This window comes from Teichococcus wenyumeiae, from assembly GCF_003696345.1.
Lineage (GTDB): Bacteria > Pseudomonadota > Alphaproteobacteria > Acetobacterales > Acetobacteraceae > Pseudoroseomonas > Pseudoroseomonas wenyumeiae.
The window spans coordinates 219,785-651,687 of record NZ_RFLX01000001.1 but is presented as its reverse complement, the minus strand read 5'-3'; the positions used below and the strand labels follow the sequence as shown (position 1 = coordinate 651,687).

Here is a 431,903-nt window from a genome sequence, read left to right as displayed (position 1 = left end):
AACTGCTCAGCAGCGGGAGGCCGTAAATATCTACCCCAGACCCCAGGGTCAACACCCGATCATAAAAAAATCCGCCAGCACCACCAACCCAACGCAACCTTCAGGAAGATGGCAGCCACACCCGGAAAGTCGCGCCCGAGCCTTCCTCGCTCTCGATCACCAACTGCCCGCGGTGCCGGTTGACGATGTGCTTCACGATCGCCAGCCCCAGGCCGGTGCCGCCCGCGCTGCGGGAGCGGCCCTTGTCCACGCGGTAGAAACGCTCCGTCAGGCGCGGGATATGCTCGCGCGGGATGCCGGGGCCGTCATCGCTCACTTCCAGCACCACGCCGGGCCGGGCGCCTTCCGCCCGCAGCACCGTCAGGCGCACCCTGCCGCCCTGCCGCCCGTGACGCACCGCGTTCTCCAGCAGGTTGCGCAGCACCTGGCCCAACTGCCCGGGGTCCGCCGGGGCGGCGAGCGCCGCGTCATCCAGGGACAGGTCCAGCGATACCTGCCGCGCCGCCAGGATGGGCCCCAGGGCCTCGGCCTCGGAACGCGCCAGGGCCGCCAGCGGCACCTCACCGGTCGGGGCCTGATGCTCCTGCAGCTCGATGCGCGACAGACCCAGCAGATCGTCGATCAGCCGCCGCATCCGCTCGGACTGCTCGGCCATGATGCCCAGGAAGCGGCGGCGCGCATCCGGGTCGTCCTCCGCCGGGCCGCGCAGGGTCTCGATGAAGCCGATCAGGCTGGCCAGGGGGGTGCGCAGCTCGTGGCTGGCATTGGCCACGAAATCGGCGCGCATCCGCTCCACCGCTCGCTCCCGCGTCCGGTCCACCAGCTGCACGATCAGCCGGCCGCCATCGGCCAGCGGCGGGTCGAGCGGGATGACCTGCACCGCCAGCTCCCGCGCGATGGGCACGGGCAGCACCAGATCGGCGGTCTGCACGCTGCCTTCGGCCAGGGCGCGGTCCACCGCGCCGGCCAGGGCGGGGTGGCGCAGCAGCGCGCCGGTGTCTCCGGATAAAGGCCGCGCATCCGCCTCCGGCACACCAAAGAGCCGCCGCGCCGCGCGGTTGGCGCGCAATGCGGTGCGGTCCTCGGCCAGCACCAGCAGGGGGTCGGGCAGGCTTTCCAGGATGGCGGCATCGGCGCGACGCAGGCGGCCCACCAGGGCGCCGCGCTCATCCAGGCTGCGGGCCAGCCGCGCCGTGGTCTCGGCCATGTCGCGCATCGCCGGCAGCAGGGGCAGGCTGGCGGGCACCGGTTCCTCGCCCCGGCCGTCCAGCGCCCGGCGCAGCACGGCGGAAAGCCGCGCCAGGCTGCTCAGCCACAGCGCCGAGACAGCCAGCGCCGCCAGCGCGGACAGCCCCGCCCCCAGCAGCGCCAGCGCCGGCCTCAGCGCCCCGGCGGCACCGAAGCCCAGGAAAACCAGCACCGGCACCCCGCCCATCAGGGTGGCGGAGGCCAGAACACGCCCCCAGGACAATGGCGGCGTCTCACTCTGAGGCATGCGGAACCCTATTCCTCCCCTGGCGCGCCCAGGACTCCAGGCGGCGCGCCAGCAAAGCGGGTCACGCCGCCGCTTTCGCGTGTCCGTTTTGTGACATCAGAAGCCGACGGAGCCCGGCATGTCGGCTGGCTGCACCACCTGCCCCTCCACGCCCGGCGTCAGCGCGAAGACGGCCAGCGCCCGCTGCACCTCGCCATTCTGGCCCAGCCGCAGCGCGCCATCGGCGCCCAGGACCAGTTCGCCCACCGGCATCGGCGGCACCGCATCCGGCTGGCCGCGCATCGCCCGCGCGGCAATGGCCGCCGCGTCATAGGCCACGCCCACCACGCGGCTCGGCGTGGTGCCGAAGGCGGCTTGGAAGCGGCTCTCGAACTGCGCATGGGCCGCGGGGTCGGGGCCCGGATACCAGGCGCCGGCCAGCGCCGGCACCTGGGCCAGCGAGGGGTCGGTGGCCCAGAGGATAGTGCCGGCCAGCTTCGGCACCGGCATGCCGGACTCGGCCAGCCCGGCGGCGAAGTCCCGCGCCCGCGCGCCGCTCTCGCCCAGGATCAGCAGGTCCGCCGCGGCGCCGCCCTGCGGCGCGATGGGAGAGGCCGTGGCCTCGGAAGGCGCCAGCTTCTGTGCCACGTCCCGGGCCGCGAGGCTTGCCGCCGCCGCCGCCGGATAGGTGATGATGGTGGGCGGCGGCAGGCCGAGGTCGGAGGCCGCGCTCCGCAGCCCATCCGCCAGCTGCTGTCCGAAGGCGCCGGAGGGCGCGGCCAGGGCAAAGCGCTGCGCCCCCTGGGCATGCGCGCCCGCCACCAGCCGGCGCATCTGCTGCCGCGGCGTGATGCCCAGCGGCCAGACGGAGGCCGAGGCCTGGTTGGCGTCATTGGTGAAAGGCAGCATCGGCACCCCGGCGGCGCGCGCCGGTGCGGCGGCGGCGGCGGTCTCGCCCGCCGTCAGCGGCCCCACCAGCACCCGCGCCCCGCCGGCGATGGCGGCGCGCGCGGCCTCGGCGGCGCCCTGCGCCGTGCTGCCGGTATCGCGGGGGACGAATTCAAAGCCCGGCGAGCCCTGCTCGAAAAGCGCGAGCTGCGCCGCGTTCAGCATCGCCTGGCCAAGCTGGGCATTGCTGCCGGTCAGCGGCAGCAGCAGCGCCACCTTGGCGCGCTGCGGCTCCGGCGGCAGCGCCTGGCCCTGCGGCAGCGGCGCCACGCCACCATAGTAAGGTGCGGGGACTTGCTGCGCGCAGGCGGACAGCGCCACAAGGGCACCGAATGACAGCAGGAGGCGGCGCGTCCGCCTCCAGGTCCCCGAGGGAGTACCACGACGTGCCACAGGACGATCCCCCAAAGGACCAGCCGACCACTGGAAGCGCAACGCCAACCTCCCCTCCACCGGATGCCCCGCCAGGGGGCTCATCCGGCCTGAATGACCCGTCCGGCCGCAGCCGGCCCGGACTTATCCTGGTCTCGACGCCGATCGGCAACCTCGGCGACCTCTCGCCCCGCGCCGTGGCCACCTTGCGGGAAGCCGACGCGATCCTGTGCGAGGACACCAGGGTTACCGCCCCCCTGCTGGCAAGGCACGGAATTTCAGCCCCCCTGACGCCGCTGCATGATCACAACGAAGACCAGGCCACCCCCCGCCTGCTGGCGCGGATGGCGGAAGGTAAACGCCTCGCTCTGGTTTCGGATGCAGGCACGCCGCTGATGAGCGACCCCGGCTACCGCCTGGTGCGCGCCGCCATCGCGGCGGGGGTGGAGATCTCCGCCATCCCCGGCCCCAATGCGGCGGTGATGGCGCTGACCCTCTCCGGCCTGCCGCCGCACCCCTTCCTGTTCCTGGGCTTCCTGCCGCCCCGCGCCGCCGCCCGCGCCGCCGAGCTGGCCAAGCTGCGCGCCGCCGAACGCGCCGGGCTTTCCGCCACGCTGGTCTTCTACGAGGCACCGCACCGGCTGGCGGAAACCCTCGCCGCCCTGGCCGAGGCCCTCGGCCCCCGCCCCGCCGCCGTGACGCGGGAACTGACCAAGCGCTTCGAGGAAGTGCGGCGCGGCCCGCTGCCGGAACTGGCCACCTATTACGCCGAACACGCGCCGCGCGGCGAGATCGCCCTGGTGGTGGGACCGCCGGAGGAAGACGCCACCGCCGGCGAGGACGAGTTGGACACCCGCCTGCGCGCGGCACTCGCCACCGGGGAAAGCCTGCGGGACGCGGCGGCCCTGGTGGCGGCGGCGACCGGCCTGCCGCGCAAGCAGGTCTATGCGCGGGCGCTGGAACTGCGGGAAGAACAAGGATAACAGGCCAGGGCCAGAAGGGGCGCCGCCCCTTCTGGACTTCCCCGCCGGGGTGACAGGGTCACCCCGGACCCCGCCATCAGTTTAGCGGCAGGCCGGTTCCGCCGGAGGTCATGGACCTCCGGCGACTGCGGCCCCAGCCCGCGTGGCCTTTTCTATGAAAACTTGAAGCGGGGTCCGGGGTGGACTTTCCACCCCGGCGGGGTCCAGGGGCAGCGCCCCTGGCCCGTCCTCACCGCCTGACGAGACAGCCTTCCGCCAGCATCGCGAAGGCCCGTGCCCGGTGGCTGATGCGGTGCTTCTCCGCCGGGTCCATTTCCGCGAAGGTCTGTGTCATCCCCTCCGGCTGGAACATCGGGTCGTAGCCGAAGCCGGCCTCGCCGCGCGGTGGCCAGACCCAGGTGCCGGGGCAGCGGCCCTCGAAGCCTTCCGTGTGGCCATCGGGCCAGGCCAGCACCAGGGCGCAGGTGAACCAGGCGCCGCGGTCGGTGCCGTGGCGGGCCAGCTTCTCCACCTTGGCCATGGCGGCGGCATAGTCGCGGCCACCGCCCGGCTGCTCGGCCCAGTCGGCGGTATGGACGCCGGGGGCGCCGTCCAGCGCCGCGACGGAAAAGCCGCTGTCATCGGCCAGGGCCACCATGCCGGAGGCACGGGCGGCGGCCAGGGCCTTCAGCGTGGCATTGCCAAGGAAGGTGGTCTCCGTCTCCTCCGGCACCGGCAGGCCGAGGTCGCCGGCGCTGATGATGGTCACGCCGTATTCCGCCAGCAGGGCGGCGTTCTCCCGCACCTTGCCGGCATTGTGGCTGGCCAGGACGACGGTTTCCTCGGTCAGCTTGCGATGCGTGCTCATGCGCCGATGGCCTCCCTCTGCGCGGCGAAGAGTTCCGCCGTGCCTTTCTTCGCCAGGGCCATCAGGCCCAACAGTTGCGCCTCGGAAAAGGGCGTGCCCTCGGCGGTGGCCTGGACTTCCACGATGCCGCCGGCGCCGGTCAGGACGAAATTGGCATCGGCCTGGGCGGCGCTGTCCTCGGCATAGTCGAGGTCCAGCACCGGCTCGTTGTCCCACAGCCCGCAGGAGACGGCGGCGACCTGGCCGGTGATGGGGTTGCGGGCCAGCACGCGCTTGCTGATGCAATGCTCGAAGGCCAGGTGCAGCGCCACCCAGGCGCCGGTGATGGCGGCGCAGCGGGTGCCGCCATCGGCGGTCAGCACGTCGCAGTCGAGCGTGATGGTCATCTCGCCCATGGCCTTGCGGTCCACCACGGCGCGCAGGCTGCGGCCGATCAGGCGCTGGATCTCCTGGGTGCGGCCGGATTGCCGGCCGCGGGCGGCCTCGCGCTCCCCACGCTTGTGGGTGGCGCGGGGCAGCATGCCGTATTCGGCCGTCACCCAGCCCTCGCCCTTGCCGCGCAGGAAGCCGGGGACGCGGCCCTCGACGCTGGCGGTGCAGAGCACTTCCGTCAGGCCCATGCGGATGCGGCAGGAGCCCTCGGCATGGCGGGCGGCGCCGGGTTCCAGGATAACAGTGCGCAGCGCGTCGGCGGCGCGGCCCGAGGGACGCATGGCAGCTCCAGTGTCTGGCCGTGAAGGGGCGGAGGAATGCCCCTCGGGCGCCGCCGCTGTCAAACCAGGGACGGTCAGACCTTCACCTCGCCGCCATCGGCGCCGTTCCAGTAGTGGATGCGGGTGGCATGGACCTTGATCATCGCCAGGCCCGGCGTGTCGATGCCCTGGGGGAACCACTTGTCGATGTCGGGCGTCCAATGCGCCTTGAACGCCGCCTTGTCCTGGATGATCTCGCCCATGCCTTCCACGGCGACGGAAAAGGCCTGGCTGCCCTGGAAGGTCAGCGACACCTTCGGGTTGCGGCGGATCTCGCCCACCGTGTGGGTGTCCTCCATGGCGAAGTAATAGGAGTCACCCTGGTACTCCACTTGGCCGTTGTTGCTCATCGGCCGGCTGGCGATGGAGCCGTCCTCGGCATGGGTGGAGAGCATGGCGATGTCGATGTCACGCATCTTCTCCGACAGGTCGGAAAGGCTCAGCTGGGTCATGGCGACGGCTCCGGTGATAGGGTGCCGTTGCAACGTCAGGCGTGGCGGCCGGGTTTATCGGCCGCCGTCAGGGCAGGCGCCAGTCGATCAGGTCGTTGCGGCCCTGGGCGCGCAGGAAGTCGTTGGTGCGGCTGAAGGGGCGGGAGCCGGCGAAGGGACAGGGGCTCACCGCCGCGCGGGCTGCCGCGAGCGGCGAGGGATGGTCCGATTCCAGCACCAGATGCCGGCCGGCATCCAGCATCGGCGCCTTCTTCCGCGCATGCCCGCCCCAGAGCAGGAAGGCCACCGGGCTGGGTTGGGCATTGACGGCCTGGATCACCCGGTCCGTGAAGCTGTGCCAGCCCGCCCTGGCGTGGCTGCCCGCCTTGCCCTGCTCCACCGTGAGCGCGGTGTTGAGCAGCAGCACCCCTCCATCCGCCCAGTGGGTCAGGCAGCCATGGTCCGGCGCCGGGATGCCGCAATCACCCGCCAGCTCCTTGTGGATGTTGCGCAGCGAGGGCGGGATGCGCACGCCCTTCGGCACGGAAAAGGACAGGCCCATGGCCTGGCCGGGCTGGTGATAAGGGTCCTGGCCCAGGATCACCGCCCTCACCTGTTGCAGCGGCGTGCGCATCAGGGCGGCGAAGACCAGCGGCTCGGGCGGGAAGATGGTCTTGCCCGCCGCCCGCTCCGCCAGCAGGAATTCCGCCAGGGCATCCATGTAGGGCGCGCCGAATTCGTCGCCGATCGCCTCCCGCCAGCAGGACGGCAGGGCGGCGAGGGCCGCGCCCCAGGCCGGATGCGTCATGCGCCGGGCGCCTCAGCGCGCGTTGGCGCTGGCCTCGGAGCGCGTGGCGCCGACGCGGCTGGCCAGGGCGGCGGCCATGAAGTCGTCCAGCTCGCCGTCCAGCACCGCGTCCGGGTTGCCCTTCTCGACGTTGGTGCGGAGGTCCTTCACCAGCTGGTAGGGCGCCAGCACGTAGGAGCGGATCTGGTGGCCCCAGCCGATGTCGGTCTTGCCGGCCTCGATGCCCGCGGAGACTTCCTCCCGCTTGCGCAGCTCCAGCTCGTAGAGGCGCGCCTTCAGCATATCCATGGCGATGACGCGGTTGCGGTGCTGAGAGCGGTCCTGGGTGGAGGCCGCGACGATGCCGGTCGGGATATGCGTGAAGCGCACGCCCGATTCCGTTTTGTTCACGTGCTGGCCGCCGGCGCCGGAGGCGCGGAAGGTATCGGTCTTGATGTCCGCCGGGTTGATCTCGATCTCGATCTTGTCGTCGATCACCGGGAAGACATAGACGCTGGCGAAGCTCGTCTGGCGCCGGGCGGCGGCATCGAAGGGGCTGATGCGCACCAGCCGGTGCACGCCGCTTTCCGTCTTCAGCCAGCCGAAGGCATTGGGGCCGGAGACCTGGAGGGTGGCCGACTTGATGCCGGCCTGCTCGCCCTCGGATTCCTCCGTCAGCTGCACCTTGTAGCCGCGCTTCTCGGCCCAGCGGGTGTACATGCGCAGCAGCATCTGGGCCCAGTCCTGGGCCTCGGTGCCGCCGGCGCCGGCATTCACTTCCAGGAAGGCGTCGCGCATATCGGCCTCGCCCGAGAGCAGGCTCTCGATCTCGCGGCGCTTGGCCTCGGCGGCGAAGTCCTTCAGGTCGGCGACGGCGGCATTGGCCGTGGCTTCATCGCCCTCGGCCTCCGCCATCTCGATCAGTTCCAGCGCGTCGCGGACATTCTGCTCCAGCTTCTGGACGCCCTCGATCTGGTCGGCCAGCCGGCCGCGCTCGCGCATCACTTCCTGCGCCAGGTCGGGCTTGTCCCACAGCGTGGGGTCCTCGGCGCGCGCGTTCACCTCATCCAACCGCCGCAGCGCCACATCCCAGTCGAGATGGCGCCGCAGCAGGGCGATGGAATCCTGGATCTGCCCGTTCAGGGCCTCGGCATCTGCGCGCATGGAGCGGTTCCTACAGCAACTGGGCCTTGCCATGAAAGAGGCTGGGCACGCCCCCGGTTGACGCTCCCCCCGCCGCTGGGCAGAACCGGGAGCGGACCGATCCTTGGCGGCACCGGCAACGCGGCGCGGGCAGGGCCTTTCAGCGAGCGGAGCCGGAATGACCAACTACCGGGCGGATATTGATGGCCTCCGCGCCATCGCCGTGGGGCTTGTTCTTCTCTACCACGCCTTTCCCCAGGCGGTGCCCTCCGGCTTCATCGGGGTGGACGTCTTCTTTGTGATCTCCGGCTACCTGATCTCGGGCATTATCGCCCGCGACCTCGCGGCCGGGCGCTTCAGCATCCTGGACTTCTACATCCGCCGCATCCGCCGCATCTTCCCGGCCCTGCTGCTGGTGATGGCCTGCACCCTGGCCTATGGCTGGCTGGTGCTGCTGCCGGCGGAACTGGCGGCGCTGGGGCGGGACCTGCTGGCCGGCGCCGGCTTTCTCTCCAATATCGCGCTGTGGCTGGAGACCGGCTATTTCGACCGGCTCGCGGCGCTGAAGCCGCTACTGCACCTCTGGTCGCTCGGCGTCGAGGAACAGTTCTACCTCGCCTGGCCCTTCCTGCTGGCCCTGGCCTTCCGCGCCCGCTGGCGGCCGGGCCTGTTCATGGCGCTGCTGCTGGGGCTCTCCTTCGCCCTCAACCTCCTCCTCACCGCCAGCCACCCTTCCGCCGCCTTCTTCCTGCCCTTCCCCCGCTTCTGGGAACTGCTGGCCGGTGCCCTGCTGGCCTGGCTGACGCGGGATGCCCCCTCCCCCCTCCCACCCCGCTGGCGCGGCGCTGCCTCCGCCGGCGGGCTGGCACTGATCCTGGGCGGCGCCTGGGCGATCGGCCATGGCACCCCCTTCCCCGGCTGGGCGGCGCTGCTGCCGGTGGCGGGCGCCGTGGCGGTGATCGCGGCGGGGCCGGGCGCCTGGGCCAACCGCCGGCTGCTGTCCAGCCGCCCGGCGGTCTTCATCGGGCTGATCAGCTACCCGCTCTATCTCTGGCACTGGCCGCTGCTCTCCTATGCCACCATCCTGCGGCTCGGCCAGGCACCCACGCCGCTGCTGGCCGCCGCCCTGCTGCTGGCCGCGCTGCTGCTGGCCTGGCTGACCTGGCGGCTGGTGGAAAAGCCACTGCGCTTCGGCACTGGCGCCCCGCGCAAGGCCCTGGCGCTGCTGGCGCTGGTGGCGGCCGTGGGCCTGACCGGCGGCGCGGCCCGCTGGGCGGAAGGCTTCCCCGCCCGCTTCCCAGACCTGCCCGAGCTCAGCATCGCCCGCATCAACCTCGCCTTCCGCGACGGCATCTTCCGCCCCACGCCCGGCATGCGTGCCACCACCGAGGGGCAGGTGACCCTGGCCGAGATCGGCACCGGCGGCGAGGCCGTGCTGCTGACCGGCGACAGCGTGGTCTTCCACTACGGCCCGCGTGCCCAGGCGCTGCTGGAGGCTGGGCAACTGCGCCGCCGCGCCATCTTCGCCGTGGGGCCGAGCTGCGCACCCATGCCGGGCGTGCTGCGCGGCGGCGCCTTCGCCGGCTGCGCCGCCCTGCCGCAGAAAGCCGCCGCGCTGGCCGCCGGCCAGGAGATCCGCGACGTGGTGATCGGCGCCTTCTGGCAGGGCTATGCCACCGGCGATGCCCAGGTGGAACGGAACGGCACCCGCCTGCCCGCCGCCACGCCCGCGGGGCAGGAGCTGCTCTACGCCAACCTGGAGGAGCAGGTGGCGGCGCTGATCCGCGCCGGGCACCGGGTACACCTGCTGCTGCCGGTGCCGACCCACCCGCGCTTCGACCCGCAGGGCATGGTCACGCGCTCCTGGCACGGCTTCCGCGTCGATCCCGGCATCCTGCAGGGCGTGCCGGTGGCGGAGCTGCGAGAGGGCATGGCCGATGCCACCCGGCGCCTGCGCGCCATCGCGGCGCGGACCGGCGCCGGGCTGATCGACCCGCTGCCCGATCTCTGCGGCCCCGGCCCGGCCTGCTCCCCCTTCTTCGGGGAAGGCGAGCCGAAATTCGCCGATGACAAGCACCTGCGCCCGGTCTTCGCGAGGGACCATGTGACGATGCTGGACGCGTTGCTGAGTGAATAAATAAAAAGGCCGGGGGAATGAATTCCCCCGGACCCCCATCTTCTTTCTTCGAGTATCGGGTTCAGGCGGACTGCGGGGCCGCCAGAGGAGCAAGCCTTCAAGGGTGGAGGGTGTCGCCGCAGGCGCACCCGTGAACCCGAAAAAGAAAGATGGGGTCTGGGGAATTCATTCCCCAGCCTGCCTTCTCAGTACAGCCCGCCCAGCGCGGAATCGCCGCCGCCGCCACCGGCGGAACGGGCCATGCCATCCCCGCCCTCGCCGCCACCGCCGCCGCCGATCGGCGCCCGGGCGGCATTCTCGGTGCCGGGGCGGAAGGGCTCCAGAATGGTTTCGCCGTTGCTGGCCTGCACGCGCACCAGGGCGATGCCCGGCGGCGCGCGGAAGGGCACCGGCGGGCTGTCCTTCAGCGCCGCCTCCAGCACGTCATGCACGATGGGGGCCGCGTTGCCGCCACCCGTCTCGCCATCGCCCAGGCTGCGCGGGTCGTCGAAGCCGACCCAGACGGCCACCACGATCTCGGGCGTGAAGCCGACGAACCAGTTGTCCATGTAGTCGTTGGTGGTGCCGCTCTTGCCGCCGATGGGGCGGTTGAGGCCCTTGCCGGCGGCGGTGCCGGTTCCGCGCTGCACCACGCCCTGCAGCAGCGAGACCATCTGATAGGCCGAAATCGGGTCCGTCACCTGCTTGCGGTCGTCCAGCAGCTTCGGCGGCTCGGCCTGCGGGCCATTGGCGCAGCCGTCGCAATGGCGGTTGTCGGCGCGCCAGACCAGGCGGCCGAAGCGGTCCTGCACCGTGTCGATCAGCGTCGGCGTCACCTGCTTGCCGCCCGCGACAAAGGAGGCATAGCCGGCGGCCATGCGCAGCACCGTGGTCTCGCCGGCGCCCAGCGACATCGACAGCACCTTCGGCATGTGGGGAATGACGCCGAAGCGCGCGGCGGCATCCGCCACCTTGTCGATGCCGATCTCCTGCGCCAGCCGGATGGTGACGAGGTTGAGCGACTTCTCCAGCGCCGTCCGCATGGTCACCCAGCCATTGGTGTTGCGGCTGTAGTTGCCCGGGCGCCAGAGGCCCTGGGGCGTCATGATCTCGATCGGCGCGTCCAGCAGCCGCTGGTTGGGCGGGATGCCCATCTCCAGCGCCGGCAGATAGACGAAGGGCTTGAAGGAGGAGCCGGGCTGGCGCATCGCCTGCGTCGCGCGGTTGAACCAGCTCTGCTCAAAGGAGAAGCCGCCGGCCATGGCCAGCACGCGGCCGGTCTGCGGGTCCAGCGCCACGGCGGCGCCCTGCACCTGCGGGATCTGCCGCAGGGTGACGCGGTCGGCCTTTTCGTTGGTGGGCTCCACCAGGATCACGTCGCCGGCGGCAACCACATCCTGCATGCGGCGCGGCGCGCCGCCCAGGCGGCCGTTGCGGTTGGGCCGGGCCCAGGACAGGCCTTCCAGCGGCAGCGTCGCCAGGCGGGGCTGGGCGGGGCGGCCATCGGTGGGCTTTTCCAGCCAGGCGACCTTGGCGGCGCGGGCATCGACATCCCGCACCACCGCCAGCTTCCATTCCGGCAGGGCACCGGCCGGGCGGGCGGTGGCCTCCAGCGCCGGCATCCATTCGGTATCCCTGGCGGAGATCTTGGCCGCCGGGCCGCGCCAGCCGCCGCGGCGGTGGTCGTAGCCGATCAGCCCGTCGCGCAGCGCCTTCTCGGTCGCCGTCTGCAGCTGCGGCTCCATGGAGGTGCGGACCACGAGGCCGCCCATGGTGGTCTGGTCCTGGCCGAAGCGGGCCACCAGCTCGCGCCGCACTTCCTCGGTGAAGTACTGGCCTGTCGCCACCGTGTCGGGGCGGGTGCGGCCGCGAATGACGATAGGGTCCTGCTTCGCAGCCTGCGCCTCGGCCGCCTTGATGGCGCCGTCGTCGACCATGCGGTCCAGCACATAGTCGCGGCGGGCGCGGGCGGCCTCGGGGTAGCGGTTGGGGTTCAGGTTGTTCGGCGCCTTGGGCAGCGCGGCCAGGAAGGCCGTCTCGCTCAGGGTCAGCTCGTCCAGGCCCTTGTTGAAGTAGTTCATGGCGGCCGAGGCCACGCCATAGGCCTGCTGCCCCAGGAAGATCTCGTTGAGATAGATCTCCAGGATCCGCTGCTTGCTCATCGCGGATTCCAGCCGGAAGGCCAGGATCGCCTCCCGCACCTTGCGCATGAGGGTGCGGTCATTGCCCACCAGCATGTTCTTGGCGACCTGCTGGGTGATGGTGGAGGCGCCGATGGCGCGGCGGCCGGTGGCCATGCCTTCCACATTGGTCATCACCGCCCGCGCCAGGCCCAGCGGGTCGACGCCATGGTGGTCCCAGAAGCGCTGGTCCTCGGCGGCGACGAAGGCGTCCTGCACCCGCTTCGGAATTGCCTCGATGGGCAGGAAGACGCGGCGCTCCAGCGCCATCTCGGCCATCAGCTGGCTGTCCGCCGCATACATGCGGCTCATCTGCGGCGGCTGGTAATCGGCCAGCCAGGCATGGTCCGGCAGGTCGCCGATGCCCTGGCGGTAGAGGCCATAGAGCGCGATGCAGGCCACCACGGCGATGGCCAGCCCCATCGAGAAGCCCCAGCCCACCAGCCGCCGCATCCAGCGCCCGAAGCCGCCGCCGCCGGGGCCGCCGGAGCGCGGCGGGCGTGGCGGCTTGCCGCCCGGCGGTGGGCCGCCGGGGGCGGGCCGCTGCACGACAGGGGGGGTGGAGCGGGCACGGTCCCCAACCAGGGGGCGGTCGGCGCGGAGTTCATTGGATGCCATGGCGCGTTCCCCTTACACCCTGGAAGCGCCGGGAGCGAAGCACCGTTTCGTTTGGTCTCATGCCTCCTGAGGACAGGCCGGCCGCGGGGGAGGGCAGCCCCGCGGCCCCGCCTATGTCCACGCGGGACGCCTTTCCCCGCCCCTTTCCCCGCGCCGGGCGGGCGGCGGCCGAAAATCCGCCGGGGTGCCGCCTCGGGGGCCGGTCCCGGCCGCAACACCCATTGCCGTGGCGGGGTTGGCGCGGCAGGCTCCGCCCGCAGAACCGTTCGGCACGAAGGGAAGTCGGGACATGATCGAAAGGCGCAAACTGCTGGGCTCCGCCGCCGCGCTGGCGGCGGCGCCGCTGCTGGCGCGGCCGGCGCTGGCCCAGGGCGCGGCGCTGAAGATCGGCATGATCACCAGCCTTTCCGGCCCTGGCGCCTACCTGGGCCAGGATATCCGCGACGGCTTCGCCCTGGCCATGGAGGTCGACAGCGGCAAGCTGGGCGGCACCCCGGTCCAGCTGCTGGTGGAGGACGACGCGCTGAAGCCCGGCCAGGGCAAGCAGATCGCCGAGCGCTTCATGAAGAACGAGAAGGTCCGGCTGCTGACCGGCATCGTCTTCTCCAACGTGCTGGGCGCCGCGGTGCCGGATGTGCTGGACGCGGGCGGCATCTATGTCAGCCCCAATGCCTCGCCCTCCAACATGGCGGGCAAGGAATGCCACCCGAACTTCTGGTCCGTCGCCTGGCAGAACGACAGCCTGCACGAGGCCGCCGGCCAGGCCGCGCGCAACCTCGGCTACAAGAAGGTCTTCGTTCTCGCCCCCAACTACCAGGCGGGCAAGGACGCCATCACCGGCTTCAAGCGGAAGTACGCCCTGCCGGTGGCGGGCGAGATCTATACCCGCCTGGACCAGACCGACTACGCGGCCGAGATGGCGCAGATCCGCGCGGCGCAGCCGGATGCGATCTACCAGTTCCACCCCGGCGGGCTCGGCATCGCCTTCCTGAAGCAGTATGTGCAGGCGGGGCTGTCGCAGAGCATCCCGATGGTGCTGTCCTCGCCTTCCATGGACTACAACACCATGATGGCGGTGGGCGAGGCGGCGGTGGGCATCACCGTCACCGCGCATTGGAACTCGGATTTCGACAATGCGGCCAATCGCGGTTTCCTGGCCGCCTTTCAGGCCAAGTACAACCGCATGCCGACCTATTACGCCGAGCAGGGCTATGACACCGCGCTCGCCATCGGCGCGGCGCTGCGCGGCACCAAGGGCCAGGTGGACGACACCGAAGCCTTCCGGAAGGCCATGATGCCGGCGAAGTTCGAATCGCCGCGTGGCCGCTTCGCCTTCGGCCCCAACCAGCACCCGGTCTGCGACTGGTTCATGCTGAAGGTGCAGAAGAACGGCGACGGCAAGCTCGCGCTGGTGACGCAGCCCGGCAAGGTGCTGGAGAATTACGGCGACGCCCATTCGGCGCAGTGCAAGTTCTGAGACCCTGATGGCCTTGCTGCTGGAACAGCTGCTCAATGGTGTGCAGCTCGGGGTCATGCTGTTCCTGCTGGCGGCGGGGCTGACTTTGGTCTTCGGCATCATGGGCGTGATCAACCTCGCCCATGGTTCGCTCTACATGGTGGGCGCCTTCGCCTCGGCCTTCGTGGCAGCGCAGACGGGCTCCTTCCTGCTGGCGCTGCTGGCCGGGCTGGCGGCGGCGGCACTCTGCGGCATGGCTGTGGAATATGTGGTGCTGCGCCGGCTCTACGCGCGGGACCACCTGGACCAGGTGCTGGCCACCTTCGGGCTGATCCTCTTCTTCAACCAGGGCATGGTGCTGCTCTTCGGGCGGCAGCCCTTGTTCGTGGATATCCCGCCGCTGCTGCAGGGCGCGGTGGAGATCATCCCCGGCGTGCCCTACCCCGCCTATCGCATCGCCATCATCGGCGTCGGGCTGCTGGTGGGGCTCGGCCTCTGGTTCCTGTTGCAGAAGACGCGCGTGGGCATGCTGGTCCGCGCTGGCGCCACACATAGAGACATGGTGCGGGCGCTGGGGGTGGATGTGCGGCTGCTCTACACCCTGGTCTTCGGGCTCGGCGCGCTGCTGGCGGGCCTGGCAGGGCTGATGGCGGGGCCGATCTTCTCCGTGCAGGTCGGCATGGGGGAGCAGATCCTGATCCAGACCTTCGTGGTCATCGTCATCGGCGGCCTTGGCTCGGTGCGCGGTGCGGTGGCGGGCGCGCTGCTGGTCGGGCTGGTGGATACGCTGCTGCGCGCCTTCCTGCCCGCCACCCTGCGCAGCGTCATGCAGGGGGCGGATGCCGATGCCCTGGCCTCCGGCCTCGCCTCCATGGGCATCTATGTGCTGATGGCGCTGGTGCTGCTGGTCCGGCCTCGCGGGTTGTTTCCCGCCCATGCGTGACCGCCTTCTGCTGGGGCTGGCGCTGCTGCTCGCCATCGCCCTGCCCTGGCTGGCCGAGGCCGCCGGCAGCCCCGCCACCGTCAGCCTCGCCACCCGCATGGCAATCTATGCCATCGCCGCCGCCTCGCTGAACCTCGTGCTGGGCTATGGCGGCCTCGTCTCCTTCGGCCATGCCGCCTATTTCGGGCTGGGTGGCTATGCCGTCGGCATCCTCTACGCGCATTGGCGCTCGGAAGAGCTGTTGCTCGGCCTGATCCCCGGCAGCATCGGCCTGCTGCCGACGCTGGGGGCGGCGATGCTGCTGGGCGGCGCCTCGGCCGCCGTCCTGGGCGCGCTGTCGCTGCGCACGCGCGGGGTGCAGTTCATCATGATCACCCTGGCTTTCGCGCAGATGCTGTTCTTCCTGTTCGTCTCGCTGAAGGCCTATGGCGGGGACGACGGGCTTTCCATCCGCCGGCGCGGCGAGTTCCCCGGCCTCGACCTGCGCGCCCCCGCCCAGCTCTACTGGCTCTGCCTGGGCCTGCTGGTCGGCTGGCTGCTGCTGCTGTGGCGCGTCACCCGCTCCCGCTTCGGGCAGGTGCTGGCCGGCGCCCGGCAGAGCGAGCGGCGCATGGCCGCCCTCGGCGTCTCCGTCTATCCCTACCGGCTGGTCGCCTTCGTCATCTCCGGCATGGGCACGGCGCTGGCGGGCGGGCTGATGGCCAATGCGCTGCGCTTCGTCAGCCCGGACATGATGCACTGGGCCAAGTCGGGCGAGCTGATGATCATGGTGATCCTCGGCGGCCTCGGCACGCTGCTGGGGCCGGTGCTGGGCGCCATCGCGCTGGTGGGGCTGGAGAACTGGCTCTCCGCCTGGACGGAACACTGGCAGTTCATCCTGGGCCCCATCCTGCTGGCCGTGGTGCTCTTCGGGCGCGGCGGGCTGATGGCTCTGCTGCGCCGGGTGCTGCCGGCATGAGCGGTGGCGCGCTACTGCGGATCGAGGGCCTCGAAAAACGCTTCGGCGGGCTGCGGGCCAGTGATGGGCTGGACCTCGATGTCCTACCCGGAGAGCTGCATGCGCTGATTGGCCCCAATGGCGCCGGGAAATCCACCGCCATCGGCCAGATCACCGGCGAGATCCCGCCCGATGCCGGGCGCATCCTCTTCGAAGGAGAGGACATCACCCGCCTGCCCCCGGCGCGGCGGGTGCGGCGTGGCCTGTCCCGCTCCTTCCAGATCGTGCAGTTGCTGGATGACGAGACGGCGGAGGCCAATGCCGCGCTGGCGGTGCAGGCGGCGCAGGGCCATTCCTTCCGCTTCTGGCGCGATGCCACGCGGGACGAAGGGCTGCGCGCCCCCGCCCGCGCCCTGCTGCGCCGCGCCGGGCTGCCGGATGCCCGCCACCGCGTGCTGGCGGCCGACCTCGCGGCGGGGGAGCGCAAGCAGGTGGAGCTGGCCCTGGCCCTCGCCGCCTCCCCCCGCCTGCTGCTGCTGGACGAGCCGATGGCCGGCCTCGGCGCCAGCGAATCCCGCGCCATGACGGAGACGCTGCGCGGGCTGAAGGGGCAGGTCGCCATCCTGCTGGTGGAGCATGACATGGAAGCCGTCTTCGCCCTCGCCGACCGGATTTCCGTGCTCGTCTATGGCCGCGTCATCGCCACCGGCACGGCAGCCGAGGTGCGCGCCAATGCCGAGGTGCGCGCCGCCTATCTGACCGAGGAGGAAGGCGTCTGATGCTGGAGGTCCGGGGCCTCCAGGCCGGCTATGGCCACAGCCAGGTGCTGTTCGACGTGGCGCTGGAAGTGCGGGCGGGCGAGGTGGTGACGCTGCTGGGCCGCAACGGCATGGGCAAGACCACCACGGTGCGCGCCATCATGGGGCTGAACCCGCCGCGCGGCGGCGCCATCGGCTTTCGCGGCGCGGCCCTGGCCGGACTGCCGCCGGAAGCCATCGCCCGGCGCGGCATCGGGCTGGTGCCGGAAGGGCGGCAGGTTTTTCCTACGCTGAGCGTGCGGGAGAACCTGGTGGCCACCGCCGCCAACCGCACCGGCCAGGCCGAGCCCTGGACGCTGGAGCGCATCTACGCCCTGTTTCCCCGGCTGCGGGAACGCGCGGGGCAATCCGCCCGCACCCTCTCGGGCGGGGAGCAGCAGATGCTGGCCATCGGCCGGGCGCTGATGACCAACCCGCACCTGCTGATCCTGGACGAGGCCACCGAGGGGCTGGCCCCGGTGATCCGCGCCGAGATCTGGGCGACGCTGGCCAGCCTGAAGCAGCGCGGCCAGGCGATCCTGGTGATCGACAAGAACCTGACGGCCCTGGGCCGGCTGGCCGACCGCCATTACGTGCTGGAAAAGGGCCGCACCGTGTGGTCCGGGGACGGCGTGGCGCTGGCGAGGGATGCGGAGCGGGTGCGGAACTGGATCGGGGTCTAGCAAGCCGGGCCTTGGGTTCATGACGCGGCCCGGGAGTGTCTGGCGCCGACGCTGTGCAAAGCCCCCTGTGCAGGCCTTTAGCGACGGGCTGGATGCCAGACCGGGACAGCCCATTGGCCGCCAGTGCAACACTGAAGCAAACCGGCGTTCAACAAACCTACGCGGGACTGTCAATATTATGCAACATAACGGACTTATGGTGGGCTTCAGGACGTTATCTTAGGAGCAACCAATGGTTCGTGTTGCAGTATCTGGCATACCTAATCACTGGCACCGGGCCATTACGGGTTCTCAGTTTCCCGCCACCATCTACCGGGAAATGTTTCCTGAGGCTAAAACCAAGAAGGACATCGACAGCCAGCTTGGCAAGATTGCGAATACCGGCAATTACCTGATCGGCGAAGGCGTTTCGCGGGCACTGTCGAGCTGCCAGCAGCAACATATCCCTTTTCCCTGGCTCACCGGCCCGGATGGCGAGAAGTGGATCGACTACATCAACACCGCCTTCGACTTCTTTGTCTTCGGCACCGCCAACATCTTCCATCCCCGCTTCAATCCGTCCGGTGAGGGGGAAGTGATCAGCAAGATCAATATCCCCATCATCCTGATGAGCGCGGGCATTCAGGATGCATCCTCCTTTGGCTCCTCCTACCCGGCGCAGTTCAAGTCCTTCCTGGATGTGCTGAAGGACAAGAACTGCCATGTCTTCACCCGCGGCGACATCACGGCCGACTTCCTGCGGCGGCAAGGCCTGAGCCGTGTCGAGCCCACGGGATGCCCATCCCTCTTCGCCTATCCCGGCAAAGTCGTTGAATCGCTGCGGCGCCTCAAGGAGATCGACTGGCGGAAGCCGCTGGAGATCGTGCATGCCGGCTACCTGGGCTCGGTCGCCGATGCGATTGTCGACATCAATGCACTGGGGGGTGCACACCCTTCCGCGGCCTATGTGCTTCAGGACGAAACAAAGCTGTTCGATTTCAACATCAACTGCGCCGAACATGACATTGCCTATGACGAGACCAACGGCAGGATCGTGGCGCCGGTCAGTTACCGTGGCCAGGAGCACCTGAAGAAGGAAGTCAGCCACCACATGTTCTTCAGCACGGAGCAGTGGCGGGCCTGGATGGGAAGGTTCGACTTCTCCTTCGGCCGCCGCTTCCACGGCGGGGTCATGGCTGCCCAGGCCGGCGTGCCATTCGTCGTGCTGGCTGTCGACGACAGAACGCGAGAGATGCTGAGCTTCGCCAAGCTTCCACACATGGAGGCCAAGGCCTGGAATCTGCTTCCCGACAAGGCCCAGGCCCTGGAGAAGTTCGTCGCGGACCTCGATGTGGACGCCACCATAGCGCATTACAGGGCGCTGGAGACGCGCTTCCGGGAACTGCTGGGCAACATCGGCATCACGGCGCCCAAGGCCCGCAAGCCTGTCATGCAAGCCGCTGACGTTCGTTGAGGCATCAACATGATTTGGCAGGCGATCTGCCACGGAACGACTGACGGGGCCACTCGCCGGAGGGGTTCTCGGACCCCTCCCGCCCCTTGCACGGCAAGGCATCCACGGCGCCCGTGACCACCGCTGCCTATCACGGCCGCAGCGAGGCTGCCCGGCGCCTGGCAGCCCCGTGCCGCACCAGATGAAACCTACCCTATTGCCACGCCTGCGGTGCGGGATGCTGCCCGGAAGGCGGCGTACTGCCTGGCAAAACATGGCCCTGCCTCACAACGGAAGCCAAGCTTTGCGGAGCGGGTGGTCCATGCCGGCGCAAGGTCAAGGGAGTGGTTGACACCTTAGCCAAGTTCTTGCGACACACCCTCAATGGTTCATGATCGGCCGTGGGTAATGGCGGCGCAACTGTAAGGTCCGAATGAATGTCAGCTCCGCAGACACGCGTGATTACATTTGGGACTTACGATCTGTTCCACATCGGCCATCTCAATATCCTGAAGCGCGCCGCCGCCCTGGGTAACCACTTGATTGTCGGTGTCTCTACGGATGCCCTGAACTTTTCCAAGAAGGGGCTGAAGCCGGTCTTCCCGCAGCACGAGCGGCTGGCCATCGTCGAGGCCCTGCGCTGCGTGAACGAGGCTTTCTACGAGGAAAGCCTGGAGCTGAAGGCCGAGTACATCAAGCACTACAAGGCCGATGTGCTGGTGATGGGCGATGACTGGGCCGGGCGCTTCGATCAGTTCAAGAGCCTTTGCGACGTGGTCTATCTGCCGCGGACGGAAGGCATTTCGACCACCGACATCAAGCAGGGCCTGGCCACGCCGCCCGTTGTGTCGGCCTCCTAGCCTCTCGCGGCTATCCATCCTGCTTCGCTGAGAATGGCGCCGGCTGCGTTGCGGCGGCGCCATGATGCCGCTGATCGCCTGCCCGGCGAATCATAAAAATACGAAGGCATCTGCCTGTCCGTGGCACGGAATGTGAGGTGGGTTAGGCCACGCCTCCGCTGCCGCTGAAGCGGCGCCCTCAGCCAGTCGGCGCCACAGTTCCCAGGAGCGCGCTGACCACCGGCGTTCGAGCGCAAGCTGCGCGCTGTGTTCCAACGCATCATGAGAAACAGCATGGAGCCAGGCGTGGCGCAGCAACCATCTGCGGGGCCGGCCATGCCTTCAGGAGGAAGCCGCGTCCAGAAACGATCCGAAATCCTCGCGGAGGCAATCCAGAACAACCTCGACAATATCGCCGGGAATAACAGGAATTTTCTTGCCCATGTAGTTCAGGATAACAGGGCACGCCAGATTATTGGAGTATTGTATTCCGGAACGCAGCGCCTCCAGCAGGCTCTTGCCGGAAGCGCAATGGACATCAACCGCCTGGAGCATGACCACTCTTCTTCCATCTCTCCTGCTGGCATCCTACGGGTTTCCAGTGACGGGGTTATGGACGTTAGGCTTCAGCTCCATGACAGTCTGATGCCAGGGCGGAGTTCTTCCACCCGGAGATGCCGCGTCGCGAACAATGCCGGCAGAATCCCGCTGCTTCCGGCTGGCATGATCAGGATATCGCTCCGGCGGCACACAGCTTCTCGGCAACACAGGGGTCTCGCCTGCCAAGATCTAGACATGGCCTGCCCTGTTTTGAGCCACGCCTCCGGTACGCGCCGCACTCTGGGCGGCCTCCACGGAGGATCAAACGAGCTTTCGTTTTTCTGTGGCCTAGTTTCACCCAGTCTCGATCTGCTCTAATTTGTCAGGAGTTGCATCCCGCGATGTTTGAAAGGTGAGTTAATGTCAGGCAGGCTGTCCGGGCGAGGGCTGAGCAACACAGCAAAGAAGGCAGCCAAGCCTCAGCCACTTATCAGCTCTTCACTGGCCATCTTTGTCCCGGCAGAGGAAGTGCGGCACTTCTCCGCGCTGCTTCCACGCGAGATCAGCGTCTTCGGCGTCATCAGCGTCTCCACCCAATCCGTGGTGGTCACGAACGAGGTCGGGCGCCGCTTCCAACTTACCACAGCACACATGATGACGGTCGGTTTCGCGGTACGAGACCGTCGCGCTCTCGGTCTGCTGGAACGTGTCAGGGCGATCTTCATGCTCTGGTCCGGCAGCCACTTCCCCACCGTGGCCGTGCTGGCGGAAGACGATTCCAGCCCTTCCCTCAACCTGCTTCTGGCCGGCGCCCTGCCGGAGCGCCTGAGGATAGCGGCGGAACAGTCCACGCGCCTGTGGCGGGAACTGTATCAGCTCCGCCAGGCGCACGAGAACCTGCAGGACCAGTTCAACGCCCTTGAGGGGTTCCTGTCCCGGAAGAACCTGCAGCCGACCGAGCTGATTTTCGAGAACCCGGTTATCGAGGACCAGGGCGGGCGCCATCAGGCCGGCGCCATGACGCGGCTGACGCAGATCCTGCCCGTCTCCAGCCTGGGACTGAGCGCGATCGAGATCTGCGTGCTCGGCGACGGCCACGAAGAGAAGATCGCCTCCGATATCAGTGTTCAACTGAGAACCCTGGAAGACGGCGCCGTGCGGGGCGAGTGGCGCCTGCCCCGGAAGATGCTGACCCCGGGCTGGATCACGCTCGGCCTGCCGAAGACCTTGAGCGGCATGCGCAGGACGCCGGAGCTGGTCATCTCCTGCGGCCCTGATTCGGACCTCTCCGCCTTCGGCCTCGGGCCGGTCCAGCCGATCCATGAGTTCTGCGTGGCCTGTGATGGCGGGCGCACGCTTCCCCACAGCCTCGCCTTCAAGGCCTGGTCTGGCCTGCCGGGCTTCCGGCCGGTGCAGGCCGGCCGGCTGGTCGAGCCGCTGTCGCCTGAGCCGGAGCAGCTGGTGCGGGATACCGCGCTGCCGCTCTCGGCCCTCATGGCCGCGGAAGACCTGAGCGAGCTGGGCTATCCGCTCGAATACGAGCTGGTGCGGTACGAGAACAACAAGGCCGGCGTGCTGTGCCATCCGCCGCCGGAGGGCACGACCCTGGCCCGCCTGGGCAAGATCGACACGACCGACCTGATCGGGATCAGCTGCATGGTCGCGCTGGACCATGAGATGGCCGCGCCCGTCAGCTTCGCCCTGATCGTGTCGGATGCCGATGAGCAGGTGGTCCGGGACCGGCTGGCAGGCCAGGTGAGCGAGGATGCCGCCGAAAGGCTCTTTGAATGGACCGGGTGGCAGTCCCTCTCCGCCACCCAGCAATCCCACCTGCATGTCATGGGCAACTTCGCCGAGCGGGAGGATGTGAGGATCTTCGTGGCGACGTCGATGACCGGAAGCGACCCGAACTACTACGCCTGGGCGATGTTCAGCAGCTTCTCGGCCTTGCGCATGAAGCGCCTCCCGAAGCCCGAGACGCGGGCGGCGCTCGAACTGGGGACAGGTCTGGCATAATGGGCATGATATCCATGGACCGGATCAGTGGCGCCGAGTTGGCGCCGCAGATCGTTGTCATCGTTCCGATCTACAAGCATTCCGCCTTGGTGGCCGAAGCCATCGAATCGGTCCTGGATCAGCATGGCTCCCATACCATCGCGATGCTGCTGGTGAGCGATGGCTGCCCGCATCCCGAGACGGATACGGTGGCCTCGACCTATGCCACCGTCCATCCGAACATCTTCTACTTCCGCAACGTCAATGGCGGCCCAAGCGCCGCGCGGAACTTCGGGATCGACTATGCGTTGGCGGCCTGGCCCAGCCTGGACGCGATCTACTTCCTCGATGCCGACAACCGGCTGTCTTCCACCGCGATGGCCACGGCCTATGCCTGCCTGAAGCAGACCACCGACGTGTCCTGGGTTTATCCCAACATCGACAGCTTCGGCATCGGCTGGTCGGGCAGCTATTCCCCGCCCTATTCGCGGCTTCTCCACGTCATCCATGACAATATCTGCGACACTGGCAGCCTGGTGTCGCGGGAAGTCTTCGAGAGCGGCGTCCGGTTCGATACCGACTCGAAATCTGGTTACGAGGACTGGGACTTCTGGCTCCAGTGCATTGCTCATGGCTTCCGCGGCAAGCATTGCAGCTTCGGCTTCGAGTACCGGCAGCGGGCGGAAAGCCGCTTCCGCGAGGTCAACCGCGACCGCGCGGCGACGCTGGCCCACCTGCGGCGCCGGCACAAAGGCATCGCCCGGCCCGAGAAGCTGTTGCAATGGGAACATGAGGAAAGCCCGCGATACGCGGTCATCTGCCCCACCACCCGCAGGTGCCATGAGGTCACGGACCCGACGCTGCGGGAAGGCGGCTTCTCCCTGACCGATCTGCTGACCAGGTTCTGGCAAGGCGTCCATCTGCCCGACGAGAAGCACATCGCGCCGTTCTTCTGCTGGGCGGGCTCGGAGATCCTCGCCGCCCTGGAAAGCCATGGCGTCATCTTCAATGTCTTCTGGCTCATGGAGCGCCTGACGCGCGAGAACAACTTCGTCGCGCTGTCCCTCGCATCCTCCCCCGGCAAGATCGGCGTCCAGATCCGGACGCATGCGGAGTTGCGCGAAAGCCAGTCCGGCGCCATCGGCGCCCGCGCCGTGGCCTGGATGGCGCGCAGCCGGATCGTGCAGGAGATCTGCGAGGACCCGGGCGGGGAAGGCTGGGTCAATTCGCTGGCGGCTGACGTGCCGGGCCCGACGGTCGCCGAGATCGTGCTGTCGCTCCCGGCCGTTGGACCCCTGGCCGAGAATGCGGCCGGCACCGTCGCTGGCCTGCTGGAGACCTTCGCGCTGCTGCGGTCCAGCCGCTCCCGTGACGTGCCGAAGAAGCGCTGGCGCTGGCGGCCGCAGCAATTGCCCGACCGGCGCGACTATTACAGGATCCTGTGCGAATCCCTCGACGTGAACGGCCTGATGCCGCGGGTTTCCGACGGCAGGCCGGATGCGGGCTTCGTGGTTCCCTTCGCGTCCTTCGGAGGCGCCGAGAAGGTGGGCTACGCGCTGGCGCGCACCCTGAGGGCGGCCGGCTTCCGGACGCATCTCTTCATCGTCGGGACGCCGGTCTACAACATCATCGACGAATACAAGTCTGCCTTCGATACCGTGAACTTCCTGGCCGACGAAACCTTCCCCGTCTGGGGCGGCCCGTCGAACTTCTATGGGCACGACATCTTCCTGCCTGGCAGCCCGGAGGTGAAGGAAAGCACCCTCAAGGGGCTCATGGCGAATCTCGACGTGCTGGTGAACTGCCAGTCGGCGCCGCTGAATTCGGTTATGGGTTCCATCCGCTCGATGGGCACCCTCACCGCGTCCTACCTGCATGTCGTTGATGCCACGGCGGTCGGGCGCGTGGTGGGCCACCCCTATATCACCGTGGGGTTCGAGCACGCCTACGACTTGGTTCTGACCTGCTCGAACAAGCTGGAGGAATACCTGCATTCGCTGGGCATCCCGGCGGACAAGATCATGCATGTGCCGAATGCGGCCGGCTTCACGGCCCCCGCCTCGGCACGGGCCGAGATGGTCGAGGCCCGGCCCAAGGCACGGGGCAAGCGTCCGCTTCGCGCGCTCTATATCGGCCGCCTGGATCGCCAGAAGGGCGTCGAACGGCTGTATTCGGCGATCGACACGATCCGGCAGCAGGAACTTCCCATCGACTTCCGGGTCATCGGCGCGCAGCTGGTCGAGGGCAACGACAAGAATCCCTGGAACAAGAAGTTCCAGGAGCTGAACGTTCTCCTGGAACCGCCGGTCTTCTCGAGTGACGAGCTTTCCGCCGCCTTCAGGTGGGCCGATTGCCTGATCCTGCCGTCACGCTGGGAAGGGGCGCCGCTGGTGATCCCTGAGGCGCAGCAGCTGGGCTGCATTCCCATCTGCACCGATGTGGGCGCGGTCTCGGAGCTGCTGTCGGATGGGGAGGATGGCCTCCTGGTCGAGGACGGCGCCGACGATGATGTGGCCGAGAGCATCGCCGAATGCCTGCAGCAGCTTGTCGGTTCGGAGAAGCTGCGCGTCGCTCTTGCGCTCGGGGCCCTGAAGCGGAGCGAGAACAATCACTGGGAGGCCAACTTCCGCCCCCTGGTCCAGAAGCTTCTTACGCGTCTGCCGCAGTAGCACGCCACCGTTCCGCCAATCCTGCCCGCCCGTCCCGAGGCGGCAGGATATGGGTGGGCAAACTGGCCATGACGCCCATGGTGGAGATGGGATGCGCCCGTCTGGTCCAGAAGGCCTGCAGAATTCAGGGCCGGATCGCGGTGCAGAAGACGCAACCGCCCTGCCGCTGCGGCAAGGCGGCGCCAGCCCTGCGGCGGGCTGGATGTTGGGGTTAACAGGTATGGCCAGAGGCTGGCTCATCCACCGCCGCTAATTGACCGCATGGCATAACAGGCACGGTTGCGGTCCTGCTCATGCAGGCCCTCACCGACGACCCCGGTCGGCCGAAGCAGGCACATACACAGGCCAGTTGAGAGAGGCCCCACACAAAATCTCTTTTTCAGTTTTATTTCTATTTTTTGATATACAATGCGGCGGACGACAACTATAACCGACGCGAACGTTTCACAAAACCCACAACCTGTTGATCACGATATACCACTTAAATATAGTGCCAACCCGGTGGGGCGGCTCCTATCTAAGAAAGATCTTGCGAGGATGGTTTTGGCCGAAGTGGCTGGTGCCGCAGGATCGGGGGTCTTAACCGCAGCTGAAGATGATCCACTATATGCAAGATACCCCCGACAGCCAGAAACGTCGTTGCCTGATAGTGCTGAGTCACTCGTTGAATGAAGTTACACTCGCCAGATTCCGGCAATGTCAGGCAGAACTGGCTTCCACATTCGATGTCTTCCTGGTGCTGTCGGAACCTCTTCAGGACGAGGCGAAAAAGCACGGGCTGCAGAATGTGGTATGCCCGACGCGCGCCCAGATCTTTTCGCCTGAATATGGACGCAAGTCAGCAACGTTCAGCATCAAGCCGGGAAATGCCGATCTCATCTTGCTGGCATTTTGGCGGCAGCATCCAGGGTATGAATATTACTGGGTGATGGAGTTCGACGTCTATACGCCGCGCGGCCTGTCGCAGCTTGCGGAACTCGACCGTGGCAGTGACGCTGACCTTCTTGGCACCTATATCCGGCTGCGGCGGCATCATGCGAGCTGGGATAACTGGGGGAGCCTGGAAACAGGGCCATCGCAGGTGGAAGGCGTGGATGTCGACATGGTGGCGACCGCCTGCTTCCTGCCCCTGTCCCGCTATTCGGCACGGCTGCTGGCTGCCCTGGACTGGAGCTACCAGCGGGGCTGGATCGGCCACCATGAGGCCACCATCGCGACCGTGGCCGCCTGCAATGGAATGAAGCTGCAAGACCTGAATACTCTCGCGCACCGCGTGCTGGGCAGGCATGTCTATAGTGCGACCAGCTTCAACCATGAGAAGTCTGTGGCCGCCGATGCTCTCTTCTTCCACCACCCCATCAAGCACCTTTCGCAGGTAGAGGCGCTGGACAGGGCATTCGGCAGCACTGCGGCGGCCATGTCGCCGCAGTGATCGCGGCCGGGCGCATGACTTGGGGCCGCCCCCCCAAGTCAGTCGGTCACGCTGCCTGAGGCGGCACCCAGCCGAAGGGGTTGGCATGCCGCAGGGGGTTCAGATCCAGCCCCATCGGCCGGTCGTCGTAATCGAATTCCTTGAGCAGCAAATCCAGGGTGATGTTGCTTTTCGCCAGATCCACCGCTCTCGGGTCACGCGGCTTCTGGACGGTCAGGAAATAGTCCCAGAACTTGAATTCCAGCCCGCGTGGTGAGCCGGAGGCCAGCCAGGCGTTCGGAATGCCATAGGCATCGGCGATGATCAGCCCGTGGAGGGAAGACGAGATGATGCGCTTGCAGGAGCAGATGTCATTGATCACCCCTTCGATGTCATCGCTCTTGAGGCTGATGGTCTTCACGCCATCGATCTTGAGGTCCTTGTTCCACCAGGGTTCGGACCACCGGACCACCACGCCGATCTCGTGCGTCTTCTCGACATCGGGCTTGTAGAAGTCGGGCACCAGAAGGGCCGGGTCGCCGTAGATGCGCGGGCACTTGATGCCGGCGATGGCAAGCTTGTTGCGCGTCAAGGGGCCACGGACAGCCAGATACTGTGCCGACTTGTTGAGCTGGTTGTTGGTCTCGTCGCCGAAGGCCCCAGGGCCCCACACGATCGAGGCATCCCGCGCGTGGCTGACAATAGATCCAATGACAAGATAGTTGGGATTATTCGTCCGGTCTTTTTCGGCATAGGGCTTTTTGCCGGACATCTTCTCCACGAGCCACGGCGCCAGTAGGTCGCCGAAATTTGGCGCGTCGGACCACCACTCCATTGGAACCATATCATTAACAAGATGCATTCTGTTTTCCTGATAAACGGCACACTGGCCAGACACTGCCGGGCTGCTTGCTTCCTAATGAACTCATGCTTTAAGCAAAAGCTCTGTTCAAGCGCTTTCCACTAATCATTACCTTGAGGGCCACACGGGCCTCTTCAGCGTGCAGCGGCAATGTTGGATCGCGAGGCGCCTTCCCGCTCTGATGCCGCAGGGGATTCAGGACATGCCTGGCCAGACGCGGAATGGTCGCGTGGAGCGCGCCACGCTCCACCGCGACAAGGCGTGCCAGCCAAGCCGATCGCCGTTGATATCGACCGGGACCGCAGCTCGGCCCCCTCGCCCGTCACGCCCGATGCGGTCGTGGCATGGAGGGCCGAGGCGCAATCCCTCTCGCCTGCGCCCTTGCTCCGGAACAGGCCGGCCTGAGCAGCGAGGTCGGAACGGCCTGTCGCGCGGCAGGGCAAGCCCCGGCGGCAGCCGCCGGGCTGCCCTTAGTTGAGCCGGGGCGAGATGGCCAGCTGGCCGCTCTCGGTCAGCCCGCCGCAGCGATAGATGCTCAGGGAGCTGGGCTCCTTGGCCCATGGCTCGGAATCCCAGGCGAAGTAGGTGATGCCGACCAGCCGCCCTTCCGCGGCCGCCCTGGCGAATTCGGCCCGCGCCTCCCGCACCAGCTGGGCCCGCGGGGCATCGTCGCTGGGACAGGTGCGGTCCTGGTTGCGGAAACCCCATTCAGTGATCCAGCAGGGTTTGCGGCCGCTACTGGCGGTGCCGCATTGCGACAGGTCCACCTCCCGCAGCCGGGCCGAGCGCCTCGCCCTCGCTGCCGGATCGCCGGGCTGGGCATTGGATGGATAGGTATGGATGCCATAGGCATCGACCAGCGTATCCAGCCCATGCTCGCGCAGGAAGCCGATCGTCGCCGGCAGGCTGACGGCATCCAGCTTCGGGTTGAAGGGCTTGCCGCCTTCTGGCGCCGCCACCAGCCCCGCCGAGATGATTGGCGTGGCGCGGTTGAGGCGGGAGCGGTCCCGCTCCTCCTTCAGCGCCGCCAGTACCTTCATGTATTGCAGGAAGCCCTTGGCGATCTGCTGGCCCTCCGGCGTGTCGCGCAGGTCCTGGCGGCTCAGGATCTTGCCCATGCCGGGCAGCGGGATATCGCGGTTGAAGGCGGCCCAGTTGATCTCGTTGCCGAGCTCCAACCCGGCGAGAGTGATCCCCGCGGCATCCAGCGCCGTGAAGAGCGCCCGGTATGCCGTGCGAGACAGTTCCGGATCGGCCGAGGACAGCAGGGGGCCGCCCCACATCCTGGGGAAGCGGTCGGGCATATAGGGGCGGGTGGGCGCGTCCGGCGGATATTCCGGGGCAACGATCAGCTGGACACGGATGCCCTGCGCCGCCGCGCGCCGCAGGAAATCGATGCCCTTGTCGAGGTCACCCTTGATGTCGTTGCGGATGACCTGAACGCCGGCCGCCTTGAGCTGCGCGAAGGTGTCATCCTGCTGGGCGACGCTCGCCCGCAGCGGGTTGTCGAGATTGACACCCACTACCAGTTCCGCCGCCCGGGCCGGCGCCAGCGGCGCCTGGGCCAGGAAGAGCCCCAGGAGGAGCGATGAAGCCAAGCTTCTGAGCCGTATCATCTTCATGGACATCTCTAATGCGGTTCTGACCCGAGTAGCGTTCCATCCGGATCATGTGCTGCGAGCGGGCCAGGAGGTGCCAACCTGCCCCCTCTGCGACTGCCGTCGTGGAAGGTAAGGATTGTTCAGCCAGGCCCGGTGGGAAAAGGGGCGTTCACAGGTTCGAGAGGGCAGTACCTCCGGTTGAGGCGCCGCATCGGCCCCCATGGGACTGAAGACCGTGGGGCCTGGAGCCATACCCCGCAAGCGCGTCATTGATGAACCCGTTTATTCATCAAGATCTCGTCTTGACCCAGGTTCCGTTTCCTGCGCCATTATTGTCCCGCTGAAGGCGATTTTCTGCCCGCATACTTTGCATGGCCCATGGCCCGATGGACACCGCGCCGGACCGTCCTTGCCCCCGGTTCTTGGCCAAGGCGCGGCATGTCCCGGATCGTACCGCCGGCGACACTGTTGCCGTGTTTCCAAGCTTTACTTGTTCTTCTGGATAAGGGCTAAGGGGGGCTGGTAGCTGAGCTTGGTGGAGAATGGTAGGCTATACTCAAACCGTGTGGGCGGGCTTTCGGCTACTCCTGGCGGTCGTACTAGGTCAGTTGGTGTCAGGCGGAGCAGATTGGTGCATAAAGACCTTAATCCCGAAGACGAAGTTGGTGCGCTTGCCGCGCGTGCATTCCCATCTTTTGGCTTTTTTGGCGATTCGAAAAGAAATGCACTCACCATCCCTGTGGAACAGGTAGTCGATAAGGTCGTATTCCGGATCGAGGCTCCAGCGGCCGAGATATTGAATCTCGGTGCGATCAGGTTCTTTTCAAAGGACGCGAAGGAGATCAAGCGTCCCGACCTGACGGCGCATGTGGAAGCGAGTTCCATCTATGGCGACAAGCCGAAGGAACATCTGACAGCATGCTTCCTGGGTGGATCGCAGATCCACACCAAGAAAGAAATCGCGCCTTCCCTGACCGTATCGTTCAAGTCTCCCGCCCATGTCTCCAAGCTGGTTGTCGCCAATCGCGGAAGCGAATGGGGCGTCCGTTCGATGTTCCTCTGCGTGGAAGCCTATGCCGGGGAGAAGCTGCTCTGCCGCTGGGAGAACAACAACGCCGAGCGCCGCAAGCAGTGCTTCGTCAACCTGGCCGAGGGCATCACGCAAATCCTGGGCAAGGACCACGATCCTCGCCACACGTCGCCTGAGACGGTGAATCTCCAGCTCCGCAAGGGGCTGGCGGAGGTGATCTCCAGCGGCAAGGCGCGGCAGGGGAACATCGACTGGGCGCAGGCCATCGCCGTGCTGGATTTCTACAACAGCGACTACCAGCTTCAGGATGAGGATCTCACGATCATCGCCCACTACATCCTGTATCTGATGGGCGATACCAGCATCCTCGGGACCAGCCAGCTCGCCCCGTTCAGCCGCGTGCTGCGCTCCAAGGACGTGATCCGCAAGGTCATGCAGCGCCTGAACGAGATTGCGCCCCAGTACCGGACCAACGAACAGAACTTCATTATCTCCAAGCACCAGATCAACAATTCTGTCCTGCATTCCAGGCGGGAGCTGTTCCTGAACGGCCTGGATCAGGTGATCCAGCAACTGCGGGAATGGAATCTGCGCGGCCTCCTCTGCTACGGCTCCCTGCTCGGCGCCGTGCGGGAGAACGACTTCATCGCCCATGACGACGACGTCGACGTTCTGTATGTCGATCACTCCACCACCAGGGCGGAAGCCGAGCGGGGCAGCCACGCGCTGGAACAGCGCTTCAGGGCCGCCGGCTACTCCTCCTGGCGCCCCTCGGGCTCGCTCAACTTCAACGTCTCGAAGGACGGGGTATCGGTGGACCTGTTCCCCTGCTGGTTCGAGGGCGACCAGATACAGGTCATGATGGAGAAGTTTCAGTACAGGCCGATCCAGACGAACCTCGTGCTTCCCCCCGGAGAGGTCGAGCTCTGCGGCCGCAAGTACCCGGCCCCCGCGGACCCCGCCGGCTTCCTGGCCGAGCGTTACGGCGAGAACTGGAAGAAGCCGGACCAGTTCTACGAATGGCCCTGGCAACTGGAAGACTGAAGCCGCCACGCATTGTCAGGCGGGCGAGGCCAGCCCCGCCCGACAGGGCCTGAACCGGACGGCCCCCGGGCGGTGTTCCACCGCCTGCAGGCGCCGGGTCCCACAGGGAGATGCCTTCGGCACCGACATGCCCTATGAACTGGACTCGCTGACCACGTCGTGTTCCCGCGGTATCGCGGGGCCGCGGCAAAGCCTCACCGCCGGAGAAGCCTGATGCCGAATTCCAAACCTGCGATCGCTGTGCTCGGCGGTGGATCCTTCGGCACGGCGATCGGCGTGGCAGCCACGCGCTCCGGTCACAAGGTCTCGCTGATCTGCCGGACGGAACAGCAGGCGGAGGTGATCCGCTCCACCGGGAAGAACTCGGCCTATTTCCCGGACATCACGATCCCGGCGTTGGTTGTCGCTTCCAGCGACATCCAGATCTGCCTGGAAGCCGACATCGTCTTCATCGCCATTCCGGCCCGCTTCATCGACCAGTATCTTGAGGTCATCGTCAAGAACATGAAGCCGGGCTCCATGGTGGTGAACCTGGTGAAGGGCCTGGACAGCAAGTACCTGACCTTCGCGGAGCATTTCCAGGCGAATGCCAGCGCGGTGGAATATGTGGCGCTGAAGGGCCCCACCTTCGCCCGGCCGCTTCTGCTGGGCGAGTTGTCGGGCCTGACGATCGGCGCGCGCAACCGCGACGCGGAACAGCGCCTGCGTTCCGTCTTTGCCAAGGCCTCGCTGGACTTCGACACGTCCTATTCGCCGGCCTCGGTGGACATGGTCAGCGCGCTGAAGAATGTCTACGCCATCATTCTCGGCGTCGCCGCCTCCCTCAACATGAGCGACAACACCCGCTTCATGATCATCACCCGCATCATCGCCGAGGCACGGCAGGTGCTGGAGAGCCTCGGCATGGATGGCTCGGTCATCAACATGTATTGCGGCATCGGCGACATCCTGCTGACCGGCATGTGCGACACCAGCCGCAACCGCACCCTGGGCGTCATGATCGGCAAGGGCATCCCGGTTGACGCGAACCGCCCGGACTTCCTGGCCGAGGGCGTGCGCTCGGTGCGGATCATCCTGCAGCACCTGGAGCCGGGCGTGGCGCCGCTGATCGAGCACATGGCGCAGGTGCTGGATGCCAAGAGCACGCCGGGCATGATGATCGAGGAAATCATCCACCGCCACTAAGCGGCAGCGCCTGGCCACGGGCCGGGCGGCCTCAGGCATGGCGCCGTTGAAGAAGAGGCTGTGATGCTTTATCGCGACATGGACCGCGCGGCGCTGGACCGCGAGTACAATGCCCGCGCCACGGTGCCGGATATCGCGCCCATCATGGCCGAATACCGCGCCCGCACGGAAGCCGCCCGGCGCGCCCTGCCCTGCGTGTTGAACATCCCCTATGGCCCCAGCGAGGCGGAGCGGCTGGATATCTTCCCTGCCGCCGGCACGGGCGGCTTGGCGCCGGTCTTCGTCTTCATCCATGGCGGCTACTGGCGGCTGCTGGACGCCGCCGATTCCGGCTTCATGGCCCCGGCCCTGACGGCGGCGGGCTGCTGCGTGGTGGCGGTGAACTACGCCCTCGCCCCTGGCGCCACGCTGGACGAGATCACGCAACAATGCCGCGCCGCCCTGGCCTGGCTGCACGGGAACATCGCCCGCCATGGCGGCGACCCGGCGCGCATCCATGTCGGCGGCAGCTCGGCCGGCGGGCATCTGGCGGCCATGCTGGCGGCGGGCGGCGACTGGCCGGCCGGCTTCGGCCTGCCGCCGCATCCGGTAGCCGGCGGCACGCTGCTCTCCGGCCTGTTCGAGCTGGAGCCGGTGCGGCTCTGCCATGTCAACGACTGGCTGGCGCTGGACGCGGCGGCGGCGGCGCGCAATTCGCCCGCCCTGCTGCCGCCGCCGCGCCCCGGCCTGCCGGTGGTGCTGAGCGTCGCCGAGACGGAAACCGCCGAATTCAAGCGCCAGACACAGGACCAGGCCGAGCGCTACCGGCAGGCCGGCTGCGCGGTGACGCTGGTGCCGGCGCCGCCGGCCTCCAACCATTTCGATATTGTTTTCCAGCTTTGCGACAGCACCACGCCGCTCTGCCGCGCCGTGCTGGGCGCCATGCGGGGCTGAGCCGTCTCACCCGCAGGTGCTGCGCGCCATCCGGCAGGTGCCGCGGAAGCGCCGGCGGTAGGCGGCCATGGCCTCCCCCTCCGCGAGCGCGGCGGTGGCACCGGCGCCGGCCGTGGCGACCATGACCTGGAAGGTGCTGGGGTCCTGCGTCAGTGCCAGCCCACGGGGCACCACCCCCTGCGCCACCGCCGCGCAGCGGTCATGGAATTCCAGCGCCAGCCGGCAGGCGGCCCCCTGCTGCCCGATGCATTGCAGCTCGGCCACGCGATGCGCCGTGTTGCGGTCCGGCATATTCGCCGCCAGCCCTATGCCGGGTGAAGGCGCGGGCGCCAGATAAACGGCGCCATGGGGGCCGGCTTCCGGGGCAGCGAGCGGGGGCGGCGCTGGTGCCGCCACCTCGCGGCGTGCCTGCGGCTTCGCTGGGGCGGCGGGACGGCCGGCTGTGCTGGCGGCGGGCGGCTGCAGCCGCTCCAGCGCCTGGCAGCGGCCCAGGCAGGATTGCACCTCGCGCGGGTTGTCGATGCGCCGGGGCAGCACGGCACCGCATTGCTGCTGGCAGCGTGGGCTGTCCAAGGGCGCCTCCTGCCCCCATGCCAGGGTCGTGGCCAGCAGGCCCAGCCCTATCGCCATGGCCGCGTGCAGTGTCATCCGTCGCTCCTGAACCGCCTTCAAGCACTCTTCCCAGGCACCGGTTCCAGTGCAGCCCTTCAAAAATTACAATTTTTGCAACCGCACCCGTCATGCGGAGCGTCATACGGTGGTAGGATACCGCATGCGCCGCATCTCGGCCCATGCTCAACCCGGCATGGCGCCTTCCGCCATGCCTGCCACCCCATCCAAGGCCCCGCGCACCCCGCCTCGGCGCGGCGGGTTGCTGCGCCTGTTCCGCCTGCTGGTGCTGCTGGTGGTCTGGGGCGGGCTCGCGCTCGGGCTGGCGCTGATCTTCTTCACCTGGGACCTGCCTCGCCCGGAAGCGGCGCTGGTGGCCACCCGCCGCCCTTCCGTGACCCTGGAAGCCGCCGATGGCCGCCTGCTGGCCACCAGCGGCGACCTTTATGGCGAGCGCGTGCGGCTGGCTGACCTGCCCGCCTATGTACCTGGCGCGCTGATGGCGGTGGAGGACCGGCGCTTCCGCAGCCATTTCGGCCTGGACCCGATCGGGCTGGCGCGGGCCGCCGTCACCAACTGGCGCGCCGGCCGCGTGGTGCAGGGCGGCTCCACCCTCACGCAGCAGCTGGCGAAGAACCTGTTCCTGACGCCGGAGCGCAACATGCGCCGCAAGGTGCAGGAAGCCCTGCTGGCGCTCTGGCTGGAAAGCCGCTTCACCAAGGACCAGCTGCTGGAGATCTACCTCAACCGCGTCTATCTCGGCGCCGGGGCCTATGGGGTGGATGCGGCGGCGCGGCTGTATTTCGGCGTGCCGGCGCGCCGCGTCACGCTCTGGCAGGCGGCGATTCTGGCCGGGCTGCCCAAGGCACCCTCCCGCTACAACCCGCGCGCCGCCCCCGATGCCGCCATCCGCCGCGGCACCGATGTGCTGGAGGCCATGGCTGCCGCCGGGCTGATCACTGAGGGCCGCGCGCGCCAGGAAGCCGAGAAGATGACCCTGCCGCCGCGCCCCTCGGGCGATGCCGGCTGGTTCGCCGACTGGGTGCAGGACGACCTGGCCGAGAGCTTCCCCGGCAGCGGCGACCTGGAGCTGCGCACCACGCTGGACCTGAAGCTGCAGGCGGTGGTGGAGAAGCGCCTCGATGCCCTGCTCTCCGGCCCCGGCGCGGCGGCGCATGCCAGCCAGGGCGCGGTGCTGGTGCTGCAAGCCAGCGACGGCGCCGTGCGCGCCATGGTGGGCGGCCGCGACTACCGGCAGAGCCCTTTCAACCGCGCCACCACCGCGCGCAGGCAACCCGGGTCGGCCTTCAAGCCTTTTGTCTGGCTGACGGCACTGGAACAAGGGCTGAGCCCGGCCAGCACCGTCTCGGACCTGCCGCTGAACCTGGGCGGCTGGTCCCCGGGCAATGGCCGGTGGCGGGCCCGGGGCGAATTGTCGCTGGAGGATGCGCTGGCGCACAGCATCAACACCGCCGCCGTGCGGGTGCTGCTGGCGGCGGGTGGCGCGAAGCCGGTGGCGGCGGTGGCGGAGCGGCTGGGGGTGCATGGGCGGTTTTCCAACGACGCCTCCCTGGCGCTGGGCACGGCGGAGGTGACGTTGCTGGACCTCGTCACCGGCTATGCCGCCTTCGCGAATGGGGGGCTGCGGGTGACGCCCTACGGCATCGCGCGGGCGGAGGGTTCCGGCCGCGTGCTGGCGGTGCCGCTGACGGCGCCCCAGCGGGTGATCTCGGCCGGGCATGCGGGTGAGATGCGCCGCATGCTGAACGCGGTGGTGGAGCGTGGCACCGGCCATGCGGCGGCGGTGCGCGGTCAGCGCATCGGCGGCAAGACCGGCACCACGCAGGATTTCCGCGATGCCTGGTTCGTCGGCATCGCGGGGCGCTGGGTGATCGGGGTCTGGCTCGGCAACGACAATGCCAGTCCGATGGATGAGGTGCAGGGCGGCGGGCTACCGGCCAAGCTGTTCAAGGACATCGTGGAGGAGATGAGCGGTTGAAGGAAGCAGGCGACGTCATGGCAGGTCTGGCCCGGCCGATGCAGCACGCCGTGAACAACATGGTGATGGTGATGCAGGCCAACATGGACAGCGTGCTGGCCAGCCTGCCACCGGAGGACAAGGCCGCCGTCCGGCTGACCCGCGCTGCCCAGGCCGCCCGCGACATGGAGGGGCTGGTGCGCGCCTTTCTGCGCCTGGGCCGACCGGAAGAGCGTTCGGCGGTGGATTCCGGCCGCTTCTTCGGCACGGTGCAGCCCTTGCTGGCCCTGGTGGTCGGCCGGCCGCTGACGGTGGAAAGCGCCGCCACCGCCACCGTGGCGCCGCGCCGCCCGGCGGTGGACCTGGCGCTGGTAGAGGCCTTCGCCGGCGCCAAGGCGCTGCCGCGCAGCACCCCGCCCAAGGCACGGCTGGATGGCACCGTGCTGGAGGTCAACTGGCCGCTGCCCGAGGGCAGCGCGGCGGCGCTGGCCGAGGCCGGGATCGGCGCTGAAAGCGCCGGCGAGGTCACCCGGCTGCTGCTGCCAGCGGCCTGAAAGCCCTGCCGCCTCAGTTCTCCGCGAGGCCGCGGCGGGCGATGGCGGCTTCCAGCGTATTCTCCAGCAGGCAGGCGATGGTCATGGGGCCGACGCCGCCCGGCACCGGGGTGATGGCGCCGGCATGGGCGGAGGCCTCGGCGAAGGCCACGTCGCCCACCAGCTTGCCCGTGGGCAGGCGGTTGATGCCGACGTCGATCACGGTGGCGCCTTCCGCCACCCAGTCGCCGCGCACCATCTCCGGCCGGCCCACGGCGGCCACCAGGATCTCCGCCCGGCGGCATTCGGCGGCGAGGTTCTGGGTGCGGGAATGCACCACCGTCACCGTCGCATCCGCCGCCAGCAGCAGCGCCGCCATCGGCTTGCCCACGATGTTGGAGCGGCCCAGCACCACCGCCCGCGCCCCGCGCGGCGCCGTGCCGGCGGCGCGCAGCAGGTGCATCACGCCCTTGGGCGTGCAGGGCACCAGCCCGGGCTGGCCGGTGGCCAGCAGGCCGGCATTCACCGGGTGGAAGCCATCCACGTCCTTGGCCGGGTCGATGGCGCGCAGCACCGCATCGGCCCGGATCTGCTGCGGCAGCGGCAGTTGCACCAGGATGCCGTCCACCTCCGGGTCGGCATTCAGCTCGGCCACCACGGCCAGCAGCTCGGCCTCGCTGGTGGTCTCGGGCAGCTGCAGCGTGGCGCTGTTGAAGCCGGCCTGCTGCGCCGCGCGGTCCTTGTTGCGGACATAAACGCCGCTGGCCGGGTCATCCCCCACCCGCACCACGCGCAGGCCGGGGGCGAAGCCGAGGACGCGCACGCGCTCCGCCAGCCGGGCGCGCAGGTCGGCCGCCACCGCCTTGCCGTCGATGATGCGTGCGCTCATGCCAGATTCTCCAGTGTTTTCAGCAATGCGGCGGGGTCGCCGGCGATGTGGCAGGTCTTTTCCCGCGAGGCCGCCCCCTGCACCACCGCGATCCGCGAAGGGGGGACATGCAGCGCCCCGGCCAGCAGGGCGCAGATGGCGCGGTTGGCCCGCCCATCCTCCGGCGCCTCGTTGACGGCCAGCTTCAGGCGCGGGCCATCGGCCGAATCGACCAGGCCCTGCAGGCCGGGGCGGCGGGCGCGGGGCTGCGCCTTGACGCGCAGCTCCACCCCATCCGCCACCGCCCGCCAGGCCTGGGTGGCATTCAGCCGGCCAGCAGCGGCCACACGCTCTGCCACAGGAAGATCCGCAGCGCGTAGAGCAGCAGGATCAGGATCATCGGCGACAGGTCGATGCCGCCGAGATCAGGCATGAAGCGGCGGATCGGGCGCAGCGCCGGCTCCGTCACCTTGTAGAGGAAGTCCCCCACGGTCCAGACGAAACGGTTGCGGGTATCCAGCACGTTGAAGGACACCAGCAGGCTGAACACCGCGGCGATGATCAACGCCCATACGTAGAGCCCGATGAGCTGGTCGATCAGCCAGAACAGTGCGTACATTGCCTCTCCTTCATCCCGCAGTCCGCCTTCATCTACGGAGCCGGGGCGGTCGCGGCAAGCACCGCTTGACAGGTCGTGTGCCACAGGCAATAAGCCGGGCCTCGCGAGAGTGCGGGGCCGTAGCTCAGTTGGTAGAGCGCCTCGTTCGCAATGAGGAGGTCAGGGGTTCGATTCCCCTCGGCTCCACCACCGCACCCGCTATCCACAGAGATATCCACAGATTTCCGCCAGGCCGCCCCGCTGGCAGCATGACCTTTGCCGTCCTGCGGCAACTCATGCCCCGCCGGCCTGTTCTGCACACACCGCAACAGGAGTGAGGCGGAATGGCGGACAGGCTTGGCAGCCCGGTGGTGGTGATCACCGGCGCCTCCAGCGGCATCGGACAGGCCACGGCGGAGGCTTTCGCCCGCGACGGCGCCCGGCTGGTGCTGGCGGCACGGGGCGAGCATGCGCTGGAAGAGGTCGCGGCCCGCTGCCGGTCCCTGGGCGCCGATGCCATTGCCGTGCCCACCGACGTGACCGACCCTGACGCGGTGGAGCGGCTGGCGGTGCGGGCGCGCGGCTTCGGCGGGCGGATCGATGTCTGGGTCAGCAATGTCGGCGTCGGCGCCGTGGGCCGCTACCACGACACGCCGATGCGGGCGCATGAGCAGGTGATCCGCGCCAACCTGCTTGGCCACATGCATGACGCCCATGCCGTCCTGCCGCATTTCCTGCGCCAGGGGCGGGGCATCTTCATCAACATGATCTCGCTGGGCGGCTTCGCGGCGGCACCCTTTGCCGCCGCCTATTCGGCCAGCAAGTTCGGCCTGCGCGGCTTTTCGGAGGCCCTGCGCGCAGAGCTGGCGGACCATCCGGGCATCCATGTCTGCGATGTCTATCCCGCCTTCATCGACACGCCCGGCCTGCGGCATGGCGCCAATTACACCGGGCGCGCCCTGTCCGCCCCGCCGCCGGTCTATGACGCCCGGCGGGTGGCCGCGGCCATCGTGCGGCTCTCGCACGCGCCGAGGCCCACCACCACGGTGGGCTGGGTGGCCGATGCCACGCGGCTGGCGCATCTGCTGGCCCCCGGCTGGACCACGCGGCTGATGGCGCGCTTCATGGCCGCCTATTTCCGCCGGGCACGCGGCGCCCCCGTCACCGACGGCAATCTCTTCGCCCCGCCGCCGGACGGCGGGCGGATCGATGGCGGGCTGCGGTCCTCGCGCCAGCGCATGCTCGGGCTGGGCGTGCTGGCCTGCTGCGCGCTGGCGCTGGTCAGCCTGGACCGCCGCTACGGCCGCCGTTAACCGAGGCTGGCGCAGGGGGTGTTGAACGCCCGGCTCCAGGCTCGTCTTGCCACCAACCTGGCTCTGCACCATGCTTCCCGCAGGGCCCAGACCCCAACCCGTTCCCAGGAGCGTTCAATGGCTGCGAAATCGGCAGGACAGGACAAGAAGGCCACCGTCAAGCCGGCCAAGCCGGGCAACAAGCCCAATGCGCTGCAGACGCCGCTGAAGCCCTCTGCGGAGCTGGCGGCGGTGGTGGGCGAAGGCCCCCTGCCGCGTGGCGAGGTCGTCAGCAAGGTGTGGGAATACATCAAGTCCAAGGATCTGCAGAACCCGGAGAACCGGCGTGAGATCCTGGCCGACGACAAGCTGAAGAAGGTCTTCGGCAAGGACAAGGTGACCATGTTCGAGATGAACAAGCACCTGGCGGCCCATCTGAAGTAAGCATCCCGCCGGCGGCGCGGCGGGCAACCCCCGCCACCTGCCGGCGTTGGGACGTGGTCGCAACCCGTCCCCCCTCCTCCGTGCCCGGCGCCCCCTCGCGCCGGGGCGGGCGTTCCGGCCCGGCGGGTTGCTCACCCTGCCGCCCGGACCCATGACACTCCTTCCACGCCCTGCCCCTTCTCCTCCTCCCGCCACGCGTACCGGCACCCTGTTGCTGGGCGCGGCGGCGGCATTGGGCGCCATGGCGCTGTTCAACCATGCCGCCAGCCGCGCGGCGGAACGGCGCCACCCGCCCCGGGGGCGCTTCCTCCGGGTCCATGGTCTCGACCTGCATTACCTTGAGCAGGGCGACTCCGCCGCGCCGGTGGTGGTGCTGATCCATGGCAATGGCGCCATGGCCGAGGATTTCGCCGCCAGCGGGCTGCTGGACCGCCTGGCGGCGCGGCACCGCGTCCTTGCCTTCGACCGCCCCGGCTTCGGCCATACCCGGCGCCCGCGTGGCCGCGTCTGGAGCGCCAGCGCCCAGGCGGCGCTGCTGCTGGAAGCGCTGCGGCGCCTGGGCGTCACGAAGCCGGTGCTGGTGGGGCATTCCTGGGGCGTGCTGGTGGCGCTGGCCATGGCGCTGCGTGGCGGTGCCGGCGCGCTGGTGCTGCTGGGCGGCTATATGCTGCCCCGTCCCCGTCTGGATGTGCTGCCGCCTTCCCTGCTGGCCCTGCCGCTGCTGGGCAGCCTGCTGAGCCATACTGTGGCGCCGCTGCTCAGCCGGCCCATGCTGCCGGCGCTGCTGCGCCGCATCTTCGCCCCCCGGCCGGTCACCCAGGGTTTCCGCACCGGCTTTCCCACCGAACTGGTGCTGCGGCCCGGCGCCCTGCGTGCCAGTGGCGGCGACACCGCGCTGATGATCCCGAGCGCCGCCACCCTGGCCCCGCATTACGGCGGGCTGGACCTGCCCATCACCATCCTGGCCGGCACCGGGGACCGCATGGTGGATACCGCCAGCCAGTCGGCGGCCTTCCACCGGCACCTGCCCCACAGCCGCTTCCTGCCGCTGGAGGATGCCGGCCACATGATCCACCACACCCATACCGAGGTCGTGGCCGAGGCCATCGAATCCGCCGCCGCGCCACCGCCGCCCGGCTGAGGGCGGGCCGACAGGCAGCAGGGCCACGCATTGCCCTGGCGGCTCCCGAGGCACAGTCTGTGCGGCCCCGTCACAGCCAGGAAGATGATGCCGCATGAGGCCGGACCGCTCCTCCTTCAACCGCCACCGGCTGCGCCGCTTGCCGCTGCTCTCGCCGCGCCAATGGCGGCGGCGGCTGGTCTTCTGGCTGGGCGCGGTGCTGGTGGGGGTGGTGGCGATGGGCTTCGCCGTGGCGGCCGAGCAGGCGAAGCTGCTGGTGGAAGGCCAACCCGGCGTGCCGGAAAGCTTCGCCTTCTGGAAGCTGCTGGCCACCGTGGTTTCCTACCTGAGCGGCATTCCCGGCGGCATCTTCGCGCCTTCCCTGTCCGTGGGGGCGGGCATTGGGCACTGGCTGGGGGCGCTGCTGCCCGGCGCGCCGGCGGATGCCGTGGTGCTGTTGGGCATGGTGGCCTATTTTGCCGGCGTGGTGCAGGCGCCCATCACCGCCGGCGTCATCGTGCTGGAAATGACTGGCAACCATGGCATGGCCGTGCCCCTGATGGGCACGGCGCTGATCGGCTTCGCGGCCTCCCGCCTTGTCTGCCGCCGGCCGCTTTATGCCACCATGGCGCGGCGCTTCATGGCCGGGCCGCATTGAAGATGCAGCCGGGGAAGATGCAGCCGGGCGTTGAAGCCGGCCCCATTAAACTGCTATAGCAGATTTGCGGCGGCGCCCGGCGCTGCCCAGGGACATCCTCCCGGAGGAAACAGAATTATGACCGCCCTTCCCGAACGCGCGCGGAAAGCCCTCTCCGGCATTTCCGGCATCCTGGTCACGCCGCTCGATGCCAGCGATACGCCGCAGCCGCAGCGCCTGAAGCCCATCATCGACCGCTGCGCCCAGGCCGGTGTCGATGGCCTGACCATCAATGGCAATACCAGCGAATTCTACGGCCTGACCATGGCCGAGGCCGAGCGGATGCAGGCTGAGGTGCCGGCGCTGATCGGCGGCCGGACGCTGACGATCGCGGGCGTCGGCCGCTCCATCAAGGATGCGGTGCACCTGGCCTCCCGCGCCAAGGCCGATGGCTGCGACGCCATCATGATCCACCAGCCGCCCGATCCCTTCGTGGCGCCACGCGGCGTGGTGGAATACGTGCGGCGCGTGGCCGATGCCGCCGGCCTGCCGGTGGTGCTCTACCTGCGCAACGACGGCATTGGCCTGCCGGCCATCGAGCAGCTCTGCCGCATCCCCGGCGTCGCCGGCGTGAAATGGGCCACGCCCAATATCATGACCCTGGCCAAGGCCATCCACCGCGTCGGGCCCGACATCAACTTCGTCTGCGGCCTGGCCGAGCCCTGGGCGCCGCCGATGACCGCGGTCGGCGCCAAGGGCTTCACCTCCGGCCTGATCAACCTGCTGCCGGAACGCTCCGTCACCATCCGCGATGCGCTCGCGCGCGGCGACTACGCCACCGCCAACAGCACCATCGCCGGCATCGAGACCTTCGAGGCCCTGCGCTCGGAAGAGCAGAACGGCACCAATGTCTCCGTGGTGAAGTCGGCGCTGACGCTGACCGGCATCGATGTCGGCCATGCCCGGCCGCCGGCCGCCTGGCCGCTGGCGCCGGAAGCCGCCGCCAAGCTGGAGGCGCTGCTGAAGGAATGGGGCATGATGGCGGGCGCCGCCGCCTGACGGTAAGGCCAGGGGCGCCGCCCCTGGACCCCGCCGGGGTGGCAAGGCCACCCCGGACCCCGCTGCGGGTTTTCCGCCGGAGCTGAACGCGGCTCCCGCCGCGCCTGCCACCACCATCAAGATGATGCCGATCCAGCCAGGCTTGGGTTTGGCCTCCGCGCCTTATTGGTATAGATGCGACGCATTCGCATTATCACCGATGACGCAGAGGCAGCGTGGCATGGCAAGAACTTCATGGAGAATGGCGCCACGGCGGCGTGACTTGGCGCTGGCGACCACGGCGCTGAGCAGCCTGCTGCTTGCTCTCCCCGCCTCGGCCCAGGACAGCACGGCCGCGCCGCTGACCCTGCCGGAAGAAACGCCCGCCGGCACCATCGTGCTGCCCGAGGTGAATGTGCAGGCCACCGCTTGGCGCGCCTGGCAGCCGGTGCAAGGCTATGTGGCGCCGCTGACCACCACCGGCACCAAGACCGACACGCCGCTGATCGAGACGCCGCAATCCGTGGGCGTGGTGACGCGCGACCAGATCGACGACCAGGGCGCGCTCAATGTCTCCCAGGCGCTGCGCTACACCGCCGGCGTGCTGCCGGAAGTGCGGCCCACCTCGCGCTACGACAGCGTCTTCGTGCGCGGCTTCGGCGGCCAGGGCACCAGCGCGGCCTATGTGAACTTCCTCGATGGGCTGCGGCAGCAGCGTGGCATCTCCTATGCCATCCCGACCGTCGATCCCTGGCTGCTGGAGCGGATCGAGGTGCTGCGCGGCCCCGCCTCGGTGCTCTATGGCCAGACCGGCTCGGGCGGCATCGTCAACCTCGTCAGCCGCCGCCCGACCGAGGAAGCGGTGCATGAGGTGCGGCTGGAAGCCGGCAGCCACGCCCTGCTGCAGACCGCCTTCGACTTCGGCGGCAAGCTGACCGAGGATGGCGAGTTCCTGTATCGCCTGACCGGCATCGGCCGCATCGCCGACACGCAATACGACTACAACAAGGAAAGCCGCATCGCCGTCGCCCCCGCCATCACCTGGCGGCCCACGGCCGATACCACGCTGACGGTGCTGGGCAATTACCAGTACGAGCCCGATGGCGGCTTCTACAACTTCGCCCCCGCCGTCGGCACCGTGCTGCCCAACCGCTACGGCCGGCTGCCCAGCAGCTTCTTCTCCGGCGATCCCAACTACAATCTGTTCCAGCGCCGCCTGGCCTCGATCGGCTACCAGCTGGAGCACCGCCTCGACGAGACCTGGACCTTCCGGCAGAACTTCCGCTACCAGCACATCGACGCCGAGTTCAAGGCGATCAGCGGCCGCGCGCTGGCGGCCAACCAGCGCACCCTCTCGCGCTCCATCGTCCATTCCATCGAGCATGCCGATACCTTCGCGCTGGACAACCAGGCGCAGGCCACCTTCAGCACGGGCCCGCTGGACCACACGCTGCTCTTCGGCGTGGACTGGGGCCGCTCCTCCGCCAAGCGGCGGCTGGGCAATGCCGCCCTGTCCCCCGCCTATGCGCTCGATATCTTCGCGCCCAGCTATGACCTGAACTTCCCGGAGCCCACGCTCGCCACCACCTCGCAGATCCAGGACCAGCTCGGCTTCTACGCGCAGGACCAGATCGCGCTGGGCAAGCTGCGGCTGACGCTCGGCCTGCGGCAGGATTTCGCCACCAGCGAGACGGTGACGCGCGCCACCAGCCGCAGCACCAGCCAGGAAGACAGCGCCTTCACCTGGCGCGTCGGCGCGCTCTACCTCTTCGACAACGGTCTGGCGCCCTATGCCAGCTACGCCACATCCTTCCTGCCCAACAGCGGCACCTATTCCCCCGCACGCGGCGGCGCGCCCTTCGACCCTACCACGGGCGAGCAGTACGAGGCCGGCATCAAGTTCCAGCCAAACGGCCTCAACAGCTACATCCAGCTCGCCGCCTTCCAGATCCGGCAGCAGGACGTGCTGACGCCGGACCCGGTGAGCGTCACCTATTCCATCCAGACCGGCGAGATCCGCTCCCGCGGCATCGAGCTGGAAGGCCGCGCCAGCCTCAACGATAATCTCGACCTCATCGCCGCCTATGCCTACACCGATGCCGAGGTGACGGAGAGCACCATCGCCAATGTCACCGGCAAGGCGGTGCCGCAGGTGCCGAAGCACTCCGCCAGCGCCTGGGCCGAGTACCGCTTCACCGACGGCCCGCTGCGCGGCCTCGGGATCGGCGCGGGTGTGCGCTACATCGGTAAGACGCCAGGGGACGACACCAACAGCTTCGACGTCTCCTCCTTCACCCTCTTCGACGCCGCCATTCGCTACGACCTCGGCGCACTGCGGGAAGACCTGAAGGGCGCGCAGCTCACGCTCAATGTCTCCAACATCGGGGACAAGGATTACGTCGCCTCCTGCTCCTCCGCCGATGCCTGCTACTTCGGCAACCGGCGCCTGGTGCTGGCGGGCCTGCGCTACAAGTGGTGAAGCCCCTGGCCCGGCGCTGCCTTGCGGCGCCGGGCCGGCGCGATAGATTGACCCCGCAGCCAGGAGCATCAGCGGCATGACCGAGACCAAAGCCGGCCATCCCGGCCGCCGCGCCCTGCTGACGGCGCTGCTGGCCTCCCCCCTCGCCATGCCCGCCATCGCGCGCGCCCAGGGCAGCGTCGGCGCGCAGGACCTGCTGGGCCGCACCGTCACCCTGCCCCGCCCGGCCCAGCGCATCATCTGCATGCCCGGCCGGCAACTGGCCGTGCTGAACCTGCTGCACCCCGACCCCGCTAGCCTTCTCGCCGGCTGGACCGGCGACATGCGCACCGGCGCCGTGGCGGAATACGCCGCCTGGCGCCGCCGCTTCCCGGCGCTGGAGGGCGTGCCCGTGCTCGGCGCCGCCACGGTGCCCGACCCCGGCACGGTGGAAAAGATCCTGTCCCTTGGCGCCGATCTCGTGCTGCTCAGCCGCAACGCGGTGCAGGCCAGCGGCGGGCCGGACAGTGCCATCCTCCGCAGCCTTTCCGATGCCGGGCTGCCCTTCGCGGTGGTGGATTTCTTCGCAAGCCCCCTGCGCGACACCATCCCCAGCCTGACCACCCTCGGCCGCCTGCTGGGGCGGGAGGAACAGGCCAGCGCCTTCACCGCCTTCTATGCCGAGACGCTGGAGCGCGTGCGCGCCCGCACCGCCGGGCTGAACGCCACCCCGCGCGTGATGATGCATGCCCATGCCGGCGGCACCGCCTGCTGCAATTCCCCCGGCCAGGGCACCTTCAACGACTTCATCCGCATGGCCGGCGGCCACAATATCGGCGCCGACGTGCTGCCCGGCGCCATCGGGCCGCTGACGCTGGAATATGTGCTGGACCAGGACCCGAAGGTCTATGTCGCCACCGGCGGTTCCTACAACGGCCGCGGCGGCGTGCTGCTGGGCGCCGGTGTCCAGCCCGGCCCCGCCCGCGCCAGCCTCCAGGAGGTGCTCGAGGGCGCCCACCTCCAGGCCCTGACGGCGGTGCGGGAAGGCCGCGCCCATGCCATCTGGCACGGCTGCAACGACAACCCGACCCATATGATCGCCATCGAGGCCCTGCTGCGCTGGATCCATCCGGAGCGCGCGGAAGGCATCGACCCGGCGCGGACGCTGGAGAGCATGAACAAGCGCTTCGCGGCCGTGCCGATGGAAGGGACCTACTGGGTCGATCTCTGACCGGGCACGGCCAGAAGGGGCGCCGCCCCTTCCGGACCTTCCCCGCTGGGGTGACAGGGTCACCCCAGACCCCGCCATCCGTTCAGCGGCGGATGGGGTCCAGGCCGGTCGCGGCGATCATCGGCGCGGCCTCGGGGGAAGACAGGAAGGCCATCAGTTGCCGCGCGGCCTCGGGCTGCCGCGCCTTCCCGCCCAGCGCGGCGGAAGCGAAGGAGACCTTCTGCACCTCCTCCGGGATGCGGATCACCTCGATGCCGGGGATCGGCAGCAGTTCCGAGATCTGCTGCAGCCCCATGGCCGCATCGCCCCGCGCCACCACGGCGCCGATGCGGTCCGGGAACCAGCGGCGGGACTTCGGCATCACCTGCTCCGCGATGCCGAGGCGCTGCACCAGTTCCGTCTCATAGAAGCGGCCGGAACCGCTGGGGGAATAAGCGATGCTCGGCGCCGCCAGCAGCGCGGCGCGCATGGCGTCCACCGTGGACATGTCCGGCTTCGGCGCGCCGGTGCGCACCGCGAAGGCGACACGGGTCTCCGCCAGCCGCGTGACGCTGCCGGCATCCAGGTGCCCGGCACCGGCCAGGGCCTCCAGCGCATCCTCCAGCGCCAGCACCACATCCGCCGGCTCGCCGCGCCCCAGGCGCTGCGGCAGCGCATCCGGCGCCGGGCCGAAGGAAGCCCCGAAGGCGCTGACCAGACGGTGGCCGCTGCGGCGCTCGAATTCCGGCGCCAGCCGCTGGTAGGCGGCGGTGAAGCTGCCGGAGGAGAGCACATGGATCTCCACCCCCGCCGCCCGCGCGGCGCGCGACACAACCGGGGCCGCCAAGCCTGCCAGCAGCAGGCGGCGCGATAGCTTGGCCATGAACGTCTTCCCTCCCGCCGGTCTCATGCCGGCGCGGCGGGGAGGATATCGGGGCTTTTGTTCAGCGAGCTATCGCTTCTTCCGCCCCAGCTATAACCATTCGAAGCGGGGTCCGGGGTGGAGTTTCCACCCCGGCGGGGTTCCAGGGGCAGCGCCCCTGGCCTTCACTCCGCCGCGCGGAACCGCGCCATGAAGAACCCGTCCATCCCGCCATGCTCTTCCCAGAGGTCCGGCCGCGTCCGCAGCCAGCCTTCCGGCGTGATGGCGCCTTCGAGCCCCGGCACTTCCTCGGCGCGGATGGGGTCCGGCAACAGCCCGGCGGGCGGGTTGGCGGCCTGGGCCTCGCCTTCCTCCGGCTGCAGGGAGCAGGTGGCGAAGACCAGCCGCCCGCCCGGCGCCAGCAGCTTCGCCGCATGGGCCAGCATCGGCCCCTGCAGCCCGGCCAGCGTCGGGATATCGGTCGGGCGCTTCAGGTAGGGCACGTCCGGGTGGCGGCGGATGGTGCCGGTGGCCGAGCAGGGCGCATCCAGCAGGATGGCGTCGAAGCGGTGGCCGGGGTCCCATTCCGTCGCATCCCCCTGCACCACCCGGGCATCAAGGCCGAGGCGCGCGAGGTTCTCCCGCAGGCGCAGGATGCGGGTGGGGTCGCGTTCCACCGCCACCACCTCGGCGCCCGTGGCGGCGAGCTGGGCGGTCTTGCCGCCGGGGGCGGCGCAGAGGTCGGCCACGCGCTCACCGGCGCGGGCGGCCAGCAGGCGGGCCGGCAGGGCGGCAGCGGCATCCTGGGCCCAGGCGGCGCCCTCGATAAAGGCGGGCAGCTCGGTGATGCGGGTGCCGGCAGGCAGACGCACGGTGCCGGTGGGCAGCAGGACCGCGCCTTCCGGCAGGGCGGTGCCGGCCTTCAGCGAAAGGTCCAGCGGCGCCGGCAGGCGGTGGGCACGGGCAATGGCGCGCACGCCGGGACCATAGGCCTTGTGCCAGGCGGTCCAGAGCCAGCCGGGGGTGTCCAGCCGCTCGCCATCCAGGTCTTCCAGGGCGGCGGCGCCCTCGGCCCCCACCTTGCGCAGCACGGCATTCACCAGCCCGGCGAAGGGGCGCGGCACCAGGTCCACGCAGCTCGCCACCGCCGCATGCGGGGGCGTGGCCAGCAGCAGCAGCTCGGCGGCGCCGATGCGCAGCACCTGCCGCACTTCCGGCGGCGGCTCCCGGCGCAGGAAGGGCTCCAGCACCGCGTCCAGGCTGCCCAGGCGGCGCAGCACGGCGGCGGCGATGCGGTGGGCGGCGGCACGGTCCCGCGGGTCGGAGGGCGGCAGGGCGTCCAGCGCCTCCTCCATCGGGCGGTGGCGCTCCAGCACGGCGGTCAGCAGCGCCAGCGCGGCCACGCGGGTGGGGTTGCGCGCGGGCGGCTTGCCAGGGCGGGCACCATCGGCGCGGCGGGGGTCGGGGCGGCGGCCCTGGGGGGAATGGCTGGGGGACTTCATCTCAGCGCAGCTATGTCGCCTTCCGCGCCCGCGTGCTAGGGGGAAGTCGGGCCTCGCATGGCCCGGACCCGCATGTCTGTCCTTCGCCGGACGCCATTCCCGCGTCCGACGCCCTCCCCGAGTTCCTGCTCATGTCCCTGCGCGACGCCCTCGACCGGCTGCCGGAGACGCGCTGGCCGCGCCTCTGCCTGTGCCTGCTCTGCCTGCTGCTCTGGCTGCCCGGCTTCTTCACCCTGCCCCCGGGCGACCGCGACGAAAGCCGCTTCGCCCAGGCCAGCCGGCAGATGGTGGAAAGCGGCGACTACGTCCGCATCCGCTATGGCGAGGAAGACCGCAACAAGAAGCCGGTGGGCATCCACTGGGCGCAATCGGCCTCCGTCCATGTGGCCGAGGCCTTGGGCATCGGCAGCCGCGACCAGATCTGGCCCTACCGCGTGCCCTCGCTGCTGGGCGCCCTGCTGGGGGTGCTGGCCACCTTCCACTGGGGCCGGGCGCTGGTGGGGCGGCGGGCCGCCTTCCTGGGCGCGGCTATGCTGGCCTCCTGCCTGGTGCTGGTGGTCGAGACGCATATCGCCAAGACCGATGCCGCGCTCTTTGCAACCGTCGCCGCCGCCATGGGGCTGCTGGGGCGGGCCTATCTGACGCCGGGCCATTTCTCGGCGCGGCAGGCGGCGGGCTTCTGGCTGGTCCTCGGCCTTTCCATCCTGCTGAAGGGGCCGATCGGGCCCATGGTGGTGGCGCTGGCGGTGGTGACGCTCTGCATCGCCGACCGCGCCGGGCGCTGGCTGCGGGTGCTGCGCCCCGCCTGGGGCATTCCCCTGACCCTGCTGGTGGTGCTGCCCTGGTTCGTGGCCATCGGCATCGCCACCGAGGGCCGCTTCTTCGCGGAAGCCGTGGGCGGCGACATGCTGGCCAAGGTCAATTCGGGCGAGGAAGCCCACTGGGGCCCGCCCGGCTACTACATCCTCACCTTCCTGATCGCCGCCTTCCCCGCCGCCTTCCTGGTGCTGCGGGGGCTGCCGGGCGCCTGGCGGGACCGGATGCATCCCGGCACGCGCTTCCTGCTGGCCTGGATCATCCCCTCCTGGCTCGTCTTCGAGGCCGTGGCGACCAAGCTTCCCCACTACAGCCTGCCCATGTACCCGCCACTGATGCTCCTGGGCGCCGCCTGGGCCATGGACCCGCTGCGCCGCCCCGCGCCCGCCTGGCTGCGCTGGATCGGCATCTTCGCCCTGGTGCTGGGCGCGGCCGGCCTCAGCATCGCCAGCGCCCTGCTGCCGTATCTCGCCGACCGCCGCATCGACCTCGTGGCGCTGCTGGGCCTCCCCGCCGCCGCGCTGTTCCTGTGGGTGGTGCTGGGGGAGATCCGGCGCGGCAGGCCGGCCCGGGCCGGGCTGGCGGCGGCGGTGCTGGCCATCCCGCTCTATGCCGTGGCGCTGGAAGGCGTGCTGCCGCGCCTGACCGCCCCCTGGGTCGGCCCGCGCGTCGCCGCCCTGCTGGCCGAGCGCGCGCCCGGCCTGCCGCCGGCGCAATTCGGCGTCGCCGGCTACCACGAACCCTCCCAGATGTTCGCCACCGGCACCGGCACCGTGCTGCTGCGCAACGGCACGGCGGCGGCCGCGTTCCTGGCGGAAGCCCCCGGCCGCTACGCCGCGGTGGGCGACCGTGACCTCGCGGCCTTCCAGGCCGAGGCGCAGCGCCGGGGGCTGACGGCACAGGAGGAGGGCTCGGTGGAAGGCTACAACTACACGCGCGGGCGGCACATCGTGCTGCGGCTCTTCCGGGCCGCCGCGCCGTGATCGAATGGGTCACGGGCGTGGTGGAAAGCGCCGGCCTGCCTGGCGTCTTCGCCCTGATGTTCCTGGAGAACCTCTTTCCGCCTATCCCCTCCGAGCTGATCATGCCGCTCGCCGGCTTCGTGGCGGCGGAAGGCGGCATGTCGCTGGTGCTGGCCATCATCTGCGGCACCGCCGGCAGCGTGGTCGGCAACGGCGTCTGGTACGAGGTTGCGCGGCGCATCGGCAGCACGCGCATCCGCCGTCTGGTGGGGCGCTACGGCCGCTGGCTGGCCGTCTCCACCGAGGACCTGGACAAGGCCGAGGACAAGCTGCGCCGCCACGGCCCGGTGGCGCTCTTCTTCGGCCGGCTGCTGCCGGCGGTGCGGACGCTGATCTCCATCCCCGCCGGCCTCGCCGGCATCCCGCGCGCCGTCTTCTACCTCTGGACCCTGGTAGGCTCGGCGCTCTGGGTCACGGTGCTGACCGTGGCGGGCTACCTGCTGCGGGACCAGTACAAGAAGGTCGAAGGCGCCATCGAGCCGCTGAGCTACGTGGTGCTGGCCGGGCTGATCGGCGCCTATCTCTGGCACGTTGTGCGGGCGCGGCGGCGGGCGTGAAGGCCAAGGGGCGCTGCCCCTTGGAACCCCGCCGGGGTGGTTGAACCACCCCGGACCCCGACATTCACGGCTTTGACGACCGGGTCACGCCGGAGGTCATGGACCTCCGGCGACTTCCGCCTCAGCCCATGTGGCCCTTTGAAAATGAATGCGGGGGCCTGGGGGAACTCAGTTCCCCCAGCGGGGTGGGTCCGGGAGGGGCAGAGCCCCTCCTGGCCTTAGATCTCCGCCCGCAGCGCTTCCAGCGCCACCATCATCCGCTCCAGCATCGTGTCGATCTCGGCCTCCGAGATGATCAGCGGCGGAGAGATGGCGGCGCTTTCGTTCACCAGCACGCGCATCATCACGCCATGCTCCTGCCCCAGCGCCTGCCAGCGGGTGCCCAGCTTGCGGGCGGGGTCGAAGGTGGCGCGGCTGGCCTTGTCGGGGCTGAGCTGGATGGCGCCGATCATGCCGACGCCACGCACCTCGCCCACCAGCGGATGGTCCGCGAAGCGCTCGCGCATCGCGCGCTGGAGGTAGGCGCCGCGCTCCGCCACCAGCTTCGGCATATCTATCTCGTCATAGATCTTCAGCGTCTCGATCGCGACGGCGGCGGGGACCGGGTGGCCGGAGTAAGTAAAGCCGTGGGCCCAGGTGCCGGCCTTGTCCGAACCCTCGGCGATGCCCTGGTAGAGCCGGTCGCTGATCATCACCGCCGAGATCGGCAGGAAGGCCGAGGACAATTGCTTGGCGCAGGTCAGGATATCAGGCTGGATATTGAAGGTCTGGCAGCCCCAGTAGCTGCCGGTGCGGCCGAAGCCGCAGATCACCTCATCCGCCACGAAGAGCACGTCGTGCTTCCGCAGCACGGCCTGCACCTTCTCGTAATAGGTGGCGGGCGGGATGATGACACCGCCGGCGCCCATCACGGGTTCGGCGAAGAAGGCGGCGACGGTGTCGGGGCCTTCGCGCAGGATCAGGTCCTCCAGTTCCTGCGCCAAGCGGGTAGCGAAGGCTTCCTCGCTCTCGCCCGGCTGCGCATAGCCGTAGTGGTGCGGCGTGGAGACATGGTGGAAGCCGGCGATGGGCAGGTCGAACATGGCATGGTTCGCCGGCTGGCCGGTGACGGAGCCGGAGGCCACCGTGATGCCGTGGTAGCCGCGAACACGGCCGATGATCTTCTTCTTCGCCGGGCGTCCGATGGCGTTGTTGAAGAACCAGATCATCTTGATGGCGCTGTCATTCGCCTCGGAACCCGAATTGGCGAAGAACACTTTTGAGAATGGCTTGCCGCCGGAGGAAAGCGGGGCGCGCCCGATCAGCATCTCCGACAGGTCGATCAGCGGGTCGTGGCTGCGCGCGCCGAAGGCGTGGTAGAAAGGCAGCTTCTGCATCTGCCGGTAGGCGGCATCGGCCAGCCGCTGGTTGGCGAAGCCCAGCGAGGCGCACCACAGCCCGGCCACGGATTCGATGTAGTCGCGGCCCGCGTCGTCGAAGACCCGGATGCCCTCGCCCCGCTGGATGATCAGCGGGCCGCTCTCCCGGAAGGCCTTGTGGTTGGTATAGGGATGCAGGGCGTATTCGATGTCCCGCGCGGCGGCGGAATTGAAACGCGGGGCATCATCGGGCGGGGTCATAGCGGCGATCCTTCGCTGGCCATGGCCAGTCTGCGCCGAACGGCGCGATGCCGGAAGATGCCGTGACACCGGGTTTGCATGCGTGAAATCCTGCTGGACGAAACATCCGTCTCAACCGTCTCGCCCACCGGGCCGGGGGCGCGGTCTTGAACCTTGCCTGATGTTGCGGATGCAGACAGGCTCGTGACCTTCCCTGGAAGGTGCCGGCATGACCAGTGACATCCATGACGAGGCAAGGCACGCGGCCATCGGCCGCCGCGCGATGCTGCTGGGCGCGGCGGGCGGCATCCTGCTGGCGGGCGGTGCCCCGGCCCGCATCGCCGCCGCCGCCAATGGCCTGCTGCGCGTCGGCTTGGTGAATTTCCCGCCGAATATCCGCCCGCTGGAGAATACCGGCTCCTCCCAGGCGGCGGTGAAGATGATGATCTACCGCAGCCTGCTCTCCTACGACCATGCCGGCCAGTTGCGGAACGAGATGGCGGAACTGTGGGAGGCGGAAAGCCCCAGCGCCTACCGCTTCCGCCTGCGCCCCGGCCTGCGCTTCCATGACGGCGAGCCCGTCACGGCCGAGGATGTGCGCTTCACACTGACAGAAATCCTGGCGGAGAATTCCACCGCCTACATGAAGCCCTTCCTCTCCGTGGTGGAGAAGGTGGAGGTGCTGGGGCCGCTGGAAGGGCGCATCCTGCTGAAGGAGCCTTCCATCCCCTTCCCGCACCTGATGGCCAGCTACCACGCGCCCATCCTGTCGGCGAAGAAGGGGCAGGTGAACGGCCTGCCCGCCGGCACCGGCCCCTTCAAACTCGCGGCCATCGAGCGTGGTTCCGCCATCGAGGTCGAGCGTTTCGAGGGCTTCTACAAGCCCGGCCTGCCCAAGGTCGCCCGCATCCGCTTCCAGGGCTACACGGACGAGAACCTGCGCGTCTCCGCCCTTCAGGCCGGCGATGTCGATGTGATCGAGGGCGTGCCCTGGCAGAGCATGGCGGCCATCGACAGCAATCCCCGGCTGAAGATGGAAAGCACGGTCGGGCCCTTCATGAACCTGCTGTTCAATACCCGCACCGGCCCCTTCACCGATGCGCGGGTGCGCCGCGCCGTCGCCTATGCCATCAAGCGGGACGAGGTGGTGCGCGCCGCCCATTACGGTCGCGGCACGCCGCTCTTCGGCCTGCCCTACCCGGCGCCCTATGACGACCTGCCGAGCGCCGGCATCTTCTCCTACGACCCCGCGCGGGCAAGGCAGCTGTTGCAGGAAGCCGGCATCGGCAACGGCTTCGCGGCCACGCTGCTGGCGACCTCCAGCCCCACGCTGCACCAGTCCACGGCGGAAGTGATCCAGCAGAACCTGAAGGAGATCGGCATCGAGGTCACGCTGCGCCTGCCGGAATGGGGCACGCGCGTCACCATGGGCAACCGGGGCCAGTACGACTTCGCCGTCTTCGGCACCGTCGCCGCCTGGCCGGACCCTGACGCGCTGTCGGTCTATCTCAGCGGCAGCAATGCCTATACCCGCTCCCACGGCTTCAGCAGCGAGAAGATCGACGCCCTGCTGCAGGCCGGCCGCCAGGAAGCCGACCCCGCGAAGCGCCGCGCCATCTATGACGAGTTGCAGAAGCAGGCGGCGGAGGAATGCCCCATCGTCTGGCTGACGCTGCGCTCACAGGCCTTCGCCATGCAGGTGGCCGTACAGGGCTTCCGCAACCTGCCCGGCAGCCTGACCTTCTATGCACCGGTCACGCTGGAAGAAACCTCCGTCAGCTGAGGCCCCCCATGCGCCGCTACCGCAAGCATGACTACCCCGTCTCCCAGATCCGCCGCCTGCTGGAGCCGGGGCCCATCGTGCTGGTCAGCAGCGCCTGGAAAGGCCGGCGCAATGTCATGACCATGGGCTGGCATACCGTGATGGAATTCACGCCATCCCTGGTTGGCTGCGTCATCGCCGCCGGCAACCACAGCTTCGAGATGATCCGCCGCTCCCGCCAATGCGTCATCAACATCCCGGAGGTGGAGATGGCCGAGGTGGTGACGCGCATCGGCAACTGCTCCGGCGCCGAGGTGGACAAGTTCGCCGAATTCAACCTGACGGCGGAAGCGGCGGCACAGGTGGAGGCACCATTGATCGCCGAATGCCACAGCAGCCTGGAATGCCGGCTGCACGACGCCTCGCTGGTGGGCAAATACAACTTCTTCATCTGGGAAGTGGTGCAGGCGCATGTGGCCCGCACGCCGAAGCGCCCGCGCACCATCCATTACCGCGGCGAAGGCTCCTTCATGGTCTCGGGCGAAAGCCTCAGCCTGAAGCGGCTGTTCCGGCCGGAGTATCTGTAAGCCAGGAAAGGCTGGGGAATGAATTCCCCAGACCCCTTCTTTCTTTTTTCGGGTTTCAGGGCGCGCCCGGCGGCAACCATGGCCCGGAGTGTTTCATGTGAAATCATCCCCTCCCCGCCCCGCACTCATACTCGAAGAAAGAAGATGGGGGTCCGGGGGAATTCCTTCCCCCGGCCTTACGGCCAGCCGACACCCCCGGTCTCGCCATAGATCTGCCCCGTGGTGTAGCTGGAGGAAGCCGCCGCCAGTTCCACATAGACCGAGGCGAGTTCCACCGGCTGCCCCGGCCGCTTCATCGGCGTGGCACTGCCGAAGGTCTTGAGCCCTTCCTCCGTCTGGCCGCCGGAGACCTGCAGCGGCGTCCAGAAAGGCCCGGGCGCGACGCCGTTGACGCGGATACCCTTGTCGATCACCTGCTTCGCCAGCCCGCGCACGAAGATCATGATCGCGCCCTTGGTGCAGGCATAATCCAGGATCTGCGGCCCCGGCGTCTGCGCATTGATGGAACTGGTACAGATGATGGACGAGCCGGGCGGCAACTGCGGCAGCGCCGCCTTCACGATCCAGAACATGGCATAGACATTCGTCTTCATGGTCTGGTCGAGCTGCTCGGTCGAGATCTCCATGATGGAGGTCTGCGCGTGCTGGTAGGCGGCATTGCTGACCAGGATGTCGAGCCCGCCCAGGTCCCGCATCGCCTGCTGCATCATGCTGTTGCAGAAGTTCTCGTCGCGGATATCGCCGGGGATCAGCACCGCCTTGCGGCCAGCCTGGCGGATCAACTCCGCCACCTCCCGCGCATCGGGTTCCTCGCTGGGGTAGTAGTTGATGGCGACATCGGCGCCCTCGCGCGCATAGGCGATGGCGGCGGCGCGGCCGATGCCGGAATCGCCGCCGGTGATCAGCGCCTTGCGTCCCGCCAGGCGGCCGGAGCCCTTGTAGCTCGTCTCGCCGCAATCCGGCACCGGCGTCATCTTGGATTGCAGGCCGGGCCAGGGCTGGGACTGCACCTGGAAGGGCGGCTTCGGGTAGCGGTCCTGCGGATTGGCCAGCGGCGGCGGCGCGGCTGGCGCGTTCTGGGCCAGGGCTGGCGTGGCCATGGCGGAGGCGATGCCGCCGGCGGCCATGCCGCGGACCATGTCGCGGCGGGAAGTGGAGGAATCATCAGCCATCGGGCGGCTCCGCGCTGTTGCAGGTGCAGAGCCTGAACCACCGAGAGGCCGATGGGTTGACGCGCGGCTGGCCTCGCCCGCCCGCCGCGCTGGGGCGCGCCACGCCGATGTGAAGCCCCGCCCCCGGGGATGGGCTCCCGAGGGCAGGCGCGCTTCAGCCGACGCGGTTCTCGATCAGCTCCTCCACCACGGTCGGATCGGCGAGGGTCGAGGTATCGCCCAGCGCCTCCGTCTCGTTGGCGGCGATCTTGCGCAGGATGCGGCGCATGATCTTGCCCGAGCGGGTCTTGGGCAGGCCCGGCGCCCATTGGATGGCGTCGGGGGAGGCGATCGGCCCGATCTCCCGCCGCACCCAGGCCACCAACTCCTTCTTCAGCGCGTCCGAAGGTTCCTCGCCGGCATTGAGCGTGACATAGGCGTAGATGCCCTGGCCCTTGATGTCATGCGGCATGCCGACCACGGCGGCCTCGGCCACCTTGGGGTGGGCCACCAGCGCGCTCTCGATCTCGGCGGTGCCCATGCGGTGGCCGGAGACGTTCAGCACGTCATCAACGCGGCCGGTGATCCAGTAGTAGCCATCCGCGTCCCGCCGCGCGCCGTCGCCCGAGAAATACTTGCCGGGGAAGGTGGCGAAGTAGGTCTGGATGAAGCGCTCGTGGTCCTTGTAGACGGTGCGCATCTGGCCCGGCCAGGAATCCAGGATCACGAGGTTGCCCTCGGCCTCGCCTTCCAGCAGCTTGCCCTCGCCATCTACCAGCCCGGCCTGCACGCCCGGCAGCGGCAGGGTGGCGGAGCCCGGCTTCAGCACGGTGGCGCCCGGCAGCGGCGTGATGACATGGCCGCCGGTCTCGGTCTGCCACCAGGTATCCACGATGGGGCAGCGCTCCTCGCCCACCACGCGGTAGTACCAGAGCCAGGCTTCCGGGTTGATCGGCTCGCCGACGGTGCCGAGGATGCGCAGCGACTTGCGCGAGGTCTTCTTCACCGGCGCGTCGCCGTCGCGCATCAGGGCGCGGATGGCCGTGGGCGCGGTGTAGAAGATATTGACCTTGTGCTTGTCCACCACCTGCCAGAAGCGGCTGTTGTCGGGGTAGTTGGGCACGCCCTCGAACATCAGGCTGGTGGCGCCATTGGCCAGCGGGCCATAGACGATGTAGCTGTGGCCGGTGACCCAGCCGACATCGGCGGTGCACCAGTAGATCTCGCCCTCGCGGTAGTCGAAGACATACTGGTGGGTATAGCTGGCCCAGACCATGTAGCCGCCGGTGGTGTGCAGCACGCCCTTCGGCTTGCCGGTGGAGCCCGAGGTATAGAGGATGAAGAGCGGGTCTTCCGCGTTCATCGGCTCCGGCTCGCAGTTGCGCGGCGCGGCTTCCGTGATCTCGTGGTACCAGAGGTCGCGGCCCTCCTGCATCGGCACCTCGCCGCCGGTGTTCCTCACCACGATGACGTTCTTCACGCCCGGGGCGGATTTCAGCGCCTCGTCGGCATTGGTCTTGAGCGCCACCTTGCGGCCGCCGCGGCGGCCCTCGTCGGCGGTGATCAGCAGCGTGCTCTCACAATCCACCAAACGGCTGGCGAGGCTGTCGGGGGAGAAGCCGCCGAAGACCACCGAATGCACCGCGCCGATGCGCGCGCAGGCCAGCATGGCCACGGCGGATTCGATGATCATGGGCAGGTAGAGGGTGACACGGTCGCCCTTCTTCACGCCCAGCGCCTTCATGGCATTGGCCAGGCGGCAGACGCGGGCATGCAGGTCGCGGTAGGTGACCTTGGCGTCGGAATTCGGGTCGTCGCCTTCCCAGATCAGCGCCACCTGGTCCCCACGCTTCTCCAGGTGCCGGTCGAGGCAGGAGACAGAGGCATTCAGCACGCCGTCCTCGAACCACTTGATCTGGACATCGCCCTCGAAGGAGGTGTTCTTGATCCGGGTCGGCGGCTTCATCCAGGCAATGCGCTGGGCTTCCTTTTTCCAGAAGCCATCCGGGTCGCGCGCCGCCTCTTCGGTCATGGCCTGGAAGCGGGCGGCATCCACCCAGGTGCCCTTGGCGATCTCCGGCTTGACCGGGATCCGGGTGTCGTCCGTCATGCTGCGCCCTCCTCAGACGTCGTGTCTTTGGCCTCTATTGGGCCAATGCACCCCCATCGCCGTCAAGAGACGGCGCCGGGGGCAGTCTTATGCGACGTGATCGCAAATAGTTGCGGCATTTGGCAAAAATATATCCTGTGCCCGAGACACCCGTCCCCCCTACTCCTGCACGGACCACGGCCTAGAATCAGCTTCAACACGAGTGTTTTGACCGGATTCGCGCCGAACCGGACGCGTAACAGGAAACCGCCAAGAATGTCGCCGCTCCCAAGCCCCGCACCACTTGCCCGCCATGCCATGGCTTATGTGCTGGCTGGTGGCCGCGGTACCCGCCTCATGGAACTCACGGAACGCCGCGTGAAGCCGGCGGTCTTCTTTGGCGCCAAGTCCCGCATCATCGACTTCGCGCTCTCCAACGCCATCAATTCCGGCATCCGGCGCATCGGCGTCGCCACGCAGTACAAGGCGCATAGCCTGATCCGCCACATGCAGCGCGGCTGGAGCTTCATGCGCGCCGAGCGCAACGAGAGCTTCGACATCCTGCCCGCCAGCCAGCGGGTGGAAGAGGCCGGCTGGTATTCCGGCACGGCGGACGCGGTCTACCAGAACCTCGACATCATCGAGTCCTACGGCCCGCGCCACATGGTCATCCTGGCTGGCGACCACGTGTACAAGATGGACTACGAGCTGATGCTGCAGCAGCACGAGAATTCGGGCGCCGACGTCACCGTCGGCTGCATCGAGGTGCCGCGCATGGAGGCCACCGGCTTCGGCGTCATGCATGTGGATGCCGAGGACCGCATCACCGCCTTCCTGGAGAAGCCGGCCGACCCGCCGGGCATGCCGGACAAGCCCGAGATGGCGCTGGCCAGCATGGGCATCTATGTCTTCAACACCGAGTTCCTGGCGCGCGAGCTGCGCCGCGATGCCGCTGACCCGAACTCCTCCCACGACTTCGGCAAGGACCTGGTGCCCTATATCGTGCAGCACGGCCGCGCCGTAGCGCACCGCTTCACCGATTCCTGCGTCACCTCGGGCGTCGAGGAGGAAGCCTATTGGCGCGATGTCGGCACCGTGGACGCCTATTGGCAGGCCAATATCGACCTGACCGACGTGGTGCCCTCGCTCAACCTCTATGACCGCGACTGGCCGATCTGGACCTATAGCGAACTGACGCCCCCGGCCAAGTTCGTCTTCGACGACGAAGGGCGGCGCGGCATGGCGGTGGATTCGCTGGTCTCGGGCGGCTGCATCATCTCCGGCTCGCATGTCGCGCGCTCGGTGCTGGCGCACAACATCCGGGTGCATTCCTTCTGCGACATCCAGGGCGCGGTGCTGCTGCCCGGCGTCATCGTCAACCGCCATGCCCGGCTGAAGAACGTGGTGGTGGACAGCGGCGTGAAGCTGCCCGAGGGGCTGGTGGTGGGCGAGGACCCGGAGGAGGATGCCCGCCGCTTCCGCCGCTCCGCCAAGGGCGTTACCCTGATCACCCAGCCGATGATCGATGCCCTGACCGCATGAGCCTTTCTGTTCTGTCCGTCGCCTCGGAACTCTTCCCGCTGATCAAGACCGGCGGGCTGGCCGATGTGGCGGGCGCCCTGCCCGGCGCGCTGGCGGCGCAGGGCATCGCCACCCGCAGCCTGATCCCCGGCTACCCGCGCGTGCTGCGGGCACTGGAAGCGGCGGAGCCGGTGCTGGACCTCGGCCCCCTCTTCGGCGGGCCGGCGCGGCTGCTAGCCGCCACCGCCGCCGGGCTGGACCTGCTGGTGCTGGACGCGCCGCATCTCTTCGACCGCGACGGCGGCCCCTATGCCGGCCTGGATGGCCAGGACTGGCCGGACAACCCGCAACGCTTCGCGGCGCTGGCGCAGGTGGCGGCGCGGCTGGGCCAGGGCGCCCTGCCCGGCTTCCTGCCGGATGTCATCCATGCGCATGACTGGCAGGCCGGGCTGGTGCCCGCCTATGTGCATTACTGGGAAGGGCGGAAGCCCGGCACGATCTTCACCGTCCATAACCTGGCCTTCCAGGGCCAGTGCGACGCCTCCCTGCTGGCCGAGTTGTCGCTGCCGCCGCAGGCCTATTCCATCCATGGCGTCGAGTATTACGGCGCCATCGGCTTCCTGAAGGCCGGGCTGAAGCTGGCCGACCGCATCACCACCGTCTCCCCCACCTATGCCGCCGAGATCCGCACGCGGGAAGGCGGCATGGGCCTCGACGGGCTGCTGCGGGACCGGGCCGGGGCGCTTTCCGGCATCCTCAACGGCATCGACACCGATGTCTGGGACCCGGCCAACGATCCCGCCCTGCCCGCCCCCTACACGGCCGAGACCCTGCATGCGCGGGAGGCCAGCCGCCGCGCCCTGCGCGCCCGCCTCGGCCTGCACGAGGGGCGGGAGGCGCCGCTGCTCGGCATCGTCAGCCGCCTGTCCTGGCAGAAGGGCATGGATGCGGTGCTGGAGGCGCTGCCCGCCCTGCTCGGCCACGGCATGCAACTGGCGGTGCTGGGCGCCGGCGACCGTGGGCTGGAGGAGGGTTTCGAACGCGCGGCGGCCGCCCATCAGGGCCGCGTCGGGCTGCATCTCGGCTATAACGAGGGGCTGGCGCATCTGATCCAGGGCGGCTGCGATGCGCTGCTGGTGCCCTCCCGTTTCGAGCCCTGCGGCCTGACCCAGCTTTGCGCCCTGCGCTATGGCGCGCTGCCGGTGGTGGCCCGCGTCGGCGGGCTGGCCGATACCGTGATCGATGCCAATGAGATGGCGCTGGCCGCCGGCGTCGGCACCGGCATCCAGTTCTCCCATGCCTCGCGCGATGCGCTGGAGGCGGCGCTGGCGCGGCTTGCCGCCCTGTGGCAGGACCGCCCGGCCTGGGAGAAGGTGCAGCGCAACGGCATGGCCACCGATGTCAGCTGGGCGCGCCCGGCGCGGCATTATGCCGCCCTTTACCGCGCCGTGGCGCCAGGCCGGGTGCCGCGGGTGTGAGCCCGCGGTTCTCGCCATAGTCTGGACACGCGCCGATTGCAGGTTGATGAAAATATCTCCCTGCTCCGACTGAGAGGACATGGCTGCGTGACTGATAACGGCATGACGATGGAAGCCGAGGCCGAAATGCTTCGCCAGGACATCCTGTCCAAGCTGGCTTATCAGGTTGGCGCCAGGGCGGAGCGGGCCAGCCCGCGCGACTGGTTCCTGGCCGCCACCCTGGCCACCCGCGACCGGATCGTGGACCGCTGGCGCACCTCCGCCGACGAGGTGGTGGCGCAGGGCCACAAGCAGGTCTGCTACCTGTCCATGGAATTCCTGATCGGCCGGCTGCTGTCGGACGCGCTGGGCAACATGGGCCTGACGGAGCCGATGCGGCTGGCGCTGGACGGGCTCGGCGTGGACCTCGAAGCCGTCTTCGCGCAGGAGCCGGACGCGGCGCTGGGCAATGGCGGCCTGGGGCGGCTGGCGGCCTGCTTCATGGAAAGCATGGCCTCCATCGGCATTCCCGCCACCGGCTACGGCATCCGCTACGAGAACGGGCTGTTCCGCCAGCTCATCCAGGACGGCCGCCAGCTGGAAGTGCCGGAGGACTGGCTCTCCCTCGGCAATCCCTGGGAATTCGAGCGTTCCAGCCTCACCTACGATATCGGCTTCGGCGGCACCGTGACCCAGGACGACGGCGGCCGCATGGTCTGGCACCCGGGCGAGGTGGTGCGCGCCATCGCCTACGACACCCCGGTGGTCGGCTGGCGTGGCCACTGGGTGAACACGCTGCGCCTCTGGTCCGCCCGCGCCACCGACCCGCTGCACCTCGATGCCTTCAACAGCGGCGACCATATCGGCGCCCAGATCTCCCGCGTGAAGGCCGAGGCCATCTCCCGCGTGCTCTACCCGGGCGATGAAAGCCCGGCGGGGCAGGAGTTGCGGCTGCGGCAGGAGTATTTCTTCGCCAGCGCCTCCCTGCAGGACCTGATCCGGCGGCACCTGCGGCTGCATGGCGACCTCCTGACCCTGCCCGAGAAATTCTCCGTCCAGCTCAACGACACCCACCCCGCCATCGGCGTGGCGGAGCTGATGCGGCTGCTGGTGGATGTGCATGGCATGGACTGGGACGTGGCCTGGGAGATCAGCCGCGCCACCTTCTCCTACACCAACCACACCCTGATGCCGGAGGCGCTGGAAAGCTGGGCCGTTCCCATGATGGAACGGATGCTGCCGCGCAACATGCAGATCATCTACCTGATCAATGCCCGGCACCTGGAGCAGGCGCGCGCCGGCGGCGCCGGGGATGCGCTGCTCTCCGCCGTCTCGCTGATCGACGAGCAGCACGGGCGGCGGGTGCGGATGGGGCACCTGGCCTTTGTTGGCTCCCACAAGATCAATGGCGTCTCAGCGCTGCATACCGCGCTGATGAAGACCACCGTCTTCGCCGAGCTGGACCGCGTCTGCCCCGGCCGCATCACCAACAAGACCAACGGCATCACCTTCCGCCGCTGGCTGATGCGCGCCAATGCGCCGCTGACGAAGCTGATCGTGGATACCATCGGCCCGCAGGTGCTGGACGATACGGACCGGCTGGCCGACCTCGCCGCCTATGCCCGCGACGCCGCCTTCCAGGAAGCCTTCGCCGCCCAGCGCCGCACCGCCAAGGAAGCCCTGGCGAAGATGGTGCGGGAGCGTACCGGCGTGGTGCTGGACCCGGCGGCGCTCTTCGACGTGCAGATCAAGCGCATCCATGAATACAAGCGCCAGCTGCTGAACATCCTGCACACCGTGGCGCTGTACAACTCGATGCGCGCGCAGCCCACGGGCAACTGGGTGCCGCGCGCCAAGATCTTCGCCGGCAAGGCCGCGCCCAGCTACCACCAGGCCAAGCTGATCATCCGCCTGGCCAATGACGTGGCCAAGGTCATCAACCACGACCCCACGGTGCGCAACCTGCTGCGGGTGGCCTTCATCCCCAACTACAACGTCACGGCGGCCGAGAGCATCATCCCCGCCGCCGACCTGTCCGAGCAGATCTCCACCGCCGGCCTCGAAGCCTCCGGCACCGGCAACATGAAGCTGGCCCTGAACGGCGCCCTGACCATCGGCACGCTGGATGGCGCCAATATCGAGATCAGCGAGCGCGTCGGGCTGGAGAACATCTTCATCTTCGGCCTGAAGGCCAGCGAGGCCGGGCCGCTGCGGCGCGACGGCTACGACGCCCGCGCGGCCCTGGCCGCCTCGGACGAGCTGCGCGGCGTGCTGGACGCCATCGCCTCCGGCGTCTTCTCGCCCGAGGAACCGGACCGTTACCGCGGGCTGGTGGAAGGGCTGCTGGCGCATGACAACTTCCTCGTCACCGCCGATTTCGACAGCTATGTCGCCAGCCAGCGCCAGGTGGCGCAGCGCTGGGGCAGGCCAGCGGAATGGTGGCGCAGCGCGGTGCTGAACACGGCCAATGTCGGCTGGTTCTCCTCCGACCGCACCATCCGTGAATACGCGGATGAGATCTGGGACCTGCCGGTGCGCTGAGCGTCGGCAAGGCCGGGGGAATTCATTCCCCCAGCCTTCACCACCCCGCGTCTTCAGGCACCCAGACGGTGCCTTCGGCATCCACCTCCGCCGCCACCGCCTCCAGGCTGTCGCCGATGCAGGGGCCGTGGGTGCAGAAGCCGTCCTCGATGCGGAACCACGCATTATGCAGGGCGCAGACGATTAGGCTGCGCTGGTGGTTCAGGAAGCGGCCGGGAATGACGTCCAGCGACACGCCGATATGCGGGCAGGAATTGACATAGACGAAGACCGTCCGCCCCTGGCGGATGGCGAAGAGGGCGCCGAAGCCGCGCGCCTGCCCGTCTGGAATATCCTCCAGCCGGCACAGGGCGCGGGGGGTCACGCCTCCCGCCATTCCCCCATGCGGCAGAGCAGCGCCCAGTGCTCGTCAGAGATGGGCATCACCGAGAGGCGGGACTGCCGCACCAGGGCGATGCCATCCAGCCCCGGCTCCGCCTTGATGGCGGCGAGGCCGACGGGCTTCGGCATCGGGCCCACGGCGCGCATGTCCACGCAGGCCCAGCGGCCGGTTTCCTCCGTGGGGTCGGGGTAGGCGGCGCGGGCCACCTCCACCACGCCGACGATCTCCTTGCCCACGTTGGAGTGGTAGAAGAAGGCGCGGTCGCCCACCGCCATGCTCCGCAGGAACTTGGCGGCCTGGGCATTGCGCACGCCGGTCCAGGGCTCGACGCCATTCTCCACCTGCTGCTGCCAGGAGAAGGCGTCGGGCTCGGACTTCACCAGCCAATAGGCCATGGGTGGGCCTTCAGCCGACGCGGGCGCCGTCCTTGAAGACGGAGCGGAAGGGGCGGATGGTGACCGTCTCGAATAGGCCGGCCTTGGCATAGGGGTCGCCGGCGGCCAGGGCCTCGGCGGCGGCCTGGTCGGCCACATCCACCAGCAGCAGGCTGCCGCAGGGCTTGCCCTCGGCATCCAGCACCGGGCCACCCTGGACGATGACTTCTGCCTGGCCGTCGAGATATTCCAGATGCGTCGGCCGCGTGGCCAGCCGCAGTTCCAGCGCGCCGGGCTTGTCCTGGCAATTGATGGCGAAGAGCATGGACGCGGTTCCTCCTGCGGGTTTCGTGCCTTCTGCCTGGACTACCGCCGCCAGGGCCGCGCTTCAATGCCCGGCGGTGCCCTCGATGCCGCGCAACACGGGGTTACGCGCCAGGCCGTTTCCGCGCCCCCCTGTTCTGGACTAGGTTGCCGGCGTGACCGCGCCCCCTGCCCCCGCTTCCAGCACCGCCGCCACCCAGCCCCCCGCACCGCGCCCCGCCGCGCGCGGGGGCAGCCTTCACCGCTTCGCCAATCCCGGCCGCTTCCTGCGGCTTTCGGGAAAGGTCATGCCATGGCTCTGGGGGCTCTCGGCGCTGGTGCTGGCGGTGGGCATTCCCTGGGCCCTTGTCGCCTCCCCGCCCGACTGGCAGCAGGGGGAGACGGTGCGCATCATGTATGTGCATGTGCCGATGGCCTGGCTGGCCATGGCGGGATACGCCTCGCTGGCTGTGGCCTCCGCCACCGCGCTGATCTGGCGCCACCCGCTGGCGGACCTCTTCGCGCGCGAGCTTTCGCCGGTGGGGGCCGCCGTCACGGCGCTCTGCCTCGCCACCGGCAGCCTCTGGGGCCGGCCGATGTGGGGCACCTGGTGGGTCTGGGACGCACGGCTGACCTCGGTGCTGGTGCTCTTCTTCCTCTGGGTCGGCCATGCCGCCCTGGTGCGCGCCTTTGACGAGGACGAGCGCGGCGCCCGCGCCGGCGCCATCCTGGCGCTGATCGGCGCGGTGAACCTGCCGGTGGTGAAATTCTCGGTGGATTTCTTCAACACGCTGCACCAGCCGGCCTCGGTGGCGCGGCTGGGGGCGCCGGGGCTGCATGTGGACCTGCTCTACCCGCTGCTGGCCTGCGCCCTGGGCTTCACCCTGCTCTTCGCCTCGCTGGTGCTGGGGCGGACACGGGCGGCGGTGATGGAAAAGCGCATCCGCCAGTTGCAGCTGGCCCAGGCGCGGCGGCGGGACAGCGAGGCGGCATGAGCGCGCATTGGTATTACGTGGCCGCGGCCTGGGGGCTGGCGGCGGTGTTGTTCCTGGTGCTGCTCGCCACCACCTTGCGGCGGCAGGCCCAGGCCCGGCGCCGGCTGGCCGCGCTGGAAACCCGCCGCCCCCGCGCCGCCGGCCAGGACCAGCGCACCAGCCGTGCCCAGGAGATCGCGTCATGAGCCTGTCCTCCCGCAAGAGGCGCCGCATGTGGATGCTGCTGCTGGGCGGCCTTGGCATCGGCAGCGCCACGGCGCTGGCCATGACGGCCTTCCAGGACAACCTGGTCTTCTTCCTGGCGCCCAGCGAGATCGCGGCCAGGCATCCCGGCCCGGAACGCGCCTTCCGGCTCGGCGGGCTGGTGGAGGCGGGCAGTGTGCAGAAATCCGTCTCGCCGGAAGGGCGGCCGGAGGCACGCTTCGTGGTGACGGATGGCCCGGCCCAGGTGCCGGTGGTCTATGTCGGCGTGCTGCCGGACCTGTTCCGGGAAGGCCAGGGCGTGGTGACCATGGGCAAGCTGGGCGCCGACGGCACCTTCCGCGCCAGCGAGGTCCTGGCCCGGCATGACGAGACCTACATGCCCCCCGAGGTGGCCGATGCCCTGAAGCGCACTGGCCACTGGGAGCCGGAGAAGGGCGCCCCGCCCCCGGCCGCTTCCTGGAACACCCTGAACCCCAAGGCGGAGACCACGGGCGGATGATGGCCGAACTCGGGCATTTCGCGCTGGCGCTGGCCATGGCGCTGGCGCTGGCCCTTTCGGTGCTGCCGCTCTGGGGTGCCGCGCGGGGCGATGGACGGCTGATGGCCGCTGCCCCGCCGCTGGCCCTGGGCCTGCTGGTGAGCACCGCCGCCGCCTTCGGCGCGCTGCTCTATGTTTTCGCGGTGAACGACACCAGCGTGGCGGGCGTGGTGCAGAACAGTCATTCCGCCAAGCCCATGCTCTACAAGCTGGCTGGCGCCTGGGGCAACCACGAGGGCTCGATGGTCCTCTGGGTGCTGATCCTGGCGCTCTGCTCCGGCGCGGTGGCGGGCTTCGGCCGCGGGTTGCCGACGGCGCTGAAGGCGCGGGTGCTGGCGGTGCTGGGGCTGGTGGCCAGCGGCTTCCTGGCCTTCATCCTGGCCACCTCCAACCCCTTCAACCGCGTCTGGCCGCCGGCGCCGGATGGCAACGGGCTGAACCCGGTGCTGCAGGACCCCGGCCTCGCCTTCCATCCGCCGCTGCTCTACCTCGGCTATGTTGGCTTCGCCGTCACCTTCGCCTTCGCCGTGGCGGCGCTGCTGGAAGGCCGCGTGGATGCCGCCTGGGGCCGCTGGGTGCGCCCCTGGGCCCTGGCGGCCTGGAGCTTCCTGACGCTGGGCATCGCGCTGGGCTCCTGGTGGGCCTATTACGAACTGGGCTGGGGTGGCTACTGGTTCTGGGACCCCGTCGAGAACGCCTCCCTCCTCCCCTGGCTGGCGGGCACGGCCCTGCTGCACTCGGCCATCGTGGTCGAGAAGCGCGAGGCCCTGAAGATCTGGACCGTGCTGCTGGCGCTGCTGGCCTTCGCCATGTCGCTGCTGGGCACCTTCCTGGTCCGCTCCGGCGTGCTGAATTCCGTCCACGCCTTCGCCAATGACCCGGAGCGCGGCGTCTTCATCCTCTGCCTGCTGGGCCTCTATATCGGCGGCGCCTTCGCGCTCTTTGCCTGGCGCGCGCCGGCCATGGCGCCCACCGGCGTCTTCGCCCCGCTGTCCCGCGAAGGCGGGCTGGTGCTGAACAACCTGCTGCTCTGCTCCATGGCGGCGGTGGTGCTGACCGGCACCCTCTGGCCGATGTTCGCCGACCTGCTCTTCCAACAGAAGATCTCGGTGGGCCCGCCCTTCTTCAACACCGCCATGCTGCCGCTCTCGGTGCCGCTGGTGATGGCCATGGCCGCAGGGCCCATGCTGCCCTGGAAGCGGGCGCAGCTCTGGCCGGTGCTGCAGCGCCTCTGGTGGGCGGCGGTGCTGGCGGCGCTGGGTTTTGCCCTTTGCCTCGCCTTCAATGGCGTGCGGGTCGGGCCGGCGCTGGGCTTCACCGCCGCCATCTGGCTGATCGCCGGCGCGGCGGCGGATATCATCGACCGCATCGCCCTCTTCCGCCGCCCCTCCGCCGCCCTGGCCCGCGCCCGTGGGCTGCCGCGCGCCGCCTGGGGCGCCGCCATCGCCCATGCGGGCCTCGGCGTCTCCATCCTGGGCATGGCCGGCATGGGCCTGGCCACCGACAAGCTGGTGGCGCTGCCCCCCGGCGGCTCCACCACCCTTGCCGGCTATGAATGGCGGCTGGATGGCGTGGCCGACGTGATCGGCCCCAACTGGACCGCCCGCCACGCCACCGTCACCGTGCTGCGGGACGGCGCCGTGGTCACCGTGATGCACCCAGAGCGCCGCTTCTTCCCCCTGGCGCGCCAGACCACCACCGAGGCCGCCATCCACACCACCATGGCCTCCGACCTCTACCTCGTGCTGGGCGAGGAGGAAGGCGGCCGTGCCGTGCTGCGCATCCACCACAACCCGCTGGCGCCCTGGATCTGGCTGGGCGCCGCCATCATGGCGCTGGGCGGCGGCATCTCGCTAAGCGACCGCCGCATCCGCGTCGCCGCCCCTGGCCGCAAACGCGCCGCCACCGCGAGAGTCCCGGCATGAGCGAGAACACCGCCACCCCCGGCAGGAGCCTGGGCCGCCGCCGCGCCCTGATGCTGGCGCCGCTGGGCCTCGCCGTCGCCGGCGGCGCCGGCTTCTATGCCATGCTGCGCGGCCTCGGCACCGGCAGCTACGACCCGCGCGGCGTGCCCTCCGCCCTGCTGGGCAAGCCCGCCCCCGCCTTCGCCCTGCCACCGCTGGCCGAAAGCGGCCTGCCCGCCCTGTCCAACACCGACCTCGCCGACCTGCCCGCGCCCGTGCTGGTGAATTTCTGGGCCAGTTGGTGCGTGCCCTGCATCGTGGAACACCCGCAGCTGATGCGCCTGTCGCGCGACGGCGTGGCGGTCTTCGGCGTCAACTACAAGGACAAGGCCGGGGATGCCGCCGCCTTCCTCACCCGCCATGGCAACCCTTTCCGCCGCCTGGGCCGGGACGAACCTGGCCGCGCCGCCATCGACTGGGGCGTCTATGGCGTGCCGGAGACCTATCTGCTGGATCGCAAGGGCATCATCCGCTGGCGCTGGCCCGGCCCGGTGACGCCGGAGGTGCTGGACCAGGACCTCCGCCCCCTGCTGAGGCGCCACGCCTGATGCGCCGCCACGCCCTCCTCGCCCTGCCTCTGATGCTGGGCCTGCTGGCCGGCCCCGCCCTCGGCGTCGGCCTGCCCTCCGAGATGCTGCCGGACCCGGCGCAGGAACAGCGCGCCCGGAGCATCGGGCACGAGCTGCGCTGCATGGTCTGCCAGAACCAGTCGATCGAGGAGAGCGAGGCCGACCTCGCCCGCGACCTCCGCCGCATCGTGCGGGAGCGCGTAGCCGCCGGCGACAGCGACAGCCAGGTCGTCTCCTACCTGCACGACCGCTACGGCGACTTCGTGCTGCTGCGCCCGCCCTTCACCTTCGCCACCGCCGCGCTCTGGGGCGCGCCCTTCATCGCGCTCGGCGGCGGGCTGCTGGCCATTCTGCTGCTGCGCCGCCGCCGCATCGACCCCGTGGCCGCCGCGCCGTTGTCCGCCGAGGAGCAGGCCCGCCTCGCCGCGCTGGAGGATGGCGCCGCCCGATGATCTGGCTGTTGTTCCTGGCCCTGGCCGCGCTGGCCCTGGCGCCGCTCGGCCTCGCCCTGCTGCGCCCGCCCCGCCCGCAAGGCCGGCGGGAGGCCGACCTCGCCCTCTACCAGGCCCAACTGGCCGAGCTGGCGCGCGACCACGCTGCCGGCCGCCTGGACGAGGCCGCCTTCACCGCCGCCCGCACCGAGGTGCAGCGCCGCCTGCTGGCCGCGCCCGCCGAGCCGGCGCCGCCCACCAACCCGCGCAGCGCCGCGCTGCTGGCGGCCGGGCTCTTCCTGATCCCCGCCGGCGGCATCGCGCTCTACCTGTGGCACGGCGCCCCGGATGTCCCCGCCGCCCCTTATGTCGAGCGCGCCGCCGCCGCAGCGCGGGACGACGCGCTGCTGGCGCAGCTCCGCAGCCGCATCGAGAGCGTGCCGCCGCAGAGCGAGGGCGCCCGCCAGGGCTGGCTGCTGCTGGGCAATGCCGAGCGCGGGCGCGGCCGGATGGATGCCGCCGCCGAAGCCTTCTCCCGTGCCCTGGCCATCCGCTTCGACGCCGGGGTGGCGGCGGAGCTGGCGGAACTGCAGATCGGCCGGGGCGAGATGGAAGCCGCCGCCACCATCATCACGGAGGCGATGCGCCAGGATGCGCGGGACCCGCGCCTGCGCTTCCTGTCCGGCCTGCTGGAAGCCCGCGCCGGCCGGCCGCAGAACGCCCGCGCCACCTGGCAGGCCCTGCTGGCCGATACGCCGCCCGAAGCGCCGTGGCGGCCGTTCCTGGAACGCGAGTTGCAGAACCTGCCCTGAAGCGGCCAGCCAGGGCTGGGGGCGCTGCCCCCAGGCCCCAGCAGGGGTGGTGAGACCACCCCGGACCCCGCTGGGTTTTTCCCCGCCCTTTGGGCCCAGGTGCCCGCCTTCCGCGCCCAGATGGGAAACCAGATAGCGGGGTCTGGGGTGACCCTGTCACCCCAGCAGGGGCTCAAAGGGGGCGGCGCCCCCTTGGTCCCGCCTGCTTCACTTAGCCTGCCGGATAGGGCCGGTGCCCGAAGATGGCGGTGCCCACCCGCACATGGGTGGCGCCCTCGGCGATGGCGGCCTCGAAATCCCCGCTCATGCCCATGGATAGGGTTCTGAGGCCGAGTCGCGAGGCCATGGCGGCCATGCGGGTGAAATACGGGCCTGGCGCATCCTCGGCGGGCGGGATGCACATCAGGCCGGCGATCTCCAGCCCATGCTCCTCCCGGCACAGGGCCAGGAAGTCGTCCACGGCCTCGGGCGCGATACCGGCCTTCTGCGGCTCCTGGCCGATATTCACCTGGACCAGCAGGCGCGGGCGGCGCCCTTCCTTGATCATGGCATCGGCCAGGGCGGCGGCGAGGCGGGGACGGTCCAGGCTCTCGATGGTATCGGCCAGCCGCACGGCGTCGCGCGCCTTGTTGGTCTGCAGGGCGCCGATCAGGTGCAGGCGCATGTCGGGATGCGCCGGGCGCAGCGCAGGAAACTTGGCCGCAGCTTCCTGCACCCGGTTCTCGCCGAAGACATGCTGCCCGGCGGCCAGGGCCTCGGCCACCGACTCGGCCGGGTGGGTCTTGGAGACGGCGACCAGCGTCACCTCCTCCGGCCGACGCCCGGCGGCGGCGCAGGCGGCGGCGATGCGGTCCTGGATTCGTTCCAGGGCAGAAGCAATCGGGGTCATGATTCCTGACGGTAAGGGCGCAGCCACCCGTGCTCAAGCGTCTGGAGCGCCCGCCAAGGCCTTGAGACCTGTGGCGATGTTGCACCGGCGCCACAGTGTCTCGCTGATGTCGCGTTGGTGCCTCACGAACCATTGCTCCCCTTCTCTTGGCTGAACCATAGTCCCGCCTGGGCTTCACCCGGTGTCGATCGGCAACGGGCAGGTCTGTCGAGGGGGACAGGCCGAGCCGCGGGAACAGCCGGTACGCACCGGCGCGTGAGGAGGTTATTGGGATGCGCAAGATTCTGCTGGCGACCACCGCGGTGGCTGCTGCCGCACTGTTCGGGCCTGGTGAAGCTGCTGCTCAGCAGGCGCCGACGGTCCGCGTGGGTGGTTACTTCCGCTTCAACTATTCTTTCACCGACCAGGACAACGCCTCCACCGCCACCGTGCGTACGGGCAAGTCCGACTTCGCCTCCGACGCCGAAGTGCATGTGATCGTTGAAGGCAAGGCCGCCAACGGCCTGACCTACGGCTCCACGATCGAGCTGCAGGTGGACTACAACCGCGGCGCCACCTCCAACACCTCCAGCAAGACCCAGCTGGACACCGACGAGATGTACGTCTGGGTGGCTTCGCCCACGATGGGCCAGCTGCGCTTCGGTGACGAGGACGGCGTGGTGCTCGGCGCGATGCTGACCGGTTTCGTGACCAACTTCGGCACGGGCGGCGTCGACGGCGACTGGGGCGACAACGTGATCGGCGCCAACAACCGCCCGACCTACATTGCCGGCGGCTACCTGGCCGACAGCACCAAGGTCATCTACACCTCGCCGCAGTTCTTCGGCTTCGACTTCGGCGCCTCCTTCGCCTTCAACAACGGCGAGGGCGAAGACACCGGCTGCACCACCGACGCCGTGGCGCCGGCCTGCGACCGCGCCAACGCCTATTCCTACAGCCTGACCGGCACCAACGCGCGCTTCCGCAACGAGCGCCAGGCCGCCATCCGCTACCGCGGCAGCTTCGCCGGCGTGGGCCTGCAGGCCAATGCGGGCTACATCGGCGCCGATGCCACCAAGAACATCGACGGCCCCTCCGCCAAGGGCATGGACGCCTTCTCCTTCGGCCTGCAGGGAACCGCCTACGGCTTCCTGGTCGGCGGCAACTACACCTTCGGTGACGGCGCGATTGGCCTCGGCCTGCTGAGCCGCCCGACCCCCGGCGAGCGCCTGGATACCCGTGGCTTCCAGACGGTCTTCCTCGGCGCCTCCTACACCATCGCTGGCCTGACCGTTGGCGCGAACTTCGCCAACACCCGCGGCGCGGGCAACCAGACCATCACCACCAGCGCGCGCAACGACCGCATCTGGTCGGTCGGTGCCAACTACACCCTGGCCCCGGGCCTGCAGCTGGTGGCCGAGTACACCAACCTGAAGCGCCACGAAGACGGCTTCGACTTCGCCACCGGCCGCGTTGGCGCCGCCAACAACACCACCAAGGCCGACGTCGTTCTGGTTGGCACCCGCCTCGCCTTCTGATCCTTCCGGATCACAGGCTGCGGAAAGGCGGCGGGGAAACCCGTCGCCTTTTTCTTTGGGCGGCGCCATGGCTTCTATTTGTGACTTCGGGCCGCCTTGCCGCTTTTGCTCTTGATTGAAAACCGCGCCCCCCTATCGTGCGGCAGCCATGCGCAAGTTCCTCGCCTTCGGGCTGCTCCTCCCCGTCCTCGCCGGCTGCGGCTATGGCCGCCCCGTGGGTAATGACGAATATTACGATGACAGCCGCCGCGCCCGCGTGCAGGGCCGGCTGGGTGGCAGTGATGGTATCCTGCTCCTGGGCACCGACCGCTCCCAACGCGGCAGCGGCGACCAGGATGGGGCCGGGCTGGGCGTGAACGCCTATCTCTGGCGCGCCACGCTGGACACGCTGTCCTTCCTGCCGCTCTCCTCGGCCGACCCCTTCGGCGGCGTCATCATCACCGACTGGTACGCGCCCCCGGCCTCGCCGGATGAGCGCTTCCGCGCCACGGCCTATATCCTGGGCCGCCAGCTCCGCTCCGATGGCGTGCGGGTGACGGTGTTCCGCCAGGTGCGCCAGGGCGGCGGCTGGATCGATGCCCCCGCCTCCGCCAGCACCGCCACCGACCTGGAGAACCAGGTGCTGGCCCGTGCGCGGGAGCTGCGCAGCCTTTCCACCGCCGCGCGCTGACGCCGCGGGGCCCTGAGGGCCCGCGGAAGATGCCTGAAGGGGGAGGGCCAGCCCTGCCGGGCTTGCCCTTCCCATCGCGGCGCCGGGCGCCTATGCCTGTTTTCCGTATTGCCTGAGCAGATCGATCGCCCGTGTCCATGAATGACGCCGTGACCCCTTCCCGTTCTTCCAGCGAGCCTGGCAGCCAGCGTGCCGAGCCGGCGCGCTATGACTTCGCCAAGGCCGAGCCGCGCTGGCAGGAAGCCTGGTCGGCGCAGGGCTGCTTCCGCTCTCCGGATGTCCCGGATGGCACGCGGCCGAAATACTATGTGCTGGAGATGTTCCCCTACCCCTCGGGCAAGATCCACATGGGGCATGTGCGGAACTACACGCTGGGCGACGTGGTGGCGCGCTACAAGCGGGCGCGTGGGCATCAGGTGATGCACCCGATGGGCTGGGATGCCTTCGGCCTGCCGGCCGAGAACGCGGCGCGTGAGCGCGGCGTGCATCCGGCCAAGTGGACCTACCAGAACATCGCCGCCATGCGCGCCGAGTTGCAGCGCATGGGCCTGTCGCTGGAATGGGAGCGTGAATTCGCCACCTGCGACCCCTCCTACTACGGCCAGCAGCAGAAGCTCTTCCTGGAATTCATGAAGGCCGGGCTGGCGGAGCGGAAGGAAAGCTGGGTCAACTGGGACCCGGTGGACAATACCGTGCTGGCCAATGAGCAGGTGATCGACGGGCGCGGCTGGCGCTCCGGCGCGCTGGTGGAGAAGAAGAAGCTCTCCCAGTGGTTCCTTTCCATCACCAAGTTCGCGCCGGAACTGCTTTCTGCCCTCGATGGGCTGGAGCGCTGGCCGGAACGCGTGCGGCTGATGCAGGCCAACTGGATCGGCCGCAGCGAGGGCGCGCGGGTGCGCTTCGACCTCGCCACGCCGGTCGAGGGCATGGAGCAGGTGGAGGTCTTCACCACCCGCCCTGACACCCTCTTCGGCATGAGCTTCCTGGCCGTCGCCGCCGAGCATCCGCTGGCCGCCGCCGCCGCCGCGCGTGACCCGAAGATCGCCGAGTTCATCACCGAGGTTCGTTCCCTCGGCACCTCCGAGGCCGCCATCGAGCAGGCCGAGAAGCGCGGCATGGATACCGGGCTGCGGGTGAAGCATCCCTTCACCGGCGAGACCTTCCCGGTCTGGATCGCCAATTTCGTGCTGATGGAATACGGCACGGGCGCCATCTTTGGCTGCCCTTCCGGCGACCAGCGCGACCTGGACTTCGCCCGCAAATACGACCTGCCGGTGCCGCCGGTCATCCTGCCGCCCGGCGAGGACCCGGCGACCTTCCGCATCGGCAAGACCGCCTATACCGAGGACGGCACCCTCTATAACTCCGACTTCCTGGACGGGCTGAACAGCGCCGCCGCCAAGCGCGCCGCCATCGACGCGCTGGAGGCCAAGGGCGCCGGCCAGGGCGTGGTGAACTGGCGCCTGCGCGACTGGGGCGTCTCCCGCCAGCGCTACTGGGGCTGCCCCATCCCGGTGATCCATTGCGAGGCCTGCGGCGCCGTGCCGGTGCCGGCCGAGCAACTGCCGGTGACGCTGCCGGAAGACGTGGACTTCGCCAAGCCCGGCAACCCGCTGGACAACCACCCGACCTGGAAGCACGTCTCCTGCCCGAATTGCGGCGGCAAGGCGCGGCGCGAGACCGATACCTTCGACACCTTTGTCGACAGTTCCTGGTACTTCGCCCGCTTCACCTCGCCCAAGGCGGAGACGCCGCTGGTGCCGGAGGCCGCCAATGGCTGGCTGCCGGTGGACCAGTATATCGGCGGCATCGAGCACGCGATCCTGCACCTGCTCTATTCCCGCTTCTTCACCCGCGCCCTGAGCGGCATGGGGCACCTGAAGACGCCCGAGCCCTTCGCCGGCCTCTTCACCCAGGGCATGGTGCAGCACGCCTCCTATAGGACCCAGGATGGCCGCTGGCTGTCCCCGGAGGAGGTGGAGGCCACCCCTGATGGGGGCGCAGTGGAAAAGGCCACAGGCCTCGCCGTGACGGTTTCGCGCAACGACAAGATGTCGAAGTCGAAGCGCAACACCATCGACCCCGGCGCCATCATCGACCGCTACGGCGCCGATACCGCCCGCTGGTTCATCCTCTCGGACAACCCGCCGGACCGCGACATGGAATGGACGGAGGCCGGCGTCTCCGGCTCCTCCCGCTTCACGCAGAGGCTCTTCCGGCTGGTCTCCAACAACCTGGCCAGCCTGCCGGCGCCGGAAACCCTGCCCGCCGCCGATGCCGGCCGCGACCTGCGCCGCGCCACCCACCGCACCATTGCGGCCGTGACCGAGGCGCTGGAGACCTTCGCCTTCAACGTCGCCGTCGCCCGCATCCATGAATTCGCCAATGCCATCGAGGCGGCGGCGGAGGCCGATGGCGCCGCGCGGCGCGAGGCGCTGGAAACCGTCACGCGGCTGATCAGCCCGATGATGCCGCATCTGGCCGAGGAACTCTGGTCGCTGCTGCGGCCGGATGAGAAGATGCTGGTGGCGCAGCTGCCCTGGCCGGAATCGGACGCTTCCCTCGCGGCCGCCGATAGTGTCACGCTGGCGGTGCAGGTGCTGGGCAAGCTGCGGGCCACGCTCGCCGTGCCGGTGGGTACGGATGAGGCCACGATCTTCGCCCAGGCCGAAGCCGATGAGAACGTGCAGCGCGCCATCGCCGGGCGCCCGATCAGGAAGCGCATCCATGTCCCGGGACGCATCGTCAACTTCGTTGTCTGACCGCCTGTCCCGGCCGGGCCGCCGGGCCCTGCTGGGCCTCGGCACCGCCGGGCTGCTGGGCCTGTCCGGCTGCGGCTTCCAGCCGCTCTACGGCCGCACCGGCCCGGCGGGCGGCGCCGCGTCGGCGGAACTGAGCGCCATCGAGGTGGCGCTCATCCCGGACCGCGCCGGCCAGCTGATGCGCCGCGCCTTGCAGCAGCGCCTCTGGATCGGCGGGCAGTCCTCGCCCCGCTACACCCTGACAGCCTTCCCCACTTTCGGCATCGAGCAGGAAGGTATCCGTCCCGATGGCCTGCCCACCCGCACGCGCTGGATCGTCACCACCAATTGGTGGCTGACCACCAATGGGGTGCCGCCGCAGCCCGTCGCCAATGGCACGGAGCAGGCGCTGGATGCCTTCGACCTGCCGGACAACCAGTTCTTCGCCGCCGATGCGGCGCGGGAAGCCATGCTGGCGCGGCTGGTGGACCAGATGGCCGAGGATATCGTCACCCGGCTGGCGGTGCGCTTCCGGGGGCAGGACGCCGGCTGACGGTGGCGAAGCTTGATGCACGCCGCCTTCCCGCCTTTCTGAAGGACCCTGGCCCGACCCGCGCCGTGCTGCTGCACGGCGAGGATGCCGGGTTGGTGCGTGAACGCGCCGAGGCGATCCAGCAGGCCGTGATCGGCGGCGATGACCCCTTCCGCCTGGCCGACCTGCCGCGCGAGGCCGCCGCCAAGCCCGGCGCCCTTTCCGCCGAGGTTTCCGCCCTGGCAATGACCGGCGGCCGCCGCCTGGTGCGGGTGCGCGACGCCAGCGATGCCCTGGCGGCCGGCGTGAAGGAAGCCCTGGCGGCCCCTGGCGATGCCCTGCTGCTGTTGGAAGCCGGCGAACTGCCGGCGCGAGCCAAGCTGCGCGCCTTGCTGGAGCCGCACCCCGAGGCCGCCGTGATCGCCTGCTACCGGGAGCGCGGCGCCGATCTTGCCAATACCATCGCCACCCTGCTGCGTGAGCAGGGTGTCACCGCCGAACCCTCTGCCCTGGAATGGCTCGCCGGCCGCATGGGCGAGGACCGCATGATGCTGCGCCGGGAGATCGAGAAGCTCGCCCTCTATGCCGGCGAAGGCGGCCGGCTGGGCGAGGAGGATGTGCTGGCCTGCATCGGCGATGGCTCCACCCTGGACCTGGACGAGGCGCTGATTGCCGCCACGGCCGGCGAGGTGGCAGTGGCCGACCGTGCCCTGGACGCTGCCCTGGCGGAAGGCGCGCACCCGGTGATGGTGGTGCGCGCGGCGCTGCGCCATGTGCAGCGGCTGCATCTGGCCGCCCTGGCGGTGTCGCAGGGCGCCAGCCCGGGCACGGCACTGGACGGGCTGCGGCCGCCGGTCTTCTTCCGCCACAAGCCGGGCTTCGAGCGGGCGCTGCGCTGCTGGTCGGCCGCTGCATTGGCGCAGGCGGGCGAGATGCTGCTGGAAGCGGAGAAGCGCACCAAGTCCAGTTCCGCCGCGCGGCCGATCCCGGACCAGGCCATTGCCCGGGCGGCCATCATGACGCTGGCTCGGCAGGCGCTGGCGGCGCGGCGGCGCGGATAGGCAGCAAGGCTGGGGAATGAATTCCCCAGGCCCCTTCTTCTTTTTTCGAGTTTCTGCTGCCGGGGGCGGTTGGCCCGGCCCGCTTCAGCCCGGCGTCAGCAGCCGGATCACCGCATCGAGCTGATCGAGATCCTTGTAGCCGATGGTGATCTGCCCGCCCCGCCCGCCATGGCGGACCGTGACCTTCAGGCCCAGCTTGGCCGTCAGGTCGCGCTCCAGGGCGCGGGTATCGGCATCCTCGGCCTTGGCAGGGCGCTGGCGCTCGGCGGAAGCCGCCAGGGCCTCGGTCTGCCGCACATTCAGCCCACGCGTCACCACCTGCTCGGCCAGCTTCACCGGGTCGGGAGAGGTCAGCAAGGCGCGGGCATGGCCGGCGGAAAGGCTGCCGCGGCCCAGCATCTCCCGCACCTTGTCCGGCAGGCCCAGCAGGCGCAGCGTATTGGCCACATGGCTGCGGCTCTTGCCCACGGCGCGGCCCAGATGCTCCTGGGTCAGGCCATATTCATCTGTCAGGCGGCGGTAGCCCTGGGCTTCCTCCAGCGCGTTCAGATCCTCGCGCTGCAGGTTCTCCACCAGGGATGCCGCCATGGCGGCACGGTCGTCCAACTCATGGACGACCACCGGCACCTCATGCTTCTGCGCCAGCTGCGAGGCGCGCCAGCGGCGCTCTCCGCCAATGATCTGGTAGCTGCCCGGGGCGCCGGGCTTGGGGCGCACCAGGATCGGCTGCAGCACGCCATGCTCGCGGATGGAAGCCGCCAGCTCCGCCAGCCCGGATTGGTCGATGGGGCCGCGCGGCTGGAAGGGGCCGGGTTCCAGCGCCTCCACCGGCAGGGTGCGGGGGGCGCCGCCGGTGGGTGCCGCCGGCTGGTCGCCCAGCAGGGCAGAAAGGCCCATGCCGAGCCGGGAGGGTTTGCGTCCGCTCATGCCTGCTGCGCTCCGGCGGCTTTGGCGGCGGCGCGCTCACGCCGCAGCAGCTCGGCGGCCAGCTTGATGTAAGCCTGCGCACCGGTGGATTTCATGTCGTAGAGCAGCACCGGGAGGCCGTGCGACGGTGCCTCGCTGACTCGGATGTTGCGCGGGATCACCGTCTCGAACACCTTGTCGCGGAAGAAGGCGCGGACATCGTTCGCCACCAGTTCTGACAGGTTGTTGCGGCGGTCGAACATGGTCAGCACGATGCCATCCAGGCTGATCGTCGGGTTCAGCACGCGCTTCACCCGCTCGATCGTACGGGTGATCTGCGAAACGCCTTCCAGCGCGAAGAACTCGGTCTGCAGCGGGATCATGACCGACTGCACGGCCACCAGCGCATTCAGCGTCAGTAGGCCCAGAGAGGGCGGGCAGTCGATCAGGATGAAGTCGAACTTCGCCAGCGTCTCCGCCGCCGCATCCAGCGCCTGCCGCAGCCGGCGCTCGCGGTTCTCCATGCCCACCAGTTCGATCTCGGCGCCGGCCAGATCGTTATCCGCCGGCAAAAGGAACAGGTTAGGAACTTTGGTGGGCAGCATCAACTCCGCCAGTGGGCGCTCGCCCACCAGCAGGGCGTAGCTGCCATCGCCCCGGCCAGCACGCGGCAGGCCGAGCCCGGTGGAGGCATTGCCCTGTGGGTCGAGGTCGATGACCAGCACGCGCTTGCGCGTGGCCAGGGCGGTGGCCAGGTTGATGGCGGTGGTGGTCTTGCCCACCCCGCCCTTCTGGTTGGCGAGAGCGATACGGCGTGGTGTGCGGTCAGGCCCCGGCACGGCGAATCCTGGAAAGGCGGAAAATGGAGGCGTCGGCGTCGGTGCTGCTCTTGAACCGCTCGGCGGACATTGTCCAGCCCGGGGCGGCGGCTTGCATCTCCTCCAGGGCGGTGCGGCCCTTGGGGAAGATGGCGACGCCATCCGGTGCCAGCAGGCGCTCGGCCCAGGGCAGCATCTTCTCGAGCGACGCCAGCGCGCGGGCGGTCAGCACGGCGAGCGGCGGCAATGTCACGGCCTCGATACGGTCGATATGTACCTGAACATGGCGCAGCCCCAGGTCGGCGGCGGCCGTTTGCAGGAAGGCGGCCTTGCGGCGGTCGGATTCCACCAGGTGCACCGGCCGTTCCAGCGCCATGGCCAGCACCAGGCCGGGAAAGCCGCCACCGCTACCGAGGTCGCCCAAGGGCCCCTCTCCCGGCGGTACCAGCGGCAGCAGTTGCAGCGAATCCGCCACATGGCGCTGCCGCACCACGGCCTCCGTCATGGGGCCGATCAGGTTGATGCGGGCGTTCCAGCGCAGCAGCAGCGGCACGAAGGCCTCGATACGGGCTTCCGTTTCACGTGAAACGACAGCAGGGGGCAGGGCTTCCATCAGGTCCTGTTTCACGTGGAACGTTCCGCCTTTCTCAGATGCACGGCCAGCGCGGCCAGTGCCGCCGGCGTCACCCCGGCCACACGCCCGGCGCCACCAAGGGTGGCCGGGCGGGCGGCGGCAAGGCGCTGCCGCATTTCGTTGGAGAGGCCCGGCACGGCGGAGAAATCGAGCCCGGCCGGAATGGCCGCCCGCTCTTCCCGCTCGATCAGCCGCAGCTCCGCCGCCTGGCGCTGGAGGTAAGGGGCATAGAGCGCCTCCGCCTCCAACTGCGTCCGCACGCCGCGCGGCAGCTCCGCCAGCCAGGGGAAGACACGGTCCAGTGCCGTGGCATCCAGTTCCGGCAGCGCCAGCACCTCCAGCAGGGAGCGCCAGCGGCCATCCTGGTTGATGGCGATGCCGGCCGCCTGCAGGCCAGCCGGGGTGCCGCCCTCGGCGCGGGCGCGGGCCAGGGCATCGGCCACCTCGCCAGCGAAGCGGCGGTGCTTCGCCGCCCGCTCCGGCCCGACGCAGCCCCAGGCGATGCCGGTCTCCGTCAGCCGCAGCCCGGCATTGTCGGCGCGCAGCGCCAGCCGGTGCTCGGCCCGGGCGGTCAGCATCCGATAGGGCTCGCTGACACCCTGCAAGGTCAGGTCGTCCACCATGACGCCGAGATAGGCCTCGGTGCGCGACAGGCTGCGCGGCTTGCCGCCGCCCGCCAGGGCTGCCGCGTTCACCCCCGCCAGCAGGCCCTGCGCGCCGGCTTCCTCATAGCCCGTGGTGCCATTGACCTGCCCGGCCAGGAACAGCCCCGGCACCTCCCGCACCTCCAGCGTTGCCGCCAGGGCGCGCGGGTCCACATGGTCGTATTCGATGGCATAGCCCGGCCGCAGGATGACAGCCTTTTCCAGCCCGGGAATGGAGGCGATGAAGGCGCGCTGCACATCCTCCGGCAGGCTGGTGGAGATGCCGTTGGGGTAGATGGTGGGGTCGTCCAGCCCCTCCGGCTCCAGGAAGATCTGGTGCCGCTCCCGCTCCGCGAAGCGCACCACCTTGTCCTCGATCGAGGGGCAGTAGCGCGGCCCCACCCCCTGGATCTGCCCGGAATGGATCGGCGCCCGGTGCAGGTTGGCGCGGATCAGCGCATGGCCTTCCGGCGTGGTGGAGGTGATGCCGCATTGCACCTGCGGGTTGGTGATGCGCTCGGTCAGCCAGGAGAGCGGCTCCGGTGCCTCGTCCCCCGGCTGCATCTCCAGGCTGGCCCAGTCGATGGTCCGGCCATCCAGGCGCGGCGGCGTGCCGGTCTTCAGCCGGCGCATCGGCAGCCCCAGGGCCTCGATGGCCAGGGCCAGCCCGACCGAGGGCGCATCCCCCACCCGCCCCGCCGGAATGCGCGTCTCGCCAATATGGATCTCGCCGCGCAGGAAGGTGCCGGTGGTGATGACCAGGGCGCCGCAGGCGATGCGTGCGCCATCGGCCGTCAGCACGGCGCGGATGCGCCCGGCGGCATCCCGCTCGATCCCTTCCGCCGCCACGGCGCGGATGGTCAGGTTGGCCTGTTCCGCCAGCAGCGCCTGCACCGCCTGCCGGTAGAGCTTGCGGTCCGCCTGGGCGCGCGGCCCGCGCACCGCCGGACCCTTGCTGCGGTTCAGCAGCTTGAAGTGGATGCCGGCGGCATCGGCGGCGCGGCCCATCAGCCCGTCCAGCGCATCGATCTCGCGCACCAGATGCCCCTTGCCCACGCCGCCGATGGCGGGGTTGCAGGACATCTCGCCCAGCGTTTCCAGCTTGTGGGTCAGCAGCAGGGTGCGGGCGCCGCAGCGGGCCGCCGCGGCGGCGGCCTCGGTGCCGGCATGGCCGCCGCCCACCACCACCACATCGAATGTCATGTCGCGCATGGCAGGGATATACCGCCCCCGCGTCATTTTCCGATGCAGAAATCCCCGAATACCACGTCCAGCACATCCTCGACGCCGACGCGCCCGGTCAGCCGCCCCAGCGACCGCACCGCTGCGCGCAGCGCCTCGGAGGCCAGTTCCGGCAGCGGCGCCGCCACCGCCTCGTCCAGCCAGGCGGCGGCCTCGGTCAGCGCCGCGCGGTGGCGGGGGCGCGTCAGCCCCGCTTCCGCCGAAAGCCCGGCCCGGGCGGTGGCCGCCGCCGCCAGCGCTTCCCGCAGGGCATCCAGCCCCTCCCCGCTGCGGGCCGAGACCGCCAGCGGCGCCACGCCGCCGATCTCCGCCGGGGCCGGCGCCAGGTCGGCCTTGTTGGCCACCACCACCGTGCCCGGCGCCGCCATGGCCAGGGTGCCGGCATCCGGCGGCACATCGGCGGCAAAGACCGCGATCACCAGGTCCGCTTCCTCCGCCCGCCGCCGCGCCCGCCGCACGCCCTCGGCCTCGATCTCGTCCGCCGTCTCCCGCAGCCCGGCGGTATCGGCCAGCAGCACCGGCACGCCGCCCAGTTCCAGCCGCACCTCCACCACGTCCCGTGTGGTGCCAGCGGTGGCGGAGACAATGGCGGCCTCCCGCCCCGCCAGGGCATTCAGCAGCGAGCTTTTGCCGGCATTGGGCGCGCCCAGGATGGCGGCCCAGAGCCCTTCCCGCAGCCGCTCGCCCCGCCCGCCGTCGTCCAGATGCCGGCGGATCTCGGCGGCCAGGGCGGCGGCGGCGGCGCGCATCTCGTCTTCCAGGCTGTTGGGCAGCCCGTCCTCGGCGAATTCGATGGCGGCTTCCTGGTGGGCCAGCAGCCGGGTCAGGCGCGTGGCCCAGCCGGCATAGCGCTCCGCCAGCGCGCCCCCGGCCTGCCGCAGTGCCTGCCGCCGCTGCGCGGCGGTCTCGGCATCGATCAGGTCGGCGATGCCTTCCGCCGCCGTCAGGTCCAGCCGGTTGTTCAGGAAGGCGCGGCGGGTGAATTCCCCCGGCTCCGCCGGGCGGGCGCCGCAATCCAGCAGGGCGGCGCTGACGCCTTCCAGCACCGCGCGGCCGCCATGCAGGTGCAGTTCCGCCGAATCCTCACCCGTGTAGCTGCGTGGGCCGGGGAACCAGAGCACCAGCGCCTCGTCCAGCACCTCGCCGCTGGCGGGGGCGCGGAGGCGGCGCAGGCTGGCCATGCGGGGCTGGGGCAATGGCCCGGCCAGCCGTTGCAGCACCGTGCCGCAGCCGGCGCCGGACAGCCGCAGCACCGCGATGGCGGCCCGGCCGGCGCCGGAAGCCAGGGCGAAGATGGTATCGGTCATGCTGCTCCGTTCGCGTGGAAGCCCAGGGCCGTGGCGGCGGGAGGCCGCGCCGCCCCCTCCCCGCGCGGCCGGGCTGGATGGCGCGGGATGTGGGCCGCTCCGGCGCCACTGGCAACCGGCGGCGGCGGCCTGCCTAGTCCTTGGGCGGCTTGGGGGGCGGCACGTCCCGCTCGGTCAGCATCAGCCGCCGCGCGCGGCCGCCGCGCACCAGATGCGCCGTCAGGATCTCATCCACATCATCCCGCGTCTCGGCGCGGTACCAGATGCCTTCTGGATAGATCACGATGGTGGGGCCGAATTCGCAGCGGTCCAGGCAGCCGGCGGTGTTCACCCGCACGCCCTTCAGGCCAAGCTCCTTGGCGCGGGCCTTCATGTAGTCCTTCAGCGCCTCGCTGCCCCGCGCGGCGCAGGAGCCGCGCCGGTGCCCCTCGGGCCGACGGTTGCAGCAGACAAAGACATGCGCCTGGAACCAGGGTGGCGGATCGGCTTCGGGCGGAGGCTCGATATCGGCCATGCGGCATTCTCCTTGGCAAGGCACGGAGAGTAGCACCGCCCGCCTCCTCATGCTGCCGGCGGAAACGCGAAGGGCCGCCCGGTGATCCCGGGCGGCCCTCCTGAAGCAAGTCGGGCTGGTGAGCCCGGCTGAGATCAGTAGCCGGTCGAGCTGTTGCCGGTGGCGCGGTCCAGCGCACGGCCGGCGGCGGTGCCGGGCGGGTTGTTGCGCGTGCCGTCGGACTGGGACGGATAGGCGCCGGAGGTGTTGGTGCCGGCGGCGCGGTCCAGCGCGCGGGTGGTCTCGGTGCCGGGCGGGTTGGCCCTCGTGCCATCGGACTGGGACGGATAGGCGCCGGAGGTATTGGTGCCGGCGGCGCGATCCGCGGCGCGGGTGGCGGAGTTGTTGGTGTTGTCGCAGGCCGCGAGGCCCAGCATCAGGGCAGAGGCGGCAATGGTCGACAGGATCGCACGCTGGCGCATAGTGAGAACTCCCTAACGGTCATGGTCCGCTTCGATGCGGCCGTGCTTCCGACAACGCTGCCACCCGGCCTGGGTTCCACGCTCCTGGAAAAAATGCAGCGCTTACGCAGCGGAAACCCGGTGCCGGGCGTGGCGTTGCTAGGCCGCAACAGCTCAGCATGCGCCGTGCAACAGCGGCGGGCGCAGCCGGGGCCAAGAATTTTTCCCAGTTCACGACTGCAAGAACCGCCGAGGAGTTTCTTCATGACGATCCATCGCCGCACCCTTCTGGGTGCCACCCTGGGTGCGACGCTCGCCGCCCCTGCCGTGCTGCGCGCGCAGGTCCCATCCATGAGCGACATCGCCAATACCCTGGCCGGCGTGCCGCAGTTCTCCCGCTTCCTGGAGCTGGCGCAGCGGGGCGGCGAGCTGGTGCGGCTGCGCGGCACGCAGGACCTGACGCTCTTCGTGCCGGTGAATGCCGCTATCGACCGCCACCCGGCCCTGATCCAGGACCTGCTGGGCACCGAATCCGGCAATCAGGCCGGCGCCGCCGACCAGTTCCGGCTGGGCGCGCTGCTGACCCACCACATGGTGGCCGGCGTCAGCACCACCCAGAGCCTGACCGGCACGGTGCGCGACGTGCCCTCCATCAACGGCGGCCTGTTGCGGCTGGATGGCCGCAGCACGCCCCCGACGGTCGCGGTGGTGAAGGCTTCCGGCGGCGCCGGCAGCAATTTCGGCACCGGCGCCGGCGGGCAGAACCTGCAGCCGCCGGCCCGGATCATCATGCCGGACTTGATGGCCAGCAACGGCGTCGTGCACGGCATCGACAACATGCTGTTGCCCTGATCCCGGCCCGGCCTGCCCGCATGGGCAGGCCACCACCGGCCGGCCTTTGGCCGTGCCGTCATCACCACTGTGTCAGCCGGCCGCCTGTGTCATCGCGCCCATCCCGGTGCGATGCCGCACCTGCGAAGCGGCTGGCTAGCCCTGCGCGGCTGCCGGGATCATGATGGACCTCTCATTTCTGTAAGAAGTCTGAGGTCCATGGACGACGCCCGCGCGCCTGATACCCGAACTGCCCGCATTACCGCCGAAGAGGCGTTGGCCCTGCATGCCGAGGGCAAGCCCGGCAAGCTGGAGATCCGGCTCACCAAGCCGCTGACCACTGCCCGCGATCTCAGCCTCGCCTATTCCCCCGGCGTCGCCGAACCCTGCCTGCACATCCACCGCGACCCGTCCCTGGCCTATGACTACACGGCCAAGGGCAACATGGTCGCCGTCATCTCCAACGGCACGGCCGTGCTGGGCCTGGGCAACCTGGGCGCACTCGCGGGCAAGCCGGTGATGGAAGGCAAGGCGGCGCTGTTCAAGCGCTTCGCCGATGTCGATTCCATCGACCTCTGCATCGACACCGAGGATGTCGACGCCTTCATCAATTCCGTCCGCTACCTCGGCCCTTCCTTCGGCGGCATCAACCTGGAGGACATCAAGGCGCCGGAATGCTTCGTCATCGAGCAGCGCCTGCGCGAGCTGATGGACATCCCGGTCTTCCACGATGACCAGCATGGCACCGCCATCGTCGCCGCCGCCGGGCTGATCAATGCCTGCCACCTGACGGGGCGGGAGCTGAAGGACACCAAGCTCGTCATCAACGGTGCCGGCTCCGCCGCCATCGCCTGCGCCGAGTTGGTGAAGGCCATGGGCATGCGGCCCGAGAACATCCTGATGTGCGACACCAAGGGCGTGCTCTACCGCGGCCGCACCGAGGGCATGAACCAGTGGAAGTCGGCCCATGCCGTCTCCACCGACCGCCGCACGCTGTCTCAGGCGCTGGAAGGCGCCGATGCCTTCTTCGGCCTCTCCGTGAAGGGCGCGGTCACGCCCGACATGGTGCGTTCCATGGCCAAGAACCCCATCATCTTCGCCATGGCCAACCCGGACCCCGAGATCACGCCGGACGAGGCCCGCGCCGTGCGCCCCGACGTGATCGTGGCCACCGGTCGCTCGGACTACCCCAACCAGGTCAACAACGTCCTGGGCTTCCCCTTCATCTTCCGCGGCGCGCTGGATGTGCGCGCCAGCACGATCAACGAGGCCATGAAGATCGCCGCCGCCGAGGCGCTGGCGATGCTGGCGCGGGAGGATGTGCCGGAGGAAGTGGCGGGCGCCGGCGGCGGTTCCGGCCTGCGCTTCGGCTCCGACTACATCATCCCGCATGCCTTCGACCCGCGCCTGATCTCCCGCGTCTCTCCCGCCGTGGCCAAGGCGGCGATGGACAGCGGCGTGGCGCGCAAGCCGATCCCGGACATGCAGCGCTATGTGCGCGGCCTGGCGGGGCGGCTGGATGCCGGCATGGTGGCGCTGGAAGCGGTGACGGAGCGCGTGCGCGCCAATCCGCAGAAGGTGGTCTTCGCCGAGGGCGAGGAAGAGAAGGTCATCCGCGCCGCCATCGCCTTCCGCAACGCCGGCTACGGCACCCCGGTGCTGGTGGGGCGTGAGGAGCGGGTGCGCGAGACCGTGGCCGCGCTGGGCATCCCGCTGCCCGAAGGCATCGAGATCCACAATGCCCGCCTCTCCCACAGCAACCTGCGCTATGCCGAATGGCTCTATGCGCGGCAGCAGCGCAATGGGCTGCTGTTCCGTGACTGCCAGCGGCTGGTGAACCAGGACCGCAATGTCTTTGCCGCCTGCATGGTGGCGCTGGGCGATGCGGATGCCATGGTCAGCGGCGTCACCCGTTCCTTCAGCGTGACGCTGGAAGGCGTGACGCGCGCGGTGGACACCATTCCTGGCCGGGCGCTCTTCGGCCTGACGGTGATGTTGAGCCGCACCGCCGGCACCACGCTGATCGCCGATACCGCCATCCATGAGCGGCCGGATGCCGAAACCCTGGCGCAGATCGCCAAGGGTGCCGCCGCCGCCGCGCGCCGGATGGGGCTGGAGCCGCGTGTGGCCTTCCTGTCCTTCTCCAATTTCGGCGCCCCCGGCGGCACCATCGTCAGCCCGGTGCGGGAGGCGGTGAAGCTGCTGGACAGCCGTGAGGTGGACTTCGAATACGACGGCGAGATGGGTGCCGATGTGGCGCTGGACCCGCAGTTGCGCGCCCTCTACCCCTTCTGCCGCCTCAGCGGCCCGGCCAATGTGCTGGTGATGCCGGGGCTGCATGCCGCCCATATCCTGTCCAAGGCAGTGCCGCGCCTGACCAGCGCCACCACCTTGGGCCCGATCCTGGTGGGGCTGGAGCATCCGGTGCAGATCGCCAACACAGGCGCCAGCGTCAACCAGATCCTGGACATGGCCTGCTTCGCCGCACATGGCGCGGTGATGAAGGACTGAGCTCGCCGGCCGTGTGATCGCCAGCGCGAATACCGGCCATCGCCCTGCGCAATTGGCGGGGCGGTGGCAGCAGCGCGATAGAGGCCTGGAAAGGGCAACCTGCGCCCAGGATATCCAGAAAAATCGTTATGATGCTGGGGGCAAGGCGCCTCCGGGCGGCATCAGGCCGGGAAAATCGCTTCCCGGCCTTTTCCGTGCCTCACCATGCAGGGCTGCCTGGGTAGACAAGGCCATGCAACCAAAGCATAAATTTCATCATGCCATGTTTACGATGCATGATCATCGTTGGAACGAATACCTGGAATTTGCATGACTGATTGGGAAGTACCGCTTCGAACGCATAGATATCGAAGCAACAGAGGCGATGAGCCTCTCCCAGTCGAAAAGGTCTACATCATGTTCCGTTCCGCCATTCTGTCCGCCGCCCTCCTGATGACCGGCCTCGCCGGTGCCGCCCAGGCGCAGGAGCTGCAGGTCATCAACCAGGGTGAGCAATTCGAAGTGCATTACCCCGCCGGCTACACCGGCAACATCGTGGGCGGCGGCGCTGTGCGCGTGGCCGGCCAGGGCGAGAGCCAGCAGATCGCCCATATCGACAGCCGCTTCGTCGAGCGTTCGGCCGGCATCCCGGTCTTTGTCGGCGGCAGCGAGGGCAACGTGGCCTATCTGTCGATGGACCAGGCGCAGCAGGTCCTGGCCTATCGCTAAGGCCTCAAACTAACGGCGGCCTCGGCCGCTTCGTTCCGCAAGGGCCGGCCTTCCATCAGGGGGCCGGCCCTTGCGTTATGCGGCGGGCGTGTCCCGCAGCAGGCAGAACATCAGCTCGTGCTTGTTATGGGCACCGTGGAAGACCTGCGCGCCGGGAATGGCGGCGAAGGCTGCGGCGGTGTCGTGGTCGGTCTCCCCCTGGAACTTCAGGGTGCAGACGAAATTGCGGGCGCGGCCCGCATCCATCCAGCGCTGCACCAGCCCCAGCAGCCGGGCCGGGTAGCAGATGATGTCGCTGAACAGCCAATCCACCGCCGGCTGCTTCTCCGGCTCCAGCCCGAAGGCGCTTTCGGTGCGGATGATGACATTGGGCAGCGCGGCCACGCCAGGGTCCATCTGCGCCTTGTCCACCGCCACCACCTCGCAGCCCAGTTGCGCCAGCGCCCAGGTCCAGCCACCGGGCGCGGCGCCGAGATCCAGCACCGTCTCCCCCGGGCCGGGCCAGCGGCCGATGCGCGTCAGCGCCTCCCACAGCTTCAGATAGGCGCGGGAGGGTGGGCCCTCGCGGTCCTCCTCGAAGCGCACGGCACCGTTCAGGAAGGGGCTGGTCTTGGTCGGGCTGGCCAGCATCCGGTCCGGCGCCAGCAGCGTCCAGCCACCCAGGTGGCCGGTGGGGGCCGGTTCCGGGAAATGCAGCGGCCGCGCCTTCACCGGCGGCAGCGCCGCCTCGATCAATGCGGCGCGGCGGTGGAAGGCGGCGGCATAGAGCGACCAGTTGCGCTGGATGCCACGCAGCGCCGTGGCGGCGGATTTGATGGAGGCCACCGGCATCTCGCGCGGGTCGGTCCAGGTATCCAGCGCCCAGGCGGCGGGCACCGGCGGTGCCTCGGACAGCGCCAGCAGCCCGTGCCAGGCAGCGATGCCGACGCCGGCGCGGCGCAGTTCCTCTTCCAGTTCCCGCTCAAAACCCTCGGCGGCGAGATAGGCGCTGCGCGGCGTCATGCGCGGCGCCCCGCCGCCAGGGCCAGCAACAGCCAGGCCAGCATCAACAGGGTTCCCCCGAAAGGCGCCACGCTGCCCAGCGAGCCGCCGGTCAGCGTCCGCCACCACACCGCGCCGCAGAAGCAGAGCGCGCCGAGAACAAAGCCGCCGCCGGCCAGATGCACCAGCCAGCCGCGCCGCCGTTCCGCCAGCAGCCCGGTGGCCAGCAGGGCGAGCGCGTGCCAGCCCTGCATGGTCAGGGCGCTGGAGGCCAGTGCCGCCTGCGCCGGGTCCAGCCCATGCGCCGCCCAGGCGGAAAGCCCCACCGCCACGCCGCCCGAAAGCGCGCCCAGCACCAGCCACAGGCGGTCCATCACGCGGCCTCCCGCAGCGGCAGGCGGATGGCGGGGCGCGTGGCCTCGTCCGGCATCCAGCCGCCTTCCACCCGGCGGAACAGCGGGGTGGCGAAGGCGGCGGCCACCGGCACGTCCTGCGGCCATTCCACGCGCCAGCGGTCCCCCTGCGCCATGGCGACGCAGAGCCCGACCGGCCGCACCCCCGCCTTGCCCAGCAGCGCCAGCCCGGCATGGGCGGAGGAGCCGGTGCTGATCACGTCATCCACCAGCAGCACGCGGCGGCCTTGCAGGCGGGGCAGCAGGCGCGGGTCCAGCCACATCCGCCGCGCATCCGGCGCGGTGGAAGAGGAGGTCGGCACCGAGAGCGCCTCCTCGTACCATTTCTTGCGCGAATAGCCGGGGGCGACCCAGTTGGAATGGCCCAGCGCCTCGGCCACCGGCGCGCCGAAGACATGGCCCAGCGTCGGCAGGCCCACCACCACCTCGGCCCCGAGGTCCCGCGCGGCCTCCGCCATCCAGGCGCAGATCGGCCGCAGCACGCTGAAGGAAGCCTGGTTGGCGATGAAGCCGGTCACCGCCACGGCGCCGTAGTCGCGCAGCGGCAGGTGCAGCCAGCGCCCGTCCGGCATGGCGGCCGGGGCGGCCGCCGTGAAGGGCGGCGGCAGCGGCGCGGCCTCGTAGCGCTGCCAGAACTCGGGGGCCTGTTCCATGCGGCGCGGATGGCACAGCGCGCGGCAAGATGCCAGTGCTCTATGCCTGCGGTGGCGGCTGGCGGGGCCCGAAGCGGCCTTCCTCGGCCTTGTTGATGTATTGCGAGCAGACCAGCCAGCCCTTGAAGGGCCGCAGCAGCAGCATGGAGGAGATAATCAGCAGCGGGAAGGTGGTCAGCAGATGCACCCAGAAGGGCGGCTCGTAGCCCAGTTCCAGCCAGATGGCGAAGATGGTGACCGGCACGGCCACGATGGACATCACGAAGAAGGCCGGGCCGTCTGCCGGGTCGGCGAAGGACATGTCGAGGCCGCAGTGGTCGCAGCGCTTCGCCAGCTTCAGGAAGCCCGCGAAGATATGCCCCTTGCCGCAGCGCGGGCAGAGACCGCGGATGCCCAGGGACATGGGGGTCTCACCCGGTGGCAGCCGGTGTTCGGGCGTCTCGGCCATGGTCGGTATCCTCCGCTTCCGCAATGTGGCGGATGTGGAATGCCTTGGCCCCGCCAGAGGTCACGCACCAGACCTCCAGCCCCGGCAAAGATAAATTTCCTGCAACCTGCCCGATGACCTCGCGTTGGCGCGAGGAGTGGTTGCGGGGGTTTTCGGGTGCATCGGGAGTTTTGCAGGCGGGGAGCATGGCTGCTGCCACTGGCGCTGGCCGCCTGCGATGGCCCGCAATCGGCGCTGGACCCGGCGGGGCATGAGGCGGAAGCGGTTTCCCAGCTCTTCTGGTGGATGGCCGGCGCCAGCCTGGTGCTCTGGGTGCTGGTGGTGGGCCTGTCCTTTTATGCCAGTCGGCGGCGTGAGCAGCCCTGGCCCGCGCGGCGGGCGGCGCGGCTGATCCTGGTCTGCGGCGCGCTGCTGCCGACGCTGCTGCTGGCGGCGCTGCTGGTCTTCGGCCTGCGGCTGATGCCCGTGCTGCGCGCCCCGGGCGATGGACTGCGGGTGGAGGTGGAGGGCCAGCAGTTCTGGTGGCGCGTGCGCTACGTGCTGCCCGACGGCCGCCGCTTCGAGACGGCCAACGAGGTCCGCCTGCCGGTAGGAAGCCGCACCGAATTCCTGCTGACGGCGCAGGACGTAATCCATTCCTTCTGGATTCCGTCCCTGGGCGGCAAGATGGACATGATCCCCGGCACCACCAACCGCCTGGTGCTGGAGCCGACGCAGACCGGCCGCTTCCGCGGCGCCTGCGCCGAGTTCTGCGGCGCATCCCATGCCCTGATGGCCATGTCGGTCGAGGTGATGGAGCCCGAGGCCTTCACCGCCTGGGTGGAGCGCGAGGCCGGCGCGGCCGCGGCCAGCACCGATGAAGGCGCGGCGCTCTTCCTCGCGCGCGGCTGCGGCGCCTGCCACACCGTGCGCGGCACGGCGGCGGCCGGGCGCGTCGGGCCGGACCTGACGCATCTGGGCGCGCGGCCCACCATCGCCGCCGGCATCCTGCCCAACAGCCCCGAGAATATCGACCGCTTCATCCGCGAGACGCAGGCCATCAAGCCCGCCGCGCGCATGCCGTCCTTCGGCATGCTGCCGCCGGCCGAGAGCGCCGCCATCGCCACCTGGCTGGGATCGCTGCGATGAGCGAGCAACTGCGCGAGCAACAGGAAGAACGGCTCAACCGCGTCTGGGCCTCCCCGCCCGGCTGGCGCTACTGGTCGGCGGTGAACAATACCGAGGTGGGGCGCTGGTACACGCTGACCGCCTTCGGCTTCTTTCTCTTCGCCGGCGCCCTGGCGCTGCTGGTGCGGGCGCAGCTGGCGGTGCCGGACAACACGCTGATCCCGGCGCCGCTCTACAACCAGCTCTTCACCCTGCACGGCACGGCGATGATGTTTCTCTTCGCCGTGCCGATCTTCGAGGCGGTGGCCATTCTGCTGCTGCCCACCATGCTGGCGGCGCGCGACCTACCCTTCCCGCGCCTTTCGGCCTTCGGCTACTGGTGCTTCCTGATCGGCGGCGTTTTTGTGTGTGGCTCGATCTTCTTCAATGCCGCGCCGGACGGCGGCTGGTTCATGTACCCGCCGCTGACCACCGACCCGAAGCTTTCCGGCATCGGCGCCGATATCTGGCTGCTCGGCCTCTCCTTCATCGAGGTCGCCTCCATCGCCGCCGCGGTGGAGCTGATCGTCGGCGTGCTGAAGTGCCGCCCGCCCGGCATGCGCATCAACACCATCCCGCTCTACTGCTGGTACGTGCTGATCGTGGGCGGGATGATCCTCTTCGCCTTCCCGCCGCTGATCGCCGGCGACATCCTCTTCGAGCTGGAGCGGATGGCGGACTGGCCCTTCTTCGACCCCGCGCGCGGCGGCGACCCGCTGCTCTGGCAGCACCTCTTCTGGATCTTCGGCCACCCCGAGGTCTACATCATCTTCCTGCCCTCCATCGCCCTGATGGCGATGCTGGTGCCGACCTTCGCCCGCCGGAAGATCATCGGCTATTCCTGGATCGTGCTGGCCGCCGTGGGCACCGGCTTCCTGAGCTTCGGGCTCTGGGTGCACCACATGTTCACCACGGGGCTGCCGGCCATCTCGCTGGGCTTCTTCTCGGCGGCCTCCGAGGCGGTGGCCATCCCGACCGGCGTGCAGATCTTTGTCTTCATCGCCACCATGCTGGCGGGGCGCGTGGTCTTCACGGTGCCGATGCTCTTCGCCGCCGGATCGCTCGCCATCTTCGTCATCGGCGGGCTGACGGGCGTGATGGTCGCCATCGCGCCCTTCGACTGGCAGGCGCATGACAGCTACTTCGTGGTGGCGCACCTGCACTACGTGCTGATCGGCGGCATGCTGCTGCCGCTGCTGGCCGGGGCCTATTACTACGTGCCGCTGGTGACGGGGAGGAAGCTCTCCGACCGCCTCGGCAAATGGGTCTTCTGGCTCATGTTCGCCGGCTTCAACATCGGCTTCATGCCGATGCACTTCACCGGGCTGCGCGGCATGCCCCGCCGCGTCTTCACCTATCCCACCGGCATCGGCTGGGACTGGCTGAACCTCGTCTCCACCCTTGGCGCCTTCATCTTCGCCGCCGGCGTGCTGCTGTTTGCCTGGGACCTGCTCTGGGGCTTCCGCAGGCGGGAGCAGGCGCCGCGCAACCTGTGGAACGCGGGGACGCTGGAATGGCTGAACGCCCTGCCCGGCCCGACCTATGGCGTGCGCAGCGTGCCCGAGGTCGCCTCCCGCTATCCGCTCTGGGACCAGCCGGACCTGCCGCGCGAGGTGGACGAAGGCCGCTGGTACCTGCCCGATGCCGAGGAAGGCCAGCGGGAGACCATGGTCACCTCCGTGCTGGACAGCCACCCCATCCAGTGCCTGCGGGTGCCCGGCAACAGCTTCATGCCGATGATCTGCGCCATCCTGATCGGCGGCAGCTTCATCGCCACCACCTACCACCTCTACTGGACCGCGCTGGGCTTCGGCATCGCCGGCATGTTCGGCATCATGACCTGGCTGTGGCGCGGCACCGCCATGATCCCGGAGAAGGAGGAGAAGATGGTGGGGCGCGGCCTCACCCTGTCGCTCTATGTCTCCGGCACCCAGTCGGTCGGCTGGTGGGCCATGTTCATCACCATGTTCGGCGACATGACGGCCTTCGCCAGCCTGGTCTTCAGCTATTTCTACTACTGGACCATCCACGAGGTCTTCCCGCCCCTGGCGCCGGATGGCGCGCCGATGGGCCCCGGCCTGCTCTGGCCGGCCGTGGCCTTCGGGCTGCTGGCCCTGGCCTGGGGCGCCATGCTCTGGGCCCGGGCGCGCAACACCGCCGGCAGCGCGACGGGGCTGCGCCTCGGCCTCGGCATCGGCGTCCTGGCGGCGCTGGGCAGTGCCGCGGCCATGCTTTGGGCCCCCTGGCAGGCCGGGCTGGCGCCCACCACCCATGTCTATCCCGCCGCCGTCTGGGTGCTGCTGATCTGGGCGGCGCTGCATCTGGCGCTCGGCGTGGTGATGCAAGGCTACTGCATGGCGCGCTCCTTCGCCGGCAAGCTGACCACGCGCTGGGACATCGATATCCACAACGTGGTGCTCTACTGGCACTTCGCCGCCATCACCGGTGCGGTCACCCTGGCCGTCACCGCCCTCTTCCCCCTGCTGGCCTGAGGGAGCGCGCCATGGTCATCCGCATCCGCGACAAGGCCGATCTCTGGACGCTGCTGATGCCGCCCACCGTCTGGGCGCTGCATTTCCTGTTCTGCTACCTCGTCGCCGCCGTCCATTGCGCCAAGAAGGGCGGCATCAACCTGGCCGAGCCTTCCTCCGGCGCCAGCTTCGCGCCGCTGGCCGAGGTGCGGCCGCTGGTGGCGATCGGCACGGCGGTGGCGCTGGCGCTGATCGTGGTCTCCGCCTGGCAGGCCTGGCGCCACTGGGGCGCCGGCACCGAGGACCCGCCGCATGACGCCGCCACGCCCGAGGACCGGCAGCACTTCCTGGGCCTCGCCACCCTTCTGCTCTCCGGGCTCAGCTTCGCCAGCGTCATCTTCATCGCGCTGCCCGCCTTCCTGATCACGGATTGCCGCTGATGGTGGGCACGGCGCTGCCCGCCGGGCTGCTGGTGCTGGCCCTGGCCTGGGGCGGGCCGGTCTGGCTGCTGCTGGGGCCGAGCTTCACCGGCGGCATGGTGATGCACATGGCGGTGGTGGCCGTGGCCGCGCCGCTGCTGGCGATCGGCATCGCCGGCACGCGCTGGGACCTGACGCGGCGCCACCCGGTGCTGCTGGGGCCACTGGCGGCCTCGCTGCTGGAATTCCTTGCCGTCTGGGGCTGGCACCTGCCGGGGCCGCATGAGGCCGCACGCGCCGCCTTCCCCTTCCTGGTGCTGGAACAGGGCTCCTTCCTGCTGAGCGGGCTGCTGGTCTGGCTTTCCTGCCTCGGCGCCGAGGGGGAGCGGCGCGGCGGCGGCATCCTCGGGCTGCTGCTGACCTCGATGCACATGACGCTGCTGGGCGCGCTGCTGACCCTGGCCCCCCGCCCGCTCTACGACCACGAGGCCTGCCTGGGCCTGACGGTACTGGAGGACCAGAGCCTGGGCGGCGTGGTGATGCTGCTGGTGGGCGGCGCCGCCTATCTGGCCGGCGGGCTGATCCTGGCCGCCCGGCTGCTGGGCCCGGAGCGGGAGGACCAAGCCGCATGCTGATCCGCATCACCTGGCGCCGCGCCATCCTGACCCTGCTGGTCCTGGCGGCCGGCGCGCTGCTCTTCGCCTGGTCGGGGATCTTCAATATCGCGGCCTCGGGCGGGCACTGGGCCATCACCAACTGGGTGCTGCACGGGGTGATGCGCAATTCCGTCCGCACCCATTCCCTGCTGGTGGAAGCGCCGCCGCCGCTGGACGACATTGCCCTGAAGGCACGCGGCGCCGGCCACTATGCCAGCGGCTGCGCCCCCTGCCATGGCGCGCCGGGGGAGCCGCAGAACCCCATCATCCAGCGCAGCACGCCCCACCCGCCGGATTTCTCCGAGAGCCTGGACGACTGGACGCCGAAGGAGCTGTTCCGCATCGTCCAGCACGGCGTGCGCTACACCGGCATGCCCGCCTGGATCGTGCCGGAGCGGCGGGACGAGGTCTGGGCCATGGTGGCCTTCCTGGAAGCCCTGCGCGACATGGAGCCGGAGGAATACCGCCGCCTGGCCTATGGCGCCGAGGCGCCACGGCAGCCGCCCGGCTCCAGTGCCGGCATCGGCGGGCTGGGCACGCCGCCGGCCGAGGTGCTGGCCGATTGCGCCCGCTGCCACAACCGCGACGGCCAGGGGCGCGACGGCGCCGCCTTCCCCGTCATCGCCGGGCAGAACGAGGCCTACCTGCTGCAGGCGCTGCGCGCCTTCGCCGATGGCAGCCGCCACAGCGGCATCATGCAGCCCCCGGCCGCGCGGGCGGGCGACGAGGCCCTGCGCGCCCTGGCCGCCCACTATGCCGCCCAGCCGCGCCAGCCGGTGCCGCAGAGCTTCGACCCCGCCCTGCTGGCGGAGGGCGAACGGATCGCCCGCCAGGGCATGCCGGAGAACCAGGTCCCCGCCTGCCTTTCCTGCCACGGGGCAGAGGCGCTGGCGCGCAACCCGTCCTGGCCCCGGCTGGATGGACAGCATGCGCCCTATCTGGAGGGGCAGTTGGCCTTGTGGCGGGAAGGCCTGCGCGGCGGCGGCCCTTACCACCGCATCATGCAGACCGTGGCCAGCCGCCTGACGCCGGAGCAGGCCCACGCCGTCTCTGCTTGGTTCGCCTCGCAGGGCGGCGGCGAGTAAGGGGCCGCGCCCGCCGCCTTCAGGTGGTGGACCAGCTCGAGGTGCCGCTGCCGCCCGCCGGCTGCGCCAGCGGCGCCCGGCGCTTGCGCTCCGCCAGGATGGCCACCGTCACCAGCGCGCCGATCATGCCGACATGCTCGGTGGCAGTGTGGAAGGCGACCAGGCCGCGCTCCCCTTCCAGGCTCCAGAAGTGGTGCACCAGCGGGATGGTGAGCGCGGTGAAGATGCCCAGCGCTCCCGCCCCCAGCCAGGTCCAGCGGTTCAGGATGACCAGGGCCGAGCCGCCGAGCTGGACGATGATGACGGCGATGTTGAACAGCACCGGCGGGTTGAGGCCGAACATGGCCATCTCCGCCACACCGCCCTGGAAGTCGATCAGCTTGGCCAGGCCGCTGCCCCAGAAGGGGAAGCACAGCAGGATGCGGGCGATGGCTTCCACCGCCCCGTTGTTCAGGATCGAACGGATCATCGGATGTTTCCCCCGGCCCCGACCGGGCATGAAAAAACCGCCCCCGGGGTCCGGGGGCGGTTGTCTCATGGTTCCACGTGAAACGGAAGTTCGTTAGCGGCCCGTCATGATCCGCTCGACCAGCTGCTTCACCGAGGGGATGAAGCCGTTCGAGTAGAAGGGGTCCTGCCCGAAACGGTAGGCGTTATGCCCGGCGAACATCAGGTTGTGGTCGATCGGGCCGCCATGGGCGATGTCCTGCAGCGTCTTCTGGATGCAGAAGGAGCGCGGGTCGGCCTTCTTGCCGTTGGTGTAGTCCGGCCCATGCTGCGTCCAGTTGGAGAAGCGGCAGTGGCTCAGGCAGCCCATGCAGTCGGTCTGGTCCTTCAGGATCTCCCGCGCATTCTCGGGCGTCACGAAGACCAGGGTATTGTCCGGGGTGCGCAGCGCCTCGGTGAAGCCGGCGGCTTCCCAGTTGTGCACGCGCTCCAGGTCGCCCGGCGCCAGCCAGACCAGGCGCTTGCGCGGGCCCACGCCGTATTCGGCGGTGTGCTCGCCGACCGGCTCGGGGCTGATCGCCACCTGCCGCTCGTTGCGGGCCTCCAGGTCGCGCAGGAAGTCGTTGCGCACGGCCGAGGAATAGAAGCCGGTGGGCGAGAAGGGCTGCAGCAGCACGTCGCCGGGCTGCAAGGTCAGCAGCTTCTGCTTCCAGGCATCGCCGATCGGGCTTTCCTGCGTCACCAGCGGCCGGGTGCCGAACTGGAAGGCGATGGGGCCGAGTTCCGGATTGTCGATCCAGTCCTCCCATTCCTCCAGCCACCAGACGCCGCCGGCCATGATGATCGGCACGTCGCCCAGGCCGAACTGCCGCATCTGCTGCCGCAGCTTCAGCACCCGCTCATAGGGCGCCTCGGGCTTGTTCGGGTCCTCGGAATTGGACAGGCCGTTATGGCCGCCGGCCAGCCAGGGGTCCTCGTAGACCACGCCGCCCAGCAGTTCCGAGACCTTGGAATAGGAACGCTTCCACAGCGCCGTGAAGGCACGGCCGGAGGAGACGATGGGATAATAGAAGACATTGAACTCGCGCGAGATCTCCGCGAGCTTGTAGGGCATGCCGGCACCGCAGGTGATGCCGTTGATGAGGCCCCTGGCCCCTTCCAGCACGCCACGCAGGATGCGCTCGGCGCCGCCCATCTCCCACAACACGTTCATGTGGATGCGGCCCTGGCCATTGGCCCGCTCATAGGCCTCGCGCGCCTGGGTGATGCCGCCGGAGATGCCGTAGGCCACCAGCTCCTCATGCCGCGCCACGCGGGTACGGCCGCTGTAGACCTGGCGGATGACATTGCCTTCGGCATCGTAGCTGTCGGCATTGACGCCGGAGAAGGTGCCGACGCCGCCGGCGCCCGCCCATTCGCCACAGGAGGCTCCAGTTGAGACGGCCACGCCCTTGCCGCCTTCCACCAGCGGCAGCACATCCACCCCACCCATCCGGATCGCGTTGATCGCTTTCAAAGCCGTTCGCCGTTCCTGTGGTTAAAAAACATTGATATTTCATACCATGCATGGGCCCTGCCTGTCGAAGGCACGGACACCTTGCATGAAGCCCGCCATTTGGCCCGGCGCCGCATATGTTTCAACGGTTTTCAGGGCCCATCACGCGAAACGGCGGGGCGTCGCCACCCCGCCGCCAGTCATGCTTGAGCTTGGGGGCGGCTGACCGCCGCCCCTGCCGGCCAAGCCTCAGTCGCGGTGCGGGCGGCGCTCACGGCGCTCGCGGCGCTCGCCGCGCGGCTCGCCACGGTCGCCGCCATTCTCGCCTTCCTCACGCGGGCGGCGGGCGCCGACCTGCTCGGAGATATCGGCGCCGCTGGCCTGGTCCACCACGCGCATGGACAGCTTGACCTTGCCGCGGTCGTCGAAGCCGAGGACCTTCACCTTCACCTTGTCACCGACATTGACGATGTCGCCGGTCTTGTTGACCCGCTCATTCGCCAGTTCGGAGATATGGACCAGGCCGTCCTTGGCGCCGAGGAAGTTCACGAAGGCGCCGAAATCGGCGGTCTTCACCACGGTGCCGGTGTAGATCTGGCCGATCTCGGGCTCGGCCACGATGCCGCGGATGCGGTCGATGGCGGCCTGGGTGGCCTCCGGGGAGGTGGCCGCGATCTTGATCGTGCCGTCATCCTCGATGTCGATCTTGGTGCCGGTGGTCTCGACGATGTCGCGGATCACCTTGCCACCGGTGCCGATCACTTCGCGGATCTTGTCCTTGGGGACGTTGATCACGGTGATCTTCGGCGCATTGCCGGCCACGTCGCTGCGCGCGCCGGACAGGCCCTTGGCCATCTCGCCCAGGATGTGGAGACGGCCCTGCTTGGCCTGCTCCAGCGCGATCTTCATGATCTCCGGCGTGATGGACGTGATCTTGATGTCCATCTGCAGCGCGGTGATGCCCTGCTCGGAACCGGCCACCTTGAAGTCCATGTCGCCGAGGTGATCCTCGTCGCCCAGGATGTCGGTCAGGACCGCGAAGCCCTTGTCTTCCTTGATCAGGCCCATGGCGATGCCGGCGCAGGGGCGCTTCAGCGGCGCGCCCGCGTCCATCAGCGACAGCGAGGTGCCGCAGACGGTGGCCATGGAGGAGGAGCCGTTGCTCTCCGTGATCTCGGACACGACGCGCATCGTGTACGGGAAGGCCGCCTTCTCCGGCAGCAGCGGACGGATGGCGCGCCAGGCGAGCTTGCCATGGCCAACCTCGCGGCGGCCCGGGCTGCCCATCCGGCCCGTCTCGTTCACCGAGTAGGGGGGGAAGTTGTAGTGCAGCATGAAGTTCTCGCGGTACTCGCCCGCGAGCTGGTCGATGATCTGCTCATCCTGGCCGGTACCGAGGGTCGCCACGCAGAGCGCCTGCGTCTCGCCACGGGTGAACAGCGCGGAACCATGGGCGCGCGGCAGCACGCCGACCTCGGCCACGATCGGGCGCACGGTCTTGGTGTCGCGGCCGTCGATGCGCATGCCGGTGTCGAGGATGGCGTTGCGCACCACCGTCGCTTCCAGGTCCTTGAGCAGGCCCTTGGCCATGGCGGCCTCGTCCTCGCTCAGCTGCGCCAGGATCGCCTTCTTGGCCTCGCCCACCTTGCCCTGGCGGACCAGCTTCTGGGTCTCCTTGTAGGCCTCGGCGATGGAAGCGCTGCCCAGTTCGGCCAGCTTCTTCTTCAGCGCGACCGTCTCGGCGGATTCCTCCGGCAGGTCCCAGGGCTCCTTCGCGGCCTTCTCGGCCAGCTCGATGATGCCCTGGATCACCGGCTGGAAGCCGGCATGGCCGAAGGTCACCGCGCCCAGCATGACCTCTTCCGAGAGCTCATGCGCCTCGGACTCGACCATCAGCACGCCTTCCTCGGTGCCGGCGAGCACCAGGTCCAGCTGCGACTGCTTGATCTGCTCCAGCGTCGGGTTCAGCACGTACTGGCCGTCGATATAGCCGACGCGGGCGGCGGCGACGGGGCCGAAGAACGGGATGCCCGACAGCGTCAGCGCGGCGGAGCAACCCACCAGCGCCACGATGTCCGGGCTGTTCTCCATGTCATGCGACAGCACGGTCGCGATGACCTGCACCTCGTTGCGGAACCCTTCCGGGAACAGCGGGCGCAGCGGGCGGTCGATCAGGCGGGAGATCAGGGTCTCGGCCTCGGAGGGACGGCCCTCGCGCTTGAAGAAGCCGCCCGGGATCTTGCCGGCCGCGAAGGCCTTTTCCTGGTAGTTCACCGTCAGCGGGAAGAAGTCCTGGCCCGGCTTCACGCTGCGGGCGCCAACCACGGTGCAGAGCACGATGGTGTCGCCCAGGCGGGCCATCACGGCACCATCGGCCTGGCGGGCGATCTTGCCCGTCTCCAGCGTCAGGGTCTTGCCGCCCCAGTTAATGTCCTTGCGGAAGTAATTGTCGAACATGCAACGTCCTTGCGTCGCGGCGGCGGTGCTCGGCACCACCAGCCGTTCGGCCCGCCGGATTGCCGGCAGGCCCCTCTTGTTCGCGCGACGCGGGATACCCCGGAAACCAGCCGTCCGGTCCGCCCCAATTGTTGTCGGGAGGATGCCGGCGTCTCGGGCGGCATGGATGGCCGCGGGGCTGCCGCGGAACGCACCATGTGGCCGGAAACGCCGCCACGACCGGTTGGTCGCGTAACAGCTTGGTCAACCGTGGCCCCGCTCACGCTCGCGGGTCCAGCCCACCCGCATCATCTGCGGATCGACTGCGCGCCTTATGGACCGGTGATGGCTGGGATACAAACAAAATGCTTGCGGAAGCCTGGGCCAGAGGGGGCAGCGGCCCCTCTGGACACCCTGCCGGGGTGGGAAGTCCCCCCCCCGACCCCGCTGTTCATTTTCATGAAATGCCCTTGATTCCAAAGGCAGCGACCGTCACCTGCGGGCCAGCATCGAAACGACCACGCAGGCTGAGGCCTCAGCCGCCAGAGGTCGATAACCTCCCGCGCGACCACAGTGTCAGATGTTCCAAACGGATGGCGCGGTCTGAGGTGACACGGCCACCCAGTGGGGGTCAGGGGGCGGCGCCCTCTGGCCTTGCTCAGGCCTGCACGGCCAGCGCGGTGTCGTAATCCGCCTCGGTCTTCTGCCGCACTTCTTCCTCGGTGACGCCCGGCGCCAGTTCCACCAGGGTCATCCGCCCCAGGGCGCGGTCGATGGCGAAGACGGCGAGTTCCGTCACCACCATGTCCACCACGGCCTTGCCGGTCAGCGGCAGGGTGCACTGCTTCAGCAGCTTGGGCTTGCCGCCGGCGGTGTGCTCCATCAGCACCACCACCTTCTTCACCCCGGCGACGAGGTCCATGGCCCCGCCCATGCCCTTCACCATCTTGCCCGGGATCATCCAGTTGGCGAGGTCGCCGTTCTGGGCCACCTGCAGGGCGCCGAGGATCGAGATGTCGATATGCCCGCCGCGGATCATGGCGAAGCTGGTGGCGCTGTCGAAGAAGGAGGTGGTGGGCAGCGCCGTGACGGTCTGCTTGCCGGCATTGATCAGGTCCGGGTCCTCGTCCCCCTCATAGGGGAAGGGGCCCATGCCCAGCATGCCGTTCTCGGATTGCAGCTGCACCGAGATGCCGTCCGGGATGTGGTTGGCCACCAGGGTCGGGATGCCGATGCCGAGGTTGACGTAGAAGCCGTCCTCCAGCTCGCGCGCGGCGCGGGCGGCCATGTCGTCGCGGGTCCAGGCCATGTCTCTGTCTCCCCTTAAGCCACGCTCTCGGCGCCGGCGGCCGAGGTATTCGCATTGGGCGGGATGGCGTCGGTGATCCGCTTGCGCACGGTGCGCTGCTCGATCCGCTTCTCGTAGTTGGCGGGCAGCTTGACGATGCGCTTCACGTAGATGCCGGGGGTGTGGATGTGGTCGGGGTCGATCTGCCCGGGCTCCACAAGCTCCTCCACCTGCACCACCGTCACCTTGGCGGCCGTCGCCATCATCGGGTTGAAGTTGCGGGCGGTCTTGCGGAAGACGAGGTTGCCCTCGGTATCGGCCTTCCAGGCATGGATGATGGCGAGGTCGGCCATGATGCCGCGCTCCATCACGTAATGCTGGCCGTCGAACTCGCGCGTCTCCTTCCCTTCCGCCACGGCGGTGCCGTAGCCGGTCTTGGTGAAGAAGGCGGGGATGCCGGCGCCGCCGGCGCGGATGCGCTCGGCCAGGGTGCCCTGCGGGTTGAACTCGATCTCCAGCTCGCCCGCCAGGTACTGCTTCGCGAATGTCGCGTTCTCACCCACGTAGGAAGAGATCATCTTGCGGATCTGCCGCGTCTCCAGCAGCAGGCCGAGGCCAGCGCCGTCAATGCCGGCATTGTTGGAGACCACGGTCAGGTCCTTCACGCCCGAATCCCGGATCGCCTCGATCAGCGCGGCGGGAATGCCGCTGAGACCGAAGCCGCCGGAATGGATCAGCATGCCGTCGCGCAGCAGGCCATCCAGTGCCGTGCGCGCATCGGGGTAGACTTTCCGCATTGGGGTTAGCTCCCTCTCTCCCTGGTCGGACACCACGCTAGAGGTGGTGGCGGGGGCCGGGAAGGGGCGCCGAGGCGCTCGTCAAAAAGAGCTGAAAGATTTCTGCCGGGGGGGCTTGCGTGGCCCTTGGGGCGAAGTTATACCCCGCCACCGCTTCGAAAGAGGCGAACGACTACAAAGACTACGGGGCCATAGCTCAGTTGGTAGAGCGCTTGAATGGCATTCAAGAGGTCAGGGGTTCGACTCCCCTTGGCTCCACCAGATTTCCCGAACAGGGCGCCCGGCAGCGGGCGCCCTGTTCTGTTTTGTGCCCTCCGGAGGCCGCCGCATGAGCCGCGAACCGCACGACCTGCATGAAAGGGCGCTGCGCGACCGCGCGGTGCGCGCCGCCCGGGGCCAGGCGCCCTTCGATGTGCTGATCACCGGCGCCACCCTGGCCGATATGGCCACCGGGGAATTGCGCCCCGCCGATATCGGGCTGGTCGGGCCGCTGGTGGCCAGTGTCCATGCCCCCGGCACGCGCGCCGACGCGGCCTCGGTTCTGGATGCCGCCGGGCTGATCGCCGCCCCCGGGCTGATCGACGCGCATATGCATATCGAAAGCTCGATGGTGACGCCGCGCCGCTATGCCGAGGCCGTGGTGCCCGCCGGCACCACCACCGTCTGCTGGGACCCGCATGAGCTGGGCAATGTTTCCGGCCTCCCCGGCGTGCGCTGGGCGGTGGAGGCGATGCGCGGCCTGCCGCTGCGCGCCCTGGTGCTGGCGCCCTCCTGCGTTCCCTCCGCCCCCGGGCTGGAGCGTGCCGGCGCCGATTTCGGCCCGGCCAAGCTGGAAGAAATGCTCTCCTGGCCCGAGGTCGCGGGCGTGGCCGAGGTCATGGACATGCGCGGCGTGCTGGACCGCAGCCCCCGCATGGCAGGCATCGTCGGCGCCGGGCTCGACGCGGAGAAGCTGGTCTGCGGCCATGCCCGCAGCCTGACCGGCCCCGACCTCCAGGCTTTCGCGAGTGCCGGCATCGGCTCCGACCACGAGGTCGTCTCGGCCGAGGACCTGCTGGAAAAGCTGCGCGCCGGCTTCACGGTGGAGCTGCGCGGTAGCCACGACTACCTGTTGCCGGATGCGGTGAAGGCCCTGGCCACCCTGCCCCACCTGCCGCAGACCCTGGTGCTCTGCACCGACGATGTCTTCCCCGACGACCTCGCGGAGAAGGGCGGCATGATCGACCTGCTGCGCCGGCTGGTGCGCTACGGCATGCCGCCGATGCAGGCCCTGCGCGCCGCCACGCTGCATGCCGCGACGCGCATCAACCGCCCCGACCTCGGCCTGATCGCCCCCGGCCGCCGTGCCGACCTGATGCTGCTGGACGGGCTGGAGACACTGGGCGTTGCGCATGTCTTCGCCTCCGGCCAGCACGTGGCCGAGGCCGGGCGCCTGCGCGCGCCCCTGCCGCCCGAGCACCCCGCCGGCCCGCTGCGCAACACCATGAAGCTGGCGCCCCTGGCGGCGGAGGATTTCCTGATCCGCGCCCCCGGCCCCCGCGCCACCCTGCGCACCGCCGTGAACCCGCGTTTCACGCAATGGGGCCAGGCCGAGGTGGCGGTGGTGGATGGCATCGCCCAGTTGCCGGAGGACGGTATCCTGATGGCCGTGATCCACCGCCACGGCCTGGCGCCCGCCACCCCCGTGCTCGGCGTGCTGCAAGGCTGGAGCCGCTGGCGCGGTGCCCTGGCCACCACGGTGGCGCATGATTCCCATAACCTCTGCGTCTTCGGCCGTGGCCCCGAAGACCTCGCTGCCGCCGCCAATGCGGTGATCGCGGCGGGCGGCGGCATGGCGGTGGCGCAGGGCGGCGCGGTGACGGCGCTGCTGCCGCTGCCGATCTGCGGCCTCGTCTCCGATGCGCCGGTAGAAGAAGTGGCGGAAGCCTTCCGTGCCCTGAAGGCAGCGGCCGACGGGATCGCGGACTGGAAGCCGCCTTATCTGGTGTTCAAGGCGATCGTGGGCGCGTCGCTGGCCTGCAACGCCGGGCCGCATGTGACGGACCTGGGTGTGGCGGATGGGGCGACGGGGGAACTGATCCCTGCGGCGCTGGTGGAAGCCTGAGGCTGGGGCGCTGACCCCGCGAACGTATACGTTCGCGCCCGCCGGGGTGACGGTGCCACCCCGGACCCAGCCGTCAGTTTGGAGGGGGCTTCACAGATCAGCGTCGCGCTGCGGGGATTCTGAAAGTCACAAGGGCTGAGCCCATGGTCGCCGAGGGTCCAAGACCCTCGGCGGAACCAACCGCTTATTCATGGCGGGGTCTGGGGTGACACTGTCACCCCAGCGGGGGTGTCCAGAGGGCGGCGCCCCTTCTGGCCCCGGCCGGAAGCTCCTAGCGATCCCAGGCCGGCGCGAAGTCCGGGTTCACCATGCGCTGGTCCTTGGGCAGCGCGTCGATAGCCGCCACGTCCTCGGCGGTCAGCTTGGCGGCCAGGGGAACGGCGTCCAGGTTTTCCTGCTGGGTCTGCTGGCGGCTGGCCTTGGGGATGGGCACCACGCCCTGCTGCCGCAGCAGCCAGGCCAGGGCCACCTGGGTCGCAGTGGCGCCATACTTGGCGCCGATGCCCTTCAGCACCGGGTCTTCCTGCAGGGAGCCCTTGGCCAGCGGCGTATAGGCTTCCAGCACGATCTGGCGCGGCTGGCACCAGTCCAGCAGCTTCTTCTGGGACAGCAGCACGTGGTATTCCACCTGCAGCGCCGCCGGGGTCTCGCCCATTTCCTCCAGCTTGCGCATCAGCGCCACGGGGAAGTTGGCCACACCCCAGGCGCGGATCAGGCCGCTGGACTGCGCCGCCTTCAGCACCTTCACGGCGCCTTCCAGGTCCATGGCGGGCTTCGGCCAGTGGATCAGGAAGAGGTCCAGGTAGTCCGTGCCCAGCCGGTTCAGCGAGCCTTCCAGGGAGCGGTGCAGCGGCTCCGGCTCCAGGTTGTCCCACCAGACCTTGCTGGTGACGAAGAGATCCCCGCGCGGCACGCCGCCGGCCTTGATGGCGGCGCCGACCTCCACCTCGTTCTCGTAGCGCGCGGCCGTGTCCAGGTGCCGGTAGCCGAGGCCGATGGCGCGCTCGATCGCCTTCTGGCCCTCGGAGCCGGTCAGCTTGAAGGTGCCCAGGCCGAGCTTCGGGATGGCGAGGCGGGGCGTGGTCTCGACGGGGATGCTCATGCGGGGCGTTACCTCTTGGACAGATCGACCAGCCCGGCGAATCCGGACTCGGTGCCGAAAGCGATCTGAGTCCCTGCCGGGTTCCAGGCCAAGGCGGAAATCGCGCCACGGCCCGGCGCCGCCACCGGCACCACCTTGCCGGAGCCGATCTCGGCCATCAGCACCAGCCCGTCGTCGAAGCCGGCGGCCACCACCTCATGCTGCGGGTGGCAGGCGACCTGGGTGCAGAGCACGCCGTCGCCGCCCGCCAGTTCCACCGGCGGCTTGCCCATCGGCCCGCCGGCGAAGAAGGGCCAGAGCACGATGCAATCGGCGCCCGCCGTCGCCAGCCAGCGCCCCTTGCCGGTGAAGGAGACCGACTTGATCTTGGTGGCATAGCCGGACATCCGCATGTCCTGCGCATCCGACAGCCGCCAGCCATGCAGGGCATTCTCCTGCATGGTGGTGACGACATGGGTGCCGTCGGGGCTGAACCAGACGCCCTGGTGGCTCCCCTTCCAGGGCAGCACCTTGGCGGTGCCGTCCTTGCTGTTGGCGAACCAGAGGCTGGCGCCGTTGTAATGCGCCACGGCCACCCGCTTGCCCTTGGCATCGAAGGCGATGCCGCCGACGGAGGACGGGTGTTCCAGCTTGCGGAACAGCTTGCCGTCCTTGCCAAACAGATGCACCGCCTTGCCGACCGAGGCGGCGCGCAGCCCGTCCGGGTGGCTGGCCACGTTGTCCACCCACTTCATGGTGCCGAGCTTGGCGAATTCCTCCACCTTGCCGTCATTGGCGATGCGGGCCACCAGCCCGTCATCGCCGCCGGACAGGAAGCCGCTGGCGACATCGGGCACCATGGAAAGGCAGGCGCCGTCATGCACCTCGACCTTGTTCCACTCACCCGTGATGTCGGTGGTGGAGGCGATGCGCATGGTGCCGTCGCCCAGGGCGAAGGCAGCCGCCTTGCCGTCGCGGGAAAAGGCGGCGCCGATCACCCAGGCGCCGAGCTCGTCGCCCTTGCCGCGCGAGGTCAGCAGGAAATCGGCGTCGGATACCGTCTCGCTCATGCCGCCACGCAGCTCTCGAAGCCGCGGCGCAGGCGCGGGCGGTTCAGGTCACGGCCGATGAAGACGATCTTGGACTTGCGCGCAGACCCTTCCGGCCAGGGGCCGATGTAGTCCCCATCCGCGATCATGTGCACGGCCTGGAAGGCGAAGCGGTCTTCCTGGCCCTTGAAGTTCAGCACGCCCTTGGTGCGCAGCAGGTCCTGGCCCTTGCTCTGCAGCAGCTCGCCGATCCAGGCGTTGAACTTGTTCTCGTCCAGCGGCTCCGACACCTCGAAGGACAGACTCATGATGTCCTCGTTGTGGGAGTGGTTGTCCTCGCCGGAGAGGAACTCGGGCTCGCGCTCCAGGATGCGGTCGAGCTTGAAGGCCTCGCGGCCCATCACGGCCTCGATCGGCACCTCTGACTTGGTGGCGCGGCGGATCTCCGCGTAGGGGTTGATGGCGCGGATGCGGCGCTCGACCTCGGCGGCCTCCTCCTCCGTCACCAGGTCCATCTTGTTCAGGACCACGATGTCGGCGAAGGCGATCTGGCTGGCCGCCTCCTTGCTGTCCGCCAGCCGGGCGGCGAGGTTCTTGGCGTCCACCAGCGTGACGATGGCGTCCAGATGCGTGGCGCGCTTGACGTCCTCGTCCATGTAGAAGGTCTGGGCCACGGGCGCGGGGTCCGCCAGGCCGGTGGTCTCGACGATGATGCCGTCGAACTTCTGCCGGCGCTTCATCAGGTTGCCCAGGATGCGCACGAGGTCGCCGCGCACGGTGCAGCAGATGCAGCCGTTGTTCATCTCGAAGACTTCCTCGTCGGCATCGATGACGAGGTCGTTGTCCACGCCGAGCTCACCGAACTCGTTGATGACCACGGCGTATTTCTTGCCGTGCTCCTCGGAGAGGATGCGGTTCAGCAGCGTGGTCTTGCCGGCGCCGAGATAGCCGGTCAGCACGGTGACGGGGACGGTGGTATCGGCGGTATCGCTCATGGGGTCAGTCTCCCTCCCAAGGGTGGGGCCTTTGTTCGGGCTGTTATATGATACGCTTCCCCCCGCAGGTCACGGGGGCACGGGTCTGCTATTCCCGCGGCGGAGAAGACCGGGGGAATGAATTCCCCCGTACCCCCATCTTTTTCCTGCGGGTTCACGGGTGGGCCTGCGGCCGCACCCCAGACTCGAAGAAAGAAGAAGGGGGCCCGGGGGAATTCATTCCCCCGGCCTTTCCCCCGCCCCCGGCAACCCCTGGCACAGCACCGCCCATTCCCGCCGCAGCATGGCCAGCACGGCGGGCGCGGCAGGGTTTTCCCCGTCTTCCCGCCAGGCCAGCACCAGTTCCGCCGCCGGCGCCACCGGCCCCGGCAGGGGGCGCAGCAGCACGCCGTCCGGCCGCAGCAGCCCGGCGGCTTCGGGCACCACGGCGATGCCGAGGCCCGCACCGACCAGCGCCAGGATGGAATGCGTCTGGCTGATGAACTGCACCCGCGCCGGCGCGGTGCCGGAGACCTGGAACAGGCCCATCACCAGATCGTGCAGGTAGCGGCCTTCCGCCGGGGGGTAGGTGATCAGCGGTTCCTCCGCCAGTTCGGCGATGCCCCAGCCTTCCTGCGCCAGCAGCGGGTGGCTCTGCGGCAGGGCCAGCAGCAGCGGCTCCCGCTGCAGCCGGGCGGTGCGGATGCCGGGGCGGCGGGCCATGGGGCGCAGCAGCGCCAGGTCGATCCGCCCGGCCTGGAGCGCCTCGAGCTGTTCCAGCGAGACCATCTCGCGCAGGTCCAGCTCCACATCCGGCAGCGCGGCGCGGATCAGCCCCACCAGTCGCGGCAGCACGCCGTAGCCGGAGGCGGCGGTGAAGCCGATGGTGATCCGCCCGCTCTGCCCCTGGGCGATGCGGCGGGCATGCAGCGTGGCGCGCTCGGCCAGCCGCAGCATGCGGCGGGCGTCGCGCAGGAAGGCCTCGCCCGCCGGGGTCAGCCGTACGGCGCGGTTGCCGCGCAGCAGCAGCGCCACGCCCAGCGTGTGTTCCAGCAACTGGATCTGCCGGCTCAACGGCGGCTGGGTCATGTTCAGCCGGGCGGCGGCGCGATGGAAATGCAGTTCCTCCGCCACGGCCACGAAGCAGCGAAGCTGGGTGAAGGCGAACATTGATCCAGATTCCGTATCGGCCGATGCCGAGAACAGCTTGGACCGGTATCGGCACGACCGCCTAGAGCGGAAAGCAGAAGGCCCGCTACAGCCGGGCCCGCACGGGAGAACGAACCATGGATCGCCGTAGCCTGCTGCGTGCCACGCTTGCCGCCACGGCCTTGTCGCCGCTGGCCGCGCCCGCGCTGCGGGCGCAGGGCTTCGACCACCCGCTGCGCGTGATCGTGCCGAACGCGCCGGGCGGCACCAGCGACATCCTGGCCCGCCTGCTGGGGCCGGAGCTGACCAAGGCCATCGGCCAGTCGGTGGTGGTGGAGAACCGCACCGGCGCCGCCGGCAATATCGGCGCCGACTTCGTGGCCAAGTCCGCGCCGGACGGGCACACGCTGCTGCTGATGGATGTCTCGACGCTGGCCATCAACCCGGCGCTGTTTCCGCGCATGCCCTTCGATGTGCAGAAGGACCTCGCGCCGGTCTCCATGATCATCTACGCGCCCTATCTGGCGGCGGCGCGGAATACCCTGCCGGCCAAGAACGCGGCGGAACTGGCGGCCTATGCCAAGTCCAAGGGCGTCAACATCGCCAATGCCGGCGTCGGCAGCCTGACGCACCTGACCTCGGTCGAGGTCGGCTCCGCCCTGGGCGGGGAGATCACGCATGTGCCCTATCGCGGCGGCGCGCCAGCGTTGCTGGCGGTGGCCTCGGGCGAGGCCGACATGATCATCAACGGCGCCACCGCCACGCAGAGCTATGTCACCAGCAACCAGATGCGCGGCATCGCCGTCTCCGGCCCGAAGCGGCTGGCGGCGCTGCCGGATGTGCCCACCTTCCGCGAGGTCGGCTGGCCGATGCCCGATGCCGGCACCTGGCAGGGGCTGATGGTGCAGGGCAATACCCCGCGCCCGCTGGTGCAGCGGCTGGAAGTGGCGCTGCGCGAGGCGGTGGCGCAGCCCACCATCGCGGCCAAGCTGGCCGAGCTGGGCGGCGAGCCGCGCACGGAAGGGCCGGAGGCCTTCCGCGCCTGGCTGGCCAGCAGCGCCACGGAATTCGGCGAGGTGGTCCGCAAGCACAACATCAAGCCCGAATGAACACGGCGCTGACGGCCCTGCGCCGCACCCCCGCCGCGCTCTCTGCCTTCGCGGCGGCCCTGTTCGAGGCCGCCGGCATGGAGCGGGAGAAGGCCGAAAGCATCGGCCGCATCCTGGTGCTGACGGACATGATGGGCCGCCGCACCCATGGCTTGGCGCAATGCGGCAACTACCTGGAGGAAGTCGCCAAGGGCGGCATGGCCACCACCGGCCAGCCCGAGGTGCTGCGCGACACCGGTTCCACCGTGGTCTGGGACGGCGGCTACCGCCCCGGTCTCTGGCTGGTGGAACAGGCCATGGCGCTGGGCTTCGGGCGGCTGCGGGAACACGGCACCTTCACGCTGGCGATGCGCCGCAGCCACCATATCGGCTGCCTCGCCGCCCTGGCGAAGCAGGCGACGGACCGGGGGCTGTTCGTGATGCTGGCTTCCTCCGGCCCGCATAGCAAAATCGTGGCGCCTTTCGGCGGGCGGGAGGCGCTGTTCAGCCCCAATCCCTTCGCGGTGGGCTTCCCCACCGGCGCGGCGCCGGTGCTGGTGGATATCTCCGCCTCCATCACCACGGTGTCGATGACGCGGCAGAAGGCGGCGGCGGGGGAACAGTTCGAGCATCCCTGGCTGCTGGATGCCGCCGGCCGCCCCACCCGCGACCCGAATGCCATGGGCTCTGGCGGCGGCAGCCTGATGCTGCTGGGCGGCGAGGAAGCCGGCCACAAGGGCTTCGGCCTGGCCCTGATGGTGGAGGCACTGACCCAGGGCCTCGCCGGCCATGGCCGGCGCGACGCGCCAGGCCGCTGGGGCGCCAGCGTCTATCTGCAACTGATCAACCCCGAGGCCTTCGCCGGGCGCGAGGCCTTCGTGGCGCAGACGGATTTCCTGGCGGAAGCCTGCCGCGCCAATACGCCCATCGACCTGGACCGCCCGGTGCGCCTGCCCGGCGAGCAGGCCAGCCGCCTGATCGCCCAGGCGGAGCGCGAGGGGCTGGAGATTCCCGACACGGTCGCGCGCGGCCTGCGGGACTGGGCCGGGCGGCTGGGGGTGGATGCAGCGTTGCTGGCCTAGTGTCCGCTTGCCGGCGCATGCACAAAGGTCTAGCTGACGCCCTGTCCAACAGGGGAAATGTCGTGGCGCAGACCACAGGAATGAAGCACCGCCAGGTGTCGCGCTGGGCCATGATGCTGGCGCTCGGCCTGGCGCTGCCGCTCGGCTCCGCGCTGGCGGCCGACCCCTCTCCCGCCTCGGGCAATCCGAAGCAGCGCCCCGCCGGAAGCACCGCCGCCTGCCGCAGCGGCACCGTCGCCCTGCGGGCGGAGGATGCCGCCACCACGCCGCCGCTGCGCCCGGGCGAGCCGGTCTGCCTGCGGCTGCGCTCGCGGCAATCGGCCTTCTTCCGCGTCGCGCCGGAGGTGGGGCCCTTCTACACCGTCTCCACCCGCGCGCTGGGGCGGGACACCGACACGGTGCTCGCGCTGCTGGACAGCCAGGGCCGCAGCCTGGCCGAGGATGACGACGGCGGCAGCGAGAACCTGGCCTCCAGCATCGAGGCCGGGCCCGAGCTGGGCGCCACCCTGCTGCGCGCCGGCACGCTGGATGGCCAGGGCGGCAATTTCGAGCTGGTGCTGGTACGCGACGAGCCCCGCCCGCCCCCCAATTTCCCGGTCAGCCTCGTTCAGGCGGCGGGCCAGCCGGCGCTGACGCCCGGGCAGGAGCTGCGCCTGCGGCTGCGCCGCGGCCAGAGCGCCTATTTCGCCCTGCCGGCCGGGCGGGAGGGGCTGGTGGCCCGCACCCTCGACCTGGAAGGCGAGACCGACACCACCCTCACCCTGCTGGATGCCAATGGTACGCAGCTGGACGAGGACGACGACGGCGCCGGCGGCAATGCCTCGGCCCTGCCGCTGGACGGGGCGCCGGCGGGCCCGATCTTTCTGCGCGTCTCCATCCTGGGCAATACCAGCGGCAGCTTCAGCCTGGCGCTGCGGCAGGAACCGCCGCCGCCGCCGCCCGACTTCCCCACCAGCCTGGAGGAAGCGCGGCAGCAGGGCCCGCTGGCGGCCGGCAGCACGCGCCCCATCACGCTGCGCCGGCGGCAGCAGGCGGTCTTCGCCCTGCCGCCCGGCGAGTCGCTGATGATCCATACCCGCAACCTCAGCAATGGCACCGACACGGTGCTGGCGCTGCTGGACCAGGACGGGGACGTGGTGGCGGAGGATGACGACGGCGGCGCCGGCTTCGCCTCCAGCCTCGCCACCGCCAAGGCATCGGGTCCGGCCGCTTTTGTGCGCGCCACCACGCTGAACAGCGGCCCGGGCCAGTTCGACCTTGTGCTGCGCGCCGTCGGCGGCGGCGCCAGGGCGGTCAGCCAGGCCGGCAGCATCGAGGAAGCGGCGCGCCGCCCCACCCTGCTGCCGGGCGAGGCCGTGGCGGTGCGGCTGGAGGCCGGGCAGGCGGCGGTCTTCGGCCTGCCGCAGGATGGCCACCCCGTGCAGGCCCTGACCTTCGACCTGCAGGACGGCGCCGATACGGTGCTGGAGCTGCTGGATGCCGATGGCCAGGTGCTGGAGCAGAACGACGATGCCGATGGCGGCCTCGCCTCCCGGCTGCTGGCCGGGCCGCAACCGCGCCCGGCCTTCCTGCGCGCCACCGGCAATGAGGGCGCGGCGGCGGCTTTCTCGCTGGTGATCGTCCGCCCCGCGCGCTGAGAAGGCAGGCGGCGGGGCCGGGGCGGCTCAGGCCGGCTCGGCCTCCCGCTCCGCCCACATGGCCTGGAAGGCCGGGCGGGCCTGGCAGGCGGCGAGCCAGTCCCGCACCGCCGGCTGGGCCGCGAAGAGCTCCGGCATGCCCTGGGCGTAGCGCACCACTTCCGCCACGTTCAGGTCGGCCACCGTGAAGCGCCCGCCCACCAGCCAGCCGCCGCCGGCACGCAGCGCATCGGCCAGGATGGCGAAATAGCGGTGCAGGCCGGGCAGCTCACGTTCCACGGCCTCGCCGCCCGCGCGGGTCGAGAGCGCCTGTTCCTCGATCGAGGTCACGGCCCAGAAGCTCCACATGGTGGCCAGCGCCTCTTCCGCCACATCGCGCGGGGCCAGCGGGCCGCCGTGCTTGCGGGCGAGGTAGAGCGTGATGGCCATGCTCTCGTGCAGCACAAGCCCGTCATCCTCGATGGAGGGGACGTGGCCGTTCGGGTTGATGGCCCGGAAGGCGGGAGAGGTGGTGTTCAGCGGCGCATCGGGGGCCGCCGGGTCCGGCAGGCGGTAGCCCTGGATGACGGGGACGTGGCGGTATTCCAGCCCCAGTTCCTTCGCCAGCCAGACAGGACGCGAGGCGCGCGAGCGCAGCACGCCGTAAATCGTCAGGGCCATGGATGATCCTCGGTTGTTGTTCAGCCGAGGATGCGGCCGATCACCTGCGCCGTATAGTCCACCACCGGAATCACCCGGCCGTAGTTGATGCGCGTCGGGCCGATGACGCCGATGGCGCCGACGATCCGCTCCTCCCCGTTGCGGAAGGGCGCCACCACCATGGAAAGGCCGGCGCTGTCGAAGAGCCCGCTCTCGGCGCCGATGAAGATCTGCACCCCCTGCCCGCGCTGGGACAGTTCCAGCAGCCGCAGCATGGTTTCCTGCGCTTCCAGCCGCTCGAACAGCGCCTGGATCTCCTGCACGCGGGCCAGCTCGTCGAGGTTCTCCAGCAGCTTGGCCTGTCCGCGCAGGATCAGCGAGCCGCCACCGCCGCCGGCCCAGGTGGCGAGGCCCGCCTGGATGACCTGCTGGCTCAGCGCGTCCAGCGCGGTGCGGTTGGCCTCGATCTCCTGCGCCACCAGGGCGCGGGTTTCTTCCAGCGTGCGGCCGGAGAGGCGGTTGTTGATGAAGTTGGAGGCCTGGGTGAAGGCGGAGGGCGGCAGGCCGGCCGGCACCTCGATGACGCGGTTCTCCACCTGCCCATGGGCATTGACCAGCACCACCAGCGCCCGGCCGGGGGAAAGCGCCACGAATTCGATATGCTTGATCGGCGCCTCGGTCTTGGGCGCCACCACCAGCCCGGCGGCACCGGCCAGGCCGGAGAGCATCTGCCCCGCTTCCGACAGCGTTTCCTCGTAGGAGCGGCCGGAGGCGGCGCAGCGCGTCGCGATGGCCTCCCGCTCGGTATCCGTCAGGTCGCCGAATTCCAGCAGACCGTCGACAAAGAGCCGCAGCCCCTGCTCGGTCGGCAGCCGCCCGGCCGAGGTATGCGGCGCATAAAGCAGCCCCGCTTCCTCCAGGTCCGCCATGGCATTGCGGATGGTGGCGGGGGAGAGCGCCTGCGGCAGCCGGCGGGACAGGGTGCGGGAGCCCACGGGCTCCCCGGTTTCCACATAAAGCTCCACCACCTGCCGCAGAATGGCGGCGCCGCGGCTGTCCAGCCCCGGCAGCATCGCGGTGCCGCCCAGGTCACGCGGCAGCATGCCTCGGGAAAAGCCGGCGCGGGAGAAAGGTGGCGGGCCCAACGTGTGAAACCCCTTGCGATCAAAGGAAAACGCTAGGCACCGGGGGGGTGCCGCGTCAAGCGCTGGCGCGGCAGGCTTCAACGCTTCGTGCAGTTTATGAGGCACAGGCTGCAACACCTTGTCACATCGTCGCCATGATAGGGTTGCAAACATGTGGCCAAGAAGGCCGCGAGCTTGGCCTTTCCCATTTTGGACGGAGCATGAGGTCGCATGACGGATACCCCGCCCAACCGCCTCTGGCCCCTGGCCCTGATGGGCTGGCTGGCCGCCTTCCCTCCCGCGGGCCGGGAGGCCGCCGCGGCGCAGCCGCCGGAAGCGTCCCGCTATGAAAGCGGCGCGCCCGGCAGCCGCACCGCCTGGCTGCGGGATGCGCGGGCGCTCTATGCCCCGCTTTCGGCGCCGGAACGCGCAGCCATCCGCCGCCGCAGGCGGCGGGGCGCACCATGATGAGCCTGCCAGCCCTGAATGGGCTGGTGGCTACCGTTCTGCTCTTCTCGCTGCTGGCCGGGGTTTTGGGGCTGATGCTGGACCGCGCCGCCCGCGCCCCCGGGCTCGCCACCGCCGCCGTGGCCGTGCTGGTCTTCGGCCTGTCCTGGGGCGGATTGCTGCTGCTGGGAGAGTGAAGGAGGCTGCCGGGGCCAAGAGGGTGGACATTCCATCCGGACCCCGCTGTGAGTTTCAGGCCGGGGGCTGAAGGACGTGGCGCTGCGCGGTTCGCCAGCGCCGGACTTCAAAAAACCACGCGGGCTGCAGCCGTAGCCGCCAGAAGCCATGCCCCCCTGCGGAACCACCGTTCCGAAAGTCCAAAAAACAGAGGGCGGGGTCTGGGGTGACACTGTCACCCCAGCGGGGTCCAGGGGCAGCGCCCCTGGCCTTGCCTCAGAGCCCGGCGATCAGCGCATCCGCCACGGCCGCGACCTGCCCTTCATCCAGATAGGGATGCATCGGCAGCGACAGCACGCGCTCGCACAGGCTTTCGCTGGTGCTCAGCACCGGGCCGTTCGGCAGGCCGGCGGCATGGGCGGCGGCATAGGCCGGTTGGTGGTGCAACGGCTTCGGGTAGTAGATGGCACTGGGCACGCCGCGCTGCTTCATCGCCGCCATCACGCGGTCCCGCGTCGCGGCATCGGGCAGGATCACGGTGTAGAGGCCCCAGGCGGATTGCGCGCCGGGGCGCTCGCGCGGCACCACAACGTGGTTGGCCAGGCGCTCGGCATACCAGCCGGCGATGCGGGTGCGGGAGGCCAGTTCCTGTTCCAGCAGCGGCAGCTTGCAGAGCAGGATGGCGGCCTGGATGGTGTCCAGGCGGCCGTTCATGCCGGTGCGCTCCACCTCGTAGCGGGTCTTGCCCTCGCCATGGGTGCGCAGCGAGCGATACAGCTCCGCCCGGTCGGCATCATTGGTCAGGATGGCGCCGCCGTCGCCGTAGCAGCCCAGCGTCTTGGTCGGGTAGAAGCTCAGCGCCGTGGCATCGGCCCAGGCGCCGAGGCGCTTGCCATCCAGCGCGCCGCCGAAGGCCTGAGCGGCGTCATCGAGCGCGAACATGCCCTCTGCGCGGCAGATCTCCAGGATCGCGGGCCAGTCGGCGGGCAGGCCATAGAGGTCCACGCCCACCACGGCGCGGGGGCGCAGCTTGCCCTGCTCCTTCACCAGCGTGATGCGGCGCTTGAGGTCGGCGATGTCGATGTTGAAGCCGTCCTCGGCCACATCGACGAAAACCGGCGTGGCGCCCAGCACCAGCGGCACCTCGGCAGTGGCGGTATAGGTGAAGGCAGGCAGGAAGACGGCATCGCCCGGGCCGATCTTCTCGGCCATCATGGCGATCTGCAGCGCATCGGTGCCGGAAGAAACGCCGACGGCATGCCTGGCGCCGGCGAAGGCGGCCAGCTTTTCCTCGACCTCCCGCACCTCGGGGCCGTTCACGAAGGCGCCGCTGTCCAGCACCTTGGCGATCCGGGTGTTCATCTCCGCGCGGATCAGCGCCTGCTGCGCCTTCATGTCAAAGAGGGAAATCGGGCGCGCGGTGGTCTCGGTGGTCATGGTTCGGATCGCTCCGGCAAACGCGATGTCGGGCCTGGGCCCGCGAGGGGCTCAGGCCTGGATGACGCGGTGATAGGCCGAGCCGGGGGTGATTGGGAAATCACCAGCGGTTTCAACTTGCAACGGCTCCAGCCTGACCGCCGCGTCGCGGTAGACGCCGCGCGTATCCACCACCAGGGGCGCATGGGCGCGCACCAAGGCGAAGTCGATGCCGGGCTGCGGCGTCACCACCAGCACGGCATCCTGCGCCGCCAGCAGTTCCGGGGTCAGCTCCTGGCTTTCCAGGTCCGGCGCCTCACCGCCCAGGCGGCGGGTGACGGGGAAGCGCGGCACCAGCGGGTCGTGGTAGCGGATCTCGGCCCGCCGCTCCTCCAACAGGCGGAAGATCTCCACCGCCGGGCTTTCGCGCGTGTCGGGCACGCCGGGCTTGTAGGCCAGCCCCAGCAGCAGCACGCGGGCGCCGCGCAGCGTGCGGCCGCGGGCTTCCAGCGCGTCGCGCAGCCGGTCCACCACGTAATGCGGCATGGCGTCGTTCACCCGCCCGGCCAGTTCCACGAAGTCGGACGGCACGCCCAGCTCCCGCGCCTTCCAGGCGAGGTAATAGGGGTCGACGGGGATGCAGTGGCCGCCGAGGCCGGGGCCGGGCCGGAAGGGCATGAAGCCGAAGGGCTTTGTCTGCGCCGCGTCGATCACCTCATGCACGTCGAGATGCAGGGCGTGGCTGATGCGCTTCAGCTCGTTCACCAGGCCGATATTCACGGCGCGGAAGACGTTTTCGTAGAGCTTGGTCAGCTCCGCCGCCGCCAGCGAGGTCATGGGCACCAGATGCGGCGTGGCGGCGCCGTAGAGCGCCATCGCCACCTCCAGGCAAGCCGGAGTCGCGCCCGCGACCAGCTTGGGCACGCGGCCGAAGGTGCCGTCCGGGTTGCCGGGGTCCTCGCGCTCCGGGCTGTAGCAGGCGAAGGCATCGAGGCCGACGCGCAGCCCCGCCGCCGCCAGGGCGGGCAGAACGAAATCCTCGGTGGTGCCGGGATAGGTGGTGCTTTCCAGCACGATGGCCTGCCCCTGCCGCAGATGCGGCGCGAGGGAGGCGAGCGTCTGCGCCACCGGCTCCAGGATCGGTTCCTTGTGCGGGCCGACGGGGGTGGGGACGCAGATCAGGATGGCGTCGCAGTCCCGCGCGGCGGCGAAATCGCCATGCGCCGCGACGCGCGCCGCTGCCACGCGCCCATCGGCGATGCCATGCACCGGGCTGCGCCCGGCATTGATGGCCTCCACCTTGGCCGCGTCGATATCGAAGCCCGAGACAGGAAAGCCGCATTCGGCGAAACGCAGCGCCAGCGGCAGCCCGGCATAGCCCAGCCCGACCACGCCGATGCGCGCTTCCCTGGTGTGAATGCGCGCGGCCAGCGCCCGGGCTGTGTCCATTCGGCTATCCGCCTTCGGTGTTGTGGTCGAATTCCGGCACCAGCCGGGCCAGCTGCGCCAGCGCCGCCTCCCGGTTGCCCTCGCGGGCATAGGCCGCGATCTGGTCGATGGCCGCGCCCATCTGCGCCGCGTCGGCGGTGCGCGGCGTCGCCACCAGCAGGCCGGGGAACTGGGTGGGGCGCGGCGGCTCCTGCCCGTGGAAGAGTTCCTCGAAGAGCTTCTCGCCGGGGCGGAGGCCAGTGAAGCGGATCTCCACATCCTCGTCCGGCCGCAGGCCGGCCAGGCGGATCATGCGCCGCGCCATGTCCACGATCTTCACCGGCTTGCCCATGTCGAGCACGAAGATGCCGCCATCGGCCAGTTCGGGCGGCTGGTCGGCGCGGTCCTCGGCGCCGACGACGCTGGCCTGCAGCACCAGCCCCACGGCTTCCCGCACCGTCATGAAGTAGCGGCGCATGTCGGGATGGGTCACGGTCAGCGGCCCGCCGCGCTCCAACTGCCGGCGGAACAGCGGCACGACCGAGCCGGTGGAGCCCAGCACATTGCCGAAGCGCACGGTGACGCAGCGCATGGGGGCCTGGTTGCCCTTGGCTCCGTGCCGCGCCTCCATGTCCAGCGCCTGGCAGTACATCTCCGCCAGGCGCTTGGAGGCGCCCATCACGCTGGTCGGGTTCACCGCCTTGTCGGTGGAGATGAAGACCATGGCGCGGCAGCCCACGGCGCGGGCGGCATCGGCGATGACGCGGGTGCCCAGCGCATTGGTCAGCAGACCTTCCAGCGGGTCGTTCTCCACCATCGGCACGTGCTTCAGCGCGGCGGCGTGGAAGACCAGCTCGGGCCGCACCTCCTCCATCAGCCGGCCGATGCGCTCAGCATCGCGCACATCGGCCAGCACGGCGCGGCGCGGTACGCCGGGATGCAGTTCCGTCAGCTCCAGGTCGATGCCGTAGAGGGCGAATTCGCCATGGTCCAGCAGCGTCAGCTGCGAGGGGCCGAGCGCCGCCACCTGCCGCGCCAGCTCGCCGCCGATGGTGCCGCCGGCGCCGGTGACCAGCACGCGCCGACCCTGCACCAGCCGCGCCATACCCTCGCGGTCCAGCGGCACCTGCGGGCGGTCCAGCAGTTCCTCGATGGCCACGGGGCGCAGGTCGAAGCGGCGGTTGCCGGTACTGGCGGTCTGGCGCGTGGCGGGGTCGAGGCGCGTCAGGCGCGGGGCGCGGCTGACCGGCACGCCATGGCGGTCGGCGGCGTCCAGCACGTCTTCCAGCGCCTCGCCATGCAGGTCGGGGTCGGCCAGGACCAGCGCGGCGGGCAGGCGGTCGGCGGCGCGCAGGCGGTCCAGCAGCGCGCCCGCATCCTCGATGGCGCCGAGGATGGGATAACCGTGGATGCGGCGCCCGGCGGCGCGGGAGCGCGGCGCCAGGATGCCCATGACGCGGTAGCCCGGCGCCCGCTGCTGGATCAGCGCGCGGATGAAGAGGTCGGCGGCATCGCCGGTGCCCAACAGCAGCACCGGCTGGGCCGGGGCCTCGGAGAGGCGGCCGACGCGGTGCGTCTGGCTCAGCCGCCCCAGCACGCGCGGCAACAGCAGGGCGGCGGACAGGATGCCCGCATAGAGCAGCGGAAAGGCCGGATTGGGCGAGACCCAGGCACCGATGGCGTGGGAGGCCACGGAAAAGATGGCCGCGCCGCCGATTCCGGCGCCGATCACGCCCACCAGGTCCTTCAGCGCGACGAAGCGCAGGTACTGCTGCGGCAGCCGCAGCGGCAGCCCGGCCAGCAGCAGCGAGGCCACGGCCCCCGGCACCGCGCCTGCCCACCAGCCCGGAGAAGGCCAGGCGCCGGGCGCCGCCGCCCAGACCGCGACGGGCAGCGAGGCCGCCGTCAGCGCGGCGTCGAGCCCAAGATTCAGAAGGATGCGTTGGGTGGCCATAACGGCGGCGTATAGGCGCAGCGGGCCCTGGGGTGAAGCACTACAGGTGGCAAGGCTTGTCACCCCGCGCCTTGCGGAAGGGTGATGGCCAGCCCTGGCGCCTCCGGCACCGCGTGCTGCGGCGCCAGGCGGTGGTAGAGGCGGACCAGCCGCGCCGCTTCCGCCCGCCAGCCGAAGCGGCCCAGCGCGGCGGCGCGGCCCCGCGCGCCCATTGCGGCCCGCAGCGCCGGGTCCGCCAGCCGGGCCACGGCGGCGGCGATGGCCGCCGGGTCATCGGTTTCCACCAGCAGGCCGCAGCCGGCTTCCCGCACCACGGCCGCCACTTCCTCGGCAAAGGCGGGGGCGATGATGGGCAGGCCGGCCAGCATGCAGTCGAACAGCTTGTGCGGCAGCGCCAGGCGGTGGTTCTCCACCCCCGGCTGGAACAGCACCAGACCGATATCGGCACCCGCCGCCGCCTCCAGCGCCGCCGCATGCGGCATCCAGCCCAGCCGTTCCACCTGCCCGTCCAGCGCCAGGGCGGCGGCGCGGACGGCGAAATCCTCCTCGCTGTTATCGGTGAAGCGGCCGACCAGCCGCAGCCGCGTGCCATCGGGGCAGAGGGCGAGGGCGTCCAGCATCTCCATGGCGCCACGGGCGCGGCCCAGGGCGCCCAGATGCACCAGGGTCAGCGGCCCGGGGCCATGCTCGCGCGGCGCGACGGCGGAGGGGGCGGCATAGTTGCGCACGGCGACGATGCGGTCTGGCGCACCAAAGTCGGCATCCAGCCCGTCCTTGGCCACCACCACGGCATCGGCGGCGGCGCCGGCCAGGCGGCAGGCCAGGCGGATGGCGCCGCGCCCCAGCGGGTGCAACGCCGGCGGCAGGCGGCTGTCGAGGCGGGAGGGATAGTGTTCGTGCACGTCCAGCACCACCCGCGCGCCGTTGCGCCGGGCGGCCAGAATGGCGGCCAGCCAGGCATCGGGCTCGCTGGCATGCAGCACGGCGGCGCCGGTGGCGGCGGCGCGGCGGGCCAGGGCCGGAATGCCCAGCAGCCGCCCGCGCCAGCCCCGGCCACGCCGGTAAGTGCGGATGGCGACGCCGGCATGGCTGTCCGGCACCGTGCCGGCACCGCCGGGGGCGGCGCCTTCCCGCAGCGGGGCGGAGGCATCCTGCCCCGCCGGCGCCGGGCAGAGATGCAGCACGCGCCAGCCGGCCTCGGCCAGGGCGGCGCCTTCCTTGGCCACCACGCGCACATCGGCGGGCGGATGGGCGGCGGAGAGCATGCAGACCAGCGGGGTGGGCTCAGGCATCGTCAGGCGGTTTCCAGCATCGGTTCGGCGGCGGCCAGCGTGGTCCGGAGATGCGCCACCATGCGGGCGCCGACCTCAGCGTCCCACAACGGGATGGGCCGGGCGGGTGGCCAGCCGCCCGAAAGCACCCTGGCCACCGCCGCCGGCAGGCCGGCGGGCGTGACAAGCTGGTTGGCGCCGGATTCCAGCGTCACCGGCCGTTCGGTGGAGGGGCGCAGCGTCAGGCAGGGCACATCCAGCCCCGCCGCTTCCTCCTGCACCCCGCCGCTGTCGGTGGCGACCAGCCGGGCACGGCTGAGCAGGGAGAGGAAATCCAGGTAGCCCAGCGGCGGCAGCGGCAGGATGCCCGGCGGCATCTCCAGGCCGAATTCCGCCATGCGCTTCGCGGTGCGCGGGTGCAGCGGCCAGGCCAGCGGCAGGGCATGGGCGGCTTCCGCCACCGCACCCAGCAGGGCAGCCAGGGCGGGGCGGCTGTCCACATTGGCCGGGCGGTGCAGGGTCAGCACGCCATAGCCGCCGGGGAGGAGCCCGGCGGGCAGCGCCCGCACCCGCGCGGCGGGCAGGCGGCGCAGCAGCGTGTCGATCATGCTGTTGCCGACGGCGCGCACCGCTTCCGGCGCGTGGCCTTCCCGCAGCAGGCGGGCGGCGGTGGCGTGGTCCGGCGCCCAGAGCAGATCGGAGATGGCATCCACCGCGCGGCGGTTGATCTCCTCCGGCATGTCGCGGTCGCCGCAGCGCAGCCCGGCCTCCAGATGCGCCACCGGGATGCGCAGCTTGCGCGCGGCCAGCGCCGCCGCCAGCGTGCCGTCCACGTCACCGGGCACCACCACCAGGGCGGGGCGGCGCCCCTGCCACAGCGCCTCGCAGGCCAGCATGGCGCGGCCGGTCAGGGCCGCGTGGCCGCCGCCGGAGACACCCAGCGAGACCTCCGGCGCCGGCAGGCCAAGGTCTTCCAGATGGCCGGCGAACATGGCGGCGTCGTGGTGCTGGCCGGTATGCACCAGCACCGGGCGGCAGAAGGCCGGTGCTTCCGCCAGCGCGTGCCAGAGCGCCGCCAGCTTCGGCAGGTTGGGCCGCGCGGAGGCGACCAGATGCAGTTCCGGCAGCATCAGGCGGCGGCCCATGCCCCGGCGGGGCTGGCGGCCCCGGCCGCCGCCTCCACGGCTCGGACGAAATCACCCGCCAGCAGCCGGCGGTCCCAGCGGCGCACCGCCTGGGCACGGCCGGCCAGGCCCATCTCGGCGCGGCGGTGCGGGTTGTCGGCCATCCAGACCAGCGCGTCGGCCAGGGCGGCGGCATCGCCCGGCGGCGTCGGCAGGCCGCAGGCCTGTGGCCCACCGGCCAGTAGCCGCGCCGCGCGGCCGGGCAGATTGGCCACCACCGGCAGGCCGGCGGCCAGGTAGTCCATCAGCTTGTTGGGCGCCGTCCATTCGGCGAATTCCGGCACCGGGGCCAGGCATTGCAGCCCCACCTGCGCGCCGGACAGCAGCGCCGCCAGCCGCCGCTTCGGCAGGCTGTCCAGGAAGCTGAGATTGTTCAGCCCCCGCTCCGCCGCCGCCTGCCGCAGCCTGGGCTTCTCGCCTCCCTCGCCCACCAGCAGCAGGCGGATGCGGTGCTCGCCGCGGAATTGCAGGATCTCGGCGGCATCCAGCAGCTGGTCCAGCCCGTTGGCGCGGCCATGGGCGCCGGCATAGACGGCCAGCACCTCCCAGGGCGCCACGCCTTCCGGGCGCCAGGGCGCGACCTGCGGGCCGAAGAGGTCGAGGTCGCAGCCATTGGGCACCACCGCCACCCGCGCGGGGTCGGCGCCACGCGCCAGGGCGGTCTCGGCCATGCCCTCGCTCAGCGCCACCACGCCGGCGGCCTGGCGGCAGGCGGCACTGGCCAGCGGCTCCATCGCAGCCAGCGCCAGCGGCGGCGCGGCGCCCATGGCGCGCGGCAGCTCCGGCCAGGGGTCGCGGATCTCGTAGACAAAGGGCGTGCCGCGCAGGCGCCGCGCCAGCAGCGCCGGGACCACGACGGTCAGCGGTGTCGAGGAGGCGATGACGAGGTCCCAGGGCTCCGCCAGGGCCAGCCGCGCCGCGGCGGCGGCGAAGCGCCCGAAGGCCAGGGTACGGCCCGAAAAACCCTGGTGATTGCCGCAGGGAATGGCGAATTCCACCAGCCGGATGCCCTGCACCACCCCTTCCCGCCGGCCCTGGCGCATGGCGCCATCCAGGCCGGTGACGGCGCCGGCATATTGCCCGCAGGCGATGGTGACCTGGTGCCCCGCCGCCAGCAGCGCCCGCGCCATGGCGTGGCTGCGGGTGGCGGTGGCGCCGGCCGGGCCGGAATAATGCTGGTGCAGGTAGAGGATGCGCACCGGACCGCCCTCAGCCCCGGCAGCAGGCGCGGATGGTGTCGATCACCCGGTCCTGTTCCTCCGGCGTCATGGCGCCGGAGGGCAGGCAGAGCCCGCGGTCGAAAAGCTGGCCGGAGATGCCGCCGCCATGGAAAGGAGCGCCGCGGAAGGCCGGCTGCAGGTGCAGCGGCTTCCAGACCGGACGGCTTTCCACTCCCGCCTCATCCAGCGCCTTGCGCAGTTGTTCCCGCGTGGCGCCGAAGCGGGCGGGGTCGATCAGCATGGTGGTCAGCCAGCGGGAGGAACGGCCCCAGCCGGGCTCCGGCATGAAGCCCAGGCCGGGCAGGTCCGACAGGCGCAGGGCATAACGCGCGAAGGTGGCGCGGCGGGCCGCCACGCGGTCCTTCAGCGCGCCGATCTGCGCCAGCCCCACCGCCGCCAGCACGGAGGAGAGGCCATAGGAATAGCCCGTGGTCTCATGCTGGTAATGCGGCGCGGATTCCTTGGCCTGGGTGGCCAGGTGGCGGGCGCGGGCGACCAGCGCCGCATCGTCCGAAACCAGCGCACCGCCGCCGCCGGCAGTGACGATCTTGTTGCCGTTGAAGGAAAAGGCTGCCAGGGCCGCGCCCTTGCCCACCGGGCGGCCACGGTATTCGGCGCCGAGCGCCTCGGCGCTGTCGCAGAGCACCGGCACGCCCCAGCGGCCGCAAAGGCCGACAATGACATCGAGGTCGCAGGACTGGCCGTAGAGATCCACCGGCACCACGGCGCGCGGCAGCTTGCCCTTGGTGGCGGCCTGGCGCAGCCGGCTTTCCAGGATCTCGGGGTCCAGCGTCCAGCTTTCGGCGGCGGCGTCCAGGAAGCGCGGGCGGGCGCCCATCTGCACGGCGGGAGCGATGCTGGCGACAAAGGTGAGGGTGGAGGTCCAGACCTCGTCCCCCCGCTCCACCCCCAGCACGCGGTAGCCCAGGTGCAGCGCGGCGGTGCCGGAGGAGGTAGCCAGCCCGTATTCGGTGCCGGTGGCGGCGCGCACCGCTTCCTCAAAGGCTTCGGGCACCGGCCCGGCGGGGGCGATCCAGCCGGCGGCAAGGGTATGGTCCAGAGAAGCCAGCTCACCCCCCGCCAATTGGGGTGGGGAGAGCAGAATGCGCTGCCGGGGCTGCGCCGAGGCCGCCGGGCGCCCCGGGAAGAGGCGGACATTCTCACCCAATGCCCCGTTGCCGGTCGCATCGAGCCTCAGGGCCAGGGCCATATAAAGCTCACTTTTTTGTGAACACTAGCGGAAGCGAAACAGTTCCATGGCCATAATGCAAGCTAAATCGTAACCATAAGGTAGATTGTCACAAATATTTTTCACGCTCTGGTTGAATCAACCCCATCCAGCGCCGGCATGGTCGCGTGGCCGGGCGCATGCACGCCTTTGCCACTGGCCAGGATGCGCAGCGTACCGGCCATGGCACGCAGGTCCCGGCCAAGGCTGGGATCGGCGGCATAGAGGGCGTCCAGTTCCAGCCGCTCATCCCAGGGCAGGGCATTGCGCCCCGCCGCCTGCGCCGCCCCGGCCAATCCTGGCCGCACGCCGAGGCGCTGCCGCTGCCGGGGCGTGTAGCGGTCCAGGTAAGCCATCGGCAGCGGGCGGGGACCCACCAGGCTCATCTCGCCGCGTAGCACGTTCACCAACTGCGGCAGCTCATCCAGCGCGCTGGCGCGCAGCGCGCGGCCGAAGCGGGTCAGCCGCGCCGCGTCATCCCCCGGGCCTTCCCGCATCGAGCGGAATTTTATGAGTGTGAAGGGCAGGCCATCACGGCCCGCCCGTTCCTGCCGGAACAGCACCGGCCGGCCAAGGCAGGCTGCCACCGCCAGCGCCACCAGCAGAAAGAGGGGAGAAAGCAGCAGCAGCGCCGCCCCCGCCCCCAGGATATCCAGGGCCCGCTTGCCAAAACGCTTATACACGCCGCGCCACCACTCCCGTGGAGAGCACCAGACCCAGGGCGAACCAGACCATCCGGTTGCCGAGGTCGGTGGAAACCATGGCCGCCAGCAGCACCGGCAGCGCCAGGGCGGCGGCGCGCGCCAGCCGCCCCGGCGGCATCCGCCGCAGCCGCAACAGCGGCACCAGCACCGCCCCGCCGAAGCAGAGCAGCCAGAACAGCAGCCCGGGCACGCCGCCTTCCGCCCAGGCTTCCAGCAGGTGGTTGTGCGGATAGAGGCCGCGCCGCTCTCCATAGCCCGCCGCCAGGGTGAAGCCGCCGGTGCCGAGGCCGAAGGGCAGCGCTTCGCTGCCCCATTGCATCGCCGCCGCCCAGAGCGCCGGGCGGGCGGAGGATTCGACATCGCCCTGGGTGAAGCGCTCCAGCGTCCGCAGCCCATTGGCGCCGGCGGGGTTCAGCAGCAGCGCCGCCAGGGCCAGCGCGCCGCCCGCCGCCGCCAGGGCCAGCCAGCCCAGCGCCAGCCGCGGCCGCGCCGCCGACCAGCAGCGCAGTGCCGGCACCAGCGCCACGCAGAAGCCCAGCGAGAGCAGCGCCGTGCGCCCGCCCGGCAGCAGCACCGCCACCCCCATGGCCGCCACGAAGCCCAGCCAGAAGAGCCGTCGCGGCCAGGTGGCGGCCTCTACCGCCCGCACGCCGCCCAGCCCGGCGGCGCAGGCGATGGCCAGCCCCGCCAATTGGTATTGCACCCGCACCAGTTCCGGATTGGCCCCCACCGCGCCACCCAGCACCACCGCGCCATGGGCCAGCCCCCAGGCCACCGAGGCACCGACAAAAGGCCCCGCCAGCAGCGCCACCGCCACCAGCCAGCGCCGCGCCCCGGCATCGGCCCCCACCGCGATGCCGGCCAGCAGCATCAGCGGTGCCAGCAGCACCACCTCCGGCAGCTTGGCGGAGAGGATGTCGTGGCTGGCGCTCCAGGTGCCGGCCAGCACCAGCCAGAGCCAGAGCAGCCCGGCGCCGAGCAGCGATGGCGCGACCAGCGGATGCAGCCACCAGCGCCGGGTCAGCAGCAGCAGCGCCAGCAGCGGCACCAGCGATGCGAGGGAAAGCGCAGTGATGTCGAAGGGTAGCGCCGCCACCAGGGGCGCGCCCTTCAGGGCGCCCGCGAATTGCAGCACGGCGGCACTGGCACCGGCCAGCGAGGCGATCGTGGCGGTGTCGATGCGCCAGGATGTCAAGCGCGGGACCGGGGGCGCCGCCCCCGGACCCCCGCTGGGGGGATGGTATCCCCCCAGACCCCGCCGGATTTCGGCGCCGTGAATGCGGGTCCAGGGAGCTCAGTTCCCTGGTGGGAGGTCCAGGGGGGCAAAGCCCCCTTGGCCTTGCGCGGCTCCACCACCCCGAACAGCAGCACCCAGCAGGCGCCGCCGAAGGCCACCGCCAATGGCGCCGCCACCGCCAGCAGCACCAGCAGCAGCGGCCGGTTGGGCACGGAAGGCTTCAGCTCCACGCCGGGGCCGGACACCAGCCGCGCCGCCACCGCCTCATCCGCCGCCAGCACCATGGCGGCGCGCTGGTGCTGGGCCAGCAGCTCGAAGATCGGCGTGCGCAGGTAGATGTCGCGCTCGGCGGCCAGGCGGGCTTCCAGCACCTTCACGCGGCGGCCCACCAGGTCCAGCAGGTCGGCGCGCACCTTGGCCTCGGCGAAGCGGTGCAGGCGCTCCAGCACCTCCTGCGCCAGGGCACGGTTCGGCAGCGAGACTTCCAGTGTCCAGGTGACGGAGGCGAGCGACTGCGTCACCGCCAGGCCGCGCTCCAGCCAGCCTTCCACGTCGTCCTGGTCGGGGGTCAGGCGCAGGCCCAGGGTTTCGCGCAGCCAGCCGGCGGGGCCCTCGGCGCGGCGGGCCTCCAGCACGGCCAGCAGGCGGGTATCGCGCGCCAGCATCGCCGCCGCTTCCGGGCTGCGTAGCGCCGCGAGATAGATGGCGAAGTTGCCGGATGGCCGGGTGTCCAGCAGGCTGCCGGGGGAAAGCGCGCTGGCGGAGATCAGCGTGGACGTGGCGAGGCCGGTGGTCTCGGCCGGGGCGATCACCGCCCCCGCCAGATAAGCGCGGGGCCAGGAGATGATCAGCGCCGCGCCCGCCAGCACCAGCAACAATGCCAGCGCCGCCAGCGGGAATTTCAGGCGCCAGAGGCCGCGCAGGAGGATATGCAGCGGCATCAGCCCAGCCCGATCTCTGTCTCGATCCAGCGCAACGGCGCGGCGGCACGGGCCACCAGCAGGGTGCAGCGGCGCACCTGGCCATAGGCGGGGCTTTCCCAGCCTTCTTCCAGCCGCAGGGCCAGCGGGACATCGGCCTTGATGCTGATACGGGCAGGGCCGGTGGCTCCCTCCGGCGTGGCGCGCCAGGCGCCGGGGCCAAGCCGCCAGCGCAGCGCCAGCGTGGAGAAGCCGCCGCCGACCTCGTCCCGCACCCGCCAGAGCCGGCCCTCGGCGCTGACGCGGCGGGCGTGGTGGTGGCCGTTGGCATCGCGTAGCGCCGCGCCATCCGGCAGGGCGGAAAGGCGGGGCCAGCGGGCATGCAGGAAGCGGCCGGCGCGCGGCATCGGCTCCCGCTCATCGAAGGTGATGGTGTTATGGGCGGCGGCGCCCGAAAAATATTCCAGCCACCAGCGGTCGGCGGGGGCGGGGTTGTAGGCGCCGGTGCCGGCATCGGTCAGCAGCGGAGTGGCGCCGTCCCAGAGTTCGAAATGCAGCAGGTCGGCCTGGCCGGGGCGGAAGCGCAGCGGGCCGATGCGCAGCAGGGCGTGGGCGCCATCCCGCCGCCAACCCATGCTGCCGGCGGCGCACCAGGAAGACGGGGGCGTGAAGGCGGGGGCGGCGGGCAGCGCCAGCCAGTCGCAGCCCGGTTCCTCGGCGAAGCCGGCGGAGGCACCGGCGAAAAGGCGCATGGCCCGCTCGATGCTGCCGCGCGCATCATCGGGGCCGGCCAGGGCGAGGTCGGCGAAGGCGGAGCCATCCTGGTGGCCGAGGCGCGGCAGCGCGCCATCCGGCGCCACCAGCCCGGCTAGCCAGCGGGCGGCGGCGGCGGCGCGTTCCGCGAAGGGTGCGGGGAAGGCCGGGGCGCCATGCCGGCGCCGCAGCCATTCCACGCTGGCCAGCACATCCAGCAGCAGCCGGTGATAGCCGGTGGAAACCTGGGCGAAGCCGCCATCCGGCGCCACCAGCCGCGCCACGGCGGCGGCAAGGGCGCGGGCGCCATGCTCGCGCAGCGCGGCATCACCCAGCAGCAGGCCGCAGGCGAAGAGGCTGGCGGGCTCGCTGATGCTGTGGTTGTTGTCCTGTGCCTGGGCGTAATGGGTGGTGGCGCTGATACGGCGCGCATGCAGTGCCAGGATGCTCCGTGCCCCTGGTGCCGGGGCGTGGTCCTGCCCCAGCAGGGCCAGGGCCAGGGCCAGATGCAGCGCCCGCAATGCCGCTTCCTGCCCGCAGGCCCAGTGCGGGCCGCGGAAGGGCGGGTTGGCGGCGCACCACAGGGCCAGCCGGTCTTCCAGCGCCGCGAGATGGCCTTCTTCCGGCCAGAGGCAGGCGGCCTGGGCCAGTTTGGGCAGGCAGGCCAGGCGCCCCGCCTCCCAGACCGGGCGCACATCGCCGGGGTGGAAGAGGTCCATGCCCAGGGCCGGCCCCGCCGGATCGAAGGGGCCGTGGTGGCGGGCTGGCGGCAGCGTTGCCAGCGCCGCCCGCAACCGCGCCTGCCATGCGCCCGCCAGAACTGGGGGCGGCGACGGCGGCAGTTCCGCCAGGAAGCGCCCCTCCGGTGCCGCCGCGCCCTTCAACCGCCGCGCTGCCTGCCCCGAGGCCAGGGCCAGCCGGTGCCGCCCGTAATGGGCAAGGGCGCGCGGCCCAAGCCGCCAGGCGGCATCGGCGAGCAGCAGCGTCCTCGGGATGCGTGCTTGGATCGGCATGGCCGGAATGATATGACTGCGTTCACAATATTGCGAGCATTTGGTCACGTTCATATGACCAGACCGGATCGATCTCGGCCAACCGTGACACGCCCATCCCGCCGCAGCCTGCAGGCCGCCGGGTTGCCGCTGGCGCTCCTGGCCAGTCTGGCCGGAACGCTGCCCGCCATGGCGCAGAACACGCCCGGTGGCGGGGTGCCGAGTCCCTTCCTCTCGCCGCCCGCCCTGCCTTCGACCCTGCCGGGCGGCATTCCGGTGCCGGTGCTGCCGCCGGCGGTGCAGCAGGATATCATGCAGCGCATCCTGGATGCGGCTGGCACCGGGGCAGTCGGCGGCCTCCCTGGCGGTGCCGTGGCCCATCCGCTGCCCGCCGTGCCGCCGGCCCGCCCGCTGGCGCCGCCCGCCATGGCCGCACCGGCCGAACAGCCGCTCTCGCACACCGAGACCTTCTATGCCGCGCGGCTGGACACGGTGCTGCGCCAGTTCGGCTACGACACCTTCCAGACCGCCCCCGGCACTACCCCCGCGCCCGCCACCATGGGCCTGCTGCCGGACGACTACGTCCTCGGCCGCGACGACGAGGTTGCCATCGCGATCCGCGGCCGCACGCGGCAGAGCGTGACGCTGCGCGTCAACCGCGACGGCACGCTGCTGCTGCCGGACCTGCCGCCCTTCATCGCCGCCGGCCGCAGCCTGGGCGCGCTGCGCGCCGATATCGAGGCGCGGGTGGCGCAGGAACTCGGCGGCTCGGAAGCCTATGTCTCGGTGGGGCAGGTGCGGCAGGTGGGCGTGCTGGTGGCCGGTGAGGTGATGCGGCCCGGCATGCAATCCGTGCCCGCCCTGGCCTCGGTGCTGGATGCGTTGATGCTGGCGGGCGGGGTGCGCAAGACCGGCTCGCTGCGCGCCATCCGGGTCGAGGGGCCGCGCGGCCGCCGTGTCATCGACCTCTACAGCGTCATCGCGGGCGAGGCCGGCGACCCCGACCTGATGCTGCGCGAGGGCGAGCGCGTGGTGGTGCCGCCGCTGGGCGCCACCGTCGCCGTGGCGGGCGAGGTGACGCGCCCTGGCATCTATGAACTGCCCGCCGGGGTGGCGCAGGTGCCGCTGGCCACGCTGCTGCGGCTGGCCGGGCAGCCGCTGCGCCCCGCCGGCAACCGCTTCCTGCTCCAGGGCACCGATGCCGGCGGCCGCCGCGCCTTCAGCGAGACCGCCCCCGCCAGCGCCGTGCGGCGGGGCGATGCGGTGCTGGTGCAGCCGGGGGCGGATGTCGCCTCCGGGCAGGTGCGGCTGGCCGGGCATGTCACCGCGCCGCTGCTGCGCGCGCCCCGCACCGGCGGGCTGCGCGCCATGCTGCACGACCCGCGCCTGGTGAAGCCCGACCCCTATATCCGCATGGGCGTGGTCTGGCGTGTCGATGGACAGACGCGGGTGCGCCGCTTCATCGGCTTCGACCTCGGCCGCCTGCTGGGCGGCCAGGGCGACCTGCCGCTGGGCGAGGCCGACGAGATCGTGCTGCTCTCCCAGGCCGATGTGCTCTGGCTGGCCAGCCCACCGGTGCAGCGCGCCCTGCGGGGCGAGCCGCCGCAGGGCCAGCCGGCGCCGCCGCCCGCCCTCCCCGGCGCGCCGCCCGGCGCCGTTCCGGCCATGGCGGCCACGGGCGCCGACTGCGCGGCGCTGCAATCCCTGGCCGTCGCCGCCCGCGCCAGCCCGGCCCGCTTCGCCCATGCGCGCGGCGCCGGCTTCCCCGACCTCGGCACGCCGCCCTGCCCGCAGGTCTTCCTGGACTACCCCGCCCTGCTGCCCTGGCTGCTGGACCAGTCCGTTCTGCTCTCGGGCGAGGCGCGGATGCCCGGCCTCTACCCCATCCTGGACAATACCGGGCTGGACCAGGTGCTGGCCGCCGCCGGCGGCGCCACCGACACCGCCGATCTCTCGGCCGTGGAATTCGCGCGGGAGCCGCAGGAACAGGCGGGCGCCACCTCGCTCTCCCGCACCCTGTTGGACCTGCGTTCCCGCAACTTCGCGGCCATCCGGCTTTCCCCGCGCGACGCAGTGCGCTTCGCCCGCGGCTTCGGCGACCGCGACAACGGCCCCGTCACGCTGGTGGGGGAGTTCCTGCGCCCCGGCAGCTACGATATCCGGCGTGGCGAGCGCTTTTCCGAGCTCATCGCCCGTGCCGGCGGCCTCTCGCCCCAGGCCTATCCCTATGGCGCCGTCTTCACGCGGGAAAGCGTGCGGCAGCGGCAGCAGGAAGGCTTTTCCCGCACCGCGCGGGAGCTGGAGCAGAGCCTGATCCAGGTGGCGGCCGGGCAGGCGGTGGCGGGCAGCCGCTCCACCGGCCTCGACCTCGGCGGCGCCATCACGGCGGGGCGGGAACTGGCCAATGCGCTGCGCGACGCCCGCGCCGCCGGCCGCATGGTGGTGGAGGCCAACCCGGTGGTGCTGGCCGCCCGCCCCGAGCTGGACGTGCTGCTGGAGCCCGGCGACCTGATCGCCATCCCCAAGCGCCCCAACGAGGTCACGGTGGTGGGCGCCGTGCTGAACCCGGGCAGCCTGCAATTCACCACCGGCTGGCGCGCCGGGGAATATGTGCAGGCTTCCGGCGGCCAGCAGCGCTTCGCCGATGGCAACCGCGCCTTCATCGTGCTGCCCAATGGGCAGAGCGCGCCGGCCGGGCTTGGTTCCTGGCAGGCGGGTGGCCCGCCGGTGCCGCCGGGCAGCCTGGTGGTGGTGCCGCAGGACCCCTCCCCCTACGAGACCTGGGGCTTCGTGCGCGACCTGACGCAGGTGCTGGGGCAGGTCAGCATCAGCGCGGCGGCGCTCTCCGTCATCTCGCGGCAGGCCAGATAGGCGGCTTGGCGGCGCCCGCCGGGCATGGCATCCCGGAAGGCGAGAGGATCACGCCGCCATGCCCGATGCCCTGCCCCATCCCACCCTGGGCGGCACCGCGCCGCCGCCCAGCAGCCGCCAGCTTTTCCTGGGCTTCCTGGCGCTGGGGCTGATGGGCTTCGGCGGCGTGCTGCCGCTGGCGCGCTCCATGCTGGTGGAGCGCCGCCGCTGGATGTCCGCCGAGGCCTTCACCGAATTGCTGGGCCTCTGCCAGTTCCTGCCCGGCGGCAACATCATCAACCTCGCGGTGGCGGTGGGGCTGGAATTCCGTGGCGTCGCCGGTGCCTTCGCGGCGCTGATGGGGCTGATCGCCGGGCCGACCGCCGTGGTGGTGGCGCTGGGCGTGGTCTATGCCCGCTTCCAGGAGGACCCCTACCTGCAGCACTTCTTCGCCGGCCTCGCCGCCGCCGCCGCCGGGCTGCTGGTGGCCACCGCGGTGAAGATGCTGGCGCCGCTCTGGCGCAAGCCGCTGCCGATGGCGGTGGTGGCGCTGGTCTTCCTGGCCGTCGCGGTGCTGCGCACGCCGCTGCTGCCGACCATGGCGGTGCTGGCCCCCCTCAGCATCCTGGCGACCTGGTGGAGTGCGCGATGGGCACGCTGATCGCCCTGGCGCTGATCTTCGCGGAACTCTCCCTGCTCGCCTTCGGCGGCGGCAACACCATCCTGCCGGAGATGCAGCGCCGGGTGGTGGAAGTGCACCACTGGATGTCGGCGCAGGAATTCAGCGCCCTCTTCGCCCTGGCCCAGGCGGCGCCGGGGCCGAACATGATGGTGGTGCCGCTGGTGGGCTGGCATGTCGCGGGCTGGAGCGGGCTGCTGGTCTCCTCCCTCGCCAAGTTCGGCCCTTCCTCTCTTCTGACGGGCGTGGTGCTGGGCCTCTGGCGCCGCTTCCGCGACCGGCCCTGGCGGCGCGTGGTGCAGACCGGGCTGGTGCCGATGACGGTGGGGCTGGTGGCGGCCTCGGCGGCGCTGATCAGCGCCGCCACCAGCACGGACCTGGGGCTGGCGGCGATCACGCTGGCGGCGGCGGCGGCGATGCTCTGGGGCAGGCTGCACCCGCTCTGGCTGCTGCTGGGCGGCGCGCTGGCGGGGCTGCTGGGGGCGGTGGTGGGCTGAAGGCCAAAGAGGGCTCCGCCCTCTCTGGACACTCCCGCCGGGGTGGAAAGTCCACCCCGGACCCCGCTGGCAGTTTGGGATTAGCCCAGGGGCGCGGCGCCATCCCTGAGGCTTCCGAAAGGCCGCGCAGGCTGAAGCCGAAGTCGCCGGAGGTCCAGGACCTCCGGCGGAACCTCCGCCCCACCAGCGGAAAAACTCATGGCGGGGTCTGGGGTGACACTGTCACCCCAGCGGGGTCCAGGGGCGGCGCCCCTGGCCTGTCCTCAGTCCACCGCCTTCACGGCTTCGGCGATCGTCCCGAAGATCCGGTCGATATGCTGCTTCTCCGCGATCAGCGGCGGCGAGATGGCGATGATGTCGCCGGTGACGCGCGTCAGCACGCCGTTGTCGAAGCAGGTGCGGAACACCTCCATCGCGCGGGCGCCGGGCTTGCCGGCGCGCGGCGCCAGCTCGATGCCGGCGACGAGGCCGATGTTGCGCACGTCGATGACCTTGTCGGTGCCCTTCAGGCTGTGCGCGGCATCCTCGAAATAGCCTTCCATCGCCTTGGCGCGGCCGGGCAGGTCCTCGCTGCGGTGCAGGTCCAGCGTCGCGATGGCGGCCGCCGAGGCCAGCGGATGGCCGGAATAGGTATAGCCGTGGAAGAGCTCGATCCCATCCGCCGAGCCGTTCACGACGGCCTCGTAGATGTCGTTCTTCACGGCCACGCCGCCCATCGGCACGGCGGCATTGGTCAGGCCCTTGGCCATGGTGATGATATCGGGCGTGACGCCGAAGCGCTCCGCGCCGAAATCGGTGCCGACGCGGCCGAAGCCGGTGATGACCTCGTCAAAGATCAGCAGGATGCCGTGCTTGTCGCACAGGTCGCGCAGCCGCTGCAGGTAGCCCACGGGCGGCACCAGCACGCCGGTGGAGCCCGCCATCGGCTCCACGATCACGGCGGCGATGGTGTCGCCATGCAGCGTCACCAGCCCTTCCAGCGCATCCGCCAGTTCGGCGCCATGCTGCGGCAGGCCGCGGGTGAAGGCGTTCTTCGCCAGGTTATGCGTGTGCGGCAGGTGGTCCACGTAGGGCAGCATGGCGCCGAACTGCTTGCGGTTGCCGCCGATGCCGCCCACCGACATGCCGCCGAAGCCGACGCCGTGGTAGCCGCGCTCCCGCCCCACCAGCCGCACGCGCTGGGCCTGGCCGCGCGCCTTCTGGTAGGCCAGCGCGATCTTCAGCGCGGTATCGGCGCTTTCGCTGCCGGAATTGGTGAAGAAGACGCGGTCCATGCCATCCGGCGTCATGTCGGCGACGCGCGCCGCGGCCTCGAAGGCCAGCGGGTGGCCAAGCTGGAAGGTCGGCGCGAAATCCATCACCGCCGCCTGCTTCTGGATGGCCTCGGTGATCTCGCGGCGGCCATGGCCGGCGTTGCAGCACCAGAGGCCGGCGGTGCCGTCCAGCACCTCCATGCCATCGGCGGTGTAGTAGTTCATGCCCTCGGCGCGCGCGAGCAGGCGCGGATGCGACTTGTAGTAGCGGTTGTCGGTGAAGGGCATCCAGAACGCATCAAGGTTGTTCGGACGCGACACGGGCGAGAACTGGTTCATGGAATGCGACAGACCTTGCACGGCTGGGGGCGGAGAGACGGAGGCTAGATCAGAATCATCGCCCCCGTCCATCACCCGGCAGCCGGATGCGCAGCGGCGCCGGGGCATCCGTGACGGTGACAGGCAGGTGGCCGGTGAAATCGCCATCCGCCTGGATTGGCACGCCGCCGCCTTCCAGCACCACATGGCTCGCCTGGTGCAACACCAGCCCGGGCAGGCGCGGCAGCAGGTTGAGCGGCAGCAGCGCCCCGGCCAGGGCGGCCCGGCCCCAGCCGCCGCCGATCAGCGCCACATGGAAGCCGGGCCGCAGCGGCGTGGCGCCCGGCGCCAGCAGGAAGGGGCCGGCATAGAGGCGTCCCTTGCTGACCACCAGGGCACTGGCGCGCAGCGCCTCCCCATCGTCCAGCCGCACGCGGATGGGCGGGAAGCCGTAGCGCCGCAGTTCCAGCCTGGCCTGCCAGACATAGGCGGCGCGGCCGATGCGCCGCTTCAGCCCGATATCCAGCCGCCGCACCACATCGGCATCGAAGCCCGCGCCCAGCATCTGCACGAACAACAGGGAGCGCCCATCCCCGAAGCGGGCGACACCGGGCCAGAGCGCCACGTCCCGCCCGCCGCGCAGCACCGCCGCCGCAGCCTCGGGCACGCGGGGCAGGCCGAGTTCCAGCGACAGCACATTGGCGGTGCCCAGCGGCAGGATGCCCAGCGCCGTGCCGCCGCCCATCAGCCCCGCCGCCACTTCCGCGACGGTGCCGTCGCCGCCGGCCGCCACCACGCAATCCTCGCCCAGCGCGGCGGCCTCGCGCGCCAGGGCCTCGGCATGGCCAGGGCCGGCGGTCTCGGCCAGTCGCGCGCCGGGCAGCAACGCGTGGGCACGCTCCAGCCGGGAACGGCGGCGGCTGCCGGCGGTGGGGTTGAAGACGATCAGCATGGGCTGCCCTGTAGAGCACGAAGCGCGCCGCATCGCATCCGGCGACCCGAGGCGGCGGCAGGCTGTTCCAGCGGTGCAGCGCGGCTTCGCCCGCCTCGGTGAGACGCTGGAGAAGACAAGGGAAAGGCCAGGGGCTCCGCCCCTGGACCCCGCCGGGGTGGAAAGTCCACCCCGGACCCCGCTTCGCATTGTGGAATGGTCTTCAGGAAAAGGGCGTGGCGCTATCCACCAGCTTCGGAACTGTTGAAACGCCACGAGGGGCTGAGGCTGCGGCCGCCGGAGGTCTGGGGGCCTTCGCCGCAACCAGCCTGGAGACATTGATGGCGGGGTCTGGGGTGACCCTGTCACCCCAACGAGTGTATCCAGAGAGGGCAGCGCCCTCTTTGGCCCCGGCCCGTCACCCCAGCACGCGGTAGATCGTCACGTCCCGCGCGTCGCGGTCTTCCAGTTCCCGCGTCGTTGGCACGGAGAAGCGCGCCACGGCGGCGAGCCCTTCCTTCGGCAGATAGGCGCGGCCGGGGTCGGCGAGCAGCACCTCGGCGCCCTCCTGCGCCATGCGGCGCAGCCAGGGGAAGATATGGCCGGTCATGGGCGCCTCGTAGCAGACATCGCCGGCCAGGATGGTGTCCCAGCGGCAGGGCTGGCCCACCACGTCTCCCTCCGGCGTGGCGACGGAGACGCCGTTGTGGCGGGCGTTCAGGCGGGTGGCGGCCAGGGCCAGGGGGTCGATCTCGGCGGCCTCGGCGCTTTCTGCCCCGGCCAGCATGGCGGCGATGGCGGCGAGGCCGCCGCCGGCGGCGAAGTCCAGCACGCGGCGGCCCGCGACCTGCACGGTGCCGTCCAGCATCAGCCGCGCCAGGGCCTGGCTGCCGGGCCAGGCGAAGGCCCAGAAGGGCGGCTCGATGTTGCGCTCGGCCAGCCAGTCCTCGGTGGCCTGCCAGATGGGGGTGATGGCGGTGGCGAGGAACAGCTCGACCTCCGGCACCAGCGCCGGGCGGGCGGGGGCGGTATGGGCGGCGATGAAGGCTTCCCCGTCCCTCACAGCCGGCCCGCCAGGAAGGCCAGGACCACCAGCAGGCCGGTCTCGCGGTTGCTCTGGAACAGCCGCAGGCAGAGGGCGGGGTCGTGGATGTCCAGCCGCGTCACCTGCCAGGCCAGCATGGCGGCGGGCGCCAGCAGCACCGGCCAGAACCAGGGGCCCATGTCGGCCAGGTAGCCGGCCAGCGCCAGCAGCAGCACCACGCCGCCGTAGCAGACGGCCAGGAAGGGACGCGTCCTTTCGCCGAAATGGCGGGCGGTGGAGCGGATGCCGACCATGATGTCGTCTTCCCGGTCCTGGTGGGCGTAGATGGTGTCGTAGGCCAGGATCCAGAGGAAGGCGGCGGCGTAGAGGGCGATGCCAGGGCCATCCAGCCGGCCGGTGGCGGCGGCATAGCCTTCCAGCGCGGCCCAGGAGAAGGTGAGGCCCAGCACCGCCTGCGGCCAGTCCGTCACGCGCTTGGCGGCGGGGTAGAGCGCCACCGGGACCAGCGACACCACGCCCAGGATGACGCAGAGCCAGTTCAACTGCAGCAAAATGACCAGCCCCAGCAGCAGCAGCACGGCCAGGAAGACCACCGCCTGCTTCACGGATACCGCGCCCGAGGCCAGCGGCCGCCCGGCGGTACGGGAGACCTTCTTGTCCAGCTCCCGGTCCCAGAGGTCGTTCACCACGCAGCCGGCGCCGCGCATGATGGTGGCGCCCAGCACAAACAGCAGCGTCAGCCACAACCCGGTGCCCCAGTCCGGCGCCGCCATGGCGAAGGCCCAGAGCCCCGGCAGCAGCAGCAGCCAGACGCCAATGGGCCGGTCGAGCCGCATCAGCAGCGCATAGGCTTGCCAGGAGGCCGGCAGATGCGCCACCCATCCCCGGGCGCGGATATCGGTGTGCGGAGCCGTGCCTGCCTCTGTTCCCCTGGAGCCGCTCATGTCCATCCCTCGCCTGTATGTCGAAGCCGATCTCGCCGAAGGGGTGGATGTGCCCGCTTTGCCCGGCCAGGGCCACTACCTCGGCCAGGTGATGCGCAAGGGGGAAGGGGATTCTGTTCACCTTTTCAACGGCCGGGATGGGGAATGGCGCGCGCGCATCGGCGCCATCCGCAAGGACCGCGCCACCCTGGTGCCGGAGGAAAGGCTGCGCCCCCAGGCCGCCACGCCCGATATCCGCCTGCTGCTGGCCCCCCTGAAACGGGATGCCATGGAATGGGTGGTGGAAAAGGCCACCGAGCTGGGCGTCGCCTCCATCCACCCGGTGCTGACCACCCGCGGCGTGGTCGGCCGCATCAACCACGAGCGCCTCTCCACCATCGCCCGCGAGGCCGCCGAGCAATGCGAGCGGCTGGACCTGCCGGCCATCGCCCCCGCCCAGGACCTGCACGCGGCGCTGGATGCCTGGGACGGCACGCCGCTTTTCCTCGGCCACGAACGTGGAAAGGCGCCATCCCTGGCCAGCCTGCTGCCCGGCCGGGTGCCCCCGCTCGGGATTCTGGTCGGTCCCGAGGGTGGATTCACGAAGCCGGAGCTTGACGCCATGGGCCGGCGACACTTTGTTTCATCAGCCGCGCTCGGTCCCCGCATCCTGCGGGCGGAGACGGCGGCGGTCGCGGGGCTGGCGGTGCTACAGGCATTGGCCGGTGACTGGACCGTCCCCTCCTGATGCGGCAAACCCCGTTCCCAAGACGGGCTTTTCCGGCCCACGCTCGAACGGATCGCAGGTTTACCCAATGTCCAATCCCGGCGAGGCCGATCTCACGCCGATCACCTCCTTGCGGCAACTCGCCGAATGGTTCGCCAAGGGCTCCAAACCCGCCTCCCAGTGGGGCATCGGCACGGAGCACGAGAAATTCGGCTTCTACCACTCTGACCTCTCCCCCCCGCCCTATGCCCCGGGGGCAGAGCGCGCGGGCGGCATCCGCGCCCTGCTGGAAGGCCTCCAGGCCAAGGGCTGGGAGCCCATCCTGGACAATGGCAACCCCATTGGCCTGACGCGCGGCAAGGCCAGCATCAGCCTGGAGCCAGGCGGGCAGTTCGAACTCTCCGGCGCGCCTCTGGCGGACCTGCATGCCGGCTGGGATGAACTGAAAAACCACCTGGACGAGACGCGGGATGTCGCCGGCCCCCTCGGCATGGGCTTCGCGCCGCTGGGCTTCCACCCGCTGGCCAAGCGGGAGGAGATGCCCTGGATGCCCAAGGGCCGCTACGCCATCATGCGCAACTACATGCCGCGCGTGGGCTCCATGGGCCTCGACATGATGCTGCGCACCTGCACCGTGCAGGTGAACCTCGATTTCGGGGATGAGGCGGACATGGTGGAAAAGCTGCGCGTTTCCCTCGCGCTGCAGCCCATCGCCACCGCCCTTTTCGCCAATTCCCCCTTCGCCGAGGGCAAGCCCAACGGGTTGCGCACCCTTCGCGGCCGCGTCTGGACCGAAACCGACCCCGACCGCACCGGCATCCCCGCCGTGGTTTTCGAGCAGGGCTTCGGCTTCGAGCGCTTCGTGCAGCACGTGCTCGACGTGCCGATGTACTTCATCATGCGCGAGGGCCGCTGGATCGACTGCGCCGGCGCCAGCTTCCGCCGCTTCATGGCGGAGGGCCTGCCCGGCCACCCCGGCGTCGAGGCCACGATGGGCGACTGGGCCGACCACGTCACCACCGTCTTCACCGACGTGCGCCTGAAGCGCTTCCTGGAGATGCGCGGCGCGGACGCCGGCAGCCCCGAGATGCTGCACGCCCTGCCCGCCTTCTGGACCGGCCTGCTCTACAACGACGCCGCCCAGAAGGCCGCGGCCAACCTGGTGCGCGACTGGCCGGTGGCCGAGATCCAGGCCCTGCGCGTGGCCGTGCCGGAACGCGCGCTGGAAACCCCCTTCCGTGGCCGCACCGTGCGGGAGGTTGCGGCCGACGCCGTGGCCATCGCCCGTGACGGTCTCCGCGCACGTGGGCTGGGGGAGGAAGTCTACCTCGCGCCCCTGGAAGAGATCGTGGCCAGCGGCGAGACCCAGGCGGACCGCTGGCTGCGCCTGTGCCGCGAAGAATGGGGCGGCGACGTGTCCCGCATCTTCAAGGCTGCCGCTGCGGCGTGAGGAAGGCTGGGGCGCTGCCCCCGCGAACGTATACGTTCCCGCCCGCCGGGGTGGTGAGACCACCCCGGACCCCGCTTCGAGTTTTTCAATCTTGGCCGCAGCGGCGCCAGCTTTTCAAAGATGGCCACGCGGGCTGGGCTTGTAGTCGCCGGAGGCCCAGGACCTCCGGCGCAACCAACCTGTCGCCTGAAAAACTGATGGCGGGGTCTGGGGTGACACTGTCACCCCAGCGGGTGTGTCCAGAGAGGGCAGCGCCCTCTTTGGCCCCGGCCCGCCGCTTCTTTTACGCCGCCGCGAAAGCCAGTGCCTGCCCCGCTTCCCAGGCCACGGCCGCGACACTGCCCGGCTCCGGCAGGGTTGTGCCGCCCACCGGGCGTTTCGCCAGGATCTCGCCGCCATCGCCCAGCGCCAGCTTCAGGCGGACATGGTCGCCCTGGAAGATGGCCTCGCGCACCATGGCTGGCATGGCGCCTTCGCCCAGTTCGGCGGCGGCGACGCCGGCCACGGCCACGCGCTCCGGCCGGATGGTCACCAGGCAGAGGGCGCCGGGCGCCAGATCGTCGGCGGCGCGGGCCAGCACCTCGGGGCCGCAGTCCAGGGCGATGCGGGCTTCCTCGGCGTCCCGGGTCAGGACCCGGCCGGGCAGGCGGTTGTTCTCGCCCACGAAGCCGGCGACGAAGGCATTGGCCGGGCGGTCGTAGATGGCGCGGGGCGGGGCAAGCTGGCGGATCAGCCCGCCCTCGAAGACCGCGATGCGGTCCGACAGCGTCAGTGCCTCCTGCTGGTCGTGGGTGACGTACATCATTGTCACGCCGAGCCGCTGGTGGATGTCGCGGATCTCGAACTGCATTTCCTCGCGCAGCGCCTTGTCCAGGGCACCGAGGGGCTCGTCCAGCAGCACGATGGGGGGTTCGAAGACCATGGCGCGGGCCAGGGCCACGCGCTGCTGCTGGCCGCCGGAAAGCTGCGCCGGGTGGCGGTCGCCATAGCCGTCCAGCCGCACGGCGGAGAGGGCGCGGGCGACACGGGCGGTGCGGTCCGCCTTGGGCACGCCGCGCACTTCCAGCGGGAAGGCCACGTTCTCGGCCACGCTCATGTGCGGAAACAGGGCATAGGACTGGAACACCACGCCGATGCCGCGCTTGTGCGGCGGCAGGCGGGCGATGTCGCGGCCTTGCAGCATGATGCGGCCTTCGCTCGGCTGCTCGAAGCCGGCCAGCATCATCAGCGTGGTGGTCTTGCCGGAGCCGGAGGGGCCGAGCAGAGTCAGCAATTCCCCGCGCTTCACCTCCAGGTCCAGCTGCTTCACGGCATAGCTGCCGGCAGCATAGGCCTTCCGCACGCCCTCGAACCGCACCAGCGCCTCGGCCATGGCTTCTCCTGCATCCCCGGTATGGGGGAGGAAGCGGTCAGGGCCGGGCACTTGTCAACCGCGCGCGTGGCGCCGAGGCTGGGCGGCAAGCAACCTGGGGATGGAAGATGGAGCTGCTCGCGGAAAGCCTGATCGTGGAACGGCAGGGCGGCATCGCCCGCCTGCGGCTGAACCGCCCGCGCGCGCTGAATGCGCTGGACCCGGCCATGATCCACGGCATCGCCCGCCACCTGGCGGAATGGCGCGAGGACCCGGGCGTGACCGCCGTGCTGGTGGAGGGCGAGGGCGGACGCGCCTTCTGCGCCGGCGGCGACGTGCGCCACGCGCGGGAGATGCTGCTGGGCGGCGACGGCGCGGGGCTGGTGCGCTTCCTGGCCGACGAATACGCCATGAACGGCGATATCGGTGAATTTCCCAAGCCCTGGATCAGCCTGATCGACGGCGTCTGCATGGGCGGCGGCGTCGGCGTCTCGGTGCATGGCAGCCACCGGGTGGTGACGGAGGCCGCCGTGCTGGCCATGCCGGAGACCACCATCGGCCTCTTTCCCGATATCGGCGCCAGCTACGTGCTCTCCCGCATGCCGGGGGCGCTGGGCTTCTGGCTCGGCCTGACGGGCGCGCGGATGCGGGGGGCGGAGGCGGTGGAATGCGGCTTCGCCACCCATTTCGTGCCGCGCGACGACCTGCCGGCACTGCGGGAGGCACTGCTGGGCGGCGACCTTGCCGCCATCGACCGCATGGCGCGGCCCGTGCCGCCGGGCACGGTGGCGGCGCGGCGGGCGGAGGTGGACCGCTGCTTCGGCGCCGGCTCCGTCCCCGCCATCGTCGCGGCGCTGGAGGCCGAGGGCACCGAATGGGCGGCCGAGCAACTGGCGGTGCTGCGCCGCGTCTCCCCCACCAGCCTGTTCGTGACGCATGAGATGCTGAGGCGCGCCCGCCACCTGGACCTGCGCGGCTGCCTGGCCATGGACGTGGCGCTGGTGCGGACCATCACCCCCTACCCCGACTTCGCCGAGGGCGTGCGCGCCCTGCTGGTGGACAAGGACAACACCCCCCGCTGGACCCCCGCCCGCATCGAGGATGTGGAGCCCGCGCGGGTCGAGGCCTTCTTCGCGTGACCCCCGCCGGGGCCACCGCCGCCCTCTGGCACCGCGCCGGGCTGCCGGCGGAGGCCCTGGGCTGGCTGCAACTGACGGGGGCGGAGCCCGCCCTGCCCTCCTCCTTCGCCGTGGGCACGGCGGCGCAGGCCAGCATCGCCGCCACGGCCCTGGCCGCCGCCAGCCTGCACCGCCAGCGCGGCGGCCCGCCGCAGCGCGTGGCGGTGGAGATGCGCCACGCGGCGGCCGAGTTCCGCTCCGAACGCCTCTTCCGCGTCGATGGGCGGGAAGCGCCGGAGCTGTGGGACGCCATCGCCGGCCTCTACCCCACGGCCGACGGCTGGGTGCGGCTGCACACCAATTTCCCGCACCACCGCGACGGCGCGCTGCGCCTGCTGGGCGTGGAGAACGACCGCGCCGCCGTGGCCCGCGCCCTGCTGGGCTGGCAGGCCCGGGCCTTCGAGGATGCCGCCGCCGAAGCCGGCCTCTGCGCCGCCGCCCTGCGTTCCTTCGCGGAATGGGATGCCTCGCCCCAGGGGCAGGCGGTGGCGGATCGGCCGGTCTCCATCACCCGCATCGGCGATGCCCCGCCCCAGCCCCTGCCCGCCGCCGCCCGGCCGCTGCAAGGGCTGCGGGTGCTGGAGATGACGCGCATCATCGCCGGCCCCGTGGCCGGGCGGGCGCTGGCCGCCCATGGCGCCGATGTGCTGCTGGTCACCGCCCCGCACCTGCCCGCCGTGGCGCCGCTGGTGATCGATACCGGGCGCGGCAAGCGCTCCGCCCAACTGGACCTGCGCCAGCCCGAGGGCCATGCCCAACTGGAAGCCCTGGCGCGGGAGGCCGATGTCTTCCTGCAATCCTACCGCCCCGGCGCCCTGGCGGCGCATGGCTTCGGGCCGGAGCGGCTGGCCGCCCTGCGCCCCGGCATCGTCCATGCCAGCCTCTCGGCCTATGGCTGGGACGGCCCCTGGCAGGGCCGGCGCGGCTTCGATTCCCTGGTGCAAACCGCCAGCGGCTTCAACCGCGCCGAAGCCGAGGCCGCCGGCGACAGCAAGCCCCGCCCCCTGCCCGCCCAGGCGCTGGACCATGCCTCGGGCTACCTGCTTGCCTTCGGCATCCTGGCGGCGCTGCACCGGCGGGCGGCGGAAGGCGGCTCCTGGCAGGTGCGCGTCTCCCTCGCCGCCACGGGCCGCTGGCTGCGCGGGCTGGGGCGGCTGGAACAGGGCTTCTCAGCGCCGGACCCGAAGCGGGAAGATCTGCTGGACCTGCTGGAAGAAACCGATTCCGGCTTTGGGCGCCTCAGCGCCGTGCGGCACGCGGCGCGGCTGGAAGCAACGCCAGCCTTCTTCGCACGGCCCTCCGTGCCGCTGGGGACCGATGCGGCGCAGTGGTGAGAAGGCCGGGGGAATGAATTCCCCCGATCCCCCCTTCTTTTTTCTTCGAGTCTGGGTTCGGGCTCAGACGAGCGTCGGGGTCGCCGTGGTGTTTTCAAAAAGGCGCGCAAGCTGAGGCCGCAGTCGCCGGATGGCCAGGCCCTCCGGCGCACCGGAAAACTCGAAAAAGAAAAGAAGGATCAAACGTATACGTTTGATGGGGAATTCATTCCCCAGCCTTCTTCAGGACGCTGAAGGCGGCCGCCGCCCGACCTGCACCGCGATTTCCTGCTGCCGCCCGTCGCGGATCAGCGTCAGGCGCACCGTCTGGCCCGGCGGCGTGCCGGCGACGTTGCGGATCAGGGTGCGGGAGCCTTCCATCCGCTCCCCGTTCAGCGCCACCAGGATATCGCCCTGGCGCAGCCCGGCGCGGGCGCCGGGGCTGCCGCGTTCCACGGCCTGGACCTGGGCGCCGCGCCGGCCGCCGGGCTCGTTGCCGAAGTCCTGCACGGCGATGCCGAGCCAGCCGCGTTCCACCCGCCCGTCGCGGCGCAGCTGCTCGATCACGCCCTTCGCCAGATCGGAAGGCGTGGCGAAGCCGATGCCGGCGGAGGCATTGGTGGGGGAGAAGATGGCGGTGTTGATGCCGATCACCTCGCCCGCCGCGTTGAACAGCGGGCCACCGGAATTGCCGGGGTTGATGGCGGCATCGGTCTGGATGAAGTCGTCGAAGGGCCCGGCGCCGATCTCGCGCCCGCGGGCGGAGACGATGCCGGAGGTGACGGTGCCGCCCAGGCCAAAGGGGTTGCCGCAGGCCAGCACCCATTGGCCAACGCGCGTGCCGGCGCTGCTGCCCCAGGGAACGGAAGGCAGGCTGGTCTTGGCCTCCACCCGCAGCAGGGCGAGGTCGGTCAGCTCATCGGTGCCGACCACGCGGGCCGGCAGCTCGGTGCCATCCTGCAGGGAGACGACGACGCGGGAGGCATTGCCCACCACGTGGTTGTTGGTGACGATGTAGCCGGCGGGGTCGATGATGAAGCCCGAGCCCGCGCCCTGCACCTGCTGGCGGCCGCGCCGTTCCCGGAAATAACGCTCGAAGGGCGTGCCGCGCAGCTCGGGCGGCACCTGGGTGGTGGTCTGCTCGCTCAGCACCGCGATATTCACCACCGCCGGCATCACGCGCTCCGCCAGGTCGGCGAAGTCGGGCAGGAGGCCGCGCTGCGCCTGGGCGGGGACGGAAGAGGCGCAGGAGATCAGCGGCAGGGCGGCGCTGGCGGCCAGCCCGGCGAGGATGAAGCGGCGTGAAGCCATAGGGGCGCGGGAGGGAATCGGCGGCATGGCGGGGGACATCCTGGCGATAGCACTGAACTGTGGCGTCGGACCGTGGCAGCCGCAACGGGACGATTCCACCGTCAGTGGCCTCTACATGGGGCGGGATGGGTCTTCCGGCCAGTCGTGCTTGGGATAGCGCCCGCGCATATCCTTGCGGACATCGGCCCAGGCGCCGCGCCAGAAGCCCGGCAGGTCGGCGGTGACGGCGACGGGCCGCCCGGCGGGGGAAAGCAGCGCCACCTGCAAGGGGATACGCCCCTGCGCCAGCGGCGGCAACGTGGCCATGCCGAACAGCCACTGGGCGCGGGCTTCCAGGCGCGGCACCTCCCCCGAATAGTCGATGGCGGCGGAGCGGCCCTTCGGCAGGTCCACACGCACCGGCAGGGCGGCATCCAGCGCGCGCTGCTGGGCGTGCGGCACCAGGGCGCGCAGGATGCCCGTGGCGTCCAGGCCCTTCAGTTCCGAAAGCCTGGTCAGGCCGGAAAGCCAGGGGGCCAGCCATTCGGTGGCGGTGGCGGTCAAGGCGGCGTCGGAGACATCCGGCCATTCCTCCGGCGCCAGCCTGTGCATCCAGTCGAGGCGGGCGCGGGTCTGGCTGGCGGCATCGGTCCAGTTCAGGTCGCGGAAGCCGCGGCTGGCGGCGGCCTTCGCCAGTTCGGCGGCCACGGCGGCGGGGTCGGCATGGGGGATGGTGGCTTCCTCCAGCACCAGCGGGCCGAAGCGCAGGCGGCGGCGGGCCACCACGGCGCCGGCGCGGGGGTCGAAGGCGGCGCCTTCCTCCCGCACCAGGCGCTCGGGGAAGCGGGATTCCAGCACGGCGCGGTCCAGCGGCGCGGCCATGCGGATGCGGGCCTCGGTGCCCGCCAGCTCCAGGTCCGCCACCGCCAGCAGCGGGGATTTGCCGAGCTTGTCGGTCGCCGGCAGCCGCGCGCCCTGGCCGGAGGCCATGCGGAAGGCGCCATCCATGGTGCCGCGCTTGGCGGCGATGCGGTCGGGGAAGCCGGCGGCCAGCAGCAGGCCGGGGTCGCCCGCCGCCTCGGTGCCGCCGGGCACGCCCAGGCGGCGGCGGTGCAGCGTCACGGCGCGGCGGATGCGGCCCAGCGCGGCGCGGTCGGCATTGGGGTCGTCGGCGCCATGCAGCAGATCCAGGCGCAGGTGGATGTCGGACGGCGCCTCGCGGCCCCGGATGGGGTCGCGTTCCTCCAGCAGCGCGGCGAGTTCAGCGGCCAGGGCGGCTTCCTCGGCGCTTTCCGCCGCCGTCATCATGCGGGCGAGGCGGGGATGCGTGCCGAGGCGCGCCATGCGCCGTCCGGTGGCGGTGACGCGGCCTTCGGCATCCAGCGCGTCGAGGTCTCGCAGCAGGGCGCGGGCGGCGGCCAGGGCGCCGGCCGGTGGCGGGTCCAGGAAGGGCAGCGTGGCGGGCTCGGCGCCCCAGGCGGCGCAGTCGAGCGCGAGGCCGGAGAGTTCGCTTTCCAGGATCTCCGGCCGGTCAGAGATCGGCAGGCCACGGTGCAGCGCCTCGGTCCAGAGGCGGATGGCAACGCCGGATTCCGTGCGGCCGGCGCGGCCGGCGCGCTGCTCGGCGGCGGCGCGGGAGATGCGCAGCGTGGCGAGGCGGGACAGGCCCGTGGCGGGGTCGAGCCTCGGCGCGCGGCGGAAGCCGCCATCCACCACGATCCGCACCCCCGGCACGGTCAGCGAGGTTTCGGCGATGGAGGTGGCCAGCACCACCTTGCGGCGGGGGCCGGGGTTCAGCGCCTTGTCCTGCTCGGCCGGCGGCATCTCGCCATGCAGGGGCAGCACATCGGCGTCGATGCCGCCCAGGCGGTCGGCGGTGCGGCGGATCTCGCCCCAGCCGGGCAGGAAGGCCAGCACGTCGCCGGGATGCGCCCGCAGCGCCTCGCGGATGGCGCTGGCCATGGCTTCCGGCAGTTCGCGCGCATCCTTCAGCTCCCGCTGCCGGTATTGCACCGCCACGGGAAAGGCACGGCCAAGGCTTTCCACCACCGGCGCATCGCCCAGCAGGGTCGAAAAACCCTCGGCCTCCAGCGTCGCGGACATGGCCAGCAGGCGCAGTTCCGGCCGCAGCGCGCGTTGCAGGTCCAGGCAGAAGGCCAGCGCCAGGTCGGTGTCGAGGTTGCGCTCATGCGCCTCGTCGAACAGCACCGCCGCCACGCCATCCAACCCAGGGTCGGATTGCAGGCGGCGGACCAACAGGCCCTCGGTGATGACTTCGATGCGCGTGGCCGCCGAGGTGGCGCGTTCCAGCCGCGTCACCAGGCCCACGGTATTGCCGACCTCCTCGCCCAGCAGGCTGGCCATGCGGCGGGCGGCGGCGCGGGCGGCAACGCGGCGGGGTTCCAGCACCAGGATCTTCTGCCCCGCCGCCCAGGGCTCGTCGCGCAGCACCAGGGGCACCAGCGTCGTCTTGCCGGCGCCGGGCGGCGCCACCAGCACGGCATTGGAACCGACGCGCAGCGCTTCCGCCAGGCGCGGCAGGGCCTCGGTGACGGGCAGTTCGGGCAGCAGGGCGATGGACATGGCGCCACCCTCTACAGCAGCACGGCTTGCGGCGCAGCCTGGTTCCTGATCTGTTCACCACAACAGGAGGAACCGCCATGAGCCAGACTGAACAAGTGGCCCGCTTCCGCGCGCTGCATGCCCGCCCCGGCGCCTTTGTTATTCCCAACCCTTGGGATGCCGGCAGCGCCCGCATCCTGGCGGCGCTGGGCTTCGAGGCCCTGGCTACCACCAGCGCCGGCCTCGCCTTCTCGCTGGGGCGGCCGGATGGCCGGGGGGCGGTGAGCCGGGAGGAAACCCTGGCCAATGCCGCAGCCATCGTCGCCGCCACCTCCCTGCCCGTCTCGGCCGACCTGGAGAACGGCTTCGGCCATGCGCCGGAGGATTGCGCCGAAACCATCCGCGCCGCCGCCAGGGTGGGCCTCGTCGGCGGCTCCATCGAGGATGCGACGGGCGAAGCCGACCGCCCCCTCTACGACTTCAACCAAGCCGTGGAACGCGTGGCCGCCGCCGCCGAGGCCGCGCGCGCCCTGCCCTTCATGCTGACCGCCCGCGCCGAGAATTACCTGCACGGGCGCCCGGACTTGGACGACACCATCCGCCGCCTGCAGGCTTTTTCGAAGGCGGGCGCGGAGGTGCTCTATGCCCCCGGCCTGACGCGGCTGGAGGATATCCGCACCCTCTGCGCCGCCGTGGACAGGCCGGTGAATGTGGTGATGGGCCTGGCCGGGCGCCCCTTCACCGTGGCGGAACTGGCGGAAGCGGGCGTGAAGCGCATCAGCCTGGGCGGCTCCCTGGCACGGGCGGCGCTGGGCGCCCTGGCCCGCGCGGGTCGGGAGGTGCTGGCGGAAGGCCATTTCGGCTATGCCGCCCAGGCCATGACGGGCGCGGAGGCGCAAGCCTTCATGACACCGCGCGGCTGACCCGCGCCCGGAGGCTTTGGCCCAGGCGGTCCTGCCGTGGCATGAGACGATTCGTCACGCGGAACCCCCTTGGCCTCTGGCCACCGGAAAAGGCTTCTATTCGCCATGTCGCGCCCGATCCTCCTCACCGCCGCCCTGATGGCCCTGGCCACCCCCGCCCTGGCGGGGGAAAGCGAGGCTGTGCGGTCGGAGCGCACCACCATGACCCTGGCGGCCGAGGTGGCTTCCGTGGCGCCGGGGCAGCCCTTCCGCATCGGGCTGCGGCAGCGCCTGGCGCCGGGCTGGCATACCTATTGGCAGAACCCCGGCGATGCCGGCCTGCCGCCCGATGTCACCCTCACCCTGCCGGACGGCGCCAGCGCCGGGCCGATCCAATGGCCGGCGCCGCACCGCATCCCCTTCGGCCCGCTGGTGAACTTCGGCTACGAGAATGCCACCCTGCTGCCGCAGGAAGTGACGCCGCCGGTCTCCCTCACCCCCGGCCAGAGCTTCACCATCCAGGCCGAGGCGAGCTGGCTGGTTTGCGAGCAGGTCTGCATCCCCGAGGAAGGCCGCTTCACCCTCACCCTGCCGGTGGAAGCCGCAGCGCGGCCCGATGCCGCCATGGCGCCGCTGTTCCAGCAGGCCGAGGCCCAATTGCCCCGCCCTTCCCCCTGGGAAGCCAGCATCGGCTTCGAGGGCAAGGAAGGCGCGCTGCTGCTGCGGGGCCAGGACCTGTCGCCGCAATCGGTGAAGGAGGCCTTCTTCTTCCCCGCTGAGGCGGGCGTGCTGGACCATGCCGGCCCGCAGCCGCTGCGGGTGACGGAAGGCGCGCTACGGCTCGGCCTGCCGCGCGGCATGATGGAACTGCCGACGCAGGTGGCGGGCGTAGTGGCCATCACGGATGGCGCGGGGGTGCGCAGCGCTTATAGCCTTTCCGCCGCCCCTGGCCCGCTGCCGGCGCTGCCCGGCGGCGGGGGCGGGCTGCCGCTGGGGCAGGCGCTGCTCTGGGCGGCGCTGGGCGGGCTGATCCTGAACCTGATGCCCTGCGTCTTTCCCATCCTGGCCATGAAGGCGCTGGGCATCGCGCGGCTGTCCGGCGCCGCCCGCGCCACGGTGCGGGCGCATGGGGCGAGCTACACGGCCGGCGTCGTGCTCTCCTTCCTGCTGCTGGGCGGCTTGCTGCTGGGGCTGCGGCTGGCGGGGCAGACGGCGGGCTGGGGCTTCCAGTTCACCTCCCCGGTGTTCGTGGCCCTGACCGGCTGGCTGATGCTGGCGGTGGGGCTGAACCTTTCGGGCGTGTTCAACATCGGCGGGCCGGTGGGCGCGGGCGGCGCGCTGGCGGCGCGTGGCGGGCATGGCGGCAGCTTCGCCACCGGGGCGCTGGCGGTGCTGGTGGCCACCCCCTGCACCGCGCCCTTCATGGCCGCCGCCATCGGCGCCGCCATGGCGCTGCCGCCGGCCGGCACGCTGGCGGTGTTTGGCGCCATGGGCCTCGGCATGGCCGCGCCCTATGCGCTGCTGGCCCTGGCGCCGGGTCTGACGCGGCTCTTGCCCAAGCCCGGCGCCTGGATGGACCGGCTGAAGCAGGCGCTGGCCTTCCCGATGTATGGCGCCGCGCTCTGGCTGCTCTGGGTGCTGGCGCAGCTCACCGGGCCGGAGGGGCTGGCGGCGGCCATGGCAGGCGGGCTGCTGGTCGGCTTCGGCGCCTGGGCGCTGGGCACGGCGCAGGGCGCGCGCGGGCGCTGGCGACTGGCCGGGCGCGGCGGTGCCGCCCTGGCGCTGCTGCTGGCGGCGCTGCTGCTGCCGCGCCTGCACGCGGCCCCTGCCCCCGCCGCCACGGCCGCCGAGGCCGGTGCCGAGCCCTGGTCCGCCGCCCGCGTCGCCGCCGCGCAGGCAGAAGGCCGCCCGGTCTTCGTCAATCTCACCGCCGCCTGGTGCATCACCTGCAAGGTGAATGAGCGCGTGGCGCTGGACAGCACGGCGGTGCGGGAAGCCTTCGCCACCCGCCGCGTCGCCTATCTGACCGGCGACTGGACGCGCGGCGGCGCCGAGATCGCCGCCCTGCTGCGTGCCCATGGGCGGGAGGGCGTGCCGCTGTATCTGGTCTATCCCGCCGGCGGTGGCGCCCCGGCCGTGCTGCCGCAGATCCTGACGGAATCCATCGTGCTGCGCGCCCTGGAAGCGCAGGCTGCCGGCTGACCCCTTCTCCGTTTCCGCCCATTGATGGCGGGGTCCGGGGTGACCCTGTCACCCCGGCGGGGGTTCCAGGGGGCGGCGCCCCCTGGCCTTCCGGCCGCCCCCTGCCCGTGGCAAACTGCCCCGCATCATGAAAACGCCTTCGGGCCGAACGCCCGCGCGCCCGCGTCGCGACATCCCCGCCGGCCCCGCCCCCGATGCCGCCCGCCTGCGGGAGGCCGCGCTGGCGCATCTGGCCCGCTTCGGCACCACCGAGGCCGGGTTGCGCCGCGTGCTGCAACGCCGGGTGGACCGCTGGGCCCGCCGCGCCGAGGGGGAAGGCCAGTTGGCCGAGACCATCGCCCCCGCCGCCGCACAAGCCAAGCAGGCCGCCGCAGAAGTCGCCCAGGCCCTGGCCAAGGCCGGCGCGGTGGATGACGAGGCCTTCGCCGCCGCCCGCGCCCGCCGGCTGAACCAGGCCGGCCGGTCCCGCCGCGCCATTGCCGCGCATCTGGCGGTGAAGGGCGTGCCCGCCGCCACCGCCGCCGGGCTGCTGGAAGAAACGGATGAACTGGCCGCCGCCCTGGGCCACCTGCGCCGCCGCCGCGCCGGCCCCTTCGCCGTGGAGCAGCCGCCCTCGCCCGAGGCGCGGCTGAAGGCGCTGGGCGCCCTGGCCCGCGCCGGCTTCCCCCGCGACCTGGCCGAGCGCGCCCTGGACATGGACCCCGAGGACGCCACCGACCGCCTCTTGGCCTCCCGCCGTGGCTGAGGGCATGACCCTGGCCGGGCTGCGCCTCGGCATGCGCGCCGCGGTGCCGCTGATGATCGGTCTGACCCCCTTCGGGCTGGTGGTGGGAATCGTCTCCCAGAGCAAGGGCCTGAGCCTGGCGGAGACGCTGCTGATGTCCGGCGTGGTCTATGCCGGCACGGCGCAGCTTCTGGCGATGGAACTCTGGGCCGACCCGGCGCCGCTGCTGGCCGCCTGCCTCGCCGCCTTCGCCGTGAATGTCCGCATGCTGCCGATGGGCGCCGCCCTGGCGCCGCTGCTGGACCGCGTGCGCGGCTGGCGCCTATGGCTGACGCTGGGCACCATCGTGGACCATTCCTTCGCGCTGGGCGTGGCCAATATGCGTTCCGGCGGGCGCGACCCCGGCTTCCTGCTGGGCATCGGCCTGACGCTGTGGGTCACCTGGATGATCTTCGCGGCGCTGGGCCATGTGCTGAGCGGCGCGATCCGCCTGCCGCCGGGGCACCCGATCTTCTTCGCCGCCACCGCCACCTTCGTGGCGCTGCTGGTCTCGCTGTGGCGCGGCAAGGGGGAACTCTGGCCATGGGTGCTGGCCGCCGGGCTGGCATTGGGCGCGGCCCGGCTGGGCCTGCCGCAGCCGGTGCCGCTGCTGAGCGGCGCGCTGGGCGGCGCCGCCCTGGCTGCCTGGCTGGAAGGGCGCCGCAACTGATGCTGCGCATGGACGTGCTGCTGGCCATCCTGGGGATGGCGGCGGTGACCTTTCTCTGCCGCGCCGGCGGCTATGCCGTGCTGCGCGTGGTGCGCCCACCGCCCTTCGTGGAGGCGATGATGCGCAACATCCCCGGCCCGCTCTTCGCGGCCTATGTGGCGCTGGCACTCTCCCGCATGGATTACGCCGCCTGGCTCTCGGCGCTGCCGGTGGCGCTGGTGCAGTGGCGGACGCGCAACCTGGTGCTGTCGATTCTGGCCGGGGTGGGAACGCTGGCGGCACTGCGGTACGGGCTGGAATGACGCAGGCCAGGGGGCGCCGCCCCCTGGAACCCCCGCCGGGGTGACCGTGTCACCCCGGACCCCGCCATCTGTTTTTAGTGACGGTGGTTCCGCCTAGGGTCCATGACCCTCGGCGACTGAGGGTTCAGCCCGCATGGCTTCAGCAAAAACAACAGCCGCCACGCTGCGGCGCGAAGCCCCGAAAAACTGACAGCGGGGCCCGGGGTGGACTTTCCACCCCGGCGGGAGCGTCCAGAGAGGGCGGAGCCCTCTTTGGCCCCGGCCGCCGCCTAGAACACCATCCCGAAGGGCAGCACCATCACCGTATCCCCCGGCGCCACGGCGGTGACCTCTTCCCCCAGTTCCGCGAAGGCGTCGGAGCGGGTGAGGGAGGTCAGCAGCCCCGCGCCCTCCCGCGGGTATTTGCGTGCCACTGGCAGGGTGGCACCGGGCTGGAGCGAGACGCGCACGTATTCCCGCCGCCCGGCCTTCTTGCGGTAGGCGAAGTCGGCGGTGGCGGCGAAGCGGGGCAGGGCGGCGGGCGTGGCGCCGGCCAGACGCAGCGCCAGGGGCCGTGCCAGGTGCAGGAAGGTGACGATGGCCGCCACAGGGTTGCCGGGCAGGCCCAGCACCGGCGTGCCGCCCACCACGCCCATGGCCGCCGGGCGGCCCGGCTTCAGCGCCAGCCGCCAGAAGACCAGGCTGCCGCCGGCCTGGATGGCGGCGCGGACATGGTCTTCCTCCCCGGTGGAGACACCGCCGGAGGTCAGCAGCATGTCGTGGCAGGCGGCGGCCTCGCGCAGGGCTTCGGCGGTGGCGCCGGGGCGGTCGGGCAGGATGCCGAGGTCATGCGCCTCCACCGGCAGGCCGGCCAGCAGGGCGAGCAGGGAGAAGCGGTTGCTGTCGTAGGTCTGCGCCGGGCCCAGCGGGGTGCCGGGGGGCGCCAGCTCGTCGCCGGTGCTGAAGACGCCGATGCGCGGGCGGCGGGTGACGGGCAGAGCGGCGAAGCCCAAGGCGGCGGCGAGGCCGACCTCGGCGGGGCCGAGGCGCGTGCCGGCGGGCAGGGCCAGCTCGCCCTGGGCCACGTCCTCGCCGGCCGGGCGGCAATTGGCGCCGGGCTTGAGGCCGGGGGGCAGGCGGATCAGGCCATCCTCCAGCCGGGCGTCCTCCTGCATCATCACGGTATCGGCGCCGGGGGGCATGGGGGCGCCGGTCAGGATGCGGAGGGCAGTGCCGGGGGGCAGGGCGGCGCCCGCTGCCTGGCCGGCGGCGAGGCGGCCTTCCAGGCGGAGCACCGTCTCGCCCGCCGGCTCCAGGTCGGCATGGCGGAAGGCGTAGCCGTCCACGGCGCTGTTGAAGAAGGGGGGCAGCGGGCCGGGGGCATGCAGGTTGCTGGCCAGGATGCGGCCGCGCGCCTCGATCAGGGGCAGGGTCTCGCGGCCTTCGAGCGGCGGCACGCGGGCCACCACCAGGGCCGCCGCGTCCTCCACGGACAGCAGCTTGCCGCCGTGGGCGAAGCAGTCGTCGCTTAGCTGGGCCATGGCGCGGCATGGGCGAGCAGGAGGTCGGCGACGCGCTCCACCTCGTCGATCCCGGCAAAGGGCAGGGGGCCGGGGGGCGGGGTATCGGTGGCGGCGGCGCGGATGGCGGGGTCCTGGGGGTGCAGCCAGGGCTTGCCATTGGCGGCGCGGAAGACCTCGATCTTGGGGTGGCTGTCGCGCTTGAAGCCCTCGACAATCACGAGGTCCACCGGGTCCAGCTTGCGCAGCAGCTCGGCCAGCGGCGGCTCGGGCGCGCCGCGCAGCTCGCTCATCAGGGCCCAGCGGTTGGAGGAGGAGACCAGCACCTGCCGCGCCCCCGCCTGCCGGTGGGTGTGGCTGTCCTTGCCCGGCTGGTCGATGTCGAAGGCGTGATGGGCGTGCTTGACGGTGGAGACCGCGATGCCGCGCGCGGCGAGCGCGGGGATCAGGCGGGCCAGCAGGGTGGTCTTGCCGGCGCCACTCCAGCCGGCCAGTCCGATGAGGCGCATGGGCACCGGCTTAGCGGCGGGTGCCGGCCCTCGCAAGGCCGGCGAGGCCCGGAGAGGCGCCATGAAAAAAGGGCCGGGGGATGCCCCGGCCCTTTGGCTCGTCTCAATCCGCCCCGGCGGGGCGCGGGGCGGGCCCGCCGCTGCCGGGCCGCACCGTGTCATGCGCCTTGGCGAGTTCCTGATCCACCCAGAGCTCGTGGTGCTCGCGCGCCCAGTTGTAGTCCACCTGCCCGCTGCCCATGGCGGAGAAGGCGCCCTCCATGCCCAGGGTGCCGATGTAGATATGGGCCAGGATGGCCGCCATCATCACGGCGGAGATGATGCCATGGACCATATGCGCCCATTGCTGGCCATTCACGTCCAGCACCGTGAAGGGGAAGACCAGCAGGTAGCCAGAGACCGCCACCGCCGCGCCGCCCAGCACCGTGATCCAGAAGATGCCCTTCTGGCCGGCGTTGAAACGGTCCGCCTTCGGGTTGGTGTGGCCGATCATGCCGCCGCCCTGCATCAGCCAGGTGACGTCGCCCCGCGTCGGCAGGTTGCCGCCCACCCACATGATGAAGAGCAGCAGGATGCCCAGCGTGAAGGGGAAGGCCAGGAAGTTATGCGCCGTCTTGCCCCAGTGGGAGAGGGTGGTGAAGGCTTCCGGCCCGATCACGGGACGGAGCACATCCCGCCCGAAGGTCAGGTTGAGGCCCGAGAGCGCCAGCACGATGAAGGAGCTGGCCGTCATCCAGTGCACCGCGCGCTCGAAGAAGGTGAAGCGCAGCATGGTGCGGCCGGAGAAGCCTTCCCGCACCCGCACGCGGCCGCGGATCAGGAAGAACAGCGCCAGCAGCACCACCGTGCCGACCACCGCCGTACCGGCCACCCAGGGCAGGGTGCGGTTGTGGAAGACGCGCCAGTCCCGCCCTTCCGGCTGCACCAGCACGCCGGCGCTCTGGTTGGGGATGGAGATGCGGCCCTGGATGCGCTCGCCCTTCAGCGCCGCTTCCAGCTCCCGCTCCTCGGCCGTGGGGCCGCGCGTGCCCTCGGGCGGCGGCGCCGTCACGGGCGCCACGGGGGTGGGCGCGGCCTCGGGCTGCGGCGCGGCGGGCGTGCCGGTGGGGGCCGAGGTATCGGTGGTCTGCGGCACCTGCCGCTGCTGGTTCTGCCCGGCGGACTGGCTTTCCGGCGTCGCGTTCTGCACTTCCGGCGCGCCGGCGGGCGGGCCGGCGCCGTTTTCCTGCGACTGCTGCTGCGCCGGCTGCGCCGATTGCGGCACCGCCTGCTGCGTCTCCGGGCTCTGCGGGGCCTGCTGCTGCTGCGCCTGGGCGATGCCCGTCAGCAGCGGCAGCGCGAGGGCGAGGGTGAGGGCTGCGCGCCGCATCACACGCCCACCGTCTCACGATAGGCGGTGCGCCAGCCCCAGGCGCCGGCACCATAGCCGCGCACCTGGACGCGTTCCTTGTAGATGCTGGCGATGATGTCGCCATCGCCCGCCAGCAGCGCCTTGGTGGAGCACATCTCGGCGCAGAGCGGCAGCTTGCCTTCCGCGATGCGGTTGGCGCCGTACTGCGCGTATTCGGCTTCCGTGTTGTCGGCCTGCGGGCCGCCGGCGCAGTAGGTGCACTTGTCCATCTTGCCGCGCCCGCCGAAATTGCCGACGCGCGGATACTGCGGCGCGCCGAAGGGGCAGGCGTAGAAGCAATAGCCGCAGCCGATGCACAGGTCCTTGTCGTGCAGCACGATGGCATCGGCCGTGGTGTAGAAGCAGTTCACCGGGCAGACCGCCTGGCAGGGCGCGTCCGTGCAATGCATGCAGGCCATGGAGATGCTGCGCTCTCCCGGCTTGCCGTCATTGAGCGTGATGACGCGGCGGCGGTTGATGCCCCAGGGCACCTCGTGCTCGTTCTTGCAGGCGGTGACGCAGGCGTTGCACTCGATGCAACGGTCGCTGTCACAGAGGAACTTCATGCGGGCCATGTCTTCGGTCCCTCCTTACGCCGCGCGGATCTGGCAGAGCGTGACCTTGGTTTCCTGCATCGCGGTCACGGGGTCATAGCCATAGGTGGTCAGGGTATTCACGCTTTCGCCCAGCACGATGGGGTCGGTGCCCGGCGGGTAATAGCCGCGCCGGTCCTCGCCCTGGTACCAGCCGCCGAAATGGAAGGGCATGAAGGCCACGCCCCTGCCGACACGGTCGGTGACCAGCGCCTTGACCCGCACCTTGGCCTGGTTCTCGACACCATCCACCCAGACGAACTGGCCGTCCTTGACGCCGCGGGCCGCGGCATCCTCGGTGTTGATCTCGACGAACATGTCCTGCTGCAGCTCGGCCAGCCAGCGGTTGGAGCGCGTTTCCTCGCCGCCGCCCTCGTATTCGACCAGACGGCCGGAGGTGAGGATGATCGGGAAGTTCGGCGCCACCTGGAAGGAGCGCTGCTGCACCGACTTGCCCAGATGCGGCATGCGGAAGGCGCGGCGGTCGTCCAGCGTCGGATACTGGGCGATCAGGTCGGTGCGCGGCGTGTAGATCGGCTCGCGGTGCACCGGCACCGGGTCGGGCAGGTTCCAGGCATTGCCCCGCGCCTTGGCGTTTCCGTAGGGCACGCAGCCATGCTCCATGGCCACACGGATGATGCCGAAGGAAAGGTCGATGGACCAGGAAACGCGGTCCTCGTTCCCCTCGCCGATGCGGGCGATGATCTCCTTCTCCCGCGGCGTCAGCTCGTCATACCAGCCGAGGCGCTTCAGCACCGCGACGGTGAATTCCGGATAGCCGTCGGTGATCTCCGAGCCCTTGGAATAGGAGCCCTCGGCCAGCAGGGTCTGGCCGTTGCGCTCCACGCCGAAGCGGGCGCGGAAGGTGCCGCCGCCTTCCTTCACATGCAGGTTGGTGTTGTAGAGGATATGGCTGCCGGGATGCTTCATCTCCGGCGAGCCCCAGCAGGGCCAGGGCAGGCCATAGGTCTCGCCCGCCACCGGCGTGCCGGGCTTGCCGCGCAGCGTCACCACGTCGAAATCCGCCTGGTGCTGCATGTGCAGCTTCAGCCGCTCCGGCGACTGGCCGGAATAGCCGGTCGAGATGGCGCCGCGGTTGATCTCGCGCAGGATGCTCTCGGCGGTCGGTGCCTTGCCCTGGACCTCCATGGTCTTGAACATCTCCTGCGCGAAGCCGAGCTTCTCGGCCAGGCGGTAGAAGAGCTCGTAGTCGGTCCTGCTCTCGAAGATCGGCTGCACGACCGGCTCGTACCACTGCAGCGAGCGGTTGGAGGCGGTGCGGCTGCCGGCGCATTCGAACTGCGTGCAGATCGGCAGCAGGTAGGTGTTGTCGCGCCGGTTCGACATGCTGGAAAGGTTGGTGGGATGCGGGTCCGCCACCACCAGCAGGTCCAGCTTCTCCATGCCCTTGATCGCCTCGGGCATGCGGCTGACGGTGTTGCCGCCATGGCCGACGGCGATCATGGCCCTCAGGTTATCGGGCTGCTCCAGCTGGTCCTTGGGCAGCAGCACGGCATCGAACCAGCGGGTGGTCGGGATGCCCGGCGTTTCCATCAGCTTCTTGCTGGCGAAGCGCGACACCATCCAGTCGTAGGGCACGTCCCAGACGCGGCACCAGTGGCGCCAGGCACTCTCGTCGATGCCGTAATAGGCGGGCAGGGTGGTGGTATCGAGGCCAAGGTCCGTCGCGCCCTGCACGTTGGTATGGCCGCGGAAGATATTGGCGCCGGTGCCGGGCCGGCCGACATTGCCGGTGGCCATCAGCAGCGTGGCATAGGCGCGCACATTGGCGGTGCCCACCGTCTTCTGCGTGGCGCCCATGCACCAGACCAGGGTGGAGGGCTTCTGCGTCGCGAAGATCTGCGCCACCCGCTTCAGCTGCTCCGGCGGCACGCCGGAGACGCGCTGCACCTCGGCCGGGTTCCACTTGGCGACTTCCTTGCGGACGTCATCCATGCCGAAGACGCGCTGGTCGATGAACTCCTTGTCTTCCCAGCCGTTCTCGAAGATGTGCCAGAGCATGCCCCAGATGACCGGGATATCGGTGCCGGGCCGCAGCCGCACGTATTCGGTGGCATGCGCCGCCGTGCGGGTGAAGCGCGGGTCGATGACGATCATGTTCGCGCGGTTCTGCTCCTTCCCCGTCAGCACATGCTGCATGGAGATGGGATGCGCTTCCGCCGGGTTGCCGCCCATGATGATGATGGTGCGGGCGTTGCGGATGTCGTTGTAGCTGTTGGTCTGCGCGCCATAGCCGAAGACATTGGCCACGCCGGCCACGGTGGTGGAGTGGCAGATGCGCGCCTGGTGGTCGACCGTGTTCGTGCCCCAGAAGGCCGCGAACTTGCGCATCAGGTAGGCGCCCTCGTTCGAGAACTTGGCGCTGCCCAGCCAGAAAACCGAATCCGGCCCCGACTTCTGCCGGATCTCCAGCAGCTTGTCGCCGATCTCGCTGATCGCCTGGTCCCAGGACAGGCGCTGCCACGTGCCGTCCACCAGCTTCATCGGGTATTTCAGGCGGCGGTCGCCATGCGTCAGTTCGCGCACCGAGGCGCCCTTGGCGCAATGCGTGCCGCGGTTGATCGGGCTTTCCCAGGAAGGCTCCTGGCCGATCCAGACGCCGTTCTGCACTTCCGCCGTGACGGTGCAGCCCACCGAGCAATGGGTGCAGATGTTCTTCACGACCTTGACCGGCTGGCCGAAGTCGGCCGGCCCGGCCGCCGCGCGGCGGGCGGTGGAAAGGTTCAGCGTGCCCAGCGTCGCCAGCCCCGTGGTGGCCAGCCCGGCCTGCCGCAGGAAGCTGCGGCGGTCCAGCCCACCGGCGGAGAGGCCCTGATAGGCGGCGGACAGCCTCTGCCGCGCCGTCGCCCCTTCGCTGCGCTTGATCAACATGGCGCTTTGTCTCCCGGCGTCGTGCTCAGTAACGGTTGGTGCGGTAGAAAGCCTTGACGTGGTCCGTCTCGCGGTAGCGGGCGGCCACGCGCTGCTCCGGCGTCTCCTTAGCCGGTTTCACGTCGCCAAGCTCGCCATTCACGTTGAAGGCAGCCGCCGGCGTGGAGGCCGCCACGGCGGCGCCCCCGGCCAGGCCCAGTGCCTTCAGGAAGCCGCGCCGCCGATTGGTGCTCTCGCCTTCGCTCATGCCCGTCTTCCCTTCCATCATGCCGGCAGCGCCGCCGCCGCCGTCTCAATCTCGATAAACGCCACGCCCAGTGCCCCGACGGCGCGGTAGAAGTCGGCGGCCTGCGCCTTTTCCAGATCCGCGAAGGCGCGGCCGGCCCAGGGGCGCAGGTGGCGGTCGAAGAACCGCGCCACCTCCTCCGCCGGGGCCTCGAAGCTGCCGGCCAGCAGCCCGGCCATCACCTCGCACAGAAAGCCCAGATGGTCCTCCGGCTCCGCCACGCCAGGGCTGCGCGCGATGCCCAGGCGCCCCAGGTCCTCCCGCACCAGGGCCAGGGGCCGCTCATGCAGGAAGCCGGTGAGGTAATAGGAGCCGAAGGGCAGCAGTTCCCCGCGCCCCACGCCGATGAAGAGCGCTTGGTATTCCCGCTCCAGCGCCGCCGGCTCCGCCCGCGCGGCGGCTTCCGCCAGGCCGAGGCAGGCCTGGCCCAGCGGCGTGCCGGGCTGCGGGCCCATGGCCGCCAGGCCTTGCAGCAGCGCCGCATCGGGCGGCGCCACCAGCAGGCGGCCCAGCAGCGCGAAAAGCCGCGCCCGCTGCATGTCCAGCGGGTCGGCGCTGCCTGCCTGAGGCTGTTCCTGGCGCGTCATCCTGTTATCCGCCGTGTCGGTGTCTTGAAGCCGGGCCGGCTATATGAAGAACCGTCCATCTTGCAATTGTGCCGCAGATCGGGACAGGGCCGCAAGCGAAGCCGGCAGGCGAAATCTTTGATATTGCAAAGCATTCTCAATACCTCCGGCCGCCGTCATCCCTCCTGCTCTCGCATGTAATCCTCCGCGGTACGGGGGCGCGGGCGCGTGGCGCCGGCATAGGGGTCGATGGCCGCGCCGCCAGTGGCGGCGCCGACACGGCAATCCTCGCAAAGGTCCAGCAGCGCCAGCCGGGAAGGATCGGCGAACATCCAGTGGCCGCTGGCGCGCAGCTTGGTCTTCACCCGCTCGATCGAGGCGCGGGTGCCGAAAAGCTTGTGGCAGGAAGGGCAGGCGGCCGGTTCCTCCTGCCGCACCACCTGCCGCGCGGCGGCTTCCGGCAGCAGGGAGAAGCGCGGCTCGAGCGTGATGACCTTCTCCGGGCAGGTATTGGCGCAAAGGCCGCACTGCACGCAGGCATCCTCCAGGAAGGACAGCTCCGGCCGTTCCGGATTGGCGGCGAAGGCGCCGGTGGGGCAGACGGTGGTGCAGGCGAGACAGAGCGTGCAGCCTTCCGCCACATGCGCCGCGCCGAAGCCGGCGAGCGCCGGCAGCGGAATGCTGGCCACCGGCGCCGCCAGGGCTTCCCGCAGGCTGGTCAGGGCCGCCTTCAGGATCTCGCGCGGCTTGCCCATGGGCAGGAAATCGGCCGGGGCGGGCAGGGGGGCGGGGCGCGGGCCGGCGCGCAGGGCTTCCAGCAGCGTGAAGGGGTCGTCGGTCTCGATGGCGGCGGGGGCGGCGGCAAGGCCCAGCCCGCCCAGCAGCGCCATGGCGGTATCGAGATTGCGCAGCAGCCCTTCCGCGCCATGCGGGCGGTGCGCCGGCAGCAGCACCCGGACCTGCCCGGCACCCCAGGCATAGGGCGCCACCAGGGTGGCGAGGTCCAGCGCCGTGGCCTGGCCGACGCGCAGCGGCAGCACATCGGCCGGCAGGCCGGGGCCGTGGCGGGAGAGGGCGTCGATCATCGCCTCGCCTTGCTCGCCATGCAGCAGCAGGGTGGGGGCCACGCCGCCCGCCGCGTGATAGGCGCGCAGCAGGGTGCGGACGCGGCGCAGCAGCGCATCGGTCGGTGGCAGCGCATAGGTGATGGCGCCGGTGGGGCAGACGGCGGCGCAGGCGCCGCAGCCGGCGCAGATCTCGGCGCTGACCGCCACGCTGTCCCAGTGCCCCTTGGCGGAAGGCGTGATGGCGCCGGTGGGGCAGAGGTCCAGGCAGCGGGTGCAGCCGGTGCGGCGGTTGCGCGAATGGGCGCAGAGCCCGGCCTCGAACGTCACGAAGCGCGGCTTGTCGAAGGTGCCGGACAGGGTGGCCGCCTCCGCCGCCAGCCTTTCCAGCGCGGCCTCGTCGCCCGGCGCGGCACGCAGGTAGCCCAGCCGCACCTCATGCGCCGAAAACAGCGGCGGGCGGCCGGTGATGTCGATGATCACGTCGCACTGGCTGACCGCGCCATCCTGCGCCCGGCCCCAGCGATACATGTCGCGGGAGGAAGGGGCGGCGGCGGCATGGCCATCCACCACCACCTCGAAGGCGCCGAGCCAGCCGGTGGCGGTGCGGGCGCGGCCGCGCAGCACCGGGTATTCGGCGGCGGGCAGGGGCTCCACCGCTTCCTCGCCGGTCAGCAGCACCGTCAGGTCCAGGCTGCCTTTCAGCTTCTCGGCCAGCCGCAGCGCGGCGGCATCGCGGCCCAGCACCAGCGCCACGCCGCCGCTTTCCAGCGGCACCAGCGGCACCGGCGGCATGGGCACGCCGGCTGCGGCCAGCAGCGCCGCCATCTTGGGCCCGGCCTCCGCGCCTTCCTCGGACCAGCCGGCCTGCTCGCGGATATTCACGAAGTCCAGCGCGCCGGTATGGCCGGCGGCCTCGGCCTCCTGGCGGAAGAGCGGCGCCTCCTGAGTGCAGCCCACCGTCACGGCGTCGGTGCCCATGGCGGCCAGGAAGCGGTCCAACTGGCTGCGGCAGAGTTGCTCGGCCGTGCGCAGACGGCCGCCACAGCCCTTCGCGATGGTGCCGGTGTCGAGTGTCATCGTGTCCTCGCAAGAACAGGCGAAGACGGTACGCGGCGTGCTGTCCATAAGTGCTCTGGGGTCCTTTGGGGGGAAAGTCCCTGCGGCCGTGTGGCGATGCGGCCCTGGCGGCCATATATGCGCTGAACAGCGCGACTGCCAGGAAAGGACGAAATTTCTCGTATGGATCAGGGTTTTTTACCGCCCCTGCCGAGTGTTTTCTCGCCCCATGCCCTGCCGGCGGGGGCGGATGCGCTGGCCCATGCCGTGGCGCTGGCGCCGCGCGAGGGCGCCGGCACCCTGGTCTGGCTGCGGGATGAGCAGGTGCTGGAAGCCGCGGTGGTGCTGGAGCCCGAAACCAGCCTGGAGGCCGCCCGCCCCGCCCTGCTGGCCGCCGCCAATGCCGCCGCCGATGCCCTGGTGGTGCTGGGCCCGCCCGAGATCCCGGTGACGCTGCGCTGGCCCGCCACGCTGGTGGTCAATGGCGGCGCGGTGGGCGCGGCGGTGCTGCGCGCCCCCCCCGGCACGGCGCCGGGGGCGGTGCCGGACTGGCTCGTGGTCGGTATCCGCCTGGCGATGCGGGAGGAGCGGCCCGAACCCGGCCTGGACCCCGGCCGCACCGCGCTGGGGGAGGAAGGCTTCGCCGGCATCCCGGTGCCGGAGCTGGTGGCCGCCTGGGCGCGGCACCTGATGGCAGGGCTGGCCGAATGGCAACGCGACGGCTTCCGCCGCCTGTCGGAAAAGACCCTGGCGCGGCTGGAGGCCGAGGACTGGATGCAGGGTGCCCGCCGCGGCCTGGACCCCGCCACCGGCGCCCTGGTGCTGGAGCGCGGTGGCACCCGCAGCCTGCACCGGCTGGAGGATGCCGCATGACCACCCGCCTGCCCCGCACCCTGCGGCTGGACCCCTCGGATGCCGTGGTCTTCGAGCATGCCGCCGCCCCCGGCGAATGGGCCGTGCCCGGCGGCTTCGCCTTCTGGGACGACGACCCGGCGCAGCTTTCCGGCAAGCGGCGGCAGGCCTTCCGCGCCGGCTTCCTGGGGCTCTCCTCCTTCGGCTGGTCCACGCTGGTGGAAGTGGCCGAGGCCAGCGCGGCGGAACGCGCGGCGGCGGTGGCGGGCCTCGCCGCTCATATCCGCGCCGCCTATGGCGCCCCCGATGCGGCCAGCGCCGAGGCGGCGGCACTGGAAGAGATCCGCTTCGCGGAATCGCTCTGCGAACATCCACCCGGCACGGTGCTGGCGCTGACCCGCAGCATCGAGGCCGGGCAGGTGCGGGAGCGCTTCCGCACCCTGCACCGGCGGGAGACGCCGCATCGCGACTTCGGCAGCCTGCCGGTCTTCGGCATTGTCGAGGTGGAGGGCGAGGACGAGCCCGGCGACAACCCCGATCTTTCAGCCATGGCGCGCAAATGACCGACTTCTGGATCGCTTCCGGCCATCACCTCTGCGACCGCGACGCCGATGGCCGGCTGCTGCCGACGCCGGACCTCTGGCGCGCCTTCCTGGCCCGGCCCGAGCTGCTGCCGCCGGAGGAAGCCTGCGAGGCCGAGCGCGCCCTGCATGCCGCCCTGCTGCGCGACCCGCTGCGCCCGGTGGGCGAGGCGGAACTCGCCGCCCTGGCCGACCCCGATGCCGCCGAGAACTGGCAGGTCTTTCTGCAGTTCCGCGACCGGGTGATGGCGCAGCCGACGCTGGAGGCCGCCTGGATCGCGCTGTACCGCGGCGAACTCCGTGGCGTGCCGCCGCTGTTCCTGCAGATGCTGACGCAGCTTGTCACCCGCGCGGCGCTGGAGGGGGTGGAGGACGCCTATGTCCTGCGCGCCGGGGAATGCCTGTTCCGGCCGCAGCGCGCCGCCATCCACCAGGGCGCCCTGCTGCTGGCCGATGAGGAGGTGGTGGAGGCCGCCGCGCGCGAGGGCGACTTCGGCACGCTTGGCCGCCTGATGGAGGAAGCCGGCACCCCCACCCGCGCGGTGGAGCTGGACGTGCTGGCCGACCCCGACCCCGCCGCCTATGCCGCGCGTTCCGACGCGCATGACTATGCGCTGGACATCGCCGAGAACCGCCCCGGCCAGCATGCCCTGGCGCGGGCGCTGGAACATTTCATCCGCCACGTGATGGGGGAGCGCGTCGCCATCCGCCCGGCGGCGGTGATCGAGGACCAGAACTGGTCCTGGCATGTCGGGCTGGATACCGAGGCCACCGCCATCGCCAACGACCTCTGGCATGGGCGGGAGGTGGCGCAGGCGCGGCTGGCCCGCATCCTCTGGCTCGGCGTGCTGGAATTCGAGGAACAGAGCCGCGTGCTGCCCCGCGCCGCCGGCAAGCCGGTCTATCTGGCGCTGGCCATGGACAATGCCCAGCGGCTGCGGCTGAAGCCGCAGAACCTGCTGGCCGGCCTGCCGCTGCTGGCGGTGGAGGAAGCCTCGTGAGCGACGGCTTCACCACGCCGCAATCGGTGCTGATCCCGGTCTCGGTGATCGCCGAGCGCCGCCCCGCCACCTCCCCCTGGGCCGACTGGTCCTGGCGGGTGCTGGAGGTTGTGGCCAATGCCCCGGACCTGCCGCCCTGGACCCTGCTGCGGCAGGAGGAAGGGCGCAGCCTCTTCCTGGCGGGCAAGGCCGATGTGGCGCTGCACCCCACCGATACCGCCAACTACAAGCAGAACCTGGAAAGCGCCGATCCGCGCCTCTGGGTGGTGCTGCGCGCCGCCGGGGGCGAGCCGGGCATGGCGCTGCACCTGGTGACCCTGGACCCGGGGGAAGCGCATCTCTACGCCGATGTCGGCAATGACATCCTGGAAAGCCTGCCGCTGCCCGCCTTCCTGCACGGCCCAGCCCAGGCCTTCACCGCCACCCATCACAAGGAACGCAGCTTCCACAAGCGCCGCCGGGACCGCGCCGACCCTGAGGCCCTGGCCCGCCGCGTGCCGGGGGAGGAGGAATGAGCGACGGCTTCCTCAGCCGCTGGTCCCGCCGCAAGCGCGGGCTGGAGCAGGAGCCGCCGGAAGCCGCGCCGGCCCCCGCCCCGGCGGCGCCTGAGGCGGCCCCGCCGGCCGAGCCGGAATTCGACCCCGCCACCCTGCCGCCGCTGGAAAGCCTCGACAGCGGCGGCGACCTGACCGCCTTCCTGCACCCCAAAGTGCCGGCGCTGCTGCGGCAGGCGGCGCTGCGCCGCGCCTGGACCGCCGATCCCGGCATCCGCGACTTCGTGGGCCCCGCCGATTATGCCTGGGACTACAATGCCCCCGATGGCGTGCCCGGCTTTTCCTTCGACCTCGGCGATGTGGACGTGAAGAAGCTGCTGGCCCAGTTCACCGGCCAGCCGCAGGAACCGGAGGAGGCAGCGGCCGGCGAGGCGCCGGAAGAAGCCCCGGCCGCCCTGCCGGAGGAGGAGCCGGCGCCGCAGCCGCTGCTGGCCGAGGCGCCGCCGCTGCCGGAAAGCCCGGTGCGGCTGAGCGCGGCGGCGCCGGAACCGCCGGCGGAACCCCCCGCGGAACTTCCGGCCGCGGCGGGGCATGAGGATGCCGGCACGCCGGAGGCGCCGCCGCTTCCCCGGCGGCGCCATGGCGGGGCCCTGCCACGCCTGGGCTGAGCGGCCCCGTCCTGGATGGACGAAGTTTCACGTTTCCAAGCTTCATCCAGGCTTCTCCTGAAGCCTTGATAAGCCGCGCCCGGGCGCCGACGGCGCCTTGCCGGCTGTCATGACGCCCGTGCAACAGCTTGAGCGGTGCCGCATAACTGCCCCACTGCCATGCCATCCTGGGCATGGCCGCCGGTGCCAGCCGGCGGACGGCATGAAAGAAGAACCGAACCGACCGATGCTTACCAGCCTGTCCGATACGCTCCTGGCCACCGCGCTGCTCCTGATCGTCGTCAGCGCCGTCCAGCCATTGGCGCGGCGGCTGATGCTGTCCGCCACCGTGCTGCTGGCGGGTGTCGGCATCCTGCTGGGCGGCGGCGCCATGCTGCTGCTGAACACCACCTATACCCAGGCTTTGGACGATGCCGCGCGGGCGCTGCTGGACTTTCCCGTCAACGCCGATGCCTTCCTCTACGTCTTCCTGCCGCTGCTGGTCTTCCACGGCTCGCTGTCCATCGATGTCCGCCGCCTGGCGCGGGACTGGGTGACGGTGCTGGTGATGGCCGTGGTGGCCGTGCTGGTCACCACGGCGGCGGTGGGCTTCGCGCTCCATTCCATCGCCGGCATCTCGCTCACCGCCTGCCTGATGCTGGGCGCCATCGTCGCCACCACCGACCCCTCGGCCGTGGTGGCCATCTTCCGCGAGATCGGTGCCAACGGGCGCCTGACGCGGCTGGTGGAAGGCGAGAGCCTGCTGAACGATGCCGCCGCCATCTCCATCTTCACCATCCTGCTGGCGCAGATCACCAGCCACCAGGCCGCCGCGCCGCTGGCCGCCGCCATCGGCTTCCTCGCCTCCTTCGCCGGCGGCATCGCGGCGGGCTTCGTTCTGGCCCGGCTGGTGGTGGCCGCCGTGCCCTGGCTGGGCGGCATCCGCACCGCCGAGGTCACGCTGACGCTGGCGCTACCCTATATCGCCTATATCCTCTGCCACCAGTTCCTGCATGCCTCGGGCGTCGTCGCCGCCGCCGTGGCGGGGCTGACGGTCTCGGCCATGGGGCCTTCCACCTTCCGGCCGCAGAGCTGGCAGTTCCTGCAGGATGTCTGGGACCAGCTTTCCTTCTGGGCCAGCTCCATGGTCTTCGTGCTGGCCTCCATGCTGGTGCCCAAGCTGCTGCTGGGCGTCACGCAATGGGATGCGGTGCTGGTGGGCGTGGTGGTGCTGGCCGCCATGGCGGCGCGCGCCGCCGTGCTCTTCGGCATCCTGCCGGTGCTGGAATACACCAAGCTCTCCCAGCGCGTGCCGTCCTCGGTCAAGGCCACCATGCTCTGGGGCGGGCTGCGCGGCGCCATCACCCTGGCGCTGGCGCTCTCCGTCACCGAGCATGCCGGCGTGCCGCACGGCCTGCAGCGCTTCATCGCCATTCTGGCCACCGGCTACGTGCTCTTCACCCTGCTGGTGAACGGCACCACGCTGCGCTTCGTGGTGCGCTGGCTGAAGCTCGATGAGCTCTCGGCCTCCGACAAGGCGCTGCGGAACCAGGTGGTCGCCATCGGCCTGGGCGAGGTGCGGGACAAGCTGCGCCGCACCGCCGCCGAATTCGGCTTCTCCGCCCCCGCCACCGCCCATGTGCTGGACGGCTACGAGCGCCGGATGAAGGAGGAGACGGCCGCCAATACCTTCGACACCGCCATCGGCGACCGGGAGCGGGTGACGCTGGGCCTGATCACCTTCGCATCCCAGGAACGCTCGGTGCTGCTGGAGATGTTCGAGGACCAGGTGCTCTCCCGCCGCGTCATGGAGAACCTGCTCTGGACCGCCGAGAGCATGATCGACGGCGCCCGGGCGGAAGGCCGCTACGGCTATATCCAGGCCGCCCGCCGCCGGTTGCAGCCGACGCTGCGCTTCACGCTGGCGCAATGGCTGCACCGCAAGTTCCGCATCGACACGCCGCTGATGCATTGCATGGCCGAGCGCTTCGAGACCCTGCTGCTGACCCACCTCGTCTCCGTCGCCATGGGCCGCTTCATGCACCGCCGCATGGAACCCGTGCTCGGCCGCCGCGTGACGGAGGTGGTGGGCGACATCGTGGCGCGGCGCGAGGACCTGCTGCAGGACGCGATGGACGTGCTGCGCCTGCAATACCCCGGCTATGCCGAGGCGCTGGAGGCCCGCATGCTGCGCCAGATCGGCCTGCGCATGGAAGCCGAGGAATATGTCTCACTGCGCCGCGAATCCCTGATCGGCGAGGAACTGCACGACGAGCTGCTGCGTGGCCTGGACACCCTGCGCCACCAGATCGCCCGGCCGCTGCAATTCAACATCCAGTCCGGCATCGACCGCCGCATCAAGGAATTCGAGGTCTTCGCCAGCCTGCAGGAAGCCCTGCTGCACGACCTGGCGATGAGCGTGACCACCCGCTTCGCCGTGCCGGGCGAGCGCCTCTACCGCAAGAACGAGGGTGCGGGCTCGGTGCTGCTGATCAGCCGCGGCGTGGTGTCGCTGAAGAGCGGGCCGGAGGAACTGCTGCTGAGCACCGGCGAATTCTTCGGGGAAGCGGAACTGCTGGCCAACCAGCCGCGCCGCGCCGCCCGCGCCACGGCCAACAGCTTCTGCCACCTGCTGGAACTCAGCGCGGCCGATTTCGCGCGCCTGCTGCAGGAGGCGCCGGAACTGAAGCTGCGGATGGAACGCATCGCCGCCACTCGCCGGCCGGCCGAGATCCCGCTGGCGACAAAGCCGGTGGAGGTGGCGCCGGCGAAACTCCTGGGCGCCGATGCGGTGGTTGATACGCCGTGATGGCCGGCCGGGGCCAAGGGGGCGCCGCCCCCTTGGGACCCCCGCTGGGGTAACAGTGTCACCCCAGGCCCCGCCATCTGTTTTCCTTTTGGCGGCATGGTGTTTCCGAAGGCTTGAAGCCCGTGGCTTCACCTTCTGAAGAACGATGCCGCCTGAAGCCCGAAAGACTGATAGCGGGCCCGGGGTGGACTTTCCACCCCGGCGGGGTCCAGGGGCGGCGCCCCTGGCCTTCCTTCAGCGGAAGTGCCGCACCGGCTCTCCCCGCCGCATGCGGGTCTGGAACAGCATCCCCGGCGCGCGGGGCACCACGTCCGGCCCGGCGGGGCCATGCCCGCCGTCCATCAGCGCCATGGTGCCCAGCATCCAGAAGATGGTCTGCATGTCCGGGTTGAAGAGGACGGATTCGCTGTAGCTGAGGATGCTGAGGATCACGAGGAACATCAGGATCCAGCTCGCGCGCCGGGCATTGCCGCCGAAGAGGCCGCGGATGGCGCGGAACAGCGTCACCGCCAGCATGGCGGCGCCCAGGGCGGCGCCCAGCGCGCCCAGTTGCAGCAGCACCTCCAGGTAGCCGCTATGGGCGGTGGGGACTTCCCATTCCACCAGGTCCCAGATCCGCCGCATGCCGGGCATGCCGTCGATCCAGAAGGCGAAGTAGCCGTGGCCCAGCAGCGGGCGGGTTGAGATCACGTCCCGCACCGCCGCCCAGATATAGACGCGGCCGGTCAGCGAGGAATCCTTGCCGATGAGGTCGAAGAAGCCTTCGGCGCCCACCGCCGCGAAGAAGAGCAGCCCGGTGGTGGCGCCGATGCCGAGGCCGAGCAGCGTGGTGGCCATCCAGGCGTGGCCCTTGTGCAGGCCGAGGATGATGCCGGTGCAGGTGGCGGTGAAGAGCGTCAGCAGCAGCGAGGTGGTGGAGCGGCAGAGCACCAGCATCGCCAGCAGGCTGAAGAGGATGACGAGGTCGCGCAGCCGCAGGAAGCCGCGTTCCAGCACGATGAAGGAGAGCGAGAGCGCGCCGGCCAGCATGGCCATGCCCAGCGCGTTCTTCTGCTGGAAGACGCCGCGGATGGCATTGGCATATTCGCCCACGTCGTAGCCGACGGCAGGGCGCCCCACCGCCTCCGCCAATGAGAGCGCGGCGATGCCCAGCATGGTCAGCAGGATGATGCGCATGCTGCGGCGCGGGCCGAAGCCGGCATAGGTGGAGATCACGAACAGCAGCAGCCCGGTCATGCTGACGCAGCGGCGCAGCGAATGCATCGGCGATTGCGACCAAATCACCGAGGCCAGCAGCACCGCCAGCATCAGCAGGAAGGGCCAGGCGGGCCTCAGCAGCAGCAGGCAGCGCGGCAGGTCGCGCATCACCAGGGTGGCGCTGCCCAGCAGGATCACCAGCTGCAGCAGGGTATTGACCGGGTCGAAGCTGCCCAGCGCATTGGGGTCGCCGCCGGCATTCAGCGCGATGCGGGCACCGCTGGCCAGCCAGACACCCAGGATGACGAAGCCCACGCGCAGCCAGGAGGCACCGAAGATGGCATGGCTTTCCGCCAGGGGCGGGGCCGGCGGCGCCGGCGGACCGGGCTGGCGGCGGAAGAGCGGGATGGGGCCGCCCGGCGCCGCCGCCCGGATCGGGCGGGGGCTGGCGCTCAGAACACGTTCTTCCCGGTGAGGCCCACGAAGATGGTGCGGACCATGATGCGGATGTCCAGCCAGAGCGACCAGTGCGTGATGTAATAGATGTCCATCTCGACCGACTTGCGCGCGTTCTCCGGGTCCCGCAGCGCGTTGGAGCGCATGCCATTGGCCTGCGCATAGCCGGTCAGCCCCGGCTTGATGCGGTGCCGCGTGGCATAGCGCCGCACCATGTCGGCGAAGCGTTCCTGCCCCACCAGCATGTTGGCGACATAGGGGCGGGGGCCCACGATCGACATCTCGCCGCGCAGCACGTTGATGAGCTGCGGGATCTCGTCGATCGAGAGCTTGCGCAGGATGCCGCCGACGCGGGTGATGCGCGGGTTGTGGCGGCTGTTGGTGCCCACCGAGCCATCGTCGCTGGGGTCCACCGTCATGGTGCGGAACTTGAAGATGGAGAAGGAATTCTGGCCGATGCCGGTGCGCGGCTGGCGGAAGAAGACCGGCCCCGGGCTGTCCAGCCGGATGGCCAGCGCCACCAGCAGCAGCAGCGGGCTCAGCACCAGCAGTGCCAGCCCAGCCACGGCGTAATCCTCCGCCGCCTTGACGATGCCCTGGCTGCCCTTGAAGGGCCGGTACATCACCTGCAGCGTGGACAGGCCCGCCACCGGGGCGATGCGCGCGAAGGAGGGGCGGACGCCGGCTTCCTCGAAGGGGATCACCACATCGGCGGCGATCCATTCCACCGCCGCCATCAGGCGGAAGATCTCCGGCGCCTTGTCCCAGCCCTGGGCCAGAACAATCAGGTCAATGGTGTGGTGCTGGGCATAAGCCGCCAGATCCTCCACCCGGCCCGAGACCGGCAGGCCCGCCAGGCTGGCCACCGCCGGGTCGTCCGAGGTGCTGCGGTAGAGGCCCACCACCTCGTAGCCCGCGGCGCCGGCCAGCTCGCGCAGCGCCGCCTCGCCCACCGGGTTGGCGCCGATCACCACGGTCTTGCGGCGCAGCAGGTGCCGCCGCTCCACCAGCCGGATCATCACGTGCTGGAACTGGCGGTTGCCCAGCAGCAGCAGGAACTGCAGCGCCTGCCAGGAGAGCAGCCAGTCTTCCGTCAGCCCGAAGCCGGGCAGGAAGGCGGCCAGCACCAGCAGGGCCACCACCGCCGCGCCGGCCGCGCCGGCCAGCAGGTGCCCGAGCTGCTTCCAGAAGGTGGTGTAATTCTCCACCCGGTAGGCGCCGACGCGCCCGAGCACCGCGAGGAAGGCCCAGATCTCCGCCAGCACCACCACCGCCTGCTGCGACCAGTCCAGCGGCTGTGGCCAGAAGAGCGGCGCCAGCAGGGCCGCCAGCACGATCATCGCCACGTCCGAGGCCCGCACCAGCCGGTTCAGCAGCCCATGCGTCCAGCGGAAGGTGGAGGGCCGCTCCTCCGGCGGCAGGGAGGACGCGGCAGGGAAGGCGGGCAGCGCGTGGCGGGACAGGGGCTTGTTCATCTCGGCACCGCCCTGTCAGTAGACCGCACTGCCGCGGTTGATCGCGTAGCTGAAGCTGCGATTGAAGGGGATCAGGCGGTTGACGGCCTGGTCGATCCAGAGGTCCACCTCGCCGAGGCGGGAGCGGGGCACGAAGACGATGTCACCGGGAAAGACCGGCACGTCCTGCGCCGGGTCGGCCGTGGCGGCGAAGCTGTTGAGGTCCACGGTGCGCAGCATCGGCCGGTTGCCGGGGCTGCGGCGGATCAGGATCACCTCGTTCATGCGGGCATCCTCGGCCAGGCCGCCCGCCATGATCACCGTCTCCAGCACCCCGCGCGGGCCGGCGATCTGCACCGCACCCGGCTTCTGCACCGCGCCGCCCACCAGCACGGAGGAACCCGAGGCCTCCTCCAGCGAGACGGTGACGATCGGCTCGCGCAGCACGCGCAGGGAGGCCTGAGCGACGCTGCGCTCCAGCTCGGCGGCGGACAGGCCGGCGGCGCGCACCTGGCCGGCGGCGCGCAGGCCCATCTGGCCATCGGGCGCCACCAGCGCCGTCTCGTTCATCTCGGGCGTCAGCAGGAACTGCACCCGCAGCTTGTCCCCGGCGGCGAAGCGGTAGGTGGGGGCGGCGTCGCTCCAGGGCGCGAAGCCGCTGGGGTTGCTGGGCACCGGGGCCAGGGACTGGGTGGTGCAGCCCCCCAGCAGCAGGGGCAGGAGCAGGGCGGCGGCGGTGAGGCGGAGAGGGGTCATGGGCATCACAGCATGCGCGAGAGGATGGGGGGCAGGACCCGGCGCTGGCCGGTGTAGACGAAGCCCAGCAGCGTGCCGCCGGCGCCCAGCACCCAGTCCCGCAGCGCGCGGGCGCGGCTGCCGATCGTCCGCTCCCCCCGCACCACGATCAGGTTGAGGTCCATCAGGGAGGTCAGGCGGCGCATCGGGTAGCTCTCGTCGCCCTGGGGGCCGATCACCACCACGGCGTCGAAGGCCTGGCGCAGCTGGGCCAGCAGGTTCAGCGTCTGCTCCTGCGTCGCCATCGGGTCGGTCAGGTGGGAATGGGCGGCGTCGAAGGAGACCCAGAGGTTCGGCACGGCGGTGGAGAAGACCAGAACATTGCCGGGCACCCGCTCCTCCACCTCGCGCGGCTCGGAGCCCAGGGCGGCCAGATGCGCGGCGCCATCGGTGCGCAGGTCGATCAGCAGGGTGTCGGTGTTGTTGCGCCGGGCATATTCCAGCGCCACGGCGCGGGCCAGCACATCGCCGCCGTCATCGCCGCCGGCGGAGACGAACTGCACCAGGCAGGGGCGGCGGCGGTTGACGCGGGCATCCAGCAGCAGCGCCACCAGGTCCGCGACCTCCGGCACCGGCGCGGCATCCCGCGCCGGGGGCAGGACGCCGAAGCTGGCCAGGGCGGGCAGGGAGAGGCCGCGCTCGGCCTCGGCCGGCGTCGCGAAGACACGGCGGGTCAGGGTCAGCAGCAGCGCCAGGCCGGCGGCCAGCGCGATGCCGCCGGCGACGCCGCCCAGCGCCACCAGCCGGCGGATGCCGCGGCCCTCCAGCGGCGCCGTGGCCGGCTGCACCACCGTGATGGTGTTGCCACGCTGGCGGCGGGCATCCTCCTCCATCCGCGTCGCGGCCTCGCGCGTCGTCAGCTGGCGCGTCACGGCCTCCATGCCTTCCCGTGCCCGCTGCAACGCGCGCAGGCGGGTATCGGCCTGCACCAGCTCGGTGCGGCGCGCCTCCAGTTCCGTGCGCTGGCGGGCCAGTTCCTCGCCCTGCCGCTTCAGGGCATCGGCCTCCACCTCCAGCGTCACCACACGCTGGTTCAGCAGCTCCAGGTTCGGGTTCCGCACCTGGCGGGTGGTGGAATAGGTGGCGCGGGTACTCTCCCGGATGGCGGCACGGGCGGCGGCGATGCGGCCCTCCATCTCGCGCAGCGGCGGGTAGTCAGGGTTGTATTGCCGCGCCATCCGCTCCCGCTCCAGCAGCAGGCGGGCGAGCTGGTTGCGGCTGTCGTCGTTGGGGGCGAGGTTGGTGGCCTCCTGCGAGGCGAAGACGCGGTCCGGCTCGGCACCCAGGCGCTGCTGCGCGGCGGCGAGCTGCGCCTCCGCCGTCACCTGCTGTTCCCGCAACCCGTCCTGGCGCTGGCGGATGTTGTCCAGCCGGGTGGCGGTCAGGCTCATCTCCTGGCCGATATCCAGCACGCCATACTGGTCGCGCAGCGCCGCGATCTCCGCCTCGGTCTGGCGCAGGCGGTCGGAATAGCGGGACAGTTCGGCCGAGAGCAGGCGGGAATTCTCGTCCGAATACATCTCGCCGCGCCGCTCGACATAGCTGTCCACCACCGCGGCCAGGGCCTGGATGGCTAGGGCACGGTCCGGCAGCGTGACGCGGGCGCGCAGGATATTGGCGTTGGTATCGGCCTCGACCGCCAGCACGCGGCGGAAGGCATCCACCGCCGCCGCCATCTCCATCTCCTCCGGCGTGCTGCCGCCGGTGGCGGGCGGGGGCTTCAGCTCGGGAAACAGGGTGCCGATGCCGACGCGGCGCAGCGCCCGGCGCAGCACGTCGTCGCTGCCCAGGATCTCGGCCTCGCCCCGCACCACGCGCAGCAGCTCCACCGAGACCACGGAAGGGCCGATGCCGGAGACATCCTGCACCGTGGTGCTTTCGCGGTTCAGCAGCACCATCAGCACGCTGTCGGCCGTGAAGCGCGGCTTCAGCAGCATGGCGCCGCCGATGCCGAGCGCCACCGGCAGGCAGAAGGCGGCCAGCAGTGGCATCCAGCGCAGCCGCAGCGTGATCAGCAGGTCCGAGAGCCGCAGGCCGAGCGGCGGGCGGGCGCCATAGGGGTCGGCCACCAGCGGCGCCGCCACATCCGGCATGAAGGACTGGTCCTGCGGCCGCAGCGCGGGCAGGGAGGAGCCGGGGCCGGCGGCATTCATGCGCCGGCCACCGCCGGCTGGGCCTGCCGCGCCGGGCCTGACATGCTCCAGAATGGCTCGCGCAACACCATGGCCTGACTCATCCCGCCGTCCGGCCGGGGCATCCGCGCCAGCACAACCTCGCCGTGTGCGATGATGGCATGCCGCGACTGCACTGTCGCCGATGATGCTGCATTCTGCGCACATATTGCGACACGCCGTGTATCTTTCGACACAGGGATTGCGCGGCATGCAACAATTTCGACATCATGGCAGCCGGCAACAGCTTCAGCGGTGACGCCATGGACCTTCCCCCCGCCGCCGCCCCGGCGCCCGCCTCGCAACGGTTGCTGGGGGTCCGCTTCGATGCGCTGGACCTCACGGGCGCGCTGGCGCTGCTGACGGCGCGCGAGCCCACGGCGCCCTTCGCCTATGTCGTGACGCCCAATGCCGACCACTGGATCCGCCTGCAGGACCAGCCGAGGCTGCGCCCGCTCTACGATGCCGCCTGGCTCTCGCTCTGCGACAGCCGCATCCTGCGGCTGCTGGCGGCGCGGCGCGGCGTGGCGCTGGAACTGGCGCCCGGCTCCGACCTGACGCAGCGGCTGTTCAACGAGGTGATCGGGCCGGAAACGCCGGTCACCGTCATCGGCGGCACGGAAGCGGTGGTGGAGGCGCTGCGCGCCCGCTACGGCCTGGCGCGGCTGGCGCATCACAACCCGCCCATGGGCTTCATCCGCGACCCCGCCGCCGTGGCGGCGGTGGTGGATTTCGTCCGGGCGCATCCGGCGCGCTTCGTGCTGCTCTGCGTCGGCTCGCCGCAGCAGGAGAAGCTGGCGGCGGCGATCGTAGCGGCGGGGGGCGCCAGCGGCATCGGCCTTTGCGTCGGCGCGGCGGCGGAATTCGTGGCGGGGGTGAAGCAGCGCGCGCCCGAATGGGTCCAGCGCGCCAGCCTGGAATGGCTGCACCGCCTGGGCAGCGAGCCGCGCCGGCTCTGGCGCCGCTACCTGCTGGAAGCGCCGCGCCTGTTGCGGCTGATGGCCCGGGTGCCGCCCGGCGGCGGCTGAGGCGGGACAACCGCGCGCCATTCAGGTCACCGGGCTGGCCTGGGCGATGCCGGGCACGCCGCCCGGGCGCATCCGGTGCCGCAGGCGGGCCGCCGGCTTTTCCAGCCCCCAGTAGAAGGCGGCCGCCAGCACCGCCGTCAGCGGCAGGTTGATCAGGTACCAGCCGGGCGGAAAGGACTGGAATTCATGTTCCAGGGACACGCCCTGCCAGTGGCAGGCGATGCAGAAGGCCAGCCAGTGGGTGAGGTAGAGCACATAACTCATCCGCCCCAGCAGCAGCAGCGGCGGCAGCCGCAGCAGCGCCCGCAGCCAGCCCGCCGCCGGGCTGAACAGCAGCGCGCCGAGGCCCAGCAGGATGCCCAGGCCCTGCACCGAATAGCGCCAGGTGTCGCGGAAGGCGGGGTCCTGGTAGAGCAGGCTGCCCAGCACCAGCAGCCCCCCCGCCGCCAGGCTGGCCGGGTGCCGCAGCAGGTGCTGCGCCCAGGGCTGCGGCCGCGCGGCCAGCCAGGCCAGCAGGCAGCCGAAGAGGATGGCATCCAGCCGCGTGTCGGTGCCGAGGTAGAGGCGGTCTTCCAGGTCCACGCCGCAGGCCGCCGTCACGCCTTCCCACATCCCGCCCGGCCCGCAAGCGCTGCGCAGCAGCAGCCGCCAGCCCTGGCTGGCCAGGATCAGCGCCACCACCCAGGCCAGGATGCCGCCCCGCCGCAGCGCCAGCATCAGCAGCAGCAGCAGCAGCAGCAGCAGCGGGAAGAGCAGGTAGAAATGCTCCTCGATGGCCAGTGACCAGAGGATGTGGAAGGGGTTGGGGAAGGTCTCGATCCCGGTGCCCTGCGCCAGCCAGATCCGCTCGTAATTGGTCATGTAGAAGAGGCCGGACAGCAGCGACCAGCCCGGCGGCCGCAGCCCGGCCGCCGCCAGGGCGAGGCAGGAGAGCACCACGAAACCCAGCATGGCCGGCAGCAGCCGCACCGCGCGCCGGATGTAGAAGGCCTTGAGGTCGATGCGCCCGTGTGCCTGCCATTCCGCCAGCAGCAGGCGCGTGATGATGAAGCCGCTGATGCCGAAGAACAGCGTGACGCCGAAGCCGCCGGGCACCACATGGCCCAGCCCCCAATGGCTGAGCATCACGATCATGATGGAGATGGCCCTGAGCCCGTCCAGTTCCGGAACATAGGCATAGGAACTGCCGAAGGGCTGGGGAGGGGTCATGGGCTGCCTCTGTGGGAAGTCTTGGCCGGCGCGGGCGGTGCCATTTCCGTGCAACGCGGCAGGGCCTCATGCGCTTCTTGCCAATATGCGCAGCGTGAGAGAATATTTCGTCATATGTAACTGCGCGGCCGGCGCGGGAATGGATGATGAGCAGCACCACCGTTGTGATCTGCACCTTTAACCGGCCAGGCCCCTTGCGGCGGGCGGTGGAAACCGCGCGGCAGCAGGTGCTGGGCGCCGGGCGCATCGCCGAGGTGCTGGTGGTCGACAATGCCCCCGACGCCAATGCCCGCGACGCGATGCGCGACCTGGCCCGGGTCCCTGGCCTGCCGCTGCGCTACCTTTCGGTGCCCAAGCCCAATATCTCGCATGCCCGCAATGCCGGCGTGGCCGCCTGCGACAGCGACTTCGTGGCCTTCCTGGACGATGACGAATGGTGCGAGCCGGGCTGGCTGGATGCGTTGATCGGCACCGCCGAGAGCACCGGCGCCGATCTCGTCTTCGGCGCCGTGCTGCCGGAATTTCCCGGCGGCACCCCGCCCTGGGACCCTTCCGGCCGTTCCTACGAGCGCAAAATGGCGCTGCCCAGCGGCAGCCGCATCGGCATCGACCATGACGCGCGGGTCAGCGGCCGCTGGATCGGCACCGGCAATTCGCTGCTGCGCCGCGCCACCTGCCTGGCCGGCGGGGCGCCCTTCGACCCGGAACTGGGCGCCTGCGGCGGCGAGGATTACGACCTGTTCGTCCGGCTCTACGAGGCCGGCCGCGCCTTCCACTGGTGCGGCGAGGCGGTGGTGCACGAGCTGGTGCCGGCCGACCGCACTGATACGGGCTACATGCGCCTGCGCACCTACCGCACCGGGCAGCAATGGGCGACCATCACCATCCGCCGCTCCGCCCGCCCGGCCTGGGAAACGGCGCGGATCGGCTTCCGCGCCGCGGTGCAGCTGGCGCTGGTCACCGGCCTCTGGGGCTGGAGCCGGTTGCGCCGCGCGCCCGATGCCAGGGTGCGGGAACTCAAGATGGCCGAGGTGGCCGGCAAGCTGGTCTGGTGGACGCTGGAGCGCGGCACCCGATGATGCCGCCGCTGCCCCGCCGCGCCCTGCTGGCGGCAGGGGCCGCCGGGGTGCTGGCCCGCCGCGCGGTGGCGGAGGAGCCGGGCCTTGCCGCCCTGGCGGCGGCGCGCGGAATCGCGTTCGGCAGCATGGCCTGCGAATACCACCTGCGGGAAACCCCGGCGCTCTGGCCGCTGCTGCGGCGGGAAGCCGGCTTCATCGTGCCCGGCCTGGAACTGAAATGGGCGGCCAGCGAGCCTGAGCCCGGCCGCTTCGCCTTCACCGATGCCGAAGCCCTGCTGGCCCGGGCGCGGGAGGCCGGCATGGCGGCCCATGGCCATGCCCTGGTCTGGCACGAGGCTCTGCCGCCGTGGTTCGACGCCAAGCTGGATGCCGCTGGCATGCGCCAGGTGCTGCGGCGGCATATCGCCGGCGTGGCGGGCCACTTCGCCAGCCAGTTGGCGGTCTGGGACGTGGTGAACGAACCCGTCGCGCCGCACGAGCGCCAGCCCCGCGGGCTGCGCGACACGCCCTTCCTGCGCGCCATGGGCCCCGACTACATCCCCCTGGCGCTGGAATGGGCCGCCGAGGCGGACCCGGCCGCCAAGCTGCGCATCAATGAATTCGACCTGGAATTGCGCAACAGCTACCAGCAGGACCGCCGCGAGGCGATGCTGGAGCTGCTGAACACCCTGGTGCGCCGCCGCGCGCCGCTGCATGCGCTGGGCATCCAGGCGCATCTGCGGCTGCGGGAAGCCAGCTGGGATGCCGAGCTGCTGCGCCGCTTCATCCGCGATGTCGCCAGCCTGGGGCTGGAAGTCCACATCACCGAGCTGGACATCATCGACCGCCTGGCCCCCGCCGACCCCGCCGCGCGCGATGCCGAGGCCGCCGCCACCCTGCGCGAGTTCCTGTCCGCCGTGCTGGCGGAGCCGGCGGTCAATACCATCGCCCTCTGGGGCCTGACGGACCGCTATGCCTGGGCCAGCGACAACAGCTTCGCCCGCCGCCGCGACGGGTTGCCCAGCCGCGCCCATCCCTATGACACCGACCTGCGTCCCAAGCCGGACCGCGCCGCAATTGCCGCCGCGCTGCGTGACACGCCGCGCCCGGGCTGACGCCGCATGAGCTTCAGCGCCCGCGTCACTCCCTTGCTGGCCAAGCTGCGCGCGGGTGGCCTCGCCTTCGATGCCAGCGTGCTTTTCGGCGGCTTCAGCCTGCAATTGCTGACGCAGATCGGCTGGCTGGTGCTGGCCGTGCGCTTCCTGGGGCCGGATGGCTACGGCCTCTTCGCCAGTCTCACCGCCGTCACCGTCGCCGCTGCCTGCTTTGTCGGCTGCGGCTGCGACCAATTGCTGGTGCGCCATGCCGCCGCCGAGCCCGCCGCCCTGCGCGGCTGGATCGGCCATAGCCTGATCGCCATCACGCTGACCGGCCTGCCGGTGCTGGCGCTGGGCCTGCTGCTGCTGCCTTTCCTGGAGATCGGCGGCATCGGCTGGCTGCCGCTGCTGCTGGTGCTGGCCGCCGACCTGCTGCTGGGCCGCTACGCCGGGCTCTGCACCGCCATCTACATGGCCAGCGGCCAGGCGGCGCGGCAATCCACCGTCACAGTGCTGACCGGCGCCTGCCGCCTGGGCGCCATCGCGCTGGCCGGGCTGCTGCCGGGGCCGCTGACCATCGGCACCTGGGCGGCGTGGTATGCCGGCTCCTCGGCGCTGGCGGCGGTGCTCTGCCTCGGCCTCGCGGTGCGGGACCACGGCCTGCCGCAATGGCGCTGGATGCGCGGCCAATGGGGCAGCGGCTTTACCTTCGGCGCCGAGGCCGCGCTGCAGGCCTCCGCCAAGGATCTCGACAAGCCCATCGTGCTGGAATTCGCCGGTGCCGCCGCCTCCGGCTACTACGCCGCCGCCTTCCGCATCATCGACACGCTTTCCATGCCCATCCGCGCCCTGGGCTATGCCCTGGTGGCGCGCATGTTCCGCATGGCCGCCGAGGACCGCGCCGCCTGCGTCCGCTACGGGCTGAAGCTGCTGCCGCTGGGCATCGGGCTCGGCGCCGCCGCCGGGCTGGGCCTGGCCGTCTTTGCCGGGCTGCTGCCCTGGATCTTCGGTGCCCAATACGCGGAACTGCCCTGGCTGGTGCGCCTCATCGCCCCCATGCCCGCCTTCTTCGCCGCCTATCTGATCGGCGCCGACGTGCTCAGCGCCATTGGCCGGCAATCGGTGCGGCTGGGCGTGGTCTGCCTGTCCCTGGCGCTGACGCTGCTGCTCTGCTGGCTGGCCACGCCCGCCTATGGCATCGCCGGCGCCGCCCTGGCCCGCCTGGCCGTCCAGGCCGCCACCGCCGCCCTGGTCTGGGGCCTGGTGCTGCCCGCCCGCCGCAAAGGCTGACCCCCGATGGACCTGCCCCCCCTCCAGCGCTCCCGCGCCCCGGCCGGCACGCCGCGCCTCTCCATCCTGGTGCCCACCTACGACCGCGACGTGGCGCCTCTCTGCCGCGAGCTGCTGAACGACATGGCCGCCCTGCCGGACCCTGCCGCCGTGGAACTGCTGGTGCTGATCGACGGCAACCCGGCGCTGCAAGGCCAAGAAGCCATCCTCGCCGCCGCCCGCGAAGCCGGGCTGGATGCCGGCCTCGCGCCTTCCCCGCGCAACCTGGGCCGCGCCGAGGCCCGCAATACCCTGGCCCGTATGGCCCGTGGCGCCGTTCTGCTCTTCCTGGACGCCGACAGCCTCCCGGATGCGCCCGGCTTCGTGGGCCGGGCCCTGGAAGCCGCCCAGGACCCCTCCGAGGTCGTCTGCGGCGGCCGCACCGGCCAGCGCTGCCCCCCGGCCCCCGCCGATGCCCGCCTGTTCGAGCGTCACAGCCAGAAGCGCGAATGGATCAGCGCCGCCGAGCGCAACCGCGACCCCGCCGCCACCTTCCTCTCAGCCAATTTCAGCGTCGGCCGCGCGCTGTTCCTGGCCAATCCCTTCGACGACGCCTTCCGCGGCTGGGGCTGGGAAGACAGCGAATGGGCGCTGCGCCTCAGCCGCATCGCCAGCATCCGCCACATCGAGAATAGCGTCTCCCACATGGAGCACCACCGGGACGCCGATTGGGCCAGCCGCCTGGAACGCTCGGCGGTGAACTACCGCCGGCTGTTCGAGCTGCATCCGGAGAGCGTGCGGCAGCACCGGCTGTTCAGGCTGATCCGTCTGTTCCGGCGCCTGCCTCTGCCCGGTGGGCTGCTGCGGCGCGCGGCGCTGGCGCATGGGGTGCTGCCAGTGGATGCGCGCCTCTTTGCCCTGAAGCTGCATCAGGCGCAGGTCTATGCCCGGACGCTGCCGGAGGTTTGAGCCGCCGGGGCCAAAGGGGCTCCGCCCCTCTGGACACCCCGCCGGGGTGGAAAGTCCACCCCGAACCCCGCTTCGAGTTTTTCAGGGCCGGAGCGTCAGCTTCTCATTGAAAATAAGGGGCCACGAGGGCTGAGCCCGCAGTCGCCGGAGGTCGATGACCTTCGGCGGAACCGGCCCGCCACCACCAAACTGATGGCGGGGTCCGGGGTGACCCTGTCACCCCGGCGGGGAAGGTCCGGAAGGGGCGGCGCCCCTTCTGGCCCCGGCCTGTCATCCCATGCGGATCACCCGCGCCAGCGCCGCCACATGTTCCGGCGGCGTCGGCGGCACGATGCCGTGGCCCAAGTTGAACACGAAGGGCCGGCCGCGCATCGCCGCCAGGATGGAGCGTGCTTCCGCTTCCATGGCATCGCCGCCCGACACCAGCGCCTGCGGGTCCATGTTGCCCTGCAGGGTGATGCCTTCCGGCACGTTGGCGACCGCCCAGCGCGGGTCCATGCCGGTATCCATCGCCACCGTGCCGACGCCGGTGCGCGCCGCATATTCCGGCAGCAGCGGCCCCGCCAGGCGCGGGAAGCCGATCAGCGGGATATCCGGCCGCACCTTGCGGATGCCGCGCACGATGGCCGCGGTGGGGTCGATGCTCCAGCGGCGGAACTGGATGGGGGGCAGCAGGCCGGCCCAGCTGTCGAACAGCATCAATGCCTCTGCCCCGGCCTCCGCCTGGGCGAGCAGGTATTCGATCGTGCTGTCCACCAGCAGCCGGATGATGCGGCCGAACAGCGCGGGGTCCGAGTAGGCCATGCGGCGGGCATGGGCGAATTCGCCGCCGCCACGGCCTTCCACCATGTAGCAGGCGACGGTGAAGGGGCTGCCGGCGAAGCCGATCAGCGCCGCCTTGGGCGCCTCCTGATCCAGGCCGGAGCGGACGCGGGTGACGGTCTCCAGGATCGGCGCGATGCGGTTGGCGACACCGGAGGGGTCGAGGCGCGCGAAGGCTTCGGCGTCGCGGATGGGTTCCAGCAGCGGGCCTTCACCCTCGGCATAGCGCAGCGACTGCCCCAGGGCCCAGGGCAGCATCAGGATGTCGCTGAACAGGATGGCGCCATCCATGCCGTAGCGGCGCAACGGCTGCAGCGTCACCTCGGCGGCCAGGGCCGGGCTGGTGCAGAGGGCGATGAAATCGCCGGCCTGGGCGCGGAGCTGCCGGTATTCCGGCAGATACCGCCCGGCCTGGCGCATCAGCCAGAAGGGCGGCGGCCAGACGGCTTCGCCACTGAGGGCACGCAGGAGGGGCTTTTGCACGAGTTCCATGGGCCCTCTTTCATAGAAAAAGAGTCTTTAAGAATAGTGGGGGTAATGATGGTGCCTGTGGATAATGTGGACGCAAACGTGGGCTGATTTTATCCACAGGCTGCTGCACAGATCGGGATAACCGCGACTCGGTGGAGAATCTACGAGTCGCGGGGATTATCCGGGATTCGAACCGGTCATTCCCATGACCCAACCCCCAGAGGGTGTGAAATGTGCCTTCTGTCCCCGATTCACGCAGGGGTGCGTTCCAGGGCTTGCGGTTTTCCACGATTCCCCCATCCATCCACGCTCTTCCACACCCCTCGCCACCGAGAGGATCCGGGGACCCGATGCCGCAACGCTCCTTTAACCTGCATCTCGTCTCTGACAGCACCGGGGAGACGCTGAATTCCATGGCGCGGGCCGTGCTGGCGCGCTTTCCGGACCCGCATGTCATCTATCACCGCTGGTCCCTGGTGCGCTCCCGCTTCCAGCTCGACCAGGTGCTGGAAGGCATCAAGGCCGAGCCCGGCCCCGTGCTCTTCACCCTGGTGGACCGCTCCCTGCGCCATTCGCTGGAGGAAGTCTGCGGCCAGATGGGCGTGACCTGCCTTTCGGTGCTGGACCCGGTGCTGGACCTGATCCAGAGCCAGATCGGCGAGCAGGCGCGCGAGAAGCGCGCCGCCCAGCATGTGATGGACGCCGATTATTTCCGCCGCATCGATGCCATGCACTACGTGCTGGCGCATGACGACGGCCAGGGCGTGGCGGGAATCGAGGAAGCCGACTGCGTGCTGGTCGGCGTTTCCCGCTCCAGCAAGACGCCGACCTGCTTCTACCTCGCCAACCGGGGCATCAAGGCGGCCAATGTGCCGATCGTGCCGACCTCGCCCCTGCCGCCGGAGCTGGACAACCCGCCCTGCCCGGTGATCGGCCTGACCATCGACGTGCCGGCGCTGATCGACATCCGCCGCCACCGGCTGAAGATCATCGGCGGCGTCGGCGTGCGGCAGGACACCAACGACTATATCGACCATGAGGCGGTGAAGGCCGAGATCCTGGCCGCCCGCCGCCTTTGCACCAGCCGCGGCTGGCCGGTGATCGACGTCACCCGCCGCTCCATCGAGGAAACGGCGGCCACCGTGCTGCAACTGATGGAGGCTTGGCACGCCCGCCGCGGCGGCAATGCCCCCACGCCCGGGAGCATCGGCGTATGATGCTGGCGCCGGGCGCGCCGCCGCTGGTGCTGGCTTCCTCCTCCTCCACCCGGGCCGCGCTGCTGCAGGCGGCGGGCCTGCCCTTCGCCGCGCGGCCCGCCGCGGTGGACGAGGCCGGCCTGAAGGAAGCCGCCCAGGCCGAGAACCTGCCACCGGCCGAGGCCGCGACCCTGCTGGCCGACGCCAAGGCCGAGCGGGTCGCGCGCCGCATGCTGCGGGAGGAGCCGGAGGCCCTGGTGATCGGCGCCGATTCGCTGGTGGTCTGCGAGGGCCGCTGGTTCGACAAGCCCGAGGGGCTGGAAGGCGCCCGCGCCCAGCTCCAGACCCTGCGCGGCCGGACGCATGAACTGGTCTCGGCCGTGGTCTGCTGGCGGCATGGCGCGCGGATCTGGCACCACGCCGCCACCTGCCGCCTGTCGATGCGGGATTTCTCCGATGCCTTCCTGGATGCCTATCTGGCGGCGGAAGGCGAGGAAGTGACCTATTCCGTCGGCGCCTACCGGCTGGAGGGGCTGGGAATGCACCTCTTCCGCGCCGTGGAAGGCGAGCACGCCGCCATCCTGGGCCTGCCGATGCTGCCGCTGCTGGATTTCCTGCGCCAGCATGGGGTGGTGCTGCGCTGATTCGATTCGACCCCCTTCGGGGGTGAAGGCTGGGGGGAATGAATTCCCCCCAGGCCCCCCTTCTTTTCTTTTTCCGGTTTTCGGACGGGCCCTTGGCGGCCCGCCGGCCGCTTCAGCCCGAACCTCAACTCGAAGAAAAAAGAAGGGGGCCCGGGGGAATTCATTCCCCCTGCCTTGCGCCAGATCACATGGATCACAAGCCTAGGCTGTAGCGTTCTGCTGGATGCAGACGACGATGCTGCATCCATGATAGCGTTTTTGGCGGGTGGTTCTCACCCGCCGACCCCGCTTTGGCTAAGAGGAGAGCCACACCATGGCCTATCGCCGGTTGCTGCTGCCACTGACGGGAACCGCCGCCGGGGAGGCGGCCTTGCATACCGCGCTGATGGTCGCGCGCATCTGGAACGCGCATGTGCATTGCCTGCATGTGCGTGTCGATGCGCGGGACGTGGCGCCGCTGGCCGGCGAGGGGCTCTCCGGCGCCATGATCGAGGAGATGATGGCCGCCACCGAGCGCGAGAGCGGTGAGCGCGCCGGCCGCGTCCATGCGCTGTTCGAGCGTTTCGTGCAGGGTCTTGATGTCACCATCGCGCTGAATGCCGAGAGCGCGCTGCGCACCGAAGGCCCGACCCTGTCCTTCGAGAGCATCGCGGGGCGGGAGGAGGATGTGGTGGCGCAGCAATCGCGCCTCTACGACATGGCGGTAGTGCCGCACCCGGAGGCGGATGACGATGTCTCCTCCTCCGACGCGCTGCATGCGGTGCTGTTCGATTCCGGCCGTCCGGTGCTGATCGCGCCGCGCCAGCCGCCGGCGACGCTGGGCACCCGCGTCTGCTGCGCCTGGAACGGCACGGCCGAGAGCGCCGCCGCCATCAATGCCGCGCTGCCCTGGCTGCACAGGGCAGAGCAGGTGCGGCTGCTGCATTCCGAAGGCTACCAGCGGCGTGGGCCGAGCGTGGAGGGGATCCGCGCCTATCTGCGCTGGCATGAGATCGAGGCGGAGGCGGTGGCCTTCCAGCCGCAGACGCGGGAGGTGGGCGCCGGCCTGCTGGGCGCGGCGCGCGACTTCGGCGCCGACCTGCTCTGCATGGGCGCCTACAGCCATTCGCGCCTGCGCCAGCTGATCCTGGGCGGCGTGACGCGCCATGTGCTGGAGAATGCCGATATCCCGGTGCTGATGTGCCGCTGAGGCACCCGGGCCGCTGAAAGCAAGAAGGGCCGGGGGAGCATCTCCCCCGGCCCTTCGCTTATCCGGCCGCGGCGGCCGTGTCGATCCAGCCGACATGCCCGTCCGGGCGGCGGTAGACCACGTTCAACTGCCCGCTGGCGCGGTTGCGGAACATCATCACCGGCGCCTGGCTGAGGTCGAGCCGCATCACCGCCTCGCTCACTGTCAGGCGGGAAATCTCGGTCGGCGTCTCGGCGATGATGGCGCCGCCGCCATCCTGCTTGTGCAGCAGGTCGTCATGCTCCTCGGCCGTCAGCCCATCGGCGACGGTGCCGTCATCAGGGTGGGCCTCCACCAGCCTCTCGCTTTCCTCCTCGTCCGGCACATCCAGGGGGCCTGCCAGGATCACCTGCCGCGCGGTCTCGGCCACGCTGGGCAGCCGTTCCTCGGCCAGGTCACGGGAATGCTCGTTCACGCGGCGGCGGTAGCGGCGCAGGCGCTTGCCGATATGCTCGGCCGCCACGTCGAAGGCGCGATGGGCATCGGGGCCCTCGCCCTCGCCACGGACCGTCAGCCCACGGCCCGCATGGATCGTGATCCCGCAGGTGAAGAAGGAACGGTTGCGGGAGAAGATCACCTGCGCATCCAGGGCATGGTCGAAATATTTCTTCGTGACGGCTGAAAGATTCTCACGAACATGAACCTTCAGCGCGTCCCCGGTATCGACCTGCTTCCCAGCGACAGTGATATGCATGGTGAGCTATTCCCTTCCCAGATTGAGGGAGGGGCCGTCCGGAAAGACGGCGGGCGGGGGCTTGGCCCCGCGCCGGTATCAGGCCGGAACGGCCTTCTCCCGTTTGCGCTGCACCGAAGATGGAATGCGCAGCGCCTCCCGATATTTGGCCACCGTCCTTCGGGCGATGTCCACACCTTCTCTCTTCAACATGGCGACGATTGCGTCATCTGAAAGGATGTCGGCGGCCAATTCCGCATCCACCATGGCGCGGATGCGGTGGCGGATCGCCTCGGCGCTGAAGGTCTCGCCATCGGTGCCGCCGATGGCGGTGGTGAAGAAATACTTCAGCTCAAAATTGCCGCGCGGCGTGGCGATGTATTTGTTCGCCGTGACGCGGGAGACGGTGCTCTCGTGCATCTCCACCGCCTCGGCCACGTCGCGCAGGATCAGCGGGCGCAGGTGGCTGATGCCGTGGCGGAAGAAGGCATCCTGCCGCCGCACGATCTCGGCCGAGACCTTCAGGATGGTATTGGCGCGCTGCTCCAGGCTCTTCACCAGCCAGTTGGCGGATTGCAGCTGCTCGGCCAGGAAGGCGCGGCATTCGCGGTTGGCGCCGACCTGGGCGCGGGCATGGAAGCCGCGGTTGACCAGCACGCGCGGCAGGGTCTCCGGGTTCAGTTCCAGGATCCAGTCGCTCTCGGCATCCTCGAGCGTAATGGGCGCGGGGCGCATCAGCACATCCGGCACCAGCACGGGGGCGGGGTCGTGGTCGAAGCCGGCACCGGGCTTGGGGTCCAGGCGCTTCAGCTCGGCCACCATATCGGCCATGTCCTCGGCATCGACGCCGCAGACGCGCATCAGCCCGCGCATGTCGCGCCGGGCCAGCATCTCCAGATTGGCCAGCAGCGCGGCCATGGCCGGGTCCAGCCGGTTGCGCTCAGCCAGTTGCACCGAAAGGCATTCGGCCAGGTCGTGGCAGAAAAGGCCCACCGGCTCGAAGCGCTGCATGCGGGCGCGGATGGCGGCGACGCGGGAGACGGCGCAGCCCAGCGCCTCGGCGATGCGTTCCTCCGGCACCGTCAGGCGGCCGGCGCCATCCAGCAGCGCGATCATCTGCGCCGCGATCAGCCGGTCGCCCGGGTCGGGGAAGGTCAGGCGGACCTGTTCCGCCAGTTCCTCGCGCAGGGAACGCGGGCGCTCGGCGGCCAGTTCGTCGATGCCGCGTTCGTCCAGCTCGAAATCGGCGCGGCCGCCGCGGGACGGCGCCTCGCCGTCATAGACATTGCTCCAGTCGCCGATGTCGAGAGGCGCGGCATCCTCCGCCGGCAGCGTGGCGGCGCCGGTGGCATCGAAACTGTCGCGCAGCGGCGGGATGGCCGGGGCGGGCTCCTCCGGGGCCCTGGGTTCCTCCGGCCCGGTGGAGAGGCCCTCGTCGCGCTCCAGCAGCGGGTTGCGCTCCAGCTCCTCCTCGATGAAGGAGGTGACCTCGAGGTTGGAGGATTGCAGCAGCTTGATGGCCTGCCGCAGCTGCGGCGTCATCACCAGCGACTGGGTCTGGCGCAGGTCCAGACGAGGGCCGATGGCCATGGCGGGGCCTAGACCTTGGAGGAAGGGACAGCCAGGAAGCGCAGGCTCGGCATGCCCATCCTAGAGGCTGAAACGCTCGCCCAGATAGACACGACGGACCCCTTCATGCGCCACGATGTCCTGCGGCGTGCCTTCCATCAGCACCTGCCCGTCATGGAGGATATAGGCTCGGTCGATGATCTCCAGCGTCTCGCGCACATTGTGGTCGGTGATCAGCACGCCGATGCCACGGTTCTTGAGATGCTTCACCAGGTCGCGGATCTCGCCCACCGCGATGGGGTCGATGCCGGCCAGCGGCTCGTCGAGCAGGATATAGGCGGGGTGGGTGGCCAGGGCGCGGGCGATCTCGCAGCGCCGCCGCTCACCGCCCGAGAGCGCCAGGGCAGGGGCGCGGCGCAGATGCGCGATGCCGAATTCCGCCAGCAGCGAATCCAGCATCTCCTCCCGCCGGGTGCGGTTGGGCTCCACCACCTCCAGCGCCGCGCGGATATTATCCTCAAGGCTCAGGCCACGGAAAATGGAAGCTTCCTGCGGCAGGTAGCCCAGGCCCATGCGGGCGCGACGGTACATCGGCAGGGTGGTGACGTCGTGGCCGTCCATGAAGACGCGGCCCTCGTCCGGCCGCACCAGCCCGGTGATCATGTAGAAGGAGGTGGTCTTGCCGGCGCCGTTGGGGCCGAGCAGCCCCACCGCCTCGCCCCGCTTCACGGAGAGCGAGACGCCGCGCACCACCGGCCGCTTCTTGAAGCGCTTGCCGAGGCCGACGGCGACCAGGCCGGAATCCCCCGGCACCACCTTCAGGTTGGGCGCGGTGGCGGCGGCGGGAGGGGTGTCGATGTTCACCGGCCCTGCCCCTGCTGCGGCTGCATGCCAGGGACGCGCACGGCATCGCGGCTCTGCTGGTTCGGCACGATCAGGCCCTGCACGCGGCTTCCCGGGGTATTCACCAGCCGGGCCACGCCAGTGCGCATGTTCACGATGGATTCCTGACCGTTCAACTGGTTCTCGCCCCGGGTGATGCGCACGCCGCCCAGCAGGCGGGCCATGCCGCTGGTGGTGTTGTACACGCCACGGTCGCCGCGCACGACTTCCTGCGGCGTGCGGATCTCGACATTGCCGAAGGCTTCCACCCGGTCCAGCTTGCTGCCGGCGCCGGGCACGTTGCGCGTGGTGCCGCCCGCCGCATTGGCGGCCGGCGCCGTCTGGCCTTCCGGCAGGAAATAGCCCACCAGCGTATCGGCGGCGATGCGGCGGTTGTCGTCGGTCACCACCACGGCGGCGCCGCGCGCCACCGACATGCGCTTGTTTGGCCAGTATTCCAGGCTGTCGCGCGCCGTCAGGGTATCGGAAGGCGTGGTCAGCTTCAGGTTCTTGCCCGTCAGCACCATCACCCCCTGGTCCATGTCATAGACCGCGCGGTCGCCCTGCGCCTGGTCGGTGGCGGTGTTGATATGGACGTTGCCCTCGGCCTCGATGCGCCAGATCTCGTTGCCGCCGCCGGGGCCCTCGCCCAGGGCGCCGCTATTGGCGGGCTGGCTGGCCGGCTGCCCGGCGCGCGGGCGGTAGCGGGCGATCAGCCGGTCGCCGCGCAGCGTCACGCCCTCGCGGATGGCGCGGGCATCGCCGCGGGCAATCACCACCTGCTCGTTCTGCCGCCATTCGATGCCGTCGGTGGAGGTGATGTCCACCGGGCCGCCCTTGGTCATGTCCAGGCCCTGGGCGTGCGGCAGGCCCGGCAGCGCCAGCAGCCCGGCCAGCAGGGCGAGGGCGGGAAGGTGGCGGATGATCATTGCTTGCCCTCCAGCACCGCGTGGCTCTTGCCGGTGAAGATCATCACCTGCCCGCGCTCGCGCAGGCGGAAGCCCTCGCTCTCGATGGTGCCGAAGGGGCCCTGCGCGGCGGTGGGCCTGTCGCTCTCGGCCTCGCCGGCATGCACGTCGATATGGGCGGCGTCAGTCTTCATGGTGGTGCCATTATCGTGCCAGAGCGTCACCTGGCCCTGCAGGTCCAGCAGGTTGTCGGGCCGGTTGTACTGGCCTTCGCGCGCTTCCAGCAGCATCCAGGCGCCATTGGTCAGCAGGATGTCGGCGCGCGGCTTTTCCAGGTCGATCAAGCCGGTCTTTTCCTGCTGCACGGCGGAATTGGCGGTGACGTTGTAGGGGCGGTTCTGCTCGTCCACGCCCTGGTAGCGGGCGCCGGAAATGCGCATCGCATCGGCTTCCGTCTGCGTCGCGCGGCGGAAGGCCATGCGGCCGCGGTCGGCCGCGCCGTCGATCTCGGGCCAGAGTGCGATGGTGGAGAGCAGCGCCAGCGCGCCCAGCGGCAGCAGCAGCTTGGCCAGCCGCACCGCCACCCGGCGGCGCATGATGGAGCCGGCGCTGACCTGCACCCGCGCGCGCGACGGCAGCAGCGCGCGGCGCGTGTTGGCGCCACGGTCGATGCCGGGCGCGGCCAGGGTGTCACGCGGCGGAAAGGACAGCTTCATGCGGCGGGGCCATGGGGCGATGCCGCCCGGAACGCCCGGTCCCAGCCCGGACCGGGCAGCGGAGCATGAACGTCGCGAAACAGCAGGCCGGGCTGGAGAAGGGACAACCTCACGAACCATGTATGGGGTGGCGGGCCCTGATGGTCAACGCAGGACTCTGCGTTCCTTCCAAAAACCATGCCAAGTTCCTGCCACAATGTAAAAAACCGGGGAAGTATTTCCCCCGGTCCTTTCAGTGGTCGAAGATATCCGGCTCGTCGTAGCCCAGCAGGTCCAGTTGCCCGCGCGCCGGCAGGAAGCGGAAGCAGGCTTCGGCCAGTTCCAGTCGTCCTTCCCGCCGCAGCAGCCCTTCCAGCCGGTCCCACAGCGCATGCAGGTGCAGCACGTCGGAGGCGGCATAGGCCAGCTGCTCCGGTGTCAGCTCGGCGGCGCCCCAGTCGGAACTCTGCTGCTGCTTGGAGATCTCGACCCCCACCAGCTCCCGCAGCAGGTCCTTCAGCCCGTGGCGCTCGGTGAAGGTGCGCACCAGCTTGGCGGCGATCTTGGTGCAGCGCACCGGCGCCACTTCCACCCCCAGCGCCTGGCGCAGGATGGCGACATCGAAGCGCGCGAAATGAAAGAGCTTGATCTGCTCCGGATCGGTCAGCAGGCGCTTCAGATTGGGGCAATCGGCGCCACGGCCACCCAGGCGCTCCGGCACGATCTGCACGCAATGCGCATTGCCGTCGCCGGATGAAAGCTGCACGAGGCAGAGCCGGTCCCGGTGCGGGTTCAGGCCCATGGTTTCCGTGTCGACGGCGACAACGGGACCGAGGTCCAACCCATCGGGCAGATCATGTTTGTGCAGCTTGATCATGGTGCCGGGTCCAGTCGGGCGGGGGGCGAAAAGGGTGCGTCCCATGCCGCGGCTACCGGTCTTTCGATCCGCCGCCGCTCATACCAGCGGAGAGGATATGCCCAGGAAAGGACTCGAACCTTCACGACCTTGCGGTCACTGGCACCTGAAGCCAGCGCGTCTACCAATTCCACCACCTGGGCAGGGGGCGAATACGCCGTGCGGCGTGGAACGGGCTTTTATGGGGGGGCAGGCACCTCGTCAAGCGGGCCTGTCAAAAATTCCGCATCGGCATCGAAAACCCTCCCGCACCAGGGGTGCGGGAGGGCCGCCGCGTCAGGCGCGGGAGCGGCGCCCAAGCGTGCCGGCGCGGCCGCCGGCCCAGCCGCAGAGGGCGCCCAGCACCAGCACACCGAAGCTGACCAGCGCGGCGCGGGACACCACTTCCGCCGTGCGCTGCGCCACCTGGGCCGCCTGGTCGCGCAGGCGCTGGGCGGCGTCGCGGTACTGCTGCTCGTATTGCACCACCTGGACGCGGGCCTCCTCGACCGGGATGGAGCGGGCCTGGGCCAGCGCCTGCGCCGCACGCTCGCGTGCCTGCTGCTGTTCGGCCGCGTCGCCGGTCATCAGGGCGCGGAGGGAGGAGATGGCGGTATCGCGCAACTGCTCCGGGCTCTGGTTGCCGGTGGATTCCCGCAACTGCCGCTCGATGCCGCCGAAGGGGTCGGCCTGCTGCGCCAGCGCCGGCGCCGCCCCCTGCACGGCCTGGCCCGCACCCTGGGCCACGCCGCCCATCACATTGGTGACGCCGTTCAGCGTGCCGCCGACCAGGCCGGTCACGGCGCCGGAAAGCATGAACAGGATGACCAGCGTGGTGGCGGCCCAGGTGACCAGCCCGTGCAGCCCGCCGGTGCCCTGCGGCGGCTGCGCCGAGAGGCGCCCGGCCACCCAGCCGCCGGCGAAGGCGGCGACCAGGCCGGAGCCGCCGTACCAGGTGGCCGCGGCGACGGTGAGGGTGGTGGCCTCCGGGCTCTGGCCCGTGGCTGGCTCCAGCGTGGCGAGGCCGAAGCCGAGGCCCAGCAGGGTCAGCAGCGCCTGCACCACCAGCGCCACCACGGCGCCGGCCAGGATGGCGCCCCAGGACATGCGGCGGATACCGCCATAGCCTTCGGTGATGGGATAGGGCGTGGTGGCATAGGCCCCCGGCGGCGCCCCGCGCTCATAGCCCGGTTGGGGCTGTGAAGTGGAGGAATACTCGCTCACGTGGCGTCTCCTGCCATGGGACATCCCGGATGGCCGGGTGTCCGTGAAACGGAGGCATGCGCCTCCATCTCCGAAACGCTTTGGTGCGGGTAAGGTGGCAGAACGAGCCGGAAATCGTTCCGTGTGTGGAACGCGGTGGGGCTTCAGTCCCGCAGGCGGAGGACGAAGAGTTCCGCCTTTTCCTGCATCGGGCCGGCGGCATGGGCGGCCTGCTCGCCCCAGCCCCAGAAAAGGTCGGCCCGCGCCGGGCCACGGATGGCGCCGCCGGTATCCTGCGCCAGCACCAGCCGCCGCAGCGGCGCCCCGGTCAGCGGGTGGTGCGTGACGATCCAGACCGGGCTGCCCAGCGGGATCTCCGTGCGGTCCACGGCAATGGAGCGCAGCGGCGTCAGCGGCACGCCCTGAGCGCCAGTAGGGCCCTGGTCCGGACGCGCCGCCACCGGGCGGAAGAAGACGTAGGAGGGGTTCTGCTCCATCACCGCCCGCGCGCGCTCCGGCCCCGCCGCTTCCAGCCAGGCGCGGATGGATTGCATCGAGACCTTGTCGCGCGGGATCTCGTTCTCCTGCACCAGCACGCGGCCGATGGGCACATAGGGGCGGCCGTTCTGCCCGTCGAAGCCGACGCGGCGGATACCGCCATCGGGCAGGATGATGCGGCCGGAGCCCTGGATCTGCAGAAAGAAGCGGTCCACCGGGTCCGCCAGCCAGAGCAGCGCCGGGCGGCCGGCATCGGCCTCGATGGCGGCGCGCTCGGGATAGGGGTCCAGCCGGCCATCGCGCACCAGCCCGGCGGTGCGGCGGCCCTTCAGGTCGGGCGCGAAGCGGCCGAGATCGACCTCCACGAGGTCGGCGGGGCGGGTATGCAGCGGCACGGGGTATTCGGCGGAAGGGGTGTCCGAGCCGCGGATCTCCGGCTCGTAATAGCCGGTCATCAGCCCCTCGCCGGCGGGGCGCAGGGTGAAGCGGCGCTCAAAGAAGGCGCGGGCGGCGGCATCGTCGCCGGGCGGGATGGCGGCGGCCTCGGCGCAAAGGGCGGCGGGCAGGGCGGGGGGGCGGCAGCCGGCCAGGAAGGGCGGCAGGGCCTCGGAAAGGCGGTCCTCGGCCCAGCCGGGCAGCTCGGCCACCTGCTTGGGCGCGGGGGGCGTGCAGGCCGCCAGCCCCAGCAGGGCGGCGGCCGCGAAGGCGAGGCGGATCAAACCGCCCCGGTGCCCACCAGCTTCCAGGTCGGGTCGCTGTTGCGCAGGTCGCGCTGGAAGGTCCAGAGATCGACGATCTCGGTCACGCCGTCATGGCCGGACACCACCGAGCCATCCGCCGCCGTGGTCATGTTGATCTGGTCGGACACGATGCGCACCGTGATCTCGGCCACGCTGCCGCGCAGGTCGGCGGCCTCGATGGTCATGTCCTGCACGTTGCGGATCTCGGTGCGCTGCTGCTCGCCCGCCGTCTCGCGCGCCGCGATGGCCTGCTCGAAGCCGGCATAGGTGTCGTCGGAGAGCAGGTTGCGCAGGGTGGCGCGGTCGCCGCTGGCGAAGGCTTCCACGATCATGCGGAAAGCGCCCTCGGCACCGCCCAGGAAGCTGGCAGGGTCGAAGCCGCCATCCTGCGCGCGGATGCGGGCCAGGCCCTGGCCGGCAGGCGTGCGCGCATCCGGCACGCCACGCGGCGGCGCGGCGGGCGTGGCATCCGGCACCGCCGTGGGCACCGGGCGCAGCGGCTCGGCGGCGCCGCGCGCCTCCTGCGGCGGGCGTTCGAAGCCCTGGCGGCGGCCCAGCACACCGCGCAGCCGCAGCACCAGGAAGGCCGCGACCATGGCAAACAGGATCAGATCGACCGGAAAGGCGCCGGACATTGCATTCTCCTCATCTTTCGTCACTTAGGACGCGGACCCTGCCGCCGCAACGGCTGGCAGTGTCATGCATGCCGGATTCGTGGCACGCACTGGCCCCGGCGGCCCCGATCTGCTGAAACCAGCCTGAAGGCTCTACCGTATGGGGAGCGAGGAGTTGCGATGATCCTGCTGCGCCATGGCCAGAGCGAGTTCAATCTTCACTTCACCGCCACCCGCCGCGACCCCGGCATCCAGGACCCGCGCCTGACCGAGCTGGGCCACCAGCAGGCGGAACAGGCCGCCGAGGCGCTGCTGGCCGAGACCGGCGGCGCCATCCGCCGCATCATCGCCAGCCCCTATACCCGCGCCTTGCAGACGGCGGCACCCCTGGCGCGCCGCCTCGGCCTGCCGGTGACCATCCAGCCGCTGGTGCGGGAGCGTTATGCCTTCGCCTGCGACATCGGCAGCCCCCGCACCAAGCTCGCCATGGAATGGCCGGACCACGACCTCTCCCATATCGAGGAGGTCTGGTGGCCCGCCATCGAGGAACCGGCCGAGCAGGTGGAGGGCCGCGCCCGCCTCTTCCGCCAGGAAATGGCGGCGCTGGAGGACTGGGCTGAGACCGTGGTGGTCTCCCACTGGGGTTTCATTCTGTCCATGACCGGCCGCTCGATGGCCAATGGCGAGTGGCTGCGCTGCGACCCGACCGGGCCCGGCCCCGAGAGCATCGTCTGGAAGCATTCCTGACAGCCCGCCCCGGGCGTGCTACCCCGCCAGCCTGATATCCCAGACCGCATCCTCCGCGAGGCCCGCCATGTCCGAGACCCAGAACCCCCTCCCGAACGGCGCCGCCCAGCCGGGCCAGCCCACCGGCCCGCTGGTGATGAACCTGCAGTACACGAAGGACCTGTCCTTCGAGGTGCCGGGCGCGCCGGAGATCTTCACCCAGCTGCGCGAGCAGCCGCGCATCGACCTGTCGCTGGACGTGCAGGCCCGCGCCCTGCAGGAAGGCGGCAATGTCTTCGAGGTGGCGCTGCAGATCCGCGCCGATGCCCAGGCGCAGATCGACGGCACCAGCCAGCCCGCCTTCATCGCCGAGCTGGTCTATTGCGGCATCTTCACCCTGAACGTGGAGCCGCAGATGGTGGAGCCGCTGCTGCTGGTGGAATGCCCGCGCCTGCTCTTCCCCTTCGCCCGCAACATCCTGGCGGATGTGACGCGCGACGGCGGCTTCCCGCCCGTGCTGCTTTCCCCCATCGACTTCGTGGCCCTGTGGCAGAGCCGCCGCGGCGCGCAGACGGCGGCGGCCGCGCCGGTCGCCAACGCCTGATCAGCCAAGGCCAGGGGGCGCCGCCCCGTGAACCCCCGCCGGGGGGACAGTGTCCCCCCGGACCCCGCCACCAGTTGCGGGTGGAAGGCTAGCCCCTGGGTTAGCCTTTTTTCATTCTTGCGCGCGCGGGGCGAAAGTGCCGCGCTGCGGCCTTGAAGTTCGCGGAAAAAACCGGCAGCGGGGTCCGGGGTGGACTTTCCACCCCGGCGGGGTTCCAAGGGGCGGAGCCCTTTGGCCGCGCTCCGAACATCGCAGGGACTTCATGCTCCGCAATATTCTGACCATCGGCGGCTGGACCTTCGCCAGCCGCATCCTCGGCTTCGTGCGGGACATGCTGATCGCCGCCTTCCTGGGCGCGGGCCCGATGGCCGATGCCTTCTTCCTGGCGTTGCGCCTGCCCAACATGTTCCGCCGGCTCTTCGGCGAGGGCGCCTTCAACGCCGCCTTCGTGCCCGCCTTCACCGCCGCGCTGACGCTGGACGGTCCCGCCAAGGCCCGCGTGCTGGCCGAGCGCATGGCCACGCTGATGACGCTCTGGCTCTCCCTGCTGGTGGTCATGGGCATGATCTTCATGCCACAGATCATGGCGGTGCTGACCCCCGGCCTGGCCGATGAGCCGCTGCGCTTCGACTTGGTGGTGGAACTCTCCCGCATCACCTTCCCCTACCTGCTCTTCATCTGCCTCACCGCGCTGGTCTCCGGCGTGCTGAACGCGGCGGACAAGTTCGCGCTGGCGGCGGGGGCGCCGCTGCTCTTCAACCTCTGCGCCATCGTCTCCCTCTTCGGCCTGACGCCCTACGTGCAGACGCCGGCCCATGCCCTGGCCTGGGGCACCATGGCCTCCGGCATCCTGCAGCTCATCGTTGTGGTCTGGGCCTGCAACAAGGCGGGGCTCGGCTTCCGCCTGCTCTCCTTCCCCAAGCTCACGGAGGACACGCGGCAGGTGCTGCGCCGCATGCTGCCCGGCATCCTGGGCGCCAGCGTGACGCAGCTGAACCTGGCGGTGGACATGTTCATCGCCTCCTGGCTGCCGGCCGGGGCGATTTCCTACCTGAACTACGCCGACCGCCTGGCGCAGCTTCCCCTCGGCGTGGTGGGCGCGGCCATGAGCACGGCGCTGCTGCCGGTGCTGTCGCGCCAGTTGCGCTCGGGCAAGGTGCTCTCCGCCCATCGGAGCATGAACCGCGGCCTGGAACTCTCCCTGGCCCTGACGCTGCCCGCCGCCGTGGCGCTGATCATCACCGCCCAGCCCATGCTGTCGGTGCTGTTCGAGCGCGGCGCCTTCACCGCCGACAAGGTGGCCGCCACCGCCCCGGCCCTGGCCGCCTATGCCGCGGGCCTTCCGGCCTATGTGCTGATCAAGTCCCTGGCCCCCGGCTTCTTCGCGCGCGGGGATACGGCGACGCCGGTGAAGATCGGCATCGCCACCGTGGCCTTCAATCTCTGCCTCAACCTGCTGATGACGCCATATCTGCAGCATGTCGGCATCGCGCTCGCCACCGCGCTTTCCTCCTGGGCCAATGCCGGGCTGCTGGCGCTGGTGCTGATGCGGCGCGGCCACTGGGTGGCGGACCGCCAGCTGCGCCGGAATTCCTGGCGCCTGATGGGTGCCGCCCTGGTGATGGGCGGCATCCTCTGGGGCCTGGAAACCCTAATCTTCCCGGCCACGGGGCTGTGGCGCTTCCTTGGCCTCGGCGCGCTGGTGGGGGTGGGGCTGGTCAGCTACTTCGGCGCCACCTTCGCCCTTGGCGCCTTCGATCTGCGGGAGCTGCTGCGGCGCCGGCGGCGGGTGGCGGCCTAAGGGGGGCCAGCCGGGGCCAAAGGGGGCGCTGCCCCCTCTGGACACTCCCGCCGGGGTGGAAAGTCCACCCCGGACCCCGCTTCCAGTTTGGAGCCGCAGCGCGGCGTCAGCTTTTCAAGAATAGCCACGCGGGCTGAACCCGCAGGCGCCGGAGGTCCATGACCTCCGGCGTGCCCGGCCTCCGCTAAAACGGATGGCGGGGTCTGGGGTGACACTGTCACCCCAGCGGGTGTGTCCAGAGAGGGCGGAGCCCTCTTTGGCCCCGGTGTCTTATTCCGCCGCCACAGTCCAGAGCGGTTCCTTCAGCTTCTTCAGGAAGGCCGCATGGGCTTCCAGTTCCTCCGCCGTCGGCATGATCGGGCGCGGGGTGCGGTTCACCGGCGCCGCGTCCAGCAGCACCGGCCCGGCGGAGGAGGCGGCGCGGGAGGTGGCCAGTTCCAGCCCCGGCTGCTTGCCGCCCATCAACTCCAGATAGACCTGCGCCAGCAGCTGCACGTCCAGCAGCGCGTTGTGCGAGGTGCGCATGGAGTTGTCGATGCCGTAGCGCCGGCACAGCGCGTCCAGGCTGTTGGGCAGGCCGGGGAAGCGCTTCTTGGCCAGCACCAGCGTATCGACCATGCGGGAGCGCGGGATGGGCTGCGCGCCTGCGCGCTTGAACTCGTGGTCGAGGAAGTTGAAGTCGAAGACGGCGTTGTGGGCCACCACCGGATCGTCGCCCAGGAATTCCAGCAGGCCGGGCAGGATCTCGGCGAATTTCGGCTTGCCGATCAGCATCTCGCGCGTGAAGCCGTGGATGCGGCTGGCTTCCTCCGGCACGTCACGCTCAGGGTCGATCAGCACGTGGTAGTGGCGGCCGGATGGCACGAGGTTGATCAGCTCCACCGCCGCCACTTCCAGCACGCGGTCGCCGGTGGCGGGGTCGAGGCCGGTGGTCTCGGTATCCAGGACCAGGGCGCGGCTCATGCGTATCTCTCCAGCAGGGCCAGGATCTGGCGGCGGGTGTTGTGGCGCGAGAGGCCGCTGCGCACCAGATGGTCGGCGCGGGCGCGGCGCAGCGGGTCGGGGGTCTGGCGCTTCAGGATGGCGTTGAGGCGCTCCGGCGTCATGCCAGGGCGGGCCAGGACGCGCTTGCGCTGTTCGGGCGCGGGGGCGGTGACGACGACCACGGCGTCGCAGCGGCGCTCGCCCCGTGTCTCGAACAGCAGGGGGATGTCCAGCACGGCCAGGGGGCGGCCGCGGCGGCGGGCGGCGGCCAGGAATCGGCGTTCCTCGGCCCGCACCAGGGGATGGACGATGCGCTCCAGCCGGCGCAGCGCGGCCGGGTTGCCGAGCACGGCGCGGCGCAGGGCCTCACGGTCCACCGCGCCGTCGCGGATGGCGCCGGGGAAGGCCAGGCCGATCGGCGCCACGGCGCGGCCGCCGCGCCCTTGCAGGGCATGCACCGTGGCATCGGCGTCGAAGACCGGGATGTTGCGGCGGCGGATCACGCCCGTGGCGGTGGACTTGCCCATGCCGATGCCGCCAGTGAGGCCCCAGATCTTCATGCGGTCTTCGGGATATCCTGGGCCACGAAGGCGCGGAGTTCGGCATCCACCGCCGGCTCGGTGCCGAACCAGGCGGCGAAGCCGGGGCGGGCCTGGTGCAGCAGCATGCCGAGCCCGTCCACCGCGCGCAGGCCGCGCGCGCGGGCGGCGGCCAGCAGCGGCGTTTCCAGCGGCACATAGACGGCATCGGCCACCACGGCATGGGCGGGCAGGGGGGAGAGGTCGATCTCCAGCGGGGGCTGGCCGGCCATGCCGAGGCTGGTGCTGTTGACCAGCAGGGCCGCGCCTTCCAGCGGCGGGGCGGTGGCGACCGCGACGCGGCTGTCGCCCAGGCTGTCCGCCAGGGCCTCGGCACGGTCGGTGCTGCGGTTGACGATGCTCAGGCGCGGGCAGCCGGCATCCAGCAGCGCGACCGCCAGGGCACGGGCGGCGCCGCCCGCGCCCAGCAACACGGCGGGGCCATCGGTGGCGGCCCAGCCGGGTGCCTGCTCATAGAGGGATTCGAGGAAGCCGAAGCCATCGGTATTGGAGCCAAGGATGCGGCCTTCCCGGAAGACCAGCGTATTGGCCGCGCCCATGCGGCGGGCGGTCTCGTCCAGCTCGTCGCACAAAGCGAAGGCGGCTTCCTTGTGCGGGATGGTGACATTGGCGCCACGGAAGCCCAGCGCCACCAGCCCGCGCAGGGCGGTGGCGAAATCCTCCGGCGCCACGGGCAGCGGCAGATAGGCGCCGTCGATGCCATGGCGGCGCAGCCAGAAGCCATGCAGGCGGGGGGAGCGGGAATGGGAGACGGGCCAGCCGAGCACGCCCGCCAGCCTGGCCTTGCCGGAGAGGATCGTCATGCCGGCATCAATCCGGCCTGCCGGGCGCGCGGTCAACCGGGGTCAGGGCGTGGGCCGCATCACCCCCTGCGCATCGCGCTTCAGCGGATGCGCCTGGGTGGGCAGCGGCGCGCCGGGGGCCTGGGCCACCGTGACGCCATGCGGCCAGTCGGCGGGGGCGATGGCGATGTAGCGGGCATAGCCGCCGGTGCCGCCCAGCGGCCTGGCGAAGCCGATGGCGATCAGCGCCCCGGCCTCCGGCACCTGGTCCAGGTTGGCCACGCCCTCGGCCTGGGTGAAGTTGTTGTGCATCAGCCAGTGCTCGCCCTCCAGGTTGGGCGTGGTGTCGGTGTCCAGCGGCTCATGCCCGTGGAACAGGATCTTGCGCTCGAGGTGCAGGAACTTCAGCGCATCCAGCGACACGCCGGGGAAGGGCTTCTGGTTGAAGCGCGCCTGGTCCGCCCAGCCCTTGGACCAGTCGGAGCGCACCATCACCACCGCCCCTTCCGGGATGCGGCCATGGCGGGATTCCCAGGCCGCGATATCCGCCACCTGAAGATGGTAGCCGGGGTCGGTGGCCACCTTCTCCTGGATCGGGATCACCACCAGCGGGCGAATGGCATAGGTGGGCGGCAGGTCGCTGATGGTGGCGCCCAGCGGGTTCCAATGCGCCGGCGGGTCCAACTGCGTGCCGTACTGGTCGGTGGTCATGACATAGGCGGAGGCGACGAAGCCGTGCTTCTCGTAGGTATATTCCTCCCCCTTGGCGACATAGCCGGGGATATCGGCGCCGGCCCGGGCGGGGGCGAATTCCGCGTGCCCGAAGCCCGGCCAGACCGGCTGGGAAGGCGCGAAGGCATGCGTCAGGTCGATGTGCTTGGCGCCTTTCAGCGCCGATTCGTAGATACCCCAAAGGCCCGGCGTGCCGGCCGTCTGGGCCAGGGCGGGCGCCGCCGTCAGCATGGTCGCGGCCGCCAGGGCCAGCATCCGTCTCCGCATCGGGAATCCCTTTCGCTGCGTTGCGAAATCGTATCATGCCGCCCCGCGGCGCGGGCTGGCCAGCGGCTTCGCGCATCCCGCCCCCTGGCAATCCGTCGCGCGCGATGCCACCACTGCAAGCGACGAGAAGAACCGACGAGGACCACCCATGACGCGTGCCTTGCAGGTCGCGGTCCAGATGGACCCGATCCACAGCATCAATATCGACGGCGACAGCACCTTCGTTCTCATGCTGGAGGCGCAGGCGCGGGGCCACACGCTCTGGCACTACCATGTCAAGGACCTGACCCTGACGGCCGGACGCGTGCTCGCCCGGATGCAGCCGGTGGAAGTGCGCCGGGAGAAGGGCAACCACTACACGCTGGGCGAGGCGCGGGAGGTGGATCTTTCCACCATGGACGTGGTGCTGATGCGCCAGGACCCGCCCTTCGACATGGCCTATATCACGGCCACCCATATCCTGGAGATGATCCACCCCAGGACCCTGGTGGTGAACGACCCGGCCAGCGTGCGCAACGCGCCCGAGAAGCTGTTCGTGATGCAGTTCCCGGACCTGATGCCGGACACCATGATCACCCATGACCCGCTGGAAGTGCGCAAGTTCCGCGAGAAGCACGGGGACATCATCGTCAAGCCGCTCTTCGGCAATGGCGGCGCCGGCGTCTTCCACCTGCGGCCCGAGGACGGCAACCTCAACGCCCTGCTGGAACTCTACGCCGAGAAGTCGCGCGAGCCGCTGATGATCCAGCAATACGTCCCCGCTGTGCGGGAAGGCGACAAGCGCATCATCCTGGTGGACGGGGAGCCGATGGGCGCCATCAACCGCGTGCCGGCGGCGGGCGAAAGCCGCTCCAACATGCATGTCGGCGGCCGGCCGGAACAGATCGCGCTGAGCGAGCGCGACAAGGAGATCTGCGCCCGCATCGGGCCGGAACTGAAGAAGCGCGGGCTGATCTTCGTCGGCATCGACGTGATCGGCGACTACCTGACCGAGATCAACGTCACCTCCCCCACCGGGCTGCAGGAAATCACGCGCTTCGATGGCGTGCAGTTGGAGAAGGCGATCTGGGACGCGATCGAGAGCAAGCGCGCCTGACGATCGGCCGGGACCAAGGGGGCGCTGCCCCCTTGGGACCCCCGCCGGGGTGACAGTGTCACTCCGGACCCCGCCATCAGTTTAAGATGCGGCGGCCGGTTCCGCCTGATGCCAATGGCACCAGGCGACTGCGGCCTCAGCCCGCGCGGCCTTTCACAAAACCACATCCGCTGTCGGCCTTGGTGCGGCGCCGAACTCGCAGCGGGGTCCGGGGCGGACTTTCCACCGCGGCGGGAGTGCAGAGGGCAGCGCCCTCTGCCGGGGTCCAGGGGCAGCGCCCCTGGCTTCAGAACTTCCAGCCGGTATGGATCGCCACGATCCCGCCGGAAAGGTTCTGCCATTTCACTCGCTCGAAGCCCGCGCGCTCCATCATGCCGGCCAGAGTCGGCTGGTCGGGGAACATGCGGATGCTTTCCGCCAGGTACTGGTAGCTCTCGGCGTCCTTGGCGATCTTGGCGCCGATGGCGGGCAGCACCTTGAAGGACCAGGCGTCGTAGAGCGGCTTCAGCGCCTCGACCTCGAGGTTGGAGAATTCCAGCACGCACATCCGTCCACCCGGGCGCAGCACGCGGAAGCCCTCGCGCAGCACCGCGTCCTTGTCGGTACAGTTGCGCAGGCCGAAGGCCATGGAGACGCGCTCGACGCTGCCGGCGGGCAGGGGGATCTTCTCGGCGTCGGAGCAGACGAATTCCAGCCCCTCAGCCAGGCCCTTCTGCAGCGCGCGGCCCTGGCCCACGCCCAGCATGGCGGCATTGATGTCGGAGAGGATGACCTTGCCGGCGCCGCGCTTCTTGGCGAGGAAGGCGACATCGCCGGTGCCGGCGGCGAGGTCCAGCAGCGTGTCGCCCGGCCCGGCGCCGATGGCGGCGACGAAGGCGTGTTTCCAGGCCCGGTGCAGGCCCAGCGACATCAGGTCGTTCATCACGTCGTATTTCGGCGCGACGCTGTTGAAGACCTCACGCACCATGGAGGCCTTGGCCTCGCGGTCGACGGTGCGGAAGCCGAAATCGGTGGTCTGGGTCATGGGGGTCAATCTAGGCCCGATCGGTGGTTCAGCCCAGCAGGCGGCGGAGCAGGCGGAGCAACATCCGGCGCTCCTCGGCCGAGAGGGGGGCAAGCAGGCGCTCATTGGCGTGGCTGCCCTGGCGCACGGCCTCGGCCAGGGCGGTGGCGCCGGCCTCGTTAAGGGAAAGCACCACGGTGCGGCGGTCCAGCGGGTCTCGCCCCGCGTCCACCAGCCCGCGGTCCCGCAGCCGGGCGACGACGCCCTGGATGGTGGCGGGGTCCAGCGCCACGGCGCGGCCAAGCGCGTTCTGGGTGGCGGTGCCGAGTTCACTGAGGCGCAGCAGGGTGGCGAACTGGGTGGAGGTCAGCCCGCTCACGGCGCCGCGCTCCTGGAACAGGGCGGCATGGCGCTGGTGGGCGCGGCGGAGCAGGTGGCCGACCGATTCGTCCAGCCGGTAGGACGGGCGCGGCCGAATCGGCGCGGAGCGTTCCTCCGCCCGTTCCGCCGGCACGATCGTGAGCTGCGACTGGCTCATGTTCCTGCCCCCTTCCTCATGGACCCAGCGCACCATCCGCATCGGGAGGGAATGCGTCAACCGGCCCGCCGGGGGAAAGGATGGCCGGGCGGTGCCGGAACCGGCCCGGCGCCGGCTCAGCCGGGCAGAGAGCGATAGCCGAACATCGCCAGCGTCAGGCTACCAAGGCCCAGCGCGACCATGCCGGCGCGGTCGGCGTGCCAGAGCAGACGCTCGGCGAAGATAGCGGCCAGCTCACGCCGGCCTTCTGGCGTGCGCAGGCGCCGCCCGCCTTCCCCGGCCAGCACAGGCCAGAGGCGGGTGCCGCGCAGGTCCATCCGGGGCATGCGCAGCGCCGCCGCCCACATACCGAGCCAGAGCGCCGCCGTCATCAGCGCACCGCTTTGCAGCGCCATGATCGGGCGGGGCGCCAGCAACAGCATGACCATGGCGATCACGAGGGCGGCAAAGCCCATGGCGCGCCGGATGGTGTAGTCGGCAAGACTGCGGAGCGTATCCATCGCGGGCCCCTTTGCCGCCATTCACCGGAACATGGGGGGTGGGCGATCAAACCGCTCCGCCCCAGGCGCCGGCATCATGCACGGACGTTCTGAATGCTGATCATATGGGCCAACTTGCGGGCAGGGGAAGCGTTGCAGGTGCCCATGGTGGAAATCTGGCATGTGATGCGGTTCTGGCCGTCGTGCCGCGACGCAGGCGTCGACACTGATATCACATTTTTGTGATAATCCTTCCGACCCTGCTTCGGTGATTCCCCTGCGCCATCCGCCAAGTTCACACTCGGCCCAAGGCAGTGCCGGAAAACGGCACCCGCCCGAGAAACCCGCCGAAGACGCGGGGCAGACAAGCGACCGTCAACACGATCCCGGGCCTTCGCATCCGGGACAGGGCAGGGACATCGTTCAACCAATGGCTACCGCGATCCCAACTTCCGGCGCCGCGACCCGGCCCATGACGCGGGAGGAAAGGAAGGTCATTCTGGCTTCCTCCCTCGGCACCGTCTTCGAATGGTATGATTTCTATCTCTACGGCTCTCTGGCCGCGATCATCGGTGCCAAGTTCTTCAGCCAGTTCCCCGAGGGCACGCGCAACATCTTCGCCCTGCTGGCCTTCGCGGCGGGCTTCCTGGTGCGCCCCTTCGGCGCCCTGGTCTTCGGGCGGCTGGGCGACCTGGTGGGGCGCAAATACACCTTCCTCGTCACCATCCTGATCATGGGCGCCTCGACCTTCATCGTCGGCATCCTGCCCACCTCGGACCAGATCGGCATCTCGGCGGCCATCATCCTGATCGTGCTGCGCTGCCTGCAAGGGCTGGCGCTGGGCGGCGAATACGGCGGCGCCGCCACCTATGTGGCCGAGCACGCGCCGAATGGCCGCCGCGGCTTCTACACCAGCTTCATCCAGGTCACCGCCACGGGCGGGTTGTTCCTGTCGCTGCTGGTCATCCTCTTCGCCCGCTCCGCGCTGGGCGAGACCGCCTTCCTCGACTGGGGCTGGCGCATCCCCTTCCTGGTCTCGATCCTGCTGCTCGGCATCTCCGTCTGGATCCGCATGCAGCTCCAGGAAAGCCCGGCCTTCAAGAAGATGAAGGAGGAAGGCACCGGCTCCAAGGCGCCGCTGACGGAAGCCTTCGGCCAGTGGAAGAACGCCAAGGTGGCCATCCTGGCGCTGTTCGGCCTTGTCGCCGGCCAGGCGGTGGTCTGGTACACCGGCCAGTTCTACGCCCTGTTCTTCATCAACTCGATCCTCAAGGTGGATGGCTATACCTCCAACCTGCTGATCGCCTGGGCGCTGCTGCTCGGCTCCGGCGGCTTCGTGCTCTTCGGCTGGCTGTCGGACAAGATCGGCCGCAAGCCGATCATCCTGGGCGGCTGCCTGCTGGCGGCGCTGACCTATTTCCCGCTCTTCAAGCTGCTGAGCGCCGAGGCCAACCCCGCCCTGTATGCCGCGCACCGCGACATCACCGTGGTGGTGCAGGCCGACCCGGCGGATTGCTCCTTCCAGTTCAACCCGGTGGGCACCGCGCGCTTCACCAATAGCTGCGACATCGCCAAATCCGGCCTCGCCCGCCTCTCGGTGAACTATTCGGTCGAGAACGCGGCCCCCGGCAGCGTCGCCACCGTGCGCATCGGCCAGACCAGCCTGGCGGCCAATGCGCCGGACTTCACCCAGGCCCTGGGTGCCGCGGTGACGGCGGCGGGCTACCCGGCGGCCTCCAACCCCTCCGTCGTGAAGATGACGAATCCCTTCGACATCTTCCGGGAACAGCCGGCGGTCAGCATCCTGGTCCTGACCATCCTGGTGATCTACGTCACCATGGTCTACGGCCCGATCGCGGCGGCGCTGGTGGAGCTTTTCCCCACGCGCATCCGCTACACCTCCATGTCGCTGCCCTACCATATCGGCAACGGCTGGTTCGGCGGTCTGCTGCCGGCAACCTCCTTCGCCATGATCGCCCAGACCGGCGACGTCTATTACGGCCTCTGGTACCCGGTGGTGATCGCGCTGGCGACGGTGGTGATCGGCGCCTTCTTCGTGCCGGAAACCAAGAACCGCGACATCTTCGCGGAGGACACCAACTACGACACGGCGGGGCGGCCGGCGGCGCGGCCTGCGCGCTACTGAGAAGACTGGCCAGGGGGCGCCGCCCCCTGGACCCCCGCCGGGGTGGACAGTCCACCCCGGGCCCCGCTTCGCGTTTCTGCCTCGCCCAAGGCCATGGCGCGGCGCCAGCCGCTCAGAAGATCCATCCAAGCTGAATCCGCGGTCGCCGGAGGTCATGGACCTCCGGCGCACCCGGCCTGCCAAAAACAGTTGGCGGGGTCCGGGGTGACACTGTCACCCCGGCGGGTGTGTCCAGAGAGGGCGGAGCCCTCTTTGGCCCCGGCTCAGGCCCCGGAGAGCTTCCCTTCCACCACCGCCAGGGCGCGCGCGAAGGCGGCATCCGCGTCCATCTCGGTGGTATCGATCAGCACGGCGTCCTCGGCGGGCTTCATGGGCGCCACGGCGCGGGCGGCGTCCTGCTCGTCGCGGGCGCGGAGTTCGGCCAGCACCTGTTCCTGCGCCACCTCGGCGCCACGGCCACGCAGTTCCAGCCAGCGGCGGCGGGCGCGTTCCTCGGCGCTGGCGGTGACGAAGAGTTTTACCCGTGCATCCGGGAAGACCACGGTGCCGATGTCGCGCCCGTCCAGCACCGCGCCATGGGTGCGGCCGAAGTCGCGCTGCCAGTCCAGCAGCGCCGCGCGCACGCCGGGCTGGGCGGCGACGGCGCTGGCGGCCATGTCGGCTTCCGGGCCGCGCAGGTCGCCGCGCGCCAGGTCGGCCGGGTTCAGGCCGCGTGCGGCGGCCTCGGCGGCGGCGGGGTCGCGCGGGTTGGCGCCGGCATCCAGCACGCGGCGGCCGGTGGCGCGGTAGAGCAGCCCGGTATCCAGATAGGCCAGCCCCAGATGCGCCGCGAGGCGCCGGGCCAGCGTGCCCTTGCCGGCGGCGGCGGGGCCATCCACCGCGATCACGGGGCGCGTGCTCATGCGGGCTGGATGGGGCTGCCGGCGGCGGCGCCGTTCATCAGCGCCGCGAAGCCGGGGAAGGAGGTGTCGATGAAGCGGCCGTCATCCACCGTCACCGCCTGCTCGGCGGCCAGGCCCAGCACCAGCGCGCTCATGGCGATGCGGTGGTCCATATGGGTGGTGACATGGCCGCCGCCGGCGGGCGGGCGGCCGTTGCGCTGCAGGATGAGGTCGTCGCCCTCCACCTCGGCCACCACGCCATTTGCGGCCAGCAGGGCCACGGTGGCGGCCAGGCGGTCGCTTTCCTTGACCCGCAGCTCCTTCAGTCCGCGCATGCGGGTGGTGCCGCTGGCGAAGGCGGCGGCAACGGCCAGGATGGGATATTCGTCGATCATCGACGGCGCGCGCTCCGCCGGCACCTCCACGCCGCGCAACGGGCCATGGGTGGCGGTGATGTCGCCCACCGGCTCCCCGCCCTCCAGGCGCTCGTTGGTCACCACAAGGTTGGCGCCCATCTCGCGCAGCGTGGTGAAGAGGCCGGTGCGCAGCGGGTTCAGCCCCACGCCTTCCACCGTCAGCGAGGAACCGGGCACCAGCAGCGCCGCCACCAGCGGGAAGGCAGCGGAGGAGGGGTCGGCCGGCACATGCACCGGGGCGGCCACCAGCTCCGGCTGGCCCTCCAGTTCGATGACGCGGCCATGGCCCCGGGCCTCGACGCGCACGGTAGCGCCAAAGTGACGCAGCATGTTCTCGGTGTGGTCGCGGCTGGCCTCGGGCTCCTCCACCCGCGTGGTGCCGCGGGCGCAGAGGCCGGCCAGCAGCACCGCCGACTTCACCTGGGCGGAAGCCACCGGCAGGCGGTAGTCCAGCGGCAGCGGCTCGGCGGCGCCCTCGATGGCCAGCGGCAGGCGGCCGCCGGCGCGGGAGGTGAAGCGGGCGCCGCTGGCGGCCAGCGGGTCCATCACCCGCTTCATGGGGCGGGAGCGCAGCGAGGCATCGCCCGTCAGCACGGCAAAGATCGGGTGGCCAGCAATCAGGCCGCAGATCAGCCGCGCGGCGGTGCCGGAATTGCCCATGTCCAGCACATCCGCCGGCTCCACCAGCCCGCCGACGCCACGGCCGGCCACCTGCCAGTGGCCCTCGCCCAGCCGGTCCACCGTGGCGCCGAGGGCGCGCATGGCGGCGGCGGTGCGTAGCACGTCCTCGCCTTCCAGCAGGCCGGTGATCTCGGTGCGGCCGACGGCGAGGGCGCCGAACATCAGGGCGCGGTGGCTGATGGATTTGTCGCCCGCCACGCGGATGCGGCCGGTGAGGCCCCCGGCGGGGCGGGTGCTGCGCAGGGGCTGCGCGGCGGCGTCGTGTGGCGAGGTAGCTGAGTGCGACATGGCCACGGGGTTTGACATGGCCCCATGTGCGTGGCAATGCGCGCCCTTGCCTGCGGCCGTCCGCACCTTCCGCCATGCGGCCGCCCCTCTATTCTGTCCTGCGGGAATCCAACGCCGATGGCCAAGCCCGAACTGGGTATGAAGCGGACCTGTGTCGCCTGCGGCGCCAAGTTCTATGACCTCGGGAAGCAGCCGGCTTCGTGCCCGAAATGCGGCACCGAGCAGCCAGCCGAACAGCCCCGTGCCCGCCGTGCCGCCCTGCCGGTGGACGACAAGGTGAAGAAGCGCCCTGTGGCCGCCGACCCCGATACAGATGATGTCGAGATCGAGGACGTGGACGCGGACGAGGCGCTGGACGACGCCGAGGAAATCGACGACGCCGAGGACGATATCGAGGTGGAAGTCGAGACCGACCGCGACGAAGAGAACTGAGCGCGGCCAGGGGGCGCTGCCCCCTGGACCCCCGCTGGGGTGACAGTGTCACCCCAGACCCCGCCATCGGTTTGGCATGGCGGTTCCGCCGGAGGTCCATGGCCTCCGGCGACAGCGGATTCAGTCCGCAGAGCCTTTATTGAAAACCTGAATAATTGGCCGGCCTCGCGCCGCCCTGCCCGCGTGCCTCGAAGCAGGGCCCGGGGTGGACTGTCCATCCCGGCGGGGTGTCCAGAGGGGTGGCGCCCCTCTGGCCCCGGCTTTCAGCCGCGCGCCGCCGCCAGGGCCGCCGCCGCCGTCAGCCGCCCGTCATAGAGCGCGCGCCCGATGATGGTGCCGGCGACATTGCCGGCCGCCATCAGCGCCGTGATATCCTCCACCCCCGCGACGCCGCCGGAGGCGATGACCGGCGTGGTCAGCCGCGCGCCCAGCGCGCTGGTGGCCGCGACATTGACGCCGCCCAGCATGCCGTCGCGGTCGATGTCGGTATGGATGATGGCGGCCGCGCCCGCGTCTTCAAAAGACAGCGCGAGGTCAAGGGCGGAGGTGGTGCTGGTCTCGGCCCAGCCCTCGGTCGCCACCATGCCGTCGCGCGCATCGATGCCCACCGCCACCTGGCCGGGGAAGGCGCGGCAGGCGGCCTTGGCGAAATCAGGATTCTTCACCGCGGCCGAGCCGAGGATGACGCGGGCCACGCCGCGCTTCAGCCAGGCTTCCACCGTCGCCATGTCCCGGATGCCGCCGCCGAGCTGCACGGGGCAGGGGGTGCTGGCCAGGATGCGGTCCACGGCCTCGGCATTGGCGGGCTTGCCGGCGAAGGCGCCGTCCAGGTCCACCACATGCAGCCATTCGAAGCCCTGCTGCGCGAAGGCGGCGGCCTGGGCGCCGGGGTCCTCGGCATAGGTGGTGGCCTGGTCCATGTCGCCGCGCTTCAGGCGCACCACATGGCCGCCCTTCAGGTCGATGGCGGGGTAGAGGGTGAAGGCCAAGGCTCAGTTCTTTCCGGTGGTGGCGCGGATATCCAGGGCGCGGCCGCGCGTGGGCTCCAGCAGCTTGTAGTAGTAATGGCCGGCCACGGTCTGGCCGCGCACCCGGGCATAGGCCGGGTGGGTGCCCCAGCGGGTATAGCCCATGGCCTCGAAGAGCGTGATGGCGGTGGTCTGGGTGTCGCGCACGTCCAGGTTCAGCACGCGGTGGCCGAGGGCGGCGGCGCGTTCCTCCACCCGCTTCACCAGCAGGCGGGCCAGGCCATGGCCGCGTGCATAGGGCGCGATATAGGCGTGGGTGAGCTGGGCGGAGAAGGACTGCGCCTCGTTGTTGCGGGGCGGGCGCAGTAATTGCGCGGAGCCCACGGGCACGCCGTCCAGCTTGGCGATGAACAGCTCGCAGGCCGGCACCAGCAGCACGCCGCGGAAGTGGCGGGTCAGTGCCTCGCGCCCCTGCGGGGCCACCCAGCCGAAGCCGCCGCCTTCGATGATGGCGGCATCGGTGGCCTCGCAGAGATCGGCCAGCTCGGCATCGTCCAGGGCTTCGGCGCGCTCGACGGACAGGGTGTGGGTGGTGCTCATGGCCGCCACGCCAGGAAGTTGGCCAGCATGCGCAGGCCGACGAACTGGCTTTTCTCGACGTGGAACTGGGTACCGAACATGTTGTCGCGTCCAATGGCGGCCACAACGGGGCCGCCGTAATCGGCGGTGGCCAGGATCTGCTCGGGCCGGCCGCCGGAAAGGGCGTAGGAATGCACGAAATAGGCGTGGTCGCCGGGCTCCAGGCCGGCCAGCACGGGGTGGGAGCCTGGGGCAAAGCGCAGCCCGTTCCAGCCCATCTGCGGCAGCGGCAGGGGCTCGCCAGCCAGGCCGCGCGGGTCCATGGGCGCCATCTCGCCGGCGATCCAGCCGAGGCCGGGGGTGGTGCCGTGCTCCAGCCCGCGCTCCACCATCAGCTGCATGCCGACGCAGATGCCGAGGAAGGGGATGCCCCGGCGGGTGACAGCCTCGTCCACCGCCTCCACCATGCCGGGCATGGCATCCAGCCCGCGCCGGCAAGCGGCGAAGGCACCCTGGCCGGGCATCACGATGGCATCGGCCTGCGCCACGGCTTCCGCCCGGGTTTCCACCGTGATGGCGGCGCCGCTGCCGCCTTCATCGGCGGCGCGGCGCAGCGCCCGCAGCACCGAGGCGAGGTTGCCTGAGCCGGGATCGACCACCGCGACTTTCATGCGCGCGCACTCCGCAGATCGGGCCGCGCGTCCAGGGCGCGCAGAAGGGCCGCCTCGGCATCGCGGGCGATGACGACGCCGGACACCGGCAGGCCATGCCGCGCCAGCGTCCAGCGGCGGATATCCTGCGCCTGCAGCCCCACCAGGACCTGCGCGGCAAGGGTCACATAGGGCAGCACCGCCGCCGGCAGCAGGAAGGCGGCGAGGACGGACAGCGCCACCCAGATCACCAGCGCCAGCCAGAGCCGGTGGAACAGGAACCACAGCGGCGGCAGCAGGAAGGCGAGGAAGGCGAAGCCCTCCGGCACCAGTTCCGGCATGCGGGCCGGGCGGGTGGCGGGGACCGAGGCGGGCGCGGCGGCATGCAGGGTAAAGCGGCGCATCAGCCCTCCAGCGATCCTTTGGTGGAAGGGATGGCGCCGGCGGCGCGCGGGTCGGGCTCCACGGCCATCCGCAGCGCGCGCGCCAGGGCCTTGAAGCAGCCCTCCGCGACATGGTGCGCGTTGGTGCCGGCCTTCTGCGTCACATGCAGCGTGATGGCGCTGTTCATGGCGAAGGCGCGGAAGAATTCTTCGAAGAGCTCCGTATCCATCTCGCCCACCTTGTCGCGCGTGAAGGTGGCGTTCCAGGCGAGGAAGGGGCGGCCGGAGATGTCGATGGCGGCTTCCACCAGCGCCTCGTCCATCGGCACCAGGGCCTGGCCGTAGCGGCGGATGCCGCGCTTGTCGCCCAGCGCCTGGCGGATGGCCTGGCCCAGCACGATGCCGACATCCTCGGTGGTGTGGTGGAAGTCGATATGCAGGTCGCCCCTGGCCTCGATCTCCATGTCGATCAGGCTGTGGCGGCAGAGCGCCGTCAGCATGTGGTCGAGGAAGCCGATGCCGGTGGCGATGCGGCCCTGGCCCGTGCCGTCCAGGTCGATGCGGATGCGGATTTCGGTCTCGCTGGTGGCGCGGGAGATCTCGGCGGTCCGGGCGGGGGCGGTGGCTGTAGGCGACATAGCCGCTTCCTAAACCGCGCCAGGGGCGGGCGCCAGTGCCGGTGGGTGAAGCCTGGAATTGGGGTCATTCCTCGCAGGCCGCAAGGGCTTCGGCAACTTGGCGACACGCTTTCAAAACCGCCTTGGGCGGGCAGCGTGAAGCGGCATACCCGGCGGTGCGGCAGGTGCTTTCTCGCGCATGCCTCCGGCGGGTGGGACTCGCCCTGTTGCCGTGCTGACGGGAGCTTGGCCGGCAAGAGAGGCGTGCTCCCTTGGTGCAGCCTGGAAAAGGCGGGGGCGGCCTCGGGCGGCGCCATTCCCGCCCCTTCGCCTCAGAGGCGCCGCAGCCAGTCGAGCAGCCGGGCCGCGACCTGCTTCCAGCCGGGTTCCAGCATCATGAGATGGCCCATGCCGGGCATGAAGCTGGCGCTGGTGCCGTGCCACAGGGCGCAGCGGCTGACGGCATCGGGCGGGATCAGCCGGTCCTCGCCGGCGCCCAGCACCAGTACGGGGCGGCCGTGCAGCCAGCCATGCGGCACCGGCTGCGGCCCCTGCGCTTCCATCAGCGCCGCGCGGGATTCACCGCCCATGCGCCGCAGGAAGCCCTGCGCACGTTCCATCGGCATGGCGGCGCCGAAGAGGCTGGCCACCAGGGAAGGGTCGGCCTCCGCCGCCATGTGCCCCACGGGGCCATCCATGCGCGCCGCCTCGGCCCAGAGGGCGGGGTCGCTCATGGCCAGCCGCGTGGTGGAAAGCCAGAGCCCTTCCGGCGGCACCGGCGCCAGCAGGGCGGCGCCGCGCACCGCGGGTTCCAGCAGCAGCCGCTGCGCCACCAGCGCGCCCAGTGAATGCCCGACCAGCACCACCGGCCCGCCCATCCGCGCCACTGCCGCCCGCGCCTGCGCCACGTATTCGCCGAGGCCCGCCGGCTGCCCATCTTCCTTCACGCGGTTGAAAGCCAGGGCCTGGCTGGCGAAGCCGCCCTCGGCGCAGGCCTGGGCGAAGCCTTCCTGCCAGACCCAGTCACCGCAGGCGGCACCATGGAGAAACAGCAGGGAGGGCAGCGCCGTGCCGCACCGGGCACGGAAATCCGGAAAAGGGCTATCCGGCATCAGCGAGGTTCAGGGCAGGTCATGTGCGGCCATGCTAGGAGCCCGAGGGCAGGGCGGCCAGCACCTTCGCCACCGATCCGCCATGTCATTGAGCGCATGAATGATGAGTGTTGCGGCAGGCCATTTCCATTCCAGGCCCCGCCGCCCCAGATGCAAGGGCAACAGAGGTTGCCCCCATGACCGATCCTTCCCCCTTAGCCGCCCCGCTTTCCGCCGCTAGCATCACCCTGGCCGTGCGGGACCTGACCGGCACCGCCGGTTTCTACCAGCGCCTGCTGGGCCTGCGCCCGCTGCCTGGCCCCGCCCCCGGTCGCCTGACCCTGGCCGGCGATGGCCCGCTGCTGCACCTGGTGCATGCCCCCGACGCACGGCCGGAGAGCGGCCACGAGCCTGGCCTCTTCCACACTGCCTTTCTGCTGCCGGACCGCCTAGCCCTGGCCAACTGGCTGCACCATGCCGCCGCCATGGACGTGGAACTGCAAGGCGCCTCCGACCACGGCGTGAGCGAGGCGATCTACCTCTCGGACCCCGAGGGCAATGGCATCGAGGTCTATGCCGACCGCCCGAGCGCCCTCTGGCCACGCGCGGCGGATGGCAGCGGCATCGCCATGTTCACCCGGCGCCTGGATCTGCGCGGGCTGATGGCGGTGGCCACCGCCCATGGCCCGGCGCCGGAAGGCACCCGCATCGGCCATGTCCACCTGCGCGCCAACGACGTGCTGGCGGCCGAGGCCTTCTACACCTCCCTCGGCATGGCGGTGATGCAGCGCCTGCCGCAGGCCAGCTTCCTGTCCACCGGCGGCTACCACCACCATGTCGCCGTCAATACTTGGGCCAGCGGCGGCAGCCCGCGCCGCCCTGCGGGGCTGGCGGGCCTGCTGGAGATGGAACTGCGCGCGGCGGACCCGGAAACCTTCGCCCGCGTCGCGGCGGCGCTGCGGCAGGGCGGCACGGTGCTGGAGGAAGCGCCGGACCTGCTGCGGGCGGAGGACCCGGCCGGCAATGCCTTGCGCCTCAGCCTGGCGAGTGAACCGGCCCTGGCGTGATGGGCCACCGGGGCCAAGGGGGCGCCGCCCCCTTGGAACCCCCGCTGGGGTGACAGTGTCACCCCAGACCCCGCCATTTCTTGCTGTTTGTGACAGGGTGGTTCCGCCGAGGGCCCATGACCCTCGGCGACTGCCGCCTCGGCCTGTGCGACATTTTTTTGAAAGACGCTGTGCAGCGCGCCTGGGTGCTGAAGCGCGATAAAACCCGCAGCGGGGTCCGGGGTGGACTTTCCACCCCGGCGGGGGTCCAGGGGGTGGAGCCCCTTGGCCCCGGCTGCCGTTTCAGCGCATCGCCACCAGCACCGTCAGCGCCACGCATTCCCCCAGCACCGCGCCAGCACCCAGCACATCTCCGGTCTGCCCGCCGATCTGCCGCCCAGCCAGCCGTGCCAGCAGCAGCGTGGCCAGGGCGGTGCCCAGGATGGCCGCCATCGCCGCCATCGGCGGCAGCAACAGGGCGGCCGGCAACACGGCCAGGAGCAGGCCCAGCAACAGCGGCTTGCGGCCAGGGCGCCCCAGCCCGGCGGCCACGCCATCCGGCCGGGCGGGGGGCAGCAGGCGCAGCAGCCCCAGCGTGGCGCCGCGCCCCAGGGCAGCGGCGGCGGCGGTGGCGGCCAGCAGCGTGGCGGGCTGGGTGGGCAGGGCGGCCAGAGCGGTGGCGCGCAAGCCGAGCGCCAGCACCAGGGCCAGCACGCCATAGGAGCCGATGCGGCTGTCGCGCATGATCTCCAGCTTGCGGGCACGGTCGCGGCCACCGCCGAAGCTGTCGGCGGTATCGGCCAGCCCGTCCTCGTGGAAGCCGCCGGTCAGCAGCAGGGTGGCGGCGAGCGACCAGAGCGCCGCCACCGGGGGCGGCAGGCCCAGCCAGAGCCCGGCGGCCATCACCGCGCCCCCGGCGGCGCCGATGCCGAGCCCCACCAGCGGATAGGCCCAGATGCTGCGGGCGAAGCCGGCGGCGCTGTTGTGCTGCGGCAGCCAGCCGGTGGGCAGGCGCGTCAGCAGGCCCAGGGCGGCGGAGAAGTCCGCCAGCAGGCTACGCATCGCCCGCGGTGCTGACGCCGGCTTGCGCGAAAGTGGCCATGCCGGCGTGGCAGGCGAGCGCCGCGCGCAGGATGGGCACCGCCAGCGTGGCGCCCGAGCCCTCGCCCAGCCGCATGCCGAGGTCCAGCAGCGGCTGCATGCCCAGCCGGCCGATCAGCGCCTTGTGGCCATGTTCCGCCGAGGCATGGGCGATGATCGCGTGGTCCAGCCCGCCCCTGGCCAGCCGCGCCAGCGGGGCGGCGGCGGCGGTGCAGACGAAGCCATCCAGCAGCACCGGCACACGGTGGCGGCGCGCGGCCAGGGTGGCGCCCAGGATCGCCGCCGTCTCCCGCCCGCCCAGGCGGCGCGCGGCTTCCAGCGGGTCGCCCAGCGCGGCGCCATGGAAGGCGATGGCGGTGTCGATGGCCTCGCGCTTGCGGCGCAGCCCGGCATCGTCCACCCCAGTGCCGCGCCCGGCCCAGAAGGCGCCGAGGCTGGCGGCGCCATCGGCCCCGAACAGCGCCGCCGCCAGGGCGGCGCCGGCGGTGGTATTGCCGATGCCCATCTCGCCCAGGCAGAGCAGGTCCATCTCCGGCGCCACCGCGTCATGCCCGGCGGTGAAGGCGGCAAGGAACTCGGCCTCCGTCATCGCCGGGGCGGTGCAGAGATCGGCGGTGGGGTGCTCCAGCTCCAGCGGCACCACCTGCAAGGAGGCTCCGGCCACCGCCGCCAGCTGGTTGATGGCGGCGCCGCCCGCGGCAAAATTCGCCACCATCTGCGCCGTGACACTGGCCGGGAAGGGCGAGACGCCGCGTGCCACCACGCCATGGTTGCCGGCGAAGACCAGCACCGCCACGCGGTCCAGCCGTGGCATCTCCCGCCCCTGCCAGCGGCCGAGCCAGGCGGCCAGTTCTTCCAATCGCCCCAGGCTGCCCGGCGGCTTGGTCAGCTGCGCCTGCCGTGCCGCGATGGCCGCCGCCGCCGTGTCATCGCCCGGCAGCGGGGAGGCGCAAAGGGTGCGGATCTGGTCGAGGCTGTTCATGCGGCATCCTGACGCGCGATGACGTGGAAGAAACTGCCCGAAACCCGCCCGCGCCGGCCGCCGCCTGGCGGCAGGGCGGTGCCATGGGCATCCGCCAGCGCGGCCAGTGGCGCATCGGCGCCGGGGTCGGTGACGCTGGCATAATGGAATTCATGCCCCCGCAGCAGCGTGCCGGCGGGCCCCAGCGCGCAATCCGCCAGCAAGGTAGCCTGCCGGTAGCCCAGGTTCATGCGGCGCTTGGCAAAGCTGGTGCTGTGGCCGAGCAACCCGGCCATGGCGTGGTGGGTGCCCGAGGCATCTTCCAGCCCCTCTCCCAGCACCATGAAGCCGCCGCACTCGCCATGGATGCGGCCGGGAAAGGCGCGCAGGCCGCCGAGAAAACGCCCCGCCGCCGCCAGCCGCCCCGCATGCAGTTCCGGATAGCCGCCCGGCAGCCAGCAGGCATCGCAGCCCGGCGGCGGCGGCTCATCCGCCAAGGGCGAGAAGGGCAGGATCTCTGCCCCCGCCCGCCGCCAGCCGGCCAGCACATGCGGATAGACGAAGCCGAAGGCGGCATCGGAGGCCAGCGCCACCCGCTGCCCCGGCGGCGGCAGGGGGAGGGGCATCTCCGCCGCCCCCGCCAGCGGCTTTGCCAGCGCCTGGATGGCATCGAGGTCCAGATGCGCTTCCGCCAGATCGGCCAGCCGTTCCAGCAAGGCCGGCAGCCCTTCCAGCTCCCGCGCCTGCACCAGCCCCAGGTGGCGCTCCGGCACCGCGACGGCGGCCTCACGCGGCACGGCGCCCAGCACCGGGAGGCCCAGCGCCGCCATGGCCCCCGCCGCCCCCCCGCGGTGGCGCGGGCTGGCGAGCTTGTTCAGCACCACGCCGCCCACCCGCACCGCCGGGTGATGCGTGGCGAAACCCCGTGCCACCGCCGCCGCCGATTGTGACTGGCCCGAGACATCCAGCACCAGCAGCACCGGCACGCCCCAGCGCGCAGCGAGATCGGCGGCGCTGCCTTGGCGCCCTTCTTCCTCGCCCGCGCCATCGAAGAGGCCCATGGAAGCCTCGATGATCTTCAGCCCCTCGCCAGCCGCCAGGGCATCCAGCAGCGGAGGCGGCATGGCCCAGCTATCCAGGTTGGTGCTGGGGGCGCCGGTGGCGGCGGCATGGAAGGCGGGGTCGATGTAATCGGGGCCGGATTTGGCGGCATGCACCGCCACGCCCCGCCGTCTCAGCGCCGCCAGCAGCGCCAGGGTGATGGTGGTCTTGCCGGAACCCGAACGGGGCGCGGCGATGATGAGGGCGCGCTGTTGCGTCATGCCATGGCCAAGGGGGCGCCGCCCCCTTGGAACCCCCGCTGGGATGACAGTGTCACCCCAGACCCCGCCACAACGTTTCCCGTGAAACCTTTTTCTCTCTGGTTTCGAAATATCCTGTATTTCAGAGAATATTTTTTAAGATGCATGCCGTTGCCGCACTCAGGAACGGGGGCGAAGCGCGAATTCCAAGCGGGGTCCAGGGTGGACTTTCCACCCCGGTGGGGTCCAGGGGCAGCGCCCCTGGCCTGTCCTGGGGTTTTCATTTCGCCAGCTTCCCCCGCATCTCCACGACACCGCCGATCACGATCATCGCCGGCGAGGAAATGCCTTCTGTCCGCACGCGATTCAGCAATTCGCCCAGCGTGGTCACCACCACGCGCTGCCCTGGCAGGGTGCCGGATTCCACGGCGGCGGCGGGGGTGCCTGGGTTCATGCCGGCGGACAGCAGCGCATGGGCCGTCGCTTCCAGCCGGCGCAGCGCCATGTAGAGCACCAGGGGCTGGTTCAGCCGCGCCAGGGCGGCCCAGTCCAGTTCGCCTTCATGCCCGGGGGCGCCGTGGCCGGTGGCCAGCACCACTGCGTGGTTGATGCCGCGCATGGTGGCGGGGATGCCGGCGGCGGCCAGGGTGGCGAGGCCCGCCGTCAGGCCCGGCACTACGCGGAAGGGGATGCCGGCTTCGGCCAGGGCCAGGGCTTCCTCACCGCCGCGGCCGAAGACATAGGGGTCGCCGCCCTTCAGCCGCAGCACGCGGCGGTTCTGGCGGGCGAGGGTGATCAGCGTGGCGGTGATATCCGCCTGGGTGGAGGAAGGGCGGCCGCCGCGCTTGCCGGCGAAGACGCGTTCCGCCTGCGGTGCCAGGCCCAGCACGCGGGCATCCACCAGGTCGTCATGCACCAGCACCTCGGCCTGGGCCAGGGCGGCCAGGGCATCGAGGGTGAGCTGCCCCGGGTCGCCAGGCCCCGCGCCCACCAGCCAGACATGGCCGGGCAGCAGGCGCGGGGCGGGGGCGCCGAGCAGTTGTTCCAGCAGGCTGAGGCGGTCGGTCGTGGCGGTCATGGTCTGGCGGGGGTATAATCGGCGCCGTGCCACAGGCCGAGACCGAACAGAACGGGCCGCTGCGACGCGGCTGGACCACGGGCGCCTGCGCCACCGCAGCCGCCCGCGCGGCCTGGACGGCGCTGTTGACCGGCCACTTTCCCGACCCCGTCGAGATCCTGCTGCCGCGCGGGGAGCGCCCCTCCTTCGCCCTGGCGGAAACCGCGCTGGACGATGGCACAGCCATGGCGGCGGTGGTGAAGGATGCCGGGGACGACCCGGACGTGACCCATGGCGCGCTGGTGCGGGCCTGGGTGCGGCGCGGGGCGCCCGGCAGCGGCGTGGTCTTCGCGGCGGGGCCGGGTGTCGGCACCGTGACGCTGCCCGGCCTGCCGCTGCCGCCGGGGGAGCCCGCCATCAACCCGGTGCCGCGCGCCATGATCCGCGCGGCGCTCGAGGAGGTCTCGGGCGGCGCGGTGGATGCGCAGGTCACCATCGGCATCGACGATGGCGAGGAACTCGCGAAGCGCACCATGAACGGGCGCCTCGGCATCCTGGGCGGGCTCTCCGTGCTGGGGACGACGGGGATCGTGGTGCCCTATTCCTGCTCCGCCTGGATTCATTCCATCCAGCGCGGCGTGGATGTGGCGCGGGGGCTGGGGCTGCGGCATGTGGCCGGCGCCACGGGCGATGCCTCGGAACGCGCGGTGGCGCGCTTCCATCACCTGAGCGAGCAGGCGCTGATCGACATGGGCGATTTCGTCGGTGGCATGCTGAAATACCTGCGCGCGCATCCGGTGCCGCGCGTCACCGTGGCCGGTGGCATCGCCAAAATAACCAAGCTGGCGCAGGGGCGGCTGGACCTGCATTCGCGGCGCGGCACGGTGGACATGGCGGCCCTGGCCGCGCTGGCGCGGGAGATGGGCGGGGACGATGCCCTGGCCGCGCGCATCGCTGGCGCCAATACCACGCCGGAAGCCTTTGCCCATGCCGCGGCGGCCGGGCTGGCGCTGGGGGATGTGGTGGCCGGGCGTGCCCGTGCGGTGGCCGCGGATGTCATGGCCGGCAGCGGCATCGCGCTGGATGTGGCGATCTTTGACCGGGACGGCGAGCTGATCGGTCATGCCGGCCCGCCCCCCTCCTGACCGCCGCCACGGAAGCGGCGGACGTAATCGGTGCTGTAGAGGGCGCTTTCGGAAAAATCCTCGGCGGTAAGGGCGGGGCCGACCAGGATCAGCGCGGTGCGCTCGGCCGGGGCGGCGGCCATGATGGCGGCGATATCGGCCAGCGTGCCGCGCAGCACCCGCTCATCGGGCCAGGAGGCGCGCACCACCACGGCCACCGGGCAATCCGCGCCATAGAAGGGCGTGAGGCGCGCCACCACGGAATCCAGCGCATGGATGGCAAGGTGGATGGCCAGCGTGGCGCCGGTGGCGGCGAAAGCCTCCAGCGTCTCCCCCGGCGGCATGGCGCTGGCGCGGCCGGAGATGCGGGTCAGCACCAGGGATTGCGCCACGCGCGGCACCGTCAGTTCCTGCCCCAGCGCGGCGGCGGCGCCCGCGAAGGCCGGCACGCCCGGTGTGAGCGTATAGGGGATGCCGAGGCGCCGCAGCCGCCGCGTCTGCTCCGCCACGGCGGACCAGACCGAAAGGTCGCCGGAATGCAGCCGCGCCACATCCTGCCCGGCCTGGTGGGCGCGGAGGAATTCGGCCTCGATGGCTTCGAGGTCGAGGGAGGCGGTATCGACCAGCCGCGCGCCAGGCGGGCAATGCGCCAGCAGCGCCGTCGGCACGATGGAGCCGGCGTAAAGGCAGACCGGGCAGGCCGCCAGCAGGTCGCGCCCGCGCAGGGTGATGAGGTCGGCGGCGCCCGGCCCGGCGCCGATGAAATGCACGGTCATGCCGCGCTTCCTGCCGCGCCGGCGGCGGTGGCGCCAGCCCCGATGGCGCAGGTCACGCCCGCGCCGGAAATGCGTGGCCGCAGCAGCCGCGCGCCTTCCCCCGCCGCCGCCAGGGCGCAGGCCTCAGCCACCGAGGCGAGGCCGGTGGCCGCCAGCGCCGCTTCCGAGCGCGTGGGGCAGAGCGGCTGCACCCGTTCCAGCGTCGCCTGTTCCACGAAAACGAGCGGCAGGCCAAGCGTGGCGGCGGCTTGATGCAGCGCCGCCACATCCCGCCGGAAGGTGGGGGCGGCCAGATGCGTGACGGGCGGCTGGTCCTGCGCGGCCTGCCGCAGCAGGGCCAGGATAGCGGCTTCCTCCACAGCAGGGCGGCAGCCGAGGCCGGCGACGATCACGGCTTCACCGCCACCAGCTGTGTCACCGTCATGGCCGGGCGGAAGCCGTGGCGGTTGCCGATGGCATCCAGCCGCTCTACCCCGATGCGCGTCAGCCGGGCGCCGAGGCGGGCATGACTGGACAGCAACAGCGCCTCCGTCTCCACCGTCACGGCATTGGCCACCAGCCGGCCGCCGGGCTTCAGCGCCGCCCAGGCGCGCTCCAGCACCACCGCGTCGCAGCCGCCGCCGATGAAGATGGCATCCGGCGGTGGCAGGCCCTCCAGCCCCTCCGGCGCCCGCGCCTGTTCCAGCCGCAGCCCCGGCGTGCCGAGCGCCAGGGCATTGCGGAGCGCGCGGGCAGCGCGCTCGGCGCGCGGTTCCAGCCCGACGGCGCGGTTGGACGGGTGGCGCAGCAGCCATTCGATGGCCACCGAGCCGGAACCACAGCCGATATCCCAGAGCAGTTCCCCCTGCCGGGGCGCCAGGGCGGCCAGGGTGACGGCGCGAATTTCCGACTTGGTGATCTGCCCGTCGTGCTCGAAAAAGTTGTCCAGCAGGCCGGTGGAGAGCGGCAATACCCGCGCCCCCGGTTCCGCCACCACGTCCAGCGCCACCATGTTCAGCGCGGCGGGTTCCAACGCGAAAGCCGCCGCCGTGGTGCTGGCGATGCGCTCGCGCGGGCCGCCCAGGGCTTCCAGCACATGCAGGCGCGTCGGCCCGAAGCCGAGGCGCACCAGCATCGCCGCCAGCGCCGCCGGCGTCGCCGCATCGGCGGAGAGCGCCAGGATGCGCGCGCCAGGCTGCAACAGCGCCCGCACCGGCTCCAACGGCCGGCCGCAGAAGGAGATGGTGGCGCAATCCTGCGCCGCCCAGCCCAGCCGCGCGCACGCCAGGGCGAAGGCCGAGGGCGCGGGGATGCAGAGCATCTCCTCCCGCCGCACCAACTCTGCCAGCACGCTGCCGACGCCGAAGCAGAAGGGATCGCCCGACGCCAGCACCACCGTGGGCCGGGGCCGGCAGGCCAGCAGGTCCGGATAGGCAGAGGCCATCGGGCTGGGCCAGGGCCGCGCTTCCCCGCCGATCAGTTCTTCCGCCAGCGACAGATGCCGCCTTCCGCCATAAACCACCTCCGCCCCGCGCAGCAGCCCGCGTGCGGCGGCCGAAAGCCCGTTTACCCCATCCTCCCCGATCCCCAGGATGGTCAGCCAGTGCGAGGAGTTCATCGACATTGAAGGTGCTTCTGCTGGGCGGAACAACGGAAGCCTCGGCGCTGGCGCGGCTGCTGGCGGCGGATGCGCGCTTCACCGCCACGCTGTCCCTGGCCGGGGCCACTCGCGCGCCGCGCCCGCAGCCGCTGCCCTGGCGCATCGGCGGCTTCGGCGGCATCGAGGGCCTGCGCCGCTACCTGGCGGAAGAGCGCGTCGACCTGCTGGTGGACGCCACCCATCCCTTCGCCGCGCAGATGACGCGCCATGCCCAGGCCGCCGCCGGCGCCACGCCGCTGTTGCGCCTGGAACGCCCTGCCTGGACACCCGCCCCCGGCGACACCTGGCTGCCGGTGCCCGACATGTCCGCCGCCGTCCGTACCCTGGGCGAGGCACCCCGCCGCGTGCTGCTGACCATCGGCCAGAAGGAGCTGGCGCCCTTCCGCGCTGCGCCCTGGCACCATTACGTCATCCGCAGCGTGGACCCGCCGGACCCTGCCAGCCTGCCGCCGGGCGCCGAGGTGATCACCGCCACCGGCCCCTTCGCGCTGGAAGCCGAGCGCGCCCTGCTGGAGCGCCACGGCATCGAGGTGATCGTCACCAAGAATTCCGGCGGCACTGCCACGGCGGCCAAGCTGGCGGCGGCGCGGGAGCGGGGCATCCCTGTAGTGATGATGGAACGGCCTATCCCCCCGCCGGACCTGGAGAGGGTGCCGGATGCGGAGGGCGCGATGCGCTGGCTGCTGCGGTATCTTTGAATGACTGGCCGGGGCCAGAGAGGGCGCTGCCCTCTCTGGACACACCCGCTGGGGTGACAGTGTCACCCCAGACCCCGCCGTTACTTTGCGGGCGGGATTGGCCCTCGGGGCCTGTGGATTCTTTCTGTGTATAATGTGGATATCGCTGGGGGCACTGCCCATCCCGCCGCCTGGGTGCTGCAAAAAACCCGAAGCGGGGTCCGGGGTGGACTTTCCACCCCGGCGGGGCGTCCAGAGGGGCGGAGCCCCTTTGGCCACGGTTTCCCGCCTCATGACGCCGGCACCGAGCGCGGCGAATAGACCCAAGGCGCCGCGCCGCCCGGCCGGGGCAGCAGCCGCGTCGCGGCGGTGCCCACCATCACCAGGGTGCGCATATCGGCCAGGGCAGGGTCGGCTTCCGCCAGGGTGGTGACCGTGATGCGCTCATCCGGCCGGGTGACGGCGGTGGCGAAGATCACGGGCACCGTGCCCGGCAGGTGCTGCCGCAGCAGCGTGAAGGCGGCGCCGAGCTGCCAGGGCCGGGCGCGGGAGAGCGGGTTGTAGAGCGCCATCACGAAGCCGCCGAGCGCCGCCGCCAGCAGGCGGTGCTGGATGACCTCCCAAGGCTTCAGGTTGTCGGAAAGCGAGATGGCGCAGAAATCGTGGCCCAGCGGCGCACCGATGCGCGCGGCGGCGGCGAACATGGCGGAAATGCCGGGCAGCACGCGGATGTCCAGCGCCCGCCAGGCGGGGTCGCCGGCCTCCAGTGCCTCAAAGACCGCGCTGGCCATGGCGAAGACGCCGGCATCGCCGCCGGAGACCACGGCGACCCTGGCGCCGGCCTCCGCCAGTTGCAGCGCATGGCGGGCGCGGTCCAACTCCACGCGGTTGTCGGAAGCGTGGCGGTAGAGGCCGGGGCGGTGCGGCACGCGGGCGACATAGGGGGCGTAGCCGACGAGGTCGGTGGCCTCGGCCAGCGCGGCCTCCACTTCCGGGGTGCGCTGGGCGGGGGAGCCGGGGCCGAGGCCGATAACGGTGAGGCTGCCCGGGTTCAGCATCGCGGGTCCTGGCGGCCGGGGATCAGCAGCAGGGAGAAATAGGGCGCGGGGCTGTCGTCGCGCCCGGCCAGCGGGACGGCATGGCCGCCTTCCATGGTGCCGCGCTCAACATAAAGGGCGCGGGCGGTGAGGCCGAGTTCGTCCAGGATGCCGCGCAGGCGGGGCAGGTGGCGGCCAAGCTTCATGACCACGGCGGCATCGGCCTGTTGCAGGCGGGTGCGGAGGCTGTCGCTGTCCATGGTGGCGGGCAGCACCAGCAGGGTGTCGTCGCCATGCACCATGGGGGCCTCGGCCACCGACCAACAGCCGGACATGGCCGTGATGCCGGGCACCACCTGCACCGGGTGGCGGTGGCGCAGCCGGTCGAAGGGATACATGGCGGAGCCGTAGAGGAAGGGATCGCCCTCGCACAGCAGGGCCACGTCCTGGCCGGCGGCGAGGCAGGCGGAAAGGGTCTCGGCGCAGCGGTCGTAGAAGGCGCCCATTTCCGGGAAGTAGCGCGGGTCCGTCACCGGCAGGTCCATGGTGAAGGGGTAGTCGAAGCGCAGTTCCTCGGCCGCCGGGTTCAGGTGCGGGGCGGCGATGCCGCGCGCATGGCCGGTGCGGCCGCGCTTGGCGAAATGCGCGAAGACCGGCGCGGCGCCCAGGATGCGCGCCGCCTTCAGCGTCACCAGTTCCGGGTCCCCGGGGCCAAGGCCGAGGATATGCAGGGTGCCGGAGGTCATTCGGCTTCGCTCGCCAGGGCATTGATGGCGGCCACTGTCATGGCGCTGCCGCCGAGCCGCCCTTCCACGATCATCCAGGGAATCCGGTTATCTTCCGCCAAGGCCTGCTTGGATTCCGCGGCGCCGACAAAGCCCACCGGCAGGCCGATGACGGCGGCCGGCGGTGGCGCGCCACGGTCCAGCAGGTCGAGCAGATGGAACAGCGCGGTGGGGGCATTGCCGATGGCGACCACGGCGCCGCCCAGCTTCTCCCCCCACAATTCCAGCGCGGCCGCCGAGCGGGTATTGCCGATGCCTTTTGCCAGTTCCGGCACGCGCGGGTCATCCAGCAGGCAGAGCACTTCGTTGTTGGCGGGCAGGCGCGGGCGGGTGATGCCATGCGCCACCATCTTGGCATCGCAGAGGACGGGCGCGCCGCGCAGCAGCGCCGCCCGCGCGGCATCGGCGAAGCCGGGCGCGAAGCGGATGCGCTGGGCCACTTCCACCATGCCGCAGGCGTGGATGACGCGCACGGCGACGCGGGCTTCCGCCGTGCTGAAGCCGATGAGGTCGGCCTCGGCGCGGATGGTGGCGAAGGACTGCCGGTAGATGGCGGCGCCGTCCTTGATGTAGTTGCTGCGCGTGGTCATGGTCGCTGGAGCACCGCCAAGGCTTGTTCGAGGGTCAGGCCGGCGGCGGCTGGCCTGTCGCCGGCGCGGCCGTCGCGGATGATGGCATAGCCATCCGGGCCGCCCACCAGCGTGGCGGGTGCCGGGCCCGGATGCGCACAGCCTTTGGCGCAGCCGGAGAGATGCAGCAAGCCCGGCAGGCCGGCCGCCGCCACCCGCGCCGCCGCCGCGCGGGTGTCGATAAAGGCGCTGGCGCAGCCCGGCGCGCCGGTGCAGGAGGCGATGCGCAGGCGCGGGTCCTCCGGCGCCAGAATCAGCCCCAGGGCGGCGGCGGGCGCCGCATCCTCCACACCCGGCAGCAGGAGGGTGCGCCAGGGGGTGAGGCGCAGGGTGCCGTCGCCCTGTTGTTCCGCGAGACCGGCCAGGGCCGCGAGCTGTTCCGCGCGCAACTGCCCGAAGGGGGCCGCCACGCCCAGCACCTGCCCAGGCAGCAGGCCCACCGCGATGGGCGGCGCGGGGCGTGGTGTCAGGTCCGGGGCGGCTTCCAGCCCGCAGGCGGCCAGGATGGCCTGGGCGCCCTGCGCTGCCACGGCCTGCCGCATCCGCCGCGCCGGGGCGAGCGTGGTGAAGTGGCGCGCCAGGGCGGTGGCGGCGGCCACGGCTTCGGCCGGGGCGCAATGCGCCATGGCATCCCCGCCGCCCAGGCGCAGTTCCACCCATGCGCCGGTGTGGCGCAGCATGATATCGGCGCCCTCGCCGGCCAGCGGCAGGCGGCCGCCGCCATCGACCAGCAGGCCGAACTTGCCGGGCAGCGCGGGCCATTCGGCCATGGCCGCCGGCAAGGCTTCCACCAGTTCGGCGGTGCCGGGGGCGATGTCCGGGTCATGGCCCAGCAGCGGCGGCGCCAGCAGGTTGCGGTTGCGCTCCACCGCCGGGTCGGGATGCGCGAGGCCGGCGGCAACCATGGCATTGGCGAAAGCCACTGCACTGGCGCCGGAGAACCCGCGCGGCTGCAAGTTGCCGCGTTGCGTCAGGTCGATGGCGCCATTGCCATGACGCGCCGCTTCCCGCGCGATGATGCGGGCCTGTTCCGCCCCGAGGCAGGCGGCATACGGCTTGATGCGCGACAGCCAGCCGTCGCCGGAACGCATGGGCTCATGGAGGCTGGGGCACCAGCCGCGCGCCAGGGCCGTCATGCTTCCAGCTCCGCCGCGACGCTGTTGCGGCGTGGCTGCCAGAGGCCCTGGCGCAGCGCGGCGGCGAAGGCCTGGCGCATGCCGGCCAGGGCTTCGGGATTCTCCCGTTGCAGGAAGGCCAGGACATCGGGCGTGCCCAGCGTGGCCTCGAAGATCAGGTCGAACTGCCGGTCCAGCCGCGTGGGCAGGGTGGCGGCGAAGGCATGCAGGCTGTGCAGCGGCCGTGCGATCTCGGCGGCGCCGCGATAGCCATGGCGCATCATGCCGCCGATCCAGGCCGGATTGACGGCACGGGCGCGCACCACGCGGGCGATCTCTTCCTCCAGAGCGCGGCTGCGCGGGGCCTCGGGCCTGCTGGTATCCAGGTGGTACAGCGCGGGGGCGGCGCCCAGCACGCGTGCCGCCGCCGCGAAGCCGCCTTCATGCGCGGCGAAATCGGGGCTGTCGAGCAGGTCGGTCTCGGCATGGTCCTGGCTGTGCAGGAAGGCATCGGCGGTGCGGATGCGCTCGGCCAGGCTGCCCGCGAGCGGCGCCCCCTCCAGCCCCTGGCCATAGGCGCTGGCGGAAGCGGCGAGATAGGCCGCGCCGCTTTCCTTCCAGTTGCCGCCAGCGACATCCATGTCCAGACCATAGGTGCCCGGCGCCGCGCCGAAGATGCGGGCGGTGGCCTGTCGCAGCGCATCGCCGGAGAGGCCTCGCGCGGTGCCGGCCAGCGGGTTCCAGTCGGCGGCCTCGTCCCTGGCGGCCACGGCGCGCACGGCCTGGTCGAAGAGCGCGATCTGACTCGCGAAGGTGTCGCGGAACAGGCCGGAGATGCGCAGCGTGACATCGATGCGCGGCCGGTCCAGCAGCGCCAGGGGCAGGATCTCCGTGCCCGTGACGCGGGCGGAGCCGCTGTCCCAGAGCGGGCGGACACCCAGCAGCACCAGGGCCAGGGCGAGGTCCTCGCCGCCGGTGCGCAACGTGGTGCTACCCCAGAGGTCCAGCACCAGGGCGCGCGGATATTCGCCATGGTCCTGCAAGTGGCGGCGCAGCAGTTCGGCGGCGGCTTTTTCGGCCAGCAGCATGGCGGAACGGCTGGGAATGCCGCGCGGGTCCACGGCATAAAGGTTGCGCCCGGTGGGCAGTACATCGGCACGGCCGCGCGTTGGCGCGCCGGCGGGGCCGGGGGCGATGAAGCGTGCATCCAGCGCCGCCAGGACGGCATTGCGCTCCGCCTCGGCGCAGACATCAAGGCGGGCGGCAAGGTCCGGCGTGTCCGGGTTCGCGGTTTGCAGGGCGGCCAGCAGCGCGTCGCGCCCGGCGGGTGGGCGGCCCAGCACATGCAGCCCCTCGCGGATCTGCATTTCCTTGACGTCGCAGAGCCAGGCATCAAGCTTCGCCAGCGTTTCCTCTTCCGGCAGGCCGGGGGGGATGGCGCTTTCGGCCAGCAATCCGGTGTCCTGCGCGCGGGCCAGGATGTCGCGACGGAGCAGGGCGGTGCGCCGCGCATCCAGCCCATCGGCGGCGGCATATTCGTCGATCAGCCGTTCCAGCTCGGCGGCGGCGCCGTGGTGGCCGGCGGATTTCAATGGTGGCGTCAGATGGCCGATGGTCACAGCGCCCAGGCGGCGGCGGGCGAAGGCGGCCTCGCCAGGGTTGTTGACAATGAAAGGGTAGATCACCGGCAGGCCGCGCGTCAGCGCCGCCGGGGCGCAGCTTTCCGACAGTGCCACCGCCTTGCCCGGCAGCCATTCCAGCGAGCCATGCGTGCCGAGATGCAGCAGGGCATGCGCGCCGAATGCCTCCCGCAGCCAGAGATAGAAGGCGATGAAGGCATGGCGCGGTGGCAGGCTGGGGTCGTGATGCGTGGCGCGGCGATCGGCCTCTCGTCCACGGTCGGGTTGCACGGCCAGCAGCATGTGGCCGATGCGCAGGTGCCGCAGCGCGAAGCCGGTTGGGGTGAGGGCGGGGTCCTGTTCTGGCGCGCCCCAGGCGGCTTCCACCGCTTCGCGCAGCGCGGCAGGCACCGTGGCGAAAAGCGCTGCGTAATCACGTAAGTTCAGGAATGCGGTAGGCGGCGCGGCGGTCAGGGCACGGGTCAGCGCAGCGGCATCCAGCGCCTCCGTGCCATAGCCGGCGCTGCACAGATCCTCCAGCAGCGCGGCGAGAGATGCGAAGGAGTCCAGGCCCACCGCATGACCAACCTGCCCGCTGCCGGCCACGCCGGGATAGTCGGAGAGGATGATGGCGAGGCGCCGCGCGGCCGGCGGCGTGGCGCGGAGCAATGCCCAGCCCGCCGCGCGGTCTGCGGCCAGGGCGATGCCGGCTTCGAAAGGTTGCAGCCGAGTTGGGGAAAAATCCAGGCCAGGCAGCGGCGCGGCTTCCGCCTTGAAGCCGATGATGGTGGTGGGCAGCCGCCCGTCCAGTTCCGGCAGCACGACCTGCATGGCGAGATCGGCCTGCGACAGGCCGCGCGAGGAAGCCTCCCAGGCCGCGTGGGGCGCACCGGAGAGCATCAGTTGCAGCACCGGCGCACCGGCGGCATCCAATGGCGAGGCGCCCTCCTGCCGCGCGGAAAAGGCCGTGGCATTCAGCACCACCGCCGGGCGCAGCTGCGCCAGTTCGGTGGCGATGAAGCGTGCGGCTTCCGCATCCTTCAGGCTGACGGCAAAGAAGCCGCGTGGGTTCAGTCCGCGCGCTGACAGAGCTTTTGCCAAGTCCCGCATCGGCGCGACGTCATCGGCCAGCAGGTGTGAGCGGTAGAAGACCAGCGCGGCATCCGGCCCATCGGCGGTGATGCCGAAGTCATGGCACCCGAAGGCGGGCAGGGGCGGTGGGTCGGCGGCGGGCGCCGTACCTAGCCCGGCGGATGCGGCAGCCAGTTGCAGCGCCGCCGCCCAATGCGCGGCACCGCCATGGCGGCAGCAGGCTTCCAGCCGCGCCAGCAGCGCCGGTTCCATGGTGGAGAGTTCGGCCAGCCGCGTATCCGGCCGGCCTTCTCCAGGCAGCAGCGCCAGGGGAATGCCGCGCGCGCGGCAGAGCGCTGCCACTTCCTCGGCGCCGTAGCGCCAGTAGTCCAACCCGCCCAGCAGGCGGATGATCACAACGCGGGATTCCGCCAGCACCTGCTCGGCGTAAAGGTCCACCGACATGGGGTGGCGCAGCTTTGCGAGACTGGCCAGCCGCAGCGTCGGGCGCGGCTCCGGCAGCGCGGCCCAGCCCGCCGCCGCCGCCGAAAGGTCGCTGTCGCTGAAGGAGAGCAGCACCAGGTCTGCCGGCGCGTGGCCGAGGTCCACCGCCTGCTCGGCGGCGTCCAGGCTCAACGTTTCGCGCGGCAGCAGGTGCATGGCGCTATCCGGCGATGGCGGCGGCGATGGCCGCCTTGTCCAGCCCGGCCTGGCCGATCACCACCAGCTGGCCATCCCGTGCCTCGCCCGGCGCCCAGGCGCGGTCGAAATGGTGGCGGAAGCGGGTGCCGACGCCCTGCACCGCCAGGCGCATCGGCTTGCCGGGCAAGCTCGAAAAGCCCTTCATGCGCAGGATGTCGAACTCGCCTGCGATCTTCGAGAGCTTTTCCAACAGCGCCTCGGCGCTCGCCGCTTCCGGCATGGGCACGACAAAACTGTCGAAATCGTCGTGCTCGTGGTCATCCGCGCCATCGTGGTGCGAGGGACGGGCGGCGAGGTCGTCTTCCGCCGCGGCGCCCAGGCCCAGCAGCACGGCGATGTCCAGCGCGCCTTCCCGCGCCGCGACCACTTTGACCTGCCGGGGAAGATGAGACGCGATCTCGGCCCGCAGCTTTGCCACGGCGGCCTCATCCAGCAGATCCGCCTTGTTCAGCACCACGAGGTCGGCGGCGCCGAGCTGGTCCTCGAAGACCTCGGCCAGCGGGTTGTCGTGGTCCAGGTTGTCGTCGGCGGCGCGCTGGGCTTCCACCGCCGCCGGGTCGTCGGCGAAGCGGCCATCGGCCACGGCGGGGCCATCCACCACCGTCACCACGCCATCCACCGTGACGCGGGAGCGGATGCCGGGCCAGTTGAAAGCCTTGATCAGCGGCTTCGGCAGCGCGAGGCCGGAGGTCTCGATCAGGATGTGCTCGGGTGGCTCGGGCCGGTCCAGCAGCGCGGTCATGGTGGGCAGGAAGTCGTCGGCCACGGTGCAGCAGATGCAGCCATTGGCGAGTTCGACGATGTTGTCTTCCTCGCAGCCCGGGATGCCGCAGGACTTCAGCAGGTCGCCATCGATGCCGAGGCTGCCGAATTCATTGACGATGATGGCGATGCGCCGCCCCGCCGCCTGAGACATCACATGCCGCACCAGCGTGGTCTTTCCCGCGCCGAGAAAGCCGGTGACGATGGTGGCCGGCACCTTTTCGAGTTTGCTCACGACTGGGGCTCCGTCAGGGAAGGAAGGCGGCCGAGCACGACCGAACGCAGGGAAGGAGGGCGGCGGGAGGGCAGCACCGCCCCGTTGCCGCTGGCGGCATAGGCGGCGCCATAGGTCAGCAGGTCCTCGGCATGGGACAGGTCGAGCCGCCCCAGCAGGTAGCCCCACTTGCCCGGCGCCGTCATGGCGGCGGTGCAGCCGTGGTCGCAGGCGGCCATGCATTTCACGGGGCGCAGCTCCACCGGCGGCGCCGGATGGGCGGCAAGCGCCTCGGCCACGGCATCATGCAGGTGGCGGCCGGGCGGCACCTCGCCCTCCGCCAGCGGATTTCCGGCACGGCAAGTGGTGCAGACATGCAGCACGGGCTTGGCTTCGGCCTCAGGCAAGGCAGGCACCTCCAGCATCCGGGGTGCCGACCGCCCATGGCGCGCGAGCGCATGGGTCGACGCCAGGCCATGCCGGGCGCCGCTGCCACTCCGGGGCACCCCGCCCGGCGGCACGATCTCGATGGGCGATGGCAGGTCTCCTGGCTCGTGGATCAGGCGCGGCCCGCCGGCCTTCCCGGAAGTCGCCTTCCAGTGGCCGCAGCGGCGGGACGCTCTCCACTTACAGTTGCGGGGGCAGCCGCGGCGTTGCACCGCGTTCCCTTTTCACCTTCCTCGCGGAAGGACCATCAATGGCTTGTGGTTAGGCTGTGCGCGGGGCGGAAGTCAAACGGGGAGTGGCCACCGGGGCCAAAGAGGGCTCCGCCCTCTCTGGACACACCCGCCGGGGTGGAAAGTCCACCCCGGACCCCGCTTCGAGTTTTCCGGAGCTGGAGGGTCGTGGTGTTGAAACGTCCTGATGCCGCAATCGCTGGAGGCGGACAGCCGCGCCACACGTTCAAAACAGATGGCGGGGTCTGGGGTGACACTGTCACCCCAGCGGGGTCCAGGGGCAGCGCCCCTGGGCTTCAGCCTTCCTTCGCGTCCCGGAAATAGGGCTCGACCGGGCCCATCACCTTCATGGTCAGCGGCTTGCCCTTGCGGTCCACGCCCTTGCCGACGGCCAGGCGCACCCAGCCTTCGCTGACGCAATATTCCTCGACATTGGTCTTCTCGACGCCCTTGAAGCGGATGCCGATGCCGCGGTTCAGGATTTCCTCGTTGAAGAAGGGGCTGGCGGGGTCGTTGGAGAGGCGGTCGGGCGGGGTATCGGACATGGCGGGGGCTCCCTGGGTCTGGTGGGGGTGATAGCCAGCCCGGGCGGCTTTCGGCTAGTCCTGGCTGCCATGAGCATCACCCTGGTCCTGGGCGGCGCGCGGTCCGGCAAGTCCCGCCATGCCGAGGCGCTGCTGGCCCGCCATCCTTCCCCCTGGGTCTATCTGGCCACCGCCGAGGCCTGGGATGAGGAGATGCGCGCCCGCATCGCCGAGCACCGTGTCCGGCGGGACGGGCGCTGGCGGACGGTGGATGCGCCGCTGGACCTGCCGGCGGCGCTGGCCACGCCGCAGCCGGTGCTGGTGGATTGCCTGACGCTCTGGCTGACCAACCTGATGCTGGGCAAGCATGACGTGGAGGCCGCGACAACGGCGCTGGAGGCCGCGCTGCGCGCCCGTGCCGCGCCCACGGTGCTGGTGGCCAATGAAGTGGGGCTCGGCATCGTGCCGGAGAGCGCGCTGGGCCGGGCCTTCCGGGACAGGGCGGGGGTGCTGAACCAGCGCGTGGCGGCGGTGGCCGACCATGTGCATTTCATCGCTGCCGGGCTGCCGCTGCTGCTGAAGGGAGAATTGCCGTGACCGAGGATGCCGAAGCCGCCCGCCACCGGGAGAAGATGCAGAAGCGCAAGGCGGTGCAGGATGCCGAGGTGGCGGGCAAGACCGTCGAGAAGGGCCTGCTGATGGTCCATACCGGCGCCGGCAAAGGCAAGAGCACGGCGGCCTTCGGGCTGGCGCTGCGGATGCTGGGGCGTGGGCGCCAAGTGGGCGTGGTGCAGTTCATCAAGGGCGCCTGGAGCACCGGCGAGCGTGGGCCGCTGGAAGCCATGCCCGGCCTGGAATGGCACAGCATGGGCGAGGGCTTCACCTGGGAGACCCAGGACCGGGAGCGTGACGTTGCCGCCGCCCGCCGCGCCTGGGAGAAGGCGCTGGAGTTGATGGCGCGCCCTGGCCTCGGCCTGCTGGTGCTGGACGAGTTGTGCATCGCGCTGCGCTACGACTACCTGCCGGTGGAGGAGGTGGTGGCGGCGCTGGTGGCGCGGCCGCCGGGGCTGCACGTGGTGGTGACGGGACGCAATGCCCCGCCGGCGCTGGTGGAGGCCGCCGACCTCGTGACCGAGATGAAACTGGTGAAGCACCACTTCGCGGCGGGCGTGAAGGCGCAGGAAGGCATCGAATTCTGATGGCGCGCGCGCTGATGCTGCAAGGCACCGGCAGCAGCGTCGGCAAGTCGCTGCTGGTGGCCGGGCTGGCGCGGGCTCTGGTGCTGCGCGGGCTGCGGGTACGGCCTTTCAAGCCGCAGAACATGTCCAACAACGCCGCCGTCACGCCCGATGGTGGCGAGATCGGCCGTGCCCAGGCCTTGCAGGCGCGGGCTGCCCGCGTGGCGCCCAGCGTGCACATGAACCCGGTGCTGCTGAAGCCGCAAAGCGAGATCGGCGCCCAGGTGGTGGTGCAGGGCCGCGTGCATGCCACGGCGCGCGCGCGCGAATACCAAAGCATGAAGCCCTCGTTGCTGCCCTTCGTGCTGCAAAGCTTTTCGAAGCTGCGCGAGGAAGCCGATATCGTGCTGGTGGAAGGCGCGGGCTCCGCTTCCGAGATCAATCTGCGCGCGGGCGACATCGCCAATATGGGCTTCGCGCGCGCGGCGGACGTGCCGGTGGTGCTGGTGGGGGATATCGACCGAGGCGGCGTAATCGCCAGCCTCGTCGGTACGCGGAATGTCGTGGCCGAAGAGGATGCGGCGATGATCCGCGGCTTCATCGTCAACCGGATGCGTGGCGATCTTTCGCTCTTTGCCGATGGCATGGCCGAGATCGCGCGCCGTACCGGCTGGGCCCCGCTAGGGCTGGTGCCCTTCTTCGACGATGCCCGCCGACTGCCGGCCGAGGATGCGCAGGACCTGCTGGACAGCATCCCCCCGCCGCGCCCCGGCCGCCCCTGCGTGGCCGTGCCGCTGCTGCCGCGCATCTCCAACTTCGACGACCTGGACCCGCTGGCGGCCGAGCCCGGCATCGACCTGCGCCTGCTGCGCCCCGGCCAGCCCATCCCGGCCGAGGTGGCGCTGGTGGTGCTGCCTGGCTCCAAGGCCACGCTGGCCGATCTCGCGGCGCTGCGACGGGAGGGGTGGGACATCGACATCCTGGCGCATCACCGGCGTGGTGGCGCGGTGCTGGGGCTTTGCGGCGGCTACCAGATGCTGGGCACCCGTATCGCCGACCCCGAGGGTGTAGAAGGCCCGCCAGGAGAAGCGCCGGGCCTCGGCCTGCTGGACGTGGAAACGGTGCTGGCGGGGGAAAAGCGGCTGGAGGCGGTGCAGGGCGCTTCCCTGCCCGATGCCGTGCCTTTCGCGGGCTATGAGATGCATATCGGCCGCACCAGCGGGCCGGACACGGCGCGGCCTTTCCTGCGGCTGGCGGATGGCAGACTGGATGGCGCCACATCACCCGATGGGCGTGTGGTCGGCACCTACGCACATGGGCTGTTCGAGCATGACGCGCAGCGGGCGGCCTGGCTGGCCCGCCTTGGCGCCCCTGCCGCGCCACGCAACCATGAGGCGGAGGTGGAAGCCACGCTGGATGCGCTGGCGGCGCATCTGGAGCGCCATGTGGATGTGGATGCGCTGCTGGCGCTGGCGCGGTGAAGGCTGGGGAATGAATTCCCCAGACCCCATCTTCTTTTTGTCAGTTTGAGGTTGGCGCCAGGAAGTCGAAGAAGAAAGACCGGGGAATTCATTCCCCCAGCCTTTCTTATTCCTTCACCGCCCCGGTAAGCGACGAGACGTAATAGTCCACGAAGAACGAATAGAAGATCGCGACGGGCAGCGAGCCCAGCAGCGACCCCGCCATCAGCGCGCCCCACTGGTACACGTCGCCCTGCACCAGTTCGGTGAGGATGGCGACGGGCACGGTCTTGTTCTCCGAGGAGGAGATGAAGGCGAGCGCGTAGATGAACTCGTTCCAGGACAGGGTGAAGGAGAAGATGCCGGCGCTGATCAGCCCCGGCACCGCCAGCGGCAGCGTGATCTGCCGCAGGATCTGCAACCGGGTGGCGCCGTCGATCAGCGCGCATTCTTCCAGCTCGTAGGGGATGGATTTGAAATAGCCGATGAGCAGCCAGGTGCAGAAGGGGATCAGGAAGGTCGGGTAGGTCAGGATCAGCGCGAAAGGGCTGTCGAAGAGGCCGAGCTGGAAGACCATGCTGGCCAGCGGGATGAAGAGGATCGAAGGCGGCACAAGATAGGCGATGTAGATCGCGAGCCCCACATAGGCCGAGCCCTTGAAGCGCAGCCGCTGGATGGCATAGGCCGCCAGCACCGAGGCCACCAGCGACAGCGCCGTGGCGCAGACCGCGATGAGCATGGTGTTGAAGAGCCAGTGCGGATAGCTGGTCTCGAAGAGCAGCTTCTTGATATTGGCCAGCGTCGGATTCACGACCCAGAAGGGGCTGTAGTTCTTGTAGTCATACAGCTCCGCATTGGGTTTGAAAGTCGTCACCGTCATCCAATAGAAGGGGAAGAGCAGGATGACGACGAAGCAGATCATCGGCAGGTAGACGGTCACCACCCGCCGCTGGCTGGACTGCCAGGAGAGGGCGGCGCCTTCTTCGGTGGAGGCGGCCTTACTCATTGTCTTCCCCCTGCTGCCACTTGCGGCGGGCAAGGGCGAAATAGCTGAACAGCGTGGCCAGGATCAGGAACGGGATCATCGAGACGGCGATGGCCGCGCCCTCGCCCAGTTGCCCGCCGGGGATGCCGCGCTGGAAGGCCAGCGTCGCCATCAGGTGGGTGGAGTTGATCGGCCCGCCGCGCGTGATGGCATAGACCAGCTGGAAATCCGTGAAGGTGAAGAGCACGGAGAAGGTCAGCACCACCGCCAGGATCGGCATCAGCAGCGGCGCCGTGATGCGCGTGAAGCGCTGCCAGGACGATGCGCCATCCAGCAGGGCGGCCTCGTAGAGCGAGGGCGAGATGGTCTGCAGCCCGGCCAGCAGGCTGATGGCGACAAAGGGGATGCCGCGCCAGACATTGGCGAAGACCAGCGACCAGCGGGCGGCCCAGGGCGTGCCCAGGAAGTCGATGTAATGGTCCATCAGCCCGAGCTTATCGACCAGCACATAGGAAATGATCGAGAACTGGGCGTCGAACATCCACCAGAAGGCGATGGCGGAGAGCACCGTCGGCACGATCCAGGGCAGCAGGATGACCGCGCGCAACAGCGACTTGAAGGGCAGGTTCTCGTTCAGCAGCAGCGCCAGCCAGAGGCCGAGGGCGAATTTCAGCACCGTGGCCACCGCCGTATAGAAGACGGTGTAGAAGACGGCGCCCCAGAAGACGCGGTCGTACCAGAGGGATTCGAAATTCTCGAAGCCGATGAAAGAGCCGCCGCGGCCGATATGGGTATCGGTGAAGGCCAGCCAGATGCCGAGGCCGAGCGGATAGGTCAGGAAGACCAGCAGCAGACCCAGCGCCGGGGTCAGGCAGGCGACGACCAGGAAGGCCTTGGAATCGAATAGCCGCGCCAGCCAGCCCTGCGTCACCTGCGGGCGTCGCCAGGGGGTGGCGGGTTCGGTCGCGCTCACGGACATGGTTCAGGAATCCTCCGCCTCCGCCATGGGGCTTTCGCCCCATGGCGGCGGATGGTCAGCGATAATAGCGGCGGGCGCGGCGCTCGGCCTCGCGCACCGCTTCCTCTGGCGTGGCCTGGCCGGAGGATGCGGCGGCGAACATCTGCACCGTCACGTAATCGGCGGCGACCGAGCCGGATGCCTGGCTGATCGGGCCCTTGTAGCCGGACCAGAATTCCACCGTGTTGGTGTCGCGGTAGACGGCCAGCTTGGGGTCGGACTTCCAGACATTGCTTTCGGCATAGGCGTTCAGCGGATGCGACCAATAGCCGCCGCAGCCGGTCAGCCAGGCGTCGTACTGCTCCGCCTCCATCATGAAGCGCAGGTATTCCTTGGCGGCGTTGGGGAACTTGGTGTGCTTGAACACCATGGCGTTCAGCAGCAGCACGTTCTCCGCCATCTTGCCGCCGGGGGCGGTCGGCATGCGGGCCATGCCGGTATCCTCGGCGACGGCGGCCGTCTTGGGGTCGTTCTTCAGCGCGAAATACATGGAGACGCCGTTCTGCGTCAGCCCGATCTCGCCTGCCGCATAGGCGCGGTTGTTGTTCACATCACCCCAGGACAGCGTGCCGGGGATAAAGGTCTGGTAGAGTTCCTTGGCATATTTCAGCGCGTTGATGGTCTCGGGGCTGTTGATGGCGACCTTGCCGGCCTCATCGACCACCATGCCGCCATGGCTCCAGAGCAGCCAGTTGCAATAGGCATTGCCGTCGCCCACCGCGTTGCCCAGCGCGAAGCCGGCGGGGTGGCCGTTTTTCTTCAGCGCCTGGCAGGCCTTCAGGAAGCCAGCATGGTCGGTCGGCAGGCTGTCGAAGCCCGCCTCCTTCAGCCAGGAGATGCGGTAGACGCAGGGGGCGCCGGAGCCGCCCATGGGCAGCGCGATCCACTGCTCCGTGCCCCACTTCTTGCCGAAGCGCTGCGGCAGCGCCATCCAGCCCCCGTATTTCTGGCCGAGATAGGTGGCCAAGTCCGTCAGGTCCAAGGTCTTGTCGGCATAGATATGCGGGTCGTCCGCCCAGGCCACCACCACGTCCGGCCCGGCGCCGGTATTGGCCGCCACCGCGGTCTGCGGCCGCAGGTCTTCCCAGCCGGCGAAATCGACGCGGATCTGCACGCCGGTCTGCTCGGCGAATTTCTGGGTGTTCTGGCGGAACACCGTCTCGTCGGCATCGACGAACTTGGTGGGGCGCAGCACGCGCAGGGTCGCGCCCTTCTCGATCTCCAGCTTCGGCGCGGTGGCATTGCCGGTGGGGATGGCGGCGCGGGCCAGGCCGGGCAGCATGCCGGCGGCCATCGCGCCGGCACCGAGGCTGAGGGCCCCGCGGCGGGTCAGGTTATGCATTCTTGTATTCCTCCTTGCTGGGGCGCCTGGTTTTTCTTTGCGCCCGTTCCTGCAATCAGTTCAGCCGCTGCCCCGTCTCGCCATGGAACAGATGCGCCAGCGCCGGGTCCGGCATCACATGGATGGTCTCGCCCACGCGGGCGGAGACGCGCTCGCGGAAGGCACCGACCACGGCGGCCTCGCCGCTGCGGCCGGTGACCTGGGTTTCGGAACCGGTGGGCTCCACCAGCGTCACCGTGATGGGCACGCCCGCGCCATCCAGCCGCAGATGCTCCGGCCGCACGCCATAGGTGGCGCGGCTGCCCTCGGGTGCCGAGGCGCCGGTGGGCAGCGGCCAGGGCGCGCCGCCGCCATCGGGGTGGAAGGCGCCACCGCGCACCGTACCCGGCATCAGGTTCATGGCGGGGGAGCCGATGAAGCCCGCGACGAACAGGTTGGCCGGGCGGTCGTAAAGCTCCAGCGGCGCGCCGATCTGCTCCACGTTGCCGCCATGCATCACCACGATCTTGTCGGCCATGGTCATGGCCTCGATCTGGTCGTGCGTGACGTAGATGGTGGTGGTCTTCAGCCGCTGGTGCAGGTCCTTGATCTCGGCCCGCATCTGCACGCGCAGCTTGGCATCGAGGTTGGACAGCGGCTCGTCGAACAGAAACACCTGCGGGTGGCGCACGATGGCGCGCCCCATGGCCACGCGCTGCCGCTGGCCGCCGGACAACTGGCGCGGGTAGCGGTCCAGCAGCTTGTCCAACCCCAGGATGCGCGCGGCGCGCATCACTTCCCGGTCCATCACCTCGGCCGGCGCCTTGGCCAGCTTCATGGAGAAGGCCATGTTGTCCCGCACCGTCATGTGCGGATAAAGCGCGTAGTTCTGGAACACCATGGCGATGTCGCGGTCCTTGGGCGCGACATCGTTGACGACGCGGCCACCGATCGAGACCTCGCCGCCCGAGATATTCTCCAGCCCCGCGATCATGCGCAGCAGCGTGGATTTGCCACAGCCGGAGGGACCGACCAGCACGACGAATTCACCATCCTCGATGCCCACGTTCACGCCGTGGAGGATGGCGGTGCTCCCGAAGTTCTTGCGGACGTCACGAATTTCAACAGTGGCCATCGTCAGGCGGCACCGTACGGGCGTGCGCGCCCGTTTGCGCAATTGCGCATTCCCTGGACTCCCTGCTCACTGCCCGCTTCGCGCGGGCTTGAGGTCGAGCCTAGGCATTCCTGTGCCGGGCTGGCAACAGCGCTGTTGCCTATTTCAGCAAGAATGCAGAAAGCCAAGCCAGAGCCAGCAACTGCAGCCGGCAGGCCAGTTGATACAGCGCCAGCGCGCGCCGCAGATCCGCCGGCGTGGCCTCCGCGCGGCCATCACCCATCCAGCCATCCTCGACCCGCGTTTCGCCATAGACGCGTGGCCCCGCCAGCCGCAGCCTCAGCGCGCCGGCCATGGCCGCCTCCGGCCAGCCCGCATTGGGCGACCGGTGATGCCTCGCATCCCGCCACACCGCCCGCCAGGCGCCACCGGCATCCGCCCCCGGCAGCAATGCCGCCGCCAGCCAGATCCAGAAAGCCGCGAGGCGCGAGGCCGGCAGATTTACCAGGTCATCCAGCCGCGCCGAGGCCCAGCCGAAGGCCGCGTGCCGCGCCGAGCGATGCCCCACCATGCTGTCCGCGGTATTCACCGCTTTATAAAAAACAATCCCCGGCAACCCGCCCAGCGCGCACCAGACAGCCGGCGCCACCACGCCATCGGAAAAGTTCTCCGCCAGGCTTTCCGTGGCGGCGCGCACCACGCCGGCTTCGTCCAGACTCTCCGGATTGCGGCCGACGATCATGGACACCGCCGCCCGCCCGCCCTCCAGCCCACGCTCCTCCAGCCCCTCCGCCACCGCCTGGACATGCTGGTGCAGGCTGCGCTGCGCCGGCAGCGTCGCCGCCAGCACCGCCAGCACCGCGAGCCCGCCCCAGCCCAGCGGCAGCAAGGCAAGCTGCAAGGCGGCAGCAGGAAAAAGCACAACCAGAAGCAGTATCAGCAGCGCCAGCACACCCATCGCGCGCCGCTGCGCGAAGCTCTGCGTCTCCAGGTTCAGGCGGCGGTCCAGCCAGCCGATCAGCGCGCCGAACCAAACCACGGGGTGGCGGATGGCGCGGAACAGGCCGGGCGGGTAGCCAATGACCGCCTCGATCAGCAAGGCGCCTGTCAGGATCAGGATGTTTTCCGGCATCGGGGTCCGTGGTCTTTGTGGCATCCGGGGCCAAGGGGGCGCTGCCCCCTTGGAACCCCCGCCGGGGTGACAGTGTCACCCCGGACCCCGCCATCTGCTTTCAGAAATGACAGGCCGGTGGCTGCGGCTTCAGCCCGCGTGGCCCTTCATCGGAACCACGCGCCCGCGCCGTGCCGCGCCAAACCCGCAGCGGGGTCCGGGGTGGACTTTCCACCCCGGCGGGGTCGCAAGGGGCAGCGCCCCTTGGCCCCGGCCGCCACAACAGGCGCCACCCTCATTCCGCCTCGCTTCCCCATTCCGCCACCCGCGCCAGATGGTCATGGTCGCGGCGCACCGGGCTGCGGCGGGGGTGGGGGCGCGCCATGAAGCGGCGGTCTCCCAGCAGGAAGTCGCGCAGCAGGGCTTCGGTATTGTCCAGCGCATCGGCGGCCAGGGCCATGGGGTCGCCCTTCACCGGCTTCACCTCGCCCGCCGTGCCGCCGCCGGACAGGCGCCAGTAGGTGAGGGCGGAGGTCGGGGAGGGCGGAATGCCCTCGAAGCCGCCGTGCTCGGCGATGGCAGCTTCCAGCGGCAACTGCGGCGCGCGGCCGTCGGCCACCTCGCCGCTGCTGGGCGGTGTGCCGGTCTTGTAGTCGATCAGCGCCAAGCTGTGGTCGCAGAGCCGGTCGATGCGGTCGGCGCGCACCTTCAGGAAGATGCCGGTGCCGCGCAGTTCCAGCCGGCCCGGCACCTCGGCATGGCGCTGCAGGATGCGGTGGCCGGCGGCGGCCGCGGCTTCCTGCGCCACCACGAACTCCCCGATGCGCGCCAGGCGCGGGCGCCAGAAGGCCAGCAACCCGGGGCGGGCGGCGGCCTCGGCCAGGGTCTGCTCGGCGGCCTCGGCGTACCAGGCGCGGGCCTGGGCGGTGTCCCAGGGCTGGCCGTCCAGCTTCTGGGTCCAGCGCTTCATGGTGTTGTGCACCAGGTTGCCGTAGTCGCTGGCGCCCACCTCGGCATCCAGCGGGTCCAGCGGCACCAGGCGCAGCACGCGGCGGGCGTAGTAGCCATAGGGGTCGGCGACGAGGTCGGCGATCTCGGTGACGGTGATCTCGCGCGGGCGGGCCTCGGGCGGCGGGCAGGGGGCGGGGCGGGGGCAGGGGCGCACCACCTCCGGCATGTCCAGCGCGGCGGCCCAGGCCACGGCGGGGCTCTGCGGCAGGGCGAGGCCCTGGCCGCTCTCATCCCGCTGGCCGCCCAGGAAGGTTTCCAGCCGCGTCAGCCAGCGGGAGGGCACGGTGGGGCTGCCCGCCCGCTTGCGCGCCCGCGCCAGCACGGCATTGGGGGCGGAGGCGGCGGCCAGCAGGAAATCGGCGGCGACGCGGCCGATGCGGGCCTCAGGCTCCGGCAGGCCGAAATCGGCGCGCATGGGGCGGCTCATCCAGGGGCCGGGGTCGGTGGCCTGGGGCCAGACGCCTTCCTCCAGCGCGCCCAGCACGGCGAGGTCGAAATGCAGCAGCCGGGCTTCCAGCAGGCCCAGGATGGCGACGCGCGGATGCCGCCCGCCCTCCCGCCCCCGGCTGATGCGGACACTGGGGGCCAGCGGGCCTTCCAGCGCCACGTCGAACAGCGCGGGCCAGGAGGCCGGGGACATCGGCGCCAGCTCGCGGAAGGCGGGCTGCAGGCTGGCGAGATGGACGGCCAGGGGCTCGCCTTCCTCGCCCGCATAGAGCCGAAGGCCGCCGGGGCGGGCGTCGGTGGAGGCCAGGGCCTCGGCGGCGTTCAGATGGGCGCTGAGCAGGTCGGCGGGCGGCCGCGCCGGGCTGTCGGGCAGCTCGAAAAAATCGCCCAGGGCGCGTTCCAGCGCATCCAGCAGGCCCATGGCACGGGCCAGCAGGGCGGCGTCGCGCTCGCGGCCCAGGGCCTCCCGCGCGCGGGCGCGCAGGCCGGGCAGGCCGGGGGCAGGGCGGGGGCCGCGCAGGCAGCGGCGTTCCAGCAGGCGCACCGCCTCCATCCAGGTCTGGCGCGGCATGCCGCCGGCGGCCATGGGGTGCTTTGCCAAGGCCAGCAGCGGGACAGGAGCAAATCCCTCGGCCACGGCGCGGGCCAGCAGGCGCAGGAAGGCGCCGGCGGGGGTCTCGCCCAGCGGCTGGCCGGCGGAATCATCGGCCAGGATGCCGTGGCGGGTCAGCTCGGCGGCGACGCGGCGGCCGAGGTCGCGGTCCGGCGTGATCAGCGCGGCGCGGGCACTGGGGGTTTCCAGGGCCTCGCGCAGCAGCAGGGCGATCGAGACCGCCTCGGACTGCACATCCGGCGCGTCCAGCAGCGAGAGGCCATCCAGCGCCGGCTTCCAGTAGTCCGGCTGGCGGTCCAGCCAGGCATCGAGCCCGGCGGCGGGGCGCAGCGCGCGGGCCAGCAGCTCGGCCCGGCGGGCGAGGTCGAGGTCGCCGGAAGGCCGCCCCTCCGGCTTCAGCCCGGGCGCGCCCAGCCCGTGCCAGGGGCGGATATCCTCCAGCACCGCGCCCATCTGCCGCAGCAGCCGGTACTGGCCGCAGAGCGGGTGGGTCGGGCTCTCGGCGATCACATCCCACAGCTCGGCGGACATCTTTTCCACGCCGTCATGCAGGATCACGGCGCCGCGCGGCAGGGTGGCCACCACGCGCAGCAGGTCGGCGGCGGCGGGGATGGTGCCGCCGGCGCCGATGCCGGCGGCGAAGACCGGGTCGGTAGGCGGGTTCTCGCGCCATTCCTGCGCCTGGGCCTCCAGCGCGGCGACGCGGCGGGGGCCGATATCCATCAGCCCCTGGTCTTCCAGCCAGCCTTCCCAGGCCTCCACCACGCCGCGCAGGAAGGTGATGGTCACCTGCCAGTGGGTGGCGAATTCCTCGGGCACCAGTTCCGGCAGCTTGCCGGGGTCGCAGCCTTCCAGCGCGATCTCGTCCAGCAACTCGCCCAGGGCGCGCGCCAGGCGCCAGGCCTGTTCCGGCCCATTGGGGCCGCCGTAGCGGGGCGGCAGGCGCAGCACGAGTGAGGTCAGCACCGCCTGCCGCCGTGCCGGGTCCACCGCTGGCGGCAGGTCCAGCAAGCCGGGCAGGGCCAGTTCGTCCGCGTCTTCCACCGAAAGCCCGGTCAGCGCGCGCATGACGGGCAGCAGCAGGGTTCGCCCGTCGGCGCAGCGCAGGAAGGCCTCGCGCAGCGCCATGGCGGCGCGGCGGGTGGGCAGCAGGATGGTGACGCGGGAGAGCGCGGTGGGGTCGGCGCCCGCCTCGCCCATCTCCTCGATCACGCCGCGGGCCAGCGTGTCCAGGAAGGGCAGATGGGCGGGGATGTTGTAGAGGCCGAGGCCCCGTCGCGCCGACCCGGACATGGGTTGCCTTTCGTCAGAACATCGCCCGTGCCAGGCCGGTGGCCAGGGCATTCTCGGCCACCCGCAGGTCGCCGGGGCGGGAAAGATGGAACCAGGCGCCGTCATGCACCAGGCCGAACAGCCGGCCATTCTCGATGGCGCGGGTCCATTGCCGGTGCAGGGAGAAGGCGCCTTCCGGGCTGCCTTCCATCAGGCGCGGGTGGATGATCTGCACGCCGCCATAGACATAGGGCGCCACCTCCCGCTCCTTCGGCCAGCGGACGCGGCCGAGGGGGTCGAGCAGGAAGTCGCCATGGCCGATCTCGCTATCCACCTGAGAGGCGCGGACCATCAGCAGCAGCCCGTCCATCTCCTCCGGGTCGAAGCGCTCGGCGAGGCGCTCGATGGTGGAAACCGGCCCGTCCAGCCAGAAGGCATCGCCATTGACGACCAGGAAGGGGTCCTTGCCCAGCAGCGGCAGGGCATTGCGGATGCCGCCGCCGGTTTCCAGCAGCGTGTCTTCCTTGACCACCTTGGGCGGATGCGCGCGGGCGGCGCAGACATCCTCGATCAGGTGCGGGAACCAATGGGCGTTCACCACCACATTGCCGATGCCGGCTTCATCGATGCGGTCCAGCGCGTGGTCCAGCAGGGTGCGGCCGGCCAGCGGCAGCAGGGGCTTGGGGCGCGCCTCGGTCAGCGGCCGCATGCGGGTGCCGAGGCCGGCGGCCAGCACCATGGCGGAGGAGAGAGGCGTCACGCAGTGGTTTCCTTGAGAGCAGCAGGGTTCTGGCGCAGCCCGGCCGGCACGTGGCGGTCCAGGAAGCGGCGCAGCGGCAGGGTGGCGGGGTGTTCCAGCGCCTCGGCCAGCAGGGCCCAGCAGCGGGGGCCGTGGCGCAGGTAGCTGGGCTTGCTGTCCCGCCGCGCCAGCCGCACCCAGAGCGCGGCGACGCGCAGGTGGCGCTGCGCCGCCATGGCCGCCATGGCGGCGGTGAAATCCCCGGCATCCAGGTCGGGGCGGGCGGCGAGATAGGCTTCCATGGCCGCGCGCCGCACCGCCGGCGCCACGTCCCGCCGCGCATCCTGCAGCAGGCTGACAAGGTCATAGGCGGGGTGGCCGCGCGCCGCGTCCTGGAAGTCGATGATGCCGACGCGCCGCGCGCCGGGGCGGTCCGGCAGGTGCATCAGGTTGGCCGGGAAATAGTCGCGATGCACGAAGCCATTGGCGCCGGCGAAGGGCTCCAGCATGGCGCGCAGGGCTTCGGCGAATTCGCCGCGGATGGCGTCGGAAGGGGCCTCGCCGAAGGTCGTGGGCCACCACCAGTCCAGGAAGGTCAGCGCCGCCATGCGGGCCATGGCCGGCGCCTCGTAATCCGGCAGGCCGGGCGGCGGCGGGGCGGCATGCAGCGCCGCCAGGGCCTCGGCCGCCGCGACATAGAGCGGCACGGGGTCGGCGCCGGCATCCAGCAGCCCGGCATGGGTCTCGCGGCCCAGGTCCTCCACCAGCAGCAGGCCATGGGCGCGGTCTTCCGCCAGCACCTCGGGCGCCGAGAGGCCCAGGCCGCGGATATGGGCGCCGATGCGCAGGAAGGGCAGCAGGTCCTCTTCCGGCGTCAGGCCCACCCTGGGGGCATCGGCGCAATCCATCAGCAGCGCCGGGCGCGGCACGGCGCCGGACAGGCGCGTGTAGCGGCGGTGCCCGGCATCCTGCGGCAGGGCCGCGCGTGCGGCCCCGGCATAGCCGGTGGCGGAAAGGAAGGCCTCGATGGCGGGAGAGAGGGAAGCGTTCATGCTGCGGCTGGTTCCTGGCGGCATGGGCCGGATTTGCCAAGGGTTGATCGCGCCCAGGTGGGTTGCGGGCGCATCAGGGCAGCAGTGCCTCCATGCGCGGGCCCCAGCCGAACAGGGTGACGGTGCGCAGGTCGCCCGCCACCGGCTCCAGCCGCAGGTGCAGCGCATCGGGCGGGGTCAGGTATTCCAGGCGCTGCGGCCATTCCACCAGCACGATGCCGTCCCGCGCTTCCTCCCAGCCCAGTTCCTCCAGCTCATCAGGGCCGGACAGGCGGTAGAGGTCGAAGTGATGCGCGGTGCAGGCGGGCAACTCATAGGCCTGCACCAGCGTGAAGGAGGGGGAGGGCACCTCCAGCGCCGGGTCGCCGCTGGCGGCGCGCAGGAAGGCGCGGGCGAAGGCGGATTTGCCGGCGCCCAGCGGCCCTTCCAGCAGCAAGGCATCGCCGGGGCGCGCCACGGCGGCGGCGCGGGCGGCCAGGGCCTCGGTGGCGGCCAGGTCGGGCAGGGTGAAGATCAGGCTGTCCACAGGCATCGGGGGAATATCCCCCGCCGGCGGGGGGCGGCACAAGGGCGCCGCTGCGGCCCGGCGGGCGCGACGGGGACGGTGGCCCTGTCTCGCCCGATGCGCCTTGCATGGACCGCGCCGCTTCCGCTTAATCCACCGAAATCCGGAGGAAACCTGATATGCGCGCACTGGCCTCTGCCTGCCTTGGCGGGCTCGCCACCATCCTGGCTGCCGTCGCCGCCCCGGCCGCCGCCCAGCCGGCCACCGACATGGTGGCCGCCATCCGCGCCCGTGGCGCGCTGGCCTGCGGCGTCACGCCCTCCACCGTCGGCTTCGCGACCCCGGGATCGGACGGGCGCTTCCGTGGCCTGGATGCCGATTACTGCCGCGCGATCGCCACCGCCCTGCTGGGCGATGCCGAGAAGGCCCGCATCCAGCCCACCACCACGCAGCAGCGCTTCACCCAGCTGCAATCCGGCGAGATCGACGTGCTCTCCCGCGTCACCACCTGGACGCTGGCGCGCGAGGCCTCGCTCGGCCTCGCCTTCGCGGCGGTGAATGTTTATGACGGCCAGGGCTTCATCGTGAAGAAGTCCGCCGGCGTCACCTCCGCCAAGCAGCTGGACGGCGCCAGCATCTGCATGCAGCCCGGCTCCACCACCGAGCTGAACGCGGCGGACTGGTTCCGCACCAACAACCTGCGCATGACCCCGGTGCTGATCGAGGACATCGAGGAAGCCCGCAAGGCCTTCTTCTCCGGCCGCTGCGACGCCTATAGCACCGATGCCACCTCACTGGCCGCGCTGCGCTACAACCAGGGCGCCAATGCGGAGCAGTTCGTGGTGCTGCCGGAGATCATTTCCAAGGAGCCGCTGGGCGTCGCCATCCGCAAGGGCGACTGGCGCTTCTACGACATCGTGCGCTGGACCCACTTCGCGCTGCTGGCGGCCGAGGAGATGGGCCTGACCAGCGCCAATATCGACAGCCAGGCCAATAGCACCAACCCGGATGTGCAGCGCTTCCTGGGCAAGACCGGCGACCTCGGCAAGATGATGGGGCTGGAGCCGGACTGGGCGGTGCGCGTGGTGAAGGCCGTGGGCAATTACGGCGAGATCTGGGACCGCAACCTGGCGCCGCTGGGCATCCAGCGCGGCATCAACAACATCTGGACCAAGGGCGGGCTGCACTACGCGCCGCCGATGCGCTGAGGCCATGGCCGGAGGCCGGGCGGGTGCCGCCCCCGGCACCCGGCGGCCAAGGGCATGGATGACGGGGCGGGCATGACCCTGCCGCCCCTGGGGGGCAAAAGCCGCACCCCTGGCCAGCGGCAGGCCCGGTTCCGGTCTGCCGCGATATGCCCTATGCACCGCAGCCTCGACACGCGGAGAGACACCGAATGGCCGACGCTACCCACCCCGCCGTTGCGCATGAAGCCGCCATCACGGCCGATGTCGCCGTGATCGGCGCTGGCCCCACCGGGCTCTTCGCCGTGTTCGAATGCGGCATGCTGCGGATGAAATGCGTGGTGATCGACACGCTGGAGGCCATCGGCGGCCAATGTGCCGCGCTCTACCCCGAGAAGCCGATCTACGACATCCCCGCCCACCCGGCCATCGCCGGCGCCGAGCTGATCGCGCGGCTGGAGGAGCAGGCGCAGCCCTTCGCCCCCATCTACCTGATGGGCCGCCGGGTGGATGCCCTGGCCGAGGACGGCGAGGGTGGTTTTGTTCTCCGCACCAGCCAGGGTGAGCAGGTGCGGGCCAAGGCGGTCATCATCGCCGCCGGTGCCGGCGCCTTCGGCCCCAACCGGCCGCCGCTGGCAGGCCTGGAGGCTTTCGAGGCCACGGGCGCCGTGCGCTACATGGTCTCCCGCCGCGAGGAACTGCGCGGCAAGCGGGTGGTGATCGCCGGCGGAGGCGATTCCGCGGTGGACTGGGCCTTGAGCCTGAAGGACGTGGCGGCGCGGGTGACGGTGGTGCACCGCCGCCCCAAGTTCCGCGCGGCGCCGGAAAGCGTGGCGCAGATGGAAGCCGCCGCCGAGCGCGGCGAGATCGACCTCGCCATCCCCTACCAGTTGCATGGGCTGGAGGGTGCGGAAGGCGAGCTGGACCATGTGGTGCTGGCGACGCTGAAGGGCGAGGAGCGGCGCGTGCCGGCCGACCACCTGCTGGCCTTCTTCGGCCTGTCGATGGAACTGGGGCCGATCGCGGAATGGGGGCTGGGGCTGGAGCGCAGCCACATCACCGTGAACCCCGCGACGCTGGAAACCAGCCGCCCCGGCATCCATGCCATCGGCGATATCGCCACCTATCCCGGCAAGCTGAAGCTGATCCTGCAGGGCTTCTCGGAAGCGGCGATGGCGGCGCATGCCATCCATCCCCGCATCTTCCCGGGTGAGGCGCTGCATTTCGAATACAGCACCTCGAAGGGCGTGCCGCTGGGCTGAGGCGGCGCGGGCGGGACGCATGGCGCCCCGCCCGGTTCCGGGTCAGCTGAGGAAGATCCAGTTGTCGTGGGTCTGCTCGGCGGTCTGGATGCGGTTCTCCAGGCTGTCGGAGAAGCCGAGCAGCACATCGGCGCGGCTGGCGCCGCTGTTCAGCGCATTCATCCAGTTCTGGAAGCCGGCGCTGTCGGAGCCACGGCCCAGCACGTTCTGGTAGAGCTGCTCGACGAAATTGCCGTTGTCGAGGCCACCGTACTTCTGCTGGTACTCGTCCGAGTTCATGAAGCCCTGCGCCACCCAGGTGAGCGACTGGCCGGATTCCAGGTGGTTGTACCAGAAGTTCAGACCCGCGGTTTCCGGCGCGCGGTTCAGCGCCGCCTCGTAAAGGCGGTAGGCATGGCCGTATTCGTCATCGCCCATGACGGAAAGGTTGTTCACCACATTCTCGAAGCTGGTGGAGAAGCCGTAAAGCGCGGCGTCGCGCCCGCCGCCGCTTTGCAGCAGGGTCAGCCAGTTCTCGACGCCGGCCTGCTCACCCTCGCGGCCCAGGACGTTGCGGTAGAGCTGCTGCACGAAGCCGAGGTCGTCGAGGCTGCCATAGGCATTGCGGAATTCGTCGGATTCCGTGAAGCCGGTGGCCACGCCGCGCTCGGTCTGGATGCCGGACTCGACGCGGTTGGTCCAGAATTCCAGGCCATCGGCATCCGCCATGCGGTTGAAGGCAGCCTTGTACAGATGCGCCACTTCCTGCGCCACGCCGCTGGCATCGAAGCGGCCCACACCGTCGCTGAAGAGCACATACTTGCCGTCGGTGATCGTGGTGCTGCCGTCGCGGCCGCTGACCTGGTCCTGCAGGTAGAGCTGGCCGAGGTCGGTGCGGGCCAGGATGTACTCGCTGTGCAGGCCGCGGGCATTCACGTCATTGGGCAGGCCGCCGCCATTGCCCAGGCCGATGCCGACATTGATGCCGCCCTGGCCATCCAGTTGCACGCCCAGCGGGCCGCTGAAATCGCCGTTGATGGCGAGGCGGGCCACCTGCTCCGTGCCGTTGTAGACCTGCAGGACGCCATTGGCGTAGCTGGCACTGGTGGCGACCGGGATGTCGCGGAAGGAGATGACATCATCCGCGTCGAAGCCCCGGATGCCGCTCAGCAGGCCGATGTCGAGGTCATGGTCCACCACCAGCACGCCGCCCACGCCGGTGAAGTTGATGGGCGAGGCCACGTTCAGGTTGATGGTGTTCGACAGGTCGAGCTTGCCGCCGTCGCCGATATCGAAGTTGGTGAGAACATTGATGCCGGCGAGGTTGCTGATCTCCAGCGCGGCGTGCTGCACCGTGATGGAGGAAAGCAGGCCGATGCTTGCCGTGCTGAAGGAAACCACCACTGGGTCGTTGGCAGGCGTGGCGTCGTTGCGCTCCACCACAATCCGGGAGCTGGCGCCGAGGGTGACATTGTAGTCGCCCGATGTGGAGATGGTTCTGCTGGACAGCAACGGAACGTTGATCAGCGTGCTCGCTTGGCTTTCTCCATCTTGACCGGCCCCGATGCACAGGTACCTGAAGCTGATCTCAAGCCCGGATACTGAACAAACCTCTTCCCTTCGCTGGCGCGGCATTGCGCGGCGTTTCGGCGGTTCTGGATCCGCAAAGTATCCGATCCCGGATCAAGGCGGATTTAGAATAAAAGCTGAGTTCCAAAGTGCAGGGATTTTTCGCGACATGCCGCGGCATCGTGCGGGTTTGTCCCCGCCATCCCGGCTGCCATGGCCGCTGCTGAGAAGCGGGCCGGCAGGGCGGCTCGCGCTCTGCCTGTGGGGCTGGTTCAGCCCTCGCCCTTCATGGCCGGCACCAGCAGGCCGAGGTTGTGGCGGAACATCGCCTCGTAATCCGGCGCCGGGCCGTCGGGGCGGGACAGCGCATCGGCATAGAGCTGGCCGCGCACGGTGACCCCCGCCTCGGCCGCCAGGCGCCGCAGCGTGGCGGGATTGGCCATGTTCTCCAGAAACAGGGCGGTGATGTTCTGCCGCTTCAGCAGGCGGATCAGCCGCGCCACCTCGGCCGCCGAAGGCTCGCTGTCGGTGCTGATGCCCTGCGGCGCCAGGAAGCGCACGCCATAGGCGGCGGCGAAATAGCCGAAGGCATCGTGGCTGGTGACGACCTGCCGCCGTGGCTCCGGCACCGTGGCGATCTGCTGCCGCACCCAGCCATCCAGCGCCGCCAGCCGGGCGAGATAGGCTTCCGCCCGCATGCGGTAGCCTTCGGCGCCCTCGGGATCGGCCGCCGCCAGGGCAGCGGCGATGGTGCGGACATAGCTCTGCCCGTGCCGCAGGTCCTGCCAGGCATGCGGGTCCTGCGCGTGGCCATGGTTGTGGCCGTGGCTGTCCTCCAGCGCGCGGGGCGTGATGCCCTCGCTGGCGGTCGCCACCGGGCCGCGATAGCCAGCGGAGCGCACCAGCCGGTCCAGCCAGGCATCGAAGCCCAGCCCGTTGCGCACCACCAGCCGGGCGCCGCGCACCGCCTCGGCATCGGCGGGGCGGGGCTGGAAGCTGTGCGCATCCACATCCGGCCCGGCGATGACGCGCAGCGCCACCCGCTCGCCGCCGATCTGCCGCACCATGTCGCCCAGGATGGAGAAGGAGGCGACCACCGGCACCGTGCCCTGGGCCTGGGCCGCGCGGCTGAGGAAGGGCATGGCCAGGGGCAGGGCCAGCAGGTGGCGGCGTTGCATGAGGAATGCTCCTGTCATGTTATATCATAACATTGCCTGATCGGTCGCGGCGATGCAAGCCGGGCAGGCTGGCACGGCCAGCGGCGCATCGGCTAAGCCGCCGTGCAAGGAGGGTGCCTGCCATGCGCATCGTCGTGATCGGCATTTCCGGCGCGGGCAAGAGCACCCTGGCGGCGCAACTGGCCCAGGGCCTCGGCGTGCCGCATGTGGAGCTGGACGCGCTCTACTGGGAGCCCGGCTGGACCATGGCCAGCCCCGCCGCCTTCGCCGCGCGGGTGGAAGCCGCCACCGCCGGCCCCGCCTGGGTAGCGGACGGCAACTACCGCGCCGTGCGGCCGCTGCTCTGGGGCCGCGCCACGCATCTGGTCTGGCTGGATTACGGGCGGCCGGTGATCATGACCCGCGTCATCCGCCGCTCCCTGCTGCGGGCGCTGAGCGGGCGGGAACTCTGGAACGGCAACCGCGAGCACTGGCGCAACCTGCTGGAGCCCGGCCACCCCATCCGCTACGCCTGGCGGCAATGGGCGCCACGGCGGCGGGAGCTGGAGGCGCTGCTGGCCGGCGGCGAATATCCCCACCTTTCCGTGCTGCGCCTGCGCAGCACGGCCGAACTGCCCGCCGCCCGCGCGGCGCTGCTGCGGCAGGCCGGAAAGGGCTAGAGCTTCAGCTCCACCAGCACCGGCACATGGTCGCTGGCCTGGGTCCAGCCGCGCGCCGGCTTGTGGATCTGATGGCCCGAGAGCTTACCCACCAGGTCGTCGCTGACCCAGACATGGTCCAGCCGCCGGCCCTTGTCCGCCGCCGCCCAGTCCTTCGCGCGGTAGGACCACCATGTATAGACCTTCTGCGGCTCCGGCAGCATGTGGCGGATGGCGTCGCGCCATTCGCCGGCCTGCTGCCAGCCGGTCAGCGCCTCCACCTCCACCGGGGTGTGGGAGACGATCTTCATCATCTGCCTGTGGCTCCAGACATCATGCTCCAGCGGCGCGATGTTCAGGTCCCCCACCAGCACGGAGCGGCGCGTCGGCCCGCGCCCGCGGTTCCAGGCCGTGGCCTCGGCGATGAAGTCCAGCTTATGGGCGAATTTCGGATTGACCTCGCGGTCCGGGATGTCACCGCCGGCAGGCACGTAGAAATCGTGCAGCTCCAGCCCGCCCGGCACATCGAGATCGACGCCCAGGTGCCGGCAATCTCCCTTGCCGCACCAGTTCGGGTCGTCGTGCCGCACCGTGAAAGGCACGCGGGAAAGCACGGCGACGCCGTTGTAGCCCTTCATCCCCCGCATGGCGCGATACGGGAAGCCGAGCGCCTCGGTTCCATCATGCGGGAAGAATTCGTCGGGGCACTTGGTCTCCTGCAGGCAGATGACGTCTGGCGCCATGTCCCGCACCAGATCCGCCAGCAAGGGCAGGCGCAGGCGGACGGAGTTGATGTTCCAGGTGACGATGCGGAGGGAGGTCATGATCCGCCAGGGATAAGCTGGGCGGCGGCCGGGGCCAAGGGGGCGCCGCCCCCTTGGGACCCCCGCTGGGGTGACAGTGTCACCCCAGACCCCGCCATTCTTTTCGGGTGGCGGGGTGGTGCCGCCGAGGGTCATGGACCTTCGGCGACCGCGGCTTCAGCCCGTGCGGCCTTACTGAGAAATGACAAGCACAGCGTCCGGACCTGGCGCTGAAAACGCGCAGCGGGGTCCGGGGTGGACTTTCCACCCCCGGCGGGGGCCTGGGGGCGGCGCCCCCAGTCTCGGCAGCCGCAAATAGACCATGATCACGGCCACGTGATCGCGTAGCATGCCTATCATGCGCCACGCCCTGCCTGTCCTGGCTCTTCTGCTGCTTCCCGCCTGCACCTCCTGGCTGCCGGACCTTTCAGGCATCCCCGGGGCGGAAACGCTGGGCTTGGCCACATCCATGCCGGAGGCCGAGGCGGAGGAAGTTCCCGCCTCCGCTCAGGCCGCCGCGGCGGGGGAGCCGGCGCTGCACCTGCGCTGGGGCAGCCGGGCCGTGGTGGCGGTGCTGGCGCAGCAGAGTGGCGAGAACCGCATGTGGCGCAGCCCTGGCGGCATGGTGGTGGCGACGGATGGCGCCCGGGTGGTGGCCACCGCCGGGTTGCGGGACTGGCTGGCGGCGACGCGGCTGGATGGCCCGGACCCGCTGGACGAGCCCTTGCAGTTGCTGGGGCGGGAGGTGGCCTCGCGGCGGCAGGTGGACCTGATGCGGTCCGACCGCTCGCCGGAGGGGATGCGCTTCGGGCTGTCGCTGAACTGCCGGCTGCGCGGTGGCCTGACGGATGGGGTGCAGGCGCCGCCGGTCCTGCTGATCACGGAACGCTGCCGGGGCAGCGGGGAGAGTTTTGTGAACCGTTTCTGGGCGGACCCGGAGACGGGCGGGATCTACCGTTCTGAGCAATGGATCGGCCCGCCGGGGCCGCTCTGGGTGGAGGTGGTCAACCCGCCTTCCAGCTGAGCCCGGCGCGGCGGACGCGTCGCACCACATAGGCTAGCCAGAGCAGCTGCACCGCCAGCGGCGGCAGGATGACCAGCGGCTTGGCCCAGCCGGGCAGGCCGGCGAAGCTCAGGGCCAGGGCGCCCTGGAACAGCGCGAAGCCGGCATGGGTGGCGGCCACGGCCGGCACGGACATGCCGCTGCGCTGCGCCATCTGGTACAGGTGGGTGCGGTGGGGCGTGCTGACCCGCTCCCCCATCCAGGCGCGGCGGAGCAGGGTGAAGCCGGTGTCGAAGAGCAGCGCGAAGAGCAGCAGCGGCACCAGCAGGAAGGAGAGCTGCGCGGCATCGAAGCGCGCAGCGGCGACGCCCAGCACCGCCAGGATGAAGCCCAGGAACTGGCTGCCGACATCGCCCATGAAGATGCGGGCGGGCGGCAGGTTGAAGGGCAGGAAGCCCAGGATGCCGGCGCCCAGGATCAGGCAGGCGGCGTAGAGGAACCAGCCGCCCTGCGCCCCCGCCAGCACCGCCAGCACGGTGCAGGTGATCAGCGTGACGCTGCCCACCAGGGAATCCAGCCCGTCCATGAAGTTCACGGCATTGGTGCAGGCGACGATCCAGAACAGCGTCAGCGCGGGGCCGAGCCAGCCCAGCTCCACCACGCCGATCCAGGGCAGCGCCAGCTTGCTGACCGTGAGGCCGCTGGCCACCGCCACCAGGGCCGCCAGGGCCTGGGCGCCCAGCTTCACCACGAAGCGGAAGTTCTTCACGTCATCGGCCAGGGCCAGGGCGGCGATGGCCAGGGCGGCGAGGATGACGCCGATGAACTGCCGGTCCGCGACGCGGGCGAATTGCGCCGTCAGGAAGAGCGCCAGCATCCCCGCCATGAAGGCCGCGACGATGCCGATGCCGCCGCCCTTGGGGGTGGGGTGGACATGCGCCTTGCGGTGGTCCGGGTGGTCCAGGATGGGAAAGGCGATCATCAGCCGCACCAGCAGCGCGGACAATGCGGCCAGGCTGGCGCCGAAGACGAGGTGTTCCAGGATGGCTTGGGCGGTCATGGGGCTCTCTTGGCGGGAAGGCCAGGCCGGCGGGCGCCGCCCTTCCGGGCATCCCCGCCGGGCGGTCGGGCCCGGCCCGGGGCTCCCGCTTCCGGTGATCAGGCTGCGGCTTAGGCCATAGGGGCAGGCGGGCGTCAAACGATGCGCGGGCTGCGCCGCGCGCGGGGCTCAGGGTTGCAGGCGGGCGGGGTCCAGGCTGGCATAGATGTCGCCGCTATTGGCCTCGGGCGGCAGGGCTTCCAGCCAGCGGGCCAGGGTGCCGGCATGGGCGGGGGCGGGCAGGGCGAAGCGCATCTCCTCCCCCAGGCAGGCATTGAAGCTGTAAGGGCCCAGGCCTTCGACGATACGCAGCGCGTCCAGCGCCACGTCGCGCTGGATCAGCGTGAACTCGAAGGACAGGGCCCGCACCGGGCGGGAAAGGCCGGCCAGCGCCTGGGCCTCGAAGCCTTCCACGTCGATCTTGATGAATTCCGGCGCCCCATGCGCCGCCGCCAGGGCATCAAGGGTGGTGACGGGCAGGGTGACGGCATCGTCCCAGTGCTGCCCTTCCCAGCCCGGCGCACCGGCGGCGGCGGCGAGAAAGGCCTCGGAGGCCGTGGCGACGGTGGGGTTGGCGCGGTTCAGCCGCAGCGTCGCTTCCCCCGCCTGGTCGCCGACCAGGGCGGCGACGCGGGTGACGCCGGCATCCCGCCCGAACAGCAGGCGCAGCAGCCGGGCCAGCCGCGGCTGCGGCTCCACCGCCACGGCGCGGGCACCGAGCCGGCGGAAGCTGGCGGTGCGGTCCCCGACATGGGCGCCGATGTCGAAGCCCAGCTCGCCCGCGCCCAGGAAGCGGGCCTGGAAGGCATCCAGCGCCGCCGCCCGGCCGGGGGCGTAATAGGTCCGCAGCGAATGGCCGATGGCCGAAGCCGTGCTCATGCGAAGACCAGCGCGGCGCCGCCGGCCAGCTCTGGCGGCACCATCAGCCCTTCCGGCGCCGGGCGGGTGTCGAGCCCCTGGAGGATGCGGGCGGCGGCGGCGGCGCCGTCCTCGGTGCGCAGCACATATCCGGCGATGAAGGGCAGGGTGGGCGCCGCCACGCCCGGCAACACCGCCGCCAGCGCCTCGGGCGGCAGGATGCGCACCCGGCCCTGTGGCAGCGGCAGCGCGAAGCCGCCCGCCGGGTCTGGCTCCAGCACCGCGCCGGTCAGGCGGGACAGCCGCGCGGCGGTCTCCGCCGGGGTGGGGGAGGCCAGGATGGCGGCTTCCAGCGCCACGGCGCCATTGGCATGGCGCATCCACTGCTCCTGCCACAGCAGCTCCGGTGTGTGGTGCTGGATCAGTTGCAGCCGCCCTTCCGGCGCATCCGGCACCGGCAGGCGGGAGAAGCGGGCCAGCGGGCCATCCGGCGCGCTGTCGTCCACCGGGCGCTGCAGGGGCGCCACGGCCGGGATATCCAGCCCGGCGGCGCGCAGGCGCGGCAGCTCGGCTTCCGCGTCCTCCACCCCGAAGGCCAGGATATGCAGCCCGCGATAGCGTGCGACGAAGCGGCCGACGTTGTTGTCGAATAGGGCCGGGTCCAGAATGCCCAGCAGTTCCACATAGCCGTGGCGCAGCATGGCGCAGCGGTTGCCGGTGCCCAGCCGCTCCACCGGCGCGCCGGGCCTGCGCGGGCCGGATTGCCGCGCCACCGGCGTCAGCGTGAAGCCGAGCCGCTCATAGGCCGCCCAGAGCGCCTCGGGCTGGTCGGTGCAAAACCCGACATGGTCGAGCGAGGCGGCGCTCACTGCTGCGGCGCCTCGTATTTTGCCAGGCGCCATTCGGCGGGCTCGGCGGCAGCCTCGGCGTACCAGCGCTGCATCAGCGGATGCGCCCGCACCGCCTGCATATAGGCCTGCGCCGCCGTCGAGACGGCAGGGCGCCAGGTCAGGAAGCGGCAGACCACGGGCGCATACATCACATCCGCCGCGCCCATCTCCGCCCCGAAGAGGAAAGGCCCGCCGGAAGCTTCCAGCGCCGCCTGCCAGATGGCGTCGATGCGTGCCACATCGGCCATGGCCTCGGGCGTCGCGCCCTCTCCGGCGCGGGTGTTCAGGATGGTCATGGGCATGTTCTGCCGCAGCGGGCGGAAGCCGGCATGCATCTCGGCGGCGATGGAGCGCGCCCAGGCGCGGGCAGCGCGGTCCGCCGGCCAGAGATGCGGCGCGAATTCGGCGCAATATTCCACGATGGCGAGGCTTTCCCAGACCTTGGCGCCGCGATGCTCCAGGTAAGGCACGGTGCCCGAGGGCGTGGCCTCCTTCACCGCCGCCGTGGCGCCGCCCGCCAGCGGGATCACCACCTCCTCCACATCCAGCCCGGCCAGATGCACGGCCAGCCAGCCGCGCAAGGACCAGGAGGAATACATCTTGGTCCCGATGAAAAGCCGGCCATCCGCCATGGCGCATCTCCCCTGTGCTGCTGCGCGGGAGCCTATGCGCTGATGGCGGCAGGGGAAAGCCGGGGCGGCGATGACAAGAACGGGGGAACCGAAGCCAGATGCTGCCAGCCACGCCGGATCCTGCTGCAATGCCGGTGCCCAGAAACAGGAGGACCGGCATGATCACCCGCAGGATCTTTGGCGGCTGCGCCCTTTGCGCTGCCTTGGGGCTGGTGGCGGCACCGGCCTCGGCCCAGGCCCCTGGTGTCAAGCGCACGACGCTGAAGCAGGAGCCGCTGCCCGGCACCAACTACGTCACCATCCAGATGATGGTGGAGGTGGAGCCGCAATCGGCGATCCCCCGCCACACCCACCAGGGGCACGAGGCCACCTACATCATCAGCGGCGCGATGGACCTGGACATCGAGGGCCAGGAAACGCTGCATCTGAAGGGCGGCGACAGCTTCCTGGTGCCAGCCGGCGTGCCGCATAGCGGCCGGGCGACCGAGGCCACGCGTTTCTTCGCGACCTATGTGGTGGACAAGGACAAGCCCTTCTCTTCACCGGCGCCGGGATAAGGAAAGGCCGGGGGAATGAATTCCCCTGGGATCCCCATCTTTTTTCTTCGAGTTTTTCCCGGGAGTGGGTTCAGCTTTCAAAAGAAAAGGGGCCCCATTTCAGGAACCCCTTCCGGCCTCGAAGCCCGAAGCCAAACCGGCAGAAAGAAGATGGGGTCTGGGGAATTCATTCCCCAGCCTTTTCTCAGTCGTCCATGTCGCTCCGCCGCGCGAGAACCTCGCGCTTGCCGACATGGTTGGCTGGCCCGACGATGCCTTCCTTCTCCATCTGCTCGATCAGCTTGGCGGCGCGGTTGTAGCCGATGGACAGGTGCCGCTGGATGAAGGAGGTCGAGGCCTTGCCTTCCCGCGTCACCAGCGCCACCGCCTGGTCGAAGAGGCCCTTCTCGCCGTCGGACGCACCGGCGATGCCGGACATGCCGGAATCGCCGCCCGCTTCCTCGTCGCTTTCGGTGACTTCCTCGATATAGGCGGGCTCGCCCTGCTCGCGCAGGAATTCCACCACGCGCTCCACCTCGGCGTCCGAGACGAAGGGGCCGTGGACGCGGGCCACGCGGCCGCCGCCGGCCATGTGCAGCATGTCGCCCTGGCCGAGCAGCTGCTCGGCGCCCATCTCGCCCAGGATGGTGCGGCTGTCGATCTTGCTGGTCACCTGGAAGGAGATGCGGGTCGGGAAGTTGGCCTTGATGGTGCCGGTGATGACATCCACCGAAGGCCGCTGCGTGGCCATGATGACATGGATGCCGGCGGCACGCGCCATCTGCGCCAGGCGCTGCACGGCGGCCTCGATCTCCTTGCCCGCCACGATCATCAGGTCGGCCATCTCGTCGATGACCACGACAATCATCGGCAGCGGCTCCAGCGCCAGCGGCTGGTCCTCGAAGACGGGGCGGCCGGTGTCGGGGTCGAAGCCGGTCTGCACGCGGCGGGTCAGCACCTCGCCCTTGCCGCGCGCGGCATTCACCTTGTCGTTGTAGCCGCCGATGTTGCGCACGCCGAGCTGCGACATGGCGCGGTAGCGGCGCTCCATTTCCCGCACCGTCCACTTCAGCGCGCCGATGGCCTTGGGCGGCTCGGTCACGACCGGGGCCAGCAGATGCGGGATGCGGTCATAGACCGAGAGTTCCAGCATCTTCGGGTCGATCATGATGAAGCGGCACTCATCCGGGCTGAAGCGGTAGAGCAGCGACAGGATCATGGTGTTGATGCCGACCGACTTGCCCGAGCCGGTGGTGCCGGCGATCAGCAGGTGCGGCATGCGCGCGAGGTCGGCGATGACCGGGGAGCCGCCGATGTCCTTGCCCAGCACCAGCGGCAGCCGCGCGGTGTTGGAGGCCCATTCGGCGCTGGCCATCATCTCGGAGAAATAGACCGTTTCCCGCCGCTCGTTCGGCAGTTCGATGCCGATGACGTTGCGGCCAGGCACCGTCGCGATGCGCACCGCCATCACGCTCATGGAACGCGCGATGTCGTCGGCCAGGCCGATGACGCGGGCGGACTTGGTGCCGGGCGCGGGCTCCAGCTCATAGAGCGTGACCACCGGGCCGGGGCGGATCTCCACGATGCGGCCGCGCACGCCATAGTCTTCCAGCACGGATTCCAGCAGGCGGGCATTGTCCTGCAGCGCCTGCTCGTTCGGGCCGTCGTTGCGGCGGGTGGGCGGCGCCTGCAGCAGGTCGAGCTGCGGCAGGCGGAAGCGTTCGGGCTGCGGCAGCGGCTGCGGCACCCGGGCAGGCTTGCGCGCCGCCTGCGGCTCCGGCGCGCGGGCGACGATGCGGCGGGAGGCGGGCTCCTCCACCTCTTCCTCGATATGCGCGCGGGAGCGGGGCGGCGGTGGCGGCATCACCGCATCGTCGTCGTCCTCCTCGCCAGGGGCGGGCATCACGACAGGACCGCGCGAGGAGAGGCCGGGGCCGCGCGACAGGGTGGGCGCGCGGCGCTGGGCTGGCTGCGGGGCGGCGGAGGCGGCGGCATCCGCCGCGCGCAGCATGGCCGAAAGCTGTGGCGAGGGCGCTTCCCGCCGGCGGGCGAAGAGCCCGCCCACGGCACCGCCCATCGCGGCGAAGGGCGCGGCCAGGCGGCGGCCGATGCTGGGGCCGCGCTCGGCCTCCGGCTCATCCTCCGCCGGCGCGGCCCAGTGAGGCTGCGGCGGCGTGGCGGCGGTGGTGCGGCGCAACAGGCCGCTGGTCAGCTCGGCGCCGCCACGTGCCGCGCGGCCGGCGCTGCGGCCCATCTGCATCCAGGCCAGCAGCGGCACGCCGATGGCGGCGAAGGACAGCGAGCCCGCCAGGGCCACCACCACCACTTCCCCGCCCAGCTTGCCCAGCGGGCCGAGCAGTCCCTGCGCGGTGCTCATCACGCTATTGGCCAGCAGCTCGCCGATCGCGCCGCCGGGGCCGGCCAGGGTCGGCCCGCCGCTGCCCATGGGCAGCAGGTGCAGCGCGCCGGCCAGCAGCGGCAGGGCGCCCAGTACCGCCGCCGCCCGCCCGGCGAAGGGCGCCAGGCCCTTGTGCGTCGCCAGCCGCCAGGCCCAGCCCAGGGCCACGGCGGAAGGCAGCATCGCGGCCCAGCCGAAGCCCTGCAGCAGCAGGTCGGCGACAATGGCGCCGACCGGGCCGGCCAGGTTGGTCACCGGCCGCTCGGCCGCGGTGGAAAGGGACGGGTCCGCCGGGTTGTAGCTGACCAGCGCCACCAGCAGGGCGCCGCCGGCGACGGCCAGGACCAGCCCCGCCATTTCCGCCCCACGGCGGCGCAGCGCGGCCTTGACGGCGGGGGAGGCAAACTTCCGGGCCCCGGCGGCCAGCCGGCCACCAGACGAGGATGAAGATGCAGGACGGTCGGCAAGAGCGCGGGACATGGGCCTCGGTCGTCTGATGCTGAGCAATAAGATCAGGCTAGCACGACAAAGGCTTGGAACAGAACGCATAAGGTGCAGGTATTGCGTTCACTACAACCGGGGACGAAGGGACGCGGCCCCTGCGGGTGCCCCTGGTCCCGCTGCGGGTCCCGAGGAAGTTTGCGGCAGGCGCCTGCGTTCTGCGGAAATGAGCTGGCGCCAAGCCGGCTGAACCGGCAGCCGCAGGAGGCCCGTGACCTTTGGCGGAGCCGACAGTCACAAAACAGCTGGCGGGGGGTGGGGTGGCGCCCGCCCGGAGAGGCGGGGCGCGCCCTGGCCCCGCCTTTCCCTCAGGGTGTCGGCGTCGCCGGCGGAGTCGCCGCCGGCGGTTCGGCCGGCACGGTGCTGGGCGGCGCCGCGCGCGGCGGGGCGGATGGCGCGGCGGGGGCCGGCGTGGGCGGTGCCGCGCGTTCCGTCGCCGGCGGCGCGGCGCGGGTGGTGCCCAGGTCCGGCAGCACCACGATGGTCACGCTGCGGGCCTCGCGGTTCTCGGTGCTGCGGCTGAAGCCGGGGTTGCGGGCCTCGGCACGGATGCGGTCGCGCGCGACGCCGTGGGTGACCGAGAGCATTTCCGCCACTTCCCGCGCCCGGCGGGCGGCGAGCTGGGTGGCGCTGGACTGCCCGCCTTCCCGCGTGGCGAAGCCGAGGACGCAGATGTTGCGCTCCGGCTCCGCCTTGGCCAGCTCGGCGGCGGCGGCCACCGGGGTACGGGCGGCGGCGGCCGGGCGGGCGCTGCGGGCGGGGAAGGGCACCTCGAAGACATCGTCCTCCAGCCGCTCGGCGCCGATGCACTTGAAATCACGCGGCTGGGCCTGGGCGGTGGCGGCCAGCAGCGGCAGGGAAGCGATCGCGACGGCAAGCAGGAGGCGCATGATATCCCTTGTTCAGGCAGGCACGAGCAGGCCGGCCCCGGTGAGTCGTTGCAGCAGCGCAGGGGCATCCACCGCCGGGTGGGCGGCATGCAGCTCGGCCTCGGCCACGTCGGTGCGGGCCAGCAGCCAGCCGGCGGCCTCGGCCTCGGCGGGGACCAGGGGCAGGGTGGCGTTGGGGCCCTTGAGCTGCCATTCGGCGCCGCGCCGCACCGGCTTGGCGCCGGGGCTGACGATGCGGAAGGTGGCGCCGTCCTGGGCCTCGGCGCCCGTGGCCGGGCTGGCCTCGGCCAGGCCGCGCGCGGCCAGCAGGTCATTGCCGCCGCGGCGGTAGCGGTAGTCGGCCACGAACTTGCCCAGCACGTCCATCACCTTGGGGTCCCGCGTCAGCTCCGAAAGGCGCTGCCCAAGCTGGGCGGCCCGGCTGGTCAACGCGAAGCGGGCGGCGGCGGTTCCATCCTGGCGCGGCAGCGGCTGGCGGAAGGCGGCGTCGTAGATTGCGCGCTCCAGCAGCATGTTCATCAGGTCCATCCCCAGCGGGGCATGGACGCCATAGGCGATGTGGACGGAGGTGGGCGCCTCGGCCAGGGCGTCGTGGTACCAGCCGCGCGGCAGGTAGAGCAGGTCGCCGGTCTTCACCAGCACCTTGCCGCGCAGCTTGCCCTTGGCGCGGTCGTGGTGCTCCTGCCCCAGGTTCTTGAACACGGGGTGGGCGATCGGCCATTCGGCGCGGCCTTCCCAGATGTTCCAGTACTTCTCCCCTTCCACCTGCACGGCCCAGACATCGTGGGTGTCGAAGTGGGAATGGAAGGCCTTGTGGCTCTGCCAGGAGATGTAGACATTGGCCTGGGCCTTGCCGAGCCCGGCGCCTTCCAGCGCATCCGAGACGCTGGCCAGGCCGGGGGAAAGGCTGTCCACGTCGTTCATGACGACGGAGGCGCCGCGCGCCACCCATTGCGCCACCAGGGCCGAGTCGGGCTGCATCACCTGGGCGCCGTCGCGGCTGGTGGCGCGGGTGCAATACTGCTCGGGCGGCACCGCGACGCCTTCCCGCACCAGCTTCAGGGACTGGCTGGACCAGATATGCGTCTGGTCGAGCAGCCGGTTGATGCCGCGCCAGGACAGCACCTGGGCGAATTTCGCCGGGCTGCCGGGGATGTGCAGCGGCTGCTTGTCATAATACTCGGCGAAGAACTGTTCCGGCGTGATGGGCGCCAGGATATCGGCCAGCGTCATGCTCATGCCTCGCAGCTTAGGGTCGCGTGCGCCCCTTTGAGAATGCTCCCCGCCATGAATTTACGAGTCATCCACCGCAAAAGGCACAGGCACGGCTTGCAGCCGGCGTCTCGCCTGCCGATCCTTGGACGCACCAGAACGGACGCCAGGGGATAAAGCGATGCCAGACGGAACGAGCAGCACAGGCCCGGAGGGCGGCGCGCGCGCCGAGCTGCTGCGGATGGCCGCCGAGGCGCTGCGCCGGCAGGCCCCGGCGCTGCCGGATGACGCGGTGCTGCTGCTGCATCACCTGGCGGCGGCCCTGCCCACCGCCGAGCTGGCGGCCGAGCCGGCCGAGCACCTGGCCGCCGCCGCCGCCAGCCTCTACGCCCATGCCGCGCGGCGCCGTCCGGGCGAGGCCAAGCTGCGCCTGCTGCCCCCCGGCCCCGGCCGGGGCGGCGCGGCGCTGGCCGAGATCGTCACCGACGACATGCCCTTCCTGGTGGAAAGCGTGCTGGCGGCGCTGGCGCTCTCCGGCCGCACGGCGCGGCGGCTGCTGCACCCGGTGCTGCGCGCCCGGCGCGATGCCGAGGGCCGGCTGCTCTCGCTCGGCGCCGCGGAAGGCAGGCCCGAGAGCCTGATGCATGTGGAGATCGCCCCCAACCCGGTGCGCCTGACCGGCGACCAGAAGGTCCCCGCCGGGGGCTGGGAGGCGGTGGAGGCGGCGCTGCGGCAGGCCATGGCCGAGGTGCGGCTGGCCGTCACCGACTATCCCGCCATCCGCGAGCGGCTGCGGCAGGCCGAGGGCGAGATCGCCTCGGCGCCCGAGGCCGCCGCCGGCCAGAACTTCCTGCGCTGGATGGCGGAGGAGAATTTCGTCTGCCTCGGCCACCGGCTGCTGCGGCTGGAGCCGCAGGTCGCCATCGAGGATGGCCTGGGCCTGCTGCGGGATGAATCCCTGCCGGTCTTCGACACGCTGCGGGATCTGTCCGCCATTCCCGCCGCCGTGCTGGCGCAGCTGAAGGACGGCGTGCCGCTGAGCATCGCCAAGGCCAATATGCGCGCCCGCGTCCACCGGCCGCAGCATGCCGATGTGGTGGCGACGCGCGTCTTCGGCGCCGATGGGCGGGTGGTGGCCATCCGCCTCTTCCTCGGCCTCTTCGCGGCCAGCGCCTATAATCGCAACCCGCGCTCCATCCCCTGGCTCTCGGCCAAGGTGGAGCGCATCCTGGCCGCCGCCGGGGTGGACGAGGACAGCCACGACGGCCGCGCGCTGCGCAACATCCTGGACACCTGGCCGCGCGACGAGCTGTTCCAGGCCGAGGAAGCCGCCATCCTGGACGGCGCCCGCCGGGCGCTGGACCTGTCCATCCGCCCGCGCGCCGCGCTGGTGCTGCGGCGCGACCCCTTCGAGCGCTTCATCTCCGTCATCGCCTGGCTGCCGCGCGACACCTTCGACACCCGGCTGCGGGAGACGGTGGCGGGCATCCTGACGCGGGCCTTCCAGGCGCGGCTTTCCGCCTTCCACATCGCGCTGGGCGACGGGCCGCTGGCGCGGGTGCATTACGTGCTGGGCACCACCCCCGGCGCCGTGCCGCGCGTCGATGACGCGTTGCTGGAGGCGGCGGTGGCGCAGGCCGCCCGCTCCTTCACCGACCGGCTGGGCGAGGCGCTGACCGCCGAGCAGGGCGAGGCCCGCGCCGCCCAGAGCCTGGCGCGCTGGGCCGAGGCCTTCTCGGGCTTCTATGCCAACCACACCGCCGCCACCACGGCGGTGGCCGATATCGCCATGGCGGAAGCCGCCCTGGCCAGCGGCCATCCCGGCGCGCGGCTGGAACGCGCGCCCGGCGCCGGGCCGCGCAGCCTGTCGCTGCGGCTGGCCAATCCGGGCGGCCCGCTGCCGCTGGCCGATGTGCTGCCGCTCTTCGAAAGCCTGGACCTGCGCGCCATCGAGGAAACGCCGCATCACCTGACGCTGGCGGATGGCAGCCGCGTGGTGCTGCATGTCTTCGCGCTGGAGGCCGGGGCGGACCTCGCCGAGGGCCGCTTCCCGGCGCTGATGGAGGCGCTTTCCGCCCTGCTGGAAGGCCGCGCCGAGGCCGATGGCTTCAATCGCCTGGTGGCCCGTGCCGGCCTGACTTGGCGCGAGGCCTGGCTGCTGCGCGCGCTGTTCCGCTGGCTGAAGCAGGTGGGCTTCGCCTTCGCCCAGGGCTCGGTGGAAGCCGCCCTGGCCGCCGAGCCGCGCGCCGCGCGCCTGCTGGTGGACCTCTTCCAGTGCCGCTTCGACCCCGCCCGCCCGCGTGACGCGGCGCGTGAGCAGGCCATCGAGGCTGAATGGTCGGCGCTGATGGAGCAGGTGGAGGACCCGGATGCCGACCGCATCCTGTCCCGCCTGCGCACGGTGCTGGATGCGGTGCTGCGCACCAATTTCCACCAGGAGAAGCCCTACCTTTCCCTGAAGATCGACAGCGCCGCCGCCGGCGAGATGCCGGCGCCCCGCCCCTGGCGCGAGATCTTTGTCCATGCCCCGCATATGGAAGGCTGCCACCTGCGGGCCGGCGCCGTGGCGCGCGGCGGCATCCGCTGGTCCGACCGCCGGGAGGATTTCCGCACCGAGATCCTGGGCCTGATGAAGGCGCAGCGGCTGAAGAACGTCGTCATCGTGCCGACCGGCGCCAAGGGCGGTTTTGTTCTGAAGGGCACCGTGCCGCCGGCCAGCGACCGCGAGGCCTTCATGGCCACCGGCATCGCCGCCTATAAGACCCTGATCCGCGGCATGCTGGACATCACCGACAACCTGCGCGGCAGCGAGGTGGTCCCGCCGGCCAATGTGGTGCGGCGCGATGGCGACGACCCCTATATCGTCGCCGCCGCCGACAAGGGCACCGCCTCCTTCAGCGACATCGCCAATGGTCTGGCGCAGGAATACGGCTTCTGGCTGGACGATGCCTTCGCCAGCGGCGGCAGCCAGGGCTACGACCACAAGGGCATGGGCATCACCGCCAAGGGCGCCTGGGTGATGATCGCGCGGCACTTCGCTGAGCTGGGCCATGACATCCAGGCGGAGCCCTTCACCTGCACCGGCGTCGGCGACATGTCGGGCGATGTCTTCGGCAACGGCTTGCTGGTCTCGAGGCAGACGAAGCTGATCGCCGCCTTCGACCACCGCCACATCTTCATCGACCCCGATCCGGACCCGGCCACCAGCTACGAGGAGCGCGCCCGCCTCTTCGCGCTGCCGCGTTCCTCCTGGGCCGATTACGATGCGGGCAAGATCAGTGCGGGCGGCGGCGTTTATCCCCGCAACGCGCGCTCCATCCCGCTGTCCGACCGCGCGCGGGAAGTGCTGGGCATCGAGGAACAGAAGCCCGACCCTGCCACCGTCATGCGCGCCATCCTGCGCGCCAATGTGGACCTGCTCTATTTCGGCGGCATCGGCACCTATGTGAAGGCGCAGTCCGAAAGCCAGGCCGAGGCCGGGGACCGCGCCAACGACGCCATCCGCATCGATGGGCACGAGGTGCGTGCCCGCGTGCTGGGCGAGGGCGCCAATCTCGCCGTCACCCAGGCGGGGCGGATCGAGGCGGCGCGCAAGGGGGTGAAGCTGAACACCGACGCGCTGGACAATTCGGCCGGCGTCTCGACCTCCGACCACGAGGTGAACATCAAGATCCTGCTGGCCGATGTGCGGGCCGCCGGCGCCATCACCACCCAGCGCCGCGACGCGCTGCTGCGGGAGATGACGGACGAGGTCGCCGCCCTGGTGCTGCGGGACAATACCGAGCAGTCCCTGGCCGTCAGCCTGGAGGAAGCGGCGGGTGCCGAGGCCCTGCCCGCCCAGGCCGCGCTGATGACCCGGCTGGAACAGGCCGGGCTGCTGGACCGCGCTGTGGCCGGCCTGCCCGATACCGCCACCCTGGCCGACCGCATGGCCACGGGCGACGCCCTGACCCGGCCGGAACTGGCCGCGCTGCTGCCCTTCACGAAGCTCTGGCTGACGGAGGCGATCGAGAACAGCAGCCTGCCGGACGACCCGGCCCTGGCGCCGCTGCTGCAGGCCTATTTCCCGCAGCCGCTGCAACAGGAATTCGGCGAGGCCATCGCCCACCACCGGCTGCGGCGGGAACTGCTGGCCACCATCCTGGCGAATACGGTGGCCAACCGCCTGGGCCCGGCAGCCCTGGCGCGGCTGGCCAGCGGCACCGGCCCGGCCGAGGCCGCCCGCGCCGCCATCCTGGCCGACCGTTTGCTGGGCCTGGATGCCGCCGCCCAGGCCGCCGATGCGGCGCCGGCCCCCGCCGCCGCGCGGCGCGACGCCGACCTGGCCATCCGGCACCTGCATGCCGCCGTGGCCCGGGACCTGCTGAGCCTGCCGGCCGGGGTGCCGCTGGAGGAAACCCTGGCCACCCTGCGCCCGGGCATCACCGCCCTGGCCCAGGCCGCGACGCGGGAGGCCGCCACCACCCCCGCCGCCAAGGCGCTGCGGGAGGCCGGGCTGCCGGAAGCGGTGGCCGATCTGGCCGCCGCCGCACCCTCGCTGGAAGCCGCGCCCGCCATCGTGCGGCTGGCCGCCAGCGCCGGCGTGGCGCCTGCCGAGGCCGGTGCCGCCTGGCACGCGGCCGGCGAGGCCTTCCACCTGCCGGCGCTGCGCCAGGCCACCAGCCAGGCCGATGCGCCGGGCGCCTTCGGCCCGCGGGCCAAGGCGGCCTTGCTGGACGACCTGGGCGCCTTGCAGGCGCGGCTGGCGGCGGCCCGCCTGCGCGGCGCCGAGTTGCCGGACGCGGATGCCGCTGCCCGCATGGCGCAGGAAGCATCGGCGCGGCCGGATTTGGCGGCCGTGACGGTGGCGGTGCGGGAACTGGGGCGGGTGCTGGGCTGAAGCAGCCGGGGCCAGAGGGGCGCCGCCCCTCTGGACACCCTGCCGGGGTGGAAAGTCCACCCCGGACCCCGCTGCGGGTTTGAGGCGCGGCAAAAATCTTAGATTTCGCGCGGGCTGAACCCGCAGTCGCCGGAGGTCGATGGCCTCCGGCGGAACCATGCCGCCCCAGGCTGGAAAAACAGATGGCGGGGCCTGGGGTGACCCTGTCACCCCAGCGGGGAAGGTCCGGAAGGGGCGGCGCCCCTTCTGGCTCCGCCTTTCGCCCGCCCCCCCACCGGGGCACACTCCCGCGCAGCATCACCGAAGGATCGCAGCCGATGACCCGAAAGGCCTGGGCCTGGGCGTTCTATGACTGGGCCAACAGCGCCTTTCCCACCGTTGTCTCCACCTTTGTCATCGCGGCCTATTTCGCGCAGGGCGTGGCGCCGGACCCGGCCAGCGGGCAGGCGATGTGGGGGTGGATGCAGACGCTGGCGGGCATCGCCATCGCGCTGCTCTCCCCAGTGCTGGGGGCGGTGGCGGATGCCGGCGGGCGGCGGCGGCTGATGCTGCTGTGCTGCACGGTCTTCACCGCCGTCTTCACCGGGCTGATCTGGTTCGCCGCGCCCCGGCCGGAGGATGCGCTCTGGGCCCTGGCCTGCGTCGGGCTGGCCACGGTGGGCTTCGAGCTGGGCACCGTCTTCTACAATTCCATGCTGCCGCAGGTGGCGCCGCCGGAGCGGCTGGGGCGTGTCTCCGGCCTGGCCTGGGGGCTGGGCTATGCCGGCGGGCTGGCCTGCCTGGGAGTCTGCTTGCTGCTCTTCGTGCTGCCGGACCCCTCGCCACTGGGGCTGGACCGGGGGCAGGCGGAGCATATCCGCGCCACCGCGCTGCTGACCGCTGGCTGGACGCTGCTCTTCGGCTGGCCGGTGCTGGTGGCGCTGCCGGACCCGAAGGGGCCGCGGCCAAGCTGGGCGGCGGCGGCGCGGCGGGGGCTGGCGGAGATCAAGGCGGTGCTGCGCGGCCTGCCCCGGCACCCGGCCATGGCGCGCTTCCTGCTGGCGCGGCTGTTCTACACCGATGGGCTGAACACGCTGTTTGCCTTCGGCGCCATCTATGCCGCCGGGGTCTTCGGCATGGGGTTCGAGGAGATCCTGTTGTTCGGCATCGCGCTGAATGTCACGGCGGGGCTGGGCGCGGCGGGCTTCGGGCTGGTGGAGGACCGGCTGGGGTCGCGGCGCACCATCCTGGTGGCACTGGGGGCGATTGTCGCCATCGGGATCGGGCTGGTGCTGGTGCAGAGCAAGCCGGCCTTCTGGGCCCTGGCCCTGGTGCTGGGGCTGTTCATGGGGCCGGCGCAATCGGCCTCCCGCTCCTTCATGGCCAGGCTGGCGCCGCCGGCCGAGGTCTCGGCCTATTTCGGGCTTTTCGCGCTGTCGGGGCGCATCACCGGCTTCCTGGGGCCGGCGGCGCTGGCGGCGGTGACGGCCATGACGGGGAGCCAGCGGCTCGGCATGTCCACCGTGCTGGTCTTCCTGGCGCTGGGCGCCACCATCCTGACAACGGTGCGCGTCGCCGTGCCGGAGGAAACCGCCGCACCCTAGCGGCGCCGGCCTGCTCCCGGTTGCTTTGCCAGCTAATGAATGGCAAGCCAACTAATGGAACGCCATTCGTTCTGGTGGAGGCCATGCCCTCGCAACACGAACAGATCCGCGGCAGCCTCGCCATGCTGGTGGGGCAGGCCGCGCGGCAATGGCGGCGCGCCGTGGACCGCCGCCTGCAGCCCTTCGGCCTGTCCGAGGCCACCTGGCGGCCGCTGCTGCACCTGGCCCGCGCCCCGGCGCCGATGCGGCAGAAGGAGCTCGCGGCCTCGCTGGGGCTGGACGGCTCCTCCGTGGTGCGGTTGCTGGATGCGCTCCAGGCCGCCGGCTTCATCGAGCGGCGGGAGGAAGAAGCGGACCGCCGCGCCCGCGCCATCCTGCTCACCCCCGCCGGCCGTGCCCTGGTGGCGCAGGTCGAGGATGTTTCCCGCGCCGTGGGTAGCGATGGCCTCGCCGGCCTGAGCGGTGCCGAGATCGAGACCGCGCGCCGCGTCCTGGACCGCATCTGCCGCAACCTTGCCGAAGCTCCGGAGGATTCCGTGCCATGACCCCCCAGCCCACCATGCCGGCCGGGGAAGCGGCGCCGCGCCCGCGCGTGCCGCTCTGGCTGCTGGCGCTGCTGACCTTCAGCGGCACCCTGGCCATGCATGTCTTCGTGCCGGCGCTGCCGCTGGCGGGCCAGGACCTCGGCGCCGGGCCGGGCGCGATGCGGATGACCATCAGCCTCTACATCCTGGGGCTGGCGGTGGGGCAACTAGTTTATGGCCCGCTGGCCGACCGCTACGGGCGCCGCCCGGTTTTGATGGTGGGGCTGACGCTTTACGCCGTCTCCGGCCTGGCGGCCCTGCTGGCGCCGGGGGTGCAGGCGCTGATCGCGGCGCGGCTGTTCCAGGCGCTGGGCGGCTGCGCCGGGCTGGTGCTGGGGCGTGCCATCGTGCGCGACCTGGCCGGGCCGCAGGAGGCGGCGCAGCGGCTGGCGCTGATGAACCTGATGGTGACCCTGGGCCCCGGGCTGGCGCCGCTGCTGGGCACCGCCCTGGCGGAGCTGGCGGGCTGGCGCTCCATCTTCGTGCTGCTTTGCGCGCTGGGGGTGGTCAACCTCCTCTTCACCTGGCGGATGCTGCCGGAGACAGGGCAGCGGACGGTGCAGAGCGGCGCGACCCTGGCGCGGAACACGCTGCGGCTGGTCCGTTCACCAGTGTTCCTGGGCTATGCGGTGGGCGGCGGCTGCGCCACCACCTCCATGTATGCCTTCGTGGCCTCGGCCCCCTTCATCTTCACCGGCAGGCTGCACCGGCCGGCGCATGAGGTGGGCTTCTACCTCGCTGTCCTGATTTCCGGCGTCTGGCTGGGCAGCATGGTGGCCAGCCGGCTGATGGCGAGGCGGCTGCCGATCACGCGCGTGCTGGTCTGGGCCAATCTGGTCAGCGTGCTGGGGGCCTTCGTCTTCCTGGGCATGGTGCTTTCGGGGCAGCTGAACGTGTTCTGGACCGTCCTGCCAATGTTCGTCTTCACGCTGGGGGCGGGCATCGCCAGCCCGGCGGCGCTGACCCAGGCCATCAGCGTGGACCCGCAGGTGATCGGCTCGGCCTCCGGCCTCTACGGCTTCACGCAGATGGCGGTGGGGGCGATCTGCACTGCCCTGGCCGGTATCGGCCAGGACCCGGCACTGGCCGCGGCGCTGATCCTGGCGGGGGCTGGCGTCATCTCCCAGCTCAGCTTCTGGATGGCGCTGCGCCCGGAGGGGGGGCAGACGCCGAGCCAAGGAGGCTAGGGCAGCCGCCCGGCTCGGCGAAAGCCCTTGGCCGGGGTCAGAGAAGGCCTGCCGTGCCGGGAGGCCGGTGCATGTGGCATGAGCTCCTGCGGGCGGGACATGCCGCTAGCCAGCGGCATCAGCCGCCCAGGCAGCCTCGTGCGGGTGTGGGTGGCCAGACCTTGCCCAGGCTGTTCAGCGAGCAGTCGGCACGGGAGAAGATGAAGTCCAGCAGCCGCCGGAAGACGAGCCGCTATAGTCATTGGCAACGGCCGAAGGCGGCGGCGGCGTCTGCATCAGCATGGCAAGGCAGCTCTTCTGCCCCATTGTTCATGATGATGCTTGATCGAAAACTTGGCTGTTGCAGGCTTCCTGTGGCCTCGCGGCCTTGCTGCCGCAAAGAGATTCTCAGCCGCCGCGCCTGAAGAGCCGCGCCAGCCAGGCCCGGAAGCCGCCGCCGGATTTGGCGCGCCCGATGCGCTGCTGCGCCACATGCGGCCGTGGGTAGCTGGGCGGCATGGCGGAGGCGATGGTGTGCCGCCCCGTATCCTGCGCCGCGATCAGCTTGGTCTCCAGCGCCACCACCTGCGCCACGGCGGGCGGCGGGTTGGTGGCGGCCAGGGCCTCGGCGGTGGCGGCGGCATCGGGCCATGCGCCGGCGCGGCGCAGCGCGTCGATCACCCGCACCGTCTGCTCGGCGTCCAGCGGTGGGCCGCTGCGCCAGAGCGCCACCGCGTCCAGCCGCCATTCGGCGGCGAGGTCGGGGCGGTTCATGTCGTCGGCCACCCAGGCGGCATGCAGCGTGGCCTCGGCCCCGGCGTGGAGGGCGCCGGTTTCCTCCAGTACATGCGCCCAGGCCAGGAAGCGGCGGGCAAGCGGCGGATAGCTGGTTTCCGCCACCAGGGCGCGGAAGGGGGCGGCGGCCACCGCCTCGGCGGCCGCGGGATGGGCGCGGGCGATATCCGGCGCGGCATAGGCGCAGTGCGGGCATTGCTGCAGCCAGCGCGCCATGGTGCCGCGCAAGGGCTCGCCCGGGCGCAGGTCAAGGTCCGGCGCCTGCTCGGGCGGGCCGGGGCGGAAGGGCGGCTGCTGACTCTCGCCGCCGCAAACAGCGCAGCGCACGGGGCCGGCCGTCTGCCCGGCCTTTGACCCGGTGGAGGAGGAAGAACTCGCCATGCTCCTAAACTAAGGACGAAGCGGCCCCGCGCGAAGGGGCGGTACACATTCCGCCGCAAGAATCCGCGGCCCTGCTTTGCCGGAGCACCCTGTTGCACGCCGAGGGCGGGCCGGGCCAAACTTCGTCATGCCCCGCGGAGACCTCTTTCCCGATATCGCACCCTTCGAGACCGGCCTGCTGCCGCTCTCCGGCGGGCATGTCATGTACTGGGAACAGGTGGGCAATCCGCGCGGCCAGCCGGTGCTCTTCCTGCATGGGGGGCCGGGGGCGGGGGCGGGGGCGGTGCACCGCCGCTTCTTCGACCCGCACCACTGGCGGATCATCATTTTCGACCAGCGCGGCGCCGGCCGCTCTCGCCCGCTGGGGGAACTGCGCGACAACACCACCCCGCATCTGGTGGGCGATATCGAGACGCTGCGCCGCTTCCTCGGCATTGAGCAATGGATGCTCTTCGGCGGTTCCTGGGGCTCGACCCTGGCCCTGGCCTATGCCCAGGCGCATCCGGAGCGGGTGACGGGCTGCGTGCTGCGCGGCGTCTTCCTGGGCCGCCGGCAGGAGGTGGAGTGGTTCCTCTACGGCCTGCGCCGCGTCTTCCCCGATGCCTGGGCGGATTTCGCCGAGCATGTGCCGGAGGAGGAGCGCGGCGACCTGCTGAACGCCTATCTCCGCCGCCTCTGCCACCCTGACCCGGCCCTGCACCTGCCCGCCGCCCGGGCCTGGAGCCAGTATGAGGGCATGTGCAGCACCCTGCTGCCGAGCCCGGATACGGTGGCGAGCTTCGCCCAGGACCGCACCGCCCTGGGCCTGGCACGGATCGAGGCGCATTATTTCGCCCATGACTTGTTCCTGCCGCCGGAGGGGCTGCTGGGCGGCATGGACCGCATCGCGCATCTGCCGGCCGAAATCATCCAGGGGCGTTACGACATGGTTTGCCCGGCGGAATCCGCCTTTGACCTGACTGCCGCCTGGCCCCGCGCGCGACTGACCGTGATCCCGGATGCGGGGCATTCCGCGCTGGAGCCCGGCGTGCGCCTGGCCCTGGTGGCGGCGGTGGAGCGTTTCCGCCGGCGCGGCTGAGGGTGCAACGAAGGGCTGTGGACCAGCGGGCGCGGGAGGGTTAAACCTTGCTGTGCTGGCGTCTCCGTAGCTCAGCCGGATAGAGCACAGGATTCCTAATCCTGGGGCCGTGGGTTCGAATCCCGCCGGGGACACCATTCCTCTTTGTTTTTGTTGAATTTTCGGCGCTCTGCCGATCACTCTGTAATCAATCCCGCACTTTGTGGTTGGTAGTGGCTGGCTCAGGCGGTGCCTTGAGCAACCAGCGCGCTTGGTCCGGCGGGAGCAAATGCGGATCAAGCTGCACATTTCACTAACTGCCACCGTGCAACCATGGCGCCCGTCGGCATGGCAGCGGCGGGTGTAGATCTTCCAGGGCGTACCTTCGCCGGCTGCTTCGCCCTGGGCGGCTGCGGCCTGGCACGGAGTTGGCTTGGCGGGCTGCTGGACCAGCGCGTCATGAAGGAGCACCCGGCCATTGTCGGCCATGGGGATGCGCCCCAGCCTTGAGGGCGGCCACCCGGCACTCTGATACGCCACAAATGCTGGCCAGTTCGCCAGTGGTGATCATTCGTGATGATGAACCCCTTGGAGCGCGGCTCAGGAGGTTCAGAACACTCCAGAAGCCGCCGGCGTTGAGCTCATCCCTAAGAATGGGGCAGGGTAGGGATGAGGTTGAGGAAGACGAGCCTGTCGTGACTAGAGCGATCTACCTGCTGCTGCTCCTGGGCATCATTGCCCAGGGGCTCATGATGTACGGCTTCCAGCACGATCTCGCGGCATTCAGGCGCGATGATGCAGGTGGGATTTCGTGGACCGGCGTGCTGGTCTCGTTCGCGCCGATGGCCCTGGCTGCCAGTGGTGCCGCGGCAGCCTGGACATTGCACCGCCGCAGATCCTGGTGGGCATGGCCGATCGTCATCGGGCCTTTGCTGGTCCTGATGCTGGGCTTTTGTGCGGGGGCATACTTTGTCGCCTACCCTCTTCCGCTACTGGGTGGTTACGGAGGGCTGCCGCTATAATCGGTAGCGTTCATCCCGCAGAATGGGTGCAGGGCAGGGGTGCGGCTGAAGAAGGCGGCCTTTCAAGCGCAACGTCGTGGGCTCATGGCGCCCACCTCAAAGGCACGGCCGTGAAAAGCCGAAAGACGTGATGCTGTTGCGTTTCCCGACCCTACCTGGCTTGGCGATCCTTGCGGCCTTGTCGGCCTGTGCGAGCGTGGTTCCCGATTTTCAGGAAGCGCCACAGCCTGCCGCCTCTCCAGAGGTCGGGCAGGTGGTGCTGTTCACAGGGCTCAACTGGTCCGGTGAAAGCCACCGTGCCACCGGAACCGATGCGCTGGCGCAGGATATCCGCCGCATCGGCGTTCCTGCTTCCATCTACCGGCCGGGCGAATGGGACAGAGCCGTGGATGACCTGCTGAGCCTTGAACCCCGCCCCTCCGCCATCGCGGTCTATGGCTATTCGGCCGGTGGCCCTGCGGCGGCCCGTTTCGCCAAGCGGCTTGGCGAGGCTGGCGTCCAGGTCGAGACCTTGGTGCTCCTTGAAGCCTGGGGCTCCGCCGAGGTGGCCTGTACCGTCAGGCTGGCAGTCCAGTACCGCCTGGAGCCTGGTGATGCTCTCTCGCCGGCAAGGCCCCAATGCACAAAGGTGCAGAACGAGCTGATCGATGCGGAACTGGCGGCTCGCGGGGGCGGGCTGGGGCATCTCAGTGTCGCCGTCGATCCTGAAGTCATGCGGCTTGTGGTGCAGCAGCTTGTCCAAGAGGGCTGGGTTCGGCGGCGGGATGCCGGTAGTTGATGGAGAAGTCTACAACCTGCCAGCGTCCAGCTCATCCCCGAGAACGGGGGGGCGCGGCAGGTGAGTGGGCTCGCAAACAGTCGCGAACTCATTGAAATCCTGCGCGTGTCTTTCGCTTATCGCGATATCAACGGAAATGCTGGCATCAGCGTTGGTTTGATGGATGAGCGGAAGCTTTGTTGAAGATGCGGAGCAGATCAGAGGATGCGCACCAAGAAACATGGCCTTTTCCCGCCAGCGAGTGGCGTCCCTTTGGAAGGGGATATCCAAGCTTCCTCTCCAGCCAAGTGATCCTTTCTTTGACGATGCTGTGGGATCCGGTTCAATGCTCAAGAAATCAGAGCCAGAAGCGGCCCTAGCGACGCAGGCAGCTGGAAGGCCTGCATCAGATCAACGCTAGCAGAGGGAAGGTATCACCGTGGGGAGGCGTCTGGCTCCTCCCATGCATCTGCCTGCCCTTAGCAGCGCGGCTTCAACTTGCCCTCGTAACCGTCCCGACCAAGCCGTCGCAAATTCTTACGCTTTCCGACAGACGCGCGAAACCCTTTGTGGCGTTAAATCAACGAGGATGTCGAAGGCGTGGATATGAAGCACTGGGCTGGGCAAATAGAACTGAAGAAGTGTGAATGCGCTCTGGACCTGGTGAGCAATGTCATCGCCGAAGGCGATTCGGTTACGCGGCTCTGGGGATTGCGGGTAATGGCGCTGGTGGTGGCGAATTTTCCTCCAGGACCTCTGCAAGACAGTGCGGAGGATATCCTGTCCTCGTTCATCGCGGAGGCAAGGCTCAGCCCGGCTGAGCTTGAGAGTGTCAGGAAGGTACGTTGCACAGGAGAGCTGAAAGCTCCCTGTTAAAGGCGCATCCCTTCGCGGAGCGGCTTAAGGCGCGGGCCGCTGCAATGAAGCGGCAGCTCATAAGGCCAGCCACGTTCTAGAAACCTGCCATCCGCCATGGTTGGACCCCGGAACACGGGGTTGGCCGGGTGGGCTTTGCAGCGGCCGAGCTGGTGTCGCGCTGTACCTGGGAGCAGGACGGGCAATGTATTGCGCGGTCGCCCAGGCAGGACGATGACCCGCCGGAAGGCGATAGCGGTGTTGCTGAAGAGCCGCCGGTGGTGCTCCCGACCCCGCACGATGTCCACAGGATGTGATGGCGCGCGTGGCAAAAGCCGGGGCAGGCCCGGCCGCCTGCGCGTGGTGCGGGGCGTTGCCACTCCCGCTTTACTCGCGTGGGCATCGCATCCGAGTTGGCGGCAGCTTGGCGCAGGATATCCCCTCTAACCGCGCATTTGCCGGCACCACAGAATAATGCTTCGCTGGCCTGCGCGGTGGCTGGCATAGCATGCTGGCCATGGTGGTCTGGTGCCGGTGCCATCGATGGCCAGCGGAGAAGATGCATGCCCGCCACTGACCAAAGCAGTGTCGCCAATCACCTGCTTGCTGCCCTGCCAGCCGTAGATTTCGCCCGGCTTGCTCCCGTATTGGAGCCGGTTGATCTCCCGATCTACCACACGCTGCTTCATGCCGAGGCAGAGGCTGACGCTGCTTACTTTGTCGAGACCGGCACCATCTCGATGCTCGCGCGCCTGGAGGATGGCGGCCTGGTTGAAGTGGGCATGGTGGGGCGGGAAGGCATGGCGGGGCTTCCCTTTGTCTTCGGCACGAAGATCTCGCCGGTGGAGGCGATGGTCCAGATCCCCAGCCGCTCCCTGCGCGTGGCCGGGCCCGCGTTCCGGCAGGCCCTTAAGGAAAGCCCTGCCTTGGTGGCTCTGCTGCTGCGCTACTCGCAGGCCTTTCATACGCAGGTCTCGCTGGCGGCGGGCTGCAACGCCACCCATAGCCTTGTCCACCGCCTTGCCCGTTGGCTGCTGATGGCGCATGACCGGGCCGGAGGCGATGAATTCGCCCTGACCCATGAAATCATGTCCCAGATGCTGGCCGTTCGTCGCGCGGGCGTCACCATTGCCGCGGGCAGCCTGCAAACCGCGGGTCTCATCGGCTACCGGCGCGGCAAGATTACTGTCCTCAACCGCGGCGGCCTCGAAGAGGCTTCATGCGAGTGCTACGGCACCATCCAGCGCATCACCAAGCGTGTGCTTGCGCCGCTTCCCGATTGAGAAGTGCCGCTGATGGACAAGGCTTGAGAAGCCGCCGCGGCAAGCGGCAGGAGCCTGGACTTTCCACCAAGAGTACCGGCTCGCGCCACTCTCCAGTGTGCCAGAAGTAGCGTTGCGGTACTGGCCAGAAAGGCAAAAGGGCATCATGCAGATGGAGTCAAGTCGGCAGGCTGTAACTGCCAACTTGACCACAATGCTCAGCGAGGCATGGGGCTATGTGGTTTCAGGCGATGCCACGGTGCCAGGCTGGCTCGACTCGTAATGCCAAATGAAAATTCCACAGCTGAGGCAGACGAAGAATGCCAGGCCGCTGCCATAGTCCATGAAATAGCAGGCGATCGCCACAACCGTTGAAGCGATGATGGATGGCCATGGATAACGCGCTATGAGGTGGAACGGCAGCACGAAGGGTGCGGCTATGGCATTCATCAAGGGGAGCGTTCCTCACAGTGTTCCGCCATCTACGAAGCGGAGTGAGGATCTCTTCCCAACCTGCATCAGATTTTTTTGGTGTGGCGTTATTCGCGCCGCTCTTTGCGCCGTTCATTGATGGCGCCCCTGTCATGGAGAGGCGGAGCAGCCTCAGGCATGGCAACGCTTCGGGGATGACGGCGCGTCTTCGTCGCTGCACGATGCTCTGGCAGCCTGCCGTGCGAAGCGTGTCACCGGTTCTGGCCAGTGCCGAACTGTGCATTGATCCGCTGCGCCGCGAAGCGCTCGCGCAACCAGGCCGCGGCGGGGCCGCAGGGTCGCTGCTTGTGCCAGACCAGCTCCAACGCCACCGGCCAGTCCCCGTCATCGAATTGCAGGTCGGGCGTCACCAGGTCCGGCGCGGCGGGAGAGGCGGCGATGACATGGTCGGATACCAGCGCCCAGCCGATCCCATGCTTCACCATTTCCAGGATCACCCAATGGCTTTCAACCCACCAGACCTCGGCTGATACGCGCAGGCGCCGCTTCTCCGGCCCGTTGCTGCGCGTCGCGACGAGGATCTGCCGGTGGCGTTTCAACTCTTCCCATTCCACCCGCTCTTTCGCCAGCGGATGCTGCCGGCCGCAGACCAGCTTCAGCGGCACCCAGCCGATGGTCTGGAAGCCAAGCTCCGTTGGCAGCACGTCCTGCCGCCACATCACGCCCAGGTCGGCTTTGCCGTCCTGCACCAGGCGGCTGACATCCTCCATCAGCGGGAACAACAGCTCCAACTCGACGAAAGGGAACTTTTGGGCGAAGTCGGCGAAGAGCGCGCCCAAAGCGTGTTCCGGATATAATTCGTCGATTGCCACCACCAGCCGGTTCTCCACCCGCTGCTCCAGGCTGGCCGCGACGCCGATCAGGTGCTCGCGCCGCTCCAGAACCACACGTGCCTCGAGCAGGAGGCGCTCCCCCGCCGGGGTCAGCACCGGGTTGCGCCCTCTGCGGTCGAAAAGCTCCAGCCCGAGATCGGTCTCCAGATTGGCGATATGGGTGCTGACAGCGGATTGCGCCTTCCGCAGCCGGCGTGCGGCCGCCGAGAAGGACCCCGCCTCCGCCGCCGCGGCAAAGGCCTGGAGTTGTTCGAGGGAAACAGTCATCTATCTGTTTAACAGATGGTTGCTAACTTGTGAAAGCGCATATCCCAGATAGAAGACCCGCATCATCAGGTTCTTCCACGAGAGCACCAGACTATGCGCACCACCCGCGACCGTATCCGCCACGCTATCCTGTTCGAGGTGATCGGCCTTGCCCTGATCATCCCCCTGGGCAGCCACCTCTTCGGCCTGCCTGCTGAGAAGATGGGCGTCATCGGCTTCGGCAGCGCGCTCGCGGCGACGGCGTGGAACTATGTCTACAACCTCGGCTTCGACCATGCGATGCAGCGGCTGGCCGGGCATACCCGCAAAAGCCTGGGGCTGCGCGTGGCCCATGCCCTGCTGTTTGAAGCCGGGCTGCTGATGGTCCTGCTGCCGCCCATCGCCTGGTATCTCGGCATCGGGCTCTATGAGGCCTTTGTCATGGATCTCGCGATCGCGGCCTTCTACGTGGTCTATGCCTTTGTCTTCAATCTGGCCTACGACCGCGTCTTTCCCATCCCCACCTGGCAGCAGCAGACGCCTGCCTGACTGAACGCTGGGGCCGGGGCCGGCGCGTAGCCGGCCACGGCATCAGGCGGCGTGCTGCCCGCCGAGGGCCACCTGCAGAAAGCGGTTCAGGGTCGGCGTCAGGTCATCCCGGCGCCAGACGATGCCGGTCTCCAGCGACGGCACCGCCCCGGCGAGGTCGATGTAGCGGACGCCGGTGCGCGCCAGGTTGCGCAGGGAGGCGGGCACCAGCGCGATGCCCATCTCGGCCGAGACCAGGCTGATGATCGTCTGCATCTGGATGGCTTCCTGGACAATGCGCGCCGTGCCGCCATGCGCCGTGAAATAGCCGGTGACCAGGTCGTGGAAGGCGGGCGCCGAGTGCCGGGGAAAGATGATCAGCGGCGCCTGGACCGTGACGGCCGGGTTCAGGCGGCCGGCCTGGAGGGGCAGGCGCCCATCGCCCACCCAGCTTTCCGGCACGGCCGCGACAAGCTGCTCCGACAACAGCCGGCGATAGCGCAGGGAGGCGGGGAGGGCGCCATTGGCCGGCGGGATGACGATGCCGGCATGGCCCGACCCCTCCAGCAGGGCCGCGATCTGCACCTCGCTGGTGGCTTCCCTCAAGGCGATCCGGACGGAGGGATAGAGGGCGGCATATTGCCGCACCAGTTCCGGCAGCACGCTGTAATCGGCGGTGCTGACAAAGGACAGTTCCAGCGGCCCCGCCTCGCCGTCCCGCAGCCTTCTGGCGATTTCCGGCAGACCGGAGAGGCCACCAAGCACGGCCCGGACATGAACCAGCCATTGCTCGCCAAAGGGGGTCAGCGCGACGCTGCGCTTGGTGCGGATGAAGAGCGGCGCGCCAAGCTCCCGCTCCAGCGCCATGATCGACTGGCTGAGCGGCGGCTGGGTCATGTTCAGCCGCTCCGCCGCCCGCCCGAAATGCAGCGTCTCCGCCACGGCGGCGAAATGTCGGAGCTGGCGTATATCCATGATCGATATGTACAGCGACTTAGAACCGGCCAAAAAGTATATTTATGCCACGGCATGGGTCAGGTTATTCTGAGCTGATCATCTAGGACGCTGTCATGCCCGCTTACCGCTCTCGCACCTCCACCCACGGCCGCAACATGGCGGGCGCTCGCGGCCTCTGGCGCGCGACGGGCATGAAGGACGGCGATTTCGGCAAGCCGATCATCGCGGTCGTGAATTCCTTCACCCAGTTCGTGCCGGGCCATGTGCACCTGAAGGACCTCGGCCAGCTGGTCGCGCGCGAGATCGAGCGCGCCGGCGGCGTGGCCAAGGAGTTCAACACCATCGCCGTCGACGACGGCATCGCCATGGGCCATGACGGCATGCTCTACAGCCTGCCGTCGCGCGAGCTGATCGCCGACAGCGTCGAATACATGGCCAATGCGCATTGCGTCGACGCGCTGGTCTGCATCTCCAACTGCGACAAGATCACGCCCGGCATGCTGATGGCGTCGCTGCGCCTGAACATCCCGACCGTCTTCGTCTCCGGCGGCCCGATGGAGGCCGGCAAGGTCGTCCTGAAGGGCAAGGAGGTCGCCCTCGATCTGGTGGATGCCATGGTCGCCGCCGCCGACCCCACCGTCAGCGACGCCGATGTGGCCACCATCGAGCGGTCCGCTTGCCCGACCTGCGGCTCCTGCTCGGGCATGTTCACGGCCAATTCGATGAACTGCCTGACGGAGGCGCTCGGCCTCTCGCTGCCCGGCAACGGCTCGGTCCTGGCCACCCATGCCGACCGTGAGCGCCTCTTCCTGGAAGCCGGGCACCTGATCGTCGACATCACCCGCCGCTATTACGAGCAGGATGACGCCAGCGTGCTGCCCCGCTCGGTGGCGAATTTCGCGGCCTTCGAGAATGCGATGAGCCTCGACATCGCGATGGGCGGCTCCACCAACACGGTGCTGCACCTCCTGGCGGCGGCCTATGAGGCGGAACTCGCCTTCACCATGGAGGATATCGACCGCCTGTCCCGCCGGGTGCCGTGCCTGTCCAAGGTCGCGCCGACCAAGGCGGATGTGCATATGGAGGATGTCCACCGCGCGGGCGGCGTGATGGCGATCCTGGGCGAGCTGGACCGCGCCGGCCTCCTCCACACCGACACGTCCACGGTGCACAGCCGCACGCTCGGGGAAGCGCTGGACCGCTGGGATATCGCCCGCAGCACCAGCGAGGCGGTGCAGACCTTCTACAAGGCCGCGCCCGGCGGCGTGCCCAGCCAGGTCGCCTTCAGCCAGAACCGCCGCTGGAAGGAACTGGATCTGGACCGCAAGGGCGGCGTCATCCGCGATGCCGAGCACGCCTTCTCCCAGGATGGCGGGCTGGCGGTGCTGAAGGGCAACCTCGCCGAGGACGGCTGCATCGTGAAGACGGCGGGCGTGGACGAGAGCATCCTCGTCTTCTCCGGCCCGGCGCGGGTCTTCGAGAGCCAGGACGCCGCCGTCAGCGCCATCCTGGGCAACAAGATCACGGCGGGCGATGTGGTGGTGATCCGCTACGAGGGCCCGCGCGGCGGCCCGGGCATGCAGGAGATGCTCTATCCGACCAGCTACCTGAAGTCGAAGGGTCTGGGGAAGGCCTGCGCCCTGATCACCGATGGCCGCTTCTCCGGTGGTACCTCCGGCCTGTCCATCGGCCATGTCTCGCCCGAGGCGGCGGAAGGCGGCGTGATCGGGTTGGTCAAGGATGGCGACCGGATCGAGATCGACATTCCCAACCGCTCGATCCAGCTGCAGGTGCCGGCCGACGAGCTGGCGAAGCGGCGCGAGGCGATGCTGGCGCGGGGCCCCGAGGCCTGGAAGCCTGTCGGGCGCGACAGGAAGGTGTCCTCCGCCCTGCGCGCCTATGCGGCCTTCACCACCAGCGCCGCGCGCGGCGCGGTGCGCGACCTTTCCTCCACGGCCGGAACCGGACAGGGCCGCTAAGCTTCAGCCTTCCGACTGAGGGTCCCGCGGAGGGGCCGGGTGAAGCACCCGGCCGGGCGCCCGGTTCCGCTGAGAATGCCATCATCTCCCGAAGAAACTGCGGGAGGTGGTGGCATTTTATTTGTCTGGGGGAATACAGAACCGGCCGCTGTTCAGGTTGACGGCAAGCGCGGAGCCCGCCGCATACAACAAAGCCATGAAACTTGGCCCAATTGTGAGCGAAATAAATGCAAAAAATGCAAATTTCTGACAGGTCTTTCTGCTAATTACTGAGTTTCACCCGGTGACTCGCCACGCCCATGCAGAGATGAGGGCCTTTCAGAATGAAGGGGATGCCGCGGAAGCTTTTTCCGCAGGATGGGCAGTTGCCTGACGATGTGCTGGGCGAGTTGGTCGACATGATGTTCACGGCACTGGCTCCTGTGATCGTCATGGGCGTCACCACCGTGGGCATGGCGGTGCTGTTCGCGAGCCTGACGGAGGGGCTGGCCTTTCCCGCCCTGGCATTGTGCTGTTCCGCCATCGCCTCGGCGAGGGTCGGCATCATCCTCGCCTACCGGCGCCGCAGGGCTGCCCCGCCGCTGTCCTCGGCCGATATTAGGCTCTGGGAAAGCCGCTACGCCTGGGCCAGCTACGCCTTCGCCGCCGTGCTCGGCCTGCTGAACCTCCTGGCGCTGCTGGAAGAGGAGCCGCTGGCCCATATGCTCGTGGTCGGCCTGACCTTCGGCTACGGCGCCGGCCTGGCGACCCGCACGGCCGTCCGCCCCGCCATCTGCACCATCAGCCTGCTGCTGGTGGTCATTCCCACCGTGGCCGGGCTGCTGACGAATGCGGACGACCTCGGTGCCCAGGGCGCGGTGGTCTATCTCAGCCAGGCGCTCCTGCTCACCGCCTTCACCATCGCGGGACTGGAGACCGTGGCCTACCTGTACCGGACCACCCTGCAGCATCTGGTGACCCGGCGGGACCTGATCCGGCTGGCGCGGCAGGATATGCTGACCGGCCTGCCGAACCGCCTTCTGCTGCAGGACCGCTTCGAGGCGGATATCATGGAACTGCAGCGCAGCGGCCATCTCGTGGCCCTGCTCGTGATGGATCTCGACCGCTTCAAGGCGGCCAATGACCAGTTCGGCCATCTGGCCGGGGATGCGCTTCTGCAAGCCGTAGCAAAGCGGCTTCGCAGCACCGTGGCGGAACAGGATACCGTAGCCCGTATCGGCGGGGATGAGTTCGTGGTGGTGCAAACCGGCATCCGGCATGACGACGAGGCCCGCGCGCTGGCGCACCGCATCGTCCGCGTGCTCAGCGCGCAATATCAGATCGAGCAGAACAAGGTGCAGATCGGCGTCAGCATCGGCATCGCGATCGCGCCACGCGACGGGCTGGAGCTGGAGAAGCTGGCATCCTGCGCCGATGCCGCCCTCTACATCGCCAAGCGCCAGGGCGGCGGCCGCGTGATGCTCTGGGCCGAGCCGCAGGAAGGCACCATGCCGGTGGCGGTGTGACGGAAACGCGAAAGCCGGGAGCGATGCCCCCGGCTTTCCTTTGGCCGCGCGCCTGCCTCAGACCTCGCCGTAGGAACCGTTCTTCCAGACATAGAAGACATAGTCGGGCACGGTCACGTCGCCCTTCTTGTCGAAGCTGATCGGGCCGAGCACGCTGTTCCAGGGTCCGCCGGACTTCAGCACCTCCGAGACCTTCTTGGGGTCGGTGCTGTTGGCCTTCTTGGCCGCATCCGCCCAGATCTGCACGGCGGCATAGGTGTAGAGGACATAGCCTTCCGGATCGACATTCTTGGCCCGGAAGCGCCCGACCACCTCGGCCGCCGTGGGGCGCTTGCGCGGGTCGGAGGCGAAGGTCATCAGCGTGCCCTCGCCAGCGGCGCCGGCGATCTGCCAGAACTCGTTGGTCACCAGCGCATCGCCGCCGATCAGCGTCACTGGCATGCCCTGCTCCTTGGCCTGCCGCAGGATCAGCCCGGCCTCGGTGTGATAGCCGCCGACATAGATGATCTCGACGCCCGAGGACTTCAGGCGGGAGACCAGCGCGGAATAATCGCGCTCACCCGGCGTATAGGCGGCATAGACCGCCTCGGTCGTGCCGGCGGCGTTCAGCGCCTTCTTGGTCTCGTCGGCCAGGCCTTTGCCATAGGCCGAGTTGTCGTGAAGGATGGCGACCTTCTTGCCGGGATAGGTCTTGGCGATATAGGCGCCGGCCACCTTGCCCTGCTGGTCGTCGCGGCCGCAGGTGCGGAAGGTGTTCCAGCCGCCGGCATCGGTATATTGCGGGTTGGTGGAGGCCGGGCTGATCTGCAGCACGCCTTCCTCCGCATAGACCTTGCTGGCCGGGATGGAGGAGCCGGAGCAGAAATGCCCGGCGATCAGCTTCACCTGCCGGCTGGCCATCTGGTTGGCGACCGAGACCGCCTGGCGGGGGTCGCAGGCATCGTCGCCGATCTCCAGCGCCAGTTGCTGGCCGAGCACGCCGCCCGCCGCGTTGAGGTCCGCCACCGCCTGCTCGGCGCCGACGCGAAGCTGCGCGCCGAAGGCCGCGTATTGCCCGGTCATGGGCCCGACGGAGGCGATGCGCAGCGTGCCGGACTGCGCCTGCGCGCCGCGGCTCGCTCCCACACCCGCCACACCGGCGGCCGTCAGGCCGGCCACGGTGCCAAGAAGCTGCCTGCGTTGCATCATCAGACCCTCCGCTCTTCAGCCGCCGGAACCCGTCGCGGCTGGTGTTGTTCATTGCAGCCTATGAAGCTTCTCGCCGCTCCGCCAGCCCGATCTCAGTGGCCGCCGAGATAGGCGTCGCGCACCTCCGGCCGCGCCAGCAGCTCGCGCCCGGTGCCGAACATGGTGATCCGCCCGGTGACCAGCACATAGCCCCGGTGGGCCAGCCGCAGCGCCTGATTGGCGTTCTGCTCCACCAGCAGCACCGTCAGCCCGGTTTCGGCATTCAGCTTGCGGATGGCCTGGAAGATCTGCTTCGAGATCAGGGGCGCGAGGCCGAGCGAGGGCTCGTCCAGCAGCAGCAGGCGCGGGCGCGACATCAGGGCGCGGGCGATGGCCAGCATCTGCTGCTCGCCGCCCGAGAGCGTGCCGGCACGCTGCGCCTCACGCTCCTTCAACCGGGGGAAAAGAGCAAAAGCCTGCTCCAGCCCCGGGCCGGGGTCGATGCCCAGGCTTTGCGCGCCCATCAGCAGATTCTCATGCACGCTCATGCGCGGAAAGACGCGGCGGCCTTCCGGAGACTGCGCGATGCCGCCGCGCATGATGTGATGCGTCGGCCGTTCCGTGATGTCCTGGCCATCGAAGATGACGCGGCCGGAGCGCGCGCGGGGGTCGCCGCAGATGGTCATCAGCAGCGTGGATTTCCCCGCGCCATTGGCGCCGATCAGCGTGACGATCTCGCCCGGCGCCACACTGATGGAAACGCCCTTCAGCGCCTCGATCGCGCCATAGAAGGTGGAAACCTCGCGGATCTCCAGCAGGGGCGTGCTCATGCCGCGCTGTCCTCGTGCTCGTCCTCGTCGCCCTCGCCCAGATAGGCGGCGATCACCTTCTCATCGGCGCGGATGGCGGCGGGGGTGCCGTCGGCGATCTTGCTGCCATGGTCCAGCACCACGATGTGGTCGGAAATCCCCATCACCACGCCCATGTCATGCTCGATCAGCAGGATGGAGCAGGGGGCCGCGCCCTCCGCCGCCCGGCCGTCGCGGATGGCGCGCAGCAATTCGCCCAGCGCCGTGGATTCGCGCGGGTTGAGGCCGGCCGCCGGTTCATCGAGGCAGAGCAGCGCGGGCTCGGTGCACATGGCGCGGGCGATCTCCAGCCGCCGCTGCGCGCCATAGGGCAGGCTGCCCGCCGGGTCGTCGGCGCGGTCGATCAGCCCGCAGGCTTCCAGCCAGGCGGTGGCGCGGCCGATCGCCGCCTGCTCCGCCGCCTTGTAGCCGGACAGGCCCAGCACGGCGCCGATGCCAAAGCCGGTGGAGGCCATCAGCTTGCGGTGCTGCGCCACCAGCAGGTTCTCCAGCGCCGTCATGCCGGCGAAGAGGCGGACGTTCTGGAAGGTGCGCGCGACACCCGCGCGCGCGATGCGGTGGCCGGCGAGGCGGTGCAGCGCCACCTCCTGCCCGCCATGGTGCAGCACCAGGCTACCGCCGGTGGGGCGGTAGAAGCCGGTGATGCAGTTGAACATCGTCGTCTTGCCGGCGCCATTGGGGCCGATGACGGCGGTGATGGCGCCTTCCGCGGCAGTGAAGGACACCTCCTTCACCGCAGTCAGGCCGCCGAAGCGCATGGTCAGTTTCTCGACGGTCAGGATCGGCGCCATCAGCCGCGCCCCTCGGCCACCATGGCGGCGCTGATGGTTCGCTTCTCGCTGAGTGCGACGGTCGGGGTGCGGCTGCCGACCAGCCCGCGCGGCTTCCAGATCATGATCAGCACCATGGCGGCGCCGAAGACCAGCATGCGCCATTCCTGCAAATCGCGGAACACCTCGAAGCCGCCGATCAGCACCAGGGCCGCGATGGCGACGCCAAGCTGGCTGCCGAGCCCGCCCAGCACCACGATGGCCAGGATGATGGCGCTTTCGATGAAGGTGAAGGATTCCGGGCTGATGAAGGCCTGCCGGGTGGCGAAGAAGGCGCCGGCGAAGCCGCCGAACATGGCGCCCAGCGCGAAGGCGGTCAGCTTGGTGGTGGTGATGTTGATGCCGAGGGAGCGGCAGGCGATCTCATCCTCCCGCATCGCTTCCCAGGCGCGGCCGAGCGGCTGGCGGCGGAGCCGCAGCGTGACCCAGTTGGTCAGCAGGGCGAGGGCCAGGATGAGGTAGTAGAGGAAGACGACGCGATGCGTCGGGCTCGGCTCCAGCCCGAAGAAATCGGCGAAGGAGCCAGGGCCGCCCCCGGCGGTGAAGGCCAGGCCGAAAAAGGAGGGGCGGGGAATGCCGGAGATGCCATTGGGCCCGCCGGTCAGCGACACCCAGTTCAGCAGAACCAGCCGGATGATCTCGCCGAAGCCGAGCGTGACGATGGCGAGGTAGTCGCCCCGCAGCCGCAGCACGGGAAAGCCGAGCAGGATGCCCCAGAAGGCGGCCAGCAGCCCCGCCAGCGGCAGGCAGATCCAGAAGGAGAGGCCGAAATACTGCGCCAGCAGCGCGTAGGAATAGGCGCCCACCGCGTAGAAGGCGACATAGCCGAGGTCGAGCAGCCCGGCGAGGCCGACCACGATGTTCAGCCCCCAGCCCAGCATCACATAGGTCAGCACCAGGATGCCGAGGTCCAGCTCATAGCGCCCGATGCCGGGAATGAGCGGCAGCAGCAGGGCAAACAGCAGCAGCGCGGGCGCGACAAAGCGGCCCAGGCGCAGCATCGGCCCCGCCAGGCGCTTCTGCAGCGAGGGCCCGTGCCGCTCCGCCCGCCATTCCTGCCAGAGCCGGATCAGGAAGCGCCCGGCGAAGACAATGGCCACCAGCAGCAGCACATCGGTCCAGCGGGTGCGCAGGAACAGCGCGCCGGTGGGGCCGACATCCGTGCGCAGCCCCACCATGGGCAGGAAGAGGCCGGCCGCGATCAGCGCCGCCAGCCCCGCATCCTTCAGCGCGGCGCCCAGGACGGGGCGCCGGGGGTGGGCCAGGCTCATACCTTCTCCACCTCGGCGCGGCCCAGCAGGCCGGTCGGCATGAAGACCAGCGTCATGATCAGGATGGAGAAGGCGGCGACATCCTTGTACTGCACGCTGAAATAGGCGGACCAGAAGGTCTCGATCAACCCGATCAGCAGCCCGCCCAGCACGGCGCCCGGCAGGCTGCCGATGCCGCCCAGCACGGCGGCGGTGAAGGCTTTCACGCCCACCAGGAAGCCGATGTAGAAGTCGATCACGCCATAGCGCAGCAGGTACATGGTGCCGGCGACCGATGCCAGCGCCGCGCCGATGACAAAGGTGATGCTGATGGTGCGGTCGGTATCGATGCCCAGCAGGCTGGCCATGCGCCGGTCCTGCTCGCAGGCGCGCATGGCGCGGCCCAGCGGCGTCTTGGTCACCAGCCAGGTGAAGACGCCCAGGATCGCCAGCGTCGTCGTGATGATCAGGATCTGCATGGTGGAAAGCTGCACGGCGAAGGTGCCGTCCCGCATCAGCGTGAAGCCGCCATGCACCACCGGCTCGATGGGCTTCACCCGGGCGCCCTGCGCCACCTGCACGTAGTTCTGCAGCACGATGGACATGCCGATGGCCGAGATCAGCGGCGCCAGGCGGAAGGAGCCGCGCAGCGGGCGGTAGGCGATGCGCTCCACCGTCCAGCCGTAAAGGGCGGTGAAGGCCATGGAAAGTGCCAGGACCAGCACAATGGCCCCGGCGCCGTCCAGCATGCCGCTGGAGGTGATCAGCAAGAGGCCGATAAGGGACAGAAAGGCACCGACCATGAAGATATCGCCATGGGCGAAATTGATCATGCCGATGATGCCATAGACCATGGTGTAGCCGATGGCGATGAGCCCGTAGATCATGCCGAGCGAGACGCCATTGATGAGCTGCTGCAGCGCGTAGGCCAAGCGATACGTCCCTCTTTCCCGTTTTTTTGAGCCTCTTTCTGAAAGCCTAGTCTCGGGTGTGAGCGGTTGGGAAGGGAGATTGCGGCGGCAGCCCCTGGCCGCCCGCCGGCCCGGGCCCGGCGCGGCCGGCGGCGGTCCGGCGCCGGAGACCGGCTGCCGGAGGGGCCGCGGCAGGGGAAGGGTGCTGCGTCAGGCGCCTTCCTGGAACAACTCGCGGCCGATCAGCATGCGCCGGATCTCCGAGGTGCCGGCGCCGATCTCATAGAGCTTGGCGTCGCGCAGCAGCCGCCCTGTGGGGTAGTCGTTGATATAGCCATTGCCGCCCAGCGCCTGGATCGCCTCCAGCGCCGCCCAGGTCGCCTTCTCGGCGGCGAAGAGGATCGCCCCGGCCGCGTCCTTGCGCGTCACCCGCCCAAGGTCGCAGGCGCGGGCCACGGCATAGACATAGGCCCGGGCGGCACTGGACACGGTGTACATATCGGCGATCTTCGCCTGCATGAGCTGGAAGCCGCCGATGGGCTGGCCGAATTGCTCCCGCTCCCGCACATAGGGCAGCACCACGTCCAGGCAGGCCTGCAGGATACCCAGCGGCCCGCCCGCCAGCACGGCCCGCTCGTAATCCAGCCCGCTCATCAGCACGTTCACGCCACGGCCGACCTCGCCGAGCACATTCTCCGCCGGCACCTCGCAATCCTGGAAGACCAGCTCGCAGGTATTGGAGCCGCGCATGCCGAGCTTGTCGAGCTTCTGGGCGGTGGAGAAGCCGGGAAGGCCTTTCTCCACCAGAAAGGCCGTGATGCCGCGCGGCCCGGCCTGCGGGTCGGTCTTGGCATAGACCACCAGCACATCGGCGTCGGGGCCGTTGGTGATCCACATCTTGTTGCCGTTCAGCCGGTAGCGGTCGCCCTGCCGCTCCGCGCGCAGGCGCATGCCGACCACGTCGGAGCCCGCGCCCGGCTCGCTCATCGCCAGCGCGCCGACATGCTCGCCGGAGATCAGGCGCGGCAGGTAGCGGCGCCTTTGTTCCACGGTGCCGTTGCGGCGGATCTGGTTGACGCAGAGATTCGAATGCGCGCCATAGGACAGCCCGACGGAGGCCGAGGCGCGGCTGATCTCCTCCATCGCCACCACATGTTCCAGATAGCCCATGCCGGTGCCGCCATACTCCTCCTCGACCGTGATGCCGAGCAGGCCGAGATCGCCGAACTTGCGCCAGAGATCGGCGGGAAAGTCGTTGCTGGCATCGATTTGGGCCGCGCGGGGCGCGATCTCGGCGGCGGCGAAGCGCACGACCTCGGCGCGCAAGGCCTCCACGGTCTCGCCGAGGCCGAAGTCCAAGCCCGTCATCATGCCCGTCATCCCCTCATCAGCACGGGCGCTTCCGGCACCCGCTCGCCGTCCTCGTCCGGGTGTTCCTCCCGGCGGCGGAATGCCTGCAGCAGGCTGGCCTCGCGGCGCTTGGCATGCTCGGCATGCCGGCAGCGGATGGGGCCGTAGCCGCGGATCTGGTCCGGCAGCGCGGCAAGCTCCACGGCCAGGGCGTGGTTGCCGGGACGGAGTGCTGCGATCAGCTCCTCCACCACCTGCTCGTATTCCGTGAGCAGGCGGCGGTCGAGCTTCCGGTCCTCGCTGAAGCGGAAGGGATCGAGAACCGTGCCCCGCAGCCGCCGGAGCCGCGCCAGCAGCCGGAAGGCATGCAGCACCCAGGGGCCGAAGGCGCGCTTGCGCGGCTCGCCGGTGGCGGGGTCGGGCCTGGCCCAGAGCGGCGGCGCCAGGTGGAAGACAAGGCGGTAGTCCCCCTCGAAGCGCTGGCCCAGCCGCTCCAGGAAGCCGCTCCCGGCATGGAGGCGGGCGACCTCGTATTCATCCTTGATGGCCAGGAGCTTGTAGTGGCCGCGCGCCACGGCCTCGGCCAGCCCAGCTTGGCCCGGTGCCCTGGCCGCCTCCGCCTCCTGCACCCGCCGCACCAGGTCGGCATAGCGTCGGGCGTAGCGGGCATCCTGATAGGCGGTCAGCTCCGTAACGCGCCGGGCCACCACCTCCTCCAGGCTGGTGGACAGCCGGCGGTGGTCGGGCAGGGCCTCCGGCGGCGTCGCCACCCGTTCCACGGCGGGCAGGTCGAGCGCCGCCCGCCGCCCCCAGAGAAAGGCGCTTTGGTTCATCGCCACCGCCGCGCCGTTCATCTCGATCGCCTGGAGAATGGCGGCGGCGGAGATGGGCAGCAGCCCTTTCTGGCAGGCATAGCCCACCATGAAGAGATTGGCGGCGATGGAATCCCCCAGCAGCGCCGTCGCCAGCCGGGTGCCCGCGACGAATTCGGCGCGGCCGGGGCCCACCGCCTCGGCGATCTGTTCCTCGATGGCGCCAAGCGGGAATTGCGGGTCGCGGACCGTGGCGACATCGCCGGTCCTGGCCTGGGCGGCGAAGCCACGGACGAAGTCGCTGGTCACCGCGAAGTCGCTGTTGACCACGGCGCGCGTCGCGCCCGCATGCAGCTTGGAGAGGGTTTCATCCGCGGCGGCCACGACGATGTCGCAGCCGAGCAGCAGGTCGGCCTCGCCCGAGGCGATGCGCGAGGCATAGAGCAGGTCCTGCCGCGCGGCGATGCGGATATGCGACCAGACCGGGCCGCCCTTCTGCGCCAGCCCGGCCATGTCCAGCACCGAGGCGCCCTTGCCTTCCAGCGTGGCGGCGGTGCCGAGCAGCGCGCCGATGGTGACCACGCCGGTGCCGCCGACGCCGGCCACCAGGATGCCATAGGGCTGCTCCGCCGGGTGGACCGCCGGCTCCGGCAGGCCCGCGCCATCATCCGCCGCCGGTGCGGCGGCCTTGCCCTTGCGCAGCGTGCCGCCCTCGATGGTGACGAAGCTGGGGCAGAAGCCTTCCAGGCAGGAAAAATCCTTGTTGCAACTGGATTGATCGATGCTGCGCTTGCGGCCGAACTCGGTCTCGACCGGCACCACCGACATGCAGTTCGACTTGGCGGAGCAATCGCCGCAGCCTTCGCAGACACGGTCGTTGATCATGACGCGCCGCGCCGGGTCCGGCATCAGCCCGCGCTTGCGGCGGCGGCGTTTCTCGGCGGCGCAGGTCTGGTCATAGACCAGCACGGAAACGCCGGGATATTCCCGCAATTCCCGCTGCACGGCGTCGAGGTCCCGCCGGTGCCGCACCGGCACTCCCGCCGGCAGGGCGCCGGCCGCGTGCCGCGCCGGGTCATCCGTGACAACCACGATGCGCTCTATGCCCTCGGCCCGCACCTGATGCGCGATCTGCGGCACCGTCAGCCCACCTTCCACCGGCTGGCCGCCGGTCATGGCCACGGCGTCGTTGACCAGGATCTTGTAGGTGATCGGCACCTTCGCCGCGACCGCCTGGCGGATCGCCAGCAGGCCGGAATGGGAATAGGTGCCGTCGCCCAGATTGGCGAAGACGTGCTTCGTCTCGGTGAAGGGCGCCTGGCCGATCCAGGGCACGCCTTCGCCGCCCATCTGGCTGAAGGTGCGCGTCTGCTCCGGGTTCAGCCACAGGGCCATGTAGTGGCAGCCGATGCCGGCCAGTGCCCGGCTGCCCTCCGGCACGCGCGTGGAGGTATTGTGCGGGCAGCCGGAGCAGTAATGCGGCGCGCGCGGCACCACCGCATGCGGCCGCGCCAGCGCCGCTTCCTTGGCATCCAGGAAATCCAGGCATTCCCGCATCCGCGCGCTGGTGTGGAAGTGGCCGATGCGGCGGGCGACGACGCGCGCGATCAGCGCCGGCGTCAGCTCCCCGGCGGCGGGAAGCTGCCAGTCCCCGCCAGGAAGTTCCCATTCGCCCTTCTCGTCGTATTTGCCGGTGACTTTCGGCCGCACATCCTCGCGCCAGTTGTAGAGCTGCTCCTTGAGCTGGTATTCGATGACCTGGCGCTTTTCCTCGACAACGAGGATTTCCTCCAGCCCCTCGGCGAAGTGGCGCACGCCCTCGCCATCCAGCGGCCAGGTCATGCCGACCTTGTAGACGCGCAGGCCGATCTCCGCCGCCAGCGCCGCGTCGATGCCCAGCGCGTCGAGCGCCTGGCGCAGGTCCAGATAGGACTTGCCGCTGGTGATGATGCCGAAGCGCGCGCGCGGGCTGTCGAGCACCACCCGGTTCAGGTGGTTGGCCCGCGCATAGGCCATGGCCGCGTAAACCTTCCAGTGCTGCAGCCGGTATTCCTGCTCCAGCGGCGGGTCGGGCCAGCGGATGGAGAGGCCGCCGGGCGGCATCCGGAAATCGGCCGGAAGGCGTGTCTCGACGCGGTGCGGGTCCAGCATGATGCCGGTGGAGGTCTCGACAATGTCGGTCAGGGCCCGCAGCCCCACCCAGCAGCCGGAGAAGCGGGACATGGCCCAGCCATGCAGGCCGAAGTCGAGAAGCTCCTGCACCCCCGCCGGGTTCAGCACCGGGATCATGGAGGCGGCGAAGACATGGTCGCTCTGATGCGGCAGCGAGGAGGACTTGGCGCCGTGGTCGTCGCCCACCACGGCCAGCACGCCGCCATGGCGGGAGGTGCCGGCGGCATTGGCATGCTTGAAGACATCCACGCTGCGGTCGGCACCTGGCCCCTTGCCGTACCAGAGGGCGAAGACGCCGTCGTGCTTCGCGCCGGGATAAAGGTTGACCTGCTGGCTGCCCCAGATCGCGGTGGCCGCCAGATCCTCGTTGAGGCCCGGCTGGAAATGGATGCGGTGCTCGGCGAGTTGTTTCCCCGCCTTCCACAGCGCCTGGTCGAGGCCGCCCAGCGGCGAGCCGCGATAGCCTGAGATGAAGCCGGCGGTGTCCAGCCCCGCCGCCGCGTCGCGCTGCCGCTGCAGCATCGGCAGCCGGACCAGCGCCTGGATGCCGGAGAGATAGGTGAGCCCGGTGCCCGGCTGGCCCGTGGGCTCCGGGGCCCGGATGCCGGAGGTGGGGATGGAGGGGCCGTTCATCGGGTCAGGCTCCGCCGCCGGGCGGCCAGGCTTCATGCGGCCGGCGCCACTGTGGGAGGCCTGCCGTGATGATGTCCTGGAACAGCCTGCTCCGGCCCTGCGCGCCAGCGGGGGCCGTCATCCATTTGGCTGGCCTCGAGGGCCGCTCCGCGGCAGGGGCAGGCAGCGCGGCCATGCCGGTTCCGCTCCGGCGCGGGGCATGGCTATCCGGCCTGAGATCCGGATGCATCACGGGCCTCTCCTCCTCGGCCGGGTCTTGTGCCGGCTCGGCTGGCGCTGACGCGGCGAGCAGCACCATCATGGCGAGAAAGCAGGGCGAAACGAAACACCGCGTTGACCCTACATGCATATGTGAAGTGCCGTCGGGGCACGGGACATGTGTGCGCTGCGAAATACGCCACTGCGGGGCGCGGGGGTCGAGGCTTTGAGGAATTGGCTGTAGTCAGGTATCCGCCCGGGACAGGCGGCCGGAGCCGGGGCGGCGGCGCGCCTGACCTCGTATCGCGGATGCCGGTTGCCAGAACATGAACAGCGAGAACAGGAACGCAGCGATCCGCACCTTCCAACACCCCGCGCGGCTGCTGCCGCTGGCTTTCCTGCTGGCCATCCTGCTCGGCACCGCGCTGCTGATGCTGCCGGCGGCGCGTCCGGGGCCGGAGGGCGCCTCGCTGCTGGCCGCCGCCTTCACCGCCACCTCGGCGGTCACCGTCACCGGGCTGGCGGTGCAGGATACCGGCACCTACTGGTCCGGCTTCGGGCAGGCGGTGATCGTGGCGCTGTCGCAGCTCGGCGGCCTGGGCATCATGAGCGGCGCGACGCTGCTGGGCATGCTGGTCACCCGCCGCCTCAGCCTCAGCACCCGCCTGCTGGCCCAGGCCGAGATCCGGGTGCTGGCGCTGGGCGACGTGTTGGCGGTGCTGCGCCTCATCCTGCTGATGGCGCTCTGCGTCGAGGCCGCCACCGCTCTGGTGCTGGCGCTGCGCCTGCATCTCGGCCACGGCCTCGGCTGGGCGGAGGCGCTGTGGAGCGGCACTTTCCATGCCGTCGGCGCCTTCAACAATGCCGGCTTCTCGCTCTACCCCGATGGCCTCACGCGCTTCGCGGCGGACCCGCTGGTGCTGCTGCCGCTGATGCTGGCGGTGACGGTGGGCGGCCTCGGCTTTCCCGTAGTGGCGGAGCTGCTGCGGGCGCCGTCGCGCCTCTCCCTGCACAGCCGCCTGACGCTGCTGGGCACGGCGGGACTGCTGCTGCTCGGCACCCTGGGGGTGCTGGCCTTCGAATGGAACAACCCCGGCACGCTGGGCCGGCTGGAGGCCATCCCCCGGCTGCTGGGTGCCGCCTTCCACACGGTGATGACCCGCTCCGGCGGCTTCAATGCCGTGGATACCGGGCAGATGACGCCGGGCAGCCTGGTGCTGAGCTACCTGCTGATGCTGATCGGCGGCGGCAGCGCCGGCACGGCGGGGGGCATCCGCGTCACCACCTTCCTGGTGCTGGGGCTGATCGTCTGGGCCGAGGTGCGCGGCGACCCCGATGTCACCGCCTTCGGCCGCCGCATCCCGGTGGACCTGCAGCGGCAGGCGCTGACGGTGGCGACGCTGGCCGCCACCACCGTGGCCCTCGCCACTCTGGCGCTGCTGGCCATGACGGACCAGCCCGCCGATGTCCTGCTCTTCGAGGTTATCTCGGCCTTCGCCACGGTGGGGCTCTCCACCGGCATCACCGGCACGCTGCCGCCGGCAGCCCAGGTCCTGCTGATGCTGTTGATGTTCGTCGGCCGTGTCGGCACCGTGACCATCGTCACCGCCCTGGCGCTGCGCGGCGCGCGCCGGCTCTACCGCTACCCAGAGGAGCGCCCCATCGTTGGCTAGGACCAAAGGCTTCACGGACGGCATCGCGGTGATCGGGCTGGGCCGCTTCGGCGGCGCGGTCGCGGAATCGCTGCTGCGGCTCGGGCACGATGTGCTCGGCATCGACGAAAGCGCGGAACTGGTGCAGCGGTGGTCGGACCGGCTGACCCATGTGGTGCAGGCGGATGCCACCAACGGGGATACGCTGCGCTCCCTCGGCGTGCATGATTTCAGCCATGCCATTGTCGGCATCGGCACGGATATCGAGGCCAGCGTGCTGACGGTGCTGGCGCTGAGCGAGCTGGGCGTGCCGGATATCTGGGCCAAGGCGCTGGGCGACAAGCACGGCCGCATCCTGGAGCGCACCGGCGCGCATCACGTCATCTATCCCGAGGCGGCGATGGGCGAGCGCGTCGCGCATCTCGTCACCGGCAAGATGATGGACTTCATCGAGTTCGACGACGGCTATGCCATCGTCAAGACCCGCGCGCCGCGCGAGGCCGTGGGGCGCACCCTGGCCGAATGCGCCTGGCGCAGCCGCCACGGCGTCACGGTGGTGGGGGTCAAGCGGCCACGCGCCGAGTTCGAGCCCGCCCTGCCGGAGACCACGATCCGGGAAGGGGACCTGCTGATCGTCGCCGGCGCCACCGAGAAGGTGGAGGCCTTTGCCGCCAAGATGTGAGCCGGGGCACCCGCCACCGACGCGGCGGTTGCGGAGGCCCCGCCGGCTTCGTTAGCGTCTCCTCCAACCCGGCGCAGGCCGTGGCCTCTCGCGCAGGCGGGTGGCCCCGCCGCATCGCCGCCGGCCAGGAGGAGACCCAGAGATGCCCGATCCGCAGGATGCCGCGGCCTTGCTCCCCACGCCCGGGGCACTGACGCAGGACGAGATCGACCAGCGCGTCTTCGATCTCTACGACGAATACTGCCATGGGCGGATCGACCGCCGCACCTTCCTGCAACGTTCGGCGGTGGTCACGGCCGGCGGCCTGGCCATGGCCCAGGCGCTGCTGCCCCGCTACGTGCAGGCGCAGACCGTCTCCTTCACCGATGAGCGGATCAAGCCTAGCTACGTCACCTTTCCCTCGCCCGGCGGCACCTCCGGCACCATGCGCGGCTACCTCGTGCAGCCCAGCGGCACGGGGCCTTTCCCCGTTGTGCTGGTGATCCACGAGAACCGCGGCCTGAACCCCTATATCGAGGACGTGGCGCGGCGCGCGGCGGTGGCGGGCTTCCTGGCCCTGGCGCCGGACGGGCTCTTTCCCGCCGGCGGCTATCCCGGCAACGACGATGACGGGCGGGCGCTGCAGGCGAAGCTGGACCAGAGCAAGCTGCGCACGGACATGCTCAACAGCGCCCGCTACCTGAAGGCGCATGCGCTGTCTTCCGGCAGGCTGGGCGTCACCGGCTTCTGCTGGGGCGGCTCCACCACCAATGCCCTGGCCGGATTGCTGGGGGAGGAGATGCAGGCCGGCGCCCCCTTCTACGGCGCCGCCGCGGACCCGGCCCTGGTGCCTAGGATCAAGGCCGCCCTGCTGGTGCATTACGCCGAGCATGACGAGCGCATCACCAGCATGTGGCCGGCCTATGAGCAGGCGCTGAAGGCCAGCGGCGTGCGCCATGAGGCGCATGTCTATCCCGGCACCCAGCACGGCTTTCACAACAATTCGACGCCCCGCTACAACGAGGCCGCCGCCAAGCTGGCCTGGGACCGCACGGTGGCCTTCTTCCGGGAGCATCTCGCCTGAGGCGGTAGAGGCGCGGCGGCGGGCGAAGGGCACCGGCGCGCCCGGGTTGCCCGCCGCACCCCCGGCTGCCACCTTGCCGGCCGACCATGACCACCGGCACCACATCGGAGCAGCTCCGCGCCTGGGCGCGCCTCGCGACACTGTTTCCCCCCACCACGCTGGGCGATGCGCTGCAGCGGCTCGGCTTCTTGCAGGCGGACCCGATTCGCGCCCCGGCGCGGGCCCAGGACCTGATCCTGCGGCACCGCGTCCAGGGCTACCGCGCCGGGGACCTCGACCGCGCATTCCCACGCCTGGGGCTGGAGGAGGATTTTCTCTACGCCTATGGCTTCATGCCAAGCGGGACGCGCCACCTGCTGCACCCGCGCCCCGACCTGGAAGGCCCCGCCGGCCTCCATGCCCCCGCGGGCCTTGCCGCCGAGGTGCTGGATTTCGTGCGGCAGCGCGGCCCCACCCACCCGCGCGACCTGGAGGAGCGCTTCGGCCGGGAGCGCGCGGTGAATGGCTGGGGCGGCTTCTCCAAGGCCACCACGCGGGCGCTGGAAAGCCTGCACCATTTCGGCCTGCTGCGCGTGGCGCGGCGCCGCGATGGCATCCGAATCTATGCCGCGGCCCCCGCGCCGCCACCGCCGGCCGAGGCGGCGGAGCGGGCGCGCCAGGCGGTGCTGCTGGTGGCGCGCATCCTGGCCCCGGTGCCGGCAGCGGGCCTGCGTGGCGCCCTGGCCCTGGTGGCGCGGCGCAACCCGGGCCTCGGGCCGCTGGCCCCGGTTGTCGCCGCCGCCCTGAAGAGCGGGGAGCTGAAGCGGGCCACCGTGGATGGCGAGCATTACCTTTGGCCGGCGGCGGCGGAGGACGACTGGCGCGACCGCCCGGTGCCGCGCGACGTGCGCCTGCTGGCGCCCTTCGACCCGCTGGTCTGGGACCGTCGGCGCTTCGAGCATCTCTGGGGCTGGGCTTATCGCTTCGAGGCCTATACTCCGCCGCCGCAACGCCAGTTCGGCTATTACGCCATGCCGCTGCTCTGGGGCGATGCGGTGATCGGCTGGGCCAATGCCACATTGGCCGATGGCCGGCTGCAGGTGGTGCCGGGCTACGCCACCCGCGCGCCCCGCAGCCAAGCCTTCCAGCGGGCGCTGGAGGCCGAGGTGGCGCGGCTGGAGCGCTTCCTCACGCCCCGCAAGATGGGGCGCCGGCAGGAGGCCGAATGACCACGACACAGCAGGGCTCTGCCGCGCCTGGCAGCGCCGACCATGCCACGACAATGGCGGCGATCCGCGCGATGCGGCGGCAGGGCGCCTCGCTGGCGCAGATCGCCTATGCCCTGCGGGAGACCGGCGCCAGTGCGCCCGGTGGCGGCGCCTGGACCACCAAGGTCATCGCCAGGGCATTGAAGAAGGCAGGCGGTTAGAGATCGACCACGATGTAATCCTGCTCGATGGCCACAGGGAAGGTCTCCGCCCGCAGTTCCGGCTCCTCCGCCAGCGCCGCGCCGCTGGCACGCTCGACGGCATAGGCCTTGGTGCGGATGCGCTGCGGCTCGGCGCGGGACTGGCCGGTGCGGATGTCGAATTCCCAGCCATGCCAGGGGCAGCGCAGGATCTCGCCCTGGCGGGTATAGCGGTATTCGCCGGGCGCGGCGGCTTCCAGCAGCCCGGAGGTGGTGCCCCGGCACAATTCGCCGCCCTGGTGCGGGCAACGGTTCAACAGCCCGAAGAACTCGCCACCCAGGTTGAAGATGGCGATCTTCTTGCCTGCCACCTCCGCCAGCATCCGCCCGCCCGGCGGCACCGCCGAGGCCGGCGCCACGACATGCCGCAGCATCAGCCCTGCCCATAGAGCTTGAGGGCGTTGCGCAGGAACAGGTCCTGCCGCGCATCCGCGCCCAGCCGCACCGGCAGGCTCCATTCCGGGTCGTCGTAGTCCCAGTGCGGGTAATCGGTGGCGAAGAGCAGGCGGTCGATGCCGATCCACTCGATCACGTCATGCAGGTGGCGGCGCTTCTCCGGCTCCTCCATCGGCTGGGTGGTGACCCAGACATGCTGGCGGATCACCTCGGAAGGCGGGCGGGCCAGATGCGGCACCTCCTCCCGCAGCCGGGCCCAGGTCTTGTCCAGCCGCCAGGCGAGGGAGGGCAGCCAGGCGAAGCCCGCCTCGATCAGCACCAGCTTCAACCCGGGGAAACGCTCGAAGACGCCCTCGACCACCATGCTGGTCAGCAGCGCCTGGCAGCACTGCGCGTGGCCGACCATTTCCTCGATGTAGTAGGAAGGCCAGCCGCCGGCGGTGACGGGATAGCCGCCATAGCCGAAGGCATGCACGCCGACCGGCAGCCCCGCGCGCTCGGCGGCGGCATAGAGCGGCCAGTAGCGGCGCTGGCCCAGCGGCTCGGCGGTGCGGCTGAGCAGCATGACCTGCACGAAATCCTTGTGCCCGGCCCAGTAATCGATCTCGGCCGCCGCCGCTTGCGCGTCCTCATAGGGGACCAGAACAGAACCCTTCAGGCGGGAATCCTTGCCCGTCCATTCGTCCACCTGCCACTGGTTCAGTGCGCGGCAGAGGGCGGCGCTGAAATCCAGGTTCTGCGCCGCCCCTGCGGCGGGGGCGATGACATTGAGGATGCCCAGCGCGACATTGTTGGGGTCGAGATGCTGCCGCTGCATGAAGCCGAGGTCGCTGCCTGGCCGCCCGCCCGGCGGCCATGCGTCGATGCGCGCCGCATCCGGCTGACCCTTGGGATAAGCCGGGCCGGACTGGTAGCCATGGCGCGGCAGCATGCCGAACTGCTCCATGTGCCGCTGCCAGCGCCGCGGCAGCCAGGGCAGGATATCCTTCGCCTGCATCAGGCAGGGATGGATGTCGCAATCGGCGATGGCAGGCTTGGTGGCACCCGGCGTGGCGCTGCCGGCCTCCCGCAGGTCCAGGCTCATGACGCGATGGCCTCCCTCAGTCTCGGATAGGTCTCCAGCGGATTCTCCACGGTGATCCGGCGCATCAGCTCCGGCGGCAGCGTGGCGGGCAGTGCGGCGTCTCCATCAAACTGCCAATGTGGGTAATCGGTCGAGAACAACAGCAGTTCCTCCGATCCCATATGCTCGATCACCTTCAGCAGGTCTGCGGCCTCCGGCGGGCCATCCACGGGCTGAAGGGTGAAGCGCACCTGATCCCGGATGATGGCGCTGGGGGAGCGGTCCACCCAGGGGATCTCCATCCGCAGGCCGCGCCAGTATTTTTCGAGGCGCCACAGGAAGGCCGGCAGCCAGGTGAAGCCGGATTCGATCATCACCACGCGCAGCTCGGGAAATTTGGAAAAGACACCCTCGCAGACCAAGCTGGTCAACTGCGTCTGCATGCCCTGCGCCTGATCGACGTAATCCTCCGTGTGATAGGAAGGCCAGCCGACCGGCGTGATGGGATGGCGGTAGGAGCCGCCGGCATGGATGCCAACGGGCAGGCCATGGCGCTCGGCGGCGGCATAGATGGGCCAGAGGCTGCGCTTGCCCAGCGGCACATCGCCCTGCGCCGGCAGCAGCACTTGAACAAAACGGCGGTCGGCGGCGCGGCGCTCGATCTCGGCCGCCGCCATTTCCGGGTTTTGCACCGGCACGACGATGGAGGCGCGCAGGCGTGGCTCCCGGTCCAGCCATTCCGCCGCCAGCCAGTCATTCACGGCGGTGGCATAGGCGGCGGCCATGTCCTCGCTGAACAGCACCTGAACGCCGTAGAGGCAGTTGCAGATGGCATAGCGCAGCCCGAAGCCATCCAGCGCCTGCGCCCGCAACTGGCCGAGGTCGCTGCCCGCCTTGCCATCCGGCACCCGCCAGTCCGGCCGCGCGGTCAGCGGTGAATTGCGGGGATAGGTGATGGTCTCCAGGTCATGCACGCCGCGCTGCACCACCATGTCCCGCCATTGCGGCGGCAGGTAGGGCAGCAGCGCCGCCGGGCCCGGCACGGCGGGGTGGATGTCGCAATCGATGGCGCCCGTGGTGGCCATGGCATTCATGCCGTTTCCTCCGCCAGCAGCAGCTCGATGGCGGCGGTCCAGGAGAAGGTGCCGCCGCCGATGCCCTGGCCTGTGGTGGGGTCGAAATACTCGCTGAAGCCCTCCCGCCCGATCAGCGCACGGGTATCGGCGCGGATGCGCGTTGCCTGCGCCGCCTGCCCGGCACTCGCAAAGCCCTCGGCAATCATCCAGTTCACCACGGCCCAGACCGGGCCGCGCCAGTAGCGCAGTGGCTCGAACATTGGATGTGCCGGGTCGGTGGAGGGTACGGCGTAGCGCACCCGCGCCAGCCAGCTTTCCAGTGTCTTCGCCAATTGCGCCGCATGGCGGTGGACGCCGCCAAACAGCGGCAGGAAGCCGGCGGAGGTGCTGGCGGGCAGGATCTCCCCGCCGATCAGGTCGCGGGAGCGGTAGAGGCCCGCAGCCTCCTGCCACAGGGTCTCGATGGCGGGCTCGGCGCGGGCGAGGCGGGCCTCGATGGTGGCGCGGTCGGCGGCGCTGCCGAAGCGGGCGGCGAGGGCCAGCAGGTCGCGCTCGGCGCGGGCTAGGATGGCATTGGTGCCGATATCCGCCACCCGGAAGGGCGAGGCCCGCAGCATCCGCGCCGCCTCCCAGCCCTCGGCCCGGAAGAGGTCCACGAGATGAATAAAACGCTGGTAGTCGATGGCGCGCGGGCGGAAGGCGGGGTCGATATGCGTGGTGTCCCGGCGGCGGATTTCGGAGGTGGTCTCGGTCGGCACCCGGTCCAGAATGCTGTCCCAGGCCGGACTGTTGTCCATGCCGGTTTCCCAGGGATGCAGGGTGGCGACGAGGCCGGTGCGACCGGGGTCGCGCGCCTCGGCCCACCAGCGGTGGCTGGCCAGCAGTTTCGGATAGATGGCGGAGGCTTCTGCCTCGGCTGCCGCGTGGTCCCTGGTGCGGTCCAGCAACCGGCGCGTGGCGGTGGCCAGCACCGGCGGCTGGGTGATGCCGGAGGTCGGCGGATCGTGCTGCACGCCCCAGACCTCGGGGCCGGGGAAGTAGTCGTCGGAGGGCGCGTGGAAGACGATCTGCGGCACCAGCCCATCCTCCCACTGGCCTTCCAGCAGGCGATGAAGCTCCTGCCAGGCGCGGGGTTCGTCGAAGATTCCCCAGCCCATGGCGACGAAGGCGGAATCCCAGTTCCATTGGAAGGGGTAGAGCCGGTCAGTCGGCACGGTATAGCCGCCGCGGTCGTTGGTGCGCAGCACGGCGCGTGCGGCATCGGTATGGGCGGCCTGCGGGCGCTCGGTCATGCGCGGGTCTCCAGTGCCACACCGCTGGTGGCGTCCATCCAGTTGAGGCGGTCCAGGTTGGGCCGCAGGTGCAGCACCTGCCCGGGCTGGGGCAGGGCGCCATCGGCATAGGGCACCACCACGCGCATCAACTGGCCCTCGGTGGTGCCGGTCAGCAGCAGGTGGGAGCCCAGGGGCTCGGCCACGCGCAGCTCGAAGGCGAAGCCATCCTGCGGCGTGGCAGGCTGCAAGTCCTCGGCGCGCAGGCCCAGCACCACCTCGGCGGCGGTGGCGGGCGCCGGCAGCGTCAGGCCGCCCAGCGCGACCTGCCCGCCACGCACCGGCAGGCGGAGGAAGTTCATCGGCGGGCTGCCGACAAAGCCGCCGACGAAGCGGGTGCGGGGGCGGTGGTAGATATCCGAGGCACCGCCGATCTGCTCGATGACGCCGCCATGCATCACGGCGATGCGGTCGGCCAGGCCCATGGCCTCGGTCTGGTCATGCGTCACGTAGATGGTGGTGGTGCCGGAAGCCGCCAGCACCGCCTTCAGCTCCGCCCGCATCTCCAGCCGCAGCAGGGCATCGAGGTTGGAAAGCGGCTCGTCCATCAGCAGCACCGCCGGCTCCACCGCCAGGGCGCGGGCCACCGCCACGCGCTGCCGCTGGCCGCCGGAAAGCTGCGCGGGGTAGCGGGCCAGCAGCGGCCCGATATGCAGCAGCGAAGCCGCGCGCTCCACCTGCCGCTGCATCCGCGCCTTGTCCGCACCCGCCATGCGCAGGCCGAAGGCGATGTTCTCCGCCACTGTCAGATGCGGAAAGACCGCGTAGTTCTGGAAGACCATAGCAAGGCCGCGCTTGCGCGGCGGCAGGGCCGAGACATCCCGCCCGCCGATCAGCACGCGCCCGCCGCTCTGCGTCTCCAGCCCCGCGATGATGCGCAGCAGGGTGGTCTTGCCGCAGCCGGAAGGGCCGAGCAACGCCAGGAATTCGCCGTCATGCACTTCGAGGCTGATCTCCTCCAGCGCGCGGGTGGCGCCGAAAGCTTTCTGGATACGGTCGATGGTGATGTTTGCCACGCGGCCAGCCTATCGGTTGCCGATGCCCCACATCGCGAAGAGGCGACGCCGGACCAGGAAGATGAAGAGGACGGAAGGCACGATCAGGATCAGCCCGCCGGCGAATTGCACATGCAGCGGTGATTCCGAGAGCACCGAGAGCAGATAGGCCGTCAGCGTCCGGTGCCGCACCGTCAGCACCGAGGCCGCGAAGACCTCGTTCCAGGAGAGCACAAAAGCAAAAATGCTGGCGGCGGCGATGCCTGGCAGCGCCAGCGGCAGCACCACGCGCAGGAAGCCGGTGAAGCGGGAACAGCCGAAGACCCAGGCCGCTTCCTCCAGCTCCGCCGGGATGCCCTGGAAGAGGCTGGCGCAGACCAGCGTGGCGAAAGGCACCGCCAGCACCGCATGCAGCAGCGCGACGCCGAAGGGCGTGTCATAGAGGCCGAGGTTAATAAAGCTGACGGTCAGCGGCAGGGCCAGGATGGCGACGGGAAAGGCCCGCGTCATCAGGATCAGCAGCCGGTAGCTGCCGGCGCCCGCGAAGCGGAAGCGCGCCAGGGCATAGCCGGCGGGCACGCCCAGCAGCAGGGCCAGCACCATGCACATGGCCGCCGCCTGCACGCTGACCCAGGTGGCGCGCCAGACGCCGTCGATGGCCAGGAAGGCGCCGACCGTGTCCAGCGAAAGCCCCAGCGGCAGGAAGGGCTTCGGCCATTGCGAGACGATCTCCCGCCCACCGAAGGCGCCCAGCGCCAGCAGGTAGATCGGCACCAGCGTCCAGGCGCAGAGCACGGCCACGCCGCACCAGAGCAGCCCGCGTCTCCAGACGGGGGTCATGCCCGCTGCTCCGCCGGCACGCGCAGCGCCACCAGATAGATCAGCGTGGCGGCGATGGAGATGGCCATGACCAGCACGGCATAGCTGGCGGCCACGCCGTAATCCTGGTTGCCGTATTGCCAGTTGAAGGCCTCGCTGACCAGCACGGGGAAGTTGCGGCCGCCGAGGGCGAGGGCCATGGCGAACATCTCGAAAGCCAGCACGGTGCGCAGGATCAGCGCCGTCTGCAGGCTGGGCCGCAGCAGCGGCAGGGTGACGCGCCAGAAGCGCTGCCAGGGGGAGGCGCCGAAGACCTCCGCCGCTTCCTCGTATTCCTTCGGCAGAAGCTGCACGCCGGCCAGCAGGATGACGAAGACGATGGCGGTGGCGCGCCACAACTCGGCGACGATGATGCCGGCCAGCAACACCATCGGCGTCTCATAGGTCAGCCAAGCCTGCGGGCCGCTGATCAGACCGAGCTTGAAGAGCAGCGTGTTCAGCCAGCCCTGGTCCGTCAGGATGGCGAGCCAGACCAGCCCGGCGGCGAGATCGGAGATGCCGAGCGGGATGGACCAGACCCAGAGGATGATGTCGCGCCCGCGCTGCACGTGCCGCAGCATCATGGTCATGCCCAGCGCCAGCGTGCATTGCAGCGGCACGACGATCAGCACCACCGAGAAGGTATTGACCACGGCGTCCTGGAAATTCAGGTCGTCCGCCATGCGGTGCCAGTTGCCGAGCGACCAAGTGCCGCCCTCCTGGAAAGCCAGCAGGGCGGTTTGCACCAGCGGCACCACGAAGAGCACGCCCAGGAACAGCACGGAAGGCAGGATCAGCAGATAGGGCAGGGCCCCGGCGCGGCGCATGGGCTGTCACTCGACCGGGCAGGGGCCATCGCTGCGGGCGTCCGGCGCCCAGCAGGCGGCCTTGGTGTCCGCGATGATGCGCTTCATGGCCTCGCCCTGGCGGTCCAGCACGGCGCGCGGCGGCTCGCCCCGCAGCACCACGCGCTGGAAGGTATCCATGAAGAGCTTGTCGAATTCGCCGCCGCGCTGGTCGAGGCCGATGGGCAGGGCGCTGACCAGGGAATCCGGCGCCGCGCCCATCTTCGCCACCGCATCGGCGGCGAGGCGCAGGCCGGGGTCGAGATCGACGGACATCTCCACCTGCACCACCGGGAAGAAGGCCACGGCCTTCAGCGTCTCGATCTGCACGGCGGGGCGCGTGAGGTATTCGATCAGCTTCGCGGCCTCGGCGGCGGCGGGTGCGCCGTTGGCGATGGAGAGGCCCGCCACCACCGGCATCCAGCCGCGCCCTTTGGGGCCGGCGGGGGCGGGGAAGGCCACGAAGTCATCGGGCTTGCGGCTCAGCGCATCCATCAGCCGCGCCACATGGTCGAAGGCGATCCAGACATCGCCGGAGAGCAGCGGCTCCTGCATGAAGCCGTAATTGGTGGAATTCGGGTTCACGAACTTCCACAGGTCGCGGAACTGCGTCCACATCCGCTCCGCATCCGGCGAACGGAAGCTGCGCACCACGCCGCCGGTGAAGGAGGGATAAAGATAGCCCTCGAAGAAGCGCGGCATCAGCCCGGTGGGGCCGGCGGGGAAGCCCAGCAAGCGCTTGCCGGTCTTTTCCTGGATATTGCCCGCCCATTGCGCGAGCTGCTCATAGGTCAGCGCGTTGATGTCGGCGCCGGCGGGCAGGAAGGGCAGCGCCTGCTTGTTGGCCACCATGATGTAGGTGGCCTGCATCCAGGGAATATAGAGTTGCTGGCTGCCGCCCAGCTTGCCGGCCTCCAGCATCGCCGGGTTGATCTGCCGGTTGGTCAGGCTGCCCAGCACATCGTCCAGCGGCGCCAGGTTCCTGGTGCCGGCCAGCGGCAGCAACTCGCCATGCAGGCCGCCGATCAGGCTGCTGACCGGCTTGCCGGCCTGCGCCTCGGCCCGCACATGCACGCCGAGCTGCGGCGGCTGCTCAGTGACGAAATTGGTCGGCACCGGGGCGCCCGCCAGGATCTGCGTGCGCATCTTCTGCGCCGATTCGATCGGGCGCAGCTGGGTCGAGAGAAAAACCAGTTCCTCCGCGCGGGCGGCAGGCGCCCAGGCGGCGGCGCCGAGCAGAAGGCCGGCGAGGGCGGCAGCGAAACTCCTACGGAATGGGGCGGCCTTCTTCATGCTGGGTTTCCTCCGGTTGGCGCCGGCTTTGTTGCCGGTCGTTGCATGCGGATTCGGGCGCCGGGCCGTCCGAGGCCCGGACGATCAGCCGCGCCTGCCGCAGCTCGGCCATGCCGGCCGGGCTGGCGCCGCGCAGCAGTTCCAGCAGCATCTCCACCATGCGCAGCGCGCTGTGCTCGACATCCGGGTCGAAGGTGGTCAGCGGCGGATCAGTATAGGTGGCGACAGGCAGGTTATCGTAGCCGATCACCGCCAGGTCATGCCCCACCCGCAGCCCGGCCTGGGCCGCCGCGCGCAGGGCGCCGACGGCGAGGCGGTCGGTGGCGCAAAGCAGCGCGGTAGGGGCCTGGCCATTGGCCAGCATCCCTTGCAGCAGGCGGAAGCCGTTCTCCTCGGTCGGCTCGGCCTCGGCCAGCGGGCCGGGGGGCAGCCCCGCCTCGGCCATCGCGCCCTCGTAGCCCAGGGCCCGGTGGTGGCCGAAGCTGTAGTGGCGCGGCGCCCCCAGCAGGCCGATGCGGCGGTGCCCGGCGGCGATCAGCCGCCGCGCCGCCAGCCGGAAGGCGGCCTCGCCATCCACGTCCACATGGGCATGGGGGCGGGCTTCCTCGGTGCGGCCATGCACCACGAAGGGCATGCGGGAATCCAGCAGATAGCCGACGCGCGGGTCCTGGCGCCGGGTGCGGGCCAGGATCACCGCATCGACGCGGCGGTTCTCCACCATCTGGCGGTAGAAGGCCTGCTCCTCCTCGCCGGCGCGGGCGGTGCCGACGATCAGGTCCAGCCCGGCGGCGGCCAGCTTGGGGCCGATGGCGCCCAGCAGCCGCAGGAAGAAGGCATCCTCGAGTTGCCCCGGCCCGGTGGGCAGCACCACGCCCACGGCATCGCTGGTGCCGCCGCGCAGCCGGCGGGCGGCGGCATTGGGGCGGTAGCCCAGCCGCTCGGCCTCCGCCCGCACCCGCTCCCGCGTCTCTGGCGCCACATCGCTGAAGCCGCCCAGGGCACGTGAGGCCGTGGTGACCGAGATGTTCAGGCTCTGAGCGATCCGGCGCAGGGACATGCCGGAACGGTGATCCAAAACGTTTCGGGTGTCAAAGCCGAATGAAGGCAGCCGCGCTTGTCAGCAGGGCGGCTGCGCCGTGGCTGGCGACTTGGCGCCGAGGTTCCGCATCATGGCCTGCACTTCGCCCCCCGGCCGGGGCGGGCTGAAGAAATAGCCTTGCACCTCGCCGCAGCCCTGGGCCCGCAGGGTGGAGAACTGCTCCTCCGTTTCCACGCCCTCGGCATTGACCGTCATGCCCAGCGACTGGCCCAGGCTGATCACGGCGCGCACAATCGCGGCGGCATCGCCCTGCTCATCCAGGCCACGGATAAAGGACTGGTCGATCTTGATCTTGTCGAAGGGAAAGCGCCGCAGGTAGCTGAGCGAGGAATAGCCGGTGCCGAAGTCGTCCATGGCGATGCGGGTGCCGAGGCGCCGTAGGTCGTGCAGGATCTTCAGCACGGCCTGGTCATCCATCAGCATCAGGGATTCGGTGATCTCCAGCTCCAGCCGCTCCGCCGGCAGGCCGCTGGATTGCAGGGCGGCGGCGACGATGCCTGGCAGCGAACCGTCGCGGAACTGCACCGGGGAAAGGTTCACCGCCACCTTCACCCCCTCCGGCCACAGGGCGGCATCGGCGCAGGCGCGGCGCAGCACCCAGGCGCCGATCGGCTTGATCAGCCCGATCTCCTCCGCCAGCGGGATGAAGACGGCCGGCGATACCAGCCCGCGTTCCGGGTGCCGCCAGCGGATCAGGGCCTCGAAGCCGCTGACATGGCCGCTGCCGACATGCACCAGCGGCTGGTAGAACAGCTCCAGCTCCTCCTTCGCCAGGGCGGCGCGCAGGTCCACCTCCAGGTGGCGGCGGAAGCGCATCTCCTCGTCCATCCCGGCCTCGAAGAAGCGGAAGGTGCTGCCGCCTTCGGACTTGGCGCGGTACAGCGCGAGGTCGGCGGATTTGATCAGGTCCTCGATGCCGCCGATGGCCTCGCCGGCGAAGGCGATGCCGATGCCGATGCTGGTGCCGATGCTGATCTGGTGCCCCTCGACCTGGAAGATCTCGGTCAGCGTGGCGATGACGCGGGAGGCCAGCGCCACGGTTTCCTCGATGCCGCCGCGGTGCCGCTGCACGATGGCGAATTCATCGCCGCCCTGGCGCACCACCAGGTCGGTCTTGCGGGTGCATTCCAGCAGCCGCTCGGACACCGCGCGCAGCAGGGCATCGCCCACCGGATGGCCCAGCGTGTCGTTGACGATCTTGAAGCGGTCGAGGTCGAGGCAGAGCACCGCCAGCTGCTCGCCGGGGCCGAGCGGCAGCGCCTGCTGCATGTGTTCCCGCAGCGCCACGCGGTTGGGCAGGCCGGTCAGGGCATCGTGCTTGGCCAGATGCGCGATGCGCGCTTCCGCCCGCATCCTTTCGGTCACGTCCTCATAGGTCGTCACCCAGCCGCCGCTTTCCACCGCCCGCCGCGCCACCGCGATGAAGCGCCCGTCCGGCAGCATGGCGGTGGAGGCCGCATCCTGCGGCCCGCCCTGCGGGCAAAGGGCGGCCATACCGGTCTCCTGGAACAAGGCCCCGGCGGTGGTGCCGATGGCGGGCTGGCCGAACATCTCCACGAAGCGCCGGTTGGCCACCGCCAGCCGCCCTTCCGCGTCGAAGAGGCAAAGCCCCTGCACCATGTTGGAGAGCGCCGCCTCGAAGCGCGCATGCTGCGCCGCCGTGGCATCGGCATGGCTGGAGGCCTGCTGGTCCATCAGGGCGCGGATATGCGCCAGGGCGTCGCGGATGCTGGTCTGCATGACATCCAGCGCCCGCAGCAGCTGCGCCACCTCGCTGCGGGAGCGCCGCTGCGGCGGGATGTTGTTGTCCAGGGAACCGGCGGCGATGGCCTTGGCCACCTCCACCGCATGCCGCACCGCCGGCACGATGGAGCGCGTCAACAGGGCGGAGATAAGCAGCGCCGCGATCACCGCCATGGCGATGACCCATTGCGTCCGCACCGCCGTGCGTTCGACGATCTCCCCCGCCCGCACGCGCTGCTGGAAGCCGTCGGCGGCATAGACCTCGATCGCCGTCTCGAAGCGGCGGCCGACCTGCCGCAGCGCATCCATCAGCAGGGCCGGGTCGCGCTCCCGCAGCGCCAGCAGGGCGGCGAGCCCTTCCATGGCCTGTGCGAGATGCTGCGTGGCGGCCTCGCCCTCCGCCGACATGGCGCGGGCGCGGGCGACCTCCAGGTCCGCCCCGGCATCGGCCAGGGCGGCGGCGAAGGCGGCCTGCGTATCCGCGCCGGGGGCGGGGAGATACTCCGCCTCCGCCCGCACCAGCTTGCTTTCGGCGGAGCGAAGGTAGTTCATGGCCAGGAAGGCATCGTCGTAAAGGCGGGTGGCGACCTCGCCCAGGTCCCGCTGCGCCCTTTGGCTGAAGCTGCCCATCAGCAGCGTCACCCCGGTCAGGGCGATGCAGGCCACCAGGATCTTCAGGCGTATCGGCATGTCCTGGCCCTTTTGCCCCGGCTTGCTCAATCCACCTGCACGGTCAGCCGCATGCGCGGATGGATGCCGCAGCGGATCTGCACGGTGCCGGCCTGCGGCAGCAGGATGCTGAGCATCTCCCCCGGGCGCTGCAGCGGCGAGCTGATCGCGACGCCTGGCCCGCTGGCGCTGATCTGGTGCGGGAAATCGTCATCGTTGGAGAAGAGCAGCCGGCCGCCGGCGGCGATGCTGGCTTCCCGCACCGAGAATTCGCGGTTCTTCTGCGTGATCAGGATCTCCGCCGGGCGGGAGAGGGCCATGGCGGTGGAGCCGAGCAGCAGCCCCAGCAGCGTCAGCAGCAGCCGGTTGGTCATGGCCGCGCCCTCCGCTCGGCCGAGACATCGTAGGCCAGGGTGCGGGCCAGCAGCATCGGATCGTCCGAGGGCTCGATGCCCGCGACCAGGCTGGTGGGCACGAAGCGCAGGTCCGGCCGCGCCGCATCGGGCGCCCCGGCCAGCCGGTGCAGGCTCAGGGCGCCGAGTTCGGCCAGGGGCCGGTCCTCCGGCCAGGGGTGCGAGCCATCGGCGGTCTGGTCCCCCGGAGCCGCCAGTTGCAGCATCAGGCGCAGGGCCACCGGGCCGGCCGCCAGGCGGGATCGCAGTTCCGCGGCCAGGTAGCCGGGCTCCCGCGCCGCCGCCGCCTCCGGTGTCAGCCAGGCGGCCCCGGCCTGTGGCAGGATGCGGTAGCGGCCGTGGCGGCGCCGGCCGGCGGCATCGACAAAGACGAAGGCGGTGACGCCGAAGTAGTTCTCGCTGGCATAGCTGGCCGGTGGCGGCTTGGGGGTATCCAGGAAGCGGCGCACCGCCGGCTCGGCCGCCGCCAGGGCTTCGAGCCGCGCGGCATCCGGCAGGCTGCGCAGGAAGCACAGGAAGGCCTCGGGCGTGGCGGCGGGGAAGCCGTTGAAGGAATGCGCGACGATGTCGGTCTCGCCGCCATCCGGCAGCAGGAACTTGACCGCCAGGCCGCGCGGGCTGGCGGCGGGGTGCCCGTCCGGCAGGCCGGGAATGGCCGCGAAATTGGAGAAGCGGGCCAGCACCGGCGTGGCGGCGCCCGTGAAATGCGCGGCGCGGCTGAGATGCGCGGCCCTTCGAAGAGCCGGTCGAAGGCACCGACGATCTGCCGCGCGGTCTCCGGCTCCGCCGGCCCGGCGCCCGCCCTGGCCGCCGCCAGCGGGGTCAGCAGCCCCGCCAGCATGCTGGCCAGGGCCCGCCGCCTGCCGGGGGCGGGGCAGGGAATCTGCTTCCCGGAATGGGGCATAGTGCGGCCTCCTCGACATCGCGGTGGCCAAGCTAGGTCCGCAACCATGAACGAAGGCTTTCCCGCGCGCCGCCTCCTGCGGCCTGGGCTTGGCCGGATACGCTGGCGCTTCCGGTTGACGGCGGGCGGCGGACGTGGTCTCGGACGCCCCTTCTTCCACGGCGCCCGCGCGCCATCACTGTCCAGGCGCCCCAGTCTCCATGATCCGGCTCGACTCCATCAGCAAGCAGAACGGCCAGCAGCTTCTCTTCATCGAGGCTTCCGCCGCCCTCCAGAAGGGCGAGAAGGTCGGCCTCGTCGGCCCCAACGGGGCGGGCAAGACCACCCTCTTCCGCATGATCACCGGCCAGGAGCAGCCGGACGAAGGGCTGGTGCTGGTGGACCGCGGCGTCAGCATCGGCTTCTTCAGCCAGGATGTGGGCGAGATGTCCGGCCGCAGCGCCGTGGCCGAGGTGATGGAAGGCGCCGGCGCCGTCAGCGAGGTGGCGGCCGAGCTGGCCTCGCTGGAAGCCGCGCTGGCGGACCCCGAGCGGGCGGATGAGATGGAGGCGCTGATCGAGCGCTTCGGCGAGGTGCAGGGCCGCTTCGAGGAAATGGGCGGCTATGCGCTGGAAGGCCGGGCGCGGGAGGTGCTGGCCGGCCTCTCCTTCAGCCAGGAGATGATGGACGGCGATGTCGGCGCGCTGTCCGGCGGCTGGAAGATGCGCGTGGCGCTGGCCCGCATCCTGCTGATGCGCCCCGACGTGATGCTGCTGGACGAGCCGAGCAACCACCTCGACCTCGAAAGCCTGATCTGGCTGGAGCAGTTCCTGAAGGGCTATGACGGCGCGCTGCTGATGACCTCGCACGACCGCGAGTTCATGAACCGCATCATCAACAAGATCATCGAGATCGATGGCGGCAATCTGACCTCCTATTCCGGCGACTACGAATTCTACGAGGCGCAGCGCGCCATGGCCGAGAAGCAGCAGCAGGCGCAGTTCGAGCGCCAGCAGGCGATGCTGGCCAAGGAGATCAAGTTCATCGAGCGCTTCAAGGCCCGCGCCTCGCATGCCTCGCAGGTGCAGAGCCGGGTGAAGAAGCTGGAGAAGATCGACCGTGTTGAGCCGCCGAAGCGGCGCCAGACGGTGGCCTTCGAGTTCCAGCCGGCGCCGCGCTCCGGCGACGACGTGGTGAGCCTGAAGAACGTGCACAAGCGCTACGGCAGCAAGGTCATCTACGAGGGGCTGGACTTCCTGGTGCGCCGCAAGGAACGCTGCTGCGTGCTGGGCACAAATGGCGCCGGCAAGTCCACGCTGTTGAAGCTGGTGACCGGCTCCACCGAGCCGGACGAGGGCAGCGTCTCGGTCGGCGGCAGCGTGAAGATGGGCTATTTCGCGCAGCACGCCATGGAAATGCTGGATGGCGACCACACGGTGTTCGAGGCATTGGAAGATGCCTTCCCACGCGCCCCGCAGGGCTCGCTGCGCGCGCTGGCCGGATGCTTCGGCTTCTCCGGCGACGAGGTGGAGAAGAAGTGCCGCGTGCTCTCGGGCGGCGAGAAGGCGCGGCTGGTGATGGCCAAGATGCTCTACGACCCGCCGAACTTCCTGGTGCTGGACGAGCCCACCAACCACCTGGACATGGCCACCAAGGAAATGCTGATCACGGCGCTGTCGCAATACGAAGGCACCATGCTCTTCGTCTCGCACGACCGGCATTTCCTCGCGGCCCTGTCCAACCGGGTGCTGGAACTGACGCCGGAGGGCATCCACCAGTATGGCGGCGGCTATACCGAATATGTCGCCAGCACCGGCCAGGAAGCGCCCGGCCTGCATAGCTGAGTCAGGCTGGCGCGGGTCAGGCCGGCCTGGTGGTGTGGCCTGCCGGTTCCTTCCTGTCTCCGGCACGGGCCATGCCTTCTTCCACCCGGATCCGCACCGGCACGGATTTCGTGGCGGGCGTCTTTGACTGCTCGTCGTGGTGGGAGAGCGGCATGAGCGGGTTCATCTCGGGGTAATAGGCGCCGAGGCAGCCATCGGGCAGGGAGAAGGGCGTCACCACCAAACCGTGGACGCTGCGCTCCACGCCATCCTCCGCATCGCTGGCGAGGGAGACGAGCTGGCCTTCCCGCAGCCCCGCCCGCCGCATCTCCTCCGGATTGATCAGCAGCACATCACGCGTGCCCTCGATGCCGCGCAGCCGGTCGCTGTAGCCATAGATGGTGGTGTTGAACTGGTCGTTGCTGCGCATGGTGATCAGGCGGAACCGCCCCGGCGCATCCGCGAAGCCGGCCGCCGACATGGTCTTGGGCGTGGTGAACTCGGCCTTGCCGGACTTGGTTTTCCAGATCCGCTCGCGCGCCGAATTGCCGCGGTAGAAGCCGCCGGGGGTGAACAGGCGCGCGTTGAAGTCGTGGAACTCCTCCGGGTAGGATTCCGCGATCTGGTCGCGGATGCGGGTATAATCCGCGACCCATTCGTCCCACTTCACCCTGTTGTTCAGCGGCAGTGTCGCCTTGGCCATGCCGGCGACGATCGCGGGCTCCGAGCGCAGATGCTCGCTGGCCGGCTTGCGGCGCGCGACCGAGCCGTGGATGCAGCTGAAGGTATCCTCCATGCTGACGGCCTGCGGGCCGCTGGCCTGGATATCCTCCTCGGTGCGGCTGAGGCAGGGCAGGAGATAGGCGACCTCGCCAGGGATCAGGTGGCTGCGGTTCAGCTTGGTGGCGACCTGCACCGTCAGGCGCAGGCCGGCCCAGGCCTTTTCCATGCGGTCGCGTTCAGGAATGGCGCGCAGGAAGTTGCCGCCGAGGCCGATGAAGGCGCGCACCTTGCCAGAGATAATGCCTTCGCAGGCCTCCACCGTGTTCATGCCCTTGTCGCGCGGCGGCTTGACATTGAACTGCGCGGCCAGCTTCTCGAGCGGCACCAGCTCCGGCTTTTCCGAGATGCCGACGGTGCGCTGACCCTGCACGTTGGAATGGCCGCGGACCGGCGAGATGCCGGTGCCGTCGCGGCCGATATTGCCTTTCAGCAGCAGCATATTGACCAGCATGGCCACATTCTCGAAGCCATGGGCATGCTGGGTCAGGCCCATGCCATAGATGCCGATGGTGCGTTCGGATTCCACATAGACCTGCGCCGCGCCTTCGATGGCCTGCTGCGTCAGGCCGGATTCTTCCTCGATCCTTGACCAGGGCATGGCGCGCACCTGCGCCTCGAAGGCCTTGAGGCCATGCGTGTGCTGCTGGATGAAATCCGTGTCCAGCACGCGCCGGCCCTGCTTCCGGGCAGCGTCATCGGCCGCGAAGACATGCTTGCAGATGCCCATCAGCACCGCGATGTCGCCACCGGGCCGCACCTGATGATACTGGCTGCTGATCCGCGTTTCCCGGCCCGTCAGCATCTCCGTCGGGCTTTGCGGATTGGTGAAGACCTCCAGGCCTTTTTCCCGCACCGGGTTGAAGGTGATGATCTGCACGCCGCGCCGGGCGGCTTCCTGCAACGGGTGCAGGAAGCGCGGGCTGTTCGAGCCGGTGTTCTGCCCGAAGAAGAACATGCAGTCACAACTGGAAAGGTCGTCGAAGACCACCGTGCCGACGCTGGCGCCGATCACCTGCTTCAGCGCCACCGAGGTGGTCTCGTGGCACATGTTGGAGCTGTCGGGCAGGTTGTTGTGCCCGTAGAGGCGGGCGAAGAGAGCGTAGAGATAGGCGGTCTCCAGGCTCGCGCGGCCGGAGGAATAGAAGACGGCCGACTTCGGCTCCAGCGCGCGGAGTTCGCGGCCGATGGCCTGGAAGGCTTCGTCCCAGCCGCAAGGCAGGTAACGGTCCGTGGTGGCATCGTAGCGCATCGGATGCGTCAGCCGGCCCTGCTGCTCCAGGTCGTAATCCTTCCACTCGCGCAGCTCTGCCAGCGAGTGCCCGGCAAAGAACTCCGGCGTGCAGCGGCGGCTGGTCAGGTCCCAGAGCGTGGCCTTGGCGCCGTTCTCGCAGAATTCGAATGTATGGGGGCTGGCCGGCTTGGCCCAGGAGCAGGAGACGCACATGAAGCCGCCCGGCTTGTTCTGCCGCATCAGCGTCTCGATGGCGAGCGGCGTGGCCCATTCCTTGCCGAAGATGCTCGATATGCCGCGCACCGAGCCCCAGCCGCCCGAAGGGCCGTCGTAATGGGCGGTCCTGTCTTCCTCTGCCATGGCCCGCGACCTTTTTCCGCCAAACCATTCTGACGCAGCGCGGGTAGCGAAGTTGCATGCTCCGCCGCGTCCGGAACCTGTGTTCCTCTTCATGCGCTGTTAAGGATCGGGATGCTTTGAAGGACGCCTGGTTCAAAGGTCAGGTGTCCGAGGCATGTCCGATGTCACGCTGCCGGCGCGCCCCGCGCCGGATGCCGTGTCCGATCTGTGGCTGACGCGCCCGGTCCGTGGCGTCATCCGGCGTTTCGGCGCGGCCTTTCTGGTGCCGGTGGTGGTGGCGACGCTGCTGGTCACGCTGCTGGCGCTGGCGCTGGCGCTGCCGGTGATGCTGCTGCAGGTCTATGACCGCGTGCTGCCGAACATGGCGGTGGGCACGCTGACGATGCTGGCGCTGGCGGTGACCTCCGCCATCCTGCTGGAAGCCGTGCTGCGGCAGGTCCGTGGCCGCATCCTGGCGCGCGCCGCCGCGGCATCGGAGGCGCGGACGCACCGGCAGGCCATGCAGCGGCTGCTCAGCGCGCCGCTGGCCGGGCTGGAAGCACATGGCAACGGCTATTACGTGGAGCGGCTTTCCGCCATCGGCACGCTGCGGGATGCCTGGTCCGGCCCCGCCCTGCAGGCCATGCTCGACCTGCCTTTCGCGCTGCTCTACCTGCTGGGCATGTGGTACCTGGCCGGGCCGCTGGTGCTGGTGCCGGTGGCGCTGCTGGCGGGAATCGCGCTGCTGGCGGGACTGACCGGCCGGCGGGTGCGCCGCGCCGCCCAGGCGCTGGCCCTGGCCGAGGAACGGCGCTTCAACTTCCTCTTCGATACCCTGCATGGCATCAACGCCATGAAGATCCTGGGCGCCGAGCCCTTGCTGGAGCGCCGCTACGAGCGGCTGCAGAACGGTTCCGCCCAGTTGCGCCGCGTGTTGGGGGAGGCAACCTGGACAGGCCAGGAAGGCGGGCTGCTGCTGGCTCAGGCGGCGACCGTCGGCGTGGCCGCCTTCGGCTGCCAGATGGTGCTGGCGGGGCAGCTCAGCGTCGGCGGCCTGGGCGCCTGCACTATGCTGGTGGGGCGCACCATGCAGCCGCTGCTGGGCGGCATCGCGCTCTGGTCCCGCCTGCAATCCCTGGCGGAAAGCCGCCGCCGCGTGGCCGAGATCGCCGCCCTGCCGTGCGAGCGCCGGCCGGGCCGCCCGCCGCTGCAACTCAGCCAGGGCACGCTGCAGCTGCGTGAGCTGCGCTTCCGCACGCCCGGCCATCGCGGCTGGCTGTTCGACCGCCTGGTACTGGACCTGCGCGCTGGCGAGATCCTGGGCATCACCGGCGCCAATGGTTCCGGCCGCTCCACCCTGCTGCGCCTGATGGCAGGCGACCTGCGGCCGGACGAAGGCAGCGTGCTGATCGATGGCCAGGACCTTGCACAAGTCGATATCGGCCCGGTGCGCCGCCTGGTTGCGCTGGTGCCGCCGGATGTGGCGCTGGTGCGCGGCACGCTGCTGCAGAACCTGACGCTGCACCAGCCGCATCTGGAAGGCACGGCGTTGCGGCTGGCGGCGGAGCTGGGGCTGGACCATGTCGCCTCGCTGCTGCCGGGCGGCTGGCACACGCAGGTGGGCATCGCCGCCATGCCGCTGCCGCGCGGGGCGGTGCAGCGCATCGGCGTGGTGCGGGCGCTGGTCGAGAAGCCGCGCATCCTGCTGCTGGACGATGTCACCACCCAGACCGACGCCGATGGCGACCTGCGCCTGGCGCGGCTGCTGGCGGCGCTGCGTGGCAACGTCACGGTGGTGATCGTCACGCATCGCCGCTCCGTTCTCGGCACCGCCGACCGCGTGCTGGAGATCCGCGACGGGCGCCTCCAGTCGGCGGAGCCCGCACGATGAGCCTGCTGGGGGACGAGCGCCCGCGCCGGCCGTTGGCCTTGCCGGAGGCGCTGCTGGCGCCTTCCGATCTGGCGCGCTGCCTGACCGCGATGCTCTGGGCGCTGGACTGGAGCGGCGGCGCCGACGACCTGCTGGCGGCGCTGCCCCATGCCAAGCCGGAGATCGACCTCACCGACCTGCGCAACACCCTGGCGGTGCTGGGCTATCCGACGCGGCTGGAGCGGCTGCGGCGCGGCCGGCTGGACCCGCGCCTGCTGCCCGCCATCCTGCTGCCGCCCGGCCAGCCGGCCGCCGTGGTCTATGCCAATGAACAGGGCCAGGTGCTGCGCCTCGACGGCGCCTCCGGCCAGGCGGCGCCCTGCGCGGCGGAAGGCCTGCGCGGCACCCTGCTGCTGCCGGTGCCGCTGGCGGAGGCCGCCCCGCGCCAGAACTGGTTCGCCACCCTGGTGCGGCGCTTCCATGGCGACCTGCCGGCGCTGCTGGGCATCAGCGGGCTGATGGCGCTGCTGGGGCTGGCGGTGCCGGCCTTCACCATGGCGGTCTTCGATACCGTCATCGCCGGCCACAGCCTGGCCACGCTGCCGATGCTGGTCCTGGGCGTGGCGGCGGCGGTGCTGATGGAGCTGAGCTTCCGCGGCATCCGCCAGCGCGCCCTGCTGCGCATGGGGGAGCGGCTGGACCGGCTGGTTTCCAACGCCGTCTTCACGCAGCTGATGTCGCTGCCGACGGCGCTGGTGGAACGCGCTGGCACCGCCTCCCAGGTCTCGCGGCTGCGCGACTTCGCCACCATCCGCGAATTCCTGACGGGCAGCTTCGCCGTCGCGGTGCTGGACCTGCCCTTCACGCTGCTGGTGATGCTGCTGATGCTGGCGCTCGGCGGCTGGATCGCGCTGGTGCCGCTGGGCACGGTGCTGGGCTTCACGCTGCTGTTCCTGGTCTCCCGCCCCGCGCTGCGCCGCGCCATTGCCGGCGCGGCGCGCGCCACCCAGGCGCGGGAGGCCCTGGCGGTGGAGGCGCTGGAGGCGGTCCGCACCCTCAAGCTCGCGGGCGCGGAGGAACGCTGGATCGAGCGCTACGCCGCCGCCGCCGCCACGGCCGCCACGGCCTCCGCCCGCGCCGGCACCCTCTCCGGCGCCGTGCTGGTGGCCAGCCAGGCGCTGGTGACGCTCTCCGGCCTCGCGGCGGCGGTGACGGGGGTGCTGGCGGTGTTCTCCGGCGCCATGAGCGCGGGCGCGCTGATCGCCGGCATGATGCTGATCTGGCGCGTGCTGGGGCCCTTGCAGACCGGCTTCGCCATGCTCTCCCGCTGGGAGCAGACCCAGGCCTCGATCCGCCAGGTGGATGGGCTGATGACGCTGGAGAGCGAACGCCCCAGCCTGCTGGAAGCGCGCATGGCGCCGCCGGAGCGGGGCGCCATCGTCTTCCACCGCGTCACGCTGCGCTACCTGCAGCAGGCCGAGCCGGTGCTGGCCGGCGCCTCCTTCACCATCCGGCCGGGGGAGGTGGTGGCGGTGATCGGCGCGGAAGGCGCGGGCAAGTCCAGCCTGCTGCTGCTGGTGGCGGGCCTTTACCGGCCGCAGGGCGGCGTGGTGCGGATCGACGGGCATGACGTGCGCGCCTTCGACCCCGCCGTGCTCCGCCGCAGCATCGGCTGGGTGCCGCAAAGGCCGGAGCTGCTTTACGGCACGGTGGCGCAGAACCTGCGGCTGGCGCATCCCACCGCCTCGGATGCCGAACTGCGCCGCGCCGCCGCCGAGGTCGGGGTGCTGGAGGCGATCGAGACGCTGCCGGAGGGTTTCGACACCCGCGTCGGCGACAACCACAGCGGCCATCTGCCGCGCTCCATCCTGCTGCGCATCGCCTTGGCCGGCGCCCTGCTGCGCGATGCGCCGATCCTGCTGCTGGATGAGCCGGTGGCGGGCCTCGACGATGTCTGCGCCAAGGCCTTCACCGATGTCATCGCGGCCCGCCGCGGCCGCTGCACCATCCTGATGGCCACCCACCGCCCCAGCCACATGCGGCTGGCCGACCGTGTGCTGCGCCTGCGCGACGGGCAGGTGGAGGAGGTGGAGCAGGCCACCCCCATTCCGCTGAGCCCGCCGCGCGTCACGCGCGCCCCGGTCTTCACCCCGCGAGGAGCCGGATGATGCCGCTCTCCCCCCCGCCTGAATCCGTCCCCGCCGCCCTGCCCCTGCCACCGCTGCTGCCCCGCGCCAGCCGCCGCCCACGTCCCGACAGCCATGTGCTGGCGCTGGAGGAAGTGCGCGTCCAGGGGCTGGAACGCGCCGTGGTGCTGGGCGCCGCGCTGCTGGTGGCCGTGGCGCTGGGCTGGGCCGCCGTCACGCGCGTGCCGGAAGTGGCCGTGGGGCGCGGCGACCTCGTGCCCATGGCCTCGCCCGCGCCGGTGCAGCACCTGGAAGGCGGCATTGTCGCCGAGGTGCTGGTGCGGGAAGGCGAGACGGTGGAAGCCGGCCAGCCGCTGCTGCGCCTGAACGACGTGGCGGTGCGGGCGGAACTGGAACAGGCGAGGCTGCGCCTGGAATCCCTGCGATTGCAGGCCCAGCGCCTGGCCGCCGCCGCCGAGGGCCATGCCTGGGGCATGCCGCCGCTGCCCGAGGGCACCTTCCTGCTGCCGCAGCGCGCGGCGCTGGAAGCCAAGCTGCGCGCCCTGGCGGACCGCCGTACCGTGCTGCTGGAGCAGGTGGCGCAGCGGCGCAGCGATCTCGCCACCCTGGCCGGGCAGGCGGCGGCGCTGGAGCTGCAGGTGGCGCTGCATGCGCGCGAGCTGGAAACGCGCGAGGACTTGGCGCGGAGCGGCCTGACGACCCGCCTGGCGGTGCTGGAGGCGCGGCGGCTGCTGATGGGCGCCAGTGCCGAGCGTGACCGGCTGCGCGGCCAGCATGCCGCCGCGCAGCGCGCCCTGGCCGAGGCGGAAGCCCGCGTCGCCGAGATGCACTCCGCCGCTGCCGACGAGGCGCGGCAGGAAGCTGCCCGCGTGGCGCTGGAGATCGCGGAAACCGCCGAGGCCGCGCGGCGGCTGGAGGAGCGGGCGGAGCGCATGCTGCTGCGCGCGCCGATCGGCGGCATCCTGCGCGGCCTGGCGGTGCATCGCCCCGGCACCGTGCTGCAGCCGGGCATGCTGGTGGGCGAGATCATGCCGCTGGACGCCGCGCTGGTGGCGGATGTGCGGCTGGCGCCGCGCGACATCGGCTTCATCGCGCTGGGGCAGCCGGTGCATGTGAAGATCGAGGCCTTCGATTACGCGCGCTTCGGCTCTGTCGCCGGGCGGGTGGAGCGGATCTCCGCCGGCACCTTCCCCGACGAGCAGCGGCAGCCGCATTACCGCGCGCGCATCGCGCTGGAGCAGCAGCATGTCGGCCATGACGCGCGGCATGCGCGGCTGACGGCTGGCATGACGATCCAGGCGGACATCACCACGGGTACCAAAACGGTGCTGCAGTACCTGCTGAAGCCGATCTACTCGGCGATGGCAGCGTCCTTTCACGAGCGCTGAAAAGGTATCCTCTCATGGCCCAGCGGACGGACTCCAAGCCTTCCATTCCGGAATCCAGCGTCGTAGACGCGGAATCCCTGCGCGCGCTGCGCGCGGTGCAGCGCATGCTGGTGCAGGGCGGCGACGGCGCCCCCGCGTCGCTGATAGGCGGCACCACCGCCGCCAGCGGCATGGCTGCGGCACGGGGGGCGGCGCAGGCCACCACGGCGGTGGTCGAGGACAACGGATTGCCTCCACCAGAAGCCATGCGCCCGGCGGCGGAAGCCCCGCTGGCCGAAGGCGTTCAGGTGCAACCGGCGCCGCTTCCCCTGGAGGAGCCTTCGCCGACCACCACGCCGCGGCCTTTGCCAATGGCCGCACCGATGCCGGCTACCGCTGTGGCGCCGGACTTTTCCTTCATTGTGGCGCAGCCTCTGGGCAGCCTGTTGCCTCAGGCCCCGGCGCCAGTGCCGGCGCCACCGGCGGTTCCCGTGATGGATGTTGTCGCGCAACCCGATGTGGCTGCGCCAAAGCCGGAACACCACGCTACGCCGCCCACGCCCCATATGCCGCCAGCGGAGCCGCCGCTGGTGAAGCCGGAGGCCGCGGTTGTTCAGCCTGTCGGGCTCGAGGCGCCGGTGCCGTCCGAACCACCAGCGGCGCTGAATGAAAGCAGTGGGCAACAGCCTGAATCGGCAGAACCGTCGGTGGCGCCGCAGAATCCAAGCCTGCCTCCCGTAGGGCCACAAGCGGAGGATCCATCGGTGCTGCTGCCGCAGGAGCCGGGTGTGCCGCCGGTGGAGCCAGAGCCGGAGGAGCCGCCGGTGGTACTGCCGCAGGAGCCGGGCGTGCCGCCGATGGAGCCAGAGCCGGAGGAGCCGCCGGTGGTACTGCCGCAGGAGCCGGGCGTGCCGCCGGTGGAGCCAGAGCCGGAGGAGCCGCCGGTGGTACTGCCGCAGGAGCCGGGCGTGCCGCCGGTGGTACTACCGCAGGAGCCGGACGTGCCGCCGGAGGAGCCAGAGCCGGAAGAGCCACCAGTGGTATTGCCGCAAGAGCCCATCTTGCCTCCGGTGGAGCCAGAGCCAGAGCCAGAGCCAGAGCCAGAGCCAGAGCCAGAGCCAGAGCCAGAGCCAGAGCCAGAGCCAGAGCCAGAGCCAGAGCCAGAGCCAGAGCCAGAGCCAGAGCCAGAGCCAGAGCCAGAGCCAGAGCCAGAGCCAGAGCCAGAGACGCCGGTGGTGCCGGAACCCTCACCCGTGGAACCACCTCCCGCACCCCCTCCTGTTCCGGAGGTGCAGGTGCCGGTGGTCGCCGCTTCCAATGCGGCCGGGCTGGAGGACGCGGAGATCGCCTTGCATCTCTCCGCCGCCTTGAGCGACGTGGATGGGTCGGAAGCGCTTTCCGTCAGCATCCTCGGCCTGCCTGATGGCGCGACGCTGTCAGCGGGGGTGCGGCAGGCGGATGGCAGCTGGCTGGTGGCGCCGGGCGATCTGGCAGGGCTGAGCCTGCGGGCACCTGCCGATTTCGCCGGCACCCTGGACCTGACGCTGCGCGCCGCCGCGCGCGAAGTCACCGGCGATATCGCCAGCAGCGAGACCCGCTTCGCGGTACGGGTGGCGCCAGTGGTAGATGGCGCCGTGCTGGCTGGCCTTGCTGCCGGCAGCGAGGACCAGTGGATCACGCTGGAGGTAACCTTCGGCACCTCGCCGGATGCCTCGGAAGCCTGGGATGCGCGCGTGCTCATCCACGGCATGCCGGCCGGGGCTGTGCTCTCGCAGGGCAAGGATCTGGGTGGCGGTAGCTGGGCGGTGGAACGGGCCGCGCTGGCCGCCGGACAGGTTGCCATCCTGCCGCCCGCCGACAGCGACGCCCCCATTACCCTGCGGCTGGAAGCGGTGATGCGCGACGCCGAAGGCGGCGGCGCTGAAAGGAGCATCGAGGCCCCGCTGCTGGTTCAGGTGTCCGGCGTGGCCGATGCGCCGATGGTCATGGCCGCTGCCGTGTCCGGACACGAAGATGGTAGCATTATTCTCGATCTTTCGTCGGCACTGGCCGATCTGGATGGTTCGGAAACGATTTCGGTCAGCATCCTCGGCCTGCCGGCCGGCGCCATGCTTTCGACAGGGGCACGGCAGGCGGATGGCAGCTGGCGGGTAGCGCCGGGTGATCTGGCGGGGCTGAGCCTGCGGCCGCCTGCCGATTTCGCCGGCGTGCTGGACCTGACGCTGCGCGCCACCGCGCGCGAGGCTAATGGCGATGCGGCCAGCAGTGAAGCCGCCTTTTCCGTGACGGTGGCGCCGGTGGCCGATGCCGCGATCATCGCCGCCAGCGGCGAAGGCGAGGAGGACCGCTGGATTCCGCTGCGCGGCAGCCTGGCGCTGCGCGATGCCGATGGCTCGGAGCGTTTCGGTGAGACGCTGGTGGTGCGCGGCATGCCGCCTGGCGCCTCGCTCTCCCATGGGCGGGAGGTGGAGGCGGGACTCTGGGAAGTGCCGCTGGCGGCCTTCCAGTCCGGCCAACTGGCGCTGCTGCCGCCGGCCGACAGCGATGCCGACCTGCGCCTGGTCTTCGCCGTCACCACGATCGACGAAGCCGGCGGCATGCAGGACCGGCGGGAGAGCACGGCCAAGGTGGATGTGGTGGTGCGTGCGGTCGCCGATGCGCCCATCATCACCGTGGCCGATGCCCAGGGGCAGGAGGATACGCCGCTGCGGCTGGCCGGGCTCGGCGGCGCGCTGCGGGATGCCGATGGTTCGGAAAGCCTGAACTTCCTGCTCAGCGGCCTGCCCGCCGGGGCCAGCCTCAGCGCCGGCATCCGGCAATCCGATGGCAGCTGGCGGCTGACGCCGCAGCAGTTGGAAGGACTGTCGCTGGCGCCGCCGGCGCAATTCTCCGGCCGCTTCACGCTGACGCTGACCGCCGTGGCCACGGAAGCGGCGGATGGCCAGCCCAGTGCCCGTAGCGGCGCCAGCTTCACCGTCAGCCTCGACCCGGTGGCGGATCTTGGCAGCATCAGCGGCCGGGTGACGGGCAAGGAGGATACGGCCATCGCGCTGCGGCCCAGCTTTGCGACGCCGGATACCGACGGTTCCGAAAGCTGGTCGGAGGTCAGCCGCATTCAGGGCGTGCCGCCGGGGGCGGTGCTGAGCCAGGGCAGCCTGGTCTCGCCCGGTGTCTGGGATGTCTCGACGGCGGATCTGCGCGCCGGGCGGATTTCCATCACGCCGCCGCCCGACAGCGATGCCGATTTCACCCTGACCATCACAGCGACCTTGAGCGACAGCGGCAATGGCAAGACCGTCAGCCGCGTGATCACCGGCAGCTATGCCGTCACCGTCACCGCCGTGGCCGATGCACCCATGGCCAGCGCCGCCTCCGTCAGTGGCTTCGAGGATCAGCCGATTCCCCTGTCGCTATCGGCGACGCTGCGCGACACTGATGGTTCGGAAAGCCTCAGCTTGGCCATCCTCGGCCTGCCGGCAGGGGCGGCGCTGTCGCGCGGCAGCCGTGCCGCCGATGGCAGCTGGACGCTCACGCCTGCCGATCTTGTTGGCCTGACGCTGACGCCGCCGCGCGATTTCTCCGGCCCCATCGCGCTGACCTTCCGGGCCAGGGCGCTGGACCACGACAACAGCAGCGCCGTCACCACCACCGCCTTCACGGTGCAGGTGCAGGTGCGGGGCGTGGCCGATGCGCCGCTGCTGCGCACCGGCCCGGTGGCGGGGGAGGAGGACAGCGCCATCGCGCTGCATGCCACGGCGCTGACCACGGATACCGATGGTTCCGAGAGCATCATCGCCTTCCGGCTGGCGGATGTGCCGGAAGGCGCGGTGGTGCGGGCCAGCGGCGCGGTGCTGGCGCGGCAGCCGGATGGCAGCGTGCTGGTATCGGCCGCCGCCATGGGCAGCCTGACGATCACGCCGCCGCCGGATTCCGACCGCGACTTCACGCTCCGCATCTCCGCCATCTCGGCCGAGCCGAATGGCAGCCAGGCGGAAAGCCTGCCGCAGGCCCTGCCGGTGCAGGTGCGAGCGGTGGCCGATGCCCCCGTCATCACCGGTACGGGCGGGCAAGGTTTTGAAGATACGGCTGTGCCGCTCGATCTTTCGGCAAGCCTTGCGGATACGGATGGCTCGGAGACATTGTTCTTCCTGATCTCCGGCCTGCCGGCGGGGGCGCGCCTGAGCGCCGGCACCTTCCGTGGTGATGGCGCCTGGTCCCTGACGGCGGAGGAAGCGCGGCAGGTTTCGCTGCTGCCGCCGAAGGATTTCGCCGGCACGCTGGCGGCCACCGTCACCGCCATCGCGCAGGAACGGAATGGCGGCTCGCAGGCTTTGAGCCGCGCCGTGCTGCCGGTGCGCGTCATGAGCGTGATCGACGCGCCGGCGGTGGGCGGGCTGGATGGCCATTCCGGCGACTGGGGCCGCATGAGCGGAATGGAAGACCAGCCGATCGCGCTGCGGCTCGACCCGGGGCTGCGGGATTCCGATGGTTCGGAGCGGGTGGTGGGCAGCGTGGTTCTGGGCGGCGTGCCGGCGGGCGCCGTACTGCGGCTGGCCGATGGCACGCTGGTGGAGGCCGGTGCCGATGGCCTGCACCGCATCGATGCCACGCGGATGACCGGTGTCACCCTGACCCTGCCGCGCGACAGCGACGAGGCGGCGACGCTCAGCATCCGCATGACGCTGGAGGATACCGGCGGCGCGCGGCTGGAGATCAGCGGCACCATGCTGGTGGAAGCCGCGGGCGTGGCCGATACGCCGCTGCTGGTGGTGCGGGATATCCAGGCCCCCGGCCATGCTGGTGCGGACCCGGCCTCCGGCTGGGTGCCGCTGCCGGTGGAGGCCGCGCTGGCGGATACCGATGGATCGGAACGCCTCTGGCTCTGGCTGCGCGATCTGCCGGCGGGGTTCACGCTCTCGGCCGGGCATCCGGCCGGGACGGATAGCTGGCTGGTGCCGGCGGAGGCCATTCCCGGCTTGGCCATCCGCCCGCCCGTCGGCTTCACCGGCGAAGTCGCGCTGCGGCTGGAAGCCATGGCGGTGGAGCGGGACGGCGGCCGAACAGTGACCGGCGGCCTGCTGCGCCTGACCGTCACGCCCGGCGCCGACGGCACGGCGCCCGGCGGCGATGCCGGCGGCGGCCCCGGCCTGCCGGATGCGCCCGGCACCCCAGATGCTCCGGCTGAGTCGCCGCTGCCTGTCGCGCCGCCGCTGCTGCGGGCGGAGGCCGAGGCGGGGCTGGAGGACAACTCCCTGGCCCTGCGCATCACCCTGGCCGGCGGCGCCACCGATGGCCGGGCAGAGGTGCTCGGCCTGCGGGTGGAAGGCCTGCCCCCCGGTGCCAGTCTTTCGGCCGGGTTGCGGGACCCCGCCAGCGGCGCCTGGGTCGTGCCGCCGGAAGCCCTGGCCGGGCTGACCCTGACCCCGCCCGCCGATTTCTCCGGCGAGATCCGCCTGGTGCTGCGTGCCCTGGCGATGCAGCCCGACGGCACCCTGCTGACAGCCGTGCAGGCGCTGAACGTGACGGTGGCGCCGGTGGCCGACGCGGCGCTGATCGATGCCAGCCCGGCGGCGGGGCGGGAGGATGTGCCGCTGGCGCTCAACCTGCGCATCGCGCCCGCCGATGCCGATGGCAGCGAAAGCCTTGCCTCCGTGCTGTTGTCCGGCCTGCCGCCGGGCGCCCGCATCGCCCCTGGCGAGGGCATCACCGACCATGGCGACGGCACCTGGTCCGTGGTGCCGGCGCATCTGGCGGCGGTGATGCTGATCCCGCCCGAACATGCCTCGGGCGGGATGCGCCTGACGGTGACGGCGGTGACGATGGAGGCCGCCAGCGGTGCCACCCGCGCCACGGCGCAGGAGGTGGCGGTGAGCTTCGCGCCGGTGCCCCAGGCGCCGCTGCTCCAGGCCGGTGATGCCGCCGGGCGGGAGGACCAGCCCATTGCCCTGGACCTCGGCGCCACGCTGGCGGATCGGGACGGCTCGGAAATCCTCTCCCTGGTGCTGGAAGGCCTGCCACGCGGCGCGCGGCTTTCCGCAGGCGTCAACAACGGCGATGGCAGCTGGACGCTGACGTCGGCGCAACTGGCCGGGCTGACGCTGACGCCGCCCGGCAACTGGAGCGGCCGCATGGCCCTGACGCTGGTGGCCCATGCCATGGAAGGCGCCGATGCCAGCCATGCTACCAGCCGCGCCGGCTTCGCGGTGGAGGTGGAGGCCGTGGCGGACCGGCCGATGCTCGACGTGGCCGCCACCGCCGAGGGCGGCGAGGACAGCCTGCTGGCGCTGGATCTCCGCGCCCGCCTGGCGGATGGAGATGGCTCGGAAAGCCTGTTTCTGCGCGTGACGGGCGTGCCGGCGGGCTCGCGCTTCAACGCGGGCTCCGAGAATGCCGATGGCAGCTGGACCATTCCGGGCGATGCGCTGCCCGGCCTCGGCTTCCAGCCGCCACGGGATTATTCCGGCACGCCGCGGTTGCGCTTCACCGCCCTGGCGGCGGAGGGGAATGGCGATGCCGCCAGCACCGATCCGGTCGAGATGAGCATCACGGTGCGCCCCGTCACCGATGCGCCGCTGCTGGCGCTGGCGGATGCCACGGGGGCGGAGGACCAGCCGCTGGCGCTCTCCATCGCCGCCGCGCCGGGGGATGCCGATGGCTCGGAAAGCCTGCTGCGGGTGTTGGTGCAGGGGGTGCCAAGTGGCGCCAAGCTTTCGGCCGGCAGCCGTGGCGCCGACGGCACCTGGACCCTGCTGCCAAGCCAGTTGGCGGGGCTGAGCCTGACGCCGCCGGCGCATTTCTCCGGCCCGTTGCAACTGACCGTCACCGCCGTGGCCGCCGAGGCGGCGACGGGGGCGGAGGCCAGCACCACCGGCACCATGACCCTGCAGGTGACACCGGTGGCCGATGCGCCGGTGCTGACGGCGCTCCCCGCCAGCGGCACCGAGGACCATTCGCTGGCGCTTTCGCTCGGCGCGGCCCTGGTGGACCGGGATGACTCCGAGCGGCTGCTGGATCTGCAAATCTCCGGCCTGCCGGAAGGCTTCTCGCTGTCCGCCGGCACGCGGGTGGGCGGTGGGGCCTGGACGGTGCCGGCGGCCAGCTTGGCCGGGCTGCGCCTGACCCCGGCGCCGGACTGGAACGGCACGCTGCACCTGACGGTCACCGCCACCGGCGAGGAAGCCGCCAATGGCGCCCGGGCCAGCAGCAGCCAGGACTTCACCGTCAGCATCGCCGCCGTCAATGACGCGCCCGTGCTGCTGCTGGCCCCCGCCGGGCAGGCCGGGCAGGCTGGCGCGCCGGTGGCCGCCCTGCTGGGCGAGGTGCAGGCCACCGATATCGACAGCCCCCAACTGGGCGGCGCGGTGGTGACACTAGGCGGGGCGCGGCCGGGAGACCGGCTGGGCTTCGACGGCTATGTTCTGCATGCCGCCGACGGGCACAGCATGATCAGCGATACCGGCATCGAGCTGGTGAATGGCGGCTATGACGCCGCCTCCGGCCGCATCACCCTGCGGGGCGCGGCACCGCCGGAGGTTTATTCGGCGGTGCTGCAATCGCTGGTGCTGGAGAATGCCGGGACGGAGGGGCTGGCCGCCGGCCAGCGCTCCGTCAGCATCGTGGTGCGGGACAGCGAGGGGGTCGAGGCGGTGCAGCAGAGCGTGACGCTGGCGGTGGAACCGCCGCCGCCAGTGCCTGAGCCGGTGCCGCAGGCCGACCCGCAGGCGGTGATCGAGGCCTCGGTGCTGGCGGCACAGGATGCCTTCGCCGGCCATGCCGCAACGGACTGGACCGCGCATCTGCACGCCGCTCCATGGGCCGATGCCTACCCTTCCGATGCCGGGATCGACCATGCGGCACCGCCCGCGCCTGTCATGCTGTCGGGCGAGGATTTCCACATTCTCCACAGCATGCTGGACAGGCCGCATTGAGGCCGCCGCGCGCCGCCGGGACCATCCGGTGGCGCGCGGTCTGTTTTGCTTTTCCCGTGTTTGACGAAGAAGAATTCGGCAGCGCGCCCGGCGCTGTCAGGCCCGCGCCCGGCGGCTGCCGTTCAGGGCGATGGTGCGCCAGGTCTCCTGCAAGGAAGCCGGCTGGCTGAAGAGATAGCCCTGCACCTCGTCGCAGCCCTCGGCCCGCAGCGTCGCGAGCTGTTCCGGCGTTTCCACACCCTCGGCCAGCACCTTCATGCTCAGCGCCCGGCCGAGGCCGACCACGGCGCGGATGATCTCCAGGCTGCCTTTGCCTTCCGCCAGGGTGCGGATGAAGGATTGGTCGATCTTGATCTTGTCGAAGGGAAAGCGGTGCAGGTAGCTGAGCGATGAATAGCCGGTGCCGAAATCATCCATGGAGATCTGCACGCCCAGGGCGCGCAGCCGGTGCAGGATCTCCAGCGTCGCATCGCTGTTGCGCAGCAGCAGGGATTCGGTGATCTCCAGCTCCAGCCTGTCGGGAGCCAGGCGGGAGGTCGCGAGCGCCTCCTCCACCTCCGCCACCAGTTGCCCCCTGGTGAACTGCACGGGGGACAGGTTCACCGCGATCTTCAGCGGCACCGGCCATTGCGCCGCATCCTGGCAGGCCTTGCGCAGCACCCAGGCGCCCAATGGCCGGATCAGCCCGATCTCCCCCGCCAGCGGGATGAATTCGGCCGGCGGCACGCGGCCGCGCTCCGGATGGTTCCATCGCAGCAGCGCCTCAAAACCCGCCAGCTCCCCGCTGCCGGCCTGCAGCAGCGGCTGGTAGAAGACCTCGAACTGCCGCGCCGCCATGGCGCAGCGCAGGTCGGTCTCCAGCTGCCGCCGCGCCTGCATCCGCGCATCCATGTCGGGCCGGAAGGCGCGCCAGGTGCCGCGCCCGGCCGCCTTGGCGGCATAAAGGGCGATATCGGCATCGCGCAGCAGCGCATCGGCATCGGCCCCCGCCGCATCGGCCGTGGCGAAGCCGATGCTGGTGCCGACCAGGATCTGGTGCGGGCCGATCGTGAAGGGTTCCTGGATGGCGCGGATCAGCCACTCGGCCAGCGCGCCGCCGGCTTCCGGCTGCGGCAGGTTCATCTGCACAAGGGCGAATTCATCGCCGCCCAGCCGGGCCACCAGATCCGCCTGCCGCGTGTCGCGCAGCAGGCGCCGCGCCACGGCGCGCAGCAGGTCGTCGCCCACCGGGTGGCCAAGCGTGTCATTGACATGCTTGAAGCCATCCAGGTCCAGATACAGCACGCCGACACGCGAGCCTGCCGCGGCCTGCGATAGGGCATGCCGCATGTGCTTGCGGAACATCAGCCGGTTGGGCAGGCCGGTCAGGGAATCGCGATGCGCCTGCTCCTCCGCCCGCTGCCTTTCGCGCTCCAGCTCCCGCGTGCGCTCCTCCACCCTTTGCTCCAGGCTCGCATTGAGCTGGATGAGGCTGCGGTTCACCTCGTAAAGTTCGAGGCTCTTTTGCTCCAGCAGCCGCTCGGCCTGCTCGCGGGCGCTGTTCTGGCGCAGCAGCCGCCGCTCCAGCCGGCGGACGCGGTCCAGCAGGGCGGTGGGAGACAATCCGGCATCCAGGCTCATCCGGCGGGCCGCAGCAGTTCGACATGGATGCGCGTGTAAGGGCCGCGCGCATCCTCGGCGGGCTCGCAGCGCAGCGCCACCGGCTGGCTGAGATGCGCGGCGGCGCCGCGGATCACGCCCAGGGCCAGCGGCGCCAGCGGCTTGCAGCTGCGGTAGCCCAGCACCAGGGTGCGCCCGTCCCGCCGCTCCGGCACAAAGGAAGGCAGCTCGGCATCGGGGTAGAGCTTGCGCACCTCGGTCTCGTGGAACTGGTCGATGCCTTCCAGCACGTCGAAGAGGCTGCGGCTGGTGGCGAAATACTGCGGCGCATATCCGACCCAGCTTTCGAAGCAATGGGTGCCGAAGGCTTCCAGCACCACCGGCAGGGGCTGCCCCGTGGCCTCGGTCAGGGCCGTGACCAGCGAGACCATCTCCTGGAAGGGGTAGCTGCCGGTGCTGGTATAGGCGCCGTGATGCGGCAGCCGCGCGGCCTCGATGATGTCGTCCACCATGTCGGCGCCGTGGCAGGCCTCCACATGCGCGAAGAACTCGGTGAAGACACGTCCCTTCATGGCCACCATCCTCCGGAAAGGATGCAGGATGACGGGGCGGCGTGAAGCCGGCGTTAATGTGCCGCCACGCCCGGGCGCGGCGGCGGCCTTCACATGGACGGCGGGCGGCCCGGCGCGATAGGACAGGCAGGTGAGCAGGAGCAGCGGGCCCATGCGCGTCGCCATTGTCGAGAATTCGCCCCTGGCCCCCGTCGGCCTGCTGGGCACGGCGCTGGAGCGGCGCGGCGCCCGGCTGGAGGTACTGCCCGGCCCCGGCCTGGCGGTGCACCGGGAGGCACTGGATGGGGCGGATTTCCTGGTCAGCCTGGGCTCGCCCAAGGCCGTCTATGACGGGGATGACTGGATCCGCTGGCAGGTGGGCTATCTGGCCGCGGCGGTGGCGGCGGGGCGGCCGGTGCTGGGCATCTGCTTCGGCGCGCAGCTGCTGGCCGCCGCCATCGGCGGCAACGTCGAGCCCACAGGGACGCTGCATGCGGGCTGGGGCGAGATCGAGGCCGGCGCCGGCGCCGACCCTGCCTGGCGTGGCCCCTGGCTGCGCTGGCATGGCGACCATGTCCGCCTGCCGCCGCAGGCCGAGGTGCTGGCGCGCGCCGGCGACACGGTGCAGGCCTTCGCCATCCGCCGCGCGGTTGGCCTGCAGTTCCACCCGGAGGCGCATGGCGGCTGCATCGCCAACTGGATCGGCATGACGCCGCCGGAGCGGCTGCGCGGGGTGGATACCGCCGCCGAGTTGGCCCTGACCCAGGCGCGGGAGGCATCCCATGCCCCGGCGCGGGAGGCGCTGCTGGATGAGGTGCTGCGCCGCTGCGGCGTCGCGCTGCCCGCGCCGGCCTGAGCGCCCGGCGTGGAACGCCGCCGCCGCCCGGGCGTTCCTTCAGGGTCACAGGCAGCGAAAGGAGCGCAGATGACCGCGCATGCACCGGAAGGGCCCAAGGCCCGTTTCCCCGCCGAGAAGGCCTCCGAAGGCTATATCCCCCGGCCGCCCGAGAAGCCCGAGCTGGACAAGGTGAGCGAGGCGCAGGCCCTGATCACCGATGAATGGACCGGCGAGCCGCCCGCCAAGGACAAGCCCGGCGCCGGAAAGCCCTGACGGCCGCCGGGCGTCACCGCGCCCCGCTGCCGTGCCGCAGCCGGGAGTGGTGGCGCCCGTAGAGGAAGTAAACACCGCAGCCCATGGCCATCCAGATGATCAGCCGCAGCCAGGTGTCGAAGGGCAGCCCGACCATCAGCAGCAGGCTGAAGGCGATGCCCAGCACCGGCACCACCGGGGCGCCCGGCGCGCGGAAGGGGCGGGCCATGCCGGGTTCCCGCCGGCGCAGGTAGAGCACCGCGCTGCAGACCAGCACAAAGGCGAAGAGGGTGCCGATGCTCACCATCTCGCCCAGGATGCCGATGGGCAGCACGGCGGCGATGAGGGCGACGGTGCCGCCCACCATTATCTGGCTGATCCACGGCGTGTGGCGGCGCGGGTGCAGGTGGGAAAAGACCGGCGGCAGCAGCCCGTCCCGCGAGATGGTCAGGAAGATGCGGCTCTGGCCATAAAGCAGCACCAGGATCACCGTGGTGAGACCGGCGATGGCGCCGATCTTGATGAGGCCGGAAAGCCAGGGCAGGCCGATGGCATCCGTGCCCCTGGCGATGGGATCGGCCACGTTCAGGGTGGGGTAGGGCACCAGCCCGGTGAGCACGCCCGCCACCATCACGTAAAGCAGGGTGCAGATGGTCAGGGAGGCGATGATGCCGATGGGCAGGTCCCGTTGCGGCGACTTGGCTTCCTGCGCCGCGGTCGAGATGGCGTCGAAGCCGATAAAGGCGAAGAAGACCACACCGGCGCCGCGCAGCACGCCGCTCCAGCCGTAATGGCCGAATTCGCCGGTATTCTCCGGCAGAAAGGGATGCCAGTTGGCCGGGGTGACATGGGCAGCGCCGACCAGGATGAAGATGACCACGATGGCAAGCTTCACCGCCACCATGATGTTGTTCAGCCGTGTCGATTCCTGCGTGCCCCGGATCAGCAACCCGGTCAGCACCAGCACGATCAGCGCCGCCGGCAGGTTAAACAGCGCGGCGACGCGTGAGCCATCGGCCAGTTCCACGATGCTGCCGGTGGCCTCGGTCAGCCTCGGCGGCAGGTACAGCCCGAAGCTGGCCAGCAGGCTGGTGACATAGCCGGACCAGCCCACGGCGACGGTGGCGGCGCCCATGGCATATTCCAGGATCAGGTCCCAGCCGATGATCCAGGCCATCAGCTCGCCCATCGTGGCGTAGGTGTAGGTATAGGCGCTGCCGCTGACCGGGATCATCGCCGCCAGCTCGGCATAACAGAGGCCGACAAAGGCGCAGGCAATGCCGCCGAGGATGAAGGACAGCACCAGCGCCGGCCCGGCATATTGCGCGGCGGCCGTGCCGGTCAGCACGAAGATGCCGGCGCCGATGATGGCGCCGATGCCGATGGCGGTGATGCTGAAGGGGCCCAGCGCCTTCCGCAGCCCGACCTCGCCGGCATCGGCTGAGGCGATGATGTCCGGGATGCTCTTGCGCGCGGTATAGGCCGCTCGGTCCATCAAAGGCTTTCCTGTTCCGGAGCCGGGTGGCCCAGGCGGTAAAGCCCGCGGCGACGGGATGGTTGCCGCCGCCGGATGGGGAGGGCGGCCGGCTACCCCGCCGGTTGCGGCACGCTGGCCTGGGCGGGATGCGCCGGGCGTGGCAGGCCCAGATGCTCGCGCAGGGTGCTGCCTTCGTATTCGGCGCGGAACAGGCCGCGCCGCACCAGGATCGGCACCACGCGGTCGATCACCTCCTCGAAGGGGCCGGGGTAATGCGTGGTCTTGATCATGAAGCCATCGGCGGCGCCGCTGCGGAACCAGGCTTCCAGGTCGTCCGCCACTTCCTCCGGCGTGCCGAAGAGCACGCGGTGGCCGGAACTGGCGGCGGTGTAGTCGCGCAATTCGCGCAGTGTCATGCGGTGCCGGCGGGCCACGGCGGCCAGTGTCACCGCATGGCCCTGCATCATGCCGGAAGGCGGCAGTTCCGGCACCGGCGCGTCGAGGTCGAAGCGGGAAAGGTCATGCCCCAGCCGGTCCGACAGCACGCGCAGCGCCGCATCCGGGTGGGCCAGTTTTGCGAGTTCGGCGATCCTGGCCTTGGCTTCCGCGGCATCGCGGCCCAGCACGATGCAGACGCCGGGCAGGATGCGGATGGCATCCCGCGGCCGCCCCGCCGCCGCGCAGCGGTCGCGCAGGTCCTGAGCGAAGGCGAGGGCGGCATCCATCTCCTGCTGCACGGTGAAGACCACTTCCGCCGTGGCGGCGGCGAGGTCCCGGCCGGCATCGGAGGCACCGGCCTGCAAAATCACCGGATAGCCCTGCGGCGGGCGGGTGATGTTCAGCGGCCCCTTTACCTTGAAGTAGCGGCCTTCGTGGTTCAGCACATGCATCTTCGTGCCATCGGCGAAGGTGCCGCTGGCCTTGTCGCCGACGATGGCGCCATCTTCCCAGCTGTCCCAGAGCCCCTTGGCCACCTGCAGGTATTCCGCGGCCATGGCGTAGCGCTCGGCATGCGGCGGGTGGCTGTCACGGCTGAAATTCGCCGCCGCGTCGGGGCTGGAGCCGGTGACCACGTTCCAGGCCGCCCGCCCGCCGCTGAGATGGTCCAGCGAGGCCAGGGCGCGGGCGACGTTATAGGGTTCGGAATAGGTGGTGGAGACGGTGGCGCCGAGGCCGATGCGGCCGGTGCACATGGCCAATGCCGAAAGCAGCGTCAGCGGCTCGAAGCGCACCATCATGCCGGGATGGGCATCGAGGCCGGTATTCACCGCATCGGCCAGGAAGAAGAGGTCGAACCTGCCGCGCTCGGCCGCCTGCGCCATGCGCCGCAGCAGCGAGAGGTTCTCCGAACCCCATTCCGCATCCGGCATCCGCCAGCCCGCGACATGCCCGCCGGCCCCCATGGCCAGTAGGCCGAGATGCATCATGCGGTTCATGCCAGTGTCTCCTGCCGCGTCATGTGGGCGCATTCCTCGGCCGTGGTGGTGATGCGCAGCATCGGTGCGCGGGCGGCCATGATGGACAGCGCGCCCTCCTGCACCGCCGGGGATTTGGCGGCGCAGGCATCCGCCACCAGCCGCACCTGCGCCCCGCCATCCACCGCCGCCAGCGCCGTGGCCAGCACGCAGCAATCGGCGGAAACGCCGCAAAGCGTGACGCGGGGCTGCGGCCCGAAGCGTTCGTAAGCGTCCGGCAGCCACTTCGAAAAAGTGTGGCTGGCCATGCTGGCATGCTGCCGCCAGGGCGCATCCACCGCCCAGAGCCAATCAGCCTCTGGCCGCAGCGCGAAGGGCCATTTCTCGTAATAGCGCGCCCAGCTTCCATCCGGCACCGCCGGCGGGACGAAGCGGGTGAAGAGCACGCGTTCCCCGAACAGCGGCACCAGTTGCGCGATGCGCGCCGAGGCCTCGGCCAGGGAAGGGGTGAACCAGGGGCTGTCGGGGTGGGAGAAGGCGGGTTGCAGGTCCACCACCATCAGCCAATCACGGTTCTCGTTCATCAGCATCCTCCCGCAGGGAACGCGCCAGGAAGGCCTGCACGCGTGGGTCGCGCGGCCGCGCCAGCACCTGCGACGGCGGGCCGGATTCGGCGATGACGCCATCCACCATCACCGCCACCACATCGGCCACCTCGCGCGCGAATTGCACCTCATGCGTCACGATGATCATGGTCATGCCGCTGGCGACGAGGTCCTTGATCACGTCCAGCACCTCGCCCACCAGATGCGGGTCGAGCGCCGAGGTCGGTTCGTCAAACAGCATCAGCTTCGGCTGCATGGCCAGGGCACGGGCGATGGCGATGCGCTGCTGCTGCCCGCCGGACAACTGGCGGGGAAAAGCGGCTTCCTTTTCCGCCAGCCCGACGCGTGCCAGCAGTTCGCGTGCGCGTGCCACCGCCGCCGCGCGGCTCTCGCCCCGCACGCGGATGGGGGCGTCGATGATGTTCTCCAGCACCGACAGATGGGGAAAGAGGTTGAAGTTCTGGAAGACCATGCCGATTTCGGCGCGCTGGCGGCTCAGCGCCGTCTCTCGCATGCGGTAGAAGGCGGTGCCGCGCTGCTCCACGCCGATCGGCACGCCATCGACAAAGACGATGCCGCGGTCGCAGGCTTCCAGCGCGTTGATGCAGCGGAGCAGCGTGCTCTTGCCGGCGCCGGAAGGGCCGAGCAGGCAGACCACCTGCCCGCGCGACGCTTCAAGGTTCACGCCCTTCAGCACGGTGTTGCGCCCGCGCTGCTTCCAGACATCGGTGATGCGCACCAGCGGCTCGGCGGCGGGGGCCATGTCCATGCTCACGGCCGCCCGCTCAGGCCATCGGCCCGGCATCGGCGGCGCCACGGCCGTAATGCCGCTCGATGAGGTGCTGGAGGGCGGACAGGATGCTGACCATGATCAGGTACCACAGCGCCGCCACGATCAGCAGCGGAATGGTCTCGAAGGTGCGGGAATAGATGGTCTCCACCGAATGCATCAACTCCCCCAGCGCCACCACGCTGGCGATGGAGGTGTATTTCAGCATGCCGATCACCTGGTTGCCGGTGGGCGGCACGATGGCGCGCATGGCCTGCGGCAGCACCACGACGCGGAAGGTCTGCCAGGGCCGGTGCCCCAGCGCCTTGGAAGCCTCGCTCTGCCCCGGGTCCACCGAGAGCAGGCCGGCGCGCACGATCTCTGCCATATAGGCGGCCTCGTTCAGCCCCAGCCCCAGCATGGCGGCGGTGAAGGAGGAAATGGCGACGGTGGAGGAAATCTCGAAGAACTTCGGGCCGCCGAAGGGAATGCCCAGCGAGATCTCGGGGAAGAGGGACGCCAGGTTGTACCAGAAGACCAGTTGCACCAGCACCGGCGTGCCACGGAAGAACCAGACAAAGGCATGGGCGCAGAAGCCCAGCACCGGGTCGCGCGACAGGCGCATCAACGCGACGCCGATGCCGATGACCGTGCCCATCACCATCACCAGCGCTGTCAGTTGCAGCGTCATCAGCACGCCGCGCAGCACATCGGCGCTGAACATGTGGCGGCCGACGATCTCCCACTGGAAGCCGGGATTGACCCGGACCTGGTACAGCACCCAGGCCGCCGCCAGCAGGATCAGCGCGACGCCAAGCCAGCGCCCGCGCCGGGGCGCCGGCAGGATGCGCGGCGCCGTGGCGGCCCCCAGCGCGGGCTCGTGCAGGCTGGTCGTCATCGCCCGGTCCTTCGCCTCAGAGCGGCGCGGGGTTGCGGATCTGCTCCACCGTCAGCGCGCCGTCGGGCACGCCGAAGCCGGCCAGCAGCGCGGCATAGCTGCCATCGGCCACCGCGCTTTCCAGCGCCAGGCGCAGCGCCGTCTCCAGCGCCGCGTTGTTTTTGGCGACGACGATGCCGGAGGTGGTGACCATGTCCGGCAGGGTGCCGCCGGTCATCTGCAGCTTCGGGTTGCCCTTTGCGATGTAGATGCCCACCGCGCGGGCCGTCAGGAAGCCATCGCCCCGGCCATTGGAGAGCGCGAGATAGGTAGCGGCGCTGTCCGGGAAGAACAGGAAGGCGATCTTCGGCTGTCCCGCCTGGACGCAATCGGCGGAGAGCTTCTCGGCCAGCCCGACCTGCGCGCTGCCCTGGGTCAGCACCAGCGTGCGGCCGCAGAGGTTGTCGATGTCCACTCCCGTCACGCCCTGCCGGGTCAGCAGGCCATAGCCGGAATTGAAATAGGGCAGCAGGTTCACGACCTTCAGCCGCTCGGCGGTGCGGCCGATCTGGTTGACGCCGATGTCGTAGCGGCCATTGACCACGCCGGGGATGATGGCGGGGAACTTGATGTCCTCGAATTCCGCCCTGAGCCCCAGCTTCTCCGCCAGCAGCTTCACCAGCCGGATGTCGATGCCATCGGCGCCGCCGCCTTCCGCCTGATAGGCGAAGGGCGGCCATTGCAGCGAGGTCGCGACCTTCAGCACGCCGGCGGCGCGCGTGGCTTCCGGCAACGCGGCGCGGGCTTCCTCGGCCACCGTCGCCGCCCGGGCCGCCAGCGGCTGCGCCAGCAGGGCGCAAAGGCCGAGCAGCGTGGCGGCCAGGCGGGTGCCGAATGTCCTGCGGGGCGAAGCTGTCATGACCGTGTCCTGATCCTGTTGCGCGGCGGCGCCATGCTGCGGCGCAGTTTCGCAGATTTTTACCCGGGTTTCGATTCCATGGCCGGGGCCGCGGCGGGCGTCAACGGCATGGGCCGCATCCCATGGCGGGTGCGGCCCGTTATCACCATCCCGGTCCTCAGGAGGCAGCATGGAAGTCGCGGATGTGATGAGCGCGGAGGTGGAGTTCATCTCCCCCGAGGCCACGGTGCAGCAGGCGGCCGAGATGATGGGGGAGCTGGATGTCGGCGCCCTGCCGGTGGGCAGCGCAGAGGATATGCAGGGCGTGGTGACGGACCGTGACCTGCTCTACCGCGTCGTCGCCGCCGGCCGGGACCCGAAGACGCTGCGGGTGCGAGAGGTGATGAGCGCCCCCGCCCTCTTCTGCCGCGCCGGCGACGATATCCGCGTGGCCATGGACCTGATGGCGGCGCAGAACGTGCGGCGGCTGGCGGTGCAGGATGCCGCCGGGCAGGTTTCCGGCTGGGTGACCCTGGCCGATATCTCCCGCCACCTGCTGGTGGACAGCGACCTGGTGCAGAACGCCCTGCGCGCCGTTACCGAGCAGCCGGCCTGAGCCGCCGCCGCCCGCTGCGCCGCTGCAGGTCGGAGGTCACGTCGGCCGGCAGCGCGAAGCAGGCGGCCAGGTAGTCCTGCCAGGCGCGGCCCACCGCGTCGCCGCCCACCAGCAGCGCCAGGGTATAGGCATGGGCGCCCAGCCCCGCCTGCCGCAGTTCCGCCAGCAGGGCGGGCAGGGACATCGGGCCGCGCCAGGCTTCCTCCAGCGAAGCGTGCTCCGCCGCGCCGCCGCCGATGCTGGGCAGCAGGGGGGGCAGAGTCTCGGGCCCGGCGCCGGTCATGCTGGCGGTGGCCACCATGGCGCGCAGCAGCAGCGCGCGCTGCGCTGGCTCCAGGCTCTGCAGGTTCAGTGCCAGGGGAAACAGCGTCTGGTGGCGGTTCTGCAGCCAGGCATGCAGCAGCTTGGCGGCCACCTGCTCCTGCAGCAGGTGCTGCGGCGGCTGCACCGGTGGGCGGTGCGGCGCCTCCAGGGCGGTCTCCGGCACCGTCACCTCGGGCGGCAGGCCCATCGCCTGCCGCTCCAGCAGGTGGCTTTCGCCGTCCCGGCCCTGGTCCTGGCCGAAGAGGCGCAGGATGCGCCACGGCATGGCGGTCATGGTGGCGGCTCCCCTTGTGGTCCGGCGTGGGGAGAACGGCCAGCCGGCGGCGGCGGTTGCCAGCGCGGGCGCGGCAACTCAGGGCGGTGCCGCCGGGTTCCGCCCTTTGTCTCGCCCTAGGATGAACCGCTATGCCCAGCCCGCCGCCACCCCGCACCTCCTCTCCGGCACCAGGCTGCGGGGCGGGCCGGTGACGCTGGACCAGGCGCTGGCCTTCGGCATCCTCAGCGTCACCGTCGGCCTCTTCCTCTGGGGCCGCATCGCTTACGACCTCGTGGCCCTGCTGGCGCTGCTGGCGGGCATCGTGACCGGCATCATCCCGGCGGACCGCGCCTTCTCCGGCTTCGCGGATGACGTGGTGGTGATCGTGGCCTCCGCCCTGCTGGTCAGCGCCGCGGTCGCGCGCTCCGGCGCGGTGGAGCGGCTGATGCGCCCGGTGCTGCCCTATCTCAAGACCACCGCCACCCAGGTGCCGGTGCTGGCGGGCGCCGTGCTGGTGGCTTCCATCTTCACCAAGAACATCGGCGCGCTGGCCATCTTCATGCCGGTGGCCTTCCAGCTCACGCGGCGCACCGGCACCTCGGCCTCCTCGCTGCTGATGCCCATGGCCTTCGCCTCGCTGATCGGCGGGCTGATCACCATGACCGGCACCTCGCCCAACATCATCGTGGCGCGGGTGCGGGCGGAGGTCACCGGCCAGCCCTTCGGCATGTTCGACTTCACGCCCGTGGGCCTCGGCATCGCGCTGGCGGGCATCGTCTTCCTGGCCTTCGGCTGGCGGCTGCTGCCGCGCGGCCGGCGCGCGCCCAGCGATGCCGGCCCGGCCATCGAGGACTACACCATCGAGGCCCTGGTGCCGGAGGGCGCGGCCATCGCCGGCAGCGACGTGGCGGCGCTGGAGGCCATGACGGAAGGCCGCGTCACCGTGGCCAGCATCATCCGCGAGCGCTTCCGCCGCTTCGTGCCCACCCCCGGCTGGACCATCCGCGCCGGGGACGTGCTGCTGCTGGAAGGCGACCCGGAGGAGCTGGAGCGCATCGTCGCCCGCGCCGGGCTGCGCCTGGCGGGGGAGGAGGGGGCGGAGGAAGCCAATGTGGTGGAAGGCGTGGTCACAGCCGAATCGCCGCTGGCGGGCTCCACCGCCGCCCGCTCCCGCCTGCAGCAGCGCTTCGGGCTGGGGTTGCTGGCGGTCAGCCGGCGTGGCCACCGCATCACCCAGCGCCTGGGCACGCTGCGGCTGCGGGCGGGGGATGTGCTGATCCTGCGCGGCAGCGCCGCCGCCATTTCCGATGCGCTGGGCGAGCTGCGCGTGCTGCCGCTGACGGAGCGCGCCATCACCCTCGGCCGCAGCCGGCGCTCCTGGCTGCCGCTGCTGGTGCTGCTGGCGGCCATGGGGCTGGTGGCGCTGCATGTGGTGCCGGTGGCCATCGCCTTCTTCGGCGCCGCCGTGGTGCTGCTGCTGCTGCGGACGCTGAGCAAGCACGAGGCCTATGACGCCGTGGAATGGCCGGTGCTGGTGCTGCTGGGCGCGCTGATCCCGGTCAGCGAGGCGGTGCAGACCACCGGCGGCACCGACCTGATCGCCGCCTGGCTGGAAGGCATGGTGCGCTACCTGCCGCCGCTGGGCGCGCTGGGGCTGATGATGGCCATCGCCATGGCAGTGACGCCCTTCCTCAACAATGCGGCGACGGTGCTGATGATGGGCCCCATCGCCGCCAGCCTGGCGCAGCGGCTGGGGCTGAGCCCGGATGCCTTCCTGATGGCGGTGGCGGTGGGCGCGGCCTGCGACTTCCTGACCCCCATCGGCCACCAGTGCAACACGCTGGTGATGGGGCCGGGCGGCTACCGCTTCGGCGACTATGCCCGGCTGGGGGCGCCGCTGACGGCCATCGTGCTGGTGGTGGGCGTGCCGCTGATCGCCCTGGTCTGGCCACTGGCGGGCCGCTGAGGCCCGCCCCCTCAGCCCTGTTCCTGCCGCGCCGCGAGCGCTGCGTCGATCTGCCCCAGCAGGCGGGAGAAATCGACCGGCTTCGGGTGGTAGTCGTCGCAGCCGGCCTCGATCACCTTGCTGCGGTCGCCGGACATGGCATGCGCCGTCAGCGCGATGATGGGCATGCGCGCGGTATCCTCCTGCCCGCGCAGGGTGCGGGCGACGGTCCAGCCATCCATCACCGGCAGGTTCATGTCGAGCAGGATGACATCGGGCCGCTCCGCCCTCGCCACATCCAGGCCCTGCTGCCCGTCATGCGCCAGCACCACCTCGAAGCCGCGCCGCCGCAGGCGGCGGGACAGGAAATCCCAGAGTTCCTCATGGTCCTCGACCAGCAGGATCTTCGTCATGGCTCTTGTCCTTCCTGGACGGTCGCGGAAACATGGAGGGGGCGTGCCGCGCCGGCGATGCGGCGCAGCTCGGTCACCAACTCATCGGGGATGCCATCCTCGGCGGGCATCACGCCATGCACCTTGCTGCGGAGCTGGCGCATCTCGGCCTCCTCCACCTCGCCATCGGTGAGGGCGACGATGGGCAGCGCGCTCCATTCCGCGCGTGCCCGCAACTCGCGGATCAGCGCGAAGCCGTCGCCGCCATCGGCGCCATGCACCTCCACCAGCAGCAGGGCGGGGCGGGGCTCGGTGGCCATGCGGGCCAGGGCGGCGCGGCGGTCGGCCGCTTCTTCCACCGCCCAGCCCTCGCGCTCCAGCAACTGGCGCAGCTCGGCGCGCTGGGCCTCGTCATGCTCCACCAGCAGCGCGGTGCCAGGGGCGGGCTGGGCGCGGTAGCGGTCCAGCACCCGCTTCAGCCGGCTCCATTCCACCGGCTTGTTCAGATAGTCGGCGGCGCCGAGGGAGAAGGCGAGGCCGCGCTCCTGCACCACCGTCACCATCACCACCGGCGTATCCGCCAGCTCCGGCTCCGCCTTCAGGGCGGAGAGCACGCCCCAGCCATCGAGGCGCGGCATCATCACATCCAGCAGGATGGCATCGGGGCGCAACTCGCGCGCCAGCCGCAGCCCGGTCTGCCCATCGGGGGCCGCGCGCACCACGAAGCCCTCCCGCGTCAGGAAGCGCATCAGCAGTTCCCGCGTCGCGGCATCGTCGTCGATCACCAGCACCAGGCCGTCGCGCCGCTCCTCGGGCGGCAGGGTGGCATCCACGGCGGCCTCGCCCACCTGCACGGCGAGGTCATCCTCTTCCACCCGCTCCTGGCGGATATCGGCGGGCAGGCGGATGGTGAAGCTGGTGCCCTGGCCGGGCGTGCTCTCCACCTCCACCCGGCCGCCCAGCATGGAGACGAAGGCCTTGGTGATGGCCAGCCCCAGCCCGGTGCCTCCGAAGCGGCGGGTGGTGGTGCTGTCGGCCTGGCTGAAGCGCTGGAACAGCCGCTCGATCTGCTCCGGCGTCATGCCGATGCCGGTATCGCTGACGCGGAAGACGATCCAGCCCTCCCGCCCCGGCTCGGGCCGGGCGGACAGGGTGATGCGCCCGCCCTCGGTGAACTTGGCGGCATTGCCCAGCAGGTTGAACAGGCATTGCCGCAGCTTCACTGGGTCGGAATGCATCTCCGGCAGGCCGGGCGCGATCTCCAGCTCCAGCCGGTTGTCCTTCTTGGCCACCAGCGCCTCGACGGTGGAGGCGACCTCGCGCAGCAGCGCGCCGGTGTCGAAATCCTCCGGCTGCACCTCCATCTTTCCCGCCTCGATCTTCGACAGGTCCAGCACGTCGTTGATCAGGGACAGCAGGTGGCGCGCATTGGAATTGATCTTGGCCAGGTCCTCGCGGAAGCTCTCGCCGCCGTCCAGGTCCTCGGCCTCTTCCTCCAGCATCTCGGAATAGCCGATCACGGCGGAAAGCGGCGTGCGCAGCTCATGGCTCATGTTGGCGATGAACTGGCTCTTGGCCATGTTGGCATCCTCGGCCGCCGCCTTGGCAGCCGTCAGCGCCTCCTCCGCCGCGCGCATCTCGGTGATGTCGGTATTGGTGCCGAACCAGCCGATCAGCCGCCCTTCGGGGAATTCCTCGTCCGGCGGCTCCCGCAGCGGCAGGGCGCGGGACAGGAACCAGCGGTACTGCCCATCCGCGCCACGCAGCGGAAAGGTATCCTCCCAGGCCTCGCCGGCGGCGATGGCGGCGCGGAAGCGGCTCACCACGCCCTCCATGTATTCCGGGTGGTGCACTTTCTGCCAGCCGGAGCCCTTCATGTCCTCTGGCGTGCCGCCGGTGAATTCGTACCAGCGGCGGTTGTACCACTGCACCTCGCCATTCTCGTCCGTCATCCAGGCCTGCTGCGGCACGGAATCGACGATCATCCGCAGCCGCGCCTCGCTGCGCCGCAGCCGGGCCTCCAGGCGGTTGCGCGCCGTCACGTCCATGGCGGCGACGCCGATGCCCTCCACATGCCCGCCCAGGGGAAAGAAGCCCATCTGCAACTGCCGCGACGGGCGGCCGGACGCGGGCGGCACCACCACTTCCACATTGCTCTCCGCGCGGCCGCTGCGCAGCACCTCGGCCACGCGGGGCTCGATCTGCCGCCGCACCTCCTCTGGCAGCGTGTCGCCCACGGCGCCCAGCACCCGCTCCCCCAGGTCGACCAGCGCCTTGTTGGCATGGTCCAGCCGCAGCCGGCGGTCGAGGAAGCCAAGGCCCACCGGGGCATGTTCCATCACCCCGTCCAGCAGCGCCGAGGCCCGCCGCTCCGCCCGCCGCCAAGCCAGGGCGTAAAGCGCCAGCGAAAGCCCCGAGAGCAGCAGCGCCACCAGCCCCAGCCCCGCCAGCCAGCCGGCCCGGCGTGCCCCGGCGGCGGCGCGTTCAAGCTGCGCCGCCCGGGTCTGCGCCTGCACCGCCTCCACCTCCGCCCGGAAGGCATCCATGGCCGCCTTGCCTTCCCGCGTCTCGATTTCGCGGATGGCGGCGGCCATGCCCTGGCTGCGGCGGGTGGCGATGGAGCGCTCGGCCCAGTCGATCCTGTCCATGGCCAGTTCCCGCAGCCGCCCGGCGGGCAGCCCATCACCCTCCAGCCGGGGCAGCAGGTCCCCGATGCTGGCGCGGCCACGCCGGTAGGGTTCCAGGAAGCTTTCGTCGCCCACCAGCACGAAGCCGCGCTGCGCGGTCTCGATATCCTTCATGGCGGAGAGCAGCGCCTCGGCCGCCAGCACATGGGCATTGGCGATCTCAGCGGCGGCATGGCCCCGGCGGGAGGCCAGCCAACTGGCGGTGCCGCTGCCCAGCGCGAGAAGGCCCAGCAGCACGGCGGCAGCCAGCACAGGGCGGGAACGGCGGGAAAAGACACGCCGCCCGAGGCGGCCGAAGAAAGAACCGGCGGGCGGCAGGGGAGCAGGAGACAAAGGCGTGGTTCCGACGCTGACCCCCTTTAACGCCGCCGGACCACCGCGGGTTGGCTCCTGAGGCCTGCCCTGCGGCGGCGAAGCCAGAGGTGGGGGAAGGCCGGGGAATGAATTCCCCTGACCCCATCTTTTTTCCTCGGGTCCGCCAGATGCCGCGGCAGCGCCGAGCTGGGGAATGCCTTCTCCCAGGCCTTCCTACTCCGCCAGTTCGCGCATCACCTTGATCAGGTCGGACTTCCCCTCGAAGCCGATGCCCGGCAGGTCCGGCATGGTGATATGCCCGTCTTCCACGCGCACGCCGTCCGGGAAGCCGCCATAGGGCTGGAAGAGGTCCGGGTAGCTTTCATTGCCGCCGAGGCCGAGCCCCGCCGCGATGTTCAGCGACATCTGGTGTCCGCCATGCGGGATGCAGCGGGAGGGCGACCAGCCGAACTGCCGCAGCACCTCCAGCGTCCGCAGGTATTCCACCAGGCCGTAGGAGAGGGCGCAGTCGAATTGCAGCCAGTCGCGGTCCGGCCGCATGCCGCCATAACGCAGCAGGTTGCGCGCATCCTGGTGCGAGAAGAGGTTTTCCCCCGTGGCCATCGGGTTCGGGTAGAATTCCGCAAGCGCGGCCTGCAGCGCGTAGTCCAGCGGGTCCCCGGCTTCCTCGTACCAGAAGAGCGGGTAGTCCCGCAGCATCTTGGCATGGGCGATGGCGGTCTCGAGGTCGAAGCGGCCATTGGCGTCGACGGCCAGTCGCGCCTCGCTGCCGATCTCAGCCAGCACCGCCTCGATCCGCGCGCGGTCCTCGGCGACCGAGGCGCCGCCGATCTTCATCTTCACGACGTTGTAGCCGCGGTCGAGATAGCCGCGCATCTCGGCCCGCAGCGCGCCATTCTCCTTGCCGGGATAATAGTAGCCGCCGGCGGCATAGACGAAGACGCGCGGGTCGGCTTCCCGCCCGTGGCGCTCGGCCAGCAGGCGGAAGAGCGGCTTGCCCTCGATCTTCGCCACGGCGTCCCAGACCGCCATGTCCAGCGTGCCCACGGCCACCGAGCGTTCGCCATGCCCGCCCGGCTTCTCGTTGCGCATCATCGCCGCCCAGACCTTGCCGGGGTCGAGGTTGTCGCGCGCATCGTCACGCAGGCTCTCGGGCGCGGCTTCCAGGATGCGGTCGCGGAACCGCTCGCGGATCAGCCCGCCCTGGCCGTAGCGGCCGTTGGAATTGAAGCCGTAGCCCACCACGCGGCGGCCGTCCCGCACCACGTCCGTCACCACCGCGACAAGGCTCGTCGTCATCTTGGTGAAGTCGATATAGGCATTGCGGATCGGCGAGGCGATCGGCTGGGTGATCTCGCAGACATCGACGATCCGCATGGGCTTTCCCTTCGCTGCCGCCGGGCGCTGTCGCACGGCTGGTGCCCCGGATAGGATCGTCGCGGCACGCTGCCCAATGCCAATATCGAGGTTCATCATGCAGATCCGGCATCGGCCATGGAGCTGAACTGGCTGGAGGATTTCCTGGCCCTGGCCGAGCACCGCAACTTCTCCCGCGCGGCGGCGGCGCGGAACGTGACGCAGCCCGCTTTCAGCCGCCGCATCCAGGCGCTGGAAGCCTGGGTGGGCACGCCGCTGGTGCTGCGCTCGCCACAGGGCGTGGCGCTGAACGCGGCGGGGGAATACCTGCGGGAACAGGCCGGGGCGCTGGTGCGCAACCTGCAGCAGATGCGGCGCGGCGCCCTGGCAGCGGCGGGGCGGGAAGGGGCGGCGCTGACCATCGCCGCCACCCATGCGCTGTCCTTCACCTTCTTCCCCGGCTGGGTGCGCGCCCATGCACCGCTGGAGACGCTGGGCACGCTGAACCTCGTTTCCGACAGCATGGCGGCCTGCGAGCGCATCCTGCTGGCGGGGGATGCCGACTTCCTGCTGTGCCACCACCACCCTGCGGCGCCGGCCCGCTTCGCGCCGGAGGCTTTCGACAGTGTGGTGGTGGGGCATGACCGGCTGCTGCCGCTCTCGGCGCCCGATGCCGGCGGCCTGCCGCGCTGGCGCCTCCCGGCGGGGCCGGCACGGCTGCTGGCCTATAGCGCGCCTTCCGGCCTCGGCCGCATCTTGGAGGCGACGCAGCGGCCGGCGCTGGAAGCGATCTTCACCTCGCCCCTGGCGGCGGCGCTGCTGACCATGGCGCGGCAGGGCCAGGGCATCGCTTGGCTGCCGGCCAGTCTGGCGGCAGAGGACCTCGCCGCCGGCCGCCTGCTGGAGGCGGGCGAGGCGGGCCATGCCGTGCCGGTGGAGATCCGCCTCTTTCGCCCGCGCCGCCGCCAGTCCCCGGTGGCCGAGGCCTTCTGGCGGGCGGCGAAGGACTAGCGCGCGTCAGCGTTTGCCGCGCAGGATATCGTTCATGACATTGCCAAGGTCGCCGTTGCCGCCGCCGCCCTGAGGCTCGGCGCCCGGCTGCGGCAGGGTGCCGTTGGGTGTCATGCGGTCCACGAACTGGGGCAGCACTTGGCGCAGCTCCTCCAGCAGGCTGGCGCGGTCGGTGCCGGCCTCCCGCGCCGCCTCATCCAGTTCCTGCGGGTCGAAATGCCGCTCCAGATCCTGGGCGGAGACCGGCTGGTTCTCGTTGGGGGAAACCCAGGAATCCACCTGCTGGCTCAGGCCCCGGCCGCGCATGCCGCCGAGCATGCCCGGCAGCCCGCCGAGCAGGCCGCCCAGGCCACCGGCGCCACCACCACCCAGCAGGCCGCCCAGCCCGCCTCCGGCAGTGCCGCCCGTTGTGCCGCCGCCGCCCGCGCCGCCGAGCAGGCTGCCCAGGATCTCGCCCAGGCCACCGCCGCCCTGGTGCTGCGCGCCGGCGGGGTGCTGCGCCACGCCGCCGGGTGTCTGCGCCTCGGCGCCCCGCTGTTTCATCAACTGGTGGATCAGAAAGGCGATCGCGGCCAGCTTCACGCCATTCGGCAGGCCGCCGGCGAGGCCACCGCCGGACCGGCCGGAAAAGAATCCGCTCATGGGGGGCATCTCCTGTGTGAAGACAACTGAGGGGTAGAACGCGCCGTGCCCCTGGATGTTGCCCCCGCTCCGCCGCCTGGCTGCCCACGTGCCCGAATCGGACACCCCGGCAGCTCAGGCCACGAAGCGCTTGAAGCGGCCCGGCAGCGCCGCGCGGCAGGCGCCGCTGCGGCACCCCGCGCTGTCCTGTTCAGGGCTTGCCGGAACCGCCCGGCATGACGGAAGCCAGTACCTGCCGCGCGGTATTGCCGATGACGCTGCCCAGCTCCGGCTCCCCGAACATGGAGGATGCGAAGGCCCGCGCCTGCTTCAGCGTGATATGCGGCGGCAGCGGCGGCACGTTGGGGTCGGCATAGGCTTCCAGCACCACCGGGCGGTCGGCGGCGAAGGCCTGTTCCCACGCGCCGGCCACATGGTCCGGGTTGTCCACGAAGATGCCGCGCAGCCCGATCAGCTCGGCGAATTTGTGATAGGGCACGTCCGGCAGGCTTTGCGAGCCAAGGAACTTCGGGTCCCCCGCCATCACCCGCTGCTCCCAGGTCACCTGGTTGAGGTCGCGGTTGTTCAGCACCAGCACCACCAGCCGCGGGTCGGCCCATTCCTTCCAGTACTTGGCGATGGTGATCAGCTCCGCCATGCCGTTCATCTGCATGGCGCCATCGCCGCAGATCGCCAGCACCGGCCGTTCCGGATAGGCGAACTTGGCGCCGATGGCATAGGGAACGCCCGAGCCCATGGTGGCCAGCCCGCCGGAAAGCGAGGCCATCATGCCCCGCCGCAGCTTCACGTCCCGCGCATACCAGTTGGTGTGGGAGCCGCTGTCGCCCGCGATGATGCAGCGCTCCGGCAACCGGGGGGAGAGGTCCCAGAAGACCCGCTGCGGGTTCAGCGGCTCGGCCGGCTGCATGGCGCGCGCCTCGGTCTTCTTCCACCAGGCGGCGATATTCTTCTCGATGCGCTGGCGCCAGGAGGCATCCTCCTTCGGCTTCAGCAGCGGCAGCAGGGCTTCCAGCGTGGCGCGGCTGTCGCCATGGAGGTTCACCTCCATCGGGTAGCGCAGGCTCAGCATGTCCGGCTTCAGGTCGATCTGCACGCCGCGCGCCTGGCCTTCCTTGGGCAGGAACTCGGAATACGGAAAGCCGCTGCCCACCATCAGCAGCGTGTCGCATTCCTGCATCATGTCCCAGCTCGGCTCGGTGCCCAGCAGCCCGATGGAGCCGGTGACGAAGGGCAGGTCGTCCGGCAGCGCCGCCTTGCCCAGCAGCGCCTTGGCGACGCCGGCGCCCAGCCGCTCCGCCACCGCGGTCACCGCATCCGTCGCCTCCAGCGCCCCGGCGCCGACCAGCATGGCGACCTTCTTGCCGGCATTCAGCACATCCGCCGCCTGTTGCAGCTGCGGTTGGGTGGGCAGGATGGAGGGGCGCGCATAGCCCACGCCGGAATGCACCGTGCCATGCTCATGCGGCGGCACCGGCACCGCCTCCAGCTCCTGGATGTCGTTGGGCACGATGATGCAGGTGATGCGGCGCTCGGCCATGGCGGTGCGCATGGCGCGGTCGATCAGGTGGCGCACCTGCGCCGGCACGCTGACCTGCTGCACGAAGGCACCGGCCACGTCCTTGAACAGCGAGGCGAGGTCCACTTCCTGCTGGTAATGCCCGCCCAGCGCCGCGCGCGCCTGCTGGCCGACGATGGCCAGCACCGGCATATGGTCCAGCCGCGCGTCATAGAGCCCGTTCAGCAGGTGGATGGCGCCGGGGCCGGAGGTGGCGAGGCAGACGCCCACCTCGCCGGTGAACTTGGCATGGGCGCCGGCCATGAAGGCGGCCATCTCCTCATGCCGCGCCTGCACGAACTGGACCTGGTCCCGTGCCCGGTCCAGGGCGCCGACCAGGCCGTTGATGCCGTCGCCCGGATAGCCGAAGACGCGCTTCACGCCCCAGTCCGACAGGCGCCGCCAGAAGAAGTCGCCGACCGTTTCCGCCATCTTGCCACCTCATGCGCTGCACCGGGCGCGGCGGGACCCGCCGCACCCCCTGGGGCGCGAACGCCCCGCCGCCGGGGCTGTTGCATCAGGCGCACCGCATTTCCGCCCCGCCGCGCCGCCCGCGCCCTGGGTGCTTGACCGGATCGTTCTTCGGTCAGCACACTTGTTCCGCCACAAAGGTCCAAGAACCGCGGTGAAGGCCGCGATGGCAGAGAACAGCGGGCACGTGCGGGGGCGAAGAGCCCGCGTCGAAGCCCGTAGCCTGAGGAAAGGGAACGGGGCGTTGCATTTATCGGATCGAGTCACCGGGGCATGCCTGGTCGCGCTGGGGGGCGTGACCGCTTATGGCGCCTCGTTGCAGCCGGGCGTGCCCGGGCAGGATGTGGGGCCAAGCGTCTTTCCGATGATCATCGGATGCGGGCTGATCCTCTGCGGCGCCATGATCGCGCTGGGTATCGGCCACAGCTTCGAGGCCCCGGAGGAGGTCGTGCCTGCCGAGCCGGGCCAGGCCGTGCCGCAGCCGCCGCGCTTCGCGGAATGGCGCGCCTTCCTGCCGCCGCTGCTGCTGATCTTCTACATGCTGGCGGTGGAGCACCTGGGCTTCGTGCTGACGGCGGCGGCGATCACACTGGCGGTGTCCCTGGCCATGGGTGCGCGGTGGCGTCTGGCGGTGCCGCTGGCGGTGCTGGCGCCGCTCGGCATCCACCTGGTCTTCTTCAAGCTGCTGCGGGTGCCGCTGCCCGACGGCCTCCTGGCGATGCCGTGGTGACGCCATGACAGACCTTCTCGAAGCCTTCCGCATGGTGGGCCAGATGGATGTGCTCATCGCCATCCTGGCCTCGGCCATCTACGGGCTGGTGGTGGGGTCGCTGCCCGGCCTTTCCGCCACCATGGCGACCGCGCTGCTGGTACCCGTCACCTTCTACCTTTCGCCCATCGCGGCGGTGGCGACCATCATCACCTCCTCCGCCATGGCCATCTTCTCCGGCGACATCCCGGGCTGCCTGCTGCGCATCCCCGGCACGCCCGCCTCGGCCGCCTATACCGACGAATCCTATGCCATGACGCGCAAGGGGCAGGCGGAACTGGCGCTCGGCACCGGCCTGTGGTTCAGCGCCATCGGCGGCATCGTCGGCACGCTGGCGTTGCTGCTGATGGCGCCGGCCCTGGCCGAGGTGGCGCTGAACTTCTCCACCTTCGAGTATTTCTGGCTGGCGCTGCTGGGCCTGATGTGCGCCACGCTGGTCGCCCGTTCCTCGCCTGTGAAGGCGATCGCCTCGATGCTGCTGGGGCTGCTCTTCGCCTGCGTCGGCATGGAGAATCCGGCCGGCACGCCCCGCTTCACCTTCGGCATGACCGACCTGCTCGGCGGCATTGAGCCGCTGCCGGCGCTGGTGGGTGTCTTCGCCGTGTCGCAGGTGATGCGCGCCCTGGCCGAGGCGGAGCCGCCGCCGCTGCCACGCCGCCGCTTCGGCAGCATCCTGGCCGGGCAATGGTCGCTCACGAAGCGCTACCAGTGGCCGATGTGGCGCGGCAATATCGTCGGCATCATCATCGGCGTGCTGCCGGGCGCCGGCGCGGATATGGCGGCCTGGGTCAGCTACGCCATGTCCAAGCGCTTCTCGAAGGAGCCGCAGAAATTCGGCACCGGCCATCCGGAGGGGCTGGTCGAATCGGGCGCCAGCAACAATGCCTCGCTGGCCAGCGGCTGGGTGCCGGCGCTGCTCTTCGGCATCCCCGGCGACACCATCACCGCCATCGCCATCGGCGTGCTCTACATGAAGGGGCTGAACCCGGGGCCGACGCTCTTCACGGAGCGCGCCTCCAGCATGTACGCGCTCTACATCATCTTCATCCTGGCCAATATCATCATGATCCCGCTGGGCATCATCATGATCCGCGTCGCCGCCACGGTGCTGCGGGCGCCGCGCGCCTCCATCATGCCGATCATCCTGCTGCTCTGCGCCGTGGGTGCCTTCGCCACCGGCAACAACCTCTTCGCGGTGCTGCTGGTCGCCTTCTTCGGCGTGGTGGGCTACGTGATGGAGCGCAACGGCTATCCCGTGGCGGCCATGGTGCTCGGCATCGTCATGGGCACGATGGTGGAGCAGAGCTTCGTCACCTCCCTCATCAAATCCGACAACAGCCTGATGCCCTTCATCGAACGGCCGATCTCGGCGGTGCTGGCGGCCATCACGGCCGGCGCGCTGCTCTGGCCGGTGGTGGCCTGGATTCTGCGGCGCACGGCGGCACGGCGGGTGGCGCCGCAGCGCGGCTGAAGCCCCCGGGCAAGGCCGCCACGCTGCGGCCTTGTTCGCCCCCTTAAAGTTTGTCCATACTTCTCAGCCAAACCGGCACGAAAGCCGGAGCCAACAGGAGACGATCCATGAACCCGATGTCCCGCCGCGGCATTCTCGCCACCACCGCGGCCCTGGCCGGGGCGGCGACGCTGGCCCGCCCGGCGCTGGCGCAGGCCCGCTACCCCGCCCGCCCCTTGCAGATGATCGTGCCCTGGGGCGCCGGCGGCGGCACCGATGCCACCGCCCGCATCATCGCTGCCCTGCTGGAAAAGGAACTGGGCCAGCCGGTGAACGTGGTGAACCGCACCGGCGGTTCCGGCGTGGTGGGCCACAGCGCCATCGCCACCGCCGCGCCGGATGGCTACAGCATCGGCATCATCACGGTGGAAATCACCATGATGCACTGGCAGGGCCTGACGGAACTGACCTATGCCAACTACACCCCGCTGGGGCTGATGAACCGCGACGCGCCCGGCGTGCAGGTCAGCGCATCCTCCCCCTACAAGGACATCAAGGCGCTGGCGGAGGGCATCAAGAACAGCCCGCCGGGCAAGCTGAAGGCTTCCGGCACCGGCCAGGGCGGCATCTGGCACCTGGCGCTGGTGGGCTGGCTGCAGGCCATGGGGCTGAAGCCGGACCATGTGCGCTGGGTGCCTTCCAACGGCGCAGCGCCGGGCATGCAGGACCTCGTGGCTGGCGGCATCGACATCGTGCCCTGCTCGATCCCCGAGGCGCGGGCCATGCTGGATGCCGGCCGCGCCCGCAGCCTGGCCATCATGGCGCAGCAACGCGACCCGCAGTTCCCGGATATCCCGACGCTGAAGGAAAGCCTGGGCGTGGATTACCAGACCGCCGTCTGGCGCGGCATCGGCGCGCCGCTGAAGCTGCCGCCGGAGATCGCCAGCACGCTGACCGGCGCGCTGGAGCGCGTCTACAAGTCCGCCGAATATTCGGACTTCATGAAGTCGCGCGGCTTCGGCATGGACTGGGGCGATGGCGCCGGCTTCGGCAAGGTGATGGCCGAGACCGACGCGGCCATGGGCACCGCCATGAAGGCGGCGGGGCTGGCCAAGTCCTGAGGCTCCGAGGCGGGCCGCGCTGGCGGCCCGCCGCTACCGCCCCGGCCGCTTGGCGGCGCGCACCAGCACGGCGGTGGACAGCAGGATCAGCGACACCAGCACGCCCACCGACATCAGCCCTTCCGGCGTGGCGCGCGCCATGCTGCGGAGCGAGACGGCGCGGCCGAGGCTGAGGTCCAGCCGGGCCTGCATCTCGCCACGGGAGGCCGGGGTGGGCAGCGTGTCATCGGTCATGGTGCATCCTTCTTCGGGTCCGGTGCGGCCAGGGTCCGCCGCACCGGTTCTAGCGCCCGACCCGGGGAAAGGTTGGGGCTTCAGCGGCCGTAGATGCGGTCCAGCACCGCGGAGACCTCCACCAGCCGCTCCGCCGCCGGGTCGAAGCGCGCGCCGGAGGCCAGCCGCGCCGCCCAGTCGGCGGCGGCACGCCCGCCCCAGGCATCCGGCGGCGTCGCGAGGATTTCGCGCGCGGTGCCGCGGAAGCGCTCTGCGGTGAAGTCGTAGAAGGAGCCATTGACGTTGCGTAGCGCCACGCCACCCTCGGTGCCGTAGAAGGCGGCCGAGATCACCGCATCCTGCCCCGCCTGCAGGCGCCAGGAACAGGCCAGCTGCACCGCCGTGCCACCCTCCAGCGCCACCGTGGCCAGGGCATAGTCCTCCACCTTGTCCGGCCGGCCGCCCAGCGGTTCCCCGCCCGCGAAGAGCGTGCCCTGGACATTGGCGACGCCGGGGAAATCCAGCGTCCAGAGCGCCAGGTCCACCAGATGCACGCCGAGATCCATGACGCAGCCGCCGCCGGAGAGCGCGGGGTCGTAGAACCACGGCTTGTCCGGTCCGTAGGCATTGTGGAAGACGAGGTCCACCGCATAGATCCGGCCCAGCTCGCCGGATTGCACCACCTCGCGGATGCGGCGCATGCCGTCGGTGAAGCGGTAGGACAGGTCCACCGCCAGCAGCCGATCGGCGCGGCGGGCGGCATCGACCACGGCGCGGGCCTCGTCGGCAGTGCGGCCCAGCGGCTTCTGGCAGAAGACGGCCACGCCGTGTTGCAGGGCGCGGATGGATTGCTCGGCATGGAGCGCGCTGGGGGTGGCGATCACCACGCCATCGACGCCCGCCTCCAGCATGGCATCCAGCGAGTCCACCGCCTGGGCGCCGGGCGCCAGCTTCAGCGCCTCCGCCACCATCTCGGGCGAGGCATCGGCGATGGCGGCGGCCTCGGCATGGCCTTCCTCCAGGATGGCCTGCATGCGGTGGCGGCCGATCCAGCCGACACCCAGGAAGCCCAGGCGCGGGCGGCTGCGCTGCGCGGCGGCGGCAGGGGCTGCGGTCATCGCGTCGCTCATGGGAAGGTCACCAGCGCCTTGAGGAAGCCGTCGGGCCGGTCGCGGGTGGCGTTCAGCGCCTCGTCCAGCCGAGAAAGCGGGAAGCGATGGGTATAGAGCCCGCTGGGGTCCAGCCGGCCGGAAGCCACGGCCTCCACCGCCTCGCGGATGCCGGCCATATAGACCTTGGGGTCGCGCTCATGCGCGTTGATCACGTCGATGCCGCGCCAGTTCCACAGCCACATGTTCACCTGGCGCGGGCCGTCCTGGTGATAGCCGGCGACGATCAGCCGCCCGCGTTCCCGCGTCAGTTCCCCGGCGAGGTCCAGCGGCCATTGCTTGCCCACGGCCTCGATGACCCGGTCGCAGAACTGGCCGCCGGTCAGGGTCTTCACCTGCTCGATGATGGCGTGGTGGTCCTCCATCGGGATCACCTCGGCGGCGCCCATGCGCTTCGCGAGGTTCAGCGAGAAGGGGCGGCGGGAGATGGCGATGACCCGTGCCCCGGCATCGGTGGCCAGCCGCGTCAGGATGGCGCCCAGGAAGCCGATGCCGATGATGGCGACGGTCTGCCCCGCCTCGACGCCAGCGCGGCGGAAGATGTTCATGGCGCAGCCCAGCGGCTCGCCCGGGAAGGGCTGGCCGGCCAGGGACTCGGGCAGGCGGACGACATTGTCCTGCTCCGCCAGGTCGTATTCGGCATAGCTCTTGTAGGAAAGGGCGGCGACGCGGTCGCCGACCGAGAAGCCGACCACGCCCTCGTCCAGCGCATCCACGATGCCCCAGCCTTCATGGCCCAGGTCGCCGGGCGGGGTGGGGAACCGCATCCATTCCGGCCCTTCCCAGGGCGTCAGGTTGGAGGCGCAGACGCCGCAGCCTTCCAGGCGGATGCGCAACTGGCCCGGGCCGGGTTCCGGCCGCGCCACGTCTTCCACCCGGATCTGCCCAGGGCCGGCCAGGACCGCCGCCTGCATCGTGCGAGTATCGGCAACCGCCTCGCTCACTGTTGTCCCCCGCTCCGCCATGGCTCTGCCATTCCTCCATCACTCGCCGGGGGCGTAACGCGGCTGAGGCGTGGCCGTTTCACAGGGCAGGGCAGCTTTGCGGTCAGGCCGCGCCGCCCTGTTGCGCCGGCGGCCCGCGGTCCCGCGAGGCCTCGGCACTGGTGGCCTCGGCATGCCGGGAGCCCCGGAGATTATGCTGCTCGGGATGGTAACGCAGGGCATCGAGCCAGGCGCGCAGATATTCGGGCCAGGCCAGGGTCGGGTCGTCTCGCATGAAGGCACCTGTCAGTGATGCGCCGCAGACCCGCCGGAAGAGGCTGGCCGGCGGCGGGGGAGCCGCCGGCCATGGCGCCGCGCGCGGGGGAGGGGGAGGCACGCGGCGATTGCGGTGAGGGGGAGGGCGTCAGCCCCTGGCGAAGGCCAGGAGGTCGGCATTCAGCTGGTCCTTGTGCGTCGCGGCCAATCCATGGGAGCCGCCGGGATAGACCTTGAGCACGGCATCCGGGATCAGCTTGGCGGCAGCGCGGGCGGAGGCGTCGATCGGCACGATCTGGTCGTCATCGCCATGGATCAGCAGGGTGGGAATGTCGAAGCACTTCAGGTCTTCCGTGAAGTCGGTCTCGGAAAAGGCCTTGATGGAATCCAGCTCGTTCTTCAGCCCGCCCTGCATGCCCTGGAACCAGAAGGCATCGCGCAGGCCCTGGGAGACCGCGGCGCCTTCCCGGTTGGCGCCATAGAAGGGGATTGTCAGGTCCTTGAAGAACTGCGAGCGGTCGGCGGCCACGCCGGCGCGGATGCCGTCGAAGACCTCGATGGGCAGGCCGCCCGGATTGGCCGGCGTGCGCAGCATCAGCGGCGGCACGGCGCCCACCAGCACCGCCTTGGCCACCCGCGCCGTGCCGTGGCGGCCGATATAGCGGGCGACCTCGCCGCCACCGGTGGAATGGCCCACCAGGATGGCGTCGCGCAGGCCCAGCTGCTCGATCACCGCCGCCAGGTCGTCGGCGTAGTGGTCCATGTCGTTGCCGTCCCAGGGCTGGCTGGAGCGGCCATGGCCACGGCGGTCATGCGCGATGGCGCGGAAGCCGTGGGAAGCGAGGAAGACCATCTGGTCCTCCCAGGCATCGGCATTCAGCGGCCAGCCATGGCTGAAGACAACCGGTTGCCCGGCGCCCCAGTCCTTGTAATGGATCTGAACGCCATCGGTGGTGGTGATCGTCGGCATCAGCAGGGTTCCTCAAGGGGGAGGGCCCCGCCCAGTGGCGGGGCCTGCCTCAGGTCAGCGGGCGGCGAGGGAGCTGTTGGCGCTGCCGACGGGAAGGTAGGCGACATTGCCTTCGGAGCCGCCGGTGAAGACGGGGATGCCGGCGGCCCGGCGGGCGAAGCTGGGATCCTCGTGGATGATGCGCAGGCTGCGGTTGTTGCCTTCGAGGCGGACAAAGCCACCGCCGACGATGTTGCCGGCATAGCCGGGGGCGTATTCGACGGCGAAGCTCTCACCCTGGTTGATGACGGCCAGCGGCGCGGCGGAAGCGGCGGCGGAGGCGGCACCGAGAAGGGCGGTGGCGGCGAGCAGGGTGCGGAGAGCGGACATGGTGGTGATCCTTGGCTTTAGCCGGTTGACCCGGAGGTGCCGGGCTGTTGAGGAGTAGATACGCCGCGATTGCATCGCGCGCGACTATTCATTCCGCATACCTGCCATGCGACAACATATTGCACTATTTAGTCGCGTACGATACAATATGGACGGCCGGACGCTTAACCCTCAGGATGAAAGCCATGACCGAGAAACCTGCCAACCTCGACGATCTGCTTTGCTTCGCCGTGCATTCCGCAGCCCATGCCATCCAGCGCGCCAACAAGCCGCTGATGGAGAAGCTTGGCCTGACCTATCCCCAGTATTTGGTGATGGTGGTGCTCTGGTCCGAGGACAACCAGACGGTCGGCAGCATCGGCGACCGGTTGTTCCTGGAATCCAGCACGCTGACGCCGCTGCTGAAGCGGTTGCAGGCGGCCGGGCTGGTGCAGCGGGTGCGGGACACGACGGATGAGCGGCAGGTGCGCATCCAGCTGACGGAGCAGGGCCGCGCCCTGGCCGAGAAGGCGAAGCAGACGCCGGAATGGTACCGCCACACCTTCTGCGAGAAGTCGGACGAAGCCAAGGCGCTACGCGACAGCATCACCAGGCTGCGTGACAGCCTAGTCCAGAAGCAGGATTGACCAGGGGGAGGTGCCGGGCCTGAGCCGGCGCTGCCCCCGATATCAGATTAGTGGGCGATCGAGGATTGCAGCCGTAACTCCCGCATCGCGCGGGCGCGTTCCATGCCGGCCATGATGGCATTGGCGTAATCGGAAGCGGAGGCACTGAAGCCCTCGTCTTCCAACGACGAACTGACCTGCTGTGTGGCGCAAGCCGCGAGTTGCCACATGAACAGCAGAGCCAGAGTCCGGACAGCAACCTTGATCATTCTGGTCATTCTCTCAAAGAGGACCTTGGGCAGTGCAAGGTCATCTTGCCGCAGGGCCTGGGCAAGAACCAGTGTTTGTCGGGCGGATGACGACAGAATCATGAAACTTCATGATCCATGACGACAACTTCTGGCGTGGCCTGGGCAATCTGGCGCGTAAATCAGCACGGCTCGCCAGGAGCCATGCCGTAACGGCCATGCCCAGGCTCGATCGGCACCAATCCTTGCCAAGATCCCAGGCCTTGCCGGGGCTTTTCGCGACTCAGACGGCGGGATCGCCCAGCAGATGCAGCACCAGCTGCCGTTGATGCGGCGCGGTGCGATGCTCGTACAGATAAATGCCCTGCCAGGTGCCCAGCACCGGCTGCCCGCCCTGGACCGGGATGGAAAGCTGCGTCTGCGTCAGCGCCGTACGCAGATGCGCCGGCATGTCATCCGCCCCCTCGTCCTCGTGCCGGTAGCGCCCGCCGCCGCCATCTGGCACCAGCCGGCGGAAGAAATCCTCCAGATCCGTGCGTACCTCGGGCGAGGCATTTTCCTGCACCAGCAGCGAGGCCGAGGTATGCCGGCACCAGACCGTCAGCAGCCCATCCCCAAAACCCTGCGCGGCGACCCAGCGGCAGATGGGCGCCGTCACCTCCAGTAATCCACGCCCCGAAGTTCTGAAATCCAGCCGGTGCAGCCGTTGTTCCATGGCCTTCTCTCCTTGCTCGCGCGGGCAGATGGCTGCGGGGCCGGGCAAGGCGGCAGCGACATGGCCGGCCCCCGCCACACCCTCATGGCCATCATGCGACACAGCCTGATTGAGGAACTGCATTCATAAATCCTGGTTCAGGGCAGCTTACTCCGCTGCCCGGCTCCAAGGCGCATCTGGGTCTCAAGCTGTCTGAAACCTGGCTGCGCCCGCCGCCCTGGCGGGCCTGGAGCCATCCCATGCCCCTTGCTCTCTTTGCCCTGACGGTTGCGGCCTATGCGATCGGCACCGCCGAATTCGCCACCGTCGGCCTCCTGCCTACCGTGGCGCAGGATCTCGGCATCACCCTGCCGCTCGCGGGGCTGATCACCGTGCCGTGGCTGCAACTCTACGTGGTGCAGATAGCGCGGCGATACCGGCCCGGCGCGGTGGACGTGGCCTCAGCGCTCAACATCGCCGCCTTCAACCTGGGCATCGCCCTCAGCGCCTGGATTGGCGGTGAGGTGGTGGGATCGCCACGCCGGCGTTGGGCGCGGTGCTGGTGGCCGCCGCGCTGGGCCTGACGCTTTGGAGCGCGGCGCTGGAGCGGCAGGCGCGGGTGGCGGTCGCCGCGTGACCAGAAAGGCCGGGGAAGAAATTCCCCCGGTCCCCCATCTTCTTTCTTCGAGTTTCAGTGGCCGGAGAGCACGAAGCGCAGGGCGCGGCCCAGGGCCACGGGAAGCACGGAACCGTGGTTCTCTTCCGGGAAGCACCAGAAGCGCGTCTCGGCGCCGCTGGCGGCGACACGCTCGGCCATCTGCCGCGCGCCATCCACCATGGCGCGGCGGCCACGCCGCTCGGCGGTACGGGCGGCTTCGGGAGAGGCCGCTTCCCAGGGCGTCAAGCCCTGTTCCCATTCGCCGACACCCAGCGCCACGCGCGGCACCCGGCCAGGGAAGCGCAGCGCCGCCAGCCCTTCCTCCAGCCGCGCCCGGTTCCACCAGACGGAAGGGCTGATGGCGACATAGTCGCTGAAGGCGCCAGGGTCGCGTGCCAGCACGTCCAGCGTGAAGAAGCCGGCCAGGGAATGGCCGATCAGCACCCGCCGGCCCGCATCCACCGCGCAGCGTTCCGCCACCCGCGCCGCCACGGGACCGCGCAGGAAAGCCAGAAAGGCATCGCGGCCGCCGGTGGGGTAGGGCACCGCCTCCTCGGCCGGCGGGCCGGGAGTATAGTCCAGCCCGCGCCGGGCGCGGTGGTAGGGGGCTTCCCCCGGATAGGCGATGCCCGCCACCACCGCGGCGCCGATGCCGGTGGCGCCCGCCCGCACCGCGCCCTGGCGCGCGATCTCGGTCAGGGTCGCGAAGCTGGCATTGGCATCCAGCAGATACAGCACCGGGAAGCCGCCGGGCGGCGGCGGGGCCTGGGGAATGGACAGCCAGAGCCGGTATTCGCCGGCCGGCGCCTGGAGGATGTGTTCCTCCGTGCCCGGCAGGGTGACGGGCGGCGGCGCCTCAGCCACGCAGGGTCGCGCCGCCATCGATGTAGAGATCGGCCATGGTGATATGCCCGGCGCGGTCGGAGAGCAGGAAAGCCACCGCATCCGCGATATCCTCCGGCGTCGCCAGCTTCCGCAGCGGGATGCCGGCCTTATAGGTTTCGGGCGAGCCGGCGATGACCCGCGCGGCGCCATCCGCATCCGCCCACATGCCGGTCTGCATCGGCGTCAGGGTGGAGCCGGGGGCGACGATGTTGCAGCGAATGCCCTGCGGCGCCAGTTCCAGCCCCAGGCAGCGGGTGAACATGGTGGTGGCGGCCTTGGAGGCCGCATAGGCCGCCATGGCATGGCGCGGCACGCCCGCCGCGTTGGAACTGACCACCACGATGCTGCCCGCTGCCCGCGGCCCCATCACCCGCGCCAGCGCCCGGCCCAGGTGGAAGACGCCATCGGTATTGACGGCGAAGACGCGGCGCCAGCTTTCATCCGTGGTCTGCGCCACCGTGTCGGTGGCCAGGATGCCGGCCAGGCTGACGCCGCAGTCGATCGGGCCTTCCTCGGCCTCGATGCGCGCCACCAGGGCATCGACGGCGGCGCTGCTGGTCACGTCCAGCCGCTCCGCCCGCAGGTTCGGGGCGGGGGGGATGGCGGCGGGGTCGAGGTCGGTGGCGACCACGCGCATCCCTTCCTCCAGCAGCGCCCGCAGCACCGCCTGGCCGATGCCGCCGGCCGCCCCCGTCACCAGCACGCGCTTGCCGGAAAGGCCACTCGGTCGCATCAGCTGAATTCCTTGTCCTGGGCTGAAAGAAAGGCGGAGAGCACCGGCGCGACCTGTGCCGTGGCCTCGGGGCCGGTCAGGCCTGCATGCAGCGCCTGGATATCCACGATCGAGACCGCCGTGGCATAAGGCTGCCACATGGCGGGCGAAAGGTCGCGCCCGGCATGGTCCAGCGCGGCACGGAAATGCAGCACCGTGCCGTCGAAATGCCCGTGCCGGTGCGCCCGCACCAGCCGGTTGTTGCCGCGCACCACCCGCACCACGCCATCCAGCGCCGCTTCCGGCAACCGGCCCAGCGGGCTGTCGGATTGCCGCAGGAAGCCCACCACGGCATCCCGCGTCAGCGGCAGGTCGGGCAGGCGGTCCGGGTCATGGCCGGCGATGGCGAGCAGGGCGCGCAGCGGCGCGTTCTCGTCCGGCTCCGGCTCGGCGCGCCAGACGTCGCTGGGGTAGGAATCCAGCATGGCCAGCAGGCCCACCGTCTCGCCCAGGGCGCGCAGCCGCACCGCCATGGCATGGGCGATGATGCCACCCACCGACCAGCCCAGCAGGTGGAAAGGCCCGCCGGGGCGGATGGCGCGGATACGCTCCACGTAGTCGGCGGCGAGCGCCTCCAGGCTCTCCGGCGTCGGCACGCCTTCCGCCAGCGCGGGCGCCTGCAGGCCATAGACTGTGCGGCGGGGAGAAAGCGCCCGCGCCAGCCCGCCATAGCACCAGGAAATGCCACCCGCCGGATGCACGGTGAACAGCGGCGGCAGCGCGTCATCGCCCTGTTGCAGCCGCACCAGCGGGCCAAGTCCGCTGTCGCTGACAGGCTTTTCCTCCAGCAGCGCGGCAAGCCGCTCCACCGTCGGGTGCTCGAACAGCGCACCCAGGCCGGGGTCCCAGCCGAATTCTTCCCGCACCCGCAGCATCAGCTCCACCGCCAGCAGGGAATGGCCGCCGAGGGCGAAGAAATCATCCTCCGCGCCGGGCGGCGGCACCTGCAGGGCTTCGGCGAAGAGGGCGCCGACGCGGCGCTCGGCCTCCGTGGCGGGGGCGCGGCCGCCGGCGCTGCCGTAATCGGGCGCGGGCAGGGCGGCACGGTCCAGCTTGCCGCTGCTGTTCACCGGCAGCGCATCCAGGGCGACATAGGCGGAAGGCAGCCAGCCATCCGGCAGCCGCGCCGCCGCATGAGCACGCAGCGTGGCGGCATCATAGCCCTCCGCCGGCACGACATAGGCCACGAGGCGCTTGTCACCGGCGCGGTCTTCCCGCGCGATCACACGCGCCTGGCGCAGATGCGGATAGCTGGCCAGCGCCGCCTCGATCTCGCCAAGTTCGATGCGCTGGCCACGGATCTTGACCTGATGGTCGGAGCGGCCGAGGAAGACCAGCGCCCCATCCGCCCGCAGGCGCGCGAGGTCGCCGGTGCGGTACATCCGCTCGCCCGGCCGGAAGGGGCTGGGGATGAAGGCGCGTTCCGTCAGGTCCGGCCGGCCGAGATATTCCCGCGCCAATTGCACGCCGCCGATGAAGAGATGCCCCGCCATGCCCGGCGCCACCGGCCGCAGCGCCTCGTCCAGCACGTAAAGCTGCGTGTTCCAGACCGGGAAGCCGATGGGCACGGGCTGGCTGCGGTCATTGGTGGCGGCGGGCCAGAAGCTGACATCCACGGCGGCCTCGGTGGGGCCGTAGAGATTGTGCAGCTCGGCGGTGACGCGGGCGTGGAAGCGGTCACGCAACTCCGCTGTCAGTTCCTCGCCGGAACAGAAGACGCGGGCCAGCGCGATGCCCCGCGAGGCCGGTTCCGCCAGGAAGGCCGCGAGCATGGAAGGCACGAAATGCGCCGTGGTGATGCGCGCATTCCGCAGCAGCGCCGCCAGCGCCACCGGGTCCTTGTGCGCGCCGGGCGGCGCCACCACCAGCGTGCCGCCGCTGATGAAGGACAGGAAGAATTCCCAGACGGAGACATCGAAAGTGGCCGGTGTCTTCTGCAGGATGCGGTCGGCGTGGCCGAAGCCGTAGTGCTGCCGCATCCATTCCAGCCGGTTGACGATGGCGCGGTGCTCGATCACCACGCCCTTCGGCTCTCCGGTGGAGCCGGAGGTGTAGAGCACATAGGCGGCATCGCCGGGTGTGGGGCCATCGGCCGGGGCTGCGCCTTCCATCGGCCAGTCACGTGGCGCCAGCAACGGCGCGCCACCGGGCAGGTCACGTTCCGAAAGCGCCAGCACCGGCCTGGCATTGTTCAGGATGCGCGCGATCCGTTCATCAGGGTGCGCCGGGTCCAGCGGCAGATAGGCCGCGCCGGCCCGCAGCACCGCCACCAGGGCGATGACCAGCTCCAGCGAACGTTCCAGCGCCACGGCGACCACGGCGCCCGGCCGCGCGCCCTCTGCGCGCAGCGCGGCGGCCAGGGCGGCGGTGCGGGCATCCAATTCGGCATAGGAGAGGACGGTGCCGTTGAATTCCAGCCCGGGCGCGTCCGGATGCGCGGCCATCCTGGCGGCGATCAGCGCGGCCAGAGTGGTCTCCGGCACCGGATGATCCGTGGCATTCAGGTCCTGCACCTGCCAGCGCGCCTCGTCCGGCGTGGCGCCGGGCACATCGGCCAGACGCTCCGCCCGCAGCGCTGCTTGGCAGAACCAGCCGAGGCGGGTGGCATGGGTCGCGACGTCCTCGGCGCTGTAGAGGGCGGGATTGGCCTCGATCTCCAGCCGCAGCCCACTGGCGTCGGCGCCGCCACGGAAGGTGAGGGTGATGTCATCCACCGGGCCGGTGCCCAGCACCTGCGGGCGCACCTCCAGCCCGGGAAAGACCGGCACGCTGTCGAAGGGCAGCAGGTTCACCAGGGCGCCGTGCAGCCGGCGTCCGGCGCCCAGCAGGCCCAGGTCGCGCCGCAACTGCTCGCCCCGGTAGCGGCCATGGCGGCGGCCGCGCAGCAGCGCCCTGGAGGCATCCGTCAGATATTCCGCCAGCGGCGCATCCTCATCCGGCCGCAGGCGCAGCGGCAGCACGTTCATCAGCGTGCAGGGCACCCGCGCCGCCGGGCTGCCGAGGCGGCCCATGAAGGCCACGCCGATCGAGATTTCCTCCGTGCCCGCGAAGCGGCGGCAATAGGCGCCCACCAGCGCCGCCAGCAGGTCCGGCCAGGGCGTGCCATGGTTGGCGGCGCCGCTGCGCAGGGCCTCCACCAGCGCATCGTCCAGCACCTGCGTGTGGCGGATGGCGCGGCGGCTCGTCATGGCATGGCCGGGGGCGAGGCCCACCACATCCGCCATGCCCTCCATGGCCTGGCGCCAGTAAGCGGCGTCTTTCTCGCGGCGCGGGTCGGCGCGATAGGCGGCGTCTTCCGCCAGCGCGGCCTCCAGCCCGGCCAGCGGCGGCCCCGCCACGCCCTGTCCCAGCGCCGCGGCATAAAGCCCGGCGACGCGGCGGGTGATCAGGTCGGTGCCGAAGGCATCCAGCGCCAGGTGATGCGCCCGCTGGTACCAGAAGTGCCGGCGCTCCCCGAGGATGAAGAGCCGCTCGGCGGCCAACGGATGCCGCGCCGGGTCTACCGGCGTGGCCATGTCGCGCGCCATGGCGGCCAGCGCCGCCTGCTCCGGCTCCGCCTCTGCGGAAAGGTCCACCACCTGCAGCCAGGGGCGGCGGGCTTCCTCCACCCCCTGCGCCGGCACGCCGCTGGCATCCTCGATGCACATGGCCAGCACATCGGCCTCGGCCACCGCCGCATCCACGGCGGTGCGGAAGGCCTCGCGATCCAGCGGCCCGCGCAGGTCCAGGTACTGGCCGGTGTTGAAGATCGGGTTCGCCGGGTCCAGCCGCTGCGCATACCACAGCCCGGCCTGCGCCTCGGTCAGCGGGCGCGGCTTGGTGCGCTGGTCCATGGCGAAGGGCGCGTTCATGCCTGGCGCTGCACGCGGTCCACGATGGCCCACCAGGCATCCAGCGTCAGCCGCTCGGCGAATTCCGAGAAGTCGAGCGTGAGGCCCGTCTCCGCCCAGCGTACCAGCAGGTTCATCGCCCGCATGGAATCGAGGCCGAGGTCGATCAGGTTGTCATCGCCCCCGATCTCCTCCGGGTCCTCATGGATCATGGCGGCGATATCGGCGCGCATGCGCTCGCGGGTCAGCATCACAGGGCGGCCAGAAGCTGTTCGGTGGTCATCGGCACGGCGCAGGTGCCGGCCACGTAGTTCAGCGCCATCATGTGCTTCTCACGCGAAAAATCCGCCGTGGCATCGGCGGCAAAGAAGGGCTCGATATCGCGCTGAAAGGCCTCGCCCGCCGTCATGGTGCAGCCGATATGCGCGTAGATGCCGGTGATGACCAACTGGTCCCGCCCGCGCACCCGCATCAGCGTCTCCAGGTTGCTGCGCTGGAAGGCGCTGTAGCGGTGCTTCACCAGCACGAAATCGCCCTGCTCCGGCGCCAGCTCCGGCAGGATCGGCTGGTGCTCCGGCGCATCCGACATGCCGGGGCCCCAGAGATCGGCCTGCAGGCCCCGGTCCCGCCGGTCCTGGTTGCCATGCTGCGCCGTGTAGAAGACCGGAATGCCGACGGCACGCGCATGGGCGATCAGCCGCGCGATGTTCTGCACCACGGGCAGCATGGGTGAGGCATCGCGCTGATAGGGGCGCACGAAATACTGCTGCATGTCATGCACCAGCAGTGCCGCGCGGTCCCGCTGCACCGTCCAGGGCGCGCGCGGCGTGGGCAGTTCGTCGGCCCCCGGCAGGGCATAGGGAGCGATGGTGGGGAGGCCCTTGGCAGTCACGTGCAAACACACCCTTCAAGAGAAAGGTCAGGGGAATGAATTCCCCTGAAACCCCTTCTTTCTTTTTCGGGTCCGCCAGCCGGTGAAGCCAGTGCCTAACTCGAAGAAAGAAGATGGGGGCCTGGGGAAATTCATTCCCCCAGCCTTTTTGCGTCAGTCTTGCTTCTCCAGGAATTCCGCCCGCAGCCGCGCGCGCAGCTCCTTGCGGCTCACCTTGCCCGCCGCCGTGGTGGCGAATTGCTCCACGAAGACGATCTGGTCCGGCACCTTGAATTCGGCGATGCCGCGCGTGCGCATCCAGGCCTTCAGCGCCGCGCCCTTCGGCTTCTCGCCCTGCGGGATGACGAAGGCGCAGGAGCGTTCGCCCAGGAACTCGTCAGGGATGGAGACGATGGCGACATCGAAGACGCTGGGATGCGCCAGCAGGTGGTCCTCGATCTCCTCGGCGGAGATCTTCTCGCCGGCGCGGTTGATGTGGTCGCCGGCGCGGCCCTGCACTTCCAGATAGCCGCCGGGCAGGCGGCGCACGATGTCGCCGGTGCGGTAGAAGCCGTCGCTGGTAAAAGAGCGGGCGTTGGCGGCCTCGTCATTGTGGTAGCCGCGGATGGTATAGGGCCCGCGCGCCAGCAGGTAGCCGGGCTCGCCCTCCGGCGCCGGGTTGCCGAGGTCGTCCACCACCAGCACCTCGTCATCCGGGCTGATGGGGCGGCCCTGGCAGGTGGTGATGATCTCCTCGGAATCGTCCAGGCGGGTGTAGTTCACCAGCCCTTCCGCCATGCCGAAGACCTGTTGCAGCGTGCAGCCCAGCGTCGGGCGCACGCGGCGCGCCACCTCGGGCGTGAACTTGGCGCCGCCGACCAGCAGCACTTCCAGGCTGGAGATGTCATGCGGCGTGGCGGGCGCGGCCTGCATCCAGAGCAGCGCCAGCGGCGGCACCAGCCCGGTGATGGTCACCTTCTCCTTCGCAATCAGCGGGAAGGCGGCATCGGGGCTGGGGGAGGGGCTGAGAACGACGGTCGCGCCCGCATGCAGCGCGCCCATATGCCCGGGGGAGCTCATGGGGAAGTTGTGGGCGGCGGGCAGGGCGACGAGAAAGACGCTCTCCGGCGTCACGCCGCAGATCTCGTTGCTGGCGCGGAAGCTGTAGATGTAGTCGTCATGCGTGCGCGGGATCAGCTTCGACAGTCCCGTGCTGCCGCCGGAGATCTGGATGAAGGCGACATCGGAGGAAGGCGGGTCCGGCGGCAGGGCCAAGCTGGCATCGGCCTCGGTCGCCAGGGGGGTGAATTCGGCGGCGTCGTCGGCGGCCACGATCACGTGCTGCACCGCCGGCACCTCGGCCCGCAGGGCGCGGGCGAGGTCGCGGTAGTCGAAGCCCTCGTACCGGCCGGCGATGATATAGCCGCTGGCCTCGGACTTGCGGGCGAAATGCGCGATCTCGGTGATGCGGTGCGCCGGCAGCGCGTAGAGCGGGATCATGCCGGCGCGGAACAGGCCGAAGACGGCCGAGAAGAATTCCGCGATATTGGGCAGCTGCACCACCACCCGGTCGCCCGGCTTCAGCCCGGCCTTCAGGTAGCCGGCGGCGGCGGCCTCGGCACGGGCCAGCAGCTCGGCATAGCTCCAGCGGCGCTCGCCCTGCACGATGGCGGTGGCGTCGGGGTGCTCGGCGGCGCGCTGGCGCAGGAAGCCCGAAAAGGTCTCGCCGCGCCAATAGCCCTTCTCGCGGTAGCGGCGGGCGAAGTCCTCGGGCCAGGTCTGACGCAGCGGGATCACGGGCGTTTCTCTTCCATCTCGATGCCGAGCGCGGCCAACAGGGCCGCGTATTTGGCACCGGTCTCGGCTGCTTCCGCCCAGGGGTCGGAGCCGGGCACGATGCCGGCACCGGCATAAAGCCGCGCCTGCTCCCCCGCAATCTCCGCGCAACGGATCGAGACATGCCAGGCGCCGTCGCCCCGGCCGTCGCACCAGCCCACGGCCCCGGCATAGAAGCCCCGGTCATGCGGCTCGATCTCGCCGATCAGCCGCGCCGCGCGCTCCCGCGGCAGGCCGCAGACGGCGGGGGTGGGGTGCAGCAGCGCCGCCAGCTCGGCGGAGGAGATGCCCTCATCCTTCAGCTCGCCCTCGATGGCGGTGCCGAGGTGCCACATGCTGCGTGTCTTGAAGAGCGTGGTGCCATGCGGCGCCGAGAGGCGGCGGCAGAAGGGGGCCAGGGTGTCGAGGATGAAATCGGCCACGATGGCATGCTCCCGCCGGTCCTTGTCGGAGCGGGCGAGGGCGGCGGCGGCATTGGCATCCGCCGTGGCATCTTCCTGCCGGCGGGCGGAGCCGGCCAGGGGGTGGGAGCGGATCTGCCGGCCCTGCTTGGACAGCAGCAGCTCGGGCGTGGCGCCGGCCAGCACGCGGGGGGCGCCGCCGGCATCGGGCAGCGGCAGGATGAAGGCGGTCACGGCCGGGTCGGCGGCCAGCCGGGGCAGCAGGGCGCCGAGGTCGATCGGGCGCTCCGCCCGCGCCACCAGGGAGCGGGAAAGCACGATCTTGGTCAGCGGCTCCGCCCCCGGCCGGGCCATCAGGTCCAGCGCGCGCTGCACGGTGGCGGCATAGCCGGCGGCGTCCGGCTCATGCGTCAGGCGCCAGCGCGCGGGCGCCCAGGCCGGCGCGGCGGGCAGGGCGCGGGAGATCCGGCGCGGCTGCACCAGGTAGTCCGCCGCCTCCCGCGCGAAGGGCAGGGCGCCGGCCAGCACCGCCTCCGGCCCCGCCGCGCGGAAGAAATCACCCACGCGCGCGCCCAGCGTCGCGGCGGGGCCGCGCGGCAGCGCCGCCGCCTGCCCATGGCCGAGCAGCACGCCGCCGGCGGAAACAAAGGCCAGCAAGGGCGCGGCCTCCGCCACCGCGGCGGTGGCGGGAAGATGCTCGGTCATGGTGGCCATAAGCGCTGCCCCTGTGGCTTCAGGCCCGGATGATGCTGACGGTGTCGCCGTTCGGGTCCTCGACCGGCGGCTGGCCGCGCGGAGCCATGCGGGCCTTGTTGCTGACATAGGCGGTGCCGGTCTCGCGGTCGATCGCCACCGTGTTCGGGTGGGTGCCGGTGGCGAGGCTGGCGATCACCTCCAGCTTGGCGCCATCGACCAGGGAGACGGTGCCGGCGCCCCGGTTGGTGACATAGACCGTGCCATTCGGCGCCAGGGTCACGCCCAGCGCGCCGGCGCCGGTCTCGATGCTCTTCACCAGGCTGCCGCTGGCGGCATCCAGCACCGTCAGGGTGCCGGACTTCTGGTTGGTGACGAACAGGCGATTGCCCCGGGGCTGATAGGCGATGTTGATCGAGCTTTCGCCCCCGGCGGGGAAGCGGCGCGCGACCTTGCCATCGGCCAGGCCGATCTCCACCACCTCGTTGGTCGCCAGGCTGGCGCCGAAGAGGCGGTTGTTGGCGGCATCCAGCGTCAGGGCCGAGATGCCCTCGCTCAGGCCTTCGATGACCTGCACGATCTCGTTCTTCGCGCCGTCGATGACCCAGACGGCGCTGGCCTCGCCACGGAAGCCGGGGACGGAGACGAAGGCGCGGTTCTTTTCCTCATCCGCCACCACCTGGCGCACATGCGCCTTCTCGCCCTTGGCCAGCTTGGCCAGGGTCTTGCCGCTCTTGAGGTCGATGGCCGAGACGGAGCCGGAGCGGGTATTGGTGGTGTAGAGGATGCCGGTGCGGTCGTTCAGCCCCAGGCCGAAGGCGGGCTCGTCCGACAGGTCGATGGTGCCGCGCACCGCCAGGGTCTTGGGGTCCAGCGCCAGGATGCCGGCGTTCTCGCTGTTGCCGCGGGTGCCGGCGGCGGCCACATGCACCAGCCCGGTGGTGCGGCTGAACACAATTTCATAAAGGCCGCTGCCGACCTTGGCGCTCAGCACCACGGCGGGGGTGCCGGCGGCGCCCTGCGCCAGCGCGGGGCTGGCCTTGGCGGCGGCCAGCAGGCCAGCGAAGAGGCCGAGTGCCTGGCGGCGGGACAGGCCCTGCCGGATCGGGGAAGTGGTCATGCGGGTCTCCATCCTGTCCTGCTGCGCCGGGGCGGGCGGCCACGCTCCTGTGGTGCGGGAGGGCGCCGGCCACCCGGGAGGCCGTGCAATTGCAAAGCATTCTCAGCTTCCGGGGACATTAGGCCGGGCGGGGCCGATGTCAATCCCGCCGCGCCGTGCCATTCTACGGCCATGCTGCAGCCGCTCACCGAGGCCGATGGCCTCCTCCTCGATATCCGCTACGCCACGCCAGACAATCTGACAGGCGCCCCCATCTACCGCCGCCCAGTGGCCATGCTGCTGCCCGAGGCGCGGGCGCGCCTGCTGGCCGCCCGCGACCGCGCCGCCGCGCTCGGCCTGCGCCTGAAGATCTTCGACGCCTTCCGCCCGATGGAGGCGCAATGGGCGCTCTGGCACGCGGTGGAGGACAAGCGCTTCGTTTCCGACCCCCGGCTGGGCGGCGTGCACCCGCGCGGCGCGGCCGTGGACCTGACGCTCTGCGATGCCGCCACGGGCGCCGAGCTGCCGATGGGCACCGGCTTCGACGCGGTGGACGCGGCCTCCGCCCATGGCAGCCTGGCGGTGCCGGTGGCGGACCAGCGCAACCGGGCGCTGCTGCTGGGGCTGATGGTGGCGGCGGGGTGGGAGCCCTATCTGCTGGAATGGTGGCATTACCAGCTGCCGCAACCCCGGCGCTTCCCGGCGCTTTCAGCCAGCGCGGTCCCCGAAGGGCCGATGTGAAGCCGCCGACCCCTTTTCGCCGCCTCTCCGGCACGCCAACTGGTTGATCATGTTCCGACGCACGCTGCTCGCCTCCGCCCTGCTTCCGCTCCTTCCCGCTGCTGCGCTGGCCCAGGGGGCGGGCGGCAACCGCGCCGCCATCCTGGGCAGGGTAGAGGCCTATCTGAACAGCCTGACCACGCTGCGGGCCCGCTTCCTGCAGATCTCGCAGCATGGCGGCAGCGCCGAGGGCACGGCGATGATCTGGCGCCCCGGCCGCATGCGCTTCGAATACGACCCGCCGGAGCCGCTGCTGCTGGTGGCCTCCAACGGCCAGTTCCTGCATTACGACAAGGAACTGCACCAGCCTTCCATCGTGCCGGTCTCCTCCACGCCGCTGGGCTTCCTGCTGCGGCCGCGCATCAGCCTGACCTCCGGCGACCTCGAGATCATCGGACTGGAGCGGGTCGGCGGGCTGCTGCGCGTCGGCATGCGGCGGCGCGAGGCGCCGTCCGAGGGCAACCTGGTGCTGGTCTTCGCCGAGGACCCGATGGAGCTGCGCCAATGGGTGGTCACCGATGCCCAGGGCCAGCAGACGCGGGTGACGCTGACCGAGATTCAGACCGGCGTCCGCTTCGACCCGCTGGTCTTCGCCTTCAACGATCCGCGCTTCTTTGAGACGCAGGTGCGCTGATTCGGGGCAGGGCTGCGGCTGCCTCACCCCAGCCTTTCACAAATTTTCGCGCTTTTGCCTTGATTGCGCCATGCACGGACGCGACCATCCCATCATGCGCCCGCTCATTGGTATCTCCTGCTGCGTCAAGGCATTCGGTGCGAATGCCATGCCCAACCACGCCGCCTCGGACCATTACATCCGGGTCGTGCTGGGGCCGATCGGCGGTGTTCCCGTCCTGATCCCCGCGGCCGGGGAGGCCGTGGTCGCGGAACTGCTGCCGCGCCTGGATGGCATCCTGCTGACGGGCAGCCGCTCCAATGTGCAGCCACTCCTCTACCAGGGGCCGCCGCATCTGGAAGGCACGCCCGAGGATGCGGAGCGCGACGCCACCACCCTGCCGCTGATCCGCGCCGCCCTGGCGGCCGGCGTGCCGCTGCTGGCCATCTGCCGCGGCTTTCAGGAACTGAACGTGGCGCTGGGCGGCACGCTGGACCAGCGCATCCAGGACCTGCCCGGCCGCATGGACCACTCCACCCCGGTGGACCAGGTGCTTCCCAAGGTGCGCACCGGCAAGGCGCATGCCGTGCGCGTGGCCGAGGATGGCACGCTGGCGCGCTTCTGGTCCGGGCTGGACTGGAGCCCGGCGGCGGTGCCGGTGAATTCGCTGCATAACCAGGGTGTCTGCCGCGCCGCTCCCCGGCTGCTGCCGGAAGCCTGGGCGCCGGACGGCACGGTGGAAGCCGCCCGGGTGCAGGGCACCGACGCCTTCGCTTTCGGGGTGCAGTGGCACCCGGAATACGACTGGAAAACCGACGCACTCTCCCGCCGCCTCTTCGAGGTCTTCGGTGCCGCGGCGGCCGACAGGGCGCTGCGGCGAGAAAACGCGGCGGAGGCGGTGCAACTTCCGGCTGTTGCGGCGGAATAGCCACAACTACGCTAGAAGCATTCCGATCAAACGTTTTTGAGTTGCGCGGAACTGGGCTTCCTGATTCTTGTGGATACCGTATTGTCTGCCGTAAGGCGGCAAGGTTCTCCCCAGACCGGCTCGCCCGACCATTCCTTACAGGAATGATTCCCCCCGAAGGCGCCCGGTCACCCCCCCTTGGACCGGGCGCCGCTCGGGCGTGCGCATCTGCGAAGCCCACACTTCGCGGACATGATGCGCAGCCATACTCAACCTCCACAATCCATCTGTGTTTCGCGAGGAAGCGCCTGAGATTCCGCTGGCGCTGATGGCCTGCGGAAGGCTGGGGCACGCCTGCTTCCCGAAAGCTTTCGCGCGGGCACGGCAACAGGGCGCGCCTCACGGATCGGCCGCCCACCAAAGCCAGCATGAATTGTCTTGGAGCAAGCGCAGGGCAGGCCACGATGCTGTGGCCACCGGATGCGCCGCCAGCGCCACGCCGGAAGGCCGGCCGTGGCGGAGGTGATGAGGGCCCTATGGCCCGGCGCCGCCCTGGGAGTTCAGGAGAGCGGCGGAAAAGGCAGCTTACATCTCGCCGGCGATGCGAGGCAGCTCGCCCGGCCAGTTCAGCTCCAGCAGGGAGCGGGTGAACAGTCCGCCCGAAACCAGGGCGGCGACAACAGTGAGGAAAAGGAATTCAGACATGGGTTTGCCCCTGTTCTTGTGAATGCGGCACGATGCTGCACCTGCGAAGAGGGATATAGGCAGCCCAGTGCTCGCGGAGGTTTGTTCTTTTTGCGTTGCAGCATTCGCCTGTGAGCAACAGCCATGCCAAGCTGCGGTCGGTTCCGCGCAGAGGAAACGCCGATGGCCCAAGAGATCGCGAACGAAACGCCCTGGCAGCCCAGCCCGACCTACCCCGACATCCGCTTCCGCGCCTTCGAGCCGGCCTTCCACCGCTTCCAGGTGATGAACAGCCCGGTGCAGAAGCTGGCCGGCGGCTGCATGTGGGGCGAGGGGCCGGTCTGGTTCGGCGACCAGCGGGCGCTGCTGTGGTCGGATATCCCCAATAACCGCATCCTGCGCTGGGATGAGGAAACCGGCGCGGTCACCACCTTCCGCAAGCCGTCCAACAACGCCAATGGCAATACCCGCGACCGCCAGGGCCGCCTCGTCACCTGCGAGCATCTGACACGGCGCGTGACGCGCACCGAATACGACGGCCGCATCACCGTGCTGGCCGACAGCTTCGAGGGCAAGCGGCTGAATTCGCCCAATGACGTGGTGGTGGCCTCCGACGGCGGCATCTGGTTCACCGACCCGCCCTTCGGCATCAGCAGCTATACGGAAGGGGAGATGGCGGAATCCGAGATCGCGCCCGCCGTCTGGCGCATCGACGGCCAGAGCGGCCGGCTGGCGAAGGTGGCGGATGGCATCCCCGGCCCCAATGGCCTCGCCTTCTCGCCGGACGAGCGCATCCTCTACATCGTGGCCAGCCGGGCGGAGCCGCGGCAGATCCTGGCCTATGACGTGGACGGCGCGCGCCTCTCCAACCCCCGCGTGCTGATCCAGGCCGAGCCCGGCCATACCCCGGACGGCTTCCGCGTCGATACCGAGGGCAATCTCTGGTGCGGCTGGGGCATGGGCGGAGAAGGGCGGGACGGCGCGCGCGTCTTTGATGCCGGCGGCACGCCGCTGGGGCATATCGACCTGCCGGAGCGCTGCGCCAACGTCGCCTTTGGCGGCCGGCACCGCAACCGGCTGTTCATGGCGGCATCACGCTCGCTCTACGCCGTGCATGTGAACGCGCAGGGGGTGGCGGGCGGCTGAGCCGCCCTGCCGTCAGCCGGGCGAGGCCTCCGCCCGGCGCGACACCTCGGCGGTGTATTTCCGCATGTCGTCCAGCAGCCGCTTGGCGGCCTCGCGCCCGTTCTCCGGCTGCATGGACTGGGTGATGACGCCGAGGTTCTGGCGGATCTGCGTCGAACCCTGGTCATAGAGGTTGTCGTTGCGGATGGCCGGGGGCGCGCGGTTCACGGCGTCATAGGCCGCCTGGGCCGCCGACTTCAGATCCATCCAGGCCGGCGTCACCGCCTTCTGGTCATTGGCGGCGGGCTCGTTGCCGCTGCGCTCCACTGCCGTTTCCAGCCGCTGCTGCGCCTCCTTCAGCAGGTTGGCATAGTCCCGCAGATTGGCCGCCTGCGGCTGCGGCGACTGCCCGACACGGGAATCGGATTGCGGCCGGTTGGGCTGCGGCGCCGGGGCCTGGGTGGCGCCGGTATTGGGCGCCGTGCCCGAGCCAGGCTGGGCCTGGGCGCCGCCGGCCAGGGTCAGGCCAAGGCCCAGGGCCAGGGCAAGCTTCGTGGTCTGCATCTCGTCTTCCTTCCTTGCTGGCGGCGGCTCAGGACTCGGTATGCTCGCCCTGCGCGCCGCCCTGCATCAGCCGCAGCGCCTCGTCCCGGGTGAGCTGGGCGGTGATCTTCTCCTCATCCACCATCGAGACCTCGGAGAGCGGCAGGTAATGGTGCCGCCCCTGCTCGTCCCGCGTCAGCTTCAGCCGCCCGGCATCGAGATGGTCCACGGTGCCGATGGGCTGTCCGTTGCAGTCCACCACCGGCATATGCTCGCGGATCAGCGTGGTATCGACCATGCGCCCGGCTCCTTCAGTGCTGCTGCCCGCCCTTGGGCTCCGACATGCCGCGATGCACCTTGGCCGTCACGCCGGCGGGCAGCACATTGGCAACCGCAGTCATCACCTTGTTCTTGAGGCCGCTGACCACGTCGCCCTCGCCCTTCATCATGGCGTCGAAGCCGACGCGGGCGACCATGGCGGGGTCGTCCTTCTTTGCCTCGCCCACCGGCGTGTCCATCATATGCGCGCGCTCGAAGAAGGGCGTCTCGGTGGCGCCGGGCATCAGGCAGGTGACGGTGACACCGGTATCCTTCAGCTCCTCCCGCAGCCCCAGCGAGAAGGAATTCAGGAAGGCCTTGGTGCCGTTATAGACGTTCTGGAAGCTGCCCGGCATGAAGCCGGCGATGGAGCCGGTGATCAGGATGCGTCCCTGGCCACGCGCACGCATCATCTGCCCCACCTTGTGCACCAGATAGACCGTGCCGGTGACATTGGTGTCGATGACGCGGCGGATCTCGTTCCAGTCCTGCTCCAGGAAGGCATGGCCGAGGCCGCGCCCGGCATTGGCCAGCAGGGCATCCACCGGGCGCCCCTTCGTGGCGGCGATCAGCTTGTCCACGCCCTCGGTGGTGGCGAGGTCGGCCTGCAGCGCCTCCACCGCCGCGCCGGACTGGCGAAGCTGCGTGGCGGCCTGCTCGATCTCCGGCTCATCGGCCACGATCAGCAGGTCGAAGCCTTCCTCGGCGGCACGCCGCGCCAGTTCGAAGCCGATGCCGGTGGAGGCGCCGGTGACGATGGCATAGCTACGGGTCTGGTCCATGTGTGGCTCTTCCCTGCTGGGGTTGTCAGAGGGGAGGCGCGGCGCGCCTCCCGGCGGCCTCAGGGCTTCAGAACAACTTTGATGCAGCCATCCTTCTTGTCGCGGAAGGTCTTGTAGAGTTCCGGCCCCTGTTCCAGCGGCGCGGTATGGGTGATGACGAAGGACGGGTCGATCTCGCCCTTCTGGACTTTCTCCAGCAGCATCGGCAGGTAGTGCTGCACCGGCGTCTGCGCCATGCGGAAGGTCAGGCCGCGATTGATGGCCGAGCCCATCGGGATCTTGTCCAGGAAGCCGCCATAGACGCCGACAATGGAGACGGTGCCGAAGTTGCGGCAGCAATGGATAGCCTGGCGCAGCACATGCGGCCGGTCGGTACCCATGAAGGTCGCGACCTTCACGCGGTCCACCAGGGAGTCGAAGCTGCCGGTGGCGCTGGCCTCGGTGCCCACCGCATCGATGCAGGCATCGGCACCGCGCCCGTTGGTCAGCGCCATGATGCGGTCGTAGACATCCTCTTCCTTGAAATCGAGCACGATGGCGCCGGCCGCGCGCGCCATGGCCATGCGCTCCGGCACCGTGTCGATGGCGATGACGCGCTCGGCGCCCAGCATGAAGGCGCTGCGGATGGCGAATTGCCCCACCGGGCCGCAGCCCCAGATGGCCACGGTCTCGCCGCCCTTCAGGTTGCAGTAATCGGCGGCCATGTAGCCGGTCGGGAAGATGTCCGACAGGAACAGCACCTGCTCATCCGTCAGCCCGTCCGGCACCTTGATGGGGCCGACATCGGCATAGGGCACGCGCATGTATTCCGCCTGCCCGCCGGCGAAGCCGCCCAGCAGATGCGAATAGCCGAAGAGCCCCGCAGGGGAATTGCCCCAGAGCTTGGAGGCCATCTCGCGGTTGGGGTTGGAACGCTCGCAGCCGGAGAAGAAGCCCTTCTTGCAGAAGAAGCATTCGCCGCAGGAGATGGTGAAGGGCACCACCACGCGGTCGCCGACCTTCAGCTTCTTGTTGTCTTTCCCGACCTCGACAACCTCGCCCATCGCCTCATGGCCGATCACGTCGCCATGCTGCATGGAGGGAATGACGCCGTCGAAGATATGCAGGTCCGAGCCGCAGATGGCGCAGGACGTGACCTTGATGATGGCGTCCCGTCCGTCCTCGATCTTGGGATCGGAAACATTGTCGCAGCGGATATCGCCCTTCCCGTGCCAGGCCAGCGCCCTCATGCCCGTGTCCTTCCTGCCATGTGCTGGCGGTAAACGCGGCGGGGGCGGCAAGGTTCACGGCAAGGTCGCCGAAGATCCTGCTGGAAGCTGCAACTTATCCGTTTAATCGGCGGGTTGGCGGCCGTGGGGGCTGCCAGCCCGCCGATGTTCTCAGCCGGCGCGCACGGCCTTGGCGAGGTCGCGCACCTGGTCCAGCACGCGGCTCACCGTATCCGGCGAGGCGCGACCCTGGTCGTCCAGGCTCTTGGCCAGGGTGTCGATCAGCGCCGAGGCCACCACGGCGCCATCGGCGATGCGCGCCGCTTCCGCCGCCTGCGCCGGCGTGCGGACACCGAAGCCGATGGCGATCGGCAGGTCGGTGTGTTTCCGCAGGCGCGGGATGGCTTCCGCCAGGGCAGAGGATTCTGCGCTGCGCGTGCCGGTGATGCCGGCGATAGCCACGTAGTAGATGAAGCCGCTGATGCCGTTCAGCACCATGGGCAGCCGCTTGTCATCGGTGGTGGGCGCCACCAGCCGGATCATGTCGAGGCCATGCGTGGCGGCGGAGTCCATGGCATCGGCCTCCTCCGGCGGCAGGTCCACCACGATCAGCCCATCCACCCCGGCGGCGGCGGCATCGGCGCAGAAGCGCTCGACGCCATAGGACATGATGGGGTTGAAATAGCCCATCAGGACCACCGGCGTGGCGTCATCGGCCTCGCGGAATTCCCGCACCATGCCGATCGCCCCGGCCAGGCTGCCGCCGGCCTTCAGCGCCCGCTGCCCGGCGAGCTGCACGGTGGGTCCATCCGCCATGGGGTCGGTGAAGGGCACGCCGACCTCGATCAGGTCGGCCCCCGCGCCGGGCATGCCGCGCAGGATTTCCATGCTGGTCTCGCGGTCCGGGTCCCAGGCTTCCAGGAAGGGCATCAGCGCGCCGCGCCCTTCCGCCTTCAGCTTGGCGAAGCGGGCCGCGATGCGGCCGCGCCCCGTGCCGGCCTGCGCCGCCGGCTTGGTCATGGTCTGGCTCACAGCTTCACCCCCAGGTGGTGCGCCACGGTGAAGATGTCCTTGTCGCCGCGCCCGGACAGGTTGAGGACGATGATCTTGTCCTTGCCCATGGTGGGGGCGAGCTTCATCACCTGCGCCAGCCCATGCGAGGATTCCAGCGCCGGGATGATGCCTTCCAGCTTCGAGCAGAGCTGGAAGGCTTCCAGCGCCTCGTCATCGGTGATGCCGACATAGGTGGCGCGGCCGGTCTCGTGCAGCCAGGAATGCTCCGGCCCGATGCCGGGGTAGTCCAGCCCGGCCGAGATGGAATGCGCTTCCTGGATCTGCCCGCTCTCGTCCTGCAGCAGGTAGGTCAGGTTGCCATGCAGCACGCCCGGCCGGCCCCGGTTAAGCGAGGCCGCGTGTTCCTTGGTGTCCATGCCGCGCCCGGCGGCCTCGACGCCCCAGAGGGCGACGTCCTTATCATCCAGGAAGGGATGGAACAGCCCCATGGCGGAGGAACCGCCACCCACGGCGCAGACCAGCGCATCAGGCAGCCGGCCTTCCTGTTCCAGGATCTGGGCGCGGGTTTCCTCGCCCACCACGCACTGGAAGTCCCGCACCATCTGCGGATAGGGGTGCGGGCCGGCGACAGTGCCGATGCAGTAATAGGTGTCCTGGATATTCGCCACCCAGTCCCGCAGCGCCTCGTTCATCGCGTCCTTCAGCGTGCCGGCGCCAGAGGTGACGGGCACCACCTCCGCCCCCAGCAGCTTCATGCGGAAGACGTTGGGCGCCTGCCGCTCGACATCGGTCGCGCCCATGTAGACGACGCATTGCAGGCCAAAGAGCGCGCAGGCCGTGGCCGTGGCCACGCCATGCTGCCCGGCGCCGGTCTCGGCCAGGATGCGGCTGCGGCCCATGCGCTTGGCCAGCAGGATCTGCCCCAGCACCGCATTGATCTTATGCGCGCCGGTGTGGTTCAGCTCCTCGCGCTTGAAATAGACCTTGGCGCCGCCGAGGTGCTCCGTCAGGCGCTTCGCCAGCCAGAGCGGGCTGGGGCGGCCGACATAATCCTTCAGCAGCCAGCGCCATTCCGCCATGAAGTCCGGATCTTTCTTCGCGGCTTCATAGGCCTGCTCCAATTCGAGCAGCAGGGGCATCAGGGTCTCGGCCACATAGCGGCCGCCGAACTGGCCGAAGCGCCCACGCGCATCGGGACCCTGACGGAGCGAATTGGTCAATGGCTGATTCAAGATCCATCCCTCCGTACGGGGGGATGTGTGTAGCGCGCGGAGCAGGCCGGGGGTAGGGCGACTCTGCCCCGCGCCGCAATCAGGCCGCCGAGAGCGCCGCCGTCACAAAGGCGCGCACCAGCACCGGGTCCTTCAGCCCCCGCACCCGCTCGACGCCCGAGGAAACATCGACCCCTGGCGCGCCGCTGGTGCGGATGGCATCGGCCACATTAGCCGCCGTCAGCCCGCCGGCCAGCAGCCAGGGGCGCGGGATGGCGCGGCCGGCCAGCAGCCTCCAATCGAAGCTGGCGGCATTACCGCCGGGCAGGCTGGCGCCGGCCGGTGGCTTGGCATCCAGCAGGAAGCGGTCCACCACCGGGGCATAGGCATCCAACAGCGCGAGATCGGCTTCCTCGGCAATGCCAAGGGCCTTCATCACCGGCAGGCCGAAGCGGTCGCGGATGGCGGCGGCGCGCTCCGGGCTTTCATGCCCATGCAGTTGCAGCAGCCGCAGCGGCACTTCCTCCAGCACCGCCGCGATGGCCTCGTCGCTCGCATCCACGAAGAGCCCGACCGGCGTGACGATGGAAGGCAGGCGCGCCGCCAGCCCCGCCGCCTGCGCCGGCACCACCGAGCGCGGGGAAGGCGGGTAGAAGACGAAGCCCACCATCTGCGCCCCGGCGCGGGCGGCGCTGTCCAGCGCCTCGGCATCGTTGATGCCGCAGATCTTCACCTCGGTCATAGCGTGGCCGCGATGCGGGCCGCGGCCGCGGCGGGGTCGGCGCTGGCGGTGATGGGGCGGCCGATCACCAGCCAGTCGGCGCCGGCGGCGGCGGTCTCCTCCGGCGTGGCGACGCGGGCCTGGTCGCCGGCATCGCTGCCGGCCGGGCGCACGCCGGGCACCACCAGCAGCGGCGCATCGCCGAAGGCATCCCGCAGGCGCGAGACTTCATGCGGGGAGCAGACCAGCCCATCCGCCCCGGCGGAGAGCGCCAGCCGCGCCAGCCGCAGCACCTGCTGCGCCGGACCGCCGGAGACGCCGGTCTCGGCGAGGCCGGCGGCGGAGAAGCTGGTCAGCACCGTCACGGCCAGGATGGCGGGGCGCTGGGCACCGGCACTGTCCTCGGCGGCACGGCGCGCGGCCTCGATCATGGCGCCGCCGCCGCCGCCGTGCAGGGTCAGCATGGCGGGCGGGTGGGCGCAGACCGAGCGCACGGCGCCGGCCACGGTATTCGGAATGTCGTGGAACTTCAGGTCCAGGAAGACCGGGCGGTGCTGGCCGATCTGCTGCACCACGGCGGGGCCGGCGGCGCAGAACAGCTCCAGCCCCACCTTCACCAGCCCGACATGCGGGGCGACGGCCGCGGCCCAGCCCATGGCACGGGCGGGGTCCGGGGTGTCCAGCGCGGCGATGACGCCGCAGCGGTTCGGTTTGGCCCAGAGGGGAGAAGGAATGGAGGCGGCACTCATGCCGCCTCTTTTACGCGTGGTGCGGCGCGGGGGCCAGAGCAGTGCCCGGCGGGGCCGTATTCGGCACCGGCACGGCCTGCTGCGCGCGCAGCTCGGCGACCTCGGCTTCCAGCAGGCGGGCGGCATTGCGCATGCGGCGCGCCTCGGCGCGGTGGCGCAGCCCGCTGCCCCAGGCCAGCAGGGCGCCGAGCAGGAAGGCCAGCAGCGCCGCGCCGAGCACGGCGCCGGCCAGCGGCACCTGCCAGGCGACATCGAAGGGCCAGAACTGCAGCTCCACCGGCGCGGTATTGGAGACCGCGAAGAGCACCAGCACCAGCAGCAGCGGCAGGGCGAGGATCAAAGCCAGCACTGAATCTTACTCCGCCGTCGCCGCGCCGCGGCCGGTTGTGCGCCGGGGGGCCTGCAGCGGGCCGCCATTGACGCGCTCCCGCAGTTCCTTGCCCGGCTTGAAATAAGGCACCGCCTTGCTGGCCACCTCAACCGCTTCGCCGGTGCGAGGGTTGCGGCCGGTGCGCGGGTCGCGCTGCTTGGCGGAGAAGGCGCCGAAGCCGCGCAGCTCCACCCGGTCCCCGCGCGCCAGGGCGGCGCTGATCTCGTCGAAGATCGTGCCAACGATCAATTCGACATCCGGCTGGCGCAGATGCGGATTGGCCGCCGCCAACTGCGCGATCAGTTCGGACTTCGTCATCTCGCGCGGATCTCCTCGGGGGGCAGGGTTCGCAAATTTCAGGGCCCAGGCTGCCAAACGGCCCGCACGCCGTCAACCGCAAGCCATTCTGATACAACGCTTTTCGTAAGGCCACGCAAGGCGAAGCCAAAGGTGCGTTCCGAAAGGTCGCGCGGGTCCAGGTCCCGCACCGGCGTGGTGGCCGGAATCTGCTTGTCGCTCTCCAGCCAGGCCCGTGCCTCGGCCTCGCCGCCGATGGCATCCACCAGCTTCAGCGCCAGGGCCTGCCTGCCGGTATAGACCCGCCCGTCGGCCAGCGGCCGCACTTCTTCGAGCGTCATGTGCCGGCCCTTGGCCACCATGCCCATGAACTGGTTCTGCAGGTCGGAGATGACGCCCTGCATCACCGTGCGCCCTTCCGGTGACAGTGGCTGGAAGGGGCTGGGCTGCGCCTTCAGCGGGCCGGAGGTGATGGTTTCCGGCCGCACGCCCAGATGCCCCAGCAGCTCCGACACATCGAAGGACTGCATCAGCACGCCGATGGAGCCGGTGACCGTGCTTTCCCGCGCGAAAATGCGCTCGGCCGGCATGGCGGCCATGAAGGCGGCGGAAGCGGCGGTGCCGCGCATCACCGCCACCACCGGCTTCTTTTCCCGGAAGCGGGCCACGGCGGCATGCAGCGATTCGCCGCCACCCACGCTGCCGCCCGGGCTGTCGATGGAGAGGATCAGCCCCTTCACCGAGGCGTCGCGCGCGGCGGCATCCAGCGCCTCGGCCACGCGGGGGTCGTCGGTGATGGCGCCTTCGACCTTCAGCCGGGCCAGATGCGCCCGGCCGGACAGGCCTTCGGCACCGCCCCGGAAGGCGACGAAAGCCGCCAGCGCCCCCAGCGCCACGGCGGCGACACGCCAGCCCAGAAGCTGCCGCTTCAGCCGCCGTCGGTCCACCAGCAGATCGGATTGCAGGGAGGCGCTCATGCTGATCGCATCCATGACGGGTCGGGATAGGCGGGGTCAAGAGCGGGACGCGTGCTGGAGGGGCGCCGCCCCTCCAGACCACCCTGCTGGGGTGACAGTGTCACCCCAGACCCCGCCATCTGTCTGGCACAGGTGGCGGATGAGTCGTGCCGGCGGGCATGGACCTCCGGCAACCACAGCTTCAGCCCATATGCTCTTCAAGGCAGAACCAGAAACCTGAAGCGGGGCCCAGGGTGGGCTTTCCACCCCGGCGGGGGCCTGGGGGCAGCGCCCCCGGACGCTGGGGCACAAATGAAAACGCCCCGGGTGGAGAACCACCCGGGGCGCTTCGTTTCGATCCGATCCCTTGCGGGGTTGGATCAGTCCTCGGAGACCATCGAGTTGCGGCGGCGGATGGCCGCGCCCAGGATGTCGCCCAGCGAGGCGCCGGAATCGGTGGTGCCGTATTCCTTCATCGCCTCGCGCTCTTCCTCGACTTCCTTGCCCTTGATGGTCAGGGCCAGGCGGCGGGCGGCGCGGTCCACGGCGGTCACCTTCGCATCGACCTTCTCGCCAATGGCGAACTTGTCGGGGCGCTGGTCGCCACGGTCGCGGGCCAGCTCGGCGCGACGGATGAAGCCCGTCAGCACGTCGTCGACCTTCACCTCGATGCCGTTCTGCTCGACCTTCGTCACGATGCAGGTGACGATGTCGTTCTTGCGGACGCGGTCCAGCACCTCGGCGGCCGGATCGGCCTCAAGCTGCTTGATGCCGAGGGAGATGCGCTCCTTCTCGACGTCCACGTCCAGCACCTTGGCCTTGACGATCTGGCCCTTCTGGTACTCGGCCATCGCCTGCTCGCCGGCGACATCCCAGGACAGGTCGGACATGTGGACCATGCCGTCGATCTCGGGAGCCAGACCCACGAACAGACCGAACTCGGTGATGTTGCGGATCTCGCCCTCCACGATCGAACCCGGGCCATGGGCCTCCAGGAACAGCTCCCAGGGGTTGCCCTGGGCCTGCTTCAGGCCGAGGCTGATGCGGCGCTTCGGCTCGTCCACGTCCAGGATCAGCACGTCGACTTCCTGCGAAGTGGCGACGATCTTGCCCGGATGGACGTTCTTCTTGGTCCAGCTCATCTCGGAGACGTGGACCAGGCCCTCGACGCCCGGCTCCAGCTCCACGAAGGCGCCGTAGTCGGTGATGTTGGTGACGCGACCGGAGAACTTCGCACCCACCGGGTACTTGATCGCCACGCCTTCCCACGGGTCGGACATCAGCTGCTTCATGCCGAGCGAGATACGCTGCGTCTCGGAATTGAAGCGGATCACCTGCACGCGGACCTGCTGACCGATGGTCAGGGCCTCGGACGGGTGGTTGATGCGGCGCCAGGCGATGTCGGTGACATGCAGCAGGCCGTCCACGCCGCCGAGGTCGACGAACGCACCGTAGTCGGTGATGTTCTTGACCACGCCGTCCAGGATCATGCCTTCCTTGAGGCCCTGGATCAGCTCGGAGCGCTGCTCGGCGCGCGTCTCTTCCAGCACAGCGCGGCGCGAGACCACGATGTTGCCGCGGGCGCGGTCCATCTTCAGGATCTGGAACGGCTGCGGGGAACCCATCAGCGGACCGACATCGCGCACGGGGCGGATATCGACCTGGGAGCCGGGCAGGAAGGCCACGGCGCCGCCGAGGTCGACGGTGAAGCCACCCTTCACGCGGCCGAAGATGACGCCGTTGACGCGCTGCTGCGCGTTGAACGCCTTCTCCAGGTTGGTCCAGGCTTCCTCGCGGCGAGCCTTCTCACGGGACAGGACGATGGAGCCGTCCCGGTCCTCGTAACGCTCGACGAACAGCTCGATCACGTCGCCGGGCTGAACTTCGGCCTTCTGACCCTGAGGAGCGAATTCCTTCAGGGGGACGCGGCCCTCGCTCTTGAGGCCGACATCGACAACGGCATAGTCGTCATCGACGCGGATGACGCGGCCAGTGACGACGGAGCCGGCGAAGCCGGTGTCGGCACCCAGCGTCTCGTCGAGCAGGGCAGCAAAGTCTTCGGTCATATAGCGGGAATATCCTGCTTCTGGCCCAGGCAAGGTACCCGGGCCGGTTCCTGCGCCCCCGCCTCGGCGGGCACGACTTGGCAGGGTGCCGTGGTTGGCGGCTTGCCCTGACCCTGTGATGACAGGCGGAATGTCGGCCCACCCATGCCGGCCCGGATATGGCCCGCCGCCGGAACGACAGGCCCGAAAACCGGGCAACCTTGCCGCCACGCCGGCAGCAAGGTTTGGAAAACCGCCTAAGACAGTGACAGGCGCTCCGTCAAGCGGAATCACCGGGCCAGAATCCTGGCCCGGCTGCGTCCTGGCCGCCGCTGTGGCTTGTTCTGAGGACCGAAGTGGTGAGCTTGTTGAATTCTTTCAAGGGCTTGGGGCGCTGAATCGTCTTTCACGCCGCTGCTGGCCGGAAAAACACGAGTCGCGGCGTGCCGGCTAGGTCCCGGCTTTCCAGCCGCAGGCGGCAAAGGCCGGGCGCATGGCGGCGGGCACCGGGGCCTCGGCCATCACAGGGGGCGAAAGCGGCAGCCGGATGGCACGGGCCAGCAGATGCAGCCCGCCCGGGGCGGGGGTGCCGTAGAAGGGGTCGCCCAGAATGGGGAAGCCCAGTGCGGCGCAATGGACGCGCAATTGATGCGTACGGCCGGTGCGCGGGCGCAGTTCCAACCAGCAGAGCCCAGGCGCACGGCCCAGCACGCGCCAGAGCGTGGTGGCGGGCTGGCCTTCCGGGTGCGGCTCGATTCGCCAGCCACGGGCGGCAGTGCTGGTCTTGCGCAGCGGCAGGTCGATGCGGCCCTGGGGACCGGCGGGTCCGGTACCCTGCACCACGGCCCAGTAGGTCTTCTCCGCCCGGCCGGCGGCGAAGAGGGCGCCAAGCTCCGCCAGGGCGGGCTGGGTGCGGCCCAGCACCAGGCAGCCGGCGGTATCGGTATCCAGCCGGTGCGCCGGCTGCGGCATGCGCTTCTTGCCGAAGGCCAGTTGCGGCAGCCAGTCCTCGAGGCTGGCACCGCCGCGCGGCCCCGCATGGACCGGCAGCCCGGCGGGCTTGTCCAGCACCAGCACCGCATCGGTGCGCAGCAGGATGCGGGCGGCGATCTCCGCCGGCGGCTCGGCCGGCAGGCGGGGCGGGGGAGGCGGGCGCCGCGCGACGGGCTGCGCCCGCCCGCGCGGCGGTCTCATGGCCTCAGGCGGCCTTGGTCTGGCGCGGCCGCTTCACGCGGCCTTCGGCAGCATGCGGGAGGTGGATTCCGCCCAGGCGAAATACAGCTCGCGCGCCTTGGTGCCGATCGGGCCGATCGGCAGCTTGCGGCCCTCGAAGTTGGTGCAGAACTGCACCTTGCCGAAATTGCCGGTGGCGAAGATCTCATCCGCCTCGCGCAGCATCTGCGGCGTCACCGTGCATTCGCGGGCCTCGATGCCGGCCTCGCGCAGCAGGGTCAGCACGCGGGTGCGGGTGATGCCGGCCAGGAAGGTGTTGTTGGCCACCGGCGTCATCACCACGCCGTCCTTGACCATCATCAGGTTAGAGGTGGCGAATTCGGCCACATTGCCCTCGAAGTCGCAGAGCACGGCGTTGTTGAAGCCCTTGTCGCGGGCGGAGGCGGCGGCGCGGGAGGAATTCGGGTAGAGCGCCGAGGCCTTGGCATTGGTGGGCGCCATGTCCGGCGCCGGGCGGCGCTCCGGCACCAGGCAGGCGGAGAAGCCCTGCGAGGCATCCGGCATCGGCGCGTCATAGATGGAGAGCACGAACTCGGTGCTGTCCGGGTCCGGGAAGGCGGCGCCGATGCCGCGGCGGATGAAGAACTGCGGGCGGATATACAGCTCGGCATCGGCCGGCATCTTGGCAACGCCCTCACGGCACAGGGCCTCGATGGCGCGGGCATCCAGGCCGGGCTTCATGCCCATGTTCTGCGCGCTCTGAATGGCGCGGGCGCAATGCAGGTCCAGGTCCGGCACCAGGCCACGGATGGCGCGCGCGCCGTCGAAGACGATGGAGCCGAGCCAGAAGGCATGGTCCATTGGGCCCAGCAGCTTCGGCTCCTCGGTGGACCAGTTTCCGTTGTGCCAGAAGACGCCAGCCATGGGCCTTGCTCCTATTGAGAATGCGGAACGCCAAAGTGGCACGGAGCGAGACGAAAATGAAGGGCAGGGGGCGCTGCCGCGGCCTTCTGCGGGGGTGGCGAAATGGCTCCGGGAGCCGCTGTGCGGCATAGAGAGGCTGCCGCCACCGTTCAGGGCCGCCGGCCCGGTGGTTCGACAAGGCCGGCGACCTGCGGATGGCATATCGCCCGATCCCGGAGCAGAAACTGCTGTGCTCGGGCGAGGCCTCCTGGGTGGGAAAGCGGCCGGTCGTCCCAGGCCGCTTTCCTTGGCCTCAGTGGGCCTCGGCCCAGTTCGCCCCATGGCCGATCTCGGCGCGCAGCGGCACGCGCAACTCGGCCACGCTTTCCATCACCTGCTTCACCACGGCGGAGGTTGCGGTGAGCTGCCCCTGCGGCACTTCGAACAGCAGTTCGTCATGCACCTGCAGCAGCATCTTCGCGTCCAGCCCGGCATCCTTCAGGGCCTTGGGCATCCGCACCATGGCGCGCTTGATGATCTCGGCCGCGCCGCCCTGGAAGGGGGCGTTGATGGCGGCGCGCTCGGCATTGCCCCGGCGGGACATGTCCTTGGAGGTGATGCCATCGATCCAGAGCTTGCGGCCGAAGGGCGTCAGCACGAAGCCGTTGATGCGGGCCTCTTCCTTCAGCCGCTCCATCTCGGCGCGGATGCCGGGATACTGGGCGAAATAGGCGTCGATGATGCCCTTGGCCTCACCCGGGCCGATGCCCAGGCGCGCGGCCAGCCCAAAGGCCGACATGCCGTAGATGATGCCGAAGTTGATGGTCTTGGCGCGGCGCCGGGCCTCGCGGTCCACCTTGTCCGGCTCCAGCTTGAAGATATCGGCCGCCGTGCGGCTATGGATGTCCTCGTCCTTGGCGAAGGCATCGCGCAGGCTGGGCACATCGGCCAGATGCGCCAGCAGGCGCAACTCGATCTGCGAATAGTCGGCGGCCAGCAGCACATGGCCGGGTGAGGCCACGAAGGCGCGGCGGATGCGCACGCCTTCCTCGGTCCGGATCGGGATGTTCTGCAGGTTCGGCTCGGTGGAGGACAGCCGGCCCGTCGAGGTGATGGCCATGGAGAAGTCGGTGTGGACGCGGCCATCGCGTGGGTCGAGCTGCGCCGCCAGCCCTTCCACATAGGTCGACTTCAGCTTGGAAAGCTGGCGCCAGTGCAGCACCGTCTTGGGCAATTCATGCCCGCGGGCGGAAAGGTCCTCCAGCACCGCAGCATCGGTGCCCCAGGCGCCGGCCTTGCCGCGCTTGCCGCCAGGCAGCTTCATCTCGTCGAAGAGGATTTCGCCGAGCTGCTTGGGGGAGCCGACATTGAATGGGCGGCCGGCCAGCTCGTGGATCTTCTGCTCCAGCGTCACCATGCGCTGGGAGAAATCCTCGCCGATGCGGGCCAGCTCGACGCCGTCGACGCGGATGCCCTCCATCTCCATCTGCTTCAGCACGCCGATCATGCGGCGCTCGATCTGCTCGTAGAGCGCGAGCGCCTTGTCGCTGCGCAGCCGGGGCTTGAGCATCTGCCACAGCCGCAGCGTGACATCGGCATCCTCGGCCGCATAGGCCGTCGCCTTCTCCAGGTCGACCTGGGAGAAGGGGACGCGGTTGCGTCCGGTGCCGGTGACCTGGTCGTAGGGGATGGGGCTGTGGCCAAGGTGGCGCAGCGACAGCTCGTCCATCCCATGGCCGTGGCGGCCGGCATCCATGCTGTAGGAGATCAGCATGGTGTCATCGACCGGCGAGACCTCGATGCCGCTGTTGGCGCCCTCGGCCTGCGGGCGGCCGAGCACCTCCAGGTCGTACTTGGCGTTGTGCAGCACCTTCAGCGTGCCGGGGTCTTCCAGCAGCGGCTGCAGGGCGGAGAGCGCCTCGCGCAGCGGGATCTGCACCGGGGCCACGGGCGCCGCTTCCAGCATGTCGCCATTGCCGGGCTTCGGGCCATGGGCCAGCGGAATGTAGCAGGCGCGGCCGGGTGCGATGGCCAGCGAGATGCCGACCAGCCTGGCATGCAGCGCGTCCAGGCTGTCCGTCTCGGTATCCAGCGCCACGGTGCCGGCGGCGCGCGCCTCCTCCACCCAGCGGTTCAGGGTGTCGAGATCGGTGACAGTCTCGTAGGGGCCGAAGGCGGGCGCGTCCTCAGGCGGTGCACCGACCGGCTCGGCCTGGGCCAGGATGGCGGGGGCATGGCGCGGCTGGCTGGTGGCCGGGGCGCCGCTGTCGCCCTCCAGCCCCATCCGGTGCAGCAGGGAGCGGAAGCCCTGGTCGCGCAGGAAGATGGCCAGCTTGCCGGGCTCCGGCGGCTGGGCCAGCAATTCGTCGATCGGCCGGGGCAGCGGGGCGTCGGCATCCAGCAGCACCAGCTGGCGGCTGATGCGCGCCTGCTCGGCGAAATTCTGCAGCGACTCGCGCCGCTTGGGCTGCTTGATCTGCCCGGCGCAGGCCAGCAGGTTCTCCAGGTCGCCATATTCCTGGATCAGTTGGGCGGCGGTCTTGAGGCCGATGCCGGGCACGCCGGGCACGTTGTCCGTGCTGTCGCCGGCCAGGGCCTGGACCTCCACCACCTTGTCCGGTGTGACGCCGAACTTCTCGAAGACCTCGGGCTCGCGGATCGGCTTCTGCTTGATCGGGTCCAGCAGCTGCACGTTGGGCCCGACAAGCTGCATCAGGTCCTTGTCGGAGGAGACCACCGTCACCTGCCCGCCCTCGGCCGAGAAGGCCTTGGCATAGGCGGCGATCAGGTCGTCGGCCTCGTAATTCTCCAGCTCCAGGCAGGCAACGCCGAAGGCGGCCGTGGCTTCCCGGATCAGCGCGAACTGCGGCACCAGCTCCGGCGGCGGCTCGGGGCGGTGGGCCTTGTAGTCGGCATAGATCTGGTTGCGGAAGGTGACGCGGGAGCGGTCGAAGACCACCGCGATATGGCTGCCCGCATGCTTGGTCAGGAAATTGCCCAGCATGCTGGTGAAGCCGAAGACGGCATTCACCGGCACGCCATCCGGCCGCGTCATCGGCGGCAGGGCATGGAAGGCGCGGAAGATATAGCCCGAGCCATCGACCAGGATGAGGTGCGGCTTGTCCTGCCGCACCACCTCGGCCGGAAGGTCCGCCGGGCCAGCGGCCCCCTTAGTGATGGCCATCGTCCCCGGCACCCTCGGCCAGCACATAGGTGCGGGAGCAATAGGGGCAGGTCACCTGCCGGTCCTCGATGCGCAGATAGACCAGGGGATGACCCAGTGCGCCACCGCCATTGTCGCAGGGGACCACGCGGCTGTGCACGGTGATGGTCTCCTCCGGCGTCACGCCGGGAGTGGCCTTGGGGGTGTAGCCGGTCAGTTTCTCGTCACGCATCGGCCTGGGTTCCGGATCATGCGGCAGGGGTGGGCCGGACCATAAGGCGAACGGGCGCGCGGGGCAAAGGGCGGTGGGAAAAGGAAGGCCGGGGGAAGGAATTCCCCCGGACCCCCATCTTTCTTCTTCGAGCTGGAGCTGAACGGCGCAGATGGCGCCGGAAACAGGGGCCACTCGGGCGGCCCGCGCAGTCGCCGGAGGTCATCAACCCCCGTATCCATTCCGGGGTGCGGCCGCAGGCCCACCCGAAAACAGGCAAAACAAAAGAAGGGGGGCCTGGGGGGAATTCATTCCCCCCAGTGCTGTCACTGCTCCTGTTCGATCACCTTCGGGTGCTCGTCCACCACCGGCTGCCCGCGCGTCTTCCAGAGCGAAAGCGCGATGGAACCGGCAATGATGCCGCCCGTGACCATCAGGGCGTATTCCACCGGGATTGCTTTGCCGCCCGCGTACCAGTTGGCCAGCATCTTCACGCCCACGATCATCAGCACGATCGAGAGGCCGTGCTTCAGGTACTTGAAGCGGTGGATGACGCCGGCGAGGGCGAAGTACATCGCCCGCAGGCCCAGGATGGCGAAGACATTGGCCGTGTAGACGATGAAGGGGTCGGTGGAGACGGCGAAGATGGCCGGGATGCTGTCCAGCGCGAAGAAGAGGTCCGTCAGCTCGATCAGCACCAGCACCAGCAGCAGCGGCGTGACCATCAGCTTGCCGGCTTCGCGCACCGTGAAGGCATTGCCGCGGTAGCTGTCCGTCACCGGCAGGTGGCGGCGCAGCCAGGCCAGGATGGGGCTGCCGGTCGGGTCTTCCTCCTCATCGGCGGAGCGCAGCATCTTGTAGCCGGACCACACCAGGAACAGGCCGAAGACCACCATCAGCCAGTCGAATTCCCGCAGCAGGGCGGTGCCGACCAGGATCATCACGCCACGCATCACCAGCGCGCCCAGGATGCCCCAGAAGAGCACGCGGTGCTGGTAGGCTGCCGGCACGCCGAATTTGGCGAAGAGCAGCACGAAGACGAAGATGTTGTCGACTGAGAGCGACCATTCGATGACGTAGCCGGTGAGGAATTCCAGGCTCTTGGTCGCCCGTTCCTCCGGCGTGTCGCCATAGGTCATGCGCAGCCAGACAAAGAAGGCGCCGGCCAGCGCGATATAGGCGGCGGACTTGATCAGCGCGGTGCGGACGGGCACCGGCGCGGGTTCGCCATTGGGGCTCTTCTTGGCGAAGACGCCAAGGTCGAGCAGCAGCAGGCCCAGGACGGCCGCGTTGAACGCGACCCAGAAGACAGGTGAGGCTTCCATGCCGAAAGGCTCCTCCAGAAAGGGGCCCGGCCACGCGAACGCAACTCGTCCGTGAGGTGGAAGCGCGCCGGGCCCGGTTGCGCGAGAAGTCGATCCGACATCACGAGGACGGGCTCGGCATGGAGCACCGCCCGGTCGCCAGAGGGGCCCGGATCACAGCGAACATGAAGTTCCTGTCATGAAATGGCAAGGCTTTTCGTGCCGGGCGCCGCATTTACCGCTGCCCCACGGAACCGCTATTTCACTCGCCATGCCGCACCGCATACGGGCTTCCGGGCTGTTCTGGCTGCTGGCCGCCGCGCTGGCATTGGCCGGCTGCGCGCCGCAGGTCGTGCCATTGGGCGATGCCGCGCTGGGCTATGGCCTGGACGCCAAGGCTGTCGCCGAGGTGCCGCGCGGCGAGGCCCCCGTTCCTGTCGCCCCGCTGGCCGAGCCGATCCCGGCACCGGATGGCGCGCTGCTGCCCCACCGGGTCTGGCGCGCGGAAGGCGGCCCGCCCCGCGCCCTGCTGCTGGCCCTGCACGGCTTCAACGAGCATGGCGGCAATTTCCTGCTCGACAGCCTCGGGCAACTGACGGCGGCGGGGGTGGAGGTGCATACCTACGACCAGCGCGGCTTCGGCCAGGCGCCCTCCCGCGGCTACTGGCCCGGTACCGAGACCATGGCGCGCGATGCCGCCGCCGCCGCCGCCTATCTCAAGGCGCGCAACCCGGATGTGCCGCTGTTCCTGCTGGGCGAAAGCATGGGCGCCGCCGTCGCCCTGCTGGCCGAGACGGGGGAGGCACCGCCGCCGATCGACGGGCTGGTGCTGCTGGCCCCCGCCTTCTGGTCGCGCGGCGCGGTGGGGCCGGTGGGTGTGGGGGTCTTCTGGGCCCTGGCGCACAGCGTGCCGGCGCTGGGCTTCCCCGCCGCCGCCGGCGGCATCTCGGCCAGCGACAACCTGGACGCGCTGCGCCGTAACGGGCGCGACCCTCTGGTGATCAAGATCACCCGCATCGATGCCGCCTGGGGCCTGCTGGATGCCATGGACCGTGCCACCCAGGCCCTGCCGCGCTGCTGCGCCGTGCCGGTGCTGATCCTGCAAGGGGCCAAGGACGCGGTGGTGCCGCCCGGCGTGACGCGGGCGGCGCTGCGCCGCATGCCGCCCGGGCCCCGCCTGGCGCGTTATCCCGAGGGCTTCCACCTGCTGCTGCGCGACAAGGTGCGCGGCACGGTGGCCGCCGACCTGCTGGCCTGGATGGCCGACCCCCGCGCGCCGCTGCCCTCGGGCGCCGACCGCGTGGGCGAGGCCTGGCTGGCGGCGGAACAGTGAGCGGAAAGGAGCGAGGCATGAGGCTGCGGCGCCGGATCCTGCTGGGGGGTCTTCCAGCACTGGCATTGGCTGGCGCGGCGCGGGCGGGGGGCGCCGGCCGCGCGCCCTATGTCCCGGCCCGCGCCGAGGTCTGGGACTTCACCGCCCGCAATGGCCGCCGCTACCGCGTGCTGGTCTCCTGGCCACCGGGGGAGGTGCCGGAACAGGGTTGGCCTGTGCTCTATGCCCTTGACGGCAATGCCATGTTCCCGCTGCTGACCGGCGCCTGCCGCCTGCTGGCCGACGAGCACCAGGGGGTGATCGTCGCCATTGACTTCCCGCTGGACGATTCGGAGCCGGAGCGGCGCGACTTCGAATACACCACCCCCGCGCCCGAGGCCCGCAGCCGCAATGGCGGCGCCGATGCCCTGCTGGCGGTGATCCAGGACGAGCTGAAGCCGGTGGTGGAGGAAGCCTTCCGCATCGACCCGGCGCGGCAGGCGCTGTTCGGCCATTCCTATGGCGGGCTCTTCGTGCTGCACGCGCTCTTTATCCGGCCGGAGACTTTTTCGACCTGGGTGGCGGCCAGCCCCTCCATCTGGCGCGGCGGCGCGCCACTGCTGCGGGAGGCGGAGGCCTTCATAGCCCGTCCCAGCCTGCCGGACCCGCCGCCCCGGCTGCTGATCACCTTCGGGGAGCTGGAAGGGCGCGCCCGCGTCAATGCGGGTGGCCCTGGCGGCCCGGGCGGCAGCCGCCGCGTGATGGCCGACAATGCCCGGCAGATGGCGGCGCGGCTGGATGCCGTGGCCGGGCGCTTCGGCGCCATCGCGGTGCAGGAATTCGAGGGCGAAAGCCATGGCAGCGTCCGCGCCGCCGCCGCCGGCCGGGCCCTGCCTTTCGCCTTCGAGGGATAGCCCGCCGCCGCCCTGGCGGGGCAGACCTGCGCCGCCCTCGGTTGAGCCGGGCGGCGCAACGGTCTATCCCGGCGCGGAACGCGCCACCCGGCCCGAAAGGTTTGCCGCATGACCGACCTGGTACCCATCCGCCGCGCCCTTATCTCGGTGCATGACAAGACCGGCCTGGTCGACTTCGCCCGCGTCCTGACAGGCAAGGGGGTGGAGATCCTCTCCACCGGCGGCACCGCGCGCCTGCTGCGCGACTCCGGCATCGCGGTGGTCGAGGTTTCCGACCACACCGGCTTCCCCGAGATCCTGGATGGCCGGGTGAAGACCCTGGTGCCGCAGATCCATGGCGGCCTGCTGGGCCGGCGCGACGACCCGAAGCACGTCTCGCAGATGGAGGAGCACAGGATCGCGCCGATCGACCTGCTCGTCTCCAACCTCTACCCCTTCGAGGCCACGGTGGCGAAGGGCGCCTCCTACGAGGAGACGGTGGAGGAGATCGACATCGGCGGCCCCGCCCTGACCCGCGCGGCGGCCAAGAACCACGCCGACGTGGCCGTGGTGACCCACCCCGGCCAGATGGCCGAGCTGCAGGCCGAGATCGAGCAGACCGGCGGCACGTCGCTGGTCACCCGCAAGAAGCTGGCCGCCGCCGCCTTCGCCCGCACGGCGGCCTATGACACCGCCATCTCCACTTGGTTCGCGCAGAAGCTGGAGCAGGACTTCCCGCCCAGCCTAGCCGTCGCCGGCATCCTGAAGCAGACGCTCCGCTACGGCGAGAACCCGCACCAGCAGGCTGCCTTCTACACCGACGGCAGCAACCGCCCCGGCATCGCGACCGCCACCCAGGTGCAGGGCAAGGAACTCTCCTTCAACAACCTGAACGACACCGACGCCGCCTTCGAATGCGTCGCCGAGTTCGACGCGCCCTCCATCGTCATCGTCAAGCACGCCAACCCTTGCGGCGTGGCCAGCGCGGAGAGCATGGCCGCCGCCTGGGACTTGGCGCTGCGCTGCGACCCGGTCTCGGCCTTCGGCGGCATCATCGCCGCCAACCGCCAGCTGGACGCCGCCGCCGCCGAGAAGATCTCCGCCATCTTCACCGAGGTCGTGGTGGCCCCGGATGCGGATGAGGAAGCCAAGGCGATCTTCGCCCGCAAGAAGAACCTGCGCCTGCTGCTGACCGGCGGCCTGCCGGACGCGGCGGCACCGGGGCGCATCATCCGCTCCGTCTCCGGCGGCTTCCTGGCGCAGTCCCGCGATGCCGGCCGCGTCAGCCGGGAAAGCCTGAAGGTGGTGACCAAGCGCGCGCCGACCGAGCAGGAGATGGCCGACCTGCTCTTCGCCTTCCGCGTCTGCAAGCACGTGAAGTCCAACGCCATCGTCTATGCCAAGGGCGGTGCCACGGTGGGCATCGGCGCCGGGCAGATGAGCCGGGTGGACAGCGCCCGCATCGCCGCCTGGAAGAGCGCCGAGGCCGCCAAGGCCGCCGGCCTCGCGGCGCCACTGGCGCACGGCTCGGTGGTGGCCTCCGACGCCTTCTTCCCCTTCGCCGACGGTTTGCAGGCGGCGGCGGCGGCGGGCGCCACGGCGGTGATCCAGCCGGGTGGCTCCATCCGCGACAACGAGGTGATCGCGGCGGCCGACGAGGCCGGGCTGGCCATGGTGCTGACGGGGATGCGCCACTTCCGGCACTGAAAGCCGGGGAAAGTCTGGGGGAATGAATTCCCCCAGGCCCCCTTCTTTCTTCTTCGGGTTCACGGGTGCGCCTGCGGCGGCACCCGTTTTTTTATGCCCGGTTCCCGGTGCCGGGCGGAGCTTGGCCCGTATCGAACAGGCTGATCGCCCGAGCGGATGCCGGCGCTCAGGCCAGCAGGTGTTCGTACAGGATGCTGGAACCCAGCAGGATCAGCGCCGCGCCGCCCAGGCCCTCGGCCCAGCGGCCGAAGCGCCTGCCCAGCAGGCGCCCCGCCAGCATTCCGCCTGTGGCCATGCAGAAGGTCGCGAAGCCGATCGCGGCCGCGATGACCCAGATATTGATCTCCAGGAAGGCCAGTGAGACGCCCACCGCCATGGCGTCCAGGCTGGTGCCCACCGCCGTCGCCACCAGCACCCAGAACGAGCGGCCGGACGGTGCCTCGTCCTCCTGGCGCCGCATCGCCTCCAGCAGCATGCGGCCGCCGACCAGGCCCAGCAGCACAAAGGCGATCCAATGGTCCACGGCGGTGACGAAGCCCGCCGCCATTGTGCCAGCCCCCCAGCCGATGACGGGCGTGCTGGCCTCGATCACGCCGAACACGGCGCCCGCCCGCATGGCATCGCCCCAATGGGTCCGCTCGGCCGCGGCGCCACGCCCGATGGAGGCCGCGAAGGCGTCCACGGACATGCTGACAGCAAGGATCATGATGGCAATGGGGGTCATTGCACCGGCTCCAGCGGGCGAAACGGAGACGGATCTGCGGAATGCCCAGGCCCCACGGTCCATCTCGGTCTTGCTGGGCCGCAATGCGGCTTGACCGGACCACGTGCCCATCAGCACGAGTATGTTGACCCGGTTCCGCCCGGTGGGCGGTAGCTACTCCCCGATCGCCGCCGTGTAGTCGCGGGCACTCCTGCGCGCAAGAATAAACTTGGAAAAACAATGGTTTGTAGTTTTGTCTCGGATGTCCAGCCAAGGCTACAAACCGAGCAGGAAGCATGACGGCCGGAATGCCGGGCCCTTGCTCCGGCTCTTTCCGATCAGGTTTCCCCAGCCTTCAGGCCTTGGACCCAGACTCGAAGAAGAAAGATGGGGGTCCGGGGGAATTCATTCCCTCGGCCTTTCCCTTTCGCCTCTTGCACCCGCCACGGCCACGCGGGAATGCTGCCTCATGGAACGCAGGGTGAACGATGTCTGAGACCATGCTGTTGGTCGCCGTGGCGGCCTTGGGGGTGCTGGTGCTGCTGCTGGCGGTGGCGGCCCTGCGCCGCCCGGCGGGTGCCGACCCGACCGAGGCCTTTGCCCTGCTGGCGGGCAAGCTGGAGGCGGTGGCGGCGACGCAGGAGCGGCTCGCGGGTTCGACGCTGGACCGGCTGGCGCAGCAGGACCGGGCCCTGGCTGAGCGGCTGGAGTCCGGCGCCCGGCGGATGGACGAGGCCCTGGCCGCCCAGAACCGCCGCATGGCCGAGGACCGGCTGGCGAGCGCCGACCGGCTGGCCCAGGTGGCCGAATCGCTGAACGGCGCCATCGCCGCGCAGAACCAGCGGCTGGATGCCGCCCTGGCAGGGCAGGGGGAGAAGCTGTCCCGCACCCTGGCGGAGCAGGCGCAGCGGGCGCAGGAAACGGCGGGGCAGATCCATGAGCGGCTGGCGGTGATCGATGCCGCCCGGCAGAACATGGAGGCGCTGGGGACGCAGGTCGGCACGCTGGCCTCCATCCTGGGCAACAAGCAGTCGCGCGGCGCCTTTGGCGAGATGCAGCTGCGGCAGTTGATCGAGGACCGGCTGCCGCCGGAGGGCTTCTCCTGGCAGCATGTGCTGTCCAACGGCACGCGCTGCGATTGCCTGATTCGCCTGCCGCATCCGCCGGGGCCGGTGGTGGTGGACAGCAAGTTCCCGCTGGAAGCCTGGCAGGCGCTGCGCGACGCGGGCGAGGATGTCGGCGCCCGCACCGCCGCCGCGCGGCAGTTCTCGGCCGATATGCGCAGGCATGTGGACGACATCTCGAAGAAATACCTGATCGCGGGGGAGACGGCGGAGGCCGCCATTCTCTTCGTGCCGTCCGAGGCCGTTTTCGCGGAACTCCATACCGGCTTCGCCGCCGTGGTGGACGAGGCGCAGCGACGGCGGGTCTATGTCGCTTCCCCCACCACGCTCTGGGCCATGCTGAGCGCGATGCGGGCGCTGATGCAGGATGTGCGGATGCGTGCCCAGGCCGGCCGCATCCAGGAGGAAGTGGGGCGGCTGGTGGAGGATGTCTCCCGCCTCAATGCCCGCGTCGGCGGGCTGAAGCGGCATTTCGACCAGGCGCAGGACGATATCCGCCAGATCGAGATCAGCACCGACAAGATCGTCCGCCGTGGCGGGCGCATCGAATCGGTGGAGCTGGAGGATGCGGCGCTGCCGGCGCCGGCGGGCGAGAGCGGCGGCCCGGCCAGCCTGGCCGGATAAGTGCCGCGTCCTGTCCGCGCCCGGCGGCCTGCCGGGCGGGGAAAGGCCGGCGCGGCGTTGAAAGCGGCTTTCCGCCGCCGGCCGGGGCTGGCATCCAGCGGCTGGCAGCCGGAAGGGGCAGGGCATGCAAGGCAGGATTGTCTCGGTCGGGCGCAGCCCGGTGCATGGCTTCAGCAAGCCAACCTGCGGCAGCATCACCCTGCTGGCCGGCCTGGGCGTGGAAGGCGATGCCCATGCCGGGGCGCAGGTGAAGCACCGCTCCCGCGTGGCGGCGGACCCGACCCAGCCCAACCTGCGCCAGGTGCATCTGTTCCACGCCGAGATGCTGGCGGAACTGGCGCATCGCGGCTTCGTGCTGGCGCCGGGCGATATCGGCGAGAATGTCACCACCGCGGGCCTCGACCTGCTGGCGCTGCCGCAGGACACGCTGCTCCATCTGGGCGATGAAGCGGTGCTGCGGGTGACCGGCCTGCGTAACCCCTGCACCCAGCTGGATGCCTTCCGCCCCGGATTGATGCGCGCCCTGCTGGGGCGGGATGCGGAAGGGCGGTTGTTGCGCCTCGCCGGCATCATGGCGGTGGTGCTGCGGGGCGGCACCCTGCGCCCGGGCGATGCGCTGCGGGCCGAGCTGCCGCCCCCGCCGCACCGTCCGTTGGACCGGGTCTGAGCGCATCCTCCCCCATCCTGCGGCGTTGCTTCCCCTTGTGTGGCGCCGCTGGCCACCGACATACCGGGACAAGAGCGGCGTCTTGGCCGTCCTGCAGGAGAGAAACCGATGTCCGTTGATGTGAAATACACCACCTCCGCCACCGCGACCGGCGGCCGCGACGGCCGCGCCACCACCAAGGACGGCTCGCTGGACGTGAAGATGGCGCCGCCGAAGGAAATGGGCGGCAGCGGCGACGGCAACAACCCGGAGCAGCTCTTTGCCGCCGGCTATTCCGCCTGCTTCCTGGGCGCCATGAAGGCCGTGGCCGGGCAGGACAAGAGCCTGCCGCGCGTGCCGAACGATGCCACCGTCACCGCCACCGTGGGCATCGGCCCGCGCTCGGAAGGCGGCTTCGGCATCACCGCCGCGCTGGAGATCTCGCTGCCCGGCGTCGACAAGGCGCAGGCCGAGACGCTGGTGCAGAAGGCGCACCAGGTCTGCCCCTATTCCAATGCCACCCGCAACAATGTCGATGTGAAGCTGACGGTGGTCTGACCGGCAGCGGCCGCGCGCTCCCCTTCAGGGGCGCGCGGCCAGCCAATCGGCGAAAAGCGCCTCGGCCAGGGCGCGCGGCGAATGCGCCGCGAAATCGGCCACCACCTCCGCCATGCCGAAATCCGCCAGGCCGATGCAATGCTCGGCCCCGCGCATATAGACGGTGCGCGACTGCACGCCGTCCGGCGCGCAGAGCGCCAGCAGGTCGCAGAGGCCGGAGCGGACGCCGGCGAAATAGCCGCATTCCGCCACGAAGCCCGGCAGTTCCCGCAGGTCCAGGTCCAGTTCCGGCACGCCCGCTTCGCCGAAGAGGCTTTCGGTGGCGTTGTTGTTGGTGGCGTTCATGGCCACCGTGAAGCCCGCCTCCCGGAACAGCGTAATGGCTTCCCGCCACATGTCGCGGAAATGGTTGAAGCGGCTGGAGGTGAGGGAGAAGAGCGTATTGGCGAGCGGCGACAGGAAGACCGTGCGCCCCCGCTTCAGCCCCAGTTCCGCGAAGCGCCGGCGGGCGGCCTCGTTCCAGGATGGCGGCGGGGCGATGGGCGGGCGCTCCGGCACGAAGCGCTCCGGCAGCAGCGCGGCGCCGGAGAGCATCACCGCCACCAGCTTCTCCCACAGGAAGTTGCTGGCCAGGGACCGGTCGGCCAGCCGGGGCAGTTCCTGGCCGCGGAACCAGGGATTCTCGTAGAAGAGGGACACGTTGCCGGGCGCCAGGCGGTTCAGCGCCAGTGGCGCCGGCACGGCCATGTCATTCGGGATGGGCTCGAAGCTCAGGCCGGGCACGGCGCCGAAGAACTCGGTCAGGGCGGTGCGGCTGGCCCGGTGCAGCACATGCACCGGCTGGCCGGAGGCGCGGGTGAAGGCCGCGAAGCCAGCCAGGTAGAGCAGCGTGTCGCCGACATTGCCGGTGCTCAGCACGGTGACGATGCCGGGCCGCTCCGGCCGCAGGAAGGGCTGGCCATAGCGGCGGGTGACGAAGGCGCCGATGGCGGCGATGCCGTCCTGGTCCCCGGCGCGCAGCAGTTCCGCCAGATGCGCGCCGGTGGCGGCGATATGGGTGAAGCCGGAAGCGAAGGCGGCGAGCTGGTCCACCGCCGGGCCGGGCGCCTGCTCCCGCGGCAGGGCCGCGCCGCCATGGCGCAGCAGGTGCCCCACCAGCGTCGGCGCGCCCAGCGCCACGGCGGGGATGGTGATGCCCGGCGCGCCGCAGCCGTTCAGCGCCACCGTCAGCGCCTGCATGCCGCGCCGCTGCAACTGGTCGCCCAGGCCGGATGCGCGTTGCAGCAGCAGCGCGAGGCTCTCCGCCAGCACCTGCGGCCCACGCGCCGCCAGGCGGCGCAGCAGGGGCGCCATCTCCGCCCCCTCCAGCCCCTGTTGCTCCGGGATCAGGGACAGGGCGCGCTGCAGCCCGGCGAGCAGCAGCCCCTTGTCCTCCGCCTCGTCCATGACGCGGCCATAGCTTTCCAGCGCCGCGGCATGGTCGCCGGCCATTTCCTCGAGGGCGCCGGCCTTGAGGCTCAGCTCCAGGCTTTTGAAGGCATGGCCGCGGCGGTGGAAGTAGTCCTGGCCCATCCGCGCCAGCGGCAGGCCGATCGCTGGCGCGTTGCGCCGGATGCAAAGGTCGGCCAGGCGGTAGAAGAGCCCGCCATCCTCCAGGGTCAGCGGCTGGCACAGCAGCGTGGCGGCATCATGTTGCCCGGCCAGGGCAAGGATCAGGTCGGGCTCCAGCCAGAGCAGGGACAGCGGCAGGGCGGAAGCCTGCGGCAGCGGGTGGCCGGCCTGGACCTGGCGGCGCAGCAGGAAGCGGAACCAGGCGGCTTCCATGGCGAAATAGCCGTGGCTGCTGGCGCGGGAGGCCGCCTCCGCCACATCGGATTGCGGCTGGATCAGTTCGGGCAGCAGGGCCGCCGCCTCGGCGGTGGCGTCATGGCCGGCGCGGGCCAGGTCGCGCAGCCGGGCCTCGCGCCGCAGCAGCGCCTCGGCCGCCGGGCGGTCCGGCAGGGTGTCTGGCAGCGCGGCGGCGGCGGCCTCCCACTGCCCGCCCAAATAGGCCTGCAGCAGCGGCGGCGGCACCAGCGGCTCCGTGCCCCGCAGGGCGGGGGCGGGCTGTGGCAGCCCGGCGGCATCCAGCGGCGCGACCCAGGGCCGGCCCGCCGCTTCCAGCGCCTGCGCCAGGGACTGGTCGGGTTCGGGCCGGGGCTCGGGCTTCGGTTCCGGCGGTGGCGCCACCCGCGGCATGGCGGGGCGCGAAGAGGCCAGCCAGGGCTGCTCGGCCAGGAGGCCGGCAGAGTCCCCGGCGGCCTCCGCCTCGCCGCGCGCCAGGGCAAGGCGGGCCCGCACCAGGCGGCCGGCGAGTTCCGGCGTCAGCAAGGGCAGCGTGGCTTCCAGCCGCTCCACCCGCTGCGCCGCCGCCTCGTCTTCCGGCGCCTGCGACAGGGCGGCGCGGAAGAAGGCCAGGGCCTCGGCCGGGCGGCCGGCATCGAGGCTGTGGCGCCCGAAGGCATGCAGCACCGCGGGGTCCGCCGGCGCCAGGGCCAGGGCCTGGAGCAGCGGCTGCTCCGCGGCGTCGGGCCGCCCGGCCTCGGCCAGGGCATGGGCCAGTTGCAGAAGGGCCGAGGGGTCCTGCGGCTGGCTTTCGGCCAGTTCACGGAAGAAGCGGGCTGCGGTGTCCCAGTCGTCGCGCTCGCCGGCCATCTCGGCCGCTTGCCGCAGCAGTTCCGTCTCCAGGTTCATGCGGAACCCGCCTTTATCCCAGGGCTTCTTCGAGTGTCAGCAGCCCCATGAAGAAGGAGGCGAGGATGCTGTCGTAGTCGTCGCTGACATATCCGCTGAGCGAGAGCCAGATCAGCCCGTGGATGCCACGGATCTTGCGGATATCGTTGGGGCGGAACTCCTTGAAGGCCCCTTTCAGATGCGCCCAGCCGCCGGGGCGGATCTGGATGGTGATGTTGCGCTCCTGCATCTCCAGCACGAACTGGCGGCGGTTGAAATTGTCGTATTCGCCGGCCACCGAGTAATAGAGCTTCGCCCAGTCGTAATTGGCATCGCCCAGGAACCAGGACGAGCCGAACTTGCCGCGCGGGTCGATGAACCAGGGCTCACCCGCACCGTCCAGCAGCATGTTGGAGAAGGTCGGGTCGCCATGGATGAAGTTGAAGCGGTTGGGCATCACCGCGCGCACGCTGTCGCGGAACCAGTCCTCGTGCGACGGGTGCAGGATGTTGCGCACCGGCGTGCCATTGACGCGGAAGCTCTCGACCTCCTCCAGCTCCGGCAGCAGGCGGCGGATATTGGCCAGCCGCGCCAGGGTCTTGTCGGCATAGACCTCCTGGCAGACGGCATCGCTGGTGGGGCCGGATTCCAGCGCATGCAGCCCGGCCAGGCGTTCCATGATCCGCTGCAGCGCCGCCTCGCGCCCGCGCATGCTTTCGGCGAATTCGAAGGGGTGGCGGCCCTGGATGCGGCTGATGGTCAGCGGATTCTCGCTGATCAGCCGGGGCATGTTGGTGAAGCCCAGTTCCGCCGCATGGCGGTACCAGGCGGCCTCGCCTTCCAGCAGGGACTGGAACTCCGGCAGCTTGGCGCGCTTCACCACATGTTCCGGCCCGATCTCCACGCTGTTGAAGAAGCGGGCATGGCCGGCGGCGGACCATTGGTCCAGCAGCGCATCCACCGTGCCGATCTCCTTCACCGCGTTGAACTCGGCGGTGCTGGTCGGCAGGCCGGAGCGCGAGAGCCAGTCCACGAATTCGCCGGCGCGTGGCATCTCCCGCAGCATGCCGGCGCGCGGAAAGGCGAAGAGGCCGATGATGCCCGTGGTATCGGAACGCTTCTCCACCAATCTGCCGCCCGGCTGCACGGACCAGCGGCAGGTGAAGGACTGGGTGGTGCCCACCACCACGCTGTCCGTGGCGGCGATGGCCGGCGGCTCATCGAATTTCAGGTCGCACCAGACCACCGTCACCGGTTCCTCCGGCGGAATCCTGGAAACGGCCTCGGGGATGCCGGCGACATTGCCGGTGGTGCCATCCACCTGCACGATCTCGAAATCCACCTCCGGCCGGAAGACCTCCAGGAAGCGGGTGACGATATCCTTCTTGTAATCGGAGATGATCAGGAAGCGGGCATCGGGGAAGGCATCGAAGGTGTGGTAGATAAGCGGCTTGCCGTCCACCGGAACAAGGCATTTCGGCTTGTTCCAGCTGTATTGTTCGAGACGGGTACCCTTGCCGCCAGCCTGCACGATGACATTCATGACCTTGGGCGGCATCATGATCTCTCTGATTGCTGAAGCGGGGACTGTATCGTGGAGGTCCAGCACTGTGAAGGCGGTCCCGATGCAGACGGATTACTGTACAGTGAATGAATGATTTGATCATGTTCATGTAAATTTTAAAATTAACGACCTGACATGCAGTCGCCATCTTGAAACATTACGCCTGCCGCGCCCACCTGATGCGTGACCGAGAGGCCAGGGCAACCCGGCGTGGCCTTGGGCAAGGAGTGGCAAGAACAGATGGCGAGGGATCCCTACGAGGTGCTGGGTGTGGCGCGCGGGGCCAGTGAGGCTGAAATCCGCAGTGCGTATCGCAAGCTGGCCAAACGCCATCACCCCGACATGAATCCGGACAATAAGCAGGCCGAGGAACGCTTCAAGGAAGCCTCGGCGGCACACGCGATCTTGTCCGACCCCGAGAAGCGCGCGCGCTTCGACCGCGGCGAAATCGATGCCGACGGGCAGGAAAGGGCGCCCTTCGGCTTCGGCGGCGGGCGCTCTTCCGGCACGGCGGGCGGCACGGGCTTCGGCGGCACGGCGGGCTTTGGTGGGGGCGAGGATTTCTCGGACATCTTTTCGGAGCTGTTTGGCCGCAGCCGGGCTGGCGGGGAAAGCCGCCGCATGCGCGGCCAGGATCAGCAATACCGCCTGAGCATCGACTTCCTGGACAGCATCCGCGGCGCCACGCGGCGGCTGACGCTGCCGGATGGCCGCAGCCTGGAGGTCAAGGTGCCCGCCGGCATCGAGGATGGCCAGACCATGCGGCTGCGGGGCCAGGGCGGCCCCGGCATCCAGGGCGGCCCCGCCGGCGACGCGCTGATCGAGATTTCCGTGACGCCGCACCCGCTGTTCCGGCGCGAGGGCGACAACATCCATGTCGAGGTGCCGGTGACGCTGGCGGAGGCGGTGCTGGGCGGCAAGATCACCGTGCCCACGCCGACCGGCCATGTCAGCGTGACGGTGCCGAAGCATTCCGATACCGGCACCCGGCTGCGGCTGCGCGGCAAGGGCGTCGCCGCGCGGGCAGGCAAGCATGCCGGCGATGAATACGTGACGCTGCGCCTGGTGACCGGCCCGGTGGACGCGGCGCTGGAGCAGGCCTTGCGCGACTGGGCGGAACGCCATGCCGACTTCGATGCCCGGGCGGCGCTGGCGGAAAGCTGAGGCCGGAGGGGCGCCTGGGCTGTTGCAGGCCTCGAGGCGCGCCCTCCGCTGCGATCAGATCCGCAGTGTTCCCGCCTTGGCGGCGGCATAGCGCTCGTTCACCTTCGACCAGTCCACCACGTTCCACCAGGCCGCCAGGTATTCCGGCCGGCGGTTCTGGTACTTCAGGTAATAGGCGTGTTCCCACACGTCATTGCCGAAGAGCACCTTGATGCCATCCATCAGCGGCGTCTCCTGGTTGGGGCGGGTGGTCAGGTTCAACCGCCCTTCGCGGTCCACCGTCACGAAGACCCAGCCGGAACCGAAGACGCGCGCGCCGGCGCCGTTGAAATCCGCCTTCATCTTGTCGAAGCCGCCGAGGTCGCGGGTGATGGCCTCCGCCAGCTCGCCCGTGGGCGCCTCGCCCTTGCCGCCCATGATCTGCCAGAACATGGCATGGTTGGCATGGCCGCCGGCATTGTTGCGGAGGGTGGTGCGGACGCTTTCCGGGGCTTCGGAGAGGTTGGCCAGCAGCTCCTCCAGCGGCAGGGCGGCGAGGCGGCCGTGGTCCTTCAGCGCGGCGTTGAGGTTGGCGACATAGGCCACATGGTGCTTGTCGTGGTGCAGCTCCATGGTGGCGGCGTCGATATGCGGCTCATTGGCATTGGCGGCATAGGGCAGGGGCGGCAGCACATGCGGGCCATCCGCCGGGGCGGCCTGGGCCCAGGCGCGGCGCGGCGCGGCGAAAAGCCCGCCCGCCAGCAGCAGGGCCCCGCCGGCCAGCGCGCCGCGCCGGCCAAGCGAGGTGGAGGGGAGGTGAGCAGGCATGGCGCGTTCCCTTCAGACAGATGAACATGTCATCTGGGTCATGTGGCGCCGGGGTAAAGGGCTCCCCTAACGCTGGGGGCCGCGGCGCAGCAGCGTCACGGCCAGCAGCAGCAGGCAGGACAGCAGCACCATCACCATCGCCGCCGCCATGACGGTGAGGCTGATGGAGTCGTTGAGGCCGGAGAACATCTGGCGCGGCAGGGTGCGCTGGCCGGGGCCGGCGAGAAACAGCACCACCACCACCTCATCCAGGCTGATGGCGAAGGCGAAGACCGCGCCGGCCGCGACGCCGGGCGTGATCTGCGGCAGGCAGACGCGCCAGAAGGCCCGGGCCGGATTGGCGCCGCAGGCGGCGGCGGCGCGCAGCTGCACCGGGTCGAACTGCGCCAGCGCCGCCAGCACGGTGGTGACCACGAAGGGCGCCCCCAGCACGGTATGCGCCAGCAGCAGGCCGGTGAAGCTGTTGGTCAGCCCCAGCGGCCCGAAGAACAGCAGCAGCGGCACGGCGACGACGATGGCGGGCACCACCATCGGCGCCATCAGCACCGCCATCACCGCCTGCCGGCCGGGGAAACGCGCGCGCCAGAGGCCGAAGGCGGCCAGCGTGCCCAGGATGCTGGCCAGGATGGCGGTGGCCGCCCCGAGCTTCAGGCTGTTCCAGAGCGCCGGCAGCCAGAAATCCGAGGAAAAGAAATCCTGGTACCAGCGCAGCGACAGCCCCGGCAGCGGATAGGAGAGGAAGGAGCCGGCCGAGAAGGACAGCGGCAGGATCACCACCACCGGCGCCAGCAGGAACACCAGCGCCAGGATGCCGAAGGCCCAGAGGGCGATGCGGGAGGTGCTCATGCCGTGCGGGTCTTCTCGAAGCCCACCAGCCGGGCGTAGAGGCCGACCACAATGGCGACGGCCGCCAGCAGCAGGCAGGAGAGCGCGGCCGCCATGGACCAGTTGACGGTGCGGGTGGCGTAGAAGCCGACGAAATAGGACAGCATCTGGTCGTTGGCGCCCCCCAGCAGCGCCGGCGTGACGTAGAAGCCCAGCGCCTGGATGAAGACCAGCAGGCAGCCCGCCCCCACGCCCGGCAGCGACAGCGGCAGGGAGATGCGGAAGAAGGTGCGGGCCGGCGAGGCGCCGAGGGAGAGCGCCGCGCGCGGCAGCCGCCAGTCCAGCGACTTCAGCGAGGCATAGATCGGCAGCACCATGAAGGGCAGCAGGATATGCACCATGGCCAGCAGCACGGCGCCGCGGTTGAACAGCAGCGGCAGCGGCCCTTCCGTCAGGCGCAGGGATTGCAGCGCGGCATTCACCACGCCTTCCCGCTGCAGCAGCACCATCCAGGCGGCGGTGCGGACGATCAGGCTGGTCCAGAACGGCAGCAGCACGCCAGCCAGCAGCCAAGGTGCCCAGCGCGGCGGCGCGGTGGCGATCAGCCAGGCCAGCGGATAGCCGATCAGCAGCGCGATGGCGGTGGCGCTGACCGAGATCCAGAGCGTGCGCCAGAGCACGGCGCGGAAGATGGACTGGTCCGGCGGCGCGGCGGCGATATGGCCACCGGCATCCCGCTTCAGGTCCAGCACCGCCAGCAGGTGGAAATCCGAGACCGGCCCGCCGGCGCGGCGGATGGCGGCCCAGGGCGCCGGGCTGTTCCATTCGGGGGAAGCGGCCAGCACCGCCTGCCGCGCATCGCCCTGCGCCGTGGCCAGGCGGCGGGCGGTGGCGGGCAGCAGGGACCGGAAGCCCGGCCAGTCGTTGTTGAGGCGGGCGCTGGCGCGGCCGATGGCGCCGGAACCTGTTTCCTGGTCCCGTTGCCGCGCCTCGCGCAGGTCATCGGCCAGGGCGGCGAAGGCGGCATCGCCCGGCAGCCCGGCGCCGTCCCAGGAGGACAACGCCGCCACCGTGCGCGGCAGCACCGGCGGCACATCGGTTTCCTGCACCGCGCGGGCCAGGAAGGTGCCGATGGGGAGCACGAAGACCGCCAGCAGGAAGATCAGCAGCGGCGCTATCAGCAGCGCCGCGTTCAGTTTGGACTTCAGCGGGACACCCAGTTGTTGAAGCGCTGGTTCAGCGTATCGAGGTTATCGAGCCAGAACTGGTCGTTGATCTGCAGCGCGCCCTCGGCATTGGCCGGGGTGGTGGGCAGGTCGGCCAGCACGGCGGGAGTCAGCTTCGCATCGGCGCCGCGCACCGTGGTGCCATAGGGGATCATCGGCGGCAGCTTGGCGGCGACATCGGGCTGCGACCAGTAGTTCAGATAGGCCACGGCCTGCGCCTTGTTCGGGCTGCCCTTCATGATCACCCAGGAATCCAGGGTGAAGAGGTTGTTCTTCCAGGCGATGCCGAAGTTGCGGCCGTCATTCTGGTTGGCGGCGCTGATGCGGCCATTATAAGCATCCGTCATCACCACCTCGCCGCTGGCCAGCCATTGCGCCGGCTGGCTGCCACGCTCCCACCACACCAGGTCGGACTTGATGCTGTCCAGCTTGCGGAAGGCGCGGTCCACACCCTCCGGCGTGCCCAGCAGCTTGTAGACATCGCCGGGCGCCACGCCATCGGCCAGCAGCGCGATCTCCAGCGTCGTCTTCGGGCCGCGCCGCAGCCCGCGCTTGCCGGGGAACTTCTTGGTGTCGAAGAAATCGGCCCAGCCCTGCGGCCCTTCCTGCATGCGCGCCTTGTCGTAGGCCAGCACAAAGGAATAGAGGATATTGCCGACGCCGCATTCGCTGACGGCGGGGGCGATGAACTTGTCGGCGCCGCCAAGGGCCGAGAAGTCCATCTTCTCGAAGAGCCCTTCCTCGCAGCCCAGCAGCAGCTCCTCGCTCTCGACCTGCACCAGGTCCCAGTTGTTGGCGCCGGACTGGATCTTGGCGCGCAGCACGCCCACGCCGCCGTCCCAGGTCTCCTCCAGCAGCCGCGTGCCGCTCTTCTGCTGGAAGGGGCGGAAGAAGATCTCGCGCTGCGCATCCTGATAGGCGCCGCCCCAGGAGACGATGGTCAGGTCGCGCTGCTGCGCCAGGGCGGGGCCGGCCAGCAAGGCTGTGCCGAGCAACAGGGCAGCACCCAGATTTCTCCGCAACATCAGAACTCTCCCTCTTCTGGGAGGAGCCTAGCAGTTCCGCTGTGGTGGAGAAGAGGGGATGCGTGCCGAGCCTGCCCAAGGCGACGCTTGCGCTGCCCAGATCGGCGGCAGCACCGCCTGCGTCGCTTGCAGTTCCATCCCTCCGCTCACGATTCCGTCAGGCGGGTGGGCAATTCTGACCTTGTCCATGGCCGTCACCTCTTGGGACAGTCGCGGAACGGATGTGTTGCCGGAGGGGCCTCGCCATCGCGGCGGCGGCGCTCCGGTCCGTCATGCCGGATGGCGACCCCATCGCTGACTTTCGAAGCCCGATCCCAAGGAGCCCCGCCGAATGATCACGCGCCGCAGCCTGCTTCCTGCCGCCACGGCCCTGCTGGCCGCGCCGGGGCTGATCCGCCCCGCGCGGGCGGCCGGCCTGAGCCTGGACCTCGCCACCGTCTGGCCGGACGGCAACTTCCATACCGCCAATGCCAGGCGCTTCGCCGCCGAGGTGGCGAAAGCCACGGAGAATGCCGTCACCATCAATGTGCAGTCCGGCGGTGCGCTCGGCTTCAAGGGGCCGGAGCAGCTCTCCGCCGTGCGGGACGGGCTGGTGCCGATGGCGGATATCCTGAACAACCAGCAGATCGGCGAGGAGCCGATGATGGCGGTGGAGAGCATCTCCTTCCTCGTCGGCTCCTTCGACGAGCTGAGGACGCTGCACAAGCACCTCATGCCCGAATACGAGAAGGTCGCCGCCAAGAACAACCAGAAGTTCCTCTACATCGTCCCCTGGCCGACGCAGTACATCCACCTGAAGACGCCGATCTCCTCGGTGGACCAGTTGCGCGGCGTGCGGATCCGCAGCTCCGACAAGACAACCGCCGATATGTGCAACCTGCTCGGCGGCGCGGGCACCATGATGCCCTGGGGCGAGGTGGTGCCGGCGCTGGCCTCCGGCCGTATCGAAGGCGTGGCGACGTCCGCCACCTCCGGCGTCGACGGGCGGTTCTGGGAATTCCTGAAGGCGACCTACCGCACCAACCACACCTTCTCCAGCCAGCTCGTCAGCATCAACCTCGACAGCTGGGGTCAGATCTCCCCCGCCAACCGCGCGAGGATCGAGGAGGTGGCGAAGCGCCTGCAGCCGGAATTCTGGCAGGTGGCGGCCGATGACGACACCAGCAGCGTGAAGAAGCTGATCGCGGGCGGGATGCAGGTGATCGACCCCTCGCCGGAGATGATGGCGGAGATGCGCCGGCGCACCGCGCCCATCAAGGAGGATTTCCTGAAGCGCGCGCCGGCCGCGAAGCCGGTGATCGCGGCCTATCTCGCCGAGCTCGGACGGTCGTGACGGCCTGAAGCAGGAGTGCCCGCCGCATGGCAACCCGCCGTAGCCTTCTCCCCGCCGCCGCCGGCCTTCTGGCCACGCCATGGCTGCCCCGCCGGCTGGCCGCCGCCGGCACCGCCCTCGACTTCGCGACGGTCTGGCCGGAAGGGAACTTTCATACCCAGAACGCCCGGCGCTTCGCGGCCGCGGTCGCGCAGGCCACCGGCAACGCGCTGACGATCAACGTGCATTCCGGCGGCGCGCTCGGCTTCAAGGGGCCGGAGCTCCTCGCCGCGCTGCGCGACGGGCTGGTGCCGATGGCCGATGTGCCGGGCAACCAGCAGATCGGCGAGGAGCCGATCTTCGGAGTGGAGACCATCCCCTTCCTCGTCGGCTCCTTCGACGAGCTGAAGGTGCTGCACAGGCATCTGCGGCCGGAATACGAGAAGGTCGCGGCCAGGAACAACGTGAAGTTCCTCTACCGGGTGCCGTGGCCGACCCAGTATATCCACCTGCGGACGCCGCTCGCTTCCCTGGATGGCCTGCGCGGCGTCCGCATCCGCGCCACGGATAAGACGGCCGCCGACATGTGCAACCTGCTCGGCGGCGCGGGCACCATGATGCCCTGGGGCGAGGTGGTGCCGGCACTGGCCTCCGGCCGGATCGAGGGCGTGGCGACCTCCGCCTCCTCCGGTGTCGACGGGCGGTTCTGGGAATTCCTGAAGGCTTCCTACCGCACCAACCACACCTTCATCAGCGAGATCGTCAGCATCAACCTGGATACCTGGAACGCGCTTCCCGCCGCCAGCCGCGCGGCGCTGGAGGAGGTCGCGGCACGGATACAGCCCGAGTTCTGGACCGTCTCGGCCCAGGACGACATCGCCAGCGCCCGGAAGCTGGCGGAGAGCGGCATGCAGCTGATGGACCCGCCGGCGGAGATGCTGGCCGAGATGCGCCGCCGCACCGCACCCCTGAAGGAGGATTTCATGAAGCGCGTGCCGGCGAGCCGCCCGGTTATCCAGGCCTATCTTGCCGAGGTCGGAAGGTCATGATCATGACCACGAGAACCGCGGCCGCGCCGCCGCAGGGCATGTCGCCCGCCCTGGCCGTGCTGCGCGCCTTCGACGCACTCGGCGCTCTGGCCGGCATCATTGCGGTGCTCTGCCTCGTGACATTGCTGGGGTTGATCCTGCTGGAGGTGGCCCTGGGCATCCTCGGCAAGCTGGCGCCCTCCATGGCCGGCGGGCTCAACTTCGCCTGGGAATACAGCGCCTATCTGATGGGCGGAGTATTCCTGTTCGGTGCTGCGGCGGGGCTGCGGGCGGGATCGCATGTGCGGGTGACGCTGCTGCTCTCCCAGGCGCGCGGCGGCGGGCTGCTGGCGCTGGAGGTGATCTCGACGCTGATCGGCCTCGGCGTCACGGGCTTCATGGCCTGGGCGCTGGCGCGCTTCACCATCCGCGCCTGGACGCTGGGGCAGATGTCCAGCGGCAGCCTCACGCCGCTCTGGATCCCCGACGCGCTGCTGGCCACGGGGGCAGCGCTGCTGGCGCTGCAGTTCCTGGCGCGGCTGCTGCGGCTGGCGCTGGGCCTGCCAACCGAGGACGAATCCCTGAAGGCCGGGAGCGTGGCGGAATGACGGCGGTTGTTGGCGTCCTCTTCGCCACGCTCTTCGGCACGCTGGCGCTGGGGGCCTGGATTGGCATTACGCTGATCGCGACATCGCTGGTGCTGCTCTGGACCTTCCGCAACATCCCGGTGGAGCGGCTGCTCTCCCAATACACCTTCAACATCCTCACCACGCCGGAACTGGTGGCGCTGCCGCTCTTCATCCTGATGGGCGAGTTCCTGTTCCGCACCCGGCTCTCCCGCTCGCTGTTCAACGGGCTTGCGCCCTGGGCGGCGCTGCTGCCGGGGCGGCTGCTGCATGTGAATGTCATCGGCTGCACCATCTTCGCCGCCATCTCCGGCTCCTCCGCCGCCACCACGCAGGTGGTCGGGCGCATCGCCCTGGATGAGCTGCGGCAGCGCGGCTACGACAAGCGCATCGCCATCGGCAGCCTGGCGGGGGCGGGCACGCTGGGGTTCCTGATCCCGCCGTCCAGCATCATGATCATCTACGGCGTGCTGGCCGATGAATCCGTGCTGCGGCTCTTCACCGCCGGCTTCCTGCCGGGGCTGCTGCTGGCGGGCTGCTTCATGGGCTGGGTGATGATCCATTCCACCCTGCGGCCGGAGCTGCTGCCGCCGGATGACGGGGCGGGGCGCAGCATCACTTGGGCGCAGCGCATCGCCGCGCTGCGGGAGCTGGGGCCGACGCTCTTCCTGATTCTCTGCGTGCTGGGCTCGATGTATGCCGGCATCGCCACGCCGTCGGAAGCGGCGGCGGTGGGCGTGCTGGGCGCCATCATCGTCAGCGGCATGCAGGGGGAGCTGAACTGGCCGACGCTGAAGGCCGTGGGCCTGGGGGCGGTGCAGACCTGCGGCATGATCGGGCTGATCGTGCTGGGGGCCTCCATCCTCGGCAATGTCGCGGCCTTCCTGGGCGTGCCGCGCTATGTGGCGGAGGTGGTGACGGGCTGGGGCCTCTCGCCCTTCATGCTGATCCTGGTGCTGACGCTGCTCTACCTGGTGCTGGGCTGCTTCCTCGACGGCTTCTCGATGATCGTCATGACGCTGCCCATCGTGCTGCCGCTGGTGACGGCGGCGGGCTTCGACAAGCTGTGGTTCGGCATCTACCTCGTCATCGCCGTGGAGATGGCGCAGATCACGCCGCCTGTCGGCTTCAACCTCTTCGTCATCCAGGGCCTAACGAAGGAGCCGCTAAGCCGCATCGCCCGCGTCACGCTGCCCTATCTGCTGATCATGCTGGGCTTCGTGGCGCTGCTGGTGCTGGTGCCGGGCATCGTCAGCATCCTGCCGCGCCTGCTGCTGGGGTGAGGGCTGGCCTACTATGCAAAAAACCTTCCTGCCTCACGTATTACCGCATCTACATTGACCGCCCACTCGTTAGTACTGGGATTGATGCGCTCAAGATGCAGTCCGTGCGTATGTCCTCGTAGGCGGGAGATTCGGGCAAAGTTATATCGTAGTGACATGCTGCCGGCGCTCATAGGGAAGATCTCTAAAACTCTGGCTGGTTGCTCCTTTGCCAGCAGATGGGAGAGCCCGGCACCATGTGGTGCAATAATATTTTGAGCGTTGGCGAACAGCGCCACCTGCTCAGCCATGGTCAAGCGGGATAGTTCCACAGCAGTAAAATTCACGCGCTCCAAACTCTCGATGAGATCCAACTCGTTCTTGATCGGCCTGCGGCTGGCATCACGACGAGAAAGGTAGATGTTGGCAGGCGTGCGAGTTGGCGCCTGATCCAAGGCAGCCTTGTTGATGCGCCGGAAGCCTTCTGCGTAAGCCTCGCGGTAGCGGTAGGTCAGAGGTCGTCTGTCGCCTACATAGAGGCGCTTAACCCGGATAGCATCCCCTGCAGCATGTCTGGGAATGGCTGTGGTAAGCAGATCGAGAGATGCTGCCTGATAGCCTGCGGGCTTGTCACTCATGAGAAAGGTTGGACCGTCTTTGCCCTGATAAACAGACCAGAACAAAGAAGGCATCCATTCGCAAAGCCAGTGATAAAACCCAGCATCTTCCATGGCCAGCATTGCATGCTCTACGGAAGCTGCCGATCTGGAAGCCGCTAGACTTTCAGGTGGAATTGGGTGTTTGGAAGATATAATAACCCTGCCGTCGTCTCGCCAGACCTGGCCATACCGGTTAACCAGAACATTGTCGTAGATGGCTATCTGGGGCGGCACTTCCCTGCTTAACGAACTTTCGAAAGCAGTCCGAACTTCCTGAAGTTCGGCAACGACGGCTGGCGCGGCCACCGATTGATTAAATAGCAGCACTGGGTTGGTAGGGCATGCCAAGTCTGCCGGGGGATGTTCGGCACCCCAGGTGATCTTCTGATCGGGCTGAACTGGGGTCTTCACTCCAGACAAACGTCGCTTGAGCGCAATGGCGCCGAGCCGCAAGTTCCTGTCTTTGGAAAATTGGACGATGAGCGATAGGATTCCGATAACGGCTGGTATCGAGCTTTCCGAAGCCGTTAGCTGCTTGTCGGCTAGCAAAACACCCCAGGCCGCCGAGGTCTCTCCGGCCATGGCCAGCCGTCGTGCAATAGCTAGTACGATGTGAGGAGGCAGATCACTCCCAACCGTTAGGTCAATCACACCGTCCAGAAGCTTCCGGGTGTGGGTTTCTGTTGCCGCTATCGTCGCAAGCAGAAGAGTTCTGGGGCGGGCTTTGGGGCCGAGATTCGGAGATAGAAATTCGGCTAGTTCCTGCCACTGCCCAGCATCGGCTAATCGTTGAGCTTCACGCTCTGCCTCTAAAGGCGTCCAATTATCTATCGCTTGCGTTTTCACGATATTAATTGCCATGGGCTCTCTTGAAAGGATTTTATTGATTGGTGTCTGGTCTATGCATGCCTGAATTTCTCAGTGCCATGCAGGCGCCATTCGCGTAAGGGCTGTCTCGCTTTGCTTTCGCTGCGGGATATCTTGTGGCGGATGAAAAGTATTTCATCGACACCTCTCACTCCGCCAGGGACTTCGACACCTTCTCGAAAGTGCCCTTGCTGAGATTCGGCCGGGCCAGGATGCGCTCCAGCTCCGCCCGCATCATCGCCGCGCGTTCCGGCGACTGCCGCTTCCAGTCCCCGAGCGGAGAGACCATGCGCGCCGCCACTTGGCTGTTCACGGGGTCCAGCGCGATCACCATCTCCGCCAGGAAGCGGTAGCCCTCACCGGAGGCCGCGTGGAAGTGCACCGGGTTGCCCGCCGCGAAGGCGCCGACCAGTGCCCGCACGCGGTTGGGGTTGCGCAGGTCGAAATCCGGGTGCAGCGCCAGGGCCTGCACCACCGCCAGCGTATCGGCGCGGGACGAGGTGGCCTGCAGCGTGAACCACTTGTCCAGCACCAGCGGGTCGTTGCGCCAGCGGGCGTGGAAGGCCGCTAGGGCTTCCTCCCGCGCCGGGTCGGTGGAATCCGCCAGCACGCGCAGCGCGGCCAGCACATCCGTCATGTTGGCGGTCGCGGCGAACTGCGCGCGGGCGCGCGGCAGGCCATCGGTGCCGGGTGCCTGCGCGAGGTAGGAGAGCGCGGCGTTGCGCAGCGCGCGGCGGCCGATGGAGGCGCCGTCGATGCGATAGGGGTCGGTATCGCCCAGGCTGTCATGCAGCGCGGCGAGGCGCGGGGCGAAGCGCGCGCCGATCTCCCGCCGCAGCGCCTGGCGGACGGCGTGGATGGCCTCGGGGTCGGCCACCTTCATCTGGCCAGCGACGAAATCCTCCGAGGGCAGAGCCAGCGCCTCGGCGGTGAAGGCGGGGTCGGATTGCGCATGGTCCAGCACGGCGGCGATGATGGCGGCCAGCCCTTCCGGCAGCGCCGGCGCTTCTCCGGCGCGTTGCGCGGCGACGAGGCGCAGCATCTCCGCGGTGGCATATTGCTGGCCGGATTCCCAGCGCACGAAAGGGTCGCTGTCCTGCGCCGCCAGGAAGCCGAGCGATTCCAGCGGCAGGCCGGAAAGCTTCACGGGCGCGGAAAAGCCGCGCAGCAGGGAGGGCGTGGGCCTCCCTTCGCCCAGGCCTTCGAACACGAAGTCCTGCTGCGCTTCCTCCAGCAGCAGCACGCGCTCCTCCGGCGCCTCGGCGGCATTCTCGCCCGCGAGGCGCAGCGGCAGGGGCGTGCCATCCGGAGCCAGCAGGCCCATGGCGACGGGAATGGGCACCGGCTGCTTCTCCGGCTGGCCCGGCGTGGGCGGGGTGGCTTGCGAGAGCGTCAGGACATAGCGGCCGGTGGCGGGGTCGAAGCTCTCCGCGACGCGCAGCTCCGGCGTGCCGGCCTGGGCATACCAGCGGGAGAAGCGCGACAGGTCCACGCCCGAGGCATCCTGCATCGCCTGCACGAAATCCTCGATGGTGACGGCCTGGTTGTCGTGCCGCGCGATGTAGAGGTCCATGCCCTTGCGGAAATTGGCGGCGCCGATCAGCTCCCGCATCATCCGCACCACCTCGGAACCCTTCTGGTAGACCGTGGCGGTGTAGAAGTTGTTGATCTCCACATAGGAATCCGGGCGCACGGGATGCGCCATCGGCCCCGCATCCTCCGGGAACTGCGCGGCGCGCAGGCGGCGCACATTGGCCAGGCGCTTCACCGCCGCGCTTCCCATGAACTCGGAGAACTGCTGGTCGCGGAAGACCGTCAGGCCTTCCTTGAGGGAAAGCTGGAACCAGTCGCGGCAGGTGACGCGGTTGCCGGTCCAGTTATGGAAATACTCGTGCGAGACCACGGTCTCGATGCCTTCGTAATCGGCATCGGTGGCGGTCTCGGGCCGGGCCAGGATGTACTTGGTGTTGAAGATATTGAGGCCCTTGTTCTCCATCGCGCCCATGTTGAAGTCGGAGACGGCGGCGATGTTGAAGACGTCGAGGTCGTATTCCAGCCCGTATTCCGCTTCGTCCCAGGCCATGGAGGCCTTCAGGGAGGCCATGGCGTGTCCGCAGGCATCCTGGTCGCCATCGCGCACATAGATGGCCAGGGCGACATTGCGGCCGGACTGGGTGGTGAAGTGGTCCCGCACCGCGACAAGGTCGCCGGCCACGAGGGCGAAGAGGTAGGAGGGCTTGGGGTGCGGGTCCTCCCAGCGCGCCCAGTGGCGGCCCTCGGGCAATTCGCCGCTGCCGGCGGGATTGCCGTTGGAGAGCAGCACGGGGCAGGTGGCGCGGTCCGCCTCGATGGTCACGCTGTAGCGAGCCATCACATCCGGCCGGTCAGGGAAGAAGGTGATGCGGCGGAAGCCCTCCGCCTCGCATTGCGTGAAGTAATTGCCGCCGGAGAGGTAGAGGCCCGAAAGCTCCGTATTGGCCTCGGGCGAGATCTCCACCAGCGTTTCCAGCACAAAGGAATCGGGTGCGTCGGCGATGCGCAGCCCGCCGGAGGGCAGCATCTCCAACCGTGGCGCGGCCAATGGGGCGCCATCCAGGCTGGCCTCGATCAGCGTCACCGCTTCCCCATCCAGTTCCAGCGCGCGGGATTCACCCTGGCGGCGCAGCGCCAGCCTCGCGCGCACCCGGGTAGCGGTGGGGTGCAGGGAGAAGTGCAGGTCCACCTTGTCCACCAGGAAGGCGGGCGGGCGGTAGTCCTGGCGGTGGATGACAACTGGCGTGGCGGCGGAGGAAGCGAGGGGGGTGTTCATGGGGTCCTGCCAGGATGGGGGGCGCGGAAGCCGTCAATATGGCCCTCCAATGCCGCCCCGCCCACCCATGATGAGCGGGGACTAGACGGCACGGATTTTGCGTGGTGAGACAGCAAGGCGACACATGATCCGTCTGCCGACCGCGTAACTCCCGCCTGCCATCCATGTGATGGTTGGTCACTTCGCCTCTTCGCCAGCCAGGACACCCGTTTTCATGCGCAAAACTCAGTCACCACCCATCGTGCAGGCCCAGGCCCTGTGGAAGCGCTTCGGCCCGCTGGCCGTGCTGAAAGGGGTGGACCTGAACGTGGCGGAGCGGGAACTCGTCTTCATCATCGGGCCCTCGGGCTCCGGCAAATCCACGCTGCTGCGCTGCCTCAACCGGCTGGAAACGCCGGACGAGGGCATCATCACCGTCGATGGCATCGACCTGCTGAGCCCGAAGACGGATATCAACAAGGCCCGCCAGCGCATCGGCATGGTGTTCCAGTCCTTCAACCTCTACCCGCATATGACGGCGCGGCAGAACGTGATGCTGGCGCTGCGCAAGGTGCAGGGCCGCGGGCGCGACGAGGCCGCCGAGATGGCCCGCGCCGCGCTGGAGCGCGTCGGGCTGGGGGAGCGGGTGGACCATTACCCCGCGCAGCTTTCCGGTGGGCAGCAGCAGCGCGTGGCCATCGCCCGCGCCATCGCGCTGGCGCCGCGCGTCATGCTCTTCGACGAGCCGACCAGCGCGCTGGACCCCGAACTGGTCGGCGGCGTGCTGAGCGTGATGCGGGAATTGCGGGAAAGCGGCATGACCATGGTGGTGGTCAGCCACGAGATGGCTTTCGCCCGCGCCGCCGCCGATACCGTGGTCTTCATGGCGGATGGCGAGAAGCTGGAGGAAGGCCCGCCGGACCAGATCTTCGGCGCGCCGCGGCATGAGCGCACCCGGGCCTTCATCCGCCAGATCGACCGGCACTGACGCGCATGGGTGGCTTCGAGAACTTCGCCTTCTCCTTCCTCAACATGAAGGTGATGGCGCAATACCTGCCGTTGGTGGCGCAGGGCTTCCTGCTGACCGTGGTGCTGGCGCTGCTGATCGTGGTGGCGGGGCTGGCGCTGGGGCTGTTCCTGGCGCTGACACGCTCCTTCGGCATCCGGCCATTGAACTGGCTGATCATCTTCCTGGTGGACCTGTTCCGCGCGCTGCCGCCGCTGGTGATCATCGTGCTGCTCTTCTTCGGCCTGCCGGCGGCGGGGCTCGGCATGTCCGGCTTCGCGGCCACCTGGCTGTCGCTGACCCTGGTGCTGATGGCCTTTTCCGAGGAAATCTTCTGGGCCGGCCTGACCTCGGTGCAGAAGGGGCAGTGGGAGGCCGCGCGCTCCACCGGCCTCGGCTTCGTGCAGACGCTGCGCCATGTGGTGCTGCCGCAGGCGCTGCGCATCACCATCCCGCCGCTGACCAACCGCACCATCGCCATCACCAAGGGCACCGCCCTGGGCTCGGTGGTGGGCGTGTCGGAGATCCTGGGCGCATCGCAGAGCGCGATGTCCTTCTCCGCCAATCCATCCCCGCTGATGCTGGGGGCGCTGGCCTATCTGGTGCTCTTCATCCCCGTTGTCGCCTTCGGCCGCTGGGTCGAATCCCGTTTCGCCCCGAAGCGCTGAGAAAACATCATGGACGAATTCGTCAGTGCCTTCCTGAACTGGGACATCGTGCGGGAAGCCTCGCCCATCCTGTGGCGCGGCCTGTGGCAGACGCTGCTGCTCTCCGTCATGGTGGTGCCGCTGGGGCTGATCGGCGGCGTCATCCTGGCGCTGCTCTCCACCGCGCCCATCCGCTCCGTGCGGCTGCTGGCCGCCGGCTGGGTGGACCTGTTCCGCGCCATCCCGCCGCTGGTGCTGCTGGTGTTCCTCTATGCCGGCCTGCCCTTCGCGGGGCTGGATATCGGCGCCTGGGGCGCGGTGGCGGTGGGCTTCTTCCTGAACACCGGCGCCTATTACGGCGAGGTGCTGCGCGCCGGCATCGGCAGCGTCTCCCCCGGCCAGACGGAGGCCGCGCGCTCCACCGGCCTGACCCAGGCGCAGACCATGACGCATGTGGTGCTGCCGCAGGCGGTGCGGAACGTCATGCCGGACCTCATCTCCAACACGGTGGAGGTGGTGAAGCTGACCTCCATCGCCAGCGTGGTGGCGCTGCCGGAACTGCTGTTCCAGGCGCGGCAGGCGCAGAATGTCACCTACAATGCCTCGCCCATCGTGGCGGCGGCGGTGGCCTATTTCCTGCTGCTCTGGCCGCTGGTGCGGCTGATGTCGCGGCTGGAGAACAAGGCCATGGCGGGCCGCCGGTAAGCTGCTCCCCGGTGCCAGGAGGGCGGTGTCCTTCCTGGCCCCGCCTCACCCTGGCAGCATCCCCAGGGCCGCCCAGGCGGCACGTCTTTCATGCTGCCATCGCCCGGCCTCATGCCGCAGTGCCGGCGCCAGGGCCGCGACCAGCGTGGCGCCCGAGATGGCGGGATCGTCCAGCACCAGCGCCACCGCCGCCATCTCCGCCGCCGTGGCGGGCAGGGCCGTGCCCAGGGCGGGCGCCACCAGCCAGCCGGCCTGGCCGGTGCGCGCCAGGTGCCGGTTCAGCGCCCAGGCCGGGGCAGGGGCTGGCAGGTGCCGCGCCACCGGATGGGCGCAGCCGCTCCACAGCAGCATCTGCGCCGCCTGATTCAACTGCGCCGGATGCAGCGGCGGGCCGGGCCGGCGGGCGAGCTGCTCCAGGCTGCGCGGACCCTGGGCCAAGGCGGCCAGCAGCGGGCCAAACAGCGCGGCCTCCCCCTCCACCAAGCCGATGGGCGTGTCGAAGCGCAGCCCGCCGCCACGCGGCGCGCCCGGCAGTGCCGCCAGCCCCAGCCCGCCCAGGGCCCGCAGATGCGCATCCGGCGGCAAGGGCTGGCCGCCGCGCATATAGAGGTCACGGCGCAGGGCCTGGTTGCGGGCGATGTCGCGCGCCGTCTCGGCCAGCACAGGGTCGGCGAGGCCGGCCACCAGCGGCCGCGTCGCGGCAGGCAGGCTGACGGCGTCGATGTTCTCGGGCGGCGTGGCGCTGCCGAGATAGCGGCAGCCGGCCTCGGCGAAGGCGGCCATCATCTCGCCGACATGGAAGGGCTGCCAATGCGCCGGCAGCAGCTCATGCGCCAGGGCATGGTCATCCTGGCGCAATGCCGCCTGCAGGCGGTGGCGCTCCTGCGGATGCGCCGCGAAATAGCCGGCGCCGGCCTCCGACAACCGGGAAAGGAACTGCAGCGCGCCCCGCGCCTTCTGCGCGGAATCGCCCGGCAGGGTTTCCGCGTGGCGGCGCAGCAGCGGCTGCGCTGCGGCGGCGGCCGACATGCCGGGATGCGTCATGTAATGGGCATAGGCCACGCCGCCCGGCCGCAGGGCGCGGGCGATGAAGGCCATGGCCGCCTGCCGCTGCGCCGCCGAGATCCAGGACAGCACGCCATGCGTGACAATGGCGTCGAACCGGCCGAGGCGTTCTTCCGGCGCGGCGGCCAGCTCGGTGAAGCTGGCCTGATGGAAGCTGGCGTTGCGCAACCCGGCGGCCTCCGCCGCCGCGCGGGCGGCGCGGATCTGCGCCGGGTCGATGTCGAAGGCCACCACCTCGGCCTGCGGGTGGCAGGCGGCGACGGCCAGGCTGTTGAGGCCGGCGCCGCAGCCCAGCTCGCACCAGCGGAAGCGGGCGGCGAAATCCGGCGCGGGCTGGCCCAGGCCGCGCAGCACGGCATCCAGCCAGGCGGGCATCATCTCGCGGTGGAAGACCGCGGGATAGGGGACATCGCCGATATAGCCGTCGGTCATGCTGTGGTCCGGGGAAAACGGAACGCGGCGTGGCCAGGACCACGCCGCGCGAGCCGGGGACTTGGGGTCAGGTCAGCGCGGCTGGATGCGCAGGATGGTGTCGCTCTCCGCCTCCAGCATGCCGGCCGACTTGTCCACGGAATAGACCGTGCCATTCGGGCCCACCGAGACATGGTTGGCCAGCGGCGCCGGACCCAGGTTGGCGACAATCCTGCCGTCCACATCCACCACCGTGACGGTGCCGGCCATGCGGCTGGCGACATAGGCATGGCGGCGGGCGGGATCGAAGGTCACGTTCAGCGCGCCGGCGCCGACGGGCGTATCGGCCACCACCTTGCCGCTGGCGCCATCCAGCACCACGACATTGTCGCTGCCCTGGGCCGCGACGAAGATGCGGTCCGTCTGCGGATCGTGCGAGACGCCGATGGTGCCGCGCGCGCCCGGCACCGGCAGCACCTTCTCCACGGCATTGGTGCGGGTATTGATCACCGCCACCTCGTTGGTGGTGTTGCTGACCACGTAAAGCCGCTGCGCCTTGGCATCCAGCGACAGGCTGGCGGCCGAGAAGGTGCCGCCCCGCACGCGGGAGGCGATCTCGATACGCTCCGCGACCTCCAGCTTGCGGGTGTCGAAGACCACCACTTCCGGCTTGAAGGTGGCGCTGGCAAAGGCCTTGTTGAGCGCGGGGTCGATCTGCACGTCCCGCGCGTGGCTGACCGTGCCGGGGGCGAACTGCTTCACCAGCGAGAGGTCGGATTGGCGGTAGACGGCCACGGTGTTCTGGCGCGAATTGCTGACCCAGACGGTGTCGTTGCCATCGTCCACGCCGATGCCATAGACGGCATAGACGCCCGCATCCGCCGGGCCGCCCTGCCGCGCCGGGGCGGGCTGCGGCGTGATGCGCGCGAGCACCTCCAGCGTCTCCGGGTTCAGCTTCAGCAGCTCGGACTGCCGCACCGGCGGGCGGCCGATGGCGGAGGTCACGAAGAGCGCATTGTTCCTGGCGCTGTAGGCGGACTGGTAGAGGCCGCGCGCCACCTTGGCTTCCCGCGTGGCGTAATGGGCCTGGCCGGAGAGCGGAATGCTGGGCGAGACCTTCAGCGGGGCGAGGGCCGCGCTATAGGGCCCCTGCGCCACCACGACGATCGGGTGGCTGCCCACCGTGGCATCGGCCGGAACCGTGATGCGGCCTTCGATCTTGCCGTCCTTGTCGGCTTCCAGCACGCCGTTCGGCAGCGGCGCCGTGCCATAGAGCAGCGTCACCTTCTGCCCGGGACGGAAGCCCTGGCCGGAGACCGCGACCTCGCTGCCGGCCAGGATGGGCTTGCCGCGCTCGGTGGCGGCGAAGCGCACCTGCGCATTGGCCGTGGCATCCAGCGCGCTGAAGGGCGCCTGCGCCAGCGCACCACCGGCGGCGAGCAGCAGGGAGCCTGCGGTCAGCAGCCCAAGGGCGGCCAGGCGGGGATGGGTATGGAAGCGTCGCATGATGCGGTGTCCTGCTGGTCGGAAGGGCGGGGTCAGAAGAAGGCCGTCAGGCTGACGAAGTAGGAGCGCCCGGGTTCGTTGTAGGTATTGGCGCCGGCAGCGGAGGAATTGGCCTCGCGGAACAACTGCTTGTTGAAGACGTTGTTCACGCCTGCGGTGATTCGGGTGTTCTCGGTGAAGGTCCAACTGCCGCTGATATCCACCACCGAATAAGGATCGCGGTCCCACAGCTCCGAGCCGCTGGCGTCCGCGCCGGTGCCGGTGATGGTGCGCGCTTCCTGCTTGCCGTAATGCGTCAGGCCCGCCGTGAAGGAGAGATCCTCGCCCGGCTGCCAGGTCAGCGTGCTGTTGATCGTGTATTCGGGGATGAGCGAGAGCGGCTGGCCGGTGCTCTTGTCCTTGCTTTCGATCATGTAAGTGAAGTTGGTGTTCCAGGAGATGCTCTCGGTCACCGGCACCAGCAGATTGCCTTCCAGGCCCTGCACCACTGCTTCCGGCGTGTTCTCCCAGCGGAAGACGCGGCCGCGCCGGCTGGCGAGGCCCACCGGAACCATGCCGGCGACAATCTTGTTCTCGTAGTCGTTGTGGAAATAGGTCAGGCTGCTGCTGAAGCTTTCCCGGTTGTAGGAGATGCCGATCTCCTTGTTCAGGCTGGTCTCGGCCTTCAGGTCCGGGTTGCCGGTCACGTAGCAGCCCGAGCCGAGGCTGGGAAAATTCACCGGGCAGCCATTGCCCATGGTGAAGTAGATGTAGTTCGGGTTGGTCTGGTAGAGGTTGGGCGCCTTGAAGGCACGCGCGATGCCACCCTTGACCGAGAAGCCGTCGAACAGCTCGTAGGAGGCGTTCAGGCTGGGGCTCCAGTTGGAGCCGAACTCGCTGTGGTGGTCGAAGCGCACGCCCGGCGTCAGCACCAGGCGCGAGGTGGCGTAGATATTGTCCTCGGCGAAGAAGGAATAGGTCTCGGCGCGGGCGCTGGTGGCGCGCGGGCCGTCGGAGATGCCGGGGATGCTGCCGCCGGTGGCGGTGCTTTGCGTGACCGCGAAGGGGTCCTTCAGGTTCTCGACGAAGACCTCGGCACCCAGCGTCAGGCGCTGCGGCGCCAGCAGCTCCAGCGGGATATTGATCTCGGTATTGGCCGTGTAGTTGTTGAGGGTGGCGGTGGAGAAGCCGTTCTCCGTGCTGATGCTGCCTTCGGTGCTGCCGGCCAGGCCCTCGTTCAGCCGCTTGTTGATGGTGCCTTCGTACAGGAACAGCGTGCGCGTATCGGCCCAGCCGAAATCGCCGCGATGCGCCAGCGAGGCGGTGTAGCGTTCCAGCACATTGGTCTCGGCGCCGTCATCGGCCAGCTTGGCCAGCAGATCGGTGCCGCTGCTGCTGACGGCGCGGTCGCCGGCATAGATATTGCCCTGGCGGCTGTAGCCGAGTTCCAGTTCCAGCACCTGCTGCGGCGCCAGGTCCCAGCGCAGCAGGCCGTTGATGTCGCGGTTCTTCACGCCCTCCCGCCCCGCCGGCGGCACGGCGTCGGGGGAGGCGGCGAAGTCCCGGTTCAGGTCCAGGCTGTCGGCATCGGTGCGGGCGATATTGCCATAGAGGCGGAAGGAGAGATCCTCCACCAGCGGCCCGGCGAGGGTGAAGCCCAGGCGGCGGCTGTCGCCCTCGTCGCCATCCTCGGGGATATTGGTATAGGCGGTGATGGAGCCGGAGAGCTTGTCGGTCGGCGCCTTGGTGATGATGTTCACCACGCCGCCCGCGGCGCCCGAGCCATAGCGCGCGGCGGCGGGGCCGCGGATGACCTCGATGCGCTCGATGGCTTCCGCCGGCACCCAGTTGGAATCGCCGCGCGTGTTGCGCTCCCCGCTGCGGCCCATGCGCACTGAATTGCGGGAGCGCACCGGCTTGCCGTCGATCAGGATCAATGTGTTTTCCGGCCCCATGCCGCGCAGGTCGATCTGGCGGTTGTTGCCGTACTGGCCGGAGGCGCTGTTGCCGGTGAGGTTCACGCCCGGCATCTGCCGCACGATCTCGGAAATATCGTTGGCGGGCGGCAGGCGCTGGATGTCCTCCCGCGTGATGACCGAGACGCCGGGAGCCTGCTTCAGTTCCTGCTCCGCCGTCGCCACCACCTCGACCTCCGGCAGGACGATCATGTCCTGGGCCGCGGCGGAGCCTGCGGCGGCCAGGGCCAGGCTGGCGAGCAGGGCGTGGCGGGAAACGGAGGAGGTCAAGGAACGTCGGCTCACGGCGGCACCTGATATTGAGAATGAGTTGCAAATGCCATGTTGATTACAGACTTGCAACCCGGCGGTGTCCTGCGCGCCGCCTTCAGGCTGGCGGCAGCACCTGCTCTCCCCTTGGACAAGTCCGCCATTGAAATTTTCGTCCTTTTTTCAATTACTTGAGGCCTGATTGGAAGGGTTGGGACTGCCTCGGTTCTCGCTGCAGCGGCAGGACGGCTTGTTGAGCAGCATGCAAAGGTTACAGGAAATTCATGAAAACCTGGGCTTGGCTTTCCGGGATGTGGGCGGATCATCTCTGGCCATGGACCGGCGGCACCGGCCAGGATGTTCTCATCTCCATCGGCATGACCCGTGCTTTGGACGGCATCGCCGCAGGTGCGCCGGCTGACACACCTTCCACAGGAACCTGCCGGCATCCCTGGGCGATCGCCGCGCCTGAACTGGCATTACCGCCTTCGCTGCATAGATCGGTGATGCTGGCGCGTTGAGGTCCAGCCCAGACACCTCCCAGGAGATCCAAGCATGCCTCGTCGCCGCAGCCTCCTGGCCATGCCCTTTGCCTCGCTGGCGGCACCGTCGCTGGCGCGGGCGCAGGAGGATTTCCCGGCCCGTTCGCTGCGCCTCGTTCTGCCCTTCACACCCGGGGGTGCGGTGGACCTGACCGGCCGGTTGCTGGCGGAGATGCTGGCGCCGGTGCTGGGGCAGGGGGTGGCGGTGGAAAACCGGGGCGGCTCCGCCGGCAATCTGGGCGGCGATGCCGTCGCGCGCGCGGCGAAGGACGGCTATTCGCTGCTGCTGGGCAGCGCCACCCTGCTCTGCGCCAACAAGTCCCTGTTCCCAAAATCCATGCCCTTCGACCCGCTGGTGGATCTGGCGCCGCTGTCGCGCATCGCCACCGGCACGCTGGTGCTGGTGGTGAATGCCGAACGGCCCTGGCAGAACTTCGAGGAACTCGTCTCGGCGGCCCGGGAAAAGCCGGGGCGGATCGTCATGGGCTCCTCCGGCAAGGGCTCGGTCAGCCACCTGATGCTGGCGGCACTGAACCGGGCGGCGGGCATCGAGATCGACCACTTGCCGTATCGCGGCGGCGCCGCGGCCATCCAGGACCTGCGGGCGGGCGGCGTCGACATGATGTTCGACGTGATCCCCGCCCTGATCCCGCATCTGCGCGCCGGCCGCTTCCGCGCCCTGGCGGTGGGCAGCGCCAGCCGCGTCACCTTCGTGCCGGAGCTGCGCGAGGTGCCGGGCATGGCGGAACTGCTGCCCGGCTCCGGCATCGACATGCACACCTGGTACGCCACCACCACCACCGGCGGCACGCCGGAGGAGCGGGTGGAGGTGCTGCACCGCGCGGTGCGGCAGGTGGCGGCCTCCGACGCCTTCCGCGCCCGGCTGGAGCCGCTGGGCTTCACCCCGGTCTCCGATGCCTCGCCCGCGGAATGCCGGGACTACCTGCTGGCGCAGCAGGATATCTGGAAGACCCTGGTGGAAATGGCCGGCGCCACGCTGGGCTGAGCGGCAGCGCCTTGCCGGCGGGGCGTGGCGGGCGCATCTCTTCCGCAGCCATGCCCCTGCAAGACGATTTCTCCGCCCTCCGTGTCCGTCCCGACCCTTCCGACCCGCGCCTGACGCGGCGCGTGACGGGCATCGACCAGACCGGCGCGCGGGTGGAGGCCAGCGTGACGGTGGAGCGGCCGCTGACCCTCTACCTCAACGGGCAGGAAATCGTGACGATGATGACCATCGCCGACCGGCCCGAGGACCTGGCGCTGGGCTATCTGCTCAACCAGAACATGCTGCGCCCGGACGACACCGTCACCGCCATCGACCATGACGAGGACCTGGGCGTGGTGGTGGTGCGCACCGACCGCCGCACCGATTTCGAGCAGAAGCTGAAGAAGAAGACCCTGACCTCCGGCTGCGCCCAGGGCACCGCCTTCGGCGACCTGATGGAGGATTTTTCCAACGCCCGGCTTCCGGTGTCAGCCGAGATCCGCACGTCATGGCTCTACCGCCTGCTGCACCGGATCAACACGCTGCCGACGCTGTATCTGGAGGCCGGCGCCATCCATGGCTGCGCGCTCTGCCATCAGGACCAGCCGGTGGCCTATATGGAGGATGTCGGCCGCCACAACGCGGTGGACAAGATCGCCGGCTGGATGTTCCGCGAGGGCGTCACGGGCGGCGACAAGATCTTCTACACCACCGGCCGCCTGACCTCGGAGATGGTGATCAAGACGGTGCGGATGGGCATCCCCATCCTGGTCTCGCGCTCCGGCTTCACCGCCTGGGGCGTGGAGCTGGCAAAGGAAGTGGGGCTGACGCTGATCGGCCGCTGCAAGGGCCGCCGCTTCACCGCCCTGGCGGGGGAGGAGCGGATCGTCTTCGATGCCGACCTGCATTACGTCGAGGAAGAAAGTGCCCGCCACTGGCGCAAGAACAGCCGCGATGCCGAACAGTCCTGACACTGACTCTGACACCTGGGGCGTGGTGCTGGCCGGCGGGCTGGCACGGCGGATGGGCGGCGGCGACAAGCCGCTGCGCGAGCTGGGCGGCCAGCCGCTGCTGGCGCATGTGGTGGCGCGGCTGCGCCCGCAGGTGGCGGGCCTGCTGCTGAACGCCAATGGCGACCCGGCGCGCTTCGCACCCTTCGGCCTGCCGGTGGTGGCGGATGGGGTGCCGGATTACCCGGGGCCGCTGGCCGGCGTGCTGGCGGCGCTGGACTGGGCGGCGGAACACCGGCCCGGGCTGGGCTGGGTGGTTTCCGTGCCGGGCGATTCGCCCTTTATACCCCATGACCTGGTAGCGCGGCTGCACGCGGCGCGGCAGGCGGCGGGGGTGCCGATGGCCTGCGCCAAGTCCGGCGGCTGGACGCATCCACCCATCGGCCTCTGGGCCGTGGCGCTGCGGGAGGAGCTGCGCGCCGCCCTGCTGGCCGATGAACGCAAGATCGACCGCTGGACCGCCCGCTTCGGCTGCGCCAGCGCCGAATGGCCCGATGCGCCGCTGGACCCCTTCTTCAACGCCAATACGCCCGAGGAACTGGCCGAGGCCGAAGCGCTCTTGCACAGTGGGGTGGTGGCCCCATAGCTATGGCCCAGCCATGCCCGGCCAGGAGGATGCCTGTTTCATGAAAGCTTTTCTCAGCGGTGTCTTTGCCGCCGTGGTGCTCGCTGTTGCCGCCGCCTGGGTGCTGGACAATGAGGTGCAGCGCGGGGCGCAGGAAGCCTATTCCAGCTCCTTCGCACGGCCCTAAGCCGGGCGGCGCGAACTTCCGCTCCGGCCGCCTGTTTCACCGCTATCCCAGCAAAGGAGGTAGCGGCCATGGCCGATAACCGGAACGAGCGCGGGCCACAGGATCGTGCCCGCATCAATATCCACGAGGATTACGAGGTCCGTTACTGGACCAAGGCCCTCGGCGTCAGCGCCGAGGAGCTGACGCGCGCCGTGCAGGCCGTGGGCGTCATGCGCGACGACGTGGCGCGCCACCTGGGCAAGGCCTGACCGGGCGGGGCGGCCGGCGGCCGCCCCGGCGATCTCAGCCATTGGGGTCGTTGGCATTGGGGAAGAAGAGCTGCTCGCCGCCGATCTGATAGGCCGCGATGGCATCCTGCCCTTCCTTGGACACCAGCCAGTCGATGAAGGCCTGTGCCTCGGCCGCCTTGACGTGGCCGTGGCGGGCCGGGTTCACCAGCATCACGCCATACTGGTTGAACAGGCGCTTGTCGCCTTCCGTCAGGATGCCCAGGTCCTGGCGGTTCTTGAAGCTGATCCAGGTGCCGCGGTCGCTGAGCAGATAGGCGTCCGAGGCCGCCGCGGTGTTCAGCGCCGCGCCCATGCCCTGGCCGATCTCACGATACCAGACGCCGCGTCCCGTGGCCGGGTCGATGCCCGCCAGCTGCCACAGCCGCAGCTCCGCCGCGTGGGTGCCGGAACGGTCGCCGCGCGAAACGAAGGGCGCCTTCTTCTCCGCGATATGCTTCAGCGCCGCGACAATGTCGTTGCCCTTGGTGCCGGCCGGGTCCGCCTTGGGGCCGGCCAGGATGAAGTCGTTGTACATCACCGGATAGCGGCGCGTGGCGAAGCCTTCGGCCACGAATTTCTCCTCCGCCGCGCGGTCATGCACGAAGACCACATCGGCATCGCCGCGCCGGCCAACATCCAGCGCCTGCCCGGTGCCCAGCGCCACGACGCGCACCGCGATGCCGGTAGCCTTGGTGAAGGCCGGCAGGATATGGCCGAAGAGCCCCGACTGCTCGGTGGAGGTGGTGGAAGCCACGGTGATGCTGCGTTCCTGCGCCTTCGGCTCGGCGGGCAGCAGGGCCAGGGTCAGTGCCGTGGCCAGGGCGGACAGCAGGTTTCGGCGGAGCATGGCGTGATCTTCCTTTCGGCAGCCGTGTCGGGGCCAGCAATACCCCGGCGGCCAGCTTGTCCAGGGGAAGCGGTGGACTCGCGCCCTGGCCCGCCCTATGGCCGCCGCATGCGGATCCTGGCGGTGGATGGCGCCCTGGCGAGGGCCTCGGCGGCGGTGTGGGCGGATGGGCGCGTGCTGGCGCGCGCCGCGGTAGATGGCGCGCGGGGCCAGCCCACGCAACTGCCGCTGCTGGCGCGGCAGGTGCTGCGCGAGGCCGGGCTGGAAGCGGCGGCGCTGGATGCGGTGGCGGCGGTGGTGGGGCCGGGTGGCTTCACCGGGCTGCGTGCCGCCCTGGCCCTGGCGCAGGGCCTGGCGCTGGCGATCGGCCGCCCCGCCATCGGCGTCACCACCGGAGAGGCGCTGGCCGCCGGCCTGCCCGCCGCGCGGCGCGAGGGGCGGGAGGTCTGGTGCTGCATCGACACCCGCCGCGGCCGCCTGCTGCTGGAGCGTTTCGCGCCCGGCGCCGATGCCGCGATGGCACCGCCGCGTTCCCTGGCGCCGGAGGAGCTGCCCGCCTGCGCGATGCCGCCGCTACTGGCCGGCGATGCCGTGCCCATGGCGCTGGCCGCCCTGGCGGCACGCGGCCTGACGGCCGAGGATAGCGGGCTGCACCTGCCCCATGCTGCCGATGCGGCGGTGGTGGCGGCGCTGCGGCTGGCCGGGCGCCTGCCGCCGCTGCCGGCGCTGCCGCTCTACGTGGAGCCGCCGGCGGTGCGGGCGCCGCCGCAGGCATGATGCCGGCGCCGCTCTCGGCCGGTGATGCGCCGGCCCTGGCCGCGCTGCATGCCGCCGCCTTTCCGCCCGCCGAGGCCTGGGGCGCCGATGCCATTTCGCTGATGCTGGGGCTGGAAGGCGCCTATGGCTTCGGGCTGGATGGCCAGGGCTTCATCCTGGCCCGCGCCGTGGCGGGGGAGGCGGAGATCCTGACCCTGGCGGTGGCGCCGGAGGCCCGGCGGCGGGGCGTGGCCGGCGCCCTGCTGCGCGCCGCCATGATGGAGGCGCAGTATCGGGACGCGCTTGTCATGTTTCTGGAAGTCTCGGCTGATAATACTGCGGCGCGTGGTCTCTATAGCCATGCTGGCTTCGCGCAGGTCGGGCTGCGGCGACGTTACTATGCCGATGGCAGTGACGCGCTGGTGCTCAGCCGCCCGCTTTCCGCAGCCTGAGCCGCGTCAGGCCGCCCGCTTCCTCCACCACCGAAAGCACCGCATGGCCCTGTTCCTGCGCCGTGCGCGGCACGTTCCGGCGGGGTTCCTCACCTTTCATCAGAACTTCAAGGATCTCGCCCGGCGCCATCCGGTCGAGGGCCAGCCGGGTGCGCACGAAGGTCATCGGGCAAGTCTCGGCCGTGATGTCGATCTGTCGGACGGGTGATTCATCCATGTGTTGTTCTTGCGGCATTTTGTAAAACCCGAGGATTTTATTCGTCGCGGCTGTTGCGGGAAATCGGTGAATACAGATATGCTGCTACAGGCCGGCGCGGCAAGTGCCGGCATGATGATCAGCAAGAACTGCATGAAGAGGCAATGCTATGGCCGAAGAACAGGCTGGGCGTGATCTGCTGGAACTCACGGCGCAGATCGTCGCCGCGCATGTCTCGAATAATGTCGTGGGCCTGCCGGAAGTCCCCTCGCTGATCGAGCAGGTTCACCGCACCCTGGCCGGCCTGGGCGGCGCCGCCCCGGTCCCCGCTCCGGTGGCCGAGAAGCCGCAGCCCGCCGTGCCCGTGAAGAAGTCCGTAACGGACGAGTATCTGGTGTGCCTGGAAGACGGCAAGAAGCTGAAGATGCTGAAGCGGCATCTGAAGACCGCCTATGACATGACGCCGGAACAGTATCGGGAACGCTGGGGCCTGCCGCCCGACTATCCGATGGTGGCGCCGAACTATGCCAAGCATCGTTCGTCGCTCGCCAAGAAGATCGGCCTGGGCACCAAGCCGCGTGGTGGCCGCCAGCGCCGCGCCGCCGCCTGAGCTGAGGCCGCGCCGCCAGGGCATGGACCGCCCCCGTCGCTGATGCGCCGGGGACATGGCAGGCCCGGGCGCGGACCCCGCTCCAGGTCGCGTGCCTTGCTTTGGCGGGATTATGATGGCAAGGGCGGCTTGCATTCACCCGCCCACGCGGGGCCAGGTGGCCCCGGCGCAGGAGCTTCCGACCACGCGCATGGATACCCGCCACGCATCCCCCTCTCCTTCGGCCTCCGCCACGGCGGCGCCCGACCAGTCCCGGCCCGATCCGCTGCGGATCGAGCGGCTCTGCGTCGAGCGTGGGCTGAAGATGACCGGGCAGCGCCGGCTGATCGCCCGCGTGCTGTCCGAGGCGGTGGACCACCCGGATGTGGAGGAACTCTACCGCCGGGCCCTGGCGCTCGATTCCCGCGTCTCCATCGCCACCGTCTACCGCACGGTGCGGCTGCTGGAGGAAAAGGGCATCCTGGAGCGGCATGACTTCGGCGGCGGCCGCGCCCGCTACGAGGCCACCGACCATGGCCATCACTACCACCTGATCGACATCGATTCCGGCAAGGTCATCGAATTCTCGGACGAGCAGCACGAGGCGCTGGCCACCGCCATCGCGGCCCGGCTGGGCTTCCGCCTGGTGGGCCACCGGCTGGAGCTGTTCGGCCGCAAGCAGGAGCAGGACCCGGCGCCGCCCACGCGCGGCCGGCTCCGCCGTGCCCCCGGCAAGGGCGACGCCGGGGGTGGAGGAGCGGCATGATCGACCCTGAGGCCGGCTTCGGCGAGCTCCGGGCCGGCAATCTGGGGGTCCGCATCGCCATATCGGCCGATGAGGTGGATGCGGCGCAGGCGCTGCGCTACCGGATCTTCTACGGCGAGATGGGCGCGCATGCCGATGCCGCCACGGCCGCCACGGCGCGGGACCGCGATGCCTTCGATGCCGTCGCCGACCACCTGCTGGTGCTGGACCACAACCTAGGCGAGGGCGCCAAGGCGGTGGTGGGCACCTACCGGCTGATCCGCCGCGAGGCGGCGGCCCGCGTGGGCGGCTTCTATTCGGCCAGCGAATACGATGTCACGCCGCTGACCTCCCGCCCCGGCCCGGTGCTGGAGCTCGGGCGCTCCTGCGTCGATGCCGATTACCGTGGGCGGCCGAGCATGCAGCTGCTCTGGGCCGGCATCGCCGCCTATATCGCCAAGCACAATGTCGAGGTGATGTTCGGCTGCGCCAGCCTGCCCGGCACCGACCCCGATGCCCTGGCGGCGCCGTTGAGCTACCTGCATGCCGAGCATCTGGCGCCGCCGGAGCTGCGCCCCCGCGCCATCCCCGAGCGCTTCGTGCGCATGGACCGCATGGACCTGGCGCTGATCGACCGCCGCGCCGCGCTGGCCGACCTGCCGCCGCTGGTGAAGGGCTATCTGCGGCTGGGCGGCTTTGTCGGTGATGGCGCGGTGATCGACACCCAGTTCAACACCACCGATGTCTGCGTGGTGGTGATGACCGAGCGTGTGACGGACAAGTACTTCCGTCATTTCGAGCGCAACAAGGCGGCCTAGCGGGGTTCCCCGCGCTTTCTCGCGGCAACTGTTCCAGGCTTTTATTTGCGCGGGCTTCTTCGCCCGATCAGGTCATTCCGCCTGATCGGGGCCTGCTTCAGCGCAGCAGGCCACGCAGCAGGGTGGCCACGTGCCGCACTCCGGCATCGCCATCCCGCCGCCGGTGCCAGGCCAGATGCAGCGGGAAGCCCTCCACCGCCAGGGGCGGCGGGAAGACCGCCCAGCCCGGCCCGGGCGGCAGGCAGCGGCTGGGCAGCAGGGCGATCAGCATGGAGCCTGCCAGCAGCGGCGGCACCATCAGGAAGCTGGGCACCACCATGCCGATGCGCCGCCGCAGCCCGCGGTGTGCCAGGGCCTCGTCCAGCGGGCCCTGGGTGGCGCCGCTGGCCGAGACCAGCACATGCGGCCAGGCCAGCCAGCTTTCCAGCCCGAAGCCGGCTGCCGCCGGATGGTCCTGGCGCATCACCACGCGATAGTCTTCCCGCAGCAGTTCCTCCCGCCGGAAGTCGGGGGCGGGCGCGG

The 431,903-nt window shown here is 70.3% G+C and carries 386 protein-coding genes, 4 tRNA genes and 1 riboswitch (1 of these 391 cut by a window edge); of the genes, 166 read left to right on the top strand and 224 right to left on the bottom strand.

All coding sequences use genetic code 11. The features are described 5' to 3' along the window. Positions 1–100: 100 nt before the first annotated feature. A complete protein-coding gene (locus EBE87_RS02960) occupies positions 101–1,495 on the bottom strand; it encodes an ATP-binding protein (RefSeq protein ID WP_120636475.1) in 1,395 nt (464 codons plus the stop codon). Positions 1,496–1,591: 96 nt separating this feature from the next. Next, entirely contained in the window at positions 1,592–2,743 is a 1,152-nt protein-coding gene (locus EBE87_RS02955; RefSeq protein ID WP_158611637.1) for a penicillin-binding protein activator, read from the bottom strand. An 11-nt stretch (positions 2,744–2,754) separates the two neighbouring features. Here EBE87_RS02955 and rsmI point away from each other — a divergent pair, with 11 nt between their 5' ends. Beyond that, positions 2,755–3,777, top strand: a complete 1,023-nt coding sequence (gene rsmI, locus EBE87_RS02950) for a 16S rRNA (cytidine(1402)-2'-O)-methyltransferase (protein WP_120640255.1) — start codon at positions 2,755–2,757, stop codon at positions 3,775–3,777. A 229-nt stretch (positions 3,778–4,006) separates the two neighbouring features. On the opposite strand, the gene rdgB is transcribed toward rsmI, so the two are convergent. The 5 genes from rdgB to prfB form a co-directional block, all read right to left on the bottom strand. Next, positions 4,007–4,624 (bottom strand): RdgB/HAM1 family non-canonical purine NTP pyrophosphatase, encoded by a 618-nt coding sequence (gene rdgB, locus EBE87_RS02945; protein WP_120640256.1) that lies wholly within the window; start codon positions 4,622–4,624, stop codon positions 4,007–4,009. Next, positions 4,621–5,337, bottom strand: coding sequence for a ribonuclease PH (gene rph, locus EBE87_RS02940; protein ID WP_120640257.1), 717 nt, complete (start codon positions 5,335–5,337; stop codon positions 4,621–4,623). The genes rdgB and rph overlap by 4 nt, the downstream gene beginning before the upstream one ends. A gap of 74 nt (positions 5,338–5,411) precedes the next feature. Beyond that, positions 5,412–5,828, bottom strand: coding sequence for a pyridoxamine 5'-phosphate oxidase family protein (locus EBE87_RS02935; protein WP_120640258.1), 417 nt, complete (start codon positions 5,826–5,828; stop codon positions 5,412–5,414). Positions 5,829–5,895: 67 nt separating this feature from the next. Next, positions 5,896–6,615 carry a uracil-DNA glycosylase gene (ung, locus tag EBE87_RS02930; RefSeq protein WP_120640259.1) on the bottom strand — a complete coding sequence of 240 codons (720 nt, stop codon included), beginning with the start codon at positions 6,613–6,615 and terminating at the stop codon, positions 5,896–5,898. A gap of 12 nt (positions 6,616–6,627) precedes the next feature. Next, positions 6,628–7,758 carry a peptide chain release factor 2 gene (prfB, locus tag EBE87_RS02925; RefSeq protein ID WP_120640260.1) on the bottom strand — a complete coding sequence of 377 codons (1,131 nt, stop codon included), beginning with the start codon at positions 7,756–7,758 and terminating at the stop codon, positions 6,628–6,630. A 157-nt stretch (positions 7,759–7,915) separates the two neighbouring features. Here prfB and EBE87_RS02920 point away from each other — a divergent pair, with 157 nt between their 5' ends. After that, complete coding sequence (locus tag EBE87_RS02920; protein ID WP_120640261.1) at positions 7,916–9,874, top strand: acyltransferase family protein; 1,959 nt, start codon at positions 7,916–7,918, stop codon at positions 9,872–9,874. A 185-nt stretch (positions 9,875–10,059) separates the two neighbouring features. Here EBE87_RS02920 and EBE87_RS02915 read toward each other — a convergent pair whose 3' ends face one another. Continuing rightward, positions 10,060–12,651, bottom strand: a complete 2,592-nt coding sequence (locus tag EBE87_RS02915) for a penicillin-binding protein 1A (RefSeq protein WP_233560019.1) — start codon at positions 12,649–12,651, stop codon at positions 10,060–10,062. A gap of 289 nt (positions 12,652–12,940) precedes the next feature. Between EBE87_RS02915 and EBE87_RS02910 the strand changes: the two genes are divergently transcribed. The 7 genes from EBE87_RS02910 to EBE87_RS02880 all read left to right on the top strand — a co-directional run bounded on the left by EBE87_RS02910 (position 12,941) and on the right by EBE87_RS02880 (position 19,759). Then, positions 12,941–14,128, top strand: a complete 1,188-nt coding sequence (locus EBE87_RS02910) for an ABC transporter substrate-binding protein (RefSeq protein WP_120641055.1) — start codon at positions 12,941–12,943, stop codon at positions 14,126–14,128. A gap of 7 nt (positions 14,129–14,135) precedes the next feature. Beyond that, positions 14,136–15,050, top strand: coding sequence for a branched-chain amino acid ABC transporter permease (locus EBE87_RS02905; protein ID WP_120641054.1), 915 nt, complete (start codon positions 14,136–14,138; stop codon positions 15,048–15,050). After that, the gene (locus EBE87_RS02900; RefSeq protein WP_120641053.1) at positions 15,043–16,008 is read left to right on the top strand and encodes a branched-chain amino acid ABC transporter permease; all 966 of its coding nucleotides are present in this window, start codon (positions 15,043–15,045) and stop codon (positions 16,006–16,008) included. Before EBE87_RS02905 ends, EBE87_RS02900 begins: the two co-directional genes overlap by 8 nt. Beyond that, positions 16,005–16,766: an ABC transporter ATP-binding protein gene (locus EBE87_RS02895; protein ID WP_122139862.1), complete on the top strand. Its 762-nt coding sequence runs from the start codon at positions 16,005–16,007 to the stop codon at positions 16,764–16,766. The genes EBE87_RS02900 and EBE87_RS02895 overlap by 4 nt, the downstream gene beginning before the upstream one ends. Next, positions 16,766–17,467, top strand: a complete 702-nt coding sequence (locus EBE87_RS02890) for an ABC transporter ATP-binding protein (protein ID WP_120638194.1) — start codon at positions 16,766–16,768, stop codon at positions 17,465–17,467. The genes EBE87_RS02895 and EBE87_RS02890 overlap by 1 nt, the downstream gene beginning before the upstream one ends. A gap of 232 nt (positions 17,468–17,699) precedes the next feature. Continuing rightward, positions 17,700–18,920 (top strand): polysaccharide pyruvyl transferase family protein, encoded by a 1,221-nt coding sequence (locus tag EBE87_RS02885; RefSeq protein WP_120638195.1) that lies wholly within the window; start codon positions 17,700–17,702, stop codon positions 18,918–18,920. Positions 18,921–19,357: 437 nt separating this feature from the next. Then, positions 19,358–19,759: an adenylyltransferase/cytidyltransferase family protein gene (locus EBE87_RS02880; protein WP_233553184.1), complete on the top strand. Its 402-nt coding sequence runs from the start codon at positions 19,358–19,360 to the stop codon at positions 19,757–19,759. A 321-nt stretch (positions 19,760–20,080) separates the two neighbouring features. Here the strand turns inward: EBE87_RS02880 and EBE87_RS02875 are convergent, their stop codons facing one another. Beyond that, positions 20,081–20,293, bottom strand: coding sequence for a hypothetical protein (locus tag EBE87_RS02875; RefSeq protein ID WP_120638197.1), 213 nt, complete (start codon positions 20,291–20,293; stop codon positions 20,081–20,083). A gap of 513 nt (positions 20,294–20,806) precedes the next feature. Here EBE87_RS02875 and EBE87_RS28920 point away from each other — a divergent pair. From EBE87_RS28920 to EBE87_RS02860, 3 genes are all read left to right on the top strand, one after another. Next, on the top strand, positions 20,807–22,294 hold the full coding sequence (locus tag EBE87_RS28920) for a DUF6212 domain-containing protein (RefSeq protein WP_158600867.1): 1,488 nt from the start codon (positions 20,807–20,809) through the stop codon (positions 22,292–22,294). A gap of 14 nt (positions 22,295–22,308) precedes the next feature. Beyond that, complete coding sequence (locus EBE87_RS02865) at positions 22,309–24,942, top strand: glycosyltransferase (RefSeq protein ID WP_158600868.1); 2,634 nt, start codon at positions 22,309–22,311, stop codon at positions 24,940–24,942. Between the two features lie 607 nt (positions 24,943–25,549). Beyond that, positions 25,550–26,374 carry a hypothetical protein gene (locus EBE87_RS02860; RefSeq protein WP_147426042.1) on the top strand — a complete coding sequence of 275 codons (825 nt, stop codon included), beginning with the start codon at positions 25,550–25,552 and terminating at the stop codon, positions 26,372–26,374. A 46-nt stretch (positions 26,375–26,420) separates the two neighbouring features. On the opposite strand, the gene EBE87_RS02855 is transcribed toward EBE87_RS02860, so the two are convergent. Beyond that, the gene (locus EBE87_RS02855; protein ID WP_120638200.1) at positions 26,421–27,215 is read right to left on the bottom strand and encodes a polysaccharide pyruvyl transferase family protein; all 795 of its coding nucleotides are present in this window, start codon (positions 27,213–27,215) and stop codon (positions 26,421–26,423) included. A gap of 470 nt (positions 27,216–27,685) precedes the next feature. Further along, positions 27,686–28,813: a hypothetical protein gene (locus EBE87_RS02850; protein WP_147426044.1), complete on the bottom strand. Its 1,128-nt coding sequence runs from the start codon at positions 28,811–28,813 to the stop codon at positions 27,686–27,688. A 634-nt stretch (positions 28,814–29,447) separates the two neighbouring features. On the opposite strand from EBE87_RS02850, the gene EBE87_RS02845 reads away from it, so the two are divergent. The 3 genes from EBE87_RS02845 to EBE87_RS02835 all read left to right on the top strand — a co-directional run bounded on the left by EBE87_RS02845 (position 29,448) and on the right by EBE87_RS02835 (position 33,008). Then, complete coding sequence (locus EBE87_RS02845) at positions 29,448–30,890, top strand: LicD family protein (protein ID WP_147426045.1); 1,443 nt, start codon at positions 29,448–29,450, stop codon at positions 30,888–30,890. A gap of 213 nt (positions 30,891–31,103) precedes the next feature. Then, on the top strand, positions 31,104–32,075 hold the full coding sequence (locus EBE87_RS02840; protein ID WP_120638203.1) for an NAD(P)H-dependent glycerol-3-phosphate dehydrogenase: 972 nt from the start codon (positions 31,104–31,106) through the stop codon (positions 32,073–32,075). A gap of 63 nt (positions 32,076–32,138) precedes the next feature. Then, entirely contained in the window at positions 32,139–33,008 is an 870-nt protein-coding gene (locus tag EBE87_RS02835) for an alpha/beta hydrolase (RefSeq protein WP_120638204.1), read from the top strand. Positions 33,009–33,014: 6 nt separating this feature from the next. Here the strand turns inward: EBE87_RS02835 and EBE87_RS02830 are convergent, their stop codons facing one another. Beyond that, a complete protein-coding gene (locus EBE87_RS02830) occupies positions 33,015–33,656 on the bottom strand; it encodes a DUF4189 domain-containing protein (protein ID WP_120638205.1) in 642 nt (213 codons plus the stop codon). A 124-nt stretch (positions 33,657–33,780) separates the two neighbouring features. Between EBE87_RS02830 and EBE87_RS02825 the strand changes: the two genes are divergently transcribed. Together EBE87_RS02825 and EBE87_RS02820 are read left to right on the top strand one after the other, a co-directional pair. Continuing rightward, positions 33,781–35,616 carry a transglycosylase domain-containing protein gene (locus EBE87_RS02825; RefSeq protein ID WP_233553185.1) on the top strand — a complete coding sequence of 612 codons (1,836 nt, stop codon included), beginning with the start codon at positions 33,781–33,783 and terminating at the stop codon, positions 35,614–35,616. Positions 35,617–35,633: 17 nt separating this feature from the next. Next, positions 35,634–36,149, top strand: a complete 516-nt coding sequence (locus EBE87_RS02820; RefSeq protein ID WP_120638206.1) for a hypothetical protein — start codon at positions 35,634–35,636, stop codon at positions 36,147–36,149. Between the two features lie 13 nt (positions 36,150–36,162). On the opposite strand, the gene folD is transcribed toward EBE87_RS02820, so the two are convergent. The 3 genes from folD to EBE87_RS02805 are packed head-to-tail and all read right to left on the bottom strand — an operon-like array spanning position 36,163 to position 37,615. Next, the gene (gene folD, locus EBE87_RS02815; protein ID WP_120638207.1) at positions 36,163–37,017 is read right to left on the bottom strand and encodes a bifunctional methylenetetrahydrofolate dehydrogenase/methenyltetrahydrofolate cyclohydrolase FolD; all 855 of its coding nucleotides are present in this window, start codon (positions 37,015–37,017) and stop codon (positions 36,163–36,165) included. Then, positions 37,014–37,355, bottom strand: a complete 342-nt coding sequence (locus EBE87_RS02810) for a DUF167 domain-containing protein (RefSeq protein WP_233553186.1) — start codon at positions 37,353–37,355, stop codon at positions 37,014–37,016. The genes folD and EBE87_RS02810 overlap by 4 nt, the downstream gene beginning before the upstream one ends. Further along, positions 37,322–37,615: a YggT family protein gene (locus EBE87_RS02805; protein WP_120638209.1), complete on the bottom strand. Its 294-nt coding sequence runs from the start codon at positions 37,613–37,615 to the stop codon at positions 37,322–37,324. The genes EBE87_RS02810 and EBE87_RS02805 overlap by 34 nt, the downstream gene beginning before the upstream one ends. Positions 37,616–37,728: 113 nt before the next feature. On the opposite strand from EBE87_RS02805, the gene EBE87_RS02800 reads away from it, so the two are divergent. The 8 genes from EBE87_RS02800 to EBE87_RS02765 all read left to right on the top strand — a co-directional run bounded on the left by EBE87_RS02800 (position 37,729) and on the right by EBE87_RS02765 (position 45,814). Beyond that, positions 37,729–37,804, top strand: a tRNA-Ala gene (locus tag EBE87_RS02800). Between the two features lie 134 nt (positions 37,805–37,938). After that, positions 37,939–38,907, top strand: a complete 969-nt coding sequence (locus tag EBE87_RS02795) for an SDR family oxidoreductase (RefSeq protein ID WP_120638210.1) — start codon at positions 37,939–37,941, stop codon at positions 38,905–38,907. A gap of 117 nt (positions 38,908–39,024) precedes the next feature. Continuing rightward, positions 39,025–39,330 (top strand): SWIB/MDM2 domain-containing protein, encoded by a 306-nt coding sequence (locus EBE87_RS02790; protein ID WP_120638211.1) that lies wholly within the window; start codon positions 39,025–39,027, stop codon positions 39,328–39,330. Between the two features lie 151 nt (positions 39,331–39,481). Then, positions 39,482–40,471: an alpha/beta fold hydrolase gene (locus tag EBE87_RS02785; RefSeq protein WP_120638212.1), complete on the top strand. Its 990-nt coding sequence runs from the start codon at positions 39,482–39,484 to the stop codon at positions 40,469–40,471. A gap of 94 nt (positions 40,472–40,565) precedes the next feature. Beyond that, complete coding sequence (locus EBE87_RS02780; RefSeq protein WP_120638213.1) at positions 40,566–41,108, top strand: chloride channel protein; 543 nt, start codon at positions 40,566–40,568, stop codon at positions 41,106–41,108. A gap of 117 nt (positions 41,109–41,225) precedes the next feature. After that, positions 41,226–42,146, top strand: a complete 921-nt coding sequence (locus EBE87_RS02775) for a dihydrodipicolinate synthase family protein (RefSeq protein WP_120638214.1) — start codon at positions 41,226–41,228, stop codon at positions 42,144–42,146. A gap of 241 nt (positions 42,147–42,387) precedes the next feature. Further along, complete coding sequence (locus EBE87_RS02770) at positions 42,388–44,604, top strand: TonB-dependent siderophore receptor (protein ID WP_120638215.1); 2,217 nt, start codon at positions 42,388–42,390, stop codon at positions 44,602–44,604. A gap of 76 nt (positions 44,605–44,680) precedes the next feature. Then, entirely contained in the window at positions 44,681–45,814 is a 1,134-nt protein-coding gene (locus EBE87_RS02765; RefSeq protein WP_120638216.1) for an ABC transporter substrate-binding protein, read from the top strand. An 82-nt stretch (positions 45,815–45,896) separates the two neighbouring features. On the opposite strand, the gene EBE87_RS02760 is transcribed toward EBE87_RS02765, so the two are convergent. Both EBE87_RS02760 and EBE87_RS02755 read right to left on the bottom strand, forming a co-directional pair. After that, positions 45,897–46,676 carry a substrate-binding domain-containing protein gene (locus EBE87_RS02760; RefSeq protein ID WP_199707337.1) on the bottom strand — a complete coding sequence of 260 codons (780 nt, stop codon included), beginning with the start codon at positions 46,674–46,676 and terminating at the stop codon, positions 45,897–45,899. Positions 46,677–46,840: 164 nt separating this feature from the next. Continuing rightward, complete coding sequence (locus EBE87_RS02755) at positions 46,841–48,157, bottom strand: RsmB/NOP family class I SAM-dependent RNA methyltransferase (RefSeq protein WP_122139861.1); 1,317 nt, start codon at positions 48,155–48,157, stop codon at positions 46,841–46,843. A gap of 131 nt (positions 48,158–48,288) precedes the next feature. Here EBE87_RS02755 and EBE87_RS02750 point away from each other — a divergent pair, with 131 nt between their 5' ends. Beyond that, a complete protein-coding gene (locus EBE87_RS02750; protein WP_233560017.1) occupies positions 48,289–49,956 on the top strand; it encodes an ArnT family glycosyltransferase in 1,668 nt (555 codons plus the stop codon). After that, positions 49,953–50,552: a DedA family protein gene (locus EBE87_RS02745; protein ID WP_120639078.1), complete on the top strand. Its 600-nt coding sequence runs from the start codon at positions 49,953–49,955 to the stop codon at positions 50,550–50,552. Before EBE87_RS02750 ends, EBE87_RS02745 begins: the two co-directional genes overlap by 4 nt. 218 nt (positions 50,553–50,770) lie before the next feature. Here the strand turns inward: EBE87_RS02745 and EBE87_RS02740 are convergent, their stop codons facing one another. Further along, positions 50,771–52,171: an aminotransferase gene (locus EBE87_RS02740; protein WP_120639079.1), complete on the bottom strand. Its 1,401-nt coding sequence runs from the start codon at positions 52,169–52,171 to the stop codon at positions 50,771–50,773. Positions 52,172–52,379: 208 nt separating this feature from the next. Here EBE87_RS02740 and EBE87_RS02735 point away from each other — a divergent pair, with 208 nt between their 5' ends. Both EBE87_RS02735 and EBE87_RS02730 read left to right on the top strand, forming a co-directional pair. Then, complete coding sequence (locus EBE87_RS02735; protein WP_120639080.1) at positions 52,380–53,933, top strand: ABC transporter substrate-binding protein; 1,554 nt, start codon at positions 52,380–52,382, stop codon at positions 53,931–53,933. A gap of 8 nt (positions 53,934–53,941) precedes the next feature. Continuing rightward, entirely contained in the window at positions 53,942–54,499 is a 558-nt protein-coding gene (locus EBE87_RS02730) for a flavin reductase family protein (RefSeq protein ID WP_120639081.1), read from the top strand. Between the two features lie 176 nt (positions 54,500–54,675). Here the strand turns inward: EBE87_RS02730 and EBE87_RS02725 are convergent, their stop codons facing one another. After that, positions 54,676–55,671 carry an SDR family oxidoreductase gene (locus tag EBE87_RS02725; RefSeq protein ID WP_120639082.1) on the bottom strand — a complete coding sequence of 332 codons (996 nt, stop codon included), beginning with the start codon at positions 55,669–55,671 and terminating at the stop codon, positions 54,676–54,678. 154 nt (positions 55,672–55,825) lie between these two features. Next, positions 55,826–57,760, bottom strand: coding sequence for an acetate--CoA ligase (acs, locus tag EBE87_RS02720; RefSeq protein ID WP_120639083.1), 1,935 nt, complete (start codon positions 57,758–57,760; stop codon positions 55,826–55,828). Positions 57,761–58,015: 255 nt separating this feature from the next. Between acs and glgC the strand changes: the two genes are divergently transcribed. The 3 genes from glgC to EBE87_RS02705 all read left to right on the top strand — a co-directional run bounded on the left by glgC (position 58,016) and on the right by EBE87_RS02705 (position 63,258). Next, positions 58,016–59,281 carry a glucose-1-phosphate adenylyltransferase gene (gene glgC / locus EBE87_RS02715; protein WP_120639084.1) on the top strand — a complete coding sequence of 422 codons (1,266 nt, stop codon included), beginning with the start codon at positions 58,016–58,018 and terminating at the stop codon, positions 59,279–59,281. Continuing rightward, positions 59,278–60,738, top strand: a complete 1,461-nt coding sequence (gene glgA / locus EBE87_RS02710; protein ID WP_120639085.1) for a glycogen synthase GlgA — start codon at positions 59,278–59,280, stop codon at positions 60,736–60,738. The genes glgC and glgA overlap by 4 nt, the downstream gene beginning before the upstream one ends. Before the next feature lie 87 nt (positions 60,739–60,825). Then, positions 60,826–63,258 carry a glycogen/starch/alpha-glucan phosphorylase gene (locus EBE87_RS02705; RefSeq protein WP_456316283.1) on the top strand — a complete coding sequence of 811 codons (2,433 nt, stop codon included), beginning with the start codon at positions 60,826–60,828 and terminating at the stop codon, positions 63,256–63,258. A gap of 37 nt (positions 63,259–63,295) precedes the next feature. On the opposite strand, the gene EBE87_RS02700 is transcribed toward EBE87_RS02705, so the two are convergent. Genes EBE87_RS02700 through EBE87_RS02690 form a run of 3 tightly spaced genes read right to left on the bottom strand, consistent with a single transcriptional unit; the run spans position 63,296 to position 64,339 of the window. After that, on the bottom strand, positions 63,296–63,622 hold the full coding sequence (locus EBE87_RS02700) for a Rieske (2Fe-2S) protein (RefSeq protein WP_233553283.1): 327 nt from the start codon (positions 63,620–63,622) through the stop codon (positions 63,296–63,298). Continuing rightward, on the bottom strand, positions 63,619–64,035 hold the full coding sequence (locus EBE87_RS02695) for an EVE domain-containing protein (protein WP_120639088.1): 417 nt from the start codon (positions 64,033–64,035) through the stop codon (positions 63,619–63,621). The genes EBE87_RS02700 and EBE87_RS02695 overlap by 4 nt, the downstream gene beginning before the upstream one ends. A gap of 10 nt (positions 64,036–64,045) precedes the next feature. Beyond that, positions 64,046–64,339, bottom strand: coding sequence for a YciI family protein (locus EBE87_RS02690; RefSeq protein ID WP_120639089.1), 294 nt, complete (start codon positions 64,337–64,339; stop codon positions 64,046–64,048). A 154-nt stretch (positions 64,340–64,493) separates the two neighbouring features. On the opposite strand from EBE87_RS02690, the gene EBE87_RS02685 reads away from it, so the two are divergent. From EBE87_RS02685 to ccmI, 7 genes are read left to right on the top strand one after another with little or no spacing between them, the layout of a single operon-like run. Continuing rightward, the gene (locus EBE87_RS02685) at positions 64,494–65,312 is read left to right on the top strand and encodes a heme ABC transporter permease (protein ID WP_199707503.1); all 819 of its coding nucleotides are present in this window, start codon (positions 64,494–64,496) and stop codon (positions 65,310–65,312) included. After that, complete coding sequence (gene ccmD, locus EBE87_RS02680; RefSeq protein ID WP_120639090.1) at positions 65,309–65,497, top strand: heme exporter protein CcmD; 189 nt, start codon at positions 65,309–65,311, stop codon at positions 65,495–65,497. Before EBE87_RS02685 ends, ccmD begins: the two co-directional genes overlap by 4 nt. Beyond that, entirely contained in the window at positions 65,494–66,015 is a 522-nt protein-coding gene (gene ccmE, locus EBE87_RS02675; RefSeq protein WP_120639091.1) for a cytochrome c maturation protein CcmE, read from the top strand. Before ccmD ends, ccmE begins: the two co-directional genes overlap by 4 nt. Further along, positions 66,012–67,979: a heme lyase CcmF/NrfE family subunit gene (locus tag EBE87_RS02670; RefSeq protein WP_120639092.1), complete on the top strand. Its 1,968-nt coding sequence runs from the start codon at positions 66,012–66,014 to the stop codon at positions 67,977–67,979. Before ccmE ends, EBE87_RS02670 begins: the two co-directional genes overlap by 4 nt. Continuing rightward, a complete protein-coding gene (locus EBE87_RS02665; RefSeq protein ID WP_120639093.1) occupies positions 67,976–68,566 on the top strand; it encodes a DsbE family thiol:disulfide interchange protein in 591 nt (196 codons plus the stop codon). Before EBE87_RS02670 ends, EBE87_RS02665 begins: the two co-directional genes overlap by 4 nt. Further along, positions 68,566–69,039: a cytochrome c-type biogenesis protein gene (locus EBE87_RS02660; protein ID WP_120639094.1), complete on the top strand. Its 474-nt coding sequence runs from the start codon at positions 68,566–68,568 to the stop codon at positions 69,037–69,039. The genes EBE87_RS02665 and EBE87_RS02660 overlap by 1 nt, the downstream gene beginning before the upstream one ends. Beyond that, entirely contained in the window at positions 69,036–69,830 is a 795-nt protein-coding gene (ccmI, locus tag EBE87_RS02655; protein WP_122139860.1) for a c-type cytochrome biogenesis protein CcmI, read from the top strand. Before EBE87_RS02660 ends, ccmI begins: the two co-directional genes overlap by 4 nt. A gap of 211 nt (positions 69,831–70,041) precedes the next feature. On the opposite strand, the gene EBE87_RS02650 is transcribed toward ccmI, so the two are convergent. After that, positions 70,042–70,719, bottom strand: a complete 678-nt coding sequence (locus tag EBE87_RS02650) for a YggS family pyridoxal phosphate-dependent enzyme (RefSeq protein ID WP_120640011.1) — start codon at positions 70,717–70,719, stop codon at positions 70,042–70,044. Between the two features lie 272 nt (positions 70,720–70,991). Between EBE87_RS02650 and EBE87_RS02645 the strand changes: the two genes are divergently transcribed. The 5 genes from EBE87_RS02645 to holA all read left to right on the top strand — a co-directional run bounded on the left by EBE87_RS02645 (position 70,992) and on the right by holA (position 77,240). Beyond that, the gene (locus EBE87_RS02645) at positions 70,992–72,236 is read left to right on the top strand and encodes a porin (RefSeq protein WP_120640010.1); all 1,245 of its coding nucleotides are present in this window, start codon (positions 70,992–70,994) and stop codon (positions 72,234–72,236) included. A gap of 148 nt (positions 72,237–72,384) precedes the next feature. Continuing rightward, entirely contained in the window at positions 72,385–72,906 is a 522-nt protein-coding gene (locus EBE87_RS02640; RefSeq protein WP_120640009.1) for a DUF3576 domain-containing protein, read from the top strand. A 137-nt stretch (positions 72,907–73,043) separates the two neighbouring features. Further along, complete coding sequence (leuS, locus tag EBE87_RS02635) at positions 73,044–75,668, top strand: leucine--tRNA ligase (RefSeq protein WP_120640008.1); 2,625 nt, start codon at positions 73,044–73,046, stop codon at positions 75,666–75,668. Continuing rightward, positions 75,634–76,200, top strand: coding sequence for an LPS assembly lipoprotein LptE (lptE, locus tag EBE87_RS02630; protein ID WP_158600989.1), 567 nt, complete (start codon positions 75,634–75,636; stop codon positions 76,198–76,200). The genes leuS and lptE overlap by 35 nt, the downstream gene beginning before the upstream one ends. 2 nt (positions 76,201–76,202) lie before the next feature. Continuing rightward, positions 76,203–77,240, top strand: a complete 1,038-nt coding sequence (gene holA / locus EBE87_RS02625; RefSeq protein ID WP_120640006.1) for a DNA polymerase III subunit delta — start codon at positions 76,203–76,205, stop codon at positions 77,238–77,240. Between the two features lie 84 nt (positions 77,241–77,324). Here holA and EBE87_RS02620 read toward each other — a convergent pair whose 3' ends face one another. From EBE87_RS02620 to EBE87_RS02590, 7 genes are all read right to left on the bottom strand, one after another. Beyond that, positions 77,325–78,167 carry a ParB/RepB/Spo0J family partition protein gene (locus EBE87_RS02620; protein ID WP_120640005.1) on the bottom strand — a complete coding sequence of 281 codons (843 nt, stop codon included), beginning with the start codon at positions 78,165–78,167 and terminating at the stop codon, positions 77,325–77,327. Then, positions 78,164–78,985 carry a ParA family protein gene (locus tag EBE87_RS02615; protein WP_120640004.1) on the bottom strand — a complete coding sequence of 274 codons (822 nt, stop codon included), beginning with the start codon at positions 78,983–78,985 and terminating at the stop codon, positions 78,164–78,166. Before EBE87_RS02615 ends, EBE87_RS02620 begins: the two co-directional genes overlap by 4 nt. Continuing rightward, a complete protein-coding gene (gene rsmG, locus EBE87_RS02610) occupies positions 78,972–79,592 on the bottom strand; it encodes a 16S rRNA (guanine(527)-N(7))-methyltransferase RsmG (RefSeq protein ID WP_408887693.1) in 621 nt (206 codons plus the stop codon). Before rsmG ends, EBE87_RS02615 begins: the two co-directional genes overlap by 14 nt. Continuing rightward, positions 79,589–81,454 (bottom strand): tRNA uridine-5-carboxymethylaminomethyl(34) synthesis enzyme MnmG, encoded by a 1,866-nt coding sequence (gene mnmG / locus EBE87_RS02605; RefSeq protein ID WP_120640003.1) that lies wholly within the window; start codon positions 81,452–81,454, stop codon positions 79,589–79,591. Before mnmG ends, rsmG begins: the two co-directional genes overlap by 4 nt. Positions 81,455–81,477: 23 nt before the next feature. After that, complete coding sequence (gene mnmE, locus EBE87_RS02600; protein WP_122139859.1) at positions 81,478–82,791, bottom strand: tRNA uridine-5-carboxymethylaminomethyl(34) synthesis GTPase MnmE; 1,314 nt, start codon at positions 82,789–82,791, stop codon at positions 81,478–81,480. 133 nt (positions 82,792–82,924) lie between these two features. Continuing rightward, the gene (locus tag EBE87_RS02595) at positions 82,925–83,305 is read right to left on the bottom strand and encodes a (2Fe-2S) ferredoxin domain-containing protein (RefSeq protein WP_120640514.1); all 381 of its coding nucleotides are present in this window, start codon (positions 83,303–83,305) and stop codon (positions 82,925–82,927) included. A gap of 134 nt (positions 83,306–83,439) precedes the next feature. Then, a complete protein-coding gene (locus EBE87_RS02590) occupies positions 83,440–83,766 on the bottom strand; it encodes a hypothetical protein (RefSeq protein WP_120640515.1) in 327 nt (108 codons plus the stop codon). Positions 83,767–84,009: 243 nt separating this feature from the next. Between EBE87_RS02590 and EBE87_RS02585 the strand changes: the two genes are divergently transcribed. The 3 genes from EBE87_RS02585 (at position 84,010) to EBE87_RS02575 (ending at position 87,795) form a co-directional block, all read left to right on the top strand. After that, positions 84,010–84,597, top strand: a complete 588-nt coding sequence (locus tag EBE87_RS02585; RefSeq protein ID WP_158601033.1) for a fasciclin domain-containing protein — start codon at positions 84,010–84,012, stop codon at positions 84,595–84,597. A 198-nt stretch (positions 84,598–84,795) separates the two neighbouring features. Continuing rightward, a complete protein-coding gene (locus EBE87_RS02580) occupies positions 84,796–87,087 on the top strand; it encodes an NADP-dependent malic enzyme (protein ID WP_120640517.1) in 2,292 nt (763 codons plus the stop codon). Between the two features lie 396 nt (positions 87,088–87,483). Continuing rightward, complete coding sequence (locus EBE87_RS02575; RefSeq protein ID WP_120640518.1) at positions 87,484–87,795, top strand: hypothetical protein; 312 nt, start codon at positions 87,484–87,486, stop codon at positions 87,793–87,795. 75 nt (positions 87,796–87,870) lie between these two features. Here EBE87_RS02575 and EBE87_RS02570 read toward each other — a convergent pair whose 3' ends face one another. From EBE87_RS02570 to EBE87_RS02555, 4 genes are read right to left on the bottom strand one after another with little or no spacing between them, the layout of a single operon-like run. Continuing rightward, the gene (locus EBE87_RS02570; protein WP_120640519.1) at positions 87,871–88,797 is read right to left on the bottom strand and encodes an SAM-dependent methyltransferase; all 927 of its coding nucleotides are present in this window, start codon (positions 88,795–88,797) and stop codon (positions 87,871–87,873) included. After that, the gene (locus EBE87_RS02565) at positions 88,794–89,150 is read right to left on the bottom strand and encodes a DUF423 domain-containing protein (RefSeq protein ID WP_120640520.1); all 357 of its coding nucleotides are present in this window, start codon (positions 89,148–89,150) and stop codon (positions 88,794–88,796) included. Before EBE87_RS02565 ends, EBE87_RS02570 begins: the two co-directional genes overlap by 4 nt. Next, positions 89,150–89,842 carry a phosphoribosyltransferase gene (locus EBE87_RS02560; protein WP_120640521.1) on the bottom strand — a complete coding sequence of 231 codons (693 nt, stop codon included), beginning with the start codon at positions 89,840–89,842 and terminating at the stop codon, positions 89,150–89,152. Before EBE87_RS02560 ends, EBE87_RS02565 begins: the two co-directional genes overlap by 1 nt. Positions 89,843–89,882: 40 nt before the next feature. After that, entirely contained in the window at positions 89,883–90,290 is a 408-nt protein-coding gene (locus tag EBE87_RS02555) for a DUF983 domain-containing protein (RefSeq protein ID WP_120640522.1), read from the bottom strand. A 156-nt stretch (positions 90,291–90,446) separates the two neighbouring features. Here EBE87_RS02555 and coxB point away from each other — a divergent pair, with 156 nt between their 5' ends. From coxB to EBE87_RS02530, 5 genes are read left to right on the top strand one after another with little or no spacing between them, the layout of a single operon-like run. Beyond that, on the top strand, positions 90,447–91,418 hold the full coding sequence (gene coxB / locus EBE87_RS02550; RefSeq protein WP_233560015.1) for a cytochrome c oxidase subunit II: 972 nt from the start codon (positions 90,447–90,449) through the stop codon (positions 91,416–91,418). Continuing rightward, on the top strand, positions 91,415–93,928 hold the full coding sequence (gene ctaD / locus EBE87_RS02545; protein ID WP_120638298.1) for a cytochrome c oxidase subunit I: 2,514 nt from the start codon (positions 91,415–91,417) through the stop codon (positions 93,926–93,928). The genes coxB and ctaD overlap by 4 nt, the downstream gene beginning before the upstream one ends. Before the next feature lie 11 nt (positions 93,929–93,939). Next, positions 93,940–94,347, top strand: a complete 408-nt coding sequence (locus EBE87_RS02540; RefSeq protein WP_120638299.1) for a hypothetical protein — start codon at positions 93,940–93,942, stop codon at positions 94,345–94,347. Continuing rightward, on the top strand, positions 94,347–94,961 hold the full coding sequence (locus EBE87_RS02535; RefSeq protein WP_120638300.1) for a cytochrome c oxidase assembly protein: 615 nt from the start codon (positions 94,347–94,349) through the stop codon (positions 94,959–94,961). The genes EBE87_RS02540 and EBE87_RS02535 overlap by 1 nt, the downstream gene beginning before the upstream one ends. Next, the gene (locus EBE87_RS02530) at positions 94,955–96,067 is read left to right on the top strand and encodes a c-type cytochrome (protein ID WP_120638301.1); all 1,113 of its coding nucleotides are present in this window, start codon (positions 94,955–94,957) and stop codon (positions 96,065–96,067) included. Before EBE87_RS02535 ends, EBE87_RS02530 begins: the two co-directional genes overlap by 7 nt. Before the next feature lie 19 nt (positions 96,068–96,086). On the opposite strand, the gene EBE87_RS02525 is transcribed toward EBE87_RS02530, so the two are convergent. From EBE87_RS02525 to EBE87_RS02505, 5 genes are all read right to left on the bottom strand, one after another. Beyond that, complete coding sequence (locus tag EBE87_RS02525) at positions 96,087–96,536, bottom strand: DoxX family protein (protein WP_120638302.1); 450 nt, start codon at positions 96,534–96,536, stop codon at positions 96,087–96,089. A 93-nt stretch (positions 96,537–96,629) separates the two neighbouring features. Further along, complete coding sequence (locus EBE87_RS02520; protein ID WP_120638303.1) at positions 96,630–98,030, bottom strand: NAD(P)H-dependent flavin oxidoreductase; 1,401 nt, start codon at positions 98,028–98,030, stop codon at positions 96,630–96,632. 228 nt (positions 98,031–98,258) lie between these two features. Further along, positions 98,259–100,466, bottom strand: coding sequence for a polyribonucleotide nucleotidyltransferase (pnp, locus tag EBE87_RS02515; protein WP_120638304.1), 2,208 nt, complete (start codon positions 100,464–100,466; stop codon positions 98,259–98,261). 637 nt (positions 100,467–101,103) lie between these two features. Then, positions 101,104–101,754, bottom strand: a complete 651-nt coding sequence (locus tag EBE87_RS02510) for a CoA transferase subunit B (protein WP_120638305.1) — start codon at positions 101,752–101,754, stop codon at positions 101,104–101,106. Positions 101,755–101,768: 14 nt separating this feature from the next. Next, positions 101,769–102,530 carry a CoA transferase subunit A gene (locus tag EBE87_RS02505; protein WP_120638306.1) on the bottom strand — a complete coding sequence of 254 codons (762 nt, stop codon included), beginning with the start codon at positions 102,528–102,530 and terminating at the stop codon, positions 101,769–101,771. 185 nt (positions 102,531–102,715) lie between these two features. Between EBE87_RS02505 and EBE87_RS02500 the strand changes: the two genes are divergently transcribed. Further along, a tRNA-Ala gene (locus tag EBE87_RS02500) sits at positions 102,716–102,791 on the top strand. Positions 102,792–102,858: 67 nt separating this feature from the next. Next, on the top strand, positions 102,859–104,634 hold the full coding sequence (locus tag EBE87_RS02495) for an adenine deaminase (protein WP_120638307.1): 1,776 nt from the start codon (positions 102,859–102,861) through the stop codon (positions 104,632–104,634). A gap of 271 nt (positions 104,635–104,905) precedes the next feature. On the opposite strand, the gene EBE87_RS02490 is transcribed toward EBE87_RS02495, so the two are convergent. The 4 genes from EBE87_RS02490 to EBE87_RS02475 form a co-directional block, all read right to left on the bottom strand. Continuing rightward, positions 104,906–105,736 carry an aldo/keto reductase gene (locus tag EBE87_RS02490; protein WP_120638308.1) on the bottom strand — a complete coding sequence of 277 codons (831 nt, stop codon included), beginning with the start codon at positions 105,734–105,736 and terminating at the stop codon, positions 104,906–104,908. An 8-nt stretch (positions 105,737–105,744) separates the two neighbouring features. After that, positions 105,745–106,785, bottom strand: coding sequence for a WD40 repeat domain-containing protein (locus EBE87_RS02485; RefSeq protein WP_120638309.1), 1,041 nt, complete (start codon positions 106,783–106,785; stop codon positions 105,745–105,747). Beyond that, a complete protein-coding gene (locus tag EBE87_RS02480; protein ID WP_120638310.1) occupies positions 106,782–107,759 on the bottom strand; it encodes a CobW family GTP-binding protein in 978 nt (325 codons plus the stop codon). The genes EBE87_RS02485 and EBE87_RS02480 overlap by 4 nt, the downstream gene beginning before the upstream one ends. A gap of 216 nt (positions 107,760–107,975) precedes the next feature. Beyond that, on the bottom strand, positions 107,976–108,908 hold the full coding sequence (locus EBE87_RS02475; RefSeq protein WP_120638311.1) for a LysR substrate-binding domain-containing protein: 933 nt from the start codon (positions 108,906–108,908) through the stop codon (positions 107,976–107,978). 116 nt (positions 108,909–109,024) lie between these two features. On the opposite strand from EBE87_RS02475, the gene EBE87_RS02470 reads away from it, so the two are divergent. From EBE87_RS02470 to EBE87_RS02460, 3 genes are all read left to right on the top strand, one after another. Further along, entirely contained in the window at positions 109,025–109,996 is a 972-nt protein-coding gene (locus EBE87_RS02470) for a Bug family tripartite tricarboxylate transporter substrate binding protein (RefSeq protein ID WP_120638312.1), read from the top strand. Next, on the top strand, positions 109,993–111,057 hold the full coding sequence (locus EBE87_RS02465; protein WP_120638313.1) for an Ldh family oxidoreductase: 1,065 nt from the start codon (positions 109,993–109,995) through the stop codon (positions 111,055–111,057). The genes EBE87_RS02470 and EBE87_RS02465 overlap by 4 nt, the downstream gene beginning before the upstream one ends. Before the next feature lie 62 nt (positions 111,058–111,119). Beyond that, the gene (locus EBE87_RS02460) at positions 111,120–112,694 is read left to right on the top strand and encodes a PPC domain-containing protein (protein ID WP_147426052.1); all 1,575 of its coding nucleotides are present in this window, start codon (positions 111,120–111,122) and stop codon (positions 112,692–112,694) included. 27 nt (positions 112,695–112,721) lie between these two features. Here the strand turns inward: EBE87_RS02460 and EBE87_RS02455 are convergent, their stop codons facing one another. Together EBE87_RS02455 and hrcA are read right to left on the bottom strand one after the other, a co-directional pair. Next, entirely contained in the window at positions 112,722–113,354 is a 633-nt protein-coding gene (locus EBE87_RS02455; RefSeq protein ID WP_120638315.1) for a glutathione S-transferase family protein, read from the bottom strand. Between the two features lie 20 nt (positions 113,355–113,374). After that, positions 113,375–114,436 (bottom strand): heat-inducible transcriptional repressor HrcA, encoded by a 1,062-nt coding sequence (gene hrcA / locus EBE87_RS02450; protein WP_120638316.1) that lies wholly within the window; start codon positions 114,434–114,436, stop codon positions 113,375–113,377. A gap of 252 nt (positions 114,437–114,688) precedes the next feature. Here hrcA and EBE87_RS02445 point away from each other — a divergent pair, with 252 nt between their 5' ends. Continuing rightward, positions 114,689–114,925, top strand: coding sequence for a hypothetical protein (locus tag EBE87_RS02445; RefSeq protein ID WP_120638317.1), 237 nt, complete (start codon positions 114,689–114,691; stop codon positions 114,923–114,925). Continuing rightward, complete coding sequence (locus EBE87_RS02440) at positions 114,922–115,101, top strand: hypothetical protein (RefSeq protein WP_120638318.1); 180 nt, start codon at positions 114,922–114,924, stop codon at positions 115,099–115,101. The genes EBE87_RS02445 and EBE87_RS02440 overlap by 4 nt, the downstream gene beginning before the upstream one ends. 256 nt (positions 115,102–115,357) lie before the next feature. Here the strand turns inward: EBE87_RS02440 and EBE87_RS02435 are convergent, their stop codons facing one another. The 11 genes from EBE87_RS02435 to EBE87_RS02385 form a co-directional block, all read right to left on the bottom strand. Beyond that, a complete protein-coding gene (locus tag EBE87_RS02435) occupies positions 115,358–116,518 on the bottom strand; it encodes a DegT/DnrJ/EryC1/StrS family aminotransferase (RefSeq protein ID WP_120638319.1) in 1,161 nt (386 codons plus the stop codon). 51 nt (positions 116,519–116,569) lie between these two features. Beyond that, entirely contained in the window at positions 116,570–117,946 is a 1,377-nt protein-coding gene (locus tag EBE87_RS02430; protein ID WP_120638320.1) for a nucleotide sugar dehydrogenase, read from the bottom strand. Positions 117,947–117,950: 4 nt separating this feature from the next. Continuing rightward, a complete protein-coding gene (locus tag EBE87_RS02425) occupies positions 117,951–119,879 on the bottom strand; it encodes a polysaccharide biosynthesis protein (protein ID WP_120638321.1) in 1,929 nt (642 codons plus the stop codon). A gap of 59 nt (positions 119,880–119,938) precedes the next feature. Further along, positions 119,939–121,171 (bottom strand): glycosyltransferase, encoded by a 1,233-nt coding sequence (locus EBE87_RS02420; RefSeq protein ID WP_122139857.1) that lies wholly within the window; start codon positions 121,169–121,171, stop codon positions 119,939–119,941. A gap of 2 nt (positions 121,172–121,173) precedes the next feature. Beyond that, entirely contained in the window at positions 121,174–122,295 is a 1,122-nt protein-coding gene (gene wecB, locus EBE87_RS02415; RefSeq protein ID WP_233553576.1) for a non-hydrolyzing UDP-N-acetylglucosamine 2-epimerase, read from the bottom strand. Further along, positions 122,280–123,533, bottom strand: a complete 1,254-nt coding sequence (locus EBE87_RS02410; protein WP_122139856.1) for a glycosyltransferase family 4 protein — start codon at positions 123,531–123,533, stop codon at positions 122,280–122,282. The genes wecB and EBE87_RS02410 overlap by 16 nt, the downstream gene beginning before the upstream one ends. 10 nt (positions 123,534–123,543) lie before the next feature. Next, positions 123,544–124,764 (bottom strand): DegT/DnrJ/EryC1/StrS family aminotransferase, encoded by a 1,221-nt coding sequence (locus EBE87_RS02405; RefSeq protein ID WP_120641153.1) that lies wholly within the window; start codon positions 124,762–124,764, stop codon positions 123,544–123,546. Positions 124,765–124,865: 101 nt separating this feature from the next. After that, positions 124,866–125,465 carry a sugar transferase gene (locus EBE87_RS02400; protein WP_120641154.1) on the bottom strand — a complete coding sequence of 200 codons (600 nt, stop codon included), beginning with the start codon at positions 125,463–125,465 and terminating at the stop codon, positions 124,866–124,868. Then, positions 125,458–126,681 carry an O-antigen ligase family protein gene (locus EBE87_RS02395; protein ID WP_233560013.1) on the bottom strand — a complete coding sequence of 408 codons (1,224 nt, stop codon included), beginning with the start codon at positions 126,679–126,681 and terminating at the stop codon, positions 125,458–125,460. The genes EBE87_RS02400 and EBE87_RS02395 overlap by 8 nt, the downstream gene beginning before the upstream one ends. Then, positions 126,678–127,664, bottom strand: coding sequence for a hypothetical protein (locus EBE87_RS02390; protein ID WP_120640995.1), 987 nt, complete (start codon positions 127,662–127,664; stop codon positions 126,678–126,680). Before EBE87_RS02390 ends, EBE87_RS02395 begins: the two co-directional genes overlap by 4 nt. Next, on the bottom strand, positions 127,664–129,409 hold the full coding sequence (locus EBE87_RS02385) for a heparinase II/III family protein (RefSeq protein WP_120640996.1): 1,746 nt from the start codon (positions 129,407–129,409) through the stop codon (positions 127,664–127,666). The genes EBE87_RS02390 and EBE87_RS02385 overlap by 1 nt, the downstream gene beginning before the upstream one ends. 84 nt (positions 129,410–129,493) lie before the next feature. Here EBE87_RS02385 and EBE87_RS02380 point away from each other — a divergent pair, with 84 nt between their 5' ends. Genes EBE87_RS02380 through EBE87_RS02370 form a run of 3 tightly spaced genes read left to right on the top strand, consistent with a single transcriptional unit; the run spans position 129,494 to position 133,414 of the window. Continuing rightward, entirely contained in the window at positions 129,494–132,259 is a 2,766-nt protein-coding gene (locus EBE87_RS02380) for an SLBB domain-containing protein (protein WP_233560011.1), read from the top strand. 58 nt (positions 132,260–132,317) lie between these two features. Beyond that, on the top strand, positions 132,318–132,899 hold the full coding sequence (locus tag EBE87_RS02375; protein ID WP_120640970.1) for a chromate transporter: 582 nt from the start codon (positions 132,318–132,320) through the stop codon (positions 132,897–132,899). Continuing rightward, positions 132,887–133,414 carry a chromate transporter gene (locus tag EBE87_RS02370; protein WP_120640971.1) on the top strand — a complete coding sequence of 176 codons (528 nt, stop codon included), beginning with the start codon at positions 132,887–132,889 and terminating at the stop codon, positions 133,412–133,414. The genes EBE87_RS02375 and EBE87_RS02370 overlap by 13 nt, the downstream gene beginning before the upstream one ends. A 263-nt stretch (positions 133,415–133,677) precedes the next feature. Here the strand turns inward: EBE87_RS02370 and EBE87_RS02365 are convergent, their stop codons facing one another. From EBE87_RS02365 to ubiA, 4 genes are all read right to left on the bottom strand, one after another. After that, a complete protein-coding gene (locus EBE87_RS02365; RefSeq protein WP_120640972.1) occupies positions 133,678–135,006 on the bottom strand; it encodes an aspartate aminotransferase family protein in 1,329 nt (442 codons plus the stop codon). Positions 135,007–135,061: 55 nt separating this feature from the next. Next, positions 135,062–135,937, bottom strand: a complete 876-nt coding sequence (locus EBE87_RS02360) for a diacylglycerol/lipid kinase family protein (protein WP_122139854.1) — start codon at positions 135,935–135,937, stop codon at positions 135,062–135,064. Positions 135,938–136,334: 397 nt separating this feature from the next. Beyond that, the gene (locus EBE87_RS02355) at positions 136,335–136,979 is read right to left on the bottom strand and encodes a class I SAM-dependent methyltransferase (RefSeq protein WP_120640759.1); all 645 of its coding nucleotides are present in this window, start codon (positions 136,977–136,979) and stop codon (positions 136,335–136,337) included. Further along, positions 136,976–137,911, bottom strand: a complete 936-nt coding sequence (gene ubiA / locus EBE87_RS02350; protein ID WP_120640758.1) for a 4-hydroxybenzoate octaprenyltransferase — start codon at positions 137,909–137,911, stop codon at positions 136,976–136,978. Before ubiA ends, EBE87_RS02355 begins: the two co-directional genes overlap by 4 nt. On the opposite strand from ubiA, the gene EBE87_RS02345 reads away from it, so the two are divergent. After that, complete coding sequence (locus EBE87_RS02345; protein ID WP_120640757.1) at positions 137,904–138,632, top strand: 16S rRNA (uracil(1498)-N(3))-methyltransferase; 729 nt, start codon at positions 137,904–137,906, stop codon at positions 138,630–138,632. The two genes, ubiA and EBE87_RS02345, sit on opposite strands and share 8 nt — an antisense overlap. A 67-nt stretch (positions 138,633–138,699) precedes the next feature. Next, positions 138,700–140,061, top strand: a complete 1,362-nt coding sequence (locus EBE87_RS02340; RefSeq protein WP_120640756.1) for a glutamate--cysteine ligase — start codon at positions 138,700–138,702, stop codon at positions 140,059–140,061. Positions 140,062–140,344: 283 nt separating this feature from the next. Here EBE87_RS02340 and EBE87_RS02335 read toward each other — a convergent pair whose 3' ends face one another. Then, complete coding sequence (locus tag EBE87_RS02335) at positions 140,345–141,433, bottom strand: ABC transporter ATP-binding protein (protein WP_120640755.1); 1,089 nt, start codon at positions 141,431–141,433, stop codon at positions 140,345–140,347. A 107-nt stretch (positions 141,434–141,540) separates the two neighbouring features. Between EBE87_RS02335 and EBE87_RS02330 the strand changes: the two genes are divergently transcribed. Together EBE87_RS02330 and EBE87_RS02325 are read left to right on the top strand one after the other, a co-directional pair. Next, positions 141,541–142,551: an enoyl-CoA hydratase/isomerase family protein gene (locus tag EBE87_RS02330; RefSeq protein WP_120640754.1), complete on the top strand. Its 1,011-nt coding sequence runs from the start codon at positions 141,541–141,543 to the stop codon at positions 142,549–142,551. Then, positions 142,548–143,924: a CoA transferase gene (locus tag EBE87_RS02325; protein WP_122139853.1), complete on the top strand. Its 1,377-nt coding sequence runs from the start codon at positions 142,548–142,550 to the stop codon at positions 143,922–143,924. Before EBE87_RS02330 ends, EBE87_RS02325 begins: the two co-directional genes overlap by 4 nt. Positions 143,925–144,146: 222 nt before the next feature. Here the strand turns inward: EBE87_RS02325 and EBE87_RS02320 are convergent, their stop codons facing one another. Both EBE87_RS02320 and hrpB read right to left on the bottom strand, forming a co-directional pair. Beyond that, entirely contained in the window at positions 144,147–145,241 is a 1,095-nt protein-coding gene (locus tag EBE87_RS02320) for a S1C family serine protease (RefSeq protein ID WP_120641091.1), read from the bottom strand. A gap of 84 nt (positions 145,242–145,325) precedes the next feature. Continuing rightward, on the bottom strand, positions 145,326–147,776 hold the full coding sequence (gene hrpB / locus EBE87_RS02315; protein WP_122139852.1) for an ATP-dependent helicase HrpB: 2,451 nt from the start codon (positions 147,774–147,776) through the stop codon (positions 145,326–145,328). A gap of 77 nt (positions 147,777–147,853) precedes the next feature. Here hrpB and EBE87_RS02310 point away from each other — a divergent pair, with 77 nt between their 5' ends. The 5 genes from EBE87_RS02310 (at position 147,854) to EBE87_RS02290 (ending at position 152,594) form a co-directional block, all read left to right on the top strand. Then, positions 147,854–148,678, top strand: a complete 825-nt coding sequence (locus tag EBE87_RS02310) for an isocitrate lyase/PEP mutase family protein (protein ID WP_120641031.1) — start codon at positions 147,854–147,856, stop codon at positions 148,676–148,678. A 105-nt stretch (positions 148,679–148,783) separates the two neighbouring features. Further along, positions 148,784–150,859: a protein-disulfide reductase DsbD family protein gene (locus EBE87_RS02305; protein WP_233560009.1), complete on the top strand. Its 2,076-nt coding sequence runs from the start codon at positions 148,784–148,786 to the stop codon at positions 150,857–150,859. Positions 150,860–150,986: 127 nt separating this feature from the next. Then, a complete protein-coding gene (locus EBE87_RS02300) occupies positions 150,987–151,604 on the top strand; it encodes a RecX family transcriptional regulator (RefSeq protein WP_122139851.1) in 618 nt (205 codons plus the stop codon). 4 nt (positions 151,605–151,608) lie between these two features. Next, complete coding sequence (locus tag EBE87_RS02295; protein WP_120641206.1) at positions 151,609–152,292, top strand: AzlC family ABC transporter permease; 684 nt, start codon at positions 151,609–151,611, stop codon at positions 152,290–152,292. Beyond that, positions 152,292–152,594, top strand: a complete 303-nt coding sequence (locus EBE87_RS02290; protein ID WP_120641205.1) for an AzlD family protein — start codon at positions 152,292–152,294, stop codon at positions 152,592–152,594. Before EBE87_RS02295 ends, EBE87_RS02290 begins: the two co-directional genes overlap by 1 nt. A gap of 269 nt (positions 152,595–152,863) precedes the next feature. Here EBE87_RS02290 and EBE87_RS02285 read toward each other — a convergent pair whose 3' ends face one another. From EBE87_RS02285 to EBE87_RS02250, 8 genes are all read right to left on the bottom strand, one after another. Then, complete coding sequence (locus EBE87_RS02285; RefSeq protein WP_122139850.1) at positions 152,864–154,114, bottom strand: molybdopterin molybdotransferase MoeA; 1,251 nt, start codon at positions 154,112–154,114, stop codon at positions 152,864–152,866. Further along, on the bottom strand, positions 154,102–154,602 hold the full coding sequence (gene mobB / locus EBE87_RS02280) for a molybdopterin-guanine dinucleotide biosynthesis protein B (protein ID WP_120641218.1): 501 nt from the start codon (positions 154,600–154,602) through the stop codon (positions 154,102–154,104). Before mobB ends, EBE87_RS02285 begins: the two co-directional genes overlap by 13 nt. Positions 154,603–154,705: 103 nt before the next feature. Beyond that, on the bottom strand, positions 154,706–155,971 hold the full coding sequence (locus EBE87_RS02275; protein WP_122139849.1) for a formate dehydrogenase subunit gamma: 1,266 nt from the start codon (positions 155,969–155,971) through the stop codon (positions 154,706–154,708). Continuing rightward, positions 155,971–156,567, bottom strand: coding sequence for a formate dehydrogenase FDH3 subunit beta (gene fdh3B, locus EBE87_RS02270; RefSeq protein WP_120640234.1), 597 nt, complete (start codon positions 156,565–156,567; stop codon positions 155,971–155,973). Before fdh3B ends, EBE87_RS02275 begins: the two co-directional genes overlap by 1 nt. A gap of 15 nt (positions 156,568–156,582) precedes the next feature. Next, on the bottom strand, positions 156,583–159,477 hold the full coding sequence (locus EBE87_RS02265; protein ID WP_120640233.1) for a formate dehydrogenase subunit alpha: 2,895 nt from the start codon (positions 159,475–159,477) through the stop codon (positions 156,583–156,585). A 25-nt stretch (positions 159,478–159,502) separates the two neighbouring features. Then, positions 159,503–159,724, bottom strand: a complete 222-nt coding sequence (locus tag EBE87_RS02260) for a twin-arginine translocation signal domain-containing protein (RefSeq protein ID WP_120640235.1) — start codon at positions 159,722–159,724, stop codon at positions 159,503–159,505. A gap of 17 nt (positions 159,725–159,741) precedes the next feature. Continuing rightward, a complete protein-coding gene (locus tag EBE87_RS02255; RefSeq protein WP_120640232.1) occupies positions 159,742–160,350 on the bottom strand; it encodes a TorD/DmsD family molecular chaperone in 609 nt (202 codons plus the stop codon). 155 nt (positions 160,351–160,505) lie between these two features. Next, positions 160,506–162,473 carry a 4Fe-4S binding protein gene (locus EBE87_RS02250; protein ID WP_233560008.1) on the bottom strand — a complete coding sequence of 656 codons (1,968 nt, stop codon included), beginning with the start codon at positions 162,471–162,473 and terminating at the stop codon, positions 160,506–160,508. A 162-nt stretch (positions 162,474–162,635) separates the two neighbouring features. Here EBE87_RS02250 and EBE87_RS02245 point away from each other — a divergent pair, with 162 nt between their 5' ends. From EBE87_RS02245 to EBE87_RS02220, 6 genes are all read left to right on the top strand, one after another. After that, positions 162,636–163,325: a biotin/lipoate--protein ligase family protein gene (locus EBE87_RS02245; RefSeq protein WP_120640230.1), complete on the top strand. Its 690-nt coding sequence runs from the start codon at positions 162,636–162,638 to the stop codon at positions 163,323–163,325. Beyond that, entirely contained in the window at positions 163,322–163,867 is a 546-nt protein-coding gene (locus tag EBE87_RS02240) for a DUF6505 family protein (RefSeq protein ID WP_120640229.1), read from the top strand. The genes EBE87_RS02245 and EBE87_RS02240 overlap by 4 nt, the downstream gene beginning before the upstream one ends. Continuing rightward, positions 163,864–164,886, top strand: a complete 1,023-nt coding sequence (locus EBE87_RS02235; RefSeq protein ID WP_120640228.1) for a DUF6352 family protein — start codon at positions 163,864–163,866, stop codon at positions 164,884–164,886. Before EBE87_RS02240 ends, EBE87_RS02235 begins: the two co-directional genes overlap by 4 nt. Beyond that, complete coding sequence (locus tag EBE87_RS02230; RefSeq protein WP_120640227.1) at positions 164,883–165,401, top strand: DUF3305 domain-containing protein; 519 nt, start codon at positions 164,883–164,885, stop codon at positions 165,399–165,401. The genes EBE87_RS02235 and EBE87_RS02230 overlap by 4 nt, the downstream gene beginning before the upstream one ends. Continuing rightward, positions 165,398–166,048, top strand: coding sequence for a DUF3306 domain-containing protein (locus tag EBE87_RS02225; RefSeq protein ID WP_122139848.1), 651 nt, complete (start codon positions 165,398–165,400; stop codon positions 166,046–166,048). Before EBE87_RS02230 ends, EBE87_RS02225 begins: the two co-directional genes overlap by 4 nt. 226 nt (positions 166,049–166,274) lie before the next feature. After that, positions 166,275–168,836, top strand: a complete 2,562-nt coding sequence (locus EBE87_RS02220) for a cation:proton antiporter (RefSeq protein WP_120640668.1) — start codon at positions 166,275–166,277, stop codon at positions 168,834–168,836. Positions 168,837–169,070: 234 nt separating this feature from the next. Here the strand turns inward: EBE87_RS02220 and EBE87_RS02215 are convergent, their stop codons facing one another. From EBE87_RS02215 to EBE87_RS30275, 4 genes are all read right to left on the bottom strand, one after another. After that, positions 169,071–170,348 (bottom strand): O-antigen ligase family protein, encoded by a 1,278-nt coding sequence (locus tag EBE87_RS02215; RefSeq protein ID WP_120640667.1) that lies wholly within the window; start codon positions 170,346–170,348, stop codon positions 169,071–169,073. A gap of 137 nt (positions 170,349–170,485) precedes the next feature. Next, entirely contained in the window at positions 170,486–171,964 is a 1,479-nt protein-coding gene (locus tag EBE87_RS02210) for an exopolysaccharide biosynthesis polyprenyl glycosylphosphotransferase (RefSeq protein ID WP_120640666.1), read from the bottom strand. A gap of 15 nt (positions 171,965–171,979) precedes the next feature. Continuing rightward, entirely contained in the window at positions 171,980–172,699 is a 720-nt protein-coding gene (locus tag EBE87_RS02205; protein WP_120640669.1) for a polysaccharide biosynthesis/export family protein, read from the bottom strand. 5 nt (positions 172,700–172,704) lie between these two features. Further along, positions 172,705–174,891, bottom strand: a complete 2,187-nt coding sequence (locus EBE87_RS30275) for a GumC family protein (protein WP_122139847.1) — start codon at positions 174,889–174,891, stop codon at positions 172,705–172,707. A gap of 248 nt (positions 174,892–175,139) precedes the next feature. Between EBE87_RS30275 and EBE87_RS02195 the strand changes: the two genes are divergently transcribed. Then, positions 175,140–175,937, top strand: a complete 798-nt coding sequence (locus tag EBE87_RS02195; protein ID WP_233553473.1) for a WecB/TagA/CpsF family glycosyltransferase — start codon at positions 175,140–175,142, stop codon at positions 175,935–175,937. A gap of 21 nt (positions 175,938–175,958) precedes the next feature. Here EBE87_RS02195 and EBE87_RS02190 read toward each other — a convergent pair whose 3' ends face one another. Continuing rightward, on the bottom strand, positions 175,959–177,146 hold the full coding sequence (locus EBE87_RS02190) for an acyltransferase family protein (protein ID WP_120640952.1): 1,188 nt from the start codon (positions 177,144–177,146) through the stop codon (positions 175,959–175,961). Between the two features lie 146 nt (positions 177,147–177,292). Here EBE87_RS02190 and EBE87_RS02185 point away from each other — a divergent pair, with 146 nt between their 5' ends. Genes EBE87_RS02185 through EBE87_RS02170 form a run of 4 tightly spaced genes read left to right on the top strand, consistent with a single transcriptional unit; the run spans position 177,293 to position 181,539 of the window. Further along, complete coding sequence (locus EBE87_RS02185) at positions 177,293–178,225, top strand: glycosyltransferase family 2 protein (RefSeq protein ID WP_158601063.1); 933 nt, start codon at positions 177,293–177,295, stop codon at positions 178,223–178,225. Then, on the top strand, positions 178,222–179,319 hold the full coding sequence (locus tag EBE87_RS02180; protein ID WP_158611636.1) for an endo-1,4-beta-xylanase: 1,098 nt from the start codon (positions 178,222–178,224) through the stop codon (positions 179,317–179,319). Before EBE87_RS02185 ends, EBE87_RS02180 begins: the two co-directional genes overlap by 4 nt. 6 nt (positions 179,320–179,325) lie before the next feature. Then, on the top strand, positions 179,326–180,591 hold the full coding sequence (locus EBE87_RS02175) for a lipopolysaccharide biosynthesis protein (RefSeq protein ID WP_120639521.1): 1,266 nt from the start codon (positions 179,326–179,328) through the stop codon (positions 180,589–180,591). A gap of 6 nt (positions 180,592–180,597) precedes the next feature. After that, on the top strand, positions 180,598–181,539 hold the full coding sequence (locus tag EBE87_RS02170) for a glycosyltransferase family 2 protein (protein WP_120639520.1): 942 nt from the start codon (positions 180,598–180,600) through the stop codon (positions 181,537–181,539). Between the two features lie 270 nt (positions 181,540–181,809). On the opposite strand, the gene hemE is transcribed toward EBE87_RS02170, so the two are convergent. Beyond that, entirely contained in the window at positions 181,810–182,853 is a 1,044-nt protein-coding gene (hemE, locus tag EBE87_RS02165; RefSeq protein WP_120639519.1) for a uroporphyrinogen decarboxylase, read from the bottom strand. Positions 182,854–183,182: 329 nt separating this feature from the next. Between hemE and EBE87_RS02160 the strand changes: the two genes are divergently transcribed. The 3 genes from EBE87_RS02160 to EBE87_RS02150 all read left to right on the top strand — a co-directional run bounded on the left by EBE87_RS02160 (position 183,183) and on the right by EBE87_RS02150 (position 185,861). Next, the gene (locus EBE87_RS02160; RefSeq protein WP_120639518.1) at positions 183,183–184,049 is read left to right on the top strand and encodes a pyruvate, water dikinase regulatory protein; all 867 of its coding nucleotides are present in this window, start codon (positions 183,183–183,185) and stop codon (positions 184,047–184,049) included. Then, positions 184,046–184,672: a Maf family protein gene (locus tag EBE87_RS02155; protein ID WP_120639517.1), complete on the top strand. Its 627-nt coding sequence runs from the start codon at positions 184,046–184,048 to the stop codon at positions 184,670–184,672. The genes EBE87_RS02160 and EBE87_RS02155 overlap by 4 nt, the downstream gene beginning before the upstream one ends. 313 nt (positions 184,673–184,985) lie before the next feature. Next, positions 184,986–185,861 carry a universal stress protein gene (locus EBE87_RS02150; protein ID WP_120639516.1) on the top strand — a complete coding sequence of 292 codons (876 nt, stop codon included), beginning with the start codon at positions 184,986–184,988 and terminating at the stop codon, positions 185,859–185,861. Between the two features lie 58 nt (positions 185,862–185,919). Here EBE87_RS02150 and hpf read toward each other — a convergent pair whose 3' ends face one another. From hpf to EBE87_RS02100, 10 genes are all read right to left on the bottom strand, one after another. After that, positions 185,920–186,594: a ribosome hibernation-promoting factor, HPF/YfiA family gene (hpf, locus tag EBE87_RS02145; protein ID WP_120639515.1), complete on the bottom strand. Its 675-nt coding sequence runs from the start codon at positions 186,592–186,594 to the stop codon at positions 185,920–185,922. A 78-nt stretch (positions 186,595–186,672) separates the two neighbouring features. Next, positions 186,673–188,163 (bottom strand): RNA polymerase factor sigma-54, encoded by a 1,491-nt coding sequence (gene rpoN / locus EBE87_RS02140; protein ID WP_120639514.1) that lies wholly within the window; start codon positions 188,161–188,163, stop codon positions 186,673–186,675. 60 nt (positions 188,164–188,223) lie between these two features. After that, positions 188,224–189,000, bottom strand: a complete 777-nt coding sequence (gene lptB, locus EBE87_RS02135) for an LPS export ABC transporter ATP-binding protein (protein ID WP_120639523.1) — start codon at positions 188,998–189,000, stop codon at positions 188,224–188,226. Between the two features lie 2 nt (positions 189,001–189,002). Continuing rightward, complete coding sequence (locus EBE87_RS02130) at positions 189,003–189,953, bottom strand: LptA/OstA family protein (protein WP_120639513.1); 951 nt, start codon at positions 189,951–189,953, stop codon at positions 189,003–189,005. Continuing rightward, positions 189,950–190,648 carry an LPS export ABC transporter periplasmic protein LptC gene (lptC, locus tag EBE87_RS02125; protein WP_120639512.1) on the bottom strand — a complete coding sequence of 233 codons (699 nt, stop codon included), beginning with the start codon at positions 190,646–190,648 and terminating at the stop codon, positions 189,950–189,952. The genes EBE87_RS02130 and lptC overlap by 4 nt, the downstream gene beginning before the upstream one ends. A gap of 232 nt (positions 190,649–190,880) precedes the next feature. After that, a complete protein-coding gene (locus EBE87_RS02120; protein WP_120639511.1) occupies positions 190,881–191,549 on the bottom strand; it encodes a ribonuclease D in 669 nt (222 codons plus the stop codon). Positions 191,550–191,602: 53 nt separating this feature from the next. Further along, positions 191,603–191,686, bottom strand: a tRNA-Leu gene (locus tag EBE87_RS02115). Positions 191,687–191,819: 133 nt separating this feature from the next. Beyond that, positions 191,820–192,746, bottom strand: a complete 927-nt coding sequence (locus EBE87_RS02110; protein WP_120639510.1) for a PhnA-like protein — start codon at positions 192,744–192,746, stop codon at positions 191,820–191,822. A 143-nt stretch (positions 192,747–192,889) separates the two neighbouring features. After that, positions 192,890–193,942, bottom strand: a complete 1,053-nt coding sequence (gene mltA / locus EBE87_RS02105) for a murein transglycosylase A (protein ID WP_122139845.1) — start codon at positions 193,940–193,942, stop codon at positions 192,890–192,892. Then, positions 193,939–194,598 carry a Tim44/TimA family putative adaptor protein gene (locus EBE87_RS02100; RefSeq protein ID WP_122139844.1) on the bottom strand — a complete coding sequence of 220 codons (660 nt, stop codon included), beginning with the start codon at positions 194,596–194,598 and terminating at the stop codon, positions 193,939–193,941. Before EBE87_RS02100 ends, mltA begins: the two co-directional genes overlap by 4 nt. Positions 194,599–194,757: 159 nt before the next feature. Between EBE87_RS02100 and EBE87_RS02095 the strand changes: the two genes are divergently transcribed. The 3 genes from EBE87_RS02095 to murJ all read left to right on the top strand — a co-directional run bounded on the left by EBE87_RS02095 (position 194,758) and on the right by murJ (position 197,708). Further along, a complete protein-coding gene (locus tag EBE87_RS02095) occupies positions 194,758–195,324 on the top strand; it encodes a histidine phosphatase family protein (RefSeq protein ID WP_120640984.1) in 567 nt (188 codons plus the stop codon). Positions 195,325–195,391: 67 nt separating this feature from the next. Further along, positions 195,392–195,907, top strand: a complete 516-nt coding sequence (gene secB / locus EBE87_RS02090) for a protein-export chaperone SecB (protein ID WP_120640983.1) — start codon at positions 195,392–195,394, stop codon at positions 195,905–195,907. 262 nt (positions 195,908–196,169) lie between these two features. Next, positions 196,170–197,708 (top strand): murein biosynthesis integral membrane protein MurJ, encoded by a 1,539-nt coding sequence (murJ, locus tag EBE87_RS02085; protein ID WP_120640982.1) that lies wholly within the window; start codon positions 196,170–196,172, stop codon positions 197,706–197,708. Between the two features lie 270 nt (positions 197,709–197,978). On the opposite strand, the gene dnaQ is transcribed toward murJ, so the two are convergent. From dnaQ to EBE87_RS02065, 4 genes are read right to left on the bottom strand one after another with little or no spacing between them, the layout of a single operon-like run. Further along, a complete protein-coding gene (dnaQ, locus tag EBE87_RS02080; protein WP_120640981.1) occupies positions 197,979–198,671 on the bottom strand; it encodes a DNA polymerase III subunit epsilon in 693 nt (230 codons plus the stop codon). Beyond that, the gene (gene coaE / locus EBE87_RS02075; protein WP_122139843.1) at positions 198,668–199,252 is read right to left on the bottom strand and encodes a dephospho-CoA kinase; all 585 of its coding nucleotides are present in this window, start codon (positions 199,250–199,252) and stop codon (positions 198,668–198,670) included. Before coaE ends, dnaQ begins: the two co-directional genes overlap by 4 nt. After that, positions 199,249–200,094, bottom strand: a complete 846-nt coding sequence (locus EBE87_RS02070) for a shikimate dehydrogenase (protein WP_120640558.1) — start codon at positions 200,092–200,094, stop codon at positions 199,249–199,251. The genes coaE and EBE87_RS02070 overlap by 4 nt, the downstream gene beginning before the upstream one ends. Before the next feature lie 42 nt (positions 200,095–200,136). Continuing rightward, a complete protein-coding gene (locus EBE87_RS02065; protein ID WP_120640557.1) occupies positions 200,137–201,072 on the bottom strand; it encodes a cyclase family protein in 936 nt (311 codons plus the stop codon). A 148-nt stretch (positions 201,073–201,220) separates the two neighbouring features. Between EBE87_RS02065 and gshB the strand changes: the two genes are divergently transcribed. Next, a complete protein-coding gene (gshB, locus tag EBE87_RS02060; protein ID WP_120640556.1) occupies positions 201,221–202,168 on the top strand; it encodes a glutathione synthase in 948 nt (315 codons plus the stop codon). 286 nt (positions 202,169–202,454) lie between these two features. Here the strand turns inward: gshB and EBE87_RS02055 are convergent, their stop codons facing one another. The 3 genes from EBE87_RS02055 to EBE87_RS02045 form a co-directional block, all read right to left on the bottom strand. Then, entirely contained in the window at positions 202,455–203,192 is a 738-nt protein-coding gene (locus tag EBE87_RS02055) for a class I SAM-dependent methyltransferase (RefSeq protein ID WP_120640555.1), read from the bottom strand. A gap of 28 nt (positions 203,193–203,220) precedes the next feature. Continuing rightward, the gene (locus EBE87_RS02050) at positions 203,221–203,709 is read right to left on the bottom strand and encodes a MarR family winged helix-turn-helix transcriptional regulator (RefSeq protein ID WP_120640560.1); all 489 of its coding nucleotides are present in this window, start codon (positions 203,707–203,709) and stop codon (positions 203,221–203,223) included. A gap of 116 nt (positions 203,710–203,825) precedes the next feature. Continuing rightward, positions 203,826–204,209, bottom strand: a complete 384-nt coding sequence (locus EBE87_RS02045; RefSeq protein WP_120640554.1) for a hypothetical protein — start codon at positions 204,207–204,209, stop codon at positions 203,826–203,828. Positions 204,210–204,618: 409 nt separating this feature from the next. Here EBE87_RS02045 and EBE87_RS02040 point away from each other — a divergent pair, with 409 nt between their 5' ends. Further along, complete coding sequence (locus tag EBE87_RS02040; RefSeq protein ID WP_199707865.1) at positions 204,619–206,334, top strand: MFS transporter; 1,716 nt, start codon at positions 204,619–204,621, stop codon at positions 206,332–206,334. Positions 206,335–206,597: 263 nt separating this feature from the next. On the opposite strand, the gene cmk is transcribed toward EBE87_RS02040, so the two are convergent. Beyond that, complete coding sequence (cmk, locus tag EBE87_RS02035) at positions 206,598–207,236, bottom strand: (d)CMP kinase (RefSeq protein WP_122139842.1); 639 nt, start codon at positions 207,234–207,236, stop codon at positions 206,598–206,600. Further along, the gene (aroA, locus tag EBE87_RS02030) at positions 207,233–208,600 is read right to left on the bottom strand and encodes a 3-phosphoshikimate 1-carboxyvinyltransferase (protein WP_120640599.1); all 1,368 of its coding nucleotides are present in this window, start codon (positions 208,598–208,600) and stop codon (positions 207,233–207,235) included. The genes cmk and aroA overlap by 4 nt, the downstream gene beginning before the upstream one ends. 117 nt (positions 208,601–208,717) lie before the next feature. Here aroA and EBE87_RS02025 point away from each other — a divergent pair, with 117 nt between their 5' ends. After that, a complete protein-coding gene (locus tag EBE87_RS02025; RefSeq protein ID WP_120640597.1) occupies positions 208,718–209,032 on the top strand; it encodes a TIGR02300 family protein in 315 nt (104 codons plus the stop codon). Positions 209,033–209,295: 263 nt separating this feature from the next. On the opposite strand, the gene hisA is transcribed toward EBE87_RS02025, so the two are convergent. From hisA to EBE87_RS01995, 6 genes are all read right to left on the bottom strand, one after another. After that, positions 209,296–210,021, bottom strand: coding sequence for a 1-(5-phosphoribosyl)-5-[(5-phosphoribosylamino)methylideneamino]imidazole-4-carboxamide isomerase (gene hisA, locus EBE87_RS02020; RefSeq protein ID WP_120640596.1), 726 nt, complete (start codon positions 210,019–210,021; stop codon positions 209,296–209,298). Positions 210,022–210,024: 3 nt separating this feature from the next. Next, complete coding sequence (locus EBE87_RS02015; protein WP_120640598.1) at positions 210,025–210,600, bottom strand: GNAT family N-acetyltransferase; 576 nt, start codon at positions 210,598–210,600, stop codon at positions 210,025–210,027. Continuing rightward, positions 210,597–211,250: an imidazole glycerol phosphate synthase subunit HisH gene (hisH, locus tag EBE87_RS02010; protein ID WP_120640595.1), complete on the bottom strand. Its 654-nt coding sequence runs from the start codon at positions 211,248–211,250 to the stop codon at positions 210,597–210,599. The genes EBE87_RS02015 and hisH overlap by 4 nt, the downstream gene beginning before the upstream one ends. After that, positions 211,247–211,633 carry a DUF2628 domain-containing protein gene (locus tag EBE87_RS02005; protein ID WP_120640594.1) on the bottom strand — a complete coding sequence of 129 codons (387 nt, stop codon included), beginning with the start codon at positions 211,631–211,633 and terminating at the stop codon, positions 211,247–211,249. The genes hisH and EBE87_RS02005 overlap by 4 nt, the downstream gene beginning before the upstream one ends. Continuing rightward, on the bottom strand, positions 211,633–212,250 hold the full coding sequence (gene hisB, locus EBE87_RS02000; RefSeq protein WP_120640593.1) for an imidazoleglycerol-phosphate dehydratase HisB: 618 nt from the start codon (positions 212,248–212,250) through the stop codon (positions 211,633–211,635). The genes EBE87_RS02005 and hisB overlap by 1 nt, the downstream gene beginning before the upstream one ends. A 311-nt stretch (positions 212,251–212,561) precedes the next feature. Next, on the bottom strand, positions 212,562–213,341 hold the full coding sequence (locus EBE87_RS01995; protein ID WP_120640592.1) for an alpha/beta hydrolase: 780 nt from the start codon (positions 213,339–213,341) through the stop codon (positions 212,562–212,564). Positions 213,342–213,517: 176 nt separating this feature from the next. On the opposite strand from EBE87_RS01995, the gene EBE87_RS01990 reads away from it, so the two are divergent. Beyond that, the gene (locus EBE87_RS01990) at positions 213,518–214,387 is read left to right on the top strand and encodes a VOC family protein (protein ID WP_120640591.1); all 870 of its coding nucleotides are present in this window, start codon (positions 213,518–213,520) and stop codon (positions 214,385–214,387) included. 282 nt (positions 214,388–214,669) lie between these two features. Here the strand turns inward: EBE87_RS01990 and cobS are convergent, their stop codons facing one another. The 4 genes from cobS to cobA form a co-directional block, all read right to left on the bottom strand. Then, positions 214,670–215,428, bottom strand: a complete 759-nt coding sequence (gene cobS / locus EBE87_RS01985) for an adenosylcobinamide-GDP ribazoletransferase (RefSeq protein ID WP_122139841.1) — start codon at positions 215,426–215,428, stop codon at positions 214,670–214,672. Further along, positions 215,421–216,449 (bottom strand): nicotinate-nucleotide--dimethylbenzimidazole phosphoribosyltransferase, encoded by a 1,029-nt coding sequence (cobT, locus tag EBE87_RS01980; protein ID WP_122139840.1) that lies wholly within the window; start codon positions 216,447–216,449, stop codon positions 215,421–215,423. Before cobT ends, cobS begins: the two co-directional genes overlap by 8 nt. Further along, a complete protein-coding gene (locus tag EBE87_RS01975) occupies positions 216,446–217,750 on the bottom strand; it encodes a cobyrinate a,c-diamide synthase (protein WP_120640935.1) in 1,305 nt (434 codons plus the stop codon). Before EBE87_RS01975 ends, cobT begins: the two co-directional genes overlap by 4 nt. A 259-nt stretch (positions 217,751–218,009) precedes the next feature. Further along, positions 218,010–218,807, bottom strand: coding sequence for a uroporphyrinogen-III C-methyltransferase (gene cobA / locus EBE87_RS01970; RefSeq protein WP_120640936.1), 798 nt, complete (start codon positions 218,805–218,807; stop codon positions 218,010–218,012). Between the two features lie 26 nt (positions 218,808–218,833). Here cobA and EBE87_RS01965 point away from each other — a divergent pair, with 26 nt between their 5' ends. Next, on the top strand, positions 218,834–219,931 hold the full coding sequence (locus EBE87_RS01965) for a cobalt-precorrin-5B (C(1))-methyltransferase (protein ID WP_233553471.1): 1,098 nt from the start codon (positions 218,834–218,836) through the stop codon (positions 219,929–219,931). On the opposite strand, the gene cobM is transcribed toward EBE87_RS01965, so the two are convergent. From cobM to cbiE, 3 genes are read right to left on the bottom strand one after another with little or no spacing between them, the layout of a single operon-like run. After that, a complete protein-coding gene (gene cobM, locus EBE87_RS01960) occupies positions 219,907–220,686 on the bottom strand; it encodes a precorrin-4 C(11)-methyltransferase (RefSeq protein ID WP_120640938.1) in 780 nt (259 codons plus the stop codon). The genes EBE87_RS01965 and cobM overlap by 25 nt on opposite strands. Then, entirely contained in the window at positions 220,683–221,078 is a 396-nt protein-coding gene (locus EBE87_RS01955) for a cobalamin biosynthesis protein (RefSeq protein ID WP_122139839.1), read from the bottom strand. Before EBE87_RS01955 ends, cobM begins: the two co-directional genes overlap by 4 nt. Then, entirely contained in the window at positions 221,075–222,289 is a 1,215-nt protein-coding gene (gene cbiE / locus EBE87_RS01950; RefSeq protein ID WP_120638853.1) for a precorrin-6y C5,15-methyltransferase (decarboxylating) subunit CbiE, read from the bottom strand. Before cbiE ends, EBE87_RS01955 begins: the two co-directional genes overlap by 4 nt. Between cbiE and EBE87_RS01945 the strand changes: the two genes are divergently transcribed. Further along, a complete protein-coding gene (locus EBE87_RS01945) occupies positions 222,289–223,023 on the top strand; it encodes a cobalt-precorrin-6A reductase (protein WP_120638852.1) in 735 nt (244 codons plus the stop codon). The two genes, cbiE and EBE87_RS01945, sit on opposite strands and share 1 nt — an antisense overlap. A 269-nt stretch (positions 223,024–223,292) precedes the next feature. On the opposite strand, the gene cobJ is transcribed toward EBE87_RS01945, so the two are convergent. From cobJ to EBE87_RS01905, 8 genes are all read right to left on the bottom strand, one after another. Next, entirely contained in the window at positions 223,293–224,060 is a 768-nt protein-coding gene (gene cobJ / locus EBE87_RS01940) for a precorrin-3B C(17)-methyltransferase (RefSeq protein ID WP_120638851.1), read from the bottom strand. Further along, entirely contained in the window at positions 224,054–224,785 is a 732-nt protein-coding gene (locus EBE87_RS01935; protein ID WP_120638850.1) for a precorrin-2 C(20)-methyltransferase, read from the bottom strand. Before EBE87_RS01935 ends, cobJ begins: the two co-directional genes overlap by 7 nt. Further along, positions 224,782–225,414 (bottom strand): precorrin-8X methylmutase, encoded by a 633-nt coding sequence (locus tag EBE87_RS01930; RefSeq protein ID WP_120638849.1) that lies wholly within the window; start codon positions 225,412–225,414, stop codon positions 224,782–224,784. The genes EBE87_RS01935 and EBE87_RS01930 overlap by 4 nt, the downstream gene beginning before the upstream one ends. Continuing rightward, positions 225,411–226,589 carry a precorrin-3B synthase gene (cobG, locus tag EBE87_RS01925; protein ID WP_120638848.1) on the bottom strand — a complete coding sequence of 393 codons (1,179 nt, stop codon included), beginning with the start codon at positions 226,587–226,589 and terminating at the stop codon, positions 225,411–225,413. The genes EBE87_RS01930 and cobG overlap by 4 nt, the downstream gene beginning before the upstream one ends. Further along, a complete protein-coding gene (cobN, locus tag EBE87_RS01920) occupies positions 226,586–229,918 on the bottom strand; it encodes a cobaltochelatase subunit CobN (RefSeq protein ID WP_120638847.1) in 3,333 nt (1,110 codons plus the stop codon). The genes cobG and cobN overlap by 4 nt, the downstream gene beginning before the upstream one ends. 4 nt (positions 229,919–229,922) lie before the next feature. After that, positions 229,923–230,957, bottom strand: a complete 1,035-nt coding sequence (cobW, locus tag EBE87_RS01915) for a cobalamin biosynthesis protein CobW (protein ID WP_120638846.1) — start codon at positions 230,955–230,957, stop codon at positions 229,923–229,925. Then, on the bottom strand, positions 230,954–231,361 hold the full coding sequence (locus EBE87_RS01910) for a DUF1636 family protein (RefSeq protein ID WP_120638845.1): 408 nt from the start codon (positions 231,359–231,361) through the stop codon (positions 230,954–230,956). The genes cobW and EBE87_RS01910 overlap by 4 nt, the downstream gene beginning before the upstream one ends. A gap of 95 nt (positions 231,362–231,456) precedes the next feature. Then, positions 231,457–231,647: riboswitch (cobalamin riboswitch) on the bottom strand. Positions 231,648–231,909: 262 nt separating this feature from the next. Then, the gene (locus EBE87_RS01905; RefSeq protein ID WP_120638844.1) at positions 231,910–232,158 is read right to left on the bottom strand and encodes a DUF3297 family protein; all 249 of its coding nucleotides are present in this window, start codon (positions 232,156–232,158) and stop codon (positions 231,910–231,912) included. Positions 232,159–232,227: 69 nt separating this feature from the next. Between EBE87_RS01905 and cobU the strand changes: the two genes are divergently transcribed. From cobU to EBE87_RS01890, 3 genes are read left to right on the top strand one after another with little or no spacing between them, the layout of a single operon-like run. Next, complete coding sequence (gene cobU, locus EBE87_RS01900; RefSeq protein WP_199707455.1) at positions 232,228–232,734, top strand: bifunctional adenosylcobinamide kinase/adenosylcobinamide-phosphate guanylyltransferase; 507 nt, start codon at positions 232,228–232,230, stop codon at positions 232,732–232,734. Next, complete coding sequence (gene cobO / locus EBE87_RS01895) at positions 232,731–233,336, top strand: cob(I)yrinic acid a,c-diamide adenosyltransferase (RefSeq protein WP_120638843.1); 606 nt, start codon at positions 232,731–232,733, stop codon at positions 233,334–233,336. The genes cobU and cobO overlap by 4 nt, the downstream gene beginning before the upstream one ends. Next, positions 233,336–234,796 carry a cobyric acid synthase gene (locus EBE87_RS01890; RefSeq protein WP_199707453.1) on the top strand — a complete coding sequence of 487 codons (1,461 nt, stop codon included), beginning with the start codon at positions 233,336–233,338 and terminating at the stop codon, positions 234,794–234,796. Before cobO ends, EBE87_RS01890 begins: the two co-directional genes overlap by 1 nt. Before the next feature lie 106 nt (positions 234,797–234,902). Here EBE87_RS01890 and EBE87_RS01885 read toward each other — a convergent pair whose 3' ends face one another. The 9 genes from EBE87_RS01885 to tsaE form a co-directional block, all read right to left on the bottom strand. Further along, positions 234,903–235,781: a carbohydrate ABC transporter permease gene (locus EBE87_RS01885; protein ID WP_120638842.1), complete on the bottom strand. Its 879-nt coding sequence runs from the start codon at positions 235,779–235,781 to the stop codon at positions 234,903–234,905. Further along, complete coding sequence (locus tag EBE87_RS01880) at positions 235,774–236,739, bottom strand: carbohydrate ABC transporter permease (RefSeq protein ID WP_120638841.1); 966 nt, start codon at positions 236,737–236,739, stop codon at positions 235,774–235,776. The genes EBE87_RS01885 and EBE87_RS01880 overlap by 8 nt, the downstream gene beginning before the upstream one ends. 55 nt (positions 236,740–236,794) lie before the next feature. Next, positions 236,795–238,120 (bottom strand): ABC transporter substrate-binding protein, encoded by a 1,326-nt coding sequence (locus EBE87_RS01875; protein ID WP_120638840.1) that lies wholly within the window; start codon positions 238,118–238,120, stop codon positions 236,795–236,797. Positions 238,121–238,175: 55 nt separating this feature from the next. Beyond that, positions 238,176–239,234 (bottom strand): ABC transporter ATP-binding protein, encoded by a 1,059-nt coding sequence (locus tag EBE87_RS01870; protein ID WP_120638839.1) that lies wholly within the window; start codon positions 239,232–239,234, stop codon positions 238,176–238,178. A gap of 139 nt (positions 239,235–239,373) precedes the next feature. Next, on the bottom strand, positions 239,374–240,345 hold the full coding sequence (gene cbiB, locus EBE87_RS01865; protein WP_120638838.1) for an adenosylcobinamide-phosphate synthase CbiB: 972 nt from the start codon (positions 240,343–240,345) through the stop codon (positions 239,374–239,376). Between the two features lie 274 nt (positions 240,346–240,619). Further along, positions 240,620–243,688, bottom strand: coding sequence for a double-strand break repair protein AddB (gene addB / locus EBE87_RS01860; RefSeq protein WP_122139838.1), 3,069 nt, complete (start codon positions 243,686–243,688; stop codon positions 240,620–240,622). Positions 243,689–243,701: 13 nt separating this feature from the next. Continuing rightward, positions 243,702–244,427 carry a nucleotidyltransferase family protein gene (locus EBE87_RS01855; protein ID WP_233553300.1) on the bottom strand — a complete coding sequence of 242 codons (726 nt, stop codon included), beginning with the start codon at positions 244,425–244,427 and terminating at the stop codon, positions 243,702–243,704. Beyond that, positions 244,424–245,458: an aminoglycoside phosphotransferase family protein gene (locus tag EBE87_RS01850; protein WP_120639275.1), complete on the bottom strand. Its 1,035-nt coding sequence runs from the start codon at positions 245,456–245,458 to the stop codon at positions 244,424–244,426. The genes EBE87_RS01855 and EBE87_RS01850 overlap by 4 nt, the downstream gene beginning before the upstream one ends. A gap of 73 nt (positions 245,459–245,531) precedes the next feature. Then, entirely contained in the window at positions 245,532–245,990 is a 459-nt protein-coding gene (gene tsaE, locus EBE87_RS01845) for a tRNA (adenosine(37)-N6)-threonylcarbamoyltransferase complex ATPase subunit type 1 TsaE (RefSeq protein ID WP_120639276.1), read from the bottom strand. 152 nt (positions 245,991–246,142) lie between these two features. On the opposite strand from tsaE, the gene EBE87_RS01840 reads away from it, so the two are divergent. Together EBE87_RS01840 and EBE87_RS01835 are read left to right on the top strand one after the other, a co-directional pair. Beyond that, positions 246,143–247,171: an amino acid ABC transporter substrate-binding protein gene (locus EBE87_RS01840; protein WP_120639277.1), complete on the top strand. Its 1,029-nt coding sequence runs from the start codon at positions 246,143–246,145 to the stop codon at positions 247,169–247,171. A gap of 188 nt (positions 247,172–247,359) precedes the next feature. Continuing rightward, positions 247,360–248,409, top strand: coding sequence for an NAD(P)/FAD-dependent oxidoreductase (locus tag EBE87_RS01835; RefSeq protein WP_120639278.1), 1,050 nt, complete (start codon positions 247,360–247,362; stop codon positions 248,407–248,409). 42 nt (positions 248,410–248,451) lie between these two features. On the opposite strand, the gene EBE87_RS01830 is transcribed toward EBE87_RS01835, so the two are convergent. Continuing rightward, positions 248,452–249,900, bottom strand: a complete 1,449-nt coding sequence (locus EBE87_RS01830) for a DUF4214 domain-containing protein (RefSeq protein WP_158600945.1) — start codon at positions 249,898–249,900, stop codon at positions 248,452–248,454. Between the two features lie 329 nt (positions 249,901–250,229). Then, the gene (locus EBE87_RS01825) at positions 250,230–251,135 is read right to left on the bottom strand and encodes a metal ABC transporter solute-binding protein, Zn/Mn family (protein WP_120639280.1); all 906 of its coding nucleotides are present in this window, start codon (positions 251,133–251,135) and stop codon (positions 250,230–250,232) included. A gap of 122 nt (positions 251,136–251,257) precedes the next feature. Here EBE87_RS01825 and EBE87_RS01820 point away from each other — a divergent pair, with 122 nt between their 5' ends. Then, the gene (locus tag EBE87_RS01820) at positions 251,258–251,794 is read left to right on the top strand and encodes a P-loop NTPase family protein (RefSeq protein WP_120639281.1); all 537 of its coding nucleotides are present in this window, start codon (positions 251,258–251,260) and stop codon (positions 251,792–251,794) included. Here the strand turns inward: EBE87_RS01820 and EBE87_RS01815 are convergent. Beyond that, on the bottom strand, positions 251,791–252,597 hold the full coding sequence (locus tag EBE87_RS01815) for an exodeoxyribonuclease III (RefSeq protein WP_120639282.1): 807 nt from the start codon (positions 252,595–252,597) through the stop codon (positions 251,791–251,793). The genes EBE87_RS01820 and EBE87_RS01815 overlap by 4 nt on opposite strands. A gap of 337 nt (positions 252,598–252,934) precedes the next feature. Between EBE87_RS01815 and EBE87_RS01810 the strand changes: the two genes are divergently transcribed. Continuing rightward, complete coding sequence (locus EBE87_RS01810; protein ID WP_120639288.1) at positions 252,935–253,600, top strand: YjbF family lipoprotein; 666 nt, start codon at positions 252,935–252,937, stop codon at positions 253,598–253,600. Here EBE87_RS01810 and EBE87_RS01805 read toward each other — a convergent pair. The 4 genes from EBE87_RS01805 to EBE87_RS01790 form a co-directional block, all read right to left on the bottom strand. Beyond that, the gene (locus EBE87_RS01805; protein ID WP_120639283.1) at positions 253,581–254,639 is read right to left on the bottom strand and encodes a glycosyltransferase family 4 protein; all 1,059 of its coding nucleotides are present in this window, start codon (positions 254,637–254,639) and stop codon (positions 253,581–253,583) included. The genes EBE87_RS01810 and EBE87_RS01805 overlap by 20 nt on opposite strands. A gap of 168 nt (positions 254,640–254,807) precedes the next feature. Next, positions 254,808–255,557 carry an FkbM family methyltransferase gene (locus EBE87_RS01800; protein ID WP_120639284.1) on the bottom strand — a complete coding sequence of 250 codons (750 nt, stop codon included), beginning with the start codon at positions 255,555–255,557 and terminating at the stop codon, positions 254,808–254,810. Further along, positions 255,554–256,405, bottom strand: coding sequence for a VOC family protein (locus EBE87_RS01795; protein ID WP_120639285.1), 852 nt, complete (start codon positions 256,403–256,405; stop codon positions 255,554–255,556). Before EBE87_RS01795 ends, EBE87_RS01800 begins: the two co-directional genes overlap by 4 nt. After that, positions 256,402–257,058 carry a glutathione S-transferase family protein gene (locus EBE87_RS01790; RefSeq protein WP_120639286.1) on the bottom strand — a complete coding sequence of 219 codons (657 nt, stop codon included), beginning with the start codon at positions 257,056–257,058 and terminating at the stop codon, positions 256,402–256,404. Before EBE87_RS01790 ends, EBE87_RS01795 begins: the two co-directional genes overlap by 4 nt. Positions 257,059–257,216: 158 nt before the next feature. Here EBE87_RS01790 and EBE87_RS01785 point away from each other — a divergent pair, with 158 nt between their 5' ends. Next, the gene (locus EBE87_RS01785; protein ID WP_120639287.1) at positions 257,217–257,615 is read left to right on the top strand and encodes a cupin domain-containing protein; all 399 of its coding nucleotides are present in this window, start codon (positions 257,217–257,219) and stop codon (positions 257,613–257,615) included. A gap of 184 nt (positions 257,616–257,799) precedes the next feature. Here EBE87_RS01785 and EBE87_RS01780 read toward each other — a convergent pair whose 3' ends face one another. The 3 genes from EBE87_RS01780 to EBE87_RS01770 form a co-directional block, all read right to left on the bottom strand. After that, the gene (locus EBE87_RS01780; protein WP_199726483.1) at positions 257,800–260,472 is read right to left on the bottom strand and encodes a DNA translocase FtsK; all 2,673 of its coding nucleotides are present in this window, start codon (positions 260,470–260,472) and stop codon (positions 257,800–257,802) included. 329 nt (positions 260,473–260,801) lie between these two features. Further along, a complete protein-coding gene (locus tag EBE87_RS01775) occupies positions 260,802–261,383 on the bottom strand; it encodes an OmpA family protein (RefSeq protein WP_122139837.1) in 582 nt (193 codons plus the stop codon). A 12-nt stretch (positions 261,384–261,395) separates the two neighbouring features. Beyond that, on the bottom strand, positions 261,396–262,622 hold the full coding sequence (locus EBE87_RS01770; protein ID WP_120641225.1) for a cupin domain-containing protein: 1,227 nt from the start codon (positions 262,620–262,622) through the stop codon (positions 261,396–261,398). A gap of 154 nt (positions 262,623–262,776) precedes the next feature. On the opposite strand from EBE87_RS01770, the gene EBE87_RS01765 reads away from it, so the two are divergent. The 4 genes from EBE87_RS01765 (at position 262,777) to EBE87_RS01750 (ending at position 270,828) form a co-directional block, all read left to right on the top strand. After that, a complete protein-coding gene (locus tag EBE87_RS01765; RefSeq protein WP_122139836.1) occupies positions 262,777–267,474 on the top strand; it encodes an NAD-glutamate dehydrogenase in 4,698 nt (1,565 codons plus the stop codon). Positions 267,475–267,791: 317 nt separating this feature from the next. Continuing rightward, the gene (locus EBE87_RS01760; protein WP_120638874.1) at positions 267,792–269,057 is read left to right on the top strand and encodes an MFS transporter; all 1,266 of its coding nucleotides are present in this window, start codon (positions 267,792–267,794) and stop codon (positions 269,055–269,057) included. Between the two features lie 83 nt (positions 269,058–269,140). Next, entirely contained in the window at positions 269,141–269,602 is a 462-nt protein-coding gene (locus EBE87_RS01755; RefSeq protein ID WP_199707461.1) for a MarR family winged helix-turn-helix transcriptional regulator, read from the top strand. Beyond that, entirely contained in the window at positions 269,599–270,828 is a 1,230-nt protein-coding gene (locus tag EBE87_RS01750) for a multidrug effflux MFS transporter (protein WP_120638875.1), read from the top strand. Before EBE87_RS01755 ends, EBE87_RS01750 begins: the two co-directional genes overlap by 4 nt. Before the next feature lie 387 nt (positions 270,829–271,215). On the opposite strand, the gene EBE87_RS01745 is transcribed toward EBE87_RS01750, so the two are convergent. After that, positions 271,216–271,983 carry a hypothetical protein gene (locus EBE87_RS01745; RefSeq protein WP_120638876.1) on the bottom strand — a complete coding sequence of 256 codons (768 nt, stop codon included), beginning with the start codon at positions 271,981–271,983 and terminating at the stop codon, positions 271,216–271,218. A 127-nt stretch (positions 271,984–272,110) separates the two neighbouring features. Here EBE87_RS01745 and pip point away from each other — a divergent pair, with 127 nt between their 5' ends. The 5 genes from pip to EBE87_RS01725 all read left to right on the top strand — a co-directional run bounded on the left by pip (position 272,111) and on the right by EBE87_RS01725 (position 274,840). Next, positions 272,111–273,061, top strand: a complete 951-nt coding sequence (gene pip, locus EBE87_RS01740; protein ID WP_120638877.1) for a prolyl aminopeptidase — start codon at positions 272,111–272,113, stop codon at positions 273,059–273,061. Positions 273,062–273,121: 60 nt separating this feature from the next. Next, positions 273,122–273,198 (top strand) — tRNA-Arg (locus EBE87_RS01735). 190 nt (positions 273,199–273,388) lie between these two features. Further along, positions 273,389–273,550, top strand: coding sequence for a hypothetical protein (locus EBE87_RS28915; RefSeq protein WP_158600912.1), 162 nt, complete (start codon positions 273,389–273,391; stop codon positions 273,548–273,550). A gap of 185 nt (positions 273,551–273,735) precedes the next feature. Beyond that, positions 273,736–274,062 (top strand): hypothetical protein, encoded by a 327-nt coding sequence (locus EBE87_RS01730; RefSeq protein WP_147426088.1) that lies wholly within the window; start codon positions 273,736–273,738, stop codon positions 274,060–274,062. 196 nt (positions 274,063–274,258) lie between these two features. After that, positions 274,259–274,840 carry a hypothetical protein gene (locus tag EBE87_RS01725; RefSeq protein ID WP_147426089.1) on the top strand — a complete coding sequence of 194 codons (582 nt, stop codon included), beginning with the start codon at positions 274,259–274,261 and terminating at the stop codon, positions 274,838–274,840. 9 nt (positions 274,841–274,849) lie between these two features. On the opposite strand, the gene EBE87_RS28590 is transcribed toward EBE87_RS01725, so the two are convergent. Beyond that, a complete protein-coding gene (locus EBE87_RS28590) occupies positions 274,850–275,110 on the bottom strand; it encodes a hypothetical protein (RefSeq protein WP_147426090.1) in 261 nt (86 codons plus the stop codon). 309 nt (positions 275,111–275,419) lie between these two features. Between EBE87_RS28590 and EBE87_RS28585 the strand changes: the two genes are divergently transcribed. Both EBE87_RS28585 and EBE87_RS01720 read left to right on the top strand, forming a co-directional pair. Beyond that, positions 275,420–275,695 (top strand): hypothetical protein, encoded by a 276-nt coding sequence (locus EBE87_RS28585; RefSeq protein WP_147426091.1) that lies wholly within the window; start codon positions 275,420–275,422, stop codon positions 275,693–275,695. A 542-nt stretch (positions 275,696–276,237) separates the two neighbouring features. Further along, positions 276,238–276,957 (top strand): Crp/Fnr family transcriptional regulator, encoded by a 720-nt coding sequence (locus tag EBE87_RS01720; RefSeq protein ID WP_120638880.1) that lies wholly within the window; start codon positions 276,238–276,240, stop codon positions 276,955–276,957. Positions 276,958–277,170: 213 nt separating this feature from the next. Here the strand turns inward: EBE87_RS01720 and EBE87_RS01715 are convergent, their stop codons facing one another. Together EBE87_RS01715 and EBE87_RS01710 are read right to left on the bottom strand one after the other, a co-directional pair. Further along, positions 277,171–277,386, bottom strand: a complete 216-nt coding sequence (locus tag EBE87_RS01715; protein WP_120638881.1) for a hypothetical protein — start codon at positions 277,384–277,386, stop codon at positions 277,171–277,173. 233 nt (positions 277,387–277,619) lie between these two features. Next, on the bottom strand, positions 277,620–278,528 hold the full coding sequence (locus tag EBE87_RS01710) for a LysR family transcriptional regulator (protein WP_120638882.1): 909 nt from the start codon (positions 278,526–278,528) through the stop codon (positions 277,620–277,622). Positions 278,529–278,621: 93 nt separating this feature from the next. Between EBE87_RS01710 and EBE87_RS01705 the strand changes: the two genes are divergently transcribed. After that, complete coding sequence (locus EBE87_RS01705; protein ID WP_120638883.1) at positions 278,622–279,056, top strand: PACE efflux transporter; 435 nt, start codon at positions 278,622–278,624, stop codon at positions 279,054–279,056. A 42-nt stretch (positions 279,057–279,098) separates the two neighbouring features. Here EBE87_RS01705 and EBE87_RS01700 read toward each other — a convergent pair whose 3' ends face one another. Then, positions 279,099–280,010 carry a LysR family transcriptional regulator gene (locus EBE87_RS01700; protein ID WP_120638884.1) on the bottom strand — a complete coding sequence of 304 codons (912 nt, stop codon included), beginning with the start codon at positions 280,008–280,010 and terminating at the stop codon, positions 279,099–279,101. Positions 280,011–280,105: 95 nt separating this feature from the next. On the opposite strand from EBE87_RS01700, the gene ilvD reads away from it, so the two are divergent. Together ilvD and EBE87_RS01690 are read left to right on the top strand one after the other, a co-directional pair. After that, on the top strand, positions 280,106–281,971 hold the full coding sequence (ilvD, locus tag EBE87_RS01695) for a dihydroxy-acid dehydratase (RefSeq protein ID WP_120638885.1): 1,866 nt from the start codon (positions 280,106–280,108) through the stop codon (positions 281,969–281,971). Between the two features lie 365 nt (positions 281,972–282,336). Then, positions 282,337–283,476 carry a GGDEF domain-containing protein gene (locus EBE87_RS01690; protein ID WP_158600913.1) on the top strand — a complete coding sequence of 380 codons (1,140 nt, stop codon included), beginning with the start codon at positions 282,337–282,339 and terminating at the stop codon, positions 283,474–283,476. 57 nt (positions 283,477–283,533) lie between these two features. Here EBE87_RS01690 and EBE87_RS01685 read toward each other — a convergent pair whose 3' ends face one another. The 7 genes from EBE87_RS01685 to EBE87_RS01655 all read right to left on the bottom strand — a co-directional run bounded on the left by EBE87_RS01685 (position 283,534) and on the right by EBE87_RS01655 (position 293,506). Beyond that, positions 283,534–284,664, bottom strand: coding sequence for a branched-chain amino acid ABC transporter substrate-binding protein (locus EBE87_RS01685; protein WP_120638887.1), 1,131 nt, complete (start codon positions 284,662–284,664; stop codon positions 283,534–283,536). Between the two features lie 92 nt (positions 284,665–284,756). Next, positions 284,757–285,473, bottom strand: a complete 717-nt coding sequence (locus EBE87_RS01680; protein ID WP_120638888.1) for an ABC transporter ATP-binding protein — start codon at positions 285,471–285,473, stop codon at positions 284,757–284,759. After that, entirely contained in the window at positions 285,470–286,303 is an 834-nt protein-coding gene (locus EBE87_RS01675) for an ABC transporter ATP-binding protein (protein ID WP_120638889.1), read from the bottom strand. Before EBE87_RS01675 ends, EBE87_RS01680 begins: the two co-directional genes overlap by 4 nt. Beyond that, positions 286,303–287,613, bottom strand: a complete 1,311-nt coding sequence (gene livM / locus EBE87_RS01670) for a high-affinity branched-chain amino acid ABC transporter permease LivM (protein ID WP_120638890.1) — start codon at positions 287,611–287,613, stop codon at positions 286,303–286,305. The genes EBE87_RS01675 and livM overlap by 1 nt, the downstream gene beginning before the upstream one ends. After that, complete coding sequence (locus EBE87_RS01665; RefSeq protein WP_120638891.1) at positions 287,610–288,524, bottom strand: ABC transporter permease subunit; 915 nt, start codon at positions 288,522–288,524, stop codon at positions 287,610–287,612. The genes livM and EBE87_RS01665 overlap by 4 nt, the downstream gene beginning before the upstream one ends. Before the next feature lie 189 nt (positions 288,525–288,713). Next, a complete protein-coding gene (locus tag EBE87_RS01660; RefSeq protein ID WP_120640434.1) occupies positions 288,714–289,874 on the bottom strand; it encodes an isovaleryl-CoA dehydrogenase in 1,161 nt (386 codons plus the stop codon). 5 nt (positions 289,875–289,879) lie between these two features. Next, complete coding sequence (locus tag EBE87_RS01655; RefSeq protein WP_267898229.1) at positions 289,880–293,506, bottom strand: indolepyruvate ferredoxin oxidoreductase family protein; 3,627 nt, start codon at positions 293,504–293,506, stop codon at positions 289,880–289,882. A 488-nt stretch (positions 293,507–293,994) separates the two neighbouring features. Between EBE87_RS01655 and EBE87_RS01650 the strand changes: the two genes are divergently transcribed. The 5 genes from EBE87_RS01650 (at position 293,995) to EBE87_RS01630 (ending at position 298,473) form a co-directional block, all read left to right on the top strand. Continuing rightward, positions 293,995–295,341: a TrkH family potassium uptake protein gene (locus EBE87_RS01650; RefSeq protein ID WP_120640432.1), complete on the top strand. Its 1,347-nt coding sequence runs from the start codon at positions 293,995–293,997 to the stop codon at positions 295,339–295,341. Then, positions 295,334–296,002, top strand: a complete 669-nt coding sequence (locus EBE87_RS01645; RefSeq protein ID WP_120640431.1) for a potassium channel family protein — start codon at positions 295,334–295,336, stop codon at positions 296,000–296,002. The genes EBE87_RS01650 and EBE87_RS01645 overlap by 8 nt, the downstream gene beginning before the upstream one ends. Before the next feature lie 142 nt (positions 296,003–296,144). After that, a complete protein-coding gene (locus tag EBE87_RS01640; protein ID WP_120640430.1) occupies positions 296,145–297,065 on the top strand; it encodes a dienelactone hydrolase family protein in 921 nt (306 codons plus the stop codon). An 86-nt stretch (positions 297,066–297,151) separates the two neighbouring features. Next, a complete protein-coding gene (locus EBE87_RS01635; protein WP_122139835.1) occupies positions 297,152–298,273 on the top strand; it encodes a DNA glycosylase AlkZ-like family protein in 1,122 nt (373 codons plus the stop codon). Then, positions 298,270–298,473: a hypothetical protein gene (locus EBE87_RS01630; protein ID WP_120639004.1), complete on the top strand. Its 204-nt coding sequence runs from the start codon at positions 298,270–298,272 to the stop codon at positions 298,471–298,473. Before EBE87_RS01635 ends, EBE87_RS01630 begins: the two co-directional genes overlap by 4 nt. Here the strand turns inward: EBE87_RS01630 and EBE87_RS01625 are convergent. The 12 genes from EBE87_RS01625 to EBE87_RS01570 are packed head-to-tail and all read right to left on the bottom strand — an operon-like array spanning position 298,470 to position 311,216. After that, on the bottom strand, positions 298,470–298,886 hold the full coding sequence (locus EBE87_RS01625; RefSeq protein ID WP_120639005.1) for a Rieske (2Fe-2S) protein: 417 nt from the start codon (positions 298,884–298,886) through the stop codon (positions 298,470–298,472). The two genes, EBE87_RS01630 and EBE87_RS01625, sit on opposite strands and share 4 nt — an antisense overlap. Beyond that, entirely contained in the window at positions 298,886–299,992 is a 1,107-nt protein-coding gene (locus EBE87_RS01620) for an amidohydrolase family protein (RefSeq protein WP_120639006.1), read from the bottom strand. The genes EBE87_RS01625 and EBE87_RS01620 overlap by 1 nt, the downstream gene beginning before the upstream one ends. Further along, positions 299,989–301,065 carry an amidohydrolase family protein gene (locus tag EBE87_RS01615; RefSeq protein WP_199707489.1) on the bottom strand — a complete coding sequence of 359 codons (1,077 nt, stop codon included), beginning with the start codon at positions 301,063–301,065 and terminating at the stop codon, positions 299,989–299,991. The genes EBE87_RS01620 and EBE87_RS01615 overlap by 4 nt, the downstream gene beginning before the upstream one ends. Beyond that, complete coding sequence (locus EBE87_RS01610) at positions 301,062–302,339, bottom strand: MGH1-like glycoside hydrolase domain-containing protein (protein ID WP_120639007.1); 1,278 nt, start codon at positions 302,337–302,339, stop codon at positions 301,062–301,064. Before EBE87_RS01610 ends, EBE87_RS01615 begins: the two co-directional genes overlap by 4 nt. Continuing rightward, positions 302,336–303,394, bottom strand: a complete 1,059-nt coding sequence (locus EBE87_RS01605; protein WP_120639008.1) for an ABC transporter ATP-binding protein — start codon at positions 303,392–303,394, stop codon at positions 302,336–302,338. The genes EBE87_RS01610 and EBE87_RS01605 overlap by 4 nt, the downstream gene beginning before the upstream one ends. Positions 303,395–303,403: 9 nt before the next feature. After that, a complete protein-coding gene (locus tag EBE87_RS01600; protein ID WP_120639009.1) occupies positions 303,404–304,213 on the bottom strand; it encodes a carbohydrate ABC transporter permease in 810 nt (269 codons plus the stop codon). After that, positions 304,210–305,058, bottom strand: a complete 849-nt coding sequence (locus EBE87_RS01595; protein WP_120639010.1) for a carbohydrate ABC transporter permease — start codon at positions 305,056–305,058, stop codon at positions 304,210–304,212. Before EBE87_RS01595 ends, EBE87_RS01600 begins: the two co-directional genes overlap by 4 nt. A gap of 6 nt (positions 305,059–305,064) precedes the next feature. After that, positions 305,065–306,369, bottom strand: a complete 1,305-nt coding sequence (locus EBE87_RS01590) for an ABC transporter substrate-binding protein (RefSeq protein WP_120639011.1) — start codon at positions 306,367–306,369, stop codon at positions 305,065–305,067. Next, positions 306,344–307,426: a substrate-binding domain-containing protein gene (locus tag EBE87_RS01585; protein ID WP_120639012.1), complete on the bottom strand. Its 1,083-nt coding sequence runs from the start codon at positions 307,424–307,426 to the stop codon at positions 306,344–306,346. Before EBE87_RS01585 ends, EBE87_RS01590 begins: the two co-directional genes overlap by 26 nt. A gap of 60 nt (positions 307,427–307,486) precedes the next feature. Then, positions 307,487–309,901, bottom strand: a complete 2,415-nt coding sequence (locus EBE87_RS01580; protein ID WP_120639013.1) for a putative bifunctional diguanylate cyclase/phosphodiesterase — start codon at positions 309,899–309,901, stop codon at positions 307,487–307,489. Positions 309,902–309,927: 26 nt separating this feature from the next. After that, on the bottom strand, positions 309,928–310,254 hold the full coding sequence (locus EBE87_RS01575; protein ID WP_120639014.1) for a cupredoxin domain-containing protein: 327 nt from the start codon (positions 310,252–310,254) through the stop codon (positions 309,928–309,930). Next, on the bottom strand, positions 310,251–311,216 hold the full coding sequence (locus EBE87_RS01570) for a catalase (protein ID WP_122139834.1): 966 nt from the start codon (positions 311,214–311,216) through the stop codon (positions 310,251–310,253). Before EBE87_RS01570 ends, EBE87_RS01575 begins: the two co-directional genes overlap by 4 nt. Before the next feature lie 181 nt (positions 311,217–311,397). On the opposite strand from EBE87_RS01570, the gene EBE87_RS01565 reads away from it, so the two are divergent. Further along, positions 311,398–313,020 (top strand): ABC-F family ATP-binding cassette domain-containing protein, encoded by a 1,623-nt coding sequence (locus EBE87_RS01565; RefSeq protein ID WP_120639016.1) that lies wholly within the window; start codon positions 311,398–311,400, stop codon positions 313,018–313,020. Between the two features lie 16 nt (positions 313,021–313,036). Here the strand turns inward: EBE87_RS01565 and EBE87_RS01560 are convergent, their stop codons facing one another. Beyond that, positions 313,037–315,373, bottom strand: coding sequence for an FdhF/YdeP family oxidoreductase (locus EBE87_RS01560; protein ID WP_120639017.1), 2,337 nt, complete (start codon positions 315,371–315,373; stop codon positions 313,037–313,039). 154 nt (positions 315,374–315,527) lie between these two features. Here EBE87_RS01560 and EBE87_RS01555 point away from each other — a divergent pair, with 154 nt between their 5' ends. From EBE87_RS01555 to EBE87_RS30270, 4 genes are read left to right on the top strand one after another with little or no spacing between them, the layout of a single operon-like run. Continuing rightward, a complete protein-coding gene (locus EBE87_RS01555) occupies positions 315,528–317,243 on the top strand; it encodes an ATP-binding cassette domain-containing protein (protein ID WP_120639018.1) in 1,716 nt (571 codons plus the stop codon). Then, complete coding sequence (locus EBE87_RS01550; RefSeq protein ID WP_122139833.1) at positions 317,240–319,390, top strand: peptidase domain-containing ABC transporter; 2,151 nt, start codon at positions 317,240–317,242, stop codon at positions 319,388–319,390. The genes EBE87_RS01555 and EBE87_RS01550 overlap by 4 nt, the downstream gene beginning before the upstream one ends. Further along, positions 319,390–320,757 carry an HlyD family type I secretion periplasmic adaptor subunit gene (locus EBE87_RS01545; RefSeq protein WP_158601041.1) on the top strand — a complete coding sequence of 456 codons (1,368 nt, stop codon included), beginning with the start codon at positions 319,390–319,392 and terminating at the stop codon, positions 320,755–320,757. The genes EBE87_RS01550 and EBE87_RS01545 overlap by 1 nt, the downstream gene beginning before the upstream one ends. Positions 320,758–320,771: 14 nt before the next feature. Then, positions 320,772–328,664: an Ig-like domain-containing protein gene (locus EBE87_RS30270; RefSeq protein ID WP_122139832.1), complete on the top strand. Its 7,893-nt coding sequence runs from the start codon at positions 320,772–320,774 to the stop codon at positions 328,662–328,664. Positions 328,665–328,760: 96 nt separating this feature from the next. Here the strand turns inward: EBE87_RS30270 and EBE87_RS01535 are convergent, their stop codons facing one another. Together EBE87_RS01535 and EBE87_RS01530 are read right to left on the bottom strand one after the other, a co-directional pair. After that, complete coding sequence (locus EBE87_RS01535; RefSeq protein WP_120638856.1) at positions 328,761–330,284, bottom strand: putative bifunctional diguanylate cyclase/phosphodiesterase; 1,524 nt, start codon at positions 330,282–330,284, stop codon at positions 328,761–328,763. After that, positions 330,281–330,988 (bottom strand): heme NO-binding domain-containing protein, encoded by a 708-nt coding sequence (locus EBE87_RS01530; RefSeq protein WP_158600908.1) that lies wholly within the window; start codon positions 330,986–330,988, stop codon positions 330,281–330,283. The genes EBE87_RS01535 and EBE87_RS01530 overlap by 4 nt, the downstream gene beginning before the upstream one ends. Between EBE87_RS01530 and EBE87_RS01525 the strand changes: the two genes are divergently transcribed. Both EBE87_RS01525 and EBE87_RS01520 read left to right on the top strand, forming a co-directional pair. Beyond that, a complete protein-coding gene (locus tag EBE87_RS01525; RefSeq protein ID WP_120638857.1) occupies positions 330,987–331,670 on the top strand; it encodes a type 1 glutamine amidotransferase in 684 nt (227 codons plus the stop codon). The genes EBE87_RS01530 and EBE87_RS01525 overlap by 2 nt on opposite strands. A gap of 69 nt (positions 331,671–331,739) precedes the next feature. Continuing rightward, positions 331,740–331,925 carry a hypothetical protein gene (locus tag EBE87_RS01520; protein WP_120638858.1) on the top strand — a complete coding sequence of 62 codons (186 nt, stop codon included), beginning with the start codon at positions 331,740–331,742 and terminating at the stop codon, positions 331,923–331,925. Positions 331,926–331,938: 13 nt separating this feature from the next. Here the strand turns inward: EBE87_RS01520 and EBE87_RS01515 are convergent, their stop codons facing one another. From EBE87_RS01515 to EBE87_RS01490, 6 genes are all read right to left on the bottom strand, one after another. Next, entirely contained in the window at positions 331,939–333,399 is a 1,461-nt protein-coding gene (locus EBE87_RS01515; RefSeq protein WP_120638859.1) for an amino acid permease, read from the bottom strand. A 92-nt stretch (positions 333,400–333,491) separates the two neighbouring features. Continuing rightward, positions 333,492–334,817 carry an LLM class flavin-dependent oxidoreductase gene (locus tag EBE87_RS01510; protein ID WP_120638860.1) on the bottom strand — a complete coding sequence of 442 codons (1,326 nt, stop codon included), beginning with the start codon at positions 334,815–334,817 and terminating at the stop codon, positions 333,492–333,494. Beyond that, positions 334,814–335,380, bottom strand: a complete 567-nt coding sequence (locus EBE87_RS01505; RefSeq protein ID WP_199707457.1) for a cysteine hydrolase family protein — start codon at positions 335,378–335,380, stop codon at positions 334,814–334,816. Before EBE87_RS01505 ends, EBE87_RS01510 begins: the two co-directional genes overlap by 4 nt. Next, complete coding sequence (locus EBE87_RS01500; protein WP_120638872.1) at positions 335,364–336,170, bottom strand: amino acid ABC transporter ATP-binding protein; 807 nt, start codon at positions 336,168–336,170, stop codon at positions 335,364–335,366. Before EBE87_RS01500 ends, EBE87_RS01505 begins: the two co-directional genes overlap by 17 nt. Before the next feature lie 16 nt (positions 336,171–336,186). Further along, complete coding sequence (locus EBE87_RS01495; protein ID WP_120638862.1) at positions 336,187–337,068, bottom strand: amino acid ABC transporter permease; 882 nt, start codon at positions 337,066–337,068, stop codon at positions 336,187–336,189. A gap of 16 nt (positions 337,069–337,084) precedes the next feature. Further along, the gene (locus tag EBE87_RS01490; protein ID WP_158600909.1) at positions 337,085–337,966 is read right to left on the bottom strand and encodes a transporter substrate-binding domain-containing protein; all 882 of its coding nucleotides are present in this window, start codon (positions 337,964–337,966) and stop codon (positions 337,085–337,087) included. Positions 337,967–338,135: 169 nt separating this feature from the next. Here EBE87_RS01490 and EBE87_RS01485 point away from each other — a divergent pair, with 169 nt between their 5' ends. After that, positions 338,136–338,561, top strand: a complete 426-nt coding sequence (locus EBE87_RS01485; RefSeq protein ID WP_233553262.1) for a CBS domain-containing protein — start codon at positions 338,136–338,138, stop codon at positions 338,559–338,561. Here EBE87_RS01485 and EBE87_RS01480 read toward each other — a convergent pair. Continuing rightward, entirely contained in the window at positions 338,542–339,159 is a 618-nt protein-coding gene (locus EBE87_RS01480) for a hypothetical protein (RefSeq protein WP_120638865.1), read from the bottom strand. The genes EBE87_RS01485 and EBE87_RS01480 overlap by 20 nt on opposite strands. Between EBE87_RS01480 and EBE87_RS01475 the strand changes: the two genes are divergently transcribed. Continuing rightward, a complete protein-coding gene (locus EBE87_RS01475; RefSeq protein WP_367604475.1) occupies positions 339,149–341,107 on the top strand; it encodes an SLC13 family permease in 1,959 nt (652 codons plus the stop codon). The genes EBE87_RS01480 and EBE87_RS01475 overlap by 11 nt on opposite strands. Before the next feature lie 11 nt (positions 341,108–341,118). Here the strand turns inward: EBE87_RS01475 and EBE87_RS01470 are convergent, their stop codons facing one another. The 3 genes from EBE87_RS01470 to EBE87_RS01460 form a co-directional block, all read right to left on the bottom strand. Continuing rightward, on the bottom strand, positions 341,119–341,499 hold the full coding sequence (locus EBE87_RS01470; protein WP_120638866.1) for a response regulator: 381 nt from the start codon (positions 341,497–341,499) through the stop codon (positions 341,119–341,121). Further along, positions 341,496–344,498, bottom strand: a complete 3,003-nt coding sequence (locus tag EBE87_RS01465; protein WP_147426087.1) for a response regulator — start codon at positions 344,496–344,498, stop codon at positions 341,496–341,498. The genes EBE87_RS01470 and EBE87_RS01465 overlap by 4 nt, the downstream gene beginning before the upstream one ends. 195 nt (positions 344,499–344,693) lie before the next feature. Continuing rightward, positions 344,694–345,857: a mandelate racemase/muconate lactonizing enzyme family protein gene (locus tag EBE87_RS01460; RefSeq protein WP_120638868.1), complete on the bottom strand. Its 1,164-nt coding sequence runs from the start codon at positions 345,855–345,857 to the stop codon at positions 344,694–344,696. A gap of 117 nt (positions 345,858–345,974) precedes the next feature. Here EBE87_RS01460 and EBE87_RS01455 point away from each other — a divergent pair, with 117 nt between their 5' ends. Next, positions 345,975–346,847: a LysR family transcriptional regulator gene (locus tag EBE87_RS01455; RefSeq protein WP_120638869.1), complete on the top strand. Its 873-nt coding sequence runs from the start codon at positions 345,975–345,977 to the stop codon at positions 346,845–346,847. Positions 346,848–346,853: 6 nt separating this feature from the next. Here the strand turns inward: EBE87_RS01455 and EBE87_RS01450 are convergent, their stop codons facing one another. Both EBE87_RS01450 and EBE87_RS01445 read right to left on the bottom strand, forming a co-directional pair. Then, complete coding sequence (locus tag EBE87_RS01450; RefSeq protein WP_158611635.1) at positions 346,854–347,489, bottom strand: YidB family protein; 636 nt, start codon at positions 347,487–347,489, stop codon at positions 346,854–346,856. Between the two features lie 190 nt (positions 347,490–347,679). Then, positions 347,680–349,476 carry a thiamine pyrophosphate-requiring protein gene (locus EBE87_RS01445; protein ID WP_120638970.1) on the bottom strand — a complete coding sequence of 599 codons (1,797 nt, stop codon included), beginning with the start codon at positions 349,474–349,476 and terminating at the stop codon, positions 347,680–347,682. A gap of 205 nt (positions 349,477–349,681) precedes the next feature. On the opposite strand from EBE87_RS01445, the gene EBE87_RS01440 reads away from it, so the two are divergent. The 3 genes from EBE87_RS01440 to EBE87_RS01430 all read left to right on the top strand — a co-directional run bounded on the left by EBE87_RS01440 (position 349,682) and on the right by EBE87_RS01430 (position 352,855). Continuing rightward, on the top strand, positions 349,682–350,245 hold the full coding sequence (locus EBE87_RS01440; RefSeq protein ID WP_267898228.1) for a tripartite tricarboxylate transporter TctB family protein: 564 nt from the start codon (positions 349,682–349,684) through the stop codon (positions 350,243–350,245). Positions 350,246–350,249: 4 nt separating this feature from the next. After that, positions 350,250–351,755 carry a tripartite tricarboxylate transporter permease gene (locus tag EBE87_RS01435; RefSeq protein ID WP_120638972.1) on the top strand — a complete coding sequence of 502 codons (1,506 nt, stop codon included), beginning with the start codon at positions 350,250–350,252 and terminating at the stop codon, positions 351,753–351,755. Positions 351,756–351,862: 107 nt separating this feature from the next. Further along, entirely contained in the window at positions 351,863–352,855 is a 993-nt protein-coding gene (locus EBE87_RS01430) for a tripartite tricarboxylate transporter substrate binding protein (protein WP_120638973.1), read from the top strand. 33 nt (positions 352,856–352,888) lie between these two features. On the opposite strand, the gene EBE87_RS01425 is transcribed toward EBE87_RS01430, so the two are convergent. The 6 genes from EBE87_RS01425 to EBE87_RS01405 form a co-directional block, all read right to left on the bottom strand. Beyond that, positions 352,889–353,089, bottom strand: coding sequence for a hypothetical protein (locus EBE87_RS01425; RefSeq protein ID WP_120638974.1), 201 nt, complete (start codon positions 353,087–353,089; stop codon positions 352,889–352,891). A gap of 80 nt (positions 353,090–353,169) precedes the next feature. After that, positions 353,170–354,198 carry a Gfo/Idh/MocA family protein gene (locus tag EBE87_RS01420; protein WP_120638975.1) on the bottom strand — a complete coding sequence of 343 codons (1,029 nt, stop codon included), beginning with the start codon at positions 354,196–354,198 and terminating at the stop codon, positions 353,170–353,172. Further along, the gene (locus tag EBE87_RS01415; protein ID WP_199707477.1) at positions 354,195–355,202 is read right to left on the bottom strand and encodes an MDR/zinc-dependent alcohol dehydrogenase-like family protein; all 1,008 of its coding nucleotides are present in this window, start codon (positions 355,200–355,202) and stop codon (positions 354,195–354,197) included. The genes EBE87_RS01420 and EBE87_RS01415 overlap by 4 nt, the downstream gene beginning before the upstream one ends. 82 nt (positions 355,203–355,284) lie before the next feature. Continuing rightward, the gene (locus tag EBE87_RS28910; protein WP_158600921.1) at positions 355,285–355,455 is read right to left on the bottom strand and encodes a hypothetical protein; all 171 of its coding nucleotides are present in this window, start codon (positions 355,453–355,455) and stop codon (positions 355,285–355,287) included. Between the two features lie 129 nt (positions 355,456–355,584). Beyond that, positions 355,585–356,406, bottom strand: coding sequence for an alpha/beta fold hydrolase (locus tag EBE87_RS01410; RefSeq protein ID WP_120638976.1), 822 nt, complete (start codon positions 356,404–356,406; stop codon positions 355,585–355,587). A 54-nt stretch (positions 356,407–356,460) separates the two neighbouring features. Beyond that, a complete protein-coding gene (locus EBE87_RS01405; RefSeq protein WP_120638977.1) occupies positions 356,461–356,775 on the bottom strand; it encodes a hypothetical protein in 315 nt (104 codons plus the stop codon). Positions 356,776–356,960: 185 nt separating this feature from the next. Here EBE87_RS01405 and EBE87_RS01400 point away from each other — a divergent pair, with 185 nt between their 5' ends. Continuing rightward, positions 356,961–357,401 carry a MarR family winged helix-turn-helix transcriptional regulator gene (locus EBE87_RS01400; protein ID WP_120638978.1) on the top strand — a complete coding sequence of 147 codons (441 nt, stop codon included), beginning with the start codon at positions 356,961–356,963 and terminating at the stop codon, positions 357,399–357,401. A 47-nt stretch (positions 357,402–357,448) separates the two neighbouring features. On the opposite strand, the gene EBE87_RS01395 is transcribed toward EBE87_RS01400, so the two are convergent. Next, positions 357,449–357,751, bottom strand: a complete 303-nt coding sequence (locus tag EBE87_RS01395; protein ID WP_120638979.1) for a hypothetical protein — start codon at positions 357,749–357,751, stop codon at positions 357,449–357,451. Positions 357,752–357,911: 160 nt separating this feature from the next. Then, positions 357,912–358,343, bottom strand: a complete 432-nt coding sequence (locus EBE87_RS01390) for a secondary thiamine-phosphate synthase enzyme YjbQ (protein WP_120638987.1) — start codon at positions 358,341–358,343, stop codon at positions 357,912–357,914. Between the two features lie 239 nt (positions 358,344–358,582). Here EBE87_RS01390 and EBE87_RS29335 point away from each other — a divergent pair, with 239 nt between their 5' ends. Further along, positions 358,583–358,906, top strand: a complete 324-nt coding sequence (locus EBE87_RS29335) for an MFS transporter (RefSeq protein ID WP_199707481.1) — start codon at positions 358,583–358,585, stop codon at positions 358,904–358,906. Between the two features lie 107 nt (positions 358,907–359,013). Here EBE87_RS29335 and EBE87_RS01380 read toward each other — a convergent pair whose 3' ends face one another. The 8 genes from EBE87_RS01380 to EBE87_RS01345 form a co-directional block, all read right to left on the bottom strand. Further along, positions 359,014–359,844, bottom strand: a complete 831-nt coding sequence (locus EBE87_RS01380; protein ID WP_233553273.1) for an alpha/beta hydrolase — start codon at positions 359,842–359,844, stop codon at positions 359,014–359,016. Beyond that, positions 359,837–360,598, bottom strand: a complete 762-nt coding sequence (locus EBE87_RS01375) for a 2,3-dihydro-2,3-dihydroxybenzoate dehydrogenase (RefSeq protein ID WP_120638981.1) — start codon at positions 360,596–360,598, stop codon at positions 359,837–359,839. The genes EBE87_RS01380 and EBE87_RS01375 overlap by 8 nt, the downstream gene beginning before the upstream one ends. After that, positions 360,598–364,488, bottom strand: a complete 3,891-nt coding sequence (locus EBE87_RS01370; RefSeq protein WP_120638982.1) for a non-ribosomal peptide synthetase — start codon at positions 364,486–364,488, stop codon at positions 360,598–360,600. The genes EBE87_RS01375 and EBE87_RS01370 overlap by 1 nt, the downstream gene beginning before the upstream one ends. Continuing rightward, complete coding sequence (locus EBE87_RS01365; RefSeq protein ID WP_120638983.1) at positions 364,485–364,718, bottom strand: phosphopantetheine-binding protein; 234 nt, start codon at positions 364,716–364,718, stop codon at positions 364,485–364,487. Before EBE87_RS01365 ends, EBE87_RS01370 begins: the two co-directional genes overlap by 4 nt. After that, a complete protein-coding gene (locus EBE87_RS01360) occupies positions 364,718–365,359 on the bottom strand; it encodes an isochorismatase family protein (protein ID WP_120638988.1) in 642 nt (213 codons plus the stop codon). The genes EBE87_RS01365 and EBE87_RS01360 overlap by 1 nt, the downstream gene beginning before the upstream one ends. A gap of 153 nt (positions 365,360–365,512) precedes the next feature. Continuing rightward, complete coding sequence (locus EBE87_RS01355) at positions 365,513–367,135, bottom strand: (2,3-dihydroxybenzoyl)adenylate synthase (protein WP_120638984.1); 1,623 nt, start codon at positions 367,133–367,135, stop codon at positions 365,513–365,515. After that, a complete protein-coding gene (locus EBE87_RS01350; RefSeq protein ID WP_199726481.1) occupies positions 367,132–368,289 on the bottom strand; it encodes an isochorismate synthase in 1,158 nt (385 codons plus the stop codon). Before EBE87_RS01350 ends, EBE87_RS01355 begins: the two co-directional genes overlap by 4 nt. Before the next feature lie 19 nt (positions 368,290–368,308). After that, on the bottom strand, positions 368,309–369,388 hold the full coding sequence (locus tag EBE87_RS01345) for a YncE family protein (RefSeq protein ID WP_233553308.1): 1,080 nt from the start codon (positions 369,386–369,388) through the stop codon (positions 368,309–368,311). Between the two features lie 171 nt (positions 369,389–369,559). Between EBE87_RS01345 and ddpX the strand changes: the two genes are divergently transcribed. The 4 genes from ddpX to EBE87_RS01325 all read left to right on the top strand — a co-directional run bounded on the left by ddpX (position 369,560) and on the right by EBE87_RS01325 (position 373,497). Further along, a complete protein-coding gene (gene ddpX / locus EBE87_RS01340) occupies positions 369,560–370,108 on the top strand; it encodes a D-alanyl-D-alanine dipeptidase (RefSeq protein WP_120639366.1) in 549 nt (182 codons plus the stop codon). Between the two features lie 49 nt (positions 370,109–370,157). Beyond that, the gene (locus tag EBE87_RS01335) at positions 370,158–370,781 is read left to right on the top strand and encodes a LolA family protein (protein ID WP_120639371.1); all 624 of its coding nucleotides are present in this window, start codon (positions 370,158–370,160) and stop codon (positions 370,779–370,781) included. A gap of 94 nt (positions 370,782–370,875) precedes the next feature. Beyond that, complete coding sequence (locus tag EBE87_RS01330) at positions 370,876–371,688, top strand: gamma-glutamyl-gamma-aminobutyrate hydrolase family protein (protein WP_120639370.1); 813 nt, start codon at positions 370,876–370,878, stop codon at positions 371,686–371,688. 846 nt (positions 371,689–372,534) lie between these two features. Next, complete coding sequence (locus tag EBE87_RS01325; RefSeq protein ID WP_120639365.1) at positions 372,535–373,497, top strand: SMP-30/gluconolactonase/LRE family protein; 963 nt, start codon at positions 372,535–372,537, stop codon at positions 373,495–373,497. A 12-nt stretch (positions 373,498–373,509) separates the two neighbouring features. Here the strand turns inward: EBE87_RS01325 and EBE87_RS01320 are convergent, their stop codons facing one another. From EBE87_RS01320 to EBE87_RS01240, 17 genes are all read right to left on the bottom strand, one after another. Continuing rightward, positions 373,510–374,040: a hypothetical protein gene (locus EBE87_RS01320; protein ID WP_120639364.1), complete on the bottom strand. Its 531-nt coding sequence runs from the start codon at positions 374,038–374,040 to the stop codon at positions 373,510–373,512. Positions 374,041–374,068: 28 nt separating this feature from the next. After that, entirely contained in the window at positions 374,069–374,317 is a 249-nt protein-coding gene (locus EBE87_RS01315; protein ID WP_120639363.1) for a DUF2171 domain-containing protein, read from the bottom strand. 13 nt (positions 374,318–374,330) lie between these two features. Beyond that, a complete protein-coding gene (locus tag EBE87_RS01310) occupies positions 374,331–375,119 on the bottom strand; it encodes an SDR family NAD(P)-dependent oxidoreductase (RefSeq protein WP_120639362.1) in 789 nt (262 codons plus the stop codon). A 59-nt stretch (positions 375,120–375,178) separates the two neighbouring features. Then, positions 375,179–376,348: a zinc-dependent alcohol dehydrogenase gene (locus EBE87_RS01305; protein WP_120639361.1), complete on the bottom strand. Its 1,170-nt coding sequence runs from the start codon at positions 376,346–376,348 to the stop codon at positions 375,179–375,181. A gap of 150 nt (positions 376,349–376,498) precedes the next feature. Next, positions 376,499–377,347 carry a tryptophan synthase subunit alpha gene (trpA, locus tag EBE87_RS01300; protein WP_120639369.1) on the bottom strand — a complete coding sequence of 283 codons (849 nt, stop codon included), beginning with the start codon at positions 377,345–377,347 and terminating at the stop codon, positions 376,499–376,501. An 8-nt stretch (positions 377,348–377,355) separates the two neighbouring features. Further along, positions 377,356–378,573 (bottom strand): tryptophan synthase subunit beta, encoded by a 1,218-nt coding sequence (gene trpB, locus EBE87_RS01295; protein WP_120639360.1) that lies wholly within the window; start codon positions 378,571–378,573, stop codon positions 377,356–377,358. 79 nt (positions 378,574–378,652) lie between these two features. Beyond that, positions 378,653–379,294, bottom strand: a complete 642-nt coding sequence (locus EBE87_RS01290) for a phosphoribosylanthranilate isomerase (protein ID WP_120639359.1) — start codon at positions 379,292–379,294, stop codon at positions 378,653–378,655. Continuing rightward, positions 379,291–380,022: an orotidine-5'-phosphate decarboxylase gene (pyrF, locus tag EBE87_RS01285; RefSeq protein WP_120639358.1), complete on the bottom strand. Its 732-nt coding sequence runs from the start codon at positions 380,020–380,022 to the stop codon at positions 379,291–379,293. Before pyrF ends, EBE87_RS01290 begins: the two co-directional genes overlap by 4 nt. Positions 380,023–380,032: 10 nt before the next feature. Beyond that, positions 380,033–380,371 carry a lipopolysaccharide assembly protein LapA domain-containing protein gene (locus tag EBE87_RS01280; protein ID WP_120639357.1) on the bottom strand — a complete coding sequence of 113 codons (339 nt, stop codon included), beginning with the start codon at positions 380,369–380,371 and terminating at the stop codon, positions 380,033–380,035. Between the two features lie 6 nt (positions 380,372–380,377). Then, positions 380,378–380,710: an integration host factor subunit beta gene (gene ihfB, locus EBE87_RS01275; protein WP_120639356.1), complete on the bottom strand. Its 333-nt coding sequence runs from the start codon at positions 380,708–380,710 to the stop codon at positions 380,378–380,380. 38 nt (positions 380,711–380,748) lie between these two features. Continuing rightward, positions 380,749–381,666 (bottom strand): signal peptide peptidase SppA, encoded by a 918-nt coding sequence (gene sppA / locus EBE87_RS01270; RefSeq protein ID WP_233553307.1) that lies wholly within the window; start codon positions 381,664–381,666, stop codon positions 380,749–380,751. Between the two features lie 359 nt (positions 381,667–382,025). Next, on the bottom strand, positions 382,026–383,711 hold the full coding sequence (gene rpsA, locus EBE87_RS01265; protein ID WP_120639354.1) for a 30S ribosomal protein S1: 1,686 nt from the start codon (positions 383,709–383,711) through the stop codon (positions 382,026–382,028). A 429-nt stretch (positions 383,712–384,140) separates the two neighbouring features. After that, positions 384,141–384,884 carry an RluA family pseudouridine synthase gene (locus tag EBE87_RS01260; protein ID WP_122139830.1) on the bottom strand — a complete coding sequence of 248 codons (744 nt, stop codon included), beginning with the start codon at positions 384,882–384,884 and terminating at the stop codon, positions 384,141–384,143. Between the two features lie 33 nt (positions 384,885–384,917). Then, entirely contained in the window at positions 384,918–385,787 is an 870-nt protein-coding gene (locus EBE87_RS01255; RefSeq protein WP_120639568.1) for a branched-chain amino acid aminotransferase, read from the bottom strand. 292 nt (positions 385,788–386,079) lie between these two features. Next, positions 386,080–388,950 carry a DNA polymerase I gene (gene polA / locus EBE87_RS01250; protein WP_199707607.1) on the bottom strand — a complete coding sequence of 957 codons (2,871 nt, stop codon included), beginning with the start codon at positions 388,948–388,950 and terminating at the stop codon, positions 386,080–386,082. Beyond that, the gene (locus EBE87_RS01245) at positions 388,937–389,161 is read right to left on the bottom strand and encodes a zinc-finger domain-containing protein (protein ID WP_120639569.1); all 225 of its coding nucleotides are present in this window, start codon (positions 389,159–389,161) and stop codon (positions 388,937–388,939) included. Before EBE87_RS01245 ends, polA begins: the two co-directional genes overlap by 14 nt. Positions 389,162–389,466: 305 nt before the next feature. Continuing rightward, positions 389,467–390,465 carry a TerC family protein gene (locus tag EBE87_RS01240; protein ID WP_120639570.1) on the bottom strand — a complete coding sequence of 333 codons (999 nt, stop codon included), beginning with the start codon at positions 390,463–390,465 and terminating at the stop codon, positions 389,467–389,469. Between the two features lie 250 nt (positions 390,466–390,715). Between EBE87_RS01240 and EBE87_RS01235 the strand changes: the two genes are divergently transcribed. The 3 genes from EBE87_RS01235 to purH all read left to right on the top strand — a co-directional run bounded on the left by EBE87_RS01235 (position 390,716) and on the right by purH (position 394,356). Next, positions 390,716–391,777, top strand: coding sequence for an alpha/beta hydrolase (locus EBE87_RS01235; RefSeq protein ID WP_158600959.1), 1,062 nt, complete (start codon positions 390,716–390,718; stop codon positions 391,775–391,777). 17 nt (positions 391,778–391,794) lie between these two features. Next, positions 391,795–392,670: an alpha/beta hydrolase gene (locus EBE87_RS01230; protein WP_120639572.1), complete on the top strand. Its 876-nt coding sequence runs from the start codon at positions 391,795–391,797 to the stop codon at positions 392,668–392,670. Positions 392,671–392,778: 108 nt separating this feature from the next. Beyond that, positions 392,779–394,356, top strand: coding sequence for a bifunctional phosphoribosylaminoimidazolecarboxamide formyltransferase/IMP cyclohydrolase (gene purH, locus EBE87_RS01225; RefSeq protein ID WP_120639573.1), 1,578 nt, complete (start codon positions 392,779–392,781; stop codon positions 394,354–394,356). Between the two features lie 166 nt (positions 394,357–394,522). Here purH and EBE87_RS01220 read toward each other — a convergent pair whose 3' ends face one another. Continuing rightward, complete coding sequence (locus EBE87_RS01220; RefSeq protein ID WP_120639574.1) at positions 394,523–395,080, bottom strand: manganese efflux pump MntP; 558 nt, start codon at positions 395,078–395,080, stop codon at positions 394,523–394,525. A 467-nt stretch (positions 395,081–395,547) separates the two neighbouring features. Here EBE87_RS01220 and EBE87_RS01215 point away from each other — a divergent pair, with 467 nt between their 5' ends. The 3 genes from EBE87_RS01215 to EBE87_RS01205 all read left to right on the top strand — a co-directional run bounded on the left by EBE87_RS01215 (position 395,548) and on the right by EBE87_RS01205 (position 398,011). After that, positions 395,548–396,807 (top strand): DNA recombination protein RmuC, encoded by a 1,260-nt coding sequence (locus EBE87_RS01215; RefSeq protein WP_120639575.1) that lies wholly within the window; start codon positions 395,548–395,550, stop codon positions 396,805–396,807. Positions 396,808–396,931: 124 nt separating this feature from the next. Next, the gene (locus EBE87_RS01210; RefSeq protein WP_120639576.1) at positions 396,932–397,474 is read left to right on the top strand and encodes an MOSC domain-containing protein; all 543 of its coding nucleotides are present in this window, start codon (positions 396,932–396,934) and stop codon (positions 397,472–397,474) included. A 108-nt stretch (positions 397,475–397,582) separates the two neighbouring features. Then, complete coding sequence (locus EBE87_RS01205; protein ID WP_120639577.1) at positions 397,583–398,011, top strand: organic hydroperoxide resistance protein; 429 nt, start codon at positions 397,583–397,585, stop codon at positions 398,009–398,011. A gap of 24 nt (positions 398,012–398,035) precedes the next feature. On the opposite strand, the gene EBE87_RS01200 is transcribed toward EBE87_RS01205, so the two are convergent. Both EBE87_RS01200 and EBE87_RS01195 read right to left on the bottom strand, forming a co-directional pair. Next, positions 398,036–400,744, bottom strand: coding sequence for a tetratricopeptide repeat protein (locus EBE87_RS01200; RefSeq protein WP_122139829.1), 2,709 nt, complete (start codon positions 400,742–400,744; stop codon positions 398,036–398,038). A gap of 13 nt (positions 400,745–400,757) precedes the next feature. Next, positions 400,758–402,284 (bottom strand): NTP transferase domain-containing protein, encoded by a 1,527-nt coding sequence (locus EBE87_RS01195; protein ID WP_120641042.1) that lies wholly within the window; start codon positions 402,282–402,284, stop codon positions 400,758–400,760. Between the two features lie 243 nt (positions 402,285–402,527). Here EBE87_RS01195 and EBE87_RS01190 point away from each other — a divergent pair, with 243 nt between their 5' ends. Beyond that, positions 402,528–403,451, top strand: a complete 924-nt coding sequence (locus EBE87_RS01190) for a DnaJ C-terminal domain-containing protein (RefSeq protein ID WP_120641043.1) — start codon at positions 402,528–402,530, stop codon at positions 403,449–403,451. A gap of 54 nt (positions 403,452–403,505) precedes the next feature. On the opposite strand, the gene EBE87_RS01185 is transcribed toward EBE87_RS01190, so the two are convergent. The 4 genes from EBE87_RS01185 to EBE87_RS01170 all read right to left on the bottom strand — a co-directional run bounded on the left by EBE87_RS01185 (position 403,506) and on the right by EBE87_RS01170 (position 407,334). After that, positions 403,506–404,258, bottom strand: a complete 753-nt coding sequence (locus EBE87_RS01185; RefSeq protein WP_122139828.1) for a superoxide dismutase — start codon at positions 404,256–404,258, stop codon at positions 403,506–403,508. Positions 404,259–404,324: 66 nt separating this feature from the next. Beyond that, complete coding sequence (locus tag EBE87_RS01180) at positions 404,325–405,104, bottom strand: ABC transporter permease (protein WP_120639707.1); 780 nt, start codon at positions 405,102–405,104, stop codon at positions 404,325–404,327. Next, positions 405,101–406,225: an ABC transporter permease gene (locus tag EBE87_RS01175; RefSeq protein WP_233553338.1), complete on the bottom strand. Its 1,125-nt coding sequence runs from the start codon at positions 406,223–406,225 to the stop codon at positions 405,101–405,103. Before EBE87_RS01175 ends, EBE87_RS01180 begins: the two co-directional genes overlap by 4 nt. Before the next feature lie 62 nt (positions 406,226–406,287). Then, positions 406,288–407,334, bottom strand: coding sequence for an ABC transporter substrate-binding protein (locus EBE87_RS01170; protein WP_120639709.1), 1,047 nt, complete (start codon positions 407,332–407,334; stop codon positions 406,288–406,290). A 331-nt stretch (positions 407,335–407,665) separates the two neighbouring features. Here EBE87_RS01170 and EBE87_RS01165 point away from each other — a divergent pair, with 331 nt between their 5' ends. From EBE87_RS01165 to EBE87_RS01150, 4 genes are read left to right on the top strand one after another with little or no spacing between them, the layout of a single operon-like run. Beyond that, on the top strand, positions 407,666–408,667 hold the full coding sequence (locus tag EBE87_RS01165; protein ID WP_120639710.1) for a TRAP transporter substrate-binding protein: 1,002 nt from the start codon (positions 407,666–407,668) through the stop codon (positions 408,665–408,667). Between the two features lie 26 nt (positions 408,668–408,693). Further along, positions 408,694–409,695 carry a TRAP transporter substrate-binding protein gene (locus tag EBE87_RS01160; protein ID WP_120639711.1) on the top strand — a complete coding sequence of 334 codons (1,002 nt, stop codon included), beginning with the start codon at positions 408,694–408,696 and terminating at the stop codon, positions 409,693–409,695. Positions 409,696–409,697: 2 nt separating this feature from the next. Next, positions 409,698–410,282 (top strand): TRAP transporter small permease subunit, encoded by a 585-nt coding sequence (locus EBE87_RS01155; RefSeq protein WP_158600967.1) that lies wholly within the window; start codon positions 409,698–409,700, stop codon positions 410,280–410,282. Then, on the top strand, positions 410,279–411,583 hold the full coding sequence (locus EBE87_RS01150) for a TRAP transporter large permease (RefSeq protein ID WP_120639713.1): 1,305 nt from the start codon (positions 410,279–410,281) through the stop codon (positions 411,581–411,583). The genes EBE87_RS01155 and EBE87_RS01150 overlap by 4 nt, the downstream gene beginning before the upstream one ends. Before the next feature lie 11 nt (positions 411,584–411,594). Here the strand turns inward: EBE87_RS01150 and EBE87_RS01145 are convergent, their stop codons facing one another. Continuing rightward, the gene (locus tag EBE87_RS01145; RefSeq protein ID WP_120639714.1) at positions 411,595–413,082 is read right to left on the bottom strand and encodes a glycosyltransferase family 61 protein; all 1,488 of its coding nucleotides are present in this window, start codon (positions 413,080–413,082) and stop codon (positions 411,595–411,597) included. A gap of 154 nt (positions 413,083–413,236) precedes the next feature. Continuing rightward, a complete protein-coding gene (pepN, locus tag EBE87_RS01140) occupies positions 413,237–415,897 on the bottom strand; it encodes an aminopeptidase N (protein WP_120639715.1) in 2,661 nt (886 codons plus the stop codon). A 214-nt stretch (positions 415,898–416,111) separates the two neighbouring features. Here pepN and EBE87_RS01135 point away from each other — a divergent pair, with 214 nt between their 5' ends. Genes EBE87_RS01135 through EBE87_RS01125 form a run of 3 tightly spaced genes read left to right on the top strand, consistent with a single transcriptional unit; the run spans position 416,112 to position 418,234 of the window. Continuing rightward, on the top strand, positions 416,112–416,864 hold the full coding sequence (locus tag EBE87_RS01135; protein ID WP_120639716.1) for an amino acid ABC transporter ATP-binding protein: 753 nt from the start codon (positions 416,112–416,114) through the stop codon (positions 416,862–416,864). 5 nt (positions 416,865–416,869) lie between these two features. Further along, a complete protein-coding gene (locus tag EBE87_RS01130; RefSeq protein ID WP_120639717.1) occupies positions 416,870–417,550 on the top strand; it encodes an amino acid ABC transporter permease in 681 nt (226 codons plus the stop codon). A gap of 9 nt (positions 417,551–417,559) precedes the next feature. Further along, positions 417,560–418,234, top strand: a complete 675-nt coding sequence (locus EBE87_RS01125) for an amino acid ABC transporter permease (RefSeq protein ID WP_120639718.1) — start codon at positions 417,560–417,562, stop codon at positions 418,232–418,234. Positions 418,235–418,279: 45 nt separating this feature from the next. On the opposite strand, the gene EBE87_RS01120 is transcribed toward EBE87_RS01125, so the two are convergent. From EBE87_RS01120 to EBE87_RS01110, 3 genes are all read right to left on the bottom strand, one after another. Next, positions 418,280–419,731 carry a class I SAM-dependent methyltransferase gene (locus EBE87_RS01120; protein WP_122139827.1) on the bottom strand — a complete coding sequence of 484 codons (1,452 nt, stop codon included), beginning with the start codon at positions 419,729–419,731 and terminating at the stop codon, positions 418,280–418,282. 72 nt (positions 419,732–419,803) lie between these two features. Next, positions 419,804–421,216, bottom strand: coding sequence for a YncE family protein (locus EBE87_RS01115; protein WP_120640326.1), 1,413 nt, complete (start codon positions 421,214–421,216; stop codon positions 419,804–419,806). A 32-nt stretch (positions 421,217–421,248) separates the two neighbouring features. Beyond that, positions 421,249–423,456 (bottom strand): TonB-dependent siderophore receptor, encoded by a 2,208-nt coding sequence (locus EBE87_RS01110; RefSeq protein ID WP_267898227.1) that lies wholly within the window; start codon positions 423,454–423,456, stop codon positions 421,249–421,251. 36 nt (positions 423,457–423,492) lie between these two features. On the opposite strand from EBE87_RS01110, the gene EBE87_RS30265 reads away from it, so the two are divergent. The 7 genes from EBE87_RS30265 to EBE87_RS01085 all read left to right on the top strand — a co-directional run bounded on the left by EBE87_RS30265 (position 423,493) and on the right by EBE87_RS01085 (position 426,957). Continuing rightward, entirely contained in the window at positions 423,493–423,615 is a 123-nt protein-coding gene (locus tag EBE87_RS30265) for a hypothetical protein (protein ID WP_267898226.1), read from the top strand. Between the two features lie 89 nt (positions 423,616–423,704). Continuing rightward, on the top strand, positions 423,705–423,941 hold the full coding sequence (locus EBE87_RS01105; RefSeq protein ID WP_147426181.1) for a hypothetical protein: 237 nt from the start codon (positions 423,705–423,707) through the stop codon (positions 423,939–423,941). Between the two features lie 34 nt (positions 423,942–423,975). After that, positions 423,976–424,968, top strand: coding sequence for a Bug family tripartite tricarboxylate transporter substrate binding protein (locus EBE87_RS01100; protein WP_120640323.1), 993 nt, complete (start codon positions 423,976–423,978; stop codon positions 424,966–424,968). 50 nt (positions 424,969–425,018) lie between these two features. Next, a complete protein-coding gene (gene fdhD, locus EBE87_RS01095; protein WP_120640328.1) occupies positions 425,019–425,918 on the top strand; it encodes a formate dehydrogenase accessory sulfurtransferase FdhD in 900 nt (299 codons plus the stop codon). Next, positions 425,902–426,543 (top strand): molybdenum cofactor guanylyltransferase MobA, encoded by a 642-nt coding sequence (gene mobA, locus EBE87_RS01090; RefSeq protein ID WP_120640322.1) that lies wholly within the window; start codon positions 425,902–425,904, stop codon positions 426,541–426,543. The genes fdhD and mobA overlap by 17 nt, the downstream gene beginning before the upstream one ends. A 40-nt stretch (positions 426,544–426,583) precedes the next feature. Next, positions 426,584–426,709 (top strand): hypothetical protein, encoded by a 126-nt coding sequence (locus EBE87_RS30260; RefSeq protein ID WP_267898225.1) that lies wholly within the window; start codon positions 426,584–426,586, stop codon positions 426,707–426,709. A gap of 68 nt (positions 426,710–426,777) precedes the next feature. Continuing rightward, positions 426,778–426,957, top strand: coding sequence for a DUF3606 domain-containing protein (locus EBE87_RS01085; RefSeq protein ID WP_120640321.1), 180 nt, complete (start codon positions 426,778–426,780; stop codon positions 426,955–426,957). Between the two features lie 34 nt (positions 426,958–426,991). On the opposite strand, the gene EBE87_RS01080 is transcribed toward EBE87_RS01085, so the two are convergent. Next, complete coding sequence (locus tag EBE87_RS01080) at positions 426,992–427,825, bottom strand: extracellular solute-binding protein (RefSeq protein WP_120640320.1); 834 nt, start codon at positions 427,823–427,825, stop codon at positions 426,992–426,994. A gap of 72 nt (positions 427,826–427,897) precedes the next feature. On the opposite strand from EBE87_RS01080, the gene tsaB reads away from it, so the two are divergent. Beyond that, positions 427,898–428,602: a tRNA (adenosine(37)-N6)-threonylcarbamoyltransferase complex dimerization subunit type 1 TsaB gene (tsaB, locus tag EBE87_RS01075; RefSeq protein WP_122139826.1), complete on the top strand. Its 705-nt coding sequence runs from the start codon at positions 427,898–427,900 to the stop codon at positions 428,600–428,602. Further along, on the top strand, positions 428,599–429,033 hold the full coding sequence (locus tag EBE87_RS01070; RefSeq protein ID WP_233553240.1) for a GNAT family N-acetyltransferase: 435 nt from the start codon (positions 428,599–428,601) through the stop codon (positions 429,031–429,033). The genes tsaB and EBE87_RS01070 overlap by 4 nt, the downstream gene beginning before the upstream one ends. Here EBE87_RS01070 and EBE87_RS01065 read toward each other — a convergent pair. Further along, positions 429,008–429,250 (bottom strand): sulfurtransferase TusA family protein, encoded by a 243-nt coding sequence (locus tag EBE87_RS01065; protein ID WP_199707409.1) that lies wholly within the window; start codon positions 429,248–429,250, stop codon positions 429,008–429,010. The two genes, EBE87_RS01070 and EBE87_RS01065, sit on opposite strands and share 26 nt — an antisense overlap. A gap of 148 nt (positions 429,251–429,398) precedes the next feature. Between EBE87_RS01065 and EBE87_RS01060 the strand changes: the two genes are divergently transcribed. From EBE87_RS01060 to EBE87_RS01050, 3 genes are all read left to right on the top strand, one after another. Then, positions 429,399–429,839, top strand: coding sequence for a MucR family transcriptional regulator (locus tag EBE87_RS01060; RefSeq protein ID WP_120638614.1), 441 nt, complete (start codon positions 429,399–429,401; stop codon positions 429,837–429,839). 304 nt (positions 429,840–430,143) lie between these two features. Next, positions 430,144–430,584, top strand: coding sequence for a Fur family transcriptional regulator (locus tag EBE87_RS01055; protein ID WP_233553239.1), 441 nt, complete (start codon positions 430,144–430,146; stop codon positions 430,582–430,584). Further along, positions 430,581–431,381: a GNAT family N-acetyltransferase gene (locus EBE87_RS01050; protein WP_120638613.1), complete on the top strand. Its 801-nt coding sequence runs from the start codon at positions 430,581–430,583 to the stop codon at positions 431,379–431,381. Before EBE87_RS01055 ends, EBE87_RS01050 begins: the two co-directional genes overlap by 4 nt. A gap of 97 nt (positions 431,382–431,478) precedes the next feature. On the opposite strand, the gene EBE87_RS01045 is transcribed toward EBE87_RS01050, so the two are convergent. Further along, positions 431,479–431,903, bottom strand: partial view of a LysR family transcriptional regulator gene (locus EBE87_RS01045; protein WP_120638612.1) — the 3' end only. It continues 463 nt past the right edge of the window; the window shows 425 of its 888 coding nt (coding positions 464–888); the start codon falls outside the window, past its right edge; its stop codon occupies positions 431,479–431,481.

What these genes read in the sequence shown, in the direction of transcription:
- EBE87_RS02960 (WP_120636475.1), bottom strand. Translation starts at nt 1,495, where the DNA reads ATGCCTCAGAGTGAGACGCCGCCATTGTCCTGGGGGCGTGTTCTGGCC.
- rsmI (WP_120640255.1), top strand. Translation starts at nt 2,755, where the DNA reads ATGACAGCAGGAGGCGGCGCGTCCGCCTCCAGGTCCCCGAGGGAGTAC.
- rdgB (WP_120640256.1), bottom strand. Translation starts at nt 4,624, where the DNA reads ATGAGCACGCATCGCAAGCTGACCGAGGAAACCGTCGTCCTGGCCAGC.
- rph (WP_120640257.1), bottom strand. Translation starts at nt 5,337, where the DNA reads ATGCGTCCCTCGGGCCGCGCCGCCGACGCGCTGCGCACTGTTATCCTG.
- EBE87_RS02935 (WP_120640258.1), bottom strand. Translation starts at nt 5,828, where the DNA reads ATGACCCAGCTGAGCCTTTCCGACCTGTCGGAGAAGATGCGTGACATC.
- ung (WP_120640259.1), bottom strand. Translation starts at nt 6,615, where the DNA reads ATGACGCATCCGGCCTGGGGCGCGGCCCTCGCCGCCCTGCCGTCCTGC.
- prfB (WP_120640260.1), bottom strand. Translation starts at nt 7,758, where the DNA reads ATGCGCGCAGATGCCGAGGCCCTGAACGGGCAGATCCAGGATTCCATC.
- EBE87_RS02920 (WP_120640261.1), top strand. Translation starts at nt 7,916, where the DNA reads ATGACCAACTACCGGGCGGATATTGATGGCCTCCGCGCCATCGCCGTG.
- EBE87_RS02915 (WP_233560019.1), bottom strand. Translation starts at nt 12,651, where the DNA reads ATGGCATCCAATGAACTCCGCGCCGACCGCCCCCTGGTTGGGGACCGT.
- EBE87_RS02910 (WP_120641055.1), top strand. Translation starts at nt 12,941, where the DNA reads ATGATCGAAAGGCGCAAACTGCTGGGCTCCGCCGCCGCGCTGGCGGCG.
- EBE87_RS02905 (WP_120641054.1), top strand. Translation starts at nt 14,136, where the DNA reads ATGGCCTTGCTGCTGGAACAGCTGCTCAATGGTGTGCAGCTCGGGGTC.
- EBE87_RS02900 (WP_120641053.1), top strand. Translation starts at nt 15,043, where the DNA reads ATGCGTGACCGCCTTCTGCTGGGGCTGGCGCTGCTGCTCGCCATCGCC.
- EBE87_RS02895 (WP_122139862.1), top strand. Translation starts at nt 16,005, where the DNA reads ATGAGCGGTGGCGCGCTACTGCGGATCGAGGGCCTCGAAAAACGCTTC.
- EBE87_RS02890 (WP_120638194.1), top strand. Translation starts at nt 16,766, where the DNA reads ATGCTGGAGGTCCGGGGCCTCCAGGCCGGCTATGGCCACAGCCAGGTG.
- EBE87_RS02885 (WP_120638195.1), top strand. Translation starts at nt 17,700, where the DNA reads ATGGTTCGTGTTGCAGTATCTGGCATACCTAATCACTGGCACCGGGCC.
- EBE87_RS02875 (WP_120638197.1), bottom strand. Translation starts at nt 20,293, where the DNA reads ATGCTCCAGGCGGTTGATGTCCATTGCGCTTCCGGCAAGAGCCTGCTG.
- EBE87_RS02865 (WP_158600868.1), top strand. Translation starts at nt 22,309, where the DNA reads ATGGACCGGATCAGTGGCGCCGAGTTGGCGCCGCAGATCGTTGTCATC.
- EBE87_RS02860 (WP_147426042.1), top strand. Translation starts at nt 25,550, where the DNA reads ATGCAAGATACCCCCGACAGCCAGAAACGTCGTTGCCTGATAGTGCTG.
- EBE87_RS02855 (WP_120638200.1), bottom strand. Translation starts at nt 27,215, where the DNA reads ATGCATCTTGTTAATGATATGGTTCCAATGGAGTGGTGGTCCGACGCG.
- EBE87_RS02840 (WP_120638203.1), top strand. Translation starts at nt 31,104, where the DNA reads ATGCCGAATTCCAAACCTGCGATCGCTGTGCTCGGCGGTGGATCCTTC.
- EBE87_RS02835 (WP_120638204.1), top strand. Translation starts at nt 32,139, where the DNA reads ATGCTTTATCGCGACATGGACCGCGCGGCGCTGGACCGCGAGTACAAT.
- EBE87_RS02830 (WP_120638205.1), bottom strand. Translation starts at nt 33,656, where the DNA reads ATGACACTGCACGCGGCCATGGCGATAGGGCTGGGCCTGCTGGCCACG.
- EBE87_RS02825 (WP_233553185.1), top strand. Translation starts at nt 33,781, where the DNA reads ATGCGCCGCATCTCGGCCCATGCTCAACCCGGCATGGCGCCTTCCGCC.
- EBE87_RS02820 (WP_120638206.1), top strand. Translation starts at nt 35,634, where the DNA reads ATGGCAGGTCTGGCCCGGCCGATGCAGCACGCCGTGAACAACATGGTG.
- folD (WP_120638207.1), bottom strand. Translation starts at nt 37,017, where the DNA reads ATGAGCGCACGCATCATCGACGGCAAGGCGGTGGCGGCCGACCTGCGC.
- EBE87_RS02805 (WP_120638209.1), bottom strand. Translation starts at nt 37,615, where the DNA reads ATGTACGCACTGTTCTGGCTGATCGACCAGCTCATCGGGCTCTACGTA.
- EBE87_RS02795 (WP_120638210.1), top strand. Translation starts at nt 37,939, where the DNA reads ATGGCGGACAGGCTTGGCAGCCCGGTGGTGGTGATCACCGGCGCCTCC.
- EBE87_RS02790 (WP_120638211.1), top strand. Translation starts at nt 39,025, where the DNA reads ATGGCTGCGAAATCGGCAGGACAGGACAAGAAGGCCACCGTCAAGCCG.
- EBE87_RS02785 (WP_120638212.1), top strand. Translation starts at nt 39,482, where the DNA reads ATGACACTCCTTCCACGCCCTGCCCCTTCTCCTCCTCCCGCCACGCGT.
- EBE87_RS02780 (WP_120638213.1), top strand. Translation starts at nt 40,566, where the DNA reads ATGAGGCCGGACCGCTCCTCCTTCAACCGCCACCGGCTGCGCCGCTTG.
- EBE87_RS02775 (WP_120638214.1), top strand. Translation starts at nt 41,226, where the DNA reads ATGACCGCCCTTCCCGAACGCGCGCGGAAAGCCCTCTCCGGCATTTCC.
- EBE87_RS02770 (WP_120638215.1), top strand. Translation starts at nt 42,388, where the DNA reads ATGGCGCCACGGCGGCGTGACTTGGCGCTGGCGACCACGGCGCTGAGC.
- EBE87_RS02765 (WP_120638216.1), top strand. Translation starts at nt 44,681, where the DNA reads ATGACCGAGACCAAAGCCGGCCATCCCGGCCGCCGCGCCCTGCTGACG.
- EBE87_RS02760 (WP_199707337.1), bottom strand. Translation starts at nt 46,676, where the DNA reads ATGGCCAAGCTATCGCGCCGCCTGCTGCTGGCAGGCTTGGCGGCCCCG.
- EBE87_RS02755 (WP_122139861.1), bottom strand. Translation starts at nt 48,157, where the DNA reads ATGAAGTCCCCCAGCCATTCCCCCCAGGGCCGCCGCCCCGACCCCCGC.
- EBE87_RS02750 (WP_233560017.1), top strand. Translation starts at nt 48,289, where the DNA reads ATGTCCCTGCGCGACGCCCTCGACCGGCTGCCGGAGACGCGCTGGCCG.
- EBE87_RS02740 (WP_120639079.1), bottom strand. Translation starts at nt 52,171, where the DNA reads ATGACCCCGCCCGATGATGCCCCGCGTTTCAATTCCGCCGCCGCGCGG.
- EBE87_RS02735 (WP_120639080.1), top strand. Translation starts at nt 52,380, where the DNA reads ATGACCAGTGACATCCATGACGAGGCAAGGCACGCGGCCATCGGCCGC.
- EBE87_RS02730 (WP_120639081.1), top strand. Translation starts at nt 53,942, where the DNA reads ATGCGCCGCTACCGCAAGCATGACTACCCCGTCTCCCAGATCCGCCGC.
- EBE87_RS02725 (WP_120639082.1), bottom strand. Translation starts at nt 55,671, where the DNA reads ATGGCTGATGATTCCTCCACTTCCCGCCGCGACATGGTCCGCGGCATG.
- acs (WP_120639083.1), bottom strand. Translation starts at nt 57,760, where the DNA reads ATGACGGACGACACCCGGATCCCGGTCAAGCCGGAGATCGCCAAGGGC.
- glgC (WP_120639084.1), top strand. Translation starts at nt 58,016, where the DNA reads ATGTCGCCGCTCCCAAGCCCCGCACCACTTGCCCGCCATGCCATGGCT.
- glgA (WP_120639085.1), top strand. Translation starts at nt 59,278, where the DNA reads ATGAGCCTTTCTGTTCTGTCCGTCGCCTCGGAACTCTTCCCGCTGATC.
- EBE87_RS02695 (WP_120639088.1), bottom strand. Translation starts at nt 64,035, where the DNA reads ATGGCCTATTGGCTGGTGAAGTCCGAGCCCGACGCCTTCTCCTGGCAG.
- EBE87_RS02690 (WP_120639089.1), bottom strand. Translation starts at nt 64,339, where the DNA reads ATGCTCTTCGCCATCAATTGCCAGGACAAGCCCGGCGCGCTGGAACTG.
- ccmD (WP_120639090.1), top strand. Translation starts at nt 65,309, where the DNA reads ATGAGCGCGCATTGGTATTACGTGGCCGCGGCCTGGGGGCTGGCGGCG.
- ccmE (WP_120639091.1), top strand. Translation starts at nt 65,494, where the DNA reads ATGAGCCTGTCCTCCCGCAAGAGGCGCCGCATGTGGATGCTGCTGCTG.
- EBE87_RS02670 (WP_120639092.1), top strand. Translation starts at nt 66,012, where the DNA reads ATGATGGCCGAACTCGGGCATTTCGCGCTGGCGCTGGCCATGGCGCTG.
- EBE87_RS02665 (WP_120639093.1), top strand. Translation starts at nt 67,976, where the DNA reads ATGAGCGAGAACACCGCCACCCCCGGCAGGAGCCTGGGCCGCCGCCGC.
- EBE87_RS02660 (WP_120639094.1), top strand. Translation starts at nt 68,566, where the DNA reads ATGCGCCGCCACGCCCTCCTCGCCCTGCCTCTGATGCTGGGCCTGCTG.
- ccmI (WP_122139860.1), top strand. Translation starts at nt 69,036, where the DNA reads ATGATCTGGCTGTTGTTCCTGGCCCTGGCCGCGCTGGCCCTGGCGCCG.
- EBE87_RS02650 (WP_120640011.1), bottom strand. Translation starts at nt 70,719, where the DNA reads ATGACCCCGATTGCTTCTGCCCTGGAACGAATCCAGGACCGCATCGCC.
- EBE87_RS02645 (WP_120640010.1), top strand. Translation starts at nt 70,992, where the DNA reads ATGCGCAAGATTCTGCTGGCGACCACCGCGGTGGCTGCTGCCGCACTG.
- EBE87_RS02640 (WP_120640009.1), top strand. Translation starts at nt 72,385, where the DNA reads ATGCGCAAGTTCCTCGCCTTCGGGCTGCTCCTCCCCGTCCTCGCCGGC.
- leuS (WP_120640008.1), top strand. Translation starts at nt 73,044, where the DNA reads ATGAATGACGCCGTGACCCCTTCCCGTTCTTCCAGCGAGCCTGGCAGC.
- lptE (WP_158600989.1), top strand. Translation starts at nt 75,634, where the DNA reads ATGTCCCGGGACGCATCGTCAACTTCGTTGTCTGACCGCCTGTCCCGG.
- EBE87_RS02620 (WP_120640005.1), bottom strand. Translation starts at nt 78,167, where the DNA reads ATGAGCGGACGCAAACCCTCCCGGCTCGGCATGGGCCTTTCTGCCCTG.
- mnmG (WP_120640003.1), bottom strand. Translation starts at nt 81,454, where the DNA reads ATGCGCGACATGACATTCGATGTGGTGGTGGTGGGCGGCGGCCATGCC.
- mnmE (WP_122139859.1), bottom strand. Translation starts at nt 82,791, where the DNA reads ATGACCGATACCATCTTCGCCCTGGCTTCCGGCGCCGGCCGGGCCGCC.
- EBE87_RS02595 (WP_120640514.1), bottom strand. Translation starts at nt 83,305, where the DNA reads ATGGCCGATATCGAGCCTCCGCCCGAAGCCGATCCGCCACCCTGGTTC.
- EBE87_RS02590 (WP_120640515.1), bottom strand. Translation starts at nt 83,766, where the DNA reads ATGCGCCAGCGTGCGATCCTGTCGACCATTGCCGCCTCTGCCCTGATG.
- EBE87_RS02585 (WP_158601033.1), top strand. Translation starts at nt 84,010, where the DNA reads ATGACGATCCATCGCCGCACCCTTCTGGGTGCCACCCTGGGTGCGACG.
- EBE87_RS02580 (WP_120640517.1), top strand. Translation starts at nt 84,796, where the DNA reads ATGGACGACGCCCGCGCGCCTGATACCCGAACTGCCCGCATTACCGCC.
- EBE87_RS02575 (WP_120640518.1), top strand. Translation starts at nt 87,484, where the DNA reads ATGTTCCGTTCCGCCATTCTGTCCGCCGCCCTCCTGATGACCGGCCTC.
- EBE87_RS02570 (WP_120640519.1), bottom strand. Translation starts at nt 88,797, where the DNA reads ATGACGCCGCGCAGCGCCTATCTCGCCGCCGAGGGTTTTGAGCGGGAA.
- EBE87_RS02565 (WP_120640520.1), bottom strand. Translation starts at nt 89,150, where the DNA reads ATGGACCGCCTGTGGCTGGTGCTGGGCGCGCTTTCGGGCGGCGTGGCG.
- EBE87_RS02560 (WP_120640521.1), bottom strand. Translation starts at nt 89,842, where the DNA reads ATGGAACAGGCCCCCGAGTTCTGGCAGCGCTACGAGGCCGCGCCGCTG.
- EBE87_RS02555 (WP_120640522.1), bottom strand. Translation starts at nt 90,290, where the DNA reads ATGGCCGAGACGCCCGAACACCGGCTGCCACCGGGTGAGACCCCCATG.
- ctaD (WP_120638298.1), top strand. Translation starts at nt 91,415, where the DNA reads ATGAGCGAGCAACTGCGCGAGCAACAGGAAGAACGGCTCAACCGCGTC.
- EBE87_RS02540 (WP_120638299.1), top strand. Translation starts at nt 93,940, where the DNA reads ATGGTCATCCGCATCCGCGACAAGGCCGATCTCTGGACGCTGCTGATG.
- EBE87_RS02535 (WP_120638300.1), top strand. Translation starts at nt 94,347, where the DNA reads ATGGTGGGCACGGCGCTGCCCGCCGGGCTGCTGGTGCTGGCCCTGGCC.
- EBE87_RS02530 (WP_120638301.1), top strand. Translation starts at nt 94,955, where the DNA reads ATGCTGATCCGCATCACCTGGCGCCGCGCCATCCTGACCCTGCTGGTC.
- EBE87_RS02525 (WP_120638302.1), bottom strand. Translation starts at nt 96,536, where the DNA reads ATGATCCGTTCGATCCTGAACAACGGGGCGGTGGAAGCCATCGCCCGC.
- pnp (WP_120638304.1), bottom strand. Translation starts at nt 100,466, where the DNA reads ATGTTCGACAATTACTTCCGCAAGGACATTAACTGGGGCGGCAAGACC.
- EBE87_RS02510 (WP_120638305.1), bottom strand. Translation starts at nt 101,754, where the DNA reads ATGGCCTGGACCCGCGACGACATGGCCGCCCGCGCCGCGCGCGAGCTG.
- EBE87_RS02505 (WP_120638306.1), bottom strand. Translation starts at nt 102,530, where the DNA reads ATGCGGAAAGTCTACCCCGATGCGCGCACGGCACTGGATGGCCTGCTG.
- EBE87_RS02495 (WP_120638307.1), top strand. Translation starts at nt 102,859, where the DNA reads ATGAGCCGCGAACCGCACGACCTGCATGAAAGGGCGCTGCGCGACCGC.
- EBE87_RS02490 (WP_120638308.1), bottom strand. Translation starts at nt 105,736, where the DNA reads ATGAGCATCCCCGTCGAGACCACGCCCCGCCTCGCCATCCCGAAGCTC.
- EBE87_RS02485 (WP_120638309.1), bottom strand. Translation starts at nt 106,785, where the DNA reads ATGAGCGAGACGGTATCCGACGCCGATTTCCTGCTGACCTCGCGCGGC.
- EBE87_RS02480 (WP_120638310.1), bottom strand. Translation starts at nt 107,759, where the DNA reads ATGAGCGATACCGCCGATACCACCGTCCCCGTCACCGTGCTGACCGGC.
- EBE87_RS02475 (WP_120638311.1), bottom strand. Translation starts at nt 108,908, where the DNA reads ATGTTCGCCTTCACCCAGCTTCGCTGCTTCGTGGCCGTGGCGGAGGAA.
- EBE87_RS02470 (WP_120638312.1), top strand. Translation starts at nt 109,025, where the DNA reads ATGGATCGCCGTAGCCTGCTGCGTGCCACGCTTGCCGCCACGGCCTTG.
- EBE87_RS02465 (WP_120638313.1), top strand. Translation starts at nt 109,993, where the DNA reads ATGAACACGGCGCTGACGGCCCTGCGCCGCACCCCCGCCGCGCTCTCT.
- EBE87_RS02455 (WP_120638315.1), bottom strand. Translation starts at nt 113,354, where the DNA reads ATGGCCCTGACGATTTACGGCGTGCTGCGCTCGCGCGCCTCGCGTCCT.
- hrcA (WP_120638316.1), bottom strand. Translation starts at nt 114,436, where the DNA reads ATGCTGCCGCGTGACCTGGGCGGCACCGCGATGCTGCCGGGGCTGGAC.
- EBE87_RS02445 (WP_120638317.1), top strand. Translation starts at nt 114,689, where the DNA reads ATGACGGATACCCCGCCCAACCGCCTCTGGCCCCTGGCCCTGATGGGC.
- EBE87_RS02440 (WP_120638318.1), top strand. Translation starts at nt 114,922, where the DNA reads ATGATGAGCCTGCCAGCCCTGAATGGGCTGGTGGCTACCGTTCTGCTC.
- EBE87_RS02435 (WP_120638319.1), bottom strand. Translation starts at nt 116,518, where the DNA reads ATGACCACCGAGACCACCGCGCGCCCGATTTCCCTCTTTGACATGAAG.
- EBE87_RS02430 (WP_120638320.1), bottom strand. Translation starts at nt 117,946, where the DNA reads ATGGACACAGCCCGGGCGCTGGCCGCGCGCATTCACACCAGGGAAGCG.
- EBE87_RS02425 (WP_120638321.1), bottom strand. Translation starts at nt 119,879, where the DNA reads ATGGCCACCCAACGCATCCTTCTGAATCTTGGGCTCGACGCCGCGCTG.
- EBE87_RS02420 (WP_122139857.1), bottom strand. Translation starts at nt 121,171, where the DNA reads ATGCCTGAGCCCACCCCGCTGGTCTGCATGCTCTCCGCCGCCCATCCG.
- wecB (WP_233553576.1), bottom strand. Translation starts at nt 122,295, where the DNA reads ATGGGCCGCCGCCTGATGCTGCCGGAACTGCATCTGGTCGCCTCCGCG.
- EBE87_RS02405 (WP_120641153.1), bottom strand. Translation starts at nt 124,764, where the DNA reads ATGGCCCTGGCCCTGAGGCTCGATGCGACCGGCAACGGGGCATTGGGT.
- EBE87_RS02390 (WP_120640995.1), bottom strand. Translation starts at nt 127,664, where the DNA reads ATGCCGCTGCATATCCTCCTGCGCGGCCTCTGGCGCCTGAAATTCCCG.
- EBE87_RS02385 (WP_120640996.1), bottom strand. Translation starts at nt 129,409, where the DNA reads ATGCCGATCCAAGCACGCATCCCGAGGACGCTGCTGCTCGCCGATGCC.
- EBE87_RS02375 (WP_120640970.1), top strand. Translation starts at nt 132,318, where the DNA reads ATGCCCGATGCCCTGCCCCATCCCACCCTGGGCGGCACCGCGCCGCCG.
- EBE87_RS02370 (WP_120640971.1), top strand. Translation starts at nt 132,887, where the DNA reads ATGGGCACGCTGATCGCCCTGGCGCTGATCTTCGCGGAACTCTCCCTG.
- EBE87_RS02365 (WP_120640972.1), bottom strand. Translation starts at nt 135,006, where the DNA reads ATGAACCAGTTCTCGCCCGTGTCGCGTCCGAACAACCTTGATGCGTTC.
- EBE87_RS02360 (WP_122139854.1), bottom strand. Translation starts at nt 135,937, where the DNA reads ATGCTGATCGTCTTCAACCCCACCGCCGGCAGCCGCCGCCGTTCCCGG.
- EBE87_RS02345 (WP_120640757.1), top strand. Translation starts at nt 137,904, where the DNA reads ATGTCCATCCCTCGCCTGTATGTCGAAGCCGATCTCGCCGAAGGGGTG.
- ubiA (WP_120640758.1), bottom strand. Translation starts at nt 137,911, where the DNA reads ATGGACATGAGCGGCTCCAGGGGAACAGAGGCAGGCACGGCTCCGCAC.
- EBE87_RS02340 (WP_120640756.1), top strand. Translation starts at nt 138,700, where the DNA reads ATGTCCAATCCCGGCGAGGCCGATCTCACGCCGATCACCTCCTTGCGG.
- EBE87_RS02335 (WP_120640755.1), bottom strand. Translation starts at nt 141,433, where the DNA reads ATGGCCGAGGCGCTGGTGCGGTTCGAGGGCGTGCGGAAGGCCTATGCT.
- EBE87_RS02330 (WP_120640754.1), top strand. Translation starts at nt 141,541, where the DNA reads ATGGAGCTGCTCGCGGAAAGCCTGATCGTGGAACGGCAGGGCGGCATC.
- EBE87_RS02320 (WP_120641091.1), bottom strand. Translation starts at nt 145,241, where the DNA reads ATGCCGCCGATTCCCTCCCGCGCCCCTATGGCTTCACGCCGCTTCATC.
- hrpB (WP_122139852.1), bottom strand. Translation starts at nt 147,776, where the DNA reads ATGTCCATCGCCCTGCTGCCCGAACTGCCCGTCACCGAGGCCCTGCCG.
- EBE87_RS02310 (WP_120641031.1), top strand. Translation starts at nt 147,854, where the DNA reads ATGAGCCAGACTGAACAAGTGGCCCGCTTCCGCGCGCTGCATGCCCGC.
- EBE87_RS02305 (WP_233560009.1), top strand. Translation starts at nt 148,784, where the DNA reads ATGTCGCGCCCGATCCTCCTCACCGCCGCCCTGATGGCCCTGGCCACC.
- EBE87_RS02300 (WP_122139851.1), top strand. Translation starts at nt 150,987, where the DNA reads ATGAAAACGCCTTCGGGCCGAACGCCCGCGCGCCCGCGTCGCGACATC.
- EBE87_RS02295 (WP_120641206.1), top strand. Translation starts at nt 151,609, where the DNA reads ATGACCCTGGCCGGGCTGCGCCTCGGCATGCGCGCCGCGGTGCCGCTG.
- EBE87_RS02290 (WP_120641205.1), top strand. Translation starts at nt 152,292, where the DNA reads ATGCTGCGCATGGACGTGCTGCTGGCCATCCTGGGGATGGCGGCGGTG.
- EBE87_RS02285 (WP_122139850.1), bottom strand. Translation starts at nt 154,114, where the DNA reads ATGGCCCAGCTAAGCGACGACTGCTTCGCCCACGGCGGCAAGCTGCTG.
- mobB (WP_120641218.1), bottom strand. Translation starts at nt 154,602, where the DNA reads ATGCGCCTCATCGGACTGGCCGGCTGGAGTGGCGCCGGCAAGACCACC.
- EBE87_RS02275 (WP_122139849.1), bottom strand. Translation starts at nt 155,971, where the DNA reads ATGCGGCGCGCAGCCCTCACCCTCGCCCTCGCGCTGCCGCTGCTGACG.
- fdh3B (WP_120640234.1), bottom strand. Translation starts at nt 156,567, where the DNA reads ATGGCCCGCATGAAGTTCCTCTGTGACAGCGACCGTTGCATCGAGTGC.
- EBE87_RS02265 (WP_120640233.1), bottom strand. Translation starts at nt 159,477, where the DNA reads ATGTTGATCAAGCGCAGCGAAGGGGCGACGGCGCGGCAGAGGCTGTCC.
- EBE87_RS02260 (WP_120640235.1), bottom strand. Translation starts at nt 159,724, where the DNA reads ATGAGCGAAGGCGAGAGCACCAATCGGCGGCGCGGCTTCCTGAAGGCA.
- EBE87_RS02255 (WP_120640232.1), bottom strand. Translation starts at nt 160,350, where the DNA reads ATGACGCGCCAGGAACAGCCTCAGGCAGGCAGCGCCGACCCGCTGGAC.
- EBE87_RS02250 (WP_233560008.1), bottom strand. Translation starts at nt 162,473, where the DNA reads ATGACACTCGACACCGGCACCATCGCGAAGGGCTGTGGCGGCCGTCTG.
- EBE87_RS02245 (WP_120640230.1), top strand. Translation starts at nt 162,636, where the DNA reads ATGGATCAGGGTTTTTTACCGCCCCTGCCGAGTGTTTTCTCGCCCCAT.
- EBE87_RS02240 (WP_120640229.1), top strand. Translation starts at nt 163,322, where the DNA reads ATGACCACCCGCCTGCCCCGCACCCTGCGGCTGGACCCCTCGGATGCC.
- EBE87_RS02235 (WP_120640228.1), top strand. Translation starts at nt 163,864, where the DNA reads ATGACCGACTTCTGGATCGCTTCCGGCCATCACCTCTGCGACCGCGAC.
- EBE87_RS02225 (WP_122139848.1), top strand. Translation starts at nt 165,398, where the DNA reads ATGAGCGACGGCTTCCTCAGCCGCTGGTCCCGCCGCAAGCGCGGGCTG.
- EBE87_RS02220 (WP_120640668.1), top strand. Translation starts at nt 166,275, where the DNA reads ATGCTTACCAGCCTGTCCGATACGCTCCTGGCCACCGCGCTGCTCCTG.
- EBE87_RS02210 (WP_120640666.1), bottom strand. Translation starts at nt 171,964, where the DNA reads ATGAACAAGCCCCTGTCCCGCCACGCGCTGCCCGCCTTCCCTGCCGCG.
- EBE87_RS02205 (WP_120640669.1), bottom strand. Translation starts at nt 172,699, where the DNA reads ATGACCCCTCTCCGCCTCACCGCCGCCGCCCTGCTCCTGCCCCTGCTG.
- EBE87_RS30275 (WP_122139847.1), bottom strand. Translation starts at nt 174,891, where the DNA reads ATGAATGCCGCCGGCCCCGGCTCCTCCCTGCCCGCGCTGCGGCCGCAG.
- EBE87_RS02195 (WP_233553473.1), top strand. Translation starts at nt 175,140, where the DNA reads ATGGCAGCCGGCAACAGCTTCAGCGGTGACGCCATGGACCTTCCCCCC.
- EBE87_RS02190 (WP_120640952.1), bottom strand. Translation starts at nt 177,146, where the DNA reads ATGACCCCTCCCCAGCCCTTCGGCAGTTCCTATGCCTATGTTCCGGAA.
- EBE87_RS02185 (WP_158601063.1), top strand. Translation starts at nt 177,293, where the DNA reads ATGAGCAGCACCACCGTTGTGATCTGCACCTTTAACCGGCCAGGCCCC.
- EBE87_RS02180 (WP_158611636.1), top strand. Translation starts at nt 178,222, where the DNA reads ATGATGCCGCCGCTGCCCCGCCGCGCCCTGCTGGCGGCAGGGGCCGCC.
- EBE87_RS02175 (WP_120639521.1), top strand. Translation starts at nt 179,326, where the DNA reads ATGAGCTTCAGCGCCCGCGTCACTCCCTTGCTGGCCAAGCTGCGCGCG.
- EBE87_RS02170 (WP_120639520.1), top strand. Translation starts at nt 180,598, where the DNA reads ATGGACCTGCCCCCCCTCCAGCGCTCCCGCGCCCCGGCCGGCACGCCG.
- hemE (WP_120639519.1), bottom strand. Translation starts at nt 182,853, where the DNA reads ATGGAACTCGTGCAAAAGCCCCTCCTGCGTGCCCTCAGTGGCGAAGCC.
- EBE87_RS02160 (WP_120639518.1), top strand. Translation starts at nt 183,183, where the DNA reads ATGCCGCAACGCTCCTTTAACCTGCATCTCGTCTCTGACAGCACCGGG.
- EBE87_RS02155 (WP_120639517.1), top strand. Translation starts at nt 184,046, where the DNA reads ATGATGCTGGCGCCGGGCGCGCCGCCGCTGGTGCTGGCTTCCTCCTCC.
- EBE87_RS02150 (WP_120639516.1), top strand. Translation starts at nt 184,986, where the DNA reads ATGGCCTATCGCCGGTTGCTGCTGCCACTGACGGGAACCGCCGCCGGG.
- hpf (WP_120639515.1), bottom strand. Translation starts at nt 186,594, where the DNA reads ATGCATATCACTGTCGCTGGGAAGCAGGTCGATACCGGGGACGCGCTG.
- rpoN (WP_120639514.1), bottom strand. Translation starts at nt 188,163, where the DNA reads ATGGCCATCGGCCCTCGTCTGGACCTGCGCCAGACCCAGTCGCTGGTG.
- EBE87_RS02130 (WP_120639513.1), bottom strand. Translation starts at nt 189,953, where the DNA reads ATGATCATCCGCCACCTTCCCGCCCTCGCCCTGCTGGCCGGGCTGCTG.
- lptC (WP_120639512.1), bottom strand. Translation starts at nt 190,648, where the DNA reads ATGAAGCTGTCCTTTCCGCCGCGTGACACCCTGGCCGCGCCCGGCATC.
- EBE87_RS02120 (WP_120639511.1), bottom strand. Translation starts at nt 191,549, where the DNA reads ATGGGACGCACCCTTTTCGCCCCCCGCCCGACTGGACCCGGCACCATG.
- EBE87_RS02100 (WP_122139844.1), bottom strand. Translation starts at nt 194,598, where the DNA reads ATGTCCGGCGCCTTTCCGGTCGATCTGATCCTGTTTGCCATGGTCGCG.
- EBE87_RS02095 (WP_120640984.1), top strand. Translation starts at nt 194,758, where the DNA reads ATGATCCTGCTGCGCCATGGCCAGAGCGAGTTCAATCTTCACTTCACC.
- secB (WP_120640983.1), top strand. Translation starts at nt 195,392, where the DNA reads ATGTCCGAGACCCAGAACCCCCTCCCGAACGGCGCCGCCCAGCCGGGC.
- murJ (WP_120640982.1), top strand. Translation starts at nt 196,170, where the DNA reads ATGCTCCGCAATATTCTGACCATCGGCGGCTGGACCTTCGCCAGCCGC.
- dnaQ (WP_120640981.1), bottom strand. Translation starts at nt 198,671, where the DNA reads ATGAGCCGCGCCCTGGTCCTGGATACCGAGACCACCGGCCTCGACCCC.
- coaE (WP_122139843.1), bottom strand. Translation starts at nt 199,252, where the DNA reads ATGAAGATCTGGGGCCTCACTGGCGGCATCGGCATGGGCAAGTCCACC.
- EBE87_RS02070 (WP_120640558.1), bottom strand. Translation starts at nt 200,094, where the DNA reads ATGACGATCCTCTCCGGCAAGGCCAGGCTGGCGGGCGTGCTCGGCTGG.
- EBE87_RS02065 (WP_120640557.1), bottom strand. Translation starts at nt 201,072, where the DNA reads ATGCGGAGACGGATGCTGGCCCTGGCGGCCGCGACCATGCTGACGGCG.
- gshB (WP_120640556.1), top strand. Translation starts at nt 201,221, where the DNA reads ATGACGCGTGCCTTGCAGGTCGCGGTCCAGATGGACCCGATCCACAGC.
- EBE87_RS02055 (WP_120640555.1), bottom strand. Translation starts at nt 203,192, where the DNA reads ATGACCCAGACCACCGATTTCGGCTTCCGCACCGTCGACCGCGAGGCC.
- EBE87_RS02050 (WP_120640560.1), bottom strand. Translation starts at nt 203,709, where the DNA reads ATGAGCCAGTCGCAGCTCACGATCGTGCCGGCGGAACGGGCGGAGGAA.
- EBE87_RS02045 (WP_120640554.1), bottom strand. Translation starts at nt 204,209, where the DNA reads ATGGATACGCTCCGCAGTCTTGCCGACTACACCATCCGGCGCGCCATG.
- EBE87_RS02040 (WP_199707865.1), top strand. Translation starts at nt 204,619, where the DNA reads ATGGCTACCGCGATCCCAACTTCCGGCGCCGCGACCCGGCCCATGACG.
- cmk (WP_122139842.1), bottom strand. Translation starts at nt 207,236, where the DNA reads ATGAGCACGCGCCCCGTGATCGCGGTGGATGGCCCCGCCGCCGCCGGC.
- aroA (WP_120640599.1), bottom strand. Translation starts at nt 208,600, where the DNA reads ATGTCGCACTCAGCTACCTCGCCACACGACGCCGCCGCGCAGCCCCTG.
- EBE87_RS02025 (WP_120640597.1), top strand. Translation starts at nt 208,718, where the DNA reads ATGGCCAAGCCCGAACTGGGTATGAAGCGGACCTGTGTCGCCTGCGGC.
- EBE87_RS02015 (WP_120640598.1), bottom strand. Translation starts at nt 210,600, where the DNA reads ATGAGCACCACCCACACCCTGTCCGTCGAGCGCGCCGAAGCCCTGGAC.
- hisH (WP_120640595.1), bottom strand. Translation starts at nt 211,250, where the DNA reads ATGAAAGTCGCGGTGGTCGATCCCGGCTCAGGCAACCTCGCCTCGGTG.
- EBE87_RS02005 (WP_120640594.1), bottom strand. Translation starts at nt 211,633, where the DNA reads ATGCGCCGCTTTACCCTGCATGCCGCCGCGCCCGCCTCGGTCCCCGCC.
- hisB (WP_120640593.1), bottom strand. Translation starts at nt 212,250, where the DNA reads ATGTCGCCTACAGCCACCGCCCCCGCCCGGACCGCCGAGATCTCCCGC.
- EBE87_RS01995 (WP_120640592.1), bottom strand. Translation starts at nt 213,341, where the DNA reads ATGCCGGATAGCCCTTTTCCGGATTTCCGTGCCCGGTGCGGCACGGCG.
- EBE87_RS01990 (WP_120640591.1), top strand. Translation starts at nt 213,518, where the DNA reads ATGACCGATCCTTCCCCCTTAGCCGCCCCGCTTTCCGCCGCTAGCATC.
- cobS (WP_122139841.1), bottom strand. Translation starts at nt 215,428, where the DNA reads ATGCGTAGCCTGCTGGCGGACTTCTCCGCCGCCCTGGGCCTGCTGACG.
- cobT (WP_122139840.1), bottom strand. Translation starts at nt 216,449, where the DNA reads ATGAACAGCCTCGACCAGATCCGCACCCTTTGCGCCTCCCCGCTGCCG.
- EBE87_RS01975 (WP_120640935.1), bottom strand. Translation starts at nt 217,750, where the DNA reads ATGACGCAACAGCGCGCCCTCATCATCGCCGCGCCCCGTTCGGGTTCC.
- cobA (WP_120640936.1), bottom strand. Translation starts at nt 218,807, where the DNA reads ATGACCGCCACGACCGACCGCCTCAGCCTGCTGGAACAACTGCTCGGC.
- cobM (WP_120640938.1), bottom strand. Translation starts at nt 220,686, where the DNA reads ATGACCGTGCATTTCATCGGCGCCGGGCCGGGCGCCGCCGACCTCATC.
- cbiE (WP_120638853.1), bottom strand. Translation starts at nt 222,289, where the DNA reads ATGTCGATGAACTCCTCGCACTGGCTGACCATCCTGGGGATCGGGGAG.
- cobJ (WP_120638851.1), bottom strand. Translation starts at nt 224,060, where the DNA reads ATGCTGAACCCGGGCAGCCTCACCGTTATCGGCCTCGGCCCCGGCTCC.
- EBE87_RS01935 (WP_120638850.1), bottom strand. Translation starts at nt 224,785, where the DNA reads ATGACCTCCGGCACCCTGCATATCCTCGGCCTTGGCCCCGGGGACCCG.
- EBE87_RS01930 (WP_120638849.1), bottom strand. Translation starts at nt 225,414, where the DNA reads ATGACCACGCGCAGCAACTACATCAAGGACGGCGCCGCCATCTACCGG.
- cobG (WP_120638848.1), bottom strand. Translation starts at nt 226,589, where the DNA reads ATGACGGCCCTGGCGCGCGGCTGGTGCCCCAGCCTCCATGAGCCCATG.
- cobN (WP_120638847.1), bottom strand. Translation starts at nt 229,918, where the DNA reads ATGCACCTGCTGCCGCGCGAAACGTTGAGCCTGGACGCCGCCGAGCAG.
- EBE87_RS01910 (WP_120638845.1), bottom strand. Translation starts at nt 231,361, where the DNA reads ATGCTGGAGGTGCCTGCCTTGCCTGAGGCCGAAGCCAAGCCCGTGCTG.
- EBE87_RS01905 (WP_120638844.1), bottom strand. Translation starts at nt 232,158, where the DNA reads ATGTCCGATACCCCGCCCGACCGCCTCTCCAACGACCCCGCCAGCCCC.
- cobU (WP_199707455.1), top strand. Translation starts at nt 232,228, where the DNA reads ATGAGCATCACCCTGGTCCTGGGCGGCGCGCGGTCCGGCAAGTCCCGC.
- EBE87_RS01890 (WP_199707453.1), top strand. Translation starts at nt 233,336, where the DNA reads ATGGCGCGCGCGCTGATGCTGCAAGGCACCGGCAGCAGCGTCGGCAAG.
- EBE87_RS01885 (WP_120638842.1), bottom strand. Translation starts at nt 235,781, where the DNA reads ATGAGTAAGGCCGCCTCCACCGAAGAAGGCGCCGCCCTCTCCTGGCAG.
- EBE87_RS01880 (WP_120638841.1), bottom strand. Translation starts at nt 236,739, where the DNA reads ATGTCCGTGAGCGCGACCGAACCCGCCACCCCCTGGCGACGCCCGCAG.
- EBE87_RS01875 (WP_120638840.1), bottom strand. Translation starts at nt 238,120, where the DNA reads ATGCATAACCTGACCCGCCGCGGGGCCCTCAGCCTCGGTGCCGGCGCG.
- EBE87_RS01870 (WP_120638839.1), bottom strand. Translation starts at nt 239,234, where the DNA reads ATGGCCACTGTTGAAATTCGTGACGTCCGCAAGAACTTCGGGAGCACC.
- cbiB (WP_120638838.1), bottom strand. Translation starts at nt 240,345, where the DNA reads ATGCCGGAAAACATCCTGATCCTGACAGGCGCCTTGCTGATCGAGGCG.
- addB (WP_122139838.1), bottom strand. Translation starts at nt 243,688, where the DNA reads ATGTCCGGGTCGGCGCGACGGGGCCTCGGCCTCTACAACATCCCCGCC.
- EBE87_RS01850 (WP_120639275.1), bottom strand. Translation starts at nt 245,458, where the DNA reads ATGAACGCTTCCCTCTCTCCCGCCATCGAGGCCTTCCTTTCCGCCACC.
- tsaE (WP_120639276.1), bottom strand. Translation starts at nt 245,990, where the DNA reads ATGCCTGTGGACAGCCTGATCTTCACCCTGCCCGACCTGGCCGCCACC.
- EBE87_RS01840 (WP_120639277.1), top strand. Translation starts at nt 246,143, where the DNA reads ATGCGCGCACTGGCCTCTGCCTGCCTTGGCGGGCTCGCCACCATCCTG.
- EBE87_RS01835 (WP_120639278.1), top strand. Translation starts at nt 247,360, where the DNA reads ATGGCCGACGCTACCCACCCCGCCGTTGCGCATGAAGCCGCCATCACG.
- EBE87_RS01825 (WP_120639280.1), bottom strand. Translation starts at nt 251,135, where the DNA reads ATGCAACGCCGCCACCTGCTGGCCCTGCCCCTGGCCATGCCCTTCCTC.
- EBE87_RS01820 (WP_120639281.1), top strand. Translation starts at nt 251,258, where the DNA reads ATGCGCATCGTCGTGATCGGCATTTCCGGCGCGGGCAAGAGCACCCTG.
- EBE87_RS01815 (WP_120639282.1), bottom strand. Translation starts at nt 252,597, where the DNA reads ATGACCTCCCTCCGCATCGTCACCTGGAACATCAACTCCGTCCGCCTG.
- EBE87_RS01810 (WP_120639288.1), top strand. Translation starts at nt 252,935, where the DNA reads ATGCGCCACGCCCTGCCTGTCCTGGCTCTTCTGCTGCTTCCCGCCTGC.
- EBE87_RS01805 (WP_120639283.1), bottom strand. Translation starts at nt 254,639, where the DNA reads ATGACCGCCCAAGCCATCCTGGAACACCTCGTCTTCGGCGCCAGCCTG.
- EBE87_RS01800 (WP_120639284.1), bottom strand. Translation starts at nt 255,557, where the DNA reads ATGAGCACGGCTTCGGCCATCGGCCATTCGCTGCGGACCTATTACGCC.
- EBE87_RS01790 (WP_120639286.1), bottom strand. Translation starts at nt 257,058, where the DNA reads ATGGCGGATGGCCGGCTTTTCATCGGGACCAAGATGTATTCCTCCTGG.
- EBE87_RS01785 (WP_120639287.1), top strand. Translation starts at nt 257,217, where the DNA reads ATGATCACCCGCAGGATCTTTGGCGGCTGCGCCCTTTGCGCTGCCTTG.
- EBE87_RS01780 (WP_199726483.1), bottom strand. Translation starts at nt 260,472, where the DNA reads ATGTCCCGCGCTCTTGCCGACCGTCCTGCATCTTCATCCTCGTCTGGT.
- EBE87_RS01775 (WP_122139837.1), bottom strand. Translation starts at nt 261,383, where the DNA reads ATGCGCCTCCTGCTTGCCGTCGCGATCGCTTCCCTGCCGCTGCTGGCC.
- EBE87_RS01770 (WP_120641225.1), bottom strand. Translation starts at nt 262,622, where the DNA reads ATGAGCATGACGCTGGCCGATATCCTGGCGCCCATCACGCCGGAACAG.
- EBE87_RS01765 (WP_122139836.1), top strand. Translation starts at nt 262,777, where the DNA reads ATGCCAGACGGAACGAGCAGCACAGGCCCGGAGGGCGGCGCGCGCGCC.
- EBE87_RS01760 (WP_120638874.1), top strand. Translation starts at nt 267,792, where the DNA reads ATGACCCGAAAGGCCTGGGCCTGGGCGTTCTATGACTGGGCCAACAGC.
- EBE87_RS01755 (WP_199707461.1), top strand. Translation starts at nt 269,141, where the DNA reads ATGCCCTCGCAACACGAACAGATCCGCGGCAGCCTCGCCATGCTGGTG.
- EBE87_RS01750 (WP_120638875.1), top strand. Translation starts at nt 269,599, where the DNA reads ATGACCCCCCAGCCCACCATGCCGGCCGGGGAAGCGGCGCCGCGCCCG.
- EBE87_RS01745 (WP_120638876.1), bottom strand. Translation starts at nt 271,983, where the DNA reads ATGGCGAGTTCTTCCTCCTCCACCGGGTCAAAGGCCGGGCAGACGGCC.
- pip (WP_120638877.1), top strand. Translation starts at nt 272,111, where the DNA reads ATGCCCCGCGGAGACCTCTTTCCCGATATCGCACCCTTCGAGACCGGC.
- EBE87_RS28915 (WP_158600912.1), top strand. Translation starts at nt 273,389, where the DNA reads ATGGCAGCGGCGGGTGTAGATCTTCCAGGGCGTACCTTCGCCGGCTGC.
- EBE87_RS01720 (WP_120638880.1), top strand. Translation starts at nt 276,238, where the DNA reads ATGCCCGCCACTGACCAAAGCAGTGTCGCCAATCACCTGCTTGCTGCC.
- EBE87_RS01715 (WP_120638881.1), bottom strand. Translation starts at nt 277,386, where the DNA reads ATGAATGCCATAGCCGCACCCTTCGTGCTGCCGTTCCACCTCATAGCG.
- EBE87_RS01710 (WP_120638882.1), bottom strand. Translation starts at nt 278,528, where the DNA reads ATGACTGTTTCCCTCGAACAACTCCAGGCCTTTGCCGCGGCGGCGGAG.
- EBE87_RS01705 (WP_120638883.1), top strand. Translation starts at nt 278,622, where the DNA reads ATGCGCACCACCCGCGACCGTATCCGCCACGCTATCCTGTTCGAGGTG.
- EBE87_RS01700 (WP_120638884.1), bottom strand. Translation starts at nt 280,010, where the DNA reads ATGGATATACGCCAGCTCCGACATTTCGCCGCCGTGGCGGAGACGCTG.
- ilvD (WP_120638885.1), top strand. Translation starts at nt 280,106, where the DNA reads ATGCCCGCTTACCGCTCTCGCACCTCCACCCACGGCCGCAACATGGCG.
- EBE87_RS01685 (WP_120638887.1), bottom strand. Translation starts at nt 284,664, where the DNA reads ATGATGCAACGCAGGCAGCTTCTTGGCACCGTGGCCGGCCTGACGGCC.
- EBE87_RS01680 (WP_120638888.1), bottom strand. Translation starts at nt 285,473, where the DNA reads ATGAGCACGCCCCTGCTGGAGATCCGCGAGGTTTCCACCTTCTATGGC.
- EBE87_RS01675 (WP_120638889.1), bottom strand. Translation starts at nt 286,303, where the DNA reads ATGGCGCCGATCCTGACCGTCGAGAAACTGACCATGCGCTTCGGCGGC.
- livM (WP_120638890.1), bottom strand. Translation starts at nt 287,613, where the DNA reads ATGAGCCTGGCCCACCCCCGGCGCCCCGTCCTGGGCGCCGCGCTGAAG.
- EBE87_RS01660 (WP_120640434.1), bottom strand. Translation starts at nt 289,874, where the DNA reads ATGATGACGGGCTTGGACTTCGGCCTCGGCGAGACCGTGGAGGCCTTG.
- EBE87_RS01655 (WP_267898229.1), bottom strand. Translation starts at nt 293,506, where the DNA reads ATGAAGCCTGGCCGCCCGGCGGCGGAGCCTGACCCGATGAACGGCCCC.
- EBE87_RS01650 (WP_120640432.1), top strand. Translation starts at nt 293,995, where the DNA reads ATGAACAGCGAGAACAGGAACGCAGCGATCCGCACCTTCCAACACCCC.
- EBE87_RS01640 (WP_120640430.1), top strand. Translation starts at nt 296,145, where the DNA reads ATGCCCGATCCGCAGGATGCCGCGGCCTTGCTCCCCACGCCCGGGGCA.
- EBE87_RS01635 (WP_122139835.1), top strand. Translation starts at nt 297,152, where the DNA reads ATGACCACCGGCACCACATCGGAGCAGCTCCGCGCCTGGGCGCGCCTC.
- EBE87_RS01630 (WP_120639004.1), top strand. Translation starts at nt 298,270, where the DNA reads ATGACCACGACACAGCAGGGCTCTGCCGCGCCTGGCAGCGCCGACCAT.
- EBE87_RS01625 (WP_120639005.1), bottom strand. Translation starts at nt 298,886, where the DNA reads ATGCTGCGGCATGTCGTGGCGCCGGCCTCGGCGGTGCCGCCGGGCGGG.
- EBE87_RS01620 (WP_120639006.1), bottom strand. Translation starts at nt 299,992, where the DNA reads ATGAGCCTGGACCTGCGGGAGGCCGGCAGCGCCACGCCGGGTGCCACC.
- EBE87_RS01615 (WP_199707489.1), bottom strand. Translation starts at nt 301,065, where the DNA reads ATGAATGCCATGGCCACCACGGGCGCCATCGATTGCGACATCCACCCC.
- EBE87_RS01610 (WP_120639007.1), bottom strand. Translation starts at nt 302,339, where the DNA reads ATGACCGAGCGCCCGCAGGCCGCCCATACCGATGCCGCACGCGCCGTG.
- EBE87_RS01600 (WP_120639009.1), bottom strand. Translation starts at nt 304,213, where the DNA reads ATGACCCCCGTCTGGAGACGCGGGCTGCTCTGGTGCGGCGTGGCCGTG.
- EBE87_RS01595 (WP_120639010.1), bottom strand. Translation starts at nt 305,058, where the DNA reads ATGCGCCGCGCCGGGGCCCTGCCCTATCTGCTGATCCTGCCTTCCGTG.
- EBE87_RS01590 (WP_120639011.1), bottom strand. Translation starts at nt 306,369, where the DNA reads ATGAAGAAGGCCGCCCCATTCCGTAGGAGTTTCGCTGCCGCCCTCGCC.
- EBE87_RS01585 (WP_120639012.1), bottom strand. Translation starts at nt 307,426, where the DNA reads ATGTCCCTGCGCCGGATCGCTCAGAGCCTGAACATCTCGGTCACCACG.
- EBE87_RS01580 (WP_120639013.1), bottom strand. Translation starts at nt 309,901, where the DNA reads ATGCCGATACGCCTGAAGATCCTGGTGGCCTGCATCGCCCTGACCGGG.
- EBE87_RS01575 (WP_120639014.1), bottom strand. Translation starts at nt 310,254, where the DNA reads ATGACCAACCGGCTGCTGCTGACGCTGCTGGGGCTGCTGCTCGGCTCC.
- EBE87_RS01570 (WP_122139834.1), bottom strand. Translation starts at nt 311,216, where the DNA reads ATGTCGAGGAGGCCGCACTATGCCCCATTCCGGGAAGCAGATTCCCTG.
- EBE87_RS01565 (WP_120639016.1), top strand. Translation starts at nt 311,398, where the DNA reads ATGATCCGGCTCGACTCCATCAGCAAGCAGAACGGCCAGCAGCTTCTC.
- EBE87_RS01560 (WP_120639017.1), bottom strand. Translation starts at nt 315,373, where the DNA reads ATGGCAGAGGAAGACAGGACCGCCCATTACGACGGCCCTTCGGGCGGC.
- EBE87_RS01555 (WP_120639018.1), top strand. Translation starts at nt 315,528, where the DNA reads ATGTCCGATGTCACGCTGCCGGCGCGCCCCGCGCCGGATGCCGTGTCC.
- EBE87_RS01550 (WP_122139833.1), top strand. Translation starts at nt 317,240, where the DNA reads ATGAGCCTGCTGGGGGACGAGCGCCCGCGCCGGCCGTTGGCCTTGCCG.
- EBE87_RS01545 (WP_158601041.1), top strand. Translation starts at nt 319,390, where the DNA reads ATGCCGCTCTCCCCCCCGCCTGAATCCGTCCCCGCCGCCCTGCCCCTG.
- EBE87_RS30270 (WP_122139832.1), top strand. Translation starts at nt 320,772, where the DNA reads ATGGCCCAGCGGACGGACTCCAAGCCTTCCATTCCGGAATCCAGCGTC.
- EBE87_RS01535 (WP_120638856.1), bottom strand. Translation starts at nt 330,284, where the DNA reads ATGAGCCTGGATGCCGGATTGTCTCCCACCGCCCTGCTGGACCGCGTC.
- EBE87_RS01525 (WP_120638857.1), top strand. Translation starts at nt 330,987, where the DNA reads ATGCGCGTCGCCATTGTCGAGAATTCGCCCCTGGCCCCCGTCGGCCTG.
- EBE87_RS01530 (WP_158600908.1), bottom strand. Translation starts at nt 330,988, where the DNA reads ATGGGCCCGCTGCTCCTGCTCACCTGCCTGTCCTATCGCGCCGGGCCG.
- EBE87_RS01520 (WP_120638858.1), top strand. Translation starts at nt 331,740, where the DNA reads ATGACCGCGCATGCACCGGAAGGGCCCAAGGCCCGTTTCCCCGCCGAG.
- EBE87_RS01515 (WP_120638859.1), bottom strand. Translation starts at nt 333,399, where the DNA reads ATGGACCGAGCGGCCTATACCGCGCGCAAGAGCATCCCGGACATCATC.
- EBE87_RS01510 (WP_120638860.1), bottom strand. Translation starts at nt 334,817, where the DNA reads ATGAACCGCATGATGCATCTCGGCCTACTGGCCATGGGGGCCGGCGGG.
- EBE87_RS01505 (WP_199707457.1), bottom strand. Translation starts at nt 335,380, where the DNA reads ATGAACGAGAACCGTGATTGGCTGATGGTGGTGGACCTGCAACCCGCC.
- EBE87_RS01500 (WP_120638872.1), bottom strand. Translation starts at nt 336,170, where the DNA reads ATGGACATGGCCCCCGCCGCCGAGCCGCTGGTGCGCATCACCGATGTC.
- EBE87_RS01495 (WP_120638862.1), bottom strand. Translation starts at nt 337,068, where the DNA reads ATGACGACCAGCCTGCACGAGCCCGCGCTGGGGGCCGCCACGGCGCCG.
- EBE87_RS01490 (WP_158600909.1), bottom strand. Translation starts at nt 337,966, where the DNA reads ATGACAGCTTCGCCCCGCAGGACATTCGGCACCCGCCTGGCCGCCACG.
- EBE87_RS01485 (WP_233553262.1), top strand. Translation starts at nt 338,136, where the DNA reads ATGGAAGTCGCGGATGTGATGAGCGCGGAGGTGGAGTTCATCTCCCCC.
- EBE87_RS01475 (WP_367604475.1), top strand. Translation starts at nt 339,149, where the DNA reads ATGGCGGTCATGGTGGCGGCTCCCCTTGTGGTCCGGCGTGGGGAGAAC.
- EBE87_RS01480 (WP_120638865.1), bottom strand. Translation starts at nt 339,159, where the DNA reads ATGACCGCCATGCCGTGGCGCATCCTGCGCCTCTTCGGCCAGGACCAG.
- EBE87_RS01470 (WP_120638866.1), bottom strand. Translation starts at nt 341,499, where the DNA reads ATGACGAAGATCCTGCTGGTCGAGGACCATGAGGAACTCTGGGATTTC.
- EBE87_RS01460 (WP_120638868.1), bottom strand. Translation starts at nt 345,857, where the DNA reads ATGCGGATCGTCGATGTCTGCGAGATCACCCAGCCGATCGCCTCGCCG.
- EBE87_RS01455 (WP_120638869.1), top strand. Translation starts at nt 345,975, where the DNA reads ATGGAGCTGAACTGGCTGGAGGATTTCCTGGCCCTGGCCGAGCACCGC.
- EBE87_RS01450 (WP_158611635.1), bottom strand. Translation starts at nt 347,489, where the DNA reads ATGAGCGGATTCTTTTCCGGCCGGTCCGGCGGTGGCCTCGCCGGCGGC.
- EBE87_RS01445 (WP_120638970.1), bottom strand. Translation starts at nt 349,476, where the DNA reads ATGGCGGAAACGGTCGGCGACTTCTTCTGGCGGCGCCTGTCGGACTGG.
- EBE87_RS01440 (WP_267898228.1), top strand. Translation starts at nt 349,682, where the DNA reads ATGGCAGAGAACAGCGGGCACGTGCGGGGGCGAAGAGCCCGCGTCGAA.
- EBE87_RS01435 (WP_120638972.1), top strand. Translation starts at nt 350,250, where the DNA reads ATGACAGACCTTCTCGAAGCCTTCCGCATGGTGGGCCAGATGGATGTG.
- EBE87_RS01430 (WP_120638973.1), top strand. Translation starts at nt 351,863, where the DNA reads ATGAACCCGATGTCCCGCCGCGGCATTCTCGCCACCACCGCGGCCCTG.
- EBE87_RS01425 (WP_120638974.1), bottom strand. Translation starts at nt 353,089, where the DNA reads ATGACCGATGACACGCTGCCCACCCCGGCCTCCCGTGGCGAGATGCAG.
- EBE87_RS01420 (WP_120638975.1), bottom strand. Translation starts at nt 354,198, where the DNA reads ATGAGCGACGCGATGACCGCAGCCCCTGCCGCCGCCGCGCAGCGCAGC.
- EBE87_RS01415 (WP_199707477.1), bottom strand. Translation starts at nt 355,202, where the DNA reads ATGGCGGAGCGGGGGACAACAGTGAGCGAGGCGGTTGCCGATACTCGC.
- EBE87_RS28910 (WP_158600921.1), bottom strand. Translation starts at nt 355,455, where the DNA reads ATGCGAGACGACCCGACCCTGGCCTGGCCCGAATATCTGCGCGCCTGG.
- EBE87_RS01410 (WP_120638976.1), bottom strand. Translation starts at nt 356,406, where the DNA reads ATGCCGACGATCACCACCACCGATGGCGTTCAGATCCATTACAAGGAC.
- EBE87_RS01405 (WP_120638977.1), bottom strand. Translation starts at nt 356,775, where the DNA reads ATGTCCGCTCTCCGCACCCTGCTCGCCGCCACCGCCCTTCTCGGTGCC.
- EBE87_RS01400 (WP_120638978.1), top strand. Translation starts at nt 356,961, where the DNA reads ATGACCGAGAAACCTGCCAACCTCGACGATCTGCTTTGCTTCGCCGTG.
- EBE87_RS01395 (WP_120638979.1), bottom strand. Translation starts at nt 357,751, where the DNA reads ATGATTCTGTCGTCATCCGCCCGACAAACACTGGTTCTTGCCCAGGCC.
- EBE87_RS01390 (WP_120638987.1), bottom strand. Translation starts at nt 358,343, where the DNA reads ATGGAACAACGGCTGCACCGGCTGGATTTCAGAACTTCGGGGCGTGGA.
- EBE87_RS29335 (WP_199707481.1), top strand. Translation starts at nt 358,583, where the DNA reads ATGCCCCTTGCTCTCTTTGCCCTGACGGTTGCGGCCTATGCGATCGGC.
- EBE87_RS01375 (WP_120638981.1), bottom strand. Translation starts at nt 360,598, where the DNA reads ATGCGACCGAGTGGCCTTTCCGGCAAGCGCGTGCTGGTGACGGGGGCG.
- EBE87_RS01370 (WP_120638982.1), bottom strand. Translation starts at nt 364,488, where the DNA reads ATGAACGCGCCCTTCGCCATGGACCAGCGCACCAAGCCGCGCCCGCTG.
- EBE87_RS01365 (WP_120638983.1), bottom strand. Translation starts at nt 364,718, where the DNA reads ATGCTGACCCGCGAGCGCATGCGCGCCGATATCGCCGCCATGATCCAT.
- EBE87_RS01350 (WP_199726481.1), bottom strand. Translation starts at nt 368,289, where the DNA reads ATGGCCACCATGACCGAGCATCTTCCCGCCACCGCCGCGGTGGCGGAG.
- EBE87_RS01345 (WP_233553308.1), bottom strand. Translation starts at nt 369,388, where the DNA reads ATGACCACTTCCCCGATCCGGCAGGGCCTGTCCCGCCGCCAGGCACTC.
- ddpX (WP_120639366.1), top strand. Translation starts at nt 369,560, where the DNA reads ATGCTGCAGCCGCTCACCGAGGCCGATGGCCTCCTCCTCGATATCCGC.
- EBE87_RS01335 (WP_120639371.1), top strand. Translation starts at nt 370,158, where the DNA reads ATGTTCCGACGCACGCTGCTCGCCTCCGCCCTGCTTCCGCTCCTTCCC.
- EBE87_RS01330 (WP_120639370.1), top strand. Translation starts at nt 370,876, where the DNA reads ATGCGCCCGCTCATTGGTATCTCCTGCTGCGTCAAGGCATTCGGTGCG.
- EBE87_RS01325 (WP_120639365.1), top strand. Translation starts at nt 372,535, where the DNA reads ATGGCCCAAGAGATCGCGAACGAAACGCCCTGGCAGCCCAGCCCGACC.
- EBE87_RS01320 (WP_120639364.1), bottom strand. Translation starts at nt 374,040, where the DNA reads ATGCAGACCACGAAGCTTGCCCTGGCCCTGGGCCTTGGCCTGACCCTG.
- EBE87_RS01315 (WP_120639363.1), bottom strand. Translation starts at nt 374,317, where the DNA reads ATGGTCGATACCACGCTGATCCGCGAGCATATGCCGGTGGTGGACTGC.
- EBE87_RS01310 (WP_120639362.1), bottom strand. Translation starts at nt 375,119, where the DNA reads ATGGACCAGACCCGTAGCTATGCCATCGTCACCGGCGCCTCCACCGGC.
- EBE87_RS01305 (WP_120639361.1), bottom strand. Translation starts at nt 376,348, where the DNA reads ATGAGGGCGCTGGCCTGGCACGGGAAGGGCGATATCCGCTGCGACAAT.
- trpA (WP_120639369.1), bottom strand. Translation starts at nt 377,347, where the DNA reads ATGACCAAGCCGGCGGCGCAGGCCGGCACGGGGCGCGGCCGCATCGCG.
- EBE87_RS01290 (WP_120639359.1), bottom strand. Translation starts at nt 379,294, where the DNA reads ATGACCGAGGTGAAGATCTGCGGCATCAACGATGCCGAGGCGCTGGAC.
- pyrF (WP_120639358.1), bottom strand. Translation starts at nt 380,022, where the DNA reads ATGAGTGCCGCCTCCATTCCTTCTCCCCTCTGGGCCAAACCGAACCGC.
- ihfB (WP_120639356.1), bottom strand. Translation starts at nt 380,710, where the DNA reads ATGACGAAGTCCGAACTGATCGCGCAGTTGGCGGCGGCCAATCCGCAT.
- sppA (WP_233553307.1), bottom strand. Translation starts at nt 381,666, where the DNA reads ATGAGCGCCTCCCTGCAATCCGATCTGCTGGTGGACCGACGGCGGCTG.
- rpsA (WP_120639354.1), bottom strand. Translation starts at nt 383,711, where the DNA reads ATGACCGAAGACTTTGCTGCCCTGCTCGACGAGACGCTGGGTGCCGAC.
- EBE87_RS01260 (WP_122139830.1), bottom strand. Translation starts at nt 384,884, where the DNA reads ATGAGACCGCCGCGCGGGCGGGCGCAGCCCGTCGCGCGGCGCCCGCCT.
- EBE87_RS01255 (WP_120639568.1), bottom strand. Translation starts at nt 385,787, where the DNA reads ATGGCTGGCGTCTTCTGGCACAACGGAAACTGGTCCACCGAGGAGCCG.
- polA (WP_199707607.1), bottom strand. Translation starts at nt 388,950, where the DNA reads ATGGCCATCACTAAGGGGGCCGCTGGCCCGGCGGACCTTCCGGCCGAG.
- EBE87_RS01245 (WP_120639569.1), bottom strand. Translation starts at nt 389,161, where the DNA reads ATGCGTGACGAGAAACTGACCGGCTACACCCCCAAGGCCACTCCCGGC.
- EBE87_RS01240 (WP_120639570.1), bottom strand. Translation starts at nt 390,465, where the DNA reads ATGGAAGCCTCACCTGTCTTCTGGGTCGCGTTCAACGCGGCCGTCCTG.
- EBE87_RS01235 (WP_158600959.1), top strand. Translation starts at nt 390,716, where the DNA reads ATGCCGCACCGCATACGGGCTTCCGGGCTGTTCTGGCTGCTGGCCGCC.
- EBE87_RS01230 (WP_120639572.1), top strand. Translation starts at nt 391,795, where the DNA reads ATGAGGCTGCGGCGCCGGATCCTGCTGGGGGGTCTTCCAGCACTGGCA.
- purH (WP_120639573.1), top strand. Translation starts at nt 392,779, where the DNA reads ATGACCGACCTGGTACCCATCCGCCGCGCCCTTATCTCGGTGCATGAC.
- EBE87_RS01220 (WP_120639574.1), bottom strand. Translation starts at nt 395,080, where the DNA reads ATGACCCCCATTGCCATCATGATCCTTGCTGTCAGCATGTCCGTGGAC.
- EBE87_RS01215 (WP_120639575.1), top strand. Translation starts at nt 395,548, where the DNA reads ATGTCTGAGACCATGCTGTTGGTCGCCGTGGCGGCCTTGGGGGTGCTG.
- EBE87_RS01210 (WP_120639576.1), top strand. Translation starts at nt 396,932, where the DNA reads ATGCAAGGCAGGATTGTCTCGGTCGGGCGCAGCCCGGTGCATGGCTTC.
- EBE87_RS01205 (WP_120639577.1), top strand. Translation starts at nt 397,583, where the DNA reads ATGTCCGTTGATGTGAAATACACCACCTCCGCCACCGCGACCGGCGGC.
- EBE87_RS01200 (WP_122139829.1), bottom strand. Translation starts at nt 400,744, where the DNA reads ATGAACCTGGAGACGGAACTGCTGCGGCAAGCGGCCGAGATGGCCGGC.
- EBE87_RS01195 (WP_120641042.1), bottom strand. Translation starts at nt 402,284, where the DNA reads ATGATGCCGCCCAAGGTCATGAATGTCATCGTGCAGGCTGGCGGCAAG.
- EBE87_RS01190 (WP_120641043.1), top strand. Translation starts at nt 402,528, where the DNA reads ATGGCGAGGGATCCCTACGAGGTGCTGGGTGTGGCGCGCGGGGCCAGT.
- EBE87_RS01185 (WP_122139828.1), bottom strand. Translation starts at nt 404,258, where the DNA reads ATGCCTGCTCACCTCCCCTCCACCTCGCTTGGCCGGCGCGGCGCGCTG.
- EBE87_RS01180 (WP_120639707.1), bottom strand. Translation starts at nt 405,104, where the DNA reads ATGAGCACCTCCCGCATCGCCCTCTGGGCCTTCGGCATCCTGGCGCTG.
- EBE87_RS01170 (WP_120639709.1), bottom strand. Translation starts at nt 407,334, where the DNA reads ATGTTGCGGAGAAATCTGGGTGCTGCCCTGTTGCTCGGCACAGCCTTG.
- EBE87_RS01165 (WP_120639710.1), top strand. Translation starts at nt 407,666, where the DNA reads ATGATCACGCGCCGCAGCCTGCTTCCTGCCGCCACGGCCCTGCTGGCC.
- EBE87_RS01160 (WP_120639711.1), top strand. Translation starts at nt 408,694, where the DNA reads ATGGCAACCCGCCGTAGCCTTCTCCCCGCCGCCGCCGGCCTTCTGGCC.
- EBE87_RS01155 (WP_158600967.1), top strand. Translation starts at nt 409,698, where the DNA reads ATGACCACGAGAACCGCGGCCGCGCCGCCGCAGGGCATGTCGCCCGCC.
- EBE87_RS01150 (WP_120639713.1), top strand. Translation starts at nt 410,279, where the DNA reads ATGACGGCGGTTGTTGGCGTCCTCTTCGCCACGCTCTTCGGCACGCTG.
- EBE87_RS01145 (WP_120639714.1), bottom strand. Translation starts at nt 413,082, where the DNA reads ATGGCAATTAATATCGTGAAAACGCAAGCGATAGATAATTGGACGCCT.
- pepN (WP_120639715.1), bottom strand. Translation starts at nt 415,897, where the DNA reads ATGAACACCCCCCTCGCTTCCTCCGCCGCCACGCCAGTTGTCATCCAC.
- EBE87_RS01135 (WP_120639716.1), top strand. Translation starts at nt 416,112, where the DNA reads ATGCGCAAAACTCAGTCACCACCCATCGTGCAGGCCCAGGCCCTGTGG.
- EBE87_RS01130 (WP_120639717.1), top strand. Translation starts at nt 416,870, where the DNA reads ATGGGTGGCTTCGAGAACTTCGCCTTCTCCTTCCTCAACATGAAGGTG.
- EBE87_RS01125 (WP_120639718.1), top strand. Translation starts at nt 417,560, where the DNA reads ATGGACGAATTCGTCAGTGCCTTCCTGAACTGGGACATCGTGCGGGAA.
- EBE87_RS01120 (WP_122139827.1), bottom strand. Translation starts at nt 419,731, where the DNA reads ATGACCGACGGCTATATCGGCGATGTCCCCTATCCCGCGGTCTTCCAC.
- EBE87_RS01115 (WP_120640326.1), bottom strand. Translation starts at nt 421,216, where the DNA reads ATGCGACGCTTCCATACCCATCCCCGCCTGGCCGCCCTTGGGCTGCTG.
- EBE87_RS30265 (WP_267898226.1), top strand. Translation starts at nt 423,493, where the DNA reads ATGTTGATTACAGACTTGCAACCCGGCGGTGTCCTGCGCGCCGCCTTC.
- EBE87_RS01105 (WP_147426181.1), top strand. Translation starts at nt 423,705, where the DNA reads ATGAAAACCTGGGCTTGGCTTTCCGGGATGTGGGCGGATCATCTCTGG.
- EBE87_RS01100 (WP_120640323.1), top strand. Translation starts at nt 423,976, where the DNA reads ATGCCTCGTCGCCGCAGCCTCCTGGCCATGCCCTTTGCCTCGCTGGCG.
- fdhD (WP_120640328.1), top strand. Translation starts at nt 425,019, where the DNA reads ATGCCCCTGCAAGACGATTTCTCCGCCCTCCGTGTCCGTCCCGACCCT.
- mobA (WP_120640322.1), top strand. Translation starts at nt 425,902, where the DNA reads ATGCCGAACAGTCCTGACACTGACTCTGACACCTGGGGCGTGGTGCTG.
- EBE87_RS30260 (WP_267898225.1), top strand. Translation starts at nt 426,584, where the DNA reads ATGAAAGCTTTTCTCAGCGGTGTCTTTGCCGCCGTGGTGCTCGCTGTT.
- EBE87_RS01085 (WP_120640321.1), top strand. Translation starts at nt 426,778, where the DNA reads ATGGCCGATAACCGGAACGAGCGCGGGCCACAGGATCGTGCCCGCATC.
- EBE87_RS01080 (WP_120640320.1), bottom strand. Translation starts at nt 427,825, where the DNA reads ATGCTCCGCCGAAACCTGCTGTCCGCCCTGGCCACGGCACTGACCCTG.
- EBE87_RS01070 (WP_233553240.1), top strand. Translation starts at nt 428,599, where the DNA reads ATGATGCCGGCGCCGCTCTCGGCCGGTGATGCGCCGGCCCTGGCCGCG.
- EBE87_RS01065 (WP_199707409.1), bottom strand. Translation starts at nt 429,250, where the DNA reads ATGGATGAATCACCCGTCCGACAGATCGACATCACGGCCGAGACTTGC.
- EBE87_RS01060 (WP_120638614.1), top strand. Translation starts at nt 429,399, where the DNA reads ATGGCCGAAGAACAGGCTGGGCGTGATCTGCTGGAACTCACGGCGCAG.
- EBE87_RS01055 (WP_233553239.1), top strand. Translation starts at nt 430,144, where the DNA reads ATGACCGGGCAGCGCCGGCTGATCGCCCGCGTGCTGTCCGAGGCGGTG.
- EBE87_RS01050 (WP_120638613.1), top strand. Translation starts at nt 430,581, where the DNA reads ATGATCGACCCTGAGGCCGGCTTCGGCGAGCTCCGGGCCGGCAATCTG.